The organism is Saccharothrix isguenensis, from assembly GCF_052936305.1.
Window position 1 is genome coordinate 2113062 of sequence record NZ_CP193626.1, and the last position, 456907, is coordinate 2569968.

Annotated in this window: 423 protein-coding genes, 4 pseudogenes and 2 riboswitches (2 of these 429 only partly in view); of the genes and pseudogenes, 251 read left to right on the top strand and 176 right to left on the bottom strand. The window is 71.6% G+C overall.

Features of this window, described 5'->3' with window-relative positions:
• Positions 1 to 216: the 5' portion of a CGNR zinc finger domain-containing protein gene (locus ACRAKI_RS10175; RefSeq protein WP_447006801.1), read on the bottom strand. Its footprint begins 315 nt before the window's first position; 216 of the gene's 531 nt are visible here — the first part of the coding sequence; the start codon lies at positions 214 to 216; the stop codon falls past the left edge of the window.
• A 39-nt stretch (positions 217 to 255) separates the two neighbouring features.
• On the opposite strand from ACRAKI_RS10175, the gene ACRAKI_RS10180 reads away from it, so the two are divergent.
• Complete coding sequence (locus ACRAKI_RS10180; RefSeq protein ID WP_447006802.1) at positions 256 to 1209, top strand: EamA family transporter; 954 nt, start codon at positions 256 to 258, stop codon at positions 1207 to 1209.
• Between the two features lie 88 nt (positions 1210 to 1297).
• Here the strand turns inward: ACRAKI_RS10180 and ACRAKI_RS10185 are convergent, their stop codons facing one another.
• The 3 genes from ACRAKI_RS10185 to ACRAKI_RS10195 form a co-directional block, all read right to left on the bottom strand.
• Positions 1298 to 1678: an RNA-binding S4 domain-containing protein gene (locus ACRAKI_RS10185; protein ID WP_447008379.1), complete on the bottom strand. Its 381-nt coding sequence runs from the start codon at positions 1676 to 1678 to the stop codon at positions 1298 to 1300.
• A 172-nt stretch (positions 1679 to 1850) separates the two neighbouring features.
• Positions 1851 to 1982 (bottom strand): hypothetical protein, encoded by a 132-nt coding sequence (locus ACRAKI_RS10190; protein WP_447006803.1) that lies wholly within the window; start codon positions 1980 to 1982, stop codon positions 1851 to 1853.
• 206 nt (positions 1983 to 2188) lie between these two features.
• Entirely contained in the window at positions 2189 to 3373 is a 1185-nt protein-coding gene (locus tag ACRAKI_RS10195; RefSeq protein WP_447006804.1) for a serine hydrolase domain-containing protein, read from the bottom strand.
• Between the two features lie 135 nt (positions 3374 to 3508).
• On the opposite strand from ACRAKI_RS10195, the gene ACRAKI_RS10200 reads away from it, so the two are divergent.
• Positions 3509 to 4621, top strand: a complete 1113-nt coding sequence (locus tag ACRAKI_RS10200; protein WP_447006805.1) for a sensor histidine kinase — start codon at positions 3509 to 3511, stop codon at positions 4619 to 4621.
• Positions 4618 to 5301, top strand: a complete 684-nt coding sequence (locus tag ACRAKI_RS10205; RefSeq protein WP_447006806.1) for a response regulator — start codon at positions 4618 to 4620, stop codon at positions 5299 to 5301. The genes ACRAKI_RS10200 and ACRAKI_RS10205 overlap by 4 nt, the downstream gene beginning before the upstream one ends.
• Before the next feature lie 10 nt (positions 5302 to 5311).
• Here the strand turns inward: ACRAKI_RS10205 and ACRAKI_RS10210 are convergent, their stop codons facing one another.
• Positions 5312 to 5641, bottom strand: a complete 330-nt coding sequence (locus tag ACRAKI_RS10210; RefSeq protein WP_447006807.1) for a hypothetical protein — start codon at positions 5639 to 5641, stop codon at positions 5312 to 5314.
• An 80-nt stretch (positions 5642 to 5721) separates the two neighbouring features.
• Here ACRAKI_RS10210 and ACRAKI_RS10215 point away from each other — a divergent pair, with 80 nt between their 5' ends.
• A complete protein-coding gene (locus tag ACRAKI_RS10215; protein ID WP_447006808.1) occupies positions 5722 to 6096 on the top strand; it encodes a hypothetical protein in 375 nt (124 codons plus the stop codon).
• Positions 6097 to 6109: 13 nt separating this feature from the next.
• Here the strand turns inward: ACRAKI_RS10215 and ACRAKI_RS10220 are convergent, their stop codons facing one another.
• Both ACRAKI_RS10220 and ACRAKI_RS10225 read right to left on the bottom strand, forming a co-directional pair.
• Positions 6110 to 6880: a hypothetical protein gene (locus ACRAKI_RS10220; protein ID WP_447006809.1), complete on the bottom strand. Its 771-nt coding sequence runs from the start codon at positions 6878 to 6880 to the stop codon at positions 6110 to 6112.
• A gap of 240 nt (positions 6881 to 7120) precedes the next feature.
• On the bottom strand, positions 7121 to 8149 hold the full coding sequence (locus tag ACRAKI_RS10225; RefSeq protein WP_447006810.1) for a LacI family DNA-binding transcriptional regulator: 1029 nt from the start codon (positions 8147 to 8149) through the stop codon (positions 7121 to 7123).
• A gap of 381 nt (positions 8150 to 8530) precedes the next feature.
• Here ACRAKI_RS10225 and ACRAKI_RS10230 point away from each other — a divergent pair, with 381 nt between their 5' ends.
• The 4 genes from ACRAKI_RS10230 to arfA all read left to right on the top strand — a co-directional run bounded on the left by ACRAKI_RS10230 (position 8531) and on the right by arfA (position 13265).
• Positions 8531 to 9844 (top strand): ABC transporter substrate-binding protein, encoded by a 1314-nt coding sequence (locus tag ACRAKI_RS10230; protein WP_447006811.1) that lies wholly within the window; start codon positions 8531 to 8533, stop codon positions 9842 to 9844.
• Between the two features lie 82 nt (positions 9845 to 9926).
• A complete protein-coding gene (locus tag ACRAKI_RS10235) occupies positions 9927 to 10892 on the top strand; it encodes a carbohydrate ABC transporter permease (RefSeq protein WP_447006812.1) in 966 nt (321 codons plus the stop codon).
• A gap of 29 nt (positions 10893 to 10921) precedes the next feature.
• Positions 10922 to 11755 (top strand): carbohydrate ABC transporter permease, encoded by an 834-nt coding sequence (locus tag ACRAKI_RS10240; protein WP_447006813.1) that lies wholly within the window; start codon positions 10922 to 10924, stop codon positions 11753 to 11755.
• A gap of 7 nt (positions 11756 to 11762) precedes the next feature.
• On the top strand, positions 11763 to 13265 hold the full coding sequence (gene arfA / locus ACRAKI_RS10245; protein WP_447006814.1) for an arabinosylfuranosidase ArfA: 1503 nt from the start codon (positions 11763 to 11765) through the stop codon (positions 13263 to 13265).
• A gap of 64 nt (positions 13266 to 13329) precedes the next feature.
• Here arfA and ACRAKI_RS10250 read toward each other — a convergent pair whose 3' ends face one another.
• The 3 genes from ACRAKI_RS10250 to ACRAKI_RS10260 all read right to left on the bottom strand — a co-directional run bounded on the left by ACRAKI_RS10250 (position 13330) and on the right by ACRAKI_RS10260 (position 16664).
• The gene (locus ACRAKI_RS10250) at positions 13330 to 15711 is read right to left on the bottom strand and encodes an ATP-binding cassette domain-containing protein (protein WP_447006815.1); all 2382 of its coding nucleotides are present in this window, start codon (positions 15709 to 15711) and stop codon (positions 13330 to 13332) included.
• Positions 15712 to 15799: 88 nt separating this feature from the next.
• Complete coding sequence (locus ACRAKI_RS10255) at positions 15800 to 16210, bottom strand: VOC family protein (RefSeq protein WP_447006816.1); 411 nt, start codon at positions 16208 to 16210, stop codon at positions 15800 to 15802.
• A 10-nt stretch (positions 16211 to 16220) separates the two neighbouring features.
• A complete protein-coding gene (locus tag ACRAKI_RS10260) occupies positions 16221 to 16664 on the bottom strand; it encodes a helix-turn-helix transcriptional regulator (RefSeq protein ID WP_447006817.1) in 444 nt (147 codons plus the stop codon).
• Between the two features lie 43 nt (positions 16665 to 16707).
• Between ACRAKI_RS10260 and ACRAKI_RS10265 the strand changes: the two genes are divergently transcribed.
• Positions 16708 to 17226, top strand: coding sequence for a hypothetical protein (locus tag ACRAKI_RS10265; RefSeq protein WP_447006818.1), 519 nt, complete (start codon positions 16708 to 16710; stop codon positions 17224 to 17226).
• Positions 17227 to 17371: 145 nt separating this feature from the next.
• On the opposite strand, the gene ACRAKI_RS10270 is transcribed toward ACRAKI_RS10265, so the two are convergent.
• Positions 17372 to 18385: a sigma-70 family RNA polymerase sigma factor gene (locus ACRAKI_RS10270; RefSeq protein WP_447006819.1), complete on the bottom strand. Its 1014-nt coding sequence runs from the start codon at positions 18383 to 18385 to the stop codon at positions 17372 to 17374.
• 75 nt (positions 18386 to 18460) lie between these two features.
• On the opposite strand from ACRAKI_RS10270, the gene ACRAKI_RS10275 reads away from it, so the two are divergent.
• A complete protein-coding gene (locus ACRAKI_RS10275; RefSeq protein WP_447006820.1) occupies positions 18461 to 19282 on the top strand; it encodes an alpha/beta fold hydrolase in 822 nt (273 codons plus the stop codon).
• Here the strand turns inward: ACRAKI_RS10275 and ACRAKI_RS10280 are convergent.
• Positions 19269 to 20489, bottom strand: a complete 1221-nt coding sequence (locus ACRAKI_RS10280; protein WP_447006821.1) for an MFS transporter — start codon at positions 20487 to 20489, stop codon at positions 19269 to 19271. The two genes, ACRAKI_RS10275 and ACRAKI_RS10280, sit on opposite strands and share 14 nt — an antisense overlap.
• Before the next feature lie 391 nt (positions 20490 to 20880).
• On the opposite strand from ACRAKI_RS10280, the gene ACRAKI_RS10285 reads away from it, so the two are divergent.
• Complete coding sequence (locus ACRAKI_RS10285) at positions 20881 to 21252, top strand: hypothetical protein (protein ID WP_447006822.1); 372 nt, start codon at positions 20881 to 20883, stop codon at positions 21250 to 21252.
• A gap of 113 nt (positions 21253 to 21365) precedes the next feature.
• On the opposite strand, the gene ACRAKI_RS10290 is transcribed toward ACRAKI_RS10285, so the two are convergent.
• Both ACRAKI_RS10290 and ACRAKI_RS10295 read right to left on the bottom strand, forming a co-directional pair.
• Positions 21366 to 22688, bottom strand: coding sequence for a glycoside hydrolase family 6 protein (locus ACRAKI_RS10290; protein ID WP_447006823.1), 1323 nt, complete (start codon positions 22686 to 22688; stop codon positions 21366 to 21368).
• A 67-nt stretch (positions 22689 to 22755) separates the two neighbouring features.
• On the bottom strand, positions 22756 to 23430 hold the full coding sequence (locus ACRAKI_RS10295) for a MerR family transcriptional regulator (RefSeq protein ID WP_447006824.1): 675 nt from the start codon (positions 23428 to 23430) through the stop codon (positions 22756 to 22758).
• Positions 23431 to 23572: 142 nt separating this feature from the next.
• Between ACRAKI_RS10295 and ACRAKI_RS10300 the strand changes: the two genes are divergently transcribed.
• Together ACRAKI_RS10300 and ACRAKI_RS10305 are read left to right on the top strand one after the other, a co-directional pair.
• Positions 23573 to 24457 carry an ABC transporter ATP-binding protein gene (locus tag ACRAKI_RS10300; RefSeq protein ID WP_447006825.1) on the top strand — a complete coding sequence of 295 codons (885 nt, stop codon included), beginning with the start codon at positions 23573 to 23575 and terminating at the stop codon, positions 24455 to 24457.
• On the top strand, positions 24454 to 25305 hold the full coding sequence (locus tag ACRAKI_RS10305; RefSeq protein ID WP_447006826.1) for an ABC transporter permease: 852 nt from the start codon (positions 24454 to 24456) through the stop codon (positions 25303 to 25305). Before ACRAKI_RS10300 ends, ACRAKI_RS10305 begins: the two co-directional genes overlap by 4 nt.
• On the opposite strand, the gene ACRAKI_RS10310 is transcribed toward ACRAKI_RS10305, so the two are convergent.
• Together ACRAKI_RS10310 and ACRAKI_RS10315 are read right to left on the bottom strand one after the other, a co-directional pair.
• Positions 25298 to 26230: a hypothetical protein gene (locus ACRAKI_RS10310; RefSeq protein ID WP_447006827.1), complete on the bottom strand. Its 933-nt coding sequence runs from the start codon at positions 26228 to 26230 to the stop codon at positions 25298 to 25300. The two genes, ACRAKI_RS10305 and ACRAKI_RS10310, sit on opposite strands and share 8 nt — an antisense overlap.
• 54 nt (positions 26231 to 26284) lie before the next feature.
• The gene (locus ACRAKI_RS10315; RefSeq protein ID WP_447006828.1) at positions 26285 to 26917 is read right to left on the bottom strand and encodes a hypothetical protein; all 633 of its coding nucleotides are present in this window, start codon (positions 26915 to 26917) and stop codon (positions 26285 to 26287) included.
• A gap of 17 nt (positions 26918 to 26934) precedes the next feature.
• Between ACRAKI_RS10315 and ACRAKI_RS10320 the strand changes: the two genes are divergently transcribed.
• The 4 genes from ACRAKI_RS10320 to ACRAKI_RS10335 all read left to right on the top strand — a co-directional run bounded on the left by ACRAKI_RS10320 (position 26935) and on the right by ACRAKI_RS10335 (position 29055).
• Positions 26935 to 27084 (top strand): hypothetical protein, encoded by a 150-nt coding sequence (locus ACRAKI_RS10320; protein WP_447006829.1) that lies wholly within the window; start codon positions 26935 to 26937, stop codon positions 27082 to 27084.
• A gap of 45 nt (positions 27085 to 27129) precedes the next feature.
• Complete coding sequence (locus tag ACRAKI_RS10325) at positions 27130 to 27984, top strand: NAD(P)-dependent oxidoreductase (RefSeq protein WP_447006830.1); 855 nt, start codon at positions 27130 to 27132, stop codon at positions 27982 to 27984.
• Between the two features lie 84 nt (positions 27985 to 28068).
• Positions 28069 to 28590: a hypothetical protein gene (locus tag ACRAKI_RS10330; protein ID WP_447006831.1), complete on the top strand. Its 522-nt coding sequence runs from the start codon at positions 28069 to 28071 to the stop codon at positions 28588 to 28590.
• A gap of 120 nt (positions 28591 to 28710) precedes the next feature.
• Entirely contained in the window at positions 28711 to 29055 is a 345-nt protein-coding gene (locus ACRAKI_RS10335; protein WP_447006832.1) for a DUF6292 family protein, read from the top strand.
• A gap of 18 nt (positions 29056 to 29073) precedes the next feature.
• Here the strand turns inward: ACRAKI_RS10335 and ACRAKI_RS10340 are convergent, their stop codons facing one another.
• Both ACRAKI_RS10340 and ACRAKI_RS10345 read right to left on the bottom strand, forming a co-directional pair.
• A complete protein-coding gene (locus ACRAKI_RS10340; RefSeq protein ID WP_447006833.1) occupies positions 29074 to 30099 on the bottom strand; it encodes a GNAT family N-acetyltransferase in 1026 nt (341 codons plus the stop codon).
• A 57-nt stretch (positions 30100 to 30156) separates the two neighbouring features.
• Positions 30157 to 30528: an ArsR/SmtB family transcription factor gene (locus ACRAKI_RS10345; protein ID WP_184914975.1), complete on the bottom strand. Its 372-nt coding sequence runs from the start codon at positions 30526 to 30528 to the stop codon at positions 30157 to 30159.
• 54 nt (positions 30529 to 30582) lie between these two features.
• Between ACRAKI_RS10345 and ACRAKI_RS10350 the strand changes: the two genes are divergently transcribed.
• The gene (locus ACRAKI_RS10350) at positions 30583 to 31533 is read left to right on the top strand and encodes a cation diffusion facilitator family transporter (protein ID WP_447006834.1); all 951 of its coding nucleotides are present in this window, start codon (positions 30583 to 30585) and stop codon (positions 31531 to 31533) included.
• A 127-nt stretch (positions 31534 to 31660) separates the two neighbouring features.
• Entirely contained in the window at positions 31661 to 32020 is a 360-nt protein-coding gene (locus ACRAKI_RS10355; RefSeq protein WP_447006835.1) for a hypothetical protein, read from the top strand.
• A 101-nt stretch (positions 32021 to 32121) separates the two neighbouring features.
• Here the strand turns inward: ACRAKI_RS10355 and ACRAKI_RS10360 are convergent, their stop codons facing one another.
• Both ACRAKI_RS10360 and ACRAKI_RS10365 read right to left on the bottom strand, forming a co-directional pair.
• On the bottom strand, positions 32122 to 33720 hold the full coding sequence (locus ACRAKI_RS10360) for an ABC-F family ATP-binding cassette domain-containing protein (protein WP_447006836.1): 1599 nt from the start codon (positions 33718 to 33720) through the stop codon (positions 32122 to 32124).
• Between the two features lie 193 nt (positions 33721 to 33913).
• Positions 33914 to 34543 carry a DUF6896 domain-containing protein gene (locus ACRAKI_RS10365; RefSeq protein ID WP_447006837.1) on the bottom strand — a complete coding sequence of 210 codons (630 nt, stop codon included), beginning with the start codon at positions 34541 to 34543 and terminating at the stop codon, positions 33914 to 33916.
• 66 nt (positions 34544 to 34609) lie between these two features.
• On the opposite strand from ACRAKI_RS10365, the gene ACRAKI_RS10370 reads away from it, so the two are divergent.
• The gene (locus ACRAKI_RS10370; RefSeq protein ID WP_447008380.1) at positions 34610 to 35254 is read left to right on the top strand and encodes a DNA alkylation repair protein; all 645 of its coding nucleotides are present in this window, start codon (positions 34610 to 34612) and stop codon (positions 35252 to 35254) included.
• Between the two features lie 12 nt (positions 35255 to 35266).
• Here ACRAKI_RS10370 and ACRAKI_RS10375 read toward each other — a convergent pair whose 3' ends face one another.
• Positions 35267 to 35845 (bottom strand): TetR/AcrR family transcriptional regulator, encoded by a 579-nt coding sequence (locus ACRAKI_RS10375; protein ID WP_447006838.1) that lies wholly within the window; start codon positions 35843 to 35845, stop codon positions 35267 to 35269.
• Positions 35846 to 35924: 79 nt separating this feature from the next.
• On the opposite strand from ACRAKI_RS10375, the gene ACRAKI_RS10380 reads away from it, so the two are divergent.
• From ACRAKI_RS10380 to ACRAKI_RS10410, 7 genes are all read left to right on the top strand, one after another.
• A complete protein-coding gene (locus ACRAKI_RS10380) occupies positions 35925 to 36899 on the top strand; it encodes an alpha/beta hydrolase (protein ID WP_447006839.1) in 975 nt (324 codons plus the stop codon).
• A 52-nt stretch (positions 36900 to 36951) separates the two neighbouring features.
• Complete coding sequence (locus ACRAKI_RS10385) at positions 36952 to 37176, top strand: ATP-binding cassette domain-containing protein (RefSeq protein WP_447006840.1); 225 nt, start codon at positions 36952 to 36954, stop codon at positions 37174 to 37176.
• Between the two features lie 93 nt (positions 37177 to 37269).
• Positions 37270 to 38694: a WGR domain-containing protein gene (locus ACRAKI_RS10390; RefSeq protein ID WP_447006841.1), complete on the top strand. Its 1425-nt coding sequence runs from the start codon at positions 37270 to 37272 to the stop codon at positions 38692 to 38694.
• Positions 38695 to 39130: 436 nt separating this feature from the next.
• A complete protein-coding gene (locus ACRAKI_RS10395; RefSeq protein WP_447006842.1) occupies positions 39131 to 40162 on the top strand; it encodes a GDSL-type esterase/lipase family protein in 1032 nt (343 codons plus the stop codon).
• 115 nt (positions 40163 to 40277) lie between these two features.
• The gene (locus tag ACRAKI_RS10400) at positions 40278 to 41291 is read left to right on the top strand and encodes an efflux RND transporter periplasmic adaptor subunit (RefSeq protein WP_447006843.1); all 1014 of its coding nucleotides are present in this window, start codon (positions 40278 to 40280) and stop codon (positions 41289 to 41291) included.
• A gap of 17 nt (positions 41292 to 41308) precedes the next feature.
• A complete protein-coding gene (locus ACRAKI_RS10405) occupies positions 41309 to 42037 on the top strand; it encodes an ABC transporter ATP-binding protein (RefSeq protein ID WP_447008381.1) in 729 nt (242 codons plus the stop codon).
• The gene (locus ACRAKI_RS10410) at positions 42034 to 43341 is read left to right on the top strand and encodes an ABC transporter permease (protein WP_447006844.1); all 1308 of its coding nucleotides are present in this window, start codon (positions 42034 to 42036) and stop codon (positions 43339 to 43341) included. The genes ACRAKI_RS10405 and ACRAKI_RS10410 overlap by 4 nt, the downstream gene beginning before the upstream one ends.
• Before the next feature lie 123 nt (positions 43342 to 43464).
• Here ACRAKI_RS10410 and ACRAKI_RS10415 read toward each other — a convergent pair whose 3' ends face one another.
• Complete coding sequence (locus ACRAKI_RS10415) at positions 43465 to 44007, bottom strand: DUF4232 domain-containing protein (RefSeq protein ID WP_447006845.1); 543 nt, start codon at positions 44005 to 44007, stop codon at positions 43465 to 43467.
• A 375-nt stretch (positions 44008 to 44382) separates the two neighbouring features.
• Here ACRAKI_RS10415 and ACRAKI_RS10420 point away from each other — a divergent pair, with 375 nt between their 5' ends.
• Positions 44383 to 45267, top strand: a complete 885-nt coding sequence (locus tag ACRAKI_RS10420) for a nitroreductase/quinone reductase family protein (RefSeq protein WP_447006846.1) — start codon at positions 44383 to 44385, stop codon at positions 45265 to 45267.
• 61 nt (positions 45268 to 45328) lie between these two features.
• Here the strand turns inward: ACRAKI_RS10420 and ACRAKI_RS10425 are convergent, their stop codons facing one another.
• The 3 genes from ACRAKI_RS10425 to ACRAKI_RS10435 all read right to left on the bottom strand — a co-directional run bounded on the left by ACRAKI_RS10425 (position 45329) and on the right by ACRAKI_RS10435 (position 47044).
• Entirely contained in the window at positions 45329 to 45637 is a 309-nt protein-coding gene (locus tag ACRAKI_RS10425) for a hypothetical protein (RefSeq protein WP_447006847.1), read from the bottom strand.
• A 300-nt stretch (positions 45638 to 45937) separates the two neighbouring features.
• On the bottom strand, positions 45938 to 46315 hold the full coding sequence (locus ACRAKI_RS10430) for a hypothetical protein (RefSeq protein ID WP_447006848.1): 378 nt from the start codon (positions 46313 to 46315) through the stop codon (positions 45938 to 45940).
• A gap of 153 nt (positions 46316 to 46468) precedes the next feature.
• On the bottom strand, positions 46469 to 47044 hold the full coding sequence (locus ACRAKI_RS10435; protein ID WP_447006849.1) for a hypothetical protein: 576 nt from the start codon (positions 47042 to 47044) through the stop codon (positions 46469 to 46471).
• A gap of 137 nt (positions 47045 to 47181) precedes the next feature.
• Here ACRAKI_RS10435 and ACRAKI_RS10440 point away from each other — a divergent pair, with 137 nt between their 5' ends.
• From ACRAKI_RS10440 to ACRAKI_RS10490, 11 genes are all read left to right on the top strand, one after another.
• Entirely contained in the window at positions 47182 to 47859 is a 678-nt protein-coding gene (locus tag ACRAKI_RS10440) for a TetR/AcrR family transcriptional regulator (protein WP_447006850.1), read from the top strand.
• Positions 47860 to 47940: 81 nt separating this feature from the next.
• Positions 47941 to 49239, top strand: a complete 1299-nt coding sequence (locus tag ACRAKI_RS10445) for an FAD-dependent oxidoreductase (RefSeq protein ID WP_447006851.1) — start codon at positions 47941 to 47943, stop codon at positions 49237 to 49239.
• A 29-nt stretch (positions 49240 to 49268) separates the two neighbouring features.
• Entirely contained in the window at positions 49269 to 50798 is a 1530-nt protein-coding gene (locus tag ACRAKI_RS10450; RefSeq protein ID WP_447006852.1) for a sensor histidine kinase, read from the top strand.
• Positions 50786 to 51427 (top strand): response regulator transcription factor, encoded by a 642-nt coding sequence (locus ACRAKI_RS10455; protein ID WP_447006853.1) that lies wholly within the window; start codon positions 50786 to 50788, stop codon positions 51425 to 51427. The genes ACRAKI_RS10450 and ACRAKI_RS10455 overlap by 13 nt, the downstream gene beginning before the upstream one ends.
• Positions 51428 to 51533: 106 nt before the next feature.
• The gene (locus tag ACRAKI_RS10460; protein WP_447006854.1) at positions 51534 to 52574 is read left to right on the top strand and encodes a hypothetical protein; all 1041 of its coding nucleotides are present in this window, start codon (positions 51534 to 51536) and stop codon (positions 52572 to 52574) included.
• Complete coding sequence (locus tag ACRAKI_RS10465) at positions 52571 to 53359, top strand: hypothetical protein (protein ID WP_447006855.1); 789 nt, start codon at positions 52571 to 52573, stop codon at positions 53357 to 53359. Before ACRAKI_RS10460 ends, ACRAKI_RS10465 begins: the two co-directional genes overlap by 4 nt.
• A gap of 11 nt (positions 53360 to 53370) precedes the next feature.
• Positions 53371 to 53691: a hypothetical protein gene (locus ACRAKI_RS10470; protein ID WP_447006856.1), complete on the top strand. Its 321-nt coding sequence runs from the start codon at positions 53371 to 53373 to the stop codon at positions 53689 to 53691.
• Entirely contained in the window at positions 53688 to 54779 is a 1092-nt protein-coding gene (locus ACRAKI_RS10475) for a hypothetical protein (protein ID WP_447006857.1), read from the top strand. The genes ACRAKI_RS10470 and ACRAKI_RS10475 overlap by 4 nt, the downstream gene beginning before the upstream one ends.
• A gap of 245 nt (positions 54780 to 55024) precedes the next feature.
• Complete coding sequence (locus ACRAKI_RS10480) at positions 55025 to 55783, top strand: bestrophin-like domain (protein WP_447006858.1); 759 nt, start codon at positions 55025 to 55027, stop codon at positions 55781 to 55783.
• On the top strand, positions 55780 to 57147 hold the full coding sequence (locus ACRAKI_RS10485; RefSeq protein WP_447006859.1) for a DUF6923 family protein: 1368 nt from the start codon (positions 55780 to 55782) through the stop codon (positions 57145 to 57147). The genes ACRAKI_RS10480 and ACRAKI_RS10485 overlap by 4 nt, the downstream gene beginning before the upstream one ends.
• Before the next feature lie 191 nt (positions 57148 to 57338).
• Positions 57339 to 58469: a DUF418 domain-containing protein gene (locus ACRAKI_RS10490; protein ID WP_447006860.1), complete on the top strand. Its 1131-nt coding sequence runs from the start codon at positions 57339 to 57341 to the stop codon at positions 58467 to 58469.
• A gap of 101 nt (positions 58470 to 58570) precedes the next feature.
• Here ACRAKI_RS10490 and ACRAKI_RS10495 read toward each other — a convergent pair whose 3' ends face one another.
• Positions 58571 to 59359: a helix-turn-helix domain-containing protein gene (locus ACRAKI_RS10495; RefSeq protein ID WP_447006861.1), complete on the bottom strand. Its 789-nt coding sequence runs from the start codon at positions 59357 to 59359 to the stop codon at positions 58571 to 58573.
• A gap of 106 nt (positions 59360 to 59465) precedes the next feature.
• Here ACRAKI_RS10495 and ACRAKI_RS10500 point away from each other — a divergent pair, with 106 nt between their 5' ends.
• Complete coding sequence (locus ACRAKI_RS10500; protein ID WP_447006862.1) at positions 59466 to 59816, top strand: VOC family protein; 351 nt, start codon at positions 59466 to 59468, stop codon at positions 59814 to 59816.
• An 81-nt stretch (positions 59817 to 59897) separates the two neighbouring features.
• Here the strand turns inward: ACRAKI_RS10500 and ACRAKI_RS10505 are convergent, their stop codons facing one another.
• The 4 genes from ACRAKI_RS10505 to ACRAKI_RS10520 form a co-directional block, all read right to left on the bottom strand.
• Positions 59898 to 62093 (bottom strand): discoidin domain-containing protein, encoded by a 2196-nt coding sequence (locus ACRAKI_RS10505; protein WP_447006863.1) that lies wholly within the window; start codon positions 62091 to 62093, stop codon positions 59898 to 59900.
• Positions 62094 to 62275: 182 nt separating this feature from the next.
• A complete protein-coding gene (locus ACRAKI_RS10510) occupies positions 62276 to 63319 on the bottom strand; it encodes a LacI family DNA-binding transcriptional regulator (protein WP_447006864.1) in 1044 nt (347 codons plus the stop codon).
• 5 nt (positions 63320 to 63324) lie between these two features.
• Positions 63325 to 65709: a beta-glucosidase gene (locus ACRAKI_RS10515; RefSeq protein WP_447006865.1), complete on the bottom strand. Its 2385-nt coding sequence runs from the start codon at positions 65707 to 65709 to the stop codon at positions 63325 to 63327.
• A 234-nt stretch (positions 65710 to 65943) separates the two neighbouring features.
• Entirely contained in the window at positions 65944 to 67212 is a 1269-nt protein-coding gene (locus ACRAKI_RS10520) for an ROK family protein (protein WP_447006866.1), read from the bottom strand.
• A gap of 187 nt (positions 67213 to 67399) precedes the next feature.
• On the opposite strand from ACRAKI_RS10520, the gene ACRAKI_RS10525 reads away from it, so the two are divergent.
• From ACRAKI_RS10525 to ACRAKI_RS10550, 6 genes are read left to right on the top strand one after another with little or no spacing between them, the layout of a single operon-like run.
• On the top strand, positions 67400 to 69058 hold the full coding sequence (locus tag ACRAKI_RS10525; RefSeq protein WP_447006867.1) for an ABC transporter substrate-binding protein: 1659 nt from the start codon (positions 67400 to 67402) through the stop codon (positions 69056 to 69058).
• Positions 69055 to 70176, top strand: coding sequence for an ABC transporter ATP-binding protein (locus ACRAKI_RS10530; RefSeq protein ID WP_447006868.1), 1122 nt, complete (start codon positions 69055 to 69057; stop codon positions 70174 to 70176). The genes ACRAKI_RS10525 and ACRAKI_RS10530 overlap by 4 nt, the downstream gene beginning before the upstream one ends.
• A complete protein-coding gene (locus tag ACRAKI_RS10535; protein ID WP_447006869.1) occupies positions 70173 to 71153 on the top strand; it encodes an ABC transporter permease in 981 nt (326 codons plus the stop codon). Before ACRAKI_RS10530 ends, ACRAKI_RS10535 begins: the two co-directional genes overlap by 4 nt.
• Before the next feature lie 3 nt (positions 71154 to 71156).
• On the top strand, positions 71157 to 72140 hold the full coding sequence (locus tag ACRAKI_RS10540) for an ABC transporter permease (RefSeq protein ID WP_447006870.1): 984 nt from the start codon (positions 71157 to 71159) through the stop codon (positions 72138 to 72140).
• A complete protein-coding gene (locus ACRAKI_RS10545) occupies positions 72137 to 73177 on the top strand; it encodes an ABC transporter ATP-binding protein (protein ID WP_447006871.1) in 1041 nt (346 codons plus the stop codon). Before ACRAKI_RS10540 ends, ACRAKI_RS10545 begins: the two co-directional genes overlap by 4 nt.
• A 39-nt stretch (positions 73178 to 73216) precedes the next feature.
• Positions 73217 to 74617, top strand: a complete 1401-nt coding sequence (locus ACRAKI_RS10550; protein ID WP_447006872.1) for a GH1 family beta-glucosidase — start codon at positions 73217 to 73219, stop codon at positions 74615 to 74617.
• Positions 74618 to 74673: 56 nt separating this feature from the next.
• Here the strand turns inward: ACRAKI_RS10550 and ACRAKI_RS10555 are convergent, their stop codons facing one another.
• On the bottom strand, positions 74674 to 76809 hold the full coding sequence (locus ACRAKI_RS10555; RefSeq protein WP_447006873.1) for a discoidin domain-containing protein: 2136 nt from the start codon (positions 76807 to 76809) through the stop codon (positions 74674 to 74676).
• A gap of 184 nt (positions 76810 to 76993) precedes the next feature.
• Here ACRAKI_RS10555 and ACRAKI_RS10560 point away from each other — a divergent pair, with 184 nt between their 5' ends.
• The 4 genes from ACRAKI_RS10560 to ACRAKI_RS10575 all read left to right on the top strand — a co-directional run bounded on the left by ACRAKI_RS10560 (position 76994) and on the right by ACRAKI_RS10575 (position 79861).
• A complete protein-coding gene (locus ACRAKI_RS10560) occupies positions 76994 to 77908 on the top strand; it encodes a DUF1996 domain-containing protein (RefSeq protein ID WP_447006874.1) in 915 nt (304 codons plus the stop codon).
• Positions 77909 to 77918: 10 nt separating this feature from the next.
• Positions 77919 to 78440 (top strand): DUF305 domain-containing protein, encoded by a 522-nt coding sequence (locus tag ACRAKI_RS10565; RefSeq protein WP_447006875.1) that lies wholly within the window; start codon positions 77919 to 77921, stop codon positions 78438 to 78440.
• Positions 78437 to 79189 carry a DUF427 domain-containing protein gene (locus tag ACRAKI_RS10570; RefSeq protein ID WP_447006876.1) on the top strand — a complete coding sequence of 251 codons (753 nt, stop codon included), beginning with the start codon at positions 78437 to 78439 and terminating at the stop codon, positions 79187 to 79189. The genes ACRAKI_RS10565 and ACRAKI_RS10570 overlap by 4 nt, the downstream gene beginning before the upstream one ends.
• A 69-nt stretch (positions 79190 to 79258) precedes the next feature.
• Complete coding sequence (locus ACRAKI_RS10575; protein ID WP_447006877.1) at positions 79259 to 79861, top strand: uracil-DNA glycosylase; 603 nt, start codon at positions 79259 to 79261, stop codon at positions 79859 to 79861.
• 1 nt (position 79862) lies between these two features.
• Here ACRAKI_RS10575 and ACRAKI_RS10580 read toward each other — a convergent pair whose 3' ends face one another.
• Positions 79863 to 80936: an ATP-dependent DNA ligase gene (locus ACRAKI_RS10580; protein ID WP_447006878.1), complete on the bottom strand. Its 1074-nt coding sequence runs from the start codon at positions 80934 to 80936 to the stop codon at positions 79863 to 79865.
• A gap of 115 nt (positions 80937 to 81051) precedes the next feature.
• Between ACRAKI_RS10580 and ACRAKI_RS10585 the strand changes: the two genes are divergently transcribed.
• A complete protein-coding gene (locus ACRAKI_RS10585; RefSeq protein ID WP_447006879.1) occupies positions 81052 to 81558 on the top strand; it encodes a DinB family protein in 507 nt (168 codons plus the stop codon).
• Positions 81559 to 81608: 50 nt separating this feature from the next.
• On the opposite strand, the gene ACRAKI_RS10590 is transcribed toward ACRAKI_RS10585, so the two are convergent.
• A complete protein-coding gene (locus ACRAKI_RS10590; protein ID WP_447006880.1) occupies positions 81609 to 82058 on the bottom strand; it encodes a cupin domain-containing protein in 450 nt (149 codons plus the stop codon).
• Between the two features lie 10 nt (positions 82059 to 82068).
• Entirely contained in the window at positions 82069 to 83592 is a 1524-nt protein-coding gene (locus ACRAKI_RS10595) for a diguanylate cyclase domain-containing protein (protein ID WP_447006881.1), read from the bottom strand.
• A gap of 179 nt (positions 83593 to 83771) precedes the next feature.
• Here ACRAKI_RS10595 and ruvC point away from each other — a divergent pair, with 179 nt between their 5' ends.
• The 8 genes from ruvC (at position 83772) to ACRAKI_RS10635 (ending at position 92789) form a co-directional block, all read left to right on the top strand.
• On the top strand, positions 83772 to 84377 hold the full coding sequence (gene ruvC, locus ACRAKI_RS10600) for a crossover junction endodeoxyribonuclease RuvC (protein ID WP_447006882.1): 606 nt from the start codon (positions 83772 to 83774) through the stop codon (positions 84375 to 84377).
• Positions 84374 to 84964 carry a Holliday junction branch migration protein RuvA gene (gene ruvA, locus ACRAKI_RS10605; RefSeq protein WP_447006883.1) on the top strand — a complete coding sequence of 197 codons (591 nt, stop codon included), beginning with the start codon at positions 84374 to 84376 and terminating at the stop codon, positions 84962 to 84964. The genes ruvC and ruvA overlap by 4 nt, the downstream gene beginning before the upstream one ends.
• A 34-nt stretch (positions 84965 to 84998) precedes the next feature.
• Complete coding sequence (ruvB, locus tag ACRAKI_RS10610) at positions 84999 to 86063, top strand: Holliday junction branch migration DNA helicase RuvB (protein WP_447006884.1); 1065 nt, start codon at positions 84999 to 85001, stop codon at positions 86061 to 86063.
• A gap of 97 nt (positions 86064 to 86160) precedes the next feature.
• Positions 86161 to 86511: a preprotein translocase subunit YajC gene (yajC, locus tag ACRAKI_RS10615; RefSeq protein WP_447008382.1), complete on the top strand. Its 351-nt coding sequence runs from the start codon at positions 86161 to 86163 to the stop codon at positions 86509 to 86511.
• A gap of 138 nt (positions 86512 to 86649) precedes the next feature.
• Entirely contained in the window at positions 86650 to 88488 is a 1839-nt protein-coding gene (gene secD, locus ACRAKI_RS10620; protein WP_447006885.1) for a protein translocase subunit SecD, read from the top strand.
• Between the two features lies 1 nt (position 88489).
• Entirely contained in the window at positions 88490 to 89674 is a 1185-nt protein-coding gene (gene secF, locus ACRAKI_RS10625) for a protein translocase subunit SecF (RefSeq protein ID WP_447006886.1), read from the top strand.
• A complete protein-coding gene (locus tag ACRAKI_RS10630; RefSeq protein WP_447006887.1) occupies positions 89671 to 90189 on the top strand; it encodes an adenine phosphoribosyltransferase in 519 nt (172 codons plus the stop codon). The genes secF and ACRAKI_RS10630 overlap by 4 nt, the downstream gene beginning before the upstream one ends.
• 299 nt (positions 90190 to 90488) lie before the next feature.
• The gene (locus ACRAKI_RS10635; protein WP_447006888.1) at positions 90489 to 92789 is read left to right on the top strand and encodes a RelA/SpoT family protein; all 2301 of its coding nucleotides are present in this window, start codon (positions 90489 to 90491) and stop codon (positions 92787 to 92789) included.
• Between the two features lie 69 nt (positions 92790 to 92858).
• On the opposite strand, the gene ACRAKI_RS10640 is transcribed toward ACRAKI_RS10635, so the two are convergent.
• Together ACRAKI_RS10640 and ACRAKI_RS10645 are read right to left on the bottom strand one after the other, a co-directional pair.
• Entirely contained in the window at positions 92859 to 93179 is a 321-nt protein-coding gene (locus tag ACRAKI_RS10640) for a hypothetical protein (RefSeq protein WP_447006889.1), read from the bottom strand.
• A 370-nt stretch (positions 93180 to 93549) separates the two neighbouring features.
• Positions 93550 to 94428, bottom strand: coding sequence for a peptidylprolyl isomerase (locus tag ACRAKI_RS10645; protein ID WP_447006890.1), 879 nt, complete (start codon positions 94426 to 94428; stop codon positions 93550 to 93552).
• A 144-nt stretch (positions 94429 to 94572) separates the two neighbouring features.
• Between ACRAKI_RS10645 and ACRAKI_RS10650 the strand changes: the two genes are divergently transcribed.
• The 3 genes from ACRAKI_RS10650 to ACRAKI_RS10660 are packed head-to-tail and all read left to right on the top strand — an operon-like array spanning position 94573 to position 97200.
• Positions 94573 to 95274 carry an MBL fold metallo-hydrolase gene (locus tag ACRAKI_RS10650; protein ID WP_447006891.1) on the top strand — a complete coding sequence of 234 codons (702 nt, stop codon included), beginning with the start codon at positions 94573 to 94575 and terminating at the stop codon, positions 95272 to 95274.
• A gap of 4 nt (positions 95275 to 95278) precedes the next feature.
• On the top strand, positions 95279 to 96574 hold the full coding sequence (gene hisS / locus ACRAKI_RS10655) for a histidine--tRNA ligase (RefSeq protein ID WP_447006892.1): 1296 nt from the start codon (positions 95279 to 95281) through the stop codon (positions 96572 to 96574).
• Positions 96571 to 97200, top strand: coding sequence for a hypothetical protein (locus ACRAKI_RS10660; RefSeq protein ID WP_447006893.1), 630 nt, complete (start codon positions 96571 to 96573; stop codon positions 97198 to 97200). Before hisS ends, ACRAKI_RS10660 begins: the two co-directional genes overlap by 4 nt.
• Positions 97201 to 97209: 9 nt before the next feature.
• Here the strand turns inward: ACRAKI_RS10660 and ACRAKI_RS10665 are convergent, their stop codons facing one another.
• The gene (locus ACRAKI_RS10665; RefSeq protein ID WP_447006894.1) at positions 97210 to 98073 is read right to left on the bottom strand and encodes a spermidine synthase; all 864 of its coding nucleotides are present in this window, start codon (positions 98071 to 98073) and stop codon (positions 97210 to 97212) included.
• Positions 98074 to 98163: 90 nt separating this feature from the next.
• Between ACRAKI_RS10665 and ACRAKI_RS10670 the strand changes: the two genes are divergently transcribed.
• Positions 98164 to 98526 (top strand): DUF1304 domain-containing protein, encoded by a 363-nt coding sequence (locus tag ACRAKI_RS10670; protein WP_447006895.1) that lies wholly within the window; start codon positions 98164 to 98166, stop codon positions 98524 to 98526.
• Here the strand turns inward: ACRAKI_RS10670 and ACRAKI_RS10675 are convergent.
• Positions 98453 to 99925: a YibE/F family protein gene (locus ACRAKI_RS10675; protein ID WP_447006896.1), complete on the bottom strand. Its 1473-nt coding sequence runs from the start codon at positions 99923 to 99925 to the stop codon at positions 98453 to 98455. The two genes, ACRAKI_RS10670 and ACRAKI_RS10675, sit on opposite strands and share 74 nt — an antisense overlap.
• A gap of 181 nt (positions 99926 to 100106) precedes the next feature.
• On the opposite strand from ACRAKI_RS10675, the gene ACRAKI_RS10680 reads away from it, so the two are divergent.
• Positions 100107 to 100733, top strand: coding sequence for a nitroreductase family protein (locus ACRAKI_RS10680; RefSeq protein WP_447008383.1), 627 nt, complete (start codon positions 100107 to 100109; stop codon positions 100731 to 100733).
• On the opposite strand, the gene ACRAKI_RS10685 is transcribed toward ACRAKI_RS10680, so the two are convergent.
• Together ACRAKI_RS10685 and pnuC are read right to left on the bottom strand one after the other, a co-directional pair.
• Positions 100661 to 101809 (bottom strand): AAA family ATPase, encoded by a 1149-nt coding sequence (locus tag ACRAKI_RS10685; protein WP_447006897.1) that lies wholly within the window; start codon positions 101807 to 101809, stop codon positions 100661 to 100663. The genes ACRAKI_RS10680 and ACRAKI_RS10685 overlap by 73 nt on opposite strands.
• Positions 101806 to 102456 carry a nicotinamide riboside transporter PnuC gene (gene pnuC / locus ACRAKI_RS10690; protein WP_447006898.1) on the bottom strand — a complete coding sequence of 217 codons (651 nt, stop codon included), beginning with the start codon at positions 102454 to 102456 and terminating at the stop codon, positions 101806 to 101808. Before pnuC ends, ACRAKI_RS10685 begins: the two co-directional genes overlap by 4 nt.
• A gap of 46 nt (positions 102457 to 102502) precedes the next feature.
• On the opposite strand from pnuC, the gene ACRAKI_RS10695 reads away from it, so the two are divergent.
• The 10 genes and pseudogenes from ACRAKI_RS10695 to ACRAKI_RS10740 all read left to right on the top strand — a co-directional run bounded on the left by ACRAKI_RS10695 (position 102503) and on the right by ACRAKI_RS10740 (position 114306).
• Positions 102503 to 104407 (top strand): intein-containing Rv2578c family radical SAM protein, encoded by a 1905-nt coding sequence (locus tag ACRAKI_RS10695; protein WP_447006899.1) that lies wholly within the window; start codon positions 102503 to 102505, stop codon positions 104405 to 104407.
• A gap of 42 nt (positions 104408 to 104449) precedes the next feature.
• Entirely contained in the window at positions 104450 to 105037 is a 588-nt protein-coding gene (locus ACRAKI_RS10700; RefSeq protein WP_447006900.1) for a GrpB family protein, read from the top strand.
• Positions 105038 to 105074: 37 nt separating this feature from the next.
• Complete coding sequence (locus tag ACRAKI_RS10705; protein ID WP_447006901.1) at positions 105075 to 105476, top strand: nuclear transport factor 2 family protein; 402 nt, start codon at positions 105075 to 105077, stop codon at positions 105474 to 105476.
• Positions 105477 to 105560: 84 nt separating this feature from the next.
• Positions 105561 to 106160 (top strand): TetR/AcrR family transcriptional regulator, encoded by a 600-nt coding sequence (locus tag ACRAKI_RS10710; protein ID WP_447006902.1) that lies wholly within the window; start codon positions 105561 to 105563, stop codon positions 106158 to 106160.
• Entirely contained in the window at positions 106157 to 106906 is a 750-nt protein-coding gene (locus ACRAKI_RS10715; RefSeq protein ID WP_447006903.1) for a TIGR03084 family metal-binding protein, read from the top strand. The genes ACRAKI_RS10710 and ACRAKI_RS10715 overlap by 4 nt, the downstream gene beginning before the upstream one ends.
• A 56-nt stretch (positions 106907 to 106962) precedes the next feature.
• A pseudogene (locus ACRAKI_RS10720) lies at positions 106963 to 108461 on the top strand (acyclic terpene utilization AtuA family protein).
• Positions 108458 to 109615, top strand: coding sequence for an acyl-CoA dehydrogenase family protein (locus ACRAKI_RS10725; RefSeq protein WP_447006904.1), 1158 nt, complete (start codon positions 108458 to 108460; stop codon positions 109613 to 109615). Before ACRAKI_RS10720 ends, ACRAKI_RS10725 begins: the two are co-directional and overlap by 4 nt.
• Complete coding sequence (locus ACRAKI_RS10730) at positions 109612 to 111207, top strand: acyl-CoA carboxylase subunit beta (RefSeq protein ID WP_447006905.1); 1596 nt, start codon at positions 109612 to 109614, stop codon at positions 111205 to 111207. Before ACRAKI_RS10725 ends, ACRAKI_RS10730 begins: the two co-directional genes overlap by 4 nt.
• Before the next feature lie 7 nt (positions 111208 to 111214).
• Positions 111215 to 113146 carry an ATP-binding protein gene (locus ACRAKI_RS10735; RefSeq protein ID WP_447006906.1) on the top strand — a complete coding sequence of 644 codons (1932 nt, stop codon included), beginning with the start codon at positions 111215 to 111217 and terminating at the stop codon, positions 113144 to 113146.
• Positions 113147 to 113148: 2 nt separating this feature from the next.
• Entirely contained in the window at positions 113149 to 114306 is a 1158-nt protein-coding gene (locus ACRAKI_RS10740; RefSeq protein WP_447008384.1) for an acyl-CoA dehydrogenase family protein, read from the top strand.
• A gap of 1 nt (position 114307) precedes the next feature.
• Here the strand turns inward: ACRAKI_RS10740 and ACRAKI_RS10745 are convergent, their stop codons facing one another.
• A complete protein-coding gene (locus tag ACRAKI_RS10745) occupies positions 114308 to 115117 on the bottom strand; it encodes a hypothetical protein (RefSeq protein WP_447006907.1) in 810 nt (269 codons plus the stop codon).
• Between the two features lie 922 nt (positions 115118 to 116039).
• Between ACRAKI_RS10745 and ACRAKI_RS10750 the strand changes: the two genes are divergently transcribed.
• Positions 116040 to 117221 (top strand): S8 family peptidase, encoded by a 1182-nt coding sequence (locus ACRAKI_RS10750; RefSeq protein WP_447006908.1) that lies wholly within the window; start codon positions 116040 to 116042, stop codon positions 117219 to 117221.
• A 66-nt stretch (positions 117222 to 117287) separates the two neighbouring features.
• Entirely contained in the window at positions 117288 to 118427 is a 1140-nt protein-coding gene (locus tag ACRAKI_RS10755; RefSeq protein WP_447006909.1) for a S8 family peptidase, read from the top strand.
• Between the two features lie 137 nt (positions 118428 to 118564).
• On the opposite strand, the gene ACRAKI_RS10760 is transcribed toward ACRAKI_RS10755, so the two are convergent.
• On the bottom strand, positions 118565 to 119440 hold the full coding sequence (locus ACRAKI_RS10760; protein WP_447006910.1) for a LysR family transcriptional regulator: 876 nt from the start codon (positions 119438 to 119440) through the stop codon (positions 118565 to 118567).
• Positions 119441 to 119510: 70 nt separating this feature from the next.
• Here ACRAKI_RS10760 and ACRAKI_RS10765 point away from each other — a divergent pair, with 70 nt between their 5' ends.
• Entirely contained in the window at positions 119511 to 120281 is a 771-nt protein-coding gene (locus ACRAKI_RS10765) for an SDR family NAD(P)-dependent oxidoreductase (RefSeq protein ID WP_447006911.1), read from the top strand.
• Positions 120282 to 120283: 2 nt separating this feature from the next.
• Here the strand turns inward: ACRAKI_RS10765 and ACRAKI_RS10770 are convergent, their stop codons facing one another.
• Positions 120284 to 120748, bottom strand: coding sequence for a GNAT family N-acetyltransferase (locus ACRAKI_RS10770; RefSeq protein ID WP_447006912.1), 465 nt, complete (start codon positions 120746 to 120748; stop codon positions 120284 to 120286).
• Positions 120749 to 120979: 231 nt separating this feature from the next.
• On the opposite strand from ACRAKI_RS10770, the gene ACRAKI_RS10775 reads away from it, so the two are divergent.
• Positions 120980 to 122167 carry a S8 family peptidase gene (locus ACRAKI_RS10775; RefSeq protein ID WP_447006913.1) on the top strand — a complete coding sequence of 396 codons (1188 nt, stop codon included), beginning with the start codon at positions 120980 to 120982 and terminating at the stop codon, positions 122165 to 122167.
• A 52-nt stretch (positions 122168 to 122219) separates the two neighbouring features.
• Here the strand turns inward: ACRAKI_RS10775 and ACRAKI_RS10780 are convergent, their stop codons facing one another.
• Together ACRAKI_RS10780 and ACRAKI_RS10785 are read right to left on the bottom strand one after the other, a co-directional pair.
• The gene (locus tag ACRAKI_RS10780; protein ID WP_447008628.1) at positions 122220 to 122357 is read right to left on the bottom strand and encodes a hypothetical protein; all 138 of its coding nucleotides are present in this window, start codon (positions 122355 to 122357) and stop codon (positions 122220 to 122222) included.
• Between the two features lie 157 nt (positions 122358 to 122514).
• Positions 122515 to 123066 (bottom strand): annotated as a pseudogene (locus ACRAKI_RS10785) (peptidylprolyl isomerase); the annotation flags it as partial.
• On the opposite strand from ACRAKI_RS10785, the gene aspS reads away from it, so the two are divergent.
• From aspS to ACRAKI_RS10805, 4 genes are all read left to right on the top strand, one after another.
• Positions 123008 to 124813, top strand: coding sequence for an aspartate--tRNA ligase (gene aspS / locus ACRAKI_RS10790; protein ID WP_447006914.1), 1806 nt, complete (start codon positions 123008 to 123010; stop codon positions 124811 to 124813). The pseudogene ACRAKI_RS10785 and the gene aspS overlap by 59 nt on opposite strands.
• Positions 124814 to 124816: 3 nt before the next feature.
• Positions 124817 to 125758, top strand: a complete 942-nt coding sequence (locus ACRAKI_RS10795; protein ID WP_447006915.1) for a DUF389 domain-containing protein — start codon at positions 124817 to 124819, stop codon at positions 125756 to 125758.
• Positions 125759 to 125869: 111 nt separating this feature from the next.
• Positions 125870 to 127069, top strand: coding sequence for a hypothetical protein (locus ACRAKI_RS10800; RefSeq protein ID WP_447006916.1), 1200 nt, complete (start codon positions 125870 to 125872; stop codon positions 127067 to 127069).
• A 51-nt stretch (positions 127070 to 127120) separates the two neighbouring features.
• A complete protein-coding gene (locus ACRAKI_RS10805; RefSeq protein ID WP_447006917.1) occupies positions 127121 to 127933 on the top strand; it encodes an SGNH/GDSL hydrolase family protein in 813 nt (270 codons plus the stop codon).
• Here ACRAKI_RS10805 and ACRAKI_RS10810 read toward each other — a convergent pair.
• Positions 127893 to 128330 (bottom strand): hypothetical protein, encoded by a 438-nt coding sequence (locus ACRAKI_RS10810; protein ID WP_447008385.1) that lies wholly within the window; start codon positions 128328 to 128330, stop codon positions 127893 to 127895. The genes ACRAKI_RS10805 and ACRAKI_RS10810 overlap by 41 nt on opposite strands.
• A gap of 370 nt (positions 128331 to 128700) precedes the next feature.
• Between ACRAKI_RS10810 and ACRAKI_RS10815 the strand changes: the two genes are divergently transcribed.
• Genes ACRAKI_RS10815 through mug form a run of 3 tightly spaced genes read left to right on the top strand, consistent with a single transcriptional unit; the run spans position 128701 to position 130640 of the window.
• A complete protein-coding gene (locus ACRAKI_RS10815) occupies positions 128701 to 129372 on the top strand; it encodes a copper resistance CopC family protein (protein ID WP_447006918.1) in 672 nt (223 codons plus the stop codon).
• Between the two features lie 42 nt (positions 129373 to 129414).
• The gene (locus ACRAKI_RS10820; protein ID WP_447006919.1) at positions 129415 to 130134 is read left to right on the top strand and encodes a 5'-nucleotidase C-terminal domain-containing protein; all 720 of its coding nucleotides are present in this window, start codon (positions 129415 to 129417) and stop codon (positions 130132 to 130134) included.
• Positions 130131 to 130640, top strand: a complete 510-nt coding sequence (mug, locus tag ACRAKI_RS10825) for a G/U mismatch-specific DNA glycosylase (protein ID WP_447006920.1) — start codon at positions 130131 to 130133, stop codon at positions 130638 to 130640. The genes ACRAKI_RS10820 and mug overlap by 4 nt, the downstream gene beginning before the upstream one ends.
• Here mug and ACRAKI_RS10830 read toward each other — a convergent pair.
• Positions 130617 to 131366 (bottom strand): DUF742 domain-containing protein, encoded by a 750-nt coding sequence (locus ACRAKI_RS10830; protein WP_447006921.1) that lies wholly within the window; start codon positions 131364 to 131366, stop codon positions 130617 to 130619. The genes mug and ACRAKI_RS10830 overlap by 24 nt on opposite strands.
• A gap of 120 nt (positions 131367 to 131486) precedes the next feature.
• Here ACRAKI_RS10830 and ACRAKI_RS10835 point away from each other — a divergent pair, with 120 nt between their 5' ends.
• Both ACRAKI_RS10835 and ACRAKI_RS10840 read left to right on the top strand, forming a co-directional pair.
• The gene (locus tag ACRAKI_RS10835; protein ID WP_447006922.1) at positions 131487 to 131744 is read left to right on the top strand and encodes an RNA-binding S4 domain-containing protein; all 258 of its coding nucleotides are present in this window, start codon (positions 131487 to 131489) and stop codon (positions 131742 to 131744) included.
• A gap of 119 nt (positions 131745 to 131863) precedes the next feature.
• A complete protein-coding gene (locus ACRAKI_RS10840) occupies positions 131864 to 132862 on the top strand; it encodes an IS481 family transposase (RefSeq protein ID WP_447003591.1) in 999 nt (332 codons plus the stop codon).
• Here the strand turns inward: ACRAKI_RS10840 and ACRAKI_RS10845 are convergent.
• The gene (locus ACRAKI_RS10845) at positions 132859 to 133371 is read right to left on the bottom strand and encodes a hypothetical protein (protein ID WP_447006923.1); all 513 of its coding nucleotides are present in this window, start codon (positions 133369 to 133371) and stop codon (positions 132859 to 132861) included. The two genes, ACRAKI_RS10840 and ACRAKI_RS10845, sit on opposite strands and share 4 nt — an antisense overlap.
• Positions 133372 to 133944: 573 nt before the next feature.
• On the opposite strand from ACRAKI_RS10845, the gene ACRAKI_RS10850 reads away from it, so the two are divergent.
• The 8 genes from ACRAKI_RS10850 to ACRAKI_RS10885 all read left to right on the top strand — a co-directional run bounded on the left by ACRAKI_RS10850 (position 133945) and on the right by ACRAKI_RS10885 (position 146099).
• Positions 133945 to 135426 (top strand): sugar transferase, encoded by a 1482-nt coding sequence (locus ACRAKI_RS10850; RefSeq protein WP_447006924.1) that lies wholly within the window; start codon positions 133945 to 133947, stop codon positions 135424 to 135426.
• Positions 135427 to 135439: 13 nt separating this feature from the next.
• A complete protein-coding gene (locus tag ACRAKI_RS10855; RefSeq protein ID WP_447006925.1) occupies positions 135440 to 136492 on the top strand; it encodes a Gfo/Idh/MocA family protein in 1053 nt (350 codons plus the stop codon).
• 28 nt (positions 136493 to 136520) lie between these two features.
• Positions 136521 to 137513, top strand: coding sequence for an SDR family NAD(P)-dependent oxidoreductase (locus ACRAKI_RS10860; protein ID WP_447006926.1), 993 nt, complete (start codon positions 136521 to 136523; stop codon positions 137511 to 137513).
• Positions 137480 to 138667 (top strand): DegT/DnrJ/EryC1/StrS family aminotransferase, encoded by a 1188-nt coding sequence (locus ACRAKI_RS10865; RefSeq protein ID WP_447006927.1) that lies wholly within the window; start codon positions 137480 to 137482, stop codon positions 138665 to 138667. Before ACRAKI_RS10860 ends, ACRAKI_RS10865 begins: the two co-directional genes overlap by 34 nt.
• A gap of 250 nt (positions 138668 to 138917) precedes the next feature.
• Positions 138918 to 143759: a DUF4082 domain-containing protein gene (locus tag ACRAKI_RS10870; RefSeq protein WP_447006928.1), complete on the top strand. Its 4842-nt coding sequence runs from the start codon at positions 138918 to 138920 to the stop codon at positions 143757 to 143759.
• Positions 143756 to 144406, top strand: a complete 651-nt coding sequence (locus tag ACRAKI_RS10875) for a NeuD/PglB/VioB family sugar acetyltransferase (RefSeq protein ID WP_447006929.1) — start codon at positions 143756 to 143758, stop codon at positions 144404 to 144406. Before ACRAKI_RS10870 ends, ACRAKI_RS10875 begins: the two co-directional genes overlap by 4 nt.
• The gene (locus ACRAKI_RS10880) at positions 144403 to 145497 is read left to right on the top strand and encodes a DegT/DnrJ/EryC1/StrS family aminotransferase (RefSeq protein ID WP_447006930.1); all 1095 of its coding nucleotides are present in this window, start codon (positions 144403 to 144405) and stop codon (positions 145495 to 145497) included. The genes ACRAKI_RS10875 and ACRAKI_RS10880 overlap by 4 nt, the downstream gene beginning before the upstream one ends.
• On the top strand, positions 145494 to 146099 hold the full coding sequence (locus ACRAKI_RS10885) for an acyltransferase (protein WP_447006931.1): 606 nt from the start codon (positions 145494 to 145496) through the stop codon (positions 146097 to 146099). Before ACRAKI_RS10880 ends, ACRAKI_RS10885 begins: the two co-directional genes overlap by 4 nt.
• Here the strand turns inward: ACRAKI_RS10885 and ACRAKI_RS10890 are convergent.
• The 3 genes from ACRAKI_RS10890 to ACRAKI_RS10900 are packed head-to-tail and all read right to left on the bottom strand — an operon-like array spanning position 146059 to position 148750.
• The gene (locus tag ACRAKI_RS10890; protein ID WP_447006932.1) at positions 146059 to 146325 is read right to left on the bottom strand and encodes a hypothetical protein; all 267 of its coding nucleotides are present in this window, start codon (positions 146323 to 146325) and stop codon (positions 146059 to 146061) included. The two genes, ACRAKI_RS10885 and ACRAKI_RS10890, sit on opposite strands and share 41 nt — an antisense overlap.
• A gap of 56 nt (positions 146326 to 146381) precedes the next feature.
• Positions 146382 to 147755: an O-antigen ligase family protein gene (locus ACRAKI_RS10895; protein WP_447006933.1), complete on the bottom strand. Its 1374-nt coding sequence runs from the start codon at positions 147753 to 147755 to the stop codon at positions 146382 to 146384.
• Positions 147756 to 147757: 2 nt separating this feature from the next.
• Positions 147758 to 148750, bottom strand: coding sequence for a hypothetical protein (locus ACRAKI_RS10900; RefSeq protein WP_447006934.1), 993 nt, complete (start codon positions 148748 to 148750; stop codon positions 147758 to 147760).
• Positions 148751 to 148843: 93 nt separating this feature from the next.
• Here ACRAKI_RS10900 and ACRAKI_RS10905 point away from each other — a divergent pair, with 93 nt between their 5' ends.
• Positions 148844 to 149803 (top strand): TolB family protein, encoded by a 960-nt coding sequence (locus ACRAKI_RS10905; protein WP_447006935.1) that lies wholly within the window; start codon positions 148844 to 148846, stop codon positions 149801 to 149803.
• Positions 149804 to 149827: 24 nt separating this feature from the next.
• Here the strand turns inward: ACRAKI_RS10905 and ACRAKI_RS10910 are convergent, their stop codons facing one another.
• From ACRAKI_RS10910 to ACRAKI_RS10920, 3 genes are read right to left on the bottom strand one after another with little or no spacing between them, the layout of a single operon-like run.
• On the bottom strand, positions 149828 to 151045 hold the full coding sequence (locus ACRAKI_RS10910) for a rhamnosyltransferase WsaF family glycosyltransferase (RefSeq protein ID WP_447006936.1): 1218 nt from the start codon (positions 151043 to 151045) through the stop codon (positions 149828 to 149830).
• Positions 151042 to 152481 carry a lipopolysaccharide biosynthesis protein gene (locus tag ACRAKI_RS10915; protein ID WP_447006937.1) on the bottom strand — a complete coding sequence of 480 codons (1440 nt, stop codon included), beginning with the start codon at positions 152479 to 152481 and terminating at the stop codon, positions 151042 to 151044. Before ACRAKI_RS10915 ends, ACRAKI_RS10910 begins: the two co-directional genes overlap by 4 nt.
• Entirely contained in the window at positions 152478 to 153527 is a 1050-nt protein-coding gene (locus tag ACRAKI_RS10920; protein WP_447006938.1) for a glycosyltransferase, read from the bottom strand. The genes ACRAKI_RS10915 and ACRAKI_RS10920 overlap by 4 nt, the downstream gene beginning before the upstream one ends.
• Before the next feature lie 81 nt (positions 153528 to 153608).
• Between ACRAKI_RS10920 and ACRAKI_RS10925 the strand changes: the two genes are divergently transcribed.
• The 3 genes from ACRAKI_RS10925 to ACRAKI_RS10935 all read left to right on the top strand — a co-directional run bounded on the left by ACRAKI_RS10925 (position 153609) and on the right by ACRAKI_RS10935 (position 157129).
• Positions 153609 to 154469, top strand: coding sequence for a glycosyltransferase (locus tag ACRAKI_RS10925; protein WP_447006939.1), 861 nt, complete (start codon positions 153609 to 153611; stop codon positions 154467 to 154469).
• A gap of 14 nt (positions 154470 to 154483) precedes the next feature.
• Positions 154484 to 155743, top strand: a complete 1260-nt coding sequence (locus ACRAKI_RS10930; protein ID WP_447006940.1) for a hypothetical protein — start codon at positions 154484 to 154486, stop codon at positions 155741 to 155743.
• 69 nt (positions 155744 to 155812) lie between these two features.
• Complete coding sequence (locus tag ACRAKI_RS10935) at positions 155813 to 157129, top strand: cytochrome D1 domain-containing protein (protein ID WP_447006941.1); 1317 nt, start codon at positions 155813 to 155815, stop codon at positions 157127 to 157129.
• 369 nt (positions 157130 to 157498) lie between these two features.
• On the opposite strand, the gene ACRAKI_RS10940 is transcribed toward ACRAKI_RS10935, so the two are convergent.
• The gene (locus tag ACRAKI_RS10940; RefSeq protein ID WP_447008386.1) at positions 157499 to 158707 is read right to left on the bottom strand and encodes an MFS transporter; all 1209 of its coding nucleotides are present in this window, start codon (positions 158705 to 158707) and stop codon (positions 157499 to 157501) included.
• Positions 158708 to 158793: 86 nt separating this feature from the next.
• On the opposite strand from ACRAKI_RS10940, the gene ACRAKI_RS10945 reads away from it, so the two are divergent.
• From ACRAKI_RS10945 to ACRAKI_RS10955, 3 genes are read left to right on the top strand one after another with little or no spacing between them, the layout of a single operon-like run.
• Positions 158794 to 159606, top strand: a complete 813-nt coding sequence (locus ACRAKI_RS10945; protein ID WP_447006942.1) for a WecB/TagA/CpsF family glycosyltransferase — start codon at positions 158794 to 158796, stop codon at positions 159604 to 159606.
• 2 nt (positions 159607 to 159608) lie between these two features.
• Entirely contained in the window at positions 159609 to 161684 is a 2076-nt protein-coding gene (locus ACRAKI_RS10950) for a glycosyltransferase (protein ID WP_447006943.1), read from the top strand.
• A 9-nt stretch (positions 161685 to 161693) separates the two neighbouring features.
• Positions 161694 to 163190, top strand: a complete 1497-nt coding sequence (locus ACRAKI_RS10955) for a serine/threonine-protein kinase (RefSeq protein ID WP_447006944.1) — start codon at positions 161694 to 161696, stop codon at positions 163188 to 163190.
• Here the strand turns inward: ACRAKI_RS10955 and ACRAKI_RS10960 are convergent.
• Positions 163187 to 163972 carry an enoyl-CoA hydratase/isomerase family protein gene (locus tag ACRAKI_RS10960; RefSeq protein ID WP_447006945.1) on the bottom strand — a complete coding sequence of 262 codons (786 nt, stop codon included), beginning with the start codon at positions 163970 to 163972 and terminating at the stop codon, positions 163187 to 163189. The two genes, ACRAKI_RS10955 and ACRAKI_RS10960, sit on opposite strands and share 4 nt — an antisense overlap.
• A gap of 39 nt (positions 163973 to 164011) precedes the next feature.
• On the opposite strand from ACRAKI_RS10960, the gene ACRAKI_RS10965 reads away from it, so the two are divergent.
• The 4 genes from ACRAKI_RS10965 (at position 164012) to ACRAKI_RS10980 (ending at position 167066) form a co-directional block, all read left to right on the top strand.
• The gene (locus ACRAKI_RS10965; protein ID WP_447006946.1) at positions 164012 to 164515 is read left to right on the top strand and encodes a GNAT family N-acetyltransferase; all 504 of its coding nucleotides are present in this window, start codon (positions 164012 to 164014) and stop codon (positions 164513 to 164515) included.
• Between the two features lie 113 nt (positions 164516 to 164628).
• The gene (locus tag ACRAKI_RS10970; RefSeq protein ID WP_312868132.1) at positions 164629 to 165162 is read left to right on the top strand and encodes a LuxR C-terminal-related transcriptional regulator; all 534 of its coding nucleotides are present in this window, start codon (positions 164629 to 164631) and stop codon (positions 165160 to 165162) included.
• Positions 165163 to 165367: 205 nt separating this feature from the next.
• Positions 165368 to 166591: an ABC transporter substrate-binding protein gene (locus ACRAKI_RS10975; RefSeq protein ID WP_447006947.1), complete on the top strand. Its 1224-nt coding sequence runs from the start codon at positions 165368 to 165370 to the stop codon at positions 166589 to 166591.
• Positions 166592 to 166598: 7 nt separating this feature from the next.
• Positions 166599 to 167066 (top strand): SRPBCC family protein, encoded by a 468-nt coding sequence (locus ACRAKI_RS10980; protein WP_447006948.1) that lies wholly within the window; start codon positions 166599 to 166601, stop codon positions 167064 to 167066.
• Here ACRAKI_RS10980 and ACRAKI_RS10985 read toward each other — a convergent pair.
• The 5 genes from ACRAKI_RS10985 to ACRAKI_RS11005 all read right to left on the bottom strand — a co-directional run bounded on the left by ACRAKI_RS10985 (position 167063) and on the right by ACRAKI_RS11005 (position 173985).
• Positions 167063 to 168640, bottom strand: coding sequence for a phytoene desaturase family protein (locus ACRAKI_RS10985; RefSeq protein WP_447006949.1), 1578 nt, complete (start codon positions 168638 to 168640; stop codon positions 167063 to 167065). The two genes, ACRAKI_RS10980 and ACRAKI_RS10985, sit on opposite strands and share 4 nt — an antisense overlap.
• Entirely contained in the window at positions 168637 to 169662 is a 1026-nt protein-coding gene (locus ACRAKI_RS10990) for an NAD-dependent epimerase/dehydratase family protein (protein ID WP_447006950.1), read from the bottom strand. Before ACRAKI_RS10990 ends, ACRAKI_RS10985 begins: the two co-directional genes overlap by 4 nt.
• Before the next feature lie 19 nt (positions 169663 to 169681).
• A complete protein-coding gene (locus tag ACRAKI_RS10995) occupies positions 169682 to 172009 on the bottom strand; it encodes a Tex family protein (RefSeq protein ID WP_447006951.1) in 2328 nt (775 codons plus the stop codon).
• Positions 172010 to 172070: 61 nt separating this feature from the next.
• Positions 172071 to 172850 (bottom strand): hypothetical protein, encoded by a 780-nt coding sequence (locus tag ACRAKI_RS11000; protein ID WP_447006952.1) that lies wholly within the window; start codon positions 172848 to 172850, stop codon positions 172071 to 172073.
• A gap of 37 nt (positions 172851 to 172887) precedes the next feature.
• On the bottom strand, positions 172888 to 173985 hold the full coding sequence (locus ACRAKI_RS11005) for a PA2928 family protein (protein ID WP_447006953.1): 1098 nt from the start codon (positions 173983 to 173985) through the stop codon (positions 172888 to 172890).
• A 140-nt stretch (positions 173986 to 174125) separates the two neighbouring features.
• Here ACRAKI_RS11005 and ACRAKI_RS11010 point away from each other — a divergent pair, with 140 nt between their 5' ends.
• Genes ACRAKI_RS11010 through ACRAKI_RS11025 form a run of 4 tightly spaced genes read left to right on the top strand, consistent with a single transcriptional unit; the run spans position 174126 to position 179699 of the window.
• Positions 174126 to 175376, top strand: coding sequence for a hypothetical protein (locus ACRAKI_RS11010; protein WP_447006954.1), 1251 nt, complete (start codon positions 174126 to 174128; stop codon positions 175374 to 175376).
• Positions 175373 to 176374 (top strand): hypothetical protein, encoded by a 1002-nt coding sequence (locus ACRAKI_RS11015; RefSeq protein WP_447006955.1) that lies wholly within the window; start codon positions 175373 to 175375, stop codon positions 176372 to 176374. The genes ACRAKI_RS11010 and ACRAKI_RS11015 overlap by 4 nt, the downstream gene beginning before the upstream one ends.
• Positions 176371 to 178506, top strand: a complete 2136-nt coding sequence (locus ACRAKI_RS11020) for a hypothetical protein (RefSeq protein ID WP_447006956.1) — start codon at positions 176371 to 176373, stop codon at positions 178504 to 178506. The genes ACRAKI_RS11015 and ACRAKI_RS11020 overlap by 4 nt, the downstream gene beginning before the upstream one ends.
• The gene (locus tag ACRAKI_RS11025) at positions 178503 to 179699 is read left to right on the top strand and encodes a CHAT domain-containing protein (RefSeq protein ID WP_447006957.1); all 1197 of its coding nucleotides are present in this window, start codon (positions 178503 to 178505) and stop codon (positions 179697 to 179699) included. The genes ACRAKI_RS11020 and ACRAKI_RS11025 overlap by 4 nt, the downstream gene beginning before the upstream one ends.
• Before the next feature lie 88 nt (positions 179700 to 179787).
• Here the strand turns inward: ACRAKI_RS11025 and ACRAKI_RS11030 are convergent, their stop codons facing one another.
• On the bottom strand, positions 179788 to 180309 hold the full coding sequence (locus tag ACRAKI_RS11030) for a hypothetical protein (RefSeq protein ID WP_447006958.1): 522 nt from the start codon (positions 180307 to 180309) through the stop codon (positions 179788 to 179790).
• Positions 180310 to 180405: 96 nt separating this feature from the next.
• Here ACRAKI_RS11030 and ACRAKI_RS11035 point away from each other — a divergent pair, with 96 nt between their 5' ends.
• Genes ACRAKI_RS11035 through ACRAKI_RS11045 form a run of 3 tightly spaced genes read left to right on the top strand, consistent with a single transcriptional unit; the run spans position 180406 to position 183033 of the window.
• Positions 180406 to 181206, top strand: a complete 801-nt coding sequence (locus ACRAKI_RS11035; protein ID WP_447006959.1) for an LLM class flavin-dependent oxidoreductase — start codon at positions 180406 to 180408, stop codon at positions 181204 to 181206.
• Positions 181207 to 181264: 58 nt separating this feature from the next.
• Positions 181265 to 182134 (top strand): patatin-like phospholipase family protein, encoded by an 870-nt coding sequence (locus ACRAKI_RS11040; RefSeq protein ID WP_447008387.1) that lies wholly within the window; start codon positions 181265 to 181267, stop codon positions 182132 to 182134.
• Positions 182135 to 182139: 5 nt separating this feature from the next.
• The gene (locus tag ACRAKI_RS11045) at positions 182140 to 183033 is read left to right on the top strand and encodes an alpha/beta fold hydrolase (protein ID WP_447006960.1); all 894 of its coding nucleotides are present in this window, start codon (positions 182140 to 182142) and stop codon (positions 183031 to 183033) included.
• 15 nt (positions 183034 to 183048) lie between these two features.
• On the opposite strand, the gene ACRAKI_RS11050 is transcribed toward ACRAKI_RS11045, so the two are convergent.
• Both ACRAKI_RS11050 and ACRAKI_RS11055 read right to left on the bottom strand, forming a co-directional pair.
• Positions 183049 to 183234, bottom strand: a complete 186-nt coding sequence (locus tag ACRAKI_RS11050; RefSeq protein ID WP_447006961.1) for a DUF397 domain-containing protein — start codon at positions 183232 to 183234, stop codon at positions 183049 to 183051.
• Positions 183231 to 184094, bottom strand: a complete 864-nt coding sequence (locus tag ACRAKI_RS11055; RefSeq protein ID WP_447006962.1) for a helix-turn-helix domain-containing protein — start codon at positions 184092 to 184094, stop codon at positions 183231 to 183233. Before ACRAKI_RS11055 ends, ACRAKI_RS11050 begins: the two co-directional genes overlap by 4 nt.
• Before the next feature lie 67 nt (positions 184095 to 184161).
• Here ACRAKI_RS11055 and ACRAKI_RS11060 point away from each other — a divergent pair, with 67 nt between their 5' ends.
• Positions 184162 to 184452 carry a hypothetical protein gene (locus ACRAKI_RS11060; protein ID WP_447006963.1) on the top strand — a complete coding sequence of 97 codons (291 nt, stop codon included), beginning with the start codon at positions 184162 to 184164 and terminating at the stop codon, positions 184450 to 184452.
• A gap of 4 nt (positions 184453 to 184456) precedes the next feature.
• On the opposite strand, the gene ACRAKI_RS11065 is transcribed toward ACRAKI_RS11060, so the two are convergent.
• Positions 184457 to 185842 carry a WS/DGAT/MGAT family O-acyltransferase gene (locus ACRAKI_RS11065; RefSeq protein ID WP_447006964.1) on the bottom strand — a complete coding sequence of 462 codons (1386 nt, stop codon included), beginning with the start codon at positions 185840 to 185842 and terminating at the stop codon, positions 184457 to 184459.
• A gap of 110 nt (positions 185843 to 185952) precedes the next feature.
• On the opposite strand from ACRAKI_RS11065, the gene ACRAKI_RS11070 reads away from it, so the two are divergent.
• Positions 185953 to 186750, top strand: a complete 798-nt coding sequence (locus ACRAKI_RS11070; RefSeq protein WP_447006965.1) for a lipase family alpha/beta hydrolase — start codon at positions 185953 to 185955, stop codon at positions 186748 to 186750.
• Here ACRAKI_RS11070 and ACRAKI_RS11075 read toward each other — a convergent pair.
• Positions 186747 to 187199, bottom strand: a complete 453-nt coding sequence (locus tag ACRAKI_RS11075) for a pyridoxamine 5'-phosphate oxidase family protein (RefSeq protein ID WP_447006966.1) — start codon at positions 187197 to 187199, stop codon at positions 186747 to 186749. The genes ACRAKI_RS11070 and ACRAKI_RS11075 overlap by 4 nt on opposite strands.
• Before the next feature lie 141 nt (positions 187200 to 187340).
• On the opposite strand from ACRAKI_RS11075, the gene ACRAKI_RS11080 reads away from it, so the two are divergent.
• From ACRAKI_RS11080 to ACRAKI_RS11095, 4 genes are all read left to right on the top strand, one after another.
• Positions 187341 to 188561, top strand: a complete 1221-nt coding sequence (locus ACRAKI_RS11080) for a HEAT repeat domain-containing protein (protein ID WP_447006967.1) — start codon at positions 187341 to 187343, stop codon at positions 188559 to 188561.
• Between the two features lie 16 nt (positions 188562 to 188577).
• Positions 188578 to 188892: a hypothetical protein gene (locus ACRAKI_RS11085; protein WP_447006968.1), complete on the top strand. Its 315-nt coding sequence runs from the start codon at positions 188578 to 188580 to the stop codon at positions 188890 to 188892.
• A gap of 60 nt (positions 188893 to 188952) precedes the next feature.
• Positions 188953 to 189714, top strand: a complete 762-nt coding sequence (locus ACRAKI_RS11090; RefSeq protein ID WP_447006969.1) for an enoyl-CoA hydratase/isomerase family protein — start codon at positions 188953 to 188955, stop codon at positions 189712 to 189714.
• Positions 189715 to 189854: 140 nt separating this feature from the next.
• Positions 189855 to 190022, top strand: coding sequence for a hypothetical protein (locus tag ACRAKI_RS11095; protein ID WP_447006970.1), 168 nt, complete (start codon positions 189855 to 189857; stop codon positions 190020 to 190022).
• A gap of 3 nt (positions 190023 to 190025) precedes the next feature.
• On the opposite strand, the gene ACRAKI_RS11100 is transcribed toward ACRAKI_RS11095, so the two are convergent.
• Genes ACRAKI_RS11100 through ACRAKI_RS11110 form a run of 3 tightly spaced genes read right to left on the bottom strand, consistent with a single transcriptional unit; the run spans position 190026 to position 191256 of the window.
• Positions 190026 to 190310, bottom strand: coding sequence for a DUF4235 domain-containing protein (locus tag ACRAKI_RS11100; protein WP_447006971.1), 285 nt, complete (start codon positions 190308 to 190310; stop codon positions 190026 to 190028).
• A complete protein-coding gene (locus ACRAKI_RS11105; RefSeq protein ID WP_447006972.1) occupies positions 190307 to 190822 on the bottom strand; it encodes a DUF3618 domain-containing protein in 516 nt (171 codons plus the stop codon). Before ACRAKI_RS11105 ends, ACRAKI_RS11100 begins: the two co-directional genes overlap by 4 nt.
• On the bottom strand, positions 190819 to 191256 hold the full coding sequence (locus ACRAKI_RS11110) for a phage holin family protein (protein ID WP_447006973.1): 438 nt from the start codon (positions 191254 to 191256) through the stop codon (positions 190819 to 190821). The genes ACRAKI_RS11105 and ACRAKI_RS11110 overlap by 4 nt, the downstream gene beginning before the upstream one ends.
• Before the next feature lie 85 nt (positions 191257 to 191341).
• Between ACRAKI_RS11110 and ACRAKI_RS11115 the strand changes: the two genes are divergently transcribed.
• Positions 191342 to 192271, top strand: coding sequence for a YihY/virulence factor BrkB family protein (locus tag ACRAKI_RS11115; RefSeq protein ID WP_447006974.1), 930 nt, complete (start codon positions 191342 to 191344; stop codon positions 192269 to 192271).
• Positions 192272 to 192314: 43 nt separating this feature from the next.
• On the opposite strand, the gene trxA is transcribed toward ACRAKI_RS11115, so the two are convergent.
• A complete protein-coding gene (trxA, locus tag ACRAKI_RS11120) occupies positions 192315 to 192689 on the bottom strand; it encodes a thioredoxin (RefSeq protein ID WP_447006975.1) in 375 nt (124 codons plus the stop codon).
• Positions 192690 to 192828: 139 nt separating this feature from the next.
• Between trxA and ACRAKI_RS11125 the strand changes: the two genes are divergently transcribed.
• The gene (locus ACRAKI_RS11125) at positions 192829 to 194172 is read left to right on the top strand and encodes an aminotransferase class V-fold PLP-dependent enzyme (RefSeq protein WP_447006976.1); all 1344 of its coding nucleotides are present in this window, start codon (positions 192829 to 192831) and stop codon (positions 194170 to 194172) included.
• On the opposite strand, the gene srmL is transcribed toward ACRAKI_RS11125, so the two are convergent.
• Complete coding sequence (gene srmL, locus ACRAKI_RS11130) at positions 194148 to 195191, bottom strand: PheS-related mystery ligase SrmL (protein ID WP_447006977.1); 1044 nt, start codon at positions 195189 to 195191, stop codon at positions 194148 to 194150. The two genes, ACRAKI_RS11125 and srmL, sit on opposite strands and share 25 nt — an antisense overlap.
• Positions 195192 to 195375: 184 nt before the next feature.
• On the opposite strand from srmL, the gene ACRAKI_RS11135 reads away from it, so the two are divergent.
• From ACRAKI_RS11135 to cobM, 3 genes are read left to right on the top strand one after another with little or no spacing between them, the layout of a single operon-like run.
• Positions 195376 to 195762 carry a pyridoxamine 5'-phosphate oxidase family protein gene (locus ACRAKI_RS11135; RefSeq protein ID WP_447006978.1) on the top strand — a complete coding sequence of 129 codons (387 nt, stop codon included), beginning with the start codon at positions 195376 to 195378 and terminating at the stop codon, positions 195760 to 195762.
• Positions 195763 to 195766: 4 nt separating this feature from the next.
• The gene (cbiE, locus tag ACRAKI_RS11140) at positions 195767 to 196915 is read left to right on the top strand and encodes a precorrin-6y C5,15-methyltransferase (decarboxylating) subunit CbiE (RefSeq protein ID WP_447006979.1); all 1149 of its coding nucleotides are present in this window, start codon (positions 195767 to 195769) and stop codon (positions 196913 to 196915) included.
• Complete coding sequence (gene cobM / locus ACRAKI_RS11145) at positions 196912 to 197655, top strand: precorrin-4 C(11)-methyltransferase (protein ID WP_447006980.1); 744 nt, start codon at positions 196912 to 196914, stop codon at positions 197653 to 197655. Before cbiE ends, cobM begins: the two co-directional genes overlap by 4 nt.
• 23 nt (positions 197656 to 197678) lie before the next feature.
• Here cobM and ACRAKI_RS11150 read toward each other — a convergent pair whose 3' ends face one another.
• A complete protein-coding gene (locus ACRAKI_RS11150; protein ID WP_447006981.1) occupies positions 197679 to 198752 on the bottom strand; it encodes a cobalt-precorrin-5B (C(1))-methyltransferase in 1074 nt (357 codons plus the stop codon).
• 20 nt (positions 198753 to 198772) lie between these two features.
• Here ACRAKI_RS11150 and ACRAKI_RS11155 point away from each other — a divergent pair, with 20 nt between their 5' ends.
• Positions 198773 to 199480, top strand: coding sequence for a cobalt-precorrin-6A reductase (locus ACRAKI_RS11155; protein ID WP_447006982.1), 708 nt, complete (start codon positions 198773 to 198775; stop codon positions 199478 to 199480).
• On the opposite strand, the gene cobJ is transcribed toward ACRAKI_RS11155, so the two are convergent.
• Genes cobJ through ACRAKI_RS11170 form a run of 3 tightly spaced genes read right to left on the bottom strand, consistent with a single transcriptional unit; the run spans position 199455 to position 202581 of the window.
• Positions 199455 to 200912, bottom strand: coding sequence for a precorrin-3B C(17)-methyltransferase (gene cobJ / locus ACRAKI_RS11160; protein ID WP_447006983.1), 1458 nt, complete (start codon positions 200910 to 200912; stop codon positions 199455 to 199457). The two genes, ACRAKI_RS11155 and cobJ, sit on opposite strands and share 26 nt — an antisense overlap.
• A complete protein-coding gene (locus ACRAKI_RS11165) occupies positions 200909 to 201535 on the bottom strand; it encodes a precorrin-8X methylmutase (protein WP_447006984.1) in 627 nt (208 codons plus the stop codon). The genes cobJ and ACRAKI_RS11165 overlap by 4 nt, the downstream gene beginning before the upstream one ends.
• On the bottom strand, positions 201532 to 202581 hold the full coding sequence (locus ACRAKI_RS11170; protein ID WP_447006985.1) for a hypothetical protein: 1050 nt from the start codon (positions 202579 to 202581) through the stop codon (positions 201532 to 201534). Before ACRAKI_RS11170 ends, ACRAKI_RS11165 begins: the two co-directional genes overlap by 4 nt.
• A gap of 7 nt (positions 202582 to 202588) precedes the next feature.
• A riboswitch (cobalamin riboswitch) is annotated at positions 202589 to 202724 on the top strand.
• Positions 202725 to 202758: 34 nt separating this feature from the next.
• On the opposite strand from ACRAKI_RS11170, the gene cobN reads away from it, so the two are divergent.
• The 7 genes from cobN to ACRAKI_RS11205 all read left to right on the top strand — a co-directional run bounded on the left by cobN (position 202759) and on the right by ACRAKI_RS11205 (position 215527).
• Entirely contained in the window at positions 202759 to 206337 is a 3579-nt protein-coding gene (cobN, locus tag ACRAKI_RS11175) for a cobaltochelatase subunit CobN (protein ID WP_447006986.1), read from the top strand.
• Positions 206338 to 206904: 567 nt separating this feature from the next.
• Entirely contained in the window at positions 206905 to 208194 is a 1290-nt protein-coding gene (locus ACRAKI_RS11180; RefSeq protein ID WP_447006987.1) for an ABC transporter substrate-binding protein, read from the top strand.
• A complete protein-coding gene (locus ACRAKI_RS11185) occupies positions 208194 to 209195 on the top strand; it encodes a carbohydrate ABC transporter permease (RefSeq protein WP_447006988.1) in 1002 nt (333 codons plus the stop codon). The genes ACRAKI_RS11180 and ACRAKI_RS11185 overlap by 1 nt, the downstream gene beginning before the upstream one ends.
• Positions 209195 to 210088: a carbohydrate ABC transporter permease gene (locus ACRAKI_RS11190; RefSeq protein ID WP_447006989.1), complete on the top strand. Its 894-nt coding sequence runs from the start codon at positions 209195 to 209197 to the stop codon at positions 210086 to 210088. The genes ACRAKI_RS11185 and ACRAKI_RS11190 overlap by 1 nt, the downstream gene beginning before the upstream one ends.
• 11 nt (positions 210089 to 210099) lie before the next feature.
• A complete protein-coding gene (locus tag ACRAKI_RS11195; protein WP_447008388.1) occupies positions 210100 to 211515 on the top strand; it encodes a GH1 family beta-glucosidase in 1416 nt (471 codons plus the stop codon).
• The gene (locus ACRAKI_RS11200) at positions 211512 to 212543 is read left to right on the top strand and encodes a LacI family DNA-binding transcriptional regulator (protein ID WP_447006990.1); all 1032 of its coding nucleotides are present in this window, start codon (positions 211512 to 211514) and stop codon (positions 212541 to 212543) included. The genes ACRAKI_RS11195 and ACRAKI_RS11200 overlap by 4 nt, the downstream gene beginning before the upstream one ends.
• Before the next feature lie 290 nt (positions 212544 to 212833).
• Positions 212834 to 215527 carry a cellulose binding domain-containing protein gene (locus ACRAKI_RS11205; RefSeq protein WP_447006991.1) on the top strand — a complete coding sequence of 898 codons (2694 nt, stop codon included), beginning with the start codon at positions 212834 to 212836 and terminating at the stop codon, positions 215525 to 215527.
• On the opposite strand, the gene ACRAKI_RS11210 is transcribed toward ACRAKI_RS11205, so the two are convergent.
• The 3 genes from ACRAKI_RS11210 to ACRAKI_RS11220 all read right to left on the bottom strand — a co-directional run bounded on the left by ACRAKI_RS11210 (position 215524) and on the right by ACRAKI_RS11220 (position 219977).
• Positions 215524 to 215925, bottom strand: a complete 402-nt coding sequence (locus tag ACRAKI_RS11210) for a LapA family protein (RefSeq protein WP_447008389.1) — start codon at positions 215923 to 215925, stop codon at positions 215524 to 215526. The genes ACRAKI_RS11205 and ACRAKI_RS11210 overlap by 4 nt on opposite strands.
• A gap of 53 nt (positions 215926 to 215978) precedes the next feature.
• The gene (locus ACRAKI_RS11215; protein ID WP_447006992.1) at positions 215979 to 218696 is read right to left on the bottom strand and encodes an nSTAND1 domain-containing NTPase; all 2718 of its coding nucleotides are present in this window, start codon (positions 218694 to 218696) and stop codon (positions 215979 to 215981) included.
• A gap of 141 nt (positions 218697 to 218837) precedes the next feature.
• The gene (locus ACRAKI_RS11220; RefSeq protein ID WP_447006993.1) at positions 218838 to 219977 is read right to left on the bottom strand and encodes an ROK family transcriptional regulator; all 1140 of its coding nucleotides are present in this window, start codon (positions 219975 to 219977) and stop codon (positions 218838 to 218840) included.
• Between the two features lie 95 nt (positions 219978 to 220072).
• On the opposite strand from ACRAKI_RS11220, the gene xylA reads away from it, so the two are divergent.
• The 3 genes from xylA to ACRAKI_RS11235 all read left to right on the top strand — a co-directional run bounded on the left by xylA (position 220073) and on the right by ACRAKI_RS11235 (position 223892).
• Positions 220073 to 221209, top strand: coding sequence for a xylose isomerase (gene xylA, locus ACRAKI_RS11225; RefSeq protein WP_447006994.1), 1137 nt, complete (start codon positions 220073 to 220075; stop codon positions 221207 to 221209).
• Positions 221209 to 222585 (top strand): xylulokinase, encoded by a 1377-nt coding sequence (locus tag ACRAKI_RS11230; protein ID WP_447006995.1) that lies wholly within the window; start codon positions 221209 to 221211, stop codon positions 222583 to 222585. Before xylA ends, ACRAKI_RS11230 begins: the two co-directional genes overlap by 1 nt.
• 302 nt (positions 222586 to 222887) lie before the next feature.
• Positions 222888 to 223892, top strand: coding sequence for an NAD-dependent epimerase/dehydratase family protein (locus tag ACRAKI_RS11235; protein ID WP_447006996.1), 1005 nt, complete (start codon positions 222888 to 222890; stop codon positions 223890 to 223892).
• A 6-nt stretch (positions 223893 to 223898) separates the two neighbouring features.
• Here ACRAKI_RS11235 and ACRAKI_RS11240 read toward each other — a convergent pair whose 3' ends face one another.
• Complete coding sequence (locus tag ACRAKI_RS11240; protein WP_447006997.1) at positions 223899 to 224144, bottom strand: DUF6480 family protein; 246 nt, start codon at positions 224142 to 224144, stop codon at positions 223899 to 223901.
• Between the two features lie 73 nt (positions 224145 to 224217).
• On the opposite strand from ACRAKI_RS11240, the gene ACRAKI_RS11245 reads away from it, so the two are divergent.
• Genes ACRAKI_RS11245 through ACRAKI_RS11260 form a run of 4 tightly spaced genes read left to right on the top strand, consistent with a single transcriptional unit; the run spans position 224218 to position 226292 of the window.
• Positions 224218 to 224790, top strand: coding sequence for a nucleotidyltransferase family protein (locus ACRAKI_RS11245; protein WP_447006998.1), 573 nt, complete (start codon positions 224218 to 224220; stop codon positions 224788 to 224790).
• A complete protein-coding gene (locus ACRAKI_RS11250) occupies positions 224787 to 225035 on the top strand; it encodes a BON domain-containing protein (RefSeq protein WP_447006999.1) in 249 nt (82 codons plus the stop codon). Before ACRAKI_RS11245 ends, ACRAKI_RS11250 begins: the two co-directional genes overlap by 4 nt.
• Entirely contained in the window at positions 225032 to 225760 is a 729-nt protein-coding gene (locus ACRAKI_RS11255; protein WP_447007000.1) for a metallophosphoesterase family protein, read from the top strand. Before ACRAKI_RS11250 ends, ACRAKI_RS11255 begins: the two co-directional genes overlap by 4 nt.
• A gap of 4 nt (positions 225761 to 225764) precedes the next feature.
• Positions 225765 to 226292: a hypothetical protein gene (locus ACRAKI_RS11260; protein WP_447007001.1), complete on the top strand. Its 528-nt coding sequence runs from the start codon at positions 225765 to 225767 to the stop codon at positions 226290 to 226292.
• Positions 226293 to 226464: 172 nt separating this feature from the next.
• On the opposite strand, the gene ACRAKI_RS11265 is transcribed toward ACRAKI_RS11260, so the two are convergent.
• Positions 226465 to 226983, bottom strand: coding sequence for an SRPBCC family protein (locus ACRAKI_RS11265; protein ID WP_447007002.1), 519 nt, complete (start codon positions 226981 to 226983; stop codon positions 226465 to 226467).
• Between the two features lie 149 nt (positions 226984 to 227132).
• Between ACRAKI_RS11265 and ACRAKI_RS11270 the strand changes: the two genes are divergently transcribed.
• From ACRAKI_RS11270 to ACRAKI_RS11310, 9 genes are read left to right on the top strand one after another with little or no spacing between them, the layout of a single operon-like run.
• Positions 227133 to 227648: a D-glycero-alpha-D-manno-heptose-1,7-bisphosphate 7-phosphatase gene (locus tag ACRAKI_RS11270; protein WP_447007003.1), complete on the top strand. Its 516-nt coding sequence runs from the start codon at positions 227133 to 227135 to the stop codon at positions 227646 to 227648.
• Positions 227645 to 228637 (top strand): glycosyltransferase family 9 protein, encoded by a 993-nt coding sequence (locus ACRAKI_RS11275; RefSeq protein ID WP_447007004.1) that lies wholly within the window; start codon positions 227645 to 227647, stop codon positions 228635 to 228637. Before ACRAKI_RS11270 ends, ACRAKI_RS11275 begins: the two co-directional genes overlap by 4 nt.
• On the top strand, positions 228634 to 229527 hold the full coding sequence (locus tag ACRAKI_RS11280; protein ID WP_447007005.1) for a glycosyltransferase: 894 nt from the start codon (positions 228634 to 228636) through the stop codon (positions 229525 to 229527). The genes ACRAKI_RS11275 and ACRAKI_RS11280 overlap by 4 nt, the downstream gene beginning before the upstream one ends.
• The gene (locus ACRAKI_RS11285; RefSeq protein WP_447007006.1) at positions 229524 to 230729 is read left to right on the top strand and encodes a glycosyltransferase; all 1206 of its coding nucleotides are present in this window, start codon (positions 229524 to 229526) and stop codon (positions 230727 to 230729) included. The genes ACRAKI_RS11280 and ACRAKI_RS11285 overlap by 4 nt, the downstream gene beginning before the upstream one ends.
• Complete coding sequence (locus ACRAKI_RS11290; RefSeq protein WP_447007007.1) at positions 230726 to 231301, top strand: D-sedoheptulose-7-phosphate isomerase; 576 nt, start codon at positions 230726 to 230728, stop codon at positions 231299 to 231301. Before ACRAKI_RS11285 ends, ACRAKI_RS11290 begins: the two co-directional genes overlap by 4 nt.
• A complete protein-coding gene (gene rfaE2 / locus ACRAKI_RS11295) occupies positions 231298 to 232584 on the top strand; it encodes a D-glycero-beta-D-manno-heptose 1-phosphate adenylyltransferase (protein WP_447007008.1) in 1287 nt (428 codons plus the stop codon). Before ACRAKI_RS11290 ends, rfaE2 begins: the two co-directional genes overlap by 4 nt.
• Positions 232584 to 233264, top strand: a complete 681-nt coding sequence (locus tag ACRAKI_RS11300; protein WP_447007009.1) for an SDR family oxidoreductase — start codon at positions 232584 to 232586, stop codon at positions 233262 to 233264. The genes rfaE2 and ACRAKI_RS11300 overlap by 1 nt, the downstream gene beginning before the upstream one ends.
• Complete coding sequence (locus ACRAKI_RS11305) at positions 233255 to 234436, top strand: cytochrome P450 (protein ID WP_447007010.1); 1182 nt, start codon at positions 233255 to 233257, stop codon at positions 234434 to 234436. The genes ACRAKI_RS11300 and ACRAKI_RS11305 overlap by 10 nt, the downstream gene beginning before the upstream one ends.
• 10 nt (positions 234437 to 234446) lie before the next feature.
• Positions 234447 to 234959: a DUF6328 family protein gene (locus tag ACRAKI_RS11310; protein WP_447007011.1), complete on the top strand. Its 513-nt coding sequence runs from the start codon at positions 234447 to 234449 to the stop codon at positions 234957 to 234959.
• A gap of 25 nt (positions 234960 to 234984) precedes the next feature.
• Here the strand turns inward: ACRAKI_RS11310 and ACRAKI_RS11315 are convergent, their stop codons facing one another.
• From ACRAKI_RS11315 to ACRAKI_RS11325, 3 genes are all read right to left on the bottom strand, one after another.
• The gene (locus tag ACRAKI_RS11315) at positions 234985 to 235659 is read right to left on the bottom strand and encodes a DUF6766 family protein (RefSeq protein ID WP_447007012.1); all 675 of its coding nucleotides are present in this window, start codon (positions 235657 to 235659) and stop codon (positions 234985 to 234987) included.
• 82 nt (positions 235660 to 235741) lie between these two features.
• Positions 235742 to 236110: a hypothetical protein gene (locus tag ACRAKI_RS11320; protein ID WP_447007013.1), complete on the bottom strand. Its 369-nt coding sequence runs from the start codon at positions 236108 to 236110 to the stop codon at positions 235742 to 235744.
• A 17-nt stretch (positions 236111 to 236127) separates the two neighbouring features.
• Complete coding sequence (locus tag ACRAKI_RS11325; RefSeq protein ID WP_447007014.1) at positions 236128 to 237300, bottom strand: alcohol dehydrogenase catalytic domain-containing protein; 1173 nt, start codon at positions 237298 to 237300, stop codon at positions 236128 to 236130.
• An 80-nt stretch (positions 237301 to 237380) separates the two neighbouring features.
• Between ACRAKI_RS11325 and ACRAKI_RS11330 the strand changes: the two genes are divergently transcribed.
• The gene (locus ACRAKI_RS11330) at positions 237381 to 238202 is read left to right on the top strand and encodes an SDR family oxidoreductase (RefSeq protein ID WP_447007015.1); all 822 of its coding nucleotides are present in this window, start codon (positions 237381 to 237383) and stop codon (positions 238200 to 238202) included.
• 41 nt (positions 238203 to 238243) lie between these two features.
• On the opposite strand, the gene ACRAKI_RS11335 is transcribed toward ACRAKI_RS11330, so the two are convergent.
• Complete coding sequence (locus ACRAKI_RS11335) at positions 238244 to 238639, bottom strand: ChaB family protein (protein WP_447007016.1); 396 nt, start codon at positions 238637 to 238639, stop codon at positions 238244 to 238246.
• Between the two features lie 71 nt (positions 238640 to 238710).
• On the opposite strand from ACRAKI_RS11335, the gene ACRAKI_RS11340 reads away from it, so the two are divergent.
• Positions 238711 to 240096, top strand: a complete 1386-nt coding sequence (locus ACRAKI_RS11340; protein ID WP_447007017.1) for an aldehyde dehydrogenase family protein — start codon at positions 238711 to 238713, stop codon at positions 240094 to 240096.
• Here ACRAKI_RS11340 and ACRAKI_RS11345 read toward each other — a convergent pair.
• Both ACRAKI_RS11345 and ACRAKI_RS11350 read right to left on the bottom strand, forming a co-directional pair.
• A complete protein-coding gene (locus ACRAKI_RS11345) occupies positions 240054 to 240656 on the bottom strand; it encodes a response regulator transcription factor (RefSeq protein ID WP_447007018.1) in 603 nt (200 codons plus the stop codon). The two genes, ACRAKI_RS11340 and ACRAKI_RS11345, sit on opposite strands and share 43 nt — an antisense overlap.
• Positions 240653 to 241795, bottom strand: a complete 1143-nt coding sequence (locus tag ACRAKI_RS11350; RefSeq protein WP_447007019.1) for a sensor histidine kinase — start codon at positions 241793 to 241795, stop codon at positions 240653 to 240655. Before ACRAKI_RS11350 ends, ACRAKI_RS11345 begins: the two co-directional genes overlap by 4 nt.
• 108 nt (positions 241796 to 241903) lie before the next feature.
• Between ACRAKI_RS11350 and ACRAKI_RS11355 the strand changes: the two genes are divergently transcribed.
• Both ACRAKI_RS11355 and ACRAKI_RS11360 read left to right on the top strand, forming a co-directional pair.
• On the top strand, positions 241904 to 242818 hold the full coding sequence (locus ACRAKI_RS11355; protein WP_447007020.1) for an ABC transporter ATP-binding protein: 915 nt from the start codon (positions 241904 to 241906) through the stop codon (positions 242816 to 242818).
• A complete protein-coding gene (locus ACRAKI_RS11360; protein WP_447007021.1) occupies positions 242815 to 243519 on the top strand; it encodes an ABC transporter permease in 705 nt (234 codons plus the stop codon). The genes ACRAKI_RS11355 and ACRAKI_RS11360 overlap by 4 nt, the downstream gene beginning before the upstream one ends.
• A 178-nt stretch (positions 243520 to 243697) precedes the next feature.
• On the opposite strand, the gene ACRAKI_RS11365 is transcribed toward ACRAKI_RS11360, so the two are convergent.
• The 5 genes and pseudogenes from ACRAKI_RS11365 to ACRAKI_RS11385 all read right to left on the bottom strand — a co-directional run bounded on the left by ACRAKI_RS11365 (position 243698) and on the right by ACRAKI_RS11385 (position 249475).
• The gene (locus ACRAKI_RS11365; RefSeq protein WP_447007022.1) at positions 243698 to 244969 is read right to left on the bottom strand and encodes a UDP-glucose dehydrogenase family protein; all 1272 of its coding nucleotides are present in this window, start codon (positions 244967 to 244969) and stop codon (positions 243698 to 243700) included.
• On the bottom strand, positions 244927 to 245817 hold the full coding sequence (locus tag ACRAKI_RS11370; RefSeq protein WP_447007023.1) for a glycosyltransferase family 9 protein: 891 nt from the start codon (positions 245815 to 245817) through the stop codon (positions 244927 to 244929). The genes ACRAKI_RS11365 and ACRAKI_RS11370 overlap by 43 nt, the downstream gene beginning before the upstream one ends.
• A 95-nt stretch (positions 245818 to 245912) precedes the next feature.
• Positions 245913 to 246851, bottom strand: a pseudogene (locus tag ACRAKI_RS11375) (glycosyltransferase family 2 protein); the annotation flags it as partial.
• On the bottom strand, positions 246848 to 248491 hold the full coding sequence (locus ACRAKI_RS11380; protein WP_447007024.1) for a carbamoyltransferase family protein: 1644 nt from the start codon (positions 248489 to 248491) through the stop codon (positions 246848 to 246850). The gene ACRAKI_RS11380 and the pseudogene ACRAKI_RS11375, both read right to left, overlap by 4 nt.
• Positions 248492 to 248548: 57 nt before the next feature.
• Positions 248549 to 249475 (bottom strand): UDP-glucuronic acid decarboxylase family protein, encoded by a 927-nt coding sequence (locus ACRAKI_RS11385; RefSeq protein ID WP_447007025.1) that lies wholly within the window; start codon positions 249473 to 249475, stop codon positions 248549 to 248551.
• A gap of 57 nt (positions 249476 to 249532) precedes the next feature.
• Between ACRAKI_RS11385 and ACRAKI_RS11390 the strand changes: the two genes are divergently transcribed.
• Positions 249533 to 250384 carry a glycosyltransferase family 2 protein gene (locus ACRAKI_RS11390; protein WP_447008390.1) on the top strand — a complete coding sequence of 284 codons (852 nt, stop codon included), beginning with the start codon at positions 249533 to 249535 and terminating at the stop codon, positions 250382 to 250384.
• A gap of 11 nt (positions 250385 to 250395) precedes the next feature.
• Positions 250396 to 251223 carry an aldo/keto reductase gene (locus tag ACRAKI_RS11395; RefSeq protein ID WP_447007026.1) on the top strand — a complete coding sequence of 276 codons (828 nt, stop codon included), beginning with the start codon at positions 250396 to 250398 and terminating at the stop codon, positions 251221 to 251223.
• Between the two features lie 13 nt (positions 251224 to 251236).
• Here the strand turns inward: ACRAKI_RS11395 and ACRAKI_RS11400 are convergent, their stop codons facing one another.
• Positions 251237 to 251746: a DUF2087 domain-containing protein gene (locus ACRAKI_RS11400; protein ID WP_447007027.1), complete on the bottom strand. Its 510-nt coding sequence runs from the start codon at positions 251744 to 251746 to the stop codon at positions 251237 to 251239.
• 62 nt (positions 251747 to 251808) lie between these two features.
• Here ACRAKI_RS11400 and ACRAKI_RS11405 point away from each other — a divergent pair, with 62 nt between their 5' ends.
• Positions 251809 to 252606: a hypothetical protein gene (locus ACRAKI_RS11405; protein ID WP_447007028.1), complete on the top strand. Its 798-nt coding sequence runs from the start codon at positions 251809 to 251811 to the stop codon at positions 252604 to 252606.
• Between the two features lie 580 nt (positions 252607 to 253186).
• On the opposite strand, the gene ACRAKI_RS11410 is transcribed toward ACRAKI_RS11405, so the two are convergent.
• The 3 genes from ACRAKI_RS11410 to ACRAKI_RS11420 form a co-directional block, all read right to left on the bottom strand.
• Positions 253187 to 253360, bottom strand: a complete 174-nt coding sequence (locus tag ACRAKI_RS11410; RefSeq protein WP_447007029.1) for a hypothetical protein — start codon at positions 253358 to 253360, stop codon at positions 253187 to 253189.
• A gap of 309 nt (positions 253361 to 253669) precedes the next feature.
• Positions 253670 to 256057 (bottom strand): glycoside hydrolase family 65 protein, encoded by a 2388-nt coding sequence (locus tag ACRAKI_RS11415; RefSeq protein WP_447008391.1) that lies wholly within the window; start codon positions 256055 to 256057, stop codon positions 253670 to 253672.
• A gap of 23 nt (positions 256058 to 256080) precedes the next feature.
• Positions 256081 to 256797 (bottom strand): beta-phosphoglucomutase family hydrolase, encoded by a 717-nt coding sequence (locus ACRAKI_RS11420; protein ID WP_447007030.1) that lies wholly within the window; start codon positions 256795 to 256797, stop codon positions 256081 to 256083.
• A 73-nt stretch (positions 256798 to 256870) separates the two neighbouring features.
• Between ACRAKI_RS11420 and ACRAKI_RS11425 the strand changes: the two genes are divergently transcribed.
• Entirely contained in the window at positions 256871 to 258175 is a 1305-nt protein-coding gene (locus ACRAKI_RS11425; RefSeq protein WP_447007031.1) for an NAD(P)/FAD-dependent oxidoreductase, read from the top strand.
• A 36-nt stretch (positions 258176 to 258211) separates the two neighbouring features.
• Here ACRAKI_RS11425 and ACRAKI_RS11430 read toward each other — a convergent pair whose 3' ends face one another.
• Positions 258212 to 258532 carry a DUF3140 domain-containing protein gene (locus tag ACRAKI_RS11430; protein ID WP_447007032.1) on the bottom strand — a complete coding sequence of 107 codons (321 nt, stop codon included), beginning with the start codon at positions 258530 to 258532 and terminating at the stop codon, positions 258212 to 258214.
• A 113-nt stretch (positions 258533 to 258645) separates the two neighbouring features.
• Between ACRAKI_RS11430 and ACRAKI_RS11435 the strand changes: the two genes are divergently transcribed.
• From ACRAKI_RS11435 to ACRAKI_RS11460, 6 genes are all read left to right on the top strand, one after another.
• Positions 258646 to 258777 (top strand): hypothetical protein, encoded by a 132-nt coding sequence (locus ACRAKI_RS11435; RefSeq protein ID WP_447007033.1) that lies wholly within the window; start codon positions 258646 to 258648, stop codon positions 258775 to 258777.
• A 183-nt stretch (positions 258778 to 258960) separates the two neighbouring features.
• Entirely contained in the window at positions 258961 to 259608 is a 648-nt protein-coding gene (locus ACRAKI_RS11440; RefSeq protein ID WP_447007034.1) for a hypothetical protein, read from the top strand.
• Between the two features lie 129 nt (positions 259609 to 259737).
• Complete coding sequence (locus tag ACRAKI_RS11445; protein ID WP_447007035.1) at positions 259738 to 260535, top strand: sunset domain-containing protein; 798 nt, start codon at positions 259738 to 259740, stop codon at positions 260533 to 260535.
• A gap of 130 nt (positions 260536 to 260665) precedes the next feature.
• Entirely contained in the window at positions 260666 to 261703 is a 1038-nt protein-coding gene (locus ACRAKI_RS11450; protein ID WP_447007036.1) for a chemotaxis protein CheB, read from the top strand.
• On the top strand, positions 261700 to 262431 hold the full coding sequence (locus ACRAKI_RS11455; RefSeq protein ID WP_447007037.1) for an ATP-binding protein: 732 nt from the start codon (positions 261700 to 261702) through the stop codon (positions 262429 to 262431). The genes ACRAKI_RS11450 and ACRAKI_RS11455 overlap by 4 nt, the downstream gene beginning before the upstream one ends.
• 49 nt (positions 262432 to 262480) lie before the next feature.
• Entirely contained in the window at positions 262481 to 264325 is a 1845-nt protein-coding gene (locus ACRAKI_RS11460; protein ID WP_447007038.1) for a CheR family methyltransferase, read from the top strand.
• Positions 264326 to 264334: 9 nt separating this feature from the next.
• On the opposite strand, the gene ACRAKI_RS11465 is transcribed toward ACRAKI_RS11460, so the two are convergent.
• The 4 genes from ACRAKI_RS11465 to ACRAKI_RS11480 all read right to left on the bottom strand — a co-directional run bounded on the left by ACRAKI_RS11465 (position 264335) and on the right by ACRAKI_RS11480 (position 267450).
• A complete protein-coding gene (locus tag ACRAKI_RS11465; RefSeq protein ID WP_447007039.1) occupies positions 264335 to 264682 on the bottom strand; it encodes an STAS domain-containing protein in 348 nt (115 codons plus the stop codon).
• 83 nt (positions 264683 to 264765) lie between these two features.
• Entirely contained in the window at positions 264766 to 265311 is a 546-nt protein-coding gene (locus ACRAKI_RS11470; RefSeq protein WP_447007040.1) for a hemerythrin domain-containing protein, read from the bottom strand.
• 46 nt (positions 265312 to 265357) lie between these two features.
• A complete protein-coding gene (locus ACRAKI_RS11475; protein ID WP_447007041.1) occupies positions 265358 to 266362 on the bottom strand; it encodes an NlpC/P60 family protein in 1005 nt (334 codons plus the stop codon).
• 215 nt (positions 266363 to 266577) lie between these two features.
• Positions 266578 to 267450 (bottom strand): PfkB family carbohydrate kinase, encoded by an 873-nt coding sequence (locus ACRAKI_RS11480; RefSeq protein ID WP_447007042.1) that lies wholly within the window; start codon positions 267448 to 267450, stop codon positions 266578 to 266580.
• 126 nt (positions 267451 to 267576) lie between these two features.
• On the opposite strand from ACRAKI_RS11480, the gene ACRAKI_RS11485 reads away from it, so the two are divergent.
• Both ACRAKI_RS11485 and ACRAKI_RS11490 read left to right on the top strand, forming a co-directional pair.
• Positions 267577 to 268875, top strand: coding sequence for a lytic polysaccharide monooxygenase (locus tag ACRAKI_RS11485; protein WP_447007043.1), 1299 nt, complete (start codon positions 267577 to 267579; stop codon positions 268873 to 268875).
• Positions 268860 to 269420 (top strand): hypothetical protein, encoded by a 561-nt coding sequence (locus ACRAKI_RS11490; protein WP_447007044.1) that lies wholly within the window; start codon positions 268860 to 268862, stop codon positions 269418 to 269420. The genes ACRAKI_RS11485 and ACRAKI_RS11490 overlap by 16 nt, the downstream gene beginning before the upstream one ends.
• Before the next feature lie 8 nt (positions 269421 to 269428).
• On the opposite strand, the gene ACRAKI_RS11495 is transcribed toward ACRAKI_RS11490, so the two are convergent.
• The 4 genes from ACRAKI_RS11495 to ACRAKI_RS11510 all read right to left on the bottom strand — a co-directional run bounded on the left by ACRAKI_RS11495 (position 269429) and on the right by ACRAKI_RS11510 (position 273666).
• Positions 269429 to 270472: a LacI family DNA-binding transcriptional regulator gene (locus ACRAKI_RS11495; protein ID WP_447007045.1), complete on the bottom strand. Its 1044-nt coding sequence runs from the start codon at positions 270470 to 270472 to the stop codon at positions 269429 to 269431.
• Between the two features lie 229 nt (positions 270473 to 270701).
• Complete coding sequence (locus ACRAKI_RS11500) at positions 270702 to 271520, bottom strand: carbohydrate ABC transporter permease (RefSeq protein ID WP_447007046.1); 819 nt, start codon at positions 271518 to 271520, stop codon at positions 270702 to 270704.
• Complete coding sequence (locus ACRAKI_RS11505; RefSeq protein WP_447007047.1) at positions 271517 to 272371, bottom strand: carbohydrate ABC transporter permease; 855 nt, start codon at positions 272369 to 272371, stop codon at positions 271517 to 271519. Before ACRAKI_RS11505 ends, ACRAKI_RS11500 begins: the two co-directional genes overlap by 4 nt.
• Positions 272371 to 273666, bottom strand: a complete 1296-nt coding sequence (locus ACRAKI_RS11510; protein ID WP_447007048.1) for an extracellular solute-binding protein — start codon at positions 273664 to 273666, stop codon at positions 272371 to 272373. Before ACRAKI_RS11510 ends, ACRAKI_RS11505 begins: the two co-directional genes overlap by 1 nt.
• A gap of 194 nt (positions 273667 to 273860) precedes the next feature.
• Between ACRAKI_RS11510 and ACRAKI_RS11515 the strand changes: the two genes are divergently transcribed.
• Both ACRAKI_RS11515 and ACRAKI_RS11520 read left to right on the top strand, forming a co-directional pair.
• Positions 273861 to 274850 (top strand): LacI family DNA-binding transcriptional regulator, encoded by a 990-nt coding sequence (locus ACRAKI_RS11515; RefSeq protein WP_447007049.1) that lies wholly within the window; start codon positions 273861 to 273863, stop codon positions 274848 to 274850.
• Positions 274844 to 277198 carry a beta-xylosidase/alpha-l-arabinosidase gene (locus ACRAKI_RS11520; protein ID WP_447007050.1) on the top strand — a complete coding sequence of 785 codons (2355 nt, stop codon included), beginning with the start codon at positions 274844 to 274846 and terminating at the stop codon, positions 277196 to 277198. The genes ACRAKI_RS11515 and ACRAKI_RS11520 overlap by 7 nt, the downstream gene beginning before the upstream one ends.
• Positions 277199 to 277444: 246 nt before the next feature.
• Here the strand turns inward: ACRAKI_RS11520 and ACRAKI_RS11525 are convergent, their stop codons facing one another.
• Positions 277445 to 278413, bottom strand: a complete 969-nt coding sequence (locus ACRAKI_RS11525; RefSeq protein ID WP_447007051.1) for an acetylxylan esterase — start codon at positions 278411 to 278413, stop codon at positions 277445 to 277447.
• Positions 278414 to 278516: 103 nt separating this feature from the next.
• Here ACRAKI_RS11525 and ACRAKI_RS11530 point away from each other — a divergent pair, with 103 nt between their 5' ends.
• The 6 genes and pseudogenes from ACRAKI_RS11530 (at position 278517) to ACRAKI_RS11555 (ending at position 284750) form a co-directional block, all read left to right on the top strand.
• Positions 278517 to 279539 carry a LacI family DNA-binding transcriptional regulator gene (locus tag ACRAKI_RS11530; RefSeq protein WP_447007052.1) on the top strand — a complete coding sequence of 341 codons (1023 nt, stop codon included), beginning with the start codon at positions 278517 to 278519 and terminating at the stop codon, positions 279537 to 279539.
• Positions 279540 to 279793: 254 nt separating this feature from the next.
• The gene (locus ACRAKI_RS11535) at positions 279794 to 281413 is read left to right on the top strand and encodes a cellulase family glycosylhydrolase (protein ID WP_447007053.1); all 1620 of its coding nucleotides are present in this window, start codon (positions 279794 to 279796) and stop codon (positions 281411 to 281413) included.
• A 9-nt stretch (positions 281414 to 281422) separates the two neighbouring features.
• On the top strand, positions 281423 to 282532 hold the full coding sequence (locus ACRAKI_RS11540) for a cellulose binding domain-containing protein (RefSeq protein WP_447007054.1): 1110 nt from the start codon (positions 281423 to 281425) through the stop codon (positions 282530 to 282532).
• Positions 282533 to 282675: 143 nt separating this feature from the next.
• Positions 282676 to 283080 (top strand): YciI family protein, encoded by a 405-nt coding sequence (locus tag ACRAKI_RS11545; protein ID WP_447007055.1) that lies wholly within the window; start codon positions 282676 to 282678, stop codon positions 283078 to 283080.
• Positions 283077 to 284290 (top strand): annotated as a pseudogene (locus ACRAKI_RS11550) (RNA polymerase sigma factor). Before ACRAKI_RS11545 ends, ACRAKI_RS11550 begins: the two are co-directional and overlap by 4 nt.
• A 55-nt stretch (positions 284291 to 284345) precedes the next feature.
• Entirely contained in the window at positions 284346 to 284750 is a 405-nt protein-coding gene (locus tag ACRAKI_RS11555; RefSeq protein WP_447007056.1) for a DnaJ family domain-containing protein, read from the top strand.
• Between the two features lie 68 nt (positions 284751 to 284818).
• Here ACRAKI_RS11555 and ACRAKI_RS11560 read toward each other — a convergent pair whose 3' ends face one another.
• A complete protein-coding gene (locus ACRAKI_RS11560) occupies positions 284819 to 284986 on the bottom strand; it encodes a hypothetical protein (protein WP_447007057.1) in 168 nt (55 codons plus the stop codon).
• Positions 284987 to 285718: 732 nt separating this feature from the next.
• Between ACRAKI_RS11560 and ACRAKI_RS11565 the strand changes: the two genes are divergently transcribed.
• The 6 genes from ACRAKI_RS11565 (at position 285719) to ACRAKI_RS11590 (ending at position 293073) form a co-directional block, all read left to right on the top strand.
• Positions 285719 to 287833, top strand: coding sequence for a pectinesterase family protein (locus ACRAKI_RS11565; protein ID WP_447007058.1), 2115 nt, complete (start codon positions 285719 to 285721; stop codon positions 287831 to 287833).
• Positions 287830 to 288705, top strand: coding sequence for a carbohydrate ABC transporter permease (locus ACRAKI_RS11570; RefSeq protein ID WP_447007059.1), 876 nt, complete (start codon positions 287830 to 287832; stop codon positions 288703 to 288705). The genes ACRAKI_RS11565 and ACRAKI_RS11570 overlap by 4 nt, the downstream gene beginning before the upstream one ends.
• A complete protein-coding gene (locus ACRAKI_RS11575; RefSeq protein ID WP_447007060.1) occupies positions 288702 to 289613 on the top strand; it encodes a carbohydrate ABC transporter permease in 912 nt (303 codons plus the stop codon). Before ACRAKI_RS11570 ends, ACRAKI_RS11575 begins: the two co-directional genes overlap by 4 nt.
• A gap of 8 nt (positions 289614 to 289621) precedes the next feature.
• Positions 289622 to 290905 carry an ABC transporter substrate-binding protein gene (locus ACRAKI_RS11580; RefSeq protein WP_447007061.1) on the top strand — a complete coding sequence of 428 codons (1284 nt, stop codon included), beginning with the start codon at positions 289622 to 289624 and terminating at the stop codon, positions 290903 to 290905.
• Positions 290902 to 292053 (top strand): enolase C-terminal domain-like protein, encoded by a 1152-nt coding sequence (locus ACRAKI_RS11585; RefSeq protein WP_447007062.1) that lies wholly within the window; start codon positions 290902 to 290904, stop codon positions 292051 to 292053. The genes ACRAKI_RS11580 and ACRAKI_RS11585 overlap by 4 nt, the downstream gene beginning before the upstream one ends.
• An 81-nt stretch (positions 292054 to 292134) precedes the next feature.
• The gene (locus tag ACRAKI_RS11590; protein ID WP_447007063.1) at positions 292135 to 293073 is read left to right on the top strand and encodes a pectate lyase family protein; all 939 of its coding nucleotides are present in this window, start codon (positions 292135 to 292137) and stop codon (positions 293071 to 293073) included.
• 70 nt (positions 293074 to 293143) lie between these two features.
• On the opposite strand, the gene ACRAKI_RS11595 is transcribed toward ACRAKI_RS11590, so the two are convergent.
• The 5 genes from ACRAKI_RS11595 to ACRAKI_RS11615 form a co-directional block, all read right to left on the bottom strand.
• Positions 293144 to 294625: a ricin-type beta-trefoil lectin domain protein gene (locus tag ACRAKI_RS11595; protein WP_447007064.1), complete on the bottom strand. Its 1482-nt coding sequence runs from the start codon at positions 294623 to 294625 to the stop codon at positions 293144 to 293146.
• Between the two features lie 335 nt (positions 294626 to 294960).
• Complete coding sequence (yjfF, locus tag ACRAKI_RS11600) at positions 294961 to 295917, bottom strand: galactofuranose ABC transporter, permease protein YjfF (protein ID WP_447008392.1); 957 nt, start codon at positions 295915 to 295917, stop codon at positions 294961 to 294963.
• A 68-nt stretch (positions 295918 to 295985) separates the two neighbouring features.
• Entirely contained in the window at positions 295986 to 296948 is a 963-nt protein-coding gene (locus ACRAKI_RS11605) for an ABC transporter permease (protein ID WP_447007065.1), read from the bottom strand.
• Positions 296945 to 298441: a sugar ABC transporter ATP-binding protein gene (locus ACRAKI_RS11610; protein ID WP_447008393.1), complete on the bottom strand. Its 1497-nt coding sequence runs from the start codon at positions 298439 to 298441 to the stop codon at positions 296945 to 296947. The genes ACRAKI_RS11605 and ACRAKI_RS11610 overlap by 4 nt, the downstream gene beginning before the upstream one ends.
• Before the next feature lie 98 nt (positions 298442 to 298539).
• A complete protein-coding gene (locus tag ACRAKI_RS11615; protein ID WP_447008394.1) occupies positions 298540 to 299472 on the bottom strand; it encodes an ABC transporter substrate-binding protein in 933 nt (310 codons plus the stop codon).
• 482 nt (positions 299473 to 299954) lie between these two features.
• On the opposite strand from ACRAKI_RS11615, the gene ACRAKI_RS11620 reads away from it, so the two are divergent.
• The 17 genes from ACRAKI_RS11620 (at position 299955) to ACRAKI_RS11700 (ending at position 322071) form a co-directional block, all read left to right on the top strand.
• On the top strand, positions 299955 to 302000 hold the full coding sequence (locus ACRAKI_RS11620; RefSeq protein WP_447007066.1) for an immunoglobulin-like domain-containing protein: 2046 nt from the start codon (positions 299955 to 299957) through the stop codon (positions 301998 to 302000).
• A 131-nt stretch (positions 302001 to 302131) separates the two neighbouring features.
• Complete coding sequence (locus tag ACRAKI_RS11625) at positions 302132 to 304618, top strand: alpha-L-arabinofuranosidase C-terminal domain-containing protein (RefSeq protein WP_447007067.1); 2487 nt, start codon at positions 302132 to 302134, stop codon at positions 304616 to 304618.
• A gap of 245 nt (positions 304619 to 304863) precedes the next feature.
• Positions 304864 to 305850 carry a LacI family DNA-binding transcriptional regulator gene (locus tag ACRAKI_RS11630; RefSeq protein ID WP_447008395.1) on the top strand — a complete coding sequence of 329 codons (987 nt, stop codon included), beginning with the start codon at positions 304864 to 304866 and terminating at the stop codon, positions 305848 to 305850.
• A gap of 234 nt (positions 305851 to 306084) precedes the next feature.
• Positions 306085 to 307740: a ribulokinase gene (gene araB / locus ACRAKI_RS11635; RefSeq protein ID WP_447007068.1), complete on the top strand. Its 1656-nt coding sequence runs from the start codon at positions 306085 to 306087 to the stop codon at positions 307738 to 307740.
• A gap of 3 nt (positions 307741 to 307743) precedes the next feature.
• Complete coding sequence (locus ACRAKI_RS11640) at positions 307744 to 308397, top strand: L-ribulose-5-phosphate 4-epimerase (protein WP_447007069.1); 654 nt, start codon at positions 307744 to 307746, stop codon at positions 308395 to 308397.
• Between the two features lie 20 nt (positions 308398 to 308417).
• A complete protein-coding gene (araA, locus tag ACRAKI_RS11645; RefSeq protein ID WP_447007070.1) occupies positions 308418 to 309926 on the top strand; it encodes an L-arabinose isomerase in 1509 nt (502 codons plus the stop codon).
• A 56-nt stretch (positions 309927 to 309982) separates the two neighbouring features.
• Positions 309983 to 311095, top strand: a complete 1113-nt coding sequence (chvE, locus tag ACRAKI_RS11650; protein WP_447007071.1) for a multiple monosaccharide ABC transporter substrate-binding protein — start codon at positions 309983 to 309985, stop codon at positions 311093 to 311095.
• 7 nt (positions 311096 to 311102) lie between these two features.
• The gene (gene mmsA, locus ACRAKI_RS11655) at positions 311103 to 312629 is read left to right on the top strand and encodes a multiple monosaccharide ABC transporter ATP-binding protein (protein WP_447007072.1); all 1527 of its coding nucleotides are present in this window, start codon (positions 311103 to 311105) and stop codon (positions 312627 to 312629) included.
• Entirely contained in the window at positions 312626 to 313846 is a 1221-nt protein-coding gene (gene mmsB / locus ACRAKI_RS11660; protein ID WP_447007073.1) for a multiple monosaccharide ABC transporter permease, read from the top strand. The genes mmsA and mmsB overlap by 4 nt, the downstream gene beginning before the upstream one ends.
• A gap of 266 nt (positions 313847 to 314112) precedes the next feature.
• A complete protein-coding gene (locus tag ACRAKI_RS11665) occupies positions 314113 to 314508 on the top strand; it encodes a glycosyl hydrolase (RefSeq protein WP_447007074.1) in 396 nt (131 codons plus the stop codon).
• Positions 314509 to 314771: 263 nt separating this feature from the next.
• Positions 314772 to 315875, top strand: coding sequence for a hypothetical protein (locus ACRAKI_RS11670; protein ID WP_447007075.1), 1104 nt, complete (start codon positions 314772 to 314774; stop codon positions 315873 to 315875).
• A gap of 50 nt (positions 315876 to 315925) precedes the next feature.
• Positions 315926 to 317056, top strand: coding sequence for an ROK family protein (locus ACRAKI_RS11675; protein ID WP_447007076.1), 1131 nt, complete (start codon positions 315926 to 315928; stop codon positions 317054 to 317056).
• Between the two features lie 60 nt (positions 317057 to 317116).
• The gene (locus ACRAKI_RS11680) at positions 317117 to 317902 is read left to right on the top strand and encodes a DeoR/GlpR family DNA-binding transcription regulator (protein ID WP_447007077.1); all 786 of its coding nucleotides are present in this window, start codon (positions 317117 to 317119) and stop codon (positions 317900 to 317902) included.
• A gap of 184 nt (positions 317903 to 318086) precedes the next feature.
• Positions 318087 to 318689, top strand: coding sequence for a substrate-binding domain-containing protein (locus tag ACRAKI_RS11685; RefSeq protein ID WP_447007078.1), 603 nt, complete (start codon positions 318087 to 318089; stop codon positions 318687 to 318689).
• A 14-nt stretch (positions 318690 to 318703) separates the two neighbouring features.
• Complete coding sequence (locus ACRAKI_RS11690) at positions 318704 to 319990, top strand: ABC transporter substrate-binding protein (RefSeq protein WP_447007079.1); 1287 nt, start codon at positions 318704 to 318706, stop codon at positions 319988 to 319990.
• Between the two features lie 333 nt (positions 319991 to 320323).
• Positions 320324 to 321259 carry a carbohydrate ABC transporter permease gene (locus ACRAKI_RS11695; RefSeq protein WP_447007080.1) on the top strand — a complete coding sequence of 312 codons (936 nt, stop codon included), beginning with the start codon at positions 320324 to 320326 and terminating at the stop codon, positions 321257 to 321259.
• Complete coding sequence (locus ACRAKI_RS11700) at positions 321256 to 322071, top strand: carbohydrate ABC transporter permease (protein ID WP_447007081.1); 816 nt, start codon at positions 321256 to 321258, stop codon at positions 322069 to 322071. Before ACRAKI_RS11695 ends, ACRAKI_RS11700 begins: the two co-directional genes overlap by 4 nt.
• 109 nt (positions 322072 to 322180) lie before the next feature.
• On the opposite strand, the gene ACRAKI_RS11705 is transcribed toward ACRAKI_RS11700, so the two are convergent.
• From ACRAKI_RS11705 to ACRAKI_RS11720, 4 genes are all read right to left on the bottom strand, one after another.
• Positions 322181 to 323137, bottom strand: coding sequence for a hypothetical protein (locus ACRAKI_RS11705; protein WP_447007082.1), 957 nt, complete (start codon positions 323135 to 323137; stop codon positions 322181 to 322183).
• Positions 323134 to 324345, bottom strand: coding sequence for an MFS transporter (locus ACRAKI_RS11710; protein WP_447007083.1), 1212 nt, complete (start codon positions 324343 to 324345; stop codon positions 323134 to 323136). The genes ACRAKI_RS11705 and ACRAKI_RS11710 overlap by 4 nt, the downstream gene beginning before the upstream one ends.
• A 68-nt stretch (positions 324346 to 324413) precedes the next feature.
• Positions 324414 to 325805, bottom strand: a complete 1392-nt coding sequence (locus tag ACRAKI_RS11715; protein ID WP_447007084.1) for a CBM96 family carbohydrate-binding protein — start codon at positions 325803 to 325805, stop codon at positions 324414 to 324416.
• Between the two features lie 113 nt (positions 325806 to 325918).
• Positions 325919 to 326779 (bottom strand): LysR family transcriptional regulator ArgP, encoded by an 861-nt coding sequence (locus ACRAKI_RS11720; protein ID WP_447008396.1) that lies wholly within the window; start codon positions 326777 to 326779, stop codon positions 325919 to 325921.
• A gap of 69 nt (positions 326780 to 326848) precedes the next feature.
• Between ACRAKI_RS11720 and ACRAKI_RS11725 the strand changes: the two genes are divergently transcribed.
• A complete protein-coding gene (locus ACRAKI_RS11725; RefSeq protein ID WP_447007085.1) occupies positions 326849 to 327433 on the top strand; it encodes a LysE/ArgO family amino acid transporter in 585 nt (194 codons plus the stop codon).
• Here the strand turns inward: ACRAKI_RS11725 and ACRAKI_RS11730 are convergent.
• Positions 327402 to 327749 carry an epoxide hydrolase N-terminal domain-containing protein gene (locus tag ACRAKI_RS11730; RefSeq protein ID WP_447007086.1) on the bottom strand — a complete coding sequence of 116 codons (348 nt, stop codon included), beginning with the start codon at positions 327747 to 327749 and terminating at the stop codon, positions 327402 to 327404. The genes ACRAKI_RS11725 and ACRAKI_RS11730 overlap by 32 nt on opposite strands.
• Positions 327750 to 327872: 123 nt before the next feature.
• Between ACRAKI_RS11730 and ACRAKI_RS11735 the strand changes: the two genes are divergently transcribed.
• The gene (locus ACRAKI_RS11735; RefSeq protein WP_447007087.1) at positions 327873 to 328304 is read left to right on the top strand and encodes an MmcQ/YjbR family DNA-binding protein; all 432 of its coding nucleotides are present in this window, start codon (positions 327873 to 327875) and stop codon (positions 328302 to 328304) included.
• Between the two features lies 1 nt (position 328305).
• Here ACRAKI_RS11735 and ACRAKI_RS11740 read toward each other — a convergent pair whose 3' ends face one another.
• The 3 genes from ACRAKI_RS11740 to ACRAKI_RS11750 form a co-directional block, all read right to left on the bottom strand.
• Positions 328306 to 329502, bottom strand: a complete 1197-nt coding sequence (locus tag ACRAKI_RS11740) for a hypothetical protein (protein ID WP_447007088.1) — start codon at positions 329500 to 329502, stop codon at positions 328306 to 328308.
• Positions 329499 to 331010 (bottom strand): alkaline phosphatase D family protein, encoded by a 1512-nt coding sequence (locus tag ACRAKI_RS11745; RefSeq protein ID WP_447007089.1) that lies wholly within the window; start codon positions 331008 to 331010, stop codon positions 329499 to 329501. Before ACRAKI_RS11745 ends, ACRAKI_RS11740 begins: the two co-directional genes overlap by 4 nt.
• 386 nt (positions 331011 to 331396) lie before the next feature.
• Entirely contained in the window at positions 331397 to 332176 is a 780-nt protein-coding gene (locus ACRAKI_RS11750; RefSeq protein ID WP_447007090.1) for a hypothetical protein, read from the bottom strand.
• Between the two features lie 77 nt (positions 332177 to 332253).
• On the opposite strand from ACRAKI_RS11750, the gene ACRAKI_RS11755 reads away from it, so the two are divergent.
• Complete coding sequence (locus tag ACRAKI_RS11755; RefSeq protein WP_447007091.1) at positions 332254 to 332778, top strand: AAA family ATPase; 525 nt, start codon at positions 332254 to 332256, stop codon at positions 332776 to 332778.
• 189 nt (positions 332779 to 332967) lie between these two features.
• On the opposite strand, the gene galK is transcribed toward ACRAKI_RS11755, so the two are convergent.
• Both galK and ACRAKI_RS11765 read right to left on the bottom strand, forming a co-directional pair.
• The gene (gene galK / locus ACRAKI_RS11760) at positions 332968 to 334062 is read right to left on the bottom strand and encodes a galactokinase (protein ID WP_447007092.1); all 1095 of its coding nucleotides are present in this window, start codon (positions 334060 to 334062) and stop codon (positions 332968 to 332970) included.
• Positions 334059 to 335060 (bottom strand): LacI family DNA-binding transcriptional regulator, encoded by a 1002-nt coding sequence (locus tag ACRAKI_RS11765; protein WP_447007093.1) that lies wholly within the window; start codon positions 335058 to 335060, stop codon positions 334059 to 334061. The genes galK and ACRAKI_RS11765 overlap by 4 nt, the downstream gene beginning before the upstream one ends.
• A gap of 203 nt (positions 335061 to 335263) precedes the next feature.
• Between ACRAKI_RS11765 and ACRAKI_RS11770 the strand changes: the two genes are divergently transcribed.
• Entirely contained in the window at positions 335264 to 337987 is a 2724-nt protein-coding gene (locus ACRAKI_RS11770; RefSeq protein WP_447007094.1) for an AbfB domain-containing protein, read from the top strand.
• Positions 337988 to 338064: 77 nt separating this feature from the next.
• On the opposite strand, the gene ACRAKI_RS11775 is transcribed toward ACRAKI_RS11770, so the two are convergent.
• Positions 338065 to 339285 carry a S8 family peptidase gene (locus ACRAKI_RS11775; RefSeq protein WP_447007095.1) on the bottom strand — a complete coding sequence of 407 codons (1221 nt, stop codon included), beginning with the start codon at positions 339283 to 339285 and terminating at the stop codon, positions 338065 to 338067.
• A gap of 265 nt (positions 339286 to 339550) precedes the next feature.
• Between ACRAKI_RS11775 and ACRAKI_RS11780 the strand changes: the two genes are divergently transcribed.
• The gene (locus tag ACRAKI_RS11780) at positions 339551 to 341374 is read left to right on the top strand and encodes a DNA/RNA non-specific endonuclease (protein WP_447007096.1); all 1824 of its coding nucleotides are present in this window, start codon (positions 339551 to 339553) and stop codon (positions 341372 to 341374) included.
• 23 nt (positions 341375 to 341397) lie between these two features.
• On the opposite strand, the gene ACRAKI_RS11785 is transcribed toward ACRAKI_RS11780, so the two are convergent.
• Positions 341398 to 342594 (bottom strand): FAD-dependent monooxygenase, encoded by a 1197-nt coding sequence (locus tag ACRAKI_RS11785; protein ID WP_447007097.1) that lies wholly within the window; start codon positions 342592 to 342594, stop codon positions 341398 to 341400.
• Positions 342595 to 342676: 82 nt separating this feature from the next.
• Here ACRAKI_RS11785 and ACRAKI_RS11790 point away from each other — a divergent pair, with 82 nt between their 5' ends.
• Positions 342677 to 343210, top strand: a complete 534-nt coding sequence (locus tag ACRAKI_RS11790; RefSeq protein ID WP_447007098.1) for a TetR/AcrR family transcriptional regulator — start codon at positions 342677 to 342679, stop codon at positions 343208 to 343210.
• On the opposite strand, the gene ACRAKI_RS11795 is transcribed toward ACRAKI_RS11790, so the two are convergent.
• The 3 genes from ACRAKI_RS11795 to ACRAKI_RS11805 all read right to left on the bottom strand — a co-directional run bounded on the left by ACRAKI_RS11795 (position 343200) and on the right by ACRAKI_RS11805 (position 344833).
• A complete protein-coding gene (locus ACRAKI_RS11795; protein ID WP_447007099.1) occupies positions 343200 to 343349 on the bottom strand; it encodes a DUF397 domain-containing protein in 150 nt (49 codons plus the stop codon). The two genes, ACRAKI_RS11790 and ACRAKI_RS11795, sit on opposite strands and share 11 nt — an antisense overlap.
• A 34-nt stretch (positions 343350 to 343383) precedes the next feature.
• On the bottom strand, positions 343384 to 343638 hold the full coding sequence (locus ACRAKI_RS11800; RefSeq protein WP_447007100.1) for a hypothetical protein: 255 nt from the start codon (positions 343636 to 343638) through the stop codon (positions 343384 to 343386).
• 172 nt (positions 343639 to 343810) lie between these two features.
• A complete protein-coding gene (locus ACRAKI_RS11805) occupies positions 343811 to 344833 on the bottom strand; it encodes an LLM class flavin-dependent oxidoreductase (protein ID WP_447007101.1) in 1023 nt (340 codons plus the stop codon).
• 203 nt (positions 344834 to 345036) lie between these two features.
• Between ACRAKI_RS11805 and ACRAKI_RS11810 the strand changes: the two genes are divergently transcribed.
• Both ACRAKI_RS11810 and ACRAKI_RS11815 read left to right on the top strand, forming a co-directional pair.
• Positions 345037 to 346971: an MDR family MFS transporter gene (locus ACRAKI_RS11810; protein ID WP_447008397.1), complete on the top strand. Its 1935-nt coding sequence runs from the start codon at positions 345037 to 345039 to the stop codon at positions 346969 to 346971.
• 79 nt (positions 346972 to 347050) lie between these two features.
• The gene (locus tag ACRAKI_RS11815; RefSeq protein WP_447007102.1) at positions 347051 to 348316 is read left to right on the top strand and encodes a hemolysin family protein; all 1266 of its coding nucleotides are present in this window, start codon (positions 347051 to 347053) and stop codon (positions 348314 to 348316) included.
• 28 nt (positions 348317 to 348344) lie between these two features.
• Here the strand turns inward: ACRAKI_RS11815 and ACRAKI_RS11820 are convergent, their stop codons facing one another.
• Complete coding sequence (locus ACRAKI_RS11820) at positions 348345 to 349760, bottom strand: aminopeptidase P family protein (RefSeq protein WP_447007103.1); 1416 nt, start codon at positions 349758 to 349760, stop codon at positions 348345 to 348347.
• Between the two features lie 185 nt (positions 349761 to 349945).
• Between ACRAKI_RS11820 and ACRAKI_RS11825 the strand changes: the two genes are divergently transcribed.
• From ACRAKI_RS11825 to ACRAKI_RS11840, 4 genes are all read left to right on the top strand, one after another.
• Positions 349946 to 352447: a hypothetical protein gene (locus tag ACRAKI_RS11825; protein ID WP_447007104.1), complete on the top strand. Its 2502-nt coding sequence runs from the start codon at positions 349946 to 349948 to the stop codon at positions 352445 to 352447.
• 253 nt (positions 352448 to 352700) lie between these two features.
• On the top strand, positions 352701 to 353081 hold the full coding sequence (locus tag ACRAKI_RS11830) for a hypothetical protein (RefSeq protein WP_447007105.1): 381 nt from the start codon (positions 352701 to 352703) through the stop codon (positions 353079 to 353081).
• Complete coding sequence (locus ACRAKI_RS11835; protein WP_447007106.1) at positions 353074 to 353574, top strand: hypothetical protein; 501 nt, start codon at positions 353074 to 353076, stop codon at positions 353572 to 353574. Before ACRAKI_RS11830 ends, ACRAKI_RS11835 begins: the two co-directional genes overlap by 8 nt.
• Before the next feature lie 356 nt (positions 353575 to 353930).
• Positions 353931 to 357020, top strand: coding sequence for an efflux RND transporter permease subunit (locus tag ACRAKI_RS11840; RefSeq protein ID WP_447007107.1), 3090 nt, complete (start codon positions 353931 to 353933; stop codon positions 357018 to 357020).
• A gap of 113 nt (positions 357021 to 357133) precedes the next feature.
• Here ACRAKI_RS11840 and ACRAKI_RS11845 read toward each other — a convergent pair whose 3' ends face one another.
• The 5 genes from ACRAKI_RS11845 to ACRAKI_RS11865 form a co-directional block, all read right to left on the bottom strand.
• Positions 357134 to 358318 (bottom strand): DUF222 domain-containing protein, encoded by a 1185-nt coding sequence (locus ACRAKI_RS11845; protein ID WP_447007108.1) that lies wholly within the window; start codon positions 358316 to 358318, stop codon positions 357134 to 357136.
• A gap of 139 nt (positions 358319 to 358457) precedes the next feature.
• A complete protein-coding gene (metH, locus tag ACRAKI_RS11850; RefSeq protein WP_447007109.1) occupies positions 358458 to 362045 on the bottom strand; it encodes a methionine synthase in 3588 nt (1195 codons plus the stop codon).
• A gap of 12 nt (positions 362046 to 362057) precedes the next feature.
• A riboswitch (S-adenosyl-L-homocysteine riboswitch) is annotated at positions 362058 to 362135 on the bottom strand.
• A 109-nt stretch (positions 362136 to 362244) separates the two neighbouring features.
• Positions 362245 to 362943: a LutC/YkgG family protein gene (locus tag ACRAKI_RS11855; RefSeq protein WP_447007110.1), complete on the bottom strand. Its 699-nt coding sequence runs from the start codon at positions 362941 to 362943 to the stop codon at positions 362245 to 362247.
• Positions 362940 to 364334 carry a LutB/LldF family L-lactate oxidation iron-sulfur protein gene (locus ACRAKI_RS11860; protein ID WP_447007111.1) on the bottom strand — a complete coding sequence of 465 codons (1395 nt, stop codon included), beginning with the start codon at positions 364332 to 364334 and terminating at the stop codon, positions 362940 to 362942. Before ACRAKI_RS11860 ends, ACRAKI_RS11855 begins: the two co-directional genes overlap by 4 nt.
• Positions 364331 to 365059, bottom strand: coding sequence for a (Fe-S)-binding protein (locus ACRAKI_RS11865; protein ID WP_447007112.1), 729 nt, complete (start codon positions 365057 to 365059; stop codon positions 364331 to 364333). The genes ACRAKI_RS11860 and ACRAKI_RS11865 overlap by 4 nt, the downstream gene beginning before the upstream one ends.
• 71 nt (positions 365060 to 365130) lie before the next feature.
• On the opposite strand from ACRAKI_RS11865, the gene ACRAKI_RS11870 reads away from it, so the two are divergent.
• A complete protein-coding gene (locus ACRAKI_RS11870) occupies positions 365131 to 365829 on the top strand; it encodes a FadR/GntR family transcriptional regulator (RefSeq protein ID WP_447007113.1) in 699 nt (232 codons plus the stop codon).
• Positions 365830 to 365882: 53 nt separating this feature from the next.
• Here the strand turns inward: ACRAKI_RS11870 and ACRAKI_RS11875 are convergent, their stop codons facing one another.
• From ACRAKI_RS11875 to ACRAKI_RS11890, 4 genes are all read right to left on the bottom strand, one after another.
• Positions 365883 to 366323: a DoxX family protein gene (locus ACRAKI_RS11875; RefSeq protein WP_447007114.1), complete on the bottom strand. Its 441-nt coding sequence runs from the start codon at positions 366321 to 366323 to the stop codon at positions 365883 to 365885.
• A 1-nt stretch (position 366324) separates the two neighbouring features.
• The gene (locus ACRAKI_RS11880; RefSeq protein WP_447007115.1) at positions 366325 to 367989 is read right to left on the bottom strand and encodes a peroxidase family protein; all 1665 of its coding nucleotides are present in this window, start codon (positions 367987 to 367989) and stop codon (positions 366325 to 366327) included.
• A 243-nt stretch (positions 367990 to 368232) separates the two neighbouring features.
• Entirely contained in the window at positions 368233 to 369165 is a 933-nt protein-coding gene (locus ACRAKI_RS11885; RefSeq protein WP_447007116.1) for an SDR family NAD(P)-dependent oxidoreductase, read from the bottom strand.
• Positions 369166 to 369257: 92 nt separating this feature from the next.
• A complete protein-coding gene (locus tag ACRAKI_RS11890; protein ID WP_447007117.1) occupies positions 369258 to 370331 on the bottom strand; it encodes an AraC family transcriptional regulator in 1074 nt (357 codons plus the stop codon).
• Between ACRAKI_RS11890 and ACRAKI_RS11895 the strand changes: the two genes are divergently transcribed.
• A complete protein-coding gene (locus ACRAKI_RS11895; protein WP_447007118.1) occupies positions 370330 to 371823 on the top strand; it encodes a flavin-containing monooxygenase in 1494 nt (497 codons plus the stop codon). The two genes, ACRAKI_RS11890 and ACRAKI_RS11895, sit on opposite strands and share 2 nt — an antisense overlap.
• Here ACRAKI_RS11895 and ACRAKI_RS11900 read toward each other — a convergent pair.
• Entirely contained in the window at positions 371810 to 372571 is a 762-nt protein-coding gene (locus ACRAKI_RS11900) for an SDR family NAD(P)-dependent oxidoreductase (protein ID WP_447007119.1), read from the bottom strand. The genes ACRAKI_RS11895 and ACRAKI_RS11900 overlap by 14 nt on opposite strands.
• Positions 372572 to 372764: 193 nt before the next feature.
• Between ACRAKI_RS11900 and ACRAKI_RS11905 the strand changes: the two genes are divergently transcribed.
• The 3 genes from ACRAKI_RS11905 (at position 372765) to ACRAKI_RS11915 (ending at position 374150) form a co-directional block, all read left to right on the top strand.
• Positions 372765 to 372980 (top strand): hypothetical protein, encoded by a 216-nt coding sequence (locus tag ACRAKI_RS11905; protein WP_447007120.1) that lies wholly within the window; start codon positions 372765 to 372767, stop codon positions 372978 to 372980.
• Positions 372981 to 373161: 181 nt separating this feature from the next.
• Positions 373162 to 373527, top strand: coding sequence for a DUF1330 domain-containing protein (locus tag ACRAKI_RS11910; RefSeq protein ID WP_447007121.1), 366 nt, complete (start codon positions 373162 to 373164; stop codon positions 373525 to 373527).
• Positions 373528 to 373925: 398 nt separating this feature from the next.
• Complete coding sequence (locus ACRAKI_RS11915; RefSeq protein ID WP_447007122.1) at positions 373926 to 374150, top strand: hypothetical protein; 225 nt, start codon at positions 373926 to 373928, stop codon at positions 374148 to 374150.
• A gap of 336 nt (positions 374151 to 374486) precedes the next feature.
• Here the strand turns inward: ACRAKI_RS11915 and ACRAKI_RS11920 are convergent, their stop codons facing one another.
• From ACRAKI_RS11920 to ACRAKI_RS11990, 15 genes are all read right to left on the bottom strand, one after another.
• On the bottom strand, positions 374487 to 375356 hold the full coding sequence (locus tag ACRAKI_RS11920; RefSeq protein ID WP_447007123.1) for an ATP-grasp domain-containing protein: 870 nt from the start codon (positions 375354 to 375356) through the stop codon (positions 374487 to 374489).
• Positions 375353 to 376477 carry an iron-containing redox enzyme family protein gene (locus ACRAKI_RS11925; protein ID WP_447007124.1) on the bottom strand — a complete coding sequence of 375 codons (1125 nt, stop codon included), beginning with the start codon at positions 376475 to 376477 and terminating at the stop codon, positions 375353 to 375355. Before ACRAKI_RS11925 ends, ACRAKI_RS11920 begins: the two co-directional genes overlap by 4 nt.
• Positions 376478 to 376591: 114 nt before the next feature.
• A complete protein-coding gene (locus ACRAKI_RS11930) occupies positions 376592 to 377530 on the bottom strand; it encodes a DMT family transporter (protein ID WP_447007125.1) in 939 nt (312 codons plus the stop codon).
• Positions 377527 to 378522 (bottom strand): 2,3-diaminopropionate biosynthesis protein SbnB, encoded by a 996-nt coding sequence (gene sbnB, locus ACRAKI_RS11935; protein ID WP_447007126.1) that lies wholly within the window; start codon positions 378520 to 378522, stop codon positions 377527 to 377529. The genes ACRAKI_RS11930 and sbnB overlap by 4 nt, the downstream gene beginning before the upstream one ends.
• A 22-nt stretch (positions 378523 to 378544) precedes the next feature.
• Complete coding sequence (gene sbnA / locus ACRAKI_RS11940) at positions 378545 to 379534, bottom strand: 2,3-diaminopropionate biosynthesis protein SbnA (RefSeq protein ID WP_447007127.1); 990 nt, start codon at positions 379532 to 379534, stop codon at positions 378545 to 378547.
• A 331-nt stretch (positions 379535 to 379865) separates the two neighbouring features.
• Positions 379866 to 382121, bottom strand: coding sequence for a GAP1-N2 domain-containing protein (locus ACRAKI_RS11945; protein ID WP_447007128.1), 2256 nt, complete (start codon positions 382119 to 382121; stop codon positions 379866 to 379868).
• A gap of 36 nt (positions 382122 to 382157) precedes the next feature.
• On the bottom strand, positions 382158 to 383126 hold the full coding sequence (locus ACRAKI_RS11950; protein ID WP_447007129.1) for an FAD-dependent oxidoreductase: 969 nt from the start codon (positions 383124 to 383126) through the stop codon (positions 382158 to 382160).
• An 87-nt stretch (positions 383127 to 383213) separates the two neighbouring features.
• On the bottom strand, positions 383214 to 384719 hold the full coding sequence (locus ACRAKI_RS11955) for a flavin-containing monooxygenase (RefSeq protein ID WP_447007130.1): 1506 nt from the start codon (positions 384717 to 384719) through the stop codon (positions 383214 to 383216).
• Between the two features lie 58 nt (positions 384720 to 384777).
• Complete coding sequence (locus ACRAKI_RS11960) at positions 384778 to 385203, bottom strand: DUF3995 domain-containing protein (protein WP_447007131.1); 426 nt, start codon at positions 385201 to 385203, stop codon at positions 384778 to 384780.
• A gap of 37 nt (positions 385204 to 385240) precedes the next feature.
• The gene (locus ACRAKI_RS11965; RefSeq protein ID WP_447007132.1) at positions 385241 to 387652 is read right to left on the bottom strand and encodes an FAD-dependent oxidoreductase; all 2412 of its coding nucleotides are present in this window, start codon (positions 387650 to 387652) and stop codon (positions 385241 to 385243) included.
• Positions 387653 to 387869: 217 nt separating this feature from the next.
• The gene (locus tag ACRAKI_RS11970; protein ID WP_447007133.1) at positions 387870 to 388406 is read right to left on the bottom strand and encodes a 3-hydroxyacyl-ACP dehydratase FabZ family protein; all 537 of its coding nucleotides are present in this window, start codon (positions 388404 to 388406) and stop codon (positions 387870 to 387872) included.
• Positions 388403 to 388798, bottom strand: coding sequence for a 3-hydroxyacyl-ACP dehydratase FabZ family protein (locus ACRAKI_RS11975; RefSeq protein WP_447007134.1), 396 nt, complete (start codon positions 388796 to 388798; stop codon positions 388403 to 388405). Before ACRAKI_RS11975 ends, ACRAKI_RS11970 begins: the two co-directional genes overlap by 4 nt.
• Positions 388799 to 388809: 11 nt before the next feature.
• A complete protein-coding gene (locus tag ACRAKI_RS11980) occupies positions 388810 to 389067 on the bottom strand; it encodes an acyl carrier protein (RefSeq protein WP_447007135.1) in 258 nt (85 codons plus the stop codon).
• A 48-nt stretch (positions 389068 to 389115) separates the two neighbouring features.
• Positions 389116 to 390204 carry a beta-ketoacyl synthase N-terminal-like domain-containing protein gene (locus tag ACRAKI_RS11985; protein ID WP_447007136.1) on the bottom strand — a complete coding sequence of 363 codons (1089 nt, stop codon included), beginning with the start codon at positions 390202 to 390204 and terminating at the stop codon, positions 389116 to 389118.
• Positions 390201 to 391433 (bottom strand): beta-ketoacyl-[acyl-carrier-protein] synthase family protein, encoded by a 1233-nt coding sequence (locus ACRAKI_RS11990; RefSeq protein WP_447007137.1) that lies wholly within the window; start codon positions 391431 to 391433, stop codon positions 390201 to 390203. Before ACRAKI_RS11990 ends, ACRAKI_RS11985 begins: the two co-directional genes overlap by 4 nt.
• Positions 391434 to 391684: 251 nt before the next feature.
• Between ACRAKI_RS11990 and ACRAKI_RS11995 the strand changes: the two genes are divergently transcribed.
• The 18 genes from ACRAKI_RS11995 to ACRAKI_RS12080 all read left to right on the top strand — a co-directional run bounded on the left by ACRAKI_RS11995 (position 391685) and on the right by ACRAKI_RS12080 (position 408549).
• Positions 391685 to 392959 carry an aminotransferase class I/II-fold pyridoxal phosphate-dependent enzyme gene (locus ACRAKI_RS11995; RefSeq protein ID WP_447007138.1) on the top strand — a complete coding sequence of 425 codons (1275 nt, stop codon included), beginning with the start codon at positions 391685 to 391687 and terminating at the stop codon, positions 392957 to 392959.
• A 72-nt stretch (positions 392960 to 393031) separates the two neighbouring features.
• Complete coding sequence (locus tag ACRAKI_RS12000; RefSeq protein WP_447007139.1) at positions 393032 to 393286, top strand: acyl carrier protein; 255 nt, start codon at positions 393032 to 393034, stop codon at positions 393284 to 393286.
• Between the two features lie 67 nt (positions 393287 to 393353).
• On the top strand, positions 393354 to 394610 hold the full coding sequence (locus tag ACRAKI_RS12005; RefSeq protein ID WP_447007140.1) for a beta-ketoacyl-[acyl-carrier-protein] synthase family protein: 1257 nt from the start codon (positions 393354 to 393356) through the stop codon (positions 394608 to 394610).
• The gene (locus tag ACRAKI_RS12010; protein ID WP_447007141.1) at positions 394607 to 395746 is read left to right on the top strand and encodes a beta-ketoacyl synthase N-terminal-like domain-containing protein; all 1140 of its coding nucleotides are present in this window, start codon (positions 394607 to 394609) and stop codon (positions 395744 to 395746) included. Before ACRAKI_RS12005 ends, ACRAKI_RS12010 begins: the two co-directional genes overlap by 4 nt.
• Entirely contained in the window at positions 395743 to 396732 is a 990-nt protein-coding gene (locus tag ACRAKI_RS12015) for a beta-ketoacyl synthase N-terminal-like domain-containing protein (protein WP_447007142.1), read from the top strand. Before ACRAKI_RS12010 ends, ACRAKI_RS12015 begins: the two co-directional genes overlap by 4 nt.
• Positions 396720 to 397538, top strand: coding sequence for an alpha/beta fold hydrolase (locus ACRAKI_RS12020; protein ID WP_447007143.1), 819 nt, complete (start codon positions 396720 to 396722; stop codon positions 397536 to 397538). Before ACRAKI_RS12015 ends, ACRAKI_RS12020 begins: the two co-directional genes overlap by 13 nt.
• Before the next feature lie 33 nt (positions 397539 to 397571).
• Complete coding sequence (locus ACRAKI_RS12025; RefSeq protein WP_447007144.1) at positions 397572 to 398570, top strand: thioesterase family protein; 999 nt, start codon at positions 397572 to 397574, stop codon at positions 398568 to 398570.
• Entirely contained in the window at positions 398567 to 399646 is a 1080-nt protein-coding gene (locus ACRAKI_RS12030; protein WP_447007145.1) for a beta-ketoacyl synthase N-terminal-like domain-containing protein, read from the top strand. The genes ACRAKI_RS12025 and ACRAKI_RS12030 overlap by 4 nt, the downstream gene beginning before the upstream one ends.
• Positions 399643 to 400134, top strand: a complete 492-nt coding sequence (locus ACRAKI_RS12035; RefSeq protein ID WP_447007146.1) for a 3-hydroxyacyl-ACP dehydratase FabZ family protein — start codon at positions 399643 to 399645, stop codon at positions 400132 to 400134. The genes ACRAKI_RS12030 and ACRAKI_RS12035 overlap by 4 nt, the downstream gene beginning before the upstream one ends.
• The gene (fabG, locus tag ACRAKI_RS12040) at positions 400127 to 400879 is read left to right on the top strand and encodes a 3-oxoacyl-[acyl-carrier-protein] reductase (protein ID WP_447007147.1); all 753 of its coding nucleotides are present in this window, start codon (positions 400127 to 400129) and stop codon (positions 400877 to 400879) included. The genes ACRAKI_RS12035 and fabG overlap by 8 nt, the downstream gene beginning before the upstream one ends.
• Positions 400880 to 400887: 8 nt before the next feature.
• The gene (locus tag ACRAKI_RS12045; RefSeq protein ID WP_447007148.1) at positions 400888 to 401607 is read left to right on the top strand and encodes a DsbA family protein; all 720 of its coding nucleotides are present in this window, start codon (positions 400888 to 400890) and stop codon (positions 401605 to 401607) included.
• 27 nt (positions 401608 to 401634) lie between these two features.
• Positions 401635 to 401898 carry an acyl carrier protein gene (locus ACRAKI_RS12050; RefSeq protein ID WP_447007149.1) on the top strand — a complete coding sequence of 88 codons (264 nt, stop codon included), beginning with the start codon at positions 401635 to 401637 and terminating at the stop codon, positions 401896 to 401898.
• A 31-nt stretch (positions 401899 to 401929) separates the two neighbouring features.
• Complete coding sequence (locus tag ACRAKI_RS12055) at positions 401930 to 403207, top strand: aminotransferase family protein (RefSeq protein ID WP_447007150.1); 1278 nt, start codon at positions 401930 to 401932, stop codon at positions 403205 to 403207.
• Positions 403204 to 404385, top strand: coding sequence for a beta-ketoacyl-[acyl-carrier-protein] synthase family protein (locus ACRAKI_RS12060; protein WP_447007151.1), 1182 nt, complete (start codon positions 403204 to 403206; stop codon positions 404383 to 404385). Before ACRAKI_RS12055 ends, ACRAKI_RS12060 begins: the two co-directional genes overlap by 4 nt.
• Positions 404382 to 405350 carry a beta-ketoacyl synthase N-terminal-like domain-containing protein gene (locus tag ACRAKI_RS12065; RefSeq protein WP_447007152.1) on the top strand — a complete coding sequence of 323 codons (969 nt, stop codon included), beginning with the start codon at positions 404382 to 404384 and terminating at the stop codon, positions 405348 to 405350. Before ACRAKI_RS12060 ends, ACRAKI_RS12065 begins: the two co-directional genes overlap by 4 nt.
• A gap of 74 nt (positions 405351 to 405424) precedes the next feature.
• Positions 405425 to 406939 (top strand): acyl-CoA carboxylase subunit beta, encoded by a 1515-nt coding sequence (locus tag ACRAKI_RS12070; RefSeq protein ID WP_447008398.1) that lies wholly within the window; start codon positions 405425 to 405427, stop codon positions 406937 to 406939.
• Positions 406940 to 406947: 8 nt separating this feature from the next.
• Positions 406948 to 407136, top strand: a complete 189-nt coding sequence (locus ACRAKI_RS12075; protein ID WP_447007153.1) for an acyl-CoA carboxylase epsilon subunit — start codon at positions 406948 to 406950, stop codon at positions 407134 to 407136.
• A 282-nt stretch (positions 407137 to 407418) separates the two neighbouring features.
• A complete protein-coding gene (locus ACRAKI_RS12080) occupies positions 407419 to 408549 on the top strand; it encodes a PucR family transcriptional regulator (protein WP_447007154.1) in 1131 nt (376 codons plus the stop codon).
• A gap of 75 nt (positions 408550 to 408624) precedes the next feature.
• On the opposite strand, the gene ACRAKI_RS12085 is transcribed toward ACRAKI_RS12080, so the two are convergent.
• The gene (locus ACRAKI_RS12085; protein ID WP_447007155.1) at positions 408625 to 409929 is read right to left on the bottom strand and encodes an AAA family ATPase; all 1305 of its coding nucleotides are present in this window, start codon (positions 409927 to 409929) and stop codon (positions 408625 to 408627) included.
• A 97-nt stretch (positions 409930 to 410026) separates the two neighbouring features.
• On the opposite strand from ACRAKI_RS12085, the gene ACRAKI_RS12090 reads away from it, so the two are divergent.
• Positions 410027 to 411253: a tetratricopeptide repeat protein gene (locus ACRAKI_RS12090; protein ID WP_447007156.1), complete on the top strand. Its 1227-nt coding sequence runs from the start codon at positions 410027 to 410029 to the stop codon at positions 411251 to 411253.
• Between the two features lie 85 nt (positions 411254 to 411338).
• Here the strand turns inward: ACRAKI_RS12090 and ACRAKI_RS12095 are convergent, their stop codons facing one another.
• Entirely contained in the window at positions 411339 to 411743 is a 405-nt protein-coding gene (locus tag ACRAKI_RS12095; protein WP_447007157.1) for a hypothetical protein, read from the bottom strand.
• Positions 411744 to 411997: 254 nt separating this feature from the next.
• On the opposite strand from ACRAKI_RS12095, the gene ACRAKI_RS12100 reads away from it, so the two are divergent.
• The gene (locus ACRAKI_RS12100) at positions 411998 to 414223 is read left to right on the top strand and encodes a carboxypeptidase-like regulatory domain-containing protein (protein ID WP_447007158.1); all 2226 of its coding nucleotides are present in this window, start codon (positions 411998 to 412000) and stop codon (positions 414221 to 414223) included.
• Positions 414224 to 414301: 78 nt separating this feature from the next.
• On the opposite strand, the gene ACRAKI_RS12105 is transcribed toward ACRAKI_RS12100, so the two are convergent.
• Entirely contained in the window at positions 414302 to 415501 is a 1200-nt protein-coding gene (locus ACRAKI_RS12105; protein WP_447007159.1) for a S8 family peptidase, read from the bottom strand.
• Positions 415502 to 415660: 159 nt separating this feature from the next.
• On the opposite strand from ACRAKI_RS12105, the gene ACRAKI_RS12110 reads away from it, so the two are divergent.
• Both ACRAKI_RS12110 and ACRAKI_RS12115 read left to right on the top strand, forming a co-directional pair.
• Positions 415661 to 415852 carry a VOC family protein gene (locus tag ACRAKI_RS12110; RefSeq protein ID WP_447007160.1) on the top strand — a complete coding sequence of 64 codons (192 nt, stop codon included), beginning with the start codon at positions 415661 to 415663 and terminating at the stop codon, positions 415850 to 415852.
• A gap of 104 nt (positions 415853 to 415956) precedes the next feature.
• Complete coding sequence (locus ACRAKI_RS12115; RefSeq protein ID WP_447007161.1) at positions 415957 to 416898, top strand: AAA family ATPase; 942 nt, start codon at positions 415957 to 415959, stop codon at positions 416896 to 416898.
• Positions 416899 to 416937: 39 nt separating this feature from the next.
• Here ACRAKI_RS12115 and ACRAKI_RS12120 read toward each other — a convergent pair whose 3' ends face one another.
• Positions 416938 to 417252, bottom strand: coding sequence for a hypothetical protein (locus ACRAKI_RS12120; protein ID WP_447007162.1), 315 nt, complete (start codon positions 417250 to 417252; stop codon positions 416938 to 416940).
• A gap of 9 nt (positions 417253 to 417261) precedes the next feature.
• Between ACRAKI_RS12120 and ACRAKI_RS12125 the strand changes: the two genes are divergently transcribed.
• On the top strand, positions 417262 to 417525 hold the full coding sequence (locus ACRAKI_RS12125; RefSeq protein ID WP_447007163.1) for a hypothetical protein: 264 nt from the start codon (positions 417262 to 417264) through the stop codon (positions 417523 to 417525).
• Between the two features lie 432 nt (positions 417526 to 417957).
• Here the strand turns inward: ACRAKI_RS12125 and ACRAKI_RS12130 are convergent, their stop codons facing one another.
• Positions 417958 to 418923, bottom strand: a complete 966-nt coding sequence (locus ACRAKI_RS12130; RefSeq protein WP_447007164.1) for a methyltransferase — start codon at positions 418921 to 418923, stop codon at positions 417958 to 417960.
• A 215-nt stretch (positions 418924 to 419138) separates the two neighbouring features.
• On the opposite strand from ACRAKI_RS12130, the gene ACRAKI_RS12135 reads away from it, so the two are divergent.
• Together ACRAKI_RS12135 and ACRAKI_RS12140 are read left to right on the top strand one after the other, a co-directional pair.
• A complete protein-coding gene (locus ACRAKI_RS12135; RefSeq protein WP_447007165.1) occupies positions 419139 to 419396 on the top strand; it encodes a hypothetical protein in 258 nt (85 codons plus the stop codon).
• A 122-nt stretch (positions 419397 to 419518) separates the two neighbouring features.
• Complete coding sequence (locus tag ACRAKI_RS12140; RefSeq protein WP_447007166.1) at positions 419519 to 420127, top strand: hypothetical protein; 609 nt, start codon at positions 419519 to 419521, stop codon at positions 420125 to 420127.
• A 128-nt stretch (positions 420128 to 420255) separates the two neighbouring features.
• Here the strand turns inward: ACRAKI_RS12140 and ACRAKI_RS12145 are convergent, their stop codons facing one another.
• Positions 420256 to 421923 (bottom strand): S8 family serine peptidase, encoded by a 1668-nt coding sequence (locus ACRAKI_RS12145; protein WP_447008399.1) that lies wholly within the window; start codon positions 421921 to 421923, stop codon positions 420256 to 420258.
• A gap of 455 nt (positions 421924 to 422378) precedes the next feature.
• On the opposite strand from ACRAKI_RS12145, the gene ACRAKI_RS12150 reads away from it, so the two are divergent.
• The 3 genes from ACRAKI_RS12150 (at position 422379) to ACRAKI_RS12160 (ending at position 424997) form a co-directional block, all read left to right on the top strand.
• Positions 422379 to 422786, top strand: a complete 408-nt coding sequence (locus tag ACRAKI_RS12150; RefSeq protein ID WP_447007167.1) for a YciI family protein — start codon at positions 422379 to 422381, stop codon at positions 422784 to 422786.
• Positions 422787 to 422791: 5 nt separating this feature from the next.
• Positions 422792 to 423937: an RNA polymerase sigma factor gene (locus tag ACRAKI_RS12155; protein WP_447008400.1), complete on the top strand. Its 1146-nt coding sequence runs from the start codon at positions 422792 to 422794 to the stop codon at positions 423935 to 423937.
• 193 nt (positions 423938 to 424130) lie between these two features.
• On the top strand, positions 424131 to 424997 hold the full coding sequence (locus ACRAKI_RS12160; RefSeq protein ID WP_447007168.1) for a hypothetical protein: 867 nt from the start codon (positions 424131 to 424133) through the stop codon (positions 424995 to 424997).
• 136 nt (positions 424998 to 425133) lie between these two features.
• Here the strand turns inward: ACRAKI_RS12160 and ACRAKI_RS12165 are convergent, their stop codons facing one another.
• The 6 genes from ACRAKI_RS12165 to ACRAKI_RS12190 are packed head-to-tail and all read right to left on the bottom strand — an operon-like array spanning position 425134 to position 430296.
• Positions 425134 to 426285, bottom strand: coding sequence for a cytochrome P450 family protein (locus ACRAKI_RS12165; protein ID WP_447008401.1), 1152 nt, complete (start codon positions 426283 to 426285; stop codon positions 425134 to 425136).
• Positions 426222 to 427607: a cytochrome P450 gene (locus ACRAKI_RS12170; RefSeq protein ID WP_447007169.1), complete on the bottom strand. Its 1386-nt coding sequence runs from the start codon at positions 427605 to 427607 to the stop codon at positions 426222 to 426224. Before ACRAKI_RS12170 ends, ACRAKI_RS12165 begins: the two co-directional genes overlap by 64 nt.
• A 47-nt stretch (positions 427608 to 427654) precedes the next feature.
• Positions 427655 to 428251 carry a GTP-binding protein gene (locus ACRAKI_RS12175; RefSeq protein WP_447007170.1) on the bottom strand — a complete coding sequence of 199 codons (597 nt, stop codon included), beginning with the start codon at positions 428249 to 428251 and terminating at the stop codon, positions 427655 to 427657.
• The gene (locus tag ACRAKI_RS12180; protein ID WP_447007171.1) at positions 428229 to 428582 is read right to left on the bottom strand and encodes a DUF742 domain-containing protein; all 354 of its coding nucleotides are present in this window, start codon (positions 428580 to 428582) and stop codon (positions 428229 to 428231) included. The genes ACRAKI_RS12175 and ACRAKI_RS12180 overlap by 23 nt, the downstream gene beginning before the upstream one ends.
• The gene (locus ACRAKI_RS12185; protein WP_447007172.1) at positions 428579 to 429004 is read right to left on the bottom strand and encodes a roadblock/LC7 domain-containing protein; all 426 of its coding nucleotides are present in this window, start codon (positions 429002 to 429004) and stop codon (positions 428579 to 428581) included. Before ACRAKI_RS12185 ends, ACRAKI_RS12180 begins: the two co-directional genes overlap by 4 nt.
• Positions 429001 to 430296, bottom strand: a complete 1296-nt coding sequence (locus tag ACRAKI_RS12190) for an ATP-binding protein (RefSeq protein WP_447007173.1) — start codon at positions 430294 to 430296, stop codon at positions 429001 to 429003. Before ACRAKI_RS12190 ends, ACRAKI_RS12185 begins: the two co-directional genes overlap by 4 nt.
• 734 nt (positions 430297 to 431030) lie before the next feature.
• Here ACRAKI_RS12190 and ACRAKI_RS12195 point away from each other — a divergent pair.
• On the top strand, positions 431031 to 432038 hold the full coding sequence (locus ACRAKI_RS12195; protein WP_447007174.1) for a GNAT family N-acetyltransferase: 1008 nt from the start codon (positions 431031 to 431033) through the stop codon (positions 432036 to 432038).
• 383 nt (positions 432039 to 432421) lie between these two features.
• On the opposite strand, the gene ACRAKI_RS12200 is transcribed toward ACRAKI_RS12195, so the two are convergent.
• The 3 genes from ACRAKI_RS12200 to ACRAKI_RS12210 are packed head-to-tail and all read right to left on the bottom strand — an operon-like array spanning position 432422 to position 437025.
• Positions 432422 to 434206, bottom strand: a complete 1785-nt coding sequence (locus tag ACRAKI_RS12200) for an ABC transporter ATP-binding protein (protein ID WP_447007175.1) — start codon at positions 434204 to 434206, stop codon at positions 432422 to 432424.
• A complete protein-coding gene (locus tag ACRAKI_RS12205) occupies positions 434203 to 436107 on the bottom strand; it encodes an ABC transporter ATP-binding protein (protein WP_447007176.1) in 1905 nt (634 codons plus the stop codon). The genes ACRAKI_RS12200 and ACRAKI_RS12205 overlap by 4 nt, the downstream gene beginning before the upstream one ends.
• Positions 436108 to 437025: a glycosyltransferase gene (locus ACRAKI_RS12210; RefSeq protein ID WP_447007177.1), complete on the bottom strand. Its 918-nt coding sequence runs from the start codon at positions 437023 to 437025 to the stop codon at positions 436108 to 436110.
• 421 nt (positions 437026 to 437446) lie between these two features.
• Here ACRAKI_RS12210 and ACRAKI_RS12215 point away from each other — a divergent pair, with 421 nt between their 5' ends.
• The 3 genes from ACRAKI_RS12215 to ACRAKI_RS12225 all read left to right on the top strand — a co-directional run bounded on the left by ACRAKI_RS12215 (position 437447) and on the right by ACRAKI_RS12225 (position 440082).
• Entirely contained in the window at positions 437447 to 437890 is a 444-nt protein-coding gene (locus ACRAKI_RS12215; protein WP_447007178.1) for a hypothetical protein, read from the top strand.
• Between the two features lie 480 nt (positions 437891 to 438370).
• Positions 438371 to 438613, top strand: a complete 243-nt coding sequence (locus ACRAKI_RS12220) for a hypothetical protein (RefSeq protein ID WP_447007179.1) — start codon at positions 438371 to 438373, stop codon at positions 438611 to 438613.
• Between the two features lie 86 nt (positions 438614 to 438699).
• The gene (locus tag ACRAKI_RS12225) at positions 438700 to 440082 is read left to right on the top strand and encodes an FAD-binding oxidoreductase (RefSeq protein ID WP_447007180.1); all 1383 of its coding nucleotides are present in this window, start codon (positions 438700 to 438702) and stop codon (positions 440080 to 440082) included.
• Here the strand turns inward: ACRAKI_RS12225 and ACRAKI_RS12230 are convergent.
• The 7 genes from ACRAKI_RS12230 to ACRAKI_RS12260 form a co-directional block, all read right to left on the bottom strand.
• The gene (locus ACRAKI_RS12230; RefSeq protein WP_447007181.1) at positions 440037 to 440744 is read right to left on the bottom strand and encodes a class I SAM-dependent DNA methyltransferase; all 708 of its coding nucleotides are present in this window, start codon (positions 440742 to 440744) and stop codon (positions 440037 to 440039) included. The genes ACRAKI_RS12225 and ACRAKI_RS12230 overlap by 46 nt on opposite strands.
• A gap of 135 nt (positions 440745 to 440879) precedes the next feature.
• On the bottom strand, positions 440880 to 441173 hold the full coding sequence (locus ACRAKI_RS12235; protein WP_447007182.1) for a hypothetical protein: 294 nt from the start codon (positions 441171 to 441173) through the stop codon (positions 440880 to 440882).
• A gap of 303 nt (positions 441174 to 441476) precedes the next feature.
• Entirely contained in the window at positions 441477 to 442031 is a 555-nt protein-coding gene (gene cysC, locus ACRAKI_RS12240; protein ID WP_447007183.1) for an adenylyl-sulfate kinase, read from the bottom strand.
• A gap of 16 nt (positions 442032 to 442047) precedes the next feature.
• Positions 442048 to 443103, bottom strand: a complete 1056-nt coding sequence (locus ACRAKI_RS12245) for a glycosyltransferase (protein ID WP_447007184.1) — start codon at positions 443101 to 443103, stop codon at positions 442048 to 442050.
• 7 nt (positions 443104 to 443110) lie between these two features.
• Positions 443111 to 443944 carry a sulfotransferase family protein gene (locus tag ACRAKI_RS12250; protein ID WP_447007185.1) on the bottom strand — a complete coding sequence of 278 codons (834 nt, stop codon included), beginning with the start codon at positions 443942 to 443944 and terminating at the stop codon, positions 443111 to 443113.
• A complete protein-coding gene (locus ACRAKI_RS12255; RefSeq protein WP_447007186.1) occupies positions 443941 to 445023 on the bottom strand; it encodes a glycosyltransferase family 2 protein in 1083 nt (360 codons plus the stop codon). Before ACRAKI_RS12255 ends, ACRAKI_RS12250 begins: the two co-directional genes overlap by 4 nt.
• Positions 445023 to 445763 (bottom strand): PIG-L deacetylase family protein, encoded by a 741-nt coding sequence (locus tag ACRAKI_RS12260; RefSeq protein WP_447007187.1) that lies wholly within the window; start codon positions 445761 to 445763, stop codon positions 445023 to 445025. Before ACRAKI_RS12260 ends, ACRAKI_RS12255 begins: the two co-directional genes overlap by 1 nt.
• A gap of 149 nt (positions 445764 to 445912) precedes the next feature.
• On the opposite strand from ACRAKI_RS12260, the gene ACRAKI_RS12265 reads away from it, so the two are divergent.
• From ACRAKI_RS12265 to ACRAKI_RS12295, 7 genes are all read left to right on the top strand, one after another.
• The gene (locus tag ACRAKI_RS12265; RefSeq protein ID WP_447007188.1) at positions 445913 to 446587 is read left to right on the top strand and encodes a response regulator; all 675 of its coding nucleotides are present in this window, start codon (positions 445913 to 445915) and stop codon (positions 446585 to 446587) included.
• On the top strand, positions 446571 to 448769 hold the full coding sequence (locus ACRAKI_RS12270; protein WP_447007189.1) for an ATP-binding protein: 2199 nt from the start codon (positions 446571 to 446573) through the stop codon (positions 448767 to 448769). Before ACRAKI_RS12265 ends, ACRAKI_RS12270 begins: the two co-directional genes overlap by 17 nt.
• Before the next feature lie 191 nt (positions 448770 to 448960).
• A complete protein-coding gene (locus ACRAKI_RS12275) occupies positions 448961 to 449365 on the top strand; it encodes a hypothetical protein (RefSeq protein ID WP_447007190.1) in 405 nt (134 codons plus the stop codon).
• A gap of 102 nt (positions 449366 to 449467) precedes the next feature.
• On the top strand, positions 449468 to 450622 hold the full coding sequence (locus ACRAKI_RS12280) for an OmpA family protein (RefSeq protein WP_447007191.1): 1155 nt from the start codon (positions 449468 to 449470) through the stop codon (positions 450620 to 450622).
• A gap of 11 nt (positions 450623 to 450633) precedes the next feature.
• Positions 450634 to 451104 carry a hypothetical protein gene (locus tag ACRAKI_RS12285; protein ID WP_447007192.1) on the top strand — a complete coding sequence of 157 codons (471 nt, stop codon included), beginning with the start codon at positions 450634 to 450636 and terminating at the stop codon, positions 451102 to 451104.
• Positions 451101 to 451940 carry a hypothetical protein gene (locus tag ACRAKI_RS12290; RefSeq protein WP_447007193.1) on the top strand — a complete coding sequence of 280 codons (840 nt, stop codon included), beginning with the start codon at positions 451101 to 451103 and terminating at the stop codon, positions 451938 to 451940. Before ACRAKI_RS12285 ends, ACRAKI_RS12290 begins: the two co-directional genes overlap by 4 nt.
• Positions 451937 to 452674, top strand: coding sequence for a hypothetical protein (locus ACRAKI_RS12295; protein WP_447007194.1), 738 nt, complete (start codon positions 451937 to 451939; stop codon positions 452672 to 452674). Before ACRAKI_RS12290 ends, ACRAKI_RS12295 begins: the two co-directional genes overlap by 4 nt.
• Before the next feature lie 63 nt (positions 452675 to 452737).
• Here ACRAKI_RS12295 and ACRAKI_RS12300 read toward each other — a convergent pair whose 3' ends face one another.
• Together ACRAKI_RS12300 and ACRAKI_RS12305 are read right to left on the bottom strand one after the other, a co-directional pair.
• Positions 452738 to 456586 carry a CHAT domain-containing protein gene (locus ACRAKI_RS12300; RefSeq protein ID WP_447007195.1) on the bottom strand — a complete coding sequence of 1283 codons (3849 nt, stop codon included), beginning with the start codon at positions 456584 to 456586 and terminating at the stop codon, positions 452738 to 452740.
• Between the two features lie 6 nt (positions 456587 to 456592).
• On the bottom strand, positions 456593 to 456907 hold the final stretch of the coding sequence (locus ACRAKI_RS12305; RefSeq protein WP_447007196.1) for a hypothetical protein. 738 nt of this gene lie beyond the right edge of the window; the window shows 315 of its 1053 coding nt (coding positions 739–1053); its start codon lies beyond the right edge, outside the window; it ends in the stop codon at positions 456593 to 456595.

A 456907-nucleotide genomic window follows, 5' to 3' on the forward strand; every position in this document is an offset into this window, starting at 1 on the left:
GTCGCGGTCGCTGGTCAGGAGTCGCCTCAGGGTGGGGCGCAGGGCGCGAACGGCCTCCAGTTCGGCGGCGTCACGGGTGCGTGAGCCGGTGTAGGCGTGCTCGGCGACGAACGCGTCCACGTGCACCGGGTGCGTCATCGTGTCCGGCTCTTCGGCGGAGTTCACTAGGGCGACCGCGGCGACGAGGGTTGCGGTCGTGTCATGGGTGAAAAGCACATTGACAGATTACCGCTTCCCTCCCTAGCGTCATGAGTCATGGCGACGATGACGCATGACAGGGTGGCTGGTCGGCTGCGGTCCGGCTTCGGGTTCGCCATGGTGTCCGCGTCGTCGTTCGCGCTGTCCGGGCCGTTGGCCAGCGGTTTGATGGACGCGGGGTGGTCGTCGGCCGCGGCGGTGGCGGTGCGGGTGTTGCTGGCGGGCGTCGTGCTGACGCCGATCGCGGTGGTGCAGCTGCGCGGCCGGTGGCAGGTGGTGCGCCGAACCGCGCCGTTGATCACGGCGTACGGGCTGTTCGCGGTCGCCGGGTGTCAGCTGGCCTTCTTCAACGCCGTGTCGCACATGGAAGTCGGGGTCGCGCTGCTGGTCGAGTACACGGCGCCGGTCGCGGTCGTCGTGTGGCTGTGGCTGCGGCGTGGTCAGCGGCCCGGTCGGCTGACGGTGCTCGGTGCGCTGCTCGGGCTGGTCGGGCTGATGCTCGTGCTGGACCTCGTGTCCGGTGCGCGGGCCGATGCGGTCGGCATCCTGTGGGCGTTGGGCGCGATGCTGGGTGCCGCGGCGTACTTCGTGCTGTCGGGGCGGGATGGGGATGGGTTGCCGGGGACCGTGCTGGCGGCCGGTGGTCTGCTGCTCGGCGGTGTCGCGCTGGTGCTGGCAGGGGTGGTCGGGATCGTGCCTTGGGCGGTGTCGACGGAGCGGGTGTCGTTCGACGGGGCGTTCGGCGGGTTCACCGTGGCGTGGTGGCCGCCGGTGGTGGCGCTCGGCGTGGTGACGGCGGCGCTCGCGTACGTGGCCGGTATCGCGGCGACCCGTCGGCTCGGCTCGCGGCTGGCGTCGTTCGTGGCGTTGACGGAAGTCCTCGCGGCGCTGGTGTTCGCGTGGCTGCTGCTCGGTGAGGCGCCCGGGGCGATCCAGCTCGTCGGCGGCGTGCTGATCATGGCCGGGGTGGTGGCCGTTCGGCTCGGTGAACGGCCTGTTGGCACGTTCTGAGCGTCGAACTCGGGTGTTCCGAACATGGGACTCACGCGACGTGAACGTGGGACTCGCGCGGTCTGAGTGGAGGACTCGCGGGGGTGGGTCAGGGTTCGGTGGTGCGGAACTTGTCGAGGACCCGTCGTTCGCGCTTGGTGGGGCGGCCGGCGCCGCGGTCGCGGCGGGCGACGGGGGCGGGCGCTTCGGTGGGCTTCGGCGGGGGCGGGGTGCGGTCGATCAGGCACGCTGTCGCGTCGGCGGCGCCCACCCGCTTCTGGATCACCCGCACGACCTCCACGATCCGGGTCGTGCCACCCACCCGTGCGCGCACCTCGTCACCCGGCACCACGGTCGTGGCGGGCTTGGCCGGCCGGTCGTTCACGCGCACGTGTCCACCCCGACAGGCCGCGGCGGCGTCGGATCGGGTCTTGGTCAGTCGGACCGCCCACAGCCAGCGATCCACACGGGTGGACTCCACGTCGTACATCATGGCCTGTCGACGCCCGGACCGGGCAAGTCGCCCACGAGCCGCCGCGACCGTTGCGCACCGCGGGTCGTTCGTGGCGCCTTGTGGTGAGTCCGGAAGACCGGCGGTCACCGCACGCCCGGACCACTGCGCTCCCCGCCGGCCAAGGCCGGCGATGAGGAGACCGCGTCGTTCACACGTCCCTCGACCCCAGCGGCACGGACCACCTGCTCGCGGGCGAGTACTGCGCGTGCGGCGAGGCGACCAGCGGACGCGTCGCCGCGTGGCCGATCGCGGGGGCGTTCAGCGGCGGTGAACCGGTCATGGACCCGAACCACCGGTGGAACGCCGACGCGGCGCACCGGCTCCGGGTCAGCAACGTCCAGGGTGCGACCCGGTTCGGCGACCGGTGGTACCTGGGCCAGAGCAACGGAACCTCCAACGCCGGCACGCTCCACACGACCGCGGCGCCGTCATCCCGGCAACCTGACAAGACCGCGGCGGGCACAGGTCGTGCCCGCCGCGGTCCGGTCAAGCAGCGCCGCAGAGCGCGTGGTCGATCAGGTCGACGGTCACGTCCTTGGCCGGCTTGGCCACGCCCGGCTTCGCCACCATGGAGTCGGTGTTGATCGACACGATGACGCTGCGCGTGCCGTCGGACGTGACGCCGTTGCGGGTCATGAAGCCGGGGATGTCACCGCCGTGCGACCAGTGGCCGCCGCACGAGTTCGGCATCCACATGATGCCGAGTCCGTACCGGGCGCCCGGCCACGCCGGGTCCAGACCGGGCGTGCGCACGGTGTTCGTCATCTCGGCGAGCTGCGCGGGCCGCAGCACCTTCCCGCCGAGCAGCGCCTTGAGGAACGCGTTGCCGTCCTCGGTGGTGCTGATCATGTCGCCGGCCGCGCCGCCGAACGACGGGTTGTACGTCGTCACGTCGACCGGCTCGCCGAACCGCGGCTCGTTCGGGTCGAGTTCCAGGCCCTGCTCCGGGAACCGCTCGTACGCCACGGCGTGCGGCCTGGGCAGGAACGGGGACGTGCCCGGCAGGTACGTGCCGCGCAGGCGGAGCGGCTCCACGATGCGGGTGCGCACCTCGTGCTGCCAGGTGTGGCCGGTGACGCGTTCGACGATCATGCCCGCGAGGATGTACCCGGTGTTGGAGTACGCCCAGTCGGCGCCGGGCTCGAAGGTCGGCGCCTGCCGCATCGCCAGCGCGACCAACCGCTCCGGCGTCACGGTCCGGAACCGGACCCGCTGGAACTCCTCCTCCACGAACAGCTCCGGCATCTGGCCCACGTAGTTGGGGACGCCGCCCGTGTGCTGCAACAGCTGCCGCACGGTGATCTTCCTGCCGTCGTTGCCGTTCCCGGTGACGACGCCGGGCAGCCAGCGGTCCACGGTGTCCTCGAGGGACAGCCGCCCTTCGCCGACGAGCTGCAGCACGGTCGCCGCCACGAACGTCTTGGTGTAGCTGCCGATGCGGAACTTCGCCCGCCACGGCACGGGGGTCCGCGCGTCGACGTCGCCGTGACCGCTGCGGACCCGCACGTCACCGCGCGGCGTGTCGACCTCGACCAGCACACCGGGCGCACCCTGGTCGAGCAACGCGTCCGCGTGCCGCTGGAGGGTGTGGTGACGGTGGTCGGCGTTCGCCGTGCCCGCCGTGGCGATGCCCAGCACCGCGACCATCACTGTCGCACAGAGTCGTTTCATGTCATCGAACGCTAAGCACACCGGGCCGCCGCGTCGTCGCCCCACGACGGCATCTTCGGCTACCCCCACGGGGGTACCGGATGATCCACCCACGGGGTGGCGACGGATGTCCCGGCCCGCCACTACCGTGGGCTGGTGCTGGCGAAACTCAACCCGATCCGGCTGGACGTGCTGCTCGCGGCGGTCCTGACCTGGCTGACCCAGGCCACCACGGTGAGCCAGGTCGGCGACCACATCGGTTGGGTGGCGTACGTGCTGGCCTCGCTCACCGTCGCGCCGATCGCGCTGCGCCAGGTCGCGCCCGTGGCGACGATGACCGTCATGCTGGGCGCGCTGGTGGCGTACAGCCAACTGGACTTCGACGGCCTGCCCAGCGCGGGTGTCGGCATGTTGGTGGGCATGTTCACCGTGGCCACCCTGCGGTCCCGACTGGTGGCCACGCTGGTCTTCCTGGCCACGGCGGCCGTCGTGGTGGTCGCCTACCTGCGCATGTCCGAGATGATCGCGTGGTCGGAGATCGTGCAGTCGATCGTCGTCGTGATCGGCGCGTGGGTGCTGGGCGAGGGCACGAAGCGCTGGGCGGAACGCGCCGAACGGGTGGCCGAGGACGCGGCGCGGGCGGTCGCGGACGAGCGGGTGCGCATCGCGCGCGAGTTGCACGACATCGTCGCGCACCACATGTCGGTCATCTCGCTCCAGGCAGGCGTGGCGCAGTACGTGCTGGACACCGACCTGCCGACCGCGCGCAAGGCGATCACGACCGTCGGCGACACCAGCCGCGAGGCGTTGACCGAGATGCGCCGCCTGCTGGACGTGCTGCGGGTGGACCACGACGACGACTACCGCCCGCAGCCCGGCTTGGCGGCGCTCGACGACCTGGTGGAGCGGGCCCGCGGCGCGGGGCTGCCGGTCGACGTGGTGGTCACCGGGGACGTCCGCGAGCTCCAGCCGGGACCGGACCTGTGCGCGTACCGGGTGGCGCAGGAGTCGCTGACGAACGTGCTCAAGCACGCCGGACCCGCCAGGGCCAGGATCGACGTCGACTACGGCGAGCAGACGCTCGTGCTCAAGGTGACCGACGACGGCGCGGCGGCTCCCAGCGCCGAGTCGGCCCACACGTCGTTCGGCATCCGAGGGATGCGGGAACGTGCCGAGCTGTACGGGGGAGTGCTCACCGCCGGTCCGCTGGCGGGAGGCGGGTTCGGCGTGGTCCTCCGCCTGCCGATGGCGGAGGTGGCGGCCCGATGACGATCCGCGTGCTCGTCGTCGACGACCAGGCGCTGATCCGCGCCGGCCTGGTCGCCCTGTTCACCGCCGCGCCCGGGTTCGAGGTCGTGGGCGAGGCCGCCGACGGCGAGCAGGCCGTGGCCCTGACCGCCGAGACCCGGCCCGACGTGATCCTGATGGACATCCGGATGCCCGTGCTGGACGGCATCGCCGCCACCCGCCGGATCATGGCCGAACACCGGGAGGACCCGCCGCGCGTGGTCGTGCTGACGACGTTCGACCTGCCGGAGTACGTCTACACCGCGTTGGGCGAAGGCGCCGCGGGGTTCCTGGTCAAGGACACCCCGCCGGAACGCATCCTCTCGGCGGTCCGCACCATCGCCGCCGGCGACATCCTCGTCGCGCCGCACATCACCCACCGGCTGATCGAGACCTACGCCCAGCACCACCGGGCCACCGCCGTGGGCGCACCGCAACTGGCCGCCCTGACCGCGCGGGAGACCGAGGTCTTGCGCCTGGTCGGCAACGGGCTGACCAACGGGCAGATCGCCCAGCGCCTCGTGCTCAGCGAGGCCACGGTGAAGACGCACGTCAAGCGCATGATGGGCAAGCTCGCCCTGTCCAGCCGCGCGCAGGCCGTCGTCGTCGCCTACGAGAGCGGCCTCATCGTCCCGTCGCCGAACCCCGACCGGGGCCGGTAGCCGGATCGGTTCAGGTGCGGCCCCGGTGCGGGGTCTGGCTGGCCACGCCGTGCCGCAGCGGTGTGGTGGGGTCGGGGGACTGGGCGGGTGACACGGGCGAGCCGTGCCTGGTGGAGGTGGCGCCGGGGGCGTTGCCCTGGTCGCCGCCGGACGGTTCGGCGCCCTCGTCCAGCTCGGCCGATCGGGCGGTCAGGACCTGGACGACGGGGGTGCGGTCGCCGTGTCGCCGCTCGTGGTCGAGCACCTGGTCCAGCTGGTCACGGGTGAGCGAGCGGATGCGGTGCCGCAGGTCGCCCAGGGACAGCTGGTCGTAGTCCGGGATGGGGAGTTCGTCGCTCATGCTCGGCGGCTACCCGGTCGGCCGACGGGCAAACAGCGGGCCGTGCGCGGCCCGCCGGTCGGCTGTCCTAGCATCCGCGGGTGGACAAGACTCGGGTCGGATGCTGGTCGGTGGCCGTGCTCGTCCTGGCGCAATCGCTTTCCACGCTGGCGTCCGGCGGCCCGCCCGAGCTGAGGTTCACCGGCATCGCGTTCAACGCCGCCGCCGCGTTCTCGACCTTCCTGCTGCTCCGCCGCCCGGACCGCAACCGGTGGCCGCTCGTCGCCTGGACCGCTGCCTTCTTCGGCTGGCACGTGACCGGGCTGCTCACCCTGGCGGGTGTCGTCACGACCGACCTGGACCCGGTGTTCAGCCTGGCCGCCGAGCTCCAGCTGTCGATCCTGTACCAGGCCGTCCTGGCGACGGTGGCGGGCTTCGCGGTCCACCTGCTCCTGCCCCGGCCGAAGGAACGCTGACGCCGAGGTCGGATCAGTGGTTGTCCGACGCTTCCGAGGCTTCCGGCGCTTCGGCGCGCGAGGCTTCCGACACCTCGGCGCGGATCAGCTCCCGCAGCTCGTCGCGGTCCTTCCGCAGCAGCTCGGGGAGCTGCGCGTTCCAGTCGGCGGCGAACTGGTCGAGGCCCTCCGCGAACTCGGCCCGGATCCGGCTCCGAGTGCCCAGGAGCATCAACGCGGTGAACGGCCGCAACGCGGTGCGCCCGTGCACGCGGCAGGTGACGGTGACCGCCCACTTGCCGCCGGCGGCCGGCACGCGCGACACGTCGAACGAGGCCCGGAAGAGGCGGTGCCCGAGCTTCGCGGACAGTGACGGCGTGGCGCCGGACCACCAGCGGGCCAGGTCGGCACGCACTTCGAGCCGCGCCGTGCCCAGGGATTTCGCCCACCGACCGGCCTTGATCCGGACGTCCACGTCCGCCGCGACCGCGCGCACCGCGTCCGGGGTGGAGAACCGGACCGTGGCCTCCAGCTCGGAGCTGTCGTCGGCGGTGTGGAGGCGTGCCGCCGTGTCGGTGTGCCGACCCCAGGCCAGCAACTCCAGGTCGAGCGGCCCGTCGACCGCCTCGTACCGCGCGCCCGGTTGCAACGCCGTGCCATCCACCAGCCGGAACATCGCCTTGGTCGGCTCGTCGAGGTGCCGGCCGAGGTGCTCGCCCAGGACCTCGTGCCCGAGGCGGACGCAGTCCTCGAACCAGCGCTGCGGGACGGCGACGAGCAGGACGGTGTGCCGGAACCGGGCCATGCCGCCGATCATGGCACGGCGCGCTGGGGCAACCCCGGTCGATCGCACTGATCCGCCGGCTGCCGCGAGCGGTGTCGACTCGGCCGATGCCCTGACGTGTGGGTCGCGAGGCCGTTCGGAAGCCGGTGTGGGCCGATCCGCGCCGGTGACGCCCGGGTCGGTGGCGGCTAGGGGTGGCGGGCGGCGGTGCCGTCGGAGTGGCCGGCGGCGGTCGGGTCGGTGGCGGTCAGGGGGTGGCCGTCAGGAGGTGGCCGCTCGGCCCAGGGTGCTCTGGCGGGCGATGAGCCGGTGCCCGGCGCGCACTTCGACACCGGGCACCGGTTCGGCGCTGCCGATGCGGCTCAGCAGGCGCTCCACGGCGGTCGTCGCGATGGCGACCTTGTCCGGTGAGATCGTGCTGATCGTCGGGTTGGCGTACCGACCGTCCTCTATGTCGTCGTAGCCGATCAGCGCGATGTCCTCCGGCACCCGCAGCCCGCGGTCGAGGATCTCGTGCAGGGCGCCGAGCGCGACGAGGTCGGAGTAGCAGAAGGCGGCGTCCGGCGGGTCGTCCCGGTCCAGCAGGTGGCGCATGGCGCCCAAGCCGTCGGCGCGGTTGAAGCGCGGTGTGCGGATGATGAGCGACTCGTCCACCGGCAGCCCGGCGTCCGCGTGGGCCTGCCGGTAGCCGAGGGTGCGCAGTTGCGCGGCCTCGCCGGTCGGGTACGGCTGGTCGCCGATGGCCGCGATCCGCCGCCTGCCCAGGCCGATCAGGTGTGCGGTGGCCTCGCGGGACGCGGCCACGTCGTCGATGCCCACGTGGTCGAAGACGCCGTTGGACGAGCGCTCGCCCAGGACCACCAGCGGCAGCGTGGGATCGCTCTCGGCCAGGTCCTCCTGCGCCAGCCCCAGCGGGCTGAAGATCATGCCGTCGAACAGGAACGCCCGCGCGCCGCGCCGGATCATCTCCCGCTCGTGCGCCGGATCGCCGTCCGTCTGGTCGATCAGCACGTTGTACCCGTGCTGCCGCGCGCAGGGGATGATGGCCTGCAGCAGTTCCGCGAAGTACGGGGTGTCCAGGTAGGGCACGACCACGGCGATCTGACCGGACCGGCCGTTGGCCAGGTTGCGGGCGAGCACGTTGGGCCGGTAGCCCAGCTCCTTGATCGCCGCTTCGACCTTCTCCCTGGTCCGCTCGGTGACCCGCGCGTAGCCGTTCACCACGTTCGAGACCGTCCGCGCGGACACGCCGGCCAGCTCTGCTACGTCACGCAGCGTGGCGTCGCGCATCGTTTCCTCCGTTGGACCGGCGCGGCGGCCCCACCGCTACAGCGCTGCAAAACAGTGTGCCCGCCGACCGGCCCCCAGGACAAGTCCGACCCGCCGGCGGCTCGCCGCCGTCTTAAATCTCGTTTGGATTAACTTCAGGTGAGGTCTTGCAGCGCAGCAAAACCCCGTCCATAGTCTTTTGCAGCGCAGCAAGACCCGGTGCCACGGCGGCAGTCACGGTCGGTTCCCCCGAATCCGTCGGTCGTGGCGCAACACCCCGACCGACCTCAGGGCACCAGATCGCGCCTCGTGAGGTCGCCGCATACCCTTGCACGTCTCGCTCACGGACCGTGATCGCGGTGGCGCATGCCCGGACGCATGCCGCGACGGAAAGGCACATTCATGCCCGGCACCACATGGTTGGCGAAACTCCGAGCAGGGCTGGCCGCCTGCGGCTTGCTCGCCGTGGCCGCCTGCGGAGGGGCCACCAGCGACGACGGCGGACCCGTGAAGGTGTCCGTCTGGGCCTGGTACCCGGAGTTCAAGGGCGTCGTCGAGGCGTTCAACGCCTCGCACGAGGACATCCAGGTCGAGTGGACCAACGTCGGCACGGGACCTGACCAGTACGCCAAGCTCAAGACGGCGTTCACGGCCGGCAAGGGCGCGCCCGACGTGGCGATGGTGGAGTTCCAGCAGATCCCCACGTTCATCATCCTCGACGCCCTCGTGGACATGGGCGAGCACGGCGCCAACGAGGACAAGGACCTCTACGCCGAGTGGGCGTGGAGCCAGGCCACCGACGGCGAGAAGGTCTACGCGATCCCGGTCGACGGCGGCCCGATGGCGCTGATGTACCGCAAGGACCTCTTCGACCAGCACGGCATCCCGGTGCCGACCACGTGGGCCGAGTACGCGGACGCGGCGGTGAAGATCAAGGCGGCCGACCCGAACGCGCACATCGCCAGCTTCGGCAGCGACGGCGGCTGGATCAACGGGCTGATGTGGCAGTCCGGCTGCCGCCCGTACGGCTACTCGCAGGCCACCGCCAAGGACCAGGTGAAGATCAACCTGACCGCGCCGGAGTGCAAGCGGGTGTTCGAGCTGTACGGCGACCTGGTCGAGAAGGGCCTGATGGCCAAGGACCCGTTCTTCACCGCCGACGCGACCGCCGCGCTGGACTCCGGCAAGTACTGGACGTGGGCCGCGGCCGGCTGGACCCCCGGTTACGTCGCGGGCTCGCTGAAGAACACGGCGGGCAAGTGGGCCGTCGCGCCGATGCCGCAGTGGACTCCGGGCGCCGACGAGCAGGGCGACTGGGGCGGCTCGACGTTCACCGTCACCAAGCAGGCCAAGAACCCCGAGGCGGCGACCATCGTGGCCCGCGAGCTGTTCGGCAAGTCGAAGGAAGCCTGGGACATCGGCCTGAACAAGGCGTTCCTCTACCCGCTGGTGAAGGACGTCGCGGCGGACCCGGCGTTCACCGGCAAGGCCTACGAGTTCTTCAACGGCCAGAAGGTGAACGAGATCTTCGTGCCGGTGTCGAACAAGCTGGGCGAGTTCCAGTACACGCCGTTCCAGGACTTCGTCTTCGGCGAGCTCAACGACCGCAGCGCCGAGGCGATGTCGGGCAGCAGGTCGTGGGACTCGGTGCTGGAGGAGACGCAGAAGAACGTCGTCGCGTACGCCGAGCAGCAGGGCTTCAAGGTCGGCAAGTAACGCTCCCTCGGCCCGCCGCGGCGCCACCACGCCGCGGCGGGCCGGACCACCCCTCCCGTTCGGCCCAGTCAGGAGGTCCACCGTGACGCGGTCCATACCGATCACGGCACCCGCGGCGGAAGGCTCGCCGCCGCCCGCCGATCCGGTCGAGAGCCGGTCCCGGCGGAGGTCGCGCCGGGTCACCGCGCACCCGGTGGCCGGAGCGCTGTTCGTCCTGCCGTTCTTCCTCGTCGTCGTCGCGTTCCTGATCGTGCCCCTGGGGTACGCGTTCTGGCTCAGCCTGTCCAGCAAGAGCCTCGCCACCGGCGTGAAGTTCAGCGGTTTCGACAACTACGTGCGCGCGTTCACCGACCCGATGCTGCTGGACGGCCTGCTCCGGGTCGTCCTCTTCGGACTCGTGCAGATCCCGATCATGCTGGGCATCGCGCTGGCCGGCGCGCTCGTGCTGGACGCCGTCACGACGAAGTTCGCCCTGGCGTTCCGGCTCATCGCGTTCATGCCGTACGCGGTGCCGGCCGTGGTCGGCGCGCTCATGTGGGGCTTCCTGTACAGCCGCACGTTCGGCCCGTTCGCGGACCTGCCGACGCTCGTCGGTGGTGAGCCGATCGACTTCTTCAGCGCCTCGCTCCTGCTGGTGTCGCTGGGCAACATCGTGACGTGGGCGTGGACCGGCTACAACATGATCATCCTGTACTCGGCGTTGCAGGGCGTGCCGCGCGAGATGTACGAGGCCGCGGTGATCGACGGGGCCACGCCGGTGCAGGTCGCGCTGCGGGTCAAGGTCCCCGCGATCAAGCAGGCCATCTCGCTGGCCGCGATCTTCACCGTCATCGGCACCATGCAGTTCTTCACCGAGCCGGCGATCATGGCTCGGTTCGCGCCGCAAATCTCCGCCGGGTACACGCCGAACCTGTACGCCTACAACCAGGCGTTCGCGTACTCGGACTTCCACTACTCGGCCGCGCTCTCCTTCGCCTTGGGGTTCCTGGTGTTCGTCGTCGCTTACGCGTTCGTGTTCGTCAACCGTCGGCGAGGTGGGCGCAAGTGACCGCCGGCGGAGCTGGGTACCAGAGCAAGGTGAACACCCGACTGCCGCACCTGCTGATGGGCGTCGGCATCCTCTACTTCCTGATCCCGCTGCTGTGGGTGGTCATCGCGGCCACCAAGAGCCAGCCGGACCTGCTCGACAGCCCGGCGCTGTGGTTCGCCGAGTTCAACCTGTTCGAGAACATCGGGCAGCTGTTCCGCGAGGACGACGGCGTCTACGGCAAGTGGCTGCTCAACACGGCCCTGTACTCGGGGCTGAGCGCGCTCGGCGCGACCGCGTTGGCGGCTGCCGCGGGCTACGGGCTGGCCCGGTTCCAGTTCATGGGCAAGCGGTTGTTCGAGACCGCCCTGCTCGGCATGATCATGGTGCCGGCCACCGCGCTGGTGCTGCCGACGTACCTGATCCTGGCCGAGGTGGAGCTGGTCGACACGATGTGGGCGGTCATCCTGCCCTCGCTGCTGAGCCCTTTCGGCGCGTACCTGGTCCGCGTGTACGTGGACGAGAGCGTGCCGGTGGAGCTGATCGACGCCGCCCGCATCGACCGGGCGGGCGAGCTGCGCATCTTCTGGCAGATCGTGGTCCCGATGATGCGACCCGCGATCGTCACCGTCTTCCTGTTCACGCTGGTCGCGACGTGGAACAACTACTTCCTGCCGCTGGTGATGCTCAGCGACTCCAAGCTGTACCCGCTGACCGTGGGGTTGACCACCTGGTTCAACACCGCGCAGCAGGAGGCCGGCACCCGGATGCTGTTCAACCTCGTCGTGACCGGCTCACTGCTGGCCATCGTCCCGCTCGTCGTCGCCTTCGTCCTGTTGCAGCGCTTCTGGCGCAGCGGCGCGTCGGCCGGCGCCCTCAAGTAGGAGAATCGTGCTCAACGCCTCCCTGGTCCTCAGCCCCGACTACGTCATCGCACCGGTGCGACGCCGGCTCTTCGGGTCGTTCGTCGAGCACATGGGCCGCTGCGTCTACACCGGCATCTACGAACCCGGCCACCCGACCGCCGACGAGGACGGCTTCCGCGGCGACGTGCTCGACCTGACCCGTGAACTGGGGGTCGAGCTGGTCCGCTACCCCGGCGGCAACTTCGTGTCCGGCTACCGGTGGGAGGACGGCATCGGCCCGGTCTCCGACCGCCCGGTGCGCCGCGAACTCGCGTGGCACAGCATCGAGACGAACGAGGTCGGCATCGACGAGTTCGCCCGCTGGGCCCGCAAGGCCGACGTCGAGGTGATGTACGCGGTGAACCTGGGCACGCGGGGCGTCGAGGAAGCGCTCGACGTGCACGAGTACATGAACCACGAGGGCGGCACGCACCTGTCGGAGTTGCGCCGCGCCAACGGTTCCAAGTCGCCGCACGGCGTGAAGCTGTGGTGCCTGGGCAACGAGCTGGACGGCCCGTGGCAGCTCGGCCACAAGACCGCGCACGAGTACGGCCGGCTGGCCGCCGAGACGGCGCGGGCGCTGCGGCAGGCCGAGCCGGACCTGGAAATGGTGGCGTGCGGCAGTTCCAGCTCCTCCATGCCGACGTTCGGCGAGTGGGAGTCCACCGTGCTGGAGCTGACCTACGAGCAGGTGGACCACATCTCGTGCCACGCCTACTACGAGGTGCTGGACGGTGACGTCGACAGCTTCCTCGCCTCCGCGCTGGACATGGACCACTTCATCGACAGCGTGGTGGCCACGGCGGACGCGGTCGGGGCGAGGTTGAAGAGCAGCAAGAAGATCACGCTCTCGTTCGACGAGTGGAACGTCTGGTACATGAAGCGGTTCCAGGACGCGCCGCGCACCGAGTGGGAGATCGCGCCCCGGGTCATCGAGGACCAGTACGACGTGACGGACGCGGTGGTCGTCGGGAACCTGCTGATCTCGTTGCTGCGGCACAGCGACCGGGTCGCGGTGGCGTGCCAGGCCCAGCTGGTCAACGTGATCGCGCCGATCCGCAGCGAGCCGGGCGGCCCGGCGTGGCGGCAGACCATCTTCCACCCGTTCGCGTTGACCTCCCGGTTGGCGCGGGGACAGGTGCTGCGGGTGGAGACGTCCTCGCCGACGTACTCCACCAAGCGCTTCGGCGACGTCCCGGTCGTCGACGCGGTCGCCACGCACGACGCGGAAACCGGTGACACGGTGGTGTTCGTGGTCAACCGGCACCGGTCGGAGCCGGTGGACCTCAAGATCGGGCTCGCCGCGTTCGGCGACGTGACGGTGGCCGAGGCGTGGACGGTGCACGACGAGGACGGCGCGGCGACCAACACCGAGGCCGACCCGGACCGCGTCGTGCCGAAACCGCAGGCGGCCGACATCACCGACGGCACCCTGCACGCGGTCCTGCCGCCCGTCTCGTGGACCGCGGTGCGGCTGGCCAGGGCGTAGGGAGCGGCGGCACCGGTCAGGCCACCGAAGCGGGCCTGACCGGTGCGTCGCCCAGACACCGAGGTCAGGCGCCGACGTAGTCCGCCAGGTGCTCGCCGGTGAGGGTGGAGCGCTTGGCGACGAGGTCGGCCGGCGTCCCCTCGAAGACGATCCGGCCGCCGTCGTGGCCCGCGCCGGGACCGAGGTCGATGATCCAGTCGGCGTGCGCCATGACCGCCTGGTGGTGCTCGATGACGATCACCGACTTGCCCGAGTCGACCAGCCGGTCCAGCAGGCCGAGCAGCTGCTCCACGTCGGCCAGGTGCAGGCCCGTGGTCGGTTCGTCCAAGATGTAGACCTCGCCCTTCTCGGCCATCTGGGCGGCCAGCTTGAGCCGCTGCCGCTCGCCACCGGACAGCGTGGTCAGCGGCTGCCCCAGCGTGAGGTAGCCGAGGCCGACGTCGGCGAGCCGGTCGAGGACCTTGTGCGCGGCCGGTGTGCGGGCGTCGCCCGTGCCGAAGAACTCCTCCGCCTCCACCACGGACATCGCGAGCACCTCGGCGATGTTCCGGCCGCCCAGCGTGTACTCCAGCACCGACGCCTGGAACCGCTTGCCCTCGCAGTCGTCGCACGGGGACTCGACGGTCGCCATCACGCCCAGTTCGGTGTAGATGACGCCGGCGCCGTTGCACGTGGGGCACGCGCCCTCGGAGTTGGAGCTGAACAGCGCCGGCTTCACGCCGTTGGCCTTGGCGAACGCCTTGCGGATCGGGTCGAGCAGCCCCGTGTACGTCGCCGGGTTGCTGCGCCGCGAACCGCGGATCGCGCCCTGGTCGATCACGAGCACGCCCTCGCGGCCGGCGACCGAGCCGTGGATCAGCGAGCTCTTGCCGGAACCCGCCACACCCGTCAGCACGCAGAGCACCCCGAGCGGGATGTCGACGTCCACGTCACGCAGGTTGTGGGCGTCGGCCCCGCGCACCTCCAGCGCCCCGGACGGCGTCCGCACGGACGGCTTCAGCGTCGCCCGGTCGTCCAGGTGCCGTCCGGTGAGGGTGTCGGTGGCGCGCAGCCCCTCGATCGTGCCCTCGTACACCACCTCGCCACCGCCGGTGCCCGCGCCGGGGCCGAGGTCGACGACGTGGTCGGCGATCGCGATCACCTCGGGCTTGTGCTCGACCACCAGCACGGTGTTGCCCTTGTCGCGCAGCCGCAGCAGCAGAGTGTTCATCCGCTGGATGTCGTGCGGGTGCAGGCCGATGGTGGGCTCGTCGAACACGTAGGTGACGTCGGTCAGCGACGAGCCGAGGTGGCGGATCATCTTGGTGCGCTGCGCCTCGCCGCCCGACAGCGTGCCCGACGGCCGGTCGAGCGACAGGTAACCCAGCCCGATGTCCACGAAGGAATCGAGCGTCCGGCGCAGCGTGAGCAGCAGCGGTGCCACGGACGGCTCGTCCAGGTCGCGCACCCAGTCGGCGAGGTCGCTGATCTGCATCGTGCACAGGTCGGCGATGTTCTTGCGCTTGATCTTGGACGAGAGGGCTTCCTTGGCCAGCCGCGTACCGTCGCACTCGGGGCAGGTCGTGAACGTCACCGCCCGCTCCACGAACGCGCGGATGTGCGGCTGCATCGCGTCGACGTCCTTGGACAGGAACGACTTCTGGATCTGCGGGATCAGGCCCGCGTACGTCAGGTTGACGCCCTCGATCTTGATCTTGGTCGGCTCCTTGTGGAGCAGGTCGTGCAATTCCCTCTTGTTGTACTTGCGGATCGGCTTGTCCGGGTCGAAGAAGCCGCAGCCGCGGTAGATGCGGCCGTACCAGCCGTCCATGCTGTAGCCGGGGACGGTGAGCGCGCCGTCGTTGAGCGACTTGCTGTCGTCGTACAGGGCGGTCAGGTCGATGTCGTTGACCGAGCCCATGCCCTCGCACCGCGGGCACATGCCGCCGAGGCGGTTGAACGTCGCCTTCTCGGCCTTCGTCCTGCCGCCGCGCTCGACCGTGATCGAGCCGCTGGCCCGCACCGAGGGGACGTTGAACGAGTACGCGTTGGGCGGGCCGATGTGCGGCTTGCCGAGCCTGCTGAACAGGATGCGCAGCAGGGCGTTGGCGTCGGTGACGGTGCCGACCGTGGAACGCGGGTTCGCGCCCAGCCGCTCCTGGTCGACGATGATCGCGGTCGTCAGGCCTTCGAGCACGTCCACCTCGGGCCGCGCCAGCGTCGGCATGAAGCCCTGCACGAACGCGCTGTATGTCTCGTTGATCATCCTTTGCGACTCGGCGGCGATCGTGCCGAACACCAGGGAGCTCTTGCCGGAGCCGGAGACGCCGGTGAACACCGTCAGCCTGCGCTTCGGGATCTCGACGCTGACGTCCTTGAGGTTGTTCACCCGGGCGCCCTGCACGCGGATCAGGTCGTGGCTGTCGGCAGCGTGCGACGGCGTCTCGGTCCTCGTGGCCTTGCTCATCGTTTCTCCATCATTCTCTGTCCGTCGTGGACCGGGACCGGGTGGCCGGCGCACGCGGATCCGGTGCGCGCGGCCGTCGCCAGTGGACTCAGGCGACTTCCTGGATGCGGACCATGTTGCCCGCCGGGTCGCGGAAAGCGCAGTCGCGGATGCCGTACGGCTGCGAGGTGGGTTCCTGGACCACCTCGACGTCGTGCTCCTGGATCTTCTCGAACGTGCCGTCGAGGTCGCGGGAGGCCAGCAGGATCCAGCCGTAGGTGCCCTTGGCCATCATCTCGGTGATGAGGCGGCGCTCGTCGTCGGTGATGCCGGGGTCGGCGGCCGGTGGCGCGAGCAGGATGGACGTGTCGGGCTGCCCGGCGGGGCCGACCGTGATCCAGCGCATCTTGCCCTGACCGACGTCGTTGCGGACCTCGAAGCCGAGGACGTCGCGGTAGAAGGCCAGCGACGCGTCCGGGTCGTCGTGCGGGAGGAAGCTGGTGTGAATGGTGATGTCCATGGCGAGGACGCTAGGTGAGGCTCCGGGCCGGCGCTTCTCGATTCCTGACCGGTCGGGAGACCTGCCTCTCGACGCACGACGGGATGCCCGCCGTCGGGGACGCCTCCTGGCGGCGGTAGGCGCTGGGAGGCATGCCGACCAGCTCGGTGAAGCGGGTGCTGAACGTGCCGAGCGACGAGCAGCCGACCGCGAAGCAGACCTCGGTGACGCTGAGGTCGCCACGCCGCAGCAGCGCCATCGCCCGCTCGATGCGACGGGTCATCAGGTACGAGTACGGTGACTCACCGTAGGCACGTCGGAACTGGCGGCTGAGGTGCCCGGCCGACATGTTCACGCCTCGGGCCAGCGCCTCGACGTCCAGCGGCTGCGCGTGGTCGCGGTCGATCCGGTCGCGGACGCGCCGCAGCAGGGCGAGGTCGCGCAGGTGCTGCGTCGCGGCGGAGGTGCTGGTCACCTGCTCGATCGTGCCACAGAGGACCGGGCGGAGCAGGGCCTTGGTGCGTCGACTACGAGCTGTCCCCCGCCTCGCCGGGGTGGACCCGGCACCCGCCGACGACCCGCACCGCACCGGGATCACCGAGCGCAACCTGGCGGCGGTCTGGTCCAACTACGAGGCCCTTGGCCGGCGGCGACTCGTCTACACGAACACGGTCAGCCTGGTGGAGGAGGCCACGATCCGGGAACGCCTCGCCCGCCGGGAGATCGGCTCCCGACTCGCGCCGCACATCGAACGGAGCGTCAGGATGGCCCGCCTACTGGCCGACGAAGCCCGACCCCACACCGTGCGCATTGCGACGGACGGCAAGTCGGTCGAGGAAATCGCCACGAGGTCCTGCTGGCCACCGGCTGGTGACGCTCACCGGAGCTGGGTGCGCCGGGCGGCGCCCTTCGGGGTGAACGCGAACCCGTCGGCGAACGACGTCCCGCCGCAGCGTGCCGCGAGGAGCAGCGGCTTGGCGTGGACCGAGGGCATGACGCCGGCGTGCCGCTCGCCCATGACCCGCTCGGCCGCGTAGCCCACGCCGGTGGGGACGGACGCGGACCGCACGCGCAGGGCGTCCTGGGAGCGCCGGCTCCCCGCCGTACATCCCCGGCCGGCGGACGGCCGAGTTCAGAGTCCCGAGAGGTACGCGCGGACGTCGTCCACCGCGCGGCCCGCGCTCACGGCACGGAAGGCGGCAGGTCGAACGGGGGGAAGTGCTCGGGGCCGACGAACGACGTGACCTCGCAGACCCGGTCGTCGCGCAGCGTCAGCACGTTGATCGCCCACGCGAGGTGCGTCCCGGCGCCCTCGTCCCACATGTAGCAGCCGATGGCGGGCTGGCCGTTCGCGCTGGTCGGGATGTGCCGCCACGGCGCGCAGCCGCCGATCGGGACGCGCACGACGAAGTCCGCCACCGCCTCGATCCCGTGGTACCAGTGCGGCAGCGGGGGCATCGACCAGGTGACGTCCTCGGTCAGCAGCGCGACCAGGGCGTCCGCGTCACCGCGTTCCAGCGCGGTGGAGAAGTCGGTCACCACCTGGCGCAGGCGGGCGTCGCCGATCCGGCGCAACGTCCGCTGCTGCGTGCTCGAAGGGACCTTCTCGGTGACGATCCGGCGAGCGCGGGCGAGCGCCGAGTTCACCGACGTGGTCGAGGTGTCCATCATGGCCGCGATCTCGGCCACCGAGAACCCCAGCACCTCGAACAGCAGCAACGCCGCCCGCTGGTTGCCCGGCAGGTGCTGCAGCGCCGCGACGAACGCCAGCTCGACCGACTCCCGCCGCGTGTAGCTCCCGTCCGGCAACCCCGAGTCCGGGTACGGCCCGAGCCAGGCGACGTCCGCCACCGGCGCGTCCCCGATCACCGCCCGCTCACTGGACGGTCCCAGGTCGACCGGCAGCGCCCGCCGTCCGCGGCTCTCGACGCTGTCCAGGCACGTGCGGGTCGCCACGGCGTACAGCCACGAGCGCAACGAGCTGCGCCCCTCGAACCGGGCCAGCCCCCGCCACGCCCGCAGCAGCGCGTCCTGGAGCGCGTCGTCCGCGTCGTGCGTGGAGCCGAGCATGCGGTAGCAGTGGGCGTGCAGTTCCCGGCGCAGCGGCTCGACCAGGCGGGTGAACGCGTCGCCGTCGCCCTCCTGCGCCCGCGCCAGGTCGGGTTCCGCGGAACTCGTCGGAAAAACTTCGCTCACGAGCGACGATTCTGCCCCAGTCCGGGAGTCACCACCTCAGAACGAGCACTTCAGACCTGTTCCAGGAGGATCCCGATGAGCCAGACCGCCGCCACCGACACCCTGCGCGTCCCGGACGCGCTGCTGCACTACGAGGTGCGGGGCCAAGGCCCTCTCGTGGTGCTCGTGGCCGCCCCGATGGACGCCAGGTCGTTCGAGCCGCTGGCCGACCTGCTCGCGGTCGACCACACCGTGCTCACCACGGACCCGCGCGGCATCTACCGCAGCAAGGTGGACGACCTGGACCGCGACTCGACGCCCGAGCTGCGCGCCGACGACCTGGCCCGGCTCATCACCCACCTGGACGTCGGACCGGCGGTTGTCCTCGGCTCCAGCGGCGGCGCGGTCAGCGTGCTGGCCCTCGTGCAGGCGCACCCGGAGCTGGTGCGCACGGTGATCTCGCACGAGCCGCCGCTCGACCAGCTGGTGGAGGACCGGGAGGAGCTGCTGGCGCGGACCGACGAGATGATCACCACCTACCTGGCCGGCGACAGCCTGGGTGCGTGGCGGCAGTTCATGGCCATCGCCGACATCCGGATGCCCGAGGAGGCGCTGGAGCACATGTTCGGCGGTGAGCGCGACCCCCAGGACCTCGCCGACGAGCACTTCCAGTACACGCGCATGCTGCGGCCGACCGTCCACTGGGTGCCCGACTTCGACGCGCTGCGCGCCGCGTCGACCCGGATCGTGGTCGGCATCGGCGAGGACTCGGGCGGCGAGCTGTGCGAGCGCACGTCGATCGCGCTCGCCGAGGGGCTCGGCATCGAGCCCACCCGGTTCCCCGGCGGTCACATCGGCTTCGCCGACGACCCGGACCGGTTCGCGACCCGGCTGCGCGAGGTCCTCAACGAGGGGTGAGCGGCGCCCGGCGGTGGTCGACCAGGACGGACAGGCCGGCCACCGCCAACCCGGCCAGGCTCAACGCCACGCCCACCCACGCGGTGGACGTGTAGCCCCAGCCCGCGCCGATGGCGAGGCCGCCCAGCCACGCGCCCGCGCCGTTGGCGATGTTCAGCGCCGAGTGGTTGGACGACGACGCCAGCGACGGCGCGTCGGGTGAGGCGTCCATCAGCCGGACCTGGAGCGCGGACGCCAGGACCTGCGACACGAGTCCGATCAGGAACACCGTGCCGAACGCCATCACGGGGGAGGTGGCGGTCAGCGCGAACACCACCAGGACGACCGTCACCGCGGACATGGCGCCGAACACCGTGCCCATGACCGACCAGTCGACGAACCGCCCGCCGACCGTGGCGCCGATCGTCATGCCGAGCCCGAACACGGCCAGGATCCACGGCACGGCGGCCGAGGACAGGCCGGTGACCTCGGTGGTGAGCGGCGAGATGTAGGAGTAGACGGCGAACATGCCGCCGAACCCGATCATGCCGGTGACCAGCGCGAACCACACCTGCGGGCGGCGGAAAGCGCGGAGTTCGGCGCCGATGCCGGCGTTGCGGGGAGCGGGGACGCGGGGCAGCCACCGGGCCACCGCCAACGCCGTCGCGAGCGCGATCACCGCCACCGCGAGGTAGGCGACCCGCCACCCGATCCGCTGACCGGCGGCGGTGACGACCGGCACGCCGATCAGGTTGGCCAGCGTCAGCCCGACCATGATCCGGGCGACCGCCGTGCCACGCCGTTCCGGTGGCACGAGGGTCGTGGCGACCACGGCGGCGATGCCGAAGAACGCGCCGTGCGGCAGACCGGCCACGAACCGGGCGGTCATCAGCAGGACGGTGTTCGGCGCCAGGGCGGACAGGCCGTTGCCGAGGGCCAACGCGATCGTGAGGGCGATCAGCAGGCCCTTGCGCGGCAGCTTGGCGGCCAGCCCGGCGATGAGCGGCGCGCCGACCACGACGCCGAGCGCGTAGAAGCTGATCGCGTGGCCGGCGGTGGGGATGGAGATGCCGAACGTGTCCGCCATCTGCGGCAGCAGGCCCATGGTGGCGAACTCGGTGGTGCCGATGGCGAAGCCGCCCATGGCCAGCGAGGCCATCGCCGGGCCACCGTTCGTCCGGCGGGTCGCGGTGGACTCGGCGGTGGACCCGACCGCGGTCGCCATCATGCTGCGCTCCTGTCCTCTGTCCCGAGTCGACAGTGACCGCGCGACTTGATTAGCTACCGAAACGATTTTAACGGCCACGCCGCGACCGCTCGCGCGCGCGATGCGTGCCTCTGCTCACAGATCGTCCGCGGGTCTGGATCAGGTGCCCGACCGGGGGTTGTCCAGGGCGGCGTCGTAGAGCCGGGACGCGTGGAGCCGGGACGCGCGGAGCGTGGTCGTCAGGCGCGCCGGGCTTGCGCAGGACGCTCAGCGTCACCACGAACGCGGCGGCGAGCAGGGCGGCGGCGATGGTGAAGGCCACGTGGTACCCGGCGGTCAGGGCGACGGGCGCGGTGGCGCACGAGCCCAGGTCTTCCCGGGTGCGGCTCCGTCCACCGGGACCGTGGTCTGCTTGAGCATCGCCCCGAACCGCAGCGCCAGCCCGGCCGGCAGCACGGTCCGTTCGCCGGACCGCGTGTTCGGCCGCGCCGAGAGGAACAACGACACCCCGCCGATGACGACGGCCGCCGGCCAGGCCCGCACCCCGGTCGGACGGCAGCGCGCGGATCGCCAGGAGGATCGTGGCCACGCCGATCGGCAGGTTGATGAAGAAGATCCAGTGCCGGCTCAGCGCGTCGGTGAGCACGCCGCCCAGCACCTGCCGATGGCCGCGCCGGCCGCGCCGGTGAAGCGGTTGCAGACGATCTACGTCGGACTCATCTGGTGCCCTCGCGGGCCACCGATCTCGGCCAGCGCCGCCGCCATCCGGGTGCGCAGCACGTGACCGGCGTGGTCGAGGAGGAACGACAGGTCGGACTCGGTGCGGGCTGGGGCCATGGCGGACACGGCCCCGGCCCACCTACTCGGACTTCAGTGGACTATCCGCAAGAGACCTGGTCAGAGTGGCGGGTGGGCGTTGCGCAGCAGCTCCCGGAACTGCGCCGAGTGCCACTGCCCGGCCGCTGGTGCGTCCGGCCACGCGCCGGTCCGGCGCGGCGCACCCCACCCGCTGTCGTACGTCGGGTCGCACATCGGGTTGAAGAATCCTTCGTCGTTCGGCAGCCGGGAACTCACCCCGTCCGACTCGCCCGGCGGCTTCATCCACACGTACGCGTCGACGCCCGGCGCGGGCGCCGCGACCGGCCGTTCGCCGAGGCCCGTGCCGATCTGGTTGCACCAGTTGGAGATCCACGACCGCCGGTCGATCCGACCGCCGTCGACGTACCCGTCGACGCTGGTCTCCGGGCCCGGTCCGGTCGGCCGGTTCGGGCCGCCCCAGCCGTTGCGGGACGTGTCGATCAGCACGCCGACGCGCCGGTCGAAGCCCGCCGCGACCAGCTCGCGCCGGAAGACGTCCACATAGGACAGCTCATCGACGAAGTCGTTCCAGTCGACCCACCTGCTCTGCAGGATCGGCGACCCGTTGATGGACGTCTTGACCAGGAATTCCTCCCGCAACGCCGAGTAGTTGGCCACGTTGGCGATGAAGCCGTGCACGTTCGCCTTCGTGCTGCCACCCGACGTGGCGGCGCGCACCAGCACGTCGCGGGCAGGCGGGCGCTCGTCCGACCAGCCGAGGCTGCCGTGGTGGCCGATGTCCAGGTAGTTGTAGACGTTGCCGAGCCTGCCCAGCTTCGCCAGCGCGTACCCGATGCCCTCCACGTAGGCGCCGTTCGCCCTGACCTGGTCGCACGCGGGCGTGGCCCACGGACGGGGCGAGACGTGCGTGACGATGAACGCCGGCGCGTCCGGCTCCACGACGGCGACGATCCGCAGCCTCCGGTACGCCGGTTCGGCCACGATCGCGGCGATGGGATCGATGAACTCCTGCTTGTACCTCGGCAGGTCGTCGGGTGCCAGGTCGCCGTCGGACGACAGGCGACCGCAGTCCCGGCCGGGCAGGTTGTGCAGGACGAGTTGCACCACGTCGGCGTCCTGGCGCAGGGCTTCGCCCAGGTGGGCGCGCAACCCCATCCGGCCGTTCCGGCCGTCGATGGAAGGGATGTTGTCCAGCCACACCCCGGTCGGCTGCTGGGAGACGGCGGCGCCGCCCGGTTCGGAGGCGGCGCGCGTGGACCACTCCGGGTTGACGTAGACGCGCGCGCCGACGTACGGGTTGTCCACACGTGGCGACGTTCTGGCCGCCGAGGTGCCGACCGCCAAGCCGGCGGTCAGCGCGACCGCCATGAGCCCGGTGCCGACGCGTGAGAGAGACCTCATGAACTGCTACCTCCGGTGATCACAGCGGCGTGACGGGAGGCGGTGTGCTTCCACCGTACCGCCTTGATCACACGCTGCCCAGGTACCGGTGGAGCGCGCCGGCGGCGTCGAGCATCGCCACGGCGCGGCGGGTCAGGTCGGCTTCCCGGGCGGTGATCGCGGTCCGCAACGCCTCCGTGCCGCCCGAGCTGCGGAACTGGTCCATGATCGGCTTGATCGCGGGCAGCGGGTAGCGGCTCTGCCGCAGCGTGGCCACCAGGCGCGCGTCCCGGACGTCGGTCGGGCCGTAGCGGCGGTACCGGTCGGTGTCCCGCTTCGGCGCCAGCAGGCCGGCCGCCTCCCACACCCGCAGCGCCGACGGGCGGACACCCAGCCGTGCCGCCAGCTCACCCACCCGCAGACCGGTCCGCGGCACGCTGTCCGGCGGGAGCCCGGCCACCGCCGTCAACGCCTCCGCCGTCGCCCGCAACGCCTGCCGCTGCTCGTGCGCGACCGCGTGCACGGCGTCCACCTGCTCCAGCGCCAGCGCCGGCGAGCCGTCGTGCGCCGCGCGCATGATGGCCCTGGCCGCGTCCCACCCGTAACCCCGCCCCAGCACCCGGTACGTCAGCAACGCGTCCCGGTGCCGTTCGTCGAACCTCCGGTAACCGGCCTGGGACCGTTCGGCCGGCGGCAGGATCCCGGCGTCCAGGTAGTTGCGCACCTGCTGGGCCGAGATGCCGGCCGCGCGGGCGAGGTCCACGGGGCGAAGCGTCCGCACGGAGGTCGACTCCAACCGATCGGGTTCAACGGCGATTTAAAGGTTACGCGCACACACCCCGAGGTCGGCGGAACGGCACCTCGCGAAAGTCTCAACCACCCACTTCAACGATACGGTTGAAGCCATGCAAACCAACGACAACCAGCGGAAACCGTCGGTTGTGGACACGCGCGGCCTGCGCATGAGGTACGGCCCCACGGACGTGCTGAAGGGCGTCGACCTGACCGTCGGGCAGGGCGAGGTGGTCGCGCTGCTCGGCCCCAACGGCGCGGGCAAGACGACGACCATCGAGATCCTGGAGGGCTTCCGCAAGCGGTCGGCCGGCGACGTGCGGGTGCTCGGCGTCGACCCCGACGACGGCGACGAGGCGTGGCGCGCGCGGCTGGGCGTGGTGCTGCAGTCGTGGCGCGACCACAGCCGGTGGCGGGTGCGCGAGCTGCTGGCCTACCTGGGGATGTTCTACGAGCCCTACCGGGAGCAGGTGTTCGACGTCGACGAGCTGGTCGACGTCGTCGGCCTCACCGACCACGCCCACAAGAGGGTCGGCACCCTGTCCGGCGGCCAACGGCGCCGGCTGGACGTCGCGGTCGGCCTGGTCGGACGACCGGACCTGCTGTTCCTGGACGAGCCGACGGTCGGCTTCGACCCCGAGGCCAGGCGCGAGTTCCACGAGCTGGTGCGCCGGCTGTCCGGCACCACGATCCTGCTCACCACGCACGACCTGACCGAGGCGGAGAAGCTGGCCGACCGCATCGTGATCCTGGTGGCCGGCCGGGTGGTGGCCGACGGCACGACGGCGGAGCTGGCCGCCCGGATCGCGGGCGAGGCCGAGGTGCGGTACCGCCTGGAGGGCGAGGAGCACGCGCTGTCCGTGGCGGATTCCACCGGGTACGTGCGGGAGCTGTTCGCCGAGCACGGCGAGGCCGTCGAAGACCTGGAGGTGCGCCGCGCCGACCTGGAGGACGTCTACCTCGCGCTGGTCCGCGAGTCCGAGGAGGTGACCGCGTGAACCCCCGTGTGGTGGCCGTGCGCGCCGGCGTCCGGCGGGGCCGGATCGAGTTCGGGCAGACCATGACGAACGTGGGCGAGCTGATCAGCTGGCTGTGGCTGCCGGTGGTCGCGCTGATCGTGGTGTACGCGTTCGGCGACGGACCGCTGCCCGGCGTGGACTTCCCGCTGGGCGCGCAGGCGGTGCCCGGCATCCTCGCGATGAACGCCTTGTTCACCGGCCTGATGGGGTTGGCGGTGGCGCTGACCATGGACCGCGAGGACGGCACGTTGCTGCGCGCGAAGGCGACGCCGAACGGGATGCTCGCGTACCTGATCGGCAAGGTGCTGGGCAAGGCGGCGCTGACGGTCGCGACCCTGGCGCTGATGCTGGCGCCGGCGATGGTGGTGTTCGACGGTCTGGAACCGGGCCGGGCGTCGACGTGGGTGACGTTGACCTGGGTGCTGCTGCTCGGGCTGGTCGCCACCCTGCCGATCGGCGCGGTCCTGGGCGCGGTGTTCGGCAGCGCCCAGAGCCTGGGTCTCGTCACCCTGCTGATCATGGGCCTGGTGGCGGTCTCCGGCGTGTTCTACCCGATCACCGCGCTGCCGGGGTGGTTGCAGGCGGTCGGTCAGGCGTTCCCGATGTACTGGATGGGGCTCGGCCTCCGGTCCGCCCTGCTGCCGGACGCCCTGGCCGCGGCCGAGATCGGCGGCAGCTGGCGGCACCTGGAAACCGTGGCGGTGCTCGGCGCGTGGGCCGTGGTCGGTCTGGTGCTGGCGCCGACCGTGCTGCGCCGCATGGCCCGGCGCGAATCGGGTTCCTCGGTCGCGGCCCGGCGCGAGCAGGTGGCGCAGCGGTTCAGCTGAACAGCTCCGCCAGGTCGCCGCGCTGCAACGCCACCAGCACCCGACCGGCCCCGGTGTCCGGCGCGGTCGGCGCGAGCACCCGCACCACGCCGGGCTGATCGGCGGGCTGCTCGACCGTCGCGTCGGGCACGACCGTCGACCAGGCGCCGGTGTCCAGGTTGGTCCGCACCACGTCCTTGACGGCGTTGGGGTTCTCGTCCGGCACGCACACGACCTCGGTGGCCTCGCCCGCCGGGGTCGTGCGCACGCCCGCCGCCACCGGCAGCCCGCTCGTCGGCTTGCTGATCATCGCGGCCGACACGTCACCGAGGCACCGGGCCAGCTCGCCGATCATCGGGTCGGCGGCCAGCGACCGGTCGCCCGCGGGCTCGGTGACCCACTTCAGCGCCGCGCCGGTGGGGGCGTGGGCCACCGCCCCGGCCTCCGCCCGGACGTGCTGGAACCCGGTCACGATGCCGGCCTTCGCCAACGCGCCGTCCCTGTCGATCTCGCCGTCCCTGGCGGTGGTCCAGGTTCCCGACCCGGCACGTTCGCCGCCCAGCGCGGCGATCTTGGCGTCCACCGCCGCCACGTCGACGTCCATCCGCAGCACGGCGGCCCACTTCGGCGACTGCCCGACCCTCAGCGCGGTGTTGGCCCGGGTCGGGTCGAAGCCGACCAGGTCGGGCAGCACCCGGCTGCGTCCGGCCAGGTCGGAATACCCGTAGCCCTGCAACGTGCGGAAACGCGCGGCGTCCCGCTCCACCAGTGCCCGGACGGCCGCCACGTCGCCGTACTCGACCAGCACGGTCGACTCGTCGGTGGCCCGCACGCCCGCGAGCGCGCCGAGCAGTCCGGTCGCCGGCGGGGGCTGCGTCACGTCGGCCTCGGCGGCGCACCCGGCCAGCAGGACCGCCGCCAACGCCACGCTCGCACGTCTGATCACGAACGGATGTTAGGTCGCGAAGCGGTCCTCACGCCCGTTTTCGCGGAAAGCGCTTCAGCCCGGGATCTCCACCGCGATCTCCTCGCCCAGCCGCGCCCCGCCCGACAGGTCCAGCTCGTCACCGCTCCAGAACCGGCCCGGGTCGTACCAGTTGGCCCGGCGCCCGGCGGGCAGCAGACCCATCGCCTCGTACGTCACGGCCACGACCTCGGCGCAGTACGCGGTCTCCAGCGTCGCCTCGGACGCCTTGCGCAGGTTCGGCAACCGACCTCGCAGCCACCTCGTCGCGAGCCGCGCCGTGGACGGGAACGGGGTGCCGTTGAGCACCGCCACCGTCTTCAGCACCGCGTCGTCCTCCTCGCGGGTCGTCGGCCGGTCGAGCTGGCGCAGCCACGCCCGCTGGCCGTACTTCCGCGCCCACACCAGCACCGCGTCGCGCAGGTCGTGCAGCTGCACCCCGCGGTGGTGGGTGCCGGTCCACACGTCCGGCAGCGTGCGGCCCATCTCGGCGTGCCACATCAGCGGCGGCAGGTCCTCCACCGCCACCGTCATGCCCACGTGGTTGACCGGGCTGTTCGTCGTCACCCGGATCGCTCGGTCGGCCACCGAGCTGCCGCGGAACAGCCACACGTCGCCTGTTCGGGTGAGTTCGACCGCCTCGTCCAGACCGATCTTCGTTCCCGCCATCCCGGTAGCCTAGGCAGATGCGCTGGTGGAAGCTGCTCGGCCTGGCCGGTGTCGCGGGTGTGGCGGCGACCGGGGTGGTGATCGCGCGCGCGGAGCGGAAACGCCGGGCGTACACGCCGGAGGAGATCCGCGAACGGCTGCACGCCCGGGTCGCCCGGACCCCTTGACACTTCGCGCTGCGGCCTCCTCGCGGCGATGGGATCTTGTTGCCCATGGTCGTCGTGGTGTTGGGCACGGGGTTGATGGGCGCAGGGATGGCGCGGAGCCTGCTGCGGGCCGGGTTCGACGTGGTGGTGTGGAACCGCAGCGTGGCCAAGGCGCGCGCGCTGGCCGAGGACGGGGCCGTGGTCGCGGACGACCCGAAGACCGCGGTAGCCGAGGCGGACGTCGTGATCACCATGCTGTTCGACGCGGGCGCGACCTGCGCGGTGATGACCGAGGCGTTGCCGGCGGTGCGCGAGGAGTCGGTGTGGGCGCAGTGCGGCACGGTCGGGGTCGAAGGCGGTCAACGGCTCGCGGAACTCGCCGCCCGGCACCGCGTGCCGTACGTGGACGCGCCTGTTCTCGGCAGCCGCGCGCCGGCGGAGGCGGGCAAGCTGACGGTCCTCGCGGCGGGGCACCAGGGGCTGCGCGCGTCCGTCGCGCCGGTGTTCGACGCCATCGGCATCCGCACGGTGTGGGCGGGCGAGCGCCCGGGTGACGGGCAGCGGCTCAAGCTGGCCGCGAACTCGTGGGTGCTGTCGATCACCGCCGCCACCGCGCAGGCCGTGGCGTTGGCCCGAGGCCTCGGCCTGGAGCCGGACGCGTTCCTGGAAGCCATTGCCGGCGGGGCGGTCGACAGCACGTATGCGCAGGTGAAGGGACGGGCGATGATCGACAGCGACTTCTCGCCCGCGTTCGGCGTCGACGGCGCGGTCAAGGACAGCGAGCTGATCGTGGCGGCGTTGGACGTGGTCGGCGCGGACGACCGGCTCATGCGCGTGCTCCACTCCCTGTACCTGACCGCCGCCGAGCGGGGCGCGGGCGAGGGCGTCGAGGACATGGCGGCGGTGATCCGCGCGTTCTAGGCCTGTCGGCCGCGGACGGGTGGAACTACCGTCGAACCGGGTACCAGTGGGGTGGGTGCCGGTCGGCGGTGGAGGAGGCGGCTCGTGGGTAGCGGCGGGCTGATCGCGGCTGCGGCGTTGACCGGTGCGGTCGTCGCCGGGGGGATGGGCGTGCCCGACCCGGACGACATCTGGAGCGACACGGGCCTGCGCGTGGTGGACCGGGCGACCCGTTCGGACGGCGAGTGCGCCCCGCATTCGTTCGGACAGGTGCGGGAGCTGTTGGCGGCTACGCCCTGTGTTGCACTCGACCGGATGTTGTTCACGCTCAGTGATGACGAGGGTGGCACGATCGCCGTGTTCGTCGCCTGGGTCGAGTTCGCCGACGCTAACGAGGCGCGCGAGTTCAAGCGGGTGGAGGACATCCACGGCACCGGTGACATCACCCCGCTGTCGGGATCGCTGCTCCAGATGGAGGACGTGCCGTTCAGCGCGCTGAACTACGAGTCGGACGTGCTGGAGGACGTGACCGTGGTGATCGCCGAGACGGAGGGCGTGAGCGGCGGGTTCACCGCCGGGTACCTGGACGACGTCGCCCGCGTCGCCGTGCTGACGCCCCGCCCCTGACCCACGGGAAGTCCCGCCTCCTGTGTTTCAAACCTGCCCGATCGGGCTACCCCGGACCGCGCCGGCAAGTCGGCGCTTCTCCGGTGTCTACGGGGGTGGGGACGGTGGTGCGCAGTGGACTTGGATTTCGATGACGACGCCGTGCGCGGACTGCTCGCGTACGTCTCGGAGGTGACCAGGGCGCTCGGGTTCAGCGGCGAGTGCTCCTGCGTCCAGGCTGACGGCTCCTGCCTGAGTGCCTACCTCGCGTTGGACGGTCACCTGCCCGGGTTCGCCGACCGGGACGTGGCGCTGCTGTGGGACGAGGAGCGCGGCTGGTCGGTCGCGGTGGAGAGCGACAGCGCCGAACCGCCGTTCGTGCTGGCCAGGCTGCGCGGCCCGGTGTGGCCGGAGCCGGCCGTCGTGGCGCAGTGGGTGGCGGGACTGGACCTCGTGTCCGACGACGAACTCCTGACCGCGCGCTGAGTCCGTCAGCCGAGCCGGTCAGGTGGTCAGGCGGGCGATGAGGGTCTCGATGTCGTGCGCGACGACGAGTTCGGTGCGCACGGTGGCGAGGCCGAGCCGGTGGTTGACCCGGATCATGTGCTCGTTGTCGGCGTTGGTGACGGTCTCCACGCGCTCCAGGTCGGGGTGGTCGGACACCAGCCAGTGCGCCATCACGCCCTTGAGGGCGAGGCCCAGGCCGTGGCCGCGGTGCTCGGTCAGCACAACCGTGTCGCCCTGGTAGGACGTGCGCGGGCCGTGGGGCAGCAGGACCACCTCGGTCAGCCCGGCGACCTCGCCCGTGGCCTCGTGCACAGCGACCACCACGCGCTGTTCGACGTCGTCCTCGCGCAGGCCCGCTTCGGTCTCGCGGACTTGGCCGACCGTCCACTCCGGGTGCTGGAACTCGGTCGTTCCGGTAGGGGCGTCGTGGATCGCGCTCCGCGCGGCGGCGTAGGACTCGACGATCCCGTCGGGTGCGGAGCCGATCCACCGCTCGGCCCGGTAGCCGTCGGGCAGCGCGACCGGCCAGCGCGTCCGATCGGCCTCGGCGACCGTCAACGTCTGCACGGCCAGCGTCCGGACGGTCTTGAACCCGAGCCCGTGCGCCCAGTCCGCGGGCGTGCCGCCGGCCAGGAGTCGCCAGTCCTCGATCACCGTGCGCCCGCGTTCGCGGAAGTGCGGGAGCATCGCGCTCAGCAGGCGCGTGCCGATGCCCCGCCGGCGGGCTTCCGGGTGGACGACCACCGTGGCGATCGCGATGTGGCTGTTCTCCGCCTCGGGGAACCGGGCGTACCCGAAGGCCACGATCCCGGTCGCGTTCCGCACCACCCAGTGCCCGGCCGGTCCGACGCCGGGGAACGGGTTGCGCAACCGCTCCACCACGTCCTCGTAGGTCGGCACCGGCTCGCCGGGCTCGTCCCGCTCGTCCCGTTCGTCCGCGAGGTGACTCGCCCGCACCACCCGGTAGTACCCGGCGAGTTCGTCCGCGCCTGCCTGGTGCGGGTCGAACAACTCCACTGTCACGCAGCCCCCCGGTTCTTCGGCGAGCGATCACCGTATCGGCTTCCAGCGCGGGGGACGTCAGCGTTTGTGGTGCGCTACCTCCTGCTCGGCGTTGTCGGCGGGCGGGATGTCGCGGTCGACGTGGTCGGCGTGGAAGAGCGCCTGCGCAAGCAGGGACTTCACGTGGTCGTTGGCGGCGGAGTAGTAGACGAACGTCCCCTCCCGCCGGCCCTTCACCAGGCCCGCCAGGCGCAGCTTCGCCAGGTGCTGGCTGACCGCGGTCGGCGCGGCGCCGGCCAGTTCGGCGAGGCAGGCCACCGACGACTCGCCCTGGAGCAGCGCCCAGAGGACCTTGATGCGGGTCGGGTCGGCCAGCAGGCGGAACGACTCGGCGGCCAGGTGGACCTGCTCGTCGTTGGGCATGTCGAACTCCGACAGCGCGGTGTGCATGGTGCGAGCCTACTTACTTGCGTATCTGCATGCCTGCGCAGGTACGCTCACACCGTGACGAACAAGGCGCGCCACCCTCATGGGCACGGACACGGTCATGGGCACGGCCATCGTTCGGCCGACCGCGTCGACAGCGCGTTGGAGAGCAGCAAGCGCGGGATGCGGGCGCTGGTGGTCTCGTTCGTCGCCCTGTTCGTCACCGCGACCGCCCAGGCGGTGCTGGTGCTGATCACCGGTTCGGTGGCCCTGCTGGGCGACACCGTGCACAACTTCGCCGACGCCCTGACCTCGGTGCCGTTGGCGATCGCGTTCGTCCTGGGCCGCCGTGCCGCATCACGCCGCTTCACCTACGGCCTGGGTCGGGCGGAGGACCTGGCCGGTGTCGCGGTCGTGCTGGTGATCGCCGCGTCGGCCGTGTACGCCGGGTACGAGTCGGTGCGCGGACTGGTCGACCCCCAGCCGGTGCGGCACATCTGGGTCGTGGTGGCCGCCGGCGTGGTCGGGTTCGCGGGCAACGAACTGGTGGCCCGCTACCGGATGCGCATCGGCCGCGAGATCGGCTCGGCCGCTCTGGTCGCCGACGGCCTCCACGCCCGCACCGACGGCTTCACGTCACTGGCGGTGGTGCTGGGCGGGATGGGCGTGGCGCTCGGCTTCCCCGCCGCCGACCCCGTCGTCGGCCTGGGCATGACCGTCGCCATCCTGTTCGTCCTCCGCGACGCCGCCGCCGAAGTCTTCGGCCGCCTGCTCGACGCGGTGGACCCGGCGTCCGTGGACCTGGCCGAACAAGCCGCCGCCCGGGTCGAGGGCGTGGTGCGAGCCGAAAGGGTGCGCATGCGGTGGACCGGTCACGTGCTGCGGGCGGAACTGGCGATCGCGGTGGACGCCGGCCTCAGCGTCGACCAAGCCCACCGCATCGCACACGAAGTCGAACGCCACCTCAAGGACACCATCCCGCGCCTCACCGCCGTGACCGTCCACACCGAACCCGCCGTCCCCGCCTGAGCCAGGTGCCCCAGGCGTGCCGAACCAGTGGGTGGGGGCGCGTCATCGTCCACTTCGGGGTGTCCGAGGGTCGTTACGGCGGGAGATTCGCGGCACCGGCACGGCCCTGCTGGAGTGCGCCCGAGTGGTGGACGACCCGAGGTTGCCGATCACCGGTGTCGACCTCGTGGACTTCTTCGCGGAACCGCCGCACCGCGGCGTGGAGTCCGTGACGGCACCGGTGGGTTCCTTCGTCCCCCGACGCTCCTACGACCTGGCCACCTTCGTCCACGGCCTGCACTACATCGGCGACAGGGTTGGACGTCCTCACCCGCGCGGCGTCGTGGCTCGCCCTGACGGCCTCCTGGTGGCGAACCTGGACCTCGCCGCCGTCGGGTCCGAGCAGGGCAGCCCGCTGCGCCGACGCCTGACCGGGCCGCTGCGGTCGACCGGGTCGACTACGACGCGCGCCGCCGCCGCATCACGCGCACGGGCCACCGGCAGGTGAGCCTTCCGTTCCGGCACCTCGCCGCCGGCGACCAAGCTGGACCGGACTGCACCGGCCGGCCGGCGGTGAACTCGTACTACGCCCGCGCGTGAGTGCGCGTGTCAGACCGCTAGGCGTGGCCAGGATCGCGTGTCCCGCAACAGTTGCCGGTCGTGCGTGGCGATCACCACCGCGGCCGGGGTGGACGTGAGCGCGGCGGTCAGCTCGTCGACGAGCGCGGCCGACAGGTGGTTGGTCGGCTCGTCCAGCAGCAGCACGTGGGGTCGCCGGACCAGCACCAGTGCCAGGTCCAGCCGCCTCCGGGCGCCGACCGACAGTTCCGCCACCGGACGGTGCCTGTCGTACGCGTCGAGCAGACCCAGCTCGGCCAGGTCCGGACCGGGCACGCCCGACCGGGCCGACTGCTCGTCGTAGAGGTCGAGCGCCGTGCGGTCGCCCGGCGGGTCGGACTCCTGACCCAACCGCCCGACCCGCACCGACCGCGCGCGGGTGACTCCGCCCGTGGCGGGCTCCAGGTCGCCGGCCAGCACGGCCAGCAGCGTGGACTTGCCGGCGCCGTTGGGTCCGGTGACCACCAGCCGGTCCCCGGACTCCAGCGCGAGGGTGACCGGGCGCGTGAGCCGCGAGGCCACCGTCACGGCGGTGGCTCGCAGCAGGGTCGCTCCGTCGTGCGCGGGCAGCTCGGGCATGGCGAACCGGGTCGGCGGTGGCGGGACCGTCACCACGTGCGCGGTCAGTTCCTCCTGCCGCCGGTGCACGGCCCGGACCAGGCCGGGCGCACGGGTGGCGCGAGTGTGCTTGCCGTGTCCTTTGGCGGGCCGCCAGTTGTCGCGCAGCCGGTTCTGCGCCGTCGACAGGTCGTCGGCCAGGCGCTGCCGCTCGGCGACCTGCTCCGCGTGCAGCGCCTCCCACCGGGCACGTTCGGCTCGGCGGGCGTCGACGTACGCCTCGTAGCCGCCGCCGTACACCCGTGGCCGGCCGTCGCTGGACGGGTCGAGGTCGACCACCGTGGTGGCCACGTCGGCGAGCAGCGCCCGGTCGTGGCTGACCAGCACGACCACGCCGGGGTGGGCGCGCAGGCGTTCGGTGAGGTGGTCGAGCCCGTCCGAGTCGAGGTGGTTGGTCGGCTCGTCCAGCAGCAGCACGGGGTGGCCGGCGCCGAGCAGGCACGCCAGCCGCACGCGGTGGCGTTGCCCGACGGAGAGCGTGCCGAGCGGGCGGGTCCGGTCGGTGACGGCGTTCAGCGCGGCCAGCGAGACGTCGACCCGCCGGTCGGCGTCCCACGCGTCGAGCGCTTCGGCCTCCGCGAGCGCGTCGGCGTAGGTGTCGTCCGCCCCAGGGCGGCCCTCGGTGAGCGCGTCGGTGGCGGTGTCCAAGCGCGTCAGCGCGCTGCGCACGGCCGCCAGTTCGAGGTCGACCAGGTCGCCCGCGGTGTCGGTCGGGCCGAGCGGTATCTGCTGGTCGGCGACACCGACCGAGCCCGCGCGGCGCACTTCGCCGCGGTCGACGGGCAGGTCGCCGGCGAGCACCCGGAGCAGGCTGGTCTTGCCGCGACCGTTCTCCCCGACGACCGCGACCCGGTCCCCGGCGGCGGCGACGAGGTCGACGCCGGCGAGCACGGGCCGTCCGCCGAAGGAGAGGTGGACGCCGGACATCCGGACGTGCGCCGCGCGCACAAGGGCAGGCGAGAGGTGGGACATGAGGGAGGTGCCTCCGACGAGAGGTGATGAGCGGAGAGGACGAAGTCCGGTAGCGCGGAGTCGCGGTACCGGTGGAGGCGTCGTCCCTCAGAGGAAGAACAGGTGCTGCATCACGTTCGCCAGCTTAGAACGCCCACCCGACGTGTCGCACCCGGATTTCACCGACCTCATCGGAACGACGGGCGAGGCGGTCTCACGGGGTGGTGGGGGCCAAGGGGATGCCGGTGAGGTCCAGCATCCGGCACATGTCGTGGAAACCCTCGGTGCAGGCAGCGCCGATGTCCGGGTAGCGGCCGGTGGATTCGGCGTACCGGAGCAGGAACCACGGGTCGATCGCGTCGGGGAGGTCGGTCAGCACGTCGATCTCGGTTCCACTCCCCAGGCTGGTGAACAGGCAGTGCTCGCCGTGGACGTGCAGCGCCCACGTCTCCCCGTCGACCTCCAGCTCGTCCGGGTACCAGGCACCTCGTTCGCAGGCCGGCTCGACGTGCACGCGGAACTGGTCGGCGAGCCGGTGGGCGAGTGAGCGGAACTCGGCGACCAGTGCCTCCAACCGGCCTTCGAGCCGGCGGACCTCGGCCTCGTCGATCAGCCGCAGGACCTTGAGCGACGGTGGCCGCGCCGGGCCGGCGCCGGGCGAGGGGAGGACGAGCAGGCCCTCCGGCGCCAACACGCCGCGCAGCCCGCCCACCGCGGCGAGCACCTGTGGCCACGTCGCCTCCGACGACAGGGGGAACGTCGCGGGCCGGCCGCGTGCCACCAGCCGCCGGACCGCGTCTGCCGCCGGCGGGCCGTCGGCCGGTTCGGTGCTGGGAAGCGGCATGCCGGCAGTATTCCCGACGGCGGAGGTCGGGAGTCGGGGGTGGCCGAGGTGACGGTGGCCGAGGTGATGGCCGAGTTGGCCGCGCTCGAAGACCCGAGGGCGCGTGAGGTCAACGAGAAGCACGGTGACGATCACGGGGTGAACCTCGGCAAGCTGCGCGCGGTCGCCAAGCGGCTGAAGACGCAGCACGACCTGGCGCGCGGCCTGTGGGGGACGGGCGACACCGCGGCGCGGCTGCTGGCGATCCTGGTCTGCCGGCCGAAGGCGTTCGAGCGCGACGAGTTGGACGCCATGCTGCGCGAGGCACGAAGGCCCAAGGTGCACGACTGGCTCGTGAACTACGTGGTGAAGAAGGGGCCGCACGCCGAAGAGCTGCGCGTGGCGTGGACCGCTGATCCGGACCCGGTGGTCGCGAGCGCGGGCTGGGCGCTGACCACCGAACGCGTGGCCAAGAAGCCGGAGGGCCTGGACCTCACAGGGCTGCTCGACGTCATCGAGGCGGAGATGCGCGACGCCCCGGACCGCCTCCAGTGGGCGATGAACCACTGCCTGGCCCAGATCGGGATCGAGCACGCCGAGCACCGCGCCAGGGCGATCGCCATCGGGAAGCGCCTGGAAGTGCTCAAGGACTACCCGACGCCGCCGAACTGCACGTCCCCGTTCGCACCCGTCTGGATCACCGAGATGGTGCGCCGGCAGCAGGGCGACTAGCGACGAGCGACGCTAGGCCCGGCCGGTGGGACCGGTGAAGTGGTGCAGGACCATCTCGGTCAGCGCGGCGACGTCGGCGTCGGCCATCGGCTCACCGGTCATGCCCATCCGGTGCAGCAGGGTGCCGACGACGGTGTCGATGAGGAGCAGGACCCGGTGCTCCGGCTCGCCGAGCGCCTCCTGGAGCGCGACCCGGTACGGGTCCTGCACGCGGGTCGACAGGATCTCGCGCAGAGCGGGATCGCTGACACCGTCGACGAACAGGCCGGCGAACGCCGCGCCCACACCGGGTTCGCCGATCTTCGCCGCGATCCAGCGGATGCCCGACGAGATGTCCTCCCGCGGACTGCCGCCCCGCAACGGCACCGGGCCCAACGCGTCGACGAGGCAGTCCGCGATCAGCGCCCCCTTCGACGGCCACCGCCGGTAGAGCGTCGTCTTCGCGACCCCCGCCGCCGCCGCGATGCGGTCCATCGTCGCGCCCGTGTACCCCAGTTCGCGCACCGTTTCCAGCGCCGCGGCGAAGACCGCGGCGTCGATGCCGGCGCGCGGACGGCCGGGTGGTCTCGCCGGGCCGGGCCTTCGGGTCATGGCTCCACGATAGCCAGTTGCGCTACGATCGGTATCGATACCATTGGTAGCGGAACTGTCGAGGGGGGACGTGGGTGACATGAGTGAACGGCTGCCGTGGAGGATCCGGCTGCTGCAAGCCCTGCAGGAAGAGCCGGACTGGTCGGCGATGACGGCCGAGGAACTGGTGACCTTCCGCGAAGCGGAGAACCGCAAGCGGTCGTCCCGGCTGATCCGGCTGGTCACCGGGTTCCCGGACCGCGCCGCCGCGATCCGGTGGCAGGAGGTGGCGTTGCCCGATCGGGTGGTCCCGGTTCGGGTGTGCCGGCCGTCGTCGAGGCGGAGCAACCTGCCGCTCGTGCTCCACGTGCACGGCGGCGGGTTCGTCGGCACGGCGGCGCAGTGCGATTGGGTGACCGGCCACCTCGCCGCACGGCTGCCGGCGGTCGTCGTGTCGGTCGAGCACCGGCTCCTCGACCCGGGCACTCCGCTGGCGGCAGCCGTCGACGACGCCTGGGACGTGCTGCGGCACGTGGTGCGGCACGCCGCCGAATGGGGAGTCGACCCGGCGAAGACCGCCGTCTTCGGTGAGAGCACCGGTGCGATGATCACCGCCCTCGCCGCGATCCGGGCCAGGGAATCCGGCCTGCCCCTGCGGGCGCAGGTGTTGGTCAACCCCGTGGTCGACCTGACCGAGGCCGGGTTCCACTTCCCCTCGATGACCCGGCGGGAACTGAGCCCGACCGCGGCGCAGATGCGGCTGCTGCAACGGTTGGCCGTTCCGCCGGGCGCGGACGCCCGCGCGCTGTCACCGCTGCACGCCGACCTGAACGGACTGGCGCCGGCACTCGTCGTCGTGCCGACCCTCGACACGCTGGCCGACCACGGCCGCCGCTACGCCGAGCGGTTGCTCGAAGCCGGAACGCCCGCGCGGCTCACCGAACACCCCGGAGCGCCGCACGCGTTCCTCAGCATGCCGGGCGCGGTGCCGCAGGCCGGAGCCGCGCGGACGGAGGTCGCCGGGTTCCTCCGCGACCACCTCGCCGCGAAGCTGACGAACGCGGGGGAGCAATGACCACGAGCGCCGCGCGGCTGGACGACGTGATCGAGCGGTTGCCGGCGGGTGGGTGGCGAACGTCGGCGAGGGCGGTGCGCTGCTGTCCGGAGGTGAACGCCAGCGCGTCTCGACCGCACGGGCGCTGCTGAAGGACGCGCCGATCGTGCTGCTGGACGCGGTGACCGCCGCGCTCGACCCGGTGAACGAGGCGGCCGTCCACGAGGGTGTCGAGCGCCGCGGTGGCCGCTACGCCGACTTCTGGCGCCTCTCGGTGGCGCCCGCGACCCCCGGCTGACGCACGGAACCGCTGGTGATCGGGCGAGACACCCGAATTGTCGGTGGGGCTCGATACGGTGCGCGCAGATCACTTGGAGGGGGAAGCGAACGCATGTCTGCCACGACGTACCTGGAGCTGTCCGAAGCGGGCGGTGGCGCGCACAAGTTCTACGAGGTGCGGGTCGACGGCACCGAGGTGACCATCACCTACGGGCGCATCGGCGAACAGGGGCAGGTCAGGAGCGCGAGCTTCGCCGACCACGCCAAGGCCCTCAAGGCGGCCGAGAAGAAGGTCGGGGAGAAGGTGCGCCGGGGTTACGCACCCGCCGTGAAGGGGATGCGCCAGCGCCGTGCGGTGAGCAGGCGGCAGATCGTCAGCACCCGGTCGACCGCCCGCCAGGCGCCGGTGCTGTGGCGGTTCGCCTCCGGCGCCCCGGCGTTCGGGATCTTCGTCGGCGAGGAGCAGGCGTGGGTCGGCAACGAGAACGGTGACGTCTACACGCTCACCCACGACGGCCGGGTCACCGGGCGGTTCGGCCTGCCCGACGCGGTCAAGTGCATCGTGGCCGACGACTTCTGGATCTACGCGGGGTGCGATGACGGCCGGGTGTACGACCTCGGCGCCAAGGTGCCCCGGGTGGCCTACGAGATCGCCGACGACGTGGACATCTACTGGCTCGACATCCACGACGGCGTGCTCGGCGTGTCCGACCGGCAGGGCCGGGTGACGGTGGTGGACCACGAGGACGAGTTCCAGTGGTCGTGCCCGTCCACCGGCGACAACGGCTGGATGGTCCGCTGCTCGCCGGAAGGCGTCTTCCACGGCCATTCCCGGGGCATCACCCACTACACCGGCCGGGGCCACGAGGCGTGGCACGCGGACACGGTGGGGCAGGTGCTGTTCGGGTGGCAGGAGCGCACCGAGGTCTTCGCCGGCACCAGCCGGGGGTGGGTGCACCGGTTCGCCAAGTCGGACGGGCGCAAGGTGGGCGACTACCGCTGCGACGCGGCCGTGTTCTCCTGCGCGACCTCGCCCGACGGCGAGTTCGTCTTCGCGGGCGACAACGAGTCCTCGGTGTACTGCTTCGCCGCCGACGGGACGCGGTTGTGGAAGCTCGCCACCGGGTGCGGCTCCGCGTTCTCCATGCAGTACCGGGACGAGCGGCTGTACCTGGTGACGACGGGCGGCTCGCTGGCGTGCCTCGACGCCAGTCCGGCCGCCGTGCACGCGGCCGAGCAGGGGCAGCTGCCACCGCGCCAGGACATCAAGGCCGGCGCCATCGACCGCGTCGAGGCGACCGCCGAGGTGGAGGTCGTCACGCACGTCACCTCGGACGACGGCGTCGTCGTGGAGTGCGTGCAGGAGGGCGGGCGGATCAGGGTGCACGTCGTCTCGGACGGCTACGACCGCTCGTGGGGCGTGCAGTTCCCCAAGAACATCCGCGTGCCCGGAGCCCGGTACCTGGTCAGCGAGGTGGTCACGTCGGCCGGCGGCTCGTTCTACCGCACCCGCGGTGAGATCAAGCGCCTGCGGTGAGCACGGGTGCCGGCGGCGACCAGGGGGCGTCGCCGGCACCGCCTCGCGCGTTCGGCTCAAACGCCCTTGCACCGCAGAACGGCCCGCACGTCCGACGCCCCCCGCCAGGACGAGGAGCCGGTGAGGTGCGCGACGTGCAGGGTGGGTGGCGGAGGTGGTCGCCGACTACGGCGTGAGGTGGACGGGCTGCCGCTCGGCCATGTGGCGGGTCAGCCCGGCGGAACCGGTGGGGATCAGGTGGCGCGGGCGTGGGCCGAGCAGCTCGCCGCCCGCGGGTGACGGGCACTCGGTAGCACACTCCTTTGTGGACGGGCCCTCAGCTGCGGACACCCGAAGGTGTGGGGGAAGCAGCCGATCGGACGTTGTCCGCGGTGTTGCGCGCGCCCTACGGTCGGATGACGTTCGCTCGACCGGGTTCACCCTTGGAGGTTCCGCGGTGTCACGGAAAACGCTTGGCGCCGCGGTGGGCGCCCTCCTGCTCGCCGGCACGTCCCTGCTCACCGTCCCGATCACGGCGTCCGCGGTGGACGACAGGCCGACCGCGGTGGTGTCGCTCGGCGACAGCGCGATCTCCGGTGAAGGCGCCGGGTACTACGAGCCCGGCACCGAGGGCGAGAACGGCAACTGGTGCCACCGCTCCACCCGCGCCCTGATCCACCGCACCCAGCTCGCCCAGCGCACGATCAACCTGGCCTGCTCGGGCGCGGACTCGGCGAACGTGTCGCTGGCCGACACCGTCCACTACACCGAGGGTTCCCAGGCCCGGAGGCTGATCGACGTCGCCCGCCAGTACCGGGTCACGGCGGTCGTCGTGCAGGTCGGCGCGAACGACGACGTGCGCTTCGCCGACACCATGGTCGACTGCGTGGCCGCATGGGTGAACCCGTTCGGGTCGAGCTGCCGCTCCAAGCTGGAACGCGAGTGGCCCGGCCGCCTCACCGCGATGGCGCCGAAGGTGGAGAGCGCGGTCCGCGACGTCCGTTCCGCGATGACCCAGGCGGGTTACACCACCTCGTCCTACCAGCTGATCCTGACCTCCTACGCCTCGCCGGTCACCGAGAAGATGGACCGCTTCCGGCACGGCCCGCAGGGCTGCCCGCTGCGCCTGGCCGACGCCGGCTACGGGCGCACGGTCGCGGTGCCGCAGCTCTCCGAGGCGCTGCGCGGCGTGGCGACCCGGAGCGGCGCCAAGTTCCTCGACTTCTCCCGCGCCACGGAGAACCGCGAGGCGTGCAGCAAGGGCGACAGCTCGGCGGGCGAGTGGCAGCGGCGGCTGACCGTCGACCCGTACGCGCTGGTGTCCGGCGGCCTGGACGCCATCGGCATCCACATGGCCCAGCAGTCGTTCCACCCGAACGCCGCCGGGCACGACGAGCTGGGCCGGTGCGTCACCGAGTTCGTCAACTCCGGCGCCGGTTCGGCCCGCTGCCTGGCCGGTGCCGACGGTCACCTGCACGCCATCCCCTGACCCCGGCCGAGGCCCTGAACACCGGTTTCCGATCTGCGAGCAACCCTCGTCGCACCCCTGGCGTCTTATCGGTAGGTTGGCGAGACCGCTAGGGGAATCGCTTTTGGGGGGACCGGTGTCCGAAAAGGCCTTCGTCCGCGTGTGCGGACTGGTCGCGGTGGTGCTCACCGCGACCGCGTGCACGTCGACCGGAGAAGAGGAGCCGCTCGACCCCGGGCTGGCGCCACGCGGCACCGTGCAGACCACGGCGACGCCGACCAGGCAGGACCTGTCCAACAAGGTCAGCCTGACCGGCAAGGTGACCATGAACCCGACGTTCGGGATCGTGTCGCCGCTCGCGGGCGAGGTGCGCTACTGGGTGGTGGCGGAGCCGACCGGCACGCCGTCCAACCCGACCCGGATCGCCTCGATCTGGGTGGACGGCAAGCCCACCAACGTGGACGTGCCCGCCGGATCGACGTTCGGCGGGCGCCTGGTGGACGACCGCTCGACGGTGACGGCCGGCATGCCGATCGCGTCCGCGAAGTACGCGGGCTACGGCATCGTCGCGGAGATCGGCGGCGAGCAGGCGTACCAGATCTCCGACGCCGCGACCGGCACCGTGCAGGCGCAGATCAAGAACGGGCCAGGTCCGTTCCCGTGCACCCTGCTCGGCACGATCGCGGCGCTGCCGGCGGGCACCGTCCCCGCGCCGGTGCCCGTGGAGCCGGAGTCGGAGCAGGGAACGGGGTCCAGCGGCACCAGGAAGCCCGCGCCGCCCATGCCCCAGCCGCCGCGGGAGCCGCGGACCTCGTCCGAGCCGACCGGCCTGCGCCTGGTGTGCACCGCGCCCGCCGACGTGAAGCTGATCAACGGCGCCGCCGCCACCCTGGAGCTCGTCACGGCGAGCGCGAAGAACGCGCTGGTCGTGCCGGTCGAGGCCGTCGCGGGCGGCCAGGGCAAGGGCAAGGTCGACGTGGTCGGGCCGGACGGCGCCAAGCGAACCAAGGACGTCGAGCTGGGCCTGACCGACGGCAAGGTGGTGGAGATCAAGACGGGCCTGACCGGCGACGAGACGCTGGCCGTGCCCGGTCCGAACCTGCCGCCCGCGCCGAACGGCCAGGGTGGCCCCGAGACGGGGTCGAAGTGACCACGTCACCGTTCTTCATGCCGCCGGTGCCGCCACCGCCGGTGTCCCAGCCGCCGCTGATCCACCTCACCGGCGTGACCAAGACCCTCAAGGGCCAGGACGAGCCGCGCGTCATCCTCTCTGGCGTCGACCTGACCGTGCGCCCCGGCGACAGCGTCGCCATCCTGGGCCGCTCCGGTTCGGGCAAGAGCACGCTGCTCAGCCTGATCGGCCTGTTCGACCGGCCGGACGGCGGGCAGTACGTGTTGGGGGGCCGGGACATCACGAAGATCCCCGAGCGCAAGGCGGCGGCGTTGCGCAGCGCCGAGTTCGGTTTCGTGTTCCAGCGCTTCTTCCTGCTCAAGCACCTGACCGCGGCGCAGAACGTGGCCATGGCACTGGTCAACGGCCAGGGCTGGCTGCCCCGCCGCAAGCGCAAGGCCAACGTGATGGCGGCGTTGGAGCGCGTCGGCATCGGCCACCTGGCCAAGCACAAGCCGCCGCGCCTGTCCGGCGGCGAGCAGCAACGCGTCGCGATCGCCCGCGCCCTCGTGCGCGAGCCGCGGATCCTGCTGGCCGACGAGCCGACCGGCGCGCTGGACACCGAGACCGGCAACCTCGTGGTGGAGGTGCTGCGCCGGACCACGGACCAGGGCTGCGGACTGGTGCTGGTCACCCACGACCAGGACCACGCGGCGAAGATGGGGCGGGTGCTGCACCTGTCCGACGGCCTGCTCCGCCCGGCGGGTCAGCGGGTGGTCGCGTGATCAGGCTGTCCGGCCGGCTGCGGGCGTCGCTGATCATCGGCGGCCAGGGCATCCGGGCCCGCAAGCTGCGCACGTTCCTGTCCATGATCAGCCTGTTCCTCGGCGTGCTCGCCGTGGTCGTCGTGCAGGCGGGCGCGGAGATCGCGAACCGCGCCATGCTCGCCGACGTCGAGCTGTCGCAGGGCAAGGACGGCACCCGGCAGATGTACCTGCCGCCGGAGGGCCAGGCCGTCCCGGTGGCGCTGGAGGTGTTGGAGGGCCGCACGGACGCGGTGGCCATGACCGGCACCCGCGCGATCATCGGCGAGCCCGGCGTGAAGCCGATCAACCAGGGCGGCGGCCCGATCGACCGGCCCGGCTACGGCGGCACGTCGATGAAGTGCGACGAGTCCGGGTGCTACCCCGTGGACGACGGCAGCGCCGGCGCGCCGCAGGGCCAGGCGGTCGAACTTCACCTCGTCGGGCTGACCGGCGACATCCGCCCGTTCCGCCCGTTCCGCCCGTCCCAGGGGCAGTGGCTGGACTTCGGCGGTGAACCGTCGCTCGCGCCGAGGCTCGTCCTCAACACGCACGCGGCGAAGGCTTTCACCCGGTACCACGTGCCGGCGGAGATGCGGGTCGACGGCGCGACCTCCAACCCGACACCGCAGATCATCGGCGTGGTGGACGACGGCGGCTACCAGCCCGCTGCCTACGTCCGGACCGACGAGCTGATGAACTGGATGCCGGTGAGCAGCGTCGGCGACTCCAACGCCGGTCCCGGCCTCCAGGTGCTGCTGAGCCCGGCGGCGGCCGAGGTCGAGCACACCCTCCGGGCCAGGCTGGTCGCCACTGGCGTGCCGGCAGACCACATCCAGGTGAACACGGTCGAGACGCTGAAGCAGATGGCCACCGAGCTGGCGCTGCTGCGCTGGATCTTCCTCGGCATGGCGGCGCTCGTGCTGCTGATCGGCGTGGCGGGCATCCTCAACGTGGGGCTGGCGACAGTGGGCGAGCGCATCGAGGAGTTCGCGTTGCGGCGGGCCGTGGGCACGCCGCGGCTGTTGCTGGCGGGCATCGTGCTGGCGGAGACGCTGCTGACCGGTCTGCTGACGGCGGCGTTGGCGATCGGCACGGGCGTGGTGGGGCTGAAGCTGGCGTTGACGATGTTCGGCTCACGGTTCCCGTCGCTGGACGGCGTGGCGTTCCCTTGGCAGGCGGGTGTCGCCGGTGTGATCGCGGGCCTCGTGGCCGGCATCCTCGGTGGCCTCGTCCCTGCGTTGCGCGCGGCGCGCATCCCCATTTCCACGGTGATGCGCGCCTAGCACTCCAGCGGGGGTTTCCAGGCGGCGGCGCCAGGCCGGCTGGTGACGCCATCGGCGATCATGCGGTGACCGCCGATCGACCGACCTGGTGATCTCGGGCTGGAGTGCCCGCCGGTGGCACGGTCACGGCGTGGCGGCGGTCCACGGCCGCACGCCCAGCTCGCCGGTGCTGCCGAGGTCGATGGTGAGGGGGTCGCCGCGCTCGCCGATGGGCGTGAACACCTGCGCCGGCCGCCCATCGGCGACGGCGATCTCCAGGTGCTCGCCGACCACGGGCGGCGCGGTCACGTCCGCGTAGGTGTTGCGCCACAGCAGCCCCGTCACCGCCGACTCGCCGGGCCGCACCACGACCGGTTGCGGATCGGCGTCGAACGCATCCACCCGCGAGATCCCGGACGACCCCTGCCCGACCGTGACGGGCAGCGGCTTCCGGTCGGCGTCCAGCACCGTGACCGAGGGGTAGCCGTTCAGCTCCAAGGTCTCGGTGCCGCAGTTGGTCGCCTCCAGCGTCATCACCCGCAGCCCCATGGCTCCTTCCTCGCCCTTCACGGCGTACTCCACGCCGGCGGGACAGGTTTCCGCCGAAGGCGACGGTGGCGGCGGGACCGGCTGGGAAGTGCCGCAGGCGGACACGGCGAGCAGCAGCGGGAAAAGGAGTCGGGACACGGGGTCGATCGTCGCACGAACAGCAAGTTGCCCGTCGACGCATTCCCGGGATAAGCTCGGACTCGTGACTGCCGGGTCGGCCGCGGGCCAAGAACGAGAAAGTCACCCGGCCAAGGTTTGACCGCCGGGTGGGCCAGAGGCCCGCCGCACGCAGGGGTTTCCGAGCTTTCCGCGCACCACGCGCGACGCAGCCGGACCCTGTTCCACACACACGAGCGCCCCCGTACGAGCGCACGATCGCTTTCACCCGCGCACACCTCGGTCCTTCGCGGGACCGCCGTGCTCGCGCGCCTCCACCAAACCTCCACCGAATAACCACGGAGCATTCCCACCCGTGGCGATCGGTCATGCCTGAAAACAGGAGAGACGACAAGAATGGATTTCAACCAGCAGGTGATCGACGAGTTCCGGGCCAACGCGGGCCGGGTCGGCGGGCCTTTCGAGGGCGGCAGGCTCGTCCTGTTGACCACCACGGGAGCCAGGACGGGGGCCCGGCACACCAACCCGGTCGGCTACCTGCCCGACGGTGACCGGATCGTGGTCATCGCGTCGGCCGGCGGCGCGCCCCGCCACCCGGACTGGTTCCACAACCTCGTGGCGAACCCGGTGGTCCAGGTGGAGGACGGCGTGTTCACGTACGACGCCCGGGCCACCGTCCTCGACGGCGGGGAACGGGACGAGCTGTGGGCACGGGCGGTCGAGAGCGACCCGGGCTGGGCCGCGTACCAGGCCAGGACGACCCGGCAGATCCCGGTGGTCGCGCTGACCCAGGTCGCGGGCGGCCCGCCGAACGCGTCCAGCGCGGGCGCCGCGCTCAAGCTCGTGCACGACGCGTTCCGCCGCGAGTTCGCCACCATCCGCCGCGAGGTCGCCGAGGCGAAGCCGACGCTCGGCGCCCAGCTGAAGGTCAACTGCCTGACCGCGTGCCACGGCCTGAAGTTCCACCACACGGCCGAGGACAGCGGCATGTTCCCCGTGCTGCGGGACCGGTACCCGGAGCTCGCGCCGACCCTCGACCGCATCGGCGAGGAGCACGAGCGGATCTCGGACCTGATGGCGCAGCTCCAGCAGACCCTCGACCGCCACGACGTGGCGACCCTGCGCGCGGACGTGGACGGCCTGATCGGCGAGCTGGAGGCCCACCTGGCCTACGAGGAGGAGCAGCTGATCCCGTTCCTCGATCAGCCGGCCGGCGCCGGCAGCCCCGCCACCGGCAACGTGCACACCAACGCGGCGACCAACCCGACCGCCACCACGTAGTGCCGGACGGATGTCCGTCCCGGCATCCGTCGCAGCACCAACGCCACCGCGACCAACGCGGTCAGCGTGATCGGCAAGCAGCGCGCGCCAGGCCCGGTCGAACGAGAACGGCAGGAACGTGTCCGCCCCACAGGGACAGGACCAACGCCGGCAGGCCGAGCCCGGCGGCTGCCGCCGCCGCCATGGTGGACCGCTGCCGCGCCACGCCGTCCTGGGCCACGGCGAACGTCGACATGCTGCTCAACAGCGACTGGAGCCGCGCGACCTCTTCGGCCAGCTCGACGTCCATCGCCTCGCAGTGCCGCAACGCGGCCCGGTGCGTCTCGGCCCGCGGTTTCGGGGAGGCGACGGCTCGCCGCTGGCTCAGCACCAGCAGGTGCGTGCGCTTCTCCCACTCGCGCGAGCATCGGCGCTCCGACGAAGGCGCCCACCAGCGCCGCGAAGCCGATCGTCCCCATGCGCGCGGTCTCCTCCAGTCGGCAGAGGGAGCTGCGCAGGCTCCAGTACCCCTCGCCGGCCCGGCAGTCGAGGCCCATGCAGTCGATCACGGCATCGGCGGAGGAATGCGCCGACAGTCGGATGTGGACGAAGACCACCACCGCGATCAGGACCAGCGCGTACGCGGCCGAGGAGAGCAGGACGGCACGCTGCTGCCGCCAGGCGACCCAGATCACGCCGCCTCCCCGGCTCGCAGGTACGCCACGACCAGGTCGTTCAACGCCGGTGTGCTCGCATCCGGCAGATCCGGCGGGCCGACCAGCCGCAGCAACGCGGTGACCTGGCGTTCGCCCTCCCGGACCGTCACCACCTCGTGGTCGCCGAAGTCCGCGCCGCGGACCGCGACCACCGTCCGGTGACCTTCGACCAGCTCGTCCACGTCACCCTCCAGCCGCACGCCGCCCCGGTCGAGCAGCAGGAGGTGGTCGCACACGCCCTCCAGTTCGGCGAGCACGTGCGAGGACAGCACCACGGTCAGCCCGGTCTCGGCGACCGCCACCATGAGCGCCCGCGTGGTCGTCTCCCGCGCCACGGGGTCCATCTCGGACAACGGCTCGTCCAGCAGCAGACCCGCGGCCGACGGGCCGGCGCGAGCCGGGCCCGGTGCCCGCCGGACAGGCTGCCGACCTTGGCGGCCAACGGCAACCAGGCCTCACCGAAGTGGCCCGCCGTGATCCGGCGGGGCCACTTCGGCGTCGACGGCTCAGGAGCGCCGCTGCCACAGCTCGCGGGCGACCAGCCAGCAGCCGACGAGCAGGAGCAGGCCGTGGGCCATCCGCAGCGGCGGCGGGGTGAAGAACTGCGGCAGGAAGAGCACGAAACCCAGCGCGTAAGGGATGGCGGCACGGCTCTTGAGCTCGACGGCCGCCATCACCGCACCCGCCGCGAGCACGACCAGTCCGACACCGAAGATCGTGATCCCGGCGGGCTGGTAGCGGACCGCGTCGACCACCTCCAGCAGGACCGGGTCCGGCTGCTCCGCCGCACGCACCCCGATGGCGTGCAGGCCGAACGTCTCCGCGCCGTAGTAGACGGACGTGAGCAGCGCACCGGCGATGGTGACGACGGCGGCACGGGAGCGTGCGACGGCCAGCAGGCCGAGGCCGACCAGCAGGAACCCGCCCACGGCGAACAAGTGCGAGGCGACCCACGCGGACGTGCCCATGACGTGCAGCCCGTCCACCGCGGTCTCGTCCGAGTACGGCCGCAGCACCGGGTAGAGCAGGAAGAACGCACCTCCGACGCCGAACGCGGCGGCACCGGCCTTGAGCTTGTCCATGACGTCTCCGTGAGCGCTAGTCGTTTTAGAGAGCACCGCTCTCTGTCGAGGAGAATGCTGCGGCCTGGCGAGCGCCCCGTCAAGAGCACTGCTCTCTTTTGTTGCATCTGCTCTCTCAGTGCGTGATCATCGTCGCCATGACCGGGACACCGAGGCAGCGGGCGCGGGCCCAGGCGATCGAGGACATCAAGCGCATCGCCAAGGAGCAGTTGGCGCGGGAGGGCAGCGCGGCGCTGTCGCTGCGGGCCATCGCCCGCGAGCTGGGGATCGTGTCCTCCGCCGTCTACCGGTACGTGCCCAGCCGGGACGACCTGCTGACCATGCTCATCGTGGACGCCTACAACTCGCTCGGTGACGCGGTCGAGGCCGCCGAGGGCGCGTGCGCGCGGGACGACCTGCGCGGCCGGTGGACGGCGATCGGGTCGGCGGCGCGGACGTGGGCGGTGGAGCGGCCGTCGGAGTACGCGTTGATCTACGGCAGCCCGGTGCCCGGCTACCAGGCGCCGGTGGAGCAGACCGGTGATCCGGGCACGAGGGTGTCGTTGCTGCTGCTGGCGCTGCTGGCGGAGGTCGAGCGCGAACGGTCGCCGGCGACGTCGCTGCCCGGACCGCTCGGCCACGACTTCGCCGCGCTGCGGGACACCCTCGGCCTGGAGATCGGCGACGACCTGCTGGCGCGCGGGTTCCTGGCGTTCTCGGCGGTGTTCGGCCTGATCAGCTTCGAGTTGTTCGGCCAGTACCGGGGCAGCCTCACCGACTGCGCCGCCCACTTCGACCACCAACTCGGCCGGTTGGCGGACGTCATCGGCATCTGAACCAGCGGAATGCGTTGTGGCGCAGGGGTTCGAGCACGACAGGAGGTGCCGTCGGACGACGATCGCTGCCACAGTGGTCGGATGACGCATGCGGTGGTGCTGGGCGCGAGCATGGGCGGGTTGCTCGCGGCACGGGCGTTGGCCGGGGTGTACGACCGGGTCACCGTGGTCGAGCGGGACGCGCTGCCGGTCGCCGCCGGGCACCGCCGAGGGGTGCCGCAGGACAAGCACTTCCACACCATCCTGCTGCGCGGGGCGCAGGTGCTCGACGCGATGTTCCCCGGTCTGACGGACGACCTGGTGGCGGCGGGCGCGCGGCGGGCGAGCTTCCTGGACGAGGCGCGGTTCGTGTTGTCCGGGCACGAGTTGGCGCGCGCGGTGACCGGGGCGTCGGACATCCAGGCGACCCGCCCGATACTGGAGGGCGCGGTCCGGGCCCGCGTCGCGAAGCACCCCGGCGTGCGGATCGTGGCCGGGTGCGACGTGGCCGGGCCGATCGTCGAACGCGACCGGGTGACGGGGGTGAGGGTCGTCGTCGGCGGCGCGGACGGCGTGCTGGAGGCAGACCTCGTGGTCGACGCGATGGGACGTTACGGGCGGGCGCGGGCCTGGCTGACGGCCATGAGCTTCCCGACGCCCGAGGAAGACCGGATCGACGTGGACATGATGTACGTGAGCCGGTTGGTGCGGTTGGCGGAACCGTTCCGGGACAAGCTGGTGCTGGTCGGCCCGGTGCCCGGCCGGACCACCGGGCTGGCGCTCGCCGCGCAGGAGGACGACCGGTGGGTGGTCACCGTGGTCGGCATGGCGGGCGACCACCCGCCGACCGACGAGGCGGACTTCCTCGCGTTCGTCAAGCGGATCGCGCCACCCGACGTGCACGACGCCATCGTCGCCGCCGAACCGCTCGAGGGCTTGCGCTCGCACCGGTTCCCGGCCAGCCTGCGCCGCCGCTACGAACGGCTGCGCCGCTTCCCAGCGGGCCTGCTCGTCTTCGGTGACGCGCTGTGCAGCTTCAACCCGGTCTACGGCCAGGGCATGACCGTCGCGGCACTGGAGGCGGAGGCGCTGCGGAGGTGCCTGCGGGAGGGGGAGCGCGACCTGGCCCGGCGGTTCTTCCGCGCCGCGGCCCGGATCATCGACCCGGTGTGGCAGCTGAACGCCGTCGCCGACCTGGCTCTGCCGGAGATCCACGGGCGCCGCACGCCGGCCACCAGGGTCCTCAACCGGTACGTCGCCCGACTCCAGCGCGTCGGCGCGCACGACCCCGTGGTAGCCGGCGCGTTCATGCGCACCGTCGGACTGCTCGACCCGCTGTCGTCGATCATGCGACCCGGCGTCCTGGCCCGCGTGGTGGTCGGGGGCGCGCGCCGGCGCTGAGCCGTCCGCCGAACGGCTACCTTGGGCGCATGCTGTTATCCGCGGTGTTCGCGGTGAGCGCGGTCTACGTGATCGCGGGGGTGATCAGCCGCCGGGTGCAGCCGCGCAACCCGATCGGTCTGCTGTTCGTGCTAGTCGGGGTCGGCTGGGCGCTCGACTACCTGATCTGCGGCGAGTCTTCGTTCCTGCCGTTGCTGGTGGCGAACGTCTGGGCCTCGGTGCTCGGACACGCCCTGGTGGCGTTCCCGACGGGCAGGCTGCGCACGCTGCCGCGGCGGCTGGTCGTGGCCGCCGGGTACGCCGAGACCGTCCTGCTGAGCGTGGCGTTCGAGTTCTCACACGAGCCGTGGAGCGTCGCGGTGACCGACGCCGAGACGTCCATGACGGCCGTGGTCGGCGGCGCGATGCTGGCGCTGCAGCTGTACCGCTGGCGGTGCAGCAGCATCGCGCAACGCCGGACCCTCACGTCGATGCTGGGCGCGACCGCGGTGGCGATCATCGTGTTCGTGGTGTGGGAACCGGTGGCGCGTGCGGGCCTCAACCCGCCCGCCGTGGTGCTGATGCTGGCGTTGAGCGGCATCCCGTTCGCCTACCTCGCCGGGTTGCTGCGTCGCCGGATGGACCGCGGCGCGCTGGTCGACCTGGTCGTGCGGCTCAGCGGTGACAGCCGGCGGGCGGGGGTGCAGGAGGCGTTGGCCGCGACGCTGCACGACCCGGGCCTGCGGGTCGCGTACTGGGTGGCCGAGCAGGAGCAGTACGTGGACGCGGACGGGCAGCCCGTCGAGCTGGACTCCGCGCACACCAGGGTGGACCGTGGCGGCGCGCCGGTCGCCGTGCTGCTGCACGACCCGGTGCTGGACCTGGAACTGGTGGACGCCGCGTGCGCCGCCGTGGGCCTGGCGCTGGAGAACGAACGGCTCACCGCCGAGCTGCGGGCGCAGGTCCGGCAGCTGGGCGAGTCACGGGCGAAAGTGCTGCGCGCGGCGGAGGACGAGCGCCGCCGGGTGGAGCGGGACCTGCACGACGGCGTCCAGCAGAGGTTGCTGTCGGTGGTCATGACGTTGGGGCTGGCGGAAACCGTGCCGCCGGAACGCGGGCGGGCGCTCGCGGCCGAGGCCAAGCAGGCGGTGCTGGCGACCATCGACGACGTGCGCGCGGTGTGCCACGGCATCCACCCGCCGGTGCTCACCGAACGGGGCCTGCACGGCGCGGTGCGGGAGCTGACGGCGCTGGCCGAGCCGAGGGTGGAGCTGACCCTGGACCTGCCCCACCCCGTGCCGCCGTTGCTGGAGACGACGGCGTACTACGTGGTGGCGGAGGCGTTGGCGAACGTCACGAAGCACGCGGACGCGTCCAGCACGAAGGTCGTGATCACCGGGGGTGACGGTCGGCTGGTGGTGCGGGTGGACGACGACGGGCGTGGGGGCGCGAACCCGGAGCGGGGCTCGGGGCTGCGCGGCCTGAGTGAACGGGTGGAGGCGAACGGGGGAACGATGCGGGTGGTCAGTGCGGCGTCCGAGGGCACGAGCGTGCGGGTGGTGCTCCCGTGCGGGTCGTGATCGCGGAGGACTCGACGTTGCTGCGCGAGGGGTTGACCAGGCTGCTGGCGGAGGCCGGGTTCGACGTCGTTGCGGCGGTGGAGGACGCGCCGGCGTTGATGGCGTCGGTCGACGAGCACCGGCCCGACGTGGCCATCGTGGACATCCGGATGCCCCCGACGCACACCGACGAAGGCCTTCGGGCGGCGCTGGCGTTGCGCCGGCTGTACCCGGAGACCGGGGTGTTGGTGCTGTCGCAGTACGTCCGCGTGAGCTACGCGGCCGAGTTGTTGGACGCGGGCGCGGACGGCGTCGGCTACCTGCTGAAGGACCGGGTGTCCGACCTGGCCGAGTTCGCCGCCTCGATCCGCCGGGTCGGCGCGGGCGGGTCGGCGTTCGACCCGGAGGTGGTGAGCCGGCTGCTGGTGCGGCGGCGGGACGACAGCGACGGCCGGCTGACCGACCGGGAACGGTCGGTGCTCGCGCTGATGGCGGAAGGGCGCACGAACCAGGCGATCGCGCAGCGGCTGTTCATCGCCGAGCGCACCGTGGAGAAGCACTGCACGAGCATCTTCACCAAGCTGAGCCTGTCCGCCAGCCCGCACGACCACCGCCGTGTGCTGGCGGTGCTGCGGTACTTGAACGCATGAGGTGCGGGTAGCCACACCTCCTGGTGAGGCTGGCACCATTCCGGCCGGTCGGGGCGGGCGGCAGGCTGGCACCATGCAATCGGGGCGGAACTTTGAAGTTGACGAAGTGGTGGGCAGCCCGGCGCCGGCGCGCGAGCGGCCCCGGGCGGACCACCGCACCGACCTGATCACGATCCTGCTGGGGACGTGGTTCTCGGCCGGGCTGTTCCTGGACGCGTGGGCGCACTCGAACGTGCCCGAGCTGGAGTCGTTCTTCACGCCGTGGCACGCGGTGTTCTACTCGGGGTTCGCGGCGACCGGCGCCTGGATCCTCTGGGTACTGTGGCGCAACTACCGGCCGGGCATGCGCCCGCTGGACGTGATCCCGGTCGGCTACGGCCCGGCGGTGGTCGCGCTGCCCGTGTTCGCCGTGGCTGGCGCGGGCGACTACCTGTGGCACACGTTGATCGGCATCGAAAAGGGCATCGACATCCTGTTCAGCCCCACCCACCTCGCCCTGATCACGTCGATGATCCTGATCCTCACCACGCCGTTGCGCACCGCGTGGAACGACCGGGAGATGGTCGCGCCGTCGTTCCGGCAGTTCCTGCCCGCCGCGCTGTCGCTGGCGTTCACCGCCGCACTGGTGCTGCTGTTCGCCGGCTACGCCGACGCGACGGTGTTCGACAGCAGCCGGATCCTCGAGTCGTTCAGCTTCGACAAGGACCAGGGCGGCTCGCGCCTGGCGAACAGCCTCGCCTCGTCCATCCTGGTCACCAACCTGATCATGGTGGTGCCGCTGCTCCTGGCCGCCCGCCGGTTCCGGCTCCCGTTCGGCGTCGCGACCCTGCTGTCCGTCGTGGTGATGGCGCTCGGCACCGCCGTCGCCGACTACACCAACATCAGCACCGCGATCGGGTTCGTCCTCGCCGGCGTCGTCGTCGACGTGCTGCTGCTGACGCTGCGCCCCTCCGAGGACCGGCTCAAGGAGTACCGGATCTTCGGCGCGGCGGCGTCGTTCGTCACGTGGGTGGCCTTCTTCGCGGCAGCGGGCATCGACCAGGGCGCGATGCCGACCGTCACCGAGATGTGGACCGGCGCACCGGTGATGGCCGCGCTGCACGGCCTGCTCATGGCGGTGGTGCTCGTCCCGACCGCCCGCCGGTGAGGGCGGTCCTCCTCGCCCTGCTGATCGCCACGTCGCTGGTTGTTGCGACCTCCCCGGCTCAGGCGCACGCCGGCGGCCTCACGCCGCAGGACCACCTGAGCCGGGTCACCGCGATCGACCCGCCGCTGCCCGGCGTGACGGCGACGATGGTCAACCACGGCACGCAGGTGGAGGTCCGCAACGGCGGCGCCACCCCGATCACCGTCGCCGACCACGTGGTCGCGCCCGGCGAGACGTACCGCTTCCGCGACGAACGCACCACCGCGCCCCAGTGGGAACTGCCGCTGGGCACGTCCGTGATCAAGGGCCGGGTCGACACGACACCGGGCCCGAACCCGTTGTGCTGGCTGCTCCTCACGGCCGCGCTCGCCCTCGGCGGCTACTTCCTCGGTCGTGGGCGGGCGTTGCTCGCGGCGGGTGTCGTCGTGGTGACGGCGGCACACGCCTGGCACGCGGTGGGGTCCGCGCTCGCGGTGACCGGCCAGTCGTTCGCGCCGCTGCTCATCGGTGCGAGCGGGGTGGGTCTGGTGGCGTGGCCGCTGGCCGTGGTGACGGTGGTGGCGGCGGTGCGGCGCGCACCGGCGACCGCGTTCGTGGCGGCCGTGGTCGGCGCGATGCTCGTGGTGGCGGGGATCCCCGACTTCGACAGCTTCCGCTTCTCCCAGCTGCCGTTCGCCGGTCCGGGCGACCTGGACCGGCTGCTCGTGGCACTGACCCTCGGCGGCGGCCTCGGCCTCGCCGCGGGCGGATTCGACAACATGAGAAAGGGTGGTCCGACCACATGACAAGGGGTCCGGTGATCCGTGTTCTGTTGCTCACCCTGCTCGTCGTGGCGGGGTGCTCCCCGGGCACGTCCGCCGCGCCGCCCGATCCGCTGGTGCTCCGACTGTCGGCGGACGAGGAGTCGCGGCAACGGGTGGAAGCGGTGCGGGGGCAGGCCATCGAGATGACGATCACCAGCGAGAAGCCGGTGGAGGTGCACGTGCACGGGTTCGACGTGCGCGGTGACGCCGACTCGGGCAAGCCCGCGGTGCTCGAGTTCACCGCGGACCGGACCGGGACGTTCGACGTGGAGGCGCACCCGGACACGCTGCTGGCGCGCCTGATCGTGCGGTGACCGTCCTCGCGCACGGCGTCGGCGCGCGGCACGACCTGCCGTTGCCGCTGGACCTTGTGCTGCAGGGCGCGGCGGTGGCGCTGCTGGCGTCGTTCCTGGCGCTGGGTGTGCTGTGGACGAAACCCCGGTTCGCCGCCGCCGCGCCGACACCCGAGCGCGACTGGTGGCCCGTGCGGGCACTGGTCTTGGTCGGCCTGGTGCTCGTGCCCGCGCAGGCGTGGCCGCACCTGGTGTTCGTGTTGCTCTGGGTCGGCGTGGCCGTGCTGTCGGTGGTGTTCGGTCCGGTGTGGTGGGTGCTCAACCCGCTGCGCCTGGCCGCCCGCGCCACGCTCGACCGCCCGTACCCGGAGTGGCTGGGCCACTGGCCGGCGGCGCTGGGGCTGCTGGCGTTCACGTGGGTCGAGCTGGTCGAGTCGGACGCGCTGCCGTGGTTCCTGGTGGCGTACGCGGTGGTGAACGTCGCCGGCGGCGTGGTGTTCGGTCGCACGTGGTTCGAGCGGGCCGACGGGTTCGAGGTGTTCTCGACGCTCCTGGGCCGGCTGTCGCCCCTGCACGGCAACCCGTTCCACGCGCTCGTCGCCACGCCCGTGCGGCCCGGTCTGGTCGCCGTCGTGGCGGTGCTGCTGGGGTCGACCGCCTTCGACAGCATCGGCTCCAGCCTCGCCTGGGCGAGCCTGTCGGTGCCCGACTCACTGGGGCTGGTGGTGACCGTGGGACTGGTCGCGGGCAGCTACCTGCTCGCGTGCCGGTCGTTCGGCGGACAGCTGGCGCACTCGTTGATCCCGATCATCGCCGGGTACGTGGTGGCGCACTACTACTCGCTGCTCGCGGTGGAGGGCCAACGGGCCGTCGCGCTGCTGTTCGGCGTCACCGGCTTCACCCCGAGCGACGCCCTCGCCGCTCCGGTCCTGGTCGCGTCCGTGCAGATCGGCGCGGTGCTGGCCGGTCACCTGTTGGCCGTCGTGGCCGCGCACGACCGCACGTTGCGGCTGCTGCCGCCGGAGAAGCAGCTGACCGGCCAGGTGCCGCTGCTCGTGCTGATGGTGGGCTACACGTCGGGCGGTCTGGCCCTGCTGTTCGCCGCTTGAGCAGGGCGCGGTGGCCTCGGGTGACTCGATCGGCCCAATGCACTGGTCCGATGAGCGGCGGGGGACCGCAGTCGAGCGGGCACGTCACGCTCCGCGTGCCGCTGCGTGCCCTTCCGTCACTCGACAGTTTGGATTTCGAGTGCGGGCGTATGAACCTGCTTTTCCTGGGGAACGCCGATCACTAGCTTGCGGAGCGTGGAACTCGCGGATCTGACGAATCGGAACCAGGTAGTGGAAGGGCGTCCATGAGCGTGTACCTCACGGGTCTGCTCTGGGTCGGCGGCGCGGCCATCGTCGCCGCCGTCCTCGCCTACGTGATCCGCAAGTACGGGCCGGCGGAGGGCCGAGCGGCCAACAACGAGGCCGCCGGGCAGGTGTTCACCATCGTGGGCGGCCTGCACGCGGTCCTGGTGGCGTTCGTGCTGATCGCCCTGTTCGATGCCGTCACCCAGGCGAGTGACGCCGCGTACCGGGAAGCCGACGGCCTGGTGGCGGCGACGTGGGCGAGCGACGCGCTGTCCGAGGAAACGGGTCAGGAGGTGCGCCACCTCTCCCGCGAGTACGCGACGACCGTCATCCAGGACGAGTGGCCCGCGATGCAGCGGGGGAAGGACTTCGAGTCCACCGGCTGGTCCCAGCTCGACCGGCTGCGCCAGGTGGTGGCCCAGGCGCCCGCGACCGACGAGTGGGAGGTCGACCGCAAGACCGAGGCGGCGTCCCAGCTCTGGCAGGTGTACGAGGCGCGGCAGGCCCGGTTGGACGCGGCCGGCGGTGAGATCAGCACGGTGGTGTGGTTCGTGCTGGTGGTGGGCAGCGTGCTGGCCATCTGCCTGCCGCTGCTGTTCGGCGGGCCGCTGATTCGCACGCACGTCCTCATCGTGGCCACCCTGGCCGCGACCATCACGCTGCTGCTGTACGCGGCGTTCCAGTTGCAGAACCCGTTCGGCGGCGGCGCCGAGGTGAGCCCCGCGGCCTTCGAAGCGGCTATCGAGCGGTTCGGATGATCGAAGCGCTCGCTCAGGTCGTGTGCACGACCCTCCAAGTGGAGGCCGCCGCGCACGGCCCGTCGACGGCGTTCCAGGTGCGGTTCCCCTCGGGTGCGGTGACGCGCCTGACCGTGCTGGACGTGCGGCTGAACGCCATCGGCTACTCCGCGCGGCAGGACCTCGTGTACGGCATCGACGACCACGGTCGGCTCGTCGCGCTCGACCGCGCCGGGCGGATGGTCGGCACCCCCACCCGCCCGTCGCCCCTGCTGCGGCACGCGGTGGCGGGAGCGGTGGTGGGGGAGCGGCTGGTGGTGCGGGTGGGGCCGGCGCTGTACTCGCTCGACATCGACCCGACCGGTGGGCGTTTCGGGCGGGTCGTGCACGAAGCGTGGATGAGGACGCCGCGGGCGCTGACCGTGGACGACTTCGACGTGAACCCGGCTGATGGCCTGCTCTACGGCGTGGCGACGCGGACGCACGGGCACGGCGCGGTGGTCACCATCGACCCGCGCACCGGCCGGGTGGAGGAGGTGCCGGGAGCCGGGCGGCTGCCGGGTGGGAGTGGGTACGGCGCGGTGACGTTCAGCCCGGAGGGTGCGCTGTACGCGACGCAGAACCGGCACGGTAGGCGGAGCACGTTGTGGCGGGTGGCGCTCGACGGTTCGGGCGTGGTCACCGAGATCTCGTCCCGGCAGGCGCTGCACACCATCGACTCGTCCGGCTGCCTCTCCACGCTCCCGACCCCCACGCCGACTCCGACCCCCACGCCGACTCCGACCCCCACGCCGACTCCGACCCCCACGCCGACTCCGACCCCCACGCCGACCCCGACCCCCACGCCGACCCCGACCCCGACCCCAACGCCGACTCCAACCCCAACGCCGACTCCAACCCCAACCCCAACCCCAACGCCGACCCCGACTCCCACCCCAACACCGACGCCGAGCCCAACTCAGACGACGACCCCGCCTCCCCAGCCGACGGTGACCACAACACCTCCTCCTCCACCGCCACCGCCGCCACCGCCGCCGCCACCACCGCCGCCACCGCCGCCACCACCGCCGCCGCCACCGGTGGCCATTCCCGCCCCGACCACGGCGAGGCCGATCACGACCACCACACCCACCACGACAACGCCGATCACGACCACACCGGCACGCACCCAGCCGACCGCGCCACCGCCGACCGCGCCACCCCCGGACACCCCGCCCCCGGACACCCCGGCCCGGGAGGCCCTGGACATGCCGGAGCGGCGGGTGAACTCCGTGGAACGAGCCGACAACATGGTTCGGGACCAACGCCGCTGGGGCCTGACCGCGCTCATCCTGATCCTCGCCGCAGGAGCGCTGGCTCGTCAGGCGTCGAACCGCCGGCGGTAGCCCGACACCAGCCCCAAGACCGACCGGGCAGCTACCGCGCCTACCCGGAAGAGCCGTGCGCGGTCGCCGTGTCATCCGAACAGCCGCCGATGTCCTCCGAAGGTGCGACCTGACCGCAGACCATCGGCCGACGATGGATCGCCCACCCCCGCCCTAGCTTCGTTTGCACAAGGGGAGTCGTGGAGGGGGACATGGGCGGACGCATCGCGGCGCTGGACGTGCTGCGCGGGGTGGCGATCCTGGGCACGCTGGGCACGAACGTCTGGGCGTTCACGCACCCGGGAGGGCCGGCCGGGTTCCTGGCGGACTTCGGCGACCCGACCGACGCGTTGTCGCGCATGGTCACGAACGGCAAGTTCCTGGGTCTGCTGTCGATCCTGTTCGGCATCGGTCTGGCGATCCAGCACGACTCGGCGGTGCGGTGCGGGCAGCGGTGGCCCGGCTGGTACCTGTGGCGGTCGGCGCTGCTGCTGTTCGAGGGCCTGATCCACTACGTGCTGATCTTCGAGTTCGACGTGCTGATGTTCTACGCGATCGTGTCGGTGCTGGCCGCCTACCTCGTCGGCCGGAGTGCGCGGGTCATCAAGGGGTGGATGGTCGGGCTGGGCGCGGTGCACCTCGCGTTCGTCGGCCTGCTGACGGTGGGGATGCTCGCCGGTGTGGCGGAGGCCGGTGATCCGACGCTCGCGGTCAGCACCGCGAGTTGGTGGGGGCAGGTGCAGGCACGGATCGAGCTGTTCGCGGTGTTCCGCGCCGAGGGGTTCTTCGTGCTGCCGTTGAGCGGGGTGCTGTTCCTGGCCGGCGTCCGCCTGTACGAGGCCGGTGCGCTGGAGGACTCGTCGCGCGGCGTGCGGGTCCAGCGTCGGCTGATGGTGTGGGGTCTCGGCGTCGGCGTGCCGCTCAACGTGCTGACGACCGTGGCCGGCCCGGAGTGGTTCGCGGTCGACCGGTACGTGTGCGCGCCGCTGGTCGCGTTCGGGCTGCTCGGTGCGATCACCGCGTTCGTCCACCGCGCGGGTGCGCCGGGGTTCCTGCGCCGGGGCGTGACGGCGGTCGGCCGGTCGGCGTTGAGCTGCTACATCGGGCAGAACGTGATCGCGTCCGTCCTCTGCTACCAGTGGGGCCTCGACCTGGCCCGGCGTTTCGGGCACCTCGGCGCGTTGTTCGCTGCGGGCACGTGGCTGGCGGTCTCGGTGCTGCTGGTGCTCGGTGCGTCGTGGTGGATGCGGCGGTTCACCCGAGGCCCGGTGGAGATCCTGTGGGACCGGGCGTACCGAGCGCCACGAACGACAGCCCGCCCACGCCTGACACCGCCGGCCTGACACCGCCCGATCTGACACCGCCCGATCTCACACCGCCGAGCACGCGGTCACCGGGGGAGAGGCGCCCGCCGACCGCGTGCTCAGCGGGCGCCGCGCCTCGTTCAGCCCGGTCCGGCGAGCAGTCGGCGCAGCGCCGCCGGTGTGTGGCCGAGGTGGTCGCGGACGGTGCGGGTCATGTGGGCCTGGTCGGCGAAACCGAGGTCCGCCGCCAGACCGGCCAGGTCGTCCTCGCCCGCCTCCAACCGGTCGACCGCACGCCAGACCCGCACCCGGTTGCGGAACCTGGTCAGCGAGACGCCGATCTCGCCGCTGAACGCCCGGCTCAACCGGTACGGCGACACGCCCAGCGACTCCGCCAGCAGCACCAGACCGGCCGATTCGGGTGTGCCGGCCAGCACCGCCGCCCGTGCCGCCGCCACCACCCGGCGGTCCGCCGCACCGGGCAGCGGGCGGTCCACGACCCGGCCCACCGCCGCGCCCACCAGCCGCACCAACCCCTCGGCCACGCCGAACTCCACGTCGCCACCGGCCACCACCCGCCGGTGCGCCAACTCCACCGCCGCGTCCACGTGGAACGCCGACCGCGCGGGCCGCTCCTCGCCCACCACCGACCGCCACAGCTCCGGCCGCAGCCACACCGCCGTGCACACGTCCCCACCGGCCGGGTGCGCGAACTCCGCCTGCTCGCCCGGGACGCTCACGTACGCCGTGCCCGGCTCGACGTCGAACACCCCGTCCCGCGCCCGCCGCCGGAACCGCCCACGCCGCACGAGCACGATCACGTGCCCGCGCGCCGCCTCCGCCTCCGACCACCGGGGGTGCGACTCCGTGCAGGTCACGGCCTCGACCCTGAAGTCGGCCGACGCCGCGAGCGATACTGGGGTGAGCACACCCGCAAGCTACGCGGGGGGTCCGACAAAAAAGTTCAAGACCGGTCCTGCCCTGGTCGGAGAAGCTGCACACCGTCACCAAGCAGGGACCGAGAAGGGATCCGCCATGCGCCTCGCCACGATCATCCTCGACAGCGCCGACCCGGCGGAGCTAGCCGGGTTCTACACCGCTGCCACCGGTTGGGAGCCGACCTACACCGACGACACGTTCGTGTTCATCGGTGACAGCGGCTCGGTGCGGCTGGGCTTCCAGCGCGTCGCCGACTACCAAGCCCCCTCGTGGCCGGACGAGGGCACGCACGCCCACCTGGACTTCAGCGTGCCCGACGTCGACCAGGCCGTCACGACCCTCGTCGCGCTCGGCGCGCGCAAGCCGGAGTTCCAGCCGGGCAAGGACGACTGGACCGTCCTCCTCGACCCGGAGGGCCACCCGTTCTGCCTGTCCAAGGGCGACTAGGCGCTGCGCCACGAGGAACCGCCCCGCCGGGAGGCTCGGCGGGGCGGTTCGTCATCGCGGGGTCACGCGGTCACGCGGTCATCACGGGTAGTTGACCACGTAGCGCTGCTGGGTGGCGAGGTTCGCCGTCCCACCGACGCCGTTGATGACGTTGCTGATCGTGCCGACGCCGCCGAGCGACACCGTCACCAAGTCGTGCATCCGCACCCCCGGCGTGTTCGGCACCTCGAACCCGTTCGCGGTGACGATGCTCGGGTCGGCCTGGTTGAAGGCGTACACGCCCATGCCCCAGCCCTCGTGCGACGTGACGTGGTTGCCCACCTTGTAGCCGGCCCAACCGGGCGAGGCGCCGTTCATCCACGACGCCTGGTTCGGCGGGTCGTACGGCAGTTCGTTCTGGTAGAAGTACGTGCGACCACCGTTGCCGTTCCACACCGTGTTGTACTGCTGGTAGTGCTCGACGAACAACCCGTACGCGGTCACGTTGTCGCCGTTGACGACGACGCCGTTGCGGCCGGTGTTGACGTTCCAGCCGGTGGGGCTCGTGCCGTGGTCGGCCCGCCACACCCACGTGTGGTCGACGATCACGTTGTCGCTGTTGATCTCCAACGACACCGTGGCCTTGCCGGCCTGCGACCCGCCGACGCGCAGGTACACGTCGTGCAGCGAGGTCGGGTTCGCGGAGTGCGAGGCGCTCGACCCGGTCGGGCCGACCTGGAGCAGCACGGGCGAGTTCTGCACACCGGCGTCCACCAGGAAACCGGCCAGCTTCACACCATCCACATCGGACACGGCCATGGCGGCCTTGCCGGTGTCCGGCGACAGCGTCGCCAGGCCCAGGCCCAGCACCACCGTGTTGGGTCGCGTCACGTTGATCGTGTCGTTCAGGTGGTGCACACCCGGCGTCAACAGCAGGTGCTTGCCCTGCGCCAACGCCGCGTTGGTCGTGGCCACCGACGTGCCCGGTTTGACGATGAAGAAGTCGGCCAGCGAGAGGGACTGACCGGCGGGCGCGCCCGATTCCCAGCTCGTGCCCCGCGCGTCGTGCCGCAGCGCCGGGACGAACACCTTGTACTCGCCGTTCTCGAAGTGCAGGAACGGCTTCTCGCGCACGACCGGCGTGGTGTCGACGGTGGTGTGCGACGGATTCGGGAAGTGCTGCGGCGGCGCGCCGGGCGAGCCGACGAACATCATGTTCCACACCGAGCCGCTCCAGCCGCCCGCGAGGTTGGTGTTGCGGGTCAGGAACTGCTGCTGCGAACCGGACACCGCGACGCCGTCGATCTTGCTGTCCACGATCAGACCGCCGGACGCCCAGCCGTCGCTGCCGTTCCACAGGTGGATCTGGCCGCGCAGGTGCATGCGCCGGTACGCCGCCGCCTGCGACACCGCCCACCGCTCGATCTGGTTCGCCGGCAGCGTGACGGACATGTTCTCCGCGCCACGCCAGAAGTTCTGCGTCGCGTTGCCGAGGTTGTTCGGGTTGTCACCCTGCTGCAACCAGTCCGCCTCGACCCGCACGTGGCCGTTGATGTTCACGTCGTCCGGGCTCAGGCCCAGACCCGCTACCTGGGTGTAGAACCGCAGGTTGACGTCGGCGTTGTACGAACCGGGCTTGAACAGCACCGCGTACCGCTCGGTGCCGAACTGGTTGGTCTTCATCTGGTCGGCGATGGCGTTCAGCCGGCCCTGCATCTCCGACTGGGACGAACCGGGTCCGTAGACCAGCACGTTCGGCCCGAAGTCGGGGTTGCGGGGGTCGGTCGGGGGAATGGTCACCCCGCCAGTCTCGGTGTTGACCGCCAACTCCCACAACGAGTAGCCGTAGCCGGTGGAGCGCGTCGTGCCGTGCACGCGGAGGTAGCGGCCGGTGCCCGCGACGGTCAGGTTCTGCACGCCGCCGGTGCCGGTGGTGGTGGAGTAGACGGGGTTCCAGTTGGACGCGTTGTCGGACACCTGGATCTGGAAAGCCCTGCCGTAGGCGGCTTCCCAGTTCAGCGTGACGCGGCAGATCGTCTGCGTGGAGCCGAGGTCGACCTGGATCCACTGCGGATCGGCGAACGCGCTCGACCAGCGCGTGCCGGTGTTGCCGTCGACCGCGGCGGCGGCGGGCGTGCCTCCGTTCTCGACGGACGACGCGGTGGCCGGCCGGTTCAGCGCGACGTTGGTGGTGCCGCACTCGGCGGCCTGGGCGGAGATCACGGGGGTGAGCGCCGCGGTGAGGCCGAGGGCCAGCGCGGCGGTCAACAACCGTGAGCGGGAGCGTGGAGAGCTCATGGTCCTACCTGACGAGGTGAGGGGCACTGGGAAAGGCCCGGGAGCAAAGCCTCCGTGGCACCGGAGGCGCTGAGAGAGCGCTCTCCCGCAGAGTAACGCCCGTGTCACGACGACGTCAACGACAACGTCGTTCCAGCGCGATGGCAACGTCGTCCGAGCCGGCCGCGACATCGTTCAAGACGTCAGGCGGACTCGCGAACCACCAGTGCGGGCTCGAAGATCACGGATTTCGGGCGCAGTCCCGGTTCTTCCACGTGCGCCATCAACAACCGGGCCATCTCGGCCGCCATGTCCTCGACCGGTTGCCGCACCGTCGTCAGCAGCGGTCGGCACATCAGCGCCGGACTGCTGTCGTCGAAGCCGACCAGCGCGACGTCGTCCGGCACGCGCCGACCGTGCTTCTGCAGGACCAGCAACGCGCCCTGCGCCATCAGGTCGTTCGCCGCGAACACGCCGTCGATGCCGGGGTGTTCGGCCAGCAGTCGTTCCATCGCCGCCTCGCCGCTGGCCGACGTGAAGCCGCCCTCGGCGATCGGGACGTACGGGAAACCGTGCCGTGCCATGGCATCGCGGAACCCGGTCAGCCGGTCCTGCGACGCCGGGACGTCCAGCGGACCGGCGACCGTGGCGACCTGCGTGCAGCCGGACTCGACCAACCGGTCGGCGGCGAGCCTCGCCCCGGCCTGGTGGTCGAGGTCGACGTAGCTGATCGGGACGGGCCGGGCGGGTCGCGCGAACAGCACCGCGGGCAGCTTCGCCTCCACCAGTCGTGCCGGCAACGGGTCCTCGGCGTGCGTGGACACCAGCAACGCGCCGTCCGCGCTGCCCTGCCGCAGGAACGCGAGCACGTCGTCCCTGGCGCGCTCGGTGTCGGCGATCATGAGCACCGGGTGGACGCCGCGCGGGCGGAGGAAGCCGAGCACGCCGCCGGCGACCCGTCCGAAGAACGGATCGGCGAGCACCCGTGCGACGAACGCGTCCTCCTCGCCCGGGCCGCCCGCGCCCGAGACGACCAGAGCGATCGTCCCGGCTCGCTTGGTGACCAACGACCGGGCGGCGCGGTTCGGCGCGTACCCGGTCTCGTCGATGGCGGCGCGGACCAGCTCCTGGATCTTGACGTCGACGTTCCGGGTGCCGTTGACGACCCGGGAGACGGTCGCCCGGGACACGCCGGCGACCCGCGCCACGTCTTCCAACGTGGGCGGGGTCGTCGGCGGTCTGCTCATGCGGCCTATTCTGCCATGCGCGGAGAGCGCTCTCCGATGGTCACCGGCGTGTCGCCCGCGGAGCGCCCGACCAGCAGCGTGAACGCGCCGGGCTCGGTCACCCACCCCTCGGGCGTCCAGTGCTGGTACGCCCGCTCCGGCACCTGGACGTCGACCTCGACCACCTCACCGGCCGCCGCCGTCGCGATCGCCCACCCGGCCAACTGGCGCTCGGGGCGTTCGACCTCGCTGTCCGGCCGCGTCACGTACACCTGGACGACCTCGCCCCCTGCCCGGTCGCCGGTGTTGCGCAGCCGCACCTTCACGCCGTCGGCAGTCGCCGTGACCTGCTCATATGCCCACGTCGTGTACCCGAGGCCGTGGCCGAACCAGTACGCGGGCTCTCGCGCGGCCCGTCGCCAGGCCCGGTAGCCGATGTGCAGGCCCTCGTCGTAGCGCAGCACCCCGTCCTCGGGCACGACGTTCGACAGGGGCAGGTCCTCGCCGGTGGCGGCCCAGGTCGTGGGCAGCCGGCCGCCGGGCTCGCGGACGCCGAACAGCACGTCGGCCAGCCCGTGCCCGGCCTCCTGACCGGGGAACCAGGTCAGCAGGACGGCGGCGACCTCGTCCCGCCAGGGCAGCTCGACCGGACCGCCGGAGTTCACCACGACGATCGTCTTGTCGTTGACCGCCCGGACCGCGCGCACCAGCTCGTCCTGCCGGCCGGGGAGCGCCAGCGACGTGCGGTCGAAGCCCTCGCTCTCGATCTCGTCGGTGGTGCCGACCACGACCACGGCGACGTCGCTGGTGCGGGCCAGCTCGACGGCCAGCGCCAGCTCGTCGTCCTCGCTCAGCCGGGGCGGGTCGGCCGCGAGCACGGTCGCCGTCCCGGTGTCTGCGCGCAGCTCACGGCGTGCCACCAGGTCGACCGTCGTGCCGGCGCGCAGGCGCACGTCCGCGTGCCGGTACGGCGGGGTCAGGTGGATGACGGCCGGGTCGTCGGAGTCGAGCGGGACGTCCTCGTCCACCACCCGGGCGCCGTCCACGTCGAGCGTGAGGCGGCCGAACCCGGAGACGGAGAGCCGCCACGGGCCGTCCGCGTTCACCGTGAGCTTGCCGTGGACCTCCATCGTGCGGGCGCCCTCGACCAGCGGGACTTCCAGGATCCGGCCGAGGAACCGGTGCTCGGCGGACAGCTCCGCGCCGTTCCCGTCCAGCAGCCGGACCAGCACGCCGGGCTTGTCGTGGTGCGGGTGGCGGGCGTTGCCGGTGGTCAGCGGCGCGGGCCGGTCCGCCAACCTCACCCCGGCCGTGTGCACGACCTCGGTGACCTCTTCCAGGCCGTCGACGAAGGACACCACGGACTCGGGGTAGACGCGCGCGCTGCCACCGCCCTGGATCCGGGCGGTGGCGGCGTTGGGGCCGAGGACGGCGACCTTCACGCCGGGGGACAGCGGAAGGGCGCCGTCGTTGCGCAGCAGGACGGTGCCCGCCGCCACTGCTTCGCGCAACAGCTCCAGTGGTGCCTCCACCTCGGGTTTCGTCGCCGTGGTGCCGTTGAGCGCGCCGACCCTGGCGGCCAGTCGCAACAGCCGCTCGACTTTCAGGTCCAGCGCGCTCTCCGGCACGTCACCGTTCTCGACGGCTGCTTCGAGGTCGTTCCACGGGCTCTCGGGGCCAGGCATGGCGAGGTCCTGGGCGGCTCGTGCCGATGCGCTCGTGGACCGGGTGGCGCCCCAGTCGGAGACGACCAGGCCGTCGAAGGCCCAGGAGCCCTTCAGCGGCTCTTCGAGCAGCGGGCTCTCGGACATGGTGGTGCCGTTGACGCCGTTGTAGGCGGACATGACCACCCAGACGCCGGCGTCGACCGCGGCCTCGAACGGCACCAGGTAGACCTCGTGCAGGGTGCGTTCGTCCACCTCGGCGTCCAGGGTCAGGCGTTCGGTCTCGGAGTCGTTGGCCACGTAGTGCTTGGCGGTGGCCGCGACGCCGCCGCTCTGGACGCCGGTGATGTAGGCGGCGCCGATGCGTGCGGTCAGCAGCGGGTCTTCGGAGTAGCACTCGAAGTGCCGTCCGCCGAAGGGTGACCGGTGGAGGTTGAGCGTCGGCGCGAGCAGGACGTCGACCCCCTTGCGCCGTGCCTCGGTCGCCAGCAGTCGACCGAGTTCGCGCACCAACTCGACGTCCCACGTGGCGGCCAGGGCGGTGGGGGAGGGCAGCGCCAACGACGTGCTGCGCTCGTCCCACCCCTGGCCGCGCACCCCGATCGGCCCGTCCGACACCACGATGGACCGCAGCCCGATGTCCGGTTCGGCGTGCGTCCGCCAGCCCGTCGCCCCGGTCAGCAGCCGAACTTTCCGCGTCACGTCCAACTTGCCGACCAACACGTCCAGGTCCAACGCGTCCACCACGACCCCTAACCTCGGAGAGCGCTCTCCCGTCCAGCCTCAGCGCAACCGCCCGCCGTGTCAACCGTCGTGAGCGTTGAATTCGGGGGTCGCGAACGGAGGACTCACGCGACGGGAGTGGAGGACTCGCGGTGTCGGACTGGGCGACTCGCGGGTGAGAGCGCTCTCACGACCCGCGAGTCGTCCACTCCGGCACCGCGAGTCCTCCGTTCGGGACGGGTGAGTTGAACGCTCGGGTCAGGCGATCTCGGCGCGGGCGGCGGTGGCTGTGGCAGCGGCTGTGATCGTGACGGTGGAGGTGGCGGGCTTGCGGGGGTCGGCGGCGCGGTCGAGGAGGGCGGCGACGGGGAGGGTGGCGGCGCCCACGGCGACGGCGTCCGGGCCGAGGTGGCCCAGCTCGATGGAGATCTGCTCGTACGGGTGCCGCAACGCGTGCGCACGGGTGGCGGCGACGATCCGGTCCATCTGGTGGGCACCCAGCGCCTGGCCCGCCCAGCCGCCGAGGACGATCCGCTCCGGGTTGAACAGGTTCACCAGGTTGGCGATGCCCGCGCCGAGGTAGCCGGCGGTCTCCTCGAGCACGCGGGCGGCGGTCTTCGAGCCGGGAGCGGCTTCGATCAGCGCGGCCACGGTGGACTGCTCGTCCGTGCCGGCCAGCGCACGTCCACGGGCCTTCCGGTAACGGTCGAGGATGCCCTCCGCGCCCACGTAGGCCTCCAGGCACCCGAGAGCACCGCAGCGGCACGGCCGACCGCCGTACACGATCGTCGTGTGCCCCCACTCGCCGGCCGAACTGGTCGAGCCCCGGTACACCCCACCGTCCGTGACGACGGCCGCGCCGACGCCGGAGCCGATGAGGGCTATCACCACGTGCCTCGCCCCACGCCCGGCGCCGAACCACATCTCGGCCTGACCCTGCGTCTTGGCCCCGTTCTCCACGTACAGCGGCCACGCCGACTCGGAGGCGTCGGCGACCAGTTCCTCCAGCCGCACGCCGTCCCACCCGATAGTCGGCGCGTGCACGACAGCCGTCGCACCCTGTTCGACCGTGCCCGGAACGCCGATGCCGACACCCAGCACGGTCGACGGCTCGATGCCCGCCGCGGCGACCACGTCCTGGACGGACGACGCGATCAGCGAAGCCACCGCGGAGGGGGAGGAGGGTGACAGCGCGTGGTCGAGGGCGGCGAGCTGGGTCAACGCCAGGTCGAACAGCTCGACCTTGATCCCGGTCTCGCCGACGTCCACCCCGATGACGTGCCCGAAGTCCGGGTTGACGCGCAGCAGCACCCGCGGCCGGCCGCCGTCCGAGTCGACGGAACCCGCCTCCACCACGAGCCCGTCGTCCACCAGTTCGCCGGTCACGGTGGACACCGTGGCGGCCGACAGCCCGGACCGGCTGGACAGCTCGTACCTGCTCAGGGGACCGTCGAAGAACAGGGTCGACAGCAGGGTCGAGCGGTTCTGACGACGCAGGTCGCGGACGGTGGTGCGCTTCGGTGCCACGCGACGGACCTTAGTTTGCGACTTAAAATTAGTCTAAGTTTGTAACCTGTTCGTGATTGACGTGACTTGGCTCACCGGGGTTGAGTCTCCAACGACACGAGGACGCACCCGGCGTCCCAGCCGCGATGGCACCCGCGGCCCGCACCGACGAGCGCTCGCTCTTCCCCCCGCCCGACAAGGAGAACCCATGCGACTCAGGCGAACGTCCGTCCTCGCCGTCGCGGCAGCACTGCTGTTCTCGGCAGCCTGTTCGACCACGAACCCCGGTACGAACAGCGCGAACGAAGGCGTGCTGAACGTGGGCATGCCGAACGGCCCGCAGACCGAGAACAACAACCCGTTCCTCAACACGTCCGCGGCCAGCTCGCTCGGCTACCGCCGGCTGCTCTTCGAGCCGCTGGCGATGGTGAACGAGACCAAGCCCGCGGAGAAGCCCAAGCCGTGGCTGGCCACGGACTGGGAGTGGTCGGACAACTACCACAAGTTGAGCCTGACCATCCGCGACGGTGCGACGTGGTCGGACGGCAAGCCGCTGACCGCCGAGGACGTGGCGTTCACCTTCGAGCTGCTCAAGAAGAACCCCGGCCTGAACGTCGACTCCGTGCCCTACGACGTGATCTCCGCGTCCGGCAGCAAGGTCGAGGTCGGCTTCCCGAGGTCGCAGTTCGTCAACCAGAAGAAGATCCTCGAGCAGCTGATCGTGCCCAAGCACATCTGGTCGACGATCGCCGACCCGAGCACGGACACGATCAAGACCCCGGTCGGCAGCGGCCCGTACACGCTGAAGTCGTTCACGTCGCAGACGGTCACCCTGACCGTGCGCGACTCGTACTGGCAGGACCTGCCCAAGGTCAAGGAGGTCCGCTACACCTCCTACAGCGACAACAACGCGCAGACCACGGCCCTCGCGACCGGCGCGTCCGAGTGGAGCTTCGTGTTCATCCCGAACTACGAGGCCGTCTACACCTCGAAGGACCCCGAGCACTACAAGCTGTACTTCCCGCCGGTGCTCGGCATCCACGGCCTGTGGTTCAACACGAAGGTCGCGCCGTGGGACAACCCGGCCCTGCGCCGCGCGGTCAACATGGTGATCAACCGTGACGACATCTTCATGCAGGGCGAGGCCGGGTACTTCTACCCGAAGGTCGACAACATCACCGGCATCCCGACCCCCGCCGGCGACTCGTACATCGCGCCCGAGTTCAAGGACAAGATCGTCGACGTCGACGTCGAGGGCGCCAAGAAGGAACTGGCCGCCGCCGGCTTCACGTTCGAGGGCGACAAGCTGAAGGACCCGTCGGGCAAGCCCGTCACGCTGAAGATGACCGTGCCGTCCGGCTGGTCGGACTACGTGACGAACCTGGAGATCATCAAGGACAACGTGTCCGAGATCGGCATCGAGGCCACGGTGGACCTGCCGAACGCCGACGCCTGGAGCAAGGCGCTCGACACCGGTGACTTCGAGGCGGCGCTGCACTGGACCAACAACGGTCCGACGCCCTACGACATCTACGAGAACATCATGAACGGCGCGCTGTACAAGCCGATCGGCGAGGGCGGCATCAACGGCAACTACGGCCGTTACGAGAACGCCGAGGCCACCGCGCTGCTCAACGAGTACGCCAACGCCGCCGACGACGCTGCCCGGACCGCGGCGCTGCACAAGCTCCAAGAGATCTTCGTGCAGGACATGCCGGTCGCCATCACCTCCGCGGCCAACGCGGGCGGCCAGTACAGCACGAAGAACTGGGTCGGCTGGCCGGACGAGTCCGACCAGTACGCGCCGCTGCAGCCCACGCTGGAGAACGCGCTCGACGTCGTCCTGCACCTGAAGCCGGCCGCATGACGACGAGCACCGCACCGTCGGCCTCCGGGACCACTGACGTGGTCCTGGAGGCCGATGGCCTGACCAAGCACTTCCCGGTCCGCAAACGCGGGCGCGAGCTGCTGTCCCGGAAGGTGCGCGCGGTGCGCGCCGTCGAGGACGTGACGCTCAGGCTGCACCGCGGCCGGGTGACCGCGCTGGTCGGCGAGTCCGGCTCGGGCAAGTCGACCGTGGCCCGGCTGCTGGCGCAGCTCTACCCGCAGACGGGCGGCACGATCCGGTTGCACGGCGAGGCGGTGTCCGACGCCGCCGGCGGCAAGAGGTTCCGCGCGTACAGCAAGCGGGTCCAGATGATCTTCCAGGACCCGTTCGCCTCGCTGAACCCGGTGCACACCGTGCGCTACCACCTGACCCGGGCGCTGAAGATCCACGGCAACGCGGGCAGCACGTCGGCCGAGCAGGAGGCGGCGCTGACCCACCTGCTCACCCGCGTGCAGCTGACCCCGCCCGAGCGGTACATCGACAAGTTCCCGCACGAGCTGTCCGGCGGGCAGCGCCAGCGCGTCGCCATCGCGCGCGCCCTGGGCGCCGACCCCGAGGTGCTGCTGGCCGACGAACCGGTGTCCATGTTGGACGTCTCCATCCGGCTCGGTGTGCTGAACCTGTTGAAGGACCTGAAGGAACGCCTGCACCTCGCGATCCTCTACATCACCCACGACATCGCGTCGGCGCGCTACTTCGCCGACGAGACGTTCGTGATGTACGCGGGGCGCGTGGTCGAGGGCGGTGAGAGCGAAGCCGTGACGCAGCGGCCCGCCCACCCGTACACGCAGCTGCTCATCGAGTCCGCGCCGGACCCCGACCGGCCCGACTCGCACGACAAGGACGGCGGCACGGGCGAGCCGCCGAGCCTGATCAACCCGCCGGAGGGCTGCCGGTTCAACCCGCGCTGCCCGTACGCGATGAAGGTGTGCGCCGAGAAGGTGCCGCCCCGGTTCGCCGTCCACCCCGACGGTGCCGCCGACACCGACAGCGGTGACGCCGACTCGCCGGCGCACTTCGCGGCCTGCTGGCTCTACGGCGACGGCCTGTCCGACGAGGACAAGGCCAAGCTGCGCGAGCCCGAGGAGGTGTCGTGAGCTACCTCTTCAAGCGGATCGCGTTCTACCTGTTCACGGCGTGGGCCGCGGTCACCATCAACTTCTTCATCCCGCGCGCCATCCCCGGCGACCCGGTGCAGGCGCTGATCACCCGGTCCCGGGGCCAGATGACCAGTGAGGCCGTGGAGTCGCTGTACGTGCTGTTCGGGCTGGACAAGAACGCCGGCCTGGTCGAGCAGTACTTCAGCTACCTGGGTCAGCTCGTGCGCGGCGACCTGGGCCTGTCGTTCACCTACTTCCCGTCCCCGGTGTCGCAGGTCATCGGCGACGGTCTGCCGTGGACGCTCGGCCTGGTCGGCGTCACCACCGTGCTGGGTTTCCTCATCGGCACGACGCTGGGCACGGTCATCGGCTGGCGGCGCGGCTCGTGGGCCGACGCGCTGATCCCCGTGACCACGTTCGTGTCCTCCATCCCGTACTTCTGGCTCGGCCTGATCGCGATCGCGCTGCTGACCGGTCCGGACAGCTTCTTCCCGGCCTCGGGCGCGTACGACGGCGGTCTGGTGCCCAACCCGGACCCGCAGTTCATCGGCAGCGTGCTGCGGCACGGCATCCTGCCCGCGTTCACGATCCTCATCTCGTCCATGGCGGGCTGGATCCTGTCGATGCGCAACATGATGGTCACGGTGGCCTCCGAGGACTACGTGACCGTCGCGCACGCCAAGGGCCTGTCCGACCGCCGGGTCATGGTGGGCTACGCGGCGCGCAACGCGCTGCTGCCCAACGTCTCGGGTTTCGCGCTGTCGCTGGGCTTCATCGTGGGCGGCACGCTGCTGGTGGAGATCGTGTTCTCCTACCCGGGGCTGGGCCTGCAGCTCTTCCAGGCGGTCGGCGCCAAGGACTACCCGCTCATGCAGGGCGTCTTCCTCGTCATCACGTTGTCCGTGCTGCTGGCGAACTTCCTCGCCGACGTGGCCTACCTCGCGCTCGACCCGCGCACCCGACGGGAGGGCTGAGCAGTGACCGTCGTTCCCACCACCGCGGCGACGACCCCGGTCGCGACGCCCGCGAAGCGCCGCCGGCTGCGGTTCGTGGCCAACCCCAAGGCCACCGTCGGCCTCGCGATCCTGGGCTTCTTCGCCCTGCTCGCGATCATCGGGCCGTGGATCGCCCCGTACGACCCGTCAGGGCGCAGCGACGACCTGCTCCAAGGGCCGTCGGCCGCGCACTGGTTCGGCACCACCCACCTGGGCCAGGACATCTTCAGCCAGGTCGTGGTCGGCACCCGCAGCGTGATCGTGGTCGGGTTCATCGCGGGCGTCGTGGCGACGATCCTGTCGATCCTCGTCGGCGTCACGTCCGGCTACCTGGCCGGTGCGGGCAGCGAGGTGCTGTCCGCGCTGTCCAACGTGTTCCTGGTGCTCCCGGCGCTGCCGCTGATGATCATCATCACGTCGACGCTGCCGGAGACCAGCACGCTCACCATCGCGCTGGTCATCGGGTTCACGTCGTGGGCCTGGGGCGCGCGCATCCTGAGGGCCCAGACGCTGTCGCTGCGCGGCCGCGACTACGTGGAAGCCGCACGGGCCACCGGCGAGAAGACCTGGCGGATCATCCTGTTCGAGATCCTGCCCAACCTGACCGCCGTCATCGCCTCCGGTTTCGTCGGCACGGTCATCTTCGCGGTGACCCTGGAGATCACGCTGGCGTTCATCGGCATCGGCGCGGGCGGCGACTGGAACTGGGGCACAGTCCTGTACTGGGCGCAGAGCCAGCAGGCCCTCGCCCAGGGCGCCTGGTGGTGGTTCGTGCCCGCCGGGCTGGCCATCGCCCTGCTCGGCACCGCGCTGTCGCTGGTGAACTTCGGCATCGACGAGTTCGTCAGCCCGCGGCTGCGCGGCGGCGGCAAGACGAAGGTCAAGACCGCCGACGGCCGCACGGTCAAGATGCGCGTCGGCTTCACGCCGGTGCTGGGCAGCTCCGAAGGAAGGGAGGGATCGTGACCGACGCGGTGCTCGAGATCCGCGGTCTGAACGTGGACTACGGCCTGGGCGACGACGCCGTGCACGCGGTCCGCGACGTCGACCTCACCCTCCACCGGGGCGAGGTGCTCGGCCTGGCGGGGGAGAGCGGCAGCGGCAAGTCGACCCTGGCGTACGGCCTGACCAGGCTCCTGCCGCCACCGGGGGTGATCGCGGGCGGGGAGGTGCTCTACCACCCCGACGGCGGCGCACCGGTGGACGTGCTCCGGATGACCCTGCCGGAGCTGCGGAGGTTCCGCTGGGCCGAGACCGCGATCGTGTTCCAGGGCGCGATGAACTCGCTCAACCCGGTGCACCGGATCTCGAGCCAGCTGACCGACGTGATCAAGGCGCACGACCCGCGCAGCACGCCCGCGTCCCGGCTGGCCCGCGCCCGCGAGCTGCTGCGCCTGGTCGGCATCTCCGCCGACCGGCTCGACAGCTACCCGCACCAGCTCTCCGGCGGCATGCGGCAACGCGTGATGATCGGCATGGCGCTGGCGCTGGAGCCGAAGGTCGTCATCATGGACGAGCCGACCACCGCGCTGGACGTGGTGGTGCAACGGCAGATCCTGCGCCAGCTGGTCGAGCTGCGCGAGCGGCTGGGGTTCTCGGTCGTCTTCATCACGCACGACCTGTCCCTGCTGGTCGAGTTCTCCGACCGGATCGCGATCATGTACGGCGGCCGGATCGTGGAGGAGGCCGCCTCGGCCGACCTGTACCGCGACCCGCTGCACCCCTACAGCCACGGCCTGCTGAACTCGTTCCCCGCGCTGCGCGGACCGAAGCGCGAGCTGACCGGCATCCCCGGCTCACCGCCGGACCTGCGCGCCATGCCTCCCGGCTGCGCGTTCCACCCACGCTGTCCGCACGCAATGGAGCGCTGCGGTGTGGAGGTACCGGTGCTCGGCGTTCCCGGCAACGTCCTCCCCGGCCGAGACGCCGGGGAGGACCGACGGGATCCCGCCGCCCGCACCGTGGCCTGCTGGCTGCACCCCGTTCACGACGACGGGCTCTGAACCCGTCCACCGACGGGTTCCGACCTCCTGAGGAGATCCATGGACACCACGGCGCCGATCGTCGGGCACGACCCCGCGATCGACACCCTGCCCGCCTCGTTCCGCTGGGGCGTGGCGACCTCCGCGTACCAGATCGAGGGGGCGCACGAAGAGGACGGTCGAGGACCGTCCATCTGGGACACCTACTGCCGCACGCCCGGCATGGTGCACAACGACGACAACGGTGACGTCGCGTGCGACCACTACCACCGGATGCCCGAGGACGTCGCGCTGATCGGCTCGCTCGGCGTGGACACCTACCGGTTCTCCGTGGCCTGGCCGCGCGTGCAGCCGGGCGGCAAGGGCCCGGTCAACCCGCTCGGCATGGCGTTCTACGACCGGCTGGTCGACGAGCTGCTGGCCAAGGGCGTCGACCCGTGGGTCACGCTCTACCACTGGGACCTGCCGCAGGAGCTGGAGGACGCGGGCGGCTGGCCGGTGCGCGACACCGCCTACCGGTTCGCCGACTACTCGATGCTCGTGTTCGACGCCCTGTCCGACCGGGTGCGCAACTGGACGACGCTCAACGAGCCGTGGTGCTCGGCGATGCTCGGCTACTACGAGGGCCGCCAGGCGCCCGGCAGGCAGGACTTCGGGGCGGCCATCCACGCCGTGCACCACCTGCTGCTGGGCCACGGCCTGGCCACCCAGCGGATGCGCGAGGCGGCCACCGAGCCGATGGAGTTCGGCATCACGCTCAACATGGGCCACGCCGCGCCGGCCAGCGACAGCGACGCCGACCGCGACGCGGCCCGGCGGGCGGACGGCCTGTCCCGGCGGATCTACCTGGACCCGCTGGTGCGCGGGCAGTACCCGGCCGACGTGGTCGAGGACCTGGCCGCGCGCGGGGTCGCGATCCCGGTCGAGCCGGGCGACCTGGAGATCATCAAGCAGCCCATCGAGGTGCTGGGGGTCAACTACTACTCCAGCTCGATGTTCTCCGGGGTGGACGAGGACGGCAAGACCGAGGACGCCGACGGCGTGCCGGTCTGCCGGGAGGTGCGCTACGGCCGCCCGGTGACCGCGATGGACTGGGAGATCGTGCCCGAGGGGTTCACGAGGCTCCTGGTCCAGATCGGTCAGGACTACCCCGGCGTGCCGATGGTCATCACCGAGAACGGCGCGGCGTTCGACGACAAGGCCGACGAGAGCGGGTTCGTGCGGGACGACGACCGCACCGCGTACCTGGACTCTCACATCGCGGCGGTCGCCAAGGCGCGCACCGAGGGCGCGGACGTGCGCGGCTACTTCGCGTGGTCCCTGATGGACAACTTCGAGTGGTCCTACGGCTACGACAAGCGGTTCGGCCTGGTGCACGTGGACTACGAGACGCAGGTCCGCACGCCCAAGGGCAGCGCGCTGTGGTACCGGGACACCATCCGCCGCGTCCGCGGCAGCTGAGTGAACGGCCGGAGGGCCGGGGGGACGTCCTCCCCCCGGCCCTCCGGTGTTCCAGCTCAGCGCCGGTAGACGCCGAACTCGTAGAGCGAGTAGCCCCAGCCCGTGCCGCGCTGGGTGGCGTGCAGCCGCACGTACCGCGCGGTGGCCGTCACGTCGATCGAGTCGACGCCGCCGTTGCCGGTGGTGGTCCCGTGCACCGGCCGCCACGTGGTCCCGTCGTCGGAGACTTGGATCTCGTACGCCCGGCCGTAAGCGCCCTCCCACACCAGCTGGACGTGGTCGAACGTGGTCGGGGCGCCGAGGTCGACCCGGACCCACTGCGGGTCCGCCCAGTCGCTGGCCCAGCGCGTCGTCGCGTCGCCGTCCGTGGTGTTGCTCGGCGGGAACGGCGCGCCGTCGCCCACCTGCTGGAAGGACGACGCCGTGGTCGACTTGCCCAGGGCCACGTTCACGCCCGCCGGCTGCGGCGCCACGACCCGGACCGACTTGGTCTCGATGCCGATGTTGCCTCGGCCGTCCTCGGCCATCACGTACACCTTCCAGACACCGAGCCGGTCGGGTGCGGTGACCGTCAACCGGTTGCCGTCGACCTGTACGGGCGTGAAGCCCAGGCCGCCGCTCTCGTCGATGTACTTGCTGTTGAACGCCGCCGACCACGTGATCGCGTCGCCGTTCGGGTCGCTCGCGGCCACGTCGATGGTCAGCCGCGCGCCCGTCGGGATGCTGGTGGGCAGGTTCATGCCGGTGATCACCGGCGGGGTGTTGACGGGCGTCGCGCCGCCGAACGCCCGCTGCACCGCGTAGAACGACAGCCGCTTCTTGCCCGCCGGGGTCAGGTTGAACCACACCGCGCCGAAGTCGTACTCCGTGCCGTAGTGGAACAACGTGCCGCCGAACGACACCCCGGTGTGCCCGGTGATGCAGTTCCACGCCTCGGTGTAGCCGTCGCGCTTCTGCACGTCGGTCGGCTCGCCCGGCACGCCGTTGACGTCGTTCCGCACCTCCCACTCACCGGCCGGGCCGGCCTCGGTGAGGATGTACGGCTTGGTGTGGCCGCCGTCGATCCAGTCCTGGCGGACCTTGCACACGTTGCCGTAGGAGTTCACCGAGTACAGGTCGAGGTCGGGGGCGTGCGCCTTCAGGTACGCCCACGCGCCGGTCCACGCGTCGGTGTTGGTCACCGGGTGGCTGGTGTCGACGGCGTGGATCGCGCGGGCCGCCTCGTTGACGTACTTGGCGTACGCGACGCGCTGGTTCTCCAGCTCCGTGCCGGAGTAGCAGTTCTGGAGACCCAGGATCGACTCGTTGCCGACGTTCCACATCAGCACGCCTGGGTGGTCCTTGTAGGTGGTCACCCACTGCCGGATCGTGTTCAGCATGTCGGTCTTGTAGGTGGTGTCGGTGAGGTAGTCGACGCACCCGCCGGAGCCGGGGCCGCCGCCGGGCTGCAACCAGAAGCCGTTCATCACCTTCAGGCCGTTGGCCGCCGCCGCGTCGAGCAGCGGCTTGGTCGAGCCGTCCGTGCCCCAGGTGCGCAGGGTGTTGACGCCCATGGACTTCAGCTCCGGCATGTACCGGGCCGCTTCGGCGGCGGGCGGACCCCAGGTGAGGCCCTTCACCGTCCACGGCTTCCCGTCCACGGTGAGCTGCCAGTTGCCGTGCGAGCCGGTGACGTGCACGCCGGTGCCGGGTGGGGGAGGAGTGCCCCGGGTGCCGTAGACGCGGAACTCCCACAGGGAGTAGCCGTAACCGTTGGCGCGCTGGGTGCCGTGCATGCGCACGTACCGGCCGGAGCCGGTGACGTCGAAGCCCTGCCTGCCGCCGGTGCCGGACGTGGTGGTGTGGACGGGGGTCCACGTGGTGGCGTCGGCCGAGACCTGGATCTGGAACGAGGTCCCGTACGCGGCTTCCCAGTCCAGCTCGACGCGGCTCAGGGTGGACGTGGCGCCCAGGTCCACCTGCAACCACTGCGGGTCGTTCCACGCGCTGGCCCACCGCGTGCCGCCGTTGCCGTCGACGGCCGCCGACGCGGGCGTGCCCGCGCCTTCGACCGAGGACGCGGTGGCGGGCTCGCCCTCGGAGAGCAGTTCGGGGGCCGCGGTCGCCGTGCCCGGGACCACCGCGAGCCCTATGAACAGCGCGAACCCCAGGAGAGGGACGACCACCTTGGTGGTGGGTCGGAGGCGGTGCATGGCATCTCCTGCCGGATTGTCGGATCGAGGTGCGGGAGAGCGCTCTCTCAACCCGAGTCGAAGTGTCGCGAACGGACGACGGATCTGTCAATGACGTGCCTATTGACACCCGGGTGGCCCAGCGGGCAACCTCACTCGGGAGAGCGCTCTCCCGCCACGTTCCCACGTTGGCAGGAGGACAAGGATGTCCCGAAAACTCCGCGCGCCGGCCGCTGTCGCGGCGGTCGCCCTACTTTCCACCGTCTTCACGGCCGCCACCCATTCGGCCCAAGCCGATGAGCTGGTCACGCACCACGAGTTCCAGGCCAACTGCTCGGTCACCGCGCACCGGCCCGACGACCCGATCGTCTTCCCCGGGCTGCCGGGCGCCTCGCACATGCACACGTTCCTGGGCAACCAGTCCACGGACGCCCGCAGCACCACCGACTCGCTCAAGGCCGGGCAGACGAACTGCCGGACGCCGGACGACAAGTCCGCGTACTGGTTCCCGTCGCTCTACAACGGCGACCAGCTGGTGGCCCCGGACTTCCCCCAGGTCATCTACTACAAGTCCGGCATCCTGAACTACCGGGAAGTCCGGTCGTTCCCGGCCGGGATCCGCTTCGTGGTCGGCAGCCCGTCCGCGACGCAGGAGCAGTTCCGCACCGCGCCCGGCGCCGTCGAGGGCTGGGAGTGCGGCAACAGCGCGCACAACTGGGACTTCCCGTCGTACTGCCCGCCGGGGAGCCGGCTCAACGTCCGCTACCAGGCGCCGAGCTGCTGGAACGGGCGCGACCTCGACTCGGTGGACCACAAGTCGCACATGGCCTACCCGGACCGGGTGACGCTGGTGTGCCCGTCCACGCACCCGGTGCCGGTGCCGATGATCGAGTTCAAGATGGCCTTCCCCGTGTCCGGCGACATGTCGCGGGTCCGGCTGGCCGGCGGCCGTGGCTACACCTGGCACTACGACTTCATGAACGCGTGGGACGGCCCCACGCTCCAGGCGCTGGTCGGCCACTGCATCAACGGCGGCCTCCAGTGCGACCCGCGCGGGTACGACCAGTACAAGCCGCACCGGGGCGCCGCCCTCGGCGCGGACTACAGGTTGCCGCGATGAGGGTTCCGCGGTGACGGAGTTCCCGGCCACCCCGGGGCGCCTTCGGGCGCTCTGGGGCGCCACCCTGCTGCTCCTGGTCGCGTGCTCGTCCCCGGAGCCCGCGACGCCGTCCCCGTTCAACGCCACCGACACCGCGTGGATCCAGCTGATGATCCCGATGAACGAACAGCTCCTGCCCGCCCTGGACCTCGCACCGCCCGCGCTCGCCGGCTTCGCGGCCGGCCTGCGGGCGTCGCACGAGCAGGAACTGGTCGACCTGAAACGGCTGCGCGACCGCGCCGGCTTGGCGGACGCGAACGTGCACGCCGGCCACCAAATGCCCGGCCTCGTCTCGCAAGCCGACCTCGCCGCCCTGCGACTGGACCCGTCCGCGCTGCCCGCGAAGCTGCGCGAGCACCTGGAGCAGTCGGCGTCGCTCGCGCGCGGCGAGCAGGACAGCGGCGCCGATCAGGAGAGCCGCGAGCTGGCCGGGGCGATCGCCTCGAAGCGGGCCGCGCAGACCGCCGAACTCGGCGTAGCGTCGGTCCCATGAGTGCTGCGGAACGCGGACGGGTGCGGGTGGAGGCCGGCGCCAAGCGCGTCCGGGCCTACCTGGCGGGCGAGCTGGTGGTGGACACGACGCGGCCCGCGTTGGTGTGGGAGAAGCCGTACTACCCCACGTACTACTTGCCGGTCGAGGACTTCCAGGCCGCCTTGGTGCCCACCGGCGAGGTGAAGCGGTCACCGAGCCGGGGCGACGGCCAGGTGCACGACGTGAAGACCACCCGCGGCGTCGCGGCCGGTGCGGCGCTGCGCTACCCGGAGTCGCCCCTCGAACCGCTGCGCGACCTGGTCCGGCTGGAGTGGGACGCGATGGACCAGTGGTTCGAGGAGGACGAGCGGGTCTACGTCCACCCGCGCGACCCGCACACGAGGGTCGACGCGTTGCGCAGCAGCAGGCACGTCCGGGTCGAGGTCGGCGGCGTCGAGGTGGCGAACTCGCACCGCCCGGTGGTCCTGTTCGAGACCGGTCTCCCGGCCCGCTACTACCTGCCGATGACGGACGTCCGGCTGGACCTGCTCCGCCCGACCGACCTCCGCACCAGCTGCCCGTACAAGGGCACCGCCGAGTACTGGTCCGTGGTGATCGGCGACGACGTGCACGAGAACGTCGTGTGGGGCTACCGCACGCCCTTGCCGGAGAGCGCGCCGGTCGCGGGACTGGTCGCGTTCTACAACGAGAAGGTCGACACGTACGTCGACGGCGTCCTCGAAGACCGGCCGCGCACGCCGTTCGGCTGAGCGTGATCACCGGTTGCCGCCCGGACGGCGGATGGCCGGACCTCTGCCGTCCGTGGACCCTTGCGGACCATGGACGTCTTCCCCTCCACCCCGAGGGCACACCGCAACCCCGTGGTCATCGCGCGGAAGAAGGCCCTCCTCACGGCGCCTCACATGGCGAAGTTGACGGAGTTCGCCCGACGCATCGCCACCGAGCGCAAAGCCGACGTGCCGCTGTTCGACCCGGCGAGCGGCGGCGTCGACTCCAAGGTCCTCCTGCTGCTGGAGTCGCCGGGACCGGCGTCGGTCAAGTCCGGCCTCAACTCCCTCGACAACGACGACCCGACCGCCGCCAACGGGTTCAGCGCGATGGCCGAGGCCGGTCTGTCCCGGCGGGCGTGCCTGAGCTGGAACGTGGTGCCCTGGCACCTGGCGAACCGGGAGCCCACGCCCGCGGAGCTGAGGTCGGCGGTGCCGTACCTGGTGGAGCTGCTGCGGATGCTGACCGGCCTGAAGGCGGTCGTCGTGCTCGGCAGGCCGGCGGGCACCGGCTGGACGCTGTCCGGTCGGGGCCACAAGCTGAAGGTGTTCAACGCACCCCACCCCGCCCCGCTGTCCATCAACCGGGACCGCGCCGCCCGGTGGCCGCAGCTCGTGGACGCCTTCCGCCAGGCCGCCAAGGCGATCGACTGAGTCAGGGGGCCGGCCGGGCCCGCTCCACGTCGAACACCTCCATCAGCTCGGCCGGCGCGACCTCTTCCAACTGCGAGTACGTGCACGACTCCGGCGTCCGGTCCGGCCGGAAGCGGACCAGCCTGCTGGTGTGGCGGAAACGCCGCGCCTGGACGTGCTCGTAGCGGACCTCGGCGACCAGCTCCGGCCGCAACGGCTCCCACGACAACGTCTTGGTCGGGTTCCACCGGCTCTGCGCGCCGGGCGTGGTGGCGTCGATCCCGGCCCACTCCGCCCACGGGTGGTCGACCAGCGCGTCCACCCGGTACGGCGCCAACTCGGCCACCAGCTCACGGCGGCGCGCGGCGGTGAAGCTGCTGGCCACGCCGACGCTGTGCAGCACGCCCTCGTCGTCGTACAGGCCGAGCATCAGCGAACCGACGCCTTCGCCGTCCTTGTGCGGCCGGAACCCCGCCACCACGCACTCGGCGGTGCGCTCGTGCTTCACCTTCCACATGACCCGCTTGTCCTGCTCGTACGGCAGGTCGGTGCGCTTGGCCACCACCCCGTCGAACCCGGCGCCCTCGAACCGGGTGAACCAGTCCTGCGCCTGGTCCGGGTCGTCCGTCGCGGGCGTCAGGTACAGGCCCGGCACGTCCCGCAGCGCGCCCTCCAGCAGCCGGCGGCGTTCGCCGAACGGTGTCGTCATCAGGTCCCGGTCGTCCAGCGCGAGCAGGTCGAACGCGACGAACCCGGCCGGCGTGTCGACGGCCAGCTTGCGCACCCGTGACGCGGCCGGGTGCAGCCGCAGCTGCAACAGGTCGAAGCTCAACCCCTCCGGCGTGACGATGACGACCTCCCCGTCCACCACGCACCGGGGCGGCAGCCCGGCCAGCAGCACCTCGACCACCTCGGGGAAGTACCGGGTCAACGGCCGGTCGTTGCGCGAGCCCAGCTCCAGCTCGGCGCCGTCCCGGAACACGACGCAGCGGAACCCGTCCCACTTGGGCTCGTACACCAGTCCGGGCTCGCGCGGCACGGAGTGGACGGCCTTGGCGAGCATCGGCCGCACGGGTGGCATCACGGGGAGGTCCACGCCGCCGAGCGTAGGTCGAAGGCGGGATTTCCACCGGGGATCGGGATCGCGGACCGGACCTGTCCGCATTGGGTCCTAGCGTGGTGTCGACACCGAAACGGAAGGCACCCACACCATGAGCACCACGGCGATCGCTTCGACCGAGCTGACCGACCTGCTGGCGGTCCTCGCCAAGACCCGCGGCTTCCTCCGCTTCACCGTGCGGGGCCTGACCGACGAGCAGGCGCGGCTCACGCCCACCTCCAGCGCGCTGTCCCTCGGCGGGCTCATCAAGCACGTCCGCGCCGTGGAGGAGTCCTGGATGCGGTTCGCGGTCGGCGGCGCCGAGCTGATGATGGGCAGCGTCGATCAGGACTGGGAGAACGGCTTCCGCATGCTCGCCGACGAGACGCTGGAAGGCCTGCTCGAGGACTACGAGGAGACCGCCGCGAAGACCGAGCGGCTGCTGGGCGAGCTGGACCTGAACACCGCCTACCCGCTGCCCGAGGCGCCCTGGTTCGAGCCCGGCGCGTCGTGGAGCGTCCGCAAGGTCGCCATGCACATCATCGCGGAGACGGCCCAGCACGCCGGCCACGCGGACATCATCCGCGAGACCATCGACGGCCAGAAGACGATGGGCTGACAACGCTGGGCCAGGAAGCGCTGGGCCGGACGGCGCTGGGCCGAGCTGGTTCAGAGGCGGCAGAGCCGGCGGATCGCGTCGGCGTGCGAGGGGTAGCGCGGGGCGAGGGTGTCGGCGGCGCCGAACGTGACCACGTCATCGGTGTACGGCGGCACCACCACCGTGCCCACCAGCGACCACTCGCCGTCCGGCTCGCTCGCCTGCCACACCCCGGCGGGCACGACCACCTGCGGTCGCTGTCCGCCCGCGAGGTCCGGCCCCAGCACCGGCGTGGTCACCGAGCCGTCCGGGTGCAGCAGGAGCATCCGCAACGGCGCGCCGCGGTGGTAGGCGTAGATCTCCACGTGCTCCAGCTTGTGCACGCCGGAGAACTCCCCCTCGCGCAGCAGGTAGTAGATCGAGGACACCTCGGGCGAACGCCACGACTGGCCCCACCACCCGCCCTCCACCGGCAGCTCGGCCAGCCCCAGCGCCTCGACGGCCTCCTCGGCGTTCACCACGACCCCCCGTTCACGTCATCCCGGCTTCCACCGAGTCGTGCACCACGACCATCCCCTTGCCCAGCCGCTTGGCCGTGTACATCGCCGCGTCGGCCGTGCCCAGCAGGTCGTCGGCGGTCAGCGCCGGGTCGAACGCCTCGCGGTGCGAGATCCCGATCGACGCCCGGATCCGGTGCGACCCGTTGGCCGTCCGGTGCGGCTCGCTCATCGCCTCCAGCACCCGCCGCCCGATCTCCTCCGGCGGCTGCGGGTAGCCGTCGACCAGCACGCCGAACTCGTCGCCGCCCAGCCGCGCCACCACGTCCTGCGTCCGCACGCAGCCCTGCAACCGCGACGCCACGACCCGCAGCACCGCGTCGCCCTCGGCGTGGCCGAAGTTGTCGTTGACGTCCTTGAACCCGTCCACGTCGATGAACAGCACCACCACCGGCGACGTGCCGGCCAGCGCCGCGTCCAGCCGTTCCCGGAACAGCGCGCGGTTCGCCACCCCGGTCAACGGGTCGTGGTACGCCTGGTGCCGCAGCCGTTCCCGGCTCTCCCGCAACTGGTCCAGCAGCCGGACGTTGTCGATCAGCGTCAGCAGCTGCCGGGCGATCACCAGCAGCACCACGCCCAGCCCGACGTAGATCTCCAGCGGGTTCAGCCGCACCCCGGTCGCCGTGCCCACCACGATGAACAGGCCGGTGACGAGCATCGGCAGGTACGGCACCAGCAGGTGCAGCAGGTCGCCCGCGCGCAGCCGGGCCGCCCCCACCCGTTCCCGGGTGCCGCCGCCGGGCGCGATCGAGCTCAGGAAGAACAACGCCGGCGCCACCATGAACCCGATGTCGGCGCCCGTCGGCATGACGGTGGTGCCCTTGCTCACCAGGTAGGCGAACATCCACCCCGAGCCGGACTGCGCCAAGCCCGCCAGCGCGATGAGCAACACCGGCAGCTGCCGCACCGAGCGGTGCGTCCACGACGACACCAGCAGCACGACCAGCATCACCAGGTACGCCGCCGGGTGCGCCACGACGGTCGCGAAGCCCGGCCCGGAGGTGGCCCACGCGCGGACCATCGACTCCAACAGCGACACCCACGTGAGCACGAACAGCGAGCCGACCACGATCAGGCCGTCCAGCGCGACGACGAGCTTGCTGCGGTGGCCGGGCAGCTTGCCCGAGCCGCCGTGCGCCAGCACCAGGACCGCGCACAGCGTCAGCGCGGGCACGAGCATGAACCCCAGCGGCGCCAACGTGGACGAGGGCAGCGACACCCCGAGGAACACCTGGCCCCACGTCCACGCGCACAGGCCGACGACCAGGCTGGCCATCGCCGCCGCCATCCACAGCCGCCAGCGCCGGGCCACGCCCTGACGCCGCCGGGCCGCCCGCCAGTAGGACACCATCGCGGCGGTCGAGGCGACGAGCTGGGCGAACTTGTCGACCGCCACCGACGCGGGCCGGTCGAGCACCCCGGAGACGGCGAGGAAGACGGTGCAGACCACCAGAGCGCAGACGGCAGCGGTGATGATGCCGAACCGCCTCAGGGTCATAGCACCCCGCTTTTGGCCGCGACTGAGGTCGATCAGTTGACCGAGCCACTGTAGTCAGCACGTAACGCTGTGTCGATCGGGGGTCCCCTTCGCCGCCCCGCGCGTGTCACGGCCGCGGTTCCCGGTCCACCCCTTAAGGTTCGAACTGGTGTTCGTCGCAAGTCTTCGAGGGGACCAGCGTGCGCGTGTTCGGAGTCGACCCCGGCTTGACCCGGTGCGGGTTCGGGGTGGTCGACGGCGGTCCTGGCCGCACCGTGCGGCCGGTGGCCGTGGACGTCGTGCGCACGCCCGCGGACATGGACCTGGCCGTCCGGCTGCTCCGGCTGTCCGAGGCGGTCGAGCAGTGGCTGGACCGCTACCGGCCGGAGGTCGTCGCCATCGAGCGGGTGTTCAGCCAGCACAACGTGCGCACCGCCATGGGCACCGCGCAGGCGGGCGGCGTGGTGGCGTTGTCGGCCGCACGCCGTGACCTGCCCGTCGTGTTCCACACCCCCAGCGAGGTCAAGGCCGCCGTGACCGGCTCCGGCCGGGCGGACAAGGCCCAGGTCACCGCCATGGTCACCAAGCTCCTCGGCCTCAAGACCGCCCCCAAGCCCGCGGACGCCGCCGACGCGCTGGCCCTGGCCATCTGCCACCTGTGGCGCGCTCCCATGCGGTCACGCCTGGAGGAGGCGCAGGCGAGGGCGGCTGAGATCGCCCGCACCCACCGCGCGAGACTGGCGCAGGCCAGTGTCCGACTGTCGACCCCGTCGACCGCCGCGAAAACCGGAGGTAAGCCAGAGTGATCTCGTCACTGCGCGGGCAGGTGTTGTCCATCGGCCTCGACCACGTCGTCGTCGAGGTCGGCGGTGTCGGCTACGCCGTGCAGGCCACCCCCGCCACGCTGGCCACGCTGCGCCGCGGCGAGGAGACCCGGTTGGCAACGGCGCTGGTGGTGCGCGAGGACTCGCTGACCCTGTTCGGGTTCGCCGACACCGAGGCCCGCGAGCTGTTCGGGCTGCTGCAGACGGTGTCCGGGATCGGGCCGCGACTGGCGTTGGCGACGCTGGCCGTGCTGGAGCCGGACAAGCTGCGCGCCGCGCTCGCCGAAGGCAACATCACCGTGCTGACGCAGGTGCCGGGCATCGGCCGCAAGGGCGCCGAACGGCTGATCATCGAGCTGCGGGACAAGGTGGGGCAGCTCCAGACCGCGCCCAGCGCCACCGGTGACAACGTCCAGGTGCGCACCCAGGTGACCGAGGCGCTGCTGGGCCTGGGCTTCCCCGCCAAGCAGGCCGAGCAGGCCGTGGACGCGGTGCTGGCCGCCGACGGCACGCTCGGCACGTCCGAAGTCCTCCGCCGCTCGCTGGCAGCTCTGGGCCGCAAGCGATGAACCGCGCCGACCTGCTCATCCCCGCGGAGGCGCAGTGAACTTCGAGGGCTATGAAGAGGACGACACCCTCAACCCGCTGCCGGACCCCACCGAGCGGGACGTCGAGACCACGCTGCGGCCGAAGGACCTGCACGAGTTCGTCGGCCAGCCGAAGGTCCGCGAACAGCTCGAACTCGTCCTGCAAGGCGCCATGCAACGAGGCTCGCCGCCGGACCACGTGCTGCTCTCCGGCCCGCCCGGGTTGGGCAAGACCAGCCTCGCCATGATCATCGCGGCCGAGCTGGGCGCGTCCCTGCGGATCACCTCCGGTCCCGCCCTGGAACGCGCCGGCGACCTGGCCGCGATGCTGTCCAACCTGGTCGAGGGCGACGTCCTGTTCATCGACGAGATCCACCGGATGGCCCGGCCCGCGGAGGAGATGCTGTACCTCGCGATGGAGGACTTCCGGGTCGACGTCGTCGTCGGCAAGGGCCCCGGCGCGACCAGCATCCCGCTCGACATCGCGCCGTTCACGCTGGTCGGCGCCACCACCCGGTCCGGTGCGCTGACCGGCCCGCTGCGCGACCGGTTCGGCTTCACCGGGCACATGGAGTTCTACAGCCCGGACGAGCTGGAGCTGATCGTCCGCCGTTCGGCGAAGATCCTCGGCGTCGACCTGCGCGACGACGGCGGCCGGGAGATCGCGGGCCGCTCCCGAGGCACGCCCCGCATCGCGAACCGGCTGCTCAGGCGGGTTCGGGACTACGCGGAGGTGCGCGCGGACGGCGCCGTCACCCTCGAAGTCGCGCGGGACGCCCTGAAGGTCTACGACGTGGACGAGCTGGGCCTGGACCGACTGGACCGGGCGGTCCTGGACGCGTTGGTCCGCTCGTTCGGCGGTGGCCCGGTCGGGGTCTCCACGCTGGCGGTCGCGGTGGGCGAGGAGCCCACGACGGTGGAGGAGGTCTGCGAGCCCTACCTGGTGCGGGCCGGGATGCTGGCGCGCACGCCCCGTGGTCGGGTCGCCACCGCCAGCGCCTGGGTCCACCTCGGACTCCAGCCCCCGGCGGGGGCTCCGGGCGAGGCCACTCGATCGCTGTTCGACGACGCCACCGAGTGATCGGGATTACTGACCTGGCACAATCGGGAACGGCACCCCAGAAATTCGGGCGTACCGGACGCTGATCGCGTTCGTTCGTCCGGTCGATCGGAGAATGATGGAACTGTCCTCCTTGATGTTCCCGCTGCTGCTCGTGCTGCTCGCGGTGCCGCTGTTCCTCAGCGCCCGCAAGCAGAAGCGGGCGGTCGCCGAGCAGCAGGCGCTGCTCAAGTCCCTGGAGCCGGGCGACCGGGTGATGACGACCTCCGGGCTCTACGCGACCGTGGCCGACGTGAGCGACGACGACTCCACGATCGACCTGGAGATCGCCGACGGGGTGGTCACCACGTGGCTGCGCCAGGCGATCCGGGAGAAGGTCGTGGCGGACACCGACACCGACGCCGTCGTGGACGACGTCGACGACGAGACCGCCGACGTCGAGCCCGTGCAGCAGGAGAGCAAGAAGTAACCGCTCGTAGCCAGAACACCTCGGCCTGGAGCCGGCAACTGTGAACGTGCCGACTCCAGGCAGTGACGCGCAGCTCACACCATCAGGGGTACGCTGCGCCCTCGCTGACCTTGTCAACTATCAGGAGACGGACGGACCGTGGCACCTCCGGCCGGGCAAATCCGCCCCGCGAAGTACCTGGGCGCATTTGTCCTCATCGTGGTCGCGCTGTACTCCCTGGTGTTTCTCACCGGGAACGGCAAGGCGACACCCAAGCTCGGTATCGACCTCCAGGGTGGCACGCGTGTCACGCTGACCGCCCGTGCTCCTGATGGGCAGACGCCGTCGGAGGAAGCGCTCGACCAGGCGCGCACCCTCATCGAGACGCGGGTCAACGGCCTGGGCGTGTCGGGCGCGGAGGTCGTCCGCGACGGCACCAACCTGGTGATCACGGTCCCCGGCACTGACAGCGAGGGCGCGAAGCGGCTCGGCCAGACCGCCAAGCTGAACTTCCGCAAGGTCATCGGCTCGCCGATGCCGAACGTCCCGGCCCAGCCGGAGCCGACGGAGAGCGCCCCGCCGCCCACGGACCCGTCCGCGCCGCCCGCGAGCGAGAACCCCGAGCCGTCCGAGACCGCGGCCGAGACCCCGCCGACCACGACCGCCCAGGGTCGACCGGCACCGGCGTTCGAGGCCCAGCCGGAGACGACGACCGCGCCCGCGGAGCCGACCACGACCCCGCCCGCGGACCCGTCGAGCCCGCCGGCCCAAGAGCAGATCGACTGCCGCGCCGTGTTCGGCGGCCAGGTCTCCGAGGACCCGAACAAGGCCATTCGCGAGGCCCGGCACTGCCGGCAGGAACAGCTGATGATGGTCGAGGACGAGCAGACCCTGGGGCAGGCGCTCCAGGTCTTCACGTGCCCCGAGGTCGACCCGCTGCTCGGCAACGACGACCCGTCGATGCGGCTGCTGACCTGCAACCAGGACGGTACCGAGAAGTACGTCCTCGCGCCGGTCACCCCGCCGGCCGACGGCAGCGTGAAGGAAGAGGACTACAGCACCTACTCCCGGCTGACCGGCGAGGACATCGACAACGCGACGGCCGGCACCGACCCTCAGGGCGCGGGCTTCATCGTCAACCTGTCGTTCAAGGGCGCCGGCGCCGACAAGTGGGCCAAGTTCACCTCGGCGAACGTGTCCCAGCAGGTCGCGGTCGTGCTGGACAGCCAGGTGGTGTCCGCCCCGAGCATCAACGAGGCGATCCTCGGCGGCAGCACCCAGATCAGCGGCCGGTTCACCCAGGCCGAGGCGAACGGCCTGGCCAACGTGCTGAAGTACGGCTCGCTGCCGCTGTCGTTCGAGTCCTCCGAGGCCGAGACGGTCTCCGCGACGCTCGGCCTGGCCTCGCTGAAGGCCGGTCTGATCGCCGGCGGCATCGGCCTCGCGCTGGTGTTCGTCTACTGCCTCTTCTACTACCGCCTGCTCGGCCTGCTGACCATCCTGTCGCTGGTGCTGTCCGGCGTCGTGGTCTACGCGGTGCTGGTGCTGCTGGGCCGCTGGATCGGGTTCACCCTCGACCTCGCGGGCATCGCCGGCTTCATCGTGTCGATCGGTATCACCGCGGACTCGTTCGTGGTGTTCTTCGAGCGGTTGAAGGACGAAGTGCGCGAGGGCCGGACGTTCCGGTCCGCCGTGCCGCGCGCCTGGGTCCGGTCGCGCCGCACGATCCTGTCGGCGGACGCGGTCAGCTTCCTCGCCTCGGCCATCCTGTACGTGATCGCCGTCGGCCAGGTGAAGGGCTTCGCGTTCACGCTCGGCATGTCCACGGTGCTCGACCTGATCGTGGTCTTCCTGGTGACGCACCCGCTGGTCAGCATCGTCTCGAAGTCGAAGTCCCTGTCCAACCCGAAGCTGTCGGGTCTCGGCGGCGCCGTCCAGGCCGCCGTCGACGACCGCGCGCTGTCGGGTGCGAAGAGCACCGCTGTGAAGGAGGTCTGACGTGGCCGAGACGAAGAAGAAGGCCAACGTTTTCCAGCGGCTCTACGTCGGCAACGGCGCGTTCGACATCGTCGGACGGCGCAAGCGCTGGTACGTGCTGTTCGGCCTGATCCTGCTGGTCTGCATCGGGTCGATCGTGTTCCGGGGCTTCAACCTGGGCATCGACTTCACCGGTGGCACGCGCGTCCAGCTGCCGGCGAACAGCGCGTCCGGCACGATCAGCGTCGAGGCGGCCAAGGAGACGTTCACGAAGGCCATCGGCCGGGAGCCCACCACGGTGCAGACCGTGGGCACGGGCGACGTGGCGACCATCCAGATCCGGTCGGACGCGCTGAGCGCCGACGAGGTGTTCGCGCTGAAGAGCGCGATCGAGGAGGACCTCAAGCCCAACGGTGGCGCGCAGGCCGTCAGCGACAGCGCCGTGTCCGCCTCCTGGGGCGGTGAGATCACCGGCAAGGCGCTGATCGCGCTCGCCGTGTTCTTCCTCGCCGTCATGATCTTCCTGGCGCTGTACTTCGAAGTGGCCATGGCGATCGCGGCGCTCGTCGCGGTGCTGCACGACGTGGTGATCACGGCGGGCATCTACTCGCTGGTCGGCTTCGAGGTCTCGCCCGCGACGGTGATCGGTCTGTTGACCATCCTCGGCTTCTCGCTCTACGACACGGTGGTGGTGTTCGACAAGGTCCGGGAGAACACCCGTGGCCTGCTCGGCCTCACCCGCCGCACGTACAGCGAGGCGGCGAACCTGGCGGTGAACCAGACCCTGATGCGCTCGATCAACACGTCGTTGATCGCGTTGCTGCCGGTGCTGGGCCTGCTGGTGATCGGCGTGGGTCTGCTCGGCGTCGGCACGCTGAAGGACCTGGCGCTGGTGCAGCTGACCGGTATCGCGATCGGCGCGCTGTCGTCCATCTACATCGCCACCCCGGTCGCGGTGGACCTGAAGATGCGTGACGCCCGGTACAAGGCGCAGGCCGCCCGGGTGCACGCGCGTCGGGACAACCTGGCCCGCAAGGCCGGCGGCGAGGCCGTCAGCGGTGGCGACATCGTGGAGTCGACGGACGACGAGTCGGTGCAGGCGGAAGTGCGCAAGGAGAAGGCCATGGCGGCTGCGGCGGGCGTGCCCGCGCGGACCGGCAAGGCCGCTGACGTGCGTCGCCGCCCGTCGGGCAAGAAGCAGCGTTGAAGCTCGACCGAGCCCTAGGGCTGCTGCGTGAGGTCCCGGACTTCCCCCTGCCGGGGGTCGTCTTCCGGGACCTCACGCCGGTCTTGGCCGACCCGGACGCGTTGCGCGCCGTGGTCGACGCCTTGCAGGACAAGATCCACCCGGACACGCAGCTGGTCGCGGCCGTCGAGTCGCGCGGCTTCCTGCTGGGTGCGGCGCTCGGGTACGGCTGGCGCTACGGCGTCGTGCCGCTGCGCAAGCCGGGCAAGCTCCCCGCCGTGACCCACCGCGTGTCGTACGCCTTGGAGTACGGCACCGCTACCCTCGAACTGCCAGCCGACTCCATTTTGCCTGGTCAGAGCGTTGTGGTCGTGGATGACGTGCTGGCGACCGGCGGTACCGCGGTGGCGGCGTGCGAGCTGGTCGAACGCGCCGGTGGCGTCGTGACGGGCGTGTCGGTGGTGCTGGAGATCCAGGGCCTGGGCGGCCGTGACCGCCTCGCGGGCCGTGAGGTCAACGCCCTCCTGACCGTCTGACCCGTCCGCGCGGGACCTGGTCCCATGCGCGGGGTGGCCTGAGTTGTCCACAGGTGCCCGTCCGACTGCCGGGATCGTCGGATTCCGCCGGCAGAATATAAACAAGGGGACCCTCTGAGCGGGGGACGCGCGCGCAGCGGTGCCAGGCGGCGTTCAGGCTGGTGAAACGCGGTTCCGGGCGACTGGTCGCGCTGAACGGCGGTTGCTGCTCGTCGTGTGAACCGCACCGCTCATCGGCTCGCCGCCCGGGTCTGCCGCCCAACGGAGTTATCCTCGGTTCCTAGACCCGAGGAGCGTGGTTGAGCCAGGACACCGAACCCGCCCAGACGTCGCCGCCCGTGCCCGCACGGCCGCCGTCGGCGACGAGGCGCGTGCGCGCACGGCTGGCACGTCGGATCACCGCCCAGCGCGCGGCGCCGGTCAAGCAGGTGCTCGAGCCGCTGGCGGCCGTCCACCGCGACCTGCACCCCAAGGCCGACCTGGCGCTGCTCCAGCACGCCTACGACGTGGCGGAGGAGAAGCACCGGCCGCAGCGGCGGAAGTCCGGCGACCCGTACATCACGCACCCGCTCGCGGTGGCGACGATCCTGGCCGAGCTGGGCATGGACACGACCACGCTGGTCGCGGCCCTGCTGCACGACACGGTCGAGGACACGGACTACTCGCTGGACCAGCTGCGGGTCGACTTCGGCAACGAGGTCGCGCTCCTGGTCGACGGCGTGACCAAGCTGGACAAGGTCAAGCTGGGCGCGGCGGCCGAGGCCGAGACCATCCGCAAGATGGTCATCGCGATGGCCAAGGACCCGCGGGTGCTGGTCATCAAGCTGGCCGACCGGCTGCACAACATGCGCACGATGCGGTTCCTGCCGCCGGAGAAGCAGGCCCGCAAGGCCCGCGAGACCCTGGAGGTGCTCGCCCCGCTCGCGCACCGCCTGGGCATGGCGACGGTGAAGTGGGAGCTGGAGGACCTGGCGTTCGCGATCCTCCAGCCGAAGAAGTACGACGAGATCGTGCGCCTGGTCGCCAACCGCGCGCCGTCCCGCGACACGTACCTGGGCGGCGTCATCACGGAGCTGACCCGGCAGCTGGAGGGCGCTCGGATCACCGCCAAGGTGGAGGGCCGGCCCAAGCACTACTACTCGATCCACCAGAAGATGATCGTGCGCGGTCGCGACTTCGACGACATCCACGACCTCGTGGGCGTGCGCATCCAGGTGGACGAGGTCCGTGACTGCTACGCCGCCATGGGCGTGGTGCACGCGCTGTGGCAGCCCATGCCCGGCCGGTTCAAGGACTACATCGCGCAGCCCCGTTTCGGCGTGTACCAGTCGTTGCACACGACGGTCATCGGGCCGGACGGCAAGCCGCTGGAAGTGCAGATCCGGACGTACGACATGCACCGGACCGCCGAGTACGGCATCGCGGCGCACTGGCGGTACAAGGAGACGCGCGGCACGCACACCGGCAAGGGTGTCGAGGTCGACGAGATGGCCTGGATGCGGCAGCTGCTGGACTGGCAGCGGGAGGCCGCCGACCCGGGCGAGTTCCTGGAGTCGCTGCGGTTCGACCTGGCGGCGCGGGAGATCTTCGTCTTCACGCCGAAGGGCGACGTCGTCACCCTGCCCACGGGTTCCACGCCGGTCGACTTCGCCTACGCCGTGCACACCGAGGTCGGCCACCGGTGCATCGGCGCCCGCGTCAACGGACGGCTCGTCGCGCTCGAGCGGAAGCTGGAGAACGGCGAGGTCATCGAGATCTTCACCTCGAAGGCCGAGGGCGCGGGCCCGTCCCGTGACTGGCTGTCGTTCGCGGCGTCCCCGCGGGCCAAGGCCAAGATCAAGCAGTGGTTCGCGAAGGAGCGCAAGGAAGAGGCGATCGAGCTCGGCAAGGACGCCATCGCCAAGGAGGTCCGCCGCGTCGGGTTGCCCCTCCAGCGCCTCGTCTCGGCCGACTCCATGGGCGCCCTGTCGAAGGAGCTGCACTACCCCGACGTGTCCGCGCTGTACGCGGCCGTGGGGGAGGGGCACACCTCCGGGCGGCACGTGGTCCAGCGGTTGGTGGCGCAGCTCGGCGGTGTCGAGCACGCCGAGGAGGAGCTGGCCGAGCGGTCCACGCCGTCCACCGTCACCAGGCGGCGGGTCACCGGTGACGCCGGGGTCATCGTCAAGGACGCGTCCGACGTGTGGGTCAAACTGGCCCGCTGCTGCACGCCCGTGCCCGGTGACGACATCCTCGGTTTCGTCACGCGCGGCGGTGGGGTCTCCGTGCACCGGACCGACTGCACCAACGCGGACGAGCTGCTGAGGACACCCGAGCGGTTGCTGGACGTCGAGTGGGCGCCGTCGTCGTCATCGGTGTTCCTGGTGGCGATCCAGGTGGAGGCGCTGGACCGGCACCGGCTGCTCTCGGACGTGACGAAGGTGCTGGCCGACGAGAAGGTGAACATCCTGTCGGCGTCGGTGACGACGTCGCGGGACCGGGTGGCGGTGTCGCGGTTCTCGTTCGAGATGGGCGACCCGAAGCACCTGGGTCACGTGCTCAAGGCCGTGCGGAGCGTCGAGGGCGTGTACGACGTCTACCGCGTGACGTCGGCTTCCTGAGCCCTGAGCCCTGAGCACGCCGGGTCCGGCGCGTCATCGCGCCGGACCCGGGTCGGGAAAGCCGTCGGCTCAGGGGATGCAGGGGCCCTGGAGCACCTCGACGGTGGGGGTGAAGGCACCGACGAAGGTGTCGCTGTGCGGTGCGGTGCACTTGTACGACCACGGGTTCGACAAGATGTGCCAGCGGATGATGATGGGCGAATTCGTGCAGTTGCCCCAGTACCAACCCCAGAATTCCTCGTGCAGCCCGCAGATCACCTGCGCGCTCACATCATCGGACGGGGCCGGCGCGACCGTCTCGGCCTGTGCCGCCTGAACGCCGGTGAACATCATGAACAGTGCGGAGATCCCGACCGCCGTGCGTACGGCGAACGACTTCGCGAACTTCAACTTCCCTCCCTGGAAATTGACACCCGAATTGGTTGCCCGGGTGGACGAAGTGAACCGCGCGCGTGTTCGGGCGGGTATCCGCTGATGGGGTGTGGCCGTGCCACTGCGCAGAGTCACCACGCCGGCGAGCGGTTGACCAGGGGGAAGTCGGGATTTGCGCGCCTGTTCTGGCGGTTGTAGCCGCTGCGGCGCGCCCGCCCGGCGGGCACTCGACGGCACGGTGTCCCGCCGCGCGGGAGTGCGGCGTCAGTGAAACGTCATCGCGCGGTGGGACCATCCGCATCGTCGGTCCCCACAGACCGACGGGGAAGACGCAGGGGCCCCGCACTCCTCTCCCGAGTGCGGGGCCCCTGCGTGTTCGTCGGACGGTCTACGCGATGGAGACCGACTCGAACTTCACTTCCTTGTTCGGCTTGCCGCCACCGGGCGCCGGGTCGAACGCGCCGTCGTGGCCGGCACGCGCCACCTCGTCGATCAGCTTGAGGCCCGCCTCGTCGATGCTGCCGAAGACCGTGTAGTCCGGCGCCAGCTGCGCATTGCCGTAGACGATGAAGAACTGGCTGCCGTTCGTGCCCTGCTGCGTCGCCTCGTCCTTGCCCGCGTTCGCCATCGCGAGGTAACCGCGGCCGTAGGACAGCTCGGGCCACGTCTCGTCGTCGAACGTGTACCCGGGGCCGCCGGAGCCGGTGCCCGTCGGGTCACCGCACTGGAGCATCTGCAGCCCCTCGGTGCCGATGCGGTGGCAGCTGCTGCCGTCGTAGTAGCCCTGCTGGGCCAGGTTGATGAAGCTGTTCACCGCGCACGGCGCCAGGGCGCGGTCCAGCGTCAGCTTCAGCTCGCCGATGTTGGCCTTGATGGTGGCGGTCGTGGTGCCGGTCGCGGGGACACCGCCGCCCTCGGGGGCCTTCGTGCCCTCCTTGGACGCGGGCTCCGTGGACGGCCGGTACTCACAGGTGGCCGGGTCCGCGATCGGGGTCGGGCGCGTCGGCAGCGCCTTGACCTCGGTCGGGATCTCCACCGGGGCGGCCGACGTGGACGGGGTGGCCGAGGCCGCGGCGTCGTCCCCCGTGTCGTTGTTGGTGAAGTCGGTCGTGGCGAGGAAGTACACACCACCCGCTACGACGACGACGGTGACGGCGGTCGCGACTACAGCGAGCACCCGGCGCCGCTTCGCACGCTCAGCCCGGCGGACGAGCTGGCGTTCCAGCTTCCGCTTGGCCTGCTCGCGGCGCTGCACGTTGGTCGGCACCTGCAACCTCCCTGATCTCCCGTCGACGGCGACGATCGGTCAGCAGTCTAGGGGGCACGTATATGGCTGGTGTATGCCGGATAGGCTGGTTGACGGGGTCCGCAGGGATCCGTTGTCGATCCGTTGCCGACGAGAGGTGATCCCGTGCTGGTGATCGGGTTCCCGACCGGCGCCCTCCAGGCCAACTGCTTCGTGTTGGCCACGGGCGCGGGCGAGGCCTGCGTGGTGGTCGATCCGGGCCAGGACGCGGCCGAGCCGATCGCCGAGGCGTTGCGCGAGCACCGGCTCTCGCCGGTCGCGGTGCTGCTGACGCACGGGCACTTCGACCACTCGTTCTCGGTCGCGCCCGTCTGCGACGGCAACGACATACCGGCGTGGATCCACCCCGACGACCGCGACCTGCTGTCCGACCCGCTCAAGGGCATCAGCGCCGAGTCGCGGACCTTCTTCGGCGGCAACCTGGAGATGCGGGAGCCGCGCGAGGTGCGCGAGTTGGCCGACGGCGCCGAGCTGGACCTGGCGGGTCTCCGGCTGACCGTCGACCACACACCGGGCCATACCGGCGGGTCGGTGATGTTCCGCGCCGGGACGGAAGAGGGCGGACGGCTCGTGCTGTCCGGCGACACCCTCTTCGCCGGCTCCATCGGACGCACCGACCTGCCGGGCGGCAACCACCGCGAGATGCTGACGTCCCTGCGCACGAAGGTGCTGACGTTGGCCGACGACACGGTGGTGCTGCCCGGCCACGGGCCCACGACGACCATCGGCCGCGAGCGCGCGGGCAACCCGTTCCTGCTGGGACTGGGTTCGTCCGACGCGCCGGCCGCACCGCACCGAGGACTGTAGAACCGTGACGACGTCTCCTTCCGCACCCGCTTCCTCCGCACCCCCCTTCGCCGCGCCCAAGGGCGTGCCCGACTACTTCCCGCCGAACTCCGCGTCGTTCCTGGCGGTCCGCGACACGCTCGTCGAGTCCGCGCGCCGGGCCGGCTACGGCTACGTCGAGCTGCCCGTCTTCGAGGACACCGCGCTGTTCGCCCGCGGCGTCGGCGAGTCGACCGACGTGGTCAGCAAGGAGATGTACACGTTCACCGACCGCGGCAACCGGTCCATCACGCTGCGGCCCGAGGGCACGGCGGGTGTGATGCGCGCGGTGATCGAGCACGGGCTCGACCGCGGGCAGCTGCCGGTGAAGCTCGCGTACGCCGGCCAGTTCTTCCGCGCCGAGCAGCCGCAGGCCGGGCGTTACCGGCAGTTCCACCAGGTCGGCATCGAGGCGGTCGGCGTGGACGACCCGGCGTTGGACGCGGAGGTCATCGCGGTCGCCGACGCGGGGTTCCGGGCGTTGGGGCTGACCGGGTTCCGGCTGGAGCTGACGTCGCTGGGCGACGCCACGTGCCGTCCGCAGTACCGGGAGAAGCTGCAGGACTTCCTGGCCGCTCTCCCCCTGGACGAGGAGACGCGGCGGCGGGCCGAGCTGAACCCGTTGCGGGTGCTGGACGACAAGCGGCCCGAGGTGCGGGAGCTGGTCGCGGACGCGCCGCTGATGGTGGACAACCTGTCGGCCGAGTCGCTGGCGCACTACGAGCAGGTCAAGGGCTACCTGAACGACCTGGGCGTGAAGTTCGTGGAGAACCCGCGGATGGTGCGCGGCCTGGACTACTACACGAAGACGACGTTCGAGTTCGTGCACGACGGGTTGGGCGCGCAGTCGGGCATCGGCGGCGGCGGGCGCTACGACGGGTTGATGGAGCAGTTGGGCGGGCAGCCGCTGTCCGGGGTCGGGTTCGGGCTCGGCGTGGACCGGGCGCTGCTGGCGTGCCAGGTCGAGGGCGTGGCGCCGGGCGACGAGACGCGGTGCGACGTGTACGGCGTGCCGTTGGGCGAGGTGGCGAAGTCGCGGCTGGTGGCGTTGTCGGCGCCGCTGCGCGCGGCCGGGGTGCGGTTCGACCTCGCCTACGGCGGCAAGGGGCTCAAGGGCGCGATGAAGGGCGCCGACCGGTCCGGTGCGCGGTTCGCGCTGGTGCTGGGCGAGCGCGACATCGAGGCCGGGGTCGTGCAGCTGAAGGAGCTGGCGTCGGGTGACCAGCGCGCCGTGCCGCTGGCGGACGTGGTGATCTCGGTGCTGGAGGCGTTGGGCCGGTGAGCGAGCGGATTGCCCTTGACCTGCTCGACCCGAAGGCGGTGCGCAAGCGCGCGCGGACGGTCGGCGTCGGCGCGCTGATCGTCGCCGCCGCGTTCGGCGGGTTGCTGGGGCTGCTCGCCGGGCGGACGGCAGGTCTGGTGGCGGCGGCGGTGTTCGCCGTGCCGCTGTTGCTGCTGGCGTGGTCGGAGGCGCGACGGCGGGTGTGGCTTGAGGGCCATGTGCTGTCGGTGCGCGCCTTCGGCACGCGTTCGGTGGACCTGCACACCGCCGAGCAGTTGGACCTGCTCGTGACGGACATGCGCGGCACCCGGACGGTGGGGCTGTTCGTGCGCGGTGGCGGCAAGGCGGTCAACCTGGCGCTGGCCATCTACGCGGGCACGGGTGGGCGGGAGCAGGGCATCCTGCCGCTGCGCAAGCTGGCCGACGTGCTGGCGAGCCGGGGTGACGCGCCGGGCCTGGTGTTCTCCGAACTCCTGGTCGCCCAGCTGCGCGCCGAGGCCCGCGGCCTGGCCGCCGCCGACCGCCCCCTCTACCAGTTGGGCTCCATGGCCCCCGCCGGCCGCCTGGCCCAGAAGCTGACCCCCGAAGCCATCTCGCGCTTCGTCTCCACCCTCGACCAGTCCTGACCCGCCGGCTCACTCGTCGGGCAGGCCCCAGGTGCCCTTGGGCGGCGAGGGCGACTGGGTGGCCGTGGCGTCCGTGGTCGGCGGCGCCCCGCCGATGAACCGGGTCAGGGAGTCGTCGTGCTCGACGCGCCCCGGGAACGGGTCGCCGGCCGTGCGCCTGGTGAGGGCCGCGATCGGCAGCTCCACGTGCGACCCGACGACGACGAAGTTGCCGAACCGCCTGCCCCGGAACACACCCGGCTCCGCCAGCACGCACACGTGCGGGAACACGGCGCGGACGGTGGCGGCTTGGGCCTTGGCGAACGCGAGCTTGCCGCCGTCGCCGATGTTCGCCGCGTAGGTCCCGCCCGGACGCAGGGTGCGCGACGCCAGCTCCACGAACTCGACCGACGTCAGGTGGGCGGGCGTGCGGGCGCCGGCGAACACGTCCGTCACGACCAGGTCGAACGTGTCCTCGGGAGCCTTGGCCAGGACGGCGCGCGCGTCACCGTTGCGGATGCGCAGCCGCCAGTTCCGGTCCAGCGGGAGGACGCCCCGCACCAGGTCGATCAGCGCGCCGTCGATCTCCACGACCTGCTGCGTGGACCGGGGCCGCGTGGTGGCGATGTAGCGGGGGAGGGTGAGCGCCCCGCCGCCCAGGTGCAGGGCCCGGATCGGGTCGCTGCCCGGCGCGACCAGGTCGGCGACGTGGCCGAGCCGGCGCAGGTACTCGAACTCCAGGTGCGTCGGGTCGTCCAGGTCCACGTGGGACTGCGGGGTGCCGTTCAGGCGAAGCATCCACGCCCGGGGCACGTCCGGGTCGGGGGCCAGTTCCGCGATGCCCGAGTCGACCTCCCGACTGATGGTCTCGTCGGCTTTCCGGATCCGTCCCACCCGGTGATTATCCCGGTAGCCGCCGTCCCGGTGGCGACCCGGGTGGTGAGGCCGGACACGGCTCCCGGCATGCGAGTACGTTGTTCATCCGTGCAGATCGCCGCTGATGTCCTGACCGCGCTCGTCGCGGCCATCCACCTCTACATCGTCGTGCTGGAGATGTTCCTCTGGACCACTCCGCGCGGCCGTGCGACCTTCGGCACGACCAAGGAGTTCGCCGCCGAGTCGAAGGTCCTCGCCGCCAACCAGGGCCTCTACAACGGCTTCCTGGCGGCCGGTCTGGTCTTCGCGCTGATCGCGCCCGGCACGACGGGGTTCGCTTTCGCGGTGTTCTTCCTGATCTGCGTGATCGTGGCGGGCCTGTACGGCGCCGCGACGGTCAGTCGTCGGATCCTGGTCGTGCAGTCCGTGCCCGCCGCGATCGCGCTGGTGCTGGTCCTGCTGGCGCACTAGGTCCACCGGAGGCGGGCCGACGCCACGGGCCCTTGGCCGGGTCGTAGCCGGTCCGCAGGTCACCGGCCACCCGCTTCCGCCACGGGGGGTTCAGCGCCGACGTCACCTCGTCCTCCTCCGAGCCGGAGCCGGAGTCCGGGCCGGAGTCGGGGGCGAGGTCGTCGTCGGGCGTGGTGGAGGCGGGGAACGGTTCGCGGCCGGCCACGAACGTGGCCAGGGCGGTGGTGATCGGCACGGCGGCCACCAGGCCGATGCTGCCCACCAACGTCCGCACGACCTCCTGCGCCACCTCCTGCGCGGTCAGGATCTCGCCCACCGTGCGACCGGACAGCGAGAACGCCAGCAGCAAGGGCAGCGCCGCGCCCGCGTACGCCATGACCAGCGTGTTCACCACGGATGACAGGTGGTCGCGGCCGATCCGCGACCCCGCCGCGTACAGCTCGCGGAACCCGAGCGACGGGTTCGCCCGGCGCAGCTCCCACACCGCGCTGGTCTGCGTCACCGTCACGTCGTCCAGCACGCCCAGCGCGCCGATGATCGTGCCCGCCAACAACAGCCCGCGCGTGTCGATGTCGTGCCCGAGCAGCGACACCAGGTTCGCGCTCTCCTGGTCCAGCCCGGTCAGCTTGCCGAACGCGGAGAACGCCGCACCCAGCACGCCGATCAACGCCAGGCTCCCCAACGTGCCCAGCACCGCCGTGGACGTCCGCACGGAGAACCCGTGGGTCAGGTACAGCACCACGAACATGATCATCCCGGCGCCGACCACGGCCACGGCCGGCGGGCTCTCCCCGGCCAGGATCGCGGGCAGCACGAACAGCGCCAGCACCACGAAGCTCAACGCCAGCGCGCCCAGCGCCGCCAACCCCTGCCACCGCCCCAACAGCAGCACCGCCGCCGCGAACAGCACGGCGAGCAGCAGCAGCGGCACCCCGCGCTGGAAGTCGGCCAGCTGGTACGACGTGCTGTCGTCCGGGTCGCCGCCGCCGTAGGACAGCACCACCGCGTCGCCGACCTCGAACGTCGGCGTGCCCGGCTGGTCCGGGATCGGGATGCGGATCTCCCGGCCCGCCGCCGCGCCGTCGCTCATCTTCACGGTCACCAGGAAGCACCCGTTGGCGCCGGGCACCTCGGCGTCCGGTCCGCACCCGCCCTGCACCACGGCGGTCACGTCGCCGCGCACCGGCACCTGCGCCAGCCCGGCCTCCGCGCCCGTGCGCTGCTCGTGCCCGAACGGGTACAGCAGCAGCGTGCCCACCACGGTGGCCAGCACGAACGGCACGAGCAAGATCAGCAGCAGCTTCCGGACCGGCTCCGAAGAGGGTTCGGTGGAGCGGCCGTGTCCGTGTCCGTGTCCGCCGTGCGCGGCGATCAGATCCTTGGCGTGCACGGCGCACATACTGCCCGACCCGCCCCGTGCGTCCGCATTCCGGACAGTTCAGTGCGAATTCCGGGGCAAACCCTTCAACCGGGACCTGCGCGGTGCCACGCTCGGCAAGGTGACCACGAACCGGACACCTCAGCACTGGACCTCACCGCACGGCAAGGACTTCACCCCGGTCCCGTACCGGCCGCCGCGGATGCCGGTCGACCGTTCCCTGCGCGCCGCCGCCGACCTGCGCGCCCGCATGGAGGAACGCCGCACGGTGCGCATGTTCTCCACCGACCCCGTGCCCGAGCAGGTGGTGCTCGACGCCATCGCGACCGCCTCCACCGCGCCCAGCGGAGCGCACCAGCAGCCGTGGAAGTTCGTGCTGGTCAAGGACCAGGAGGTGCGTCAGCTCATCCGCGAGGCCGCCGAGCACGAGGAACGCGTCTCGTACGCGGGCCGGCTCGGCGACGAGTGGCTGGACGCCTTGCGCCCGCTCGGCACCGACCACGCCAAACCGCACCTGACCGACGCGCCGGTGCTGGTGGTCGTGTTCCAGCAGCGGTTCCACCTCGCGCCCGACGGCACCACCCGCAAGCACTACTACGTGGACGAGTCGGTGGGCATCGCGGTCGGCATGATGCTGACCGCGCTGCACCTGGCCGGGCTCGCCGCGCTCACCCACACGCCGTCGCCGATGAGGTTCCTCGGCGAGATCCTGGGCCGCCCGCGCAACGAGAAGGCGTTCGCGGTGATCCCGATCGGCTACCCGGCCGACGACTGCGTGGTGCCGGACCTGGTCCGCAAGCCCTTGGACCAGGTCGTCGTGACCGTCTGAGCGCGGAGCGGGTCGGCGAACCGGAAGTGCCCGGCCACCGCCTCCTCGCACGCCGTCAAGGCCTGCCGCAGCCGCTCGTCCGGTGGCCCCGTGACCAGCCGCCACGGCACGCCCCGCGCGGCCAGGCCGGCCTCGAACTCGCCGGTCATCCACGCGCGCAGGTGCTCGCCGTCCCGCCACCCGTCCTGCTCGAACGGCACGCCGACGTGGTCGGTGAGCAGGTACAGGGCGGGGCGGTGGGCGTCCGGCGCGATGTCCGGGTGCGGGGCGCCCAGGTACCGGTGGCCCCAGACGGTCGCCGCCCAGGAGTCGTTGTCGCACACCAGGACCGGGCCGTCCACCGCCGCGTCGGCCAGTTCCCGCTGCCTGCGCGCCACGTCCTGGAAGTCGCCGACCGTCCACACAAGACCGTCGACGTCGGCGTCCGGGTCGAACGCGCGTGCGGCGGCCAGCTTCGACTCCGTGTGCTCGCGGCCGTACTCGGGCACCCACGGCGCGTCGAGCGCGGCGGCGAGGTCGCGCGACAACGTCGTGGTGCCCGTGCTCTCCGCGCCCACCACCACGATCCGCGCGCACAGCCCGACCCGGGTCGCTCGCGCGAGGTGCGTCCACTGGCCGCGCGGGTCGGCCCGGACCGCCGTGCCCGACACGGGGAAGGTGTCGCGGTCCAGGTCGACCAGCACGTGCCTGGCGCCCAGCCGTTTGGCCATCTCGTCGCCGTAGTGCTCGCTGGAGAACACCGCGTCGATCGCCGCCGACGCCGGATCGCCGTCCATGATCGCCCGCCGCCCGAGCACCGCCCGTGCCACGCCCATGTGCAGCTCCCACGCGGTGTCGCTGTCGAGGTCCATCTCGTGCTCGTCCACGTCGCCGAGCACGACGAGACCGGGCGTGCCGGCGTGCTCGGCCCGCAGCCACGCCACCCGGTCGGCCACCGGGATCGACTCCACGCCCGACGCCAGCACGGTCACGGTGGTCCGCCGGCTGCGCGCGGCGGCGGTGCGGACGAGGTGGTGGTGCCCGGCGTGCGGCGGGTAGAACTTGCCGAGCACCAGCGCGTGGTCGAAGTCGGTCACGCGGCGACCAGCTCGTCGCGCTCGTCCTCGCGCAGGGCCTTGGTCCAGTTGCGCAGGCCGATCACGCAGAGGGCCATGAACCCGACGTAGAGGACCGCCGTCAGCCACAGGTCCTTGTAGGCGTACAACGGAACGTAGATCACGTCAGCGGCGATCCACAGCCACCAGCACTCGACCTTCTTGCGGGTCTGGCCCCACGTGGCCAGCAGGGAGAGCACGGTGGTCACGGAATCGGCCCAGGGCACCGTCGAGGTGGTGAACGAGGTGAGCACCCACACCAGCAGCAACGTCCCGGCCACGCCGGCCGCCAGCAGCCACTGCCACTGCACGCGGGTGGTCCGGCTCACCGGCAGCGGGGTGCGTTCGACACCGCCCCGGAGCCACGACCACCAGCCGTACAGCGCGAGCGCGACGTAGACGACCTGGAGCCAGGAGTCGGCGAACAGGCCGCTGGTCGCGAACAGCACCAGGAAGGCGAGGTTGTTCAGGATGCCGATCGGCCAGTTCCACACGTTCTGCCTGGCCACGAGCCACACGCAGAGCGCGCCGGTGATGAAACCGGCCACCTCGCCCCAGCTGGTGGTCACGCCGGCGAAGGTCACCGCGGGTGTGTTGAAGGGCCAGAGGATGACGTCCAGCACTGACACGGGCACTCCGTTTGACCGTAGTTCGAACACGTGTTCGAATGGATTCATGCGATGGGACGGGCAGAAGGACGGGGCTGACCGGCAGCAGGCTCTGCCGGGGTTGCCGGGACTGGTGCGCAGCGTACGAACTCCCGACTTCGCCGACATCGTGTTCCACGAGGTGAACGCCAAGAGCGTGCTGAACAAGGTGCCGGGCGACGGGCTGCCGTTCGGCTGGACGGTCAACCCGTACCGGGGCTGCACGCACGGCTGCACGTACTGCCTGACCGGGGACACGCCGGTGCTGCTGGCGGACGGCCGCACCAAGCCCATCGCCGAGCTGTCCGTGGGCGAGGAGGTGTTCGGCACGTCCGAGGGCCGGTTCGTGGTCACGCGCGTGCTGGCGCACTGGAAGACCGCCAAGCCCGCGTACCGGGTGACGTTGGGCGACGGCACGCAGGTCGTCTCGGGTGGCGACCACCGGTTCCTCACCGACGAGGGCTGGAAGCACGTGACGCCCGGCCGGTGCGAGGACTTCGAGGAGCGCCCGTCCCTGGCCAAGGGCGCGCAGTTGGTGGGGACGGGCCGGTTCGCCGCGCCGCCGACCCAGGGCGAGCAGTACCGCAGCGGCTACCTGTGGGGCGTGGTGCGCGGCGGCCTGCCCAGCCAGCCGGACGTGCGGGCGCGGCTGCGCGAGTACACCGGCGGCCGGGTGCCGCGCGAGCAGGACCTGGTGGAGTGGCCGACGACGCCGGGGGAGGAGTGGTCGAAGGGCTTCCTGGCGGGCCTGTTCGACGCGCGCGGCAGCTCCACCGGCGGGCAGCTGGTGATGGCGAGCGCCGACAGCGCGGTGTTCGAGGCGGCCGTGCTGGCGTTGACGCGGCTGCGCGTGTCGCACGTGGTCGAGGTGCGCGGGGTGAGGATCGTCGGCGGGCTGGCCGAGCGGCTGAGGTTCCTGCACCTGGTCGGTCCCGCGATCCCGCGCGGCAACGCGGTGGAGGGCATGGCCGTGCCCGTGACGTCCCGGCTGTCGGTGGTGTCGGTGGAGTCGCTGGGCGTGACGCGGACCCTGTACGACATCACCACCGGCACCGGCGACTTCGTGGCCAACGGCCTGGTCAGCCACAACTGCTTCGCCCGCAACACGCACACGTACCTGGACCTCGACGCGGGGCGCGACTTCGACACCCAGGTGGTGGTGAAGGTCAACGCGGTGGAGGTGCTGGAGGGTCAGCTGCGGTCGCGTCGGTGGCGGCGCGAGCACGTGGCCATGGGCACGAACACCGACCCGTACCAGCGGGCGGAGGGCCGGTACGCGTTGATGCCGGGCATCATCCGGGCGCTGGCCGACTCGGGCACGCCGTTCTCGATCCTCACGAAGGGCACCGTGCTGGCCCGCGACCTGCCGTTGTTGGCGGAGGCGTCGTCGTCGGTGCCGGTGGGCATCGGGGTGTCGCTGGCGTTGCTGGACCGGGACCTCCAGTCGGGGCTGGAACCGGGCACGCCGACTCCGCCGGCACGGCTCGACCTGGTGCGGCGGATCCGTGACGCCGGGTTGCCGTGCGGGGTGTTCATCGCGCCGGTGCTGCCCCGGCTGACCGACTCGGACGAGCAGTTGGACGAGCTGCTGGCGTCGATCGCGTCGGCGGGTGCGACGGGCGTGACCGTGCTGCCGCTGCACCTGCGGCCGGGTGCGCGGGAGTGGTTCGCCCGGTGGCTGGTGCGGGAACGGCCGGACCTGGTGGACGACTACCGGCGGCTGTACGCGCGCGGATCCTATGTGGACGCCCGCTACCGCCGCCTGCTCACCGCGCGCATCGAGCCACTGCTGGCCCGGCACGGCTTGGACGTGCGCGGCAAGCGCGAGGCGGTGGGCGTTCCGGGTGACGACGAGGGCCTGTGGCCGGAAGGCAGCCTCCCCGCGGCTACCCCGCCCGCGCCCGTGGTGCAGGAGCAGTTGAGCCTGCTCTGATCGCGGTGGACGGGCCCGTCCGGCGGCGCTACGTTGCGGCGGGTGCCGACTTTCGAGGACATCACCCGACACCACGACTCCGATCCGTCCGAGAACCCGTGGGTCCTCGGGCCACCGGCGCCCGAGCCGGTCGAGATCGTGCCGTACGACCCTCGGTGGCCCGCTCGCTACGAAACCTTGGCGGCGGAGATCCGCAGGACGCTCGGTGGCGCGGTACTGGACATCGAGCACATCGGATCGACCTCCGTCGAGGGGTTGGCCGCCAAGGACGTCATCGACATCACCCTCGCGGTCGCCGACTCCCGGGACGAGGACCAGTACGTTCCCGCGCTCGAACGCGTCGGCTACGTGCTCACGATTCGGGAGCCGTCGTTCCACGAGCACCGGTGCCTGAGGCTCGCCGAGCCCCGGGTGAACCTGCACGTGTACGGCCCGGGCAGCCCGGAGCCCATCCGGAACCGCATGTTCCGCGACTGGCTGCGCGCCCATCCCGGGGATCGCGAGCTGTACGAGGAGGCGAAGCGGGCGGCGGTGCCCGGTGGCGGACACGTCATGGACTACAACGCGCGCAAGCAGGCCGTGATCCGGGAGATCTACGACCGGTTGTTCCGCGCCGCCGGAATGCTGTAGAGCACCTTGGCGTACTTCGTACCGTACGCTGTACGGCATGAGTGCTGTGGCAAGTGGTGGAGCGGGGTTCGTGCCGACCGGCGAAGACGTCGCGGGCGTGCTCGCGTGGTTCGAGAAGTGGGACGCCCTGGCCGTGGCCAAGGACGTCGAGGCGATGGCCGGGATGGCGTTGTTCCCGGTCAACGCGGTCACCGACGGGTCGGCGCAGTCGTGGGACCGGGCACGGTTCCTCAGCGACATGGCCGCGACGCTCGGCGAGGGCGATGTGCGGATGGAATCGGTCCGCACGCCGCACTTCATCAACGCGAACCTGGTGTTCGTGATCACCGACGCGACCATGACGGTCGGGGAGTTCTCGCAGGTCGTGCGATACGGCGACCTGCTCGTGAAGGCCGGGGGCGAGTGGCTGTTCCAGACCATGGTCCAAGGCGGGTGGTAGCACCCCGGCGTCGGTGACGGCGCCGATCCGGCCAACTAACAATCAGTCTTGACTGTTTGTTAGTTGGCCGGAACACTCGGTCGCATGGCCACCGACACCACGCCGAAGGAGACCAGGCGCCAGGCCGACCGCAGCCGCGAGACCAGGCGCAAGCTCATGGAGGCGACCGTCGAGTGCCTGGTCGAACGCGGCTGGGCGGGCACCACGACCACCGTGGTCGCCGAACGCGCGGGCGTGTCGCGGGGCGCTCAGCTGCACCACTTCCGCACGCGCGGCGAGCTGGTCGCGGCGGCGGTGGAGCACCTGGGCGTCGAGAGCGTCCTGCACCTCAAAGAACGCGCGCGGCAGGTCAACGGGAGCACGGTGGCGGTGGTCGAGCTGATCGCCGACTACTACGCCAGCGACCTGTTCACCGCCGCCCTCGAACTGTGGGTCGCCGCGCGCACCGATCCCGAGCTCAAGACCGTGGTGGTGCCGCTGGAGGTCCGGCTGGGCCGCGAGACGCACCGCCTGGCGGTCGAACTGCTGAACGCCGACGAGTCCAAGCCGGGCGTCCGCGAAGCCGTGCAGATCACGCTGGACCTGGTGCGCGGACTGGCCCTGGCCGACCAGCTCACCGACGACGGCAAGCGGCGCAAGCGGATCATCGGGCACTGGGCGAGGATGCTGGAGGATTCGCTGTGATCAACGAGGTCCTGATCGACCTGCGCGTCGAGGGTGAGGTGTTGGACGCCCTCGTCGCACCGCTGGACGACTGGTCGGTCCCCACCCCCGCGCCGGGCTGGACGATCGCCAACCAGATCAGCCACCTGCACTGGACCGACCGGATCGCCGGGCTGGCCGCACGCGATCCGGAGGCGTTCGCGGAAGCGCTGAAGCAGGCCACGCAGGACATGGTGGACGAGGGCGCGCGCGAGCCGGTCACCCTCGAACAGTGGCGCGAGGGTCGCAACGAGCTGGCCGACGCGCTGCTCGCCGTGCCGCAGGGCGCGAAGGTGCCGTGGTTCGGCCCGCCGATGAGCCCCGCGTCGATGGCCACCGCCCGGCTGATGGAGACCTGGGCGCACGGCCAGGACGTGGCCGACGCGCTCGGCGTCACCCGCGAGCCGACCAACCGGCTGAGGCACGTCGCGCACATCGCGGTCCGCGCGTTCGGCTACGCGTTCGTGGTCAACGGCCTGCCGGCGCCGCAGGTCCCGGTCCGGGTGGAGCTGCTCTCCCCGGAGGGCGACCTGTGGACCTGGGGCCCGGCGGACGCCGAGGACCGGATCACCGGACCGGCGCTGGACTTCTGCCTGCTGGCCACCCGGCGCAGGCACCGCGACGACCTCGCCGTCACGGCCGTCGGCGACAACGCCGAGGCGTGGCTGCCCATCGCGCAGGCGTTCGCCGGCCCGCCCGGCCCCGGTCGGGAGAAGGGGCAGCCGTGATCCGGATCGGCAACGCCTCCGGCTTCTACGGCGACCGGTTCTCCGCCGTCCGCGAGATGCTGACCGGCGGTGACCTGGACGTGCTCACCGGCGACTACCTGGCCGAGCTGACCATGCTCATCCTGGGCCGAGACCGGGTGAAGGACCCGAACCTCGGCTACGCCCGCACGTTCCTGCGCCAGCTCGAAGAGAACCTGGCGGACGCGCTCGAACGCGGCGTCAAGATCGTCTCCAACGCGGGCGGGCTGAACCCGGAAGGGCTGGCCGAGGCGATCGACAAGCTCGGCCTCGGCGCGAAGGTCGCCCACGTGACCGGCGACGACCTGCGTGACCGGTTCCCGGAGGCGTTGACCGCCAACGCCTACCTGGGCGCGTGGGGCATCGCCGAATGCCTGAACGCCGGGGCGGACGTCGTGGTCACCGGCCGCGTCACCGACGCGTCGCTCGTCGTCGGACCGGCGGCGGCGCACTTCGGCTGGGGCCGCGAGGACTGGGACGCGCTGGCGGGCGCGACCGCCGCCGGGCACGTGCTGGAGTGCGGCACGCAGGCCACCGGCGGCAACTACTCCTTCTTCACCTCGATCGACGCGACGCGGCCCGGTTTCCCCATCGCGGAGATCGAGGTGGACGGCTCGTCGGTCATCACCAAGCACGACGGCACGGGCGGCGCGGTCACCGTGGACACCGTCACCGCCCAGCTGCTCTACGAGATCGGCGCGCCCGCCTACCCCGGGCCGGACGTGATCAGCCACTTCGACACCATCCGGCTGGACCCGCAGGACCGGGGCGTCGGGATCTCCGGGGTGAAGGGCTCGCCGCCACCGGACGCGCTCAAGGTCTGCCTCAACACCCTGGGCGGGTTCCGCAACTCCACCACGTTCGTGCTCACCGGGCTGGACGTCGAGGCCAAGGCGAACCTGGTCCGGCACCAGCTCGAAGCCGCCATCGGTCCCGAGGGTCTGACGTGGACGTTGGCACGCACCGAACACGCCGACGCGGACACCGAGGAGGAGGCGAGCGCTCTGCTGCACGTCACCGTGAAGACGGCGGATCCCCGGCGGGCCAAGGCGTTCTCGCGGGCGGGCATCGAGTTGGCGTTGGGCTCTTACCCGGGGTTCCACGTGACCGCGCCGCCCGGCGACGGCACGCCGTTCGGCGTCTACGAGGCCGCGTACGTGCCGCGGACGTCGGTGCGGCACCAGGCCGTGCTGCCCGATGGGAAGGTGGTCGACGTATGAGGGCGCCACTGGGAACCATCGCGGGCGCGCGTTCCGGCGACAAGGGCGGTGACGCCAACCTCGGCGTGTGGGTGCGCACCGACGCGCAGTACGAGTGGCTGCGGGCGGAACTGACCGTCGAGCGGCTGAAGGAACTGCTGCCCGAGGCGGGCGACGTCGACAGGTACGAGCTGCCGAACCTCAAGGCGCTGAACTTCGTGCTGCACGGCCTGCTCGGTGACGGCGTCGCGTCGTCCACCCGTTTCGACCCGCAGGCCAAGGCACTGGGGGAGTGGTTGCGGTCCCGCCACGTGGACATCCCGGAGGCGCTGCTGTGAACGTGACCTCCGAGCTGTTCGAGACGCCGGAGCGCCGGGACCTCCGCGCCACCGTGCGGAAGTTCACCGAACAGGAGGTCGTGCCGCACCTGTCGGACTGGGAACGGGCCGGTGAGCTGCCCCGCCGGCTGCACCGGACGGCCGCGGAGATCGGGCTGCTGGGCATCGGCTTCCCCGAGCACGTCGGCGGCGCGGGCGGCGACCTGGTCGACACCGTCGTGGTCACCGAGGAGCTGATCCAGGCCGGTGGCTCGTCCGGGCTGGTCGCCGGGCTGCTCACGCACGGCATCGCGTTGCCGCACATCATCGACTCGGGCAACGAGGACCTGATCGACCGGTTCGTCCGGCCCACGCTGGACGGTGAGCTGATCGGGTCGCTCGGCATCACCGAACCGGGTGGCGGGTCCGACGTCGCGGCCCTGCGCACCACCGCTCGTCGTGAAGGCGACTACTACGTGGTGAACGGTTCGAAGGCGTTCATCACGTCCGGTGACCGGGCCGACTTCGTCACCACGGCGGTCCGCACCGGTGGTCCCGGGTACGGCGGGGTGAGCCTGCTCGTGATCGAGAAGGGCACGCCCGGGTTCACCGTGGACCGCAGGCTGGAGAAGATGGGCTGGCACTGCTCGGACACCGCCGACCTGTCCTTCGTGGACGCACGGGTGCCGGCGGCCAACCTGGTCGGCGCGGAGGACGCCGGGTTCGCCCTGGTCATGCGCCAGTTCCAGGTGGAGCGGCTCTCGCTGGCGGTGCAGGCTTGCGCGACGGCCCAGCGGTGCCTCGACCTGACCGTGGCGTACACGAGGGAACGCCGGACGTTCGGCGAGCCGCTCATCGCCCGCCAGGTGGTCAGCCACCGGCTGGTGGAGATGGCGCAACGCATCGACCTCGCCCGCACTTACACGCGAGAAGTGGCGGTGAAGGCGGCGCAAGGACAGGAAGTCGTCGCGCAGGTGTGCTTCGCGAAGAACGCGGCCGTCGAGGCGTGCTCGTTCGTCGTGGACGCGGCGGTCCAGCTCCACGGCGGCGCGGGCTACCTGCGTGACGCGGAGGTCGAGCGGCACTACCGGGACGCGCGCATCCTCGGCATCGGGGGCGGCGCGACCGAGGTCATGACCGAACTGGCGGCACGGCGATTGGGGTTCACCGCATGACCACGTTGCGGACGGTGGTGGACAGCCGGTCGCCCGAGCACGTCGAGAACCGCGAGGCGTTGCTGGCCCGGCTCGCCGAGTTGGACGCCGAGCACGCCAAGGCGCTCGCGGGCGGCGGGGCGAAGTACACCGAGCGGCACCACAAGCGCGGCAAGCTGCTCGCACGGGAGCGGATCGAGCTGCTGGTCGACCAGGACAGCCCGTTCCTGGAGCTGTCGCCGCTGGCCGCGTGGGGGACCGACTACCCGGTGGGCGCGAGCGTGGTCACCGGCATCGGGGTGGTGGAGGGCGTCGAGTGCGTGATCGTCGCCAACGACCCGACCGTGCGCGGTGGCGCGAGCAACCCGTGGACGTTGCGCAAGACGTTCCGGGCCAACGACATCGCGTTGCAGAACCGGCTGCCGCTGATCGGCCTGGTCGAGTCCGGCGGCGCGGACCTGCCGAGCCAGAGCGAGATCTTCATCCCCGGCGGCCGGGCGTTCCGCGACCTGACCAGGCTGTCGGCGGCCGGTGTCCCGACCATCAGCACGGTGTTCGGCAACGCCACGGCGGGTGGCGCGTACGTGCCGGGCATGTCGGACTACGTGGTGATGATCAAGGAACGGTCGAAGGTGTTCCTCGGCGGCCCGCCGCTGGTGAAGATGGCCACCGGCGAGGAGTCCGACGACGAGTCGCTGGGCGGCGCGCGGATGCACGGCACCACGTCCGGCCTGGCCGACTTCGTGGCCGAGGACGAGGTGGACGCGATCCGGCTCACCCGCCGCGTGGTCGCCCGGCTGAACCGGCGCAAGCTCGGCCCGCCGCCCAAGCCGGTGGAACCGCCCCGCTACGACGAGGAGGACCTGCTCGGGCTGGTGCCGACGGACCTGCGGGTGCCGTTCGACCCGCGCGAGGTGATCGCCCGGATCGTGGACGGCTCCCGGTTCGACGAGTTCAAGCCCGACTACGGCAGCAGCCTCGTCACGGGGTGGGCCGACCTGCACGGCTACCCGATCGGGGTGCTGGCCAACGCGCGCGGCGTGCTGTTCAGCGAGGAAGCGCAGAAGGCCGCCCAGTTCATCCAGCTCGCCAACGCGAGCGACACCCCGCTGCTGTTCCTCCAGAACACCACCGGGTACATGGTCGGCGCGCAGTACGAGCAGGGCGGCATCATCAAGCACGGCGCGATGATGATCAACGCGGTGTCGAACAGCGCGGTGCCGCACCTGACCGTGGTCATGGGCGCGTCCTACGGCGCGGGCAACTACGGCATGTGCGGCAGGGCCTACGACCCCCGGTTCCTGTTCACCTGGCCGAACGCGAAGTCCGCCGTCATGGGGCCGAAGCAGCTCGCCGGCGTGCTGTCGATCGTGGCGCGGCAGGCCGCCGCCGCGAAGGGTCAGGACTACGACGACGAGCACGACGCGGCCATGCGGCAGATGGTGGAGGGCCAGATCGAGCAGCAGTCGCTGGCCCCGTTCCTGTCCGGCCGGCTCTACGACGACGGCGTGATCGACCCGCGCGACACCCGCACGGTGCTCGGCCTCTGCCTGTCCGCGATCCACAGCGGACCGATCAAGGGCGCCGACCGCTACGGCGTCTTCCGGATGTGAGGACGCGATGATCCGCAAGCTGTTGATCGCCAACCGGGGCGAGATCGCCCGCCGGGTCATCCGGACCTGCCGCGAGGTCGGTGTCTCGCCGGTGGCCGTGTTCTCCGACCCGGACGCCGACGCGCCGCACGTCCGGGAGGCCGACGCGGCGGTGCGCCTGCCCGGAGCCACACCGGGTGACACCTACCTGCGCGGTGACGCCCTGGTCGCCGCCGCGCTGGCCGCCGGAGCGGACGCCGTGCACCCCGGCTACGGCTTCCTGTCCGAGAACGCGTCGTTCGCGCGCGCCGTGCTGGCCGCCGGGCTGACGTGGGTCGGTCCCGACCCGGAGGTCATCGACGCTATGGGGTCCAAGGTGGCGGCCAAGAAGCGGATGGCCGCCGCCGGGGTGCCGGTGCTGCCGGAACTCGACCCGGAGTCGGCGAGCGAGTTCCCGTTGCTGGTCAAGGCATCCGCCGGGGGTGGCGGCCGGGGTATGCGGGTGGTGCGCTCGCAGGCCGGGTTGGCCGAGCAGGTCGCCGCCGCGCGCCGCGAGGCCGAGTCGGCGTTCGGCGACGGCACGGTGTTCTGCGAACCGCTGCTGGAGCACGCCCGGCACGTCGAGGTGCAGGTCCTGGCCGACGCGCACGGCACGGTGTGGGCGTTGGGCGAGCGGGAGTGCTCCATCCAGCGCCGCCACCAGAAGATCATCGAGGAGACGCCGAGCCCGGCCGTGACGCCACAGGCCCGCGAGCGCCTGTTCGGCGCGGCGACCAAGGCTGTCGAGGCCATCGGGTACGTCGGCGCCGGCACGGTGGAGTTCCTGTTCACCGACGAGGGCTCGTTCCACTTCCTGGAGGTCAACACCCGGCTCCAGGTCGAGCACCCGGTCACCGAGGAGGTGTTCGGCGTCGACCTGGTGGCCTGGCAGCTCGCCATCGCCGAGGGCGCGAGCCTCCCGGCCGCACCGCCCACCCCCGACGGCCACGCCGTCGAAGCCCGCCTGTACGCGGAGGACCCGGCGCACGACTGGCGTCCGGCGAGCGGCACGGTGCACCGGTTCGCCGTGCCGGACGGCGTGCGCGTGGACAGCGGCGTGGAGGACGGCAGCGAGGTGGGCGTGCACTACGACCCCATGCTGGCGAAGGTGATCGCGTGGGCGCCGACCAGGCACGCGGCGATCCGCAAGCTGGCCGCCGCGTTGGAGCGCACCGAGGTCCACGGCCTGGTCACCAACCGCGACCTGCTGGTCCGCACGCTGCGGCACCCGGAGTTCGGCGCGGGCAACACCCACACCGGCTTCCTGGACCAGCACGACCTCACCACACCGGAACCGGTCGACGTGCGACCCGCAGCGCTGGCCGCCGCGCTCGCGTTGGCCGAACGGCGGCGCACCTCGGCCCTGCCGCCGGGCTGGCGGAACCTCCCGTCCCAGCGGCAGAAGACCGTGTTCGAGCACGGCGGCGACACGGTCGAGGTCGACTACCGGCACACCCGCACGGGCGTGGAGACGAGCCTGGACCTCACGGTCGTGGCGGCGTCACCGGACGCGGTGACGTTCGAGCGGGACGGGGTGCGCACGAGGTTCCCGGTCGCGGTGTACGGGGACCGGGTGGAAGTGGGGCCGGTGGTGGCCGGGCCGGTGGGGTCGGGAACGGCGGGGTCGGGCACGGCGGGGTCGGGCACGGTGTCGCTGCGGCTGCGCCCCCGGTTCCCCGAGCCGGAGGCCGGGGTCGCCGAGGGTGCGAGCGTTGCGCCGATGCCCGGCACGGTCGTCCGGGTCGCGGTCGAACCGGGGCAGCGGGTCGAGGCCGGCGCGGAACTGCTGGTGCTGGAAGCGATGAAGATGGAGCACCGGGTGCCGGCGGCCACCGGCGGCACCGTCACCGAAGTGCTCGTCCAGGTGGGGCAGCAGGTGGACGCGGGCGACGTGCTCGCACTAGTGGAGGCGGGATCATGACGATCAACTTCACCGAGGGCGAGGAGCGGCGCGCCCTGCGCGAGGCCGTCTCCGACATGGCCCGCAAGTACGGCCACGAGTACTTCACGGCCAAGGCGCGGGCGGGCGAGAAGACCGACGAGCTGTGGGCCGAGGCGGGCAAGCTCGGCTACCTCGGCGTGGCCGTGCCGGAGGAGTACGGAGGCGGTGGCGGCGGCATCGGCGACCTGGCCGCCGTGTGCGAGGAGCTGTCCGCGGCCGGCTGCCCGCTGCTGATGATGGTCGTCTCGCCCGCCATCTGCGCCACCGTCATCTCCCGGTTCGGCACCGCCGAGCAGAAGCAGCGGTGGCTGCCCGGGTTCGCCGACGGCACCACCAAGATGGCGTTCGCCATCACCGAGCCGGACGCTGGCTCCAACTCGCACAAGCTCGCCACCGCCATCCACCGCGACGGCAACGAGTGGGTCCTCAACGGCGGCAAGTACTACATCTCCGGCGTGGACGAGGCCGAGGCCGTGCTCGTGGTGGCACGGCACGTCGACGCCACCGGGCAACGGCTGCTGCCGTCGCTGATGATCGTGCCCACGAACGCCTCCGGCTTCACCTACCAGCACATCCCGATGGAGGTGCTGTCGCCCGAGAAGCAGTTCACCTGCTTCTTCGACGACGTGCGGCTGCCGCTGGACGCGTTGGTGGGCACCGAGGACGCCGGTCTGGCCCAGCTGTTCGCCGGCCTGAACCCGGAACGGATCATGGCCGCGTCGCTCGCCACCGGCATGGCCCGCCGCGCACTCGACCAGGCGAGCGAGTACGCCCGCACCAGAGCCGTCTGGGACACGCCGATCGGCGCGCACCAGGGCATCGCGCACCCGTTGGCGCAGTGCGCGATCCAGGTCGAGCTGGCGAGGCTGATGACCCAGAAGGCCGCGGCTCTCTACGACGCTGGGGAGGACCGGGCTGCTGGGGAGGCGGCCAACATGGCCAAGTACGCGGCGGGGGAGGCGGTGGCGGGAGCGGTGGACCAGGCCATCCAGGTCCACGGTGGCAACGGGCTGTCGTCCGAGTACGGACTGGGCGCCCTGCTGGCCGCGTCCCGGTTGTCCCGAATCGCCCCGGTCAGCCGGGAAATGATCCTGAACTTCGTGGCGCAGCACACGCTGAAGTTGCCGCGCTCGTATTAGATCAGGTCCATTCCCAGCGCAGGCCGACGATGCCGGGACCGAAGTCGAGCGCGACCGCGTAGGCGTAGCCCCACGTGTCCACCGGGGTCTCGCGCACGTCGGTGGGTGCTCCACCGGTCAAACCGGTCGTGAATTGTTCACAACGTGCGGGTCGGCACCGTGAATCGTACCGAACCTCCAGGACGTACTCGCGAACAGGGTGTCGGAAGCGCCGCGAGTGGGTGTTGTCGAAGGTGGGGTGGTGGGGTGCCACGTGGATCAGCTCGTACTCGATGGCGGTCCGCTCTCCCCGTCGCAGCGGTCGGTCGAGGAGCAGTTCGGCGACCATCAGGCCGTTGCGCGGGTCGGCGGACACCCGTCCCAGTCTGCACGACCTCAGCGTGCCGATGACCGGCAGCGGGTCGCCGGGCAGCCGGGTGTCGTAGCCGAGCAGGACCCGGTCGACGCCCGCCCGTTCGGCCCGCAGCACCTGGCGCGACCGCACCCTGCGGGTGCTGCCGTCCATCGCCAGTTCCACCTGATCTCGCAGGCTGAGGCGGGTGAGGTCCTCGTCGGTGCTGGTGTCGACCTCGGCCAGCAGTTCCGCGATGGTCGCGTAGTCGTCCTCGCCGACCCAGCCCTCGGGGCCGGAGGTGCGCGGTCGCGGACGGGCCTTGCCGCGCGGCCGGGGCGGTCCGAGCAGCGTGCTCAGCCCACCCGGTCCGACGTCCAGGATCTCCTCCAGGTGGCCGACGGCGGTGAGCGAGTCCGGTCGTTCCGGACGCCGCCTGCCCGACTGCCAGTAGCTCAGCGCGGCGATGCTGACCGCCACACCCCGTGCCCTCAGCTTGTGCTGGATGCGTTCCAGGCTGAGTCCTTTCGCTCGGATCGCCGCACGCAATGCGTCTGCGAAGGGGTCTGCCTCCGCGTCGATCCGTCGGGGATCGCGTACCCGCGATTCCGGTCCGACGACTGGCGTTGTCATCTTCGCTCCCGTTCTCCGTGGACAAGCCGAGCGACGTTATCGTGCGAAATCACCGGCGCGGTACAGCCGATCGGGTTTCCCGCAGTGAATTTGACCGAATCGGCCGTTAATCTCATCGGCTGTGGAACGCTTGAATTCTCATTAACAGGGTCGGTGTCAAGAACCCGCAGCGCGCGATCGTCGCACCCCACTGGGGCATCTGGTCCCTCCTGCGTACGCGAAGCAGCCCAAAGCCTGGGGATGCGGGGTGACCCGGGACACATCCCACGTGATCACGGGCTCTGCTCCTGAGACGAACGGCGGCCTCCGGCAGTTCCCCCGGGTGAACGCGAGTCGCTATGCGCAAGCTCACATTGACTGCCGTCACCGAGTTCGGGGCCACGGTATTTTCGCTGGTGAAGGGCTTGTGCGGGCGGTGTGGGCGGTGATCTCGTCAGTGGGTGACGAGGCGTCGTGCGCAACAGTTGCGAGGTAACGCGGAAGGTCTTCTCCGCACTATGCGGGTATGCGTTCGACGTTCGTTTCGACCGCACTGTCGAAAGGAATTTCTCCACAGCGTTGAATAGCTTCTCAATCACGTTGTGGGACCGGTCCGCCAAGCGTATGGCGGCCGGACCGCCGGTGGCGTCCACCGGGTGGCCGCACGTCCGCCCTCCCACCCCTGGGACTGGGCCAAGTGGAGGACCACCACCGGACCGGAGTTCGGCACACTGGCAGGTCCCGACGCGCGATCCGCGCCAGGTTCCCTTCCCCTGCAAAGGAAAGCCGCATGCGCAAGCTCTTACCCGGCCTCACCCCGGCCGCCCTGACCGCCACCCTGCTGACAGCGACCCTGCTGCCCGTCACCCTCACCACTCCGGCTCACGCCGAGGGCGTGGTGCTGCACGCCGGTTCGGCGACTGCCGTGCCCGGTGGTTACATCGTCAAGCTCAAGGACTCCGTGGTGGCCGGGTCGGTGGAGGCCGGTCGTGTCGAAGCCAGGTTCGGGGGACGGGTGACGCGGAGTTTCGCCTCGTTCGGCGGCTTCGCGGCGACCTTGACCGGGGAGCAGGCCCGCCGGCTCGCCGCCGACCCGGCGGTCGAGTACGTCGAGCAGGACCAGGTCGTGCACGCCAACGGCATCGGTGCGTTGGCGACCCAGACCGGCGCGCCGTGGGGCCTGGACCGGATCGACCAGCGCGGCCTGCCGCTGAGCACCACCTACAGCTACACGTCCGTCGGCACCGGCATCACCGCGTACGTCATCGACACCGGCATCCGGGTCACCCACCACGAGTTCGGCGGCCGTGCCGTCCACGGCTACGACGCCGTCGACAACGACTTCGTCTCGCAGGACGACAACGGGCACGGCACGCACGTCGCGGGCCTCATCGCCGGCCGCACGTACGGCGTGGCGAAGAACGCGCGGGTGGCGGGCGTGCGGGTCCTCAACGGCGCCGGCAGCGGCACCACCTCCGGTGTCATCGCGGGCGTGGACTGGGTGACGCGGAACGCCGCCCGTCCCGCCGTGGCGAACTTCAGCCTGGGCGGCGCGGCCTCGGTCGCGCTGGACGACGCGGTGCGCCGCATGATCGCCTCGGGCATCACCGCGTCCGTCACGGCGGGCAGCAGCGGCAGCGTCGCGACCACCTCGCCCGCCAGGGTCACCCAGGCCATCACGTCCGGTGGCACCAACCAGTCCGACGCCAGGGCGCCGTTCTCCAACCACGGCACCGGCGTGGACCTGTACGCGCTGGCCGCCAACATCGTCTCCGCGTGGCACACCGGCGACACCGCGGTCGTCACGCTCAGCGGCACGTCCATGGCGACGGCGTTCGTCACCGGTGTCGCCGCCCGGTACCTCCAGTCCACGCCGTCCGCCACCCCTGCCGAAGTGCACGCCGAGATCGTGCGCGAGGCGACGCCGCTGTCGTGGGGCGGACGGCTGCTGCACTGGTCTCCCGCGAGGTAGCCGCGCCGGCGCGCCCCGGCGCACGACCCGCGTCGGGGTCCCTTCCCCTGCAAAGGAACCCTGCTCATGCGCAAGTTGTTGTCCGCCCTGGGAGTCGCGGCCCTCGCCGCCGCCACCCTCACCACTCCGGCTCACGCCGAGGGCGTGGTGCTGCACGCCGGTTCGGCGACTGCCGTGCCCGGTGGTTACATCGTCAAGCTCAAGGACTCCGTGGTGGCCGGGTCGGTGGAGGCCGGTCGTGTCGAAGCCAGGTTCGGGGGACGGGTGACGCGGAGTTTCGCCTCGTTCGGCGGCTTCGCGGCGACCTTGACCGGGGAGCAGGCCCGCCGGCTCGCCGCCGACCCGGCGGTCGAGTACGTCGAGCAGGACCAGGTCGTGCACGCCCACACCACCCAGCTCGACCCGCCGTTCGGCCTGGACCGGATCGACCAGCGCGCGCTGCCGGTGGACGGAAAGTACAGCTACACCACGACCGGGGCGCGCACCAGGGCGTACGTGATCGACACGGGTGTCCGGTCCACGCACACCGAGATCGCGGGCCGGTCCTGCGCCGGCTACGACGTCGTCGACAACGACACCGTCCCCGAGGACGCCAACGGCCACGGCACGGCCGTCGCGTCGCTCATCGCGGGCCGCACCCACGGCGTCGCCAAGGAAGCCCTGGTGTGCGGTGTCCGGGTGCTCAACGCCTCCGGCAGCGGCACCACCGCCGGTGTCATCGCGGGGATCGACTGGGTGGCGCGCAACCACGTCAAGCCCGCGTCGGCGAACCTCAGCCTCGGCGGCGGCCCGTCGACCGCGATGGACGACGCGGTGCGGCGGCTCATCGCCGCCGGCGTGACCGCGTCCGTGACGGCGGGCGGCAGCAATGCCAACGCGGTGAACCACTCGCCGGCCCGGGTGGCGGAGGCGATCACCTCCGGCTCGTCCACCAGGACGGACACCCGCGCCACGTTCTCCAACTACGGCGCGGTGGTCGACGTCTACGCGTTCGGCGTCGGCATCACGGTGGCGTGGCACACCGGCGACACGGCCATCACCACGCTCAGCGGCACGTCGCTGTCCACCGCCTACGTCACCGGCGTGACGCTGAGGTACCTCCAGGCCAACCCCGCGGCGACGCCCGCGCAGGTGCACTCGGCGGTCGTCGGCCAGTCCACGCCGCTGTCGTGGGGCCGACTGCTCCACTGGCCGCCGGCCCGGTGAGCGTGCTGGGCTCCGACCAGGTGAGCGTGCCGTACTCCGACCAGGTGAGCCGCGTCGGCCGACCGCGACGGTCACCGTGACGGCGTGGTGATCTCGTGCTCGGTGGCGGCCACGTCGCCACCGAGCACGAGGGCCGGTCATGGTCGGGCAGCCACCGTCCCGACGGCCCGGCCACCCGCCGCGACCTCCGTGCTCGCCCGGACGAACGCGGCCACCGCCCGTGATCGCGTCCGCTCCGGCCACGCCAACAGGATCGAACTCCTGGGCGCGTCGAGCAGCGGCACGCACACCACGTCCGACCGCGCGTGGCGCCGCACCGATTCCGGGAGCACGGCGACCACCTGGCCCAAGGCGACCAGCTGCATCAACTGCGCGCCGTCGCGCACCTCCGGTCCGCTCGCCCCTACCGGGCTCGTGCCGGGGTAGTGGGGGAACGGTTCGCCGTCGAGGTCCGCCAGCACCAGTGCGGCGCGGTCGGCCAGTCGGTGGTCGCGGGGGAGCACCGCCACCTGGTCCTGGGTCAGCAGCAGTTCGGTGTCGAACCCGTCGAGGTCGTCGTGCGGGGCGTGCAGGAACGCGAGGTCGGCGCGCCCGTCGCGCAGCGTCCGCGCCTGCTCGCCGATCCCGCACACCACCACCTCGACCTCGATGGCGTCCGGGTCCCGCCGGTACACCGGCACGATCCGCTCGAACAGGCCCGCGTCCCCCTCGGGCTTCATCACCACCGTCAACCGCGGCACGTCCCGTCCCGCCCGCTGCGCCCGCCGCACGGCCGCAGCGACCGCGTCGAGCGCCTTGTGGCACTCCGCGAGGAAGACGGCACCCGCGGGCGTCAGGCTCACCGCGCGGCTCGTGCGCTCCAGCAGCACCACGCCGATCCGCCGTTCGAGCCGCTGGACGGCGCGGGACAGCGGCGGCTGCGCCATGCCGAGCCGCCGGGCGGCCCGGCCGAAGTGCAGCTCCTCGGCGACGGCCACGAAATACCGGAGCTCGCGCGTCTCCAGTGCGTCCATACCCGCAGGGTATCGGTCGTGGCGGCATCGGTCTTGGCCCGCGCGGGCTCGACCGTGGTGCCCTGGAGCCATGAACGACACCACGATCACCCTGGTCACCGGGGCCAACAAGGGCATCGGCCGCGAGGTCGCCGCCCAGCTCGCCGCGCTGGGGCACACCGTCGTGATCGGCGCGCGCAGCGCCGAACTCGGCGAGGAGGCCGCCGCGGACCTGCGCGCCACCGGCGCCGACGTCACCTCCGTCGTGCTCGACGTGACCGACCCCGCCTCCGCCGCCGCGGCCGCCGACGTGGTCGAGGCCCGGCACGGCAGGCTCGACGCGCTGGTCAACAACGCGGGCGTGAGCCGTCCCCCGGGCGGCGACCGGACGAGCCCGGCGGCCCAGCCGGACCTGGCCGGCCAGCGCCCCCGCTCCGCCGACCTCGACGCCGTCCGCTCCATCTTCGAGACCAACTTCTTCGGCGTCATCACCGTCACCAACGCCCTGCTGCCGCTGCTCCGCCGCTCTGCCGCCCCGCGCGTCGTCAACGTCTCCAGCTCAGTCGGCTCGCTGGCCCTCATGTCCGACCCCGTGCTCGGCGCCGCCGGCCCCGTCTCCGCCGGCTACGTGCCGTCCAAGACCGCGCTGAACGCCCTGACCGTGCAGTACGCACAGGACCTGCGCCCCGACGGGATCCTCGTCAACGCCGTCTGCCCCGGCTACTGCGCCACCGACCTGAACAACCACTCGGGCCACCGCACCGCCGCCCAGGGCGCGGTGGCCGTCGTCCGGATGGCCACCATCCCCGCCGACGGGCCCACCGGCACCTTCACCGACGACGAGGGGCCGGTGCCCTGGTAGGACTAGTCGCCGGTGAGCTGAGCCGAGTGAGCCGACGGGGCGAGCTCGTGGCGCATCACGAGTTGACCCTCGTCCACTTCACCCGTGTCGGTGAATCCGAACGCCGCGTACAGGCCGCGCGCCACCGCGTTCCCCGGCACGACGCTCAGCACCAGCTCGGTGCGGCCCTCGGCGCGGGCCACGTCGGCGATCGCGGCCAGCCCCTTGCGGCCGAGCCCGCGGCCCTGGGTCCGCCGATCGATCATGAACCGGACGATGTGCAGCGCCTTCGGGCTGTCCCGTTCCAGAAGGGTGAAGCCCACCAGCTCGGTTCCGCTCACCAGCGCGAGCGGCTGCAGCTTGGGGCGGTGGATCCAGGCGTCCGCGATCGACTTGAGGTTCGTCGCGACGAACGCCCGTTGCTCTTCGTGGACCTCCAGGCCGATGACGGCCGCGTAGTTGTCCTCGGTGACGGGTTGCAAGCGCATGTCCGGACGGTAGCGCCGTCGTCACACAACCGCGCCCGCATTCTGGGAACCCGCACGTCGGGCCGATTGTTGACGCTCCCGGATAACTGGCAATTGTTCACCCTTCCGTGTGAACGCCCTGGTTGCCTACGTTGTGACGGTCAGCGAGGGATAGGTGGCCCACCGTCACCCCCGAGCCCTGCGAAGCTCCTCGGGGTGCGTTGGGGCCACCGTTCGAAGAACGGAATCCGCATGCGACAGTCACGACAGGTCCGGTTCCTGGCCGGGTTCGGGGCGGCGGCGCTCGCCGTCACCGCGACCTCCCTGTTGGCCGCCCCCGCGCAGGCCGCCGAGGGCGAGATCCGCGCCGCCGACGCCAAGCACAAGGTGCAGAACCACTTCATCGTCAAGCTCAAGGACGGCTCGGCCGCGTCCGCGGAGAGCTTGGCGGGCCAGTACGGCGGCCGGGTCGACACGGTGTTCCGCACCGCGCTCAACGGCTTCTCCGTGTCGCTGCCCGAGGCGGCGGCCAAGCGGCTCGCGGCCAACCCGGCCGTCGAGTACGTCGAGCAGGACCAGGTCTTCCACACCCAGGCGACGCAGAGCAACCCGCCGTCGTGGGGCTTGGACCGCACCGACCAGCGGAACCTGCCGCTCGACCGGGCTTACAGCTACACCTCCACCGGCTCGGGCGTGAACGTCTACGTCATCGACACCGGCGTGCGGATCAGCCACACCACGTTCGGCGGCCGGGCGCGCAACGGCTGGGACGCGGTCGACAACGACAGCGTCGCCCAGGACGGCAACGGCCACGGCACGCACGTCGCGGGCACCATCGCGGGCAGCCAGTACGGCGTCGCCAAGGGCGCGACGGTGTACGGCGTGCGCGTGCTGAACAACGCCGGCAGCGGCACCACGGCCGACGTGGTCGAGGGCATCGACTGGGTCGCCCGCAACCACGTCAAGCCGGCCGTGGCGAACATGAGCCTCGGCGGCGGCGCGTCCACCACGATCGACGCGGCCGTGCGCCGCGCGGTCTCGGCGGGCGTCACGTTCGCCGTCGCGGCGGGCAACAGCAACGCCAACGCGGGCAACTACTCGCCGGCCCGCGTGACGGAGGCGATCACTGTCGGCGCGACCACCAGCACCGACGCCCGCGCCAGCTACTCGAACTACGGCACGGTGCTCGACATCTTCGCGCCGGGCTCGTCGATCACCTCGGCGTGGCACACCGGTGACACCGCCACCAACACCATCAGCGGCACCTCGATGGCGGCCCCGCACGTCGCCGGCGCGGCTGCCCGCTACCTCCAGGGCGCCCGCACGGCGACCCCGGCCCAGGTGGCGAGCTACCTGATCGGCCAGTCGACCCCGAGCAAGGTGACCAGCCCGGGCAGCGGTTCCCCGAACCGCCTGCTCTACCTGGCGCCCACCGCCTGATCGGCAGCACGTGAGCCGGGGCCGTCCCTCCGGGGGGCGGCCCCGGTCGCGTTCAGGCCGGTTCCACCGCGAGGAACTCCAACGAGGTGGCCGGCCTGCCGCCGCCCCGGGGGATGTCGGTGCCTTCGGCGAGGCCTGCCTCGGCCACCCGGTCGATCACCTCGATGCCCCTGGTGACGCGGCCGATCACCGGGAAGTCCGCACCGATCAGCGGGCTGTCCTGGTGGACGATGAAGAACTAACTGCCGTTGGTGCCGGGAGTGCCCGCGTTGGCCATCGCGACCACGCCGCGCGTGTAGTCGCCGGTCCGGGCCTCGGGTCGTCGTAGGTGTAGCCGGTCCGCCCATGCCGGTGCCCAGAGGGTCGCCGCGCCGGATTATCCAGTCCCCCTCCACGGCGAGCCGGTGGCACGACGTGGACGGGTAGGACCGCTCCTCGATCAGGAGGCGGAAGCTGTGCACCGAGCACGGCGCGCTCTGGGCGTCCAGCTCCACGTCGACCCGGCCCCGGTTGGTGTCGACGCGGACCGCCACGGTGCCGCCGGCGGGCACCTGGCCGTCGTCGGGCGGGTTCGTCCGCCCCGTCGACCCCTCGGTGGTCGGCGGGTACTCGCAAGCGAGCGTCGGGATCGGCTCGGCGGGCGGCGCGGAAGGATCAAGGAACCCGCGAGCAGGTGTCCGACCACCACGGGATCTCAGTGCCCGCGAAGGGGCCCCAGGACGCTCCGACTGGAGCGGGGAAACCTGGTGGCGTCGGCCGCGGGGTCGTTCAGTAGCCTTGACGACCAGCCGTCGGTCCAGGTGGCCCCACGTTTGAGTCAACCCGAGGAGAGCAGTACCCGTGATGCGCACGCACGAGGCCGGGACGCTCCGCGCCGAGCACGCCGGGCAGTCCGTCACCCTGACCGGGTGGGTGGCCCGAAGGCGCGATCACGGCGGGGTGATCTTCATCGACTTCCGGGACGCCACCGGTATCGCCCAGGTCGTCTTCCGCGAGGGCGAGATGGCCGAACGCGCCCACAAGCTGCGCTCGGAGTACGTCGTCAAGGTCGTCGGCGACGTGACCCGCCGGCCCGAGGGCAGCGAGAACCCCGACCTGCCCACCGGTGACATCGAGGTCTACGCCACCGAGCTGGAAGTGCTCAACGAGTCCGCCCCGCTGCCTTTTCAGCTGGACGAGCACCTGGAGGTCGGCGAGGAGGCGCGCCTGCGCCACCGCTACCTCGACCTGCGCCGCGGCGGCCCGGCCAAGGCCATGCGGCTGCGCAGCGAGGCCAACCGGATCGCCCGCGAGGTGCTGCACGCGGAGAAGTTCGTCGAGGTCGAGACCCCGACCCTCACCCGCTCCACCCCCGAGGGCGCGCGCGACTTCCTGGTGCCCGCCCGGCTGCGCCCCGGCTCCTGGTACGCGCTGCCGCAGTCGCCCCAGCTGTTCAAGCAGCTGCTGATGGTCGGCGGCCTGGAGCGGTACTACCAGATCGCCCGCTGCTACCGGGACGAGGACTTCCGCGCCGACCGGCAGCCCGAGTTCACCCAGCTCGACATCGAGATGAGCTTCGTCGAGCAGGACGACGTGATCGCGCTCGGCGAGCAGGTGATCTCCGCCCTGTGGAAGGAGCTGGCCGACCACGAGATCGCCCGGCCGTTCCGCCGCATCTCCTACGCCGAGGCGATGGCCAAGTACGGCACCGACAAGCCGGACCTGCGCTTCGACCTCGAGCTGACCGAGCTGACCGACTACTTCAAGGACACCCCGTTCCGGGTGTTCCAGGCGGCCTACGTCGGCGCGGTCGTCATGCCCGGCGGCGCGTCGCAGCCCCGCCGCACGCTCGACGCGTGGCAGGACTGGGCCAAGCAGCGCGGCTCGCGCGGACTGGCGTACGTGCTGGTCAACGAGGACGGCACGCTCGGCGGCCCGGTCGCCAAGAACCTGTCCGACGCCGAGCGCGACGGATTGGCCAAGGCCGTCGGCGCCAACCCCGGTGACTGCGTGTTCTTCGGCGCGGGCGAGCCGGACGGCGCCCGTGCGCTGCTCGGCGCGGCTCGCGTGGAGATCGCGCACCGCGTCGGCCTGATCGACGAGGACGCCTGGTCGTTCGTGTGGGTGGTGGACTTCCCGATGTTCGAGGCGGTCGACAAGATCGGCGACGACGTCGCGGTGGGCAGCGGCAAGTGGACCGCCCTGCACCACGCGTTCACCTCGCCCACCCCGGAGTGGATCGACCGCTTCGAGGAGGACCCGGGCAACGCGCTGGCCTACGCCTACGACATCGTCTGCAACGGCAACGAGATCGGCGGCGGGTCGATCCGTATCCACCGCGCCGACGTGCAGCAGCGGGCGTTCCAGGTCATGGGCATCGGTCCCGAGGAGGCGCAGGAGAAGTTCGGCTTCCTGCTCGACGCGTTCAAGTACGGCGCGCCGCCGCACGGCGGCATCGCGTTCGGCTGGGACCGGATCGCCATGCTGCTCGGCGGGTTCGACTCGATCCGCGAGGTCATCGCGTTCCCGAAGAGCGGCGGCGGCTACGACCCGCTGACCGCCGCGCCCGCGCCGATCACCCCGCAGCAGCGCAAGGAGGCGGGTGTGGACGCCAAGCCCGCACCCGAGAAGACCGGTGGCGAGAAGGCCGAGAAGCCGGCCCAGTAGGCCGTGCTGCACCTGCGGGCCATCTGCCCGGCCGACCGCACCGACGAGGTGCTGGCCGCGCTGACCGGGCACCCCGGCGTCACGCACGTCGTGGTGCTGCGCGGCGCGGCGGTCGAGCCCGCGGGTGACGTGGTGGAAGCCGAGGTCGCCAGGGAGGCCACCGACGCGGTGGTGGCCTCCCTGTGCGACCTCGGCGTCGACCGCGACGGCGGCGTCACGCTGGGGCTGATCGACACCGCCCTCTCCGACTCGGCCGACCGGGCCGAGGAGAAAGCACCAGGTGAGGCCGCGGACGCCGTGGTGTGGGAGGAACTGCTGGCCCGCACCGGCGAGGAGTCCCGGCTCAACGCCACGTTCCTGTCGTTCCTGGTCATCGCGTGCCTGCTCGCGGCGGTCGGCGTGGTGACGAACTCGCCGATCACCATCGTCGGCGCGATGGTCGTCGGACCGGAGTTCGGCCCCCTGGCCGCGATCGCCGTCGGCCTGGTGCTGCGGCGCTGGGACCTGGTGCGGAGAGCCGCGACGGCACTGGCGATCGGGTTCCCGGCAGCCATGTCGATCACCGCCGTGGCCGCGTTCGCCGGGTCCTACACCGACCTGTTCGACCGGGGGATGGTCCTCGCCGCGCACGAGGTCGACTTCGTCTTCGCGGTGGGGCCGTTCTCGTTGATCGTGGCGCTGCTCGCCGGCGCGGCCGGGATGCTGTCGATGACGTCCGCCAAGTCCGCGGCGCTCGTCGGGGTGTTCATTTCGGTCACCACCGTGCCCGCCGCGGGCTTCGCCGCGGTGGCGGCCGTTCTCGGTGAGTGGGACATATGCCTCCAGTCCGTGGCACAGCTCGCGGTGAACCTGGTGGGCGTCGTGGCGGCGGCTGCGCTGGTACTGGCGTTGCGCCTGCGCCGTGACCAGCCCCGCGACCTGGGACGACCGCTCGCGAAGGGCTGACCGGGCGGCATTTTCCACAGAGGGTGGTATCCGCCGGAGGTGAGCACTACCGTCACGTTGCCCGGACGGGTTCTGTCAGGTCGGTGGCCACCGGGAGTAGGGTCGGAGGAGATGAGCGTGGAGATCACCGCCGGCCCGCAGGACATCGACGACGCTGCCCCTTCCGAGCTGGACGCCGCCGTGGCAGCGGCCGAATCGGTGTTGAGCGGGAGGTTCGGCGCACCGGTTCGACTGGCCGACCCCGAAGACCTGGGGGGAGCGGGCCGGTCCGTCGTCGTCCGCGTCCGGGTGGCGCACACGCCGTTCTCCCTGCCGCGCACGCTCGTGGTCAAGCGCTACCCGTCGCGGGTGGCCGACCGCGACCCGTTCGCGCACGAGGTGGTGAGCCACAAGCTGCTCACCGCGCTGCCGTCCGAGGAACGCCTCACCCCGGAGCTGGTCGCGCAGGACAACGCCAAGCGGCTCGTCGTGCTCGAAGACCTGGGCAAAGCGCCTCGGCTGGCGGAGAAGCTGCTGGGTTCCGACGCGCGTGCCGCCGAACGCGGGCTGCTGTCGTGGGCGCACGCCATGGGGCGGCTGCACGCGACGACCGCCGGGCGTGACGCGGACTTCGACGCGTTGATGCGCCGGCAGGGCAGCCAGTGCTGCGCCGATCCGATCGTGGTGGACGTGCACACGGCGTTGGCCGGGTTGCCCGCGCTGCTGTTCGAGTCGTTGGGAGTGGACACGCCCGACAGCGTGGCGGTGTTCGCCGAGCAGGCCGTGCGCGGGTTCGTCACGTCCCGCCGGCGCGCGTTCAGCCCGTCCACGTCCTGTCCGGACAACCACCTCGTGACCAGCAAGGGCGTCCGGTTCCTCGACTTCGAGGGCGGGTGCGTTCGGGACATCGTGTTCGACGCGGCGTGCCTGCGGGTGCCGTTCCCGTCGTGCTGGTGCGCCTACGGGCTGCCCGCCGGCATGTCGGAGGCGATGGTCGCGGCGTGGCGGGCCGAGGTGTCGTCGGTGTGGCCGGACCTGGACGACGACGCCGTGTTCCTGCCCCGGCTGCTGGAGTCCCAGCTGATGTGGGTGTGGCTGGCGACGTGGCGCGGGCTGCCGGGGCTGGACCTGTCGCTGCCGTCCGGGCACCGCCCGCTGGACTCGCCGCCGCGCATCATGGTGCTGACCGCGAGGTGGCTGCGGCTCAAGGCCGACGCGCTGGCGTCGGGTGTCACGGACATCGCGGTGCACGCCGACGCCGTCGTCTCGGCGCTCGTGTCGCGGTACGGGTCGTCCGCCGCACAACTCCCGCTGTACCCGGCATTCCGGTAGCGTTCCGCTGTTCGTTCTCGGCGCGTCACGTCGTTGCGCGAGGGTCACACCGTGGCCAAGACGGTGCGCAGCCTGGTGGTCCTGGGTGACTCGACGACGGTGGGCGTGGGCGATCCCGTGCCCGGTGGGTGGCGTGGCGTCGGCCCGCTGCTCGCGGAGGCGTTCGCGGACGCGCGGTACCTGAACGCCTCGTTCACCGGGGCGCGGGTGGCGTCGGTGCGGCACGAGCAGCTGCCGAAGGTGCTGCCCCTCCGGCCGGACGCGGCGGTGCTGCTGGTGGGCATGAACGACACGTTGCGGTCCGACTTCGACGCCAGGCAACTGCACGTCGACCTGGACGCGATCGTGGGCGCGCTGGTGTCGGCCGGGTCGGCCGTCGTCACGGTGCGCTTCCACGACCACAGCAGGGTCTTCCGGCTGCCGGGGGCGCTGCGGCGGGCGTTGCGGGCGCGGATCTCGGAGCTGAACGACATCATCGACGCGGTGGTGCGGCGGCACGGGATCGGGTGCGTCGACCTCGACCTGATGGACGGCGCGTACTCGGTGGAGACGTGGGCGGTGGACCGGCTGCACCCGTCGGAGGTGGGGCACCGCCGGCTGGCGGCGGCGTTCGCGGAGCGGTTGGCGGAGGCCGGGTGCGAGGTGCCGGGCCGGGTGTCGTCGGTGTGCACGGGCGGGCTGACGGTGACCCCGCTGCACCACGTGGGTTGGTTGGTGCTCAAGGGGATCCCGTGGCTGTGGAGCCGGGGCCGCGACCTCCTGCCCCACGCCGCCGCGATCATGTACCGCTCGTGGGCGGGCCTCCCGGAACCACCCCGCTATGTCATCCGACCGAGTGATGACCTCGACCACGCGTTCGAATGACGTGGAGGAATGATCCGGTCACCGCCCCACCTGTTCCCCTCATCCCCGAACGTCCGGTCCATCGTGGACGAAGCGGTCGCCGCGCCGTCGACGGTCTCGTGCACGGGCTCGGCCGCCGCTTCGTCCGGGTCGCGCTGGGAAAGCCGGTAGACGGTCGACCCCCGATCGTCACGGCCTCGTGGTCCGCGGCGACCCACTCGCCGATCTCGCCGGTGCCGCCGCGTGCGCCGCTCCCGCCCATGCCGCTGCCGGAGACGAAGTATCCGATGCGGCCATCGGCGACGTACCGCTGGTATTCGGTCGGCGTCGGCGCGGGGCCGCCGCCGCTCCACCCGTCGATCCCGATCACGGCCTTGCCCGACGCCGGGGCCAGGGTCGCCGCGTCCTGCGCGTTCATCGTCGCCGCTGCCACGTGCAGGTGGTGTTCTCGGCGGAAGACCCTTCGAACGGGTGTCGGCCCGCGCCCCGGCTGCCGCGCGTTCCGAACGTGAACCGGCGGTTCGCGGCGGTGTTCGCGATGGCCGTGGCCGGCAGGGGCGGCGAGGTTGGCCCCTGCGCTTTCCGGCGCGCGGCGCGACGAACAGGAGCAGGTGCGCGACCGCTCGGTGCCCGCGGTCGACTCGGTGACGCCGGTGCGGCGCAGCAGTCCGCGCAGCCGCACCACGACCTCCTCCAGGATGGTGGCCGGCAGAGTGGTGGGCAGCTGCCGGCGAGGAAGGACTCGACCGACGGGCAGGACACACCCCCGACCCGGTAGAACTAGCGGTATGACCCGACGACTGGCGCTCTCGGCTCTCCTGGCGGTCCTGGCGTTGCTCGGGGCGGCGCCCCAGGCGTTCGCCCACACGGAACTGGTGTCGAGCGACCCGGCGGACGGCGCTTCGCTGCCGCAGCGGCCCACACGGCTCACGCTGACGTTCACCGAACCGGTGCCCGCCGAGAGCGCCACCGTCACGGTGACCGGCCCGGACGGCGCCGCCTGGCCGTTGGGCGAGGTCGCCGCCGAGGGCTCGACGCTGACCATCGCGATGGGGGAGAGCGGCTCACCGGCCGGCCGGTACGAGGTGACCTGGATGGTCGAGGCGCTGGACGGCGACTTCACCGACGGCACGTTCGCGTTCACGCTGACCGCGCCACCCGCGCCGCAGGCCCCGGCCGTCACCCCGCAGCCCGCGGTGACGTCCCCCGCCGCGACGTCTCCCGCCGTGACGTCCCAGGCTGGGACGCCCACCTCGGGACCGGACACCGGCTCGGTGGCCACGCTCAGCGCCGGCGTCAGCAGGACCACCACCCCGGCCGCCACGGGCGAGGACGACGGCGGCGGCCCGCCGTTGTGGGTGTGGATCCTGATCGCGGCGGTGCTGTCGGTGGCCGGCATCGCGGTCGCCGTCGCCCTGAGCAGGCGTTCGGGCGGGGACGCCGAGAAGCAGCCCGAGTAGTCAACGTCAATGGCTACGGTCTGCCGCACGACCGGATCTCCCTTGCACCGCCGCGCCGTGCTCGCGGGCGGCGCGGCGGGCGTGCTCGCCGCCGCGGGCTTCCGCACCGCGGCCCACGCGGCCCCGGACGACCGGGCCGGTGGACGGCGGTTCACGCTGACCGTCCTCGGCACCACCGACCTGCACGGCAACGTCTTCAACGGGGACTACTTCGCGGACCGCGAGTTCGACGACTCCGGGCACAACGACGTCGGCCTGGCGAAGCTGTCCACCCTGGTCAAGGCCGTCCGCGAGGAACGCGGCGCGCACCGCACCCTGCTGGTCGACGCGGGCGACACCGTCCAGGGCACCCCGCTCGCCTACTACTGCGCCAAGGTCGAACCCATCGGCCGCCGCCGCGTGCACCCGATGGCCGCCGCGATGAACGAACGCGGCTACGACGTGGCCGCCGGGCTCGACGCGCCGCCGACCTACGACGTCGACCTGGCGCGCCCGGTCGGGCAGCGGATCACCGGACTGGCCTACGACGGCGTCGCGGTGACGCCGGACCAGGCGTTCGCGGTGGCGGTGAACAACTACCGGCAGTCCGGCGGCGGCAACTTCCCGCACATCGCCTCCGCGCCGCTGCTGCACAACCGACAACCGGAGATCCGGCAGCTGATCATCGAGTGGGTGCGGGCGCACGGCGAGATCGACCCGGCCGCGTTCCACCGCACCGACTGGCGGCTGGTCGTGGACGGCAGCCCGGTGGTGGTGGCGTGACGTTGCCGGACATCGTCGGGCCGGGGTTGGACGTGCTGTTCTGCGGCATCAACCCCGGCCTGCTGTCCGCCGCCAAGGGGCAGCACTTCGCCCGGCCGGGCAACCGGTTCTGGCCCGCGCTGCACCTGTCCGGTTTCACGCCGCGCCGGTTGAGTCCCGCCGAGCAGGACGAGCTGCCCGCGTACGGGCTGGGCGTCACGAACCTGGTCGCCCGCCCGACCGCGAAGGCGGACGAGCTGACCGCCGAGGAACTGGCGGCCGGCGGGGTGCGGCTCACCGCGCTGGCCGAGCTGCACCGGCCGAAGGTGGTGGCGGTCGTGGGCGTGACGGCGTACCGGGCCGCGTTCGGGCGCAAGGCGGCGCGGATCGGCCCGCAGGACGAGCCCATCGCGTCGTCGCGGCTGTGGGTGCTGCCCAACCCCAGCGGCCTCAACGCCCACTACCAACTGCCCGCCCTGGTCGAGGTGTTCGGCCGGCTGCGGTCAGAGGTTGCGCAGGCCGGCTAGCACCCGGTCCAGGAGGGTCGGGTCCGGGCCGCCCGGTGCGGCGGCGTTGTGGTGCACGGCGACCACGCCCATCGTGATCAGGTCGCTGAGGAGCACCCGCGCCACGCCCAGCGGCACCGACAGCAACGCGGAGACCTCGGCGACCGACCGGGGGTTGGCGCACATCTCCACGATCGAGCGCTGCTCGGTGGTGGTGTCGCGCAGCGCGGTCGCGATGCCGTTCTCCTCCGACGAGATCAGCGTCTCCAGCCGGAGGTCGTAGTCGACCGACGTGCGGCCACCGGTCCACGCGTACGGGCGGACCAGCGGGCCGGAGTACTCGACCACGGCCGGTTCGGCCTCCGGCTCGCGGCTCGTGGGGGAGGTCGGCGGCTCGACGTAGTCGTAGGGGCCGTCGATCGGCGCGGTCTCCTCCAGCGGATCGTCGTGCCGACCCTCGTGCGGACTGTCGTACTGCGCGTCCTCCGGCTGTTCCTCCGGTCGCTCGTCCAGGGTGCGCCGCAGCGCGGCCGAGCCGAACCGGGCGCCGGTGGCGCCCACCTCGCCGCGCAACGACCGCCGACGCTTGCGCGGTTCGGGTGGCTCGTGCGGCTCGTCCTCGGTGCCGCGGCGCAGCGAGGGCGGGCCGAACCGCGCGCCGGTCGTGCCGACCTCGCCTCGCAGGGACCGGCGGCGTCGGGGTGCCGCGCCGCCGGTAAACTCGGGGTCTGAGCTGGCTGTGCTCACATCCCGGGAACCGTAGACCGAACCGCGTGCGGATGATGTCGCCCGTGTTTCGAGTCCGTGCAATCCTCGTTAACCAGCCGCACGTGCACCCGCACGTGCGCGCTGGAGGATGATGGGACGATGCGCATCCGCGAGGTCGGGATCTCCGACGACATGATCAGGTTGGGCCAGTTCCTCAAGCTCGCGGGTCTGGCCGACAACGGCGCGCACGCCCGTGAACTGGTCGAATCCGACGAGGTCACGGTGAACGGCCGGCTGGAGACCCGGCGCGGCGCGCAGCTGCACGACGGCGACGTGGTCGGGGTGGGCGACGAGAAGGCCCGCGTCGTGGCGAACCACCGGGTGAGCGACCAGGTGGACGACCAGGCGAACGGCTAGCTGTACTGCCCTGGGAGGTTGTGGGCGGTCCGACACGTAGTCGGATGATGTTGGAATGAGGGAGGGCCTCCGGGTTCGGTGTGGATTGCGACGTCTACACCAAGCCCACGGAGGCCCTCGTGACCCACGCTAACGCACCGCTGACCCCGGCGGGCAGGCTGCGCCTGGCCCGGTGTGTCGTGCAGGACGGCTGGCCGCTGCGACGCGCGGCCGAGCGGTTCCAGGTCTCGCCGACCACCGCCGCGCGCTGGGCCCGGCGCTACCGCGAGCACGGGGAGGCGGGTCTGGTCGACCGCTCCAGCCGCCCCCACCGCAGCCCACGCCGCCTGCCGACCCGCCGCGAGCGCCGCATCGTGAAGGTGCGTCTGGCGCGTCGGTGGGGGCCGGCCCGCATCGCCTACCTGCTCGGCCTGAACCCCTCCACGGTGCACCGGGTGCTGCGGCGTTTCGGCCTGGCCCGCCTGGCGCACCTGGACCGGGCCACCGCCGTGCCGGTGCGCCGCTACGAACACGCCGCGCCCGGCGACCTGGTCCACGTCGACATCAAGAAGCTGGGCAACATCCCCGACGGCGGCGGCCACAAGGTCCACGGCCGGCAGGCCGGCGGGCGCAACAGCTCCGCCCACCGCGACCCGGGCAGGCCGCGCAAGGTCCACGGCCGTCCCAACCTCGGCTACGCCTACCTGCACAACGCCGTGGACGACCACTCCCGCCTGGCCTACACCGAAATCCTCCCGGACGAGACCAAGCAGACCGCCGCCGCGTTCTGGACCAGGGCGCAAGCGTTCTTCCGGGCCGCCGGGGTGACGGTGAAACGGGTGCTGACCGACAACGGCTCCTGCTACCGCTCACACCTGTGGCGCGACACCCTCACCCAGTCCGGCATCACCCACAAACGCACCCGCGCCTACCGGCCGCAGACCAACGGCAAGGTCGAACGCTTCAACCGCACCCTGCTCGACGAATGGGCCTACGCCCAGGCATACCGGTCCGAGACCGAGCGGCGAGAGGCGCTGCCGCGATGGCTGCACACCTACAATCACCACCGCGGCCACACCGCACTCGGCGGCCAGCCACCCGCCACCCGCGTACCCAACCTCACAGGACAGAACAGCTAGCCGCGGCGGTACGCCCACTCCTCGTGCCAGCAGTGCGGGTAGACGCCGTGGCGGAAGTAGGCCGCCACGCCGTCGATCGGCGCCGCCGACCGGTCGTGGTAGAGCAGCCAGTACGGCAGCACGGTCGCCACCACCCAGTTCACCACCACTAGCGGCAGGTACAGGGGCCCGAACAGCCGTGCCTGGAACACGTGCACGGCCTCGTGGCCGTCCACCCCCATCCCGGTCCCGGCCTGCACCGGGCCGATCGTGGTGGCGAAGCCCTTGATCACGCCGTCGCGCAGCCCGAGCGTTCCCCGGCGCCTGCTGAACTCCGCGTCGACCCGGTTGCCGCGCGCCAGGGCGTACGCCAGGAACACCGCGCCCGCCGCCGTGTTGGGCAGGCTCCAGGTGGCGTCCACCACACCGAGCACGACCCCGCGCCACCCGCGCGGGTACAGCCGGGTGCGCCACGCCCAGCCGGCGTGGAACGCGCCGAGCAGGCCGCCGACCGCCACCACGATCGCCACCGCACCATTGTGGCCGGAGAAGTGGCGTGGGTCACCTCGGACGTCCGGCCGATCGGGAAATGCATCCGTCCGGTCACCTCGCGTGGCCGAGTGGTTGCGCCGAATAGTCGCAGGCGCTGTGTGGACGGGTGATTCCGGTCCGCCACCATGCGGTCCGGCGCGGTGAACTTCCGACACTATTCGACCCTATTGTGGTTCGGATCCGACCCGTGTCGAGAAGTCGCTGTAACGGAAACCGTCCCACGGTCGATGGACGTGTCCGCGTGCGTGCGCGACTCCCCGCGGGCCACTGTGGACAGCGGCGTCCCGGTGGTCGGGCAAGCCTTTTCCGGAACCGGCGGCGGTAACCCGAAGTCACCCGCCGACTCATCTGCGTGTGCGCCGAGTGTCGTACCGGGAATGGCCGTCCGGCCGTAGTTCACCGTTCGTGTAACGCACGTCGCCGACGAGACGAATGACCGTTTGGCGAGGCATAAAATCGCCGCAGCACATTTGCCGTACACCACGCGGGTCCGTCGGGGATGCCCTGCGATCGAGCACGCCGGAAACAGGCCGCACCGGGGGAGCCCCACGATGAGCGAACAGGTCCAGCCCACGAGACGCAGACCCGTCACGGGGGCCGGAGCCACGAAGCGCACGACCAGCCCCACGGTCGGCTCCTGGGAACCCGCCTACCGCTACGGCGTGATCGCCGCCGACGTCCTGTGCACCGTCGTGGTCGTCATGGTCGTGGGGGCGATCATGTCCGCCCGGCACGCCTCGTTCGCACCGCTGTCCCTGCTCGCCCTCGAATCGGTCACCGTCGCGATCGTCGTCGGCTCGCTGCTCCTCAACCGGGTGTGGAACCCGGCGGTCCTCGGCCAGGGCGCGGAGGAGTTCCGCCGGTTGGGGCGGGGCATGTTCGGCTCCGTCGTCGCGCTGGGCCTGGGCGCGCTCGCCGCCGACCTGCCCGGCGCACGCCTGTGGGTGTTCGTCGTCGGACCGGCCGTCGCCCTGGTCGCCTTCCCGGTCCGCTACCTGCTCCGCCGCCCGCTGCACCGCGCCCGAGGCGAGGGCCGCTGCCTGCTGCCGGTGCTCGCCGCCGGCCACGCCGACACCGTCACCGACTTGATCAGCCGCACCCGCCGCGCGCCCCACCTGGGGTGGCGCGTGGACGCCGTGTGCACCGTGGACGGCCGCGCCGAGGTGGGCGTCGAACTCGAAGGCGTCCCGGTCGTCGGCCGGTTCGACGACCTGGGGGAGCAGGTCCGGCGCGGCGGCTACCGGATCGTCGCCGTCACCGCCGACGCCTACTGGACGCCCCGCCGGCTCCAGCGGCTCGCGTGGGACCTGGAGGGCACCGGCACCGAGATGGTCGTCGCGCCCGCCCTGATGGACTTCGCCGGACCCCGGCTGCACGTCACCGGTGTGCTGGGCATGCCGCTGCTGCGCGTCAGCGAACCGTCGTTCACCGGCTTCCGCCGCGTGGTCAAGGCGACCGTGGACAAGATCGGCGCGGCCCTGCTGGTCGCGCTGCTGAGCCCGGTGCTGCTCGCCGTCGCGGTGGCGATCATGGTCGACACCAGGGGGCCGGTGCTCTACAAGCAGCGCCGCGTCGGCAAGGACGGCGTGCCGTTCACCATCCTGAAGTTCCGCACCATGATCACCAACGCCGACGCGCTGCGCGCCAGGCTCCAGGCCGTGAACGAGGGCGCGGGCGTGCTGTTCAAGATGCGTCGCGACCCGCGCGTCACGCCCGTCGGCCGGTTCCTGCGGCGCTACTCGCTCGACGAGCTGCCGCAGCTGTTCAACGTGCTCGCCGGCCGGATGTCGCTGGTCGGCCCCCGGCCGCCGCTGCCGGAGGAGAGCGCGAAGTACGGCCCGGACATGCGCCGCCGGCTGCTGGTGAAGCCCGGTCTGACCGGGTTGTGGCAGGTCTCCGGGCGCAGCGACCTGTCGTGGGAGGAATCCGTGCGGCTCGACCTCCGGTACGTGGAGGACTGGTCGCTCGCGCTCGACGCGTTGATCTTGTGGAAGACCTTCCGCGCCGTCTTCGGCGGTCAGGGGGCCTACTGATATGAGGAGCGAGATGGACCAGCCGATCGGCATCGCCGTGATCGGCGCCGGCTACTGGGGACCGAACCTGGTGCGCAACGCCCAGGCCACCCCCGGGTTGACGCTGCGCTACCTGTGCGACCTGGACGTGGAACGGGCCCGCCGCGTGCTGGGCGACTACTCCACCGTCCGGGTGGCCGGCTCGCTGGACGACGTGCTCGCCGACCCGGCCGTCGACGCGATCGCCATCGCCACCCCGGCCGCCACGCACCTGCGGGTCGCGATGGCCGCGTTGCGCGCGGGCAAGCACGTGCTGGTGGAGAAGCCGTTGGCGGCGAACTACGCGGACGGGCTGGAACTCGTCCGCGAGGCGGACAGCCGGGGCCTCACGCTGATGCTCGACCACACCTTCGTCTACACGCCGACCGTGCAGCACCTCCGGCACCTCGTGCGCAGCGGCGAGATCGGCACCGTGCAGTACCTCGACTCGGTGCGGGTCAACCTCGGCCTGGTGCAGCCCGACGTGGACGTGTTCTGGGACCTCGCGCCGCACGACCTGTCGATCTTCGACGCGATCATGCCCGACGGCGTGCGCGTGACGCGGGTCGCCGCGCACGGCTCGGACCCGATCGGCGCGGGGCGTGCCTGCGTCGGCCACCTCACGCTGGAGCTGTCCGACGGCGTGATGGCCCACGTGCACGTGAACTGGCTGTCCCCGACCAAGATCCGCACCATGATCGTCGGCGGGTCGCGCCGCACGGTGGTCTGGGACGACCTGAACGCCGTGCAGCGCCTGTCCGTGCACGACCGGGGCGCCGACCGCATCGAGGACGACGAGGACCGCCGCCAGGCGATCATCTCCTACCGGCGCGGCGACACCGTCGCACCGGCGCTGCCGGAGAAGGAGGCGCTGCGCGGGATGATGGCGGAGTTCGCCGCCGCCATCACCGAGAAGCGCGCGCCGCTGACCGACGGCTGGTCCGGCCTGCGGGTGCTGGCGACCCTGGAAGCCGCCTCCGCCAGCCTCGCCGCCGGCGGCGGGTTCGTCACCGTGGCGCAGCTCGACGACCAGCTCGCCACCGCGTAACCACTGAAGACACGGAAGGACAAGCACCATGTCGGAAGCGGCTCAGCCGATCACCGGGCAACGGGCCCTCGTCACCGGAGGGGCGGGCACCATCGGCTCGGCGGTGGTGGACCAGTTGCTCGCCGCCGGCGCCGCCGAGGTGGTCGTGCTGGACAACTTCGTCCGCGGCCGGCGGGAGAACCTGGCCGACGCCGCCGCGTCGGCGGGCGACCGGCTCACCGTCGTGGAGGGCGACATCAACGACCGGGCGCTCCTCGCGGACCTGAGCCGGGGCACCGACCTGGTCTTCCACCTCGCGGCCATCCGGATCACGCAGTGCGCCGAGGAACCGCGGCTCGCGCTGGAGTGCCTGGTCGACGGCACGTTCACGGTCGTCGAGGCCGCCGCCGAGGCGGGCGTGAAGAAGGTCGTCGCGTCGTCGTCGGCGTCGGTGTACGGCCTGGCCGAGGTGTTCCCCACCACCGAGCGGCACCACCCGTACAACAACGACACGTTCTACGGCGCGGCCAAGGCGTTCAACGAGGGCATGCTGCGCAGCTTCCACGCCATGAAGGGCCTGGACTACGTGGCCCTGCGCTACTTCAACGTCTACGGGCCGCGGATGGACGCGCACGGCAAGTACACCGAGGTGCTGATCCGCTGGATGGAGCGCATCGCCGACGGCAAGCCGCCGCTCATCTTCGGCGACGGCGCGCAGACCATGGACTTCGTGCACGTGCACGACATCGCGCGCGCCAACATCCTGGCCGCGAAGGCGCCCGTCACCGACGAGGTCTACAACATCGCCAGCGCCGAGGAGACCAGCCTCAAGGACCTGGCGCTGGCGATGCTGTCCGCGATGGACTCCGACCTGCCGCTGGAGCACGGCCCCGAGCGCGCGGTCAACGGCGTCACCCGCCGCCTCGCCGACATCTCCGCCGCGTCCCGCGACCTGGGGTGGAAGCCGGAGATCGGGCTGGTGGACGGCCTGCGCGAGCTGGTGGTCTGGTGGCGCGACGCCGTGGCCGGGGCGTCCAGGTGATCCCCGTCATGAAGCCGTGGCTCGGCCAGGAGGAGGCGGACGCCGCCGCTGCCGCCGTGCTGTCCGGCTGGGTCGCCCAGGGACCGAAGGTCGCCGCGTTCGAGGACGCCTTCGCCCGCCGCGTCGCCGCCGTGCACGCGGTCGCGGTGACGTCGTGCACCACCGCGCTGCACCTCGCGCTGCACCTGCTGGACGTGCGGCCCGGTGACGAGGTCGTGGTGCCGTCGCTGTCGTTCATCGCCACCGCCAACGCGGTCCGCTACTGCGGCGCCACGCCCGTGTTCGCCGACGTGGAGCCGGAGACCGGCAACCTGTCCGCCGCCACCGTCGAACCGGTGCTCACCGACCGCACCCGCGCCGTCATCCTGGTGCACCAGGCCGGTGTGCCCGCCGACGTCGACCCGTTGCGCGCGCTGTGCCGACCACGCGGCATCACGGTCGTGGAGGACGCGGCGTGCGCGGCAGGCTCGACCTACCGGGGTGTGCCGGTCGGCGCGGACGCCGAGCTGTCCGCCTGGTCGTTCCACCCGCGCAAGCTGATCACCACCGGTGAGGGCGGGATGCTCACCACGAACCGCGACGAGTGGGCGGTCCGCGCCAAGCGGCTGCGCGAGCACGGCATGAGCGTCAGCGCGGCCGAACGGCACAGCGGCGGCGGCGCCGTCGTGGAGAGCTACCTGGAGACGGCGTTCAACTACCGGATGACCGACATCCAGGCCGCCGTCGGCCTGGTGCAGCTGTCCAAGTTGGACGCGATCGTGCGGCGTCGCCGTGAACTCGCGGCCCGCTACCACGAGATGCTGGCGGACGTGTCGGAGTCGACCGGCCAGGGCCTGCGCGCGGTGCGCGACCCGGAGCACGGCACGACGAACTACCAGTCCTACTGGGTCATGCTGCCCGACGACTCGCCGTTGTCGCGCAACGACGTCCTGGCCCGGCTCGCCGAACGGGGCGTGTCGGCGCGCCGCGGGATCATGGCGGCCCACCTGGAACCGGCGTACGCGGGCCACCCGCACGTCGAGCTGCCGGTGACGGAGGCCTTCACCCGCCGCTCGCTGATCCTCCCGCTCTACCACGACCTCACGGCCGCCGAGCAGGACACCGTGGTTCACGAGCTGACGGCGGCACTCCGCGTGCCGCTCGCCTCGCGCTAGCCACACCAGCGCAGGACACCCCGTCGGCGGGCACCGCCGTCGCCCGCCGACGGGGAATCACCGCGCGTCGATCACGGCCGGTGACGTGCGGGAACCGCTCGGCGATCGGCGGTACACCTCATCCCCCGGTGGTGTAACGCGGCGTGCGGTCCGGGCGACGATCGGAGCAACGGCACTCCGCTGGGCGATGCAGTGCGCGCCCGATCACCCGTTGTCACGGCCGCGTTTTTGTGCGAAAGGTGAAACACCCATGACCGCCGACCGGAAGCGGGCCAGACCCGTTCTCGCGGTACTGCTGCTGCGCCTGATGGTCGTGTTCGCCCTCACGGCGTCGACCATCGTGGTCGTCGGTCTGCTGCGCGCGCCCGAGGCGGCAGCCGCCCCGTGCGACGCGCCCGTGGTCAACAAGGTGGCGTGCGAGAACACCAAGGCGGGCACGCCGAACTGGCAGGTGTCCTACCGGGACGACGGCATCCTCGGGTTCACCACCGACATCAGCACCACCCCCGGCGGCCGGGTCGACTTCAAGATGCTCACCAGCGCGTCGTCCTACTACATCGACATCTACCGGCTCGGCTACTACGGCGGCGTCGGCGCCCGGTTCCAGGAGCGCATCACCCGCAACACCACGCAGAACCAGGACCCGTGCCTGCGCGGCACGGACGGCAGCGCCCTCATCGACTGCGGCAACTGGGCGGTGTCGCTGAGCTGGAACGTGCCTACCACCGCCGTCTCCGGCATCTACTACGCGCGCACGCACCGCAACGACAACGGCGCGGAGAACGAGATCGTCTTCGTCGTCCGCGACGACACCAGCACCTCGAAGATCCTGTTCCAGACCTCCGACTCGACCTGGGTCGCCTACAACCGGTACGGCGGCAACAGCCTGTACTTCGGCGACGGCCCCGGACAGGGCGGCCAGGCGTACAAGGTCAGCTACAACCGCCCGTACACCGGCGGTGACGGCGACGACAACTTCATCTTCAACGCCGAGTACCCGATGCTGCGCTTCCTGGAGGCCAACGGGTACGACCTGAGCTACACCACCGACGCCGACTCGGCCCGGCGCGGCCACCTGATCAAGAACCACAAGGTGTTCATGGCCGTCGGCCACGACGAGTACTGGTCCAACGAGCAGCGCGCCAACGTGGAGGCCGCCCGGGACGCGGGCGTGCACCTGGCGTTCCTCACCGGCAACGAGATCTTCTGGAAGCACCGGTGGGAGAAGAGCATCGACTCCTCCCGAACCGACTGGCGCACCATCGCCTGCTACAAGGAGACCAAGGGCACCCAGAACGACAACCTCAGCGACTGGACCGGCACCTGGCGCGACCCGCGCTACCCCGAGCAGGACGGCGGACGGCCCGAGAACGCGTTGCTGGGCAACATCTTCACCGTCAACGGCCGACGCGACGACTCCCTCCAGGTGCCCGCCGCCTACGGCAGGATGCGGCTGTGGCGGCACACGTCGCTGCAGAGCCTCCCCTCCGGCTCCACCTACACGTTCCAACCCGGCACGCTCGGCTACGAGTGGAACACGGTGGAGGACAACGGCTTCCAGCCGCCCGGCGTCGCGCAGCTGTCCCGCACCACCGTCACCATGCCGGACGGCCCGTACGTCCTCCAGAACCACGGCGACCTCTACACCCCCGACACCAAGACCCACGCCATCACCTACTACAAGCACCCGAGCGGGTCGCTGGTGTTCGGCGCGGGCACGGTCCAGTGGGCCTGGGGCGTGGACGACGACCACGCGTTCCTCACCAACACCCCGACCTCCGACATCCGGATGAAGCAGGCCACGGTCAACTTCCTCGCCGACATGGGCGTGCAGGCGACGACGTTGCAGGCCGGTCTGGTGCAGGCGACCGCGAGCACCGACACCCAGGCGCCGACCGTCGCGTTCACCACCGTGCCCCCGCTGTCCAAGGTGGGCGTCGCGTACACGTTCTCCGGCACCGTCGTGGACGTGGGCGGCCAGGTCGGCGGCGTCGAGGTGTCCACCGACGGCGGCACCCGCTGGCACCTGGCGTCCTGGCAGGCCGGGCAGACGGCGTGGAGCTACACGTACACCCCGACCGAATCCGGCCCGGCCAGCCTGCGCGTGCGCGCGGTGGACGACTCGGCGAACCTGTCGACGCCCGTCGTCGCCACACCCGGTGTCAACCCGCGCACCTGCCCGTGCGGACTGTGGACCACCGCGGACACCCCGAAGGTCGCCGACAGCGGTGACGCGTCACCGCTCGAACTCGGCGTGAAGTGGCGCGCGAACAGCGACGGCTACGTGCGCGGCGTGAAGTTCTACAAGGGGCCCGGCAACACCGGCACCCACACCGGCACGCTGTGGGACGCCAACGGCAACCAGATGGCCACCGGCACCTTCACCGGTGAGACCGCGACCGGCTGGCAGACCCTGACGTTCGCGCAACCCGTGCAGGTGCTCGCCGGCGTCACGTACGTCGTGTCGTACTTCGCGCCCAACGGGCACTACTCGTACGACCTGGAGTACTTCTTCCAGCAGCCCCGCTACCTCGAACCGCTCACCGGCCTGAAGAACGGCGCGGACGGCGTCAACGGCCTGTTCCGGTTCGGTTCCAGCGGCTTCCCGACCCAGTCGCACTGGGGCAGCAACTACTGGGTCGACGTGGTGTGGGCGCCGGACCCCGGCCCCGACCAGCGCGCCCCGCTGCTCACGTCCACCACGCCAGTCAACGGCGAGGGCACGGTCGCGCTCACCCCCGTCGTCTCCGCCACCTACGACGAGGCCATCGCACCCGGCTCCGCCCAGTTCACCGTGACCGGACCGAACGGCGCGGTGTCCGGCTCGTCGGCCCTCTCCAACGAGAACAAGACCGTCACCTTCACCCCGAGCCAGGCCCTCACCCCGAACACCGGCTACTCGGTGGCGCTGCGCGTGTCCGACGCGGCGGGCAACCAGACCCCGCAGTCGACGTGGTCGTTCACCACCGGCGCGACCCGGCCCGCGACGTGCCCGTGCACGATCTGGGACGACTTCGCCCGGCCCGCCGAGTACGCCGCCAACGACCCCACGCCGATCGAGGTCGGCACCAAGGTCCGGTTCAACGGCAAGGGCGAGGTGCTGGGCGTCCGGTTCTTCAAGGGCACCGGCAACACCGGCACCCACACCGGCTCGCTGTGGTCGTCCACCGGCCTGCTCCTGGCCACCGGCACGTTCACCAACGAGACCGCGAGCGGCTGGCAGAAGCTGACGTTCGCGTCACCGGTGGTCGTGCAGGCGAACACCACCTACATCGTGTCGTACTACGCGCCCCACGGGCGTTATGCGGTCAGCAGCGGCTACTTCGCCGGCCAGGGCGCCGGTTACGCGGGCATCCGGGCACTCGCCGACGGCGTGGACGGACCCAACGGCGTGTACCGCTACGGCAGCGGCGGCGTCGCGCCCGGTTCCACCTACAACGCGACGAACTACTGGGTCGACGTCGTCTACCGCAACGGCCTCAACGGCGACACCACCCCGCCGACCTCGACGGGCCGGTCACCGGGCAGGGACGCGACGGACGTGGCCGCCACCACGCCGCTGACGATGACGTTCAGCGAACCCGTCGACCCGGCCAGCGCCCAGATCTGGCTGTCCGACCCGCGAGGCGCGCAGCTCACCGGCACGCTGTCGCTGTCCGGCGACCAGCGCACCGTCACCTGGACGCCGACCGGCAAGCTCATGCCGAACACCCGCTACACCGCGAGCGTGCTGATCGCCGACGTCAACGGCAACCCCATGCCGGAACCGGAGACGTGGTCGTTCACCACCAGCGCGGCCGTGATCTGCCCGTGCACCCTGTTCAGCTCGGCCACGGTGCCCACGGTCGCCTCGGCCGACGACAACGGCGCGTACGAGCTGGGCGTCCGGTTCACCCCGACCACGGGCGGCCGGATCACCGGTGTGAAGTTCTACAAGGGCGCGGGCAACACCGGCACGCACACCGGCTCGCTGTGGTCGCCCACCGGGCAGCGGATGGCGACCGGCACGTTCACCGGAGAGACCACGAGCGGCTGGCAGACGCTGACGTTCGCCGCACCGGTGTTCGTGTCGGCAGGCGTCACGTACACCGCGTCGTACACCACGACCACGGGCCGGTACGCCGTGGACAGCGGGTACTTCAGCGGCTACACCCTGGCCGCCGGACCGCTGGGCGCCCCTGAGGCGGGTGACGGCGGCAACGGCGTCTACCGCGCCGGTTCCGGCTACCCGACGAACTCCTACGCGGGCGGCAACTACTGGGTCGACGTGGTGTACCTGCCCAACGACGACAACACCGCGCCGGTCGTCAACGGGCGCACCCCGCTCGACGGCGCCGGCGACGTGTCCAGGACGTCACCGCTGACCGCGTCCTTCGACGAGCCGGTCGACCTCAGCACGGCCCAGTTCACGCTCGCCGACTCCGGCGGCGCGAAGATCGCGGGCACGCTGTCGCTGTCGGCCAACCAGCAGCAGGTGACGTGGACACCCGCCGCGCCGTTGGGCGGCGGCATGACGTACACCGCCGGCCTGCGCATCGCCGACGTCTACGGGAACGTGATGACCGCCCCGACGACCTGGTCGTTCACCACGACCACGGCCGGCGGCTGCCCGTGCTCGCTGTTCAGCGCGGCGACCGTGCCCACCGTGGCCTCGGCCGACGACACTGGCTCCTACGAGCTGGGCGTCCGGTTCGTGCCCTCGGTGAACGGCTCCGTCACCGGGGTCAAGTTCTACAAGGGCGTCGGCAACACCGGCACGCACACCGGAACGCTGTGGGACTCGGCCGGCAACCCGCTGGCCACCGGGACGTTCACCGGTGAGACCGCGAGCGGCTGGCAGACGCTGACGTTCGCCGCACCGGTGCCCGTCAACGCCGCCACGAGCTACGTCGCGTCCTACACCGCGCCGAACGGCCGGTACGCCGTGGACACCGGGTACTTCATGGGCAACGCCGTGACCAGCCCGCCGCTGAGCGCACCGGCCACCGCCGAAGGCAGCCGCAACGGCCTGTTCCGGTCCGGCCCCGGGTTCCCGGAGTCGTCCTACGCGGGCAGCAACTACTGGGTCGACGTCGTGTTCACCACCGGATGAGCCCGCGGCCGCTGCTGCTGGTGGGTGGCGGCGGACTGGCCCGCGAAGTCCTCGCGGCCGTCCGCCTCCTCCCCGACCTCTGGCACCCCGTGGGCGCGCTCGACGACGACCCGGCGCGCCACGGCGCCGACCTCGACGGCCTGCCCGTCCTCGGCGGCACGGACCTCGTGCACTCGACGGACGCGGCGGTGGTGGTGTGCGTCGCCAACGCGCACCGGCCACTCGGCAGGCTGAACGTCGTCGCCCGGTTGGGCCTGCCGGAAGACCGGTGGGCCACGGTGGTGCACCCGGCGGCGTCCGTCGCCGTGGGGGCGGTGGTGGGGCCGGGGACGGTCCTGCTCGCCGGAACGGTGGTGACGACACCGCTGCGCTTGGGGGCGCACGTCGTCGCCATGCCGCACGTGCTGATCACCCACGACTGCTCGATCGGCGACGGCGTCACGTTCGCCGGTCGGGCGTCGCTGGGCGGGTCGGTGCGGGTCGGCGCGGGCGCGTACCTCGGACAGGGCTGTGCGGTCCGCGAGGGCGCGTCGATCGGCGCGGGGGCGGTGGTGGGCATGGGTTCTGTGGTGCTGACCGACGTGCCCGCGGGGGAGGTCTGGGTGGGGAACCCCGCCCGGCGGCTGCGAGAGGGGAACGGTTCGTGATCGACATCCCGCTGGTGGACCTGCGTGCCCAGCACGAGCAGGTGGCCGACGAGGTCGCCGAGGGCTGGGCGGAAGTCCTGAAGAACACCGCGTTCGTCGGTGGACGGCAGGTGGCCGAGTTCGAGGCCGAGTTCGCGTCGTACCAGGAGGTCCCGCACTGCGTGGCGGTCGGCAACGGCACCGACGCCATCGAACTCGCGTTGCGCGCACTGGAAATCGGGCCGGGCGACGAGTGCGTGCTGCCCGCCAACACCTTCATCGCCACCGCGGGCGCCGTGGTCCGGACCGGCGCCACACCCGTCCTGGTGGACTGCGTGGCCGACACCGGCCTGATCGACGTCTCCCAGGTGGCCGACGCGTTGTCGCCGCGCACCAAGGCACTGATCCCCGTGCACCTGTACGGACAGGCCGCGCCGGTCGAGGAGCTGCGGGCGTTCGGCGTGCCGATCGTGGAGGACGCGGCCCAGGCCCAAGGCGCCCGGCGGCACGGCGTGTCGGTCGGCGGGCTGGGGGACATCGCCGCCACCAGCTTCTACCCCGGCAAGAACCTGGGCGCGTACGGCGACGGCGGCGCCGTGCTGACGACGTCCGCCGAACTGGCCGGTGCGGTGCGCCTGCTGCGCGAACACGGCTCGCCACGCAAGTACGAGCACTCGGTGGTCGGCTTCAACAGCCGCCTGGACACCCTCCAGGCAGTGGTGCTGTCCGCCAAACTGCGCCGCCTGGAGGCCTGGAACAGGCTCCGCCGAGCCGCCGCCGACCGCTACTCGTCGTTGCTCGCCGACGTGCCCGGCGTGACGCTGCCGGTGGTGCTGGAGGGCAACGTCCCGGTGTGGCACCTGTACGTCGTGCGCGTGCCGTCACGCGACCGGGTGTTGGCTTCGCTGCACGAGGCGGGGATCGGTGCGGGCATCCACTACCCGACGCCGGTGCACCTCACGGGCGCGTACACCGACCTGGGGCACGCGCCGGGCGACTTCCCGGTCAGCGAGGCGGTGGCAGGCGAGATCCTGTCGCTGCCGCTGTTCCCGGAGATCACGGTGGGGCAGCAGGAGCGCGTGGTGGTGGCGTTGGCTGAGGCCGTGCGATGAGCGAGGTGCTGGGGGTGAACGAGGTGTTCGTCCACCCCAAGGGTTTGTGCGAGAGTTCGGAGGTCGGGCCGGGCACGCGCGTGTGGGCGTTCGCGCACGTGCTGCCGGGGGCGCGGATCGGCCGGGACTGCAACATCTGCGACGGCGCGTTCGTCGAGGGCAAGGCGGTGCTGGGCGACCGGGTGACGGTGAAGAACGGCACGCTGGTGTTCGACGGGGTGGTGTGCGAGGACGAGGTCTTCCTGGGGCCGAACGTCCTGTTCACCAACGACTTGCGGCCACGAGCGGCGATCCGGCGAACCGGCGACGCCCTCCTGTCCACCACCGTCCGCCGTGGCGCGACCCTAGGTGCCGGTGTGGTCGTGGTCTGCGGCATCGAGATCGGCGAACACGCCTTCGCCGCCGCCGGGTCCGTGGTCACGAAGGACGTCCCGGCGCACGCGTTCGTCGCGGGCAACCCGGCGACCCACAAGGGCTGGGTGTGCGCGTGCGGCCGACGCCTGGACGCCGCTCTGGATTGCGCCGACTGCGGCAACCACTACGTTGAGGGCGAGAAGGGCATCACCGCAGCTCCTGGGGCCGGCGCGACATCACCCGATTGAGTTTGGCGGCCAGGGGCACTTTCGGCAGAACGATTTCGTTGCCGGAATACAAGGAGGCGGCGCCGCGGCCCCCGATGCACAGCCAAGCACCGCACCGCCCACCGTCGACCACGCCACCCTCGACCACACCGCCTTCGACCACCCACCACCCGCCGCCCTCGATCACCCACGGCCCCTCGACCACCCACCACCCGCCGCCCTCGATCACCCACGGCCCCTCGATCACCCGCCGCCCTCGGTGCTGGGAGCGCGCGACTCCGGTGATCAGGTCGTTGGTGGCGCTCAGGCCGTTGGCACGCCGGCCCCGGCAGCCGCCTTGCGCTCCGCACGGGCGACGCGGAGCAGAGCGCCGGTCATGCCGATCAAGGTGAACACCAGGCCGGTGGCCACGCCGAAGCCCAGGAGGTCGAACGTGGCCGACCCGATCCCGCCCGCCAGCACCCCGGCCAGCAGGGCGCTGGCCAGGCTCCGGGTGTGCTCGTCCCGGCTGAGCATCCGGACCCGGATCGCCGCGTACGCCGCCGCCAGGAACATGCCGATCAGCGCGAACAGCCCGAAGTACCCGTTCTCGATCAACGTCAGCAGGAACTGGTTGTCCAGGATCGTGTACTTCGTCGGCAGGTAGGTCCCGAATCCACGTCCGAGCAACGGGTTCTCGCTGATCTGCTCCGCCGCCGCCTCGTAGTCCGCCGTCCGCGCCTTCACGCTCGGGTCGTCCTCGATGTTGGCGAACATCCCCCGGATCGTGCCGAAGAGTCCGGGCACGACGAGGCTCGCGCCCAGGAGGAACCCGCCGCCCACCACCAGAGTGGTGATCTTGCGCCGCCTGGGCAGGGTCGCGATCATGATCACCCCGGCCACCGCCATGCCGACGATCGCGGTCCGTGACAGGGACGTCATGGCGCCCAGGCCGACCAGCGCCAGGCACACCAGCCACCGCATGTGCGGCGTGCCCTCGTCCTTCGCCTGGAACACGTAGTGCGCGCCCAGCGGCACGGCTATGGCGCACACCAGGCCGTACTCGATCGGGTGATTCGTGGTCCCGGTCGGCCGGCGGAAGATCGACCGGGACTCCATCGCCGAGTAGCCGTTCTCCTGGGCGCGGAGCCCCGGCAGCGACACGTAGCCGGCCAGGTCGATGCCGAGACCGAACTGCACCAAGCCGACGAACGCGATGACCGCCGCGCAGCCCAGCACCAGCCGGAGCACCCGGTCCAGCCGCTCCTTCGTGCGGATCGCGTCGCACACGAACACCGCGACCGCGATCATCGACATGATCCGGATGATGCTGCTGTCCGCCACCGTCAGCTCGTCGGTCGGCAGCCACCGCCGCGTCGCCACGCCGTAGGTCGCCAGCTGCGACGCCAGGTACAGCGCCACCGCCGTGCGCACGACGTTGCGCCCCTTGCTCATGCCGACCGTGTCCACCATCTGCCCGGACAGCCACAGCACCCCGAGCAGCAACGCCACCAGGAGCGCCGGCGGCAGGGTCATGGGCACGAACGACAGCACCAGCCGGGCCGGGATGATCAGCAGCGCCATCAGGAACAGGCACACCAGGGTGGCGCCGTCCACGCGCCGGCGCTCGGGGCGCTCCGCCCGCGCGGACCGCTCGGACGTCTGCTCCGGCGACTGGTCGGGCGGCTGCTCGGACACGGTCAGGGTCTGTCGTCGTTGGTCGGCCACGCCGGACCGCCGGGCTTGCCTGTGGCGTTCCGCGCGCCGGGCACACCGGGTGCCGCGATCTTCACCGTCTGCTCGCTGGCCGTCGGCTGCGGGCGGCGGGTCGGCGGGCCGGGAGGACGGCGCGGCACGCCGTTGGAGGGAGGAGGAAGCGGCGGAGGAGCCGACTTGGGCGCGGAGTAGGTGGTGACCGGAGGCGTCACGGTGGTCTTGTCGGCGTCACCCGAGCCACCCGAGCCACCCGAGCCACCCGAGCCCGCTGAACCGCCCGAACCCGCTGAACCGCCCGAGCCACTCGAACCGCCCGAGCCCGCACCCGCTGCCTCACGCCGCCGCCGCAGCTGGTTCAGCACGCTGTCGCCACCGAACGTGGCCGCCGTCGTCAACAGCATCAGCAACACGAACGCCGCGCCGGCGTACCGGACCTTCCCCCCGATCTGCGCCTCGGCCGCCGTCGGGTTCACGATCACCTGGGACGTGATGAAGGTCGACTCCGGCGCCTTCAGCGACGTCTGCTGCTTGTCCAGCTCCTTCGCCGCGAACTCCATCACCGTCGTGATCATCCGCTCGGCGGCTTCCGGCGTGCTGCTGTCCGCCGTCACGAACAGGAACGGTCCGCTCTGCCCACCACCCGCCGCCGTGAAGTTGTCCGGCGAGTCCTTGTCGATCCCCAGCGACTCCTTGCGCGTTTTCGGATCCGCCAGGATCTGCGCCAGGATCTGCGAAGTGGTCGACAGGCTGCCGTCGAACGCCAGCAGCGGGTTGACGCGCACGGCGTCGTCCGGCGAGATGTTCTCCGAGAAGGTGCCACCGGCGGCGGGCGACGTGAGCACCATGACGCCCGACGACTGGTAGCGCGTGGGGATGGACAGGAACACACCGAGCGCCACGGCGACGGCAGTGATCGCTGCGGGCAGGGCGATGTACCACCGCCTGCGCAGCGTTCGCACGGCGCCCCAGAAGTCCATCCGCTCCCCGATCCACGTTTACCCCGCGTGTGTTCGCGCAGGGTGTTGTTACTCTGAAATCGGCCGACTCGCGCCTAGGCGTTACAGGTGGTGATGGACTTGGGCTCCCGGCGCGTGGTGCTCGCCGTCGCGGCCATCGTACTGGTCGTCGCGGCCGGGGTGGTGTATGTGACGTCCGTCGTGCGCGAGACCTCACCCGTGCCGGTGGCATCGGTCGACGGCGACCTCATGTTCGTGGCCTTGGCGGACGGCCGCGGCCGGGTCGAGCAGGTGCGCCTGGCCGATCCCGCCGCCCGCAGCGCCACCTCGATGACGTGCCAGCGCGTGTACCGGTCGGGCGGGACGACGGTGTGCCTGCGGTTGGCCGGACCGGGTCCGACGTACGCCGCCGAGGTGTCGAGGGACGGCGCGGTGGCGCAGGCGGTGCCGCTGCCCGGCGTGCCGAGCCGGGCGAAGGTGTCCGCCTCGGGCCAGGTGATCACGTGGACCTCCTTCGTGACCGGCGACTCCTACGCGGTGCCCGGTGGTTTCTCCACCCGCACCGGCTTCCTCGACCTGCGGACCGGCGAGGCCGTGGAGTCCCTGGAGGGCTTCACCGCGATGGTCGAGGGGCAGCCCCACACCGCGCAGGACGTGAACTACTGGGGCCTCACCGTGGCGGGGGACGACCGCACGTTCTACGCGACCCTCGCCTCGGGCGGCTACACCTGGCTGGTGAAGGGCGATCTGGAAGAGCGTCGCCTGGAGTCGCTGCGTCGTGACGCCGAGTGCCCGTCCCTCTCTCCCGACGGCACGAAGGTCGCCTACAAGAAGCGCATCGGCCGCCTCGGCCCGTGGGAGCTGGCCGTGCTCGACCTGGAGACCGGCGAGGAACGACGACTGCCCGGCACGGCGGGCGTGGACGACCAGGCGACGTGGCTGGACGACAACCGGCTGGCGTTCGCCGCCGTGCCCAAGGACGCCAAGCTCTCCTCGATCCACGTGGTGCCCGCGGACGGCTCGGCCGCCGCCGTCGTCCTGATCCCGGACGCCGGCTCGCCGTCCCCGGCCTGAGCCGGCCCTCGCCCACGACACCCGTCAGACCCGCAGCTCCCGCCGGAGCACCTTCTCCAGCTCGTGCCCCGCCGCGTCCCACGACCGGCCGGACACGCTGGCCGCGGCGGCGGCGGCGACCGTGCCGAAGTCGGCCGAAGTGACCACACCGGACAGTGCGCGGGCCAGGTCGTGCGGCGTCGCCGGGGCGTACCGGACGTGCTCGTTGTCGAGCACGACCCGGTTGTGCACGGCGTCGTTCACCACCGGCAGGCACCCGGCGGCCAGCATCTCGTGCGGCACCAGCGACACGTTCGTCATCGACAGCGTGAGCCCGGCGTAGCACCGGTTGTAGATGTCGTTCAACCGGTCGGGGGAGACCAGCCCGTGGTCGACGTGCCGCGGCCCCAGCTTGCCGATCTTCTCGCCATAGGTGTGGATCGCGATGTCCGGGTGCCGTTCGGCGAACAGCTCCAGCGCCAGCAGCCCGATCTCGATCGCCCGTCGCGGCGCCAGCCGTCGCGCGTAGAACACCACGCCGTCCCGGGCAACGCCGGGCCGCAGGTGGTACCGGTCGGCGTCGCAGCCGAAGTCGAAGGAGTCGGCCGCCATCCCCGCCTCGGCCCGCACCTTCTCCGCCAGGAAACGGCCGGCGGTGAAGCCGTGGAACCCCATCCGGTACGTGTTCTCCGCCAGCGCGGACAGCCCGCCGACCGGGAAGAACCACGGCTCGTAGTCCTGGACCAGGTAGAACCGCTTCCCGGCGCACGGATCGTTGAACACCGGGTACGCCGTCATCCATGCGGTGGCGAACACCGCGTGCGCGTCGGCCATCCCGTCCAGCACGTCGTGCACCGGTCCGCGGAACCCCGGGAACGCCGACCGGATCACCGGCTCGTGGTCCGCCGCACGGCTCCCGTACACGTCGTACAAGTACAGCCTGCACTCGTGCCCCAACGACTCCAGGTGCTCGATCAGCCGGAACATCGTGGTGTGCCCACCGGACCCGGGCGACGGCGGCGTGCTCACCCAGTCCACCGTCAGCCGCCCGTCGGCCGGGAGCTCGGGCACGACGACGGGACGCGGCACACCGATGTCGGCCGCACGCACGTCCTCCAGCCGCACCGGGAACACCTCGGCGTCCGCCCCGAACCGCCGCGCCGCCCGACCGAGCGCACGCGCCCCGAGCTGCCGCACACCCTGCTCCCGCACGATGCGGGAAACCTGGTGCGCGCGCCGTTGCCACTGCCGGACGACCTTCACGCGCTACCCCCTCGACGCAACAGCCCCAGCACCTCGTGGCGCAGGGGGAACACGACGGCCGCATACGCGAGGGACGCCGACAAGCCGCCCACGAGCAGCCGCCACAAGGAGTCCGAGATCACCCACTGCACGCCCGACGCCACCGCGACCATCACGATCCCACCCAGCACCGGCCGAGCCACGGCGGCGCCCAACACCCGCGCCCGCAGTCCGTAAGGGCGGAAGGTCACCAGGTAGGCGGGCACGACGACGAGCAGCACCACGACGCTCTGCGCCGCCGCCACGCCTCGGATCCCGCCGAAATGCGCCCCCAGGGCCAGCATCGGCACGAGGACGCCCAGCCACACCAGGTGGATCACCAGGATGGCCCGCGACCGCCCCGCGCTGGCCAGGTAGTCGTACCCCAGCTCCAACGCCACCCGCAGCGCGCCCAGCAGGACCAGCAACGCCAACGCCTGCGCCGCCGGGGCCCACCGCTCGCCGTAGACCGTCCGCACCAGCGGATCCGCCAGCGCCGCCAGCAGCACGCAAGCCGGCACCGTCACCAGGGCCAACAGCCGCAACGCGCGCGCGAACGTCCGGGCGAACAGCTCCGGATCATCTCTGACCTGCGAGAACGCCGCCAGCGACACACTGCGCACCGGCTGCGAGAAGGCACCCACCGGCCAGTTCGCCAGGTTGAACGCCAGCAGGTAGAACCCCAGCGGAACCGTGCCCAGCACGCTGCCCACGATGATGTAGTCGACGTTCATCACGCCGAACACCAGCAGGCTCGAACCGGCCAACGGCAGCCCGAACGAGAGCAGCCCGCGCGCCTGCGCCGCGTCGAACCCGGGCGGGTAACGCCGAGGCGTGTAGGCGAACATCACCACGGCGGCCACCAGGTTGGTCGCGATCCGCGACCACGCCAGGCTCCACGCGCCGAACCCCAGCAACGCCAGCACCACGACGACCGCCGTGCCGACGACGAACGCCGACGTGTCCGCGACGAACTTGTGGTCCTGCCGGAACTCCCGCTGCAACAACGCGCCCGGCACCGCCGACGCACCCGCGATCACCAGCGACAGCGACATCAGCTGGATCACGCCCGTGGCCTGCGGCGTGTCCATCGCCGACGCGAACCACGGCGCCCCGACGACGCACAACCCGCTCAGCACGCACCCGGACGCGATCGACAGCGTCGTCACGGTCGGCGCGAGCTCCGAGACGGGCTTCTCCGTGCGCACCAACGCAACGCTGACGCCCATCTCGCTGACGCTCATCACGATGTTGAGCACCACCAGCGCGACCGCGAACACGCCGAACTGCTCGGGCGCGATGAGCCGGGCGAGCAGGACGCCCACACCCACCTGGCTCAGCCGCTGCACGAGGCTGTTGACCGCACTCCACCGGATGGCCGAGGTGACCTTGCGCTGGAGACCTGCCGGAGCGGTCACTGGCCGCGCCACTTCCAGACCTGCTTGGACACCAGACCGGCGCCGCGCTTGGCCAGGTGGCTGCCGACGAACACCTGCGTCCGGCTGCACCACCGCGGCCCCAGCGCCCGCCGCCGCCGCAACGCCCGGTACTCGGCCAGTCGCTCGGTGTCGGAGCACACCCGCCGGGCGAACGCCTCCAACTCGTCCACCGGGATCTCGTCCAGCTTGTCCCGGTCGTAGGCGCGCACCGCCCGCCACAACGCGTCCTTGGCGATCGACCGGTTGGCCAGGGCCCGCAGCCGTTCCGGCAGGTCGGGGTGCTCGGCGAAGAACCGCTCGAACACGGCCTGCCGCTGCTCCAAGTCGGCGAACAAGGACGAGAACCGCGTCCGCATCATGCTCTGCTGGTGCACCCGGTAGTAGGCGGCGGGCTTGCCGCGCACGTACCCGATGTCGGACACCGCGGCGATCCGCATCCACATCTCCAGGTCGCCGGCGTGCGGCAGGTCCGGCCGGTAGCCGCCGACCGCCTGCTGCACCGACGTGCGGACCACGGCCTCCGGTGACGACAGCACGTTCTGCCCGGTGCGGCAGCGCGCCTCGATCCAGTCCACGCCGGACCAGACCGTGCGGCCGGGCGGGGGAGGGACCACGGACGGCAGGTCGTCGTGGTCGGAGTAGTAGACGACACGTCCGTAGACCATGCCGACGTTCGGGTGCGCCTCGAACACCTCGGCCGCACGGGCCAGCGAGCCCGGCGCCAACAGGTCGTCAGCGGACAGCAGCACCGTGTAGTCGGCCTTGGCCCACTCCAGCAGGCCCTCGTTGTAGGTGGCTATGTGACCCTGGTTGACCTCGTGCCGCCGGCCCTCGACCCGCGGGTCCCGCACCAGCTCGGCCATCACCTCGGGCGTCTCGTCGCCCGACGTGTCGTCGATGATCAGCACCCGCACGTCGACGCCGGGCTGGTCGAGCACGCTCCGGACGCACGCGCGGAGGAACCGGGCGTAGTTGTAGCAGGGGATGACGACGTCGACCGTCGGTCGTGCCGCAGGATCAGTCACGCCCTACACATCGTGTCCGACCGCGGATCGTTAACGGCGCGCCCCCGATCCCGATGTACGGGACATACGGGAAGGGGTTCCATGGACCACGTCGTGCTGACGCGCTTCAACCTGCCGTCCGTTGGCGCGGAAAGCGTCGTGCGGGCGCGGGAGGGGTGGCTCACCGAGCGCGTCGGGCTGTTCGAGCGGTACTGCCTGCCGTCGGTGGCGGCGCAGACCACCTCGGACTTCCGGTGGCTCGTCTACTTCGACCCGGAGAGCCCGCAGTGGCTCAAGGACCGCATCGAGGCGCACGGCGACGCCTACACGCCGGTGTTCCGCACTCAGGTGAGCCGGGACGAGCTGATCGGAGACGTCTCGAAGCTCTTCCCGACCAAGGGCGACGAGCTGATCACCACGAACCTCGACAACGACGACGGGCTGGCGGCGGACTTCATCGCGCGGCTCCAGGCGGAGCGCTCGACCGGCCGCCGCACCGCCCTCTACCTGGCGAACGGGCTGGTCAAGAGCCCGGAAGGGCTGTTCGCCCACCACGACCGGGACAACGCGTTCGCGTCGATGCGGGAGAGCTGGGACGCGCCGGTGACGTGCTGGGCCGACTGGCACAACCGGCTGCACCGGCACGCCGAGGTGGTGTCGCTCGGCGGCGCGCCCGGCTGGCTGCAGGTCGTGCACGGCGGGAATGTGAGCAACCGCACGCGTGGCCGGCTGGTCGCACCCGACCCGTACCGGCCGCTGTTCGGCGCCGCGCTGGACGACGTGCCGCAGCCCGCCGGCCGGGTGCTCGCCCGGGACCGGTTCGTGGGACACCCGCTGCGGGTGGCGCGGGACGGCGCCAGGTTCCTGGCCAAGACGGCGGTGCAGCGGCTGCTCGGCCCGAGCGGCTTCGAAAAGGCGAAACAGGTGCTGGCCGCGCGTGGGCGCGTCCGGACGCCGAAGTGAACAGGAGCACGACCATGGCCCGTGCCCGCGCGGTGCTCACAGTCCTCGGGCTCGTCACCGCGACCGCGTGCACCGCCGAGGCGGTGCCGCCGGAACCCGCGCCGCGTCAGGTGACCGCCGGACCGTCCGTCGACTACTACAAGAAGTGGGCCAACGGCCCCAACCCCACCGGCGACCCGACCGTGTTCCCGATCACCGTGTGGATGCAGGACCCGTCCGGGATCGAGAACGGCGAGAAGCTCGGCAGGGCCTACCCGAAGATCGGCATCGACACCGGCATCGGGCTGTGGGAGGACGAGTGGTGGTACCTCCGCCAGGAAGGCCTCCACGAGACCGACTGGCGGGTCTACGTGGACGGGACGCGCGTCGACGCGGTCCTCGCGGACACCGCGCACGCCCGCAACTACGTGGGCTACCTGATCGCCGACGAGCCGGACATGAACAAGGCGTACGGCGACAAGTTCCACCCCGACATGCAGCCCTCGGCGATCCTGAAGGCGGCCGAGGCGGTGCGCGCCAAGGACCCGTCCCGGCCGACGTACCTCAACTTCAGCCCGTGGATGGGCACGCCGACCGGCGAGATCGGGTACGGCTACATCGAGAAGTCGTACGAAGAGGACATGCGGACGTACTGCTCGGCGGCGGACATCGCGTCGGCCGACTACTACGGCTGGACCCACCCCGACCGCAACCACACCGTCGGCGCGTACAGCTACGGGCAGGTCATCGACACCATGCGCAAGTGGTGCGGGCCGGACAAGCCGCTGTACGGGTTCGTGGAGACCGGGCACCCGCACGACCGCGGCGAGATCATCGAGCCGGACCAGCTCGAATCGGCGGTGTGGAACACCATCCTGCACGGCGCCACCGGCATCAACTACTTCGCGCACAGCTTCTACACCGACGGGACCGGCGAGTACTCCAGCGTGCTGACCCGTCCGGAGATCACCGCCCGGGTGGCCGCCGTCAACGCGCGGCTGAAGTCGCTCGCGCCGGTGCTCAACTCGCCCAACGTGCCGGGCGTGTCGGCGAAGAGCGACAACGGCATCCCGGTGTCCGTGCTGCACAAGCAGGTCGGCGACGCGGGGTGGGTGCTGGCGCAGACCGACGGCACCAAGCAGCACCCGCGCAGCCTCGCGGCCAGGGTGACGGTGGACGTGCCCGTGTCGTCGGGCACGGCGACCGTGGTGGACGAGGACCGGACCGTGCCGATCGTGGACGGGAAGATCGTCGACGACTTCGGCCCATACCAGGTCCACGTGTACCGCTTCTGATCGGCGAACGGCTCGTTCCCGCACGGCGATCGGCGCGGTGCGGGACCCATCAAGTGACGGAGGCCGATTGTGGTCGGACAGATCCGCAAGGCGACCGCGGTGTGCGGCGCGGCTGTGCTGGGGGCGGCGCTGCTGCTCGTGCCGTCCGGGACGGCGATCGCCCAGGAGCCGGTTCGCGTGCTCGGCTACATCGCGAACAACGGCGGCGGGGTGTCGGTGCTGGACACCGCCACGAACACGGTGACGAGCACGCTCGTGGACTCGAACGGCGACTCGCCGTACGGCGTCGGCGTCGCCTTCGACGGCGCGCGCGGCTACGTGACGAACGTCCGTGACGACACGCTGACCGTCATCGACACGCCGACCAACACCGTGGACGCGGCGGTGCCGGTCGGCGACGGTCCCGCCGGTGTCGTGGTCTCGCCGTCCGGTGGGCACGTGTACGTGTCGAACTACCAGGCGGGCACGGTGTCGGTGGTCGACGCGGCGACGTTGGCCACCACCGAGACGATCCCGGTGGGCGCCAACGCGGACGGCATCGCGATCACCCCGAACGGCAAGCGCCTGTACGTCGCGCACGACGTGGTGGGCGCGGGCACGGTGTCCGTGGTGGACACGACGACGAACACGGAGATCGCCGACATCCCCACGGGCAACACCCCCACGGCGGTGGCGGTGACGCCGAGCGGCGCGAAGCTCCTGGTGGTGAACAAGTTCTCCAACGACGTGGCCGTGGTCGACACCGCGTCCAACGCCGTGATTGGCAGGGTGGCGGTGGGCTTCATCCCGCACGGGGTGGCGATCTCTCCGGACGGTGCGCGTGCCTACGTCACCAACAGCGAGGGCCACAGCCTGTCCGTGGTGGACATCGCCGCGTTGACGGCGGTGGCGCAGGTTCCCGTGGGTAGCAGGCCGATCAGCGTGGCGCTGACCCCGGACGGCTCGAAGGCCTACGTGACGAACTTCGGCAGCGGCACGCTGTCCGTCGTGGACACCGCGACGCTGGCGGTCGTCGGCTCCGTGCCGGTGGGCGTGCACCCGGTGGGCATCGCGATCCACCACGTCCCGCCCGCGCCCACCAAGCTGGCGGCCGGTCGCGCGCAGCTCCAGCTGCGCCTGCTGGGCTTCACGGTTCGCGGCGTGGACGCCACCCTGACCGAGTCGCACACCGGCCGTCCGGTGGTGGGCAAGTCGATCAGTTTCCGCACGGTCAAGGGCCACCCCCTCTGCACCGCGACCACGAACTCCGTGGGCAAGGCGCAGTGCGACGCGAACGTGCCGCTGCTGGTGGGCGTCGCAACGCTCCTCATGGGCTACACGGCGAGCTACGCGGGCGACACCACCCACGGGCGTTCCGTGGCACACGGCCCGATCGGCTTGCTCTGACACGAGGCCGGCCCCCTGGGAAGTTGTTGTGCCGCTGGGGTTTCCGGGGTCGAACTGCCGGTTCTTCCGCCCGGTCGAGCGATGTTGTTCGACTGCAAGGCCCAATAGCATGAAGCCGTGGAACTCCCGCCTCGACCGCCGCCGAGGCGGGAGTTCGCCGCCGCGGCGGCGGTTGAGGCGTCCATGCGGGCGTTGCACCGGCAGCGGCTGGGTTCTGGCCGAGGTGTTGCGGTGCTGGTACGGCCTGGACCCGTACCGGCGGTTGGTGCGCGCGGACCCGGCCGAGCTGACGCGGTGGATGGCGCAGGTGCGGTTGTTCCTGCCGTCGACCGGGCGGCCCGCCACCGCCCCCACCGGCACCATCGCGGCTCAGGGGCGCGCGTTGAGCCGCCAGGCCACGAGCACTGCCACGAGGAGCGAGCCGATGGCCGCGTACACGGCCGTGCCGAAGGCGGCGAACTGGAGCAGGAAGCCGAACGCCACGGACGACACGAGCCTGGCCAACGCCTGACCGGTCTGCACCACCGCCAGACCGGACGCGCGCAGTGACTCCGGCACCAGCGCGCTCACCCGGGCGGCCAGGACGCCGTCCGTCGCGGCGTAGAACAGGCCGTGCGACAGCAGCGCCACGCCGACCCCCGCGTACCCGGTGCCGGGCGCGAGCAGCAGCACGTACACGGCCAGCAGCAGCACGTGCCCGCCGAGGAACACCGGCCACCGGCCGATCCGGTCGGCCAGCCGGCCCACGGGCGTCGCGGCCACCAGGAAGACCAACGCCGTGCCCAAGGGCAGCAACGGCAGCAGGTGCAGCGGCGCGTCGGTCGCCTTCTGCACCAGGACGAACACGAACGCGTCCGACAGCGTCGCCAGCCCCAGCACCGCCGACGCCAGCGCCACCCGCCGGTACCCGGCGTCCCGCAGCAACGCGAACCCCGCGCGCAGTGACGGACGAGGCCCCGTGAGGACCGGCCGGGGGTTCTCCCGCACGAACGCCACCAGCACGATCAGCCCGACCACCGCGAAGCACGCGCTGACCACGAACACCGGACCGGCGACCGTGCCGACCACGTACAGCAACAGGAACGTCACCAACGGCCCGAGCAGCGCGCCCACCGTGTCCATCGTCCGGTGCAGGCCGAACGCCGCGCCCAGCCGGTCCGGCGGCGTCGCCAGGGAGATCAACGCGTCACGCGGAGCGGTCCGCAGCCCCTTGCCCGCGCGGTCGGCGGCGAGGGTCGCGCCGATGCCGAACGCCGACGCGCCAACGACCGGGAAGATGAGCTTCGTCACCGCCGACAGGCCGTAACCGACCGCCGCGACCGCCTTGTGCCGGTGCGTCCGGTCCGAGACGTGCCCGCCGACGAGCCGCAGCACCGCCGTCGCACCCGTGTACACGCCGTCCAGCACCCCGAACTGGGCGTAGCTCATGTTGAGCGTGAACAGCAGGTAGACCGGCATGAACGCGGTGATCATCTCGGCGGAGACGTCGGTCAGCAGGCTCACCGCGCCCAGTGCCACCACCGTGCCGGGAACCTTGCCCTTGACCCGCTCCCCGGGCCGGACGGACGCGACGTACATGCCCCCGATATCGGTCACGTGCGGTAACCGTTACCGGTGCCGGGGCCGGTCGTAACGGGGATCGCCCCGAACCCGATGACGCGGGTATGCCGGACATCTCGCAGGCCCGCGTCCGCGTGGGCGCCGTCGACGTGTGGGCCGTCAGCGAATCCGGCGTCGCCGACCACGTCACGGAAGCGTGGCGGCGGGCCGCGGGCGGCGCGATCGTGACGGCCAACGTGGACATCGTGCGCGCCGCGACGCGTCGCCCCGAACTGGCCGCGCTGGTCGCCGAGTCGGAGGTGGTCGTCGCGGACGGGATGCCGGTGGTGTGGGCCGGGCGGCTCGCGGGCGTGCGGGTGCCGGAACGGGTCACCGGCGCGTCGCTGGTGTTCACCCTGGCCGGGGCCGCCGCGCGCGAGGACCGTTCGGTCTACCTGCTCGGCGGTGAGCCCGGCGTGCCGGAGAAGGCCGCCGACGTGCTGAGCGCCCAGTACCCGGGGCTGCGGATCGCGGGCACGGATTCGCCGCCGTTCGGGTTCGACACGTCCCCGGACGCCACCGCGACGGCCGTGGCCAAGGTGGTGGAGGCGAAACCGGACCTGGTGCTGGTCGGTCTCGGCTTCCCCAAGCAGGAACGCCTGATCCGGTTGCTCAGGGCGGAACTGCCGCAGGCCTGGTTCCTCGGGTGCGGCGCGGGCATCCCGATGGCGGCGGGCGAGTTCCGGCGCGCGCCCGGTGTGGTGCAGGACCTGGGCGCGGAGTGGCTGCACCGCCTCGCGCTCGAACCGCGCCGACTGGCCAAGCGCTACCTGCGTGACGACCTGCCGTTCGCGTTCCGCCTGCTCGGGGGCGCGCTGCGCACCCGGTTCCGCCGCTCGGCCGGCGCCCGCCGCGTCGGCAACCAGACCGGGGAGTAGAAGTGCCGCTTGCCGTGGTCGTCGTGACCTACCACAGCGCCCAGGTCGTCGAGGACTGCCTGAAGTCGGTGGCGGTCGCGCTGGAGTCGATTCCGGACAGCCGGATCGTGGTCGTGGACAACGCTTCCGCCGACGACACGCTCGACGTCGTCGCCCGGGTCGCCCCGGACGCGCAGGTCGTGGCGCGGACCACCAACGACGGTTTCGCGGCGGGCGTCAACGCCGGGTTCGCCGCCGCGCCGGACTGCGACGTGCTGGTGCTCAACCCGGACGTCCGGCTCCACCCGGAAGCGATCACGCTGTTGCGCGCGGCGCTGGTGATGCCCGGCACCGGTATCGCGGTGCCTCGCCTGGCCGGTGTCGACGGCGCGCCCCAGCCGTCGCTGCGCCGTGCGCCGAACCCCTTGCGCGCGTTGGGCGAAGCACTCCTCGGCGGCACGCGGGCCGGTCGGTTCGAGGCGTTGGGCGAGTTGGTGGTCCACCCCGTCCGGTACGAGACGGCGGGGACGGCGGCGTGGGCGACCGGCGCGGCGTGGCTGATCTCCCGTGCGGCGCGCGAGGCGACCGGTGTGCTGGAGGAGCGGTACTTCCTGTACTCGGAGGAGACCGAGTACATGCTCCGCGCGGGCAAGCGCGGGTACACCGTCCGCTACGAGCCCAGAGCGCGCGCTGTCCACTTCGGTGGCGAGCAGTCGACGTCACCGGTGCTGTGGTCGATGGCCACCACGAACCGGGTGCGGATGGTCCGCGAGCACAGCGGCCGACTGGCCGCGTTCGCGATGTGGCTGGCGGTGCTGCTCAACGAGGTGCTGCGCGCGCCGCGTGGCGTCAAGCACCGCAAGGCGGTCGGTGACCTGGTGCGCTGGCGGCGTTGGCCGGCCCGTCCGGGGGTGGGGCCCGAGCCTGGTTGGGTGTGCTTCTCCGCGCAGGACTGGTGGTACCACAACCGCGCGCACTCGGACTTCCAGCTGATGCGGGCGATGGCGGCGCACCGCAGGGTCCTGGTGGTCAACAGCATCGGCATGCGGATGCCCACCCGGGGCAACAGCACGCACGTGGCGCGCCGCATCCTCCGCAAGCTGCGCAGCGTGGCCAAGTTCGTGCGCAAGCCGATGCCGAACTTCTACGTGATGTCCCCGCTGCCGCTGCCGTTCTACGGGTCGCCGTTCCTGCGCAAGGTCAACGCCGTGCTGGTCCGCGGCCAGGTCCGGCTCGTGGCGCGGTTCCTCGGCCTGCGAACCCCGGTGATCATGGTCACCATCCCCACCGCGTGGGACGTGGTGGCGCCGATGCGCCGGCACCGCCTGGTGTTCAACCGCTCGGACCGGCACTCCGACTTCCCCGAGGCCGACCGCGCGTCCATCGAGGCGCTGGAGAACCAGCTCCTGGCCCACGCGGACCACGTCGTGTACGTGAGCCACGCGCTGATGGACGAGGAGCTGCCCCGCGCGGGCGCCCGTGCCCACTTCCTCGACCACGGCGTCGACATCGACCACTTCACCGCGCGGCCGGAGGCCCGGTGGCCGGACGACGTGCGGTCGATCCCCGGTCCCCGGATCGGCTTCTTCGGCGCGCTGGACGACTTCGTGGTCGACTTCGACCTGCTGGAACGTGTCGCCGCCGAGCTGCCGCACGCCTCCCTGGTGCTGATCGGCGACGCCACGCACCCGATGGAGCGCTTCGCCGAGTACCCGAACGTGCACTGGCTGGGCTTCCGCAACTACAGCCTGATCCCGGCGTACGGGTCGGCGTTCGACGTGGCGATCATGCCGTGGCAGGACAACGACTGGATCAAGCGGTCCAACCCGATCAAGCTGAAGGAGTACCTGGCGCTGGGACTCCCGGTCGTCAGCACCGGGTTCGGCGAGCTGGCCGGCTACACCGATCGCGTCCGCGCCGCCCGCACGCACGCCGCTTTCGTCGACGCCATCCGTGAGACCCTCGCCACCGGACCCCTGCTCCCGGCGGCCACCCTCCGCGCCTCCGTCGCAGGCCACTCGTGGCAAGCCCGTACCCAGGACCTCCTCGGCCTCACGAACCTGACCGTCTTGGCGGAACCGGACCACCGGCACATCTAGGGTGGTGGTGTGCAGCCACTGCCCCCGAACGCCCCGTCGCGGATCGGCGACTACATGCTGCTCGCCGCGCTCGGACGCGGCGCGATGGGCTCGGTCTACCTGGCCCGGTCGCGCGGCGGGCGGCCGATCGCGGTCAAGGTCGCGCGACCCGAGCTGGCCGACAACCCCGAGTTCCGCGAGCGGTTCCGCCGCGAGGTCGAGATGGCGCGGGCGGTCGGCGGGTTCTGGACCGCCACCGTCGTCGACGCCGACCCGGACGCCGAACGCCCGTGGATGGCCACCGAGTACATCCCCGGCCTGAGCCTCCACCAGGCCGTCCTGGACCACGGACCGCTGCCGGAGCGCGCCGTGCGCCGCCTCGCGGGCGGCCTCGCCGAAGCCCTGGTGGCGATCCACGGCGCGGGCCTGGTGCACCGCGACCTGAAGCCGTCCAACGTCCTGCTCGCCGACGACGGCCCGCGCGTCATCGACTTCGGCATCGCCCGCGCCCTGGAGCACTCCGCGCTCACCGAGGCGGGCATCGTCTTCGGCACCCCCGGCTACCTGTCGCCGGAACAGGTCGTCGGTCAGCAGATCACCACCCAGAGCGACGTGTTCGCGCTCGGCTCGGTCCTGGTCTACGCCGCGACCGGTGGCGGACCGTTCGGCGAGGGCGCCACGTCCGCGCTGGTCTACCGCGTGGTGCACCAGGAACCGGACCTCTCCAAGGTGCCGCCGGGCCTGGTCCCGCTGATCGTGCCGTGCCTGGTCCGCGACCCGGCGCACCGCCCGACGCCGGCCCGCCTGCTGGAGCTGGTCGGCCCGCCGTCCGCCGAGCCGTCGTGGCTGCCCGCGCGCATCCGGACCGTGGTCGAACAGCGGCACACGGAGCTGGGCAACCTGCCGGCCAAGCCGCCGACCAGGGTCATGGTGGAGGACCCGCCGGCCAAGCCGCCGACGCTCGTCACGCCGGTGCCCGCGCCCGTCCGGATCGACGCCGACCACAAGGAGGTCCGGCCCACCGGGGTCCGGTTCAAGACCTCCCGGGCGGTCGGGTTGAGCTGGGCCGCCGTCAACTCGGTGGCCGCGCTCGTCACCGCCGCCATCGCCGATCCGAGTGCCGAGGCACCCGACGCGGTGCGACTGGCCGCGATGATCGGGTTCGCGCTGTTCGCGCTCGCCGCGATCCGCCTCCTGATCGGCGTGGTCCGCTCGCCGCTCACCGTGGACGTCGGCCCGGACGGCATCACGCTGTCCAACGGCAGCGAGTCGCGCCGCCTGCCGTGGTACGCGATCTCCCGGGTGAAGGTGGAGGCGCACCACGCGCGCCCGTGGCTGGTGGTCTGGCTGGTCAGCGCCGCGAAGACCCCGGAGTCACTGGGCCGCGGCAGCTTCACCAAGCACAAGGGCGGCCTGCGCGTCTACCCGATCTCCCACGAGCGCTACCGCAAGCGCCGCGACCGCGACGTGGTCGAGCTGCGCTCCGCGCTGGCCTGGTACGGCTCGACGGTCTACGACCCGCGCTAGCGGCCGGTGAACGTCGCCTTGCCCGGCCCGTCGGCGAGGAACGACCGCACCGCGCCGCGCAGGTCCTCGGTGTCGAACAGCTCCGCCGCGATCGTCGTGACGTGCTCGTTCGCCTCGGCCACGCCGCCGCTCTCGAAGTGCGCCAGCACCCGCTTGGTCGCCGCGTGCGCCAGCGTCGGCCCGGTCCCCAGCGCGAGCGCGAACTCCAGCGCCGCGTCGTCGAAACCGTCGTCCGGCAGCACCCGGTTGACCACGCCCCAGCGTTCCAGCGTGGCCGCGTCGTAGAGGTCGCCCGTCATCACGAACTCCTTGGCCCGGCCCACGCCCGCCCGCGCGGCCAGCCGCTGCGTGCCGCCCATGGTCGGCGTCAGCCCGACGACCTTCTCCACCAGGCCGAACTTCGCGCGCTCGGCGGCCAGCACGAGGTCGCACGCGACCGCCAGCTCGAACGCCCACGTCAGGCACAGCCCGTGCGCGGCGAACACGGTCGGGAACGGCAGCGCGGCCACCCGGTCCGGCAGCTCCAGCATCTGGTCGAACAGCGCCTTCGCCCGCGCGGACGTCCGCTGCTCGGCGAACAGCCGCACGTCGACACCGCCGCTGACGACCTTGCCCTCGAAGCGGATCAGCAAGGCGCGGGCGGGCCGTTCCCCCAGGTCCTCGACCGCCGCTTCCAGCAGGTCCTGAAGCTCGGCGGTGTAGAGGTTCAGCGGGGGAGCGTCGACGGTGAGCACGGCCAGGCCGGCCGCGTCCCGCTCCACGCGGACCTGTTGCGCTGCCACGGGCGGGACTTTACACGCGTCCGTAATGCGGAAAAACAGGTGTCCGAATGGCCCAACGCGGGTGAAAATCCACCCGTGACTTCTTGGACCGTTCAGCCGGAGCCGGTTGACAGCCCGCTCGCGGTAGCGGTGATCCGAACCTACCTCGCCGACATCATCGCCCGGTACTACGGCCGTCCGGCCACGTCGGAGGAGGTGGACCAGGCGATCGCGGACGACCCGACCGACGATCTTGCGCTGTTCCTGGTGGCCCGCCGCGACGGCGTCGTGCGAGGATGCGTCGGGTTCCGCATGGTCGGTCCCGAAAGTGCGGAACTGAAGAGAATGTTCATCGACCCGGTCGCCCGCGGCACGGGCGGGGGAGCGGCGTTGCTGTCCGCGGCGGAACGTGCCGCTGTCTCATTTGGTGCCATCACGATCCGCTTGGACACCCGGTCCGACCTGGTCGAAGCTCGCGCGCTGTACGTCAGGCACGGCTACCGCGAGGTGTCCCCGTTCAATGACGACCGCTATGCGGAGCACTGGTTTGAAAAGCGGCTATAGGGGTCATTGGATTCCCAGATCCATGTTGTGAGGTCACCCACTTGACAGTGTATAAACGCCCCAGTTGAGTATGCGGCGAAAGTCGGCCGCGGAATGAAATGGGGATCAGTCCAGTGGCTTTCGCCGTTGAGTTGACATTTCGTGATGCGCGCCAGGTGCGGAGATCCATTCATCTCGCACACCGGGAATATTGGCGTCCGCTCGCCGAGCAGGGTGTGCTCGTCGGAACCGGCCCTTGGGCCGACGGTTCCGGCGTGCTGCTCATCGTGCAGGTACCGGACGACGCCGCTGCCCGGGACCTGGTGCGCGGTGACCCGTACGTGCGATCGCAATCGATCGCAGAGGTGCGGATCCGTCAGTGGCACGTGCTGCTGGGTGTGCCCGAAGGTGAGCGCGTGCCGGGCATCGTCCGGCCGCGCGACGGGCAGACCGCGGAGGCGCGTTCGCGTGAGCCGCTGACGCCACACGAGCACAGGATCGCGCTGATGATGTTGGAGGGCATGACGAACCGGCAGATAGCCGAACACTTCTCGGTTTCGACCCGGGCGGTCGAACTCCACATCACCCGCATCTACCGGAAGCTCGACATCGGCAGGCGCGCGCAGCTCGCGGCGGCCATGCCGTGGGGTCAGCGCTCGTACCTGTAGAGGTGCGTGCCGGTCAGGCGTGCTGCCGCGAGGATCGACGGGAACACCCCTAGCTCCTCGCGGCCTCCACGGGTGGACGGCCGGGTGCGGATCGCCGCCCGGGAAGTTCACCGACCGTGCGGTATGTCACATCGCTAGGCGATGCGGGCCACTTCTGTCAATACTCCTTACCCATCGGTAACGTGAATGGGTCAGGAGTCTTGTCTTGCGCAACCTCATCGTCGGCTGTGCTGTGCTCGCCTTGGTCGGCGCGGCCGGCTGTGCCGCCGAGGACGAGAAGCCGATCAAGACCGGCCCGGGTGTCACCGCCGACACCATCTCGCTCGGCGTGCTCACCGACATGACGGGCCCCTTCTCGACGACGTCGCTCATCCGGATCAAGGGCTACGAGCTGTTCCTGGGCGAGCTCAACGAACGCGGCGGCATCTGCGGGCGCAAGGTCGAGCTGATCCAGGCCGACCACGGCTACGACGTCAACCGGGCGCTGGAGAAGTACTTCGAGCTCGAACCGCGGGTGCTCGGGTTCATGGACGTCACGGGCGCGCCGATGACCGCCGCCATCGAGCCGGACCTCATGCAGACCCGCGCCATCGCCGCGCCCGCGTCCTGGTCGGCGACCCTGCTGGGCAACCCGCACATGGTGATCGTCGGCACGACGTACGACCTCGACGTGATCAACGGTTTGGACCACTTCAAGCGGACCGGGCTGATCAACGACGGCGACACCATCGGGCACGTCCACCTCCACGGCGACTACGGCGACAACGCCCTCGAAGGCAGCGCGTTCGCCGCCGACAAGTGGGGCATGCGGCTCATCGGGAAGGCCGTGTCGGAGACCGCCGACGTGTCCGCCCAGGTCGCCGAGCTGAGGGCGGCGGGCGCGAAGGCCGTGGTCCTCAGCACGTCACCGCAGCAGACGGCGACCGCCGTGGCGACCGCCGAGCAGCTCGGCTGGGACGCGCCGTTCCTGGTCAGCGTGCCCGGCTATGACCCGGAGATCCTCGACTCGCCGGCGGCGGAGGCCGTGATCCAGCGGGTGCAGGTGGTGTCGCCGATCGCGCCGTTCTGGACGGACCTGCCGGGGCCGCGCGCGGTCGCCGAGGCGTTCACCCGCAAGCACCCGGACCTGACGCCGACCGGCTCCGTCGACCACGGCTACGTGGTCGGGATGGCGTTCGCCGCGATCCTGGAGAAGGCGTGCGAGGCGCGGGAGCTGACCCGTGACGGCGTGCTGCGGGCGTTCCAGGACACCAACGAGGTGGCGACGAACGCCCTCACCGGCGACCTGCGGTTCTCCCTGGTCGGGCGGCCGTCCACCACGAAGTCGTACATCTCCCGGCCGGACCCGGCCACACCGGGCGGGCTGGCCGTGGTCGCCAACCTGTTCGAGTCCGAACTGGTGAAGCTCAAGGGCACCCGCGCCAAGTAGTTTCCGCGTGCCGGTCCGGGGAATCCGGGTGGGCATGATCGAGGTGCGCATGACGGTGCCGACGTCCGTGGAACGGGTGTTCGCGGTGCTGGCCGACGGGTGGTCCTACGCGAGCTGGGTGGTGGGCGCCGCCCACATCCGCGAGGTCGACCCGGGGTGGCCCGGCACCGGCACCCGCATCCACCACAGCGTCGGCGCGTGGCCGCTGGCCGTCCAGGACGTGACCACGGTGCTGGACGTCGACCCGCCCCGGATGCTGGAGCTGGAGGCGCGCCTGTGGCCGTTCGGCGCCGCCCGCGTCCGGCTGGAACTCGCCGACTGCCCCGACGGCACCGAGGTCACCATGCGGGAGGAGGTCGTCAAGGGCCCGCCCTCCTACCTCCCCCAGCAGGTCCAGTCCCTCTTCCTGACCCCCCGCAACCGCGAATCGCTGCGCCGCCTGACCAACCGCGCCGTCGGCAAGGGCCCGCGCTAGTGGAAGGTGCGGGACAGGGAGCGGATGAGGAGGCGGTAGGCGTCACCCGCGAGGCCGTTGCGGGCCAGCGCGGCACGGGCCGCGTTGGCGCCGGGTGCGCCGTGGACGCCGCCGCCCGGGTGCGCCGAGGCGCTGGCGAGAAACAACCGGTCCACCGGGGTGTCCGACCGGCCCAGGCCGGGAGTCGGGCGGAAGACCAGCTGCTGGTGGACCGCGGCCGTGCCGGAGTTGATCGACCCGCCGATCAGGCTGGGGTTGAGCGCTTCCAGGTCCGCCGGGCCGTGCACGACGCGCGCCCGGACCAGGTCGCGGAAGCCCGGCGCGTGCCGCTCCACCAGTTCCTCGACCTGGTCCGCCCGCCGCTCAACCTTGTCCGCCGACCACCGCTCGGCGCGCGGCACGTGCGTGTACCCCCACGCGGTCTCCGTGCCCGCCGGTGACCGGGTCGGGTCGGTCGTCGTCATCTGACCCATGATCACGAACGGCGTGCTCGGCACCCGACCGCAGGCGATCTCGCTGCTGGTCATCGCCAAGCCGTTGAAGTCGGATCCCAAGTGGACGGTCCCCGCGCCGCGGGCGCCCACCGCGGTCCACGGCACCGGGCCGTTCAACGCCCAGTCCACCTTGATCGTCGCGTCGTCCCACTCGAACCGCCCCAGGTCCGCCACCAGGCTCGGCGGCAGGTGCTCCGACCCGACCAGCCCCAGGTACAGGGCCGGCGCGGGCACGTCCGCCAGCACCGCCTTGCGCGCCCGCACGAACCCGCCGTCCGCGTCACGCACGCCCAGCGCGCGACCACCGGCCACGACCACCTGCGACACCGGGCGCCCGCACCGCACGACGCCACCCAGCCGCCGCACCATCGCCTGCGTCAACGCGCCCGCACCGCCTTCCGGCACGGGGTACCCGACGTCCTGCCCGAGCATCGACAGCAGCCACCCGAACGCCGTGCTGCCCGCCTGGTCGGGCCCCAGGTCGGTGTGCATCGCGTTGCCCGCGAACAACAACGGCGCGCCCTCACCCGAGAACCGCTCGTCCCCGAACGCCCGCACCGACTGCAGGAACGACCGCGCCAGCCGCAGCCCGCCGCCGACCCCCAGCACCCCGGCCAACGCGGCTCCCGCCCGGACCGGCGGGAACGGCCGCATCAGCGCCTCGATCAGGTGCGGGCGGACCTGCTGCCACCGGTCGAACTCCGCGCGCCACGCGTCACCGTCACCCGCGCCGAACGCCTCCACCGACGCCGCCGTCCGGTCCACGTCCTGCGACAGCACCACGGCCCGGTCGTCCGGCAGCACGTGCGCCAGCACGTCCGGCGCCCGCCGCCACCGCAGCCCGTGCCGCTCCAGGTCCAGCCCGGAGATCACCGGCGACGCCGCCCCCAGCGGGTAGAACGCGCTGAACAGGTCGTGCCGGAACCCCGGCTCGGTCAGCTCGGCCGTCCGCACCGCGCCGCCCGGCTCGTCCGCGGCCTCCAGCACGAGCACGTCCCACCCCGCGTCGGCCAGCAGGTTCGCCGCCACCAACCCGTTCGGTCCGGACCCGATGACCACGGCGTCCACGACATCGCTCAACGCACGTCTCCCTGACTCTGATGCACCGGCCGGCCGAAGCCCAGCCCGCGCCACCAACCCCCGCGTCGCGGCGCGAGCGGACCCCACGTGCCGCGCCCCTGCGCGACCGCCTCCACGAACGACTCCAGCGCCTGCCGCGGATCGTGCTCCGGCTGCCACCCCAACGCCCGCAGCCGACCGCAGTCCACAAGGGACGCCTGGTCGGCCAGCCGCAGCCAGGCCGGGTGGGCCGGCTGCAGACCCAGCCGCCACGTCGGCCACGCCACCGCCCGCAGCACCGCCAACGGGACCGGCAGCAGGAACCCGCCGAACACCCGGGCCAGCTCCGGCGCCCGCAACGGCGGATCGGCCGCGACGTTGAACGCGCCCACCGCGTGCCGCCGCAGGACCACCCGGATCGCCCGCGCCACGTCCTCCGCGTGCACGACCTGCGCCCGCAACCCCGGCCACAGGGGCACCGGCAGCCACGGCTTCCCCAGGACCCGGGGCGGGATCAGCGGGCTCAGCGCCCACCGGCCGATCTCCGCACCCGCGTCCGGCTGCACGACGGCGCAAGGCCGCACCACCGCCACCCCCGCGCGTCCCTCCAGCAACTGTTCCAACTCGGCCTTGTGCGCGCTGTAGGCGCTCCCCGGCACACCGCCACGCGGCCAGTCCTCGTTCACCGGCGTCGGCGCGGGCGTGTACGCGGCGACGGACGACGCCACCACGACGTGCGGCACCCCCGCGCGTTCCGCCGCACCCAGCACGTGCGCGCTGCCGGTGATGTTGGTGCGCCGCATGTCCGGCTCACCCGGCGTGGGCTGGACCGCCCACGCCAGGTGCACCACCGCGTCCGCACCCTCGAACGCCCGGCCCAGCACCACTTCGGCGGCCGGGGCCCCGATGTCGCACGTCACCCAACCGGGCGAATTCCGTGGCACCCGTCGCGAGACGCCCACCACCGTGTCACCCGAGCCGGTGAGCACCCGGCGCAGGGCCGTGCCCACGTTGCCGCTGGCACCCGTGACGACGACCCTCATGGCCCGTCGGGTACCCCGATCACTTTCCGCCAAGCCCCGCCCGGCGCAGCGCCTCGGCCATCGCGCCGTTCGCGGGCGGACGCTCCTGCTGGCGCGGCTTGCCGTTGCCCTGGCCGCCGCCGCGCTGGCCGCCTCGCTGACCAGCTCCGCCGCCGCGTTGCGGCTGCTGCTGCTCACGCGGTGGCTTGCGGCCCGGCTCGTCCTCCAAGCGGAGCGTCAGCCCGATCCGCTTGCGCGGGATGTCGACCTCCAGCACCTTCACCCGCACCACGTCACCGGACTTCACCACGTCCCGCGGGTCCTTCACGTACGTGTTGGACAGCGCGGAGATGTGCACCAGGCCGTCCTGGTGCACGCCGACGTCCACGAACGCGCCGAACGCGGCCACGTTCGTCACCACGCCCTCCAGCACCATCCCGGGCCTGAGGTCGGCGATCTTCTCCACGCCTTCCGCGAACGTCGCCGTCTTGAACGCGGGTCGCGGGTCGCGCCCCGGCTTCTCCAGCTCGCGCAGGATGTCGGTCACGGTCGGCAGGCCGAACTTGTCGTCCACGAACTCCTGCGGCCGCAGCGACTTCAGCACCGCCGTGTTGCCGATCAGCTGCTCCCCGCCCGCGCGCTCCTGCATCCGGCGCACCACCGGGTACGCCTCGGGGTGCACGGAGGAGGCGTCCAGCGGGTCGTCGCCGTTCGGGATGCGCAGGAAGCCCGCGCACTGCTCGAACGCCTTCGGCCCGAGCCGCGCCACGTCCTTCAACGCCCGGCGCGAGCGGAACGGCCCGTTGCCGTCACGGTGCTGCACGATGTTCTCCGCGAGACCGGCGGTGATGCCGGAGACCCGGGCCAGCAGCGGCACGGAGGCTGTGTTCAGGTCGACGCCGACCGCGTTCACGCAGTCCTCGACCACCGCGTCCAGCGAGCGCGACAGCTTCGCCTCGGACAGGTCGTGCTGGTACTGGCCCACGCCGATGGACTTCGGGTCGATCTTCACCAGCTCGGCCAACGGGTCCTGCAACCGGCGGGCGATGGACACCGCGCCGCGCAGCGACACGTCCATGCCGGGCAGCTCGGCCGACGCGAACGCCGACGCCGAGTACACCGACGCGCCCGCCTCCGACACCACGGCCTTGGTCAGCTTCAGGTCCGGGTGCCGCTTGAGCAGGTCGGCGGCCAGCTTGTCGGTCTCGCGGGACGCGGTGCCGTTGCCGATCGCGATCAGGTCGACGTCGTGCTTCTTCGCCAGCACCGCCAGCTTCGCGATCGACTCGTCCCACCGGTTCGCGGGCACGTGCGGGTAGATCACGTCCGTGTCGACGACCTTGCCGGTCGCGTCGACCACGGCCACCTTCACGCCGGTCCGGAAACCGGGGTCGAGGCCCATCGTGGCGCGCGTGCCCGCCGGGGCCGCCAGCAGCAGGTCCCGCAGGTTCGTCGCGAACACCTTCACCGCCTCGTCCTCGGCGAACGCCCGCAGCCGGGACCGCAGGTCGATGCCCAGGTGCACGAGGATCCGGGTCCGCCACGCCCAGCGCACCGTGTCGGTCAGCCACCGGTCGGCCGGTCGGCCCCGGTCGTCCACCCCGAACCGGGAGGCGATGCGCGCCTCGTAGCCGGTGGGCTCGTCCTCGTCGGCCGGGTCGAACTGGAGGTCGAGCACCTCCTCCTTCTCGCCGCGCAGCAGCGCCAGGATCCGGTGCGAGGGCAGCTTGGTGAACGGCTCGGAGAAGTCGAAGTAGTCGGAGAACTTGGCCCCGTCCTCCTCCTTGCCCTCCCGCACCTTGGACGAGAGCCGCCCCTGGGTCCACATGCGTTCCCGGAGGTCACCGATGAGGTCGCCGTCCTCGCCGAACCGCTCGACCAGGATCGACCGCGCGCCCAGCAGCGCGGCGGCCACGTCCGCGACCTCCTCGGTCACGTACGCCTTCGCCACCTCCTGCGGGTCCTGCATCGGGTCGCCCAGCAGGCCGTCCGCCAGCGGTTCCAGGCCCTGCTCGCGGGCGATCTGGGCCTTGGTCCGGCGCTTCGGCTTGTACGGCAGGTAGAGGTCTTCCAGCCGGGCCTTGGAGTCGGCCGCCCGGATCGAGGCCTCCAGCGCCTCGTCCAGCTTGCCCTGGGACCGGATGGACTCGAGCACAGCCGCCCGACGTTCTTCCAGCTCGCGGAGGTAGCCCAGGCGCTCTTCCAGCGTGCGGAGCTGGGTGTCGTCCAGCGCGCCGGTCGCTTCCTTCCGGTATCGGGCGATGAAGGGGACGGTGGAACCACCGTCGAGCAGGTCGACGGCGGCGCTGACCTGCCCGGGCCGCACCCCGAGCTCCTCGGCGATCCTCTGGTGAATGGCTGTGGTCACAGCGAGCCATTGTGCCCTGCCCGGCCGGGCACGTTCGGGCACCCCGACGAGGCTCACCGGGCTAGGGCGCGAGGGTGGTGAGCACGGCGACGTCCGACTCGTCGTGCGGCAGGTACATGACCCTGACGACCATGCCGGGCTGCACCCGGGCGATCGACTGCGGCTGCAGCTTCTTGTCCTGCGTGACGTCGAACGCGGTGCCGTCCGGTCGGGTCACCCGCATGGTCAGGCGCAGCGCCGAACGGCCGTCCGGAAGCTGCCCGGTCGGGGTCAGGGCGAGCACGATCGCGGTGGCTTCCACGCCCTGCTCGGTGATGCGCAGCTGGTGCGGCGTCAGGAACCCCTTGGCCACCTGCACCCGGTCGAGCGCGGCCTGCAGCTCGTGCGCGGGGGCGTCGGTGGCGAGCACCGCCCTGCCGTCGGGCAGGTAGCGGACCGGGAGGACCGCGTTCGGCACGATCAGCGCGAGGTCGGTCAGGTCCACCACCTGCCGGGCGGTGCCGGGGAACGAGCGGCCGTCCGCCGTGTCCACCTGGAGCCGGATGTCCAGCTGCGGCTGGTCGTTCACGGTCAGGCCGGTCCGGGCCACGCCGACGACGGTGCCGATGCCGATCGGCGCGTCGCGGAACTCCTTGGGCACACCGCCGGTCAGCGCGGCCAGACCGCCGCCGAAGACCTTGTCCAGCGAGAACAGCGTGGGCACGACGGACAGCAGGATGATCGGGCCGACCATCCAGCCGTTCAGCCAGGCGGTCACGTCGTCCCCGGTCAGGCCGCCGGCGACCCAGGTCGCGGTGAGGGCGAGTCCGACGCACAACCCGATCCAGCTGGTCACCTTCATGGTTTTCGTCCTTTCGTTCGCGGTGGATCGCGGTGAGTTACCGGTGGGAGCCGAAGAAGTCGGCCAGGCCGATGGCGAGGGCGACGACCCGGCCGTCACCGCGGGCCGTGGCGAACACGTCGCCCACGGCCACCGCGGTGACGCCGTCCGGGCCGACGAGGGCGCGGTCCACCCGTGAGTCGACCGTCAGCGTGGCCGTGACCTGGCCGGTGGCCAGCGACACCAGGCTGAGCGCGATGCCCTGGTCGTTCACCGAACGCTGGTGTTCGACCAGCACGTGCCCGGTGGCCACCCCGACCGCCGTCACGCCGTCGACCACGAGCCGGGCGCCGTGGAACACCGTCGCGCCCACCGGGGTCTCCTGGCCGTCCGCCGTGGCGCGGACCAGCACACTGCCCGGCGTGCCGCCCGGGGCCTGCCGCAGCCCGACCCGCTCGGTGGAGCCGGGGTTCATCCCCGCCTCGACGCCGGTCGCGGTGGGCGGCGCGGCGGGGGTGCGTTCGACGGAGAGCCGGCCGGCCCACGCGGCGGCGGTCGGCGCGTCGACCGGCGTGGCCACCACCTCGTCCAGCCCGATCGCCAACACCCCTCCGGTGGCGTTCATGGCCAGCACCCGGCGGTTCTCCGGGTCGTACGCGTAGGCGGTCCGGGCCGCGACGTACGCGTCGCCGAGCCCGTCCACGTCGTCGCCCTCGGCGACCAGGCTGCCGTCCGCCAAGCCGACCACGACCAGCCCCGAGTCGGTGGCCAGGTAGGCGTAGCGCCGCCCGGCGGCGAGGACCGACGCCTCCCAGGCCAGCTCGTCGGAGAGCTGCGTGTCCCACAGCACCTCGCCGGTGGCCGGGTCGGTGGCCGCGAGCCGCACCTGGAACAGGTCCTGCGTGATTAGCTGGAACATGCCGCGCACGCCGTGCCGCGCGTAGGGCGCCAGGACCACGTCCCTCCCGTCGACCTCGGCGAACGCGAAGCCGGGCTGCACCTCGACGTCCGGCTCCGGCGACAGCAGGTACGAGCCGCCGAAGAACAGCCCGGCGAACAGGACGAGCGGCAGCAGGAACGGCAGGGCGTGGCGGCGCGGAGGCCGGGGCGTCTCGTAGGGCATCGCCGGCGAGTACTGCTGCGGTGTCTGGTACATCGGTTCCCCCTTTGGTCCTCGGTGGCTGTCTGTGCGGGGTGATGACCGAAGCCTCGTGTGCGGGTGCCGCCTACCGGTCCCAGGAACGGCGTTCACGAGACCCCCACCAGCGGCGATGGAGATCGAGTAGGGTCGGTCGGGTGGGCACCGCGCGAGCTGCGACGGCGAGGCTCCCGCGCGGCTCGGTGGTCGCGCGGGCGTGGGCCGAACTGGGTGACGCGGTCGCGCCGCTGAGCAACCCGGCGGGCCGTCCGCTGACCCGCACGGTGAAGCTGATCCTCGATCCGCTGGTGCTGCGGCCCGTGCTCAACCCGGAGTTCGCCGCGGGCGCGATCGCGGTCGAGCACGCCGACGCCCTGCGGTCCCGGATCGCCGACGCAGGACCGGTGCTGGCCGCGACCGCGGGTTGGTTCGTGGTGCTGAAGAAGGAACGCCGGCGGCTGTGGATCACCGACGGGAACCCGCAGGACCTCTACTTCCAGCCCTGTTTCGAACTCGCCACCCGGCACGGGCCGCCGGGGGCGGACGCTGATCGGGTGGCGGGCTCCGTGCTCGCCGAGGTGCACGGGCAGGGCGGGCCGACCGTCGCCGCGCTGCGCGACTTCGTCACCGATCCGGCCAACGCGGGTGAGCTGACCGGGCTGCTCGACTCGGCGTGGGCCGAGGTGGAGCTCGGCGTTCCGGCGGCGATGGCGACCGACGGGTTCCTGGCCACCTGTGCCGTCGCACCGGATCGGGCGTTGTTCGGGGCGCTGGTCGCGGGCTCGGCCGGGTCGGCGGGCGCGGCGGAACTGGACCGGCCGGGCGTGGCGCTGGCCCACGGGTTGACCGATCGGGACCGGCCCGAGCGGCCGGAACTGGGGCGGAGCGCGTCGAAGCGGAACCTGCCCAAGCCGTTCGACCGGTCGATCCTGGAACGCCTGTTCGCGCCGCTGACCACGGCGTTCGGGCGGGACGGACTGGCGGACGTGCCGACGTTGGTGCGGCGGGAGATCAGCCGGTCGGCGGGCGCCTGGCAGCTCGCGGACGAGGCGAGCCGGCTGGTGCTGCTGCTGGGCCGCGACGCGTCGGCCGACCTCGCCGGGCGTCCGTCCGGCGCCGGGACCGGCACTGCCGCCGCGCGGTTGCGGTCGCGGTGGGAGCGCGAGGCGTACGTGCACCGGGTGCTGCGGATGCCGTCCGCCGTGCCGCCGGAGGTCCACGCGGACGTCCGCGGTGTGCGGGAGGCGTACCTGCGGCGGCTGTGGGTGCGGCTGCACGGCCGTGAGCTGCGGGGTGACGCCGTGACCGCGGACCGGGTGTGGGACCTGCTCGACGGGGTGCTGCGGTCGGTGATCCTGGACCAGCGTGACCGGCTGCGGTCGGTGCTGGAACGGGAGGCCGTGGCATGAGGGTGTCCCGCTCGGCGGAGGTCGTCGTCGGTGACTGGCCGACGTCGCCGGAGGTCGTGGCGCTGGTCGAGGGCGCGGGCGCGGTGGTGGCGTGGGACGTTCTGGCCGGCGGCGCGGTGCCGGCGGCGCGGGTGCACGACCCGGCGCGGGCGTCCGAGTGGCTGTGGGAGGTCTACGGGGACGCGGCGGATGCGGTCCTGGGCGACGCCGACGAGGTGGAAGTGCCCGTCGTGGGTGACTGGCGGGTCCGTGACGCCTGCCGTGTCGTGGCGCAGCTGAACTGGGCCGAGGCTTGGTGGCCTGCTTCGGTGGTGGCCGGTGTGCCCGCGCTGGACCTCGCCGTGCTGAACGCCGAACGTGCTGTCGCCGTGTCCACTGCGGAGCACCTGCTGGACGATCCGGACGCGGTGGAGCGGGCCTTGGCGTCGGTGGTGCTGTTCGACGTGCCGGATGTCGAGCTGAACGGGTTGGCCGACCGGGTCGCGGCGCTCGCCGAGGACTACGGGGCGGTGCTTCCCCGGGCGGAGGCGCCGAGCCGGTCGGAGTTCGCGCTCGCCGCCGGAGGAGTCGACGGGTCCGCCGGGGTGGCGGTGTCGACCGGCTCGTCCACTGTGGACTGGTCGTTGGTGCCGCACGGTGTGGTAGACGCCGCTGCGCCCGCCGAGTGGGCTGTCGTGCGGCGGCGGGGTGTCACGGTGCTGGAGGTCTCCGTCGCCGCCGGGCCACGGCCGGGGCCGCTGGCGGCGCGGATGGGCGAGGTCGACGTGGCGCTGGACGAGGTCGATCGGCTGGGGCGGATCACCGGTTCGTCCCCGGTGCCGCCCGCGGTGTTGTTGCTCCCGCCCGATCGACGGGTGCTGACCGTGTACGCGCCCGGGTTCGCGGTGCCCGCCGCGCCTGCGCCCGGTGCGGACGCCCGACGTGCGGCGATCATCGACTACGCGCGGTCCCGGGTCGGTTCGCCCGGTGCGACGCTGACCGAGCGGACGGCGCGGTGAGCGACTGGGCCGACCTCAACGACGAGGGCGTGCGGCTGGCGGCTGCCGGGGACCTGGAGGGTGCGCGGGCCGCGATCGAGGCGGCGGTGGCCGCGTCGCCGCCGGAGGACCGTGCGCGATGCCTGGTCAACCTGGCCCACGTGGTCGACCTGGCGGGGGACCAGCAGCGCGCGGTGGACCTGCTGACCGAGGCGATCGAGGTGGGGGAGGAGCCGATCCGGACGTCGGCCCTCGCGTCCCGCGCGGACCTGCTGCCGTCGCTGGGCAGGTGGGACGAGGCGTGGCGGGATGTGGAGGGCGCGCTGGTCGACGCCGGACCGCCGCACCAGGCGGAGTTGCGCACCACCCGCGTCGCGCTGCTGATGGCGGTGGGCCGGTTGGAGGAAGCCGAGGCCGAGGCCACCGGCGCGATGCGGCTCGTGGCCGAGCACACCCCCGAGTACCTGGAGAACCTGTACGCCAACCTGGCGATCCTGGCCGACGAGGCGGGTGACGGGCAGCGGGCGGCGGTGTGCCGGGTGCTGTCCGAGAACCCCGACCGGCAGCACCTCGGGCCGCGGTGGCTGCGGTTCGTGGAGTTGAACGCCGAGGGCGCGGTGCTGGCGTCGGCGGGTGACGTGGTCGGCGCGCGGGCCGCGTTCGAGGCCGCGTACCGCGAGACCGCGGCCGTGGACCGCACGTCCGCGTCCGGCGGGATCGGTGACGTGGCCGACGTCGAGGCGTTGGTGTGCCGTGCGGGTGTTGCGGGGAACCTCGTCGGGGTGTCCGCCGACCACGACGAAGCCGCGCGGTGGAGCACCGAAGCGGTGGACGCGGCGCGGGTCGTGCTGGCGCTCGTCGGTGACGTCTACGGCACGTCCACGGTGTTGGTGAACGCGTTGGTTGCCCGTGCTGTGACGCACCAAGCGCGGACGCGGCTGCCTGAAGCGCTGGCGGACCTGGACGAGGCCGTCGAGGTGTTGGCGCTGGTCGAAGACGCCGGGTCGTCGGAGGCCGCCGTGCGGTCCACCCGTGCCCGGGTGCTCGCCATCGGCGGTCGGTATGCCGAAGCGGCCACCGAGGCGCGGGTCGCGTTGGACCTCGCGTACGCCGCCGCGCCGTCGTTGGCCGCGAACGTCCACCTGACGTTGGCGGAGATCACCGGTTCCACGGGGGACCTGCCCGGCGCCGTCGAGCACATGGCCCTGGCCCGCGACCTGTGCGCCGCCACCGGTGACGTCGACGGCGAGGTCACCGCTGTGCTGTGCTGGGCGCGGTCCGCCTACCTCGCGTCCGACGTCGACCGGGCCGACACCCTGTACGCGGAGGCCGAGGCGCTGCTCCCCGAAGACCCGAGTCGGCTGGCGGCGTGCCTGCACGGTCGGGCGGCGGTCGCGGTGCTGCGGGGGAGGCCGGGCGAGGCGCTGGAGTTGGTGGACAGGGCCGCCGCGCTGATGGGGACGGCCGTGACTCCGCTGGAACTGGTCGCCGTGCAGCAGGTCCGGGGGTCGGCGTTCGAGGCGTCGGGGGCGTTCGACGCGGCCGAGTCCTGTTACGCCGAGGCGGCGGAGGTGTGCGAGGCGGCCGGCTTGTGGCACGTGGTGCTGGGCATGACGTGGTGGCGCGCGGACGCGCTCGTGCGCCGGGCGGCGGCGGTGACCGGCGAGGAACGGCGGGTGATCGGCCTGCGCGCGCTGGACTTGGCGTTGCCCGCCGCGCTGGCGTCCGAGGCGGTGCGGCAGCGGTTCCCGCACGGGCCGCTGCGGGAGCGCTGGGTGGCGTTGGCCTCCGCGCCCGCGACCCGGTCGGCGTTCCTGGCCATCCGGGCGGTCGAGGACGTCGCGTTGGCGGCCCAGTACATCGACCACATCGCGGGTGCGGTGTCCCTGGACGCCGTGGGCACTCCGGTGGAACGCGGTGAGCTGGTGATGCTGCCCGAGCCGCCCGTCGCTCCCGATCCGGTCGGGGAAGGGCACCTGCCCTACGCGGCTTCGGGTTTCGCGACCGGCGGCACTCCTGTCGCCGGGTTCGAGCTGCCGCCCAGGGTCCGGCTCGACCCGGCGGTGCGGACCGCGCTGGACGACTGGATCGACGTGGCCGAGGAGCGGTACGGGCTGCCGGTGCGGTCGGAACGGGCGGTGGCGTCGTGGTGACCGTGCAGCTGAAGCTGGTCGACGCCGGCGACCTGTACCTGTCGTGGCGGTGGGAGCACGAACCGGACCGGCCCCGCGTCCAGCTCGTGCCGCGCGAGAACCTGCAGGGGGTGTTGGACGAGTGGGCGGCGGCCGTGCCGTCGCCGTTGCCGGGGGAGGACGCCGACCGGGCGTTGCGGCGTTCGCTGACCCACGGGCCGCTGGTCGACCACGCGCGGGAGCTGGACCTGTCAACGCGCCTGTTCCGGGCGCTGTTCCCGGCAGCGTTGGCGGTCGAGCTGAATTCGTGGCTGGCACAGGGGATCCGGCCGCACCTGCGGGTCCAACCGTCGCCGTCGACCGCGTCGGTGCCGTGGGAGGCGCTGCGCGTGGACGAGGGCGAGCGGGCCGTGCACAACCTCGACATCTCCGTGCTGCCGCCCGCGACGGTCGGCAACGCGGCGGGTCGCCGCGTGTCCCGGTTCGATCCACGGGGGACGGTCGTGGGCGTGCTGGACCCGAAGGTGCCGGGGTTCGCCGACTCGTCCGGTCTCGGGTCGGTTCTCGGCCCTGTCACGCCGGAACTGGCCGCGCGGGCGTTCACGCCGGGTGGGGCGCGCCGTGACGACGTCGACCGCGACTACCTCGAACGGGCGCTGGCCACCGCCGCGCGCTTCCTCTACGTCGGCCACGTCACGACCGGCGATCACGGCCTGGACGCCCGGATGCACCTGTCCTGCACGGCGGACACCGCGGGCCGGGCCGCCCCGCTGGGCGCGCACCGGCCGCTGACCGCGGCCGACATCGTGCTCGGACACCGTCCCGGCCCCGTGCGGCCGTGGCGGATCCCCAACCGGGTGGCGCTCGTGGCGTGCGAGAGCGGCGGCGACCTCCGCTTCGCCGAACCGTCCGGCCTGGTGACGGCGATGGTCCACGGCGGCGCGGAGCACGTGACCGCGACCAGGTGGACGTTGCCGACCGACGAAGGGCTGTCCCGGCTCGTCCCCGACTTCCCGTCGACGCCCGTCCTGGCGCCGACGGTGGTGGCGATCGACGCGGCCCACCGGGCCGAGCACCCGGTGACCGCCCTCAACGACTGGCAGCGCGCCGCCGCGACCCGGTGGGAGGAGACCGGCGACCCCACCTGCTCCCCGCTCGTGTGGGCCGCCTTCACCACCACCTGGGCGCCCGGTCCGCGAAGCCACGACGGGTGAGTCCCGGCGAGCACAGCGCCGGGAAGCGCAGCGCCGGGGGAGTGCAGCGCCGGGGAGTGCAGCGCCGGGGAGTGCAGGTCGTGCCCCGTCATCCCCGGGCGGACCTGCGCTGGTAGTGCCACGTGGCCACGCCGAGCGCGATACCGGTCACCAGGAAGTCGGCGTACCAGAGCAGGCCCCAGTCCGCCTGAGGGTGGGCGTCCTGCGCGGCGAACGCGCCCGCCGACTCGACGCGGCCCACGGCGAGGAAGTACCGGAGGTAGAAGTAGCCCAGGCCCCAGAGCGCCAGGGCTGCCGACACCGTCCACGCGGGGATGAGCACCAGCCACCGGGGGAACACCCGGCCCCACCGCTGGACCAGGGCCGGCGGGCCTGCGGCGGCGAGGATGGAGAGGATGCCGAACCCCCAGTAGCCGATGGCGGCGCTGCCCGTCGAGCTGCTGGTCGCGGCCTCGAAGTCGCCGGGGAAGGTGGCCGACACACCCATGCCCCACCACAGGTGCGGCAGCCCGTAGACGATCGCGCCGGTGCTCGCCGTGTACGCGGCCCAACGGCCACGGGGTTCGGCGGCTGTGGGCTTGTCGGCGGGGGTGTGCTCACTCGTCGTCACGCCTGATCGTTCCAAGCTCTGACTCAGCGGTCAGCCGGACGGGCGATTCGGCCCGGATCGAGGTCGTCGTCGTTCGGGATGTGGAACGCTGCCGGCATGCGTTGCGGGATCGTGTTGCCGTTCTTCGACGCGCCGGACGTGGCGTCGTGCGCGGCGTTGGCGGAGGAGTGCGGTTGGGACGGGGTGTTCCTGGCCGAGGCGGTGTGGGGTGTCGACGCGTGGGTGGCGTTGACGGCGGCGGCCATGCGCACGTCGTCGGTGCGGCTGGGGACGATGCTGACGCCGCTGGCCCGGTTCAAGCCGTGGGACGTGGCGTCCAAGGTGGCGACGTTGGACCGGTTGTCCGGTGGTCGCGTGCAGCTGTCGGTCGGGCTGGGGGCGCTGCACCCGGGGTGGACGGCGTTCGAGCGCGAGACGAGCCGGGCCGAGCGGGCGTTGCTGCTGGACGAAGGGCTGGCGGTGTACGACGGGCTGATGCGCGGGCAGCCGTTCTCGTTCAGCGGACAGCGGTACGAGGTGCGGGAGACGGACTTCTTCCCGCCGCCACCGCCCGTGCAGCGGCCTCGCGTGCCGGTGTGGGTGGTGGGCGCTCACGGGCGTGCGGTGTCGATGCGGCGTGCGGTGGCGTGGGACGGGTTGCTGCCGAACGTGATCGCCGACGACGGCGCGCGGGGGCCGTCGAACCCGGAGGAGTTGGCGGCGGTGGTGGCGGAGGCGCAGGAGCTGCGCACGTCGCTCGGGCTGCCGTGGGACGGCTACGACGTGATCGCCGAGGGGACGGCGACGGACGTGCGCGAGTGGGCCGACGCGGGCGCGACCTGGTGGATCGAGTCGGACTGGGAGACCACGGTCGACGCGGTGCGCGACCGCATCACCGCCGGACCACCGTCGGCCTGACCGGCAGGCTCGCGCGCCAAGCAGCCCGCACGGGCGCGGTGAACGGTGCGGTGGGACGATCCCGGCCGTGGTGGACCTCCCCGGACCGGTCGGGTTCGTGCTCGGCGGTGGTGGCAGCCTCGGCGCGGGCCAGGTCGGCATGCTGCGCGCGCTGGCCGAACGCGGTGTCGCGCCGGACCTCGTCGTCGGCACGTCCGTCGGCTCGGTCAACGGCTCGCTGCTCGCCCTCGACCCGGCCGGCGCGTTCGAACGGCTGGACGCGATCTGGCAGCACATGACCAGGGCCCGCGTCTTCCCCGGCGGACTGCTCGCGCAGGCCCGGACGCTGCGGCAGCACAAGACGCACCTGTTCCCCAACACCGGGCTGGCCGAGGTGCTGGAGTTCGGCCTGGGCGGCGCGCGGGACTTCGCCGAACTGGCCCTGCCGTTCGGCGCGGTCGCGGTGGACTCGGTGACCGGCGCCGCCGTCACGCTGACCTCGGGCGACCTGGTCTCGGCGGTGCTGGCGAGCAGCGCCATCCCCGGCATCTACCCGGCCGTCCGGCGTGACGGGCACGTGCTCTACGACGGCGGTGTGCTGGCGAACGTGCCCATCCGCCAGGCGCTCGCGATGGGGGCGAAGTCGCTGGTCGTGCTGGACTGCGCGTTCCCGGGCCACCTGCCCACCGTGCCGGAGACCCTCGCCGAGACGCTGCTGTTCTGGGTGACCCTGAGCACCCGCAACCAGGCGGTGCTGGAAGCCGAGCTGGCGTCGGCGGACGTGCCGGTCGTCTACCTGCCCGGACCGCCCGTCCAGCCGGTCACCCCGCTCGACTTCGGGCACACCGCCGCGCTGATCGCCGCGTCCTACGAAGCCTCCGCCGCGTTCCTGGCCCAGGTCGACATCGAGGGCCCCGGCTTGTACGGCCACCCGTCCGGGACATACTGACCGGTATGACCACACTCGACCATTGGGGCGGGACGAGCCGCTACGCCGACCTGGACGGCCCGGTGCACTACGTCGACTTCGGCGGCGACGGGCCGCCGGTGGTGCTCGTCCACGGCCTCGGCGGATCGCACCTCAACTGGTGCCTGCTCGCGCCGCACCTGGTCGACCGCCACCGCGTGCTGGCCGTCGACCTGGCAGGGTTCGGCCTCACCCACCCCGAGGGCCGCTCCACGACCGTGCCCGCGAACGCCCGACTGCTCGAATGGTTCCTCGCCGAGGTCGTCGGCGAGCCGGTGGTGCTGGTCGGCAACTCGATGGGCGGGATGATCTCCGTCCTGCACGCCGCCCGTCGCCCGCAGACCGTCACCGCGCTGGCCCTGCTCGACCCGGCCGTGCCGCTGCCGCTGGGTGTGCGGCTGGACCCGCAGGTCGCGGCGGCGTTCGCGATGTACGCGGTGCCGGGGCTGGGGCCGTGGTTCCTGGCGAAGTCGCGGGCCGGGGTGTCGACGCGCCGGCAGGTCAAGCGGGTGCTGAACCTGGTGTGCGCGAACCCCAAGGCCGTGCCCGAAGAGATGATCCTCGCGTCGATGTCGCTGCTGGAGCAGCGGGCCGAGGTGCCCGGGCTGGACGAGGCGTTCCTGGCCGCCGCGCGGTCCGTGGTGTGGTCGGGCGCGACCAGCCGGCGGTACTACGCGGCGATGAGCAGGGTGAGGACGCCGGTCTTCCTGATGGCGGGGGAGAAGGACCGCCTGGTGCCGTTGGCGTCGGCCCGCGAAGCCGCCCGCCGCAACCCGTCGTGGCGGTTCGACGTCCTGGACGGCGTCGGCCACGTGCCGCAGCTGGAGGTGCCGGAACTGGTCGCCGAGCGGATCGAGGACTGGCTGGACGAAGTGGTCTGAGGTGACGTGGTCTGGTCAGCGCTGACGGCGGCCGAGGAACTGCATCCAGGCGCTGCGGGGGAACGACAGCGTCGGCCCGGTGGGGTTCTTCGAGTCACGAACGTCGGTCGTGTCCGGCACGTACCGGACCTCGACGCAGGCAGGGTTGTCCGCACTGCGGCTCGCCTTGAACCACCCACCGTGGTCGATGCGGTCCCTCACTCAAGCTCCTTGCCGATCTGCTGGATCACATCAAGCGATTCGGTCCGGTCCAGGGCGCAAGCCATGGCCTGGTCGTGAGCCAAATTGTACTCACGCATCCGCATGGGTTGATCGATCAGATACGTGGACGTGATCGTCTCCTGCCAGACCAGCTCGGGGAGCCGGCTGCTGGCGAAGCCGAAGATGTAGAAGCTCGATCCGCCAAGGGCGTTGTAGTAGTCGGTGGAGAACGGCAGGATCCGCACATCCAGTGTCTCCGGCAGTTGCTCGATCCTGTTCGCCAGGTGCCTCAGTTGCCCCACCATCACCTCGCGTCCGCCGATCTGCTGTCGTAGCGCGGATTCGGTGATGAGCGCGGTGAGCCGGAGCGGGTCGTCGGCGTCGTCGAGGCGCTGCTGCCGCTTCATTCGCGCCTCGACTCGCCGGTTAGCCTCGGCCAGTCGGATGCTCGGCCCACCGCCGCGCATGACCGCCAACGCGTACTCCTCGGTCTGGAGCAGACCGCTGATCAGCCCGGCGTTGTAGGCGCGGACGGCCTCGGCGCCATGTTCGAAGCCGATGTACCGCAACATGTCCGCGCTGAACATGGCGGAGTAAGGGCTCCACCAGCCGCGCTCTGCCGCTGCCTCGCGGAGTGCCTGCAGTTCCTCCAGTTCGGTCGCGTCGAAGTCGAGCACGGCGGCGAGTTCGGCGAGCTTGCTCGCGTTGATCTTGAGTTTGCCGCTCTCGACGCCGGACACGTACGACTGGCTGGTGTCGATGGCCTTCCCGGCCGACGCGGCGGTGATGTCCATCAGTTCGCGGCGCTCGCGCAGGCGGATGCCCAGCTCCCAGCCGGCTACAGACGGTGACGTCGTCATGGTCCCTCACTCGATCGAGTTATGCGACTTGCTAATATCAGCGATTGTCGGCACGATCATAACAGAGGTGGAGAACGGGGAGGCGGAGATGATGGGGCGGGCTCAGGTGCACCTGTGGGCGCAGGTTCCGGGTGACGTGTGGATCAACTACGAGGTCGAGCCTGGCGGGGGTGCGGTGGTGTTCAAGATCGGTCAGGACGTGGAGCTGTTCGCCGAACCGCGCGCGTTGGCCAAGATCGGCGAGGTGGCAGCCGAAGCGGTCGCGGCGGCGGGGGTGGTGGCGGCCAGGGCAGCCGCCGACAGGGCCGGCTCAGGGTCGGGCGGCACGGAGTCGGGCAACTCGGGGTCCGTCGGCTAGGGGATCAGCTCGTCGCGGTGGCGAGTTCGTCGAAGCCCGCGCGGATGCCGTCGGAGAGCACCTGGACGTCCGGCACGCTGTCGAGGTCCGCGCTGATGCCGAAGGTGATCTGGTCGAGGTAGGAGAAGATGCCGACGCTGATCCGCATGTTCCCGGAGATGGGGACGTACGGGTAGGTCTCCGTCAGCCGCCTGCCCACCATGAACAGGGGGACGCGAGGACCGGGGATGTTGGTGGTGAGCGTCTGCACCAGCTGCTGCGGGAAATGCTTGGCCATGCGAGAACCCAGCGCCAGCAGGGACGGCGCGGCGAAGTTCGACAGGCCGACGAGCACGTCCGCGCCCGCCGCCTGGCCGCTGCGCTTCAAGCCGTCCATCTGCTCGCGGATCGACGCGAGGCGGGCCAGCGGATCGGCTTCGCTGACGGGCAGGTTCACCAACACCGCGCTGAACCTGTTGTTCAGGACGCCCCGCTCGGCGGACGAGCGCGTCGACACCGGCACCATGCTGCGCACCACCTGGCCCTCGGCCAACTCGTCGCGCTTGGCGAGCAGGTCGCGGAACCCGCGGGTGACGGCGGCGAGGACGACGTCGTTGACCGTGCCGCCGGTGACCACGCGGACAGCCTTGATCTCGGCGACGTTCGCCTTGGCCCACACCCACCGCCGGTGCGGTCCGACCGGGCCGTTCAACGACTTCGGGGTGGCGGCGGTGAGTCGGCGGGCGGTCGTCGGCAGGCTGTCCAGCACGGTCCGGCCGAGGGCCAGCACCTCCGAGCGGCTGCGCAGCCGCCGGGCCACCGCCGGGAACTTGGCCAGCTGCTTGACCGGTGCCGACACCGCGCCGCGCACGCCGTCCAGGACGAGGTCCGCGGTCGACGGGGTGGGCGCCGGCCGCCACTCCACCGGTTCTGGCTGCGGCGTGTCCGCGCGCCAGTCCAGCAGCACCTGCATCAGGTCGCTGCCCGCGATGCCGTCGATCAGGCAGTGGTGGACCTTGCAGAGGATCGCCCACCGGCCACCCTCCAGGCCGTCGACCAGCCACACCTCCCACAGCGGTCTGGCGAGGTCGAGGCCTTGCTCGAACAGGTGCCCGGCGAGGTGGCGGAGCTGGTCGTCCGCGCCCGGCGACGGGACCGCCGTGTGCCGGACGTGGTCCGAGATCCGGAAGCGCTCGTCGTCCACCCACACCGGCCAGCCGGCGTGCAGCGGGAGCGTCTTCACCCGCTGCCGGTAGCGCGGCACGGTGCCGAGCTTGGCCGCGAACAGCCGCACGACGTCGCCGTACGACGGGGCCGGCCCGTCGAAGACCAGCAGCGAACCGACATGCATGGGCACGTTCTCGTCTTCGGTGAAGAAGAAGCCCGCGTCCATGGCGCTCATCCGGTCCATGCGTCAGACCGTAGTGCCACAAATCGAGACTCATCGGTACTGGCGCAAACCACCGTGGGGAAACATCATGGTTACTCGGGGATCGCTCGACGCCGAGCGGGGGAGGCGCCATGTCAGCATTGCCGGACATCCCGACGGACCACCCTGACCCGCACCTGGTTCCGGCGTCGGCGCCGAGCCTGCTCTGGTACCTCACCGAGCCGACCCGCGCGGTGGTCGACATCGGCCAGTTCGCCGCGACCCGTTCGGTCCTGCGCGCCGCGCCGAGCGGCGACGGCCACACCGTGCTCGTGCTGCCGGGCCTGGGCGCGAACGACGGCTCGACCGGGATGCTGCGCAAGTTCCTCACCGGCCTGGGCTACGACGCGCGCGGCTGGGGCCTGGGCTGGAACATCGGTCCGTCCGTCGAGGTCGTCGGAGGGATGCGCGAGCTGCTCCGGGAACTCGCGGTCGGCGGCAGGGTGAGCATCGTCGGCTGGTCGCTGGGTGGCATCTTCGCTCGCGAACTGGCCCGCGACCACCCCGGCATGGTCCGCCAGGTGATCAGCCTGGGCAGCCCGTACGCGATGACCGACCTGCGGCAGACCAGGGTCAACCCGGTGTACCGGCTGCTCGCCCGGTTCTACGTGTCGGGCGCGACCATGCCGCCGCCCGAGCACACCCGGCCGACGTTCCCGGTGCCGTCGACGTCGGTGTACTCGAAGACGGACGGGATCGTGGCGTGGCAGGCGTGCGTCTCGACGCCCGGTGCGCGGCGGGAGAACGTGGCGGTCGCGTGCAGCCACCTCGCGTACGGCTACAACGCCTCGGTGCTGTGGGTGATCGCCGACCGCCTGGCCCAGCGGTCGAACCGCTGGCGCCCGTTCACCCCGCCGCCGGGCATGGCCCGGATGTTCCCGGAGGGCTAGCGGGCCGGTGCGGCCGGGTTCGGCAGGTTCTTGCCGGGCAGCCAGCCGTGGGGCACGTCGGTGGCGCGCCACGAACGGACGTGGAGGCGGGCGGCGACGATCGGCGCGCCCATGAACGCGGCGGCGTCGGGCACCTTCTCCACCAGCACGCGCCGCACTTCCGCGTCGTCCTCGCCGCTGACGACCTCCACGTCCGCCTGGGCCTGGAGGAACGGGTCCTGCGGCGAGCCGGTGGACACCACGACCGCCACCACCGGGTTCTCCCGGATCGCGGTCAGCGTGCGCCCGCGCTGCTCCAGCACGAGGTTCAGGGTGAACAGATCGGTCTCGGCGAAGAAGACGCCGTTGGCCCACGGGCCGGCACTGCCGGCGGTGGCCAGGAACAGCGACGGGTGCTCGGCCAGCGTTGCCCTGACGAGTTCTTCGACTTCGGTGACGGCAGTGGTCATCTGCGCTCCTCCGGGTGAGCCCCCTCGATCGCACACGGTAAACTCGCTGGAGTGTCCGGAGAGGACAGGTCAACCCAATCGGGTGAACCTTCGGCCCAAATGTCGCTGGCTGCTCACGCCGGGCGGTCTTAGGGTGCGAGGGTGTGGGATCAGCTTGAGCACGCCTACGGGCCGGCGACCGATGTGCCCGACCTCCTGGTCCAGGTGCGCGACCCGGTGCTCGCACCGGCCGCGATCGGCGAGCTGAACGCCAACGTCTACCACGACGGCGACGCCGTCCACTCCGCCGCGCCCGCCCTCCTCCCGGCCCTCCTCGACCTGGCGGACGACCCCGGCGTCACGGTCCGCGCGGCCGTCGTGGAAACCGTGGGCGACCTCGCGCACGCGGCCCGCACCGCCGATCCCACGGCCGTGGACGACGCCTGGCCCGAAGCGTGGACGGCGGCCGTGCCGCGCCTGCTGGGCCTCCTCGCCGACCCGGACGTGGAGGTCCGGCGGATGGTGAGCTTCCCGTTGGCCCAGGCCGTCGGGCACCACGTGTGGCCGGACCTGCGCGACCGCTTCGCCGTCGAACCGGATCTCGCCGCCCGGCTCGGCCTGGTCGTGGCGACCGGCCACCACGCCGACCCGGCCGCGCTCGACTGGCTCACCGGGCTGCTTCCCGACCCGGCGGTCCGGCTCGCGGCGGCGGTCGGGTTGTGGCGGCTCGGCGTCCCCGCGGACGTCCGAGCGCTGCTCGACGGCTTCACCGACGTGGAGGTGTGGGCCGACACGTGGTGCACCGGCAGCCCGCGCCCGTCCGCCGTCGTGTGGTGGCTCAACCGGGAGCTCGGCGACGACCGCGCCACCCGGCGGGCCTTGGTGGCACACCTGCTCGATCACCCGGACGCGGACATCCGGGCCGGCGCGCTGTGGTCGTCCGCCCAGCTCATCGACGACGACCTGCTCCCGCTGATCGCCGACCGCCTCCCCGACGACGAGCCGGAGAACCGCCGCCTGGCCGCGCACCTGCTGGCGTCCGCCCGGGCCCCGTTCGCCGACGACCTGGCCCTCGCCGCCCGGGACGTCTACCTGCCCGCCGCCGACGCCGCCCTGTCCGCCCTCGCGCTGCTCGGCGACGAGCGCGCCGTGGAACCGTTGCGGCAACGCCTGTCCGGCCCACGCCTGGGCCTCCCCGTGCGACCGCAACGCAGGCCGTGGTCGCCGACGCCGTTGGAGGACGTCCTCATCGCCATGCGGGACCACGCCGACGCCCTGCTCCCGGCGGTGCGAGCGAGGCTCGACAACGCGAGCGCCGACCAGGCGGAGAGTGCGGCATTCCGGAGGGTCCTCCAGGCGTGGCAGGCACATCACGCCACATGACCACCTGATTCACCCCTTGTGTCGATCCCCGCTTCACCCCAGGTTCAGCGCGGCCCGTCAAGGCGGCCGGCCGACGCCGCGCCAGGAAGCCAAGGGCCACGGCCTGTACGCGTGGAACGGCGCGGAGGTCGCCGGCGGCGACGGCGTGGTGTACGTGCCGAGCACGACCGGTGAGATGTCGTCGAGCGGCAACGACCGCTCGGTCGGCTACCGGCTCGTGGACACCTTCGCCGCCGGCGGGCCGGCGACCGACCCGGCCCACCTCCTCTCGGTGTACTTCGCCACCAAGGGCTCGTTCAGCTCGACCTGCACCCGCAACGCCTACCGGTAACCCGCGGAGGGTGAGGGCGGTCACCGCCTGTGGTGGCCGCCGAAGCTCTACCCTCCGGTAATGACGCTGAGGCTCGACACCGCGGGACCGGTGGCGACGTTGACGATCGACCGCCCCGCCAAGCGCAACGCCATGAGCTACGAGATGTGGTCGGCGCTACCCGGCCTGCTGGCCCGGGTGCAGGACGACGACGCCGTACGCGTGCTGGTGGTCCGCGGTGGCGAGCACTTCTCGGCGGGCGCGGACATCAGCGAGTTCGCCACCCTCCGCAAGGGCGCGGACGGAGCAACCCGGTACGGCAAGGCCGTGCACGACGGCGAACGCGCGATCGCCACGCTCGGCAAGCCCACCATCGCCGCGATCACCGGGTTCTGCATCGGCGGCGGCTGCGAGATCGCGCTGGCCTGCGACATGCGGGTGGCGGCGGCGGACGCCCGGTTCGGCATCACACCGGCCAAACTGGGCATCGTCTACACCTTCACGTCCACCAAGCAGCTGGTCGACGTGGTCGGACCGGCGTGGGCGAAGCAGATCCTGTTCAGCGGCGAGATCGTCGACGCGGCCACCGCGCTGCGGATCGGCCTGGTCAACGAGGTGCGCCCGGCGGACGAGCTGGACGCGCGGGTCAAGCAGCTGGCCGACACGATCGCGGCCCGTGCGCAGGTCAGCGTGCGTGGCGCGAAGCAGATCGTGAACCGGATCACCGGTGGGCAGCACGCCGAGGACGACGCGGTGCGCGCGCTGTACATCGACGCGGTGCAGAGCCCGGAGTACGCGGAGGGCGTGTCGGCGTTCCTGGAGAAGCGCACGCCCCGGTTCTGAACGCCCGTGGTTTTGGTGTCCACGGGTTCCGGACGCGCGTCGGAGGGTACTTCGACGGCATGACCGAACCCGTAGAGCCCGTCGAAGACCGCACTGGGGAAGGAGCCCGCGCCGAAGAAGATCGTGTCCGAGAAGATCGCGTGGTGGAGGACCTCGGCGAAACCGAGCGACCCGTCAACCCGGACCCGCCGCACTCGCCGGGCACGCCCGAGCCGCCCGACCTCGACGTGGACCCGAATCAGTTCCTCGACGAGGACGAGCGGCGCGGGGACGAGCGGCGCGGAGAGCGGGACGAACCGCCGTCCTGACGGTCAGTCGCCGTCGTACTTGTTCTTGTCACCCGGCCACTCGCCGGTGAGCCGGTCGAAGCCGGTGGCGCCGCCGCGGTCGATCGCGGCCCTCACCGTGCCGAAGATGGCACCTTGGATGGCCGCCGCCAGCAGCACCTCGCCCCAGCCGCGATCCTTCTGGGTCGCGGTCGGGGCCTCCTTCGTGCCGGTGATCAGCTTCCACACCTGCCCGAACAACGCGCTGGCGGCGAGGCCGCCGAGCACGCCGAACAGCATCCCGAGCGGTCGGTAGAGGAGCTTGCTCATGCGGTCCGCCCCCGTCGCGCCATCCGCCACAGCAGCATCAGGACCGCGGCCGCGATGGCCGCCGCCACACCGGGGTGGCGGCGGGCCTGCTGCACGCCCTGCTCGACGCGCTGCTGCACGGGCGGCGGCAGCGACTCGACCGCGTGCACGGCCTTCTGGCCGACCTGCTCGGCGACGACGCTCGCCTTGTAGGTGACCTGGTTCGCCACGGCACCTGCCTTCTCGGCCGCGGCACCGGCGACGGCGCCCGCCTTGCCGACCTGCTCGCCCGCCTTGTCGGCGACGTGGCTGACCGCGGCGGTCGTCTTGCCCGCCGCGGCCGACACGGCCGCGTTGGCCCGGGTAGCGGTCTCCTTCACCTGTTCCACTCCCTCGTGGGTCTTGTCCTTGACGCGTCCGGGCACGTCTGTCTTGTGCACCAGCGCTTCGACGGTGTCACCCAGCTCGCGTCGGGTCTGTTCGACGTCGGCGCGCAATGCGTCCGGGTCGTCGGGGACGTCCTTGTCGCTCATCGGTGTGCCCTCTCGCTCACGGTGGCGATGTCCTGCTTGACGCCCGCGATGGCTTCCTCCGGCACCGGAGGGGTGCCTCGGTCGATCTGCTTGCGGCCGATCAGCGCGAGCACGCCCGCGACGATGAACACGGCCACCGCGACGATGAACGCCGCGATCCACGCCGGCATCACGGTCGCCAGCAGCAGCACCACGCCCGCGATCACCGTCATCAGCCCGAACCAGGCCAGCACGCCCGCGCCGCCGAGCAGCCCGGCCCCGGTGCCGACGCGCTTGCCCTTGGTGCGCATCTCGGCCACGGCCAGCCGGATCTCGTCCCGGGCCAGCCTGGTCACCTGCTCGGAGAGCCGGCCCACCAACTCGGCGGTGGACGGTTCCCGCTCGGTGCTGCCCCCGGGGACGCTTTCGGCGTGGGTGGTGGCGACGTGACTCATGGCCGTCTCCTCTCTCCACTTCGACCACCGACTACCCGGAAACTCGTGGGTGTACGCACTGTGGTTCGAGGGAAACCCGTCGCCCATGACGCACGTGCCGGAGGCGCCGACACAACTCCCCAGGCGATCGTGGTGGGGTGTGCTCAAGCGGACGGTCAAGGAGTTCGGGGACGACAACCTGATCGACTGGGCCGCCGCGCTCACCTACTACGCCGTGTTGTCGCTGTTCCCCGGTCTGCTGCTGTTGACCGCGCTGCTGGGCCTGCTCGGACCGGACGCGACCCAGTCGGTCGTGGACAGCCTGAACGTGCTGGGCCCGGGCCAGGCCCGCGATCTGCTGGTCGGCGCGATCCAGAACGTGCAGGGCTCCACCGCGATCGCCGGTCCGCTCGCGATCGTCGGTCTGGTCACCGCGCTGTGGTCGGCGTCGGGGTACGTGGGCGCGTTCATGCGCGCGTCGAACTCGATCTACGACGTGGAGGAGGGCAGGCCGTGGTGGAAGGTGATCCCGCTGCGGCTCGGCCTGACCGTGGGCGTCGTGGTGCTGCTGGCGCTGACCGCGGTGGGCGTCACGCTCACCGGCGGTGTGGCCCAGTGGCTGGGCGGCGTGCTCGGCCTCGGCACGACGTTCGTCACCGTGTGGGACATCGTGAAGTGGCCGGTGCTGCTGCTGTTGGCCAGCCTGGCGATCGGCCTGCTGTACTGGGCGTCGCCCAACGTGCGGCAGCCGTCCTGGCTGTGGATCACGCCGGGCGGTCTGCTGGCCGTGTTCGCGTGGGTGGCGGCGTCGTTCGGGTTCGGGCTGTACGTGGCGAACGCCGGCTCCTACAACGAGACCTACGGCTCGCTGGCCGGCGTCATCGTGTTCCTGATCTGGCTGTGGATCTCGAACCTGGCGCTGCTGCTCGGCGCGGAACTCGACGCGGAGCTGGAGCGGGGCCGGCGGATGGAGGCCGGACAGCCCGAGGGGCGGGACCCGGTGGCCCCGCCCCGCGACACGACTGCGATGGACTGACGCCCGCGACGGGCCGGAACCCGGCTCGGGCCGCCTGCTGCTGTCAGGCCTGCTGCTCGGCGGACTGCTCGGCGACCTGCTTGCGCACGTCGTCCATGTCCACCTTGCGGGCCTGCTCGATCAGGTCCTCCAACGCCGCCTCCGGCAGTGCCCCGGGCTGGGAGTAGAGGACGACGCCGTCGCGCACGATCATCAGGGTCGGGATCGAGCGGATCTGGAACGCGGCGGCCAGCTGCTGCTCCGCCTCGGTGTCGACCTTGCCGAACACGATGTCGGTGTGCTTCTGGGCGGACTTCTCGTAGGTCGGCGCGAACTGGACGCACGGTCCGCACCAGCTCGCCCAGAAGTCGACCAGGACCATCTCGGAGCCGCCGACAACCTCGTCGAAGTTCTCCGCAGTCAGCTCCACGGTGGCCATAGGTCCTCCTTGCTGTGGACATGGGGTTGCCCCCTTGTACCCCGCGCAACGATATCCACGCCCGCACCATTCCCCTCAACGCACAGTGGACGTCTTCAACACCGCGTTGTAGCTTCGCGGGTGAACGTGGAGGCAGCCCATGGGCATCCCGGCGTCGTACCTCGTCCAGTTCCACGAGCCGGACGGCTACCTGGACTTCGCCCGGTTCGGGCCGCCGTCGTTCGCCGTGGTCGACGCGTCGACCCGGCTGCTGGAGGCGTCGGCGGCGGCCGGGCCGGCGACCGTGGACGACTTGATGCGGCAGGGGTCGCGGGCGAGGGCGGCGGCGGCGCGGCTGTGCCGGACCAGCGCGGACCGGGTGGCGTTGCTGCCGAACACCAGCACCGGGCTGTTCCAGGTGGCGTCGGGCGTGCGGGGCGAGGTGCTGGTGTCGGCGGGGGAGTTCCCGGCGAACACCTACCCGTGGGCGCGGTCGCCGGCGGTCGACGTGTCGTGGCTGCCGGCCGGTCCCGTGACGGCCGACGCGGTGCGCGCGGCGTTGACGCCCGCCACCGTCGCCGTCTCGGTGAGCGCGGTGGACTTCCGCACCGGCTACCGGGCGGACCTGGCGGCGTTGCGCCAGGTGGTCGGCGACCGGTTGCTGGTCGTGGACGGCATCCAGGGCTTCGGGGTGGTGGACGAGCCGTGGGAGGCGGCCGACGTGCTGGTGGTCGGCGGCCAGAAGTGGCTGCGGGCGGGCTGGTCGACCGGCTTCACGACCCTGTCGGACCGCGCGCTGGACCGGCTGGACCCGGTGCTGTCGGGCTGGACCGGCGCCGTCGACCCCGGCCTGTTCGACGACGCCGTCCACCCCGTGGCGGGGGGTGCGGCGGGCTGGTCCATCACCCACCTGAGCCCGATCGCCGCCGGTGCGCTGGCGGCGGCGTTGGAGCTGGTCGAACTGGCCGGGGTCGGGAACATCAACGCCCGGATCGGCGCCCGGCTGGACGAGCTGGCGGACGTCGTCCACGCGGTCGGCGGCGAGGTGGTCCCGGCGGTGGACCGCCGGGCGGGCATCCTGGCGTTCAGCCTGCCCGACCGCCCGCCGTCGGCGATCGGCGCGGCGCTGGCGGAGGCGGGCGTGACGGCGACCGTGCGGACCGACCACGTCCGCTTGTCGCCGCACGCCTCCACCACGCGCGAGACCGTCGCCCGCTTCGCCGCCGCGTTGCGGGACAGGACCCCGGCCGTCAGTCGGGCGACGTCCGAGGTCGAAGCCCTTCCCGCTGACGTCGGGGCGCTCCGGCGTCTCCTGGTCGAACGCGCCGTGGCGTCGGTCGGCGTGCCCGTGGAGCTGATGAAGAAGTCCCACAGGACCCGCGTGGTGCGGCTCCTGGACGACGCCGGCCTGTTCCTGATCAAGGACTCCGTCGACTACCTGGCGGACGCGCTCGGCGTGACCCGGTTCACGATCTACAACTACCTCAACGAGACGAGGGGCTGATCGCCTTCGTGCACGGCCGCGTAGGCGGCGTCACGGGCGGAGTTGGCCTCGTCGTCCGTGAGCGTCCGGGTCAGGTCGCGCAGGACCAGGCGCAGCAGCACGTTCTTGTGCTCCGGCCGCGCGCCGAGCCGCGCCACGGCCGCCGCCGGCAGGTCGCGCACCGGTGTCTCGCTCACCACCACGACCTCCTCCACCAGGTCGCCGATCACGGCCCGCACGACGTCGCCGATCGTCTCGGCGTCGGCGTCCGGGGCGACGGCCACCGAGATGTCCCGGGTGATCGCCGGGTGCTTCGACACCGCCCGGTACGGCGTGAGGTCCAGCATCTGGGCGGCCACGCGCGGGTCGTCCGAGGACAGCAGGCGGATGTCCGGGACGCCCTTGCGCAGCATCAGCAGCCGGTCCAGGCCCAGCCCCAGGGCGAGGCCGTGCACGTCGTCGGGCAGCCACGCCCGGCGCAGCACGTGCCGGGCCGCCAGACCGCACTCGGCGACCTCCAGCCACTCGCCGTCCACCAGCACGTCCACCTGACGGCCGGCCGACGTGTACGGGTGGGACGCGGGCGTGGTGCGGTAGCGCAGGCCGGGCACGGCGGTGGTGATCACGGTGTCGATCAACTCGTCCAGGTCGGCCCGGTGGTGGGAGATCCGCCACACGTCGAGCTGGTGCGGCGTGCCCGAGTGCACCCGGTCGACGGCGTCACGGCGGTACACCATGCCGACGCACGCCAGCGTCACGTCGTCCCAGTCCTCCTGGGCGCCGAGCAGCCGGAGCGCCGGCGGCACCATCGCCGACGTGTGGCTGCGCAGCATCCTGTTCTCGCTGGTGTAGCGCGTGTAGCGGGCGTCGCGGGTGATGGCGTCGGGCGGGTAGCCCAACGCGGTGTAGTTGTCGTCGACCGACACTTCGGGGTGGTCGCGCAGCACGCGCAGCCCACCGGGCAGGGCGGCGGTGATCCGGTCGACCAGGAGCTGCATGGCGTGCGGCCCGTACGTGGGGTCGCTGAGGTCGCGAGGCATCGCGGGTGTGTCCCTTCGAACGGTGGTGGACATCGGCTCAGGTGTCCCCCGAGCCGGTCCGCCACCGGGACCACGTGAACTAGCGCACGTCGCGGGCCCCGGCGACCGGGTCTCCCGGTCGGGGGCGGCTAAATCGGCGCGTCACGTTTTCCACCCTAGCCCGCGCGTGCCGCATGATGCACGCATGTTGTCGACCAAGGGCGAGGACTTCCGCGCGTTCTGGACCGAGCGCCACCTGTGCACGCTGACCACGGTCCGGGCGGACGGCACGCCGCACGTCGTGCCGGTCGGCGTCACGCTGGACGTCGACACGGCCATCGCCCGGGTGATCAGCTCGCGCGGCTCGCACAAGGTCCGCCAGATCCTCGCCGCCGGCGCCGCTCCCGCCGCCGTGTGCCAAGTGGACGGACGCCGGTGGTCGACGCTGGAGGGGGTGGCCGTGGTGCGGCAGGAGCCGGAGGCCGTGGCGGACGCCGTGCGCCGGTACGCCGAGCGCTACCGCCAACCCCGCGTCAACCCCGAGCGCGTGGTGATCGAGATCGCCGTCACCCGCGTGCTGGGGACGGTCTGAGCCCGTGGTCGTCACCGTGATCGGGATCGGGGCCGATGGCTGGGAAGGCCTGCCGCGCGCGTCGCGTGACGAGATCGCGTCGTGCGAGGTGCTGATGGGCAGCGCCCGGCAGCTCGACCTGGTGCCCGGTGGGTTCGAACGCGTCCCGTGGCCGTCACCGCTGGTGCCGGCGCTGCCCGGCTTGCTGGCGCGGTACGAGGGTCGGCGGGTGGGCGTGCTGGCCAGCGGTGATCCGATGTTCCACGGCATCGGCTCGACCCTGGTCCGGCTGCTGGGCGCCTCGCGGGTCCGCGTCGTGCCGCACCCGTCGTCGGTGTCGCTGGCGTGCGCCCGCCTGGGATGGGCGCTGGACGACGTGGACGTGGTCAGCCTGGTCGGCAAGCCCGCCGCGCTGCTCGTGCCGCACCTGCACCCCGGACGGCGGGTGCTGGTGCTGGGCGGCGATCCGCTCGAAGTGGCGGCCCTCGCGCCGGACGCGCGGCTGACCGTGCTGGAGCAGTTGGGAGGTCCCGGGGAGCGGGTGCACCACTCGCTGGGCGACGCCGACCCGCTGCACGTGCTGGCGGTCGAGTGCGGTGCGGACGGCGCTTCGCTGACGCCCGGTCGGCCGGACGACCTGTTCGAGCACGACGGGCAGTTGACCAAGCGGGAGGTGCGGGCGGTGACGCTGGCGCTGCTCGCGCCGCGTCCCGGCGAACTGCTGTGGGACGTCGGGGCGGGTGCGGGGAGCATCGCCGTCGAATGGTGCCGCACCCACCCGAGTTGCCGGGCCATCGCGGTGGAGCAGCACCCCGAACGCGCCGCGCGCATCACCCGCAACGCGACGGCGTTGGGCGTGCCGGGCATCTCGGTCGTCGTCGGAGCGTCGCCGGGGGCGCTGGACCTCGACGCGCCCGACGCGGTGTTCATCGGTGGCGGCCTCACCGCCGAAGGCGTGGTCGAGCGCTGCTGGGACGTGCTGAAAACCGGAGGCCGGCTCGTGGCCAACGCCGTCACGCTGGAGTCGGAGGCAGTGCTGACGCGGTGGCACGCCCGGCTCGGCGGTGACCTGACCAGGATCGAGGTCAGCCGGGCGACCGCCCTCGGCGGGTTCACCGGCTGGCGTCCGCAGATGCCCGTGACCACCTGGCTCGCAACCAAGGAGAACGCGTGACCGTCCACTTCATCGGCGCCGGGCCGGGCGCGGCCGACCTGCTGACCCTGCGGGCGGCGCGGCTCATCGCCGAGTCACCGGTGTGCCTGTACGCGGGCGCTCTGGTGCCGGTGGAAGTCCTCGACCACTGCCCGCCCGACGTCCGCCTGGTCGACACGGCGAACCTGGACCTGGACCGGATCATCACCGAACTCGCCGCCGCCCACGCCGCGGGGCACCAGGTGGCGCGGCTGCACTCGGGCGACCCGTCGGTGTTCAGCGCGATGGCCGAGCAGATGCGCCGCTTGGACGCCCTGGACATCCCGTACGACGTGACGCCGGGCGTGCCGGCGTTCGCCGCCGCCGCCGCGTCGCTGAACCGCGAGCTGACCGTGCCGGGCGTCGGGCAGACCGTGATCCTCACCCGCACGTCGGCGCGCGCCACGCCCATGCCGGCCGGGGAGGACCTGGGGACCCTGGGCGCGTCCGGGGCCACGCTCGTGCTGCACCTGGCCGTGCAGCGGATCGCCGAGGTGGTGGCGGACCTGCTGCCGAACTACGGCTCCGGGTGCCCGGTCGCCGTGGTCGCGCGCGCCAGCCGCGACGACGAGCTGGTCCTGCGCGGGACGCTCGCGGACATCGCCGACCAGGTGCTGGCGGCGGGCGTCAAGCGCACCGCGATCATCGTGGTCGGCAGGGTCCTGGCCGCCGAGGGCTTCCCGGACAGCCACCTCTACTCCACCGCGCGGTGCCGGTCTTGACGGGTTCGGCCGGTCCGGAGGGATCAAGCACGGCCGACGATGGCGCCGGCGCGGTCGATCACGATGACGTCCACGGTGACGGGCGCGCCGCGCAGCACGTCGTCCGCCGTCGCCTTGGCGCGTGCCGCCACGAGGTCGCCCAGCGGCACGCCCGCCGCCTGGCACACCTGCAACGCGCCGAGCGCGGTGTTGGCCTCCGTCACGGCCTCGGCCAGGGCCGGGTCGTCCACCAGCGAGGCGAGGAAGCCCAGGTTCACCTGGGAACGGCCGGAGTGCAGGTCCAGGTGCCCGTCCGCCAGCTTGGACAGCTTCCCGATCCCGCCCGCCACCGTCAACCGGGGCACCGGGTGGCGGCGCAGGTACTTCAGCACGGCCCCGGCGAAGTCGCCCATGTCCAGCAACGCGTCCTCGGGCAGCCCGTGCACCTCCGCCGCGACCTTCTCCGACGTGCTCCCGGTGCACCCCGCCACGTGCTGGTACCCCTGGGCGCGTGCCACGTCGATCCCGCGCCGGATGCTGTCGATCCACGCCGAGCACGAGTACGGCACCACGATCCCCGTCGTGCCCAGGATCGACAGCCCGCCCAGGATGCCCAGCCGCGGGTTCCACGTCTTGCGCGCCAACTCCTCGCCGTGCTCGACCGAGATCGACACGACCACGTCACCGCTGCCGCCGTGCTCGGCGGCCACCCGCGCGATGTGGTCGCGCATCATCTGCCGGGGCACGGGGTTGATCGCGGGCTCGCCCACCGGGAGCGGCAGACCGGGCTTGGTCACCGTGCCGACGCCGGGACCCGCCTCGAAGACAACCCCGCTGCCCGGCGCGCCGTGCCGGACCGCGGAGCCGACCAGCGCGAGGTGCGTGACGTCCGGGTCGTCGCCCGCGTCCTTCACGATCGCGGCGAACGCCCGGTCGGCGCCCGACCCGTCCGGGGCGAGCGATTCACGGGCCAGCGCGAACGACGGCGTCTGCCCCTTCGGCAGCACGATCCGCACCGGGTCGGGGAACTCGCCGGTGAGCAGCGCCGTGTACGCCGCCGTGGTCGCGGCGGTGGCGCAGGCGCCGGTGGTCCAGCCGAAGCGCAGGTTCGTGCTCACGGCGTCAGGATGCAACAGCCGTGAGGACCGTGCTGGTACTGGGTGGCACCGGCGAGGCCCGCGCGCTCGCCGCCGCCCTCACCGGCGTGCGGGTGATCTCGTCGCTGGCGGGCCGGGTGGCTTACCCGAGGCTGCCGGAAGGCGAGGTCCGCGTGGGCGGCTTCGGCGGCGTCGAAGGCCTGATCGCCTACATCGAGGCCGAACGCGTCGACGCGGTCGTGGACGCCACGCACCCGTTCGCCGACCGCATCACCGCGAACGCCCTGGCCGCCACCACCGCGACCGGCACGCCGTTCCTCGTCCTGCGCCGCCCCGGCTGGCCGCCCGAGGACGACTGGCAGTACGTGGACACGGTCGCGGAAGCCGCCGCGCTCGTCGCCGGCCGCCGGGCGTTCATCACCACCGGACGCCAGGAGCTGGCCGCGTTCACGAGCGGTGTCGCGCGCACCGTCGACCCGCCCGACCCGCCGAACCCGGAGCTGGACCTCGTCCTCGACCGCGGACCGTACACAGTGGACGGCGAGGTGGACCTGATGCGCGAGCACCGCGTCGAAGTCCTGGTCACCAAGGACAGCGGCGGCCCGATGACGGCGGCCAAGCTGACCGCCGCCCGTCACCTCGGCATCCCGGTGGTCGTCGTGCGCCGACCACCGCCGCCGCGCGCGCCGGTGGTCGAGACGGTCGCGGCGGCGGTCGACTGGCTCACCCGGGGTAGCGGCGCGGCGTGAACACCGTGCCGCGCGAGCTGACCCGAGTCTGCGACGAGCCGATCAGCAGCAGGCACCGCATGTCCACGGCGGACGCGTCCAGGTCGGCCAGCCGCACCACCCGCACGGATTCCTCCGGCCCGCCGACGTCCCGCCCGACGACCACCGGCGTGTCGGGGGAGCGGTGCCGCAGCAGCACGTCACGCGCCTTGTCGACCTGCCACGTCCGGCTGCGCGACGCCGGGTTGTAGATCGCCAGCACCAGATCCGCCCTGGCCGCGGCCTCCAAGCGCTCCTCGATCACGTCCCACGGCTTGAGCCGGTCCGACAACGACACCACGCAGTAGTCGTGCCCCAGCGGCGCGCCGACCCGGCTGGCCACCGCGTGCGCGGCCGTCAACCCCGGCAGCACCGTCACCGGCACGTCCGAGAACTGCTCCTCGGTGGCCACCTCCAGCACCGCGCTGGCCATCGCGAACACGCCCGGATCACCCGACGACACCACCGCGACCCGCCGCCCGCGCTTGGCGAGGTCCAGCGCGAACGCCGCCCGCTCGGCCTCCACCTTGTTGTCCGACGCGTGCCGCCGCTGCCGCGGGTTCACCGGCACCCGGTTCAGGTAGGTCACGTACCCGACCAGGTCGTCGGCCGCCGCCAGCGCCCGCCGCGCCTCCGGCGTCAGCCACTCCGGTCCGGCCGGACCCAGCCCGACCACCACGACCTCGCCCCGGGACTCCACGGGCGTCGCGGGCTTGCTCGGCAGCAGCGCCAACGAGAAGTACGGCACGTCCTCGGCGTCCACTTCGGACAGGGGCGCGGTGCGCTGCGCCCCGGTCGTCGCCCGTTCCACGTACCAGGCCTCGTCCAACCGCCCCGCCCGCGCCAACGCCTCCCGCACCTGCGGGAACGTCCGCCCCAGCTTCATGATCGCCACCGGGTCGCCACCGGCCAGGTGCTCCACCAGCGCGTCCGCGGACAACGTCCCCGGCAGCACGGTCAACACCTCGTCCCGCTCGACCAGCGGCCGCCCGATCACCGCCGCGCCGGCGCTCACCGACGTCACCCCCGGCACCACCTCGGCCTCGTACCGGTGCGCCAACCGCTTGTGCAGGTGCATGTACGAGCCGTAGAAGAACGGGTCGCCCGCCGCCAGCACCACGACCGTGCGCCCGGCGTCCAGGTGGACGGCCAACCGGGTCGCGCACTCCTCGTAGAACGCGTCGATCTCGCCCTGGTAGTCGTCGGAGTCCTCGGTCGTGACGGGGTAGACCAACTGCTCCTCGACCTGCCCCTCCCGCAGGTACGGCGCGGCGATGCGACGGGCCACGCTCCGGCCGTGCCGCGCGCTGTGGAACACCACCACGTCCGCTTCGCCGATCAGCCGCGCCGCCTTGACGGTCACCAGCTCCGGGTCACCCGGACCCACCCCGACCCCGTACAGCTTGCCCGTCATTCGTCCTCACTCGCGATCGCGTTGACCGCCGCCGCGGTGATGGCGCTGCCGCCACGACGCCCGCGCACGACCAGGTACTCCAACCCGAGACCGTTGTCCGCCAGTGCGTCCTTCGACTCGGCCGCGCCGATGAACCCCACCGGAACGCCGAGCACGGCGGCCGGCCGGGGCGCGCCCGCCGCGATCATGTCCAGCAGGTGGAACAACGCGGTCGGCGCGTTGCCGATGGCGACCACCGCGCCCTCCAGCCGGTCCCGCCACAGCTCCAAGGCGGCGGCACTGCGCGTGTTGCCCATCTCCGCCGCGAGACCCGGCACCCGCGGATCGCTCAACGTGCACACGACCTCGTTGTCGGCGGGCAGCCGCCGTCGCGTCACGCCCGCCGCCACCATCTGCGCGTCGCACAGGACCGGCGCGCCCGCCAGCAACGCCGCCCTCGCGTCGCGCACCACGTTCGGCGAGTGGTCGACATCCGTCACCAGGTCGACCATCCCGCAGGCGTGGATCATGCGCACCACCACCCGGGACACGTCGGCCGGGAACCGGGCCAGGTCGGCCTCGGCGCGGATGGTGGCGAAGGAACGGCGGTAGATCTCCGCGCCGTCCCGGACGTAGTCGGTCAACTGATCTCCTCGTAGCCGTCGCCGGTCGCGACGAACTCCACCACGTCGCCCGCCGGTCGTCCGCACCGCCGTGCGCATCCGGACCAGTGGACGCGACCCGTGTGCGGCGTGCCCACCCAGCGGGCGGCGTCGGCCCGGACGTCGGCCAGCGACTTGGCGCACCCCGGCCGTCCGGTGCACGCGCTGACGCCGTGCCACGGCGAGTCCGGCGACGTGAACAGCCCGTCGGTGTCGCTCCCGGCGGGCACCACCAGGCTCCGCCACGGCGTCAGCCGCACCGGCACACCGCCCAGCAGCCGCGCGTCCAACCGCCCCAACGGCACGCCCGCCACGACGACGGCACCGTGCGCGCCCGGTGCGACCGGCGTCACAACCGGATCGATCAGGAACGGGCTCGGCGTGCCGCCCAGCGCCGCCGTGATCTTTCGCACACCGCCGTCCACTTCGGACAGCCGCCACGCGTCGCCGCGGATCTCGTGGAACACCCGCGCGGCGGTCACCACGGCGTCGACCGGATCGGTCACCCGGAGTCCGGAATCCCGGCCTGCCAGGAACAACGCGTCACCGACCAGTCCGACATCACCCGCGAGGCCGCTCACCGCGCCACCCACCGTGACCAGGAACCGGCCGGGCAGCGACGCCAGCTCCGACACCGCGCGCAGCGCCGCGTCGATCGCGTCGACCAGCCCCTGGTTGTCCTCCAGCGGGGCCGCGACGACGTTCCGCATCCGCTCGTGCGTCACCGAGGGCAGCAGGCCGACCTCCCGCAGCCGGGCGCCCAACTCCAGCTCGGCCCCCGGCGCCAAGGCCCTGATCTGCAGGTTCGCCCGCGAGGTCAGCTCCAGCGAGCCGTCACCGAGCTCCAGCGCGGCGGTCCGGAGCGCGTCGAACTGCGTCACGCTCAACGTCCCGCCGGGCACCCGCACGCGCGCCAGCCCGCCGTCGGCGGCCTGGTGCACGTCGACAGCTCCCGGACAAGCGTCCGGGCGAACCCGGCCGGCCGACGTGTGCGGCTCGGCGGAGGGCGCGTTGGAGGCGGTGGACATGGGCTGGATGCTAACCGCCGTCTAGGGTGTGGTCCGAACGGCGAAGCAACAGGAGGAAGCCGGTGTGAATCCGGCGCGGTCCCGCCACTGTGACCGGGGGAAGCCCCGGGAGTCAGGAACTCCGCCCGCCGTCCCCTACGACCTGGGGCGAGGACCCCCGAGGGATGGAGCCCGCACGTGATCCTTCTGCTGTCGACCTCAGACACGGACCTGCTGTCCGCCCGCGCCAGCGGCGCCGACTACCGCCTGGCCAACCCCGCCCGCACCGCCGTGGACGACCTCCCGGCGCTGGTGGAGGGCGTCGACCTGGTGGTCGTGCGCATCCTCGGCGGTCGCCGGATGTGGGAGGAGGGGCTGGACTGGCTCCTCGCCCGGCCGCTCCCGGTCGTCGTGCTCGGCGGTGAGCAGCACCCGGACGCCCCGCTGATGGAGCTGTCCTCCGTCCCCGGCGGCGTGTGCGCCGAGGCCCACGCGTACCTGGCCCACGGCGGCGCGGTGAACCTCGCGCAACTGCACCACTTCCTCTCCGACACGGTGCTGCTCACCGGTCACGGCTTCGCCCCGCCCGAGCCGACCCCGACCTGGGGCGTCCTGGAGCGGGCCACCACCGGCGACGGACCGGTGGTCGCCGTCCTGTACTACCGCGCCCACCACGTCGCCGGGAACACCGCGTTCGTGCACGCCCTCTGCGACGCGATCGAGGCCAAGGGAGGTCGGCCGCTGCCGATCTTCTGCGCCTCCCTGCGCGCGGCGGACGCCGACCTCCTGGTCGAGCTGGGCAAGGCGGACGCCCTCGTGGTCACCGTCCTCGCCGCCGGCGGCACCAAGCCCGCCACCGCGTCCGCCGGTGGGGACGACGACGCGTGGGACGTGGGCGCGCTGGCGGCCCTCGACGTGCCGATCCTCCAAGCCCTCTGCCTCACCGGCAGCCGTGCCGCCTGGGACGGGAACGACGACGGACTGTCCCCTTTGGACACCGCGACGCAGGTGGCGATCCCCGAGTTCGACGGCCGGATCATCACCGTGCCGTTCTCGTTCAAGGAGGTCGACGAGGACGGCCTCACCGTCTACGTCGCCGACGAGGAGCGCGCGTCGCGGGTCGCGGGCATCGCCGTCCGCCACGGCAGGCTGCGCCACATCCCGCCCGCCGAACGCCGCATCGCGGTGATGCTCTCGGCGTACCCGACCAAGCACTCCCGGATCGGCAACGCGGTCGGCCTGGACACCCCGGCCAGCGTCGTGCGGCTGCTCACCGCGATGAAGGAGCACGGCTACGACATCGGTGACGAGCTGCCCGGCGTGGCGGAGCTGGACGGCGACGCGTTGATCCACGCCCTCATCGCCGCCGGCGGGCAGGACGCCGACTGGCTCACCGAGGAGCAGATCCGGGGCAACCCGGTCCGGCTGCCGGCCGCCCGCTACCGGCAGTGGTACGCGACCCTGCCGGAGGACACCCGGCGGGACATGGAGCAGCACTGGGGCGCCGCGCCCGGCGAGCTGTTCGTGGACCGGTCCCGGGACGAGGACGGCGAGATCGTGCTCGCCGCCCTGCGCTCCGGCAACGTCGTGGTGATGGTCCAGCCGCCGCGCGGCTTCGGCGAGAACCCGATCGCGATCTACCACGACCCGGACCTGCCGCCGAGCCACCACTACCTCGCCGCGTACCGCTGGCTGGAGGACGAGTTCGGCGCCGACGCCGTCGTGCACGTCGGCAAGCACGGCAACCTCGAGTGGCTGCCCGGCAAGACGGTCGGCATGTCGGCGGGCTGCGGCCCGGACGCCGCCCTGGGCGACCTGCCGCTGATCTACCCGTTCCTGGTCAACGACCCGGGCGAGGGCACCCAGGCCAAGCGGCGGGCGCACGCCACCCTCGTGGACCACCTCGTGCCGCCGATGGCCCGCGCCGACAGCTACGGCGACATCGCCAGGCTCGAACAGCTCCTGGACGAGCACGGCAACATCGCCGCGATGGACCCGGCGAAGCTGCCCGCCATCCGGGCCCAGATCTGGACCCTCATCCAGGCCGCCAAGCTCGACCACGACCTGGGGCTGGACGACCGGCCGCACGACGCCGAGTTCGACGAGCTGATCCTGCACGTCGACGGCTGGCTGTGCGAGGTGAAGGACGTCCAGATCCGCGACGGCCTGCACATCCTCGGCGAAGCACCCACCGGCGCGACGCGGGTCAACCTCGTGCTGTCCATCCTCCAGGCGAAGCAGATGTGGGCGGGCCAGGTCGCCGCCCTGCCCGGCCTGCGCGAGGCCCTGGGCCTGGCCGAGTCCGTGACCGCGGCCGACCACACCCGCACGAACACCGACCGGGTCGAAGCGGAGGCCCGCGCGCTCGTCCAGGCGATGGAGGACGCCAATTGGGATGTCAACGCGGCCCGCGCCCTGACTGGCGACGACGACGTGGCCCGGATCCTGGAGTTCGCCGCGCTGGAGGTCGTGCCCCGGCTGGCCCGCACCACGGACGAGCTGACCAACGTGCTGCACGCGCTCGACGGCGGTTACGTCCCGGCCGGTCCCAGCGGCTCGCCGCTGCGCGGGCTGGTGAACGTGCTGCCCACGGGCCGCAACTTCTACTCCGTCGACCCCAAGGCGGTGCCGTCCCGGCTGGCCTGGGAGACCGGCCAGGCCATGGCGGACTCGCTGCTCGACCGCTACCGCGCGGAAACGGGGGAGTGGCCGCCGTCCGTGGGCCTGTCCGTCTGGGGCACCAGCGCCATGCGCACGGCCGGTGACGACATCGCCGAGGTGCTGGCGCTGATGGGCGTCCGGCCGACGTGGGACGACCAGTCCCGCCGGGTCACCGGTCTGGAAGCGATCCCGCTCGCCGAGCTGAACCGGCCGCGAATCGACGTCACGGTCCGCATCAGCGGCTTCTTCCGCGACGCATTCCCGCACGTAGTGGCACTGATCGATGACGCCGTGCAACTGGTGGCGAACCTGGACGAGTCCGCCGCCGACAACTACGTCCGGGCGCACGCCCAAGCCGACCTGGCCGAGCACCGCGATCCGCGTCGGTCGACAATGCGCATCTTCGGCAGCAAACCGGGCGCATACGGCGCCGGGTTGCTCCCGCTCATCGACAGCCGGAACTGGCGGGACGACGCCGACCTGGCCGAGGTGTACGCGGTGTGGGGCGGCTACGCCTACGGCCGTGAACTCGACGGAGTGGAAGCCCGCCCGGCGATGGAGAGCGCCTACAAGCGCATCGCCGTCGCGGCGAAGAACATCGACACCCGCGAACACGACATCGCCGATTCGGACGATTACTTCCAGTACCACGGCGGAATGATCGCGACGGTCCGCGCGCTGACCGGTAAAGCGCCCGCCGCTTATGTCGGCGACAGCACGCGTCCCGATGCCGTTCGCACCAGAACGCTCCACGAAGAGACGAACCGGATCTTCCGGGCCCGCGTCGTCAACCCGCGGTGGTTGGCCGCGATGCGCAAGCACGGGTACAAGGGCGCATTCGAACTCGCCGCCACGGTCGATTACCTGTTCGGCTACGACGCCACCACCGGCGTGGTCGCCGACTGGATGTACGAGCAGCTCGCCGCGAGCTACGTGCTGGACCCGGTGAACCGCGAGTTCCTGGCCGAGTCCAACCCCTGGGCGTTGCACGGCATCTCGGAACGGTTGCTGGAGGCCGCCGAGCGGGGCATGTGGGAGCACCCGGAAGCGGAGACGCTGGAAGCGCTGCGAAACGCGTACCTCGAAACCGAGGGCGATCTGGAGGACGGCCGCTGACCCCGGCCGCTTTCCCCGCGTTATTGGACCGCGACGCTAAACAGGGGTACCCCTAGATTCGGGTTCCCCGCACACGGGGAATCGCGGACCGCCGGCAATGGCGGTCCGCTCGCCGTCCCGAATGGACGTCGCACGACGCCGGTGCGCATCCACCCCGACGACTCGGCCGGCCGGTGTCCGCTACCCGGCCGGCCGATCCGCGCCACCCGACCGGACGACTCGGGGTGCCGCACCGGACGACTCGCGGTGCGCGAGCGGACGACTCGCGGAGGTACCCCGGCGACGCGCCCGACGCGAGTTGGTGGACACTGACGGCGCGGGTGTGGTGCACGACTCGTGAATGTTTTCCACCGGAGATGAGCCGAGCGTGTCCGACCGGTCTACGAGCAGTGCCTGAACGGACCATCGGTCGCACGGCTAGCAGAATCGGTCCAGCAGGGCAAATGTCGCAAGGTCGGTAACAGCGCGGACACGGGCGCTTGACACAACTCCGTGGCGCGAACCACACTCCCCCAAAACCTGGGAGCGCTCCCAGAACGTTCACCGCCGATCAACCGAGGAGTTCTCGTGCGCTACCGTCGAGCAGGCTTGGTCAAAGTCTTGGCCTGCACCGCAGTGCTTGCCGCAGCCGCCACGGCCTGTGGCTCGGGAGAGTCAGGAACCTCGCCGGACGGCAAGGTCGAGCTGACCATCGCGACGTTCAACGAGTTCGGCTACGAGGAACTCCTCAAGGAGTACGAGGCGGCCAACCCGAACGTCAAGGTCACCCAGCGCAAGACCGGACAGGGTGCGCCGCACCACCAGAACCTGTTCACCAAGCTGGGCGCGGGCTCCGGCCTGGCCGACGTCGAGGCCATCGAAGAGGGCTACCTGAGCCAGGTCATGGCCAAGTCCGGCCAGTTCGAGGACCTGAAGGAGATCGGCCCGAAGGACGTCCGCGACGACCGCTGGCTGCAGTGGAAGGTCGACGCCGTCACCACCAAGGACGGCAAGCTCATCGGCTACGGCACCGACATCGGCCCGCTGGCCATGTGCTACCGCAAGGACCTCTTCGAGGCCGCCGGTCTGCCGTCCGACCCCGAGGGCGTGAAGCCCCTGTTCGCCACGTGGGACTCGTACTTCGAGACCGGTGACAGGTACGTCGCCGGCAGTGGCGGCAAGGCGTGGTTCGACTCCGCCGCGCAGATCTTCAACCCGATGCACAACCAGGCGAAGGTCGGCTACTTCGACCGCGACGACAAGCTCGTCATCGAGACCAACGACGACAAGAAGATCTTCGAGCAGGTCGCCGGCGCGGTCGCGCGCAACCAGTCGGCCAAGCTCGCCGCCTGGAGCCCGGAGTGGGAGACCGGCTTCAAGCAGTCGGCGTTCGCCACCAAGACCTGCCCGTCGTGGATGCTGGGTGTCATCGAGGGCAACGCCGGCCCCGAGCACAAGGGCAAGTGGGCCGTCACGGCCGCGTTCCCCGGTGGCGGCGGCAACTGGGGCGGCTCGTACCTGACCGTCCCGAAGCAGGGCAAGAACAAGGCTGAGGCCGCCAAGCTCGCCGCGTGGCTGACCGCGCCGGAGCAGCAGATCAAGGCGTTCACCGCCAAGGGCACCTTCCCGAGCCAGACCGAGGCGCTGATCTCCCCCGAGCTGCTGAACATGACCAACGAGTACTTCGGCGGCGAGAAGGTCGGCATGCTGTTCGCCGAGCAGGCGAACAAGGTCGCGGCGGCCCAGTACAAGGGTCCGAAGGACGGGGAGATCCAGGACAACGTGGTCTCGCCGGCGCTGCTGTCGGTCGAGCAGGGGACCTCGGTCGAGGAAGCCTGGAAGACGGTTGTCGAGGGAGCCCAGAAGGCTGCCAAGTAATGACGACCGAACTCACGGTCACGCGCGGGCGGGGCGCCGAGCCCCGCCCGCCGCGGCGCGAAGACAACGATGACATCGGTTCGGGCAAGAGCTGGCGCTACAAGCTCACCCGCCTGGACGTGAAGTTCTCGCCGTACCTGTACATCGCCCCCTTCTTCATCCTGTTCGCGGTGGTGGGCCTGTTCCCGCTGCTCTACACCGCCTACATCTCCCTGTTCGACTGGGAGCTCGGCGGGGACGAGCAGCCGTTCGTCGGGATCGACAACTACACCGAGCTGCTGGCCGACGCGCAGTTCTGGAACGCGATGGTCAACACGCTCAGCATCTTCGCGATGTCGACCATCCCGCAGATCATCACCGCGGTGCTGCTGGCGGTGCTGCTCAACACGGCGCTGCGCGGTCGGACCGGCTGGCGGATGGGCGTGCTGCTGCCCTACGTGGCCAGCCTCGTCGCCCTGACGATCATCTTCGGCGACCTGTTCGGCGTGCAGTACGGCATCATCAACGACCTGATCGAGATGGTCGGCCTGGACCGGATCGACTGGCAGGCCGACCGCTGGTGGAGCCACGTCGCCATCGCGTCCATGGTCAACTGGCGCTGGACGGGCTACAACGCCCTGATCGTGCTGGCCGCCATGCAGGCGATCCCGCGCGACATCTACGAGGCGGCCTGGGTGGACGGCGCGAGCAAGGTGCGCCAGTTCATCAGCATCACGCTGCCCATGCTGCGCCCGACGCTGATCTTCGTGGTCGTCACCTCGACCATCGGCGGTCTGCAGATCTTCACCGAGCCGCTGCTGTTCTCGCCTTCCGCGGGGGTCAACGGCGGTGCGACCAACCAGTACCAGACGGTCGTGCTCTACATGTACTCCTCCGGTTTCCGGAGCTTCGACCTCGGCTACGCCTCGGCGATGGCCTGGGTCCTGTTCGTCGTCATCATCGCGATCGCGGGGATCAACTTCCTGCTCACCCGCAAGCTCGCGTCCAGTGGGGAGGCGTGATGGCCACCATCGCCGATCGCCAGGCATCGACCGACAGCAAGCGCGCGAAGAAGTCCAAGGGCAAGGCCGGGGCGCTCGCCGAGCGCCGTCCGGGCTTCGTCGTCTACGGCATCCTCATCGCGTTCATCCTCGGTTCGGCGTTCCCCTTCTACTGGTCGTTCCTGGTCGCCAGCCACGACGACGCGAAGTTCACCGCCGACACGCCCTTGCTGCCCGGCGGCAACTTCTTCCACAACGCGAGCCGGGTGCTCGACTCGATCCCGTTCTGGAAGGCCCTGGGCAACAGCATCATCGTGTCGGGCACGGTCACCGTGTCCGTGGTGGTCCTGTCGACCCTGGCCGGGTTCGCGTTCGCCAAGCTCCGGTTCAAGGGCCGCGGGCCGCTGATGGTGTTCGTGGTCGCCACGCTCGCGGTGCCCACGCAGCTCGGCATCATCCCGCTGTACATGGCGATGGCCGAGTTCGGCTGGTCCGGCACCCTCGGGGCCGTCATCATCCCGAACCTGGTGACCGCGTTCGGCGTGTTCTGGATGCGCCAGTACATCGCGGACGCGGTGCCGGACGAGCTGATCGAGGCGGCCCGGATGGACGGGTGCAGCATGATCCGCACGTTCTGGCACGTCTGCCTGCCCGCGGTGCGGCCGGCCGCCGCCATGCTGGGCATCTTCACGTTCATGATGTCGTGGAACGACTTCCTCTGGCCGCTGATCGTGCTCAACGCGGACAACCCGACGATGCAGGTCGCCCTGGAGAAGTTGCAGAGCGGCTACTACGTCGACAACTCGCTCGTGCTAGCCGGGACCACGATGGCCACGGTCCCGATTCTGATCGTCTTCCTCGTACTCGGTCGGCAGATCGTCGCCGGGATCATGCAGGGTGCTGTGAAGGGGTAGCTGTGGAGTCGATTTCCTTTCCCGAGGGATTCGTGTGGGGCGCCGCGACCGCGGCGTTCCAGATCGAAGGCGCGACCACCGCGGACGGTCGCACCGCGTCCATCTGGGACACGTTCTGCCAGGTCCCGGGCGCGGTGGTGGGTGGTGACACGGGCGACCCCGCCGCCGACCACTACTACCGCGTGGACGAGGACGTCCAGCTGATGTCCGACCTCGGCCTGCAGGCCTACCGGTTCTCCACCGCGTGGCCGCGGGTGCGCCCGGACGCGGGTCCGGTGAACCAGGCCGGCCTGGACTTCTACTCCCGGCTGGTCGACGCGCTGCTGGAGAAGAACATCACCCCGTGGCTCACGCTGTACCACTGGGACCTCCCGCAGACGCTGGAGGACGCGGGTGGCTGGGCGAACCGGGACACCGCGTACCGCTTCGCCGAGTACGCCGAGTCGGTCGTCGGCGCCCTGGGCGACCGGGTGTCCAACTGGACCACCCTCAACGAGCCGTGGTGCTCCTCGCTGCTGAGCTACGCCGCAGGTGTCCACGCGCCCGGCCGCCAGGAGCCGGAAGCGGCCGTCGCGGCCGTGCACCACCTGCTGCTCGCGCACGGGCTCGCCACCGAGGCGATCCGGTCGCAGCTGCCGGCGGCCAAGATCGGCATCACGCTGAACATGTACCCGATCATCCCGGCGAACCCGGACGACCCGGCAGACCTCGACGCCGCGCGCCGGCTCGACGGCCTGCAGAACCGGATCTTCCTGGACCCGCTCTTCAAGGGCGAGTACCCGGCCGACATCGTGGAGGACCTCGAGCCGTACGGCTTCTCGAAGCACATCCGCGAGAACGACCTGGAGATCATCTCCACCCCGCTGGACCAGCTGGGCGTGAACTACTACGCCGAGCACTTCGTCAGCGGCACGCCCGAGCCCGAGTCCGAAACGTCCGCTTCACCGGTCCAGACCAACGGCCGCCGCCCGACCGGGTCGCCGTGGGTGGGAGCGGAGCACGTCTCGTTCCCGAGCCGCGGCCTGCCGCGCACGGACATGGACTGGGAGGTGCAGCCGGACGGCCTGTTCAAGGTGCTCACGCGGGTGCACCAGGACTACCCGAGCATTCCGCTGTACGTCACCGAGAACGGCGCCGCTTACCGCGACTCCATCAACGACGACGGTTCCATCAACGACCCGGAGCGGCTCGGCTACATCGAGTCGCACCTCAGGGCGGCGCACGCGGCCATCGAGGCCGGTGTCGACCTCCGCGGTTACTTCGCGTGGTCGCTGATGGACAACTTCGAATGGGCCGAGGGCTACGCCAAGCGGTTCGGGATCGTGCATGTCGACTACGAGACCCAGGTCCGGACGCCTAAGATGAGCGCCATGTGGTACTCGCAGGTTGCCCGTGGCAACGCTCTCACCGCGACGGTCGCTCCGTGACGGATGCCGTTGATCCACCCAAGGCACGACGACCCAACACCCGGCTGGAGGAGGTCGCTCGTGCCGCCGGGGTGTCCAAGTCGACCGTGTCCCGGGTGATCAACGGCGAACCGTACGTCAGCTCACGGGCCCGCGAGGCCGTCCACCAGGCCATCGGCAAGCTCGGGTACAGCCCGAACCAGGCGGCCCGGACCCTCGCGGGCAGCCGGGCGAACTGCATCGCCATGGTCGTGTCCGAGCACGGCAGCCGGGTGCTGAACGACCCGTTCTTCGCCGGCGTGCTCCGCGGTGTGCACGCCGAGCTGGCGGGCAAGCGGGTCCAGCTCGTCCTCATGATGAGCAAGGAGGGCGACGAGCAGGACCTCGTGAACTACCTGTGCGGCGGTCACGTGGACGGCGTGCTGGTGATCAGCCTGCACGGCCAGGACCCGCTGCCCCGCACGCTGGCCGACGCGGGCCTGCCGACGGTGGTCTGCGGCAGGCCGCTCGGCGCGGGCGGCGTGCCCTATGTGGACTCGGACAACTTCAACGGCGCCATGGAGGCCGCTCGCTACCTGGTCTCCCTGGGTCGCAAGCGGATCAGCACCATCGCCGGTCCGCGCGACATGGCGGTGGGCATGGACCGGTTGTCCGGGTGGAAGCGCGGGTTGAGCCAGGCCCGGTTCGACACGGACCTGGTCGCGTACTCGGACTACACCCCCGAGAGCGGTGCGGCAGCGATGGCCGACCTGCTGAAGAGGGCGCCTGACCTGGACGCGGTGTTCGTCGGCGCGGACATCATGGCGCTGGGCGCGTTGCAGACGCTGCACGCGCACGGCAAGAAGGTGCCCGAGGACGTCGCCGTGGTCGGGTTCGACGACCTGATGATCGCCTCCACCGCGGTGCCGCCGCTGACCACGATCCGCCAGGACGTGGAGCAGTTGGGGCGCACCATGACGTGGCGGCTGATGGCGGAGTTGGCCGGCGAGGAGAACCTGCCGCCGTTCCTGCTCCTGCCGACCTCGATGGTCACCCGTACGAGCGCCTGAGTCGTCTCGTCGGTCAAGCCGCGCCCCGGACGCACGTCCGGGGCGCGGCTTTTCGAATCGCTTCGACGGTTTTTCCGCGGGCCGTTCGACGAATTCGACACCGGCCGGCTGATCACACCCGGCACTTCACTCGGATGGCGTAGCGGGGGGTCCTTGCCGCCGCCTCGCCGGCCTGGCTACGGTCGCCCTTGCGGCTCTGGGAGCGCTCCCAGAACGCCCCGCAAGCCGGGGGGAGGCGGATCACTCTCGCCCACCGCCTCCTCCCTCCCGCGCAAAGGAGCGCAGCGAAGATGAGACGACGGCTTCTGGCGTTGACGACCGCGGCCGTGGCCGCCCTGGGTGTCGTCCTGGTGTCCAACGCGACGAGCCCGGCCGCGCAGCCCGCCGCCGTCGCCGCGCCCGAGCTGCCGCACAACTGGCGCAACGTCGAGATCGCGGGCGGCGGGTTCGTACCCGGCATCGTGTTCAGCCCGGCGGAGAAGGACCTGATCTACGCCCGCACCGACATCGGCGGCGCGTACCGGTGGGACCAGTCCACCGGCCGCTGGATCCCGCTGCTGGACTGGGTCGGCTGGGACGAGTGGGGTTACAACGGCGTGGCGAGCATCGCGCCGGACCCGGTGGACGCCGACAAGGTGTACGCCGCGGTCGGCATGTACACCAACAGCTGGGATCCGCACAACGGCGCAATCCTGCGCTCCTCGGACCGCGGCAAGACCTGGCAGCGCACCGAGCTGCCGTTCAAGGTCGGTGGCAACATGCCCGGCCGCGGCATGGGCGAGCGGCTGTCGGTCGACCCGAACGACGGGCGGGTGCTGTACTTCGGCGCGCCGAGCGGCAAGGGCCTGTGGCGCAGCACCGACAGCGGCGCGACGTGGGCGCAGGTGGCGAGCTTCCCCAACCCGGGCAACTACGTCGCCGACCCGGATGACGCCAACGGCTACTCCAACGACATCCAGGGCGTGGTCTGGGTGACCTACGACCCGCGGTCGTCGACGGCGGGCAGCCCCAGCCGGACGATCTACGTGGGTGTCGCCGACAAGGAGAACACGGTCTACCGGAGCACGGACGCGGGCGCGACGTGGACCAGGCTGGCGGGCCAGCCGACCGGGTACATCGCGCACCAGGGCGAGCTGGACGCCGAGGGTGGCTTCCTCTACCTGGCCACCAGCGACACCGGCGGCCCGTACGACGGCGGCAAGGGCGACGTGTGGAAGCACGACACCGCCACCGGCGCGTGGACGCGGATCAGCCCGGTGCCGTCGTCGAGCGCGGACAACCACTTCGGCTACAGCGGTCTGACCATCGACCGGCAGAACCCGGGCACGCTGATGGTCACCACCCAGATCTCCTGGTGGCCGGACATCGTCATCTTCCGCAGCACGGACGGCGGCGCGACGTGGACACGGGCTTGGGACTTCACCAGCTACCCCAACCGCAGCTTCCGCTACAAGATGGACATCACGTCGTCCCCGTGGCTGAGCTGGGGCGCGAACCCGGCGCCGCCGGAGGTCAGCCCGAAGCTGGGCTGGATGGTGGAGTCGCTGGAGATCGACCCGTTCGACTCCAACCGGATGATGTACGGCACGGGCGCCACCATCTACGGCACCACGGACCTGCTGAAGTGGGACGAAGGCGGTCAGATCACGCTCAAGCCGACCGCCGCGGGGCTGGAGGAGACCGCGGTGCTCGACCTGATCAGCCCGCCCGTGGGCGCGCCGCTGATCAGCGCCCTGGGTGACATCGGCGGGTTCCGGCACACGGACGTCACCAAGGTCCCGCCGATGATGTTCCAGCAGCCGAACTTCACCTCGACCACCAGCCTGGACTTCGCCGAGGCGAACCCGTCGGTGGTGGTCCGCTCCGGCAACGTGGACGGCCCGGCGCACGTGGCGTTCTCGACCGACGGCGGCGCGAACTGGTTCGCGGGCAGCGAGCCCGGCGGCGTCACGGGTGGCGGCACGGTCGCGGCGGCGGCCGACGGCAGCCGGTTCGTGTGGAGCCCGGCCGGCGCGGCGGTCCACTACTCGGTGGGCTTCGGCACCACCTGGGCGCCGTCCACCGGCATCCCGGCGGGCGCGGTGGTCGAGTCCGACCGGGTCGACCCGAGGAAGTTCTACGGCCTGGCCGACGACACCGTCTACGTGAGCACGGACGGCGGCGCGACGTTCACGGCGGGCGCGACCGCGGACGTGGGCAAGCTGCACGCGGTGCCGGGCCACGAGGGCGACCTCTGGCTGGTCGGCGACGGCGGGCTGTTCCGCTCGACCGACTCCGGCCGGACGGTCACCGCCATCGCCGGGGTCACGTCCGGCGTCAACATCGGCTTCGGCAAGCCCGAGGGCGACAAGACGTACCCCACGCTCTACGCGGTGCTGACCATCGACGGCAAGACCGGTGTTCACCGGGCCACCGACGGGGTTGGCCGGTCCTGGCTGCGGATCAACGACGACGCCCACCAGTACGGGAACATGGGTGAGGCGATCACCGGCGACCCGCGCGTCTTCGGGCGGGTCTACCTGGGCACGAACGGGCGGGGCATCCTCGTCGCGGACCCGAGCGGCGCGACCGGCACCACCACCAGCACGACCACGACCACCACGACCACCACAACCACGACCACCACTGGGTCGACCACCACCGTCACGGACCAGCCGCCACCGCGCGACTGCTCGGTGCGGTACGCGGTCGGCAGCCAGTGGGGCGGTGGCTTCACCGGCTCGGTGAGGATCACCAACCGGGGCGTCGGCGCCATCACGGGCTGGAACCTGGGCTGGTCGTTCGACAACGGCCAGAAGATCACCAACAGTTGGAACGGCAAGGCGTCGCAGTCCGGCGCCGCCGTGACGGTGACCAACGAGGGTTGGAACGCGACCATTCAGCCGGGAGGCTCGGTGGAATTCGGATTCCAGGCGAGCTGGCAGGGCAGCAACGTCGCACCCACCCGCTTCTCGCTGAACGGTTTGACCTGTTCTCCGGTCTAGCGCAGCCCTCGTTTGGCCTGGCGGCGCAGCTGCGTGATCCGGGCTGCGCCGACCAGGGCCACCAAGATCGCGCCGGCGATCGCCGCGAACAGCAGCGCCACGCCCAGTGGGAGCGTGCCCGCCGCGCCCATGAAGTGGATCGTGATGCCGCCCAGGTTCTGCAGGATGAACACCAGCAGCACGATCAGCACCACGATCGACGCCAGCACCGCGACCCACGTGCCGCTGATCCTGGTCGGCTTGAGCTTCTGCCGAGGCCGGTCCGGCTCGCCGGACGGAACCGGCGGCACGGGCTCGACCGCGCCCGACCCGGTGTCCTGCGGACCCGCCGCCTGCGGGTGGCCGGTCGGTATCGGGGTCGTGGGCAGCGCTTCGTTCCGGTCGTTGTCGCGCGGCATCGTCACGCCCCGATTATCGGTCCGCGCCTGTCCGGCCGCATCTCACGCGACGATCACGCACACGGCCGGCTGTACTGCAACGCGCCCACGGCGGCCACGTACTGCTGCCACTCCTCGCGCGAGATGTGCACCTCGACCGCCGAGCACATCGCCGCGACGGCGGTGTCGAAGTCGAACTCCCAGTAGCGGGTCGTGCCGTTGGAGTTCGACGTGATCACCTGGGTCGGGGTGTTGCCGAACGCCACCCCGTGCACGCCGGCGGTGCTCCAGCTGATCCGGCCCCGCTCGACCGGGTGGGCGCGGTCCGACACGTCCCACAGCGACACCTTGTCGTCCTTGCCGACGGTGGCCAGCGCCCGGCCGTCGGGCCGGAAGCCCAGCGCCCGGACCGACTCCGGGTGGGTTTTGCCCGTCCACGTCTCCCTGGGCGCCCACTGCTTGGCGAGGTCCCACATCCGGACCAGGCCGCCGGCGAACCCGGCCGCGAGCGTGTGGTGGTCCGGCGACAGCGCGATCGCGGTGATCTCCCGGGCCGTCTCCAACTGCCCGATCCGCACCGGGCGCACCGCGTCGCGCACGTCCCACAACCGGATCGTGCCCGCGTCGTCCCAGGTGACGACGATCTGCCCGTCCTGGCTGTAGGCGACGCCGCTGACCGGGCGCGGGTGGCCGGCGAGGCGGGACTTCGCCACCGGCCGGGTCGGGCCCGACCAGTCCCACACCGCGACGTCGCCGACGTCCGACACGGTGACCAGGGTGCGCGCGCCCGCCGGGTCGAGGGCGATCCCGCGCACCGGGAAGCCGAACGTGTGCGCCACCTCCGGTGAGATGGCGTCGGTGACGTCCCAGACCCGGCCCGTGCGGCCCTCCAGCGTGGTGGCGAACGCCTGTTCCACGGCGTTGACGGCCATCGACGTGACCGACGCGCTCGGGTTCGTGCGCCGGCCCAGCGGGAGGTAGGTGGAGTCGTTGGCGGGCGTGGGCACCCGCGCGTTCGGCCGCGGCAGGCCGTCCGGGCTCAGGCCCTGGCCGGACGGGAACGCCGAGCGGCTGACCATGTCCTGGGCGCTCGCCGCGTGCGCGCTGAGCACGCCGTCACGCAGGTCGTCGGAGGGGTTGAGCTGGTAGGCGGCGATGGCGAGCTGGTCGGCCAGCCTCGGGTCGCTCCCGCGCAGCGCCTGCGCCTGGTTGGCCACGTACCAGGCGGCGGACGACCGCCAGCCGGCGGCGGACTCGTTCTGCGCCTTGATCGCGAGCACCACGGCGGTGCCCGTCAGCATGAGCAGCACGGCCAGTAAAGCGACCAGCTGCCGGAGCCTGCGGGTGCGTCGGTGGGCGAGCTCGCGTTCCCGGTCGCGGGCGCGGAGGCTCTCGGCCAGGAAGTCCCGCTCCTGGGCGCTGGTGCGCACGCCGTTGCGCTGCGTCCACTCGACCGCGGTGTCCAGCCGCGTGCCCCGGTACAGCGCGTCCGGGTCGCGGTCCAGCGAGTCCCACGTGGCGGCGGCCTCGGTGAGCTGCCGCATGGTGCGCAGCCCGTCCCGGTCCTCGGCGAGCCAGCTCTTGAGCCTCGGCCAGGATCGGATCAGCGCCTCGTGCGCGATCTCCACGCTGTCCCGGTCCAGGGTGAGGAGCCGGGCGTGGGCGAGGCGGTCGAGCACCACGTCCACGTCCACGTCGTGGTCGAGTTCCGTGCGCGGCAGCCGGCGCTTGGTGTCCTCGGTGCCGTCGCCCAGCGCCGTGAGCCGCAGGAACACCTGCCGCGCCAGCGCCCGTTGCTGCTTCTCCAACGACGTGTAGGTGCGTTCGGCGGTCTGCGCGATCGCGTGCTGGATGCCGCCCGCCGCCTCGTACCCGGCCAGCGTCAGCGTGGTGCCGCGCCGCCGCCGCCACGTTTCGAGCAGGGCGTGGGACACCAGGGGCAGCACGCCCGCCTGGCCGGTGGCGTCCGCGATGAGCCGGGACACCAGGGCCGTCTCGACCGTGCACGACGCCTTCACGGCGGGCTGCATGATCACCTGGCGCAGTTCCTCCGGACCCATCGGCCCGAGCAGCAGCTGGCCGTCGGTCAGCGCCTCCACCAGCGCCGGGTGGTGCGCGCAGTGCCCGTAGAAGTCCGCCCGCACGCCGAGCACGACCTTGTACGGGGCGTGCAGCAGGGCGTCGATGTACGCGGTGCGCTGGTCGGCGTCCTGCCAGAGGGTGAAGACCTCTTCGAACTGGTCCACGATCAGCAGGTCGGCGGCGACCTCGGGCTCGTCGTGCCCGCTGGGCGTGGTGACCACGACCCGGCCCTCGACCCGCGGCACGAGGCCCGCGCGCAGCAGGGACGACTTGCCCGCGCCGGACGCCCCGAACACCGCGACGAACCGCCGGTGCGCGATGCGCTGCTCCAGGTCGTCCAGCAGGTGGTCGCGGCCGAAGAACCACTCGGCGTCCTCGGTGCCGTAGGCGGCCAGACCGGCGTACGGCGGGTGGCCCTCGTCGGGGCTCGGCTCCGGGTGGGGCAGCACCTCGGCGGCGACCTGGTGCCAGCGGTCCTCCCACTCGTCGACGTCGCCCTCGCAGGCGCGCACGTAGGCCAGCGTCACCGCGAGCGTCGGCAGCCGCCGCCCGCCCGCCGCGTCCGACAGCGTCGTCGCGGAGTAGTGGGCGCGGGCTCCCAGCTGCCGGTAGCTGCACCCGCCCGCCCGGTCCCGCAACGACCGCAGGTCCGCGGCGAACTTGAGCAACGGGCTGTCGCCGACGTCCAACGGACGCTCTCCACGCGGCACCGGTCCACCCCCGCCCAGTCACTGCCGATTGTGCGCACCGTCGCGCGCATCGCCAAACGTGGCATCCAGGCTGACAGACGACGGCCCGGCACGCGGCCACATCGGACGCGTGCATTCGGGTGAAGCGCGCTGCCCCTTCGGTCAGGCGAGGACGGACGTCACGTACAGGTCGGGGTCGGCCAGGATGGCGCGGACGGCCGTGGTGGCGGCTCCCCGGACGGCAGCTTCGGCGCCCAGCGAGGACGCGACCACGCGGACCGGGGACCACTCGGCGCTCACCACGCGCCGGTCCAGTTCGGCGTGCAGGGGCCCCCGGAGCCACGGCTCAAGCCGGGCGTAGGTGCCGCCCAGGACCACCGTGGGCAGGTCCAGCAGGTTCACCGCCCCCGACAGCGCCACGCCGAGCCACTTCGCCGCCGTGCGCACCGCCGTCGTCGCCGTCCGGTCACCCGCCGCGAGCCGCGCCAGCAGCTCGTCCACACCGGTGACGCCCGACGCGCGCACGATCTCGTCCTGCCCCGCCAGCCGCTCCAGGCACCCCCGCGACCCGCACGCGCACTGCGGCCCGCGCGGGTCGACGGACAGGTGGCCGATCTCGCCGCCGAACCCGGACAGCCCTTCGAACAGCGCGCCGCCGACCACGATCCCGGCGCCGATGCCGATCTCACCCGAGATGTGCAGGAAGTCCGCGTCCACGTCGCCGTGCCACAGCTCGGCCAGCGCGGCCAGGTTCGCCTCGTTCCCGACCAGCACCGGCACGTCCAGCGCCATCCGGCGGGTCAGCTCGCCCCGCACGTCCACCTCGCGCCACCCCAGGTTCGGCGCGACCCGCAGCGACCCGCCGGCCACCTCCACCAGGCCCGGCACGGCCACGCCGACCCCGCCGATCGGCACCTCCTCGCGCGCCGCCGTCCGCACCGCCGCCGCGACCTTGGCCAGCACGCGGGCGGGGGAGGAGGCACGATTGTCGCTGGGCCGCAGCCACCGCGCCCGCACCCGCCCGGTGAGGTCGACCAGGCACGTGGCCAGGTAGTCGACCCCGATCTCGACCCCGAGCCCGTGCGGTCCGGTGGGTGCCAGGTGCAGGGCGGTGCCACGCCGGCCGGGACCGGACCTGGCCTGCGCCTCGCCCTCGGCCACGAGCCCGGCGCCGATCATCCGGTCGACGAGGCTGGACACCGTCGCCTTGGTCAGGCCGGTGCGGGCGGCCACGGCCGCGCGGGACGAGCCGGGCGCGTCGGCGATGGCGTCGAGCACGAGGGCGGAGTTGTGCCGTCGCACGGTCCGCTGACTGGCTGGCTGTGGTCGGGACACCCACTGGATACTAGCGGCCGAGTGAGATAAGTTCAGGCATCAAACTTATTGGAGGTGCCCTCGTGGACAAGTTCAGCTTCGGCCTGTGGACGGTTGGCTGGCAGGGACGCGACCCGTTCGGTGACGCGTCCCGCCCCGTGTTGGACGCGCCGCTCGCGGTGCGCAAGCTCTCGGAACTGGGTGCCTGGGGCATCACGTTCCACGACGACGACCTGTTCCCCTTCGGCTCGGACGCCGCCGAGGTGGGCAGGCGGGTCTCCGCGTTCCGCGCGGCGTTGGACGAGACCGGCATGGTCGTGCCGATGGTGACCACCAACCTGTTCACCCACCCGGTGTTCAAGGACGGCGGCTTCACCAGCAACGACCGCTCGGTGCGCCGGTTCGCGCTGCGCAAGGTGCTGCGCAACCTCGAACTCGCGGCCGAGCTCGGCGCGGAGACCATCGTGATGTGGGGTGGTCGCGAGGGCTCCGAGGTGGACGCGGGCAAGCCCGTGCACGCCGCTCTCGACCGCTACCGCGAGGCCGTCGACACGGTCGCGCAGTACTCGGTCGACCAGGGCTACGGCTTCCGCTTCGCGCTGGAGCCCAAGCCGAACGAGCCCCGCGGCGACATCCTGCTGCCCACGATCGGCCACGCCCTGGCGTTCATCTCGACGCTGGAGCACCACGAGCTGGTCGGCGTGAACCCCGAGGTCGGCCACGAGCAGATGGCGGGCCTCAACTTCGTGCACGGCATCGGCCAGGCGCTGTGGCAGAAGAAGCTCTTCCACATCGACCTCAACGGCCAGAAGGGCCCGCGCTACGACCAGGACTTCGTGTTCGGCCAGGGCGACCTGCTGTCCGCGTTCTTCCTGGTCGACCTGCTGGAGAGCGGCGGCTACGAAGGCCCGCGGCACTTCGACTACAAGCCGCTGCGGACCGAGGACCTGGACGGCGTGTGGGCGAGCGCGGCGGCCAACATGCGCACGTACCAGCTGCTGCGCGAGCGCGCCGCGGCGTTCCGGGCCGACCCGGAGGTGCAGGAGGCGCTGAAGACCAGCGGCGTGTACGAGCTGGCCGAGCCGACGCTCGACGAGGGCGAGTCCATCGCGGACTTCCTCAAGGGCGAGGACATCGACCCGGACGTCGCCGCCGAGCGCGGCTTCGGGTTCGTGCGCCTGGGCCAGCTGGCGACCGAACACCTGTTGGGCGCGCGCTGATGGCGCTCGTCGCGGGCGTCGACTCGTCCACCCAGTCGTGCAAGGTGGTGGTGCGCGACGCGGACACCGGCGCCCTTGTGCGGCAAGGACGTGCGGCGCACCCGACGGGCACCGAGGTGCACCCCTCCGAGTGGTGGGACGCCCTCCGGACGGCCATCGCGGACGCGGGCGGCCTGGACGACGTCGACGCCGTCTCGGTGGGGGCGCAGCAGCACGGCATGGTGACGCTGGACTCCGCCGGCGAGGTGGTGCGGCCGGCGCTGCTGTGGAACGACACCCGTTCCGCGGCGGCGGCGGCCGACCTGATCACCGAGCTGGGCGGTCCGGGCAAGTGGGCCGAGGCGACCGGCAGCGTGCCGGTCGCCTCCCTCACCGTGACCAAGTTGCGGTGGCTGGCGCGGCACGAACCCGAGTCGGTGGCCCGGACGGCGGCGGTGTGCCTGCCGCACGACTGGCTGACGTGGAAGCTGTCCGGCGGGACGTCCCTGGACGCCCTGACCACCGACCGCAGCGACGCCAGCGGCACCGGCTACTGGTCACCGTCCACAGAGGACTACAGACCCGATCTGCTGGAGCTGGCGCTGGGGAAGGTCGTCGCGGTCCCGCGCGTGCTGGGTCCGGCCGAGCTGGTGGGCCGGTTCGGCGCGGGCGCGGGCGACAACGCGGCGGCGGGCCTGGGCGTGCAGGCTCAGCCCGGTGACGTGGTGGTGTCCATCGGCACGTCCGGCACCGCGTTCGCGCGGTCGCCGCACCCCGTCGCCGACGGCACCGGCATCGTCAACGGTTTCGCCGACGCCGAGGGCGGCCACCTGCCGCTCGTGTGCACGCTCAACGCGTCGCGGGTGCTCGACGCGACCTCGGCGATGCTGCGGGTCGACCTGGCCGAGCTGTCGGACCTGGCCCTGAGCGCCCCCGCGGGTGCGGACGGGCTGGTGTTCGTGCCCTACCTGGAAGGGGAGCGGACGCCGAACAAGCCCGACTCCACCGGCGCGCTGCACGGTCTGCGGTTGGACACGATGACCTCGGCGCACCTGGCGCGTGCCGCGGTCGAGGGTCTGCTGTGCAGCCTGGCCGATGCGATGGACGCGCTGGTGGCGCTGGGTCTGCCGGTGTCCCGGGTGCTGCTGATCGGCGGTGCGGCCCGGATGCCCGCCGTGCAGCGGCTGGCGCCCGCCGTGTTCGGCTGCCCGGTGGTCGTCCCGTCGCCGAGCGAGTACGTGGCCGACGGCGCGGCCAGGCAGGCGGCGTGGGCGTTGAGCGGCGCCGACGCGCCGCCGATCTGGTCGGAGCTGGCGTCGACCTCGGTCGAGGCCGAGCCGACGCCGTGGGTGCGGGAGCGCTACGCCGCAGTGCGTGAGCTGACCGCCACCCGCTGAGTCCTGACGGGGTGCCTCCGCAACTGGGCCGCCAGGTGCGGGGGCACCCCGTCGGCCACTCGTCGCGCCGGGTGACCGAAGCCCTCAACGGTGGACAGCCGGACGCCAACGCATCGTCGGGGTGGTCGCGCCTCCGCTTCCGGTCGGCCGACCGGAGGCGGAGGCGCCCCGATGCGGTCGAGGAGCACGGGTGAGGCGATGGCGTCGAACCTCCACGCGGCGGCCCTGGCCCTGGCGAAGTGCCCGGTCCCCGCACCGCCGTCGAGTGGGTGACCCGGCGCGCGGGTGGGTATTCGGCGGGTATGAGGATCGTCGTCACCGGCGCTACCGGAAACCTGGGGACCGCGTTGTTGCGCCGGCTCGGAGACGAGCCGGACATGACCGTGCACGGGATCTCCCGTCGACCGCCTGAGAGCCGCCCGCCCTACGACATCGAGTGGACCCCGGTCGACCTGGGGCGCGAAGGGGCGGAGGAACTGCTCGTCGACGTCTTCCGACGGGCGGACGCGGTGGTGCACCTGGCGTGGCTGATCCAGCCCAGCCACGACGAACGGGTGCTGTTCCGGACGAACGTCGCCGGCAGCGACCGCGTGTTCAAGGCGGCGGTCAAGGCGGGGGTCCGGCACGTGGTGCACATGTCGTCCGTAGGCGCCTACTCGCCGGCGGCGAAAGACCACACCGTGGACGAGAGCTGGCCGACCGACGGCGTCTCCACCTCGTACTACAGCCGGCACAAGGCGGCCGTGGAGCACCTGCTGGACCGGGTCGAGCGCGAGCACCCCAGCCTGCCCGTGACCCGCGTCCGCCCCGGGCTGGTCCTGCAACCGGACGCCGCGGCCGAGATCAAGCGGTACTTCCTGGGGCCGCTCGTCCCGCACGGCCTGTTCAGGGTGAGGCTGCCGGTGCTGCCGCTGCCGCGCTCGATGGTCCTCCAGTTCGTGCACGCCGACGACGTCGCGGACGCCCTGGTGAAGATCCTCGCCACGAAGGCCGAAGGCGCGTTCAACCTGGTCTCGGACCCGGTCGTGACGCCTCAGGTGCTGGCCGAGGTGATGGGCACCCGGCACGTCCCGATCCCGCCGACCGCCCTGCGCACCGCCGCGCGGATCAGCTGGCGCCTGCGCCTGCAGCCGACCTCGCACGGCTGGGTCGACCTGGCCCTCACCGCGCCGCTGCTGGACGCCACCAAGGCCTTCGCCCGGCTCGGCTGGTCACCCCGCCACAACGCCCGGGACACGCTGAAGCAGCTCCTCGACGGCCTCGGCCGCAAGGAGGGGTTCCAGCCCAGCCCGCCGCTGCACCCGTGAGCCGGGTCAGGAGCCTCCGAACAGGTTGGTCCAGCCCATCACCTGGGCCACGATGAACGCCACCGTCAAGGCGGTCACGACCAGCACCGCCACCAGCGTGATGATCGGGCCACGCCGGCTCGGCATGGGCTGCGGGTGGGACAGGCCGGAGGTCTGGCCGGAGTCGGGCGGCGTCTCGCCGGGCGCGACCCCGCCGCCGGGCTCCAGACCGGGTGTCCGCGCCGGGTCGGGATCGGGAGGTGTGGCAGTCATACCGGTGGACTACCCCGTCCGCGGACGTCCTACCTGCCGTGTGAACATCGACCTGGACGGGTAGTCACCCCGCATGAGCGGTGTCCAAGACGAGCTGCTGCGCACCCTGACGAAGGTCGCCAAAGCCCTGCGCGCGCACGACATCCCGTTCGCCCTCGCGGGCGGGTGCGCGGTGTACGCGAGGGGCGGACCGGCGACGGAACACGACGTGGACATCCTGGTGCGCGAACAGGATGCCGGACCGGCGGTGACCGCGCTGGTGGAGGCCGGCATGCGGGCCGCGAACCCACCCGAGGACTGGTTGCTGAAGGTCTACGACGGCGAGTCGCTGGTGGACCTGCTGTTCCGGCCGAACGAGATCCCCGTGACCGACGAGACGCTGGGCCGGGCCGAGGAGTTGGCCGTCGGCTCGGTGACGCTGCCGGTGATGCCCGCGACGGAGGTGATGATCAGCAAGCTGCTGGTCCTCGACGGGCACCGCTGCGACTTCAGCGAGCTGCTGCCGTTCGCCCGCGCGCTGCGCGAGCAGATCGACTGGGAGCACGTCCGCGAAGCGACCAAGCACTCTCCCTACGCCGAGGCGTTCCTGGTGCTCGTCGAACGCCTCGACCTCCTGCCACCCTCGCTGACGAGGAGCGCCTCATGACCGCGGAGCAATATCTCGCCGCCCGGCTGCGCCAAGCGCTGGCCGAAGACCCGCGCACCACCGAGCTGGGCGTGCGCGTGACCGTGCGCGGTGACCACGTGCTGCTGTCCGGCGACGTGGCCAGCCCCGGCCGCCGCGCCGAGCTGGAAGCGGTGATCCACGACGTGGCGCCGGAGCTGACCGTGCTCGACGACGTGAAAGTGGTGCCGTCCGACGCCCCGGTCGGCCGAGAGGAGATTCGATGATCCGCATCGCCGCCGTCGGTGACGTGCACCTGGGCGAGGACGCGCGAGGTCGGATGCGTCCCGCGCTGGACCAGCTCGGCGAGCAGGCGGACGTGCTGCTGCTGGCCGGCGACCTGACCCGGCACGGCACGGTGTCCGAGGCGCGGGTGGTGGCCGACGAGTTCGGCGGCCTGGCCGTGCCGGTGATCGCCGTGCTGGGCAACCACGACCACCACGACGACCAGCCGCACGAGGTCACCACGGTGCTCCGGGACGCGGGCATCACCGTGCTGGAGGGCGAGACCGCCACCGTGACCGTGGACGGCCACACGTTGGGCGTCGCCGGGGTGAAGGGTTTCGGGGGTGGGTTCGCGGGCAAGTGCGGCAGCGCGTTCGGCGAGCCGGAGATGAAGGCGTTCATCCGGCACACCACCGAGATCTCCGAGTCGCTGCGGGTCGCGCTGGAGGGCCTGGACACCGACGTGAAGGTGGCTTTGACGCACTACGCGCCGGTGCCCGACACGCTGCGCGGCGAACCGCCGGAGATCTACCCGTTCCTCGGCTCCTACCTGCTGGGTGAGGCGATCGACTCCACCGACACCCACCTGGCGGTGCACGGGCACGCGCACTTCGGCGTGGAGCACGGCATGACCCCGGGCGGGGTGCGGGTGCGGAACGTCGCACAACCGGTCATCCGGTCCGCGTACACCGTCTATTGCGTGGAACCCGCTGTGGTGGAGGTGTAGCCGCATGGAAGAGCAGAGGACCGAGGGGCCGTCCGTGGTGTGGGCCGGGCCGCCCGACGCGCCGGCGGTGGTCGTGCTGGACCCGGCCGGTGTCGGCAGGCACGGCGACCTGCCCGGGACGTGGCGACCGCTGACCGAGTACCTCCAGGTCATGTGGTGCCGGCTGCCCGCGACGGACGAGCCGTGGCGCGAGGTGGACGAGGTGCTGGCCGAGTTCGTCGACCGCGGGGTGCCGGTGCACCTGGTGGCGGGCGCGGCGGCCGGCGCGGAGGTGGGTGAGCTGGTCCGGCGGCACGAAGGGCTGATCAGCTCGGTGCAGACGTTCGCCGCGCCGGTGCCGCTGGGCCACCCGGAGGTGGTGCTGGAGGTGCTGCGCGAGCTGCTGGACCTCGACGTGAGCCCGGGACCCGCCCCGGGGGAGCAGGACCGGCCCGCGCAGGACGGCGGTGACGTCGGTTCGCTGCTCGGTGACGCGGCCTCCGCGTTGCGGCAGTCGGTGAGGCAGCTGTTCGACCGGCTGAGGGACGGCTAGGAGCACCGGTCGAAGCACTCGGCGCATGGGAAAGGCCCGTGAACCTCACGGGCCTTTCCCATGCGCTGCGTTGCACTGAACGGGCGGGACGGTCGACTGCCGTCGACCGGCGGACGGGCCGCGGAATCGGCGGGCGTGCCCAACTCCGTCTCCGCGGCTACCGCCCCCGCGCTCATTGCAGCGGATCCCCCGGGCGTCCGCCGTCCGGCAGGTCGTGACGGGTCTCGCCGGCCTGCGGCGGGCGGCTCACGTCGCCTCGCCACGCGCCGGTCTCGCCGCCCCGACCCTCGATGAACTCCTTGAACCGCTCGAGGTCGCCGGACACCCGGTGGTCGACCAGGCCGATCGCCGCGCCGGCCTTCTCGGTGAGCGTCTGGGGGTCGTACTCCATCTGGACGTGGACCCGGGTCCTGTGCGCGTCCAGCCGGTGGAACGTCACCACGCCGCCCTGCGGCGGGCCGTCCACGGTGTGCCAGGCCACCCGCTCGTCCGGGTGCTGCTCGGTGATCTCCGCGTCGAACTCCCTGGTCACGCCGCCGATCTTGGTGACCCAGTGGGTGCGGGTGGGTGTCACCTGCGTGATGCGCTCGACGCCCTCCATGAACTGCGGGAACGATTCGAACTGCGTCCACTGGTTGTACGCGGTCGTGACCGGGACCTCGACGTCCACGGACTTCTCGATCGTCGTCACTGCAACAACCTCTCCATCGGGAATCGAGTTCGACACTCGGGTACCCGTCCGAGCGGTGTCCACACTTATGCCGGCGCACTACGGGGTGACGGTGAGTAGCGGTTCGTCGAGAAGTGTTTGCTTCTCTTCGCACCGGCTAACTCTCCTCTGTGGACCAGTACCCCGATGCGGTTCTCTTCGACCGCGACGGCACGCTCATCAGGGACGTGCCCTACAACGGCGACCCGGAACGGGTGCGGCCGATGCCGGGCGCGCACGAGTTCCTGCGCGCCTTGCGCGCTCACGGAGTGCGCACGGGAGTCGTCAGCAACCAGTCCGGTGTCGGCCGCGGTCTGCTCACCACCGCCGAAGTCGACGCGGTGAACGCGCGGGTCGAGGAACTGCTCGGTCGGTTCGGCACCTGGCAGGTGTGCCCGCACCACCCCGATGACGGCTGTGACTGCCGCAAACCCGCGCCGACGATGATCCTCCGGGCGTGTGACGCGATCCAGGCCCGGCCCGAACGCACCTACTTCATCGGTGACATCGGCGCGGACGTCGAAGCCGCGCTCGCGGCGGGTGCCGTCCCCATCCTGGTGCCCACACCGGTGACCCGGCCCGAGGAGGTCGAGCGCGCGCCGCACACCGCGCCCGACCTCGTCTCCGCTTTGGCGATGGTCCTATGAGGACACTCGTGGCCCGGCTCGACAGCGACGGCGACGTGCTGCTCGCCGGTCCGGCGGTCCGCGCCGCCGCGCGGTCGGGCGAAGTCGTGCTGCTGTGCGGGCATTCCGGCGCGCAGGCGGCGGAACTGCTGCCCGGTGTGCAGCGGGTGGTGCGCTGGGACTGCCCGTGGATCTCGAACCCCGCGCCGGAGGTCCGGAGCGCCGACGTCGAAGGGATCGTGGCCCTGCTCAGGGGAATTCGCGCCGACGTGGCATTGATCCTCACGTCGTTCCACCAGAGCCCGCTGCCGCTGGCGCTGCTGCTGAAGCTCGCCGGCGTGCCGAAAGTCGTTGCCCGCTCGACGGACTACCCGGGTTCGTTGGTGGACGTCCGGTTGCGCGACGACCCCGACATCCCGGAGGCCGAGCGCGCGTTGGAGGTGGCACGCGCCGCCGGTTTCGAGCTGCCACCGGGGGACGACGGTCGGTTGGCGATCGTCACACCGCCGGAGACGACAGAGATCGGGCCGTACGTCGTGCTGCACCCCGGTGCGTCGGTGCCCGCGCGGGCCTGGGCCCCGGACCGGTGCGCACGGACGGTGACCGCGCTCGTCGAAGCCGGCCACCGGGTCCTGGTCACCGGCGGGCCGGGCGAGACGGCGCTGACCAAGTACGTGGCGGGCACGGACGGCGTCGACCTCGGCGGCCGGACGACGTTCGCCGAACTGGCCGGGCTGCTGGCCCGCGCGGACGCGGTGGTGGTCGGCAACACGGGGCCGGCCCACCTCGCCGTCGCCGTCGGCACGCCTGTCGTGTCGTTGTTCGCGCCCGTCGTGCCCGCCGGTCGGTGGGCGCCGCACGGTCCGCACGTGCTGCTGGGCGACCAGAACGCGCCATGCCGGGATACCCGCGCCCGCGAGTGCCCGGTCCCCGGCCACCCGTGCCTGAACCGGGTGACACCCGACCGGGTCGTCACCGCCGTCTCCGAACTCGTGGGGGTGCGGACGTGAAGATCCTGCTGTGGCACGTGCACGGCTCGTGGACGAACGCGTTCGTCCGGGGCGGACACGAGTACCTGATCCCCGGACCGCCGGAGGGCATCGGGCTGGCCGGCCGCGACTGGCCCGCCGCACGCGAGATCCGGGTGCCCGAAGCGGCTCTCGCCGACGTGGGGGCCGACGTCGCGGTGCTGCAACGGCCGGAAGAGGTCGGCCTGGTGCCCGTCGGCATCCCGGTGCTCTACCTGGAGCACAACACGCCGAAGTACCCGAACCAGGTCCACCCGCTCAAGGACTGGTCGGGCACGATCGTGCACGTCACGCACTTCAACGACCTGATGTGGGACTGCGGGACCACCCGCACGGTGGTCGTCGAGCACGGCGTGGTGGACCCGGGCCCGCGGTACACGGGTGAACTGGCCCGCGCCGCCGTCGTGGTCAACGACCCCATCCGCCGCGGCCGGGTGGTCGGCACGGACCTCCTGCCGAGGTTCGCCGAAGCGGCCCCGTTGGACGTCTACGGCATGCGCACCCGCAAGTTGGGCGACATGGGCCGGGGCGATCACGACTTGGAATCGCTGCACCGGGAACTGGCGCTGAGGCGCCTCTACCTGCACCCGGTCCGCTGGACGTCCTTGGGGCTGTCGCTGATCGAGGCGATGCACCTGGGGATGCCCGTGGTGGCGTTGGCGTGCACGGAAGTGGTGCGTGCCGTCCCGCCCGAGGCGGGTGTGGTGTCCACCGACGTGGACGAGCTGGTGCGGGGGGTGGCCGAGCTGGTGGCCGACCCGGCGCTGGCCAGGCAGAAGGGGAAGCAGGCCAGGGAGTTCGCCCTGGCACGGTACGGGCTCGACGCCTTCCTGCGGAGTTGGGACCGGTTGTTGACAGGAGTGAGCGGATGAGGATCGCGATGGTGTCCGAACACGCCAGCCCGCTGGCCGCCCTGGGAGGTGTCGACGCCGGGGGGCAGAACGTGCACGTGGCCGCCCTGTCCGCGGCCCTGTCGGCACGCGGCCATGACGTCGTGGTCTACACCCGTCGCGACGATCCGGCGCTGCCCGAGCGGGTGCGTACCGAACAAGGTTACGACGTGGTGCACGTGCCCGCCGGTCCGGCGTGCGCGGTGCCGAAGGACGAGCTGCTGACGCACATGGGCGAATTCGCCCGGTTCCTGGAGCAGCAGTGGTACGAGGAGCGGCCGGACGTCGTGCACGCGCACTTCTGGATGTCCGGCCTGGCCTCGGTGCTCGCCGCGCGCAAGGCGGGCGTGCCGGTCGTGCAGACCTACCACGCCCTGGGCACGGTGAAGCGCCGCCACCAGGGCGCCGACGACACCAGCCCGGCCGAGCGGATCGGGATCGAGCGGATGATCGGGCGGGAGGCCGACCGGATCGCCGCGACGTGCGACGACGAGGTCACCGAGCTGATGCGGATGGGCGTGCGCCGGTCCCGGATCTCCGTGGTGCCGTGCGGGGTCGACCCGGCCCGTTTCCGACCGGAAGGCCCGAGCGACCGGCGGCGCTACCCGCACCGCATCGTGTCGGTCGGCAGGTTGGTGCCGCGCAAGGGCTTCCAGGACCTGATCAGCGCGTTGCGGTCGCTGCCCGACGCGGAACTGGTGATCGCGGGCGGTCCGGTGGACGTCGACGCCGACCCGGAGGCGCAGCGCCTGGCGGAGCACGCGGAGCGCGTCGGCGTGCGGCACCGGCTGGTGCTGGCCGGGCAGGTCTCGCGGGACGGGATGCCCGCGTTGCTGCGCTCGGCGGACGTGGTGGCGTGCGTGCCCTGGTACGAGCCGTTCGGCATCGTGCCGCTGGAGGCCATGGCCTGCGGCGTGCCGGTGGTGGCCAGCGCGGTCGGCGGCCTCACCGACACCGTCGTGGACGGCGTCACGGGCGTGCTCGTGCCGCCGCGCGACCCGGCGGCGCTGGCCCGCGCGCTGCACTCGCTGCTGACCGACCAGGCCCGGCGGGAGGCGTGCGGCATCGCGGGCCTCGACCGGGTCGGCGTGCGCTACACGTGGAACCGGATCGCGGCCGACACCGAACGAGTCTACGAGCGGGTCACGGTGGGGCAAGCCGTGGCCGTGGGAGGTGCGCGATGACCGTCGAGACACACTTGAACGGACTGGCCCAGTCGTTGGCCGGGCTGCGCGCCCAGGCGCCCAGGTTGACCCGCTGGGGTGGCGTGCTGGCCCGTCGGCTCACCGACGGAGGCCGGCTGCTCGCGGCGGGCAACGGCGGTTCGGCCGCCGAGGCGCAGCACCTGACCGCCGAGCTGGTGGGCCGGTTCCGGGACGACCGTCGGCCGTTCTCCGCGATCGCGCTGTGCGCGGAATCGTCCAGCGTCACCGCGATCGGCAACGACTACGGCTACGACCAGGTGTTCGCCCGCCAGGTCACCGCGCACGCCCGGCCGCAGGACGTGGTCGTGCTGCTCTCCACCAGCGGGCGCAGCCCGAACCTGATCGAGGCCGCGAAGGCGGGCCGGGTGGCGGGCGCGCACGTGTGGGCGATGACCGGCCCGGCCCCGAACCCGCTGGCCGAGGCGGTGGACGAGGTCCTGGCGCTGCCGGGCGACCCGGCCAACGTCCAGGAGGCGCAACTGGTCGCCGTGCACGCCCTGTGCGCGGCTCTCGAAGCAGCTCTGCCGGCGTCGGAGCGGAGGGTCTCGTGAAGCTCGTCGTGGTGGGTGACTCGTTGCTCGACATCGACGTGCTGGGCAGTGCCGAGCGGTTGTGCCCGGACGCGCCCGCGCCTGTCCTGGACGTGACGGAGGAGCGCGCCCGGCCCGGTGGCGCCGGTCTGGCCGCGGCGTTGGCGGCGGCGGACGGGGTGGACGTGACCCTGGTCAGCGCGGTGGCCGACGACGAGGACGGACAGCGGCTGAGGGACGAGCTGGCGCACGTGCCGTGCGTGCTGGGGCCGTCGCCCGCGCCCACGTCGGTCAAGACGCGGCTGCGGTGCGGTGACCAGTCGATCGCCCGGCTGGACCGCGGCGGCGGGTCCGGCACGCCGCAGGCCACCGACGACATGCTGGACGCGGTGCTGGAGGCGGACTTCGTGCTCGTCTCCGACTACGGGCGCGGCCTGGTGCGCGACGAACGGCTGCGCGGCGTGCTCGCCCGCCGCCCGGTGGTGTGGGACCCGCACCCGCGCGGTCCGGAGCCGGTGCCCGGCGCTCGGCTCGTGACGCCGAACGCGTCCGAGGCGAAGGCGCTCAGCGGGCGCGGCGACCCGCTGGACGCGTTGCGGGTGCTGCGTGAGCGGTGGCGGGCGCGGGCGGTGGTGGTGACGCTCGGAGGGGACGGCGCGCTGCTGCACGGCGGCGGTGTGCCGGTCGCCGTGCCGGCGCCGCGCGTGCCGGTGGTCGACCCGTGCGGCGCGGGCGACCGGTTCGCGGTGACCGCCGCGGCCCGGCTCATGGGCGGCGCGGCGATGGACGACGCGGTGGCCGACGCGGTGACGTCGGCTGCCGAGTTCCTCCGCTGCGGCGGCGCGTCCGGCTTCCGGCACCTCGACCAGGTGTCCACGGTGGACGCGGTGCGGGCGCGCGGTGGTGTGGTCGTCGCTACCGGCGGGTGCTTCGACCTGCTGCACGCGGGCCACGTCCGGACGCTGCGGGCCGCCCGCGCGCTGGGCGACTGCCTGGTGGTGTGCCTGAACTCCGACTCGTCCGTGCGCCGGCTCAAGGGTCCGGAGCGACCCGTCACGAAGCAGCAGGACCGGGTGGAGGTGCTGCGCGCGCTGGGCTGCGTGGACGACGTGGTGGTGTTCGAGGACGACACGCCGGACCGCGTCCTCGCCGATCTGCGACCGGACGTGTGGGTCAAGGGCGGCGACTACTCGGTGGAGTCGCTGCCGGAGGCGGACCTCGTGGCGGGCTGGGGCGGGCGCACCGTCGTCGTGCCCTACCACCGGGGACGTTCGACCACCGAGATGCTGTCGAGGAGGGGCTGATGCTGGGTCAGGTGCTGGTGACGGGAGGCGCGTCCGGGTTGGGCGCGGCGGTGGTGCACGCGGTGCACGAGCTGGGCGGACGCCCGCTGGTGCTGGACAAGGCCGCGCCGTCGTCCGCCGAGGTGGCCGACTTCGAGTCGGTGGACCTGTCGGACACCAGGGCGGCGGAACGCGCGGTGCGGGCGATCGCCGAGCGCAACGGCGGCCTGCGGGCGGTGGTGACGGCGGCGGGCACGGACGCGTGCGGCCGGCTGGACGAGGTGTCCGGTGCCGACTGGGACCGGGTGGTGATGGTGAACCTGCTCGGCACCGCGGCCGTGGTGCGAGCGGCGCTGCCGATGCTCGACGGCGGCCGGGTGGTGACCATCGCGTCGACGCTCGGGCTGCGCGCGGTCAGCGACGCGACGGCGTACTGCGCCTCGAAGTTCGGCGTGGTCGGCTTCACCCGGGCGTTGGCGGCCGAGACCGCCGGGCGGGTCGGCGTGACGCTGGTCGTCCCCGGCGGGATGCGCACCCACTTCTTCGACGACCGGGCCGAGCAGTACCGGCCGCCGGACGACAGCAAGCTGAACCCGCCGGAGCGGGTGGCCGACGCGATCGTGTTCGCGCTGAGCCAGCCCGCGGGGTGCGAGGTTCGTGAGCTCGTGGTCGCGCACGCCGAGGAGGGATCGTGGCCGTAGCCTCCCGACTCGACACCGGGAGGGCGTTCGCCAAGGTGCTGCTGCCGACGCTCGCCAAGGGCGTGATCGTGCGCCGACCGCCGGTGCAGGCGCTGGCCGAGAAGATGCGGGCGGACGCGGTGGCCGTGGCCACGATGATGCGGTTCCGGGAGCGGTACGGCCCGGAACCGCTGCGGCTCAGCGTGACCGGGCGCAGCATCGCGCTGCTGCTGGACCCGGTGGACGTCTCGCGGCTGCTGGCCGACTCGCCCTCGCCGTTCGCCCTGGCCACCCGCGAGAAGAAGGCCGCGCTGGCGCACTTCCAGCCGCACGGCGTGCTGATCTCGACGGGGGAGGAGCGCGCGCGGCGCCGTGCGGTGAACGACGACGTGCTGCGGCCCGGGAAGATCGACGTGGAAGGGATCGTGGCGGACGAGGCGGACCTGCTGCTGCGGCACGTCCGGAGCACCGGCGGCCTCACGTGGGACTCGTTCGCGCAGTCGTGGTGGCGGGCGGCGCGGCGGATCGTGCTCGGCTCGTTCGCGCGGGAGGACATCGAGCTCACCGACATGCTGAAGACGTTGCGGGGCCACGCGAACTGGGCTTACCTGCGCCCGCGCCGCGAGGGGCTGCGCAAGCGGTTCGAGCACCGGTTGCGCGGGCACGTGGAACGGGGTGAGCCGGGCAGCCTGGCGAGCCTCGCGCCCGCCGACGAGGTGGCGGAGCAGGCGCCGCACTGGCTGTTCGCGTTCGACGCGGCGGGCATCGTGACCATGCGGGCGCTGGCGATCGGCGGCTCCGGCCAGGCCGGGATCTGGGAGTCGGCGCGGCTCTGGCCGACCACGCCGGTGATCCTGAGGGAGAGCACGGAGCCGACGCACTGGCACGGCACCTGGCTGCCCGCCGGCACCACGTTCGTCGTGTTCACGCCGTACTTCCACCGCGACCGGAACCGGCTGCCCTACGCCGACGAGTACGCGCCGGACATCTGGCCCGCGCCGCCCGAACCGGCGCTGGTGCCGTTCAGCGGTGGGCCGGGCGTGTGCCCGGGTCGCGATCTCGTGCTGGTCGCGGCCGGCACCATGCTCGACACCCTGCGGGACCACCTCGACGTGCCGACGCTGCACGCGCCGTTCCCGACCACCTTGAACCACTTCGCGCTGTCGTTCGACGCGATTAGCACGACAGGGTGATGGGTATGTGATGCGGGTGAGCCAGGCCGAGGAGTCGCACCAGCGAAGGTTGGCCCGCAACCTCAACGAGCTGCTGCAAGAGCTGCGCGTGGCGCAGGCGGGCGTGCAGATCCTGTTCGGCTTCCTGCTCTCCATCGCCTTCACCGGGCGCTACGCGGCGGCGGACACGTACGTCCGCGTCACCCACCTGGTCACCGTCCTGTTCGCCGCGTGCGCGGTCGCGCTGCTCACCGCGCCGGCGGCGTGGCACCGGCTCCTGTTCCGCCGCGGCCGGCGGGAAGACGTGATCGCGGTGGCGAACCGCTTCGCGATCGCCGGGCTGGCGTGCCTGGCGGTGGCCATGACCGGCACCATCCTCGTGCTCGGCGAGGTCATCGTCGGCGGCTGGGCGGGCATCGGGCTCGGCGTGGTCGCGGCCCTGCTGTTCGGCACGCTGTGGTTCGCCCTGCCGTGGCGCGAGCGCGGCCGGGAGTCCACGGTGGACGAGAACGGCGGCGACGGGGACGACCGGCTCGAGGAGTAGCGCCGGCTCGACCAGCGGGGCCGGCTCAGCCGGATTCGTCCGTGGCGACGTGCGGCGAGCCCACCGGCTTCGACTGCGACGAACCGCGCTGGCGCAGGTACACGCTCAGCACGACCATCGAGCCGATGGCCAGGAACTCCGACTGCCAGTTCTGCAGCGACCGGTTCCAGAAGTCGGCCGACAGCACGTACTCCCACCACGTCAGGGTGTCCTGGAAGGCGTTCAGCTGGTCGTTGTTGTACGCGCTGCGACCGGCGATCGACTGGGCCAGCCACGAGCCGACGAACAGGCCGAGCATGGTTAGGCCGAGCGAGTTGGAGTACAGCGCCGTCCGCCGGCCGCCCGCCTTGGCCCACGGTGGCGACTGCTCGCGCACGTGCTCGCCGAGGAGCTGGTCCTCGTCGGACTCCGGCCCCAGCCGGTCCTCCGTCTTGGACTCGGTCGAGCCCCGCTGCATCAGCCACACGGTGGCGAAGATGAACACGAAGAACTGGAGGTACTCCGACTGCCAGTTCTCGGCCACGTCCACCGCGTACTCCGAGGACGTCAGGTACTCCCAGAAGCCGATCGGGTCACCGCCGTCGGAGAGCCGCCGGTTGTTCAGGTCGGAGTTGCCCGCGAAGGCCTGGCCGACCAGCGACGCCAGGCACAGCACGCCGAAAGCCAGGCCCAACCCGTTGTCCCGCAGGAACCTCTTCACATGCCCACCAGCCCGACGACGCTGAAGAACACCAACAACACCAGCACGCCCACGAGGTAGGCGTAGAACATCCCGCGCTGCGTCATGGTCCACCGACCTCGCACTTGTAGGGCCGATCGGCCTGCGCCGTGCAACCCGCGCCGGACACCCGCCACCCGGACGTCAGGTCGCGCAGGAACAGCACGCCGTCCGACGTGCGGACCTGGGCCGCGTCACCCCAGACCTCGACCGACTCCACCGACCCGCCGGGCAGGTCCAGCGACGAGCACTCCACGCCTTCACGCGCGCGTTCGGTCAACAGCCCGCACGCCCGTTCGGAATCACCCTCGGCGAGCGCGGCCGTGAACTCGCCCGCCGCGCGCCGGACGACATCCTCGGTGCCCGAACCGCACCCACCCACCAGCAGCGACACCGGCAGCGCCACGGCGGGTAACCACCGAAAGCCGATCATCGCTGGACGATATCCCGTTACGGGAGCAGCAGCACTTTGACGGCGTCGTCCTGCTTGCGCTGGAAGATGTCGTACGCGTGCGGCGCCTGGTCCAGCGGCATGTGGTGGGTGGCGAAGGAGTCCACGCCGAGCGGGTCGTCGTCCGTCAGCAGCGGCAGGATCTCCGGCACCCAGTGCCACACGTTGGCCTGCCCCATGCGCAGCTGCACCTGCTTGTCGAACAGCGTGAGCATCGGCATCGGGTCCGCCATCCCGCCGTACACGCCGGATACCGAGATGGTGCCGCCGCGCCGGACGATGTCGATCGCCAGCCGCAGCGCGTGCAGCCGGTCGAGGCCCGCGGTCTGCATGAACCGGGCCGCGATGGCGTCCGGCAGCAGGCCGACGGCCTGGTGGGCGAGCTTCGCGACCGGCGCGCCGTGCGCCTCCATGCCGACGGCGTCGATCACGGCCTCCGGGCCGCGTCCGCCGGTCAGGTCCCGGATGTGGTCGACGAGGTGGCTGTCCCGCACGTTCAACACGGTCACGCCGTGCTTCTCGGCGCGCGCCATCCGCTCCGGCACCAGGTCGACGCCGATCACGTTCTCGACGCCGCGGTGCTGCGCGATCCGAGTCGCCATGTCGCCGATCGGGCCGAGCCCGAGCACCACCAGGCTGTCCCGCGTGCCCGCGTACTCCACCGCCTGCCACGCCGTCGGCAGCACGTCGGACAGGTAGACGAACCGGTCGTCCGGCGGACCCTCCGGCACCTTGATCGGCAGCGTGTTGCCGAACGGCACCCGCAGGTACTCGGCCTGGGCGCCGGGCACCTGCCCGTACAGCTTGGTGTAGCCGAACAGCGCCGCGCCCATCCCGTGCTCGCGCACCTGGGTGGTCTCGCACTGCGACTGCAGACCGCGCGAGCACATGAAGCACGTGCCGCAGGAGATGTTGAACGGCACCACCACCCGGTCGCCCGGCTTGACCTCGGTGACCCCGACACCGACCTCCTCGACCACACCCATCGGCTCGTGCCCCAGGACGTCGCCCTCGTCGATGAACGGGCCCATCACCTCGTAGAGGTGCAGGTCGGAGCCGCACAACCCGGTCGACGTGATGCGCACGACGATGTCGGTCGGCTCCTCGATGATCGGATCGGGCACGGTGTCCACGCGGACGTCCCGCTTGCCATGCCAGGTGACGGCCTTCATCGGTGCTCCTTCCGGCGCGATTCCCGAGTGGCGTTCCCGGCACGGCGTGTGGCAAACACGGGCGCGGGTATCCGCACCCCATGAGCGCACCCCTACCCCAGGACCGGGCCGGCGCGCCGCAGCGCGCGGTGGTGACCGGGTCCGACTCCGGCATCGGCAAGGCAGTCGCGGTCGCCCTCGCGGGCGGCGGCGTGGACGTCGGCATCACCTACCACCGGGACGCCGAGGGCGCGGAGGACACCGCGCGCGAGGTCCGCGAGCGGGGCGTCCGGGCGGCCGTGCGGCAGCTCGACCTGAGCGACCTGCCCACCGCCGCCTCCGTGGTGGACGAGCTGGCGGCCGAACTGGGCGGCGTGGACGTGCTGGTGAACTGCGCCGGCACGGGCACCGCCCAGAAGGCCATGGAGATGGACTTCGACACCTGGCGAGAGGTGCTGTCGGTGGACCTCGACGGCGCGTTCCTGTGCTCCCAGCGCGCCGCCAAGCACATGATCGAGGCGGGTCAGGGCGGTCGGATCATCAACATCACGTCGGTGCACGAGCACCAGCCGAGGGTCGGCGCCGCGCCGTACTGCGCGGCCAAGGCCGGGCTGGGCGCGTTGACGAAGGTGTTGGCGCTGGAACTCGCCGAGCACGCCATCACGGTCAACTCGGTGGCTCCCGGCGAGATCTCCACCCCGATGACCGGCCAGGAGGACGTGGACCCGCGTACGGAGCAGCGGCCCGGTGTGCCGCTGGGCCGCCCCGGTCACGCGAGCGAGGTCGCGGCGGTCGTGGCGTTCCTGGCCACGCCGGCGGCCGGGTACGTGACCGGGGCGTCGTTCCTGGTGGACGGCGGCATGACGTTGATGGGGCCGCAGGCGAGCCAGCTGCTCACCGACCGCGGGTGGCTCGAACCGTAGAGCGGCCCGAGCCCTCGAAGACCCTTCGAGCCCTGAAGACCTCAGGAGCGGGCCTTGGCGGTCTTGCGGTTGTTGGCCTTCTTGATCGCTTCCACCAGCTCCTGCTTGGTCATGGTCGACCGGCCCGGCACGTCCAGCTTCTTGGCCAGGTCGTAGAGGTGCTGCTTGCTGGCGTTGGCGTCCACGCCGCCGGCGGTCTTGCCCTGCTCGGGTGTGCTGCGCTCGGCCTGCTCGTCCGACGGGCCCTTGCTCTCCTTCGGCTCCCAGTGGTCGCCGACCTTCTCGAACGAGTGCTTGAGCGCGGCGAACGCCGTCCGGTGCGACCGCTGGCCCTCACCGTAGGTCTTCACCGCCGAGTCGTGCGCCTTGATCCACGTCCGCTGGGCCTTCTTGGGCGAGCGGGCGATGGTGCTGGGCAACTCCTCGCGTCCAGGCATGGCTCTACCTCCTCGGGGCTCCGCCTCGGGTTTCACCTCGTGCGCTCGGGTACCCGATGTCCATGACGGACATGCGTGTCGATGCACTCGACGTCCACAGCCCGGTGGACGGTCAGCTGATCGGTTGGCTGCCCATGGCCACGGACGAGGACGTGGCCGGTGCGGTGCTCACCGCGCGCGAGGCGCAGCCCGGGTGGGCGGCGACCCCCGCGGCCGAGCGCGGAGCGGCGCTCAAGGCGGCGGCGCAGGCGATCCGGGCCCACTCGGCCGACCTGGCGAACGTGATCCGGTCGGAGACGGGCCGCCCGTTCGCCTCCGCGCGGGAAGGTGTGCTGGCCGGTGTGTCCACGTTGGAGCAGTACGCCGAGCTGGGCCCGCTCCACCGCGGCCGGTCGCTGCTCGGCGCGCACGACGCGACGGACCTGATGGTGCCGGAACCGCGCGGCGTGGTCGTCGCGCTGACCCCGTGGAACGACCCGGCCGCGGTGGCGTGCGGACTGCTCGGCGCGGCGCTGGCGACCGGCAACTCCGTGGTGCACAAGCCCAGCGAGCGCTGCCCGCACTCCGGTGTCCTGCTCGCGCAGCTCATGGTCGACCACTTCCCGCCGGGCGTGCTGCAGAGCCTCACCGGTGACGGCGCGGTGGGCGCGGCGCTGGCCTCGTCGCCGCACGTGGACGTCGTCGCGCACGTCGGCGGCACGGCGACCGGCCGCTCGATCGCCGCCGCCTGCGCCGCGACCGGTGCGAAGGCGCTGCTGGAGAACGGCGGCAACGACCCGCTGCTCGTCGACGCCGACGTGGACCCCGCGTGGGCGGCCGGACAGGCGGCGCTGGGTGCGTTCACCAACGCCGGGCAGCTGTGCACGTCCGTGGAGCGGATCTTCGTGCACCAGGCCGTGGCGGACGAGTTCCTGGCCGCGCTGTGCGAGGAGGCGCACCGCTGGAACGCCGACCCGCAGCCGCTGGTGGACGTCCGGCTGCGGGAGCACGTGCACGCCCACGTCGCCGAGGCGGTGGCGGACGGCGCGGTGCCGCTGGTCGGTGGCGAGGTCCCGGAGCGCGACGGCGCGTACTACCCGGCGACCGTCCTCGACCGCTGCACGCCCGACATGCGGGTGATGCGGGAGGAGACGTTCGGGCCGGTCGCGCCCGTGCGGGTGGTCTCGTCGTTCGAGGAGGGCCTGGCGGAGGCGTGCGTGGACGAGCACGGCCTGGCCGCGACGGTGCTCACCGGGTCGATGGCGCACGCGCAGCAGGCGTGGCGGGCGCTGCCGGTGGGCACGGTGAAGGTCAACGCGGTGTTCGGCGGAGCGCCGGGCGGAGCCGCCCAACCGCGCCGGAAGTCCGGCACCGGGTTCGGCTACGGGCCCGAGCTGCTGGACGAGATGACCGCGGTGAAGGTCGTCCACCTGGGTCAGATCCAGCCCTCGTCCCAGGCCAGCCGGGCGGCCTCGTAGCGGGTGCTGACGCCGAGCTTCGTCATCGCCGACGACAGGTAGTTGCGCACGGTGCCGGCGGCCAGGTGCGCTTCGGCCGCGATCGTGGCGACCGTGCCGCCTCGGAGCGCGTACCGCAGCACGTCCAGCTCCCGCGCGGTCAACGGGCACGCGCCCTCGGTCAGCGCGGCGGCGGCGATCTCGGAGTCCACGTACCGGCGGCCCTCGTGCACGTCACGCAGGATCGAGGCGAGCTGGGAGGCCGGCGTCGTCTTGGGCACGAACCCCCGCACGCCCGCGCTCAAGGCCCGCCGGAGCACGCCGGGCCGTGCGTGCCGCGTCACGATCACCACGGCGACGCCGTCCAGCCCGCGCACCGCCTCGGCCGCGAGCACACCGTCCCGACGGGGCATCTCCAGGTCGAACACGGCGATGTCCGGCCGGTGCTCGACGACCGCCGCGACCGCCGCGTTACCGTCGCTGACCTGGGCGACCACCGAGATGTCGTCCTCCAGCTCCAGCAACGCGGCCAGCGCGCCCCGGATCAGGTCCTCGTCGTCGGCCAGCACCACCCGGATCACCGGCCCACCCCGGCCCGGCCGACCAGCTCGAACCCGTCCGCGCCCGGCACCGCCTCGACCTGCCCGCCGACCGCGGCGAACCGCTCCCTCAACCCGGCCAGCCCCGCGCCCGCGTCACCGGCGTCGTCCGCGGCGGCGAAGTCGGCCGGCACGCCGTCGTTGCGCAGCCGCACGCACGCCTCGCCGTCCACCACGCTGATCACCACGCGGCACCGCCGCGCCCGGCTGTGCCGCAGCACGTTCGTCGTGCCCTCCCGCACCAGCGCGCCGAACAGCGGCTGCAACGGCGGCGGCACGCCCACCGCGTCGCCCTCGACCGTCGTCTCGATGCCCGCCGCGCGCAGCACGCCCACCGCGTTCGCGATCTCCGTGCCCAGGCTCGCCCGCCGGTAGCCCTGCACCACGTCGCGGGTCTCGCGCAACGCGGTCCGGGCCAGCTCCGCCACCTCGCCCGCGTGCTGCCGGGCAAGGTCGTCGTCCCGGCCGATCAGCCGCTGCGCCAGCTCGCCCTTCAACGCGATCGCCTGGAGGTGGTGGCCCTGGATGTCGTGCAGGTCGGCGGCGAACCGCAGCCGTTCCTCGGCCACGGCGAGCGCCTCGGCGGTCTCGCGCCCCTGCTCCTGCCGCATCGCCATGTCCCAGATCCACAGCTGGGCGAGGTCGGCGAAGACCAGCGCGACGACCATCAGCCCGGACAGGACCATCGCCGGCTGGGCTTCGTCGCCGCCGAACACCCCTCCCGTCGCGACGGACAGCACCGCCATCACGGCCACCGCCGGCCAGCGGCGGCGGGCGGGCAGGATCGCGCCGACGTGCGCGACCACCAGGGCGGGCAGCGTGGCCCAGACGGGCAGGAACCCGTCGCCGCCGCTGGTCGCCGCCCACGCCGCCAGCGCCACCGCGAACGTCGCCGCGTGCTCCCACGGCGGACCGTCGCCCCGTCCCATCCCGCGCATGGCCTGTTGCATGTACCGGGCGTGCTGGACGATCACGATCGCCACCGCCGACGCCAGCAGCACCGACTTGACCACGCCGTAGTCCTGGGCGAACAGGTCGAGCACCGTGCCGAGGCTGACCACCACGCCACCGGCCACGACCGTCCACCACGTGTAGCGGCGGAGCCTGCTCAGGGGAGTCACAGGGGGAATCTACGAGTCCGGCCGCACGGCTGTCTGCTGACATCTGTCACGTGAACGGGTGTGCTCCGGCACTGGGGGAGGGCGGGTGCCGCGACCAGCATGGTGGCCATGAGGAAACCGGTGATCGAAGTGGCGGGGCTGAGGTGCCGCTACGGCTCGTTCGAGGCCGTGCGGGGGGTCGACTTCGAGGTCGCGGAGGGGGAGCTGTTCGCCCTCCTGGGCACCAACGGAGCGGGCAAGACGACGACCATGGAGACGTTGGAAGGGCTGCGCGCGCCCTTCGCCGGGACGGTGCGGGTGCTGGGGCTGGACCCGTTCCGCGAGCGGGCGGCGTTGCGTGCGCGCACAGGGATCATGCTCCAGGACAGCGGCTTCCCGGCGGACCTGACGGCGCGGGAGATGGTGGCGCTGTGGGGCGTCACGAGCGGTCGGCGCGCCACCGAGGACGTGCTGGAGCGGCTGGACCTGGCGCACCGGCGGGACGTGCGGATCAAGCAGCTCTCCGGCGGTGAACGGCGTCGGCTGGACCTCGCGCTGGCCGTGCTCGGGCGGCCGGAGCTGCTGTTCCTGGACGAGCCGACCACCGGGCTCGACCCGGAGTCGCGGCAGCGGACGTGGGAGGTGGTGCGCGGACTGCTGGCCGAGGGCTCGACCGTCGTGCTGACCACGCACTACCTGGAGGAGGCCGAGTCGCTGGCGCACCGGCTGGCGATCATGCACGAGGGGGTGGTGGCGGTGTCCGGCGCGCTGGTGGACGTGCTCGCGGCCCAGCCCGCGCGGATCTCGTTCGACCTGCCCGGCGGGCTCGACGTCAGCGCGCTGCCGATGCTGGCCGGTGACGTGGTGCACCGGCCATCCGGTCGGGTCGAGGTGCGGACCGGCGACCTCCAGGACGACATGGCGGTGCTGCTGGTGTGGGCGCAGCGGGAAGGCCTGCGGTTGGGCCGCATCCGCGCGCACCACGCGTCGCTGGAAGACGTGTTCCACAGTGCCCGCGCGGGCAAGGAGGTGGTGGCAGCGTGATCGCCGCACTGGGTATGGCGGAGCTGAAGCTCCTGCTGCGCAATCGGACCGCCGCCGCGTTGGCCGTGTTGATGCCGTTGGCGACGGGGCTGTACTTCGCGTTGGCCGTGGGCGCGCGGGACGACAGCTGGACGATGGTCGTCACGCTCCAGCTGCTGTTCTCGTTCGGGTTCACCGTGTACGTGACGGCGACGACCGCGTTGACCGCGCGCCGCCAGGACCTGTACCTGAAGCGGCTGCGGACGGGTGCGGCGTCGGACGTGGTGGTGCTGACCGGGATCCTGCTGCCGGTGGTGGTGCTCGGCCTGGTGCAGGCGTTGGTGCTGCTGGGTGTCAGCGTGGCCGCCGGCGCGCCCATGCCGTCCCGTCCCGACCTGCTGGCGCTCGCCCTGGTCGGCGGCACCGCGATCAGCTGCGCGGCGGGCGTGTGCACCAGCGGCCTGACCGGCACGGCGGAGCTGGCCCAGATCACCACGGCGCCGTTCTTCTTCGCGCTGATCGCCGGAGGCCTGATGGGAACGGCCGGCGGGCAGGACGCCTGGGTGTTCCTGGTCCCGGGCAGCGGCCTGGGCACGCTCACCCAGGCCGCGTGGGGCGGGTCGACCGAGCACGTCCTCGGAGCCGTGCTCTCGGTGGCCGCCTGGACCGCCGTGGCGACCGCCCTGTCCACCCGCTTCTTCCGCTGGGACCCGCGCACCTGAGCCCTGATGTGGCCGCGGCTACGCCACGTCGCCCTGGACGTGCTCCATGGCCCGCATGAAGTCGGGGTCGGCCAGGCGGGCGGCCTCCTCGTTCCCGGTGGCGTCCCCGCCACCGGGAACGTCAGAGGGGATCCAGGTCGGGAACGGTCCTGGATGGACCTGTCACTCCCGCTGGTTCCTAGGCCGGGCGGCCCAGGGAAACCAGGTGGAAGCCGGCCTCGGTCACCTTGTCCACCGGCAGCAGGTTGCGGGTGTCCACGATGACCTGGGCCGTCATCGCCGCCGCAAGGTTGGGCCAGTCCAGTTCGGCGAACTCCGGCCACTCGGTCAGCACCACCAGCCCGTCCGCGTCCTGCGCCACGGCCTCCGGCGACTCCAGCACCCGCACCGGCCCGCAGTCCGCCGTGACGCACGGGTCGTAGCCGGTCAGCCGGGCGCCTTCCTCGGCGAGCAGCCCCGCCACCGCCAACGCGGGCGAGTCGCGGAGGTCGTCCGTGCCCGCCTTGAACGTCAGCCCGAGCAGCCCCAACCGCGCGCCGTCCAGCGGGCCGACCGCGTCACGGACCATGCGCACCACCCGGTGCGCCTGATGGCTGTTCGTGCCGATGGTCGCGCGCAGCAACGGGAAGTCGACGTGCGCGTCGTCGGCCGTGGAGAGCAGCGCCCTGGTGTCCTTCGGGAAGCACGAGCCGCCCCACCCCGGTCCGGGCTCCAGGAACGACGCCCCGATCCGGTCGTCCAGCCGCATGCCCTCGGTCACGTCGCCGATGTCCGCCCCGACCTGTTCGCACAGCTCGGCCAGGCTGTTCACGTACGACAGCTTCATCGCCAGGAAGCAGTTGCTGGCGTACTTCACCAACTCCGCGCTCGCGCTCCGCGTCACCAGCGCGGGCGCGCCCGTGCCCTCGTACAGCGCCACCACCCGCCGCGCGGCCTCCTCGGCCTCCGCGCCCACCACGACCCGCTGGGGCCGCAGGAAGTCGTCCACCGCATGGCCTTCACGCAGGAACTCGGGGTTGGACACGACCTGGACGTCCGAGCGTCCCACGACCTCCGCCACCCGCTCCGTCGTCCCGGCCGGCACCGTCGACTTGATCACCAGCACGCACCCGGACCGGACCGCGTCCCGCGCCTCGCGCAGCACCGCGTGCACCATGCTCAGGTCCGCCGCACCGTCCGGACCGGTCGGCGTCGGCACGCACAGGAACACGAAGTCCACATCGGACAGCGCCTCCGCGTTGCCGAGCACGAACCGCAGCCGCCCGGCCCCCAGGCCTTCCGCGACCAGCTCGGCGAGCCCCGGCTCGTGCGCACCGACCTCCGCCCGCCCGAGCGCCGCCACCTTCGCCTCGTCCACGTCCGCGCACACCACGACGTGCCCGAGCTTGGCGAAGCAAGCGGCAGTGGTCAGCCCGACATAGCCGGCGCCGATGACGCCGATCCTGGCCATGGTCCACCTCCCAGCATCGATCGCGCGGCGTCCAGCACCTCGTCCACGGTGATCTCCAACAGCCCGGGGTCCGGCTGGTCGGCGAACGTGTCGCCCGTGCCGCCGCGCCACAGCACCCGGTGCGGCCCGGACCTCGGACCCCACTCGGCGGGGGACACCGGCCCGAACAGCACCACCGACGGCGTGCGGTAGGCGGTGGCGACGTGGGACACGCCCGTGTCTCCGCAGATCACCAGCCGCGCGCCCGCCACCAGGTCCAGCAACCCGGCCAGGTCGCCCATCCGCTCGCGCCCCCGTGACACCGCGCGCACCAGGGGAGCCTCGTCGGGGCTGCCGGTCACCACCACGTCCGGCCCCAGCTCCCGCACCACCGCCGCGAACCGCGTGGCGGGCCAGCGACGGGCGGCGTGACTGGCGCCGGGGTGCACGACGATCACCTCGTGCCGCGCCAACGGCGGCAGGTGCACGTCGGCGGGGTCGCAGGCGATGCCGAACTGCGCCAGCAGCCGGCACCACCGCAGCACCTCGTGCTGGTGCGCGGGCCACGGCACGTGCACGCCGTGCGTGATCAGCCGGGCGGGGTTGGTGGCACGCAGCAGCTCGGTGCTCTGCGGACCGCGGCCGTGCAGGTTCACCGCCAGGTCCGGCGACTCGTAGTCGATCGGCACCAGCCCTTCGGTGGGCAGCAGCCGGTCGACCGCGTCGATCCGGGCCACCACGTCGGCCAGCCAGCCGGGCGCGGCCAGGGTGATCTCGGCGTCCGGGAGCGCGCGGCGCAACCCGCGCAGCGCCGGCACGGCCGTCAGCAGGTCGCCGAGGCCGAGCGCGCGCAGCACCAGGACCCTCACCGCCGCACCGCCCCGCCGGCTCCGGCCGACACGCCTACCCGGTCGTCGGTCGCCAAGACCACCCGCGCACGGTCACGACCGGCGACGGGCACGCCCCGGTGACGCCACTCGCCGCGCAACCGGTGCAGGCACGCGGCGGGCGGGATGACGGCGCTGGTGACGACCATCTTCGCCACCTCGTCCCGCGTGCGGGGGCCGGGCGCGATGCGTTCTACGGCGAACCACCCGGTCAACGCCGCCCACACGCCGCCGAGCGCCAACGCCGTCCGCCGCCGACCGAGGAGCCCGCTCAGGACCGCCAGCACCCCGGACGCCGTCGTGACCGCGTGGCGTGGCAGCCGTCCCGGCGCACCGCCCATCCGCTGCCGCCACTCGGGGCCGATCAGCCGCCGGACCAACGCGTCGTCGGCGTTGCCGCGCTGCTGCCGCACGCTGGCGAAGAACCCCGCCGGACGCACCGGGTGCGTCGTGACCCGTTCCCCGTTGAGGATCCGGTACCCGTGCGACTGCACCCGCAACGCCAGCTCGGCGTCCTCCCGGTAGGCGCGCGGGAACCGCTCGTCGAACCCGCCCGCGTGCACGAGAGCCGCCCGCCTGTAAGCCATGTCCGCAGTGATCCACCGCGCGTGCGCCAACCCGGCCGTGCCGCGTTCCCAGTCGGTCGGCGCGCGGTCCTCGGGCAGCGGCACCACGATCCGCGCCTGTGACGCGCCCACGTCCAGCCCCAACCGGGCCAGGTCGTCGGTCAGCCGCAGCTTCCAGTCGTGCGCGGGCACCACGTCGTCGTCGAGGAACGCGACCCATTCGCAGCACGCCGCACGCCAGCCCGCGTTGCGTGCGGCGGCAGGTCCTCGACCCCCGGTGCGCAGCACCCGCGCGGAGTGCGTCGGCGGCAGCGGACCGGGATCGGGCCGGTCGTCCACCACGATGATCTCGCGCGGCGGCGGCCCCTCGCCGTTCTCCAGCGCGTCCAGCACCACTTGCAGGCTGTCGCGGCCCACGGTCGGGATGACCACCGCGTAGTCGACGCTCATGGCCGCCCCGCAGACCCGGCCGCACCCGGCCGCCGCACCACGAACCGGCCGATGGCCAGCAGGTCGACCGGCGCCGAGCCGAAGCACTCCAGCGCGTCGCGCGGGTCGTCCACCATCGGCCGCCCGGCCGTGTTCAGGCTCGTGTTCACCACGACCGGCACGCCGGTCCGCCGGTCGAACTCGCGGAGCACCCGCGCCATCAGCGGTTCCGACCCCGGGTCCACCGTCTGCACGCGCGCCGTGCCGTCCACGTGCACCACCGCCGGTATCCGGTCCCGCCACTCCGGCCGCACGTCGTGCACGAACAGCATGTACGGGCTAGGCAGCGGCCCCCGCTCGAACAGCTCGGCCGCCCGGTCGGCCAGCACCATCGGTGCGATCGGCCGGAACTGCTCGCGGCCCTTCACCTCGTTCAGCCGGGCCAGGTTCTCCGCCCGGCCGGGGTGCGCCAGCAGCGACCGCCGGCCCAGCGCCCGCGGCCCGTACTCGCTGCGACCCTGGAACCAGGCCACCACCTGGTCGTCGGCCAGCGCCTCCGCCACCGCGACGGCCACGTCCTCCGGCTCCTCGTACGCGATCTTCGCGGTCCGCAGGTAGTCCGCGATCTCCGCGTCGGTCCACGAGCGGCCCAGGTCGGCGCCCGGCATCGGCCCGGCGGGCTCACCGGCGTCCGCCACCACCTGCAACGCCGCGCCGAGCGCCGTGCCCGCGTCACCGGCGGCCGGCTGCACCCACACCTCGTCGAACGGCCCCTCGGCGAAGATCCGGGTGTTCGCCACGCAGTTCAGCGCCACCCCGCCCGCCATGGTCAGCCGCTTCTGCCCGGTCCGCTCGTGCAGCCACCGGACCAGGTCCAGCAGCACTTCCTCGACCCGGACCTGCACGCTCGCCGCCAGCTCGGCGTGCTCCTTGGTCATCTCGTCGCCAGGGTCGCGGCGCTTCGCCAGCGTCGCCCAGTCCAGCGGCTTCACCGCGAACCCGCCGTCCTCGGTCGCGTGGACGTGCTCGCGGAGCAGGTCCAGGTGCCGCGGCTCGGCGTAGGAGGCGAGCGCCATCACCTTGTACTCGTCACTGGACCGCAGGAACCCCAGGTGCTCGGTCAGGTCCTCGTACAGCAGGCCGAGGGAGTGCGGCAGGTGCTGCGCGGCCAGCGTCTCCAGCCGGTGGCCCCGGTAGCTGCCGGCCAGGTGCGACCGGCACTCGCCGCGACCGTCGTTGACCAGCACCGCGCAGTCGCCCCCGAACGGCGCGGCCAGGCCCGTCGACGCGGCGTGCGCGACGTGGTGCGGCACGAACCGCACGATCGCCGGGTCAAGCCCCGGCAGCGCGGTGGCCAGGAAGTACGGCGCGCGCCGGGCGTACTCGGTGCGCAGGTCCTCCCACGGCACGTCGCTCGGCTCGACCAGGTCGGGGTCGTAGGAGTAGGCGACGGCGTCGAGGTCGGCCGGGGTGAGCCCGGCGTAGTCGAGGCACCAGCGGGCGGCCTGCTCCGGCTGTTCCCACGCGGAGAACGGCACCGGCCGCTTGCCGTGCTTGCGCCGCGAGAAGCGTTCCTCCTCCGCGGCGGCCACCACCTCGCCGTCCACCACGAGGGCGGCCGCGGGGTCGTGGAAGACCGCGTTGATACCGAGCACGCGCACGGCGTTCCCCTTTCGCTCCTGTGTGGACCGTTGCGGTTGCGGACAGGTGTCGATCGACTACCCGACGAGGTGCCGGTCAAACGACCGCCGCAGACCCTCGTCGAGCGATATCTCGGGCTGCCAGCCCAGGAGTTCACGCGCCAGCGAGATGTCCGGCCGGCGTCGGCGCGGGTCGTCGGTCATGGCGTCGACGTGCTCGACCGCGGACGTGCTGCCGGTCAGCTCGATGATCTTGCGGGCGACCTCCAGCACGGTGACCTCCTCCGGGTTGCCGAGGTTCACCGGGCCGGCGTGGTCGCTGTCCGCCATCGACAGCAGGCCGCGCACCAGGTCGTCCACGTGGCACAGCGAGCGGGTCTGCGAGCCGTCGCCGTGCACCGTCAGCGGCTCACCCGCGCGGGCCTGCCGGACGAACGTCGGGATCATCCGGCCGTCGTCCGGGCGCATCCGGGCGCCGTAGGTGTTGAAGATCCGCACGATGCCCGCGTCGGTGCCGTACTCACGGCGGAACGCGCAGGTCATCGCCTCACCGAAGCGCTTGGCCTCGTCGTAGACGCTGCGCGGGCCGATCGGGTTGACGTTGCCCCAGTACGTCTCGCGCTGAGGGTGTTCCAACGGGTCGCCGTACACCTCGCTGGTGGAGGCGATCACGATCCGCGCGCCCTTGCGCCGCGCCAGCTCCAGCGCGTGCAGCGTGCCGAACCCGCCCGTCTTGAGCGTGTCGACGGGTGTGCGCAGGTAGTCCAACGGCGACGCCGGACACGCCAGGTGCATCACCAGGTCCACGTCGCCGAGCAGGTCGAGCGGTTTGGTCACGTCCTCGGTCACGACGCCCAGCCGCGGGTCGTCCGGCAGGTTGTCCACCGACCCGGTGCGGAAGTCGTCCACGCACACCACCCGCGTGCCGCGCTTCAGCAGCGCTTCGCACACGTGCGAGCCGAGGAACCCGGCCCCGCCCGTCACCACCGCCCGTTCGAATCCCATGCGGTGGGCCTACCCGGCGAGCGGAGGAGTAACCACCGGTTTCCCGGGTAACACCCGCTGGTGGCCCGAACGACCGTGGTGATAGCCACCCGTGACAGGGTGGACGACCTGACGCGCACGCTGACCCGGCTCGTGGCGCTGGACGTGCCGGTCATCGTCGTCGACAACGGCTCGACCGACGACACGGTGGATCGCGTGAGACAGCACTTCGACCGGGTGGAAGTGCTGGCCTTGGGGCGCAACGAGGGCGCGTTGGCGCGCAACCACGGCGTGCGGCGGGCGACCACCCCGTACGTCGCGTTCAGCGACGACGACTCGTGGTGGGCGCCCGACGCCCTGCGGTGCGCGGAGGAGCTGTTCGACCGGCACCCGCGGCTCGGGCTGATCGCGGCCCGCACGATCGTCGAGCCCTACGGCCGGCTGGACCCGGTGTGCGAGGAGATGGCCCGCTCGGCGCTGGGACGTGAAGCCGACCTCCCCGGACCGTCCGTGCTGGGCTTCGTGTGCTGCGGCGCGGTCGTGCGGCGGTCGGCGTTCCTCCAGGTGGGAGGGTTCCACCCGGTGCTGTTCTGGCCGGGGGAGGAGCGCCTGTTCTCCTGGGACATGGCCGCGGCCGGGTGGGCGTGCTGCTACGTGGACGACGTGGTGGCGCACCACCAGCCGTCGTCGTTCCGGCCGCCGTCCGCCTGGCGGCGCCGGGTCGAGATGCGCAACGAGCTGCTGACCACCTGGCTGCGCCGCCCGATCGGGGTGGCGCTCGGGCAGACGTTCGCCCTCGCCGGCCGGGCGTTCGGGGACCGCGACGCGGGTCCCGCACTGGCCGCCGCCCTCCGCAGGCTGCCCGCCGCGATCCGCCACCGCCACACCCTGCCCGCCGAGGTGGAACGCCGCGTGGCGCTCGTCGGCTGACACAGCGCATGATGGGGGCCATGAGGACCATCACCCTGAACAACGGCGTGACCATGCCGCAGCTCGGTTTCGGCGTCTTCCAAGTGTCCAAAGAGGACACCTACGACACGGTGACCGAGGCGTTGCGGGTCGGCTACCGCAGCATCGACACGGCCACCGCCTACCGCAACGAGGAACCGGTCGGCCGAGCGATCGCCGACTCCGGGATCCCGCGCGACGAGCTGTTCGTGACGACCAAGCTGTGGAACGACGACCAGGGCTACGACGAGGCGCTCCGCGCGTTCGACGCGAGCGCCGAACGGCTCGGCCTGGACCGGCTCGACCTGTACCTGATCCACTGGCCCGCGCCGAAGCAGGACCGGTACGTCGACAGCTGGCGCGCGCTGGGCAAGCTGCACGCGGACGGCCGGATCCGGTCCATCGGCGTGTCCAACTTCCAGCCCGCGCACCTGGAGCGAGTGGTGGAGGCGACCGGCGCGGTGCCGGCGGTGAACCAGGTCGAGCTGCACCCGTGGCTCCAGCAGGCCGAGCTGCGCGCGTTCCACGCCCGGCACGGCATCGCGACCGAGGCGTGGAGCCCGTTGGCGCAGGGCGGCGAGCTGCTGTCCGACCCGATCGTGACGGACATCGCCGCGAAGCACGGCCGGACGCCGGCGCAGGTCGTGCTGCGCTGGCACCTGCAACTCGACAACGTCGTCATCCCCAAGTCGGCGACGCCGAGCCGCATCGCGGAGAACTTCGCCGTCTTCGACTTCGAGCTGGACGCCGACGACCTGCGGCGCATCGCCGGGATGGACCGCGGCCGGCGCATCGGACCCGACCCGGACACGTTCGGCTAGACCGGCCGCCTAGCTAGACGCTCACCGGGCCGCCGGTACGCCAGTACTCGCCGCCGGCCCGGCTGAGCAGGCCTTCGTCCACGAGGTACCGGCGCACGGTCACGTGGTCCACCTCGCCGCCCTCGCACCAGCGCTTCAGCACTTCCGCCACTTCCCGTTCGAGGTACCTTCTACCCGGCTCGAACGTGGCGCTCACCTGTTCGAGCACGGCTCGCCGGCGTCCAGGCCGGGCGGGCAGCGTCATCAGCCGCCCGTCCCGCACGAACGGGTCCTCCGGGGTCCGTTTCGCCTGTTCGACCCGGGTGGCCTCCTTGAACAGCTCCTCGCGCAGTCGCAGAACCGCTCCGTCGGTCACGACGAGCCCCGCCGACCGAAGTCGGCGCAACGAGTGCTCGACCTGCCGGGCGTCCAACCCGGTCGACCCGGTGATGTCCCGGGTCGACCGAGCGCCCAGGACGAGTGCGGCCACCACGCGCAACCGCTCGGGTTCGGCCAGAAGTCCGATCAGTGAATCAGGGGTCACGCTTCGAGCCAACCGAAGCGGGTGCTCTGGTGCACGCGCATTTCGGGCGGACCTTAATAGCCGTGCGCACTGATCACCTCTTCCCCCTGGCGTCGGTGGAGCCTGTCTTCGGCATGCCGACCGAGAACGCCCGCAAGTTCCAGCAGGTGGCCGCGGAGCAGGACCTGGTCATCGACGTGCGGGCGACGAACCCGCACGCGGTTGCCTGGCTGCGTGAAGGCGCGCTGCCCAAACCGGAGGCGGTGAAGGCCAAGACCATCGACGACCTGGACGTCCGGCTGGGCGCGGCCCGCCGCCACCGGGGCCTCGTGGGCTACTTCCGGCCCTCGCTGCCCCGCTTCGACCTCAGCGACCGGCTGCTCCGCCGGTACGACCAGCGGCGCACCGAGTTCGACGCGCTGCGCGACAAGATGGCCCTGTTCGAACGGCGGGGCGAGTACGTCGTGCGGGACGGCGTCGTGCACGGGTACGACCGGCGCGGCTGGTTGCGGCCACTGACCGGCGACCACGACGTGTTCGACATCCGCGCGTCCGGCGGCGCGCCCCTGACCCGGCGCCGCTACGACCGGGCCGTGGCGACCATGATGTCGCTGGACATGGCCGTCACCCACGGCGCCCACATGTACTGGCGGCCCACCACCAAGTCGGACCAGGCGATGTTCGAGTCGATCGCCCGCAGCGGCGACGCCAAGCTGCGGTTCAACCCGGACGGCACGATGAGCGCCGGCGACTACTCGCGCTTGAACGCCGGGATCAAGGCGATGACGACGCCCGCCAAGGCCGCCCGGCCGTACGCCAGCGTCTCCCACGTGGGCAGACCCAGGGTCCCGGTCTCCTCCGCGTCGACGATGAACAGCTGACCGTAGAGCAGGAGCAGGCCGATGCCGTAGCACCGGGCGTGCCGGTGGTCCCACGCGAGCAGGACGCCGGCCAGGCCCGTCGCGACGTAGAGGGCGTGGTCGGTGCCGTCGGCGGTGGGGAGGAACGGGACGGAGGCGGAGACGAGCTGGAGCACACCGACCAGGAGCGCGAGCAGTTGTGCCCGGCTGAAGGGTCGGCGCCCGGTCGTCGTGTCGGCCTTGCGATCGGCCTTCTTCGCGGCTTTCCGGGTCTTCACGGCTGCCTCGTTCCGCATGGCAGGGGGATACCCGGGCCCGATCGGCTCATCCCCCGTCGGCTCGTCCCCCTCCGGGTGACGGTTCCGCCTACAGGTGCCATCGCCGGAAGCGGTCCGGTATTACGCCTCGGCCGCGCGTCACGTTCGATATCGCTGGATCGGGGAGTCGGTCTGCTCTCCGTCGCACGCACCGGCGGCGTACTGCGCCTGCCGGGAGCAACGCCCGTCACGCGGTCCGCTCCATCCGGCAGAGGACGTGAGGGCTGAGTCGGCTACGTCGCCGCGCGCGGTGGTGCGGGGAGCGGTGGTGCGGGGAGCTGGAGTCAGGCCTGGGGCCGCTTGCGCGGCTCGGTCGGCGGCGTGGTCCGGTCGGCGGGTGGCGTGCTCTGCTGCCTCGACTTGCCCCCCTGCTCGGGTTCGGCCGGCTCACGGGGGTCCGGTGTGAGGTCGGCGAGGTAGGTGGCCGCCAACTCGTCGTAGATCGGTGTTGAGCTCACGTTTCGGAATCCTGTCCGGCCACGGCCCGCAGCGCTGCCCCTCTCACTCCTGTGGGTTACCTTCGCGGCGGTAGGAACCGCAATTGTGCGGAGATCGTTTCGACTCGTGGGCCTCTGTGGACGACCTGCCCCGACCGCCGCGCCGGCCGTGATGACGTAGATCACGCATCGGCTGTCCGACCCCGCGGTTGGAACCCGGTAACACGGGTACTCAACCCCACGATGAGGGCTTAGGCGGCCACCACCCCCCAATGGTCGCCTGACAGTCCCGGCCGGGATCCAATCCCCCCTGGAACCCGGCCGGGCGCCTCATCCCCTCGAATCTCCTTTCAGGACCATCCCCTCGTTCCGGTGTGACCCGGAACGGTCGTGCACGCCCTCGTCACCCGGTGGCACCCGCCGTGCGGGCGCGCGGGACGGCGGCTGGCGCAGGACGGGTGGCTCGGGCGGGTCCGGTGTGGACAGGGTGACCGGCGCACCCGGTTCCACCAGCACCGGGACGCCGTGGTGGCAGGTGCGCAGCGCGTCGCCCGCGACGATCCGGTAGGTGACCGAGTCCGGTTCGACCTCCACCGCGAAGCGGGTGCCCCGGAACGACATCCGGAACGTCATCCGGCTCAGCCCCGGCGGCAGGCGCGGCGCGAAGGTCAACTCACCGTCGTGGTCCCGCATCCCGCCGAACCCGGCCACCAGGCCGACCCACGCCCCGGCCAGCGACGCCATGTGCAGTCCGTTGTGGACGTTGCGGTGCAGGTCGTGCAGGTCGGTGAACGCCGCCTCGGCCAGGTAGTCGTAGGCCAGCCGCAACGCGCCGACCTCGGCGGCCAGCACCGCCTGCGTCCCGGCCGACAGGGACGAGTCGCGCACCGTGCGGGCCTCGTAGTACGCGAAGTTCCGCGCCTTCTGCAGCGGCGTGAACGCATCGCCGCGCACGTGCATGGCCAGCACCAGGTCGGCCTGCTTGACCACCTGCTTGCGGTACAGGTCGAAGTAGGGCCGGTTGAGCAGCAGGGGGTACTCGTCCGGGTCGGTGCCGTCGAACTCCCACTCCGCGTGCGAGGTGAACCCCTCGTTCTGCTGGTGCACGCCCAGGAGCCGGTCGAACGGGATCAGCATCCCGTCGGCCGCCTTCCGCCACCCGTCGACCTCCTCGGCGGTGACCTCCAGGTCCCCGGCCACGTCGGGGTGCCGTTCGCACGCGTCCGCCGCGCAGCGCAGGTTCTTCTGCGCGACGAGGTTGGTGTAGACGTTGTTGTCGACCACCGCCGAGTACTCGTCCGGCCCGGTCACCCCGTCGATGCGGAACCCGCCGTGCTGGTCGTGGTGCCCCAGCGACGTCCACAGCCGCGCGGTCTCCACCAGGATCTCCGCGCCGCACTCGCGCTCGAACGCCAGGTCGCCGGTCGCGTTCACGTACTGCGCCACGGCGTGCGAGACGTCGCCGGAGACGTGGAACGCCGCCGTGCTCGCGGGCCAGTACGCCGAGCACTCCGCGCCGCTGATCGACCGCCACGGGAACGCCGCGCCGCGCTGACCGAGCACCTCGGCCCGCTCCCGCGCCTTGGGCAGCGTCGAGTGCCGCCACCGCAACGCGTCCCGCGCCGCCTCCGGCACGGTGTACGCCAGCACGGGCAGCACGAACATCTCGGTGTCCCAGAACGCGTGCCCGTCGTAGCCCGGCCCGGTCAGCCCCTTGCCGGGGATCGCCCGCGTCTCACCGCGCACCGCGGCCTGCATGATGTGGAACAGCGCGAACCGCAGCGCCTGCTGGAGCTCGTCGTCGCCGTGCAGCTCGATGTCGGCGACCTCCCAGAAGTCGTCCAGGAACTGCCGCTGCTCCGCCAGCAGACCCTCCCACCCGGTCTGCCGCGCGCCCGCCAGCGCCGCCTCGACCTGGGCCCGCAGCGCCGGGATCGACCGCTGCGCGGACCAGCCGTAGCCCAGGTACTTCACCAGCCGCAGCTTCCGCCCCGCGGGCACGTCCACGGCGGCGGTGAACCGGGCCAGGTCGCCTTCGGCGCGGATCTCGGTGCGCAGGCCGTCCTCGACGTCCAGCTCGTGGTCCATCGCGGCGGCCATCCGCAGCCCGGAGTTGCGCGCCCGGTGCGCCAGGACGGCCTGGTAGCCCTCGACGTGCGCGAACTCCGCCACCAGCGGCTCGTCCAGCGCGGCGGCCACCCGCGGGTCGTCGCTGTCGTGCTCGACGGGTTCGTTGGCCAGCAGGTCGGACTGCACCACCAGCTGGAGGTCCTCGCTCGGCTCGACCTCGTAGTAGATCGCCGCGACGGCGCGCTGGGTCAGCGACACCAGCCGTTCGGTGCGCACGGTCACCCGGCGGCCGGTCGGCGACTCCCACTCGGTGTGCCGGCGCAGCGTGCCCGAGCGGAAGTCCAGTTCCCGCCGGTGCACGTGGGCCCGGCCGTAGCGCATGTCCAGCGGCTCGTCCTCCACCAGCAGCCGGATCACCTTGCCGTCCGTGACGTTGACGACGGTCTCCCCGGCCTCGGGGTAGCCGTAGCCGGACTCGCCGTACGGCAGCGCGTGCTCCTCGTAGAAGCCGTTCAGGTAGGTGCCGGGCAGGCCGCGCGGCTCGCCCTCGTCCAGCGTGCCGCGCAGGCCGATGTGGCCGTTGGACAACGCGAAGATCGATTCGGTGCGGCGCAGCTGGTCCACCGCGAGACCGCTCCACCGCACCATCCAGGGATCGGTGACCCAGCCCGTCACAGCAGGTCCGCCAGGTCTTCGACCACGACGTCCGCGCCGTGCGCCTCCAAGGCCGCGCGCTGACCGGTCCGGTCCACGCCGACGACGTGCCTGAACCCGCCCGCACGGCCCGCTTCCACGCCGGACAGCGCGTCCTCGAACACGGCGGCGTGGTCCGGCGTCACGCCGAGCAGCTGCGCGGCCGCGAGGAACGAGTCCGGCGCGGGCTTGCCCTTGAGCCCGTCCCGGCTGATGACCACGCCGTCCACCAACGCTTGCACGAACGGGGTGAGACCGGCCGCGTCGAGCACCTTCCGGGCGTTCGCCGACGACGTCACCACCCCGATGCCGAGTCCCGCTTCCTCCACCGCGCGCAGGTAGGGCACCGTGCCCGCGTACGGCGTCACGCCTTCGTGTCGGATGATCGCCTCCAGTAGGTCGTTCTTGCGGTTGCCCAACCCGTGCACGGTGTCCCGGTCGGGAGGGTCGTCGGGCCGGCCCTCGGGCAGCGCGATGCCGCGCGAGACCAGGAACGTGCGCACCCCGTCGTAGCGCGGGCGGCCGTCCACGTACCGGATGTAGTCGGCCTCGGCGAACGGCGGTTGGTCGCGCGGGCGCAGGAAGTCGTCGAAGGTGCGCCGCCAGGCGCGGCGGTGCAGCACGGCCGTGCTGGTCAGCACGCCGTCCAGGTCGAAGAGGCAGACGGTGATCGAGTCGGGCAGTCCCAGTGCCATGGACCGTGTCTACCCGTTCCGGGTCCGGGGTACCCGCCAGCGGAACGGACGCCTCGTCGGGAGGGATCGGACCATGGGCAAGCCGCGCGTGCTGGTCGTCGGAACGGGCTTCGCGGGCTACCACTGCCTGCGCGCGCTGGAACGCGTGCTGCCCGCCGACGCCGCCGACCTGGTTGCGGTCAACCCCACCGACTACATGCTCTACGTGCCGCTGCTGCCCGAGGTCGCGGGCGGGTCGCTCGACCCGCGCCGGGTGGCCGTGCCGTTGCGGTCCAAGCTGCCGCGCACCCGGCTGGTGCAGGCGCGCGCGACCGGGCTGGACCTGGCCGAGCGGACGTGCACCGTGGTGGACGTCGAAGGGCACGAACAAGTCCTGGAGTGGGACCGGATCGTGTTGACGGCGGGCTCGGTCACCCGGTTGATGTCGATCCCGGGCGTCGCCGAGCACGCGTACGGGTTCAAGTCGGTCGCCGAGGCGGTGTTCCTCCGCGATCACGTGCTGCGGCAGGTCGAGCTGGCAGAGCAGGCCACCGACCCGGCGGAACGGGCGGCGCGGGCGACGTTCGTGGTGGTCGGCGCCGGGTACACGGGCACCGAGCTGGTGGCGCAGGGCCAGCAGCTCACCCGGTCGGCGTTGCGCGGACGCAGCGGGTTGACCGAGTCCCAGGTGAAGTGGGTGCTGGTGGACATGGCGCCGAGGATCCTGCCGGGACTGGACGAGCGGCTGTCCGGGCCCGCCGCGCGAGTGCTGCGGTCGCGGGGCGTGGACGTGCGGCTGGAGACGAGCGTGGAGGCCGTCACCGCCAACTGCGCCCGGTTGACCGACGGCTCGGAGATCCCGACGAAGACCCTGGTGTGGTGCGTGGGCGTGCGGCCGGACCCGTTGGTGGAGGCCATGTCGCTGGCCACCGTGAAGGGCCGGGTGGCGGTCGACCCGACGCTGGCCGTGCCGACCCACCCGCACGTGTTCGCGGCGGGTGACATCGCCGCCGTGCCGGACGTGTTCAACGACGGCGAGCCGACGCCGATGACCGCGCAGCACGCGCAGCGCCAGGGCAAGCTCGCCGCCCGGAACGTCGCGGCCTCCCTCGGCCACGGCACCGTGGCGACGTACCGGCACCGCGACCTCGGCTTCGTGGTGGACCTGGCCGGCGCGCAGGCCGTCGCGAACCCCCTGCACGTGCCGCTCACCGGGCTGCCCGCGAAGGCGGTGGCCCGCGGCTACCACCTGCTGGCCATGCCCGGCAACCGGTTGCGGGTGGCCGTGGACTGGCTCACCGAACTCCTCGTCCGCCGCCAGGTCGTGCAGTTCGGCCTGGTCCCCGAGGGCGGCGTGAAGCTGGGGGACGCCGAGAAGGTCGGCGCCGCCCGTCGGTGAGGGCCGATCAGCCGGGTCCGAGCGCGGGGACGGCGCTCAGGCGGGCTTGAGCGGGTCGTGGCCGATCGACATCAGCCGGTGCCTCCAGTGCGCCTCGCCCGCCGTCGGCTCCAGGTCGTCGCGCCGCTGCTCGTGCACCCGCTCCACGACCCTGCGCATCACCTTGACGTCCTCGGTGGTCAGGTCGGTGCGCCGCTTGCGCAGCACCCGCAGCACGTCCTGTCCGGTCGGTGTCCCCGCCTGGTCGGGCAGGGCTTCGGTGTCCTCGTCCGCCGAGCGGGTGCGCAGCCAGTCCTCCAGCTCGTGCGAGGTCATGTTCACCACGCGGTGGAACTCGTCCCACAAGGTGTCGGTCATGCGGCAGAGGGTTGCCACTCGGCCTGGAGGTGAAACGGGCAGTCCTGGGATCTTCGCGTGATCCGAACACCCGCCGGACCCGCCGCACATCCGGGGAAGTCGACGTGGGCGGCATGAACACGTGGGTTCGCGGCATCGCCGTCATCAAGACCGCCGCCCTCGGTTTCACCTCAACGGGTGTCGCGGCCGGTGTCGCGGTCGCACCGGACCACGCGCCCGTCACGACCAGCCCCCGCACGGGTTGAGCGGCCGGACTCGCCGAGCTGTGGCGGACGGCGTCCAGCCATGCCGCGCCCTCTCGGACGCGCCCGTGACCTGCATCTTTAAAACCGCTCTTATATAAGGCAAATCTGTAGCTCCGGAATTGTCGGTGGTCGGTGGCACTATCTCGAACGGATGTTCGGTACGCGTTCGAAGGGAGCCATGAGATGCGAGTTCGACTTGATCCCCGTCAGTGGCCCGGCCGTGTCATCCCCGAGACCGACGCCGAGATCGACACGGCGGTCGAGGCGTTCTGCCTCCGCGCCACCTGGCCCGACGCCAACCGCGCCGCCGTGCGCCGCGTCGTCGAGCCGTGGTTCGGCGAGGGGTGGAGCGTCGATGCCCTGCTCGCGGCGGTCGACCGCAGGCCGGACGGCACCAGGCAGGGCAGCCCGAGAAGCCGCGACCAGGTAGCGCACGACTTCCTCCGTGCGCGACTGCGCTCGTGGTGGCAGGGGGGCGCGCACCGAGCGCGCCCCCCGGTGGCGGGCATGGCGCTGGGCGCGTGGTGGCGGGTCAACCGGCGCAACGTCCGGCTGACCCAGCCACGTCCGGCGCGGCCGTTGAGCGCCGCCGGGTCGCTGGCCCGCGAGCAGTCGCGCGAGCGGGTGCGGGCGAGGCTGAAGGATCCGGTGCAGCGGGCGCGCGAGTTGGCCCGGCGGCGGCAGGAGGTGCTGGACGGCCTTCTGGTTCCGGGGCAACGGGTGCCGACGTTCGACGACGCCCGCAAGCTGCTCGTGGACGTGCGACTGCCCGCGCACCCGGTGTGCAGCCGGTGCGGGTGCAGGCAGGGGGTGCTGCCGCACGCCGCGTGACGCGTGCCTAGTCTGTGGTCCCCGACACGGTGAACATTCGGCCGATGGGTCGCGCGCGGCTCGTCGGCATGCGCCAGTCGGCGTCCTGTTCCGCTCGCAGTGGCCGTATAGGAGTTTGCAGTGTCCTGGTTGATCACTCTCGTCCTGTGCGCGGTGGCATTCCTGGCCGGCGCGGCGTTCACCCGGCTGCGCAACAACGCCACCATGCGCGAGCTGCGCGCCCGTGCCGACCGGCCGGCAGCCGACACCGGGCAGGCAACGGCCGCCGACCCGGCACCCGACGCGGAACCGGCGGTCGACCCCAAGCCCGCGGACGAGCCCAGGCCCGCGGCTGACACCAAGCCCGTGGTCGAGCCCAAGCCTGCGGCTGACATCGAGCCTGTGGCTGACGCGGACGCTGCCGTCGACATCAAGCCCGCTGCCGACACCAAGTCGGCTCCCGCCGCAGTCGTGCTCCCGGAGCAGCCGTCCGCGCCTCAAGCCACCCCGGCAGAGGCCACCCCGGCGGCAGTCGTCACCGAGGACACCACCCCGGCGGAACCCGCCGCCGTGGTCGCCACCGACTCGGTCACCGAGCCCGTTGTGCAGGCCGAGGCCGCTCCCGAGGCCGAGGCTGTTGTGCAGCCCGAGCCCGTCGTGGAGCCCGAGCCCGTCGTGGAGCCGGAGCCCGTGGTGCAGCCCGAGGTCGTCCAGGAGCCGGAAGCGGCCCCCGAGTCGGCAGCCGTCCAGGAGCCCGAGATCGCGTCGGCGGACGAGGTGGAGGTCGAGGTCAAGGCGAACTCCAAGTCGATGATCTTCCACACCCCCGACTCGCCGTACTACAAGCGGATGAAGGGCGATGTCACGTTCCGCTCCGTCGCCGAGGCGAAGCGCGCCGGCTACACCCAGTGGACCCCGAAGGCCAAGGTCGGCTCCTCCGCCCGCTAGGCGCTCGACAGCACGTCGCTCCCGCCGCCCCGCAGACCGGTGAGTAGCGCTCACACTACGGTCCGATGCTCTGGCCGTCACGAGGAGTAAAAGCTCACGCAGCTCGGGTATCCACCGATCGGGTGACCTGATGCCAACGAGAGACCTGATCGTCGTCGGCGCATCCGCCGGAGGTGTCGAAGCGCTACGCGCGTTCGTCGCCGGCCTGCCCGCTGATCTGGACGCCGTCATCGCGGTGGTCCTGCACCTGCCGGCAGGCGGCACGAGCGCGCTCGCCGGGATCCTCAACCGCAGCGGCCCACTGCCGGCGGTCACGGCGTCCGACGGCATGGAGCTGCGCCGGGGCTGGGTGCACGTCGCGCCGCCCGACCACCACCTGATCGTGGTGGACGGCGTGGCGCACCTCTCGCACGGCCCGACCGAGAACGGCCACCGCCCGGCCGTCGACGCGCTGTTCCGCTCCGCCGCCACCTCGCGCGGCGCCGGTGTGATCGGCGTGGTGCTGTCCGGCGCGCTGGACGACGGCACCGCCGGCATGCTCACCATCGCCGGTCGCGGCGGACTCACCGTCGTGCAGGACCCGGAAGACGCCCTCTACGCCGGGATGCCCACCAGCGTGCTGCGGCACTTGGACGTCGACCACGTGATGCCGTCCGCGAAGATGGGGGCGCTGTTGCGGGACTGCGTCGGGCTGCGGGTCGACGAGGTCCGTGCGCCATCGGACCTGGCCCGCCGCGAGTCCGCGATCGCCGCCACCACCGGCGGAGTGCACTCCGACGAGGTGATCCCCTTGGGCAGGCCGTCGAACTTCAGCTGTCCCGACTGCGACGGCAACCTGGTCGAACTGACCCTGGCCGAACCGGACGGCGTGCCGAAGCGGTTCCGCTGCCAGGTCGGCCACGCCTGGACCGCCGAGGCGTTGCTCCAGGCGCAGGGCGCGGCGCTGGAGAAGGCGGTGTGGACGGCGCTGCGCACGTTGGAGGAGAAGGCCGGTCTGGCTCGCCGCATGCGCGGTGACGCCTCGGCCAGGGGCGCGGACCTGCTGGTCCGCCGCTTCGAGCGAACCGAGGAGGAGGCCACCCACGCCGCCGAGGTGCTGCGCCGGCACCTGCTGTCCGGCACGTTCACCAACCGGGCCGACGAGGTCGGAGAGGAGCCCGTCACGTGACCGCGTTCGCACTCCACCGCACGGACGTGGACGGCGTCGCTGTGGTGCGCCCGGTGGGACTGCTGGACCTGACCACCTACCGCCAGTTGCGCGACGGCCTGCTCAAGTGCGCGGCGGACGAGCCGAAGGCCGTCATCGTGCGGCTCGACGACGGGTTCGAGTGCGCGACGCCCGCGTTCATGTCGGTCTTCGCCACGGTGTGGATGCGCGTGTCCGAGTGGCCGGGTGTGCCGGTCATGCTGGTCGGGGAGTCGCCCCCGCACCGCGAGGCGCTCGACAACGGCGGCGCGGGCACCCTGGTGCCGAGGTTCACCGCGCTGGACGCCGCCCTGGACGCCGTCGGACAGCCGCCCGAGCGCAGGCGTGACGAGATCAGGTTGCCCGAGACGCTGGTCGCCGGGCTGCTGGCCCGGAACTTCGTGCGCGAGGCGTGCGACCGCTGGCTGGTCGACCACTTCACCGGGAACGCGGTGACGGTGGCGACGGAGCTGGTGGAGAACGCCGTCCGCCACGGCCGGTCCGAGCCGGTGCTGCGGCTGGAGCTGCGCGGTGGCCGGCTGACCGTCGCAGTCCGTGACGAGAGCGCGGCGCGGCCCGAGGAGTCGAAGGCGGACGCGCTGCGGCCGGGGGGCCGGGGCATCTCGATCGTCGGCTCCCTCAGCCGGGTGTGGGGCTGCTCGCCGTGGCCGCTCGGCGGCAAGGTCGTCTGGGCCGTCATCGCCAAGTGACCCCCGGGACATCCGGCGACCCCGGCCCGCCCGAGTAGCGTTCGGTGACGTGAGCGATCGCCAGGCGCCGGACGAGGACTTCGAAGAGGTGCTGCGCTACCTCAAGGAGGCTCGCGGCTTCGACTTCACCGGTTACAAGCGCACCAGCCTCATGCGCCGCGTCCACCACCGCATGAGCCAGGTCGGCATCGAGGGCCACGCCGACTACGTAGACCACCTCCAGGTCGACGCGGACGAGTTCAACGCGCTGTTCAACACCATCCTGATCAACGTCACCGGCTTCTTCCGCGACCCCGAGGCCTGGGACCACCTGCGTGACCACGTGGTGTCCGCGCTGGCCGAACGCGGTCCGGACGAGCCGATCCGGGTGTGGAGCGCCGGGTGCGCGTCGGGGGAGGAGGCGTACACCCTCGCCATGGTGCTGGCCGAGGTCCTCGGCCCCGAGCGGTTCCGCCGCCAGGTCAAGATCTACGCCACCGACGTGGACGGCGAGGCGCTGGCCCACGCCAGGCAGGCGGTCTACACCGAGCGCGAGCTGGAGGGCGTGCCGCCGGAGCTGCTGGCGAAGTACTTCGACCCGCACCAAGGGCGCTTCGCGTTCCGCAAGGACCTCCGCCGCACGGTGATCTTCGGCCGCAACGACCTGGTGCAGGACGCGCCGATCTCCCGGATCGACCTGCTGGTGTGCCGGAACACCCTGATGTACTTCAACCAGGAGGCCCAGACCAGGATCCTCGGCCGGTTCCACTTCGCGCTGGTCCCGCGCGGCGTGCTGTTCCTCGGCAAGGCGGAGATGCTGCTCGCCCACGGCCGCCTGTTCGACCCGATCGACCTCAAGCGGCGGATCTTCCGCAAGACCGACGGCGCCGCGAGTGGCGTGCCGAACTTCGTCAGGCACGCGTTCGTGCAGGACCGCCGGATCGACGTGGGTGGGCTGGACCAGTTGCGCGAGCACGCCTTCGCGGCGGGCCCGGTCGCCCAGGTCGTGGTCGACAGCGACGACGTGCTGGTGCTGGCCAACCAGGAGGCCGAGTCGCTGTTCGGGCTGAGCGGTCAGGACGTCGGCCGCCCGCTGCGCGACCTCGACCTGTCCTACCGGCCGGCGGAGCTGCGCGGCCACGTCCAGCAGGTCCGCGGTGAGCGGAGAGCGCTGCACGTCAAGGACGTCTTGTGGCAGCGGCCGGGCGGTGAGCACCTGTGGCTGGAGGTGAACCTCAACCCGTTGTTCGGCCCGGACGGCGTGGTCATCGGCATCTCGATCGTGTTCCACGACGTGACCGCCACCCGGCGGCTGTTCGACGACCTCGAGTTCGCCAACCAGCAGCTGGAAACGGCCTACGAGGAGCTCCAGTCCACCAACGAGGAGCTGGAGACCACGAACGAGGAGCTCCAGTCCACGGTGGAGGAGCTGGAGACCACGAACGAGGAACTCCAGTCCACCAACGAGGAACTGGAGACGATGAACGAGGAGTTGCAGTCGACCAACGACGAACTCCAGACGATCAACGACACGCTCCGCGACCGCACCCGTGAACTCGACCAGGTGAACGACTTCCTGGAGTCGATCCTCACCTCGCTGCGCGCCGGAGTGATCGTGCTCGACCCGGGGATGCGGGTCATCGCGTGGAACCGCGGCGCGGAGGAGCTGTGGGGCGTGCGCCGGGACGAGGCCGAGGGCGAGCACCTGCTCAACCTCGACATCGGCCTGCCGCTCGCGGAGCTGCGGCCGGTGGTGCGGCAGGCGCTGGGTGACGCGTCGTACCTCACCGAGGTGAAGGTCGGCGCGATCAACCGGAAGGGGCGTGACGTGGTCGTGCGCGTGGTGTGCAGCTCGCTGCGGTCCAACGCGGGCGAGCCGAACGGCGTGATCCTCGTCATGGAGCAGAGCGACTGACCCCGCCGCTCAGCCCGCCTCGTCCACCGCTCCCACGATGGTGAAGTGGCCGGTCATCTCGGTGACCTCCAGCGGGCGGAGCACCACCTGGGTGGTCGCCACCAGCCGCAGCTTCGTGCCCGACGCCGCGCACGCCGCGTCCAGGTTGATCAGCAGGTTGATGCCGGTCGAGCCAAGGAATGTGACGCCGGTCAGGTCGAGGACCAGCGTGCCGACCCCGTGGGCGAGCCGGCGGTGGACGAACTCCTCGACCACCGGGACCGTCGCCATGTCGAGTTCGCCGGCGACGCCGACGACCGCCACGCCCATTGTCACGTCGCGCGTGCTGAGCGCGACGGCGTCGGTGAAATCGTCCATGTCCACCCCTGGGTGCGGTCGGCAGGATGCGGCTGGCTGCTCAACCGCGCCCAGCCTAGGCCCAGGGGAACTCGGTGCGCCCGTCAGGACGGGTGCAACTCCTTCACCAGCTGTTCCTTGCTCATGCCGGACGCACCGGTCAGGCCGGCGTTGCGGGCTTGCGCGAGCAGTTCCTCGCGGCTCTCCTCACCCGGCCGGTCGCCCAGGTGGCGTGCCCGGCTCTCCGCGAACGCGCGCCCCAGCTCCTCGCGCCGCTCATCGTCCAACCGCTCGCGCATGCCCGGCAGCACCGTCGACTCCTCTTCCTCGACGTGGTGCGTCACCGCCTCGACCAGCTCGCGCAGCACCTCGTCGAACGCCGACGACGTCGGGTCCGCCTGCGCCAGTCGCAGCAGCAGCTGTTCGGCCTGGGCGTGCTCCTCCTGGCTGTGCGCGACCTCCTCGGTCTCGCCCGCCTCGTCCTTGGCGACCGGGTAGACCTCGGCCTCCTCGGCGCGGCTGTGCGCGGTGAGCACGGCGGTCAGCACGGGCACGAGCAGCGGGCGCTTCTCCGGGTGGCGCTCCAGCTCGTCGAACAGCCGCTCCACCTCGCGGTGGTCCTGCATGATCAGATCGACCACGTCCGGCATGTGTCTCCCTCCGTCACCTGCGGTGTGGCGGGGGAGTACCCGGAAATCAGCCGACCACGCGCCGGATGACGCTGATCGGACCGATGGAGTCGATGTCCTGGACCTTCACCGGCACGCCCTCGGTGGACGCGTGCACGGCGCGGATGCCGTCGATCGCCATCGACACGTGGGTCTGGCCGGAGTAGTAGATGACCAGGTCGCCGGCCCGCACGTCGTTGCGCGACACCGACCGCCCGATCGTCGCCTGGCCGTAGGTGGTGCGGGGGATGGTGATGCCCGCCGAGCGGTACGCCGCCTGCATCAGGCTGGAGCAGTCCCACGAGTTCGGGCCGTTCGAGCCGTACACGTACGGCTTGCCGCGCTGGCCGAGCGCGAACGCCAGCGCCTGCCCGGCCTGGCCCGCGGGCACCGGGATGGCGCTCATGTCGCCGGCCGTGTTCAACGCCGCCCGCTCGGCCGCGCTCAGGGCGCGGTAGGCGTTGCGGGCCTCGGTGATCTGGCCGTCCAGTTCGACCTTGCGCTGGTCGATGTCGACGATGGCCTGGTTCGCCGCGCCGGCCGCCTCGGTGGCGCGGTGGGCCGCGTCGTTCGCCAGGTCCACCGCGTCGGACAGGCCCTGCAACGCCTCCGCGTTGCCGCCGGCGAGGACGCCGAGCGCGCTCATGCGGTTCAGGAAGTCCTGCTGCGAGTCGCTGACCAGGAGCGCCGAGAGCTGGTTGAACCGGGCGCCCTCGAACGACGCCTCGGTGAGGAGGTCGACCTGGCCGCGCAGCGCTTCCTGCGCCTGCTCGGCGGTGGTGAGGTCGCGGTTGGCATGGTCGAGCGCGCCCTGCGCGTTGGCGAGTGCCTCCTGCGCGCGCAGGTGCTCCTCGTTCAGCGCCTCGGCCTGCATGGAGAGCTCGTTGTACTTCTTCAACGCGTCGGAGGCGTTGGGCGGCAGCGCCGGGTCGGCCGCGGCGTGGTGGAACGGCACGGTGGCGCCGACGAGCGCGGTGACGGCGGTGGCCGTCAGGGCGGCACGGACGGTGCGCAGAGCAGGGTTCGACGCCACGGTCGCGCGGTCCTCCTTGAGCCGGGGTGGGGTGCCCCGAACGGGTTATACCCGCTCAGATCTCGGACAGGTTACGGAACCGACGTGCACTCGTCCATCAGGGGTCCCGTTTCCCCACTCCAGCCGCCGATCGGCCGCGACGATGACACCGTGCGATCGGCTGAACGGCCCAATGGACCCTTATGGCGCAATGGTCCGTCCAGCGCACCGCAGGGTCAGGCGAGTCCGGTGAGGTCGGTCCGCCCACCGGGGTGGCGGACTGCGCGTCCGGCGGCGGCGGTGGCGAACCGGGCCGCGACGTCGGGGGCGTCGCCGCGCAGCAGCGCCATGGTCAACGCGGCGACGAAGGCGTCACCGCCGCCCGTCGTGTCGACGACCTCCTCCCCGGTCAGGGGGACCACCGCGGCATCGTCGCCCCACGCCACGACGTTGGCCTCGCCGGGCACCTCCAACGCCACCACCGACGGACCTCGCGCCAGCAGTTCGCGGCCCGCCTCCACGGTCGCGTCCGCACCGCTGATCCGCCGTCCTGCCAACGCCTCCGCCTCGCGGTGGTCGGCACGCACGACGTCGGCGGCGGCGAGCAGTTCGGCCTGGTGGCCGTCCGGCGCGCCGTCCAGCACGACCAGCCCGCCGGCGGCGCGGACGGCGGCCAGTGCTGCGTTGGACGGTTGCTCCAGCTGGACGACCACGGCGTCCGCCCCGGCCAGCATCGGCGACGCGGCACGCACGTCCTCGGGTGTCACCAGCGTCCGGTGCGGGATGTCCTGCAGGTACCGGTACTCGCCGCCGCACACGACGTCCACGATCAACGCCGTCCGGGTCGCCTCCCGCCGCACCACCGCCGCCGTCGCTACGCCGTCCGCACCCAGTCGCTCGACCAGCAGACGGCCTTCCCTGTCGTCCCCGACGACCCCCACCACCGCGGCCGTCGCACCGAGCTGCCGTGCGTCGCGGGCGATGTTGGCGCCCTTCCCGCCGAGCATTTCGCGGCGTTCCAGGACCTCCGCCGAGGCGCCCGATCCGGGCACTTCGGACACCGTCAGCACCAGGTCACGGGCTATCTGACCGACCACCGCGATCCGCATGGTCGAGCGGTACCCGGCGGCAACCAGTTGAAACAGATCGTTGACGTGCGGTCACCGGTAGTGCGATCGTAATTCTGGGAGCGCTCCCAGTCTGATTGTTCACAGATCACCGTCGATCTGAAGGAGATGTCCTTGCGACTCAAGCGCTTAGGGGCGTTGGCCGTGGCCGCGCTCGGTATCGTCGGTGTGACCACCGTGTTCGTCCAGAGCGGCGTAGCGGTGGCGCACGGTTCGATGACCTACCCCCCGAGCCGCACCTACGCCTGCTACGAAGACGGCAGGATCGGCGGCGGCGGTGGCGACCTGAACCCGACGAACCCGGCGTGCGTCGCCGCGGTGCAGATCGGCGGGAAGCAGCCGCTGTGGGACTGGTACGGCAACCTCATCAGCCAGGCCGCGGGCAAGCACCGCGAGATCATCGCGGACGGCGACCTCTGCGGTCCCACCACCAAGTACGACGCGTACAACCTGGCCCGCAACGACTGGCCGGTGACCACCCTGCGGGCGGGCGCGTCGATCAACTTCAAGTACAACGCCTGGGCGCCCCACCCCGGGCGCTGGGACCAGTACGTCACCCGGGACGGCTTCGACGTCACGCAGCCGTTGAAGTGGTCCGACCTGGAGCCCGTGCCGTTCGACAGCATCACCAACCCGCCGCTGGGCAGCGGCGAGTACTCGTGGAACGGCACCCTGCCCAACAAGTCCGGCCGCCACATCATCTACTCGATCTGGCAGCGCAACGACAGCCCCGAGGCGTTCTACAGCTGCTCGGACGTGATCTTCACGGGCGGCAGCGGCGGCGGTGACACGGTGGCCCCGACGGCGCCGGGCACGCCCACCGCCACGGCCTCGTCCACCTCGGTGGCGTTGAGCTGGCCGGCGGCGACGGACAACGTGGCCGTGAGCGGCTACACCGTGTTCCGCGAGGCGGGCGCCACCGACGTGCCGGTCGCCACCTCCACGGGCACCTCGGCCACCGTCACGGGCCTCACCGCGAGCACCGCGTACCAGTTCTACGTGGTGGCGCGGGACGCGGCGGGCAACACCTCGCCGCCGTCCGCGGTGGTGTCGGTGACGACCACCTCCGGTGGCGGCACGACGCCCGGCGCGTGCTCGGTGACGTACAGCGTGCCCAGCTCGTGGTCCGGCGGCTTCACCGCGAACGTGTCGGTGAAGAACACGGGCACGAGCGCGGTCAACGCGTGGCAGCTGGTCTGGGACCTCCCCTCGGGTCAGGGCATCACCCAGTCCTGGTCGGCGGACGTCACGGTGGCGGCGGGCAAGGCCACCGCGAAGGGCGCCAGCTGGAACCAGAACATCCAGCCGGGCCAGACGGTGAGCTTCGGGTTCAACGGTTCGGCGCAGGGGACGCCGACGAACCCGGCGTCGTTCGCCCTCAACGGCGCTTCGTGCGCCACGGCCTGATGTTCGGCCGGTGCGCGGCCCTGGTCGCGCTCCTGGTGGGGTCGGTCGCCTGTTCCTCGGCGACCGGCTCCACCGGCCTGGCGGCCAACGCGCTGGGCCCGCCCCTCGCCACCGCGTCCGAGGTGGGCGAGTGGGTGCGGGAGAAGACGGGGCAGTGCGGTGAGGTCGCGCCGCGGACGATGGAGGAGTTCGCCGAGTTCGTCGGTCCGCTCCGCGCGAAGCTCTACGCGCCGTACGTGGCGGAGTGGGCGACGTGCAAGGCGGGTCCGTACGAACGGCTCGGGCTGGTGGTGTTCCAGCGCGAGAAGCTGGCGGACTTCCAGCGCGCGTGGCAGGCGGCGCTCACCAGCGGCGAGGTCTCGGACAACCCGGACTTCGGCTTCGGCAACGGCTTCGCGCTGAGCGGCACGCTCGGCTTGGAGCTGCTGGGACTGCACGACCTGCGTTGCACTCCGGTGCTGCCTGGCGACGAAGTGGGACACACCGTGCCCGCAGAGGCGGAGGGGTGCATCTACGCGCAGAAGCCAGGCGGTCACCACCACTAGGCGGCTCGTCAGCGCGGCGCGGCGGTGCTCTGTCGCACCACCAGCGTGGTGGCAAGCTCGATTCGGCGGTGTTCGGGCTCTTCACCACGTGCCAGCGTGATGGCGAGACGGGTGCCCGCCGCGGCCATGTCCTGCAGCGGCTGCCGGACCGTGGTCAGCGGCGGGCCCACCCATTGCGCCACCGGGAGGTCGTCGAAGCCGACGACGCTGAGGTCCTCCGGGATGCGCAGGCCGGCCGCGCGTGCCGCCTCGTAGACGCCGAGGGCCTGGAGGTCCGAGCCGGCGAACACGGCGGTGGGCGGGTCGGCGAGGTCGAGCAGCGGGGCGAACTGGGCGCGGCCGGACTCCACGTGGAAGTCGCCGTAGCGCACCAGGGCCGTGTCGTAGTCCAAGCCCGCCGTCTCCAGTGCGGCCCGGTAGCCGTCCACTCGGGCACGGCTGCACAGCACCCGCTCGGGACCGCCGATCATGGCGATGCGGCGGTGGCCCAGTTCGATCAGGTGCCGGGTGGCCGTCAGGCCGCCGTTCCAGTTGGTGGCTCCTATGGACGGCGTCTCCAGCTGCGGTTCGCCGATCGGGTCGACCACGACGACCGGGATGTCCCGCGCGCGGAGCTTCGCCAGCTGCGAGGACGTGAGGTCGGAGAAGACGGAGATCACGGCCAGCGGCTTGCGCGCGATGACGCCTTCGAGCCAGCCGTGACCGGGGGTGAGCCGACCCTGCGACTCCGACAGCACCAGCGCCAGACCCTGCTCGGCGGCGACCTGCTCGGCGCCGCGGATGATCTCCAGCGCCCAGGCGCTCTCCAGCTCGTGGAACATCAGTTCCACCAGGTTGGACCGCTTCGACCGTTCGTCCGCACGCCGTTGGTAACCGTGCCGTCTGATGATCGCTTCGACCCGTTCGCGGGTGTGCGGAGCGACGTCCGCGCGACCGTTCATGACCTTCGAAACAGTCGGAACCGAAACCCCTGCCTCGGCCGCGATGGCGGCGATGGTGATCTTACCTGAGGCGGTGCCATCCGAGGGTGACGGGTCGGCTTTGGTCGGCATGAGGGCAGTCTACGACAGCCCTGCCCAGTTCCGGCCGCCTGACGCGGGGCAGGGCTGGTGGGTTGTTGGTCACTCGACAGCCCGGTAACGCGTTCGAAACAATCGAAGTATAGATCGAAACTGTCGACGTCCACTGATTGAGACGCTGCGCACGTCACAGGTTATCGGAAAGTAGAGGGCTCGGGCCCGCTGGGAGAAGCGCGGACCCGAGCCTGGTGGGGAGGAATCGCTACTTGCCGAAACCGGCCGTCAGACCGCTGAGCAGGAACCGACGTCCGATGAGGTACACCGCGAAGATCGGGAGCACGGACAGCGTCACCGCCGCCAGCAGTGCCGGCACGTTCGTGCCGAACTGGCTCTGGAAGTCCCACAACCCGAGGGTGAGCACCCGCGACGACTTGGACTGGGTGAGCACCAGGGGGAAGAGGAACCCGTTCCACGCGCTGAGCGAGGTGTAGACGACCACGGTCATGATCGCCGGCCGCGCCAGCGGCAGGACCAGCGACACCAGCACGCGCATCGGGCCGGCGCCGTCGATGGCCTGCGCCTCGTACAGCTCGCGCGGCACGTCGCGCAGGCTGTTGGTCAGCACCAGCATGGCCACCGGCAGCGCGAACGCCGCCGTCGGCAGGATGATCGCGGTGAGCGTGTCGTACAGCTGCATCCGGGTGATCATCAGGTACACCGGGATGATCGTGGCCTGCGCGGGGATCGCCAGACCCATGAGGATCAGGGTGAACCCGCGCTGGACGAACGGACCGGTGTTCCGGACCACCGCGTAGGCGGCCGGCACCGCGACGAGCACCACGATGCCCACCGTCGCGACCGTCACGATCACGTTGTTCAGCAGGTACTGACCGAACCCGCCGGTCAGCACGGTGACGTAGTTGTCGAGCGTCAGCGCTTCCGGCATCTCCCACGCGCTCTTGCCGAGGTACTCGGCCCGGGTGCGCAGGGACACGGTGACCAGGTAGATCAGCGGCCCGAGGATGAAGGCCAGCCACGCCAGGGCGAACAGCCCGGCGGGCCAGTTGGGACGAGACTTCACGACCCCTCCTGCTGGCTGCTCATCGCGCGGAACCCGCTCCAGCGCATGACCGCGACCGACAGCGCCGTGCCGAGCACGACCAGCACGACCGCGATCGCGCTCGCGTAGCCCATCTCGAACCCGCTGAAGCCGGTGATGTACATGTGCAGGGGCAGGATGCGGGTCGCGGTGCCCGGCCCGCCGCCGGTCAGGATCAGCACGGTGTCGAACGTGGTCAGCGAGCCGACCAGCATCAGGACCGACGACGTGACGATCGTGTACCGCAACTGCGGCAACGTGATGTGCCGGAACTTGCTCACCCGGGAGGCCCCGTCGATGGTCGCCGCCTCGTACAGCGACGGCGGCACCGCCCGCGCCGCACCTTGGTAGAGCAGGGTGTGGAACGGGATGAACTGCCAGGAGATCACGAGCACCACCGTGTAGAGCGCGATGTCCGGGTCGCCCAGGAACAGCGGGCCACCGACGAACGCGCCGAAGTTCGGCTCGAGCAGCGCCTGCCACAGCAGGGCGATGGCGGCCGTGGACAGCAGCAGCGGGAGGAAGAAGATCGAGCTGAGCACTGCCCTCGAACGCTGCTTGCCGGCCGCCCAGACCCCGACCAGCAACGCGATCGGGGTCTGGACGAGCCACGACATGACCATCAGCAACAGGGTCCGCCACACCGAGGCGCGAGCCTCGGAGTCGTCGAGCAACCGGGACCAGTTCTCGCCACCGTTGAACTGCGGCGTGCCCAGACCGTCCCAAGCGGTGAAGCTCAGGTAGATCACCAGGATCATGGGCAACGCGGCGAACAGGGCGAAGAACGCGAACGCCGGCACGGCATACCAGGCCGAAGGCCGCTGGGACGACATCAGCGCGCGGCCACCGCGTCGACGAACTGCTGCGGCGAGACCTTGCCCAGGAAGAACTCCTGGAGCTGGGTCAGCATGTAAGTGGCCTTGTCGGCCGGCAGGTCCTGGTCCCAGGACAGCTGGAAGTTCTTCGAGTCCAGCACCATCTCGTAGATGAAGGTCGCGTACTCGGGGTGCGCGGACTTCTTCAGCTTCTCCTCGGCGCCCACCACCGGCGGGACGTCACCGGCCTCGATCAGGGCCTCGATGTAGGAGTCCTCGTGGAGCGTGGTCGTGACGAACTTCTTCGCCGCGTCCAGGTTCTTCGAGTCCGCCGTGGCGGAGTAGAAGTTGCTCACGTTGCCGACCAGGTTGGACGGGTCGCCCTTGCCACCGGCGATCGACGGGAACTCGATCCAGCCCAGGTTGCCCTGCTTGACGAAGTCGGGGCTCTGGTCCAGCTGGTTGGTGTACTCCCACGAACCCATGAGGTGCATCGCGGCCTTGCCCTGGGCGAGGATCGTCGACGCACCACCGGCGTCGTAGCCCACGGACGCGAACGCGTCACCGAAGCCACCGCGGTCGATGAGCTCCTTGAGCTTGGTCATGGCCCCGACCACGGCCGGGTCCTTCCAGCCCTCGGGGCCGTTGTCCCGGATGTTCTTGAACACCTCGTGGCCCGCGAAGCGGTCGAGCACGTACTCGGCCCACATCAGCTCGGTCCACGCCTGGGTGCCGGCCAGGGCGATGGGCGTGATGCCCTTCGCCTTGAACGTGTCCACCAGCGACAGCAGGTCGTCCCACGTCTTCGGCGGCTGCACGCCCGCTTCGGTGAAGACCGTCTTGTTGAAGAACAACAGCACCGGCTGCATACCCCGCATGGGGACGCCGTAGTTCTTGCCGTCGAGCTTCGCGCCGTCGAGGACGCTGGGGATGAACTTCTCCTTGACGGCCTTGTTCTCGTCCAGCACGGCGGTCAGGTCGGCGACCTTGCCGGCGTCGACGTACTCCTTGAGGTTGCCACCGCCCCAGTTGAAGAACAGGTCGGGGGCCTGGGGCGAGCCGATGGCCACCCGGAGCCGCTGCTTGTAGGGGTCGTTGCCGAACGTCTCAAGGGTGGCGTCGCCGCCGTCGGCCTTGAACGAGTCGATCGACTTCTGCTCGATCTTGTTGAGGACCGGGTCCTCGAGGGCCCAGATCTTCAGGGCTCCACCGCTGGTCTCGCCCGGACCGGACGTACCACACGCGGACACCACTGCTGTCACGGCGACGAGCCCCATCGCGATGAGGGGACGCACCCATGAACGGCGGGACATGCGACCGCCACCCTTCTGCCACGCTGCGGAATTGATTCGTGGCATCGAAACATTTCGAAACATCCACGACTTGCGCAGACCTTAGGCCCGTGTCCAAGCGGTGTCAAGCATCACCCAAAAGCGCGTCTCGGTGACGTTTCTGCACGTCAAGAGGTCACTCTTGTGTTTCGATCGAGTTTCGATACTATCGGCCCATGCGTCGAGCCACGTTGGCCACGATTGCCGCAGCAGCGGGGGTGTCCCTCCCGACGGTGTCCAAAGTCCTGAACGGGAAGGACGACGTCGGCGCGGAGACAAGGGCTCGTGTGCGGCAGTTGCTCGCCGAGTACGACTACGTGCCGGTGGGGTCCCGTCGGGCCTCCGGGCACCTGCTCGTGGACCTCGTGTTCACGGCTCTCGACAGCCCCTGGGCGGTGGAGATCATCCGCGGTGTCGTCGACACCGGGCTGCACGTCGTGGTCTCGTCCACCGACAAACCCCGTCAGCACACCTCGTGGGCGGCGTCGCTGGTGGAGGCACGGCGCGCGGGCGCGCTGCTGGTCACCTCCCAGCTGACCGCCGCCGACCGCCGGGTGCTGGCCAACTCCCGCATCCCCGTCGTGGTCATCGACCCGGTGGACCTGCCGCAGCCGAACGTGCCGAGCGTCGGCGCGACCAACTGGGCCGGCGGCCTGGCCGCCACCGAGCACCTCCTCCGCCTGGGCCACCGCCGGGTCGGCGTCATCGGCGGACCGGCCGGGATGCTGTGCAGCCGCGCGCGGGTCGACGGCTACCGCGCCGCGCTGGACCGGGCGGGCATCGCGTTCAACCCCGAGCTGGTCAAGCACGGGGACTTCAAGCACGAGGGCGGGTTCCGCCGCGCGGCCGAGCTGCTGGCGCTGCCGGACCGGCCGACGGCGATCTTCGCGGGCAACGACGAGCAGGCGCTGGGCGTGATCGAGGCGGCCCGGATCATCGGGCTCTCCGTGCCGCACGACCTGAGCGTGGTCGGGTTCGACGACCTGCCGGTCGCGGTCTGGTCGTCGCCCGCCCTCACCACCGTGCGCCAGCCGCTCACCGAGATGGGCCGCCACGCGGGCCGCATGCTCGCCGACCTCATCGCGGGTCGTCCCGTGGAGACCGAGCGGGTGGAACTGGCCACCGAACTCGTCGTCCGATCGTCAACGAAGGAGCCGCCGTGCTGAACGTCTGGGCCGATCCCGGAAAGCCGACCGGTGAGCGGGTCGCCGCCTTGCTGGCCGAGCTGACCCTGGAGGAGAAGCTGGCCCAGCTGGTCGGGGTGTGGGTGGGTGTGTCGGAGACCGACCAGGAGGTCGCTCCGGCGCAGCACGAGTTCGCCGAGCCGCTGCCGCCGTGGGACGAGTTGACGAAGCCGGGCCTCGGCCAGCTGACCCGCGTGTTCGGCACCGGGCCGATCGACCCGCTGGTCGGCGCGAAGGTGCTGGCCGAGACGCAGCGCAAGCTGGTCGGCAACACCCGCTTCGGCATCCCCGCCATGGCGCACGAGGAGTGCCTGGCCGGCTTCACCGCCTGGCAGGCCACCGTCTTTCCCATCCCCCTCGCGTGGGGCGCGTCGTTCGACCCGGTGACGGTCGAGCGGATGGCACGCGAGGTCGGTCTCGTGATGCGCGACGTCGGCGTCCACCAGGGATTGGCGCCGGTGTTGGACGTGTCGCGCGACCCGCGGTGGGGGCGCACCGAGGAGACCATCGGCGAGGATCCGTACCTCGTCGGCCTCCTCGGTGCGGCGTACACCAAGGGCCTGGAGTCCAGCGGGATCGTCGCCACCCTGAAGCACTTCGCGGGCTACTCGGCCTCGCGCGGCGGGCGCAACCACGCGCCGGTGCACATGGGTCCGCGCGAGTTCGCCGACGTGGTGCTGCCGCCGTTCGAGATGGCACTGCGCCTGGGCGGCGCCCGGTCGGTCATGCACTCCTACGCCGAGGTGGACGGCGTGCCGCCGGCCTCCGACGCGTCACTGCTCACCGATCTGCTGCGCGACCAGTGGGGCTTCGAGGGCGTGGTGGTCGCGGACTACTTCGGGGTGTCGTTCCTGGAGACCTCGCACGCTATCGCGGGCTCACCGGGTGAGGCCGCCGCGCTGGCGCTGGCCGCCGGTGTGGACGTGGAGCTGCCCAGCGTGCGCTGCTACGGCGAACCGCTCGCGGAACTGGTGCGGTCCGGCCAGGTGGACGAGGGGCTGGTGGACCGCGCGGTCGTCCGCGTGCTGACGCAGAAGTGCGAACTGGGCCTGCTGGACGAGGGCTGGGCGCCCGAGTCGCCCGCCGTGCTGCGCGACGAGCCGGTCGACCTGGACCCGCCGGCGCTGCGCGACCTGGCCCGCACGATGGCCGAGCGTTCCGTGGTGCTGCTGGACAACGCCGCCGGCGTGCTGCCGATCGACCCGTCCACCGTCGGTGCGGGGAAGCTCGCCGTGGTCGGGCCGTGCGCCGACGACCTGCTGGCGCTGATGGGCTGCTACGCGTTCCCGAACCACGTGGGCGTGCAACACCCCGAGGTGCCGCTGGGCGTCGAGATGGACACGATGGTGCAGGCCGTGCTGGCGGAGTTCCCGGCCGCGACCGTCACCAACGCCAAGGGCTGCGAGGTCGACGGCGACGACCGGTCCGGTATCGAGGACGCGGTGGCCGTGGCGCGGGACGCCGACGTGGTGCTGGCCGTGCTGGGCGACCGGGCCGGGCTGTTCGGCCGCGGCACCTCCGGCGAGGGCTGCGACGCCGAGGACCTGTGCCTGCCGGGTGTGCAGGGCGACCTGCTGGAAGCGTTGCTGGCGCTGGACGTGCCGGTCGTGCTGGTGCTGCTGAGCGGCCGTCCCTACGCGCTCGGCCCGTACCAGCCGGCTGCCGGGTCGGACGCGCGGCTCGCCGCCGTGGTGCAGGCGTTCTTCCCCGGCGAGGAGGGCGCGGGCGCGGTCGCCGGCGTGCTCAGCGGACGCGTCAACCCGTCCGGCAAGCTGCCCGTGCAGGTGCCGCGCGGTTCCGGCGGCCAGCCGACCACCTACCTGCACCCGCCGCTCGGCGGTCCAGGCGGGGTCAGCTCGGTCGACCCGTCGCCCGCGTTCCCGTTCGGGCACGGCCTGTCCTACACGACGTTCGAGCTGTCCGACTTCAGCGCGGGCGAGCAGTTCCCGTCCGACGGCGAGGTCGAGGTGTCGTGCGTGGTGCGCAACACCGGTGACCGGGCCGGCGCCGAGGTCGTCCAGCTCTACCTGAACGACCCGGTCGCCAGCGTGACGCGGCCCGTCCGCCAGCTCGTCGGCTTCGCGCGGGTCGAGCTGGAGCCGGGTGAGTCCGCCGAGGTGGCGTTCCGGCTGCACGCCGACCGCACCTCGTTCACCGGGCGCGACGGCAAGCGCGTGGTCGAGACGGGCGAGATCGTGCTCCAGGTCGGCTGCTCCAGCACGGACATCCGCTGGCAGCAGTCCGTCCAGCTGACCGGTGAGACCCGGGTCGTCGGCTACGACCGCGTGCTGGTGACCCCCGTGAGCGTCACGTCGCGACGAGGTGGCTGACCGATCCCCACGGGTCGCCCCACGGTGGTGACCCACGAGCTGGTCATGGACACGGGAGGCCCCGGGTCGAGCTACCCGGGGCGCCTGGAGAGCCGCCGAGTCCATTGACCGGGCAGGGGCGTGAGGGGGCTATGGCGGTGGTCCCCTCACGCCCCGCCAAACGCGGTGCGCACCTCTGTGCCGGAGAGCGGCTCGCTCGCGCCTCCGACGCGCGCTCCTCGACCGCCGACTTCCGGTGAACCGGGATCAGAGGTGGGCGCGCAGGTGGCGGAGCTTGCGCTCGTCGTGCACGCGCGGTGTGGTGTGGCCGGTGAACGGGAACACCACCATCTCCTTCGGCGCGGTGATCTCGTTGTAGGCCGCGTACACAGTGGACGGTGGGCAGACCTCGTCCATCAGGCCGACGCTCAGCAGCGACGTCGCGGTAATCCGGCGGGACAGCAACGCGCCGTCCACGTACCGCAGGGTGTCGAGGGCCGCCGGGATCAGGTCCACGTGCTGCGCCAGGAACTGGGAGATCTCCGCGTACGGCTCAGCGTCTGTGATCGTGATCGCCCGCTGGAAGTCGCACAGGAACGGCACGTCGGCGTGGCACACCTTCACGGCCTCGCCGTTCAGCGCGGCGGCGGCCAGCGCCAGCCCGCCGCCCTGGCTGCCGCCGGAGACGGCGACCCTGGTCCCGTCCACGCCGTCCAGCGCGACGGCCACTTCCACGGCGCGAGCCGCGTCCACCATCAGGCGGGTCACGTAATACGTTTCAGAAGACGCGATGCCCCGCGTCATCACGCCGGGGTACTCGGGGCCCGCGAACCCGGAATCCGGGGTGGCGCCCACCGTCCACCGCCCGCCCTGCCCGCGGGTGTCCATCACGAACACCGCGTACCCGGCGGCCGGCAGCAACGTGTGCTCCGACGGGAGCCCCCGCCCGCCGCCGTAGCCGATGAAGCAGACGACGGTCGGCAGCGGCTCCACGCCGGAACCGGCCGGGCGGATGTACCACCCGCGCACCCGGTCGCCGCCGTAGCCGGAGAACTCGACGTCCCAGACGGCCAGCGGCCCGTACGCGTCGGCCCCGTACGGCGTGAGCACCGGAGGCAGTGCGCCGGCGCGCGCCTCCTCCAGCCGCGACTTCCACCAGAGGTCGAGGTTGTCCGGCTCGGCAGTCGCGGTCCGGTAGAGCGCGAGCTCCCGCTCGGAGAGGTCGAACCAGGGCACGGCGGTCCCCTTTCAAGTGATCTATTAAGCGCTTAACCACCCTACTGGGCGTGACTGCCGGAACAGCGGTCTAAACTCGTCGATCACCGACCGAGGAGGCGCGGTGGTAGCCAAGCGTCCGACCATCTCGGACATCGCCAAGGCCGCGGGCGTGTCCACCGGCGCGGTGTCGTACGCGCTCAACAACCGGCCGGGCGTCTCCGAACCGACCCGCCGCCGGATCGTGGAGATCGCCGATCGGCTCGGGTGGGTGCCCAGCAGCGCCGCCCGTTCGCTGAGCGACGGGCGGGCGAACGCGATCGGGCTGGTGGTGGACCGGCCGGCGCGGGTGATCGGTGTCGAGCCGTACTTCATGCAGCTCATCTCGGGTATCCAGGGCGCCCTGGCGGGCGGGCCGACGTCGTTGCTGCTCCAGGTCACGGACAACTCGGCGGCCGAGCTGGCGGCGTACCGGCGGTGGTGGGGCGAGCGGCGGGTGGACGGCGTGCTGCTGGTCGACCTGGTCGAGAACGACCCCCGGGTGGAGCTCGTGCGCGAACTCCGACTGCCCGCCGTGGTGTTGGGCGAGCCCGTCGTGCCGGACCTGCCCTGCGTGTGGACCGACGACGAGATGGCCGTGGTGGAGGTCCTGGAGTACCTGGTCGCGCTGGGTCACCGCCGGGTCGTCCGGGTGGCCGGGCCGACCAAGTTCGTGCACACCCAGACCCGCTCGCGCGCGTTCACGGACGCCGCCGCGCGCCTTGGCCTGACCGAGGCCAGGGTGGTGCACGCCGACTACTCCGACGAGGCCGCCGCCCGCGTCACCCGCCGCGTGCTGACCAGCGGCACACCGCCGACGGCGCTCGTGTTCGACAACGACGTGATGGCCGTGTCCGCCCTGGGCGTGGCCCACGAACTGGGCCTGACCGTCCCCGACCAGCTCTCCCTGGTCGCGTGGGACGACTCCGCCCTCTGCCGCCTGGTCCGCCCGGCTCTCTCGGCCGTCCGCCGGCCGATCGCCGAGCGCGGAGCCGCCGCCGTCCGCCTCCTGCTGGACGTCATCGGCGGCGCGCCCGCCGAGCAGGTCAAGACCTCGGACCCCGAACTCGTCCCCCGCTCCAGCACCGCCCAACCCCCATCCCCCTGAGTCCTGCGTTCGTTCCGGACGCAGGACTCGCGGGTTGGGGGTCGACTGCGGGGCGTGGGCGTAGCAGACTGTGCGACGGGGTCTGGGAGCGTTCCCAGGAGTGTGGGTGCGGCGGGGCGGGGCGATGGTTCGACATCGAATGACCACCGTTGACACTTAAGCGGTTAAGTGCTTTGGTGTGGGTTGCCTGCCGCAGGTAGGCGCGCTGCCCTGCGCTCGTTATGTCAACGTCGACAACATCGCGAGGTACATCCATGCGCAAGCGATTCGCCTTGGCCGGCGCCGCCATCGCCGCCTTGGTCCTGTCACTGCTGACCGTGGTGCCGGCGCAAGCCGCCGCCGGGTTCACCGTCAGCAACGGGCGTCTCCTGGACGCCAACGGCAACGACTTCGTCATGCGTGGCGTCAACCACGCGCACACCTGGTACGTCGACCGCACCACCCAGGCCCTCAAGGACATCAAGGCCACGGGTGCGAACACGGTCCGCGTCGTCCTCAGCTCCGGCGACCGGTGGACCCTCAACAACGCCGCCGACGTCAGCAACGTCATCGCCCAGTGCAAGGCGAACAAGCTCATCTGCGTGATGGAGGTGCACGACACCACCGGTTACCAGGAGCAGAGCGGCGCCGTCAGCCTGGCCCGCGCGGTCGAGTACTGGAAGAGCGTCCAGACCGCCATGGCCGGCCAGGAGAAGTACGTCATCCTCAACATCGGCAACGAGCCGTGGGGCAACACCGCCTACACCGGGTGGACCCAGGCGACCAAGGACGCCATCACCTCGCTGCGCGCGGCCGGCTTCCAGCACACGATCATGGTCGACGCCCCGAACTGGGGCCAGGACTGGGGCTTCACCATGCGGGACAACGCCGCCTCGGTGTTCGCCACCGACCCGCAGAAGAACACCGTGTTCTCCATCCACATGTACGGCGTGTACAACACGGCCGCCAAGGTCAACGAGTACCTGAACGCGTTCGTCGCGGCCAAGCTGCCGATCGTGGTCGGCGAGTTCGGGCACGACCACTCCGACGGCAACCCGGACGAGGACACGATCTTCGCCACCACGCAGGCGCTCAAGCTGGGCTACCTGGCGTGGTCGTGGTCGGGCAACGGCGGCGGTGTCGAGTACCTGGACATGGTCACCGGCTTCAACGCCGCGCAGCTCACCCCGTGGGGCCAGCGCGCGATCAACGGCGCGAACGGCATCAAGGCCACCTCCCGCCAGGCCAGCGTCTACGACAGCGGCACCGGCCCGGACACCACCCCGCCGTCCACGCCCGGCACCCCGACCGCGTCCGGCGTCACGTCCACCGGCGCCACCCTGTCCTGGACCGCGTCCTCCGACAACGTCGGCGTCACCGGTTACGACGTGGTGCGCGTCAACGGCACCACGGAGACGGCGGCGGGCAGCTCCACCACGAACAGCGCGAACATCACCGGCCTGTCGGCCGGCACGGCGTACACGTTCGCCGTCTACGCCCGCGACGCGGCGGGCAACCGCTCCGCCCGTTCCGGCACGGTCGCCGTGACCACCCAGTCCGGCGGCGGAGGCACGGGCGCCTGCGCGGTGACCTACAGGGTCACCGGCCAGTGGCAGGGCGGCTTCCAGGGCGACGTCAAGGTCGCCAACACCGGCACGACCGCGGTGAACGGCTGGACGCTGCGCTGGACGTGGGCCAACGGCCAGACCGTCAGCCAGTCCTGGGGCGCCACCACGACCCAGTCCGGCGCCACGCTGAGCGCGACCAACGTGTCCTACACCGGCAACATCCCGGTGAACGGCTCGGTCAGCTTCGGCTTCATCGGCTCGTGGAACGGCACCAACTCGGTGCCCACCTCGTTCACCCTCAACGGCGCAAGCTGCACCACCGCCTAGGAGCCGGGGATGTCGAGGAAAGCCGCTGTCACGGCACTCCTGGCCGCTCTCGCCACGCTCGTCGGCCTCCTGGTCGCCGCACCGGGGCAGGCGGTCGAGGCCGCCGCGCCGACGCGGATCATGGCGCTGGGCGACTCGATCACCGGGTCGCCCGGCTGCTGGCGCGCGCTGCTGGACCGCGACCTGCGCAACGCCGGGCACACGGACATCGACTTCGTCGGCACCCGGACCGGTGACGGTTGCGGGTTCGCCTACGACGGCGAGAACGAGGGCCACGGCGGCGCGCTGGTCACGGCGGTCGCCGACCAGAACCAGCTCGTCGGGTGGTTGAGCGCCACCAACCCGAACGTGGTGATCATGCACTTCGGCACCAACGACGTGTGGAGCAACCGGTCGACCGCGACCATCCTGGCCGCGTACGGCAAGTTGGTCGACCAGATGCGCGCGAACAACGCGAGCATGAAGGTGATCGTCGCCAAGATCATCCCGATGGCGGCGAGCGCCTGCGCGGAGTGCCCCCAGCGGGTGGTCGACCTCAACGCGGCGATCCCGGGCTGGGCGGCGGGCAAGTCCACCGCGCGGTCGCCGATCACCGTGGTGGACCAGTGGGCCGGCTTCGCCACCGGGACGGACACCTACGACGGTGTGCACCCGAACGCGTCCGGTGATCGCAAGATCGCCGACAAGTGGTTCCCGGCGGTGGTGTCCGCGCTCAACGGCACCACCCCCACGTCGACCACGACCACCAGCACCACGACCACGACAACTACGACGACAACGACGACGACGACGACCAGCACGAGCACGCCGCCGGTGGAGTGCGGCGTCTCGCTCAGGGTCGTCAACCAGTGGCCGGGCGGGTTCTCGGGCGAGATCGAGATCCGCAACGGCAGCGCGACCGCGACCAGGGGCTGGCGGCTCCAGTTCGACCTGCGGGCCGGCCTGGCCGTGACCCAGGGCTGGAACGGCACGTTCAGCCAGAGCGGTTCCACCGTGACGGTGGCCAACGTGTCCTGGAACGGTGCCATCCAGCCGATGACCTCGATCAAGGTCGGGTTCAACGGTTCGGGTGACGTCACCGGCTGGGTTCCGCCGAGGCCCCTCTGCTCGCTGACGTGACGGGATCTCGCGGTTGTGCCCCGCGCCTGGGGCACAACCGCGAGTGATCCAGGTCACCTTCGAGCGTGTAGGGAAGCGCTGGACGGCTCCGTCCACAGGTTGGGAGCGCCAAGATGGGCGCGACGAAGACCTAGGAGTCCGACATGGCGAAGTTCCTGCTCCTGACGAACTACGGCCCGGCCGCCAACTGCGACGTCCCGATGGACCAGTGGCCGCACGAGGACATCGCCGCGCACATCCGGTTCCAGCACGACCTGGGCAGCGAGCTGACCTCGAACGGCGAACTGGTCGACGCGCAGGGCCTGGCGGGTCCGGAGCTGGCCAAGACCGTCACGTTCACCGGCTCCGGCGCTCCGGTCGTCACGGACGGCCCGTTCCCGGAGTCCAAGGAGCTGCTGGCCGGCTACTGGATGGTCGACACCACGCCGGAGCGCGCTCTGGAGATCGCCGCGAAGGCCTCGGCCGCGCCCGGCCCGAACGGCGTCCCGATGGGCATCCCGGTCGAGGTGCGGGAGCTGATGTCGGCACCCGCGTCGCCCGACCTGTGACAGGGTCCGCCCCTGACGGCAAGACCGTCGAGGACCTGCTGCGCGAGTGCGCGCCGCAGGTCCTCGGCGTGATCGCACGCCGGTTCGGTGATTCGCGTCGGCCGAGGACGCCGTGCAGGAGGCGTTGCTGGCGGCGGCACGGCACTGGCCGGTGGACGGTCTGCCGGACAACCCGCGCGGCTGGCTCGTGCAGGCGGCGTCGCGGAAGACGACCGACCTGGTCCGCAGCGAGGCGGCGCGGCGTCGGCGTGAGGAAGAGGCGTTCCGCGCCCCGCCGCCCGGTGACGCGGTGGACCGGGACGACACGCTGGTGGTGCTGTTCCTGTGCTGCCACCCGGAGTTGACGCCCGCGTCCGCGATCGCGCTGACGTTGCGCGCGGTGGGCGGCCTGACCACGGCGGAGATCGCGAACGCGTTCCTGGTGCCCGAGGCGACGATGTCCCAGCGGATCACCCGGGCCAAGCAGAAGCTGCGCGGCGCGGGCTTCGCCATGCCCGGCCCGGACGAGTTCGCCGCCCGGCTGCGGTCGGTGCTGCACGTGCTGTACCTGATCTTCAACGAGGGCTACGCCGGCAGCGTCGGCGGCTCGCTGCACCGCACTGAGCTGTCGGGGGAGGCGATCCGGCTGACCAGGGCCGTGCACGCCCGGCTGCCGTCCGACCCGGAGGTGGCGGGCCTGCTGGCGCTGATGCTGCTCACCGACGCGCGCAGGCCGGCGCGGACCGGCCCGAACGGCTCGCTCATCCCGTTGGCCGACCAGGACCGGTCGTCGTGGGACAAGGCGCTGATCGTGGAGGGCGTCGACCTGATCATGGCGGCGGTGGAGCGCGGGGCGATCGGCGAGTACCAGTTGCAGGCCTCGATCGCGGCCATCCACGACGACGCGCTGCGCGCGGAGGACACCGACTGGCCGCAGATCCTGGGCATGTACGGGCTGCTGGAGCGGATGACCGGCAACCCGGTGGTGTCGCTGAACCGGGCGATCGCGGTGGCGATGGTGCACGGTCCCGAGGAGGGCCTGAAGCTGATCGACGCCCTGGACGCGCGGCTGCCCGGCCACTACCGCCTCGACGCCGTCCGGGCGCACCTGCACGAGATGTCCGGCGACGTTCCGCGCGCCGTGGCGCACTACCGGGCGGCGGCGGCGCGCACGACCAGCACCCCGGAGCAGCGGTACCTGGTGGAGAAGGCGGCCAGGCTCGCCCGCTAGGTCCTGCCCGGTAGGTCCGCCCAGTAGGTAAGGTCGACGGGAGGGGGTGGTGGCCGTGACCGAGCGCAAACCGGCCGGCGTCGGGTTCGAGACGTGGATCGACCGGCAGATCCGCGAGGCCCAGGACCGCGGCGACTTCGAGAACCTGCCCGGCGCGGGCAAGCCGTTGACCGGCCTGTACGCGCCGCACGACGAACTGTGGTGGGTGAAGGAGAAGCTCCGCCGCGAAGAGGGCACCGCCCTCCCACCAACCCTGTTGCTGCGCAAGCAAGCCGCCGCCGCCCGCGAGGCCGCCGGGCAGGCGTCGAGCGAGGCCGAGGTGCGGTCGATCCTGGCCGACATCAACGCCAGGATCGAGGACGCCATCCGCAAGCCGATGTCGGGTCCACCCCTGAACCTGATGCCGTTCGACGTGGAGCACGTCGTGGCGGAGTGGCGCACCGGGTCCGCCGCTCGCTGACGCCCGTCCCGGCGGGTGCGCGGGAGAACGCGTAATCGGTTATCGCCGCAATGGTGTGAATGGTGACGTCAATGGCCCCTGCGGGTGCGCCGAGCGAGTGCCGCGGCCTGTTCCAGCTCCTCCTGCGACGTGTCGAGCACCTGTCCCAGCCAGGTCCGCCAGTACGGCCCGGGAATGCGTTTCCCGCGTTCCCGGCGGGACACCTCCTCGCGGGCGATGCCGACGTTGCCGGACACCGCGTGCAGCTCCGCTGCCAGGTCGTGCTGGGTCAGCCCGCGTCCGCGCCGTAGCCGGGAGCACTTCGCCGATCGGGCACCCGTGTGCGGCTGGTCGGTGCACCGCGCACAACCCCCTGGGCTTCGGACAAGTGGCGTCGGCCAGTGTTCCACCCGATTTCGGCCTGGTCATTCACCCAACCGAACACTCCATTCCACGATAGGTCCGTCGCCGACGCGCGCCGCGCCCGCCGAGCGCGGCATCCGGGCGACGGCCAGGTGCGACGCGGTGAACCGGTCGAACCGCGACGGCAGCCAGGCGGCGCGCCATCGCGGTGGCCAGGCAGACGCGACGCCACGGCGGGGAGACCACCACCGCGATCTCGGCCGCGCCCGGCGCGCCCGTCGCCTCATAACGGGCGCGAGACCGCGTGGAACGTGATCATTTCTCGGATTTGGTCCGGGGCGGACGTCGGCGCGAGGGGCCAGGTGCTTCGCAGGAGCCCTGCCTGGCAGTCGAATTCGATTCGAATTCGACTGATCGTCGAACGGGATCGTCGAACGGCCGTCGAACGAGCGTCGAACGAAGTTACGTCGTTGACGTACGGCGGATACTTTCGCAATACTCTGTTCGCACTTCTGGATAGCGTTCACACATATGAACGATCTCGCCGCGGAAGGCCCCTCGTCATGCGGATATTGAGTTCTGCGCTCGTGCTTTCATGCGCCCTCGGCGTAATCGCGGCGGCACCCGTGCACGCAGGTCATGACCTGGGCAAACAGGTGCTGCGAGCCGGTGACGGCTGGGCTTCGAGCGGTGCCGGCACGACCGGCGGGTCGGCCGCGACCACAACGCACGTAGTCCGCGACGAGGTGGAATTGCGAGCCGCTCTGGCCTCGCCCGCCCCACGCATCATCAAAGTCCGCGGAGTCATCGACCTGCGCGACGACTGCTCTACCTACGCGACCGACGGATATACCCTCGACGGCTATTTGGCGGCATACGACCCGGCCGTTTGGGGGCGTGACACCGAACCGAGCGGCCCGTTGGAGGACGCCCGCGCGGCATCCGCGCGCCGTCAGGCGGCGGCCATCGCGCTCGACGTCGGCTCGGACACCACGATCGTCGGCGACGGCCGCGGCGCGGGCATCACCGGCGCGAACCTGCGGGTGCACGGCGTGCAGAACGTGATCATCCGCAACCTGACCTTCCGCGACACCCGCGACTGCTTCCCCCAGTGGGACCCGACCGACGGCGCCGAGGGCAACTGGAACTCGGACTACGACGCGGTGTCCTTGCAGCGCGCGACGAACGTGTGGGTCGACCACAACACGTTCACCGACCAACCGCACCCGGACAGCGCGGCGCCGACCTACTTCGGCCGGCCGTACCAGCAGCACGACGGCTCGCTCGACATGACCAACGGCACCGACCTGGTCACGGCGTCGTACAACCTGTTCGAGGACCACGGCAAGACGATGCTGATCGGCTCGTCCAACTCCTCGACCGTCGACCCCGGCAAGCTGCGCGTCTCCATTCACCACAACGTGTTCCGCAACGTCGAGGAGCGGCTGCCGCGGGTGCGGTTCGGCAAGGTCCACGTCTACAACAACCTCTACGAGCCGGGACCGTCGTTCGTGTACGCCTGGGGCGTCGGCGTGCAGTCCGCGCTGTACGTGGAGAACAACTACGTGAAGCTGTCCGGCGGCGGCACGGTCGAAGACCTCATCCACAACTGGGGCGGAACCGCGATCACCGAGGTCGGCACGGTCGTCGACGGCCGGCCGACCGACGTGCTGGACGCGTTCAACGCGGCCTACCCGACCGCGCGGCTCTCCGGTGACGCCGGCTGGACGCCCACGCTGAACCGCGGCCTCGAACCGGCGGTCCGGGTCAAGAACCTCAAGGCCGGCGCGCAGCAGCGCGAGCGGTACCACGTGGCCAAGGGCACCGACTTCGACACGGTCCAGGCCGCGATCGACGCCGCTCCGCCGGGCACCACCATCACCATCGGCAAGGGCGTGTACCGCGAGGTCATCCGGGTGCCCCGCACCAAGCCCGACCTGCTGCTGAAGGGCTCCACCGGCACCGCGCGCGACGTCGTCATCGACTACGACAACGCCAACGGCACCAAGAAGCCCGACGGGACGACGCACGGCACCACCGGGTCGGCCACGGCGACGATCGAGGCGGACGGGTTCACCGCCCGCGACCTGACGTTCAGCAACTCGTTCGACCGGGCCGCGCACCCCGAGATCACGTCGACGCAGGCAGTCGCGGTGAAGGCGACCGGCGACCGCCAGTACTACGACCGCGTTCGCTTCCTCGGCCATCAGGACACCCTCTACGCCGACACGCGGGCCGCCGGGACGCGGGCCCGCCAGTACTACCGGGGTGGCGAGATCGTAGGCGACGTCGACTTCATCTTCGGCCGCGCCACGGCGGTGTTCGACCAGATGACGATCCGGGCGCTGGACCGGGGCGGCGACCAGGCCACTGGAAGCACGGCGGGCTACATCACGGCCGCCAGCACCCGGCGCGACAACCCGCACGGCTTCCTGATCATGAACTCCACCATCGTGAGCGACGCCCCCGCGGGCACCTACTACCTGGGCCGCCCGTGGCACCCCGGCGGCGACCCGGACGCCGTCGCGTCGGTCGTCATCCGCGACACGAAGCTGCCCGCCGCCGTGAAGACCGCGCCGTGGACCGACATGTCGGGCTTCTCCTGGCGCGACGCCAGGTTCGCCGAGTACCGGAACTCCGGTCCGGGCGCCACCGCCGGGGCCGACCGGCCGCAGCTCACGTCCGGACAGGCCGCCCAGCACACCCTCCGCGCGTACCTCGGCGACTGGAACCCCGCATGAGGACTCGCACGTGGGCGCCCTACGCGCTGATCGCACCGACGCTGGTGCTGATGGCGGTCTTCCTGGTCTACCCGATCGGGAGCGTCGTCTACTACAGCCTCCAGCGGTACAACGTCACGCAGCCGTGGAAGAACGGCTTCGCGGGGTTGGACAACTTCAAGCAGATGCTGTTCGACGACCCGCTGTTCTGGCAGAGCCTCGTGTTCAGCGCCAAGTGGGTGTTCGTCGAAGTCGGACTGCAGCTGCTGCTGGGCCTGATCCTGGCGCTGGTGGTGAACGAGACGTTCATCGGCCGCGGCATCGCCCGCGCGCTGGTGTTCTCGCCGTGGGCGGTGTCCGGTGTGCTCACCACCGGCATCTGGATCCTGCTGCTCAACCCGTCCACCGGCATCTTCCAGGAGCTCTCGAAACTGGGCATCGGCTCGCCGGGCACCTCGGTGCTCGGCAACCCCGACACGGTGTTCGACGCCCTCGTGGTCACCGAGCTGTGGCGCGGTGTGCCGTTCTTCGCGATCCTGCTGCTCGCCGACCTCCAGAGCATCCCCAAGGACCTCTACGAGGCGGCGTCCGTGGACGGCGCGAGCCGGTGGCGGCGCTTCACCAGCGTGACCCTGCCGCACCTCAAGGACGCGATCATCCTGTCCACGCTGCTCCGCGCGGTGTGGGAGTTCAACAACGTCGACCTCATCTACACGCTCACCGGCGGTGGTCCGGCGAACCAGACCACCACGCTGCCGCTGTACGTGGCGAGGCAGGCCGTCGACTCGCACAACTTCGGGTACGGCTCGGCGCTGACCGTCGCCGGGTTCCTCATCCTGCTGTTCTTCTCCATCCTGTACCTGCGGTTGTCGAAGTTCGGGAGCCGGGCATGACCAATACCCTGGGCAAGACCGAAACCCTGGCCCGCCCCCCGGCGAACACCCCGCCCCCGCCCCGGCGGCCGACCAAGCGGCGTCGCCGGGCCGTGGCCGAGGAACCGGGCAAGCGGTGGCTGATCCACGTGCCGCTGTTCGTGTACCTGCTGTTCACCCTCATCCCGTTCTACTGGATGCTGGTGTTCGCGGTGCGGCCGACCGGCTCCACCCAGCTGGTGCCGTGGCCGGTCACGTTCGAGCACTTCGACACGGTGTGGAACGACATCGGCTTCGGGATCTTCTTCTACAACAGCGTGGTCATCGGTCTCGGCGTGCTGGTGTTCGTGACCGTGCTGTCGACCATGGGCGGCTACGCCCTGGCCCGGTTCAGGTTCCGCGGCCAACGGGTGTTCCTGCTGGCACTGCTGTGCACGCAGTTCATCCCCGGCGCGATGATGCTGATCCCGCTGTTCGTCATCTTCAAGGGCGTGGGGCTGCTCAACAGCCTCACTGGCCTGGTCATCGCGGAGGTGGCGTTCCAGCTGCCGCTGGCGCTGATCCTGATGAGCGGATTCGTCCGCAACATCTCGTACGAACTGGAAGAAGCCGCCATGGTGGACGGCTGCTCGCGGATGCGGGCGTTCTTCGCGGTCACCCTGCCGCAGCTCAAGCCCGCGCTCGTGGCGGTCGGGTCGTTCGCGTTCATCGGCGCCTGGAACCAGTTCCTGTTCGCGCTGATGTTCGCGTCGCGGCAGGACAAGTTCACGCTGCCGGTCGGCCTGAGCTACGCGCTGGGTGAGTTCAACACCGACTTCGGTGCGCTCGCCGCAGGTGGCGTCGTCGCGGCCGTGCCGGTGGTCCTCGTTTTCGCCGTCGTGCAGCGGTTCCTGGTGCAGGGGCTCAGCGCCGGGGCTGTCAAGGGATAGGGAGCATCATGAGAAGACTGCTGGTCGCCGTGGCCGCCGCCGCACTGGCGTTGACCGCCTGCGGATCCGGGGACACCGGGGGTGACGGGAAGGCCACCATCACGTTCTGGGACAACAACGGCGGCCCCGCCCGCACGCCGATCTACGAGGAGCTGATCAAGCGGTTCGAGTCCGCGAACCCGGACATCGAGGTCGAGTACGTCGGCATCCCCAGCTCGTCGGTGCAGCAGAAGTACGACACCGCCATCGCCGGTGGCGAGACGCCGGACGTCGGCGGCGTGACCACGTCGTACCTCGCGCACCTGGTCGGCCAGGAGGCGTTGGCGCCCGTCGACGACCGCATCACCGGCGGTCCGCTGAAGGACAAGCTGCTGCCCTCGCTGGTGGAGACCGTTCGCCAGACCGCGCCGGACGGCAAGCTCTACCTCGTCCCGTCCTCCGCCAACATGGACATCATCTGGTACCGCACCGACTGGTTCAAGGACGCGGGCATCGAGCCGCCGAAGACCTGGGACGAGTTCATCACCGCGGCCACCAAGCTGACCGACACGGGCGCGAACAAGTACGGCTACACCATCCGCGGTGGCGCCGGCTCGGTGTTCCAGCTGATCACGGAGGCCTACTCGTACTCCGGTGTGGAGAGCTTCTTCAAGGACGGCAGGAGCACCCTCGACGACCCGGCCAACGCCGAGCTCGTGGACAAGATCGCCGACCTGTACAAGAAGGCCACGCCCGAGGCCGACGTCAACAACAGCTTCACCCAGATGATCGCCCAGTTCACCGGCGGCTCGGTCGCGATGATGCACCACAACCTGGGCTCCTACAGCGACGTGACCAAGGCGTTGGGCGACAAGGTCGCCGCGATCCCGCTGCCGGTCGGCCCGAGCGGCAAGCGGACCATCGTGCCCAACCCGACCGACGGCTTCGCGGTGTTCAAGAACAGCGAGCACCCGGACGCGGCGTGGAAGTTCGCCGAGTTCCTGACCTCGGCCGAGTCCAACAGCTACTGGAACGAGAAGGTCGGCCAGATCCCGGCGAACACGGACGTGCGCAGCGCGGCGTGGATCGACAAGGCCGCGCACGTGAAGATGGCGCTCGACGTGCTGGAGGACCCGGCCACCATCCTCGTGCCCGCCCCGGTCTACCTGCCGCAGTACTCGTCCATCACCAAGACCGACAGCGAGCCCCAGTACCAGAAGGTGCTCCTCGGCGAGCTGTCCGGCCAGCAGTTCCTGGACGAGATGGCGAAGAAGCTGACCGAGGCGCAGAAGGAGTGGGAGGACCGCAAATGATCGAGCGCGTCGAGGTGTCGGTGTTCACGACCACCGCGTGGACCGCGGTGGACCCGCACGGGCACCGGCACCCGAGCGCCGAGCACGAGGTCCGCGAGGCGCTGCTGGAGATCACCGACTCCGACGGTGTCGTCGGACGCGTCCAGGTGCACCCCGACCAGCTGCGCCCGGCCGTGCTCGACTCGATCGTGAAACCCGTGCTGATCGGCGCGGATCCGTGGGACCGCGAACGGCTCTGGAAGGCGATGGCGCGCAAGCAGCGCGGCTCGCACGGCCGGTTCACCGACCGGGCGCTGGGCTACGTCGACACCGCGCTGTGGGACCTGGTGGGCAAGCGGGCCGGCCAGCCGGTGTGGAAGCTGCTCGGCGGCGCACGGTCCCGCATCCCCGCGTACGCCAGCACCATGTGCGGTGACGAGACGCCCGGTGGTTTGAGCACGCCGGGGGACTACGCGGAGTTCGCGAAGCAGCTCGTGGCGCAGGGCTACCTGGCGATCAAGCTGCACACGTGGATGCCGCCGGTGCCGGGCGCGCCCAGCGTGCGCGCGGACATCGCGGCCTGCGAAGCGGTGCGTGACGCCGTCGGCCCCGGCGTGGAGCTGATGCTCGACGCCAACCACTGGTACTCCCGCACCGAGGCGCTGGAGCTGGGTCGGGCGCTGGAGTCCCTGGGCTTCTACTGGTTCGAGGAGCCGATGGAGGAGGCGTCGATCAGCTCCTACCGGTGGCTGGCCGACCAGCTGTCCATCCCGGTGATCGGACCGGAGGTGGCGTGGGGCAAGCACATGAGCCGCGCAGAGTGGATCACGTCCGGCGCGTGCGACATCCTGCGCGCCGGGCCGACCGACGTCGGCGGCATCTCGCCGACGGTGAAGGCCCTGCACCTGGCCGAGTCGTTCAACATGGACTGCGAGATCCACGGCGACGGCTCGGCCAGCCTGGCCGTCCTCGGCGGCACCGACAACGGCCGCTGGTACGAGCGCGGCCTGCTGCACCCGCTGCACGACTTCGACCGCGTGCCGCCGCACCGGCTCGCGATCGCCGACCCGCTCGACGCGGAGGGGTGCGTCGCCATGACCGACTCTCCCGGTCTGGGTGACGAGTTCGACGTCGAGCACATCCGCGAGCACACCGTGGAGAGGTGGTGAGTCCGGTGTAGGCCTCAGCCCGCCGCCACGTCCTACCGCCGCCGGTTCCCTTTTCATCCACAGTCGTATGGAGGAAACCGCATGTCACGCAAGATGTCCCGTGCGCTGCTCGCGGCCACGGCCCTGGCCGCGACCGCGATCATGGCGCCCTCGGCCACCGCCGCGTCGTTCAACCTCGAAGGCTGGGGCACGCAGTGCGGCGGCACGACCGGTGGCGGCAGCGCCTCCCCGGTCACCGTCAGCACCACCGCGGCGTTCATCTCGGCCGTCCAGTCGTCCAGCGCGTCGGTCGTCCGGGTCTCCGGCACCATCACGCTGTCGAGCATGACCAAGGTCGCGTCGAACAAGACGATCATCGGTGTCGGCTCGGGCGCCACCATCGCCGGGCACGGCCTGAACATCTCCAAGGTCTCGAACGTCATCGTCCGCAACCTGAACTTCCGGGACTGGCGGGACGACGGCATCCAGGTCGAGACGTCGACGAGGGTCTGGATCGACCACAACACCCTGCGCAACGGGTACGACGGCGCGATCGACATCAAGCGCGGGTCCGACTGCGTGACCGTGTCGTGGAACAAGATCAGCAGCCACGACAAGACCATGCTGCTCGGCCACAGCGACGACAACGGCAGCCAGGACCGCGGCAAGCTGCGGGTCAGCTACCACCACAACTGGTTCGACGGCACCAACCAGCGCCACCCGCGGGTCCGCTTCGGCAACCCCGTGCACGTCTACAACAACTACTACGGCGGCGTGACGTCGTACGGTGTCGCTTCCACGGAGGAAGCGGGTGTGCTCGTCGAGGGCAACTACTTCGAGAACACCAGGGACCCGTTCCACCGCGGCGAGGGCAGCTCGGACCCGGCCAACCTGGTGGCGCGCAACAACCACATGGTCAACTCGGGTTCGGGTGACCAGGGTGGCAGCGTGAAGGCGATCCCGTACTCCTACGTGCTGGACAGCGCCGGCGGCGTGAAGTCCATCGTCACGGGCGGTGCGGGCACGGGCAAGGTCGGCTAGTAGGCGCCCTGCCGGAATCGGCGGCCCTTGGCACGTCTCCCGCCAAGGGCCGCCTCCGGTCGTCCACGTCCTAGCCGCGACGCCACTTCTGGTTCGCGCCGCCGGTGCACTCCCACTGGTGCAGCGGCGTGCCGCTGCCGCCCCAGTTCGCCACGTCGACGCACTTGTTCGCCTGCGGGTTCACCAGGTCGCCCGCGCCGCTCAGCACGAACTGCTGGGCAGGGTTGCCGGAGCAGCGGGCGAGCTGGATGGCCGCGCCGTTGTCGCGCGAGCCCCAGGCCACGTCCATGCACAGGCCGAACGCGCGGATCGTGCCGTCACCGGGGAACGTCCAGTTCTGCGCGGCCGTGTTGTTGCAGTCCCACAGCTGCAGGCGCCGGCCCTCGACGGCGTTCGAGTTGGGCACGTCGATGCACTTGTCCTGCCAGCCGATGATCCGGCTCGTGCTGCCGCCGCCACCGGTCGTGGTGAGCTGGAGGCCGTACACGCCCAGGATCTCGTTCAGCGGCTGGAACAGCGTCGTGCCGCCGGTCGAGCAGTTGCCCGAACCGCCCGACGTGACGCCCTGCGCCTGGTTGCCCGCGAGCCACGCGCCGCCCGAGTCGCCGCCCTCGGCGCACGCGGTGGTCGACGTGAGGCCGTGCACGAGCCGGCCCGAGTAGTTCACCGTCACGTTCTTCGCCTGGATCGTGCCGCAGCGCCAGCCGGTGGTCCGGCCGGACCGGCACACCGACGCGCCGATGCCCGCCTCCTGCGACCCGGCGACCGCCACGCTGCCGCCCGAGTAGTTGTTCACGTACGGGGTCGGGGTCCAGTTGGCGTTCGTGCGCACCCAGCCGTAGTCGTTCTCCGGGAACGACGAGCCGGCGAACGTGCCCTGGCTGACGTTGTTGTAGCCCAGCGTCGGGCTGCCCGTGCCACCGCAGTGCCCGGCCGTGACGAAACCGCCGTTGTTCACCGAGAACCCGACCGAGCACAGCGTGTTGCCGTTGATGACGTACTGGTCGCCACCCCGGATGTCGTACAGGGGGCGCGGCGCGTCGGCCGACACGACCGGCTTCACGTCCACACCGGCCCGCGCGGCGAACGCCCGTGCGGCGGACTCCGTGCGGGCGGAGACGACCACGGCGTTGGACGCCGGGTCCACGTGCCAGGAGTGGACGTCCGCCGTGGCCGGCGTGCGGTCCAGAGTGGCCTTGGCGTCCGCCAGCGACTTCTCGGTCCGGGACACCCGCACCGGGGACGCGCCGGCGGTCCGGACGGCGGCGGCGTCGGCCGGGTCGACCACGCCGACCTTCAGCCCGCCGTCGTACCAGGCGCCGCCGAACCGCTCGCCGAGCCGGGTCCGCAGCGCGGTCTCGACCGGGACGGACGCGGCCTCGTCGGCCTGGCGCACGGCGGCCTGGGCCGGGTTCCAGCCCAGGTCCCGGGCCAGGGCGACGTGCAGGGCGTCGTCCGAGGGCGGTGCGGCGGGTGCGGCCAGAGCGGGTGCGGGCAGGACGACGAGCGCGGCGGCGACCAACGCCACGCAACCTCGCGCGATCAGTCTCACGACAGCTCCTTGTGCAGGGTAGGAGAGGTGTGAGAGCGCTCTCGCGAGGAAGCTTCGCATGTGGTCCAGACCCCGTCAACACGGCTCGGAGGCGGAGAACATCCGGATGCCCGGGAACGTCTGCCCGTTCCAGAAGTGCCCACCCGTCCGCACCGGCGCGATCCCGCTGAACGTCGTCGGCTTCGGGTGCCACAGGCCGGACGAAGCCGGGCAGGCGTGGCGGACGCACTTCCCGCCACGACTGCCCGGCTCCGACCTGTCCGGGGCGCCCCTAGAGGCCCCATGCCAGTCGAGCCGGACAGCGCACCACCCGCTCGACCCTCGACCGCGCAGCCCTAACGCCGCCGCACGATAACCCGCTGCAAAGCGATGAACGCCAACAACAACCCACCGATCACGATCTTCGTCCACCACGACGACAACGTGCCCTCAAAGGAGATCAACGTCTGGATGGTGCCCAACACCAGCACACCCACCACGGACCCGATCACGAACCCGACCCCACCGGACAGCAGGCTCCCGCCCACCACCACAGCAGCGATCGCGTCCAGCTCCATGCCCACCGCGTGCAGGCTGTACCCGGACAGCATGTACAGGCTGAACAGCAGCCCGCCCAACGCCGAGCAGAACCCGCTGATCACGTACACACCGATCTTGACCCGCGTGGTCGCCAGACCCATCAACCGGGCCGACGACTCGTTGCCGCCCACCGCGTACACCGTGCGCCCGAACCGGGTCAGGTGCAGCACGTAGACCGCCGCGACCACCGCCACCAGCGCGATCACCACGCCGTACGTGATGGTCACGCCACCCGGCAGCTCGATCGACCCGGTGGCCACGTCGCGGAACGTCGGGTCCTTGATGGACACCGACTGCACGCTGATCACGAAGCACAACCCGCGGGCCAGGAACATGCCCGCCAGGGTCACGATGAACGGCTGCACGCCGAACCGGTGGATGATCCACCCCATCAAGAACCCCAGCCCGGACCCGGCCGCGAGCACCGCGATCACGGTCAGCCACGCGGGCCACCCGGCCTCCAGCATCGCCGCCGCGATCATCGTGGACAACGCGACCACGGACCCGACCGAGAGGTCGATGCCGCCGGTCAGGATCACGAACGTCATCCCGACCGCGAGCACGATCAGGAACGCGTTGTCGATGAACAGGTTCGCCATCACCTGCCCGGACGCGAACCCCTCGTACCGCACCGAGCCGACGCCGAACGTCGCCACGAACACCACGAACGTCGCGATCACCGGGAGGAACCGCGTCGGCACCTTCACCGCCAACCCGGAGGACTTCCGGGGAGGTGTGGACCCGGGGGAACCCGAGGACTCCGGCTTCACCGTCACTGTCTTCACGCGGGCACCCCTTGCCTCACCCGAATCCGAATCGGCGCCTGCATCAGGCACACCGCGATCACCACGACCGCCTTGAACACCAACGTGATCTCGGGCGCGATGCCGATCGTGTAGACCGTCGTGGTCAACGTCTGGATGATCAGCGCCCCGAGCAGGGTGCCGGTCAACGAGTACCGGCCACCGGCCAACGACGTGCCACCGATCACGACCGCCAGGATCGCGTCCATCTCGATCCACAGCCCCGCGTTGTTGGCGTCGGCCGCGCTCACGTTGGAGCTGATCATCAGCCCGGCGATCGCCGCGCAGACGGCGGCGAACACGTACACGGTCCAGATGATCGTGCGCGCCTGCACGCCGGCCAGCCGCGACGCCGACGGGTTCACCCCGACCGACTCGATCAGCAGGCCCAACGCCGTCCTGCGGGTCACCAGCGCCACCAGCCCGAGCACGGCCAGGCTGATCAGGATCGCGATGGGCAGCACCAGGAACCCGGCGCCGACCTCCCGGTACACGGGCGAGTCGACCGTGACGATCTGCCCCTCGGTGATCAGCATCGCGATGCCGCGACCGGCCGTCATCAGCACCAGCGTCGCGATGATGGGCTGGATGCCGAGCACGGACACCAGGAACCCGTTCCACAACCCCAGCGCCGCGCACAGCAGCAACGCCAACCCCATACCGATCCAGGGGTCTCCCCCCGAAGCGATGTAAGTGCACGTCACCGCCCCGGCGATGGCCGCCACCGCGCCGACCGACAGGTCGATCCCGCGAGTGGCGATCACCAACGTCATGCCCAACGCGATCAGCAGCGTGGGAGCGCCGTTGCGCAGGATGTCGATCAAACTGCCGAACAGGTGCCCGTCCTGCAACCGCAACGAGAAGAACGACGGTGTGACCACCACGTTCAGCACCAGCAGCGCGACCAGCGCCAAGGCCGGCCACAGCAACCTCTTGTTCATACCGCCACCTCCTCGCGGTCGGTCTCCGCACCACCGGCGATGAGCGCCATGACCTCGTCGACAGTGGTGCTGCCGGCCAGCTCGGCGACCTTCTGCCGGTCGCGCATCACCACGACCCGGTCGGCGATCCGCACGACCTCTTCCAGTTCGGCGGAGATGAACACCACCGCCATGCCGTCCGCGGCCAAGTCCGCCACCAGTTTCTGGATCTGCGCCTTCGCGCCGACGTCGATACCGCGCGTCGGCTCGTCCAGGATCAACAGCTTCGGCTCGGTGACCAGCCACCGCGCCAGCAGCACCTTCTGCTGGTTGCCGCCGGACAGCGTGCCCACGACCGCTTCGGGGTTCGCGGGCCGGATGTCCAGCATCTCCATGTACTTCGCCACCAGCTCGTCGGCGAGCTTGCGGGGCACCGGCCGGGCCCAGCCGCGCGCGGCCTGCAACGCCAGGATCAGGTTGTCCCGCACGCTCAGGTCGGCGACCACGCCCTCGGCCTTGCGGTCCTCCGAGGAGAACGCGATGCCGAGCGCGATCGCCGAACGCGGCCCCCGCAGGTGCACGACCTCGCCGTCCACCAGCACGCGGCCCGAATCGGCCTTGTCCGCGCCGAACAGCAGCCGCGCGACCTCCGTGCGACCGGAACCCAGCAGCCCGGCCAGCCCGACCACCTCGCCCGCCCGGACCTCCAGGTCGAACGGCGCCACCGAGCCCTTGCGGCCCAGTCCCTCGGCGACCAGCCACGGCTCGCCCGGCGTGCCCGAACGGCGCTCGATCTCCTCCAGCACGCCCATCTCACGGCCCAGCATCGCGGACACGAGCTCGATCCGGCTGAACTTCGAGGTGGTGTACTCGCCGACCAGCCGGCCGTTGCGCAGCACCGTCATCCGGTCCGAGATCTCGTAGACCTGCTCCAGGAAGTGCGAGACGAACAGCACGGCGACGCCTTCGTCGCGCAGCACCCGGATGATCCGGAACAGCTCCGCGACCTCGTCCGCGTCGAGGCTCGATGTCGGCTCGTCCAGCACGAGCACCCGCGCGTCCACCGCGACCGCACGCGCGATCGCGACGAGCTGCTGCACGGCGATCGGGTGGCTCTCCAACACCGAGGACGGGTCGATGCGCAGCCCGATGCGCTCCAGCAGCTCGGCGGCACGCGTGCGCATCGCCTTGCCGTCGATGCGGCCGAACTTGCGCGGCTCACGCCCGAGGAGGATGTTCTCCGCCACGGTCAGGTTCGCGCACAGGTTGACCTCTTGGTACACCGTGCTGATCCCGGCGGCCTGCGCCTGCGCCGGCCCGCCGAACGACACGGAGTCGCCCGCGTAGTGGATGGTGCCCGCTGCCAGCGGGTGCACCCCCGTCAGCGCCTTGATGAGCGTCGACTTGCCCGCTCCGTTCTCACCCATCAACGCGTGGACCTCACCGGGGAACAGCCGGAAATCCACCTCTTGCAAGGCTTTCACTCCGGGGAACTCCACCGAGATGCCCCGCATGTCGACGACCGGCTCGGTCACCGGACAACTCCTCACACGAGTGGGTGCGGCCCCCGCCACCACACCCGGAGGGTGGCGGGGACCGCTGCTGGTGGTGATCAGTACTTGCGGTTGGGGAGCTCGGCCTTGGCCTGCTCCGAGGTGAACGTGGTCTCCTCGGTGACGACCCGCGGGGGGACTTCCTCGCCCGCCAGGACCTTCTTGGACAGCTCCATCAGCTGCTTGCCGAGCAGCGGGTTGCACTCGACGATGAAGTTGATCTCACCGGCGGCCAGGGCGGTCATGCCGTCCTTCACCGCGTCCACGGTGATGATCTTGATGTCCTTGCCGGGCACCTTGCCCGCGGCCTTGATGGCCTCGATCGCGCCCAGGCCCATGTCGTCGTTGTGCGCGTAGACCACGTCGATCTGCGGCACCGACTTCAGGAACGCCTCCATGACCTGCTTGCCGCCGGACCGCGTGAAGTCACCGGTCTGGGTGGCCACGATCTTCAGGTCGGTGCCCGCGATGGCCTCTTCGAAGCCCTTCTTGCGGTCGATCGCCGGCGCGGCGCCCGTCGTGCCCTGGAGCTCAACCACGTTCGTGGCCCCGGCCGCGTTCTCCTTCAGCCACTCGCCGGCCTTCTTGCCCTCTTCCACGAAGTCGGAGCCGAGGAACGTCTTGTAGAGCGTGGTGTCGTCCGAGTCGATCGCGCGGTCGGTGAGGATGACCGGGATGTTCGCGCGCTTGGCCTCGAGCAGCACGGTGTCCCACCCGGTCTCGACAACCGGGCTGAAGGCGATGATGTCCACCTTCTGCTGGATGTAGGACCGGATCGCCTTGATCTGGTTCTCCTGCTTCTGCTGCGCGTCGGAGAACTTCAGGTCGATCCCGGCCGCGGCGGCCTCTTCCTGGATGGACTTGGTGTTCGCGGTGCGCCAGCCGCTCTCGGCGCCCACCTGAGCGAAGCCCATGGTGATCTTGCCGTCGTCCTTGGTCCCGGACGACGCGGCGTCACCGCCCGACCCGCACGCGGTCAGCGCGGCCAACATGACCGCTGCTGCGGCGGTCGTGATCTTCTTCAACACTGGTCTTCCTCCGTGGGAACCCGAGACACTGACGGGGACGGCGAACCGCGTGACGGTGGTCACCTGGGCCACCAGAGTGAACGCTCACAATCGGCCCGTCAACCCCTTGGAAACGTCAACTTCGCATCCTTGACACGTTTGTTAGCCGATCGTATGTTAGCGCTCACTATTGTGACGCACCGCACCCGTGCGGTCGCATGCCCTGTTCATCCGCGGCCGCGGGCCGCGCGCAAGACGAGAGCGACTCACCTATGGTCACCCTTCGTCATCGCCCACGCTCCTCCGTCGCGACCATGGTCGCAGTGCTCGCGGCGGCCCTCACCGCGGCTACCTTGAGCGCACCGTCCGTGTCCGCCGCAGATGGTCTCGTGCTGCACTACCCCCTCACCGAAACCTCGGGGACCGCGGTTGCGGACCACTCGGGCGGAGGTCGTAACGCAACCGTTATGGGTGATGCCACTCCCGGCGGAGCTGAAGGGCTTCAACTCGGTGGCGTCAACGGCCACGTGAAGCTGCCGGACAACGTGCTGCGCGGCATGGCCGACGTCACTGTCTCGGTTCAGGTGCGCATTTCGCCGGATCAGGCCACGCCTTACTTCATCTACGGCCTCGGTAATTCCTCGGGTACGGTCGGTAACGGTTACCTGTTCACCACGGGCAACGCGTACCGCTCTTCGATCGCGACCGGCAACTGGTCCACGGAGCAGACCACGTCGGCCGGTCGGAATCTCGCCAGGGGTGTGTGGAAAACGCTTACCTACACCCTCGGCGGCGGTACCGCGGTGCTTTACGAGGACGGCGTCGAAGTCGCCCGCCGGACCGGCGTCACCATCACGCCGGCCATGATCGGCGGGGGTGCCACGACCGCCAACTACATCGGCCGCTCCGTCTACAGCGGCGACCGCCACCTCAAGGGCGCGGTCCGCGACTTCCGCCTCTACGACCGGGCCATCACCGCCGCCGAGGCGCACGACCTCGGCTTCGTGTCCGCGGAGGAGAAGGCCCGGCGCGACCTCGCCGCCATCGACCTCGGCGACCTCTCCGCCGTCACCGCGGACCTGACCCTGCCGACCACCGGTCCGTACGGCTCGGCGATCACCTGGCAGTCGAGCGACCAGTCGCACGTGACCGCCCAGGGCGCCGTCACCCGCCCCGCCGCCGGCTCCGACCCGGCCACGGTGACGCTGACCGCCACCGCCACTCCCGGTGGTGCCGAGACCACCGCCGCCCGGACCAGGACGTTCGAGGTCACCGTGCGCCCCGAGTTGACCGACGCCGAGAAGGTCGCCGAAGCCGCCGCCGCGCTGACCGTGTGGGACGCCGACGACATCCGCGGCAACATCACCCTCCCCACCGAGGGCCTGCACGGCACGGATGTCTCGTGGAAGTCCACGAAGAAGAAGGTCATCACCGAGACCGGCGAGGTGACCCGGCCCGAGCACGGCGCCGAGCCCGCCGGCCTGACGCTCACCGCGACCGTCCGCAGCGGCGAGGAGCAGGTCAAGCGCCGCTTCCCCGTCACGGTGACGCCGAAGCCCGAGCAGCAGGCGTACGAGGGCTACATGTTCGGCTACTTCACCGGCGAGGGCACGGCCACCGGCGAGCAGGTGTACTTCGCGGCGAGCCGCGGCAACGACGCGCTGAAGTGGGACGAGCTCAACCAGGGCAACCCGGTCCTCACGTCGTCGCTCGGCGACAAGGGCGTGCGCGACCCGTTCATCATCCGGTCCCCGGAGGGCGACAAGTTCTACCTCATCGCCACCGACCTGAAGATGAACGGCAACGGCAACTGGGACCTGGCGCAGCGCAAGGGCAGCCGCCACATCGAGGTCTGGGAGTCCACGGACCTCGTCGACTGGGGGCAGCAGCGCCACGTGCGCGTGTCGCCGGAGACGGCCGGCAACACGTGGGCGCCCGAGGCGTACTACGACGACACGATCGGCGCCTACGTCGTCTTCTGGGCCTCGAAGGTCTACGCGGCGGACGACCCCGAGCACACCGGCAACACCTACAACAAGATGCTGTACGCGACGACGCGCGACTTCCGCACGTTCAGCGAGCCTCAGGTCTGGGTCGACCCGGGCTACTCGGTCATCGACTCGACCGTGATCGAGCACGGCGGTGAGTACTTCCGGTTCACCAAGGACGAGCGGAACAACACGTCCACCACGCCGTGCAGCAAGTTCATCCTGGCCGAGAAGTCCGCGGAGCTGCGCGACACCTCGTACGACTTCGTCGCCGACTGCATCGGCAAGGGTTCGATCCGCCAGGGCGAGGGCCCCACGGTCTTCAAGTCCAACACCGAGGACCGCTGGTACCTGTTCATCGACGAGTTCGGCGGACGCGGCTACGTCCCGTTCGAGACCACGGACCTCGCCTCCGGCCAGTGGACCCTCGCCACCGACTACTCCCTGCCCAGCCGACCCCGGCACGGCACCGTCCTGCCGGTCACGAAGGCCGAACTGGACCGCGTCCGCGCGGCCTTCCCCTGACCCGCACCCCGGACTTCAAGCCCCGACTCCAAGCCCGGAGTCCCACCCTGGATCCGACGCCGCCATCCAGACCCCAGACCCCAGACCCCAGCACCCGACCTTCCTGGGCACCCTGATCCCCTGGAGAACGCATGTCCCGCGTTGTGATGGCCGCGGCACTCGCCGCGAGCCTGCTGGTCGCCGTGCCCGCTTCGGGCACGGCGGCCGACACCGACCACACCGACTACACGCTCACCGTCGACCCGGCAGCCAAGGGCGCGACGATCGACGACAGCATGTACGGCGTCTTCTTCGAGGACATCAACCGCGCCGCCGACGGCGGTCTCTACGCCGAGCTGGTGCAGAACAGGTCGTTCGAGTACGACCGCGCCGACAACGCCTCCTACACCCCGCTCACGGCGTGGGAGCCGACCGGCGGCACGCTCGACGTGGTCGACGACGACGGCAGGCTCAACGAGCGCAACCGCCGCTACCTCCGCGTCGGCCTGCCCGGCGGTGTGATCAACTCCGGGTACAACACCGGCATCAACGTCGAGCGCGGCGAGCGCTACGACTTCTCCGTCTGGGCCCGCACGGACCAGTCCGCCGGCACCCCGGTGCACGTCGGCCTGACCGACGAGGCGGGCAACGACCTGGCCACGCCGCTGGAGGTCCAGGTCGTCGGTGACGGCTGGACGAAGTACACGGGCGCCTTCCACGCCCGCCAGTCGTCCACGAACGGCCGGCTCCGGGTGACGGGCGGCGGCACGGGCACCCTGCGGCTGGACATGGTGTCGCTCTTCCCGAGGGACACGTTCAAGGGCCACGGCCTGCGCACCGACCTGGCGGAGAAGATCGCCGCCCTCGAACCCGGCTTCGTCCGCTTCCCCGGCGGCTGCCTGGTCAACACCGGCAGCCACGCGGCCTACGAGGCGCCGGACTGGGAGCGCCGTCGCTCGTTCCAGTGGAAGGACACCATCGGCCCGGTCGAGGAGCGCGCCACCAACTGGAACTTCTGGGGCTACAACCAGTCCTACGGCCTCGGCTACTACGAGTACTTCCAGTTCTCCGAGGACGTCGGCGCGATGCCGCTGCCCGTGGTGCCCGCGCTGGTCACCGGCTGCGGCCAGAACCAGGCCACCGACGACCCGGCGCTGCTGGAGCGGCACATCCAGGACACGCTCGACCTGATCGAGTTCGCCAACGGCCCGGCCGACTCCACGTGGGGTCGCAAGCGGGCCGAGATGGGCCACCCGGAGCCGTTCGGCCTGACCCACATCGGGGTCGGCAACGAGGAGAACCTGGCCGACGCGTTCTTCGAGCGCTTCACCCGGTTCCGCGCCGCCATCGAGGCGAAGTACCCGGACATCACCATCGTCAGCAACTCCGGCCCGGACGACGCGGGCGCCAACTTCGACCGGTTGTGGCAGCTCAACCGCGACGCGGGCGTCGACATGGTGGACGAGCACTACTACAACAGCCCGAGCTGGTTCCTGGAGAACAACGACCGGTACGACAGCTACGACCGCAACGGGCCGAAGGTGTTCCTGGGCGAGTACGCCTCGCAGGACAACCGGTTCTTCAACGCCCTGTCCGAGGCCGCGTTCATGACCGGCCTCGAGCGCAACGCGGACGTCGTGAAGCTCGCCTCCTACGCGCCCCTGCTGTCCAACGAGGACTACGTGCAGTGGCGGCCGGACATGATCTGGTTCAACAACCACGCGTCGTGGGGCTCGACCTCCTACGAGGTGCAGAAGCTGTTCATGACCAACGTCGGCGACCACGTCGTGCGGAGCACGGCCTCCGGCACGCCGTCGACCCGCGAGCCGATCACCGGCGCGATCGGCCTGTCGACGTGGGCCACGGCCGCGTCCTACGACGACGTGGTGGTCACCTCGGCGACGGGCCAGGAGCTGTTCGCCGACGACTTCTCCGCCGGCGCGAGCCGGTGGACCGGCACCGGTTCGGGCACCTGGGACGTGGTGGACGGCGCCTACGCGCAGTCCGACGCCACCGCCCAGAACACCCTGGTCACGGCGGGCGACCCGACGTGGCGCGACTACGACCTCAACGTCAAGGCGACCAAGCAGTCGGGCAGCGAGGGCTTCCTCGTCGCCTTCGGCGTCAAGGACACCGGCAACTACTACTGGTGGAACCTCGGCGGCTGGAACAACACCCAGTCGGCCGTGGAGGAGGCCGAGGGCGGCGGCAAGAGCACGCTGATCTCCGACGGCACCACGATCGAGGCCGGCCGCACGTACGACCTGCGGATCGAGGTGCGCGGTCGGCAGGTGCGGTTGTTCCTGGACGGGCAGAAGTGGGGCGAGTTCACCGACGACAAGGTCGCCGAGCCGTTCCGCCAGGTGGTCACCCGCGACCAGTCGACCGGCGAGCTGATCGTCAAGGTGGTCAACGCGCAGGCGGACGCGGCCCGCACGAAGATCGACCTAGGCCGGCACACCAAGGTCCGGCCGATCGCGCGGGCGACCGTGCTGCGGGGCGGGCCGGACGACGTGAACACCGAGTTCGACCAGCCGGTGCGGGCCGCGGAGACGAAGGTGAAGGTCTCGAACTCCTTCACCCACACGTTCCCGCCGCACTCCGTTACCTTCCTGCGGATCAAGGACCGGCAGCGGTGACCAGCCGGCCCGAGTCGAGCTGGGCCGACCGGCCGCACGGTGACCCGAGGGCCGGGGAACGGGTGATTTCCCCGACTCGGTTGACGAGTCCCGGCCTGTCCGGGACGGTCCCTGGTGGACAATGGTGTTGACGGCACGTTGACGGTGATCAGGCGCTGTTATCGCTAACATCACGGTAGGTGGAAGCAGTGTTCGACCAGGGAGATGGGGCGGTAGTGGAGCACAAGACCTCGCGCGACCCCGCGATGACGGATGTCGCCAGGCTCGCGGGGGTCTCGCACCAGACGGTGTCGCGGGTGCTGAACGGGCACCCGAACGTCCGGGAGCAGACCCGACTGCGGGTGCGGGCGGCGATCGCCGAGTTGGGCTACCGGCCCAACAAGGCGGCCCGCGCGCTGGTCACCGGCCGATCCCAGCTGATCGGGGTGGTGGCGCAGAACTCGACGCTCTACGGCCCCGCGTCGCTGCTCGCCGCGTTCGAGACGGCGGCGGCGGAGGCCGGGTTCGCGGTGAGCGTCGGTCGGGTCGACGTGCTGGACCGCAACTCCATCTCCGACGCCGTCGAGCGGCACCGCGACCAGCGGGTCGCCGGAATAGTGGTTATCGCGCCGACCGCGTCGGCCAATGACGCGGTCGGCGCCGTGTCCGCGGGCATCCCGCTGGTCACGGTGGACGGCGACCCGGAGCGCTCCACCCCGCTGGTGACGGTCGACCAGGCGGCGGGCGCCTTCGCGGCGACCCGCCACCTGCTCGACGCCGGCCACCGCACGGTGTGGCACGTCTCGGGCCCGTCGGACTGGTTCGACAGCCTCGGCCGCATACGGGGTTGGCGGTCGGCGCTGGAGACGGCCGGCCTGGAGGTGCCGCCGGTCGTGCCGGCGGACTGGACCGCGTCCTCCGGCTACCGCGCGGGCCAGATGCTGGCCCGGATGCCGGAGGTCACCGCGATCTTCGCCGCGAACGACCACCTGGCGCTCGGCATCCTGCGCGCGATGAGCGAGCGCGGCCGCCGGGTCCCGCACGACGTGAGCATCGTCGGGTTCGACGACGTGCCGGAGGCGGCGTACTTCATCCCGCCGCTGACGACGATCAGGCCGGACTTCCACGCGGTCGCCAAGGAGACCCTGGAGCTGCTGCTGGCCCAGGTGGGCGACGGGGACGTGGGCGCCCCGCAGCGGACCGTGGCCCCCGCGCTGGTGCAGCGGGACAGCGTGGCCCCGCCCACCGAGTGAAATCCTCGCGCTCGTACTGTTGCGCCGTCCACGTTGGGCGGCGCAACAATTTCGTAACCGGTCTGCGGCCGACGCGGCCCCGCAGCGGGCACGATCGCGCCTACCCTTGACCTGCGCGCCCTGGTCGGCGCAGGTCCGGATGACCACCGCGTTTTGTGCACGCTCACCTGCCTCTTTGCAGCACGTTGCGGGCAGGGCTTGACGCCGTGAATGTTAGCGATAACACTCCTTCTCATGGCGAGCGATCCCTTGGTTGTTGGTGTCGACTTCGGCACCTTGTCCGGTCGCGCGGTGGTCGTGCGGGTGCGCGACGGCCTCGAACTGGGCACGGCGGTGCACGACTACCGGCACGGTGTGCTGGACCGGGCGCTGCCCGACGGCCGCCCGTTGCCGCCCGACTGGGCGTTGCAGGTGCCCCAGGACTACGTGGACGTGCTGCGGCACGCGGTGCCTGCGGCCCTGGCCGACGCGGGGGTGGACCCGGCCGACGTGATCGGCATCGGCACGGACTTCACCGCGTGCACGATGGTCCCGGTCAAGGCGGACGGCACGCCCCTCAACGAGCTGCCCGAGTTCGCGGACAACCCGCACGCGTACGTGAAGCTGTGGAAGCACCACGCGGCCCAGCCGCAGGCGGACCGGATCAACCACCTCGCGTCCCAGCGCGGTGAGAGCTGGCTGCCCCGCTACGGCGGCCTGATCTCCTCCGAGTGGGAGTTCGCCAAGGGCCTCCAGCTGCTCGAAGAGGCGCCCGAGGTCTACGCGGCGATGGACCACTGGGTCGAGGCCGCGGACTGGATCGTCTGGCAGCTCGCCGGCGTCTACGTGCGCAACGCCTGCACGGCCGGCTACAAGGGCATCTACCAGGACGGCTACCCGTCCACCGACTTCCTCCAGGCGCTCAACCCCGACTTCGGCGGCTTCGTCGCCGACAAGCTGGACCACCCGCTGGGCCAGCTCGGCGACCGGGCGGGCGGCCTCACCGAGCAGGCCGCCGAGTGGACCGGCCTGACGCCGGGCATCGCGGTGGCCGTCGGCAACGTCGACGCGCACGTGACCGCGCCCGCCGCGCGCGCCGTGGAACCGGGCCAGATGGTCGCGATCATGGGCACCTCGACGTGCCACGTCATGAACGCCGACGTCCTGGCCGACGTGCCCGGCATGTGCGGCGTGGTGGACGGCGGCATCGTCCCCGGCCTGTGGGGCTACGAGTCCGGCCAGAGCGGCGTCGGCGACATCTTCGCCTGGTTCGTGGAGCACAACGTGCCGGCCGAGTACCACGAGCAGGCCGCGGCGCGCGGCATCTCCGTGCACGAGCTGCTGACGGAGCTGGCCTCCCAGCAGCGCATCGGCGAGCACGGCCTGATCGCGCTGGACTGGCACAGCGGCAACCGGTCGGTGCTGGTGGACCACGAGCTGTCCGGCGTCGTGGTGGGCCAGACGCTGGCCACCCGCGCCGAGGACACCTACCGGGCGTTGCTGGAGGCCACGGCCTACGGCACGCGGGTGATCGTGGACTCCTACACCGACGCGGGCATCCCGGTGACGGAGCTGGTGATCGCCGGCGGCCTGCTGCGCAACCCGCTGCTGATGCAGATCTACGCCGACGTGACGAACCTGCCGCTGTCGGTGATCGGCTCCGAGCAGGGTCCGGCGCTCGGCTCGGCGATGCACGCGGCCGTGGCGGCCAAGGCGTACGAGGACATCCACGCCGCCGCCCAGGCGATGGGCTCGGTGAAGCGGGGCGTCTACCTGCCGATCCCGGACAACGTCGAGGCGTACGAGCGGATGTTCGTCGAGTACCAGGAGCTGCACGACTACTTCGGTCGCGGCGCGAACGAGGTCATGCACCGGCTCAAGGCGCGGCGCCGTGCCGCGAAGGGGGAGTAGCAGATGTCCGCAGTCTCCGACCTGCGTCGCACGGTCGCCGACCTGCACCGCGAGCTGACCCGGTACGAGCTGGTGATCTGGACCGCGGGCAACGTCTCGGCCCGCGTGCCCGGCCAGGACCTGATGGTGATCAAGCCGTCCGGGGTGTCGTACGACCAGCTGACCCCCGAGGCCATGGTCGTCACCGACCTGCACGGCAACCTGGTGGAGGGCGACTACTCGCCGTCCTCGGACACCGCCGCGCACGCCTACGTGTACCGGCACATGCCCGAGGTGAACGGCGTGGTGCACACTCACTCGCCCTACGCCACGGCGTGGGCCGCACGCGGCGAGCCGATCCCGTGCGTTCTCACGATGATCGCCGACGAGTTCGGCGGCGACATCCCGGTGGGCCCGTTCGCGCTCATCGGCGACGACTCGATCGGCCGCGGCATCGTGGAGACGTTGCGCGCCAGCCGCTCACCGGCGGTGCTGATGCGCAACCACGGCCCGTTCACGGTCGGCAAGGACGCCCGTGCGGCGGTGAAGGCGGCGGTGATGGTGGAGGACGTGGCGCGCACCGTCCACTTCGCACACCAGCTCGGCACGCCGGACCCGATCGAACAGCACCACATCGACAGCCTTTACGCGCGTTACCAGAACGTCTACGGGCAATGAGCCCACGAGGGGAGCCCCGCATGTCCTCTGCTGGGAAGCCGCAAGTCTGGTTCCTGACCGGGAGCCAGCACCTCTACGGCCCGGACACGCTAGAGCAGGTCGCCCGGCAATCGCAGCAGATCCAGCGGATGCTCACCGAATCGGGGAGGATCACCGCGGAGATCGTGTGGCAGCCGGTGCTGACCGACACCGCGGCCATCCGCACCGTGATGCTCGCGGCGAACGCCGACCCGTCGTGCGTCGGCGTGATCGCGTGGATGCACACGTTCTCGCCCGCCAAGATGTGGATCACCGGGCTGGACGCGCTGCGCAAGCCGCTGCTGCACCTGCACACGCAGCTGAACGAGGCGCTGCCGTGGTCGACCATCGACATGGACTTCATGAACCTCAACCAGGCCGCCCACGGCGACCGCGAGTTCGGGTTCATCCAGACCAGGATCGGTGTGCACCGCAAGACGGTGGCGGGTCACGCGAGCGACCCGGTGCTGGCCGAGCGGATCGACGGCTGGGTGCGCGCCGCGACCGGCTACAGCCACCTGAACGGGATGAAGCTGGCCCGGTTCGGTGACAACATGCGCGGCGTCGCGGTGACCGAGGGCGACAAGGTGGAGGCCGAGTTGCGCTTCGGCGTCTCGGTGAACACCTACGGCGTGAACGACCTGGTCGAGCTGGTGGACGCGGTCGCCGACGAGGAGATCGACCTGCTCGTCGCCGACTACGCCGACGCCTACCGGCTCGCGCCGGAGTTGCAGCGCGGTGCGGAGCGGCACGAGTCGCTGCGCTACGCGGCGCGCATCGAAGCCGGGCTGCGGCGGTTCCTCACGGAGGGCGGCTTCGGCGCGTTCACCACGAACTTCGAGGACCTGGGCGGGCTGCGGCAGCTGCCGGGCCTCGCCGTGCAGCGGCTGATGGGCGACGGCTACGGGTTCGGCGGCGAGGGCGACTGGAAGACCTCGGCGCTGCTGGCCGCGGTGAAGGCGATGGGCGCCGGCACGGGCCGCGGCACGTCGTTCATGGAGGACTACACCTACCACTTCGGCCCCGGCGAGCCGAAGATCCTCGGCGCGCACATGCTGGAGGTCTGCCCGTCCATCGCGGCCGACCGCCCGTCGTGCGAGGTCCACGCGCTGGGCATCGGCGGCCGGGAGGACCCGGTCCGGCTGGTGTTCGACGCGGCGGCTGGTCCCGCCGTGGTCGTCGGCCTGGCCGACCTGGGCGAGCGGTTCCGGTTGGTGGCCAACGAGGTCGAGGTCGTGCCGCCGGACGAGCCGCTGCCGAACCTGCCGGTGGCCCGCGCGGTGTGGAAGCCCGCGCCGTCGCTGTCCACGTCGGCCGAGTCGTGGCTGACCGCGGGCGGACCGCACCACACCGTGATGACGCAGGCCGTCGGCGCGGAGGTGCTGAGCGACTTCGCGAACATGGTGAACACCGAACTGGTGCTGATCGACAAGGACACGACCACCACGTCGTTCAGCGACCGCCTGCGCTGGAACCAGGCGTACTTCCGGCTCGCACAGGGCCTCCGCTAGCCGCCCATGGCAGCTACGCGCGCTGGCAACACCGCCACCCCGAGGAGAAAGAAACAATGAAGTTTCCACGGTTCGCCGCCGTCACCGTGGCGGCAGCCCTGACGTTGTCCGCCTGCGGCTCGGCGGAGAAGACCGTCGACCAGCAGACCGGGTCCACCGAAGGCGCGCTCGTCGGCGTGACCATGCCGACGCGGTCGTCCGAGCGCTGGATCCACGACGGCGACAACATCAAGAAGGCGCTGGAGGACAAGGGCTACAAGGTCGACCTCCAGTACGCCGAGAACGACATCCCGACGCAGGCGAACCAGATCGAGAACCAGATCACCAAGGGCGCGAAGCTCCTGATCGTGGCCTCGATCGACGGCACCGCCATCACGTCGCAGCTCCAGCAGGCGCAGGACGCGAACATCCCGGTCATCGCCTACGACCGGCTGCTGCGCAACACCGACAGCGTCGACTACTACGCCACGTTCGACAACTTCAAGGTCGGCGTGCAGCAGGCGACGTCGCTGCTGACGGGCCTCGGCGTGCTCAAGGCCGACGGCACCCCCGGTGACGCGGCGGGCCCGCTGAACATCGAGCTGTTCGCCGGTTCGCCGGACGACAACAACGCCACGTTCTTCTTCAACGGCGCGATGTCGGTGCTCCAGCCGCACATCGACAAGGGCACGCTGGTGGTCAAGAGCGGCCAGGTCGACTTCAAGACCGTCGCCATCCTGCGCTGGGACCCGGCCACGGCCCAGAAGCGCATGGAGGACCTGCTCACGTCCACCTACGGCGGCGCGCAGGTGCACGGCGTGCTGTCGCCGTACGACGGCCTGTCCATCGGCATCCTCTCCGCGCTCAAGAGCAGCGGCTACGGCGCCGGCGGCAACCCGTACCCGATCGTCACCGGCCAGGACGCCGAGGTCGCCTCGGTGAAGTCGATCATCGGCGGCGAGCAGTACTCGACCATCCACAAGGACACCCGCGAGCTGGCGGACGTCACCGTGAAGATGGCGGACTCGGTGCTGAAGGGCGAGAAGCCCGAGGTCAACAACGAGAAGGACTACGACAACGGCAACAAGGTCGTGCCGTCCTTCCTGCTGGAGCCGGTCATCGTGGACAAGACCAACTACCAGAAGGTGCTCGTGGACAGCGGCTACTACACCGCGGACCAGTTGAGGTAATCGGATCATGTCCGACGACATCCTGGTGATGCGCGGCATCACCAAGCGGTTCGCCGGGGTCACCGCGCTGCACGACGTGTCGCTCGCCGTGCGGCGCGGTGAGATCCACGCGATCTGCGGTGAGAACGGCGCGGGCAAGTCCACGCTGATGAAGGTGCTCTCCGGCGTGCACCCGCACGGGTCGTACGAGGGCGAGATCGTCTTCGAGGGCGAGCCCTGCTCGTTCGGCGGCGTCCGCGACAGCGAGCGGCGCGGCATCGTGATCATCCACCAGGAGCTGGCGCTGTGCGGCCAGCTGTCCATCGCGGAGAACCTGTACCTCGGCAACGAGCAGTCCAGGCGCGGGTTCATCGACTGGAACCGCACGAACCACGCGGCGGCGGCACTGCTCGCCCGCGTGGGCCTGCGGGAGAACCCCACGGCGCCCGTGCACGACCTGGGCGTCGGCAAGCAGCAGCTGGTGGAGATCGCCAAGGCGCTGGCCAAGGAGGTCAAGCTGCTGATCCTGGACGAGCCGACCGCGGCGCTGAACGACGACGACTCCGCGCACCTGCTCGACCTGCTGGACGGCCTGCGCGACGAGGGCATCACCTCGGTGATCATCTCGCACAAGCTCAACGAGGTGACCAGGATCGCGGACACCATCACGATCCTGCGCGACGGCCGCACCATCGAGACGCTGCCCGCGACCGACGTGACGGAAGAGCGGATCATCTCCGGCATGGTCGGCCGCGACCTGGAGCACCGCTTCCCGCCCCGCACGCCGAAGGTGGGGGACGAGGTGCTGCGGATCGAGGGCTGGACCGTGCACAGCCCGTCCCAGCCGGACCGGGTGGTGGTCGACAACGCCACCCTGTCGTTGCGGCGCGGCGAGATCGTCGGTCTCGCGGGCCTCATGGGCGCGGGCCGCACGGAACTCGCGATGAGCGTGTTCGGCCGCTCGTACGGCGTCGGCGTGTCCGGCCGGGTGGTCAAGGACGGCCGCGAGATCGACACGCGCACCGTCCGCAAGGCCATCCGGCACGGCCTGGCGTACGTCAGCGAGGACCGCAAGCGGTACGGGTTGAACCTCATCGACGACGTCAAGCGGAACGTGTCCGCAGCGGGGCTGTCCAAGCTCGCCAAGCGCGGCTGGGTGAACGAGAACGAGGAGTTCTCGGTCGCCGAGCGGTTCCGGCGCTCGATGAACATCAAGACACCCGACGTCGGCACGCCCACCTCGTCGCTGTCCGGCGGCAACCAGCAGAAGGTCGTGCTGGCCAAGTGGATGTTCACCGACCCGGACGTGCTCATCCTCGACGAGCCGACGCGCGGCATCGACGTGGGCGCGAAGTACGAGATCTACTCGATCATCAACGAGCTTGCGGACCAGGGCCGCGCGGTGCTGGTCATCTCCTCCGAGCTGCCGGAGCTGCTCGGCCTGTGCGACCGGGTGTACGCGCTGTCCGAGGGCCGGATCACCGGTGAGCTGGACCGCGCGGAAGCCACGCAGGAACGCCTGATGCACCACATGACCCAGGGACAGACCTCATGAGCACTGAACTGGCACCGGCGCCCGCGGCGAAATCCGCCGCACCGCAGCGCCGGTTCTCGATCAACCTGCGGCAGTCCGGCATCTACGTGGCGTTCGCGCTGATCGTGGTGCTGTTCGCGGTGTTGACGGACGGCGCGCTGCTCCAGCCGCAGAACATCTCCAACATCATCGTGCAGAACTCGTACGTGCTGATCCTGGCGATCGGCATGATGCTGGTGATCATCAACGGGCACATCGACCTGTCCGCCGGGTCGGTGGTCGCGCTGACCGGCGCGATCTGCGCGGTGCTGACCGTGCAGATGGGCGTGCCGTGGCCGATCGCGGTGCTGCTGACGCTGGTGGCGGGCGCGGTGATCGGGGCGGCCCAGGGCTACTGGGTGGCGTTCTTCGGCATCCCCGCGTTCATCGTGACGCTGGCGGGCATGCTGGTGTTCCGGGCGCTGACGCTGACCGTGCTGGGCAACCAGGGCATCGGCCCGTTCCCGGACCAGATCCGGACGCTGGCCAACGGCTTCACCGAGGGCTACCTCGGGAACGTGGGCCTCGGCCCGCTGGGCGGCGCGGACCTGCTCAGCCTGCTGGTGGGCCTCGCGGTGGTCGGCGCGTTCGCGTTCGCGCAGTGGCGCAAGCGCAAGGCGCGGCTGGAGTACGGGCAGGTCGTGGACCCGTTCCCGATCTTCGTGCTGCGGATCGTGCTGGCGGCGGCGGTCGTGCTGGCCGTGGTGGTGCAGCTGGCCCGGTTCCGGAACCTGCCGTGGGTGCTCGTGCTGCTCGCGGTGCTGGTGCTGGGCTACTCGGTGATGGCGAACAAGTCGGTGTTCGGCCGGCACATCTACGCCATCGGCGGCAACCTCCAGGCCGCGACGCTGTCCGGGGTGAAGGTCAAGCAGGTCTCGTTCTGGGTGTTCGTGAACATGGGCGTGCTGGCGGCGCTCGCGGGCGTGATCTTCGCGGGTCGGCTGAACCAGGCCGGCCCGACCGCGGGCACGGCGTTCGAGCTCGACGCGATCGCGGCGGCGTTCATCGGCGGCGCGGCGGTGCAGGGCGGCGTGGGCAAGGTGGTCGGCGCGATCACCGGTGGCCTGATCATGGGTGTGATCAACAACGGCATGTCGTTGATCGGCGCGCCCAGTGAACGGGTGATGCTGGTCAAGGGCCTCGTCCTGCTGGCGGCGGTCGCCTACGACGTGTGGACCAAGCGCCGGGGCCGCGCCTGACCTCACCGGTCGGGCACCCCGCAACCCCCTGAGTCCTACGTTCGGGACGCGTGAGTTGACCGTTCGGGACTCGGTGGTGCGGTCCGGCTCGATTGGACATGGGGCCTTACAGGCACCCCCGGACAGGCCGAAGCCGGGCAGGCATGGCGGGAAGTGCGTCCGCGACGCCTTCCCGGCTTCGGCCGGCCTATGGCACCCGAACCCATGTCGAATCGGGCCTGCGCGTCTGTGGCATGCCGGTACGCCTGCCGGCACTGGGCAGAGCCATGCTCGCCCTCGCGTTCTACTTGACCAACGCCAAGGGCCTGGACAACCTCGTCTGGCTGCACGGCTACAACGGCCAGCCACAGGGGTCGTTCCACCCCGGCAAGCAGTACTTGGACATCGGCGGCGCCGACACCTACGCGGGTAACGGCAACTACGACCCGTTGAAGCCGATGACGACTCCGTGCGCAACATCGTCGGCACCACCGTGCCGATCGCGCTGCACGAGAACGGCCCGATCCGGACCCGGACCGGATGATCTCCAGCGGCGCGCGTTGGGTGCTGTTCGGCACGTGGCACGGCAACCACCTGACCGTCAGCAACTCGGTCGGCCATCTCCAGAAGGCTACAACCACAGCTACGTCGTGACCCGCGACGAGTTGCCCAGCCTGAAGTAGTCCGGCCTCGGGCAGGGGGCTGTACCGGTCAAGGGCCTGCTCACCCCGGTGAGACGGGCCCTTGACGGGGTCCCGGATGTCGGTTTCACTACAAGCTGGTCTGGGAACGCTCCCAGAACTGACTCGGGTGGCGGCCCGCCACGTCCCCCGGCGGGCCGCCACCGCCCTTCCCCTGTGCCGCACCGAACCATAGGATCGCCTACGCCGCCGCAGGAAAGCGCTTACCAACATCGGGAGATCACCCCATGAAAGCAATCCTCGCCGTGTCAGCGTTGACAGCGGCGCTCCTCCAGGTCACCGCCCCGGAGGCACAGGCAGCCTGCGGCGACGGCTCGTACCAGGCCGAGGTGACCGGGTCCGGCAGCAGCTTCACCGCCCGCCGGGGCAGCAGCACGGTCTACACCGGCAGCAGCCTGCGCGCCGCGATGCAGGCGGCCAACGACAGCCTCACCGCGAACCGCACGTACAAGGAGCGGATCGTCGTCCGGGCGTCCGGCTCCATCCCCGCGGGCGAGCGGTACTCGATGCGCAGCTACACCGCGATCGACCTGTGCGGCACCATCAACGTCACCGGCACCGGCTCGGGCGACTACGCGCCGGTCTACGCGCGCGGCGTCCGCGACATCGAGGTCCAGAACCTCACCCTCACCGGCACCCCGCTGTACGGCATCTTCATGCGCAACGTCACCAACGTGGTGATCGGCAACGTGAACATGCGCCTGTCCAGGGGCCTGGGCGTGCGCATCGACAACCGCGGCGACACCAGCCAGTGGACCCGCAACGTCCGGATCGACTACGCCTACGTGCAGGGCGCCAGCTCGCACGCCGTGGAGACCTACGGCGTGGACGGCCTGACCATCGGCACGGTGGTGGCGCGCGGCGTCGGCGAGTCCGGCCTGCTGCTCAACCAGACGATCAACGCCACGGTCGGCACCGTCGACGCCGAGAACGCGGGCACCGGCACGGGCTACGCCGCGTTCCGCACGGCCAACCGCAACGGCCGGATCGGCAGCAGCTACCCGATCAACGTCCGGGTCGGCACGGTCAAGGCGCGCGGCGGCGGTCGCGGCATCTTCTGCGTCTCGGAGAGCGGCGGCCTGCAGATCGACCGGATCGACATCGCGCAGACCGGCAGCAACTCCATCCTGATCGAGAACTGCTACAACGTGAACCTCGCCGCGCAGAGCGGCAGTGTCACCGGTCCGGGTGACATCCGGCTGGCGGCGCGGACCGAGTTCCCGATCACCCGGGACATCCTCGTCCAGAACCTGACCGTCACGAACTCGGCCATCACCGAGAACCCGTGCGGCACCAACACCACGTTCCGCAACAACACGCTCGTGAACAGCAGGCAGAGCATCTGCTAGCCGTCCGCTCTCGGTGATCCGGCCGGGACGGGGCGATGTATCTTCGGGCGGTGCCCTCGGGAACCCACGCTCGAACCGCCCCGTCCTGGCCGGACCTGCCCGAGGTCGCGCGCGACGTGCTGCTGGAGGTCCTGATCCACGGGGCCATGCCGCGGGCGGAGATCGCCGAGCGGCTGCACCTGTCCCGACCCACCCTGACCAGGCTGACCCGCGCGCTGGTGACGCACGGGCTGTTGGTCGAAGGCGGCACGGAACTCCGGTCGTCCACCGGACGGCCGTCCGAGATGCTGCACGTGCGCGGGGAGGCGCACCACTTCCTGGGCGTGAAGCTGACCGCCGACCGGCTGTTCGCCGCGGTCACCGACCTCACCGCGACCGTGGTCGAGACCACCGGGGAACCGCTGCGCTCGACCGACCCGGCCGACGTGGTCGCCCAGATCGCCGACGTCGCTGCGGCGGCGCGGGACGTCACCGCGATCGGCGTGACGCTCGGCGGCATCGTCCGCGACGGCGTGGTGGTGGAGGCGGAGTTCCTGCGCTGGGCGGACGTGCCGCTGCGCGAGCGGGTGGTCGCGGCGACCGGCGTGCCGACCGCCGTCGACAACGACGTGCAGGCCCTGACGTCCGCCGAGCACTGGTTCGGCGCGGGCGCGGGTCTGACGTCGATGGCGCTGATCACGGTCGGCGCGGGCGTCGGCTGCGGACTGGTCGTCGGCGGCAGGCTGGTGGAGGGCGCGCACGGGTTGCCGCCCCGGATCGCGCACATCCTGGTCGACCCGAGCGGACCGGAGTGCGGCTACGGCCACCGCGGCTGCGCGTCGAGCTACCTGATGACGCACGTGATCCTGCGCGAGCTGGGCGAGCCGGGCTACGAGGAGGCGGTGGAGCGGGCGCTCGCCGGGGAACCCGACGCCAAGCGGGTGTTCGACGACGCCGGCTACGCGCTCGGCGTGCTGATCGGGACAGTCGCGAACCTCATCGACCCGCAGAAGGTGCTGCTCACCGGCGACGGCCTGCCGCTGTACGAGGTGTCGGCCGAGCGGGTCCGCGACGGTGTCGAGGCGAGCTACGAGGCGGACACCGCGTTGATCGACCTCGACGTGCAGCCGTGGGACTTCAGCGAGTGGGCCCGTTCCGGCGCCGCGCTGGCCATCCGGACCACGTTGACGGACGTCATCTGAAGCGGTTCCGTTCACAACGGGGCATCGGTAGTGTGCGTTCACTTCGGGGGAGGTGGCGCGGTGAACCGGTACGAGCGGCTGAACCTGCTGTTGGAACTGCTGGCCGATCGGGGCCGGGTCGAGGTGGACGACATCGCGACCGAGTTGGACGTCTCCGGCGCGACCGTCCGCCGGGACCTCGACCACCTGGCCCGGCAGCAGCTCCTCACCCGGACCCGGGGCGGCGCGGTGGCGCACTCGGTCGCCTACGGCCTGGCGTTGCGCTACAAGACCGTCCTGCGCGCGGGGGAGAAGCAGCGCATCGGGCGTGCGGCGGCGGGGCAGGTGACTCGCGGCGCGGTGGTCGGGATCAACGGCGGCACCACCACGACCGAGGTCGCCCGCGCGTTGATGACGAGCCCCGAGGTCGGCGGCGCGACCGGTGACGGGCTGATCACCGTCGTCACCAACGCGCTGAACATCGCCAACGAACTCGCCGTGCGGCCACAGGTGAAGCTCGTCGTCACGGGCGGCGTCGCCCGACCGCAGTCCTACGAGCTGACGAGCCCGCTCGCCGGGCGGATCCTCAGCGGGCTGAGCCTCGACGTGGCGTTCCTCGGGGTGGACGGCATCGACCCGGACACCGGCGCCTACGCGCACCACGAGGGCGCGGCGGACGTGGACCGGATGCTCGCCGAACGCGCCCGGCGCGTGGTCGTGGTGGCGGATTCCTCGAAGATCGGCACCAGGGCGTTCGCCGAAGTCTGCCCGATCACCCGCGTGCACACCCTCGTGACCGACACCGGCGCGGCCGAGGACGACGTCCGCCGGTTCCGCGAACGCGGCGTTGAAGTCATCCGCGTGTGAACGCGAGCACCAGGACACACGTCAGTTGCGTTCCGATCACGTAGCCCGTCCCACTCCTTGACACCGCTTTGTGGTGCGCGACACAGTGGCGCCCCTTCGACGCGGGTCGATGACGGTTGCGTGAGCCTCCGGGCGCGCTCCGTCACCAGCCGGCGACAGGGGCGACAGGGGGAGGGAGCAGGCCATGGCGCGTCCCGGCGGTCCGGTGACGATCCGCCAGGTCGCGCTGGACGCCGGCGTTGCCCGATCGGACGGCCGCTGCGCCGACCTCGAAGTCCCGGGACGGGTCGTCCCGCCGCACGACCTGGGCCGCAGTCGAATCTCCTCCGCCGGAACGGCCGGTGCGACGGGTCGGAACGCGGATCGGAGACGTGGCCCGGAGACCGGCCGCACCACCCTCGACCTGCCCTCGGACCGCCTCCCGCCCGCCGCCGACGACACCGCCGGAGCGGGCGCCGCGGCGACGAGGGTGCTTCAGGACACCGAAGTCCCTCGGGACTCGGTGATCGCGGTGACCGACCCCCGTGCTGTAGGTGTGCTCCCTGAAGCGCGCCGCCAAGGGCTCCGGCCCGGCACGGACGTCGCGGCGACGGGTTACGACGACTCGCGGCCGGCTTCCGTTGTGGACGGTGACCTCACCTCGGTGCGGCAACCCGTCGAGAGGTCCGCCCGAGGCGTGGCGGACCTGCTGGACAGCGCGAACGGCGAACGGGGTGTTGTGCTCCCGGCTGAGCTCTTCAGCCGAGGCAGTGCCCCGGTCCGCTTGACAGAGCACGATGTGAATTGATGGGAGTTTCGGTGATGGGCGTACGGACAACGGCGTTGCGGGCGACTGCGGCGCTGGGGGTGGCAGTTCTCCTCGCCTCGTGTGGCAGTGGTGGGAACGAAGGCGGCGAGCAGCCCGGCGGTGCGCTCGAAGGTCGGGGCGAGGTCACGTTCGCCACCGGCAAGGACACGTCCGGCAACATGCAGAAGCTCGTGGACGAGTGGAACGCCAAGCACGCGGACGAGCAGGTCCGGATCATCGAACTGCCCGAGTCCGCCGACGCCCAGCGTCAGCAGATGGTGCAGAACGCGCAGGTCAAGTCCGACGCGTACACGATCCTCAACCTGGACGTGGTGTGGACGGCCGAGTTCGCGGCCAACCGCTGGGTGGACGAGCTGCCCGCGGGCCAGTTCGAATTGGACAAGTTCCTGGCGCCCGCCGTGAAGACGGGGCAGTACCGGGACAAGCTCTACGCGGTGCCGGTGTACTCCGACGGCGGCCTGCTCTACTACCGCAAGGACCTGCTCGACGCGGCGGGCGTGCAGCCGCCCAAGTCGTGGGCCGACCTCGTCGCCGCCTGCCAGGCCGTGAAGGCGGCCCAGCCCGAGATCGGCTGCTACGCCGGGCAGTTCGAGAAGTACGAGGGCCTGACGGTCAACTTCGACGAGGCCGTGCACTCCGCCGGCGGTGAGGTCGTCGACTCGTCCGGCAAGCCGGTGGTGAACACGCCCGAGGCGAAGGCCGGGCTCGACGCCCTCGTCGAGGGCTTCAAGCAGGGCGTGATCCCGCAGAAGGCGATCACGTACAAGGAGGAGGAAGGCCGCCGCGCGTTCCAGGCGGGCGAGCTGGTGTTCCACCGCCAGTGGCCGTACCAGTGGAGCCTGGCCGGCAAGACCGACGGCTCGTCGCAGGTGGCCGGCAAGTTCGACGTCGCGCCGCTGCCCGGCATCAAGGGCACCGGCAGCTCCACCCTCGGTGGCCACAACTTCGCCATCTCCGCGTTCGGCAAGAACAAGGCCACCGCGCTGGACTTCATCAAGTTCTTCACCAGCGAGTCCTCGCAGCGGTCCAACCTGCTGGCCACCTCGCAGGCGCCGACCCTGGCGAGCCTGTACGACGACGCCGAGCTGATCAAGCAGTTCCCGTACCTGCCGACGCTGAAGGAGTCGATCCTGTCGGCGAAGCCGCGCCCGCAGGCGGTCCGCTACGGCGATGTCACCCAGGCCATCCAGGAAGCCGCCTACGCCGCGCTGACCGGTGAGAAGACCAGCGACGTGGCGCTGAAGGACCTGCAGGCCAAGTTGGAAGAGCTCCTCAAGTGACCTTCCCCTGCCGGTAGGCGAAGGACCCTGGTTCCCCACGCTGTGCGGCGCGTAACGCTTGCGCGCCGCACAGCGCGGTGGGCTCCCTGCCGCGCTGGAGGCGTGCCGGGCTCCGAGTCCCGGCTTCCGGACCGCGTGAGTGGTCCGGACAGGCCTGGCGCCGATACGCCGTTCGCACGAAGACCAGTTCAACAATGGAGGCTCGATGGGTAAGGGCGCGATCGGTTCCCCTGCGCGCCGCGTGCCTGGTCCGCCCCGGTTCCGCCGCGGTGCTCCCGGCCAGGTTCGACTCGCTCCGCGGTCCGAGGTCCGCGGACGACCCGAGGGGGTCGAATGACGACGGCGGTCGCCCGCCGCCCCCGGCGTGCGACCTCGGGCGCGGGACGACTCGCCGCGGCGCTGCTGTCACCGACGTTCGTGGTGCTCGGCCTGGTGGTCGGGTACCCGTTGGTGGCGGCGCTGCGCGAGTCGGTGTTCCGCGAGGGCACGGACCTCGACGACAGCGGGTTCGTCGTCGAGGGCGAGCAGTTCGTCGGCATCGACAACTACGCCTCGATCTTCGCCGGTGACGCGGCGGAGCGGTTCTGGAACGCCTTCAGCAACACGACGGTGTTCACCGTCATCACGGTCACGCTGGAAGTCCTGATCGGTGTCGGCATGGCGCTGGTCATGCACCACGCGATCCGGTGGCGCGGTGTGGTTCGGGCCAGCATCCTGGTGCCGTGGGCGGTGCCGACGGCGGTGTCCGCGCTGCTGTGGCGCTGGATCTTCCAGGCCGACGGCGTGGCCAACTCGATCATCGGCCAGCAGATCCTGTGGACCACCGAGGGCTGGCACGCGAAGCTCGCGGTGATCCTGGCGGACGTGTGGAAGACCGCGCCGTTCGTCGGCCTGCTGGTGCTGGCCGGGCTGCAGATCATCCCGACCGACGTCTACGAGGCGGCCAAGGTCGACGGCGCGTCACCGTGGAAGCAGTTCTGGCGGATCACGCTGCCGCTGGTGAAGCCCGCGCTGCTGGTCGCCGTGCTGTTCCGGGTGCTGGACGCGCTGCGGATGTTCGACCTGCCGTTCGTGCTCATCGGCAACCGCAAGGAATCGGTGGAGACGCTGTCCATGGTGGCGTTCGACGAGGCGTCGAGCCTCCGGTTCGGACCGGCCGCCGCGTACGCGACGGTGCTGTTCGTCTACGTCGTGGTCGTCGCGTTCGTGTTCGTGCGGCTGCTGGGCGCGGACGTGATCGGCGAGGCACGGGAAAGGGCGCGGAAATGAAGGGCGTGCTGAGGTTCGCCGGGCTGGGGTTGATCCTGGTCTACTGCCTGGCGCCGTTCTACTGGATGGCGGTGTCGGCGTTCCGCCGTCCCTCCGACCAGTTCTCGGTCACGCCGCTGCCGTCGCCGTTCTCGCTGGACAACCTGACGGCGGTGTTCGCGCCCGAGGTCGGGTTCGGCCGGTCGCTGCTGAACAGCCTCGTCGTCGCGGGCGTCACCACGGTGCTGACGCTGATCATCGGCGTGTCGGCGGCGTACGCGCTGGCGCGGCTCCAGTTCCGGTTCAAGAACGCGGTCGCGGCGCTGATCATCGCCACGTCGATGTTCCCCGGCATCTCGCTGCTGGTGCCGCTGCTGGCGCTGTTCACCGACATCGGCTGGATCAACACCTACCAGTCGATGATCGTGCCCAGCCTGTCGTTCGCGCTGCCGCTGGCGGTGTGGAACCTGACCGCGTTCTTCCGGCAGATGCCGGCGGAGCTGGAGCAGGCGGCGATGGTGGACGGCTGCACCCGCGGCCAGGCGTTCCGCAAGATCATCCTGCCGCTGGCGGCGCCGGGCGTCTTCACCACCGCGATCATCACCTTCATCGCGGCGTGGAACGAGTTCATCATCGCGCTGTCGATGGTGAACGACAGCAAGATGCAGACCGCCACCGTCGCGATCTCCAGGTTCACCGGGGCGTACGGTTTCGATCAGCCGTTCGGCACGCAAATGGCCGCGGGCGTGATCGTGACCGTGCCCCTGGTCGTGTTGGTGCTGCTGTTCCAGCGGAGGATCATCGCGGGCTTGACCGCGGGTGGTGTGAAATAGGCGCCTCGCGGTGTCGAAGGCCGGTCGTCACGTGTTGGGAGAGCCGTGGCGACCGGCCATTTCCACCGTCGGGCCGCGCGACCGCCGCCGATCGCGAAGGGCGCCGGGGTCACCCGAGCGGGGCCGGCGAGTTGGCCTCCGGGACGAGGAGCGTCGGGGCGCCGCTGCCGTCGGCGGGCACGGACCAGACGTCGTTGACGCCGTCGCCGCGCTGGATGCCGTAGGCGACGGTGTGCGGGTCGAGCCAGGTCGGCTGGTCGTCCACGCTGCGCGTCTCCGCCAACGGGGTGATCGCCCTGGTCGCCAGGTCCATCGTGGACAGCCGCCAGCCCCGCTGCGGGTCGTTGTCGACCGCCGCCTTGTAGGCGATGTGCCTGCCGTCAGGCGACAGGGACGGGCATTCGACGTTCTCCGCGACCGACCGGAGGGTGCGGGCCGCGAAGTCGCCTTCCACCAGGTAGCGGTGTCCGCCGGTCGACATGGTCGCGTAGAACCGGTTGTCGTCGTCGGTGAAGGTGACGCCCCAGAAGTTGCGGTCCACCGCCGTCTGCACCACGCCGTCCACCGTGGACGTGAACTCCTCCAGCGACGAGACCAGCGCACCGGTCTCCGCGTCCAGGATCCCGGTGCTGGTGGAGAAGCCGTTGGCGGCGTACGAGTGGCCGTCCACGAACAGCGTCCACGCGACCATCCGGCCGCTCGGCGACACGCGGGTGCGGTTCGGGAAGCCGGTCAGCGGCACGGTCCGCACCTCGTTCGACGCGGAGTCCAGCACGGCCAGCTCACCGGCCTTGAACGCGCCCACCGGACGCAGGCAGGACGTGGTGCCGGCGGCGCGGTACGCCCGGTCGCAGCGCTGCTCGGTCACCTCTCGCGGCCCGCCGGGGTCCGAGCGGGAGACCGTGGACAGCCTGCCGTTGCTCAGCACCATCAGGCGCGGCCCGCTGACGGCGGAGGAAGCGATGTCGTCCGGCCGGTCGGACGACAGGGCGGTGTACCCCACGGCGAGGACGCCCAGCAGCACCGCGACCAGGGCGGTGATCAGGAGGCGGAGTCGAGTGGTCATGAGCGGCGTCCCAGGAGTGCGACGGTGGCGGCAAGGGTGAGCGCGACGCCCACCGCGGCCAGGCGGGTGGCGGCCTCCGGGCCCCAGAACTCCCAGGCCAGGCCGAAGAGCACGGACGAGCCGAGGTACGCCAGGGCCTGCCCGCTCTGGACCAGCGCGATACCGGTCGTGCGCAGCCGTTCCGGCAGCAGCGGCCCGGCCAACGCCATCAGCACGCCGTCCGTGGCGGCGTAGAACACCCCGTACAGCGCGACCACGACGACGACCAGCGGCCACCCGCCCAGCGGCCCGAACAGCAGCAGGTACACCGCGCCCAGCGCCACGTACCCGCCGAGCATCACCGGCAGCCTGCCCACCCGGTCCGCCAGTGCGCCGAGCGGCGCGGCCAGCAGCAGGTACACCAGGCTGGTCCCGACGGCCAGCAGCGGGAACCAGCCGATGGACAGCCCTTCCCGCTTCTGCAGCAGCAGGTAGACGAACCCGTCGCCGATGGTGGCCAGGCCCAGCAGCGACGCGGCGAGCACGACCCGCCGCACGCCCGCGTCCCGCCACAGGCCGCCCACAGCCTTCACCCGCACCGGCTCGGACGACATCGGCGAGCGGTGGTCGCGCACGAACAGGACCAGGATCACCACGCCGAGCGCGGCGACGCAGGCGCTGGTCATGAACACGGAGTCGAACGACTCACCGGCGGCGGCCAGCACGGCCAGTGCCACGAGCGGCCCGGCGAACGCGCCCATGCCGTCCATCGCCCGGTGCACGCCGAACGCCCGCCCGAGGTCGCCTGACGGGGTGGACAGGGTGATCAGCGCGTCACGCGGCGCGGTGCGCAGTCCCTTGCCCGCCCGGTCGAGGGTGATCACGGCGCCCAGCGCGGCCGTGGAGGTGCCCGCCAGCAGGAGGCCCACCTTGGCGACCGCCGACATGGCGTACCCGAACCCGGCCACCGCCTTGCGCTTGCTGGTCCGGTCGGCCAGGTAGCCGCCGACGAGCCGGAGCAGGGTGGTGGCACCGGTGTAGACGCCGTCGATGACGCCGTAGGCGGCCGGGCTGAGCTGGAGCCCGACGACGAGGTAGAGCGGCAGGACGGCGGTGACCATCTCGGACGAGATGTCGGTGACCAGGCTGACCGCGCCGAGCGCGAAGACGTTGGCGCTCAGGCCTTTCCACCCGGTCGTCTTGGGGCGGGTGATCGTGGACAGGTACACGGCGCACCTCCGGAGCGGGCGGGGCGCCGCGCCCGGTCGGGGGACGACCGGGCGCGGCGTTCCCGGGGTCAGTGACAGGCGGTGGTGCCGCTGTCGGTGAAGGTCTGGCCCGCCACGGGCACGAACTGCCAGTCGAAGCTGTTGCTGCGCAGGGTCAGCTTCAGCACGCCGTACGCGGTGCTGTTGCGGACCTCGCTGTTGGGGCGGATGGTGCCGAAGCCGTAGTGGCTCGCGCCGCCCATGCCCGCGACGAACGTGCGGATGCCGCGCGTGGTGTCGAGGCCGCCGCTGGGGTTCTGCGGCGCGAACCGCTCGTAGTTGTGGTTGTGGCCGAACAGCACCACGTCGGCGTTGTGGTCGTACAGCGCCTGGAACAGCGGGCGCGTGGACGTGGACGGCGAGTGGTTGGCGGCGGAGGTGAACAGCGGGTGGTGCCAGTACGCCGCCGTGCACGGCTTGCTGCTCGCGGCCAGGTCGGCGCGCAGCCACTGCTCCTGCGCCGAGCCCGCCGCCATGCTGATGTTGGAGTTCAGCGACACGATGTGCCAGTTGCCCAGGTCGTAGGAGTAGTAGCCCCGCCCGGACGGGCCCGCGAGCGCGCCGAAGTAGTTGTAGTAGCCGGTCGCGCCGGTGGTGCCGTAGTCGTGGTTGCCCGGCGACGGACGCGTGCGCGCCTTGTGCCGGCCCCACGTCGGGTCGTAGTAGTTGGCGAACTCGGTGGCGGTGCCGCTGTTGTAGACGTTGTCGCCGGTGGTGAAGACCGTGCCGGGGATGGTGTCGAGGAGGGCGGCGGTGGCGCTGTCACCCGAGCCGGAGTTCGAGATATCGCCCGCTCCGACGAGCACGGGGTCGGTGCCGGAGGGCGGAGGAGTGGTGGTCGTGGTGCCGGTGGTGACCAGGAGCTGCGGCGCGGTGGACCCGGTCTCCCGGGAGTCGTAGTCCGCGCCGTCGGTGCTGGACGACGTGACACCGAAGCTGAACGTGCCGTTGGCCCGCACGTGCGCGGTCACGTCGACCTCGTACCAGGCGTTGCGGGCGACGGAGCCGAGCGTGCCGAGGGTGGCGCCGTCGATGGCGGGCTGGTTGTTCCAGGTCACACCGGTCTCGGACCAGGTGGTGTTGGTCATGGCCCGGAACGTGCCGCCGGCCGGGCTGTTGGAGCCCGAGACGTCGTCGGTGTGCACCCGCAGCTTGGCGCTGCCGACCGTGCCGGAGAGGCCGGAGACGGTGAACTTGAGGAACACCCGCTTGATCGGCGAGCCGTCCACGCCGAGCTGGCCGGACGTGCCGTAGTTCGTGCCGGTGGCGGAGTTGTCGACGTAGGTGTCGGCCGTCGGGGTGAACGTGGCGGTGGCGGCCGAGGCGGCCGGCGCCTGTCCGGAGGTGGCGATGGCGGTGAGGGTGGCGGCGGTGACGGCGGCGATGGCGAGCAGCGCCAGCGGAGCTCTGCGTGCTGACATGCGAAACCCTTCGTTCCTCGAACGACGGCAATAGGGCTTCGCAGAGAGTAGGGATGCGTGGACACTGTGTGGTGATAGTCGCGCGGACGGCGGGTGAACGACCGGCGAACCGCTCAGTGCAGTTCCGCCGCCGCCGCCCGGAACACGGCGTCCGCGACGCGGGCCAGCGGCGGTGAGTCGAGCTTCCACTGCTGCCAGTGCAGCAGCACGTCCACCGGCTTGTCGGGGGCGAGGTGGACGAGCCTGCGGTGCACGGCGATCTGGTGCTCGGTGAGCAGCGCCCAGCCCGCGCCCGCGACCACGGCGTCCTCGAACACGTGCCCGTCCGGCAGGTGGTGGCGGTGGGCCGACGCGTCGTGGCCCGAGAGCTCGCGGCAGAAGCGGTCCTGGAGGTCGTCCTTCTCGTCGAACACGATCACCGGCGCGTCGTGCAGCGGACGGCCGTCCGCCAGCCAGCGCCGGGCGAACCGCTTGGTGGCCACGGCGTGGTAGCGGATGCTCCCGAGTGGACGGACGACGCAGCCCTGCACCGGCTGCGGCGACGACGTCACCGCGCCGACCACCAGACCTCGGCGCAGCAGGTCGGCGGTGTGGTCCTGGTCGTCCCGCCGCACGGTCAGCACCAGGCCTTCGTCGGTGGCCAAGTCCTTGACGACCCGGCGGAACCAGGTGGCCAACGAGTCGGCGTTGACCGCGACCGGGATGGGCGTCGGGTCCTCGATCAGGCCCAACGCCTCCCGCGCGTCCCGGTCCAGCAGCGCCTGCTGCCGCCCGTACCGCGCGATCACCGCACCCGAGTCGGTCAGCTTCGCGGGCTTCGAGCGCACCAGCAGGACGCGGCCGGTGCGCTGTTCCAGCAGTTTGATGCGCTGGCTCACGGCGGACGGGGTGACGTGCAGCGCCTTGGCGGCGGCGTCGAACGTGCCCTCGTCCACCACGGCCAGCAGGGTGCGCACGCACTCGGGATCCAGCATCACGTTCGCTGATGATACGTAAGAAACCTTAGCTGGCCTTATCCACGTCGGGTTCCTACCGTTTGCGGCGTGACGTACGCGCTGCTCGCCGGGCTCGGCACCGGACTGTCCCTCATCGTCGTGATCGGCGCCCAGAACGCCCTGGTGCTGCGCCAGGGAGTGCTGCGGCAGCAGGTGCCGGCCGTCGTGGCGATCTGCGCGGGATCGGACGCCCTGCTCATCGCGTTGGGGGTTGGCGGCATGGGCGCGGCGCTGACGGCGTGGCCGACCGCGATGACGGTGGTGCGGTGGGTCGGCGCGGCGTTCCTGATCGGCTACGGCGCGTTGGCCGCACGTCGGGTGCTCCGGCCGCGCGCGCTGGAACTCGGCGGCGCGGCGTCCGCGGCGATCGTCACGTGCCTCGCGCTGACCTGGCTCAACCCGCACGTGTACCTGGACACCGTGCTGCTGCTCGGCACCGCGTCCACCGGCTTCGGCGGCGACCGGTGGTGGTTCGCGGTCGGCGCGATGGCGGGCAGCGTGCTGTGGTTCACCGCGCTCGGCTTCGGCGCGCGGTGGCTGTCCGGCACGTTCACCAAGCCCTCGGCGTGGCGGGTGCTGGACGCGGCGGTGGCGGTGGTCGTCACGGCGACCGGCGTCTCACTCGTCCTGTAGCGGTACACGAGCGGCCGGTGAAGAAGTGGCGGACGTCCTCGGCGAGCAGGTCGGGCACCTCCATCGCGGCGAAGTGGCCGCCCCGGTCGAACTCGCTCCAGTGCTCGATCGGGTAGGCCGGCTCGGCCAACGTCAGGACGGGCACGCCAGTCGTAGGCGTGCCGCCAGTGGTCGGCCAGGGCGCGGACGTGGGCGAGCGGGAGCCGTAGTCGAACCCGGCGTCCGGCAGTTCCTCGGGCCACCGGGTGCGGGCCAAGCGGTCGGCCAGGTCGTCCAGGTCGGCTTGGGGGACGTCGAGGGTGAAGGGCGTGATCATCTTCCGGCTCCGTTGGTCGCACCAATGTTGGCCGCGCCAACGTTATGTCTCATCCGTTGGTATGGCCAACGGTGTCGTTCTTCCAACGGGACAGTGTCGGACCCCGCGTCTATCGTCCGCGGCATGGCCACCTGGGAGGACGTCCACCGCATCGCGTCGGCGCTGCCCGAGGTCGCCGAGCACGCCTCCTACGACGGGAGGCCCGCTTGGCGGGTGAAGGACAAGGCGTTCACGTGGGACAGACCGCTCCGCAAGGCCGACCTCGCCGCTCTCGGCCCCGACGCGCCGGACGGCCCGGTGCTGGCGGCGAGCGTGCCCGACCTGGGCGCGAAGGAGGCGTTGCTGGCCGACGACCCGGCGGTCTACTTCACCACGCCGCACTTCGACGGCTACGCCGCGATCCTGGTGCGGCTGGACGAGATCACCGTCCCGGACCTGGAGGAACTGCTGACCGAGGCCTGGCTGTGCCGCGCGCCGAAACGCCTCGCCAAGCAGTACGAGGCCGGTCGCGGCGCGCCCCCGGAGGGAGGGGGCGGGGACGCGCCGCGAGCATGAGTCACCAGGTGCTGTTGACCAGCCCGGTGCCCAGGTAGACCTGGTCGAACCCGTTGCCGTCGTTGTCGTCCGTGTAGACGACGGTGATCCGGCCCCACGCGTCCACGCCGAGCGCCGGCTCGTCCTGCCGCCCGGTCGCCGTCGAGACCGTCGGCTGGCGCGGCAGCCTGCCCGCGACCGTGCCGTCCGGGTTCAGGCCCTGCGTCACCACGTCCTGCGCCTCGACGGACGTCGTGACCACGTTCAGCTGGTCGTCGATGCCGATCTGCGGGTCGTTGCCCGGGAGGAGGGCGTCGGTGGCCGTCCGGGCGGCGCCGGTGGCGCTGAACGACCGCACGCCCACCTGCGCCGTGCCGGTGTGGTCGGTCTCCCAGGCCACCGCGTGGTCGCCGTTGAAGTTCGCCGCCACGACGGGCCGCCGCTGCTGCCCGCCGCCGCTCGCGTTGACCGGCGCCTGCGCCACCTTCACGCCACCGGTCGGGGTGAGGATCTTGCGACCGATGTTGAAGTAGCCGTTGCCGTCGCCGTCCTCGTCCCACACCACGATCGCGTTGCCCGCCGCGCCCATCGCCACGTCCGGCCGCTGGTGCGTGCCGCCGGTCGCGTGCACCTGAGCCTCGTACGTCTTCGACGTGACGGAGGCGAACCCGGACACCCTCACGGTCGGGTTGGTCGTCGACTGCTCGTCCTCCCACACCACCGCGAAACCGGCCGTGTCGGGGTCGGCGGCGACGGCCGGGTTGAGCTGCCGGCCGGCGACGTCCGCGTTGGCCCGCGCGGAACCGGTGACCGTGCCGGTCGTGCCCAGCGTCCGCACCTGGATGTTGTAGTAGCCGTTGCCGTCGGCGTCGTCCGCCCACACCACGACCACGGTGCCGTTGTCGTGCACGGCCACGTCGGGCTGCACGTGCCGCCAGTTCCCGGTGCCGCCAGTGGACAGCTTCTTCTCGTAGCGGGACACGCCGTCCTTGAACAGGCGCACCCACACGTCGCTGTGCACGGGGTCGGCGGGCGTCGCGCTGTCGCGGTCGTCCTCCCACACCACGGCGGTCCAGCCGTTGCGCACGGCCGACACGGCGGCGTTGTCCTGGTCGCCGGTGGCGGTGCTGTTCGCGGCCATCCACGTGGCCGCCGCCGACGCCGTGCCGGTGGGCAGCAGCATGAGCGCGGCTGCGGCGGTGATCGTCAGCTTCTTCACGGCGCCTGCAATCCCGGGTTGCCCGCCTGGATGACGTAGCTCTTCAGCGTCCTGATCGGGTAGTCGCGCGTGGTGACCCGGTCCAGGAAGCGGAAGTCGACGTTCACCTGGGTGGGTGAGGTGACGGTGCGGACGTAGCCGCGCAGGTTCTTGTAGAACTTCACGTGCGGGTTGAGGCTGGACAGGCCGTTGTCCGTGGCGCTGCCGTCGCCGCCGGACGTCACCGACGTGGTGACCAGCTCGGTGCCCACGATCCGGTCCTGGGCGGTGTAGTCCATCATCAGGTTGCTCGCCCACGACCGGTGCACATCACCCGTCAGCACCACGGTGTTGCGCAGGCCCGCCGCGTCCCAGCCGCGCTGGAGCCGGTCGCGGTTGGCGCTGTAGCCGTCCCACGCGTCCATCGACTTCGCGCCGTCCGCCGAGGCGAGCTTCTGCGCGAAGAACACCTGCTGGCCGAGGAAGTCCCACGTGCCGAGCTTCTGCCGCATGCCGTCGAGGAGCCACGCCTCCTGCGTCGCACCGGTCAGCGTGCGGGCCGGGTCGGAGGCGTCCGCGCACACCTTGGTGCCGTCACCGCAGGCCTGGTCGTCGCGGTACTGGCGGGTGTCGAGCATGTGGAACGTGGCCAGGCTGCCCCAGCGGACGCGGCGGTACAGCTGCATGTGCTCCGCGACCGGCCGTTGTGCGGCGCGCAGCGGCATGTGCTCGTAGTACGCCTTGTACGCCGCCGCACGTCGGGCCTTGAAGTCGCCGGCGGGGGAGGAGTTGGCGCGCACCAGGTTCGCGTAGTTGTTCTCCACCTCGTGGTCGTCCCACACGACGAGCCACGGCGCGGCGGCGTGCGCGGCCTGGAGGTCCACGTCCGCCTTGTACTGGGCGTGCCGGACGCGGTAGTCGGCGAGGTTCGCGATCTCCACCGTCGGGGTGTGCTTGCGCACCGCGGTCGTCGACGCCGCGCCTTCGTAGAGGTAGTCGCCCAGGTGCAGGATCAGGTGCGGGTTCTCCTCGGCCATGCGCCGGTAGGCGGTGAAGTAGCCGGCTTCGAAGTGCGAGCACGAGGTGAAGAGCATGGTCGCCGACGGGCTCGTGCCGACCGCGGGCGCCGTGACGCCACGGCCGACGGGGGAGATGTGGCCGGCGGCGCGGAAGCGGTAGAAGTACTCGCGTCCGGGCTGGAGGCCGTTCACCTCCACGTGCACGCTGTGCGCCCACGTCTGCGATGCGGTGGCCGTGCCGCTGCGGACGACCTGCGTGAAGCGTTGGTCGGCCGCGACTTGCCACTCCACCGTGACGGAGGCCGACGTCATGCCGCCCAGCCCGTCGGCGTTGAGCGGGCTCGGTGCCAGGCGCGTCCAGATCACGAACCCGTCAGCGGCGGGCTCCCCCGAAGCGACGCCGAGCGTGAAGGGGTAGGAGATGGCGTTCGCCGTGGTGGGTGCGAGAACGGTGACGCCGGCGCTCGCGATGCCGCCGGCGATGAGCGTTCGTCGAGTCAGTGGGGACATCGGCTCTCCTTCGGTGCAGGGCCGGGAAGAACGCGTTCCCGGTCCTGCGTACACGGCGCAGGTGATCAGCGGCCATCCCCGACGTGTACGCCGGGTGGAGCCCCGGGAGCCCTCCCGCACACCACCTCGGACCCCCGCAGACCCTCGCGCGCTGACGTCGCAGGTGAATGGCTGTCCAACTGGACGATGTATTGGTTACCGAAGAACCCGACAAATGGTCCCGCCTCTCACCGATCGCCGATTCCCATGGCCCGGACCACCTCCGCCGACCCCGTCCGCCCGGAGCGCCGGAGCTTGCGATCGCGTAACGGAGACCGCGCGGAACGGCGGTGGTGCTCGTCTTCGTCAGCGTGCTGGTCTTCCTGCGCTACATCCACCACCCGGCGTCACCGCGGTGAGCGGTTCCTCGACGCCCACGTGATGGATCCCGTGGGGCGGGTCGCGGTGGCGCCGGGACGCCGTCGGCGCGACCGGGGCGGTCGGGGCTGGAGCGGTCGGGACTGGGACGGCTGCGTGCCGCTCGGGGCGTCGGGACGCAGGAAGTAGGCGCCCAGGCTGGCGGCGAGGGCGGCGAACACCACCACCGAGTACGCGGCGAGCACCACGTCGAGCACGTGCGCCAGCCCGTGGTCCCGATCCAGCGGCTCCCCGGTGATGGTGGCGAGAGCCACGTCGTGCAGCGCGGCGCCGTACCGCTCCTCCACGCCGACCACGACCAGCAGTTGGCTGCAGGCGAGCACGACCACCGAGGTCAGCACCAGCAGCCAGCCCAACCGGCTGGTCAGCATGCGTCCGGCGGACCGGCTGCCCCGCACCGCCGAGGACAGCACCCCACCGGCTCGTACCAGGCGCGCCAGCCGGACCACGCGGAGGAACCGCAGGAACGGCACCACCAGGAAGACCGCCTGCCACCAGTGGCGTCGCAGGAAGCGCCCGCGGTGCGGGGCCACGTACCAGCGCAGGGCGAACTCGGAGACGAAGACCGACCACAACACCCAGCCCGTCACCGTCAGGACGTTCGCCAACGGCTGCCGCTCCGCCAGCGTCTGTCCCAGGACCACGAACAGGAACAGCACGCCGAGCACGCTCATCGGCCGGTCGAGGCGCTGAGCGAGGTCTTCGGCCCACTGCTGCCGGCGACGTTCCCGCCGCTTCACCGTGTCCATTGCCGGGGTGTACCCACATCCCGCCGACCTGAGTGGTGAACCCCGTTCGCCCTCTGGCGCGAGCGGTACCGTGGAGCATGATCGTGTGGCTGAACGGGACCTTCGGCGCGGGCAAGACGACGACCGCCGGTGAGCTGGCGGGCATCCTCCCGGACGCGCGCGTCTTCGACTCCGAGCAGGTCGGCTACATGCTGCGGCACGTGATGACGGAGCCGGTCGAGAACTTCCAGGACTGGGCGCCGTGGCGTCCGCTGGTGGCGCGCACGGCGGTCGAGGTCCTCCGGTCGGTCGGCGGCAACCTCGTCATCCCGCAGACCGTGCTGAACGAGGACTACCTCCGGGAGATCTTCACCGCGTTGCACGGCGAGGGCCTGGAGGTCCGGCACTTCCTGCTGCACGTGGCGGAGGACGTGCTCGTCGACCGCATCAAAGGTGACCTCAACGAGCCCGGCGCGCACGAGTGGCGCTTGAACCACGTCGACCGCTACCGCGCCGCCCTCCCGTGGCTGCGCGACGCCGCCGAGGTCATCGACACCACCGACGTGCCCGCCCCCGAGGTAGCCCGGAAGATCGCGGCACGACTCGGCTCAAATCCCACCTAGCCCCACCCACCTACGCGAGTCCTCCACTCGGACACCGCGAGTCGTCCACTCAGGCACCCCGAACTCCGCGCTCAGGCACCGCCCGGACGCCGCGACGACACTTCGACGTGCGGGTGCCCAACGCCGGACCGGACGACTCGCGGTGCCGGAGTGGACGACTCGTGGTGCCGGAGTGGAGGGCTCGCGGGGTTAGGGGGTGGGGTCGGCTCGGCGGGCGCCGGGGGAGGCGGTGGCGGTCCAGCAGTCGGGGGCGGTGAAGTCGCGGTCGGCGAAAGCGGCTTGGACGGCCTTGGTGCAGGACTCCACGGCGGTGTCCTCCACCAGGGAGATCACGCAGCCGCCGAAGCCCCCGCCGGTCATCCGGGCACCCAGTGCGCCCGCCGCGACCAACGCGTCCACCGCCACGTCCAGCTCCGGCACGGTCACCTCGTAGTCGTCCCGCAACGACGTGTGCGAGTCGGTCAGCAGCGGCCCGATCTCCCGCACCCGGTCGGCCCGCAGCAGTTCCGCCACCTCCAGCACCCGCGCGTTCTCCGTCACGACGTGCCGCACCCGCCGGGCGAGCCGGTCCGGCAGGTCCTGGTCCGGTTCGTCCAGGTCGCGCAACGCGGGCACGCCCAGCAGCTCCGCCGCGCGGTGGCAGTCCCGCCGCCGCGCCGCGTACTCGCCGTCGACCAACCGGTGCGGCGCCTTGGTGTCCACCACGAGCAGGGCGAGCCCGGCCGGCGCGAGGTCGAACGGGATGTGCTCGGTCGCCATCGTGCGCGTGTCGAGCAGCAACGCGTGCCGCTCCCGCGCCAGCAACGACGCCGACTGGTCCATGATCCCGCACGGCATCCCGACGAAGTCGTTCTCCGCCCGCTGCGCGATCCGCGCCAGCGAACGACGGTCCAGCGACACACCGGACAGCTCCGTGACCGCCAACGCCGTCGCGGACTCCAGCGCCGCCGACGACGACAGGCCCGCCCCCAACGGCACGTTCCCGTCCACCATCAGACCGAACCCGCCGATCGGGTGCCCCTCCTCGCGCAACGCCCACACCACACCGGCCACGTAGGCGACCCACCCTGTCACCACGCCCGGCGCGAGATCGACCAGGCGCAGCTCGGCGACCCCCTGGGCCTGGCGCGAAGCCACCCTCAGCACACCGTCGTCCCGCCGCGCCGCGGTGATCCGCACGACGTGCGGCAGCGCGATGGGCAGCACGAAACCGTCGTTGTAGTCGGTGTGCTCGCCGATCAGGTTGATCCGACCCGGCGCCTCGAAAACCCCGTCACGCGTCACGCGCCACTCCCCGTGCTTTCCCTGATCTCCAACGAGAACGGCGTCCGGACGTGCTCCGGCGGCCGTTCCGGCTCTTCCACGCGTCGACGCAGCAGCTCCACCGCGGCCCGCGCGATCGCGGCCTTGTCCGGTGCGACCGTGGTCAACGACGGCACGCTGTACGCGCCCTCCTCGGTGTTGTCGAACCCGACCACCGCCATGTCGGAAGGCACGCGCACGCCGCGCTCCACCGCCGCACGCACCGCGCCGACCGCCAGCAGGTCGTTGAAGCAGAACACCGCGTCCGGCGGCGAGTCGGCGGCCAGCAGCCGCGTCATCGCCTCCGCGCCGTCCCGGCGGTGGTAGTTCAACGCCGTCGCCACCAGCTCGTCGCGCACCGGCAGCCCCGCTTCGCCCAGCGCGATCCGGTAGCCGGCGAGGCGTTGCGCGGCGGTGCCCCGGTGCGGGTGCGCGCCGATCGCCGCGATCCGGGTCCGCCCCAGCGCGACGAGGTGCGCCACGGCCACCCGCGCCGCCTCCACGTTGTCGATGCCGACGTGGTCGATCGGCAGGTCCACCGAGTGCTCTCCGAGCATCACCACCGGGATGCCGGGCGCCAGCTCGCCGAAGTCCCGCGCCTCCAACGCCTCCGGGCTCACGATCGCGCCGTCGATCATGTGCGGGCCGAGCGACGCGAGCGTGTCCCGTTCGCCCTCGCGGGTGCCCAGGGTCTGCTCGATCAGCACGTTCCACTCTTGCTCCTGCGCGGCGCCGAGCACCAGCCCGGCCAGCTCGGCGAAGTACGGCACGACCAGTTCCGGCAGCACCAGCGCGACGAACCCGGTCCGTCCCCGACGCAGGTTGCGGGCGCCCAGGTTCGGCCGGTAGCCGGTGGTGATCAGCGCCTCCTCGACCCGGCGGCGGTTCTCGGGCTTCACGAACGCGTAGCCGTTGACCACGTTCGACACCGTCTTCACCGACACGCCGGCCAGCGCGGCGACGTCTTTCAGCGTGGCCAAGCGGCGCCTCCGGTGCTCTCGGTGTCGGGTCGACGGGACAGGGGTCTCAGGCACGGTAACGACCGGGATCGTAGCCGGCCGGTCGGACGCTTTACAACGTTGTATCAACGATGTAAGAAGTGCAAGTGACCCAGGTCACCAGTACCGAGAGGTCGCCGACCGAGCACCCACGTCACCAGCACCCTGCCGATCGTGGAGCCACCATGCGCAAGCTGTTGTCCGGGATCACCGGACTCCTCGTCCTGAGCACCCTCGTCGCAGCGCTGCCCGGCACCGCCTCCGCGGCCGTCTGGCAGCCCAAACCGGCGCCCCTGACCACGCCGTGGACAGCCCAGGTGTCACCGACCAACGCGCTGCCCGAGTACCCGCGCCCGCAGCTGGTCCGCTCGGACTGGCTCAACCTCAACGGCGTCTGGGAGTTCGCCGGCGCTCCGAACCTGTCCTCACCGCCGTTCGGCCGGACGCTCGCCGAGGGCGTCCTGGTGCCGTTCCCGATCGAGTCCGCGCTGTCGGGCATCAAGCGGCACGAAGACCACATGTTCTACCGCCGCACGTTCACCACGCCCACCCAGTGGAACGGCCGCCGCGTGAAGCTGAACTTCGGCGCGGTCACCTGGGAGACCCGCGTGTGGGTCAACGGCGTCAGCGTCGGCACGCACACCGGCGGGTTCGACGCGTTCTCGTTCGACATCACCAACGCCCTCCGCGCCGGCGCGAACGAGGTGATCGTCGGCGTGCGGTCGACCGTGGACGGCGGCCGGTACCCGATCGGCAAGCAGCGCCGGGACCCGGGCGGCATCTTCTACACCGCCGCCTCCGGCATCTGGCAGACCGTGTGGCTGGAACCGGTCGCGGCCAACCACATCACCCGCCTCGACACGACCCCGGACGTGCCGGCGGGCGTGCTGGACCTGGTCGTGCAGGGCACGGCCGGTCAGCCGGTGCGCGCCGAGGTGCTGTCCGGCGGCCAGGTCGTCGGCACGGCGAGCGGCACGGTCGGCGGTCACCTGCGAGTCCCCGTGCCCAACGCCCGGTTGTGGTCGCCCGACGACCCGTTCCTCTACGACCTGCGGGTCACCACGGGCAGCGACGTGGTCACCGGTTACTTCGGCATGAGGTCGCTGGGCAAGGCGATGGTCGGCGGCGTCATGCGCCCGCTGCTCAACGGCAAGTTCGTCTTCCAGCTCGGCACGCTCGACCAGGGCTACTGGCCGGACGGCATCTACACCGCGCCCACCGACGCCGCCCTGCGGTTCGACCTGGAACGGCAGAAGGCGCTCGGCTTCAACATGGTGCGCAAGCACATCAAGGTCGAACCGGCCCGCTGGTTCTACCACGCCGACCGGCTCGGGCTGATGGTGTGGCAGGACATGCCGTCGCTCGACGCGGTGGACGACGCCCCGAACGGGCACGCCCACTTCGAGTCCGAGCTGCGGCGGATGATCGACCAGCTCAAGGGCATCACGTCGATCGTGCAGTGGGTGGCGTTCAACGAGGGCTGGGGCGAGTACGACGCCGGCCGCATCGTGAACCTGGTCCGGTCGATCGACAACACCCGCCTGGTCAACCACAACTCGGGCTCGAACTGCTGCGTCTCCGACCCCGACCCGGGCAACGGCGACATCATCGACGACCACGCCTACCAGATGTCCAGCGGCACCCGCCTGCCCGACGCCGACCGGGTCGCCGTGCTGGGCGAGTTCGGCGGGCTGGGACGGCGCGTCGCCGGCCACGAGTGGCAGCCCGGCGCGGGCTTCGCGTACGGCGAGCTGTTCCCCGACGAGACGTCGTTGACCAGCCGGTACGTGGAGATCACCAAGGAGGTCGGCCGGTTCGTGCACGCGCGCGGCCTGTCGGCGTCCGTCTACACCGAGCCCTACGACGTGGAGAACGAGGTCAACGGCTTCTACACGTACGACCGGCAGGTGCTGAAGATGACCGAGGCACGCGTGCGGGACGTGAACCGGCGGGTGCTGGCGGTCGCCAACGGCACCGAGGTCGGGCGTGGCGAGACCATCTCGCTGAAGGTCACCACGCCGGGCTTCACCGACCGCCACCTGCGGCACCGCGACTCTCTGGCGCGCACCGACGTGATCGGTGACGACGCGGGCCGGTTGGACGCCACGTTCTGGGCCCGGCCCGGTCTGGCGGACGCGGCGTGCCTGTCGTTCGAGTCGCGCAACCTGCCCGGCCGGTTCCTGCGGCACTCGAACTTCCGGGTGCGGTCGGACGCCAACGACGGGTCGGCCGGGTTCGCCGGTGACGCCACGTTCTGCGCGCGTGCGGGCAACGGCGGCACGGCGTTGGAGTCGCGCAACATGCCCGGCCACTTCATCCGGCACTACGCCGAGAACGTGTACGTGGCGCGGTCGGGCGGTCCGAACCCGTGGGACGGCGCGACCAACTTCGCGGCGGACACGACGTGGGCGGCGGTCGTCCCGCTCTGGCGCAGCGGCGCGGACCTGCCGCTGGACCAGGCCCGGTCGTTCCGGGTGGTCACGCCGGGGTTCACCGACCGGTACCTGCGGCACCAGGCGAGCCTGGCCCGGACGGACGTGGTGGACGCGGCCAGTCCGGCGCTGCTGAGGGCCGACGCGACGTTCATCGTGCGGCGCGGTCTGGCGGAGCCGTCGTGCTACTCGTTCGAGTCGCGCAACCTGCCGGGGCAGTACCTGCGGCACGCGGCGTTCCGGGTGCGGGTGGCAGCCTCGGACGGCACCGACCTGTTCCGGAAGGACGCGACGTTCTGCGCCCAGCCGGGGGTCGACGGCGTCCGGCTCACCTCGGTCAACGAGTTGGGTGCGAGCATGCGGCACTACGCGGAGGAGGTGTGGGTGGCGGTGAACGGCGGCGCCCACGCGTATGACAGCCCGACGTCCTACGACGCGGACGTGAGCTGGGCCGTCACCGCGCCTTGGGCTCCCTAGGTCGTGGGTGCCAGGCCTTGAGTGGACTCGCACGGTGGTGAACCCGCCGTGCGAGTCCTCCGCCTCCTACAGGGCGGTCACACCGGGATCATGCCCATGAACAGCAGCAGGTTCGGCGATCCCACCCCCGGATTGCCGACCACGCCCGGCGTCGCGTTGGCCGCCAGCGCCTCGGCCACCGCCACCGCCGAGTCGCCCGGGAACCTGTGCCGCCACAACGCCGCCACGCCCGCCGCGTGCGCGGAAGCGGTGGAGCCGCTGATGGTCGAGTACGCGGTGTCCGACGTGCCCCACGCGGACGTGATGTTGACGCCAGGCGCCCACACGTCGACGCACGGCCCGTAGTTGGAGAAGCTCGCCTTCGCGTCGTTGGCGTCCGTCGCACCCACGGTGGTGGCCAGCGGGGTGTTGCCGGGGGAGTAGTTGCACGCGTTGGCGTTGGAACTCCCCGACACCACCGAGTAGTGCACGTTCGCGTTGATCGACGCGGTGATGGCGGTGGTGAGCGGCTGGTTCAGCGGGCCGCCCAACGTCATCAGGGCGACGGCCTTCCGGCCGCTGGCCGCCGCGTCACCGGTGGCCCAGTCGATGCCCGCGATGATCTGCGAGTACGTGCCGGAGCCCTGGCAGTTGAGCACCCGCACGGACACCAGCGTCACGTCCTTCGCCACACCGGTGGTCTGGCCGCCGACCGTGGCCGCCATGTGCGTGCCGTGGCCGTTGCAGTCGTTGCCGGGCGGGGTGACGCCGCCGACGGTGTCCAGTCCGGGGACGGCCCGGCCCTCGAACTCCTGGTGGGTGTACCGGATCCCGGTGCCGAAGACGTACGCCCGCACGGCGGAGGCGGTGTTCGGGTGGAAGTACTTCTGGTCCAGCGGCAGGGAGCGCTGGTCGATCCGGTCCAGGCCCCACGACGGCGGGTTCGGCTGCACGCCCAGGGCTTGCGCGCTGATGTCCGGCGACGCGACCTCCCGCGCGGTCAGGTCCCGACCGGTGAGCCGCACCCGGACGTCCTGGGCGACGTAGTCGACGCGGGGGTCGGCGGCGAGACGCCTGGCCTCCGCCGCGCTCGCCCGCAACGCGAACCCGGACAACGCCGTCCGGTACGTGAACGTGACGCCGGGTGTGGTCGTCATCGCGGCCAGGTCGTCGTGCCGCTTCAGGACCACGATGTAGCTGTCCGCCACGGCCTGCGGGTGCCCGCTGTAGAGCACCGCGCCGGTCGGGGCGGCGTGCGCGGGTGCGGCGGCCAGGCCGGCTGACAACGCGCTCGCCAGAACCAGGTGTCTGATCTTCACAGCTCCTCCAACACGCAGGGGGTCGTCGGGGAACGTGCTCGACGTGCCCTTGAACCACAGCACGGCGGTGGAGGCGACGACAGGTCCGATCAGAGTTCAACGATCAGTCGCCAGAGCGTTAACTTTCAGCCGATACGGTGGTAGAGACTGCATTCGGTGGTCACCATTGGGCTGAACGGGTGAACGCGCACGGTTCGGGCTAACACCGGATCGGGGGACGCGACAGCAAGGCCACCGACGCGCGCATCCAGGGGGTTCGGCGCTCATGGTCAAGAAGAAGAACGGTTTGCAGGCTTCGTTGCGGAAGTTCGTGCGCACGAAGGGCGCCGACTACCTGCGCGATCCGAACGTGTCCTCGATCGGGATCGGCTACAAGGTCGCCGACGGCGAGCCGACCGACGAGATCGCCGTCCAGTTCACCGTCCGGCAGAAGGTCGCGCCCGAGGCGTTGGGAGCGCTCGGCACGGCGCTGCTGCCCGGGACGATCGAGGTGGACGGCGTCGAGGTGCCCACCGACGTGCTGGAACGCCACTACAAGGTCGACTTCCACGTGGTGGAGGAGACGGTCGCCAACGTGCGCAAGACGCGGGTCGACCCGGTGGTGCCGGGCGTCAGCGTCGGGCACGTGCGCGTGTCCGCGGGCACCCTCGGCTGCATCGTCTACGACAGGGTCGACGGCACACCGTACGTCCTGAGCAACTGGCACGTCCTGCACGGGCCGCAGGGCGCGCTGGGCGAGGACGTCGTGCAGCCGGGCGTGCACGACGACAACCGCACCGACCGCACCCGGCTGGGCCGGCTCGTCCGATCGCACCTGGGCGCGGCGGGCGACTGCGCCATCGCCACCGTCGAGGGCCGCCGCTTCGAGCCGGAGATCCTGGACCTGGGCGTGCCGGTGGACAAGCTGGGCGACCCCGAGTTGGGCGACAAGGTCGTGAAGAGCGGTCGGACGACCGGCGTGACGCACGGCGTGGTCCGGCGCGTGGACACCCTCGTCAAGATCGACTACGGCCCCGGGGTGGGTCAGCGGCAGATCGGCGGCTTCGAGATCGGAGTGGATCCGGCGCACCCCGCCGCCGACGGCGAGATCAGCATGGGCGGCGACTCCGGCGCGGCGTGGATGTTCAAGTCGGCCAACGGCAAGAGCGGCAAGACCCTGGCGGGCATCCACTTCGCGGGGGAGGCGGGGGACAGCGCCGACGAGCACGCGCTGGCGTGCCTGCCCGCGTCGGTGTTCGAGAAGCTCGGCATCACGGTCAAGCCGCCGAAGAAGTCAGAGGTGTCGCTGGTCGGGTTCGACGAGAACTTCCTCGGTGTGCCGGTGGGCGTGCCCGAGCTGGGTGCGGCGACCCGTGCCGACGCGGTCGAGCTGAACGGGTCGACGGTGATCGACTACACGCACTTCTCGCTGGCGCAGAGCAAGTCGCGGCGGTTCGCGTTCTGGGTGGCGTGGAACATCGACGGCGGCGGGCTGAGGTCCGTCAACCGCAGCGGCATCCCGTTCGTGCTGGACGAGCGCTTCCCGGCCGAGTTCCAGGTCGGCGACGAGCTGTACCGGGGCAACCGGCTGGACCGCGGGCACGTGGCGCGGCGCGCGGACCTGCTGTGGGGTCCGCAGGCGGTGGCGGAGAGGGCGAACCGGGACTCGTTCTTCTTCACCAACATCACGCCCCAGATGGACGACTTCAACCAGAGCATGCGGCGTGGGCTGTGGGGCCGGCTGGAGGACGCGGTGCTGTCCGATGTGGACGTCGACGACCTGCGGGTCAGCGTCTACGGCGGGCCGGTGTTCCGCTCCGACGACCGGGTGTTCCGCGGCGTCCCGTTGCCGCGCGAGTACTGGAAGGTGATCGCGTTCGCGTCCGCCGGGGTGCTCAAGGCGCGGGCGTTCGTGCTGACGCAGAACCTGAACCAGCTGGAGTCGCTGGAACTGGACGAGTTCCGGGTGTTCCAGGTGCGGCTGGTCGAGGTCGAGGAGCGGTGCGGGTTCACGTTCCCGGCGGCGTTGCGGGCGGCGGACACCCTGGTGGTGCCGGAGTCGGTGGAGGAGCGGGCACCACTGGAGGCGTTGACCGACATCCAGTGGTGAGCCGCTTCACCTGACGCCAGGAGCTACTTGACGAGCGCGTAGTCCTTGAGGACGACGGAGTCGTGCAGGCGGACGCCGTTGTTGTTCAGCTTGGCCAGCAGCTTGCCCAACGACGGCATCTTGGCGAAGAGGCGCATCGCCTGCCGCATCACCCACACCTCGCGCGAGGTCGCGGGGATGATGCGCTTCGCCGTGCCCACCCCGAACGCGCGGCTGCGACGCACGTAGTCGCCGATCTCCGCCTCGTACGCCGGGAACGCGACCGCCGGGTCACCGCCCGCCGCCGCCAGTTCGCCCGCCAGCACGTACGCGGTGACGACGGCGAGGCTCGTGCCGCCGCCGACCGCCGGGCCGGGGCAGCAGCCCGCGTCGCCGACGAGCGTGACCCGGCCACGCGACCACGTGTCCATCCGCAGCTGGGTGACCGAGTCGAAGTAGAACGGGCCGTCCAGGTGGTCCATCCAGCGCGCCACCTCGCCACCCATGTCCGCGAACGCCTCGCGCAGCAACTCCTTCTGCCGCGGCACGTCCCGGTAGTGGTAGACCAGCGGCTGCTCCGAGCGGAACAGGAAGACGGCGCGTGCGTCCGGCAGGTGGTCGGTGCTGTAGATCGCGGCGGTTCGGCCGACGTCGGTGTACGCGAGCGTGGTGTCGTGCAGGTCGAGGTGGTTCGGCAGTGACAGCACGGCCAGGTAGGCGCCGATGAACAGCTCGGGCACCTCGCCGAACACGAGTCGCCGCACGTTCGAGTGCAGCCCGTCCGCGCCGATGACCAGGTCGAACCGGCGCGGCTCGCCGTGCTCGAACGTGACTTCGACGCCGTCGCCGTCGTCGGTGATGGACGTGATCGAGTCACCGAAGACGTAGTCCACCTTGTCGCGCGTGGCGTCGTGGAACACCTCGGCGAGGTCGTCGCGCATGATCTCGCAGTGCCGGTCGGACACGGCGCCGAACAGCCGGCCCATGTCGACTTCGACAGGGCGTTTGCCCTGGCTGTGCACGACCATCCGCTCGGTGCCGGTGGCGCGTCCCACGATCTGCGGCAGCACGCCCATCCGCTCGGCGATGTCCATCGCGGGCCGGAACAGGTCGACCGAGTGGCCGCCGGTCTTGCGCGGCTGAGCTGCGCGTTCGACGACGGTCACCTCGAACCCGTACCTGGCCAGCCAGTAGGCGAGAACAGGTCCGGCGACGCTGGCGCCGGAAATCAGAACCCCCATGACAATCCCTCCTTACTTACCGGATAGTAAGTGCAGGGCGCGACGGGCACAAGGGCGACTGACCGGTCGGTAAGCTCCGGGCATGGCCAGGGGTTCGGACACGAAGGCGCGTGCGCAGGCGGTGGCGCGCGAGCTGTTCCTCCGGCAGGGCGTGCGGGGGACCACGCTCCAGGAGATCGCGGACCGGCTCGGGGTCACCAAACCGGCGCTCTACTACCACTTCGCGTCGCGCGAGGAGTTGGTGCGCAGCATCGTCCAGCCGTTGATCGAAGACGGGGACGCGTACGTCGCGGAACTGCAGTCACGTCCACCGGCCGGTCCCAGACCGTTGCTGGAGGGCTACTTCGACTTCCACTTCAAGCACCGTGACGTCGTCGCGCTGATGGTGCGGGAGCTGGTGGCGTTGGCCGATCTGGGCATGGTCGACCGGGTGCTGGAGTGGCGGCTGAGCCTGGCGACGCTGTTGGTCGGCGAGAACCCGTCGCTCGCGGACGCCACCCGTGCGACGGTGGCGTTGGGCGGGCTCGCCGACTGCGTCCTGGTGTTCGCCGACGAACCCGTGGACGCCCTGCGGGTAGCCGCCGTCGATGCCGCGTGCGCGGCCCTCAGAGTTTGACGTCGCGCAGGAACGCGGTGAAGGCGGTAGAGGGGAAGGCCGGCTCAGGTCCGGCGGCCTGCTTCGAGTGCCGAACGCCGACCTCGTCGGTGGCCACCGCGACCTCGACGCAGTTCTCCTGGGTGCCGCTGCCGATCACCAACGCCGGGGTGAGGCGGACCTGACATCACCGGTCACCCGAGGGCGGCGGAGACGATGGGGGCCAGGCGGTCGGCGATCTTGCGGTGGCCCTGGTCGTTCGGGTGCACGTTGTCCGTGGTGTCGGTGGCTTCCACGATCCAGCCGGTGGTGTCCACGAACCGGATCTCGGGGTCGTTCACCGCACGCACGGCCGCCTGCGTCTCCGCGACGTACCGCTTCCGGAACGTCTGCATCGCCAGCACGGTCGCGGTCGGGTACTTCTCCCTCGCCCGCCGCAGCAGCGTCACGTACGCGCGCGGCGAGGACGGCCCCCGCGACGAGGGCGAGTCCGGTCAGCGTGGCGGTGAGCTTCACACCGACGCACGCTCCTGCGCCCGTCGACCGCCGTCAACGGCCGCATCTCGTTTGGGCGCTTGTTCGACGGTCGACCAGCCCCGAGCACATGGATCGCGGTGCGGGTCAGCGCCAGCCGAGCGCGGGGGCGACGTGGGTGAGGATGCTGTCGAGCACGTGGGTGTTGTAGTCCACGCCGAGTTGGTTGGGCACGGTGAGCAGCAGGGTGTCGGCCTCGGCGATCGCCTCGTCGCCGGCGAGCTGCTCGACCAGGGCGTCGGGTTCGGCGGCGTAGGTGCGGCCGAAGATCGCCCTCGTGTCGGCGTCGATGTGGCCGATCTTGTCGGTGCTGCCGGTGTCGTCGCCGAAATAGGCGTGGTCGAGGTCCGAGGTGAGGGCGAAGATGCTGCGCGAGACCGAGACGCGCGGCTCGTGCTGCCACCCGGCTTCGGACCACGCCTTGCGGAACGCCCGGATCTGCTCGGCCTGCTGCACGTGGAACGGCGCCCCGCCCTCGTCGTTCTTCAGCGTCGAACTCATCAGGTGCATGCCCTGCCGCGCCGCCCAGACCGCCGTGCCGTTGGAGCCCGCGCCCCACCAGATCCGTTGCCGCAGACCCGGCGAGTGCGGCTCGACGCGCAGCAGACCCGGCGGGTTGGGGAACATCGGGCGCGGGTTGGGCTGGGCGAAGCCCTCGCCCTCCAGCACCTTCAGCAACACCTCGGCGTGCTTGCGGGCCATGTCGGCGTCGGTGTCGCCCTCGCTCGGCCGGTAGCCGAAGTAGCGCCACCCGTCGATCACCTGCTCCGGTGATCCGCGCGAGATGCCGAGCTGGAGCCTGCCGCCGGCGATGAGGTCCGCTGCGCCGGCGTCCTCGGCCGTGTACAGCGGGTTCTCGTAGCGCATGTCGATCACGCCGGTGCCGATCTCGATGCGTTCGGTCCTGGCGCCGATCGCGGCCAGCAGCGGGAACGGCGAGCCCAGCTGCCGCGCGAAGTGGTGCACCCGGAAGTAGGCGCCGTCCACGCCGAGCTCCTCCGCGGCCACGGCGAGGTCGATGGCCTGCAACAACGCGTCCGACGCGCTCCTGGTCCGCGAGTGCGGCCCGTCCGACCAGTGCCCGAAGGAGAGAAAACCGATTCTCTTCACGCTCGTGGGAACGCCTCGTCGTCCTGATTGATTCCACTGGCGACAGGCCCTGGGGATGAGGACCACCACGGCGCTGACGGCCGGCCGGTGCGGTCTGCGCCGGCGGGGGAGCGGGGACGGATTTATGGTCTGGCCGGGAGGTCCACGTGGTCGATCGGGCGCAGGTGGGAGGCGGGGCCCGGCGTGCTGTCATCGCGGTGATCATGCTCGGGATGCTGCTGGCGGCGCTCGACCAGACGATCGTGGCGACCGCGCTGCCCACCATCGTCAGCGACCTCGGCGGCGGCGGGCACCTGTCCTGGGTGGTCACGTCGTACCTGCTCGCCGAGACCATCATGACCGCGCTGATCGGCAAGTTCGGCGACCTGTTCGGCCGCAAGCGGACGTTCCTGGTGAGCGTCGCGCTGTTCATGGTCGGCTCGTTCCTGTGCGGCTGGGCCGACTCGATGACGTGGCTGATCCTGGCCCGCGCGGTGCAGGGGCTCGGTGCGGGCGGGCTCATGGTGACGTCCGCCGCCGTGATCGCGGACGTCGTGCCGCTGGCCGAGCGCGGCAAGTACCAGGGGTTCATCGGCGCGGTGTTCGGCGTCGCCACGGTGGTCGGCCCGCTGCTCGGCGGCCTGTTCGTGGACCACCTGAGCTGGCGCTGGGCGTTCTACGTCAACCTGCCGTTGGGCGTGGTGGTGCTGGCCGTGGGCGCGTTCGCCCTGCCGGGCCTCACCGGCGTGGGCCGACCGAAGATCGACTACCTGGGCATCCTGCTCATCGGGCTGGCCGCCACCGGCCTCACGCTCGTCACCAGTTGGGGTGGCGTCGAGTACCCGTGGACGTCGGCGACGATCGTCCTGATGGCGGTCGGGTCGGTGATGGCGCTCGGCCTATTCGTACTCGTCGAGACGCGTGCCGCCGAACCGATGCTGCCCATGCGCCTGTTCCGCAGCCGCGTCTTCACCGTGTGCACGGTGCTGAGCTTCGTCGTCGGGTTCGCCATGCTCGGCGGCGTCACGTTCCTGCCGACCTACTTGCAGTACGTGCACGGCGCGTCCGCGACCCAGTCCGGTCTGGAGATGCTGCCGCTGGTCGTGGGCCTGCTCATCGCTTCCGTCACCACCGGCAACGTGATCGGCAAGACCGGCCGCTACCGGGTGTTCCCGCTGGTCGGGAGCCTGTTCATGGTCGGCGGGCTGCTCCTGCTGTCCCGGCTGGACCCGGACACGTCGTTCTGGCAGGCGTCGACGTACATGCTCGTGCTCGGACTGGGCGTCGGCATGTGCATGCCGGTGGCGATGGTCGTCGTGCAGAGCACCAGCAGCTACGAGGACCTGGGCGTGGCCACGTCCGGCGTGAGCTTCCTGCGCACGCTCGGCAGTTCGTTCGGGGTGGCGGTCTTCGGCACGGTGTACGCGAGCAACCTGCCCGGCAACCTGGCCGCCGCGATCCCACCGGGCGTGGACCCGGCCGCCGCGTCGAACGTGCAGGCCCTGCACGCCCTGCCGGACGAGGTCAAAGCCCCGATCGTCGCCGCCTACGCGGACACCCTGCACACGGTGTTCCTCGCCGCCGCGCCGGTCGCCGCCGTCGCGTTCCTGGTCGCCCTGTTCCTCAAGGAAGTGCCGCTGCGCGACACGGCCCGTGCCGGCGCCACCGAGATGGGTGACAACTTCGCCGCGCCGCACACGGCGGACTCCCGGGACGAGCTGGAGAAGCTGGTGGCCCTCATCTACAGCCGCGAGCGCCACGATCCCACGCCCGAGGTGCTGCGGGCGTCGGACGTCCCGCTGACGCACGCCCAGGCGTGGCTGGTGGCGAAGGTGTTCCGGCAGAGCGTCGACCACGGCCACGCCACGCTCGAACGCTTGGCCGATGCGACGAAGGTGCCCGCGGGCGTGTTCGAACCGGTGGCACGCCAACTCCAGACGCGCGGCTACGTCACGGAATCGGACGGCCGGTACCGCTTCACGCCGCAGGGCACGGACGTGTTCGCCGACCTGGTGGCCGCGTGGCGGCGCTGGCTGCTGGTCAAGCTCACCGACTGGAACTGCGACGACACCGAGTTCACCGACGCGGTCGACCGCGTGGCCACCGAACTGACCACCAGCGGCCGAGCGCTCGGCAACGGCCGCCACGCCGTGGTCTGACCTCCCTCCCCGTCGTGTGACCCGCCACTCGACAGGGCCGACGAGTTGCACGCCGGTCGCATCGGGGTACTGAACAGGGATGGACGGGTTCGGCTGGACGATCGCGCTGGTCGCGGTGCTGGTGCTGCTCAACGCGGTGTTCGCGGGTAGCGAGATGGCGTTGATCAGCCTGCGCGAGGGGCAGTTGCGGTCGCTGGAGCGTGACGGTCGGGCCTCCGCGAAGACGTTGGTGCGGCTGGCCCGCGACCCGAACCGGTTCCTCGCCACCATCCAGATCGGCATCACGCTGGCCGGTTTCCTGGCCTCGGCGACGGCGGCGGTGTCGTTGGCGGAGCCGCTGGTGCCGGCGCTGTCGTTCCTCGGCAACGCCGCGGGCGTCGTGGCGATCGCGCTGGTCACGGTCGTGCTCACGTTCCTGACCCTGGTGTTCGGCGAGCTGGCGCCGAAGCGGCTGGCGATGCAGTACGCGATGCGGTGGGCGCTGCTGGTGGCACGCCCGCTGCACGTCCTGTCCGCCATCTCACGGCCGGCCGTGTGGGCGTTGAGCGTGTCGACGAACCTGGTGGTCCGGATGCTCGGCGGCAAACCGGACCCGGAGTCCGAGCAGATGTCGTCGGAGGAGCTGCGGGAGCTCGTCTCCGCGCAGCGCGGTCTCAACGCCGATCAGCGCATGATCATCACCGGTGCGCTGGAGATCGACGAGCGCCGGTTGCGCGAGGTCCTGGTGCCGCGCCGGGCCGTGGTCACGCTGGACGCCGACCTGGACATGCCGTCCGCCCGCGCCGAGCTGACCGCCTCCGGCCACTCGCGCGCACCCGTCGCGCGGGGCGGGCACCTGGACGACGTCGTCGGCGTCGTGCACCTGCGTGACCTGCTCGAAGACGACAGCCGACTGGACGACGTGGTCCGTCCGCCGGTGGTGTTCCCGGACTCCGTGCGGGTGTCCGACGCGCTGCGCCGGTTCAAGGCGGAACGCGAGCAGCTGGGGCTGGTCGTGGACGAGCACGGCGCGGTCAAGGGCATCATCACGCTCGAAGACCTGCTGGAGGAGATCGTCGGCGAGATCCTGGACGAGACGGACCGCGACGTGATGGCGGTGCGCAACGGCGCCGACGGGTCGCTCGTGCTGCCCGGCACGTTCCCCATGCACGACCTGATCGACCTCGGCATCGAACTGCCCGACGCGCCCGAAGGCGACTACGCCACCGTCGCGGGCCTGGTGCTGGTCGCACTGGGCCGCATCCCGGACCGGCCGGGCGACCGGGTCACCGTGGGGGACTGGACCATCGAAGTCCTGAAGGTCGAGCACCACGCCGTCACGTCCGTGCGCCTGAACAGGGTGTGACGCCTGTTCAGGCGCACCGCGCGAGCTGCTAGCGGCCCGCGCCGGCCACCCACGCCTCCAGCCCGGCCACGTCACCCGGCAGCGCCGACGACAGCACCCGGTTGCCCTCGGGCGTCACCACGACGTTCTCCTCCAGCCGCACACCGATGCCCCGCAGCTCCGGCGGCACGGTCTCGTCGTTCGGGTGGAAGTACAGGCCTGGCTCCACGGCCAGCGTCATGCCGACCTCCAGCGCGCCCTCGTGGTACGCGGTGGAGCGGGAGTTGGCGCAGTCGTGCACGTCCAGGCCGAGGAAGTGGCCGACCCCGCACGTGATGTAACGGCGGTGGTGCTGGCCGTCCGGGTCCAGCGCCTCGTCCACCGACACCGGCAGCAGGCCCCAGTCGTGCAGGCCCTCGGCGAGCACCCGCATCGCCTCCTGGTGGAAGTCGCGGTACGCCGCACCGGGCCGCACGGCCGCCAACGCCGCCACCGACGCCCGCTCGATCAGCTCGTGCACCCGCCGCTGCGCCGGGCTGTAGGCCCCGGAGATCGGCAACGTCCGGGTGATGTCGGCGGTGTACAGCGTGTCCAGCTCCACGCCCGCGTCCAGCAGCAGCACCGCGTCCTCGGGCACCGGCCCGTCGTTGCGCACCCAGTGCAGCACCGGCGCGTGCGGCCCGGCGGCCACGATCGAGGCGTAGCCGGGTCCGTTGCCGGCGGTCCGGGCGCGCCGGTCGAACGTGCCCTGCAACCACCGTTCACCGCCGCCCTTGACCGCCGTGGGCAGCTCGGCGGCGACGTCGGCGAAACCGAGGATGGTGGCGTCCACCGCCGCCTGGAGCTGGCCGACCTCCCAGTCGTCCTTGATCCGGCGCAGCTCCGCCAGCACGGTCCGCAGCGACGCGGTGTGGTCCCCGCCCGCCAGCGCGTCCAGCAGCGGGTCCACGCCCGTGGTCGCGTGCACGGCGGGCAGCCTGCCGCGCAGCGCCGACGGCAGCTCGTGCAGCGGACGGCAGCGCACGCCCAGCGCCTCGGTCCACTCACCCAGTCCGGGCACCGGGCCGATCCACAGCTCGCCGTCACGGGCGTTGGCGAAGAAGTCCGGCTCGTCGGGACCGGCCGGCGGGCGCAGGAACAGCTCGGCGTCGTGGCCGCCCGCCACCGGGTGCATCACCAGCACCGCGCCCTCTGCGGAACAGCCCGTCAACCAGGAGAAATCGCTGTCGGGGCGGAACCCGTGGTCGGTGTCGTTGGACCGCACCGGCGCCCAGCCGGCGGCCACGGCGATGCGCGCGCCGGGCAGTGCGGCGCTGAGCCGGTCGCGGTGCGCGGCGGCGGCCTGGGCGGCGCCGGGCGCGACCCGGGCGGCGCGGTCGGCCGGACCCCAGCCGTGCTGGACGAACTCGCGGAAACCGGATGCGTCGACGAGCTTGCTCGGGTCGCGGCGGGCGGGTTTGGTCACCGTGGGCAGCCTTTCGGGTCGGGGCCGTGGTCCGCCCGGCCGCGATCGGCGGCCGGGCGTCGCCCACGATGCTCTCACCGGTCCAGAGATCGCCCAACCGGGTGGCTCATTCCCTGAAACGGGTTAGCCGATGGGGGCGATCCGGTAGGTAACACCCCACGGCGAACCACGGCAGGTGATCACGCATGCGTCCCGAGGACGTCGTCGAACTGCGGGTGCACGGGGTGTCGGGCACCCCACCGGAAGCGATGCTCGGCGACCCGTTCCCGACCCCGGTGGCCGGTGACGACGTCGCCCGGTTCCTGCGGGCCGGCAAACCGGCGCGGGCGTTGTCCAGCGGGCGCACCCGCACCGTGGAGGCGTTCCACTGGGGCCGGTTCACCTCCGGCGGCGCGAGCCGCGCGTTGTGGCTGCTGCTGATCCCGTTCGCGATCCTCAACCTGGCCCGGTACACGCTGCTCGGGGCGGGTCGGTTCGCCGAGGCGGTGTTGCGGCTGCTCGGCCTGGTGCTGACGTGCATGCTGGTCACGTCCGTGGCGTACGTGTCGCTGGAGCTGCTGGTGCGGCAGTGCGCGGGCACGGTGGCGTGCCGGGCGGCCCACCTGGGGTTCTTCGACGGCTGGCCGTTCGGGGCGATGCTGCTCGTGGGCATCGCGCCGCCGATGCTGGTGATCACCACGCTGTGGTGGTTCGGCCGGCAGACGTTCCTGTACGAGCCGAAGGGCACCCACCACGCGTGGGAGACCCGCACCGGCAACCTGGGCGACTACGCGTTCTGGCACACGTCGCCGCGCACGCCCGTGCTGCGTGACGCGCACGTGGCGGCGGCGTGCGTGGTGGTGGGCGTGCTGTACGCGGGGGCGTTGCGGACCGAGCAGCCGGGCCGGCCGTCGGACGTGCTGTCGTGGGCGGTGGTCGGGGTCGGCGTGCTGGTGCTGGCGTGGGCGGTCGGGTGCGTGGTGATGTCGCCGGACCGGCGGGAGGTGAACTCGCGGGCGTTGAAGTGGGCGTCGGTGGCGTACCTGCTGCCGGCGGCCGGTGCGGCGACGGCGTTCCTCTGGCGGCTGCCGACGAACGCGAGCGCCGGCGTGACGCCGCTGGCGGGCTTCGAGGCGGTGACCAACATCCTGGGCGCGCTGGCGATGCTGCTGCTCGTGGTCCTGTCGGGAGCGTGCGCGCACATGCGGCACTCGAAGCGCGGTGTCGAGTTGATGGTGGTGGACAAGCGCTTCCGGCCGATGTGGCACGGCTACGGGGCCGTCGTCATCGCGGCCCTCGCCACCACGCTGGCGGTCGGGTTCAGCGGCGGGCTGGCGTACCGGGTGGTGGAGTGGGTCGGCGATCCGGTGCCGGACGCCGGTCGGCAGGGGCTGGTGCTGAGCACGAGCTACCTCGTCGGCGCCGGGCTGTGGGGTGTGCTGGCGATCGCGTTCCCGTTGCTGGTGGCGCCGATCGTGGCGGCGATGGTGCGGCAGGTGTCCAGCGCGGTCGTGTTCGCCGCCGGGTCGGTCGTCGCGGTCGTGGCGGTGGTGCTGCGGTGGACGGCCGCGCCCGGCTGGGGGTTCTGGGCGGCGGCGGCCGGGGCGGCACTGCTGTACGCGGTGGGCGTGTGGACGTGTCTTCGGCACCCGGTCGGCGTGGCGATCCGGGAAGGCGTGCTGGCCGACTACCCGGGCCGCCCGGACCGGCCCGGCATCCGCAAGGTCGCGTTCACCCAGCGGCTCGCCTCGGCGAAGTACCGCTACCACTGGCTGCTCGGCGCGATGGCGCTGCTCGGCGGTGTGCTGGTGGCGGCGGGCGGCGGTGTCGCCCTGGCCCGGCTGGCGCACCCGGACTGGCGGGCCGCGCCACCGTCCGGGCTGGCGGACTGGCTGTCCACCCGCCCGGCGCTGGACCTGGGCGCGTTGGGCAGCCTGGTGGTGTCCGGCCTCGTCGTGGTCCTGCTGCTGCTGGGCGTGCGGTCGTGGCAGAGCCCCAGCATGCGCACGGCGGTCGGCATCGTGTGGGACCTGGTGGCGTTCTGGCCGCGCCTGGCGCACCCGATCTGCCCGCCGCCCTACGGCGGTCGGGCCACCATCGAGCTGACGTCCCGCGCGGTCCGGCTGGCCGGGCACCACGACGTGGGCGCGGTCGTGCTGTCCGGGCACAGCCAGGGCAGCGTCGTGTGCTTCGCCGCGTTGTCGTTGCTGCGCGGGGAGTGCGAGCGGCCCGACCCGGCTGATGGCGAGCGGTACATCAAGCAGGCGGACGCCGCCGCGGCACTGCGCCGGGTCGGCCTGGTCACGTACGGCTCGCAGTTGCAGTGGGCGTACTCGCGGCTGTTCCCGCACTACCTCGGGCACGCCGAGCTGGCCAGGCTGCACGACGACCTCGGCGACCGGTGGTGGAACGTGCACCGGTCGACCGACCCGTTGGGCGGGCCGGTGCAGGTGTGGGCGGAGACGGCGGACGAGCCGCTGTACGCGGCCTCGAAGCTGTGGGGCTTCCGCTGCGGCAACGACGTCCGGCTGCGCGACCCGGAGTTCCTCGACCCCGACCCCGACATGGTCGCCTCGCCGTTGCGCGGGCACAGCGACTACTACGACGACCCCGTGTTCGACGAGGTGGTGGCGCGGGTGGCGGAGGCCGTCGCGACACCGCGCCCGGCCGTGGTGCTGGGTGACCTCACCCTGTCGGGCGGTTCCTGAGCCGCACGGCTGGAGCACCTCGGTCGGCGAGGCGGTGTTGTGGTGAGGTGGGACCACCGGCTGTCGGGGAGGACCGTGCCAGTGAGGGCCCGTGGGTGCGTCGTCGTGCAGTTGACCTCCGACAAGAGCCGGGTGGACGCGCACCGGTTCTACCGCCGGCTCGGCTTCGTCCAGTCGCACGAGGGCTTCAAGCTGCCGCTGTCGTAGCGCGGGGTAGGTTTCGGCGGTAAGTCCGCTCTACCGGGAAGATCCGATGATCGAAGTCCTCGCGACCGCGTTGACGGTCGTGGCTCTTGTCGCGGCCGGGTGGTCGCTGGTCCTGGCCATTGCCAACCGGCCGATCACGCTCGCCACCAAGCCGACCCTCGCGCTGGGTGGGCTCGTCGTGCTGCTCGAAGTCGGGCTGCTGGTCCAGGCGGTCGTGGGCGTGGTGAACGCGCTGGGTGCCGGCCGGGAGCTGGACCGGGTCACGTTCATCGGCTACCTGGTCGGGGCGGCCGTGGTGCTGCCGCTCGGCGCGTTCTGGTCCCTCGCGGAACGGTCGCGGTGGGGCGCCGGGGTGTTGACCGTGGCGTGCCTGACCGTGCCGGTGATGATCCTGCGGCTGAACCAGCTTTGGGCTGGTCATGGCTGAGCCGGCGGACGCGCTGGAGGAGACGACCCGGTCGGGGCCGGGGCGGCTGCTGATCGCGGTGTACGGGATCTTCGCCCTGGCGGCCACGGCCCGGTCGGCGGTGCAGCTCGCCACCCGGTTCGAGCAGGCGCCGTCGGCCTACCTGCTGTCCGCGTTCGCGGCGGTCGTGTACGTCGTGGCCACGGCCGCGCTCGCCGGTGTGGTGTCCCGGCGGGTCGCCTACCTGGCGTGCGGTGTGGAGCTGGCCGGGGTGGTCGTGGTCGGCGCGGTGAGCCTGGTGTTCGCCGACGCGTTCCCGGACGCCACCGTGTGGTCCGAGTTCGGCGCCGGCTACGGCTACGTCCCGCTCGTGCTGCCGGTGCTCGGCCTGCTCTGGCTGCGGCACACCGGTCGGCAAGCCGGCGGGCGGCAAGTCGGTGACCGGCACGACGCTGACCAGCGTCGATCCGGTCCGCGCGACGAAGGGCTGCGGGATCCCGAAGCCGGTGGTTGAACCGGCGGAGCCGCCCACCGCGTAGTGCGTGCGAGCCGACGGGAACGTTCCGGCGGCTGATCCGTGGCGGCGGCCGAGACCAAGGCGTCCGGCAGGGCACCGCCGCCGTGGGTGGCCGGAGGCCGGGGGCGTGCCCCCGGCCTCCGTGACCAAGGTCACCAGCCCGCCCCGATCTCGTCGCGCACCGCATCCGCGCACGTCAAGGCCTGTTTCGGCGGCCGGGAAACCAACCCATGGCTGAGCCCGTTCTCAGGTGCCGTGTGCGAGCGTTCCCGGCATCCGCCCGCGGTGCCTCATGCGGTGGCGCATGAGCTGGTCCGCTCACCGCTGGTCCGCTCACCAAGGAGATTCCCACGATGTCCGTGCTGGCTCGACTGAGCCTGGCCAACCGAAGTCTCGTCGGGCTGCTGAGCCTGCTCGTGATCGGTTTCGGCGTCTTCACACTGCCCTCGATCAAGCAGCAGCTCTTCCCGTCCATCGAGTTGCCCGCCGCGGTCGTCATCGCGGCCTACCCCGGCGCGTCGCCGGACCTGGTCGACAGCCAGGTCGCCGAGCCGATCCAGGCCGCCGTGCGCGGTGTCGACGGTGTCGAGCAGGTGCTCACCCGGTCAGGGGAGAGCTCCGCCACGGTCCAGGTGATGTTCACCTACGGCACCGACATCGACGCCGCCGTGGCCAAGATGCAGCAGGCGGTGAACCGGCTCCAGCCCCGCCTGCCGCAGGGCGTCGAGCCGACCGTCGCCCAGGGCAGCACCGACGACATCCCGGTGATCGCGCTCGCCGCGACCTCCGGTGACGACGACATCGCCGCCGCGGCCAGGCTGCGCGCCGAGGTCGTGCCCGGCATCGAGGCCATCGCCGGCGTGCGGGAGGCCACGGTCAGCGGTGAACGCGACCGGCAGGTCACCGTCACCGTGGACTACGCCGAGCTCGGCGCGGCCCGGGTCGAGCCTCAGGCGTTGACCGCCGCGCTGACCACGGCCGGCGCCGTCGTGCCCGCGGGCACCGTGCCGGACGCGGACAAGACGCTGACCGTGCAGATCGGCAGCCCGGTCGGATCCGTGGACGACCTGCGCGGGTTGCTGCTCGCCTCGCCCACCGGTCCCGTGCGGCTCGGCGACGTGGCCTCGGTCGAGTCCGTGCCCGAGGCGGCGACCGTGCTGACCCGCACCGACGGTCAGGCCACGCTCGGCGTCAGCGTCACCATGGCGTCCGACGGCAACGCGGTGGAGATCTCCCGCCAGGTGCGCGAGAAGCTCGACGAGTGGGGCGAGGCGGCCGACTCGAAGCTCACCGTCGCGTTCGACCAGGGTCCGCAGGTGGAGAAGGCGATCAGCGGCCTGACCACCGAGGGACTGCTCGGCCTGCTGTTCGCGGTGATCGTGATCCTGCTGTTCCTGCTGTCGGTGCGGTCCACGCTGGTGACGGCGGTGTCGATCCCGCTGTCCGTGGTGGTCGCGCTGATCGCGCTGTACACCGGTGACCTGTCGCTGAACCTGCTCACCCTCGGCGCGCTCACCATCGCGGTCGGCCGGGTGGTGGACGACTCGATCGTGGTGCTGGAGAACATCAAGCGGCACCTCGGGTACGGCGAGGAGAAGGAACGCGCGGTGCTGGAGGGCACCCGTGAGGTGGCGGGCGCGGTGACCGCGTCCACGCTCACGACGGTGGCCGTGTTCCTGCCCATCGCGTTCGTCGGCGGCATCGCGGGCGAGCTGTTCGGGCCGTTCTCCATCACGGTGACGGTGGCGCTGCTGGCGTCCTTGCTGGTGTCGCTGACGATCGTGCCGGTGCTGGCGTTCTGGTTCCTCAAGCGCCCGGCCGTGCCGACCGACCCGGAGGAGGCGGCTCGGGCGCGTGAGGCCGCGCTGGAGAAGGAGAAGCGCAGCCCGTTGCAGCGCACCTACGTGCCGGTGCTGAAGTTCGCCACCACGCGGCGCTGGGTCACGCTGCTGATCGCGGTGCTGATCTTCGGCGGCACCCTCGGCCTGGCCGGTTCGCTGGAGACCAACTTCATCGACAACGCCGGCGGCACCGCATTGCAGGGCAGCCAGAAGCTGCCGCCCGGCAGCAGCCTGGCCGCCCGCGACGACGCGGCCCGCAAGCTCGAAGGCGTGCTGGCGGAGACGGACGAGGTGGAGACGTACCAGGTCACCATCGGGACCGACAACAGCCTGGCCGCCTTCGGGTTCGGCGGCAACGGCGACACGAGCGTGCGTGCGACGGTGCGTGAGGGCACCGACCTGGAGGCGTTGCAGGCCAGGCTGACCGAGCGGCTGAAGACCACGCCCGGTGCCGGTGAGGTGGCGTTCGGCGCCGCCGCGTCCGGGTTCGGCTCGGAGACGATCGACGTGCTCGTCACCGCGCCGGACGAGGCTTCGCTGCGCGCCGCGGCGGACCAGGTGCAGCGGGTCGTCACCGGCACGCCTGGCGTCGGCGAGGTCACCAACGACCTCTCGGTGAGCGCGCCGCGCGTGCAGGTCGCGGTCGACCAGGCCGCGGCGGCGGCGCGTGGGCTGAGCGGGCAGGCCATCGGCCAGTTCGCGGCGCAGGCGCTGCGCGGTGTGCCGGTGGCCCAGTTGCCGATCGACGGGCGGTCGCAGCAGATCGTGCTGCGCACCGGTAGCGCACCGGCGGACGTCGACGCGTTGCGCGCCTTGCCGTTGCCGGGTGGGGCGACGCTGGGCCAGGTCGCTGCGGTGTCCGTTGTGGACGGTCCGGTGCAGGTGCGGCGCACGGATGGTGCGCGCAGCGCGACCGTGTCGGCGAAGGCCACCGGTTCGGACCTGGGCGCCCTGTCGGCCGAGCTGACGTCCCGGCTGAACGCCATGGAGCTGCCGTCCGGTGTGACGCACAGCCTCGGTGGCGTGTCCGCCGACCAGGCCGAGACGTTCGCCGACCTGGGGCTGGCCATGCTGGCCGCGATCGCGATCGTGTTCCTGATCATGGTGGCGACGTTCCGCAGCCTGGTCCAGCCGTTGATCCTGATGGTGTCGATCCCGTTCGCGGCGACCGGTGCGATCGGCCTGCTGCTGCTCACCGGGACGCCGCTGGGGCTGCCCGCGTTGATCGGCATGCTGATGCTCGTCGGGATCGTGGTGACGAACGCGATCGTGCTGATCGACCTGGTCAACCAGTACCGGCGGGACGGGATGCCGGTGCGGGAGGCGGTGATCGAAGGTGGCCGGCGGCGACTGCGCCCGATCCTGATGACCGCCGCCGCCACGATCTTCGCGTTGCTGCCGATGGCACTCGGCCTCACCGGCGAGGGCGCCTTCATCGGCGAACCACTGGCGATCGTGGTGATCGGCGGCCTGATCAGTTCGACGCTGCTCACCCTGGTGCTCGTGCCGACGCTGTACTCGATGGTCGAGGGCCGCAAGGAACGTCGCCAGGCGCGGAAGGCCGAACAGCCCGTGGAGGTACGGGAGCCGGTCAGCGTCTGACCCCGTTCGGCGGTGGCCCCGTCATCCGTTCGCGGGCGACGGGGCCTCATCGGCTCGTGAACGTCCGAACGTGCACGGCGCGGCGCCACCAGGAGCGTGGGGGCGTGTGGGTGTCAGGCGGCGATGGGTATGGGCGGTCGGTGGAGCAGGTTCTGCCGGGGCCGTTGGGCCGGGTCGACGTGTCGCGGCGGAATGAACGTCGGCACGCCACCGGTCATGGTGATCCGCCACGGCGAGTGGTGCACCAGCGTGTGATGCGCGCGGCACAGCAGAACCAGATTTCCGAGGTCGGTGTCCCCGCCGTCCGACCAATGCCGCACATGGTGCGCGTCGCACCACTTCGGTGGCCGTGAACACCCCGGAAAAGCACATCCCCGGTCGCGGGCGTGCAACGCTTTGCGCTGCGCGACACTCACCGTCCGCTTCGTCCGCCCCAGATCCAGCACTTCGGAATCGCCGCCCAGCACGACCGGGATCACTTTGGCGTCGCACGCGATCCGCCGCGCCTGCGCCGCACCCAGGTGACGGTCGCCGTCCAACACGGCGTGCCCCACCCCGCGCCGCAGCGTCTCCACATCCACCGTCACGCTGATGTGCGGACGCTCCCCGGCCTCGGACGGCAGGTCACCCGACCGCGACGCCAGCGACACCACATCCGCGAACGCCTCACCCAGCCGGTGCGCGAGGTCCTTCGGTCCCTCCGGACGCGGCGTCGCGAGTGGCTCCAGCATCGCGGTGAACCGCGCCCCGGTCTCCGCCGACAGCTCACCCCGGAACTCGACCCGTCCACCCGGCAGATCCCGCAGGTACACCACATCCGCAGGCTCCGCCGCCGGTTCGTCCACCTCGTCCACGGCGTCCTGCTCGACGCGGTCGCGGATGCGGTCCGCCAGCTGCCGGACCACCTTCGGCTCCACCGACCGCGCCGCCTCGACCAGGACCTCCTCCGACCAGTCGGGCAGCTCCAGCGTCCCGACCGCCCGCGCCAACTCCCGCAGATGCCCCTCCGACAACGCACCTTCCGCCAACGCCGCACCTGCCACCCGGCACGGCGGCGGCAACGACTGCCCGGTCGGCGCGACCGACGGCAGGAACAACCCCACCTGCGCGACCCACTGCTTGAAATCCGCCGGATTCGCCCGCACCAAGGCCCGGTACGAATCCAGGTCGTACCCGCAGCGCACCACCTCGGCGAGCAATTCCAACCGCCGCCGGTGCGATGCCCGAATGGACGCTTCGACCTCCGCGATGGCGGCGAACACGTCGTCCTCGGTCAACAACACCGACGAAACACCCATACCCGGAACAATAGTCGAACAAGCATTCGCACATCATCACCCGAGCAGGTATGGAAAACGGCCAACAATGACACAACCCGTCACCGGCCCGCACGGATGCGTGAATGCGGTCTGTCGAATGCGGCGCGCTGCGACCGGATCAGGCGCCGGGCTCGTAGGCCAGGTTCGGGCGCAGCCAGCGCTCGACCTCCGCCAACGGCATACCGCGCCGGCGGGCGTAGTCGACCACCTGGTCACGGCCGACCCGGCCCACCGTGAAGTAGCGGGACTCCGGGTGCGCGAAGATCACGCCGCTCACGCTCGCCGCCGGCGTCATGGCGAACGAGGTGGTCAGCGCCATGCCGATCTCCTCCGCCCTCAACAACCCGAACAGGTCCTGCTTCTCGCTGTGGTCCGGGCTCGCCGGGTAACCCAGCGCCGGCCGGATGCCGCGGAAGCGTTCGGCGTGCAGGTCTTCCAGCGCGGGGTCGGCGTCCGGCTCGAACCAGTCCTTCCTGGCCCGCAGGTGCACGTACTCGGCGAACGCCTCGGCCAGCCGGTCGGCCAGCGCCTTCACCATGATCGACCGGTAGTCGTCCTGCTCGGCCTCGAACCGGGCGGACAGCTCTTCCGCGCCGTGGATCGTCACCGCGAACCCGCCCAGGTGGTCGCCCTCCGGCGCGATGTAGTCGGCCAGGCAGCGGTTCGGGCGGTTCTCGGGCTTCTTCGTCTGCTGGCGCAGCATCGGCAACCGGACACCGTCCACCACGATGTCGTCGCCCTCGCTGTGCGCCGGCCAGAACCCGTAGACGCCCTTCGCCCACAGCGACCCGTCGGCGACGATCTGGTCGAGCATCGCGTTCGCGTCGTCGAACAACTCCTGCGCGGCCGGGTTGGTCTGGAGGATCTTCGGGTACTTGCCCTTCAGCTCCCACGCCAGGAAGAAGAACGTCCAGTCGATCATCTCGCGCAGCTCGACCAGCGTCGGCTCGACCACCCGCAGCCCGGTGAACGCGGGCGTCGGCAGGTCGTCGAACGACACCACCTCGGGGTTCGCGCGGGCCTGCTCCACCGTGAGCAGCGGCGTGCTCCGCCGGTTCTCGTGCTCCTCGCGCAGCCGCTGCTGGTCCACGCGCGTCGACGCGCCCAGCGTCTCGGCCCGGTCGTGGTCCAGCAGGGCCGACACCACGCCCGCCACCCGGGACGCGTCCAGCACGTGCACCGTGGTCTGGTCGTACGCGGGCGCGATGCGGACGGCCGTGTGCTGGCGGGACGTCGTCGCCCCGCCGATCAGCAACGGCAGCTTCATGCCCCGCCGCTGCATCTCCGCGGCCACCGACACCATCTCGTCCAGCGACGGCGTGATCAGCCCGGACAGGCCCACCACGTCGGCGCCCTCGGCGATCGCGGTGTCCAGGATCTTCGCCGCGGGCACCATCACACCCAGGTCGACCACGTCGTAGTTGTTGCAGCCCAACACCACACCGACGATGTTCTTGCCGATGTCGTGCACGTCGCCCTTCACCGTGGCCAGCACGACCTTGCCGTTGCCGCGGGTGGAGCCGGAGGCTTCCTTCTCCGCGTCCATGTACGGCTCCAGGTGCGCGACCGCGCGCTTCATCACGCGCGCGCTCTTCACCACCTGCGGCAGGAACATCTTGCCCGCGCCGAACAGGTCGCCGACGACCTTCATGCCGTCCATCAGCGGCCCCTCGATCACGTCGAGCGGGCGCTTGGCCTCCAGCCGGGCCTCTTCGGTGTCCTCGATGATGAAGTCCACGATGCCGTGCACCAGGGCGTGCTCCAGCCGCTTGCCGACCGTCGCCTCGCGCCACGACAGGTCGACCTCGCGCTTGGTGCCCGACCCGGACACCGTCTCGGCGAACGACACCAGCCGGTCGGTCGCGTCCGGGCGGCGGTCGAACAGCACGTCCTCGACCAGCTCCAGCAGGTCCTTCGGGATGTTCTCGTAGACCGCGAGCTGACCGGCGTTGACGATGCCCATGTCCAGGCCCGCGCGCACACCGTGGAACAGGAACGCCGAGTGCATCGCCTCGCGCACGGTGTTGTTGCCGCGGAACGAGAACGACAGGTTCGAGATGCCGCCGCTGATCCGCACGCCCGGACAGCGCTTCTTGATCAGCGGGATGGCGTCCAGGAACGCCTTGGCGTAGCCGTTGTGCTCGGCGATGCCGGTGGCGACGGCCAGCACGTTCGGGTCGAAGATGATGTCCTCGGCCGGGAAGTCCGCCTTCTGCGTCAACAGGTCGTACGCGCGACCGCAGATCTCGACCTTGCGCTCGGTGGTGTCGGCCTGGCCCTTCTCGTCGAACGCCATCACCACGACGCCCGCGCCGAAGTCGCGGATGCGGCGGGCCTGGGTGAGGAACTGCTCCTCGCCCTCCTTCAGGCTGATCGAGTTGACCACGCCCTTGCCCTGCACGCACCGCAGCCCGGCCTCCAGCACGGACCACCGGGAGCTGTCGATCATGATCGGCACCCGGGCGATCTCCGGCTCGGTGGCGATCAGGTTCAGGAACGTCGTCATCGCCTGCACGCTGTCGAGCAGGTCGGCGTCCATGTTCACGTCCAGCAGGTTCGCCCCGCCGCGCACCTGCTCCAGCGCGACGTCGACCGCCGCCTGGTAGTTGTCGCTCTCGATCAGCCGGCGGAACTTCGCCGACCCGGTCACGTTGGTGCGCTCGCCGATCATCACGAACCCGGTGTCCGCGCCGAGCTCGAACGGCTCCAGCCCGCTGAACCTGGTCCGGTCCGGCACCTGCGCGATCGGGCGCGGCTTCATGTCCCTGACCGCCGACGCGATCCGCGCGATGTGCTCCGGCGTGGTGCCGCAGCAGCCGCCGACGATGTTGACCACGCCCTCTTCGGCGAACCCGTGCAGCAGCGCGGCGGTCTCGTCCGGCGTCTCGTCGTAGCCGCCGAACGCGTTCGGCAGGCCCGCGTTCGGGTGGCTCGCGGTGTAGGTGCCGGCGATCCGGGACAGGTCGGCGACGTGCGGTCGCATCTCGGCCGCGCCCAGCGAGCAGTTCACGCCCACGACCAGCGGCTCGGCGTGCGCGACGGAGTTCCAGAACGCCTCGACCGTCTGCCCGGACAGCGTCCGGCCGCTCAGGTCGACGATGGTGACCGAGATCCACAGCGGCAGGTGCGGCGCGACCTCGCGGGCTGCGGCGACGGCGGCCTTGGCGTTGAGCGTGTCGAAGATCGTCTCGATGAGCAGCAGGTCGACGCCGCCCTCGGCGAGCGCGCTGATCTGCTCGGCGTAGGTGGCCTGGACCTGGTCGAACGTCACCGTCCGGTACGCCGGGTCCTCGACCCGCGGCGACAGCGACAGGGTGACGTTGAGCGGGCCGACGGAGCCGGCCACGAACCGGCCGCCCGCCTCGTCGGCGGCCTGGCGGGCGAGCTGCGCGCCGCGGACGTTCATCTCGCGCACCAGGTGCTCGAGGCCGTAGTCGGCCTGCGCGATGCCGGTCGCGGTGAACGTGTTGGTCGTGGTGATGTCCGCGCCGGCGGCCAGGTACTGCCGGTGGACGTCGAGGATGACGTCCGGGCGGGTCACGTTGAGCAGGTCCGGGTCGCCGGTGACGTCGTGCGTGTGGTCGCCGAGGAGATCACCGCGGTAGTCGGCCGGGGTGAGACCGGCGGCTTGGAGCATCGTGCCCCAGGCACCGTCCAGTACCGCGACACGCTGGTCCAGCAGTTCTCGCAGGGCGTTTTCCGACACGCAGCCTCCCAGTTTCGGGAGGCGCCCTTACGGTCTATCAGCCCTGCCGAGCGTGGCGGGCCGATGCCCGTTGCAGCGCCTCTCGGACGGGATCCCGATACTAGCGAATCCGGTGATTCTGGTCGGACCCGCCCACTGTGTGGGACACCACTTGTGGGGACACCACGGGAGCACGGGCGGGCCGCGACCGGCAGCGCGTTCAGCGGGCGATGACGACTTCCAGCGTGCGCGGGCCGTGCACGCCTTCCACCCGTTCCAGCTCGATGTCGCTGGTCGCGGACGGCCCGCTGATCCAGGTCTGGGTGCGCACACCGGCCAGCGCCGCCACCGCTTCCGGCACGCCCACCACCACCTGGTCCGCCCGCACCACGACGAGGTGGTAGTCCGGGACGAGGGTGAGGGCGCGCGGGCCTTGGTCGGCCGCGTCGTGGTCCAGCACGATCGTCCCGGTCTCCGCGATCGCCACGTGGCACGCCGTCACCACGGCATCGGTCCGTTCCAGCATGGCCACGGTCACCGGGCCGCGGACGACCTCGGGACGGCCCTCGGCCTCGGCTTCGCGCAGGTCCCCGCCAAGGGGATCCCTTGATTCAACTCTACCGGCGGGGTCCGACAATTCCGGCCGGCCGGACAGGTCCGTCCACTCCACCGGGGTGCCCGGGGCCGCCGCCACCCGCCGCACGCCCCGCTCCAGCAGCGCGGCGACGACGGTCGCGGCGGCCTGGTCGGCGTCGACCACCCGCACCCGCGCCCGGTAGTCGCGCAGGCGTTCGGCGAACAGGTCGAGGTCGACCACCCCCCGCGTGCCCGCCACCCGGTAGTCACGCGGGACCGGCGGCGGATCGACCGGACCCTTCGCCCGCCGGACCCGGGCCAGCACCTCGTCACGCGCGCTCATCGGGACTCCCACCAATCACGGAACGTCTGCTTCGGCGGCAAGGGCAGGTCACGGGCCGCCGACCAGCCCGGCAGCGGCACGTGCCGACTCGCGAGCCGGCCGAACTTGCCCAACCTGATCAGCCGACGCCACCGCCGGGCGTCCGACATGACCCACGCCATGGCGCGCATGGCGGTCGACTCCGGCGTGGCCCGCTTCGACTCGGTCACGCGCGACCGCAGGTGCACCAGCATCGACGGGATGTCGATCGCCACGGGGCACACGTCGTAGCAGACACCGCACAACGACGACGCGAACGGCAGCGACGGGTTCTTGTCCACGCCTGTGAGCTGCGGCGACAGCACCGCGCCGATCGGGCCCGGGTAGGTCGACCCGTACGCGTGGCCGCCGGTGCGCTCGTACACCGGGCACGAGTTCAGGCATGCCGAACACCGGATGCAGCGCAACGCCGCCCGCCCGTCCGGATCGGCGAGAGTGGCGGTGCGGCCGTTGTCCACCAGCACGACGTGGCTCGTCTGCCCCTCGGTCGGTCCCGTCCACACCGACGTGTACGGGTTCATCCGCTCGCCCGTGGACGACCGGGGGAGCAGTTGCAGGAACACCTCCAGGTCGCGCCACGACGGAACCAGCTTCTCGATCCCCACCACGCTGATCAACGTGCGCGGCAGGGTCAGGCACATCCGGCCGTTGCCCTCGGACTCGACCACCACCAGCGCGCCGGTCTCCGCCACGCCGAAGTTCGCGCCCGAGATGGCCACGTCCACCGTCATGAACTTCTGCCGCAGGTGCTTGCGGGCGGCTTCGGCCAGGGCGCGCGGGTCGTCGGTCAGGTCCGGGTCGACGCCGGGCATCTCGCGCCGGAACACGTCCCGGATCTCGGTCCGGTTCCGGTGGATCGCGGGCACCAGGATGTGGCTGGACTTGTCGTTGCCGAGCTGGACGATCAGCTCGGCGAGGTCGGTCTCCACCGCGTGCACACCGGCGTCCGCCAGCGCCTCGTTCAGCCCGATCTCGACCGTCGCCATCGACTTGACCTTGATGACCTCGCGCGTGCCGGTCGCCTTCACCAGGTCGGTGATGATCCGGTTGGCCTCGTCCGCGTCCCGCGCCCAGTGCACGTGCGTGCCCCGGCTCGTCAACGCCTCCTCGAACCGGACCAGGTGCTCGTCCAGGTTCGCCAGCACCTCGTCCTTGATCGCCGCACCGGCCGCGCGCAGCTCCGCCCAGTCCGGCAGCTCGCCGACCACGCCCGCCCGCTTGGCCCGGATCGTCGTGGTGGCCTTGGCGAGGTTGCGGCGCAGCTGGGCGTCGACGAGCGCGCCGCGCGCCGCCTTCGGGAACGGTGTGCCGGTCAGGTTCCCGCCGCCGGCGGGCATGCCCAGGAACGTCATCGCGTGTTCTCCAGGACCTGGGCGAGGTGCAGCGTGCGGACGCCGCTGCGCAGCCTGCTCAAACCGCCGCCGATGTGCATCAGGCACGACGAGTCGCCCGCCGTGAGGACGTCCGCCTCCGTGCTCAGCACGGCGCTCGCCTTGTCGCCGAGCATGGCGGTCGACGTGGCGGAGTTCTTCAGCGCGAACGTGCCGCCGAAGCCGCAGCACGTCTCCGCGTCGGGCAGCTCGACCAGGTCGATGCCCTCCACGGCCCGCAGGAGCTGGAGCGGCTTGTCCCGCACCTCCAGCATCCGCAGCGAGTGGCACGTCGGGTGGTAGGTGACCCGGTGCGGGAAGTACGCGCCCACGTCGGTCACCTTGAGGACGTCCACCAGGAACTCGGACAGCTCGAACGTGCGCTTGGCGGTGTCCTCGGCGGCCTCGGCCAGTTTCTCGTCGCCGCCCTTGCGGGCCACGTCCGCCTGCTGGTGGCGCACCGACCCGGCGCACGACCCGGACGGCGCCACGATCACGTCGGCCCCCTCGAACGCGTCCACGTGGTTGCGGACGAGCGGCAGCGCCTGGCCCTGGTAGCCGGTGTTGATGTGCATCTGGCCGCAGCACGTCTGCGCGGACGGCACGACCACCTCGTGGCCGAGCCGTTCCAGCAGTCGGACCGTGGACTTGCCGACGTCGGGGAACAGCGCGTCGACCAGGCAGGTGACGAACAGCGCGACTCTCACGGCGGTGAGTCTAGGCTCTGTGGTCAGACCACACCAGACCCGTGGTCTGACCACATGACGGAGGTGGCCGGGTGTCCGGGTACGGAGCGGTGCTGCGGCACGTCGAGGCGGAGTTGACCGCGGGTCGGCTCGGCGTGGGGCAGCAGCTGCCCGCCGAGCGCAAGCTGGCGGAGGACCTGGGCGTCAGCCGGGCCACCGTGCGCGAGGCGATCCGGGTGTTGCAGGCGATGGGCGTGGTGCGCAGCGGCGTCGGCTCCGGGCCGGACGCGGGCACCACCGTCATCGCCGACCCGGCCGGCGGACTCGGCGCGGCCCTCCGCCTGCACCTGGCCACCCGGCGGCTGCCCATGGCGGACCTCGTCGGCACCAGGGTCATGATCGAGAGCCACTCGGTGCGCGCGGCGGCGGCCGTGCCCGACCACCCGGACCTGGCCCGCGCAGCCGACCTGCTGACCCGCATGGACGCGCCGGACCTCGACGCGGACGCGTTCCACCAGCTCGACGCCGACTTCCACGTCGCCCTCACCGCCGCCGCGGGCAACGCGGTGAACACGGCGATCATGGCCGCGCTCCGGGACGCCATCCACCGCACCGTGCTGGACGCCGTGCAGGCCCTGCCCGACTGGTCCCGCACCGCCGTCCGGCTGCGCCGCGAGCACCGGTCCATCCTGCGGGCCGTCCAGGCGGGTGACGGCGAACTGGCCGCCACGAGGGTGACCCGTCACGTCGAGGGCTTCCACCGCGAATGGGTCCGCCACGCCACACCGTGAACGCGGGAAGTCCGGCCCCCGGGAGGACCGGGGGCCGGACTTCCGTCGCACGGCTAGCTCGTCCTCCGCCTTTCGAGCCGGCCGAGCAGCACCAGCGCGGCGCAGATGAGCACCACGTTCTTGAGCACGAACTCACCGTTCGTGGTCAACAGCAGCGGATTGCCCTCCGTCATCATGAGAGCCGGCGCCTGGACGAAGACCACGAACGTCCCCGCCAGGTGGACCGCCACGGCGACCAGCGTCAACCGCGGCAGCCGCCCGATCAGCAGCACCACTCCCAGCACGACCTCGAACCACCCCAGCGCGGGCACCAGGAACCCCTGGTCCACCCACGGCACGGCGGCGCTGACGAGGTACCCGACCGGCGAGGCGCCGATCACCTTCAGCACGCCGAACCAGACGAACACGACGCCGATCGACACTCGAAGTGCCGGCACCGCCCAGCGGTCGAGCCGTGCGGCGACAGCGGTTCGCTCCCCCAAGCGAGTCGACATGTCAGTCCCCCAACGGGTTCAGCAGGTCCGCCTTGCCTTCGAAGGCGAACAACAGCAGGTCGGTCATCCGGAACGTCCGCGCGTCGGGCCCGAACGCGGGCCGCCACGACGGCTCGCGGACGATCGACGTGCGGCTGCCCTCGATGGCGCGGTGGAACACCTCGGCCACGATCCGACCGCCCACCGGCCCCATCAGGCCGCCGTGGAACTCCGCCTCCCGCAGGACGTAGAGCCACAACGGGGTCGCGGCGGTCACCGCGGCCTTCTGCGCGTCGGTCAGCGAGTCCAGGGACGCGCCCCGGTCGCCGACCAGGACCTGCTCGGCGGTCAACGGCTCCACGCCCAGGAACTCCGCCATCTGCTGCCCGCTCGCCAGCCGGACCATGCCGGCCCGGGTCAGGTTGCGGAACGCCAGGTTGCGCTGGATCTCCGGGAACGCGGTGCCCCGCCCGTCGAACGTGCCCGCCGGCAGTTGGGCCAGCGGGTTCACCACCGAGCTGTCGAGCCGCTTGGTGACGTTGCCGCCGTCCGCGGTCGGCGGCGCCAGGTCCGGCCGGTCGACCTCGGTGAAGTCGAACAGCCGGCGGAAGTCGGCGATCCAGTTGGTGGGCAGGGTGTCGAGCGTGCCCGAGTTCGGGTTGTCCAGGTCCGGCAGCCGCGACCCGGGGTCGAAGTTGCCGGAGGTGCCGGTGAAGACGAACAGCAGGAACAGCGTGGCGGCACCACCCGGGCCACCCGTGGTGAACACCCGGTTCCACTCGTACTCGCCCCGGATCATGCTGTGCCCCAACCGGTACGCCGCCACCGAGAACTCCAGCGGCATGGTCGGCCGCAACCCGTGCGGCGACCGCCCGCGGCCCGGCGCCTCGAAGAAGCGCCGACCGTTGGTGAACACGTCGTCCACGATCGCCGGGTCCACGATCCTCGGCAGGAAGTCGGTGCGCAGCATCCACTGGTAGTGGCGCACCACCTGCTCGCGTGCCTCGGTGAACAGCCGTCGCCCGGTCAGCCCGCGCATCGCCAGTTCGTCCACGACCCGGTTGTGGAACCTGATGAACGCCAGGTGGGTCTGGGCGACCGCCAGGTTCTCGTCGTTGCGGGTGTCCGGGATGAGCGGCTTGCGCCGGTCCGCCCCGGTCAGGCCCGCCCCGCCGAACCTCGGCAGGTCGAACCCCTCCAGCGCGACGTTGACCCGCTGGTCCGGGAAGCCCACCGGCGAGGTCGTGCCCACCTTGAGCTTCACCCCGTCGGGCGCGTAGAACACCCGGTCGGTGCGGTCGGCGGGACCGCGGCCGTACACGGAGTCCAGGTCGAGGGCCGGTGAACGACCCTGAACCAGGTCGCCGAGGTTCACGTCGTCGCCAAGCTGCGACTCGGTGCGGTCCATGGTCAGGTCGTGGTCGACGAACTGACCCAGGTACGTGAAGCCCGCCGGGATGGGCGGGTTCGCGGAGTCCGGCTGCGGTACGTCCGCCGTCATGGCGGTGGCGAGCGCGATCCGGGTCTCCTCGTCCAGCGGCGTCCCCTCCGGCCCCAGCCGCGAGAAGCGGAACCGGCGCAACTCCTCCACGGTGAGCGGCTGGCGCTTCGTCGCCTCGCCGTCGCGGTCGAACTCGAGTACTCCCTCGCCCACGACGAAGAAGCTGTTCGAACCGTGCTGTTTCATAGACCCCCCCAGGTCTGTGGTTCCCCGGTTGACCCGGGCAGGACGACGCACCCCCTGTGGTCGGCCCTGTACTACACAGGTGCGGGCTCCTGTCCATCAGATACACGGCCTAGTCGACTAGTCCGGACGCACCAGTTCACGCGGGCCGGCATTCGGACCGGACCCGGCGAAGCTGCGGCGGGCGGCGTTCGACACCGACGCCTACCGGGTGCCGCCGGTGATCACGCCGATGAGGCCTACCGCTCAGCTGCCGCTGGAGGTCGTGTTGCGCTGAGCGGTCGTGGGCTGAGCGGTCGTGGACTGCGCGGCTGCGGGCTGCCCGGCTGTGGGCTGGGAGGGCTTGGCGTTCCGGGCGGTCGAAGGGCTGAGGCGGGTGAGCACGGCCATGTACGAGGTGGGGAACAGGCGGGCGAGGATGTCCGGCGCGACGGCGGTCCACGCGATCAGCACCCGGCCCTTGCGCTTCTCCACGCCCGTCAGGATCCGCTCGGCCGCCTTGTCCGCCGGGTAGGTGAGGAGCTTGGCGAAGCTCTCCTTGCCCTGCGCCGCCTCGGCCTCGCTCACCCGGGACGCGACCCGCGCGGTCTCCGCGATCCTGGTGCGGATACCGCCCGGGTGGACGCTGGTCACGCCGACGCCCCGGTCCGCCAGCTCGTGCCGCAACGACTCGCTGAACCCGCGCAGGGCGAACTTGCTGGCCGAGTACGCCGTCTGGCCGGGCGGCCCGATCAGTCCGAACAGGCTCGACACGTTCACCACGTGGCTGCCCGGCGACTCCAGCAGCGTCGGCAGCAGCAGGCGGGTCAACGCGACCGGCGCGCGGAAGTTGACGTCCATGACCCAGTCGAACTCATCGGCGCCGATCTGGTCGAACGTGCCGCCCAGCGCCACGCCCGCGTTGTTCACCAGCAGCGTGACGCGCGGGTCGGCGGCCAGCACGCGCGCCGCCAGGTCGTCCAGCCCGGCGATGTCGGACAGGTCCGCCACCAGCGTCTCGACCCGGACCCCGCGGACCTTCGCGGCCACCGCCGCCAGCCGGTCGGCGTCCCGGTCGACCAGCACGAGGTGGCTGCCGCGCCGGGCCAGCCCGTGCGCCATGTGCTCGCCCATGCCGCTGGCCGCGCCCGTCACCACCGCCGTGCCGCCCGCGAACCGGTAACGCGACAGCTGGGACATGCGGCCTCCTCAGGACGTCGGTGCCACCAGTCTGGCCTCGTCCGGACGGCCGGGCTTGACTCCAGGCGACGGGAATTTGACTGCGCACGACATCATGCACCCCGGCGGACGGCACTCGGCGTCATGTCCCACCACCGGCGGCAGCAGCGGCTGAGGGCGGACTGCTCGGACAGCCCGAGCATCCCCGCCACCTGGCTCATCGGCATGTCCGTCGTGGTCAGGTACCGCTTCGCCGCCTCGCGCCGCACCTCGTCCAGCACGGTGGCGAACGTGGTGCCCTCGGCGGCCAGCCTGCGCTGCACCGTGCGCGGGTGCAGGTCGACCAACCGGGCCACCGCCCCGATCTCCGGCGCGATCGTGCCCAACGTCCTGGTCAGCACACCGCGCACCCGTGCGGTCAGGCTCGCGCCGTCGCCCGCGGTCTGCTCGGCCAGGAACGCCAGCGCCAGCCGCCACACCCGCTCGTCACCGCCCGCCAACGGCTGGTGCACGAGCCCGCGCGGCATCCGCAGCGCCGGCGCGTCCTGTCCGGTGTGGACGGGCGAGCCGAAGAACTCCTCGTACACGGCTCGCGGTGCGACGGGCTGGTACGGCAGCTCCACGCTCCGCAGCCCGTACGGGCCGCCCAGCAGGTACGTGATCGACCGGTGCAGGAAACCGAGGCCGAGGTCCGTCGCCTGCACCGGCACCGGCAGGCCCGGCGGCAGCCCGTACCGCAGCGCGGCGAGGTCCGGTGCGCCGTACGGGTCGTCCACCAGGGTCAGGCTCAACGACCGCGCGTGCACGAACAGGTAGCGGGACGTGCACTCCAGCGCGTCGGCCACGGTCGGCGAGTTCTGGATGGCCGGCGCCAGCGGGCCGAGCATGCCGAAGTCCTGCCGTGCGGCCACCCGCAGCCCGAGGTCCGGGCACCGCAGCTCGGCGGCGGCGACCTCCAGCACGGCGGCCATCACCGCGTCCGACACCAGCAGGTCGTCCACGTCCAGCGCGGCCACCGGCAGGCCCGCCGCGCGGGCGTAGTCCTCCGCCCGGCCGCCCAGCTCGGCCACGGTCGCCCGGAAGCCGCGCAAGCCCGCGGACCGGATCACCGACATGTCGTACAGGGTCAAATACTTGTCGTCCCCGGTCAAGAACCCGTCCGGTGGCTCCAGGACACTGGAGCGCATGACCACCCCCGAGCACCTCGACGTCGTGATCGTGGGCGCCGGACTGTCCGGTGTCGGCGCGGCCTGCCGGCTGCGCACCGAGTGCCCCGGCAAGTCCGTCGCGATCCTCGAAGCCCGCGACGTCATCGGCGGGACGTGGGACCTCTTCCGGTACCCCGGCATCCGGTCGGACTCGGACATGTTCACCCTCGGCTACCCGTTCCGGCCGTGGCGCGAGGCGAAGTCGATCGCGGACGGGCCGTCGATCCTGCGGTACGTGCGGGAGACGGCCGAGGAGCACGGCGTCGACCGGCTGGTCCGCTACCGCACCAAGGTCGTGGCCGCGGACTTCTCGACCGAGACGGCGCGGTGGACGTTGACGACCAGCCATCGCGACGACGCGGGCGTGGTCACGTCGAGCACGCTGACCTGCGACTTCGTCTACTCGTGCACGGGGTACTACAACTACGACCAGGGCTACGACCCGGTGTTCCCGGGGATCGAGTCGTTCCGCGGCGACGTCGTCCGGCCGCAGTTCTGGCCCGAGGACCTGGACTACGCGGGCAAGCGGGTGGTGGTCATCGGCAGCGGCGCGACCGCCGTGACGCTGGTGCCGTCGATGGCCGAGACCGCCGCGCACGTCACCATGCTCCAGCGTTCGCCGACGTGGATCGGGGTGGTGCCGGGCCGGGACAAGCTCGCCGACCGCGTTCGCCGCCTGTTGCCCGCGAACGCCGCGCACCGGCTGATCCGGACCAAGAACATCCTCTTCGGGCTGGCGTTCTACCAGTTCTGCCGCCGTTGGCCGCAGGCCGCGCGCAAGACGCTCACCCGCCTGTCGGCGAAGGCGTTGAACGACTCGGCGGCCGTTCGCGAGCACTTCACGCCGACCTACGACCCGTGGGACCAGCGGCTGTGCGCGATCCCGGACGCCGACCTGTTCGAGGCGCTCAACGCCGGCCGGGCGTCGGTCGTCACCGACCACATCGACACGTTCACGCCGGACGGGGTGCGGCTGGCGTCCGGGCGCGAGCTGGCGGCCGACGTCGTGGTCACGGCCACCGGTCTGCAACTGCAGGCGCTGGGCGGGATCGAGCCGAGCGTGGACGGGCGGCGGGTCGAGCTGTCGGACCAGTTCCTGTGGCGCGGCGCCATGATCACCGGGTTGCCGAACCTCGCGGTGTGCGTCGGGTACACGAACGCGTCGTGGACGTTGCGCGCCGACCTGACCTCGCGGCTGGTGTGCCGGGTGGTGAACCACATGGACCGGCACGGGTACGCGTCGGTCGTGGCCACGCCGGACCGTGAACTGGAGCGCCGTCCGCTGCTGGACCTGGCTTCCGGGTACGTCCAGCGGGCCGTCGACACGTTCCCGCGCCAGGGTGACCGCGGGCCTTGGCGGGTGCGGCAGAACTACGTGCTCGACGCGGTGGCGACGTTGCGGGGTGACCTGAGCCGGCAGCTCGTCGGCACGCCCCGCTCGGCGCTGCGCGTGGCGGTCAGGTCAGCGTGACGCCGGTGATCCCGGCGCAGGCGTCGAGCAGGCCGTCCTGGAGTGCGACGTCGTACGCGGCGGGGTTGGCGCGCAGGTCTTCGCGCCACTTGAAGTAGCGGCCGGTGACGGTGGCGGCGGGTTCGTCGGAGGTCGCGAGCCACACCTGGGTGTCCGCGCCCTTCGGGATGTCGTCGGTGGCGTTCGGGCCGCCCAGCTTGGTCTTGATCCAGCCGGGGTCGACCGCGTTGCTGAGGACGTCCGGCCACCGGCGGGCCACCGCGAACGCGAGGACGACGTCCAGCAGCTTGGAGTCCGAGTAGGCCTGCATGCCGTTCCACTCGCCGCGCTCGTGCTGGAGGTCGTCGAGGTCGGCGACGCCCTGCGCCTCCAGGCCGGAGGTGAGGTAGATCAGCCGGCGGGGGCGGGGCATCAGGGCGGTGAGCAGGTACGGGGCGAGGACGTTGACCTGGAACAGCAGCTCCAGGCCGTCGTCGGTGAGGGTGCGTTCCGGCAGTCCGCCGCCGAGGCCGGCGTTGTGGACGACCACGTCGCACGGTCCGGCCGCCGCCGCCAGCTCCTTGGTCTGGGCGAGGGACGCGAGGTCGCCGATCACGACGCCGGCGGCGTTCGGCACGGCGGCCAGGGCTTGCCCGGCCCGTGCGGCGTCGCGTGCGTGCAGCACCACCCGGTGCCCGAGTCCGACCAGCGTCGCCGCCGTCTCCCGACCGATACCGTCCGACGACCCCGTGACCAGAACACTCACCATGCCGAGCACCCTACAGTGGGAGCGCTCCCAACCCGCGAGTCCTCCACTCCGACACCGCGAGTCGCACGTTCAGGCACTGTGAATCGCGCGCTCGGACATCGGCGGATGTGCACATCGTCAGTCACTCGTCAGGTGGAACTGCCGGTTGCCAGGACACCCTGTTGGTGGATGGACTGAGAGCTGGAGGGTGAACATGGGGCCTGAAGCCGCACAACAGGACCGCTACTGCATGGAAGCGGTCGGCCGGTTGGCCGTCGAGTTCGGTGGTGTGGTGCCCCGGAGGGTCGTGACGACCACGGTCCTGGAGGCTCGGCGCGACCTGGAGGGGCAGATCGTGCCCGAGGCCCTGGGCGAGATGCTGCACCGCCTCGCCCACCACCGGCTCGACCGGATGCGCATGAACACCTGAGCGAACGGACGGCTCGCGGTGTCGGACCGGACAGCTCGGGGTGCCTGAGTGGACGGCTTGGGGTGTCTGGGTGGACGACTCGCGGTGTCTGGGTGGTGGGCTCGCGCGGGTGTGGGTGGTGGCGCGGGGGGTTGGTGGATGTACCGATGCGGGCGGGGGCGGTGGGCACCATGCTGTCGGCATGGCTGTGGATCCCCGAGGTGCCGATCTGAAGCGTCTGCTGGACGAGGACCCGGGCGGACCGGTGGTCATGCTCAACCTGCTGCGGTTCGCCGACGGTGGGGTCGAGTCGTACCAGCAGTACGCACGTCGGCTGCATGAGACGTTCCTGCCCCGGTACGGCGGCAAGGTGCTCTACGCGGGCACCGGCTCCACCGTCCTGGTCGCCGAGGACGGGCAGAGCTGGGACGCGGTCGTGGTGGTGCGCTATCCCGACCGGGACGCGTTCAGCCGCATGGTCGCCGACCCCGAGTACCAGGAAGTGACCCGGCTGCGGACCGAAGCGCTGACCGAGGCGGTGCTCCAGGCCACCATCCCCTGGGGCTGAACGCGCTGGCAACTCCGGCCTGGGCACGATCCGTCGGGTCGTGGAGCGCACGATCGCCTGGTACCACGGCATGAAACGCCTACGCATCCGGTGGGAACGCCGCGACGACGTCCACGAAGCCTTCCTCGGCCTCGCCACCTGCATCATCTGCTACCGGCACGTCCAGCGATCCTGTGAGGACCTCCAAGTCGTCGACCGGAAGTCCGCGATCAGCGTGGCGGACACCCCTGTGCGAGGACGTGATCGGCGAGCAGGCCCCCCACCGGCGACCCCGCCACGGCATCTCGCCCATTCGGGTGGAGAGGGGTGGTATCGCGCACCCCTGCGGTGAACGATCGCCGTGTGCCCGGTTAGGGTTGGTATGTCCTGATCTTGTAACTCTTCGGAGGGAACTTTCCGTGGCAATTTCCGTGAACCTGGACAAGCAGCTGGACAAGGCGTACGAGGAGCTGGAGCTGTCGAAGGTCCTCGACGCCCCGGTCGCCGCATTGGCCGGTGTCAGCGCGGGCGACGCGGAGAAGCTCGCCGCCGCGTTCAACATCAAGACGGTCCGTGACCTGGGCACGAACAAGCAGTTCAAGGTCGCCGCGGCGCTGGTGGCGCTGGAGCAGTCGGCCGGCTAGCAGCCGATACCGCTGGGACGTCAGGGCGGTCGGCGGCGGGTTCAGGCGGCCGTCCGCCGTGACGGGCGGCCTGCGGGTGGGCACGCGCCCCGTCCACAATGGACATATTCTGCCGCCGCCCGCCCCGGAAGTCCGCAGCAGCTGCTGAAGCCGCAAAAATGCGGTTCCGGCCAGTGATCGGTGCGTGGACGAGGGTCAGGCCGCGCACCGGCATCGTGTTCGGCGGTGGACGCCGTGGCCGCCGTGACGGCACGATCGAGTTCAGCGGCTGACCGGCGCGAGAACGCCGGTAGCCGCCGGGAACACCCCGACGGCCAACGGCGGCTCAGGTCGGGATCAGCTCACCGGGGCGGCCAGCAGGCGCCGCACACCGGCGGCGAACTTGTCCGCGATCGCGGTGGAGTGCCGCAGGTACAGGGCCGGCTCCACCAGCTCCAGCTCCAGCACCAGCAGACCGTAGTCCTTGGTGTTGAGCAGGTCGATCCGCGCGTACAGCGGCTTCGGGCTGATCCAGTCGTACACCGCCGTGGCCAGGGCCACTTCTTCGGCGGCGGGCTCCAGCGGCGCGCCGACGTGCGCGACCTCCAGCGACGTGTGCATCCCGGACGGCCGGCGGACCGCGTGCGTCTGCTCGCCACCCAACCAGATCACCGAAGACTCGCCGGTGGTCTCGAAGTCGTACAGGTAGGGCTGGATCAGCGCGTCGACCTTGTCGACCAACCCGTCCAGGTGCGCCTGCGCCTCGTCGTGGTTGTCCGCGGACACCTTCAGCGCGCCGTGCGCCGAAGCCGAGATCGCGGGCTTGACGACGGCTTCGGTCCAGCTCCGCGCGTCGAGCGCCGCGCGCAGGTCGACCGACTTGCCCCGCTCCACCCACTTCGTCGGGATGATCGGGAAGCCCGCCTCGGACACCCGCTTGAGGTACGACTTGTGCGAGTTCCACCGGATGATCTCCGGCGAGTTCTGCAGCGAGGTCAGCGGCTCGACCCGGTCGACCCACGCCAGGAACTCTTCGCTGCGCAGGTGGTAGTCGAACACGGAGCGGATCACGGTGACCGGCGCCTCGGACCAGTCCACCGACGGGTCGTCCCACACCGCGACGTCGGTCTCGACGCCCGCGCGGCGCAGCGCGTGCAGCAGCTCCTGGTCGTCCGGGGCGAGGTCGGGCAGGTGGGCGGCCGTGACGAGGCGGACGGACGGGCTCATGCCTTGGCTCCTTCGGAGTTCATGGACTTCAGGTAGGCCAGCATGTGGTCGAACTGCCGCTTGCCCGCGCTGGACGCCATGTGGGCGCCGCGCACGATGTCGCGCACCTGGCCGGGGCTGAGCAGCGGCCGTTGCAGGCGCATGCCGTCGGATAGCTCCTCGCTGTGCCTCGGGTCGATCTTGACGTGCGCGGTGAAGTAGATGCGCACCTCGTCGTCCAGGATGCCGACCCGGGTCAGACCGTCCAGGATGCGGACGAAGTGCGGCTCGACCCAGCTCTCGAACACCAGGAAGCAGCCGTACGCCATCATCTTGCGCGACGGCCGGGTGAGCAGCGCCGCGTTGAGGTTCGACGTGAACTTGGCGAACCACGGGTGGTTCTCGCGGTACTCGTACAGGGCGTCCCAGCCGTCGGTCGCGGTGAGCAGCCGGCGCAGCCAGTACGTGTGGAAGTTCTCCAGCTTGCCGCGCCCGCACTCGTCCCACAGGTTCGCCGCGGCGACCGCCTTCTGCATGCCCTGCAGGCCGACCACGAGCAGCGCGACCTCGTCGTCGACGACCTCGTTGCGGATCAGCTCGCACTGGAGGAACCGCTCCAGCTGCTCGCGCGGCGCCTCGTCGCGCAGGTACTCGAACAGCGGGTGCACGACACCGGGGTTGGTCGCGGCCAACTCGTCCAGGTAGTCGGCGGCCTCGAACTGGTCGGCGAACTCGGGTTCGGGGTCGGTGGTCGACCAGTGGTCGAACAGCTCCCGTTCCAGGGTGATCTTCGCGCCGAACAGGGCCTTCTCGGCCTCGTCGTCGGTGTGCCCGGTGTACGCGCCGTCGCGGTAGCCGAACGAGTGGGCGTAGATCTCGGCCAGGTGCCGGTGCAGGAAGCTGCCGTGCTCGGCGGGGTCGTCGCGCAGCCCGGCCAGCACCTCCCGCTGCTCGTCGGCGGAGGCGGACATGAACTTGGACAGTTCGGGGTCGAACCCCTCGAACGCCGCCACCGGTGGCCAGTAGTAGTCGTACAAGCGGTTCGTCTCGTCGGGCAGCGGCTTGAGCCGCCCGTTGCCCAGGGACGACGGCAGCTGCTGCTTGATCGCGCCGTCCGAGGCCTTGGTCGTCGGTGTACTCACGCGGTTCTATCCTTCCGAAGCTTTGCGAAAAGCCACGAGATCGGTCGGGCGGGACGGACCGCGCTCGACGGGTTGCCCCGCGAGGACGGCCAGGACGTTGTCGACGTGCACCGGTCAGGTGCCGACCTTCGCCGGCAACGGCGCCGGTGTGGTCGTGTCCACCCTCGCGTTGCGACCCACCGCCACGGCGCCGAGGACGACGGCGGCGGCGATGCCGGTCGCCAGGTCGATGTGCTCGCCGAGCAGCAGCACCGACCAGACCAGCGTCATCACCGGCTGGGCCAGTTGCAGGCGGCCGATGCGCGCCACGCCACCGCGGGCCAGTCCCTCGTACCAGGCGAAGAACGCGAACAGCATGCTGAACACGCTCAGGTACGCCAGTCCCGCCAGCGATTCCGCCGTGACGTCGCGCGGCGGTTCCAGGATCACCGAGACCACCGTGATGGGCACGACGACGGGCAGCGACAGGACCAGCGAGGAGCTGATCACCCGCCAGCCGCCGTACTTCCTCGCCAGCGCGCCGCCCTGGGCGTAGCCGATGCCCGTCACGACCACGGCGGCGAGCAGCAGCAGGTCGGCGAGCTGGAACTGGCCGTGGCCGCGGACGATCGGCAGGCTCAGCACCCCGGCCAGCCCGATGACCAGCGCGATCCAGTAGCTGCGGCGCGGGCGTTCACCGGCGAGCAGCACCGCCGCGCCCGCCGTGGCCGCCGGGATGAGCCCGGTCATCACCGCGCCGTGCGCGCTGTCCACCGTTTCCAGCGCCAACGACGTGAACAGCGGGAAGCCGACGACGGCGCCGAACACCACCAGCAGCATCGGCTTCAGCTCGGCCCTGGGCAGCAGCAACGGCTGCCGCTTGGCCAGCAGGATGACCGCACCGATGAGCGCGGCGATGACGGACCGGCCGAAGGCCACCGTCCAGCCGTCGAACGCGCTGTCCGCCAACCGGGTGGCGGGCAGCGTGAAGCTGAAGCCCAGCACCCCAAGGAAACCGAGGAGGACGGCGAACCGCTTCGTGCCGCCCGGCGAGGCGGGAACCGGAGTGCTCACGAGCTCCACCGCTCCGTCTCGCCGAAGAAGCCGTCGATGGGGACCGAGGCCCGCTGCTCGACCGCGCGCTCGAACACGAACCCGCCGACCGCGAGGTCCAGCACGCCCAGGCCGAACGGGGAGAAGATCCGCGGCCGGTCGGCGCCGACCGAGACCTCGCCCAGCATGAGCCCGGCCAGCGTGCCGTCGATGAAGTCGCGGCTGCCGGACGCCTGCTCCGCCAGGTGCGGCGAGGTGTTGGCGGTCAGGCAGTGGTCGACGTCGTCGAGGATGTTGTGCGAGGACAGGATGATGCCCGGGTCGATGTCCCGCAGCGACACGTTGAGCACGACCTGGCCGGGCGCGAAGGCGTTCGGGTCGGTGATGTACGGCTCGGCGGCCGTCGTCGCGAGGATCACGACGTCGGCGCCCTTGATCGCCGCCTCCAGCGAGGCCGCGGGCTGGGCGACCGCGCCGATGGTGGTGCGGATGTGGTCGCAGAACAGCCGGGCGTACTGCTCGACCTTGTCGAACACCGCGAACTCCTCGACCTCCCAGTCGCGGGCGGCGAAGAACTCCACGATGTTGCGGCCGATCACACCCGAGCCGATGACGGCGATCCGGCGCGCCTCGCGCGAGCCCAGCAGCTCTTCCGCGCCGAGCACCGCGGACGCGGCCGTGCGGGCGGCGCTGATCTGGGACGCCTCCAGGCACGCGAACGGGTAACCGGTCTCGTAGTCGTTGAGCAGCAGCACGGCGGACGCCCTGGGCACGTTCCGCTCGATGTTCTCCGGGAAGCTGCCGATCCACTTGATCCCGGCGACGTCGTGGTCACCGCCGAGGTACGCGGGCAGCGCGATGATCCGGGCGCTCGGCTTCTCCGGGAACCGCAGGAAGTAGCTGTTGGGGTTGACCGACTGCCCCGCGTGGTGGGTGAGGTACGCCGACCGCACCACCTCCACGATCTCCCGCCGCGCCGCGCTGATGATGTCGCGGGCGACGGTTCCGCCCACGACGTTGAAAGAGAACAACGTTTCAACCCCCCAAAGCGAGCGGCGTGCTCGCGAGTTCCCGATCGGTCAGTGCGCCGGGTCCGAAACGTGCGGTGACCCAGTCGTCGTTGTAGACGGTGTCGAGGTAGCGGTCGCCGAGGTCGGGCGCGATGGCCACGACGCTCGCGCCGGACATGGCGGCGCCGCGGCTGCGCACGGCGGACACCACCGAGCCGGTGGAGCCGCCGACCAGCAGGCCGTAGCGCGCGGCGATGCCGCGGCAGGCGCGCACGGCGTCGGCCTCGTCGACGAGCACGACGTCGTCCACCAGGTCGGGCGTGCAGAGCTCGGGCGTCCGGCTGGTACCCAGCCCGGGGATGTGGCGCGTCCCGGCCGGGTGGCCGAAGGTGACCGAGCCGAGCGTGTCGACGGCGATCACGCGGGTCTGGGGGGAGAACTGGCGGAAGTAGGCCGCGCAGCCCATCAACGTCCCCGTGGTGCCCGCGCCGACGAACAGGTAGTCGACCTGCTCCACGTTCTTGAGGATCGACGCGGCCGTGCGCTCCCAGTGCACCCTGGGGTTGGCCGCGTTGGCGTACTGGTTGGTCCAGGTGAGCGCGGGGTCCTCGGCCAGCATCCGCTTGAGGTGGGCGATGCGGGTGCCCAGGTAACCGCCGTTCGCGTCCCGCTCGTCGACCACGACGACCCTCGCACCCAGCGCGCGCATCGTGGCGATGCTGCGGGCGGACGCGTTGGGGTCGGTGATGCAGACGAACGGGTAGCCCTTCACGGAGCAGACCATGCTCAACGCGACGCCGAGGTTGCCGGACGACGATTCGACCACCCGGCCGCCAGGGGACAGCACACCGCTGATCTCCGCGTCCTCGATCAATGCGACTGCGGTTTTCAGCTTCACCGAGCCGGCCGGATTGAGGCCCTCGATTTTGAGGAAGATGTCCGCCTTGTCGACCCAGTCGGGTAATCGGAGGTAGATGTCATCCGTGACAATGTCGTATACGCGATCTTTGATCACATTTCCCCCATGGTCGACGACTCCTACCCGTCGATGTTTCCACTACGTTACATATGGGAATTTTTAAGGTCAATCGTGATGTAGATCACAAGTGACGGAGAGTGTTCGCCGAGTTATCCCCGTAGGATCAAAGATGTCCGCGCCGCTACGCTGTTCGGCGGCTGCATGTGCACTCTCGCATGAGTTGTGCCCGGACCTGCTGCATACCATCGTGAGCCGGCCTTGGACCGTCCGTGCACGTGGACGCTTCGGAAACACCACGCGGCGACATTGTTTCAGTCATTGAACGGTGCGTTTTGGGCGATATGACCGGCCCTCGGCGGGGTGCGTGTCACTCCTTTCCCCGCCCGAACAGCGATCGCAGTCCGCGGCGTTCGTGCCGCATCCGCCAACTCCGCCACCAAGTAGTCCAGTCCGGTTTGGGGGCGGACCCGCCGAGGGTGTTCATCATCGGCTGGAGCGATGTGCCGACCCGGTCCAGATATCTGCTCCGGCGCTTACGGAGAGCAGCGGGGAGAGTCACCTCGACCAGTGCATCCGCGGTGGGCGCATCGCCCAATCCCCGCCAGAGCACGACGAGCGCGGCGACGTGGTGCGGTGGTGCGCCGGCGAGGTGCTTGCGGGCCGCCTGCCGGTAGGCGGGGAGGAAAGCCCGGCCGTGCTCGTCCAACGCGCGGCCGAGCAGGTCGCGGTGCAGCACGGGGTCCGCGCGCAGGATGAACGACGCCACCGCGGCCAGCAGCCGGTCGCCCACCTCGTTCCGGAGGGCCACCGCGGCGGCGACGGCGGACAGCACGACCTGCGCGCTGCCGCCGCCGGGCGTCGACCCGCCCAGGTACGCGATGCTCTCGGCCGCCTTCAACCCGTCCCGGTCGCTCTTCCGCAGGTACGCCGCGAGGGGCGACCGCAGCAGCGCTTCGGCCAGCTCGGCCTCCGGACCACCGAACTCGTCCCGGCCCGCGAGGTCGAGCGCCTGCGCCACGATCCGCGCGCCCAGCCTGCTGTCCACCAGCACCTGCTCGGGAACGTGCCGGAGCAGCCGGATCGCGTCGGCCGAGGACGGCTCGTCCGGCCACAGGACCGGGCCGAGCTGCCGCCAGTCCACGGTGAGCCGGCGTGACGGGTCGGCCATCACCCGCACCTTGTCCAGCGCGCCGTGCCGGGCCGCCGCCAGGTCGGTGAGCAGCCGGACCCGCTCGCCACCCCGGCCCGCGAGCATCCGCACGACCTCCGGCGACAGCGCGGTCGCCAACCGTGCGATCTCCCGCTGGTCGACGAGCTCGCGGTCCAGCACCCGGAGCAGCGCGTCGACCAGGGGGCGCTGCTCGGCCAGCCGCTCCAGCACCGGGGGAGCCGCCCCGATCAGCGCGGGCAGCACGGCGTCCCGCGCGACCTCCTCCAGGTCCGCCGGCGTCAGGTGGGGGAGCCACAGGCGTTCCGGGTCGGCCAGGGCTGCCATGGTGTAGGCGCCGAAGAGCTTCGGCGGCACGGGCTCGCCCTGGTGCCGTGCCGTGCGCAGGACTTCCGACCACGCGACCGCGTCCGCTGGGCCGCCGCTGTCCCGCACCTGGTCCGCGATCCGCGCCCAGGCGTGCTCGGGCAGGCACCGGCGCATCCGGTCCACGGCCAGCCGCACGGCGGCGAGCAGCAGCTCTTCGCCCGGCGGGGCGGTGACGGGCAGGTCGAACGCCATCTCCAGCAGGACCGCGAACGTGTCCAGGTCCGCCGGGGTGAGCCGTGGGTCGGCGCTCGCCGCCAGGTCCAGCGCGGCGGGCACGGCGTCGCGGTCCCACAGCTGGGCCAGCGCCGACGCGTACCGGGTGCCGTCGACGTCCCGCTGCCGGCTGGTGGTCAGGTCGATCGCGGTGAAGTCGCCGTGGTCGGGCAGCCGCACGTCCGGGGTCGTGCAGTTGACGAGCAGGCCGGACGCCTCCGGCCGCGCGGTGTACGTGGTGAACGAGACGCGCAGCGCCAGCGGGTGCGGCAACGACCGGCAGGTGGCGGCGAGCCACAGGGCGGCCGACCGGTCGTCCGGCACCACCAGCACCAGCCGGCCCCGACCCGACACGAGCGCCCGCTGCGTCGCGGCGAGCACCCGTTCCAGCGCGGACGTCGCGCCCCGGCGGTCCAGGAACCGCCGGGTGCTCGACAGGTTCGTCCCGTCGCCGGGCGCGAGCGACTGCAACTCGGGCAACGCCGTGGCCTCGACCCTGCCGTCCGCCCACGTGGGGCTGCCCCACAGGTCGATCGGCAGCACGTCGCCGAGTTCCCGCTCCGCGTCGTCGAACAGCAGGGCGTGGGTGAAGTAGTTGCCCGGCCGGCCGGCGAAGTCCACGCCCGCGTACCGGCTCCGGAACACCGCCGCCGCACCGCCGGACACCACGTAGCCGAACGTGACGGGGAACCCGCGGAGGTCGTCGTCGGCCAGACGTCCCACCAGGGCCGGACCCGGCTCGTAGACGCCGGCCCGGACCGCGAGCTCCGCCAGCGGGCGAGGGGCGCCCGGCGTCATCGCGCTGACCTGGAAGCCCTGGATGCCGCCCAGGCCGTCCTCGCACGACGTGTAGTGCAGTTGGCGGACCGCCATCACCACCCCCCTCGCCCCGTGGCAACGGTAGCGAGGTCAGGAGAGGACGGCCTCCTGCGGAGCCTGGTCCACGCCGGTGCAGAGGGACTCGATCTCCCTCGCGGACCCCCAGGACTGGCTGACGCCGAAGCCGCTGTGCCCGTAGCAGTGCACGACCCGGCCGGTCGGGCGGTGCTCGACCTCCAGCCGCGCCTTGTTCCGGGCCGCGCGCAGCCCCACCCGGTGACCCAGGACTTCGGCGTCACGCAGCCGGGGCTCCGCCGCGGCGCAGCGTTCGAGGATGCCCGCCGAGTCGGCCGGGTCGGGCAGCAGGTTCCAGTTGCCGTGCTGCGACACGCCGGCGAGCAGCACCTTGTTCCCGTGCGGGAAGAAGCCGGTCCAGAAAGGGCTCTCCACGCCCTCCATGTACCAGTGGTCGATACCGGGGTTGCGGACGACCACGTGCTGGCCGCGGACCGGGAACACCTCGTCGTCGTCCGCCAGGTGCTTGGCGCCGACGCCGGTGCAGTTCACCACGATCGGCGCGGCTTCCAGGCACGCGGCCAGGTCGTCCACGTGGCGCTGGACCAGGCTGCCGCCCGCGTCGTGGAACCGGCGCGACAGGTAGGCGAGGTAGCGCGGCATGTCGATCAGGGGGACCGTCGACCACCAGCCGAGCGGGAACCTGCCGTCGAGCTCGGCCTGGTCCACCAGCTCCAGCTCCGGCAGGTGGTCGTGGAACTCCTGCCGGCTGTCGAACAGGTCCGTCACGCCCAGGCCCCGGCCCATCCGGACCCCGGTGCGGTCGTCGTCGAGCAGCGCGGTGAACTCGGTCAGGCTGACCAGGCTCCAGCGCAGCTCGCGGTCGGAGGTGTAGCCGGGCACCCACAGCCCGCTGGCCGCGGCCGACGTCGACTGCAACGGGCCGCGTTCGGCCCAGATCGCGACATCGAGGCCGGCCTCGGCGAGGCACACCGCCGTCGTGAGGCCGATGACACCTGCCCCCACTACCACCGCGTCCGTCATCTTCACTCCCGCTCTCTCGTTCGGTTGCCCAGTGGTGCGAAGCCGGTGACCCCGCCGCTCGGTGACCCGCCGCTCGGTAGCCCGACGTCAGCGGCCCGAGGCCGACGCCGTCGCCCGCTCCGGAGTGCCGACCTGGTACACGGAGGGGTCGAACGTCCTGGTGCGCCTGCGGTAGCGCCACGCCCGCTGCGGCCAGTTCGTCACCACGCGACCGGCGGCGTTCGTGTACCAGTTGCTGCACCCGGCGGTCCACGGCGTGTTGCGGAAGCTGCGTTCGATCCAGTCGACGTACTCGTCGTGCACGGTGTCGCGCACCGTCAACGAGGTGCCGGCGGGCAGCCCGGCCAAGTGGGCCACGGCCTGCTTGATGTACCGCATCTGGCTTTCGAGCATGTACGGGACGGAGCCGCTGCCGAGGTCGGTGTTGGGGCCGTAGACGAGGAACATGTTCGGGAAGTGCTTGACGCTGATGCCCAGGTACGCCTCCGCCCCCTCCTTCCACGCGTCGGCGAGCAGGCGCCCGTCCCGGCCGGTGATCTCGATGTGGCCGAGGATGTCGTCGGTGCGGAAGCCCGTGCCGTAGACGAGGACGTCGTGGGACCGGGACTTCCCGTCCACGGTCGTCACGCCGTCCGGGGTGATCTCCTCGATCCCGTCGACCACGACCTCGACGTTCGGCTGCGTCAGCGCCGGGTAGTACAGGCTGCTGAACAGCACCCGCTTGCAGCCGACCTGGTGGTCCGGGGTCAGCTTGGCCCGCAGCTCCGGGTCGGGGACCTGCTTCTCCAGCTGCTTGAGCGCCATCGACGCCATGATGTTGCTGAGCTTCGGCGAGCGCGCGAGGGCGTGCTGGCCGAACTCCAGGAACGCCCAGAAGCCGAGGCGGTCGGCCATGCGCATGGCCCTGGTGCCGAGGAAGCGCTTGAAGCCCTTGTCGTACGAGTAGTTGTGCACCGGCATGACGTACGGCGCGGAGCGCTGGTAGACCGTGAGCTTGCGGACCTGGCGCTGAAGGTGCGGCACGAACTGCAACGCGGACGCGCCGGTGCCGATGACCGCGACGTCCTTGCCGTCCAGGTCGACGTCGTGCCGCCACCGGGCGGAGTGGAACGCCGGTCCGGCGAAGTCCTCCCGGCCGCGGATCTCGGGCAACCTCGGCCTGGCCAGGGTGCCGACCGCGGGGACCAGCACGTCGCACTGCCGGCGCGTGCCGTCCTCGGTCAGCACCTCCCAGTGGCCGAGGTCCTCGTCGAACGTGGCCCGGACGACCCGCGAGTTGTACTCGATCCTCTCCGTGACGCCGTGCTCCGTGGCGACCCGCCGCAGGTAGGCCTGGATGTCCTTCTGGCCCGGGTACCGGGTGGAGAACCCGGTCTGCTTGGCGAAGCTGTAGGAGTACAGAGTGGACGGGACGTCGCAGGCCACACCGGGGTACGTGTTGTCACGCCACACCCCGCCGAGGTCCGGTCCCTGTTCGAGGATGGTGATGTCTCCGATGCCGGCCTTCTGGAGGTTCACCGCCATCCCGAGACCGCCGATGCCACTGCCGATGATGATCACCCGCGGACCGCGGGACGGCTGCCTGCTGTGCATGGTGTCCTTCTCTTCGCTGGATGGATGTTCCACCCGCCACGGACCGGACCCTGTCGGGTCAGATGACGACGACCAGGGCGAGGACGGCCAGCAGGACGCACAGCGGCGAGTAGACGAGCCGGTCCAGGCGCTGGTAGTCGGGGTTGGCGGGCTTGAAGATGTAGACGATGGGCTCGACGATCCCGCGCAGCGCCATCACCGCGACCAGTCCCCACAGACCGAGGACGTAGAGCCAGTCGGCGACGAACGGCAGTCGCAGCGACGTCCAGACGCCCGCGAGCGCCAGGTAGGCCGCGCCCACCAGCGCGACGCCGACGCCCGCCGTCACCACGTTGGGCGGGAGGGCTTCGGCGTCGGAGAAGACCTTGCGCAGCAGGTCGCGCTCATCGCGGAACGGCCACATCACACCGGCCGCCCACAACAGGTGCAGGACGCCGGCGATGGTGAGCAGGAGGGCGAGCAGGATGCCAGAGGCGACGATCACGGCTGGTGGCTCCGATTGTGCGGTGTCGGGTGGGTGGTCAGCCCGTGGGGGCCGGTGTCCGGGCTGTCGCCCGGCGCCGGGTCCGAAGCGTGCTGTACGCCAGAGGGTCCCACCCGTCCGGGCGGTCCGGCAGGAGGGACGGGTCGCCGACCACGGCCCCGGCGTACACCTCGTGCATCAACGGCCGGTCGAGGATCTGGCCGGCCGCGGCCACGCCGCTGCACATCACGCCGGTGATCCCGCTGCCGTACCTCGTGCTCTGGCCCACGACCCACAGGCCGCGGACGCTGGTGGCCGTGTCGGGGCGCGCGCCGGCGCGGCCCCAGGTCGCGACGCCGAACGGCGTGCCACCGGTGGACAGCGTGTACCGCTCCTGCGTCAGCGGCGTGCCGAGCTCGATGTGCGTGGCCCGGTCGCGCAGCGGACCGAGGACCCGTTCGCCCGCGTCCACCACGGCGTCGGTGAACCGCTGCTTCTCCGCCAGGTACCGCGCGGACCTGCGGTAGCCGGTGCCCGCGTCGGTCGGGCCGTTTTCGACGCCCCACACGCCCGGGTCCAACGGGCACAAGGTCATCAGCTCGATGCAGGACTCGCCGGGCGGGGCCAGGTGACCGTCCTTGCGCGACCCCATGGAGACGAAGAGGAACTCCACCCGCTCCGGCTGCTCACCGGCGAGCAGGCGTTGGTAGTACCGCTCGATGTCGTCGCTGCCGTACCACCAGACGTTCGCCTCGTGCCGGTCCGCCAAGTCGTCCGCGAGCGCGACGTACACCGTGGCGAACGGCAGGCCCATCCGCGCCTCGCGGGTGAACCGGGCGATCGGGCCGGGCAGGTGCTCGGCGCCGACCAGGTCCAGCATCGTCCGGCGGTAGTCCGCGTTGGACACCACGATGTCCGCGGTGATCGTCTCGCCGTCGGTCAGCCGGACGCCGGTCACCCGCCCGTCCGCGATGTCGATGCGGTCCACCCGCGACTCGGTGCGGAACTCGCCACCGTTGGCGCGCAGGACTTCCAGCAACGTCGCCGCCAGCACCTGCCCGCCCCCGAGGGGGAAGTAGGCGCCGCGGATGTAGTGGTCCGTCACGACCGCGTGCATGCCGACCGTGGCGGTGGCGGGCTCGATGCCGTAGTTGGGGGACTGCGCCGCCAAGGCGGTGCGGGCGGCGGGCGACAGGCCGCACGTGTCGAACAACGCGCTCAGCGTCCGGTTGCCCCAGACGCGGACGGCTTCCGCGCCGGCCGGGTCGGCGGCGCCGGAACCGGCCACGAGGACCGCCCGCTTCGCCTCTCCCACCGCGCGCACGACGTCGATGAACCGGTCGATCCCGTCGGCGTCGGCGGGCAGCATGCGGCGCAGCCGCTCGCGGTAGAGGTCCCAGTCCGCGGGCACCTCCAGCGTCCCGCTGGGCGTGATCACGCGGTCGAAGCAGTCGGGGTCGAGCATCCGGAGCGGGACCCGGTCCCGCGCGCCGAGGCCCGACAGCACCGCGGGGATGATGCCGTCCTCGCCGCAGTCGCCCAGGTAGTGGACGCCGGCGTCGAAGAGGTAGCGACCCCGCCTGCGGAACGCGTGGCTGTTGCCGCCGGCGACGTCGTACTGCTCCAGCACCAGCACCCGCCGCCCCGCCGCGGCCAGGTACGCGGCGGCGGTGAGGCCGCCGAGCCCCGACCCGATGACGACGACGTCCCAGTGCCGGTCCACCGGGATCACTTGGCCCCGGTGTCGAGGGCGGAGGGCAGCAGACCCACCTGCCGCGCGCACGCCGAGCTGGAACCGGGAGCGGATGCCCAGTTCCCGCAACAGGTCCGCCACGTGGCGGCGGAACGTGCGCACCGACACGCCCAGCCGGGCCGAGGCGGCGTCGTCCTTGAGCCCTTCGGCGAGCAGGGCGACGACCTGCACCGTCAGCGGGCGTTCCGCGATGCGCGTCAACCGCTCGTGGTCCTCCAGCGAGACGCCCTCCGACCAGCGCTCGTGGAACAGCGAGCGGACCAGGTCGGAGGTGTGCGGGCAGTCGCTCATCATGGCCCGTCCGCCCTCGGGGCTCGGACCGCTGAGCACCCGGTGGTCGTCCACGATCAGCAGGTCGCGCCCCGGCGACGGCACGATGCGCAACTGCACACCGGGCTGCGCGCACAAACCGGGCGCGTGCCGCGCGATGTCCGCCTCGGCGGCGGCGAGCACCGACACCGAGATCCCGTGCCGCGTCTCGCCGATCGAGCCGACGACCTTGGCGAAGTGCGAGGTGCCGACCATGCACCGGACCGATTTCGTGGCGTTGGAGAGCAGAGCCCGGGTCGCCTCGCGCAGCGCGGCCACCGTCGGCAGGGGGGTGACCCCTCGGGTCGTGTTCCGCGTGACGGCGGAATCGACGAGTTGGCGTACTTGCAGCAGGACCGACGCGGCGTCGAACTCTTGCTCGACGGGGCTCAGGTGGCCAGGGGGCATGCGGGGTGAATCCTCTTCCGTCCGACCGCGCCCGGCGACGACAGCAGGGCATGAGGTACGTGAGTGCGGGCGCTTGGGTTGCCGCCCTGATGTCATCACCACTCTATTGGCACCTCTCGTCGGGGAAGAGTTGCGCATGTGAGGCATTCTCGCGGTCCTCGGTGCACAAACAGGAATCCGTTGCGCTCGGCCGGACGGGTGTAATACCGGTGTCCGGTCAGCCTAATTCGGGTGTTGATGGTGCACGGAGCGCTACCAGAAATGCCATCGGACGCCTGATCACGATGCCCCGATCGACCATCAGCGTCACTTCGTTGTTCACACAAGTTCTTCCGGAAAGCACCATGGTGTCGCTTTGCGCCGTGTCGATCCGGACCGTGTGCACCATTGTGTCGCCGGGTGTCACCGGCCGGACGAGCGTCACGTCCCCGTAGCTGCCGAGCATCGGCACCCCGGCCCGCCCGACGGTCGTCGACCGACCGGCGGTCTCCCTGGTGGCCTCCGCTGCGGCCTCTGCGGCCCAGGTCGCCAGCACCAACACGGCGGCGGCCTGGTTCCACGACTCCAGCAGGAGCGGCAGGGGATAGGACAGGTCAGGGCCGGTCGAGCCCCGGTACCAGGGCTCGGTGTACGTCACGGCCTTGACCGCCTCGACCGACTCACCGGGCGTCAGCTCGGTGACCCGGTCGATCAGCAGCATCGTGTCCCGGTGCGGGATGACGCTTTCGATCCACCCGATGTCGAACCTGCTCACGGTGTCGACTCTGCGGGCTCGTACCGCAGCCGGACGCGCGCGCTCTCACCGCGCGGATTGCCGACCACGGCCCGGCAGCGCCATGCGCCGTCACGCCGCTGCCAGGACATCTCGACCGTGATCACGTCGTCGGGATACACCGGCTGGAGGAATCGTGCCGTCTCGATTGCCGCCAAACGGTGCTCGACGGTTGCGCGTTCCGGGTGGGTGGCCAGCGCGCTGCGGTGGACGCTTTCGATCACGCACACACCGGGCAGGATCGGAAAACCCGGGTAATGGCCCTCGAAACACGGTTCGTCGGCGGTGATGTGCAGACTGGTCCGGGACACCGGGGTCTCCGACGTCGGATCGGTGTCGGCCACCACGGTCACCGCCGCCCGCACGGCGCGCACGGAGAGGTCGTTCACGCCAGCGCCTCCGCCTTGGCCGAGACGAGCGCCCAGACCTCCGCGAAGCTGCCCATGCTCGCCGTCTCCTCCTCCGCGAGCTTGATGCCGTACTCGCGCTCGATCGACACCATGACCTCCAGCGACAGCAACGAGTCGACGCCGAGGTCGTCGACGAAGCTCGCGTCGTCGGTCACCGAAGCGACCGGGACGTCGAGCGCGTCGGCGACGATCTCGCGCAGGCCTTCCTTGTCCACGTTCTGGGTGCTGGTCATCGTGTCCTCACAAGTGGTCTCGGGTAACGGTGGTCTCGGGTGACGTGGTCAGGAGGTCGGCAGGAGCCGGAGCAGCGCGCAGCCCACCGCGCCGGTCGGGTCGATGGCGGTGATCAGCGCTACCCGGCCCGCCGCGGAGTCGTCCTCGGCCGCGTGCACGAGCGCGGCGACGACGGCGAACATGGCGGTGGCGGCGGAGGTGTCGCCCAGCAGGTCGTCGCAGGTGTGGGTGCGGAAGTCCGTGCCGAGCACGCCCGCCACCGCTTCGGACTCGGTGCCCGCGGACCGGCTGGGCAGGTGCGCCCAGACGTCCCCGGCGTCGGTGCGCGTGTCGTGCAGGGTCCGGCGGACGCAGTCGGCCAGCACCTCGCGGGCGTCGTCGGGCCGGCGGGCCACGCCGAAGCGCACGCCGAGGATCTCGGCCAGCGCCGGACCACCGTCCGAACCGCCGCCGACCTCCACGACCGCGCAGCCCTCGCCGAGCCGCGCGGTGTCACCGGGGTCGGTCAACGCGCGCAGGTCCGCGCGCGCGGTGGAGTGCTCCTCCGCCGCGCCGCACAGGACGGTCTCCGCGCGGCCGGTGAGGAGCAGCCGGCGCGAGTAGTTCAGCGCGTGCAGACCCGCGACCCGGCCACCGCCGACGGTCGCGTTGGGGCCCCGCAGCTGGAACCAGATCGCGGCCCGGCCCGCGGCGCAGTTCATCACCGTGTTGGGGAACTTCGCGGGGTCGACGAAGAACGGCTTCTCCCCGTCGAACGTGCTGCGGGTGAAGTCCATCATCGACTGGGCGCTGCCGGTGGTCGTGCCCAGCACGAGACCGCGCTCGGCGACGGGCGCGTCGGCCTCGAACGGCGCGACGTTGGTCGGGTCCCCGGTGACCAGGCCACCCACCGTCGCCACGGCGAGCGCCGTCACGCGGTCCAGCGACCGGGTGCCCTTCTTCCCGAGCAGCGTGCGCACCGGGAAGGAGGGGATGACCGCGGCACGCCCACCGTGCTCGGCGGCGAAGGCGTCGGCCGGGTCGGGCTCGGGCAGGGTTCGCGTCAGCAGGCCCGACCGGTGCGCGTCGGGTCCGATGCCCAGGGTGGAGATGGCCGACCAGGACCGGATGACCGGGGTGCGGGCGGGGCTGCTCACGACTCGTACCTTCCCAGGATGACGACGGAGTTGTTGCCGCCGAAGGCCAACCCGTTGTTCTGGACCACTCGCAGGTCCGCGGTGACGGAGTGATTGGGGACGCAGTCCACGGCGCACTCGGGGTCGGTCTGCTCGTGGTTGATCGTCGGCGGGATGAAGCCGTGCTCGATGGCCAGCGCGCAGCCGATGGCGCCCAGGGCGCTGGCCGCGCCCATCGAGTGGCCCAGCATCGACTTCATCGACACCGTGCGCGGCATCTCCTTGCCGTAGACGTCGCGGATGGCGCTGGACTCGGTGACGTCGTTCGCCGCCGTCCCCGTGCCGTGCGCGGAGATGAGGTCGACGTCGCCGGGCTTCACGCCGGCGTCGGAGAGGGCCAGCCGGACGCAGTCCGCGATCCGGTCCTGGAACGGCGCCACCGGGTGGTGCGCGTCGCAGTTGAGGCCGTACCCGAGCACCTCCGCGTGGATGCGCGCGCCGCGCGCGAGCGCCGAGTCCAGGGCCTCCAGGACGAGGATGCCGCCGCCCTCGCCGGTCAGGATGCCCTTGCGGCCGACGTCGAACGGCTGGCACACCTCGGGCGCGATGGTGCCCAACCGGTAGAAGCCCGCGAAGGTCTTCCGGCACACGGCATCCGCGCCACCGCACAGCGCGATGTCGGCCTCGCCCAGGCGGATGGCGTCCAAGCCGTACCCGATGGCGTAGTTCCCCGCGGCGCACGCGGTCGCGATCGTGATCGTCTCCGCCTGCGACAGGCCGAACTCCTGGGCCACCGCGGCGGACAGCGTGCCGACCGGGACGCGGCGGGCCATCGCCTCCGGCGAGTCGGCGACCGGACGGCCGACCTCGTGCTCGACGATGTGGTCGAGCTCGTGCGCCTCGCCGTCGGTGGTGCCCACCGCGATCAGCGTGCGCGCGTTCGCGAGGTCTGCCGAGGACAGCCCGGCGTCCGCGGTGGCGAGCCGGGCGGCGGCCAGGGCGAACTGGGTCGCTCGACCCACGTCCTCCGTGGCGACTTCCTGCTGCCAGCGGGTCGGGTCGAAGTCGGCGACCTCGCAGCCGTTCGAGTGCTCGAAACCGCTGGTGTCGAACAGTTCCATCGGACGGGCGCCGCTTCTGCCCGCGCGCAGACCGTCGAGGAAATCGGTGACGCCGGTGCCGATGCTGGACACCGGGCCGAGTCCTGTGACGACCACTCGGCGCACGGTGCCGCCGTGACCATCGCTCATTTCGGGCTCCCGGAGGCGTTCTGGACGGGCCGCGCCCGCGATCGGACGCGCCGGACGTGCAAGGCGCACAGTAGGGACCGCGTCGGGTCCTGACCTAGCGATGCGGACCCGCCTCGCATGAAGCTGCTATCCGGCGGCGGCCCGCTCTGCATGATCTTGACAACCTTGGGCCGCGAACGGCCAACCGGCCGCCGGCGCGTCTACGGTCGGCCTCGATGCGATTCCGCTCCTTCTCCGAGTCGAGGTAGGCGATGACGACGAGCACTTTCGACGGCAGCACAGCGGCGTTACCCGGGAGCACGTCCGCGCCCGCCGCTCCCGCTTGGCGTTTCGGGGAGTTCGCCGAGGGTCTGCGTCAGATCGGCCTCGGCCACATGCCGCACACGGAGGGCATGTCGGGCATCCCCGAGGTCATGATGGGCGGTCGCAAGCTCGTCAACTTCGCGCCCGTGAACTTCCTGAACCTGCACAGCCGCGACGACGTCATGGGCGTCTTCACCGACGCGGCGCGCACCTACGGCCTGGCCACCGGCGGCGCCCGGATCAGCCAGGGCGTCACCAAGCCGCACGTGGACATGGAAGCCGAGCTGTGCCGCATCCTGGGCAAGGAGCGGGCCGTCGGCTACGCCACCGGCCTGGTGGCCAACATCGGCTTCATCCACGGCATGTCCAAGAGCATCAAGTGGACCGACGGCCTGGAGATGGACCACAGCGACGTGGTCTTCGTCTACGACCGCGAGAGCCACTGGAGCCTGTGGAAGGCCGCCGACCACCTCAAGTACGGCGAGCGCCTGTTCTCGTTCAAGCACAACAACGCCGAGGACCTGGAGAAGGTCCTGCAGCGACTCCAGGGCAAGCGGGTCGTCGTGGTGTTCGAGAGCGTGTACTCCCTTGACGGCTCGGTCGCTCCGATGCACGACATCGTCGACGTCTGCGAGCGCTACGGCGCGCTGTCCTTCGTGGACGACGCCAACGGCTTCCTGGTCTACGGCCCCGCGCACCGGCCGTTCGCCGAGGAGTACGCCGGCATGCTCCGGTCGACGTTCATCATGGTGTCGCTGAAGAAGGCCGTCGGACTGGAGGGCGGACTGATCGTCGGCCCCAACGACCCCATCTTCTCCCTCGAACTGCTCGGCATGACCTCGGCGTTCACCGCGCAGGTCCAGCCGCCGACCGCGGCCACCGCCGCCTACGCGATGCGCCTGCTCACGCAGGACGAGCCCAAGATCGTCGACAACTACCTCGACCGGGTCGAGAAGTTCCGCGGCCTGCTGTCGGAGGAAGGTGTCCGCCTCTACCCGACGCCGTCGATCATGACGTCGCTGCACGTCGGCTCCGAGGAGAAGGGCATGCGGCTCAAGGCGAAGTTCCTGGAGCACGGCTACCGCATCCCGATCTACGTCTTCCCGGCCGCCAAGAAGAACAACAGCGTCATGCGGCTCATCCTGAACGCGTCCCACACGGACGAGCACATCGACGGCTTCATGACGCTCCTGCGGAAGTTCAAGGGCGAGTTCGACCTCTGAACCGGGTCCGGTCGCGCGACCGGACCCCACCGCGCCCGTCCCCCTTTGGAAAGCACTACGGAAGGAATACCCATGACCGCCAGCGTCGATCAGCGAGTGGACCGCATCAAGGAGATCGTCTGCGACATCCTCGAACTGGAGCACGACGAGGTCACCGACACGGGCCTGTTCAAGGAGGACTACGGCGCGGACTCGCTGCTGTCCATCGAGATCCTCTCCTCGCTGGAGAAGGAGTTCGGCATCGTCATCGACCAGGCCGAGATGTCCCGCATGGTCAACATGGAGGGCGTCGTCCAGGTCGTGACCGAGGCGATCGACAGCAAGTGACCGTGGCGCGGCCCAGGGTGCGGCGGCGGTCCACGCGACCGCCGCGAACGAGTGGAGTTGGCGTGTGATGACCAGTTCTGTGGCAGGCGGGTCGCGGTCCATCCGCGATGACGACGTCGTGGTCACCGGGATCGGTGTGATCTCCAGCATCGGGACCGGTGTGGACGAGTTCGCCGCCGGTCTGCGCGCCGGGCGCAGCGGTGTCTCCCCGATCACCGCGTTCGACACCTCCGGGTTCGACCACGCCAACGGGTGCGAAGTGACCGACTTCGACCCCGGGCCGTGGGTGCGCACGCTCGACCCCGCGTCCCTGGGCCGGGCCGCGCAGTTCTCCGTGTCGGCGGCCAGGATGGCCGTCGAGGACGCCGGCATCGACGCGGCCGAGCTGGCCGCCAAGCGGATGCTGGTGTCGATCGGCACCACCGACGGCGAGTCGGCCGACCTCGACCGCGTCGTCGCGGCGGAGATCGCGGGCGGCGCCGAGGCGGTGGACCCGGTCGTGGCCGGCCGGACGTCGGCGAGCAGGCTCTCCGTCGCGGTGGCCCGCGAGCTGGGCCTGGTGGACGTGGAGGCGATGACCATCGCCACCGCGTGCGCGGCGGGCAACTACACGATCGGCTACGGGTACGACGCCGTCCGGTCGGGCGAGGTCGACATGGTGCTCTGCGGCGGCGCGGACGCGTTGTGCCGCAAGACCTTCGCCTCGTTCTACCGGCTCGGCACCATCGCCCCCGACGTGTGCCGGCCGTTCGACGTCGACCGCCAGGGCATCCTCACCGGTGAGGGCGCCGGCGTGCTGGTCCTCGAACGGTGGGCCGACGCGCGCAAGCGGGGAGCGCGGGTCTACGCCCGCATCCTCGGCTACGGCCTGAACTGCGACGCCACCCACCAGGTGGCGCCGGACCAGGACAGCGTGGCGCGCTGCATGGCGCTGGCGCTGGAGAACGCGGGCGTGAAGCCGGACGAGGTCGAGCTGATCTCCGCGCACGGCACGGGGACCAGGGCCAACGACCTGACGGAGTCCAGCGCCATCCGCGAGGTCTACGGCGGCAAACCACCCCGCACGATCTCGATCAAGTCGATGCTCGGGCACGCGATGGGCGCGGCGAGCGCGTTGGGCGCGATCGCGTGCGCCCTCGCGATCCACCGCGGGTTCATCCCGCCGACCATCAACCACCGCACGACCGATCCGGAACTGGGCATCGACTGCGTACCGAACACCGCACTCGACGTGGCGCCCGCGATCGTCCAGAACAACGGCCTGGCCTTCGGCGGGAACAACGCCGTGGTGATCCTGGGCAGACACGAGGAGGAGAACCCGTGAGCAAGCGATGGGCGATCGCCGGCGTAGGGGCCCTGTCCAGCGTGGGGCGGACCGCCGAGGAGATGTTCGACAACCTCTGCGCGGGCAGGACCGGGCTCGGCCCCCTCCGCGCGTTCACCGCGGAGTGGTACACCGCCGGGCACCTGCACGAGATCGACGACCTGGAGACCTACCCGGACGTCGAGGGCCGGGCCACCCGCTTCCTGCTGGACGCCGTCGGCCAGGCGCTGGACGACGCCGGGATGCCGCACGACCTGGCGGGCGTGCCCGTGCTGGTCGGCACCGGGCTGCGCGAGCTGCGCAGCGTGGAGCTGTGGGCGCGCGGCCGGACCAAGGCCGACGAGCAGCGGCTGCACTTCGGCACCGCGCTGCGCGAGCGGTTCGGCGCCGACGACACCCACACCTTCTCCAACGCCTGCTCGGCATCGCTCTACGCGCTGTCGCTCGCCGTCGACATGCTCGACTCCGGCGAGCACGACACCGTGGTCGTCGCGGGCACCGACTCGATCACCGAGTCGATGTTCGGCGTGCTCGACCGGCTGCAGTCCGTGCCCCCCGAGCGGCTGCGCCCGTTCGACGTCAACCGCAAGGGCACCATCCTCGGCGAGGGCGCCTCGGCGATCGTGCTGCGCCGCGAGGACGCCGCGTCCGGCCGGGTCCGGGGCTGGCTGCGCGGTGTGGCCATCAACTGCGACGCCTTCCACGCGACCGCGCCGGAGCCGGGCAGCATCGCCGAGGTGATCCGCGACGCCCACGCCGCGGCGGAGGTACGCCCCGACGAGGTCGACCTCGTGCTGCTGCACGGGACCGGCACCATGGCCAACGACACCGGCGAGGCGACGGCCATGGCCGAGGTCTTCGGCACCGAGGTCAAGCACCCGGTGATGACGGCCATGAAGTCGATGACCGGCCACACCTCCGGTGCGTCCGGCCTGCACTCGCTGATCATGGCGCTGAAGAGCATCGAGCAGGACCGCGTCAGCCCCACGCTGCACCTGGAGGACCAGATCCCGGTGGCGGCGGACTTCCGCATCGCCACCCGGGAACACCTCGGTGAGGGCCTCTTCGTGGCCCAGGTCAACGGTTTCGGCTTCGGCGGCGTCAACGCCGTCGCCATCGTGGAGGGAACGCGATGACCGCAGTACAGGAACGCGCGGACGTGCAGGATCGCGCCGCGGTGCAGGTCGTCGTGACGGGCGTCGGCTTCGCCCTGCCCGGCGTGGCCGAGCCCGGCGAGCTGGAACCCGGCCGGGACGCCGCCGCCGAGCCGGTGGACCCCGCCGCCCACCTGGGCCGGAAGGGCCTGCGGTACAAGGACCACGCGACCCGGCTGGCCCTGGTCGCGGCGAAGGCCGCGCTCGTGCGCTCCGGGCTGTGGAACGAGACCGACGGGCTGACCGTCGACCCGCGCGACGTGGCCGTGCTGGCCAGCTCCAACCTGGGCAACCTCGACTCCGTCGCCGAGGTGGCCGCGCTCATCGGCCGCGAGGGCGGCACCCGGCTCGTCAGCCCCATCTCCACCCCGAACCTGTCCAGCAACGTGGTGTGCGCCGACGTGGCCATCCGGTTCGGCCTGCGCGGGCCGAACATGATGGTCTGCAACGGCGCCACCTCCGGGTTGGACGCCCTGCGCTGGGCCGCGACCTGGCTGCGCTCCGGGCGTGCCCGCCACGCCCTGGTCGTGGGCGTCGAGCCGGACAACGACGTGAGCCGGGCGTACGCCGGCGGCCAGGTGCTCGACGGAGCCGTGGCCGTCGTGGTCGAACGTGACGACAGCACGGCCGGGCGCGCCGTCCTCGGCGAACTCGGCCCGGTGGCGCGGTCCGGCCGGTTGGACGACTCCGTCGCCGCCGCGGGCGGGACCGACGCCGCCGCGCGGGTCTGGTTCGTGCCCGAGGGCGACGGTATGTCCTCCGCGGTGCTGCCCGAGGCCGAGCGCGTGGACGTGTCCCGAGGTTGGGGCCGCACGTCCGGCGCGCACGGGCTCCTCCAGATCGCCGTGGGCACCGCACGGCTGGCCGCCGGGGCGTCCAGCGTCGTGGCCACCTGTGGCGGACCGGCCGACGACGCGGTCGCGTCCGTCGTCCTCCGCGCGCCGCGGAGCGAGCCGTGCCCGGCCTGACGGCCACCCGACCCGGCGTCGACGTCCACACACCCCTGGTCCTGCTGCCGCGGACCACGCCCGCCCGCTCCGGCGCACCGAGGGTGCTGCTGCTGCACGGCATGGCGAACAACGGCAACGTGTGGCAGCCGCTGTGCGAGGAGGCCGGGGACGAGTGGGAGATCTGGTCGGCCGAGCTGCCGTGGCGCAACGAAGGCGTCGGACCGTGGGCGCACGACGAGGACTCCGCGCGCTGGGTGGCGGAGGCGCTGACCGGCGTCACCGGGTCCGCGGGTCCGATCGACCTCGTCGTGGCGCACTCGTTCTCCGCCTCGCTGCTGCTCCGCGTGCTCGCCGAGGCGCCCGCCTCCCGTCCGCGCGCCGCCGTCCTGGTGTCGCCGTTCTACAAGCCGTCCCCGGACGACTTCGACTGGGCGATGCTCACCGGCCTGGCGACCACGTTCGTGAACGCCATGCGGGAGGGCATCCGGGTCGCGGCGGCCGGCCGGGGCAACCCGGACCTGCACGACGCGGCGGCGCTGCGGGTGTGCGAGCGGATCGGTCCCTACGCGTGGACCCGGTTCCTCCAGACCTACCTGAACTCCCCCTGGGTCGACCTGGACCGCCTGGACCTGCCGTGCCTGGTCCTGGCGGGTGAGGACGACCTGATCGCCCCGCCGGGCGACGCCGAGTCCCTCGCGCGGCGGCTGCCGTCGGCGCGGCTCGACCTGCTGCCCTCGTGCGGCCACTTCCCGATGGCTCAGGAGGCCGGCGCCTTCACCAGGAGCGTCGCCGACTTCCTCGCCACCCTCCCGCCCCTGCCCTGACCCCGAACCTGTGAAACGGAGACGAGAACCGAGATGACCAGCATCGAGGTCAAGACGCTGCTGTCGGAGACGACGAGCGTCACCTACACGCCCGGCTACGAGGGCGCCAACATCGGCACCATCATCGGCTTCAAGCACGTGAACTACCTCGTGGAGAAGGCGGTCATCGAGCACTTCCGCCGCAGCGGGCTCGCGGTCGGCGCGCTCTACGAGAACTGCGGGGTGGGCTTCGACGTCATCGACGTCCGGACCAAGCTCAGCGCCGCGCTCCTGGTCGACGACGACGTCGACGCCGTGGTGACGCCCACGACCGGCGAGACCGGCAACACCGCCTCGTTCTCCGTGGAGCTGACGGTCCAGCGCGACGGCGCGCCCAAGCGCGCGGTGCGGTCCAAGGTGCAGGTGCAGTTCCGCCGCGACGACGACGAGCGCCGCATGACCAAGCGCGCCCCGCTGCCCGAGGGCCTGGACCGCTTCGTGGTCGACCGCATCGGCGGCTCCGAGCCCGGCGCGGCGGTCACCGAGCACGGCGCGCCGCTGATGTCCGGCGCCTCCAGCGACGACGACCCGGTCAGCCGCAAGCTGGTCGAGGGCCGCAACGCCTACGCCTGGCGGTTCAAGGTCCCGTACCCCTACATCCACTTCTTCGAGCGCCTGCAGATGTCGGCCTACCTGCGGCTGATGGAAGAGGCGAAGTACCGCTTCGTCGAGGCGCGGGGCTGCTCGATCGGCGGCATGCTCACCGAGCGCAACTGGATCCCGGCGGTGTCCGCGAACTCGGTGACGATCATGGACGAAGTCCTCATGGAGGAGGACCTCTACATCGTCTACTCGGTCAAGGACATCTTCAAGAACATGCTCTACACGGCGACGATGGACTGCTACGTCGTCCGCGACGGCAAGCTCGTCCAGACCGCCACCGGCGAGATCACGCACTGCTACGTGATGGTGGAGAACGGCAAGGAGGCCGTGATGGTCCCCTGGGACGAGCGCGTCGTGACCGCCTTCTCCTCCGCACCCACGCAGGCATGAGCGCGCCGGTCATCACGGCGTGGTCGGCGCTGTCACCCTTCGGCGGGGACACCGCCGCCTTCCGTGACGGCGTCCTGGCCCTCCCCGCCCTCCCCGCCACTTCCGCCGGGGAGCCGGGTGCGGACGCACGCCCCCTGCTGGTCCCCGGCTTCGACGTGAAGCAGGCGTTGGGGCGACGGGGAACCCGCGCCATGGACCGGGCGACGGCCCTGGCCGTGGTGGCCGTGCGCGACCTGCTCGACTCCGTCCCCGACCGGCGCGAGCGCGCCACGGGCCCCACGGGCGCGATCGTGCTGGGGACGACCACGGGCAGCGCGGCGTCGGCGATGCAGATCACCCGCGACTCCCTCACCGGGGAGAAGCCGTTCTACGTCGAAGCCGCGCGCGTCCCGAACGCGATCATGAACTGCCCGGCCGGCCAGAGTGCCATCTGGCAGCAGGTCAAGGGCCCCAACACGACGCTGGCGGGTGGCCGCGCCGCCGGTCTGCTGGGGCTGCGGTACTCGCGCCGACTGCTGGACGCCGGCCGGGCGTCGGCGGTGCTGTGCGGCGCGGTGGAGGAGTTCAGCCCGCAGCGGCAGCTGTTGGAGGAGTGCGGCCGGCCCGCCGCCGGCGAGCCCGTCCGGCTCGGGGAGGGCGCCGCCATCCTGATGGTGGAGCACGCCCTGGCGGTCGCCCCGGAGGACGTCCTGGCAGAGGTCCTGGCGGTGGAGTCCGGGGTGCACGGGCCGGAGGACGCGGCGGACCGCATCGCCAACTGCGTCACCAGGACCCTGGACGCCGCCGGCGTCGCGCCGGAGGAACTGTGGGCGGTCAGCACGGTTCCCCGGACCGCCGAGGACCGGCGCGTCGAGACGCGGGCGCTGGACGCCGCCCTGGGCCCGGCCACTCCGACCCGGTTCCCGCTGGAGTCGCCCTGGGGCGACGCCGGCGCCGTGACGGCCGTGTTCCAGATCGCGTCCGTCTTGGCCACCGCCCACCGCGAAGGCGGCGCGGGCAGACCGGTGCTGATCCTCGCGGTCGACCCGGACGGCCTGCACGCCGCCGCCATCCTGAGGATCGGAGAACCCACGTGATCGACGCCGACGGCATCCGAGCCGTCCTCCCGCACCGCCCGCCCATGCTGCTGGTCGACCGCGTCGAGGAGTGCGTCGACGGGGTGAGCATCCGCGCCGTCCGCCGGGTGGAGGCGGCCGAACCGTGGTTCGCCGCGTCCGGCGCGCCCGTCGCGGACGCGTACCCGCAGGCGTTGATGCTGGAGTCCTGGGCGCAGACGGCGGGGGTGCTGGTGACCAAGGAGTCGCCCAACCCCGATGTCCTGAGCGGCACCGTCATGCTCTTCGGCTCGGCGTCGGGCGTGGAGTACCACGGGCGCGTGACGGCCGGCCAGGTGATGGAGCACCACGTGACCATCGGCAGGGTCATCGGCGATTCCGTGGTCGCCGGCGGGAAGACCGTCGTCGACGGCGAGACGGTGATGACCGTGGACCAGATCATCATGATGTTCCAGCCCGCGAGCGTCTTGCGCCCGCAGGCTGTCGGCAAGGAAGAGAGCCATGCCTGACATGCAGGGAAGTGCCCCGGTCGCCTTCGTCACCGGCGGTTCGCGCGGTATCGGGCGGGCCGTGGTCCGCAGGCTCGCCGAGGACGGCTTCGACGTCGCCTTCTGCTACGCGGCCAACACCGACGCGGCGACCGCGGTGGAGAAGGAGGTCGCCGAGCTCGGCCGGACCGCGCTGGCGATCCGGGCGGACGTCGCCGACGCGGCGTCGGTGCGCTCGGCCGTGGCGGACACCGAGTCCACCCTCGGCCCGATCACCGCGGTGGTGACGTCGGCGGGCATCACCCGCGACAACCCGCTGCTGCTGATGAAGGACCACGAGTGGAACGACGTGATCAGCGTCAACCTCGACGGGGTCTACAACGTCTGCCGCGCCGTCGTCTTCGAGATGATGAAGCGCAAGCGCGGCTCCATCGTGAACCTGTCGTCGGTGGCCGGCGTGTACGGCAACGCGACGCAGTCCAACTACGCCGCGTCCAAGGCGGGCATCATCGGCCTGTCGAAGTCGCTGGCCAAGGAGCTGGGCCGGGCCAACATCCGGGTCAACGTGGTGGCGCCCGGTTTCATCGAGACCGACATGACGGCCGCGGTCGACCCCAAGGTGCTGGAGAAGATGCTCGGCAACATCCCGCTGAAGCGGGTGGGCACGGCCACCGAGGTGGCCGACCTGGTGTCGTTCCTGACCTCCGACCGCGCGGCCTACATCACCGGCGGCGTCTTCCAGATCGACGGCGGCATCAGCATCTGAGGAGCGACATGAGCAAGGCACCGAAGCGACCGCGCTGGTACTTCTCCCTGAGGAGTCCCTACTCGTGGTTCGCCTACCGCGACCTGGTGGAGAAGTACCCCGACGTCGCCGACACCATCGAGTGGATCCCCTTCTTCGAGCCCGACGAGCAGAGCACCGCGATGCTCGGCGAGGCGGGCGTCGACCTGGCCGTGGTGGCCATGGCGAGGGCGAAGAACTTCTACATCCTCCAGGACACGGCGCGGATGGCCGCGGCGCGTGGCTGGAAGATGACGTGGCCGGTGGACCGCAACCCGGTGTGGGAAGTCGCCCACCTCGGCTGGTTCGTCGCCGAGGACGCGGGCGTCGGCAGGCAGTACTGCGACCGGGTCTACCAGGCCCGGTGGGAGCAGAACCTGGACGTCAGCGACCGGTCGGTCATCCACGACATCGCCACCGACCTCGGCATCGACGCGGACAAGGCCGCCACCGCGTCCGACGACCCGGAGCTGCGCCGGCGCGGCCTGGACACCCTGGTCCGCTGCGCCAAGGACGGGATGTTCGGCGTCCCCTTCTTCATCAACGGCCGCAACAAGTTCTTCGGCGTGGACCGGCTGCGCGCGTTCGTCGCGGACGTCCGCGGCGACGTCTACGCCGAGGTCGAGCAGGCCTGGGACGCCGAGTACCTGGACTTCCCCGAATTCAGCGTCCCCGGCGCCGACCACGGCCACGCCGGTGGCTGTGGCTGACCGCCGCCCGTCCCGAAAGGACCTGGAATGACCGACTCCACCGCCACTCCCACCGTCGACGCCGCCGAGCTGCGCGAGCTCGTCGCCGACGTGCTCGACCTGCCGCTCGAGAAGATCACCGACGACGCGCACTTCGTCGAGGACCTGGGCGTGGACTCGCTGCTGTCGCTCGAGCTGGCGGTCTCGCTGGAGCGCCACTACCAGATCAAGATCGAGTCGCACGAGGTGTCGGACGTGGTGCGGATGCGCGACGTCCTGCGCCTGCTCGACGGCAAGCTGGCAGGCCGCTGACCTTCCGCCGACCACACCACCGGGGAGAAACGTGAACCACCTCTGGCACCCCTTCGCCGACATGGCCGCGGTCGGGAAAGCGGGCGAGTTCGTGGTGGACTCCGGCGACGGGGTCTGGATCACCGACGCGCACGGCAACCGCTACCTGGATGCCACCGCCGGGCTGTGGTTCGCGAACGTCGGCCACGGCCGGGCCGAACTCGCCGACGCCGCGGCGAAGCAGATGCGCAAGATCGCCGCGTACTCGACCTTCGGCGACGTCGCGACCCGGCCGACCCTCGAACTCGCGGAGCGGCTGGCGGACATCTCGCCGGTGGCCGGCACGAAGGTGTTCTTCACCAGTGGCGGGTCGGACTCGGTCGAGACGGCGGTCAAGCTCGCCCGCCGCTACTGGCACGAGGTCGGCAAGCCCGACCGCACCCACGTCATCGGCCGCGGGCACGGTTACCACGGCATGCACGCCGCGGGCACCTCGTTGTCGGGGCTGCCGCTGAACAAGGCGGACCACGGGACCCTGGTCCCGGACACCGCGACCGTGACGTGGGACGACCCGGCCGACCTCGCCGCGGCCATCGAGCGGCTCACCCCGGAACGGGTGGCGGCGTTCATCTGCGAGCCGGTGATCGGAGCCGGGGGAGTGCTGCCGCCCCCGCCCGGCTACCTGGCCGAGGTGCGCCGGATCTGCCGGCACTACGACGTCCTGTTCATCGCGGACGAGGTCGTCACCGGCTACGGCCGGCTCGGGCACTGGTTCGCCAGCGGGCGCTTCGGGCTGGAGCCGGACATGATCGTCACGGCCAAGGGGCTCACCTCCGGGTACGCCCCGATGGGCGCGGTGCTCGTGGGACCGCGCGTCAGCGAGCCGTTCTTCCAGCCGGACGGCGGGGTGTGGTGGCGGCACGGCTACACCTACTCCGGCCACGCCATGTGCGCCGCGGTCGCCCTGGCCAACCTCGACCTGATCGAGCGGGACGACCTCGTCCGCTCGGCCGCGTCGTTGGAGGGCGTGATCGTGGACCACCTGGCACCCCTGGCCTCCCACTCGGCCGTGGCCGAGGTCCGGTGCGGCGTGGGTGCTCTGGCGGCGGTGCAGCTCAAGGACGCGGCGTCCGCGCAGCAGGCGGTGCGCGCCGCACGTGCCCACGGGGTGAGCACCAGGGCGATCGGGGCCGGCGCGTTGCAGGTCTCACCGGCGTTCGTCGCCACGTCCGTGGACATCGCGGCGATCGCGACCGGGCTGTCCGCCGCCCTCGACACCCTGGTGGAGCCCCACATCCCGGATCCCCGTTGTGACGGAGCGTCCAGATGAACACTGTGGTGGTCACCGGCACGGGTGCGTTGTCGGCGGTGTGCGCCGATCCGGCGGACCTGTGGCGCGCCATGACGGAGCGGCGGGAACCCCTCCCGGAGCCCGCACCCGGGATCGGTCCCGAGTGCGGCCCGGGGCTGTGGCGTCGGATCCCCGACCCGTTGCTCGACCAGGCGCGCGAGGACCTGCCTTCCGCCGGTCGTTCGACCTTCGCGGCCTGGGCGGCGGTGGGCCAGGCGTTGGCCGAGGCGCGGTTGACCGGCGCCGACACGGCGCGGATGGCGGTCATCGTGGCCAGCGGTGTCGGCGACGTCGAACAGGCCGAGCGGTGGCGCGGCGGTGAGCCCGCACCGGAGCAGTGGCCGCCCAACCACCGGTCGGCCGCCGTGATCGCCGATCGCCTCGGCGCCCGGCAGGCCGCTGTGGACCTCTCGAACGCCTGCGCGGGCGGCGCCTACGCGATCGCCCTCGGCGCCGGCATGATCGCGGACGGGACGGCGGACGTCGTGGTCGCCGCCGGCGTGGAGACCGCCTCCCGGCTGATCGCCGCGAGCTTCAACCGGCTCGGCGCGCTCGACCCGGAAGGGTGCCGGCCGTTCGACCGGAACCGGGCGGGCACCAGCCTCGCCGAGGGAGCCGGTGCGGTCGTGCTCGAATCCGCCGAACGCGCGCGGAGCAGGGGTGTTCCCGCCCTGGGCACGGTGGCGGGCCACGGCTGGACCTGCGACGCCCACCACGCCACCGCGCCGGACCCCAGCGGCGAGCGGATCATCGCGGCCATGCGGCGTGCGATCGACCGCGCGGACGTGCGTGCCGACGACGTGGGCCTGGTGGTGCCCCACGCGACCGGGACGCCGTTGAGCGACGTCACCGAATCGGCCGCGCTGAGCGCCGTGCTGGGGAACCGACTGGGTGAAGTCCCGCTCTACAGCACGAAAGCAGCCCTCGGCCACACCGGCGCCGCCTCGGGCGTGCTGTCGACCGTCGCGGCGCTGGCCGTGCTCCGCCACCGGGTCGTGCCGCCGAACATCGCGGTGAAGGAACCCGACCCGGAGTGCCCGGTGTGGGTTCCGTCGGAAGAGGTCGCGGTACGGGGCAGCCACGCCCTCGTCAACGCGTTCGCCTTCGGCGGCCACAACATCTGCCTCGTCCTTGCCCACGCGGAGGACCGACCGTGACGACTTCAGCCCCCTCCCCGTCACCGGTCGCCGACCCGGTCCGCGAACTCGTCGTCACCGGCGTCGGCGTGTGCGCGCCGCCCGCCGAAGCCGCCCCGGACTGGTTCGACTACCGGACCGAGCTGGGCGCCCAGGGCTACAAGTACGTTCCGCGCGCGGCGCAGTACCTGTTGGCGGCGGCGAAGCGGGCCCTGGCCGATGCCGAGCTGGAGCCGGAAGGCCCGGACGACCGGTGCGGGGTGGTGCTGGGGTCGAACAACTGCGCCTCCCAGCTGCACGCCGACATCGACCGGGAGGTCGCGGACACCGGCACCCGGTTCCTGCGCCCCGCCACCGTGCCGTACTTCTCGGTCAACCTGTTCCTCGCGCGCCTGGGCATCGAGCACGGCTGGCGCGGACTGAGCCTGGCCCTGCACACCCCCGCGACCGCCGGGGTGGAGACGGTGGCGCACGGCTACCGGGTCGTGCGCGACCGCGACGTGGACTGGCTCGTCCTGGGCGCCACCGAGACGCCACCCGACGCCAACGGCGCCGGTGGGCCCGTCGCCGATGACGGCGCCGCGGTGCTGATCGTCGAACCCGCCTCGCGCGCGGCCGTCCGCGGCGCGCGGGTCCACGGGTCGCTGGCGTCGTCATCGCTGTTCATCCCGCCGTCGGCCGTCGCACGCGACGCGGACGCCGAAGTGGAGCGGCTCCGCGCCGCGCTCGCGGGCCACGGCGTCTCCGCCGACATCCCCGTCCGACTGCTGGACGATTCCTCACCCGTGGCCGACGTGGTGTCCCGGGCACTGCCCCGAGCCCGGCGTCGCACCGTGGGTCCGGGGTGCCTGAGCCCCGTTCTCGAGGTCGCCGACATCCTCCGCTCCGGTGGACCCGGCACGGCGGTGGTCTGCGCGAACGCGGTGGGGACAGTCGCCGTGACGGTGGTCGTCCCCGCCCGCCCTGCTCCGGGAGGAAATCCGTGACCGCACTCGACATCCCGCCCACCGCGCACGCCGAGTCCCAGGGCATGGCGGCCCTGGTCGGCGAACTCGCCGCGATGCGCGAAGCCGCCGCCGCCGGCCCGTCGCCGGAGGCGACCCGGGCCCAGCACGCGCGCGGCAAGCTGACCGCCCGTGAGCGGATCGACCTGCTCTTCGACCCGGGCTCCTTCCGCGAGGTCGACCAGTTCCGCAAGCACCGGGCGACCGGGTTCGGGCTGGAGGCCCGCACCCCGGCCACCGACGGCGTCGTCACCGGCTGGGGCACCGTGGACGGCCGCACGGTCTTCGTCTACGCCCACGACTTCCGCATCTTCGGCGGCTCGCTCGGCGAGGCGCACGCCGAGAAGATCCACAAGGTGATGGACCTCGCGGAGGCGGCGGGCGCGCCGATCGTCAGCCTCAGCGACGGCGCGGGCGCCCGGATCCAGGAAGGCGTCTGCGCGCTGGCAGGCTACGGCGGCATCTTCCGCCGCAACGCGCGGGCCTCGGGGGTCATCCCGCAGATCAGCGTCATCCTCGGCCCGTGCGCGGGCGGCGCCACCTATTCGCCCGCGCTGACCGACTTCGTCTTCATGGTCCGCGACATCTCCCAGATGTACATCACCGGTCCGGACGTGGTGCAGGCGGTCACCGGCGAGGAGATCACCCACGAGGCCTTGGGCGGCGCGGACGTGCACACCGGGATCTCCGGCGCGGCGACCTTCGTGTTCGACACGGAGGCGGAGTGCTTCGAGGAGGTCCGCCACCTGCTCTCGCTGCTTCCCGCGAACAACCGGGAGCTCCCGCCGGTGGTCGAGCCGGGCGACGACCCGGACCGCCGCAACGACGTCCTGCTAGACCTCGTCCCGGCCGATCCCACCCGGGCCTACGACATCCGCGACGTCATCGGCGAGGTCGTCGACGACGGTGATTTCCTCGAAGTGCACGCGAACTGGGCCGGTAACGTGGTGTGCGCGCTCGCCAGGCTCGACGGGAATGTCGTCGGAATCGTGGCCAACCAGCCGGCGGTGCTGGCCGGGGTGCTCGACATTCACGCCTCCGAGAAAGCCGCGCGATTCGTCCAGACCTGTGATGCCTTCAGCATCCCATTGGTCACCCTGGTGGACGTCCCGGGATTTCTCCCCGGCCGGGGCCAAGAGCACGACGGGATCATCCGGCACGGCGCGAAGCTCCTCTACGCGTATTGTTGCGCCACCGTTCCGCGCGTGCAGATGATCCTGCGAAAGGCGTACGGCGGCGCGTACATCGTGATGGACTCCCGTTCGATCGGCGCCGACCTGTCGCTCGCCTGGCCGACCAACGAGATCGCCGTGATGGGAGCCGAGGGTGCGGCGAACGTGGTGTTCCGCCGCGAGATCGCGGCCTCGGACGACCCCGCCGCCATGCGTGCCCAGCGGATCAAGGAGTACCGGCAGGAACTCATGCACCCGTACTACGCGGCCGAGCGCGGGCTGGTCGACGACGTGATCGATCCAGCTCACACGAGGGGCGCTCTGATATCCGCGCTCGCCATGCTGCGGTCCAAGCGCGTGGAACTCCCCGCGCGCAAGCACGGCAACCCCCCGGTGTGATGGACCCCATGAGGTCGGACCTGGTGCTGCTGCGCGGAGCGCCCGACGACGAGGAGCTGGCCGCGCTGGTCGCCGCGCTGACCACCCTCCGGCGCGCGCCCGCCCGGCCGTCCGGCGTGCGCGTTCCCGCACCTTGGACGGCTTCGGGCGGTTATGCTCCGCCCCGGTCCTGGGCCGCGCGCACCCCGTCTCCCTGAGAACCGGGACGCCGCCGGCCGCGGCGTGCGGGGATTGTGTTCGCCTGCTGAAAATAGAGGATGTCTCACATGTCGTTCCGGCGACGGCTGAGATAGGCGAAGCGTCAGGTCCGCATTCGGCCCGGTAATCGTCGGCTTGCCCAACTCGATCATGTGCGCTTCACTGGCGAGCGAGGGTGGGTCGTCATCTCTGGGGGATAGGACCAACCGATGAGCAATGCTGAGATCCGAGGGCCTTTACTGGCCCGGCCTTCGCTTGTGAAGCGCATGCGAGCGGCCCACGTGGACATTCTCGACGACCTGTCCGTAGGCATCCTCGAAGGCGATGGACCGCTGACGGCGGCCGGTCCGGCCAGCAGGCGGCTGTGGGTCTCCAGCGCGCGCACGGTCATGGAGGCGGGGCTGGACGTCTGGTCGGGCGCCGCCTCGCTGCCCGACCAGGACTGGAACATCCACGTCGAACTCGCCCAGGACGCCGTCGCCAACGGCGTGCCCCTCGGGAACGTCCTGCGCGGGATCGAGATCGGGTACACGGCCCTGGTCACGGGGTACTGGCGGGTGGCCGAACCCGGTGACCACAGCGAACTGGTCGCCTACACCGCGTGGAACGGCAAACTGGCCGACGGCTGCCTGCAAGCGCTGCGCGACGGGTACTTCCTGTCGGTGAAGTCCGACGGGAGGATCGAGGTCGCCCGCCAGGCGTTCCTCGAATCCCTGCTCGCGGGCACCCCGCGCGCGGACCTCGCGGTGAACGCCGGACTGGCGCTCGCCGCCGCGTACCTGGTGATGGCCGTCCCGGCGCGGACCGTGCCCACCGACGCGTTCCCGCGCGACGTGCTCGTCAACCAGACCGAGCGCGGGGCCGTCGCCCTGTTCCCGGCCGTCGACGCCCCGGACATGTGGGCGCGGACGGAGGCGCAGGCGCGGCGCTGCGCCCAGCTCAGCGGCGTGTCGACGATGATCGTCCTGGCGCGGGCGGCCGAGCCCAGGATGATCCCGGCCGCGGTGGTCGGCGCCGAACGGGCCTCGGCCCTCGCCTCCGCCCTCCAGCTGTCGGGCGTCGTCCGGCCGGAGACGCTCCGGCTGGAGCAGGTGCTCGCCGAGGACGGGTTGCTGCGCCAGGACGTCACCCAGGTGATCGAGCCGATCATCGACCAGTGCGACCTGATCACGACCCTGCACCAGCTCTACCAGACTGACCTCGACCGCAGCCGCACCGCCACCAGGCTGGGAATCCACCGCCGCACGCTGTCCTACCGGCTGCAGAAGATCGCCACGGTCACCGGCGTGGACCCGCTCAGCAGCCGCGGGATCAAGGCTTTCCAACTCGCCCTGGCCGCGCACCAGCTCGACGGTGAGCGCCCCTTGCCGGAGTCCTTGCCGGAGGAGCTGCCGGGCCAGCGCGCGAGCTGACCCGCCCGCGCCGCCGACCTGGACCTCGACCAGGTCCTCTGGCCCGACCCTCGCGCCCGACCCCCGGGAGGACGCTCAGCGGCGGCGCTTCTTCAGGTATGCCGCCAGTTCGTCGTACGCACCCGCGTCGTTGCCGTACATCGCGTAGTTCCGGGCAGTCTCCATCCACTCGCCGATGCTCGGCCGCACGGACTTCGCCGCTTCCTGGAGGTGGCGCTGGGTGATCGGCTGGACCCGGCCGGACGCCATGGACGCCTCCATCGCCGTCTCCGTCGCCTGCTCGCAGATCAGCGCCAGGTCCGCGCCGGACATCCCGTCCGTCCCCTTGGCGATCTTCCCGAGGTCCAGCCGCTCGGTCGGACGGCCGCGCAGGTGCAGCCGGAGGATCGCCTCGCGCGCCTCGACGTCCGGCGGCAGCACGAGCACCGTCCGGTCGAACCGGCCGGGCCGCAGCAGCGCCGAGTCGATGTCCCACGGGTGGTTGCTCGCGGCGAGGACGAACACGCCCTCGTTGTCCGTGCTCGCGCCGTCGAGTTCGGACAGCATCTGGTTCACGACCCCGCGCATGGACGACCCGCCGCCGCGCAGCTGCGACCGCTTCTGGCCCAGCGCGTCCATCTCGTCGAAGAACAGCAGGCACGGCCGGTTGCGACGGGCGGTGTCGAAGATGCCGCGCAGGTTCCGCTCGCTGCTGCCGATCCACATGTCCAGGACGTCGCTGAGGCCGATCTCGTAGAAGCTCGCACCCAGTTCACCCGCCAGCGCGCGGGCGATGAACGTCTTGCCGCAGCCGGGAGGACCCCACAGCAGCAGCCCGCCGCGCAGGGACTTGCCGAACTCGACGCGCAGTTCCGGGTTGCGCAGCGGCGTCAGGAACGACAGGTCCAGCCGCTTCTTCACGTCCACCAAGCCGCCGACGTCCGCCAGCGTGAGCCCGGCCTGGCCGAGCGTGCCGATGGCCGGTTCCGGGACGGGCTCGCTGTCGGACCACTGCCGGAGGATCTCGTCGGCCGTGTCCGGGATGGCGGTGGCCGGCGAGTGCGGCGACACCGGCTCGGCGGGCTTCGGCTCGGCGGGCTTCGACATGGCGGGCGCGGCGGGTGGGTCCGCCGGCGGCGTCGCGGGGTCGAGCGCGTCCGCGAGCCGGCCGTAGGAGGTCGCCTTGGCCTCGTCGCCGAGCGCCCGTGCCGCTTCGGCGGCGGTGCGCAGCGCTTCCACGTGGTCCGGCACGGCGGCGAGTACGGTGGTGGCGTTGGCCAGCGCCTCGTCCGGGCGGCCCGCGTCCAGCAGCAGCCGGGCGACGTGGACCCGCACCGGGTGGTTGGCGGGGTCCGCGGTCAGCGCGCCGAGCAGTGCCTCGATCACCGGGTCATGCTTCACGCGCGGAACGGTACCCGATCGTATTCTTCTCCTTTGACCAGCGACTTCCCGTGTCTCTACGGTATGCCGGACGAGTTCGGCGTAGCCGGGGTGGGGGATGGACGAGACTGCTGGTGTTGCGGTGCGGCGTGGCCAGGCGCTGCTCGATCTCAACCGGGCGCGGGAGGCGGAGGAGCAGTTCCGCACGGCGCTGGCCGCGGCCCCCGGTGAGCCGACGCTCCACGCGTTGTTGGCCCAGGCGCTGCTGCGCCAACAGCGCTTCCAGGAGGCCCACGACGCCAGCCGCGCGGCGGTCGGCGCGGCCCCGGAGCACGTGATGGCCTACTCCACGCTCGCCGCGTCCCTCGCCGGGCTGAAGCGCCTGAACGAGGCCGAGGACGCGGTGCGGCACGCCCTCGCCCTCGCGCCGGAGGCAGCGGTGCTGCACGTCCAAGAGGCGTACGTGCTGCTGGCGCAGAACCGGCCGGTCGACGCGCTGATCAGCATCGGCCGGGCCCGCGCCCTCGACCCGGAGGACTCCGACGCCGCCGCGGTGCAGGCTGCCGCGCTCTTCGAGTCGCACCGGTTCGAGCAGGCCGAGGCCGCGGTGGACGAGGCGCTGCGCCTCGACCCGCAGAACGCCGACGCCCACCGCATCCGAGGGCTGCTGGCGCTGCGCCGCGGTGGCGGTGAACCCGCCGTCCAGGCGCACCGCACCGCCCTGCGCCTGTCGCCCACCGATTCGGACGCCCGGGAGGGCCTGTCCGTCGCGCTCAAGTCCCGCAACCCGCTCTACGGCCTCATGCTGCGGTACGGCATGTGGCTGAAGACGCTGCCGACCGGGCTGCGGCTGCTGGTGCTGTTCCTGCCGTTCATCCTGACCCGGCTGCTGCGGCCGTTCGAGGGCGAGGCGTGGGCGAGCGTGCTGCTCGTCGTGGTGATCGCGGCCGTCGTGCTGAGCTGGAGCCTCGAACCGCTGATGAACTGCGTGCTGCTGCTCAGCCGCGAACGCCACCTGCTGAGCCGGTCGGCGCGGCTGTCGACATACGCCTTTCTCGGGTTCGCCGCGGCGGCCCTCGCGGTGCTGGCGGTCGGCCTGAACACCGGTCCGGAACGGCTGTTGACGCTGGCCCTGGGCTTGTGCCTGTGGGCGATGGCGACCGGCTCCGCGCACGTCATCCGGACGGACCGCCGCAAGATCCTGACCATCGGCGCGGCGGTGGCCGCCGTCGTCGCCGCCATCGCGTTCGCCGGGGCGGTGGGCGGGGTCGGCGGCTCGACCGTCGCCGTGACGGCCGTGTTCCTGAGCGGCATCGCGGCCACCTGGTTCACCGTCTTCGCCTGATCCACCCGGTTCACCCGGGCGCGGCGCGACGCGGCGGTGTCGTCGCGCCGCGAGGTCGGGCGCCTGCGGGCGGCGGACCGGCCGCCTACGGCCGGTAGCAGTCCTCGACGCCGTCCGGCTTGGGCTGGTTGCCCGCGAGCAACGTGACCACGTCCGGCTCCTTGAGGTTCTCCGGGTAGCCGGGCCAGTCCGGCTCCTCACCGTTGACGTGGAGCTCGTCCAGCCAGTACCCGGACTGGCCGGACACCTTCTCGAACTCGAGGTCGCAGCCCTTGACCCGGACGGTCACCTCCAGGACCTTCTGCGACGACTTGATCGTCCGCTTGCCGACCTTCTTGCTCTTCTTCTCGGACTCGCTGCGCGGCTCGCCGATGCCGTCGAAGCCCGCCGCCTTCAACTCCTGGACGAACTTGTCGTCGTTGCTCGAGCACGCCACCAGGGACGCGGCGCAGCCCAGTGCCAGCAGCACGGACGTGACCTTCGTGTTCATGGCGCACAGCAAACAGGGGCGATCGGAGAACCCGCGCCCCAGGTCGCCCAACCGTTACCGCGCTGTGATCTGACCTCGGGCGGCGAACGTCCGGTCCGTTCGTCCGTATGGCTGCGGAAGCACTGGAACATAACGCTTCTCGCCGGTCCGAATACCTCATTCTGCGGTCTCGTAACGAAAACAGCCGGGTCGAGCGAAACAGGGTCTGCGCCCCACAGGGCGCGGTCGCCTACCCGACTTCGTCAGGAGAGCCCATGAAACGGTTCACCACCTTCGTCGTGCTGTTACTGGTCGCCGCCGTCGGCGGCGTGCCCATGGCGGACGCCGGTCCGCTCGACCGGGTCACCGTGTGCCACTCACCGGGCACACCGGCCGAGAAGACGCTGACCCTGCCCGCACCCGCCGCCGAGGCGCACCTGAGACACGGCGACCGGCTCGGGTCGTGCGAGGACGGCGTCCCGTGCGCCGCGCCGCCGCCGATCCAGGGGATGCCGCCCGGCACCGAGCCGGCGGAGGAGCCCGAGTACGTCTCCGAGTCCGTCGCGGTGCTGTCGGGCGCGAGTGAGCACGGCTTCACCGCCGCCGGCGCGCCGATCACGTTCCGCCTGAGCTGTCCCACGCTCGACCAGTCGGTCGAGTCCGTCGTCGTGTACGACAACGGCCGTCCGCTGCCGTTCGCGGCGCTGACCACGGCCGTCGACAGCGTCACCATCACCGCCGGTCTCGGCGCCGGCCGCCACGACCTGGCGCTGTCCGCGCTGGACGTCCACGGCTACGCGATCGAGGCGGAGTTCGTGCTGTGGGTCGGCAACCACTCGGTGCCGGTCCTCGTGCTCGACGACACCGGCGCGCCCGTGGAAGGCGCGTCGGTGGTGGCCAAGCTGTCCGACGACCCGGACGTGTCGGCGGCCCTCGTCACCGACGCGACCGGCCGCGGTGCGTTCGCGAACCTGCCCAACCGGTCCTACAACGTGATCGCGCAGGCCTCCGGCAACCGGTTCGCCACCCAGCCGACGAGCGTCTTCGACGGCACCGTCGTGCTCCGGCTGCTCGGCATCGGCGCGCCGAGCGCGGTGGACAACAACGACTTCTCCCAGGGCACGGCGGGCTGGGACGTCGGCACCGCACCCGTCTCGGTGATCCCGCACGTCGAGGGCTCGCCGTCCGGCTTCGCCGCCGCGGGCCAGGCGGTCGGGGCGCGCACCGAGGAGGCGTCGGCGCAGGCCACCGCGGCCATCACCGGTGCACCGCCCGCCGGGCTGTCGGCCGAAGCCGCCGACTTCGACCTCGCCCTGGACACGGCGGGGGAGGGGCAGCAGTCCGTCTCGCGGACCTTCGACGTCGAGCCGGGTGTCAAGAGCGTGACCGTGCGGTACCGCTTCATCACCAGCGAGGTGCCCGGCGGGTGGTTCGGCAGCGAGTTCAACGACTTCTACAACGTCGCGGTGCGCTCGTCCCAGGCCTCCGGCGTGGTCAGCAACGGCAACAGCATGAACGGCCTGGGCCTCGCCGCGTTCGACGGTGGCGGCGCGACCGGCTGGAGCGAGTCCGAGCTGCCGGTGAACCCGCAGGGCGACACCGTGCGGGTGGACCTCGCCGTCGCGAACGTCGCGGACGGACTGTTCGGCTCGCGGGTCGTGGTGGACGTGGTCAAGAAGAAGAAGCTCACCATCAGCCAGGTGCAGCTGCGCGACATCGACAACCAGGCGCTGCAGTACCTCAGCGCGTCCAACCACGCGTACTTCGGCGGCCAGACCCGCGTGCACGGCACGATCACGGTGCAGGGCCCCAAGGACGAGTCGCTGACCGAGCTGGCACTGGAGGTGGTCGAGGGCGGCACGACCGTGCGCGGCACCCTCGCCGCCGCCGTCCGGCCCACGCTGGTGACCGCGTTCGGCGACGACGAAGAGAACAAGATCACGACCAACCGGCTGCTCTTCGAGATCCCGGCCGCCCTGCTCAACGCGGTCAACCAGTCCACCAACGGCCAGTTGACGCTCCGCGTGCGGGCGACGTCGTCCAGCGGGGAGACGGCGGAGAAGGACGCCGGCACCGCGACCAAGCTCGTGCGGTTCACCGGCGCCAACCGCTACGGCGAGCGGGACGCGACCGTCGGCGGCGACGACTGGGCGCTGCCCACCGTGCGCACGTTCATCGACGGCGCGGGCCAGAGGTGGGGCGACTTCTCCAACATGAACGGCGGACCGTTCGCACCGCACTCCTCGCACCGCGCCGGCACCAGCGCCGACGGCTGGTTCAGCGGTTACAACGACCGCAACGCCGCCACCGCGGCGACGATCATCAACCAGCTCAACACCCACGGCACCCGGATCCGCACGGTCTACGTGACCTTCGCGGCCGGCAGCGCGTTCGCCCAGGCGATCGCCGGCGTCACGCTGAACGACGGCCGCGCGGCCACCGCGGTGATCCGCAATCACGGCGGTCACACCACCCACTTCCACTGGGAGGTCAACCCCTGACGGCAGGTGGTGACAGGTGAGCGGGGGACGGCCACGGGCTCGTGGTCGTCCCCCGCTCGCTGTAGTCGGTCGTGCCTGTCAGAACGAGGCGACGTCGAGCAGCGGTTCGTGCGTGGCGTCCGGGTCGGTGGCCGTGTTCCACATGCCGGTGCCGGCCGCTCGCAATGCGGACTTCACCGCGCCGGGTGACGCGGTGGCGTGCGCGGACTTGTAGAGGGCCGCGCCGCCGGCGACGTGCGGGCTGGCCATCGACGTGCCGGAGATCGTGTTGTAGCCGCCGCCCTTCCAGGTGGACAGGATGCAGACACCGGGGGCGATGAGGTCCACGTCGGCGCCGTAGTTGGAGAAGTCCGCGAACGTGTCGTCGACGTCGGCGCGGCAGGTCGCCGCGCCGCCGCCGCCCGGTTGTCCGTTGAAGTCGGCCAGTGCGCTGACCGTGATCACCTCGTCGTAGGCGGCGGGCACGAAGGTCGCCGAGTCCGCCGCGCTGTTGCCCGCGGCCACGACGTACGTGACGCCGGCCGCCACCGAGCGGCAGATCGCCTCGTGCATCGCGTCCCGGTTGGTGCCGCAGGCGCTGTCACTGCCGGACCCTCCGAGGCTCATGTTCGCGACCTCGATCTCGTCGGCGTGCGCCGTGACGTAGTCGATGCCGCAGATGATGTCGGAGAAGCTGCCGCTGCCCTGGTTGTTGAGGACCCGCACCGGCCAGATCCGGGCGCCCGGCGCGACACCCACGACGCCGTCGCCGTTGTCCAGGGCGCCGATCGTGCCGGCGACGTGCGTGCCGTGCCCGTTCCCGTCGTCGGCGCTCCGCCCGCTGGAGCAGTTCTTCGCGCCGGCGGTGTGCACGTTGAGGTCCGGGTGGTCGAGGTCGACGCCGGTGTCGATCACCGCGACGTCCACGGCGACCCGCTGGTCGACGCCGTCGATGCGGGCGGTCGTGCTCAGCTCGGCGTCGACGCGGTCGATGCCGGTGGGGGTGGTCTGCGCGGTGGTCGTCGCGACGCCATCGGGTTGGACCAGCACGACCCGCGGGTCACGGGCGAGGCGGGCGGCGGCGGTGGCGGTCATCCTCGCGGAGTAGCCGCGCACGGCGCTGGAGTACACGTGGTTCGCGGTGGTGCCGTGGTCGGCGGAGACGGAGGACGCTTCGACACCGTTGCCCAGCAGGACGATGTACCCACTGGTGCGCGTGTCGGCGTTGCTCGGGGCGGCGGGGAGGACGGCGGCGAACAGGACGGCTGCGAGCAGTGACTTGCCGAGTAGGCGTCGCATGGCACTCCTGTAAGGGCGGGTGCAGGGACTCCGATGTTCCCACTCCACGACGCCCGATCCGCTGCGCCGTTCGGGCGAGATGACCGCACGTCCGCTGGTTGCGGTCGTGGGGACCAGGGCCGGCATCCGGCATCCGGCATCCGGCAGACGGGGGAAGCGGTGCCCAGCGCCCTGCGGGCCGAGATCTTCGTGGCCGACCTCGACACCTTGGACGACGTGCACGCGGAAGCGTCCCGCGTCCAGGCCGAGGGTCTGCCTCTGGGGAACGGCGTCCAGGTCCGTCCGTGGGGCTTGACCGACTTCCGGATCCACGACCCTGACGGCTACTACCTGCGGCTGACGTCCGCCTGACCGGTGCCCCCGGACGAGGACCGGCTCGGGCGCTCGTGTCTGTCACCATTCTCTATAACTTCAGTGTAGAATGAAACTGTGCATGGCGGGGGAAACTCGTAGCTGTGGAGCTTCCAGTGCACCCCTCCGCCGGGACGTTCGTGCCGGACGACGAGCCGACCGTGGCCGTGGGGAGGCTGCTCGCCGGACTCGGCGTCGCCGGACCTGCCGCGTCGGACGGCGGGATCGCTGCGGAACTGCTGGCACGACTCGCCCTGGAAGACGCAGGCATGTCCACGGTAGGACGGGCAGAGCTGCTGGGCGCGGCGTCGCGGGAAGCCGAGCGGCTCGGTGACATCGCGGTGCGCCCGGAGCACCTCGTGCTGGGGTGGTTGCGGGTGGTCGAGGACGGCTCGGACCCCGGCGGCGCGGGTGTGGACCGCGCCCGCGAGGAACTGCAGCTGTTGATGGCGGATCGGGCGCACGCGCAGTACGAGGAGCTACAGCCGATTCCGCGGCCGGACGCCGTGCGGCGGCCCCGGACCGTTCTGCTGGCCGGCGTGCCGGGAGTCGGCAAGAGCACGCTGGCGGAAGCGCTCGCGTGGCGGCTCACCGCTCCGGTGTTCTCGATGGACTGGCAGTTGGGCGCGCTGGTCCCCTTCGGTGCCCTGCGGTCGGACAACACGCTGCCCCTGGCGGAGCTGAACCTGACCGCGTCCATCGCGCGTCAGGTGCGGTCGGGGCTGGACGTGATCGTGGACGCGACCGGCCACCGCGCGGAAACCCGGCGTCGGTGGCGATCCGTGACCGAGAACCTGGGCGGTGTGTTCGTGGGCGTGGAGTGCGTGTGCTCGGACGAGCGGGTGCAGCGCGGTCGGGTCGAGGGCAGGGAGCGGGGCATCCCCGGCTGGCACGCGACGGTGTCGTGGGACCACGTCCTGCGCATGAAGGAGCGGTGGGAGGCGTGGGACGAGCCGCACCTGGTCGTGGACTCCGCGGTCGAGTCACCCGAGAGCGCGTTGCGGAAGGTGTTGGACGCGACCGACATCGCGGGCCGCAGCGCTTAGGCGCCGGCACTGGCACGGGCACCGGTGTCGGTGTTCGTGCTAGGCGTTGGCACGGCGGAGGCGTTCGGCTGCCTGGGCGCGCACGGCGTCACAGGACACGGGGGTGTTGCGGTGCACGACCTCCCAGCGGGCGTTGTGCGCGGCGGGCCGGAGGCTGGCCGCCCACGCGACTTCCTGCTCCTCCGCGGTGAACCGGCGTCCTCGGACTTCCTGGTAAGCCGCCGGGAACGCGGCGGAGCTGTCGACCGGGGCCGGGGTCGGCGGCGTGGCGCTGGGGAAAGCCCCGCTCGCTGCCCCCGCCAGTGTCGCCTCCGACTGCCACGCCAAGCTGTCCCAGTCGTGGATGGCCCACACGGTCCCGTTGTGCCGGCGGAGGTTCTGCGCTTCGAAGTCGGCGTGGCCGAGCACGCACGGCAGGTCGGCCGCCAGCAGCCACTTGCGGCGCGGTCGGCCGTGTCGATGACGTACGTCGGCACGGCGTCCGGGTCGCGGTCGTCCAGCACTCGGATCGCCGGCCACATCCCGCAACCCGTGTGGTCCGAACGCACCCAGCGCGGATCCGGCAGCGGTGGTGGGACGGGCACGTCGGCGAGTTCGGCCATCAGCCAGGCGAACACGGCCGCGTAGGGCACGGCGACATCCGGAGAGTCACCGCAACAGCGAACCGACCGGTTCGTTACCCAACTGCTCCGCGCACCAGGCCGGCAGCCACTCCGGCAGGTCATCCCAGGGCACGGTCACGACTGTGCCTTGCGCACCACGGACGTGCCGGCCCGGCACTCGTCGGCCAGCTCCGCCGAATGGTCCCCCCGACGTTCGCCACCCGTCGCGGCGATCTCCCGCCACGCGTCGGTCTCCGACCCGACTCGGTGGGTAGCCTCCTGAGCAGGCTCGCCGCCCCGAAGTTCCGGAAGGATGAAGATGCGCTTCGTGATCCGTTCGGACCGGTGTCCGCCCCGACCGGTGGGTACACCAGGGCGTGGGATCCGGACGGCGTGGAGATCTACATCGGTCCTGAGTCGGGCGGGGATTCGCGGTAGATCTTCGCGGAGGTGTCGATCACGCGAGCCGGAAATCGAGGAGGCAGCGTTGGTCGTTCAGCGTGGTCACGGTGTCGAGGGTCAGTCCGTGTAACGCGGCGAGCGTGCGGAACTCGTCGGTCCGGCGCTCCCTGCCGCCGTAGTGCACGAGCATGACCAGGTCCATCTCGCTGCCGGCCCGCAGCCCGCCGACCGCTTCGATGACCAGGACGCGGCCGGTCGGTTGGGCCGCCTCGACACAACGGGCCAGGATGCGGTGGGCGTGCTCGTCGTCCCAGTCGTGGAGGATGTCGAACAGCAGGTAGGCGTCCGCTCCCGGCGGCAGCGGGTCGAAGAAGCTGCCCGCCGTCACCTCGGTCCGGTAGTCGAGGCCGTGGGCGCTGAAGGTCCGCTTCGCGTCGGCCGCCGTCGCTTCGAGGTCGACGAGGTGGCCGCGCATGCGGGGATGGGCCGTCAACAGCGCGGCGAGCAGGGTGCCTTGACCGCCGCCGACGTCGACGATCGTGCGAAACCGGGACCAGTCGAATCCGGAGACGACCTGCGGGATCTGGTCGCGGACCCGCCGGGTCATCTGCCGGTCGAACGTCTCACGGAGGTGGGGGTGTTCGGTGAGGTCGGCCCAGAAGTCCTGGCCGTAGCGGCGCGGGTAGGCCGCCTCGCCGGTGGCGATGCTGTGGCCGAGTTCGACGAAGGACAGCTCGGCACGGCCGGCGGCGGACTCCAGGTGCAGGAGGTCGGCCAGGCCGTTGCCTGCGTCGGCACGGAGGTTCGCGCCGTACGTCGTGGTCCGGTAGCCGGTGGACGTCCGTTCCACGACGCCGAGCGTGGCGAGGTGACCCAGCAGCAGGGTGAGCGCGACCGGCGCAACACCCAGCTCGACCGCGAGCTGATCGGCATCGGTCCCGTCGCCATCGCCGAGTAGCCGGTCAGGCAGGCCCAGGGTCACCGCCATCCGCAGGGCCATGGGCGTCGCGAGTCCGGCCATGCGACGGAGCTCGTCCGCATCGTCGTCGTGTCCCACGAAAATCCACTGTGTCACGCCCGTCAACTGGAATTGGGCATCACGCGCGCAGCGCTCGACCGACCCAAGCCCTCGCTGTAGGGCGTTCACCGGACACCGGGGAGACCGACCCCCGCGTACGGTCGGCATCCGGAAGCCGCCGGCGGATTCCCGCCCGCGCACCGCGCCTCCCATCGCGGGTGTTGATCCACGTGTGCCACACGAAGGCCTTCGTCGAGGGTCGACTGGACGTGGAACTCGTCGTCCGCCACCGCGACGTCGTCTACTCCGTGGTCTACGCCAACCGGACCGAGGGCGCGAACGTCGAGGGCGTTGCCACAAGCCTGGCCACCACCGCGATCGGCAAGGTGGTCGCCACCGGAGACTGGCGCTCCGGCACCGCGCCGGTCGTCATGCGCGCGGTGATGTCGAAGAGCCTGGTCCGGGCCGTGGTGTGACGTACAGTCCTTGCGCGGGTACGGGACTTGGGGGGAACGTCGTGCGTGGTGTTGTGGCGGCGGTGTGCGCTGTCGTGTTGGTGACGGGGTGTTCGGCGTACGTGGGGCCGTCGGGACCGGCCGTGACGGTCGAGGCGCCGCTTGGGGATTCGGCCGCGGTGGCGGCCGAGGTGGTGGCCACGTTGGCGTTGGGGGAGGACGTGACGGGCCCGGCGGGCATGGTCCCGGTCGGTGAGCCCGAGGTGGGGGTCCAGCCGTTGGTGGGGTGTCCGGAGCTGCCGTCGGCGACGCAGGCCTTGGCCGGGCGGACGCAGCGGTGGCAGTGGACCGGCCCGGACGGTCGGACGGCCTCCTACAGCCTCTACAGCGCGGTCTACGGCGGGATCACCGCGCGGGGGGTGATCAAGCAGGCCCGTGCGGTGTCCGGATGCCACGAGCTGCTGCACGACCCCTCGGGTCTGGACCGGCAGTCGTACACGGGACAGCTGTTCCCGTCGACCAAGCCCTTGATCGACGACCGGTTCGGCTACTGCGAACGGGAACCGGTCGACTTCGCGGTGCCCGTGGAGGAGTGGTTGGCGATCGACCACGAGCAGAGCTGCACCGCGCTGTTCGCACAAGGGCAGAAGATCCTGCGGCTCGTCGTCGTCACGGGCCGTCGGCACGCGCCGGACAGGCCGAGCCTGGCCACCCTGGGGCAGTCCTTGGTCGACCTGATCGTGGCCGCCTGACCACGGCTCCGCGATCCGAGCCGGTGCCAGAACGCCCGCCATCCCGACTCGGGGTGGCGGGCGTTTCCGCGTCGGATCGGGATCCGCGTCGGATCGACATCCGGTGTCGGACCGGGTTCTGCCTCAGGTCAGAGGAAGTCGCCGCCGCGCGTCACGGCGCCGTAAGCGTCCACGATGCCGTGGCCGTAGAAGCCGTTGAACGCCGCGTCGCCCACGCAGGTCGCGGTGAACTCGGCCGACCGGCCGACGTCCTCGTACGACACCGTCCGCGGCTCCGGGCACGCCCTCTTCGTGGCCGTCTTGTACAGCACCTTCTCGACCTTGTCCGGCGACAGCGTCAGCGTGCCGGGGTGCGCCTTGTCCCGCTTGCCGTACTGGCTGACGACCAGCGCGGCGACGCCCGCGGCGTGCGGAGCGGCCATCGAGGTGCCCTGCGCGTAGCGGTAGTAGCCGCAGGTGTCGCCGTCGCAGTACTGGGCGACGCCGGCCGCGAGGCCCGCCGGGGTGATGTTGCCGTCGGCGTCGATGTCGCCCGCGGCGAGCGCGACGTTGCGCGGGTAGGCGGAGCGGATCAGGTTCTCGTTCGTCCGGTACCAGTCCGTGCCCAGGCCGTCGCGGAAGTAGCCGCCGGGGGCGGACAGCGCGGTCTGCTCGGTGCCGTAGTTGGAGAAGTCCGCCTTGGCCGTCGACGGGCCGAGCGCGGACACGGAGATGACGTGGTCGCCCTCGGTCGGGAGGTTGAGGCACGTCGAGTTGTCGATCGGACGGGGGTAGCTCGCGCCCGGCGGGTAGTTCGGGCTGGACGGGTCGGTCCGCGGGTCGCCGAGGTCCTCGTGGTTGTTGCCGCCGGCACCGATCAGGGTCACGCCCTTGCCGTGCGCGTAGTTCAGGGCGCGCTGGATCGCGGCGATGGTGGTCCGCTGGGCGATCTGCGCCTCGGGGCTGTCGGCCGGGTTGGCCGTGCAGTTCATGTACCACGGGTCGACGTAGAACGACATGTTGATCACGTCGAGGCCGATGTCGGCGCCGTAGGTCAGCGCGTCCACCACCGGCTGGAGGAAGAAGTAGCCGGAGTCCTGCCCGCCGCGGATGTTGACCAGCGTGACGTTCGGGGCGACGCCCGAGATGCCGAAGCCGTTGGCCGCCGCGCCGATGGTGCCGGCGACGTGCGTGCCGTGGCCCTGGTCGTCGCGGTCGGCGGGGTCGACGCAGCCGCGGTGCTCGCACGGCCCGTCGAGCTCGTCGCCGTTGCTGTCGTTCGGGATGTCCATGGTGAAGTTCCGGGACAGCGCGCGGTCGAAGTTGGGCGCGATGTCCGGGTGCGTGCCGTCGACGCCGGTGTCCAGGACGCCGACGTAGACGCGCCGGTCACCGGCCTGCTTCGCCCGTGCGATGTCCGAGCGGACCATGCGCAGGCCCCACAGGGCGTCGTCGAGCGGGTCCATGCCGGCCGTGGTCGGGGGTGCGGCCTTGCGGGCGGTGCCCTTCGCGGCGCCGACGTGCTCGTTCTCCACGTCGTGCCGGTCACCGGCGCTGCGGTTCCCGTTGTCCGGGAGCTGTCCGATCGGCGTCACGGGGGCGGCGCCGAACACCGCGTCGGAGGCGGTGACGCGCTGCACGAAGCCGGTGGCCGGCGCGTTCACGGTCAGCGTGCCGACCGCGGTGTTCTCGACGGTCACCCGGCCGCCCGCGGCCCGGACGGCGGCACGTGCCGCTTGACTGGTCGCGCCGACCTCCACCAGCACGGTGTAGTCGGCGGTCTGCTGCTGACCGGCTGCGGGCTGGACGCCCGCCATGAGCAATGCCGCCGCACTCGCCACCGCGAGCGCGGGGCGGGTGAGTCTGTGGGGCTTCACGTTGTCTCCTCGTACCCGGAATCGGTTGGGTGGCGACACCCTGGCACAGGAAAGGGGTGGTGGTCAGGGCCTTTCGTCGGGAGTGGAGGCGTGGGCGCAATAGTGCGGAGTCCGCGCTTCGGGTTGCCACACCCAGGCGAACCCCGCCGGCGCAGTTCCGGATGCCGATCGCGCGGGATGGTGAGGAATCGTCAGCAGGGGCACGGGTGTCTGGGCCTGCCCGCCCGGCGCGCTCCGGGCCCGGAGGGGGTCGCCGTGACCGGCGGTGGCGCGTCGGAGCGGGCGTCCGCGAAACTTGTCGGAAAATGTCGCGGTGGGATGTCGAGAACCGTCTCGCGGCTCCGTCCCTGGAGCGAACACGGTCACAGCGGCCGTACCGCAACGAGGAGAACACCATGGCCAAGTACCTGCTGCTCAAGCACTACCGCGGCGCGCCGGCAGCGGTCAACGACGTGCCGATGGACCAGTGGACGCCGGAGGAGGTCACGGCCCACGTGCAGTACATGAGGGACTTCGCCACCCGGTTGGAGGGCACCGGCGAGTACGTGGACGGTCAGGCGCTCTCCCCGGAGGGCACGTTCGTCCGCTCCGACGGCGAGGGCCGGCCCCCGGTCACCGACGGGCCGTTCGCGGAGACCAAGGACCTGATCGCCGGCTGGATGGTGATCGACGTCGACAGCTACGAGCGCGCCCTCGAACTGGCCGGCGAGCTGTCCGCGGCGCCGGGTGCGGGCGGGAAGCCGATCCACGAGTGGCTCGAGCTGCGCCCGTTCCTGACCGCGCCGCCGACCATCACGGAGTGACGAACGTGGACGAGGCCGTGCTGCGGACCCTCACCCCGAACGTGATCGGCATCCTCGTCCGCCGCGGAGCAGACTTCGCGGCGGCCGAGGACGCCGTGCAGGACGCCCTGGTGGAGGCCGTGCGCGGGTGGCCGGACGACCCGCCGCGCGACCCCAAGGGCTGGCTGGTCACGGTGGCCTGGCGCAAGTACCTCGACGCCGTCCGCGCCGACGCCTCCCGGCGGCAGCGCGAGGCGCGCGTGGAGGAGGAGCCCGCGCCCGGTCCGTGCGGGGCGGAGGACGACACGCTCCAGCTGTACTTCCTGTGCACGCACCCGTCGCTCACGCCGGCTTCGGCCGTCGCGCTGACGTTGCGGGCGGTCGGCGGGCTGACCACGCGTCAGATCGCGCAGGCCTACCTCGTGCCGGAGACGACCATGGCGCAGCGGATCAGCCGGGCCAAGCGGACCGTCTCGGGCGTCCGGTTCACGAGGCCCGGCGACGTCGCCACCGTGCTGCGCGTGCTCTACCTGGTCTTCAACGAGGGCTACTCCGGAGACGTCGACCTCGCCGCCGAGGCGATCCGGCTCACCCGGCAGGTCGCGGCCAGGACCGACCACGAGGAAGTGGCGGGGCTGCTCGCGCTCATGCTGCTGCACCACGCCCGGCGCCCGGCGCGGACCGACGCCGACGGCAGGCTCGTGCCGCTCGCCGAGCAGGACCGCGGCCGGTGGGACACCCGCATGATCGCGGAGGGCGTCGACGTGCTCCAGGCAGCCCTCGCCCGCGACCGCCTGGGCGAGTTCCAGGCCCAGGCCGCGATCGCCGCGCTCCACGCCGACGCGCAGACGGCCGAGGAGACCGACTGGGTGCAGATCGTCGAGTGGTACGACGAACTGGTGCGCCTCACCGACAGCCCCGTGGCCCGCCTGAACCGGGCCGTCGCGGTCGGCGAGGCGGACGGTCCGCGAGCCGGCCTGGCCGCCTTGGCGGTGCTCGACCCCGCCCTGCCCCGCCACACCGCCGTCGCGGCGTACCTGCACGAGCGCGACGGCGACCGGGTGACCGCGGCACGGCTCTACGCCGAAGCCGCCAGGTCGGCGTCCAGCCTCCCCGAACGCGACCACCTCACGAAGCAGGCCGCACGGCTCAACGCGCAGCTCCGAAGCTGAGGATCACGGCCTGGGGGAGGACGTGCGGACCGACCTCCGCCCAGGCCGGCCGCGCCGTGCCACCGCTGTACCACCTTCCGCGACACGCCGTGGACACCACCCCGCGACGGCACGTCCGAACCGGCCCCGTCACCCTTGTCACCGGCCCTGTCGTTCCGCGCGGGGGTTCACAGCCACTATCGAGGATCGACACGTGACACTGCCCTACGAGCCCGACGACGACCACGCCGCCGACCGCTTCATCAACCTCGCGCTGCGCAGCCGCGACCCCGAGACCTGGCGGCTCCTGGCGTCGGACGCCTACGTCGAGCAGACCGACAGGGTGTTGCGGGCGATGCTCGACCGGATCACGGCGACGCGCACGCAGCGCACGGCCGAGCGCGCGACCGCGCGGGCGCGGGCGCTCGACGGGGAGATCACCCAGGCCGAGTACCAGCGCGACGCGGCCGAGGACGCCAACCGGGCCACGAAGACCGCCCACTTCGAGACGTTGCTGCGCGAGCACCACCGGCTGATCGCGTCCGCGGCCCGCAAGCTGCGCGGCGACGACGTCCGCGACGAGCTGATGGACCTCGTGCTCGCCCTCGGGTCCGCCATCGACGCCCACCGGGCCGCGGTGCTCGCCGACGGGTTCGAGCCCACCGCGACCGACCAGGCCCTGTGGGCACGGCTGGCGGCGCTCGACGTGCCGGCCACGCCCGACGGCGAGGGACGCACGTCCGTGGAGGAGCTGGTCAAGCGCCACACGGCGCGCCAGGACGACTTCGGGCACGTGCTGGCCGGGATCATCCTGGACGTGGCCGGCGACGCCGAGTCGGTCCCGCGCGCCGACCTGCTGACCGTGTGGAAGAAGGCGGTCGCGCCGCTCCTGCTGCCCGAGGAGAAGAACGAGTTCGCCTCCAAGGGCAAGGGCTCGCTGCTGACCGAGAAGCTCCGCAAGACCATGGGCCACCTGGAGCGGAAGGGCCTGGTCAAGCGCAGCGGCCCGCAGGACGCCCAGCGCCTCGACATCCTCGACCGCCCCGGGCTGGAGGACCTGGCCGACCGCGAGGCACCGTGACCGCGCACCCGGCTGGCCGAGCCCGGGGCGAACGGGTCTCCGGAATCCCGGCTGCGTCCTGAAGGGACCCGGGCGCGTCGCCGCTGTCGACGCGCCCGAGCCCGCGGCGGCGGACGCGCCCGCCGCGCCCACCGCTCTACTTCAGCTTCACCGGCAAAGTCTGGTGGCCGTTGGAGATGAAGGACTGGCCCGGCGTCAGCTCGTCCGGCGCCACCGCCAGCTCCATCGCGGGGAACCTGGAGAACAGGGCCGGGAGGGCGATCTCGGCTTCCATCCGGGCCAGGGGCGAGCCCAGGCAGTAGTGCGCGCCGTGACCGAAGGCCAGGTGGGTCTTGTCCGCCCTGGTGATGTCGAACTCGTCGGCCGTCTCGCCGTGGACCGACTTGTCCCGACCCGCCGCCGCGTAGGCCGCCAGGATCGCTTCGCCCTTGCGGATCACGACGCCGTCGCCGATCTCGATGTCCTCGACGGCGTACCGCAGGGGCAGGTTCGCGACCGGGGCCTGCCAGCGCAGGGCCTCCTCGATCACGTCGGCCCAACGGCTCGTCCCCGCACGGACCGCGGCCAGCTGCTCCGGGTGCGTCAGCAACGCCGCGATCGCCTGGTCGAGCAGGTTCACCGTGGTCTCGTAGCCCGCCGAGATCACCAGGATGAGGGTGTCGACGAGTTCGGCTTCCTCCAGCTTCGAGCCGTCGTCCTCGCGCACCGCGATCAGGCTGCTGGTCAGGTCGTCACCGGGGTTCTCCCGCTTCGCCGCGACCAGCTCGTGCATGATCCCGTACAGCTGCACGGCGTTCGCCTGGGCCGCCGCGGGCGTGATCGCGGTGTTGAAGATGCCGTCGACCACCTTCCGCAGCCTCGGACGTGCCGCGTCCTCCACCCCGAACAGCTGGCAGATGACCTCGATCGGCACCGGGTAGGCGTACCCCTCGCGCAGGTCCACCGGCTGCTCCGCCGCGTCGAGCTGATCCAGCAGCTGTTCGGTGATCTGCTCGATCCACGGCCGCATCGCCTCCACGCGCCGCGGCGTGAACGCCTTGGACACCAGCGAGCGGAGGCGACGGTGGTCGCTGCCGTACGCGGTGAACATGTTCTGGACCGACACCCACAGGTGTAATGGCCAGTCCTCGGTGATCTGGCCGTTGGTGTACGCGGGCCAGTGCTGCCGCGGGTCCTTCGAGACCAGTGGGTCGGAGAGCAGGTCGCGCAAGGTGTCCTGGCTGGTCACCGACCACGCAACAACCTGGCCAGGGAGCTCCACCAGGGTCGCCGGCCCTCGTGCGGCGATGGCTGCGGACTCGCCGTGGATGTCACGGCCGGTCGGGTCGAGGACGATGGGTCCGAGGCCGCCGGGCTCTGGGGTGCCGGGTTCCGGGGTGCCGGGTTCGAGGGTGCTGGGTTCGGCTGGACGTTCCAACGGGTTTCTCCAGGTGACTCGTCGGGGTGGACGGGCACGGCTACCGGCGTGAAACGCACGGGGAGGGCGGTGAGCGCGCGGTGGAACGGGCCGGGCCGCCAGACCAGCTGGTCGACGGGGACGGCCAGCCGCATGTCGGGCAGCGCGTCGAGGATCTTCTCCATCGCCACCGACGCGATCAGCCGAGCCTGCTGCTGGGCCGGGCAGGCGTGCACGCCCGCGCTCCAGGCGAGGTGGGCCCGGTTGCCCGAGCGCTGCTGGGAGGCCAGCGCGGGGTCGTTGTTGGCCGCCGCGAAGCTGATCACCACGGGCTCGGCGGCGGGCAGCCGCACACCGGCGAAGTCGGTGTCGTCGAGCGGGAAGCTCGCCGAGTAGTTCGCCATCGGCGGGTCGGTCCACAGCACCTCGTCGAGCGCCTCCTCGACCGGCATGCTGCCGCCGGAGAGGTCGCCGGCGAACCGGTCGTCGGCCAGCAGCAGCCGGATGCCGTTGGCGATCAGGTTCTGCTCGGGCTCGGTCCCCGCGCCCATGAGCAGGATCAGCTGGTGGATCAGCTCCTCGTCGGTCAGCCGGGCCGGGTGGGCCATCATCCACGACGGCATGTCCTGGTCGGGCTGCTGCCGCTTGAGCGCGATCAGCTCCAGCATGCAGTGCGTCAGGTCCGCGTTGGCCTTCTCCGGGTCGACCATGTCGAAGATGCCGCTCATCGCGGCGAGCAGCCGGTCACCCAGCTGCGGCGGGCAGCCGTAGAGGTGGTTGAACATCATCAGCGGCAGCAGCTTCGCGTACTCGCCGAGCAGGTCGGCCTCGCCGTTGGACGCGAACCGCACGATCAGCCGGTCCGCGATCTGCTCGACCTGGGCGCGCAGCGCGTTCGGGTCCACCCGGCCGAGGCTGTCGGTGACCACGGCGCGCAGCCGGGCGTGGTGAGCGCCGTCGGTGAACAGGCAGTTCGGCCGGTACATCATCATCGGCAGCACCGGGCAGTCCGCGGGCATCTTCGCCTGCCACCGCCGCGGGTCGCGCGGGTACGCGCTGGGGTTGCGCAGCACGTCCAGCGCGGCGGCGTAGCCCACGACGAGGGTGGCGGGCACACCGGGCGCCAGCTCGACCGGGGCGACCGGTCCGTGCTCGCGCAGGGCCTGGTACGTCGCGGCCGGGTCGGCGGCGAACTCGGGGCCGTACAAGGGCATCCGGCCGTTGTGCGCGGGACATGCCTGCCCGGGGGCGGCTTGCGAGGTCACACGTTCTCCTGGTTGCGGGTTAACAGGTACTCGACAAGGGTGATGAGCGCCTGCGTGGACGAGGTCACGTCACGGGCGTCGCAGAACACCAGCGGGGTCTCGGGCAGCAAATCCAGCGCGTCCCGCACCTCCGCACCGGGGAACGCGGGCGCGCCGTCGAAGGCGTTGACCGCCACCGTGTAGGGGATTCCCAGCTCCTCCAGCAGGCTCATGACCTCGAAGGACTGCTCCAGGCGGCGGGTGTCGGCGAGCACGAGCGCACCGAGCGCGCCGTACGCGATGTCCTTCCAGACCTGGGTGAACCGCTTCTGGCCCGGCGCGCCGAAGAGGTAGAGCACCAGCTCGTCGCTGAGCGTCAGCCGGCCGAAGTCCAGCGCGACCGTGGTGGTGCTCTTGCCGTCCACACCGGCGAGGTCGTCGACGAGGGCCCCGGCCTGGGTCATCGTCTCCTCGGTGCGCAGCGGGCGGATTTCCGAGAGGGTGCCGACGAAGGTGGTCTTGCCGATCGCGAAAGGACCCACGACCAGCAGCTTCACCGCCGTCCGCACCGTGTCGCGCAGGTAGACGCCGTCAGAGGCGAGCGCGGAGGCCATCGAGCACGTCCTTCAGCAGCTTCATGTCGGGGCGGGCGGTGTGCGAGACCGCGGCGTGCGTGGCGATGTGACCGCTGTCGACCAGGTCGGACAGCAGCACCTTGGTCACGCTGATCGGCAGCGAGAGGTGCGCGGCGATCTCGGCCACCGACAGCGCGCCGCCGCGGCAGAGCTCCATCAGCCGCTTCTTCTCCGGCGACAGCCCGGAGACCTGCTCGCGGGTGGCGATCACGACCGTGACCGCGTCGAAGGTGTTGCGGCTGGCGTGGGCGCGGCCGCCCGTCACCACGTACGACCGCACCAGCCCCCGTGAGCGCCTTTCGCCGCTCACGCCGAGCTGCCCTCCACCCGATGCGGCGGGCTCGGGGGGTCAGCCTGTCGCGGCGGGCTGGTGAGCTCCTTGCCCAGCCGTTGGACGAGCTCCTGGATGCGGAACGAGACCGCCTCCATGTCCACCCGCGCGGTCGCCGACACGGCCAGGTACGCGCCCGGACCGGCGGCGGCCAGGAAGACGTAGCCGCCGGCGAACTCGCTGACCGTCTGCTGCCACTCCGCGCTGGTCTGGCCGCAGAACTCGGCCGTGGCGCGGGCCAGCGACTGGAGCGCGGACATCGCGGCGGCGTGCCGTTCCGCGTCGTCCCGGCCGATGCCGGCGGAGTGCGCCATCAGCAGCCCGTCTGCCGACAGCAGGATGGCGTGGTGCGTCTCCGGCATCTTCAGGGCGTCGTCGAGCATCCAACCCAAAGTGTTCATGCCTGGGTGTTCCCTTCAGCGACGGGCGGCGGGGTGGTGGCCCGGCCCGAATCGGTCCCGCGCTTCCAGGCGGCGAGCCCGGATGCGATCCGCAGCCGGCCCGATGAGTCGTCGACGGGCGTCCGCTCGACGGGAGCCGCCGCCGCGGGAGCCGGCGGGGGCGTGCCCTGGTCGGCGCTCTGCGTCCGGCGACGCCGGGGCAGGCCACCGGACGTGCGGCCCAGGACGTTGTCGTCCACGGACGGGGCAGGCCGCGGCTGCTGCTCGGGCGGCAGCGCGACGGCGTTGTCCGGCATGGCGGGCTTGCTGACGCGGGTCAGCAGCTCGGTCGGCAGGAACACCACCGCGCGCACACCGCCGTACGGCGAGCGCGTGTCCACCGAGACGCGGAAGCCGTAGCGCTTGGCCAGCACGCCGATGACCGCGAAACCGACCTGCGGCGGGTCGCCGAGCCGGTTGATGTCGCTGCCGCCGTCCCCGGTCAGCAGCCGGGCCGCGCGTTGCAGCTCCTCGACGGTCATGCCGACGCCGCCGTCGTCGATCATCACGACCATGCCGTTGTGCGCCTGCTGGAAGTTGACCTCGACGCTCGTGGTCGGCGGCGAGTGCCGGGCGCCGTTGTCGAGCAGTTCCGCCACGGCAAGCACGACCGGCTCGACCGCGCGGCTGACCACCGCGACGTCGGACTCGGCCGGGACGTTGATCCGCAGGTAGTCCCGGATGCGCGAGGTGGCGCCGCGGACCACGTCGGTCAGCGCCGACGCCGACCGCTGCTGCCCCGGCCAGGAGCCGCAGAGCACCGCGGTGGCCTGCGCGCGGCGGTTGAGCTGCGAGTTCATGTGGTCGATCCGCATCAGGCCGGCGAGCACGTCCGGGTCGTCGTGCCGGTCCTGCATGGCGGAGATCGCGACCTGCTGCTCGTTGGACAGGCTCTGCACCGCGCGCATCATCGCCTTGAGCGTGGCGCGGGCCGACTGCTCCCCCCGCGCGCCCGCCTGCCGGACGGAGTCGGCGAACAGCCCGAGCACCCGCTCGTGGCCCTCGGCGGCCTGCGGGTGCCGCGGACCGGGCACCTCGACGGGCCGGTGGTTCAGCGACTCCGCCAGGGCCGGCAGCCGGACGTCGACCAGGTGTTGCTCTTCCTCGGCCCGGATCCGCGCCCAGGCCTCGGCCCGCTCGGCCCGGACCTGCAGCGCACGGGTGGCCCGTCGTTGGCGTACCAGCAGAAACACGACGATCAGCACGACGGCGAGCAGGAACCAGAACGCCATCGCGAGTCTTTGTTGGTCCATCAATTCCTCTGGTGCGGGCGAGCCTGCCGAATACCAGTGCGTGAGCAGGCCCTGATCTTTATCACGGGACTTCATCGGACGCCAAGCGCTTGCGGCAGTCTCCCCCCGATGGGAGCAACTGTCGACGAAAACCAATACCATATGTCCACTGTGGACATTCTTCGCAGTGTCGAGGTCGACGCTTTTCCGGCTGTCGCGCCTGGTGACGGCCCTCTGCCCGGTGAAATGGATTCGAGATAGCGTCCGGCGTCGAACTGGGGTCGAGTCGGGCGCATTTCACGGTGACGGCGCAGGTCACGGCTCGGGAGGTGGCCGCTCGCCCGGGTGCGGGAGCATGTGGGGGTCGGTCGGAACCCGGCGGCGCGTCCGTGCGTCGCGCGAGGTGCGACGGCGGCAGCGGCGAGGTGGAGGGGTTCGTGATCACGGCAGCACGGTTCCGGGGCCGGTCCCGCACCGGGGTGGTGGGTGATGGCGGGCGAGAACCAGTTGGTGGCGGCGCCGTGGGCTGAGCCGGGTGGATTCTTCAAACGCCGGTACCGGTGACAACGGTTGGGGAGCCGGTCCGGGGAAGTCGGCGACCACGCCGAGACCGACGCGATCATCCAGAACGTGGCGGAGCTGGTGGAACCGTGGTCACCGCCCGCCGCGGTGACCCGCACGGCCACATCCCGGCCCTGTCGGCGCACTGCCCGGAGAACGACACCGGAACTCGGAGGTTCCGGCACACTGGTCTCATGGGGGTCGAGCGGTTCGACGTCGCGGAAGCGGCAGAAGAAGACTGGCGGAGCGTTCACCGGGTGATGCTGGCGGCGCAGGCCGTCGACCGTCCGGACGAGGTGCCCGTGACGTTCGAAGCGCTGGTGGGGAGTCTGCGGACGCCGCCGGCCGGCTTCGGCCCGCGCCGGTACTGGGTCGTCCGGCGCGACAGCGCGATCGTGGCCGTCGCGATCGCCAACCTGCCCGAGGCGGAGAACGGCCATCTCGCGTTGGTGACGATCACGGTGCACCCGCGGCTGCGCCGCAGGGGGATCGGCACGGCGTTCCTGCGCGACTTGCTGCCCCGGTTGGAACGCCGGACCCTGGTCGAGGGGTGGGAGATCACCAGCGGCGGCGCCGGTGAGCGCTGGGCCACCTCGGTGGGCTTCCGGGTCGTCAACACGATGGTCCTGCAGCTGTTGCCGGTGGCAGAGGTCGACCGGTCGACCTGGAACGTCCCGGTACCCGCCGGCTACCGGGTCGAGGACTGGGTGGGCGAGGCGCCCGAAGCGCTGCTGGAGTCCTTCGCCCGTGCGCGGAACGCTTTGCGCGACGCTCCTTTCGGCGAGATCGACTTCCGAGCTCCACGGTGGACCGCCGAGCGGGTGCGGGAGGCCGAGGCGGACTTGCGCGCCCGTGGTGTCGTGCAGCGCGTGGTGGTGGCGGTGCACGAGGAGTCAGGCGACGTCGTGGGCGTCACCGAGATCGAGGTGCGACCGCACCGGCCGCACTGGGCGTCGCAGCGGGAGACGTCGGTCCTAAAAGCCCACCGCGGACACGGGCTCGGTCGGTGCATCAAGGCGCACATGGCGCGCCGCTTGCTGGCCGACCGGCCCGGCATCGACCGCTTCTACACGACGACGAGCGCGGACAACGCGCACATGATCCGGGTCAACGAGACGATCGGCTACCGGACCGTCAGGACGCAGGTGTCGGTGAAGCAGGACATCGGGGTCCTGGCGTCCCACCCCCGGGTGATCGCGTAGATCGAGTGTCGTGAGGCCGAGGCGGTAGCCGGGCCCGAGTTCGACCAGTACCCGGCTCAGGACGCGGGTGGATGGCAGCTCCACCCGTCCACCGCGCGCGTCGGACGTGGCCGTTCTCCTGCCACTGCGGGATTTGTGGCACAGATCGATCACCAGGGTGGTGCTCCACCGGGACTCCCGGCCAGAGGGAGCCGCCTTCGGCGGCGAGAGCCGTCGAGGAGAAGACGAGGCGTGCGGCAGTTCGGGTGGCCTGACGATGCGGCGGAGGAACCGCGTCCACCCCCACCCCACCCCGACACGCGAAAAGGATTCACCAGTCCCGCTACGAAGGAGCGAGGTCTGACGCGCGTAGGCGTTCGAGATCGGCGGCCCGCCGCGGACGGTCAGCTGTACGCCTTCGCCTGCAACGCGAACAGCTCGGCGTAGAGCCCATCGGCGGCGGTGAGGGTGGTGTGGTTGCCGGTTTCCACCACCCGGCCGTCCTTCACCACGACGATCAGGTCGGCCGCGCGCACCGTGGAGAACCGGTGGGACACGAACACGGTGATCCCCCCGGTTCGTCGGGCGACCCGTGTCGCGTGGTCGGCGTACCGCTGGAACAGGACGTGCTCCGCCTCCGGGTCCAGCGCCGACGTCGGCTCGTCGAGGACGAGGAGCAGGGGCTGCTCCCGCATCATCGCCCGGCCGAGCGCCAACTTCTGCCACTGGCCCCCGGACAGCTCCGCGCCGTCGAGGTAGCTCTTGCCGAGCTGGGTGCGCAGGCCGTCGGGCAGGTCGTCCAGCACACCCGTGGCGTTGGCGCGTTCCAGGGCCGCGCGGACGGCCGGCTCCGACGACATCCTGGGCAGGTCGCCGATGCCGACCACGTGCTGCGCGGAGAACTCGTACCGGACGAAGTCCTGGAACCCGGCCGCGATCCGCGTCCGCCACTCGTCGACGGGCATGCCGTGCAGGTCCGCTCCGTCGACCAGGATCCGTCCCCCGGACGGGCGGTAGAACCCGCAGAGCAACTTGACCAGCGTCGACTTGCCGGCGCCGTTCTCGCCGACGACCGCGACGGTGGCGCCGGCCGGGAGGTGGAGGTCGACCTTGTGCAGCACCGGGACGTCGGTACCCGGATAGGTGAAGACCACCCCGTCCAGGCAGATCCCGTCGTGCAGCCGGACCGGCGGCGAAGAGCGGCGAGGAGCCGGATCGGCCTCGGTCACCAACGCGGTGGCCTCGGTGAGACGCCGGTACGCGCCCGCCATCCGCTGCAGGTCCTGCAGGAGGGTGACGGCCGTGGCGACCTGCTGGTTGACCTGCGCGGCGAGCACGATCACCAGCACGACGTCGCCGACGCCACGCCTCCCGGCTATCGCGTCGCGCACCACGAGCAGCACACCCGCCGTGTACGCGAGCGCGAAGACGACCTGTCCCGCCGCACGCACCCACGTCGCGGTCAGGTGCGCGCGCCACAGGCCGTGCGTCGCCTCCGCCCACAACCGCTGGTGCCGGGCGCGCAGCTCGTCCCGCACCCCGGACACCCGGAGTTCCCCGGCCAGACGGGCGGAGGTGGCCAGGTGGAACAGGTTGAGCGCCGTCCTGGTCGGCTCGGCGGTCGCCGTCCTGGCCCGGTCGAGCACCCGCTCGGCCACCCGTCCGGCGAGCAGGGGCGGCACGGCGGCGACGGGGAGCAGCAGCAGCAACGGGTTCTGCACGGCCAGCAGGACCGCGGTGAGCACCACGGCGAGGAGGAGGCCGACGCCGTTCAGCAGTGCCTCCAGACCGGTCCGGAACTGCCTTCCCTCCTGCCGCAGCACGGTCCACGTGTCGGCGTGCTCGGCCCGCTCGTGGTGTTCGATGCCGGCGGAACCGTTCGACACCTCGATCACGCGCTCGTCGAAGTCCAGCTCCGCCAGCTCGGACAGCTCGTAGTAGGCCAGGTGGCCGAAGTGCGCGAGGGCCAGCACCATCATCGCCAGCACGGCGACGGTCACGCCCGCGAGCACCGCGTGCCCCGAGTCGCCCGCGACGACCTCCCGGGTCATCCACCCGAGCGCGGCGGCCAGCAGGGGAGCGGCGGCGGCGCCGGCCGTCATCAGGACCACCGCCAGTGCCGTCTTGCGCCGGTTCAACCGCCACGCCGTGGCGATCATGGTCCACGCGCCGGTCAGGAGGACCTTCACCCGACCGGCCCCTCGACCACGTCGACCGCGTCGGCGGTGTCGGCTGCGTCCACGAACCGGTCCGCCTGCAGCCGGAACAGCTCCGCGTAGCGCCCGTCGCGGGCCACCAGGTCCGCGTGGCCGCCCTGCTCGGTGACCCGGCCGTGTTCGAGCACGACGATGAGGTCGGCGTGCCGCACGGTCGAGAACCGGTGGGAGATCAGCAGGGTGGTCGCACCCCGGGCCAGACCGGCGAACTCCTCGAAGAAGCCGGTCTCGGCGCGCACGTCCAGGCTCGCCGTCGGCTCGTCCAGCACCACGATCCGCGCCCCGTGGCGCAGCGCGAACAACGCCCTCGCCAGCGCGACGCGCTGCCACTGGCCGCCGGACAGCTCCGTCCCATCGGTGAGGTGCCGCGCCAACGGCGTGTCCAGCCCCCGGGGGAGGCGGGCCACGGTCTCGGTGAGGCCGACCGAGTCGACCACCTCCCGGATCGCCGCCCGGTCGTCCAGGAAGTCGACGGCGCCGAGCCCGACGTTGTCCGCGACGGACGACTCGTACCGCACGAAGTCCTGGAAGATCACGCTGAGCCGGGCGCGCCACTGGTCGACCGGGAACTCGCGGATGTCGACGCCGTCCAGCGTGATCCGGCCGGCGGTCGGCTCGTAGAGCCTGGCGAGCAGCTTGACCAGCGTGGTCTTGCCGGCGCCGTTCACGCCGACGATGGCCGTGCAGCGCTCGACGGGGATCGTCAGGTCCAGGCCGTCGAAGATCATCCGCTGTTGACCGGGGTAGCGGAAGCCGACCTGCTCGAACCGGATGACGCCGACTGGCAGAGGCACCGTCGACCGCCGCGCGGGGCCGTGGGGTTCCTCGCAGGCGTCTACGTGCTCCGCGAACCGCTGCACGGCGTCGTAGGCCCGCATGCCGATCGCGGTCGGCAGGTCCGCCTCCGGGTAGTGCTCGGCCAGCCGCAACAGGCTGAGGGCGGACGTCGCGACGAGGACGAACCCGGTCAGCGTCATCTCGTGCGCCGTCGCGCCGACCACCGCGAGGACCACGCCCGTGACCGCGAGGCCGACGACCGAGAACCGGACGAACGGCCACAGGTAGATGCCGCGGCGCTCGGCCCAGAGGGGTTCGAGGAACCGGAGGTGCGTGTCGCGCAGGCGTTGCCGCAGCCAGCCGGCGAGGCCGAAGACCCGGATCTCCTTGCCGGCGGCGGCTCCGCCGGCCAGCTGGCGCAGGTAGTCGATCTCGCGCTGGTCGGCGGCGAGCAGGGACCGGGTCTTCGCGTACCGGCGCAGCCCGCCGCGCTGGCCGTGGCGGAACAGCAGCACGGTGACGACCAGCGCTGCCGCCGCCGGCCACGAGAACACCACCCCCACGGCGATCGCGCTGCCGGTCAGCTCGGTGTACCGCGCGATCAGCGCGAGCAGGCCGGTGGTCGCCCGGCCGGGGCTCTGCACCCCGAACTCCACCTCCCTCGCGGCGGTGCGGAGCGCGTCGAGCGCCTGCTGGTCTTCGAGCGGGCCGAGGCCGGGGCTGCGCAGCGACGCGGCCATCAGCTCGTCGAACACCCGGCCGTCGACCCGGCGCGTCATCAGCTCGGCCATGGCCCGTTCCGCCGGGGAGACCAGCTGCCGGGCGACGAACGCACCGGCCGCGACACCGAACACCGCGACCAGCGAGGTCCACGCGCCGGAGTCCAGCCCCGCGTCGACGGCCGCCGGGACGCGTCCGAGCACCACCGCCGTCGCCACGGTGAACGCGACCGCGAGGCACCCGAGCAGCACGTTGACCGCGACCAGGGCGGTGACCAGGCGGCGGCCGGCGCGGGGGAGCAGCCGGACGATGTCCCGCCGTGCGGCGAGCTGCTGTCGCGCGGTGTCGACCCAGGAGCGGATCCTCAGGTCGCCCATCTACCCGGTGACCCCGTTCCGCGCCAGGTAGTCGGCACAGCGGGGTAGTCCGCGTTCCTCGATGACCTCGTTGAACAGCGAGAAGCGGATCGCGGGCTGCTCGGTCAGCAAGCGGGTGATCGGCGTCCGGTACTTGTCCGCGATGTAGCGGTAGTTCTCGTGGGCGGACCTGCTGTTGTCGCCGTGGTCCTTGTCGTGCGGGTAGTGGATGGAGCTCGCCTCGCGGCTCACGCCGAACCGGGCGCCATCGCGGTGCAGCCGGTAGGCGAAGTCGAGGTCCTCCCCGCCCCACTGCCGGAACTCCTCGTCGTACATGCCGATCGACCGCACCTGCTCCGTGCGTGCCGACGCGTGGCACGTCCAGTACATCAGCCACGGTGCGGGGATGTGGTCGAAGTCGTCGGAGTACCGGGCGTAGAACGGTTCGCGCACGTCCGGCCACGACTCCGTCTTCGCCATGGACGCGATGGACGAGTCCACGTCGGCCACGTCGACGACCTCGCGGATGAGCTGGGAGTCCTCGTTGTCGAGGTTGAAGCAGTACACGTACCCGTTGAGCGCCAACGGTTCGTCGGCGGCCTCGTGCGCCGTCACGTGCGCGCGGAGGCTGGCGGAGTGCAGCAGCACCCCGGAGTCCACGAAGACGCAGACCTCCCCGCCGGCGTGCCGGACACCGACGTTCCGCGCCCGAGCCACCCGGTAGCCCTCGTCCGGCTGGTAGAAGTACCGCAGGTCGAACCGGTCCTCGAACCCCCGCACCACAGCCGCCGTGTCGTCACCGGAGCCGTCGTCCACGACCAGCACCTCGAACTGGTCACGGGGCAGGTCCTGCCGGTCGAGCGAGTCGAGCGTGAGCTCCAGCAACCGCCTCCGGTTGTAGGTCGGAACGATGACCGTGCAACGCAGAGAGCTACCCACGAGAGGTTCTCCTCTTAGACATCCCGCCAAGGCCCCGCCGACCGCCGCGAAGTCTGCCGAGGTTCGAGAGTGTTGGTCAACTGTACGGGCAGCGTCATCGTGGGCCGCGTCGCCTGCGAGCCGGGCCTGGAGGGTCCGGCGGCCACGCCGGCAGGCGCTCGCCGACTCCGGCATCGGCCGGACGCGGTGGACGTCGTCGAGGCGCACGGCTCGGCACCCGCTCGGGCCGAAGCACCTGGTCGGCGCCTCCGCCTTGCCGAGGACCGCGGCGTGTCACCGGAAAAGTGGGGTCGTAAACGTCCGAGTCGGATAAAGCGCCTGATCGACTGGAACCACCGTCAGGCCTCGGGCCGACCCCGCTCGTGTGCGAACGTCACAGAGGTGCTTGCTGGAACGAGGCGGCGTGGGAGGAGGGCGGGGCGTGAGGGGCCTGCTGCGAGCCGGGTGCGTGCTGCTGATCGCGTGGCAGGTCGTGGTCGGCTTGTGGGCCGTCCTGTCCCCCGAGGGGTTCTTCTTCGGGTACCCGACGCGGGAGATCGGTTGGGTGGCGATGTTCCCGCCGTACAACGAGCACCTCACGCGTGACTACGGGTTGGCGTTGCTGCAGTTGGCGCCCTTGACGTTGGTGTGCCTGAAGCTGCCGGAGCCGGTGTTCGTCGGCGCTCTGCTGACCGGGTCGTTGCTGTTCCACGTGCCCCACCTGGTTTTCCACGAGCTGCACGTGGTCCGCACCGACGACCTCGCCCTCCAGCGGTTGTTCCTCTGGATGCCGATCGTCCTCGCCGCCGTTCTGCTGTACGTCGCCCGGAAGTTGGCGACGAGGTCCCGCTCGGTGGCGGGGGAACACCCGACAGCACGTTCCTGATCAGACCTGCGCGGGGTTCCGGCTCACCCGGTCAGGCGAGGTTCATGACGGTCTTCAGGCATGGCACTCGTCGCGACGTGTGCGTTCAGCGGGACGGCTTCTGATCGGGGGCACCCGGGCATGAGCGGTACGCCGGCCAGGGCTCGCATCCGCGACCTGCTGGGCCGGGGTCACTCTGGGGCGTCGTGCTGCTGGCCGTGGTGCTGAGGGACCGCCGGTCGGACCTCCCCGCCCAACGGGTTCACCGCCCAATCGCTGGGCCCGCACCACGTCGCCGCCGTGCTGGGCGCCGCGAGTGCCGATCACAAGCCCGGGACGTCGAGCGGGGAACCAGCCCGTGGGCACGGCGCCGTACTGCCTGGTGCTGCGCGTCAGCGGAATCGCCCCGGCGCGTATCGCTACCTCCCCGCGCAGGACGCGGTGATCCCGGTAGGGAACTACGAGTCGGGCGTACGGGCCCACGGCGACCGGTGGTACCGCATGCAGAACATCGACGCGGGCATCATGGTGCACCGCGCCACCCCGGCCGCCACCGCGATCGGCCTCATCCCCCGGATCTTCTCGGACGGCACGAGGGACACCGTCGACAACGCCCTCGGCTTGGCCGGCGCGCCGGACCAGAGCCTGTCGATGTTGCTGGTGGGGCACCGCCGGCCGAAAGCCACGCAGCTCGACTGCACGCCCGGCGCACCGCCACCGCCCCGTCCGGCTCGGGTGCCGTGATCGACCGGGGGCCACGACGCGCGAACGCGCCCCGATCGGCGGAGTGACAGGTCGCGGAACGGGGGCACCATGGGTTCGGGGGAACCATGGAACTGGACCGCAGGACCTTCATCCAGGCCGCCGGGCTCGTCGCCCTCGGGGCGTGGGACCGCGACTGGGACCGGCTGCGCCGTGCGCTCACGGGCAGACTGGTCCTGCCCGGTGACGACATCTACGACACCGTGCGCCGACCGTACAACACGGTGTACGCGCACCGGAGGCCGGCGGCCGTCGCGTTGTGCGCCGACGAGTCCGATGTCGCGCGCTGCCTCGACTTCGCCGCACGAGAACGGGTGCCGGTCGCCGCGCGCAGCGGCGGTCACAGCTACGCCGGCTACTCGGTGCCCGAGGACGGGCTGGTCGTCGACCTGGCCGCGCTGCGCTCGGTCCGGGTGGACGACGACGGCTGCGCGCGGGTCGGCGCGGGCACCCGGATGATCGACCTCTACGACGAACTGGCCGGGGCGGGGCGACTGCTGCCCGCCGGGTCGTGCCCGACCGTCGGCATCGGCGGGCTGGCGCTGGGCGGCGGGATCAGCGTCGTGGGCCGCAAGTACGGCCTGACGTGCGACCGCCTGCTCGCCGCACGGGTCGTGACGCCGGACGGCCGCTTGCGCCGGACCGACCGGCACACCGAGCCCGACCTGTTCTGGGCGCTGCGCGGCGGCGGTGGCGGCAACTTCGGCGTCGTCACCTCGTTCGCGTTCGACACCGCGCCCGCGCCGGAGGTGGTCGTGTTCGCCCTGGAGTTCCCGGAGGGCGCGGCGACCGACGTCCTCGGGGCGTGGCAGGAGTGGATGGTGGACACGCCGGACGGGCTGTGGACGGTGTGCAACGTCCTGTCGGGCACGCCGCCGGTCACCAACGTCGTCGGCACCTGGATCGGGCCGGAACACGAGTTGGCCCGGCTGCTGGACCGGCTCACCGCGAAGGTCGCGCCGACCACCCGCACGGTGGTGTCGATGGACTACGGCACCGCCATGCGGTACTTCGCCGGCTGCCTGCCCGCGTGCCGACCGACCGACGGCGTGCCGTTCGTGGCCTCGTCCAGGATGCTGCACCGGCCGGTCGACCCCGCGCGGATCGTCGCGCTGCTGGCGGGACGGCGGGCGGGACGGGCGCAGTTCGACTCGTTCGGCGGGGCGATCGGCCGGGTCCGGCCGGAGGACACCGCGTTCCCGCACCGGCACGCCACCGGCAGCGTGCAGGCGTTCGTGGACGTCGGGGACGTCGACGAGGCCGAAGCCCGCCGCATCCTGGCCGACCTGCGCGACGGGCTCGGCCACCGCACCGGCTACGTCAACTACATCGACCCCGACATGCCGGACTGGCCGACCGCCTACTACGGCCGCAACCTGCCGCGGTTGCGCCGCGTCGCACGCCGCTACGACCCGGACCGCGTGCTGGCGTTCCCGCAAGGGCTGGCTTGAGGAAGGAGCGCCCCCAAGGGCTTGCGGACCAGCAGGTGGGCCTGCTGGAACCGCTCGCCCTCCTGAGGCTCGCGCAGCAGCCGCGCGACCTCGACGAACCCGGCCTGGCACAACAGGCCCGCAAGGCTGTCGGGCGACCACCGGTAGGCGAGCGCGACCTTGTGGTCGAATTCCCGCGGCTGCGGGTCGTCGCCGCCGAAGAACCCGAGCAGCAGGTGTCCGCCCGGCGCGAGCACCCGGTCGAACTCGGTGAACACGGCCGGCAGTTGCCGCGGCGGTGTGTGGATGACGGAGTAGAGCGCGAGGATGCCGCCGAGAACTCCGTCGGCGAGGTCCAGGGAGGTCATCGACCCCTCGTCGAACCGCAGGTCCGGATGCGCTCGGCGGGCCAGGGCGACCATCTCGGGAGACAGGTCGATGCCGAAGGTGGTCGGGCCGAGCGCGTGCACGTGTGCCGTCACGTGACCGGGACCACATCCGATATCGGCGACCGGTCCGGCGTCGTGGGTCCGCACGAGTTCGGCGAACGCGGCCAGCAGCGCGCGTTCCAGCGGTCTCGTCTTGAGCGCGTCGCTGAAAAGCTCGGAGTAGAGGGTCGCGACGGCGTCGTAAGCAGCCCTGGTGTCGCGCGAGACGGGCAGATCGGTCACGGCGGGGACCATAGTGAACCCGGGTTGCGGACGATCGGGTGACCGGATTCCGGTTGCCGGATCACCCGGTCGGACGGTGGGCGATAAGGTGCCTGTGCCCGGCGCGCTCATCGCGCTTTGTCGCATATCTTCCCTTCTTGTTCGAGCTCATTTCTGGTGTTGGGGGATTCTGTCATGCGTCTCGCGGTGGGCGGCACCGGTCTGTTCACTTCGGAGGACCTTCCGCTCCAGGTGCTCGACGACGTACTGTGCCGGCATGGCCGGCAAGGAGTCGCCGAAGTAACCGGAGATCAGCAGATAGAAACTCGACGTCCCGATACCCGACCGGTTCTCGAACACGGGTAACAGGGGTCCGAGGCCGGACTGCGAGATGCCCACCAGGAACATGAATCCCGGTGACGCGCCGCCGCCGGGCCGGCCGAGTACTTCCAGGGCGCGCATCGGAAGCCTTTCCGTTGTTCCCGGGGCAGTGCTCGTGGAACCGTTCCCATCTCATGGCGACCGGCCGGGTTCCGTCAATAGACCAGAATGGCGAATGGTGGCGAAGGCTATGTGCGGCAGGTCACTTGTGACAGGAGTCGCGGCAATAGGACCGGGGGAGTACGTAGGTGAAGGCTGAAGACTTGCCGCGCCATGTGCCGGGCTCTTCACGAGCATCTGGCTGAGTCTGTCGAGACGTCCTGCCGTTGAGGTCCACGCGGGATCCGGGGTGTTCGCCCGGGTGACCCGCAGCCCGGAGAACCCTTACAGCACCCGTTCGTCGCGGAGGAGGTCCAGCACTGCGGCTGCCGACCGCTCGGCGCTCTGCCTGTGGGCGTCGACGCGCAGGTCCGGCGCCAGTGGTTCCTCGTACGGGTCGTCCACGCCGGTCAGCCCGTGCAGCGTGCCTGCCGCTTGCCGCGCGTACAGCCCTTTGACATCACGCGCGGAACAGACGGTGACGGGGGTGGCGACGTGCACCTCCAGGAACCGGGTGCGGTCGTCCCGGTGCCTCGCCGCGACCACCGCGCGGCTCGCGGCGTACGGGGCGATGGCCGCGACCAGGACGACGGTGCCGTTGCGCGCGAGCAGGTGCGCGACCCACCCGATGCGGCACACGCTGGTTTCCCGGTCCTCGCGGGAGAACCCGAGGCCGGCGCACAGCGAGGTGCGGACCTGGTCGCCGTCCAAGACCTCCACCCGGCGTCCGTTCGCGCGCAGACCGTCGGCGACCAGCGCCGCTATGGTGCTCTTGCCGGCGCTCGGCAGGCCCGTCAACCACACGGTCGCGCCTGGTGGCGCATCGGTTCCCAGGACCACGCGACGGCCCTCCTCGTCAGTCGGATGGGGATTCACCAAGCACGCGCAGGAAGTCCGGTGCGACAGGGCGGACGAACCTCTCCGCGTGCCGACGACTCCTGCGCAACAGCTCCGGACGGGCATCCCGTTCCACCACCGCGTCGGACAGCGCGTCCAGCCACGTGGTGCGCCCGAGATCGGGGAGCAGGTTCTCGGCGAGCCCGGCCGCCTCACCGAGCCCGCCCACGTCGTGGCACAGGACGCGGCGGCCCAGCAGCGCGGCCTCCACCGCGACCCGGCCGAACCCCTCCGGCAACGGCGACGGTACGAGCACGACGTCCGCCGCGCGGTAGACGGACACCGGGTCGTCGGCCCGGTCCACGCAGCTGACGTTGGCCGGCGCGGAACCGGCCCACTCGGGCCGCCGCCACCCGGTGAGCGCGGTGAACCGCAGGTCCGGACGAGCGTGGGCCAGTGCGAGGAACGTGTCCGAGCCCTTCTCCGGGATGGCGTTCACCATGAGCACCGTGCGGGGGGACGGGGCAGGCGGCAGGAACGGCAACGGGGTGAACGGCGGGTAGAAGACGGCGTCGCCTCCGCCCGCACCGAAGAACCCGCTGAGGTAGCGGGACGCGTAGAGCTTCCGGTCGGCCGGCGCCAGGAACGTCTCCCGCCCGTCCTCGCCGACGTCCTGCACCCAGGCGACGCTGCGCACCTTCATGCGGGCCGCCGTGCGGCAGATGTCCCCGCTGCCGACGCAGGTCGTCAGCAGCACGTCGGGGCGGTACTCGGCCAAGGTGGCTTCGAGGCGCCGCAGGAAGCCCGCTTCCGCGGACATGACGACATCGCCGTACGGGCCGGAGTACGAGACGACACCCGACGCCGGTGCGGCACCGGACGGCGTGGCCCCCAGCCTGGCGAGCACATCGGGCAGCAGCCGGTGGTCCCGCCAACGCGGGTGGACGTAGCTGCCAAAGTGCAGCACCTCGTGCCCCGCCGAGACCAGGGCTTCACCGAGGACCCGGTGGTTCACCTCGACCCCGCCGAGGAAGAACGGCGGGGCGAGCCGGCGGGTGGCGATCAGCGTCCGCACGAATGCCTCACAGGTCGTAGCCGCAGGCGGAAGCGACTTCGCGTACCGCGTCGTCGTCCAGCAGTGCCTTCAACGACGGCGACAGCGCGGACCAGTCGCTCACGGCCCGCTTCTTCTCCCCCTGCGGTCCGTCGGTGTGGATCTTCCGATCGAGCACGGCCAGGTCGAGGTCGTCAGGGTCCAGCGAGCAGTGCTCCGCGATCCGGCGGACGTGGTCGCGCGGGTCTTCCACGAAGTCCTCGTAGCGGACGCGCAGCACGTGCGGTGCCTCCGCGGGCGTGACGTGCAGGAAGCTCCAAGCCACGCGCTGCCAGTCCGCGATGGCGATCTCGGTGTCCCGCCGTCGCCAGGACCCGCCGGTCCGCTCCCACACGTCGAGGCTGCGCAGGATGTCCCGGGGGTCGCGGACCAGGTGCACCACACGGCTGCCCGGGAACACCGCGCGGATCCCGCTGGCCTCGGGCAGGCCGTAGCGCACTTCCTTGAAGCCCCACACCGATTTCGAGAGGGCGGCGGCGGGCTCGGCGAACAGGGTGGTCAAAAGCGCCTTCAACGCCAGGTCGACGTGCCGCTCGTCGGGGACGAGGTTCGCCATGAAGCTCTGGTAACCGCGCCGCGCGTACTCCACCCTGGCCCGCTCGCCGTCGGTGCGGGTCCAGTGGTGGAGCCGGGAGACGGCGGTCAGCATCGTGCGCAGCTGGCCCGCGTGCTCACCCCAGATGAGCACGTCGGGGTGGGAGGACAGGATTCGCTGGACCAGGGTGCTCCCGCAGCGCTGACCGGCCGCCAGCACGAGCAGGGGACCGGGCGACGACGAAGCGCGTGATCGTGCGGGGTTCATCCGAGTTCCCGTACCGGTAGGCTCCCGGCCGGCATCCTCAGGCTGTCGACCGCGACGTCCGACTCCAGGGCGTCGAGCACGGACCGCAGCACGTGCGCTTGACCGGCGACCGGCAGGCGCAACACCTGGATGCGCGGGTGCGGCGACGCCACGAGCTCCCCGGCGGCGCCGAGGACGACGCGCAGCGCGGGATCGGTGTCCAGCTCGCGCAGGCAGGCGTCGAAGATCGCGCGCTCGTCGCTGTGCCGGAGGTCGCCGATCCACGTCCGCACCCGCCGCACCTTGCGGGGCTGCCGTGAGAACAGCAGTTCCGCCACGCCCCGCTGGGTTTCCAGACCGGGTAGGCCCTTCTCATCGCCGAAGTGGTCGTTGGCCGCCGTGATCGTGTACTCCGCGCATTCCCGGTCGTAGAAGTAGCGCAACGACGGCGGCGTCGATTCGAGCAGTGGGCAGAAGTACGCCACGTCGGCGGCGGCGCCCACCCACTTCCCGTCGATCTTCAGGTCGTCCTCGTCGATCTCCTTGAACGCCCAGGCCTTGAACGACCGCAGGTGCCCCGGGTACCACGACCTCGACCACTCCAGCCGGGGCAGCTCGTTGCCGGAGCGGTGGGCGGCGGGCACGTCCGTCGACCTCCAGTGCACCCAGTCCCGCCAGTGGCTGCGACGCACCCGGTGCTGGGTCCAGACGACGTCCGCTCGCAGGTGGAGCCGCGCCAGGTCACCGGCGACGTCCGCGGCCAGCAGTCGGTCGTCGCCGTCCAGTTCCACGACGACGTCGTGGTCCGGGATGAACGAGACCGCTTCGGCGAAGTTCTCCATCTTGCCGCGGCGACGACGGCCCAGGTGCGCGCGGAAGACGTCGGGGTGCGTGCGGGCCCAGGTCGACGCGACTTCCGCGCTGCCGTCGTCGGAGACGTCGTCCATGACGACGCACCTGGTCGCGGGGTACCGCTGCCGCGCCACCGAGCGCAGGCACCGGTCGAGCAGGTCCCGGTTGTTCCTGACGGTGACCACGAAGACCACGTTCGGCAGTGCCTGGCTCGTCCAGCGGTCGGTGCCGCTCCCCACGGTGAGCATCAGCGGCCTTCCCTGTGCCGGGCGGCGTCACGCCGGCCGCGCCCGATGTGGCGGACGCCTTCCGCGTGCCCAGGGCCGAAGCCGCCGGCGCGTCCCGTCAACGCGGCGAGCATCGCGGCTTCTCCGCCGAACAGCACCGGGAGTTGACTGCGGTAGCACCGCGCCGCCTCCAGCTTCGCGTCCAGCGAGGCTCCGCCGAACCAGGACGCCTCGTACTCGGGAGGTCGGGCCAGGCAGTAGGGGATCTCCTCGTAGAACGCGATGCCGGCGTCGATCGGCCGCTTGGCGGCCAGGGCCGCGAGAACGTGGTCGGGGTGTGCGGAGTCGCCGGACGGCAGGTAGACCACGTCATAGCCGGCCGCCGCGTCCGCCACGACGTCCCCGACGCGATCCGCCAGGCCGTCCTCCGGGACCGTCGCCAGGAGGTCCGCGATCGAGCGCGCCTCGCTGTTGCGCAGCAACAGTTCCGGCAAGTCGGCGTGCACGTGCGAGGCCCCGACGACGGCCAGCGCCGACACGTCCTCGTGCCGGCGGTCGCCGTAGTGGCCGATCCCCCAGAGCGCGAGTTGCCGGGTCAGGAGGAGGTTGGCGGCCGTCGTTCGACCGTCGTCTTCAGGCGCCTTCGCGAAGAGGGTGAGGACCGTGGCCTCGTCTCCGTTCGCCACCCACTCGTGGATCGAACCGCCTAGGGACAGGACGCCGTCGTCCAGGTGAGGTGCGACCACGAGGTGTCTCGTCACAGGGGTGCATCCTCCTGTCATTGCGCCGTTCAGGCACTCGCGTGGACATTGACGGACCGCCGGCCCCGTGCACCGGAACGGTCTTCGCGCGGCGTCGGCGAACTGGGCGTCGGACGTAACGTCGAGGGCGGCGGCGGCGACATCGTGGCGTGGACACAAGAGCCGGGTGCGTGGTCGCCGCGGTCGACGATCACCCGGTGGTGCTCAGGGGAGTCGCCCACCTGCTGGAGAAATCTGGGCGCGGCATCCGGCTGTCGGTCGTCGAACCGACCGTGGAGGCGCTGCTCGCGGGGCCCGGGCGGGACGCCGACGTCGTGCTGCTGGACCTGCTGCTGCCCGGTGAGCCGGACATCGCGACCAACGTGCGGCGCATCCGCGAAGCCGGTCCCAGGGTGGTCGTCTTCACCTCCGACTCCCGTCCGGCGGTCGTGTCCGCCGCGGTCGTGGCGGGTGCGCTGGGTGTGGTGCTCAAGGGCGACGGCGAGGACCGGTTGGTCGAGGTGGTGCTGGCGGCACGGGCGGGCGAGTTCACCGTGTCCAGCACCCTCGCCTACGCCCTGGTGAACGACCCCCGGGCGCGGATCCGCCTGTCCGAGCGCCAGCGCGAGGTGCTGACCCTGGTGGCGAGGGGGTTGCCGCACAAGGCCATCGCGCGGCGGCTGGGCATCCGGCCGGACACGGTGCCGTCGCACCTCCGCCGGGTCGCGAGCAGCTACGCGCGGGTGGGGTTGGAGAACCTGACGTCGTCCGAGCTGGCCGCCCAGGCGTTGGTCGACGGTCACATCGAACTGGCACCGGGCGAGGCGGATGGCGTTACCGGCTGACCGGGACGGCGGCCACGGCCACGGGGTCGAGCGCGCGCTGCAACGGTCCTTCACGGCACTTGTCCTGCTGTGCGCCCTGTCGTGGCTCGGAACCCTGGCGACCACGCCGTCGGTGCACGAACCACCGGTCCTGCTCGCGCTCGTGGCACAGGTGGCGAACTGGGCGGCGTTGTGCACGCGGAGTTGGCGCGCCCGGCTGGGCCCGGTGGACGCGGTCCTGTCGGCGGTGGTCGCCGTGGTGGTGCTGGGCGCTCTCTCGGCCGTGGACGTCGCGGCGGTGGCACCGGGAACGCGCATCCAGTTCGTGGTCGTCCCCGCCACGCTGGCCGCCGGTTTCCTGCCGGTGCCGACCGCCGTCGCGGTCGTCCTGCCGCTGATGGGCGCCTACGTCGCCGCGTCGATCCCGGTCGAGGGCGCCGCGGCGGTCGGTGGGCTGTGGCCGGTCCTGTCGGCCGCGGTGGCCTCCGGGGTCGTCGCACCGACGTTGCGCGCCGCCGCCGGCGCCGCGGACGCCGCCCACGACGAACTCGTCGTCGTCCGCGCGCGTGAAGCCCTCGCGGAGAGCAGGCGGGCGGTGTACCGGGAGTTCCAGCGGTTGCTGCACGACCGCGTCACCGCGGCTCTGCACGCCGTCTCCCTGGCCGTGGGCACCGTGGAGGAGGTCCGCCAGGCCTGCCGGGCGGGGGTCGAGGCGCTGCGGGCCGACGCCGTGCTCCCCGGGACGGACCTCGTCCACCTCGGCTCGTTGCTGCGCCGGTCCGCGGCGTGCGCGCGCACGCCGGTCGAGGTGGACCTCCCCGACGCGGCCGTCACCGTCCCGGAGGTGGTCGCCCGGGCCGTCGTGCTCGCGGTGGAGGAGGCGTTGCGGAACGCGGACCGCCATGCCCATGCGTCCCGCGTCGTGCTCACGTTGAAGTCGTCCCGCGGGGACGTGGTGGTGTCCGTCGGTGACGACGGGGTCGGCCGCAGGGGACCGGAACGGGCCGGCGCGCTGGGGCTGCGCCGGTCGATCACCCAGCGCATGGTCGACGTGGGCGGCTCCGCCGTGGTCACCGAGTCACCGGGCGCGGGCACCACGGTGGTCCTGCTGTGGTCGCCGGAGCCCGACGACCGGCCCGACCGCACGCGGCTGCTCGCGCTCGCCGTGGGCGACATCCGCCGGCCCCTCGGCGCGGTGTGCCTGCCCTACCTGGCGGGCAGCGCCTTCATCGGGGCGCTGCACGTGGGTTCGGCGCCGGGCTGGGGGTGGCTCGTCGCGTGGGCGCTCGTGCTGTGCGCCGCGACGGTGTTGCTGCTCCGCCGCGCGGACCGGCCGATGGGCGGACGCGAGGCCGTGGTGACGATCGCCGGGCTGCTCGTGCTGATCTGGCTCGGGTTGGCGCTGATGCCCGCGGACAGCCTGAGCGGCTACGCGTCCTGGCCGGTCGGTTCGGTCGGTCCGGTGCTCACCGTGCTCGCCGTCATCCGGCCGCCGTGGGAGTCGTTGCTCGTCTGCGTGCTGGAGATCGCCGCGCTCGGCGTGCTGATCGCCACGTCGGTGTTGGACGCACCACCCCTGCCGGCCATGGTCCCGGTCGTGCTGGCGCCGGTGTTCGGCACGGTCATGGGCGCGGTGATCGCGGCCACCGTCCGTCGCTACGGCGGCGTCGTGGCGCGGTCGCGGGCCGAGCAGTTCGCCGTGGTGACCGCGAGGGCCCGCCGCGACGCCGTCGACGCCCTGCGCGGGGAGCGCGCCGCCGCGCTCGCCCTCGACTTCGGGCCGTTCCTGGAGGCCGTGGCACGGGGCGAGGCCGAACACGGCCACCCGGCCACCCGCGCGCGTGCCGCCGAACTGGAGCGGGTCGCACGGGACGAGCTGCACCTGCCCGGCGTGCTGGACGCGCGGACCAAGGCGGCGCTGGCCCGGGCGCGCGGTCGGGGCTGCGTCGTCGACCTGCACGCCGACACCGACGGGGCGGCCGTCCCCGATCAGGTCGTCACGCTCCTGCGGGCCGCCTTGGCCGGCGACCCGCCGCACCGGCTCACGCTGAGCCTGTACCCCGCACCGGAAGGCGTCCTGGTGAGCCTCGTCGCGGTGCCGGGCGACAGCGCCCGCGGCGCGCGGCTGGCCACCGAGTTGAGCCACCTGCACGCGTCCGTCGAGGACGACGAGGAAGCCACCTGCGTCGAGTTCACCGCCTGACGTACCGGATTTCGGGTACAGACCGGGCGGTTCGGCGCGGCGAGACTGGGACCGTCCCCGCCAGTGGGGCACCGCCGGCCGTCAGCAGTCACCAGGGCCACCGCGCGGTTCCGTCTACAGAGGAGGATTTCCGTGACCACGCGTCATCAGCAGGAGGCGACGCCGGCGCGTCCCGGGCGAGAGGCGACCCGATGAGGCTGTTCGGCAGGCGCGACCCGAAGACCGGCCACATCGGCCGCTTCCGCTCACCCCATCCGGCCGACGTCGTGCTCGCGGTCGCCTACAGCGGCGTCGAGGACCAGCTCAGCAGGGCGGCTCCCGTCGTGTCCGGTCCGGGAGTGATGGAGTCGATCTTCATCACCCGCTACGAGGCAGGTGGCCTGACGGTGGCCGCCGGGAACACGACCGGGATCTACTTCGCCTTCGCCGTCGACCTCACGGCCACCGGGTCGGGCACCGAGGGGCACGCCTACTTCGACCGCCCCTCGTCCGACGTCCGGCGCTGGATCGGCAACGCGATCCAGCTGCACTTCGGCCTCCGGACGGCGTTGGAGGGCTCGGGCGCCAAGGTCCTCGACTGGACGTCGGACTTCTGAGCCGGCGGTCCGTCATCTCTCGCAGGAGCATCCCCGGCCGCACGGCAGTCGTGGTTCCGACGCTGTCGTCCGCCGGACATCGTGTGACATAAGGAGATCTTGATGCGCTTACCGATGAAGACCTTCCTCGTCGCGGTGAAAGCCGTCGTGGTCGCGGCCGTGCTGGCCGCCTGCACGGGAGACGTGGCGTGCGCGTGCGCGGCGGCCGATCAGGGGTCGGTCGCGTACGTCCTCGGGGCGCACGCGAACCGGCCCGCGGTGGCCTCACCGGACATCCTGGACGACGCGGTGGAGCGGCAGACCACCCTTTCCGTCATCAGGGCCGACGGCAAGCCCGAGGTCGTGATCACCGCCGACCTGGTGTCGAAGGCGCCCGGTCCCAACGCCAGGAACAAGGAAGTGCGTGACCGGAAGGCGGACCTGCGCGCCAAGTTGTCGTCCGTGCGCCCGACCACCGCGGAACTCGACCTGCTCGCGGCGATCGAACTGGGCGCGCGGTCGTTGGCGCGGGAGCCGAAGACCATGGTGGTCGAGTCGAGCGGCCTGTCGACCACCGGCGCCCTCTCGTTCGCCAAGCCGGGGATGCTGATGGCCGCGCCCGCGGAGGTCGCCGATGCGCTGGAACGCGGAGGCCACCTGCCGGCCCTCGGTGGGATCCGGGTGACGCTGCGCGGCCTGGGCGACGTCATGCCGCCGCAGCAGGTGCTCGGCACACCGGAGCGGTCGAACCTCATCGCCATCTGGAAGGAGGTGCTGACCAGGGCGGGGGCCCAGGTGGAGCCGCCGGACCAGCGACCGCTGACCGGTCCGACCTGGACCGACGCCCCGCCGGTGGCGACCGTGCCGGTCACCCCGGCCTCGGTGGACTTCGGTGCGCCGGAGCCTCGGGTGACACGTCCGCTGCCGGCTGCGGCGTTCTTCGTCGCGGACAGCGCCGAGCTGCTCGACCGCGCCAACGCCGTGGCGGTGCTCCGGCCGTTCGCCGAGCACGTGCGGCGCTCCGGTGGGCGTCTCGACCTGGTCGGCACCACGGCGAGGGTGGGCGACCGGCCGGGCCAGGTGGCGCTGTCGACCGATCGCGCGAACGCCATGCGCTCCCTTCTGGTCGACGAACTCGGGGTGCCGGAGGACCGGGTCGGCGCCTCCGGCGTCGGCAGCTACCACGCCGACTACGTCGTCGACCACGACGACCACGGGCACCTGCTGCCCGACAAAGCGGGTCTCAACCGCACCGTGCGCGTCACCGTCCACGACTGAAGGAGCGGATCATGGGCAAGCCCGGGGCTCGGCCCCGACCGGAGCGGACGCGGTGGTGGTCGCGCCGCGTCCTGCGGATCATCGACTTCGGCCTGTCCGCGCCGGAGATCGGCGGCGCGGAGTACCGCGCCCGGCTCGACACCGCCGTCCGCACGGCGATCTCGGCCGGTGCCGTCGACCTGGGCACCGGCGACATGTTCGACATCATGATCGAGGCGGACCGGCGGGTCGACCAGTGCCGGATCACCGACGAGGCGAGCCGCTGGCACACCCACGCGCTGCGGGTCGTGCTCCGCCACCGGCGCGAGCGGGACCGCGCCTGGCGACGCCGGGACGACCTCGCCGCCGCGTTGGCGGGCGAGAGCACCAAGCTCGACGAGCTGGACCGGATGCTCGCCGCACGGCGGGGCGTCCGCGAGAACCGGTCGAACGGGACGACGCGGTCGATCCCGGTGCCGGCTCCGGGAGGGGTCAGCACATGACCGACGAGTCGACCGCGCACCGCCGGGCGACCGGCAGGACGTCCCTGCGCCACCTCGGCGACAGCCCGTACTCGGCCGTCCTCGGTTGGGCGCTGCTGATCGCGCTGCTGGGCGTGGACGTCCCGCTGCTCCAGACGATGCTGGCGGAGAACACCAGGAGCGACGAGTGGCAGAGCTGGGTGATCGCGGCCGGTTTCGCGGTGGTGCTGACGGCCACGGCCTGGCTGGCCACCGAGTTCACCCTGCGCGCCGTCGAGCACCGCGGACGCCGCCACTGGGTCGCCGCCGTCGGGTTCTGGCTGTTGTGGCTGGGCGGGGTGGCGGGTTCGTTCGTGTTCCGCTACCTGCACCCCACCGAGCAGTTCACGCCGGACACCACCACCAGCTCCGGCATCGCGCTCGGCGGAGGCACCCCGCCGGTGGAGCCACCGGTGGACGTCAGCATGGCGTTGCTGCTGACCGCCCTCGTGGTGCTGACCGGCGCGGTCGCGTCGGGTGTGGGCGTGTTCGGCCACGACGACCTCCAGCGGCAGCGCCGGCAGAGCGCACGCCGGGTGCAGCGCCTGCGCTGGTGGGTCCGGTCGGCGTCCACGCGGTTCGACCGCCACACCGCGGCGATGGAGGTCCAGCAGGCCGAGCTGGATGCGGTGCCGATGAGGCTGCAGTACGCGGTCGACCAGCTGGTCGGCATCGCCGCGAGCCTGAAGCAGCGGGTCCGCCACCTGATGGCGGAGGCGCAGGGCGATCCGCGGGCGACGACGGCGTTGGTGCGCCACCACGACGCCGGTCCGGCCGACCCGCAGCCGCCCGGCCCGACGACCTGGAGGGCGCCGTGAGCGACAAAGTTCGGTTCACCATGATCAAGATCGGTTGGTCGGTCAGGTTCCGCGAGTACCGGCACGGCAGGCGTGACGGCAAGCGCGGCATACCCGAAGTCCGCGACGGCGTGCCGCTGCCGCACACGCCGCACGAGCAGTCGTTGGTCGAGCGGCGCAACGAGGTGGTGGACCGGGTCCTGCAGGAGTTCGTCACCGGCTCGGAGGACACCGTGGCCGACATCGAGGTGCGGTACCGGCGGATCGCGTCCGCCACCGTGCGGCTGGCCGAGTTGGACGCCGCCCTGGTCGCGGCGGACATCCCCCTCGAAGAGGCCGAGGCGACCAGGCGGGGTGCGGGGGAGGAGGACCTGCCCGAGGAGTCCGTCCGCGCCCGCAACCAGGCCGACCGGCGCAAGCGCATCGGCCCGCTGCGCGCCGCCGTCGACGCGGTGAAGGCGCAGCTGGAGCAGGAGCTCGAAGCGCTCGCCAAGCTGGAGGCGGTGGTCGTCAACGCGTTGCGGCGGGCACAGGCGCGTGGCACCCAGTACTGCGCCTACACCGAAGGCCTCCGCGCGCTCTACTGGCGCGCGCTGGTCCGCGTCCACCCGGATCGGACCAGGGTCGTGGAGGGCCTCCGGTCGTGGCCGTCGACCCCCGACTGGTTGTTCGTGGACGACTACCGCTCGGTGCTGCGCCTGGGACACCCCGGCGGCCCGCAGGCGGAACCCCTGGCACCGGCCTCCGCCCGGTGACCAGGTGCGCCGTGGCGGACAGGTGACCCCGCGACCCGCCGAACCGCCGCGGGTCGCGGGGTTTCACCGACCCAGCTGCGTGAACCCGGCCCAGCACTCGACGTCCCGGTGGTCGAACCCCGGTGCGGCGGGGATGCCGCGGACGCGCTCGGGCATCGTCGCCGGGTACTCGCGATCGGGGTCGAGCATCCACAGTTGCGCGGTGCGCAGCGCCTCGGCCGCGGTCAGTCCCCCGGCGCGCAGGTAGTGGTGGAACATGAACACCAGCTGCGCCGTCGTCCGTCCGGAGGGGACCCGCCACAGCGAGCCGACCACGGAACGGGCGCCGATGGCGAGGAAGGCGGACGACAGGCTCAGCGCCTCGTCGTAGTCCACACCGGACACGTTGGTCGTGCAGCCGGACAGGACCACCAGGCCCAACGGCAGGGTCGTCGTCGGGCTCACGCCCAGCAGCCGCCGCGAGGACAGCCGTTCCCGGGCCAGACCGACCTCGGAGTTCAACGGGCGTCGCATGTCCGCCACGGCGTGGCACGCCAGGTGCAGCAGCGGCAGCGGCCCGTCCATCTCGGACAGCACCTCGGCCGGTGTGCCGAGTCCGTCCTCGGCGGGCCGCCACGGCTGGGGAGGCCTGCTGAAGCCGCCGTAGAACGCGCCGCCGGGGTAGAACGCGTCGCGGATCGCGACCGCCTCGACCGCACCCACCGCAAGGTCGCGCGCGGGGTTGCCCACCAGCACCGGCCGTCCCTCCACGACCTCGTCCCGGCCGACCACGTCGCAGAACAACCGTGCGGACGGGGCGTACGAGACGGTCGCGTCCTGCACCAGGTAGCGGTCCGCGCCGTCGACGGTCCGCCGCGCGGCGTGCCAGGGCACGAGGCCGGATGACCCCACCGGCACCAGGACCAGGCCGCCGTGCTGCCCGGCGACCAGGGACAGCTCGCGCCCGGCCGCCTCCCACGCCCAAGTGCACAGCTCGCCCAGTTCGGTCCGCCAGCGCCGGACGCTGTCCGCGTCGCCCTTCTCGTCCCGCTCCTCGTAGGCCAGCCGGTAGCGCTCCACCGCCGTGTCCACGCGCAGGCCCGGCAGCGGGCGGACCCGCGCGTGCCCGTGCGCGGGCACCAGGAGTGCCAGCCCGCCGTGGTGCTGGTTCGCCGGCAGCAGGTACACCAGGCAGCCGGATCCGTGCCGCCGCAGCGCGTGCCGGACTTCCGCCACAGACGGGCGGTCGACCAGCTCGTCCGGCCGCGCGGCCAGTTCCCGCAGCACGGTGCGCCGCAACGCGCCCCAATCCTCGTCCGGTTCCTGCCAGTCCGGCAGCAGGGGGTCGTCGCGACCGTCGGCGGCGGTCCACTGCTCGGCGAGATCGTCGCGTCCCATCCGGCGCAGCTGCTCGGCGACGGTCCGCCCGGTGCCGGCGGCCTTGAGCACGAGCCCGCGTCGCGCGTCCACCACCTGGATGAGGTCGTCGACGGCGTCGTCCACCAGGCACCACGCGGTCAGCTCGTCCACCGCGGTGGACGCGTTGCGCGCCATCTCCAGCGCGTGGTCGCCGCTGGACTGCACCAGCACCTTCCACGCCGCGACCCACAGCAGCTCCAACCCCAACCGCCTGCTCCACTCCCGGTCTCCGGGCGCGTCGCGCAGGCGCAACAACCGGGCCAGGACCATCCGGGAAGGCGCCAACAGCTCTTCCCACGGCTCGTGCCGGGTGTGCCGGTCGCGGTGCAGCTCGATGGCGCTGTCGAGCATCTCCCGGTTCCACGGCTCCAAGCGGGCCAGCTCCAGGAGCGCTCCGGCACGCAGTGCCTCCACCATGCTGACGCCGCCCACCAGGGCCGGTGGCAGTTCCGGCACGTCGTCCAGCCGCTCCAGGGCAGCGCGGAGCGCGCCGGTGTCCCGCCGTGCGGTGGCGGCAACGATCTCCTCGGCCACGCCGGTGATCGCCAGGAAGGGGTCGAGCCAGGAACCGGTTGGTCCGTGCGGAACGGGGTGCGGCGACCCGAAGCTGCGGTGCAGCGCCCCGCTCAGCAGCACGATCGGCTCGATCGCGAGGGTGCGCGGCAGGGTGGACAGCACCTCCCAGGCCCGAGCGGTTGCCTCGCGCACCTCGGCGACGGGGACGTTGGTCCGGAACAGCTGGAACGCCTTGAAGAGCAACCGAATCCCCTCGGCCTCACGGGTATCTTCGGCACTGCGCTCCGATGCGCCGGGCTTGCCCGCCAGCACCCGCTCGCCCAGCTCGAAGGCACTGAGCGAGGGCGTGCCGGTGCTCACGGTGAGGCTGATGAGACCGACCATCTGGACGATGCCGTCGTGCTCGTCGGCGAGGGAGGGGTCGGCCAGGGCGGCCTTCACCGCGATCAGGTCCACGTCGTCGTCGCCGGCCAGGAGCTTCCGCTGGTTGGCCACCAGCTCCGCCATCACGCGCAGCAGCTTGTCGTACTCGGGCGGCATGTCATCGACCTGCTCGGCCGCTTCCAGCATCCGCGACATGTGGTCGAGCAGGACCGGCACGTCGGTCGGGTCGGCGACGACGTGATGCCAGGCGCCGATGGCCAGGTGAAACCACCCCATCCCGGTCGTGGCGCCGAGGAGCGCCACCTCCTCGTCCAGGGGCCCTTCCGCCGTCTTCCGCTCGACGAGGCGCTGGGCCTCCAGGAGCCAGTCCTTGACCGGGTGAATCGACACGAAGTGTTCGAGGTCGGGTCGCTTGCCCTCCAGGGAGACGGCGCTGAGGCGGCACCGGCGGATGGCGTGCGCGATGTCCTCGTCGGGGATGCCGATGGCCAGCGCGCGGGTAGCGCGGTGGACCACTTCGTCGGCATGGGCCAGGTCGCCGTCGGACAGCATGAGGGCGTGGTGGGCGGCGGTGATGTCGACCCACGGCAGCCAGGCGTTCGGCCCGGCCGGGTCTTGCTGCTCCAGGTAGCGGGCCAGCCACACGACCGCCTCGCGGAGGTCGTCCAAGTCGTCGTTGTCGTTTCCTCTACGGGCCAAGGCGGTGCCGTACTCGTCCCACGTGAACGCGTCGCCGTGGGGCGCGGCGACGGCGAGGCTCGCGATGATCCGGTCGCGGACCTCGCCCTCGTCCCCGGGGTGCCGGTGGTCGAGAAGTCGGGCGAGCAGCCAGTGGTGTTCGGGGGACGGCTCGGGCTCGGCCGCGACGACCGACTCCAGGGCGTCGATGGCATCGTCCGCTGGAACCTCCTTCCCGCGCAGCAGGAGCTGGTGGCAGACGTAGGCGAACAGGGTCAGGCCGTCGTGGCGTTCCGCGTCTTCGGGCAGCAGGAAGACGTTGCGGTGCAACAAGCCCAAGGCGGCGTCGAGGTCGCTGTCGGTGCCCCCTGCCTCCCAGCGGAGCATGAACGCACGGGCCTGGTTCACCCGCAGCACCACCTCGGTCGACCTTGCTGCCGCAGCGCCCGCGAGCTCAGCCAGCACGGCGGGGAGGTCTCGCACCTCTTCCAACGCCCGGTGGGGGTTGTCGATCTGGGTGGACGCCACGTGCATGGCCCGACCCAGGTGCAGGTCCGCCAGCTCCATGCGCATGAAGTCCGCCGTGTCGTCGTCGTAAGGCAACGCGACGGCTTTCTCGCCCCACCGGATAGCCTGGGCCCACTGCCCGACCATGGCGTGCCCGGTGGCGGAGGCCATCATCCAGGGGCCGCGGTGGTCATCGTCCGGACCACCCGTGATGCCGTGCCGCAGGAGGTCGAGGGCGTCGCTCACCTGGATCCGGAAGTCGTCGTCCCCCTGGTCGATGTCGTACACGCGGGTGAGGCCGACCGCTCCGGCCAGGGCCGGGGCGAGAGTTTCCGGCTCGGTGGCGAGTTGCTCGGAGAGCCTTTCGGCCATGGCCCGGACCTCTTCGGCCGACGGCCCGGGGTCCGGCTGCTGCTCGTCCGCGGTCATGGCGTCTCACCCGCGCCGGCGGCGGCGGGCCGGTGGGGCCAGCATGGACCGGACCTGGTCGAGGACGTCGAGGCGCCGCCCGGGGTCGTTGAGCAGGAGTCCGGCTCGGACCGGTGGCAGGACGCCGCTCCGGGCCAGCTCCTCGATCGTCTCGCGCAACGCGGCCTCCTCGTCGTCCCGGTCCGCGGTCGCCACCGCGATGAGCAGCGCGTCCAGCACGGCCTCGTCCGGCGACTCCGCCGAGTCGTGGTCCGGGATCTGGATGGCCGGCGCGTCCGTGGCGCTCGCGGCCACCCGCAGGTCCGCCGGGTTCGCGCGCCT

Bases quoted from the DNA above. Each gene is read 5' to 3' on its own strand.
- ACRAKI_RS11055 (WP_447006962.1), bottom strand. From the start codon at position 184,094: ATGACGACGTCACCGTCTGTAGCCGGCTGGGAGCTGGGCATCCGCCTG.
- ACRAKI_RS10680 (WP_447008383.1), top strand. From the start codon at position 100,107: ATGCCGGTCGACCGTTCCCTGCGCGCCGCCGCCGACCTGCGCGCCCGC.
- ACRAKI_RS10390 (WP_447006841.1), top strand. From the start codon at position 37,270: ATGTCTGCCACGACGTACCTGGAGCTGTCCGAAGCGGGCGGTGGCGCG.
- fabG (WP_447007147.1), top strand. From the start codon at position 400,127: ATGCCTGACATGCAGGGAAGTGCCCCGGTCGCCTTCGTCACCGGCGGT.
- ACRAKI_RS11070 (WP_447006965.1), top strand. From the start codon at position 185,953: ATGTCAGCATTGCCGGACATCCCGACGGACCACCCTGACCCGCACCTG.
- ACRAKI_RS12220 (WP_447007179.1), top strand. From the start codon at position 438,371: ATGCAGAACATCGACGCGGGCATCATGGTGCACCGCGCCACCCCGGCC.
- ACRAKI_RS11695 (WP_447007080.1), top strand. From the start codon at position 320,324: ATGACGACGGCGGTCGCCCGCCGCCCCCGGCGTGCGACCTCGGGCGCG.
- ACRAKI_RS11585 (WP_447007062.1), top strand. From the start codon at position 290,902: ATGATCGAGCGCGTCGAGGTGTCGGTGTTCACGACCACCGCGTGGACC.
- ACRAKI_RS11190 (WP_447006989.1), top strand. From the start codon at position 209,195: ATGGCCACCATCGCCGATCGCCAGGCATCGACCGACAGCAAGCGCGCG.
- ACRAKI_RS11065 (WP_447006964.1), bottom strand. From the start codon at position 185,842: ATGGACCGGATGAGCGCCATGGACGCGGGCTTCTTCTTCACCGAAGAC.
- ACRAKI_RS10860 (WP_447006926.1), top strand. From the start codon at position 136,521: ATGTCGGAAGCGGCTCAGCCGATCACCGGGCAACGGGCCCTCGTCACC.
- ACRAKI_RS10905 (WP_447006935.1), top strand. From the start codon at position 148,844: ATGGACTTGGGCTCCCGGCGCGTGGTGCTCGCCGTCGCGGCCATCGTA.
- ACRAKI_RS11920 (WP_447007123.1), bottom strand. From the start codon at position 375,356: ATGAGCCCGTCCGTCCGCCTCGTCACGGCCGCCCACCTGCCCGACCTC.
- ACRAKI_RS11570 (WP_447007059.1), top strand. From the start codon at position 287,830: ATGAGGACTCGCACGTGGGCGCCCTACGCGCTGATCGCACCGACGCTG.
- srmL (WP_447006977.1), bottom strand. From the start codon at position 195,191: ATGCCTCGCGACCTCAGCGACCCCACGTACGGGCCGCACGCCATGCAG.
- ACRAKI_RS10345 (WP_184914975.1), bottom strand. From the start codon at position 30,528: ATGCACACCGCGCTGTCGGAGTTCGACATGCCCAACGACGAGCAGGTC.
- ACRAKI_RS12290 (WP_447007193.1), top strand. From the start codon at position 451,101: ATGACCGACGAGTCGACCGCGCACCGCCGGGCGACCGGCAGGACGTCC.
- ACRAKI_RS10530 (WP_447006868.1), top strand. From the start codon at position 69,055: ATGACGACGAGCACCGCACCGTCGGCCTCCGGGACCACTGACGTGGTC.
- ACRAKI_RS11135 (WP_447006978.1), top strand. From the start codon at position 195,376: ATGTTGTCGACCAAGGGCGAGGACTTCCGCGCGTTCTGGACCGAGCGC.
- ACRAKI_RS10675 (WP_447006896.1), bottom strand. From the start codon at position 99,925: ATGTGCGCCGTGCACGCCAAGGATCTGATCGCCGCGCACGGCGGACAC.
- mmsB (WP_447007073.1), top strand. From the start codon at position 312,626: ATGAGCACTGAACTGGCACCGGCGCCCGCGGCGAAATCCGCCGCACCG.
- ACRAKI_RS11035 (WP_447006959.1), top strand. From the start codon at position 180,406: ATGCGTTGCGGGATCGTGTTGCCGTTCTTCGACGCGCCGGACGTGGCG.
- ACRAKI_RS11685 (WP_447007078.1), top strand. From the start codon at position 318,087: ATGGCGCGTCCCGGCGGTCCGGTGACGATCCGCCAGGTCGCGCTGGAC.
- ACRAKI_RS11880 (WP_447007115.1), bottom strand. From the start codon at position 367,989: ATGAAACAGCACGGTTCGAACAGCTTCTTCGTCGTGGGCGAGGGAGTA.
- ACRAKI_RS12235 (WP_447007182.1), bottom strand. From the start codon at position 441,173: ATGCGCGCCCTGGAAGTACTCGGCCGGCCCGGCGGCGGCGCGTCACCG.
- ACRAKI_RS12045 (WP_447007148.1), top strand. From the start codon at position 400,888: ATGAGCAAGGCACCGAAGCGACCGCGCTGGTACTTCTCCCTGAGGAGT.
- ACRAKI_RS10420 (WP_447006846.1), top strand. From the start codon at position 44,383: ATGGATTTCAACCAGCAGGTGATCGACGAGTTCCGGGCCAACGCGGGC.
- ACRAKI_RS12285 (WP_447007192.1), top strand. From the start codon at position 450,634: ATGGGCAAGCCCGGGGCTCGGCCCCGACCGGAGCGGACGCGGTGGTGG.
- ACRAKI_RS11715 (WP_447007084.1), bottom strand. From the start codon at position 325,805: ATGTCAGCACGCAGAGCTCCGCTGGCGCTGCTCGCCATCGCCGCCGTC.
- ACRAKI_RS10370 (WP_447008380.1), top strand. From the start codon at position 34,610: ATGGCCGAGTTGGCCGCGCTCGAAGACCCGAGGGCGCGTGAGGTCAAC.
- ACRAKI_RS10750 (WP_447006908.1), top strand. From the start codon at position 116,040: ATGCGCAAGCTCTTACCCGGCCTCACCCCGGCCGCCCTGACCGCCACC.
- ACRAKI_RS11210 (WP_447008389.1), bottom strand. From the start codon at position 215,925: ATGCCGCGCGACAACGACCGGAACGAAGCGCTGCCCACGACCCCGATA.
- ACRAKI_RS11910 (WP_447007121.1), top strand. From the start codon at position 373,162: ATGGCTGTGGATCCCCGAGGTGCCGATCTGAAGCGTCTGCTGGACGAG.
- ACRAKI_RS12105 (WP_447007159.1), bottom strand. From the start codon at position 415,501: ATGCGACGCCTACTCGGCAAGTCACTGCTCGCAGCCGTCCTGTTCGCC.
- ACRAKI_RS10735 (WP_447006906.1), top strand. From the start codon at position 111,215: ATGATCCGCAAGCTGTTGATCGCCAACCGGGGCGAGATCGCCCGCCGG.
- ACRAKI_RS10810 (WP_447008385.1), bottom strand. From the start codon at position 128,330: ATGAACGCGCAGGACGCGGCGACCCTGGCCCCGGCGTCGGGCAAGGCC.
- ACRAKI_RS12190 (WP_447007173.1), bottom strand. From the start codon at position 430,296: ATGGACCAACAAAGACTCGCGATGGCGTTCTGGTTCCTGCTCGCCGTC.
- ACRAKI_RS11815 (WP_447007102.1), top strand. From the start codon at position 347,051: ATGGACGGGTTCGGCTGGACGATCGCGCTGGTCGCGGTGCTGGTGCTG.
- ACRAKI_RS10990 (WP_447006950.1), bottom strand. From the start codon at position 169,662: ATGAGGGTCGTCGTCACGGGTGCCAGCGGCAACGTGGGCACGGCCCTG.
- ACRAKI_RS10765 (WP_447006911.1), top strand. From the start codon at position 119,511: ATGAACGACACCACGATCACCCTGGTCACCGGGGCCAACAAGGGCATC.
- ACRAKI_RS11415 (WP_447008391.1), bottom strand. From the start codon at position 256,057: ATGGTGCGGTGGAGCGGTCTCGCGGTGGACCAGCTGCGCCGCACCGAA.
- ACRAKI_RS10450 (WP_447006852.1), top strand. From the start codon at position 49,269: ATGCTGTTATCCGCGGTGTTCGCGGTGAGCGCGGTCTACGTGATCGCG.
- ACRAKI_RS11250 (WP_447006999.1), top strand. From the start codon at position 224,787: ATGACCGCGGAGCAATATCTCGCCGCCCGGCTGCGCCAAGCGCTGGCC.
- ACRAKI_RS11610 (WP_447008393.1), bottom strand. From the start codon at position 298,441: ATGCGGGGCATCTCGGTGGAGTTCCCCGGAGTGAAAGCCTTGCAAGAG.
- ACRAKI_RS10835 (WP_447006922.1), top strand. From the start codon at position 131,487: ATGCGCATCCGCGAGGTCGGGATCTCCGACGACATGATCAGGTTGGGC.
- trxA (WP_447006975.1), bottom strand. From the start codon at position 192,689: ATGGCCACCGTGGAGCTGACTGCGGAGAACTTCGACGAGGTTGTCGGC.
- ACRAKI_RS10775 (WP_447006913.1), top strand. From the start codon at position 120,980: ATGCGACAGTCACGACAGGTCCGGTTCCTGGCCGGGTTCGGGGCGGCG.
- ACRAKI_RS11320 (WP_447007013.1), bottom strand. From the start codon at position 236,110: ATGATCGGCTTTCGGTGGTTACCCGCCGTGGCGCTGCCGGTGTCGCTG.
- ACRAKI_RS12005 (WP_447007140.1), top strand. From the start codon at position 393,354: ATGACCAGTTCTGTGGCAGGCGGGTCGCGGTCCATCCGCGATGACGAC.
- ACRAKI_RS11330 (WP_447007015.1), top strand. From the start codon at position 237,381: ATGAGCGCACCCCTACCCCAGGACCGGGCCGGCGCGCCGCAGCGCGCG.
- ACRAKI_RS11590 (WP_447007063.1), top strand. From the start codon at position 292,135: ATGTCACGCAAGATGTCCCGTGCGCTGCTCGCGGCCACGGCCCTGGCC.
- ACRAKI_RS10490 (WP_447006860.1), top strand. From the start codon at position 57,339: ATGGGCGGACGCATCGCGGCGCTGGACGTGCTGCGCGGGGTGGCGATC.
- ACRAKI_RS10315 (WP_447006828.1), bottom strand. From the start codon at position 26,917: ATGGCGGGAACGAAGATCGGTCTGGACGAGGCGGTCGAACTCACCCGA.
- mmsA (WP_447007072.1), top strand. From the start codon at position 311,103: ATGTCCGACGACATCCTGGTGATGCGCGGCATCACCAAGCGGTTCGCC.
- ACRAKI_RS11255 (WP_447007000.1), top strand. From the start codon at position 225,032: ATGATCCGCATCGCCGCCGTCGGTGACGTGCACCTGGGCGAGGACGCG.
- ACRAKI_RS11235 (WP_447006996.1), top strand. From the start codon at position 222,888: ATGAGGATCGTCGTCACCGGCGCTACCGGAAACCTGGGGACCGCGTTG.
- ACRAKI_RS10595 (WP_447006881.1), bottom strand. From the start codon at position 83,592: ATGACCCTGAGGCGGTTCGGCATCATCACCGCTGCCGTCTGCGCTCTG.
- ACRAKI_RS10275 (WP_447006820.1), top strand. From the start codon at position 18,461: ATGAGCCAGACCGCCGCCACCGACACCCTGCGCGTCCCGGACGCGCTG.
- ACRAKI_RS12070 (WP_447008398.1), top strand. From the start codon at position 405,425: ATGCGCGAAGCCGCCGCCGCCGGCCCGTCGCCGGAGGCGACCCGGGCC.
- ACRAKI_RS10870 (WP_447006928.1), top strand. From the start codon at position 138,918: ATGACCGCCGACCGGAAGCGGGCCAGACCCGTTCTCGCGGTACTGCTG.
- ACRAKI_RS11015 (WP_447006955.1), top strand. From the start codon at position 175,373: ATGAGGGTGTCCCGCTCGGCGGAGGTCGTCGTCGGTGACTGGCCGACG.
- ACRAKI_RS11625 (WP_447007067.1), top strand. From the start codon at position 302,132: ATGTCCCGCGTTGTGATGGCCGCGGCACTCGCCGCGAGCCTGCTGGTC.
- ACRAKI_RS12185 (WP_447007172.1), bottom strand. From the start codon at position 429,004: ATGAACACTTTGGGTTGGATGCTCGACGACGCCCTGAAGATGCCGGAG.
- ACRAKI_RS10435 (WP_447006849.1), bottom strand. From the start codon at position 47,044: ATGGACAAGCTCAAGGCCGGTGCCGCCGCGTTCGGCGTCGGAGGTGCG.
- ACRAKI_RS11395 (WP_447007026.1), top strand. From the start codon at position 250,396: ATGGGGGCCATGAGGACCATCACCCTGAACAACGGCGTGACCATGCCG.
- ACRAKI_RS11895 (WP_447007118.1), top strand. From the start codon at position 370,330: ATGACCACCCCCGAGCACCTCGACGTCGTGATCGTGGGCGCCGGACTG.
- ACRAKI_RS11900 (WP_447007119.1), bottom strand. From the start codon at position 372,571: ATGGTGAGTGTTCTGGTCACGGGGTCGTCGGACGGTATCGGTCGGGAG.
- ACRAKI_RS10505 (WP_447006863.1), bottom strand. From the start codon at position 62,093: ATGAGCTCTCCACGCTCCCGCTCACGGTTGTTGACCGCCGCGCTGGCC.
- ACRAKI_RS12060 (WP_447007151.1), top strand. From the start codon at position 403,204: ATGAACACTGTGGTGGTCACCGGCACGGGTGCGTTGTCGGCGGTGTGC.
- ACRAKI_RS10925 (WP_447006939.1), top strand. From the start codon at position 153,609: ATGGACCACGTCGTGCTGACGCGCTTCAACCTGCCGTCCGTTGGCGCG.
- ACRAKI_RS12225 (WP_447007180.1), top strand. From the start codon at position 438,700: ATGGAACTGGACCGCAGGACCTTCATCCAGGCCGCCGGGCTCGTCGCC.
- ACRAKI_RS11965 (WP_447007132.1), bottom strand. From the start codon at position 387,652: ATGCCCCCTGGCCACCTGAGCCCCGTCGAGCAAGAGTTCGACGCCGCG.
- ACRAKI_RS10570 (WP_447006876.1), top strand. From the start codon at position 78,437: ATGAGTGCTGCGGAACGCGGACGGGTGCGGGTGGAGGCCGGCGCCAAG.
- ACRAKI_RS12100 (WP_447007158.1), top strand. From the start codon at position 411,998: ATGAAACGGTTCACCACCTTCGTCGTGCTGTTACTGGTCGCCGCCGTC.
- ACRAKI_RS11690 (WP_447007079.1), top strand. From the start codon at position 318,704: ATGGGCGTACGGACAACGGCGTTGCGGGCGACTGCGGCGCTGGGGGTG.
- ACRAKI_RS11310 (WP_447007011.1), top strand. From the start codon at position 234,447: ATGCGGGTGAGCCAGGCCGAGGAGTCGCACCAGCGAAGGTTGGCCCGC.
- ACRAKI_RS11090 (WP_447006969.1), top strand. From the start codon at position 188,953: ATGACGCTGAGGCTCGACACCGCGGGACCGGTGGCGACGTTGACGATC.
- ACRAKI_RS10440 (WP_447006850.1), top strand. From the start codon at position 47,182: ATGACCGGGACACCGAGGCAGCGGGCGCGGGCCCAGGCGATCGAGGAC.
- ACRAKI_RS11955 (WP_447007130.1), bottom strand. From the start codon at position 384,719: ATGCACAGCAGGCAGCCGTCCCGCGGTCCGCGGGTGATCATCATCGGC.
- ACRAKI_RS12300 (WP_447007195.1), bottom strand. From the start codon at position 456,586: ATGACCGCGGACGAGCAGCAGCCGGACCCCGGGCCGTCGGCCGAAGAG.
- ACRAKI_RS11005 (WP_447006953.1), bottom strand. From the start codon at position 173,985: ATGTACCAGACACCGCAGCAGTACTCGCCGGCGATGCCCTACGAGACG.
- ACRAKI_RS11340 (WP_447007017.1), top strand. From the start codon at position 238,711: ATGCGTGTCGATGCACTCGACGTCCACAGCCCGGTGGACGGTCAGCTG.
- ACRAKI_RS11780 (WP_447007096.1), top strand. From the start codon at position 339,551: ATGGTCAAGAAGAAGAACGGTTTGCAGGCTTCGTTGCGGAAGTTCGTG.
- ACRAKI_RS12025 (WP_447007144.1), top strand. From the start codon at position 397,572: ATGACCAGCATCGAGGTCAAGACGCTGCTGTCGGAGACGACGAGCGTC.
- ACRAKI_RS11885 (WP_447007116.1), bottom strand. From the start codon at position 369,165: ATGTCCCAGCTGTCGCGTTACCGGTTCGCGGGCGGCACGGCGGTGGTG.
- ACRAKI_RS10900 (WP_447006934.1), bottom strand. From the start codon at position 148,750: ATGGACTTCTGGGGCGCCGTGCGAACGCTGCGCAGGCGGTGGTACATC.
- ACRAKI_RS10320 (WP_447006829.1), top strand. From the start codon at position 26,935: ATGCGCTGGTGGAAGCTGCTCGGCCTGGCCGGTGTCGCGGGTGTGGCG.
- ACRAKI_RS11875 (WP_447007114.1), bottom strand. From the start codon at position 366,323: ATGTCGACTCGCTTGGGGGAGCGAACCGCTGTCGCCGCACGGCTCGAC.
- ACRAKI_RS11425 (WP_447007031.1), top strand. From the start codon at position 256,871: ATGGGCAAGCCGCGCGTGCTGGTCGTCGGAACGGGCTTCGCGGGCTAC.
- ACRAKI_RS12030 (WP_447007145.1), top strand. From the start codon at position 398,567: ATGAGCGCGCCGGTCATCACGGCGTGGTCGGCGCTGTCACCCTTCGGC.
- ACRAKI_RS10180 (WP_447006802.1), top strand. From the start codon at position 256: ATGGCGACGATGACGCATGACAGGGTGGCTGGTCGGCTGCGGTCCGGC.
- ACRAKI_RS11170 (WP_447006985.1), bottom strand. From the start codon at position 202,581: ATGTCCACCGCCTCCAACGCGCCCTCCGCCGAGCCGCACACGTCGGCC.
- ACRAKI_RS11420 (WP_447007030.1), bottom strand. From the start codon at position 256,797: ATGGCACTGGGACTGCCCGACTCGATCACCGTCTGCCTCTTCGACCTG.
- ACRAKI_RS10730 (WP_447006905.1), top strand. From the start codon at position 109,612: ATGACCACGTTGCGGACGGTGGTGGACAGCCGGTCGCCCGAGCACGTC.
- ACRAKI_RS12255 (WP_447007186.1), bottom strand. From the start codon at position 445,023: ATGCTCACCGTGGGGAGCGGCACCGACCGCTGGACGAGCCAGGCACTG.
- ACRAKI_RS11110 (WP_447006973.1), bottom strand. From the start codon at position 191,256: ATGAGTCACGTCGCCACCACCCACGCCGAAAGCGTCCCCGGGGGCAGC.
- ACRAKI_RS10220 (WP_447006809.1), bottom strand. From the start codon at position 6,880: ATGGCCCGGTTCCGGCACACCGTCCTGCTCGTCGCCGTCCCGCAGCGC.
- ACRAKI_RS10405 (WP_447008381.1), top strand. From the start codon at position 41,309: ATGCCGCCGGTGCCGCCACCGCCGGTGTCCCAGCCGCCGCTGATCCAC.
- ACRAKI_RS10445 (WP_447006851.1), top strand. From the start codon at position 47,941: ATGACGCATGCGGTGGTGCTGGGCGCGAGCATGGGCGGGTTGCTCGCG.
- ACRAKI_RS12270 (WP_447007189.1), top strand. From the start codon at position 446,571: ATGGCGTTACCGGCTGACCGGGACGGCGGCCACGGCCACGGGGTCGAG.
- ACRAKI_RS10940 (WP_447008386.1), bottom strand. From the start codon at position 158,707: ATGTACGTCGCGTCCGTCCGGCCCGGGGAGCGGGTCAAGGGCAAGGTT.
- ACRAKI_RS10360 (WP_447006836.1), bottom strand. From the start codon at position 33,720: ATGTCCCACCTCTCGCCTGCCCTTGTGCGCGCGGCGCACGTCCGGATG.
- ACRAKI_RS10365 (WP_447006837.1), bottom strand. From the start codon at position 34,543: ATGCCGCTTCCCAGCACCGAACCGGCCGACGGCCCGCCGGCGGCAGAC.
- ACRAKI_RS11845 (WP_447007108.1), bottom strand. From the start codon at position 358,318: ATGGGTGTTTCGTCGGTGTTGTTGACCGAGGACGACGTGTTCGCCGCC.
- ACRAKI_RS11890 (WP_447007117.1), bottom strand. From the start codon at position 370,331: ATGCGCTCCAGTGTCCTGGAGCCACCGGACGGGTTCTTGACCGGGGAC.
- ACRAKI_RS11755 (WP_447007091.1), top strand. From the start codon at position 332,254: ATGATCGTGTGGCTGAACGGGACCTTCGGCGCGGGCAAGACGACGACC.
- ACRAKI_RS11705 (WP_447007082.1), bottom strand. From the start codon at position 323,137: ATGACCACTCGACTCCGCCTCCTGATCACCGCCCTGGTCGCGGTGCTG.
- ACRAKI_RS11825 (WP_447007104.1), top strand. From the start codon at position 349,946: ATGCGTCCCGAGGACGTCGTCGAACTGCGGGTGCACGGGGTGTCGGGC.
- ACRAKI_RS10855 (WP_447006925.1), top strand. From the start codon at position 135,440: ATGGACCAGCCGATCGGCATCGCCGTGATCGGCGCCGGCTACTGGGGA.
- ACRAKI_RS10705 (WP_447006901.1), top strand. From the start codon at position 105,075: ATGAGTGCTGTGGCAAGTGGTGGAGCGGGGTTCGTGCCGACCGGCGAA.
- ACRAKI_RS11355 (WP_447007020.1), top strand. From the start codon at position 241,904: ATGAGGAAACCGGTGATCGAAGTGGCGGGGCTGAGGTGCCGCTACGGC.
- ACRAKI_RS11240 (WP_447006997.1), bottom strand. From the start codon at position 224,144: ATGACTGCCACACCTCCCGATCCCGACCCGGCGCGGACACCCGGTCTG.
- ACRAKI_RS10225 (WP_447006810.1), bottom strand. From the start codon at position 8,149: ATGCGCGACGCCACGCTGCGTGACGTAGCAGAGCTGGCCGGCGTGTCC.
- ACRAKI_RS11605 (WP_447007065.1), bottom strand. From the start codon at position 296,948: ATGAACAAGAGGTTGCTGTGGCCGGCCTTGGCGCTGGTCGCGCTGCTG.
- ACRAKI_RS11440 (WP_447007034.1), top strand. From the start codon at position 258,961: ATGCGAGTTCGACTTGATCCCCGTCAGTGGCCCGGCCGTGTCATCCCC.
- ACRAKI_RS10560 (WP_447006874.1), top strand. From the start codon at position 76,994: ATGTCCCGAAAACTCCGCGCGCCGGCCGCTGTCGCGGCGGTCGCCCTA.
- ACRAKI_RS10550 (WP_447006872.1), top strand. From the start codon at position 73,217: ATGGACACCACGGCGCCGATCGTCGGGCACGACCCCGCGATCGACACC.
- ACRAKI_RS12195 (WP_447007174.1), top strand. From the start codon at position 431,031: ATGGGGGTCGAGCGGTTCGACGTCGCGGAAGCGGCAGAAGAAGACTGG.
- araB (WP_447007068.1), top strand. From the start codon at position 306,085: ATGGCGAGCGATCCCTTGGTTGTTGGTGTCGACTTCGGCACCTTGTCC.
- ACRAKI_RS11620 (WP_447007066.1), top strand. From the start codon at position 299,955: ATGGGTGATGCCACTCCCGGCGGAGCTGAAGGGCTTCAACTCGGTGGC.
- ACRAKI_RS10850 (WP_447006924.1), top strand. From the start codon at position 133,945: ATGAGCGAACAGGTCCAGCCCACGAGACGCAGACCCGTCACGGGGGCC.
- ACRAKI_RS11105 (WP_447006972.1), bottom strand. From the start codon at position 190,822: ATGAGCGACAAGGACGTCCCCGACGACCCGGACGCATTGCGCGCCGAC.
- ACRAKI_RS10250 (WP_447006815.1), bottom strand. From the start codon at position 15,711: ATGAGCAAGGCCACGAGGACCGAGACGCCGTCGCACGCTGCCGACAGC.
- ACRAKI_RS10575 (WP_447006877.1), top strand. From the start codon at position 79,259: ATGGACGTCTTCCCCTCCACCCCGAGGGCACACCGCAACCCCGTGGTC.
- ACRAKI_RS10280 (WP_447006821.1), bottom strand. From the start codon at position 20,489: ATGATGGCGACCGCGGTCGGGTCCACCGCCGAGTCCACCGCGACCCGC.
- ACRAKI_RS11665 (WP_447007074.1), top strand. From the start codon at position 314,113: ATGCTCGCCCTCGCGTTCTACTTGACCAACGCCAAGGGCCTGGACAAC.
- ACRAKI_RS10210 (WP_447006807.1), bottom strand. From the start codon at position 5,641: ATGAGCGACGAACTCCCCATCCCGGACTACGACCAGCTGTCCCTGGGC.
- ACRAKI_RS10480 (WP_447006858.1), top strand. From the start codon at position 55,025: ATGAGCGTGTACCTCACGGGTCTGCTCTGGGTCGGCGGCGCGGCCATC.
- ACRAKI_RS11615 (WP_447008394.1), bottom strand. From the start codon at position 299,472: ATGTTGGCCGCGCTGACCGCGTGCGGGTCGGGCGGTGACGCCGCGTCG.
- ACRAKI_RS12205 (WP_447007176.1), bottom strand. From the start codon at position 436,107: ATGGGCGACCTGAGGATCCGCTCCTGGGTCGACACCGCGCGACAGCAG.
- ACRAKI_RS11785 (WP_447007097.1), bottom strand. From the start codon at position 342,594: ATGGGGGTTCTGATTTCCGGCGCCAGCGTCGCCGGACCTGTTCTCGCC.
- ACRAKI_RS10185 (WP_447008379.1), bottom strand. From the start codon at position 1,678: ATGTACGACGTGGAGTCCACCCGTGTGGATCGCTGGCTGTGGGCGGTC.
- ACRAKI_RS11630 (WP_447008395.1), top strand. From the start codon at position 304,864: ATGACGGATGTCGCCAGGCTCGCGGGGGTCTCGCACCAGACGGTGTCG.
- ACRAKI_RS11640 (WP_447007069.1), top strand. From the start codon at position 307,744: ATGTCCGCAGTCTCCGACCTGCGTCGCACGGTCGCCGACCTGCACCGC.
- ACRAKI_RS12275 (WP_447007190.1), top strand. From the start codon at position 448,961: ATGAGGCTGTTCGGCAGGCGCGACCCGAAGACCGGCCACATCGGCCGC.
- ACRAKI_RS10190 (WP_447006803.1), bottom strand. From the start codon at position 1,982: ATGACCGGTTCACCGCCGCTGAACGCCCCCGCGATCGGCCACGCGGCG.
- ACRAKI_RS11770 (WP_447007094.1), top strand. From the start codon at position 335,264: ATGCGCAAGCTGTTGTCCGGGATCACCGGACTCCTCGTCCTGAGCACC.
- ACRAKI_RS11700 (WP_447007081.1), top strand. From the start codon at position 321,256: ATGAAGGGCGTGCTGAGGTTCGCCGGGCTGGGGTTGATCCTGGTCTAC.
- ACRAKI_RS10760 (WP_447006910.1), bottom strand. From the start codon at position 119,440: ATGGACGCACTGGAGACGCGCGAGCTCCGGTATTTCGTGGCCGTCGCC.
- ACRAKI_RS10510 (WP_447006864.1), bottom strand. From the start codon at position 63,319: ATGAGCAGACCGCCGACGACCCCGCCCACGTTGGAAGACGTGGCGCGG.
- ACRAKI_RS11580 (WP_447007061.1), top strand. From the start codon at position 289,622: ATGAGAAGACTGCTGGTCGCCGTGGCCGCCGCCGCACTGGCGTTGACC.
- yajC (WP_447008382.1), top strand. From the start codon at position 86,161: ATGGAACTGTCCTCCTTGATGTTCCCGCTGCTGCTCGTGCTGCTCGCG.
- ACRAKI_RS11385 (WP_447007025.1), bottom strand. From the start codon at position 249,475: ATGGGATTCGAACGGGCGGTGGTGACGGGCGGGGCCGGGTTCCTCGGC.
- ACRAKI_RS11855 (WP_447007110.1), bottom strand. From the start codon at position 362,943: ATGAGCGCGCGTGACGAGGTGCTGGCCCGGGTCCGGCGGGCGAAGGGT.
- ACRAKI_RS11485 (WP_447007043.1), top strand. From the start codon at position 267,577: ATGTCCTTGCGACTCAAGCGCTTAGGGGCGTTGGCCGTGGCCGCGCTC.
- ACRAKI_RS11505 (WP_447007047.1), bottom strand. From the start codon at position 272,371: ATGTCGTCCCAGCGGCCTTCGGCCTGGTATGCCGTGCCGGCGTTCGCG.
- ACRAKI_RS11125 (WP_447006976.1), top strand. From the start codon at position 192,829: ATGGGCATCCCGGCGTCGTACCTCGTCCAGTTCCACGAGCCGGACGGC.
- ACRAKI_RS11300 (WP_447007009.1), top strand. From the start codon at position 232,584: ATGCTGGGTCAGGTGCTGGTGACGGGAGGCGCGTCCGGGTTGGGCGCG.
- ACRAKI_RS10255 (WP_447006816.1), bottom strand. From the start codon at position 16,210: ATGGACATCACCATTCACACCAGCTTCCTCCCGCACGACGACCCGGAC.
- ACRAKI_RS11290 (WP_447007007.1), top strand. From the start codon at position 230,726: ATGACCGTCGAGACACACTTGAACGGACTGGCCCAGTCGTTGGCCGGG.
- ACRAKI_RS11075 (WP_447006966.1), bottom strand. From the start codon at position 187,199: ATGACCACTGCCGTCACCGAAGTCGAAGAACTCGTCAGGGCAACGCTG.
- chvE (WP_447007071.1), top strand. From the start codon at position 309,983: ATGAAGTTTCCACGGTTCGCCGCCGTCACCGTGGCGGCAGCCCTGACG.
- ACRAKI_RS11980 (WP_447007135.1), bottom strand. From the start codon at position 389,067: ATGACCAGCACCCAGAACGTGGACAAGGAAGGCCTGCGCGAGATCGTC.
- ACRAKI_RS11325 (WP_447007014.1), bottom strand. From the start codon at position 237,300: ATGAAGGCCGTCACCTGGCATGGCAAGCGGGACGTCCGCGTGGACACC.
- ACRAKI_RS12075 (WP_447007153.1), top strand. From the start codon at position 406,948: ATGAGGTCGGACCTGGTGCTGCTGCGCGGAGCGCCCGACGACGAGGAG.
- ACRAKI_RS11750 (WP_447007090.1), bottom strand. From the start codon at position 332,176: ATGGACACGGTGAAGCGGCGGGAACGTCGCCGGCAGCAGTGGGCCGAA.
- ACRAKI_RS11000 (WP_447006952.1), bottom strand. From the start codon at position 172,850: ATGAAGGTGACCAGCTGGATCGGGTTGTGCGTCGGACTCGCCCTCACC.
- ACRAKI_RS12095 (WP_447007157.1), bottom strand. From the start codon at position 411,743: ATGAACACGAAGGTCACGTCCGTGCTGCTGGCACTGGGCTGCGCCGCG.
- ACRAKI_RS10800 (WP_447006916.1), top strand. From the start codon at position 125,870: ATGAGCGTGGAGATCACCGCCGGCCCGCAGGACATCGACGACGCTGCC.
- ACRAKI_RS11535 (WP_447007053.1), top strand. From the start codon at position 279,794: ATGCGCAAGCGATTCGCCTTGGCCGGCGCCGCCATCGCCGCCTTGGTC.
- ACRAKI_RS10205 (WP_447006806.1), top strand. From the start codon at position 4,618: ATGACGATCCGCGTGCTCGTCGTCGACGACCAGGCGCTGATCCGCGCC.
- ACRAKI_RS11450 (WP_447007036.1), top strand. From the start codon at position 260,666: ATGCCAACGAGAGACCTGATCGTCGTCGGCGCATCCGCCGGAGGTGTC.
- ACRAKI_RS11470 (WP_447007040.1), bottom strand. From the start codon at position 265,311: ATGCCGGACGTGGTCGATCTGATCATGCAGGACCACCGCGAGGTGGAG.
- ACRAKI_RS11335 (WP_447007016.1), bottom strand. From the start codon at position 238,639: ATGCCTGGACGCGAGGAGTTGCCCAGCACCATCGCCCGCTCGCCCAAG.
- ACRAKI_RS12280 (WP_447007191.1), top strand. From the start codon at position 449,468: ATGCGCTTACCGATGAAGACCTTCCTCGTCGCGGTGAAAGCCGTCGTG.
- ACRAKI_RS10945 (WP_447006942.1), top strand. From the start codon at position 158,794: ATGCCGGACATCTCGCAGGCCCGCGTCCGCGTGGGCGCCGTCGACGTG.
- ACRAKI_RS12250 (WP_447007185.1), bottom strand. From the start codon at position 443,944: ATGAACCCCGCACGATCACGCGCTTCGTCGTCGCCCGGTCCCCTGCTC.
- ACRAKI_RS10380 (WP_447006839.1), top strand. From the start codon at position 35,925: ATGAGTGAACGGCTGCCGTGGAGGATCCGGCTGCTGCAAGCCCTGCAG.
- ACRAKI_RS12150 (WP_447007167.1), top strand. From the start codon at position 422,379: ATGGCCAAGTACCTGCTGCTCAAGCACTACCGCGGCGCGCCGGCAGCG.
- ACRAKI_RS12090 (WP_447007156.1), top strand. From the start codon at position 410,027: ATGGACGAGACTGCTGGTGTTGCGGTGCGGCGTGGCCAGGCGCTGCTC.
- ACRAKI_RS12145 (WP_447008399.1), bottom strand. From the start codon at position 421,923: ATGGCGGGCGTCCAGCCCGCAGCCGGTCAGCAGCAGACCGCCGACTAC.
- ACRAKI_RS10875 (WP_447006929.1), top strand. From the start codon at position 143,756: ATGAGCCCGCGGCCGCTGCTGCTGGTGGGTGGCGGCGGACTGGCCCGC.
- ACRAKI_RS11510 (WP_447007048.1), bottom strand. From the start codon at position 273,666: ATGTCCCGCCGTTCATGGGTGCGTCCCCTCATCGCGATGGGGCTCGTC.
- ACRAKI_RS11735 (WP_447007087.1), top strand. From the start codon at position 327,873: ATGGCCACCTGGGAGGACGTCCACCGCATCGCGTCGGCGCTGCCCGAG.
- ACRAKI_RS10300 (WP_447006825.1), top strand. From the start codon at position 23,573: ATGCAAACCAACGACAACCAGCGGAAACCGTCGGTTGTGGACACGCGC.
- ACRAKI_RS11945 (WP_447007128.1), bottom strand. From the start codon at position 382,121: ATGGCGGTCCGCCAACTGCACTACACGTCGTGCGAGGACGGCCTGGGC.
- ACRAKI_RS11830 (WP_447007105.1), top strand. From the start codon at position 352,701: ATGATCGAAGTCCTCGCGACCGCGTTGACGGTCGTGGCTCTTGTCGCG.
- ACRAKI_RS11810 (WP_447008397.1), top strand. From the start codon at position 345,037: ATGCTCGGGATGCTGCTGGCGGCGCTCGACCAGACGATCGTGGCGACC.
- ACRAKI_RS11860 (WP_447007111.1), bottom strand. From the start codon at position 364,334: ATGACGTTCCTGGGCATGCCCGCCGGCGGCGGGAACCTGACCGGCACA.
- ACRAKI_RS10230 (WP_447006811.1), top strand. From the start codon at position 8,531: ATGCCCGGCACCACATGGTTGGCGAAACTCCGAGCAGGGCTGGCCGCC.
- ACRAKI_RS11205 (WP_447006991.1), top strand. From the start codon at position 212,834: ATGAGACGACGGCTTCTGGCGTTGACGACCGCGGCCGTGGCCGCCCTG.
- ACRAKI_RS10555 (WP_447006873.1), bottom strand. From the start codon at position 76,809: ATGCACCGCCTCCGACCCACCACCAAGGTGGTCGTCCCTCTCCTGGGG.
- ACRAKI_RS11990 (WP_447007137.1), bottom strand. From the start codon at position 391,433: ATGAGCGATGGTCACGGCGGCACCGTGCGCCGAGTGGTCGTCACAGGA.
- ACRAKI_RS11495 (WP_447007045.1), bottom strand. From the start codon at position 270,472: ATGCCGACCAAAGCCGACCCGTCACCCTCGGATGGCACCGCCTCAGGT.
- ACRAKI_RS11745 (WP_447007089.1), bottom strand. From the start codon at position 331,010: ATGTCCCCACTGACTCGACGAACGCTCATCGCCGGCGGCATCGCGAGC.
- ACRAKI_RS11260 (WP_447007001.1), top strand. From the start codon at position 225,765: ATGGAAGAGCAGAGGACCGAGGGGCCGTCCGTGGTGTGGGCCGGGCCG.
- ACRAKI_RS10195 (WP_447006804.1), bottom strand. From the start codon at position 3,373: ATGAAACGACTCTGTGCGACAGTGATGGTCGCGGTGCTGGGCATCGCC.
- ACRAKI_RS10755 (WP_447006909.1), top strand. From the start codon at position 117,288: ATGCGCAAGTTGTTGTCCGCCCTGGGAGTCGCGGCCCTCGCCGCCGCC.
- ACRAKI_RS10375 (WP_447006838.1), bottom strand. From the start codon at position 35,845: ATGACCCGAAGGCCCGGCCCGGCGAGACCACCCGGCCGTCCGCGCGCC.
- ACRAKI_RS10770 (WP_447006912.1), bottom strand. From the start codon at position 120,748: ATGCGCTTGCAACCCGTCACCGAGGACAACTACGCGGCCGTCATCGGC.
- ACRAKI_RS10695 (WP_447006899.1), top strand. From the start codon at position 102,503: ATGCGATGGGACGGGCAGAAGGACGGGGCTGACCGGCAGCAGGCTCTG.
- ACRAKI_RS10485 (WP_447006859.1), top strand. From the start codon at position 55,780: ATGATCGAAGCGCTCGCTCAGGTCGTGTGCACGACCCTCCAAGTGGAG.
- ACRAKI_RS11480 (WP_447007042.1), bottom strand. From the start codon at position 267,450: ATGCGGATCGCGGTGGTCGGTCAGATAGCCCGTGACCTGGTGCTGACG.
- ACRAKI_RS12000 (WP_447007139.1), top strand. From the start codon at position 393,032: ATGACCGCCAGCGTCGATCAGCGAGTGGACCGCATCAAGGAGATCGTC.
- ACRAKI_RS11230 (WP_447006995.1), top strand. From the start codon at position 221,209: ATGGCGCTCGTCGCGGGCGTCGACTCGTCCACCCAGTCGTGCAAGGTG.
- ACRAKI_RS11515 (WP_447007049.1), top strand. From the start codon at position 273,861: ATGCGTCGAGCCACGTTGGCCACGATTGCCGCAGCAGCGGGGGTGTCC.
- ACRAKI_RS12230 (WP_447007181.1), bottom strand. From the start codon at position 440,744: ATGGTCCCCGCCGTGACCGATCTGCCCGTCTCGCGCGACACCAGGGCT.
- ACRAKI_RS11995 (WP_447007138.1), top strand. From the start codon at position 391,685: ATGACGACGAGCACTTTCGACGGCAGCACAGCGGCGTTACCCGGGAGC.
- ACRAKI_RS11285 (WP_447007006.1), top strand. From the start codon at position 229,524: ATGAGGATCGCGATGGTGTCCGAACACGCCAGCCCGCTGGCCGCCCTG.
- ACRAKI_RS11245 (WP_447006998.1), top strand. From the start codon at position 224,218: ATGAGCGGTGTCCAAGACGAGCTGCTGCGCACCCTGACGAAGGTCGCC.
- ACRAKI_RS11115 (WP_447006974.1), top strand. From the start codon at position 191,342: ATGACGCACGTGCCGGAGGCGCCGACACAACTCCCCAGGCGATCGTGG.
- ACRAKI_RS12175 (WP_447007170.1), bottom strand. From the start codon at position 428,251: ATGGCCTCCGCGCTCGCCTCTGACGGCGTCTACCTGCGCGACACGGTG.
- ACRAKI_RS11100 (WP_447006971.1), bottom strand. From the start codon at position 190,310: ATGAGCAAGCTCCTCTACCGACCGCTCGGGATGCTGTTCGGCGTGCTC.
- ACRAKI_RS10815 (WP_447006918.1), top strand. From the start codon at position 128,701: ATGACCCGACGACTGGCGCTCTCGGCTCTCCTGGCGGTCCTGGCGTTG.
- ACRAKI_RS10290 (WP_447006823.1), bottom strand. From the start codon at position 22,688: ATGAGGTCTCTCTCACGCGTCGGCACCGGGCTCATGGCGGTCGCGCTG.
- ACRAKI_RS11545 (WP_447007055.1), top strand. From the start codon at position 282,676: ATGGCGAAGTTCCTGCTCCTGACGAACTACGGCCCGGCCGCCAACTGC.
- ACRAKI_RS11835 (WP_447007106.1), top strand. From the start codon at position 353,074: ATGGCTGAGCCGGCGGACGCGCTGGAGGAGACGACCCGGTCGGGGCCG.
- ACRAKI_RS11540 (WP_447007054.1), top strand. From the start codon at position 281,423: ATGTCGAGGAAAGCCGCTGTCACGGCACTCCTGGCCGCTCTCGCCACG.
- ACRAKI_RS11435 (WP_447007033.1), top strand. From the start codon at position 258,646: ATGAACACGTGGGTTCGCGGCATCGCCGTCATCAAGACCGCCGCCCTC.
- ACRAKI_RS11720 (WP_447008396.1), bottom strand. From the start codon at position 326,779: ATGCTGGATCCCGAGTGCGTGCGCACCCTGCTGGCCGTGGTGGACGAG.
- ACRAKI_RS11575 (WP_447007060.1), top strand. From the start codon at position 288,702: ATGACCAATACCCTGGGCAAGACCGAAACCCTGGCCCGCCCCCCGGCG.
- ACRAKI_RS10525 (WP_447006867.1), top strand. From the start codon at position 67,400: ATGCGACTCAGGCGAACGTCCGTCCTCGCCGTCGCGGCAGCACTGCTG.
- ACRAKI_RS11275 (WP_447007004.1), top strand. From the start codon at position 227,645: ATGAGGACACTCGTGGCCCGGCTCGACAGCGACGGCGACGTGCTGCTC.
- cobJ (WP_447006983.1), bottom strand. From the start codon at position 200,912: ATGACGGGCAAGCTGTACGGGGTCGGGGTGGGTCCGGGTGACCCGGAG.
- ACRAKI_RS12015 (WP_447007142.1), top strand. From the start codon at position 395,743: ATGACCGCAGTACAGGAACGCGCGGACGTGCAGGATCGCGCCGCGGTG.
- ACRAKI_RS10930 (WP_447006940.1), top strand. From the start codon at position 154,484: ATGGCCCGTGCCCGCGCGGTGCTCACAGTCCTCGGGCTCGTCACCGCG.
- ACRAKI_RS11950 (WP_447007129.1), bottom strand. From the start codon at position 383,126: ATGACGGACGCGGTGGTAGTGGGGGCAGGTGTCATCGGCCTCACGACG.
- araA (WP_447007070.1), top strand. From the start codon at position 308,418: ATGTCCTCTGCTGGGAAGCCGCAAGTCTGGTTCCTGACCGGGAGCCAG.
- ACRAKI_RS12130 (WP_447007164.1), bottom strand. From the start codon at position 418,923: ATGGCCGGACTCGCGACGCCCATGGCCCTGCGGATGGCGGTGACCCTG.
- ACRAKI_RS11790 (WP_447007098.1), top strand. From the start codon at position 342,677: ATGGCCAGGGGTTCGGACACGAAGGCGCGTGCGCAGGCGGTGGCGCGC.
- ACRAKI_RS10585 (WP_447006879.1), top strand. From the start codon at position 81,052: ATGAGCACCACGGCGATCGCTTCGACCGAGCTGACCGACCTGCTGGCG.
- ACRAKI_RS10325 (WP_447006830.1), top strand. From the start codon at position 27,130: ATGGTCGTCGTGGTGTTGGGCACGGGGTTGATGGGCGCAGGGATGGCG.
- ACRAKI_RS12170 (WP_447007169.1), bottom strand. From the start codon at position 427,607: ATGCCCTTGTACGGCCCCGAGTTCGCCGCCGACCCGGCCGCGACGTAC.
- ACRAKI_RS11840 (WP_447007107.1), top strand. From the start codon at position 353,931: ATGTCCGTGCTGGCTCGACTGAGCCTGGCCAACCGAAGTCTCGTCGGG.
- ACRAKI_RS10500 (WP_447006862.1), top strand. From the start codon at position 59,466: ATGCGCCTCGCCACGATCATCCTCGACAGCGCCGACCCGGCGGAGCTA.
- ACRAKI_RS10710 (WP_447006902.1), top strand. From the start codon at position 105,561: ATGGCCACCGACACCACGCCGAAGGAGACCAGGCGCCAGGCCGACCGC.
- ACRAKI_RS11045 (WP_447006960.1), top strand. From the start codon at position 182,140: ATGACCACACTCGACCATTGGGGCGGGACGAGCCGCTACGCCGACCTG.
- ACRAKI_RS12050 (WP_447007149.1), top strand. From the start codon at position 401,635: ATGACCGACTCCACCGCCACTCCCACCGTCGACGCCGCCGAGCTGCGC.
- ACRAKI_RS11430 (WP_447007032.1), bottom strand. From the start codon at position 258,532: ATGACCGACACCTTGTGGGACGAGTTCCACCGCGTGGTGAACATGACC.
- ACRAKI_RS11365 (WP_447007022.1), bottom strand. From the start codon at position 244,969: ATGGCCAGGATCGGCGTCATCGGCGCCGGCTATGTCGGGCTGACCACT.
- ACRAKI_RS11730 (WP_447007086.1), bottom strand. From the start codon at position 327,749: ATGATCACGCCCTTCACCCTCGACGTCCCCCAAGCCGACCTGGACGAC.
- ACRAKI_RS11465 (WP_447007039.1), bottom strand. From the start codon at position 264,682: ATGGACGATTTCACCGACGCCGTCGCGCTCAGCACGCGCGACGTGACA.
- ACRAKI_RS11185 (WP_447006988.1), top strand. From the start codon at position 208,194: ATGACGACCGAACTCACGGTCACGCGCGGGCGGGGCGCCGAGCCCCGC.
- ACRAKI_RS10885 (WP_447006931.1), top strand. From the start codon at position 145,494: ATGAGCGAGGTGCTGGGGGTGAACGAGGTGTTCGTCCACCCCAAGGGT.
- ACRAKI_RS11905 (WP_447007120.1), top strand. From the start codon at position 372,765: ATGGGGCCTGAAGCCGCACAACAGGACCGCTACTGCATGGAAGCGGTC.